The organism is Streptomyces sp. NBC_01707 (assembly GCF_041438805.1).
GTDB lineage: Bacteria > Actinomycetota > Actinomycetes > Streptomycetales > Streptomycetaceae > Streptomyces.
In genome coordinates this window covers 919,696-1,374,217 of the sequence record NZ_CP109190.1, presented here as the reverse complement: position 1 = coordinate 1,374,217, position 454,522 = coordinate 919,696, and the positions used below count along the sequence as shown (strand labels likewise).

Below are 454,522 nucleotides of genomic sequence, written 5' to 3'. Positions count from 1 at the left end.
CGGCTGGGTTATCAGCCAGCGGGCCAGCAGCACCTTCTGCTGGTTGCCGCCGCTGAGCTGGCCGACCGTGGCCTCGGGGTTGGCGGGGCGGATGTCCAGCGCCTTGATGTACTTGGAGACGAGTTCGTCGCGCTGGGAGACCGGGATGGGCCGGGTCCACCCACGTGAGGCCTGCAGGGCCAGGATGATGTTCTCCCGCACCGTCAGATCGGGCACCAGGCCCTCGCTCTTGCGGTTCTCGGAGCAGAACGCGACACCGGCGCCGATCGCGTCGTTCGGGGCGCTCATCGAGACATGCTTGCCGCCGATGGACACCTTGCCGCTGTCCGGCTGATCGGCGCCGAAGAGCAGTCGGGCGAGTTCGGTCCGGCCCGATCCGAGCAGGCCTGCGAGCCCGATCACCTCGCCCTTCTTGATCTCCAGGTCGAATGGGGCGATGCCGCCGGTCCTGCCGAGGCCGTCCGCCTGGAGCAGCGTCTCGCCGACGTCGGAGTGCAACTGGTGGTCGTGGAGCTCCTCCAGCTGGTCCAGAGCCTTGCCGAGCATGAGCTGGACGAGCCCGACCTGATCGAGGTCGCGCACCATGTGCTCACCGACGAGGGTGCCGTTGCGCAGTACGGTCATCCGGTCGCAGACCTCGTAGATCTGGTCGAGGAAATGCGAGACGAACAGGATCGCGACGCCCTCGTCCTTCAACCGCCCCATCAGGGCGAACAGTTCGAGGACTTCGTCCCGGTCGAGGCTGGAGGTCGGCTCGTCGAGGATCAGCACCTTGGTTCCCGATCCCTCCCCTTCGCTGTCGCCAGGGCCCACTGACCGTACGATCGCGACCAGTTGCTGCACGGCCAGCGGGTACGAGGACAGGGGGGCGGTGACGTCGATGTCGAGGCCGAGCCGCTCCACCAGCTCTGCCGCCTCCTGACGCAGCCGTTTCCACTGGATGCGGCCCATGCGGGTCGGTTCGCGCCCAATGAAGATGTTTTCCGCGACCGACAGGTTCGGGCAGAGGTTGACCTCCTGGTAGACCGTCCTGATGCCGGCGTGCTGGGCCTGCAGCGGGCTGCCGAACCGCACGGACCTGCCTTCCAGCGTGATCGTGCCGCCGTCCAAGGAGTAGACCCCCGTCAGCACCTTGATGAGGGTGGACTTGCCGGCGCCGTTCTCGCCTATCAGGGCGTGGATCTCCCCTGGGAAGAGCCGGAAGTCGACGTCCGACAGAGCCCGTACCCCCGGAAACTCTTTGACTATGCCCGTCATGTCCAGGACGGGCCGTGGCTCTGCCATGGCAGCGCTCCTTGTGAGATTGGTTCAGGCTCGCAGGGAGCCCCGGGCCGATGGCTCGGTCGGCCGGGGGCTCCCTGCCGGTGGGTTCGGTCGGTCAGTACTTGCGGTTTGGGAGCGCGGCCTTGGCCTGGTCCTGCATGAAGTCGCTCTCCTCGGTCTTGATCCAGCGTTCGACCGTCTCGCCGTCCTTGACCTTCTTCACGATGTCCATCAGCTGGGGACCGAGCAGCGGGTTGCACTCGACAATGGCGTTGATCTTGCCCTCGGACATGGCCACGAAGCCGTCCTTCACGCCGTCGATCGAGACGATCAGGATGTCCTTGCCGGGCTTCTTGCCGGCGGCCTCGATGGACTGGATGGCGCCGATGGCCATGTCGTCGTTGTGCGCGAAGAGCACGTTGATGTCCGGGTTGGACTGCAGGAAGGCCGCCATGACCTGCTTGCCGCCGGCGCGTGTGAAATCACCGGTCTGGCTGACGACGATCGTCCAGTCGTCCTTGTGCTCCGCCTCCATGACCTCCTTGAAGCCCTTGGCGCGCTCGATCGCCGGGGCGGCGCCCGTGGTGCCCTCCAGCTGTGCGATCCTCACGGCGCCCTTGTGGCCGGTCTTCTCGAGGACCTTCTCCAGGATCTTGGCCGCGCGCCTGCCCTCGTCCGTGAAGTCCGAGCCGACCAGCGTGACGTACAGGGAGTCGTCGGAGGTCTCGACAGAGCGGTCGGTGAGGACGACCGGGATGTTCTTCGCCTTGGCCTCCTTCAGCACAGCGTCCCAGCCGGTGACGACCACCGGCGAGAACGCTATGACGTCCACCTTCTGGGCGATGAAGCTACGGATCGCGGAGATCTGGTTCTCCTGCTTCTGCTGGGCGTCGGAGAACTTGAGGGTGTAGCCCGCCTCCTTGGCCGCTTCCTTGACCGAGTCGGTGTTGGCGGTGCGCCAGCCGCTCTCCGAGCCGACCTGGGAGAAGCCCAGGCTGATCGCCTTGCTGCCGCCCCCGGAGGAGGAGCTGTCGGAGCCGCTGTCATCCTTGGCGCAGGCCGCCAGGCCGCCCGCGGCCGCCACACCGACCGCCGCGGTGAGGAAGTTCCGTCTGTTGATCATGTTCTTCTCCTTTGAAGAGTCGGCCCGGGGATGGACCCGCTGGTACTCGACGGACCGTCCGCACTGCGTCCAGCCTGTCGATCATTGTTCGATATATCGAACGCGCTGATGGGCGGACTTCAGCCGGTTGATGCCGAGTTAGGCGGGAGCGCCCTTCGATTGCGGGGTGTACGGGCATGTACTGGCGCGGAGGACGAATTGGGGTTCGATGGAGATCCGGGGTGTCCCGGCGGGTGCCCGGCCCTCAATGAGATCCAGGAGCAGGGCGATGCTGCGCTTGCCGACGGTCGCGAAGTCCTGCCGGACCGTGGTGAGCGGCGGGGCGAAGAACTCCGACTCCGGGATGTCGTCGAAGCCGACCACGGCGACGTCCTGGGGAGTTCGCACGCCCGCCTCCCGTAGGGCGCGCAACACCCCCAGTGCCATCTGATCGTTGGCGACGAAGACCGCCGTCAGTCCCCGGCCCACCAAGCCGGCCAATTCCTGGCCGGCGCGGTAGCCGGAGAGCGGACTCCAGTCACCGTGCAGCACCAACGGCGGCTCGATGCCCGCTGCTTCGAGGGTCGCCCGCCAGCCCGCCGCCCGGTCGGCGGACTCCTGCCAGTCCTCGGGTCCGGCGAGGTGCCAGACGTTGCGGTGGCCGGCCGCCAGCAGATGACCGGTTGCGAGCGTCGCGCCCTTGTGGTGGTCCACGGTGACGCACGGTCTGTCCACTCCGGGTCCGCACCCGACGGTGACCACCGGGAACGGGTGACGCAGTCCGGAGAGGGCGTCCACCGCCGACCGCTGTGGGGCGATGGCGACCACCCCCTCAACACCGCCGTCGCTGAGGTGGTCCAGGGCCTCGAGGAGTGTCTGGACGGTCAGTTCGCGCAGGTTGACCGTGGAGACCAGATATCCCCGGGCGCGGGCCGCCTCCTCGAGCGCGAAGAGGGTACTGGCCGGGCCGTAGAGGGTGGTGTCGGAGGCGACGACGCCCAGGGTGCGGGTGCGCCGGGTGGCCAGGGCCCGTGCGGAGTGGTTGCGACGGTAGCCCATCTCCTCGATCACGCGCATTACTTTGGCTCGGGTCTCGTCCCGCACGTTGGGGTGGTCCCCCAGGACGCGGGACACGGTCTGGTGTGACACGCCCGCCTGGCGGGCGACGTCGGCCATGGTGGGCGGTCGGAGCTGTGCTGATGCCACGGCCGCACCTTCTTGGCGGTCGTCTGCCGATAAGACCTGTGTCGTGGGCGGCTGCCTCCGCGTGTCCGGGTTCACGACCACCCCTGCGGTGGCCGGTTCGCCCGGCGGCTCCGTAATTCGGCCAGGCTTTCGGCCGCACATGGCGCCGGCCGAGGAGACGGGGCGGGGTCCTGCGGACACGACGGTCACACCTCCTTGGATGTCACTGGCGCCGCCGACTAGGGACTAGCTGAATACGGACGTCATTGTGAGCGCTCACAATTCATGGCGGTCAAGAGGGCTGCGGCGGGAAGTTGTCACGTTTGCGTAACGTGGCGCGAGGGTGTGAGTCGAGGGACGGGTGCGCGCGGCGGCGTGCCCTATCGGCGCAAAGACCCCGGGCCAACGGGGTTGACGGCCCCGCAGGACAGCCCTATTTTCAGAACCGAAACTTCGAACTGTGTGCGAAATACCGGTAGTTGACGCCCGCAAGAACCTCAGCTGGAAGACTCATGTCGAGGCGCTCACCGAGCACCTGTGCTCATTGACAAGCAGTGTTGCCACGACCTCTTGAACCTGGGCTCGCTGCCGCGGTCTGAGTGGAAGTCACGCCCTTGGCATCGCCGCCGCGGGTGGCGACGGCCATGTAGAGGGCAGCGACGACCAGGCAGTTTTCGTTCGGATCATCTGATGTGCCGTTGACAGATACGCAGTGAGCAAGGATCGAGCCGTTACTTCCGGACCGGGCGTCGGCGCGGGGTGGCCGGTGGAGGGACCACCGGGAGGTGATCGACGCGATCGCCTTCAAGTTTCAGACCGGAACCCAGGGGGTCCATCTCCCGGAGAGATACGGCAACTGGCGAGGCGTCCACAACCGCCTGCGGATGTGGGCCGTCGACGGCACCTGGGAGCACGTGTTAACCGGGCTCATGGCCGAGGCCGACGCCGAGGGAGACCTCGACTGGACGGTGTCGGTGGACTCGACAATCGTGCGCGCTCACCAGCACGCGGCCGGGGCCCGTAAAAATGGGCTCCGACCGACGAACCTGGTGATCACGCCATCGGCCGGTCCCGCGGCGGACTGGCCACCAACATTCACCTGGCGTCCGACGCCCACTGCCGGCCCCTAGAACATGGCGCTTTGCCGACCGAACACACCGAGATACGGCAGATCCGCGGGCGGACGCGATCGGAACACCAGCCGGGCCGTGTTGGGACGCGTGGCCGAGCGGTCGGTGGCACCGGGGTCCCGGTGGGTGGGCCGAGGGTGGACAACGCGTCGGCACCGCAACGACTGGAGTGGCGCATCGTCTCGGGTTGCTCGGCGACGACTCACACCGGCAGGCCCGCCACGAGGACGCGGAGAGTCCGTCGGTGTGAGGGGCATCAGACAGCGCGTGACGTCGCCGCTTTGCTGCTGCCGCGATGGTGTCCAGGATGACGGAAGTGATGAGTGGCGGGTCGTCGCTCATGGGCATGGGCCCGCAGCCGAGCAGTGTCACGTGATCGGCCTGGGGAATCCGCTCGCGGGCCTGAATGGTGCGGACCTGCGTCTCGTGGTCGACGCGGACCAGGCCGAACCGTTTCCCGTAGCCGTGGGCCCACTCGAAGTACGGCATCAGGGACCAGGCCGACCGGCGGGGCGGGCCGGTTGGCCGGCCCCGCCTCTTTCAGCGCAGCTCCCCCCGGAACGCCAACGGAGTCGTCCCGGTGTGCTGATGGAAGAACTTCGAGAAATTGGCCGCGTCGGGAAAGCCCACGGATGCGCCGATCCGGCCGATCGGCATATCCGTGTGGGCGAGTAGGCGCTTGGCCTCGAGGACGACGCGCTTGTCGATGAAGCCCTTGGGGGTGTTGCCGGTGGCCGCCCCCACCGCGCGGACGAGGGTGCGTCGGGAGTAGCCGAGGGCGTCCGCGTACGCGCTGACGCTGTGGTTGGTGGCGAAGCCCTCCTCGACCGCGTCCCGGAAGCGGCTGAAGGTGGTGTCGGTCTGCTCGAGTGCCGTCTTGGCGGAGATCGCCGTGAGGTGGGCCAGGCGGAGCAGGAACGCGGTCAGGGAGTGCCGGAGCACTGCGGTGTGGAGGCTGAGGGGCAGCGTGGTCGTGTCGACGTACTCGCGCTCCAGGTGGGCGAGGGAGTGCTCGAGGGCGGCCAGCTGGTTCGCGTCCGGGCGCAGGAGCGGGGGCTGGTCATAGCGGTACAGGCCCGTCGCCTCGACAGTCGCCCGGGGCAGGAAGCCCGGCTGCATGGTCAGGACGGTGCCGCGGTACCCGGCCGGGCGGGAGAAGCGGTGCACCTGGCCTGGGCGGATCCAGAGGAGATCGCCGGCGGAGGCCTCGTACTCGGCGAAGTCGATCATGTGTCTGATGGGGCCGCCGCGGAACAGCATCACCACGTGGAAGTCGACGCGGTGCACGCGCTCCAACGGCGCGTCCGCATGCCAGGGCCGACCGGGTTCCATGGATTCGACCTGCATACCTACGCCGCAGACGCTCAGGTTCGTGGGGAAGGGAAAGGTCTTGATCTCTCCACTTCCTTGGGTCGTTCTGTCCGTCATGTCCTTCTCGCGTCGGCTCGGTCCGCACTCGTTGTCCCACTTTCACCAAAGGCTGACACAGGGGCACCTGGCCCGGCAAAAGTCATACTTTTAGGTTTGAACGCGTCAGAGCAGTTGACCTGTTCCTATCGAGGACTTCTTGAAGATGAGCACGCAGACACCCGAGAGCTTCCCTGACGGATTCGAGTGGACCGAACTCGACCGGCGTGCCGTCGACACCGCCCGCCTTCTGGCGGCCGATGCCGTACAGCAGGTCGGAAACGGCCACCCGGGCACCGCGATGAGTCTGGCGCCGGCCGCGTACACCCTCTTTCAGAAGGTGATGCGCCACGACCCGGCCGACCCGGAGTGGACCGGCCGAGACCGCTTCGTCCTCTCCCCGGGTCACACCTCGCTGACCCTGTACACCCAGCTCTTCCTCTCCGGGTACGAGCTGGAACTGGACGATCTGAAGGCGTTCCGGACGCACGGTTCGAAAACGCCCGGTCACCCTGAGTACGGGCACACGGCGGGTGTCGAGACGACCACCGGACCGCTCGGCCAGGGTGTCGCGAACGCCGTGGGCATGGCGATGGCGGCACGCTACGAGCGCGGCCTGTTCGATCCCGAGGCGCCGGAGGGCGAGTCCCCCTTCGACCACACCATCTGGGCGATCGTCTCGGACGGCGACCTGGAGGAGGGCATCTCCGCCGAGGCCTCGTCCCTTGCGGGTCACCAGAAGCTCGGCAACCTCGTCTTCGTCTACGACGACAACCACATCTCCATCGAGGGCGACACGGCCACCGCCTTCTCCGAGGACGTCATGAAGCGGTACGAGGCGTACGGCTGGCACGTCCAGCGGGTCGAGCCCTCGGCCGATGGTGACATCGACGTCCGAGCGTTGTACGGGGCGCTGACCGCCGCCCGCGCCGAGACCGGGCGCCCCTCGATCATCGTGATGCGCACGATCATCGCGTGGCCTGCCCCGAACGCGCAGAACACCGAGGCCTCGCACGGATCGGCGCTCGGCGCCGAGGAGATCGCGGCTACCAAGCGGGTCCTGGGCTTCGACCCGGAGCAGTCCTTCCAGGTGGAGCCCGAGGTACTGGCCCACGCCCGCGAGGCCCTCGACCGAGGAGTCGAGGCGCACGCGGCCTGGGACAAGCAGATCGCCGAGTGGCGCACGGCCGACCCCGAGCACGCCAAGCTGTTCGACCGCGTCGTCACGGGCCAGCTGCCCGACGACTGGGAAGCTGCTCTGCCGCAGTTCGAGGCGGGCACATCCGTCGCGACCCGTGCCGCGTCCGGCAAGGTGCTGCAGGCGCTCGGCAGTGTGATCCCCGAGCTGTGGGGCGGTTCCGCCGACCTCGCCGGCTCGAACAACACCACGATCGACAGCACCAGCTCCTTCCTACCGAAGGGCAACCCGCTTCCGGCGGCTGACCCCTACGGCCGCACGGTCCACTTCGGCATCCGCGAACACTCGATGGCCGCCGAGATGAACGGCATCGCACTGCACGGCAACACCCGCATCTACGGCGGCACCTTCCTGGTGTTCTCCGACTACATGCGCAACGCCGTGCGTCTGTCCGCGCTGATGGAGCTGCCGGTCACGTACGTCTGGACGCACGACTCGATCGGTCTCGGCGAGGACGGCCCGACCCACCAGCCGGTCGAGCACCTGGCCTCGTTGCGGGCCATCCCCGGACTCAACATCGTCCGCCCTGCCGACGCCAACGAGACCTCTATCGCCTGGGCCGAGATCCTCAGGCGGCACGCCACGAACCCTGCGCCGCACGGCCTCGCGCTGACCCGCCAGGGTGTGCCGACATACGAGGCAAACCCAGAGGCGGTGAAGGGGGGTTACATCCTGCGCGACTCCTCCGCCGAGACCCCAGACGTCATCCTCATCGCCACCGGCTCCGAGGTGCAGCTCGCCGTCGCGGCGCGTGAACAGCTCGAGGCCGAGGGGGTTGCCACGCGCGTGGTGTCGATGCCGTCGGTCGAGTGGTTCGAGGAGCAGTCCGCGGAGTACCGCGCGAGTGTGCTCCCGGCGTCCGTGAAGGCCCGTGTGGCGGTCGAGGCAGGAATCGGCCTGACCTGGTACCGGTACGTCGGTGACGCCGGACGCATCGTTTCCCTGGAGCACTTCGGCGCCTCCGCCGACGCCAAGACCCTGTTCGCCGAGTACGGCTTCACCGCCGAGAACGTCGCCTCCGCCGCGCGGGAATCTCTCGCCGCCGCGCGTGGTTGATCAGGCCGCCAGAAAGAGAAGAGTCACTGTGAGCAAGACCGCTGAACCCCTCAAGTCCCTCGCCCGGGAGGGCGTTTCCATCTGGCTGGACGATCTGTCCCGCAAGCGGATCGCATCCGGCAACCTCGCCGAACTCATCGAGCGGAAGCACGTGGTGGGCGTCACCACCAACCCTTCCATATTCCAGGCCGCCATCGGCTCCGGCGAGGGGTACGAGGAGCAGCTGGCCGACCTCGCCCTTCGCGGCGTCACGGTCGACGAGGCCGTCCGCATGATGACCACCGCCGACGTCCGCTCCGCTGCCGACATCCTGCGGCCCGTGTACGAGGCGACCCGCGGCCGTGACGGCCGGGTCTCCATCGAGGTCGACCCGCGCCTCGCGCACGACACCGCGGCGACCGTCGCCGAGGCCAAGCAGCTCGAATGGCTGGTCGACCGTCCGAACGTGATGATCAAGATCCCGGCGACGAAGGCCGGCCTCCCGGCGATCACCGAGGTCATCGGCCTCGGTATCAGCGTCAACGTCACGCTGATCTTCTCGCTGGAGCGCTACCGCGAGGTCATGGACGCGTACCTGGCGGGCCTGGAGAAGGCGCTGGCGGCGGGCATCGACCTGGCCACGGTCCACTCCGTCGCCTCGTTCTTCGTCTCCCGCGTCGACAGCGAGATCGACAAGCGCCTTGCGAAGGTCGGCACCGACGAGGCGCTCGCACTCAAGGGCAGGGCCGCGCTCGCCAACGCCCGTCTCGCATACGAGGCGTACGAGGGCGTCTTCGTCGCCGACCGCTGGACCGCGCTCGCCACCGCGAACGCCAACAAGCAGCGTCCTCTGTGGGCCTCGACGGGGGTCAAGGACGCCGCGTACAAGGACACCCTGTACGTCGACGAACTGGTCGCGCCCGGCACGGTCAACACCATGCCGGAGGCGACCCTCGACGCCACCGCCGAACACGGTGACATCCACGGCGACTCGGTGACCGGCGGCTACGCCCAGGCCCGCTCCGATCTTGCGGCCGTCGAGCGGCTCGGGATCTCGTACGACGAGGTCGTGAAGCAATTGGAGGACGAGGGAGTGTCGAAGTTCGAGGCGGCCTGGGAAGACCTGCTGGGTGTGGTCGCGACGTCGCTGAACGGCAAGGGAGTTGAGGGGGAATGAGTGAGCGCGAGACGCCTCCCGGTGGAGCCGCGCAGGTCGCGCCCGCCGCGGCGGGCGGATCTGGTGACGCGGCCGTGGAACCGGGCGGCGTGACCGCCGGATCGGGTGACGTCGCCCGGGAGTGGGGCGGCGGCGCGGCGGCGGTACTCGGCGACGTGATGGGCGCCGGGAGCACTGCCGCCCCGGCCCTCGACTGGAACAACCCGCTCCGTGACCCACGGGATCGGCGCCTCCCCCGTGTCGCGGGCCCCTCGGGCCTTGTCATCTTCGGCGTCACCGGCGACCTCTCCCGCAAGAAGCTGATGCCTGCCGTCTACGACCTCGCGAATCGGGGTCTGCTCCCGCCGGGCTTCTCGCTCCTCGGGTTCGCCCGGCGCGAGTGGGAGGACCAGGACTTCGCGCAGGTGGTGCACGACTCGGTGCGCGAGCACGCCCGCACGGAGTTCCGCGAGGAGGTCTGGCAGCAGCTGGCCGAGGGCATGCGGTTCATATCGGGCGACTTCGACGACGACCAGGCGTTCAAACAACTCCGCTCTGCCGTTGATGAGTTGGATGCCTCTCGGGGCACCAGTGGCAACTACGCGTTCTACCTCTCGGTACCGCCGAAGTTCTTCCCGAAGGTCGTCCAGCAGCTGAAGAAGCACGGTCTCGCGGACGCGCCGGAAGGTTCCTGGCGACGTGCGGTCATCGAGAAGCCGTTCGGCAGCGACCTGGCCAGTGCGCGCGAACTGAACGCGATCGTGCACGAGGTGTTCGACCCGGACCAGGTGTTCCGTATCGACCACTACCTCGGCAAGGAGACGGTCCAGAACATCCTGGCGCTGCGCTTCACCAACCAGATGTACGAGCCGATCTGGAACCGCAGTTACGTCGACCATGTGCAGATCACGATGGCCGAGGACATCGGGATCGGCGGCCGAGCCGGTTACTACGACGGCATCGGCTCGGCCCGTGACGTCATCCAGAACCACCTCCTCCAGCTGATGGCGTTGACCGCCATGGAGGAGCCGGCCGCCTTCGACGCCGAATCGCTGCTCACCGAGAAGCTGAAGGTCCTCAAGGCGGTGAAGCTGCCGGAGAACCTGGGCGAGCACACCGTGCGCGGGCAGTATGCGGCGAGCTGGCAGGGTGGCGAGATGGTGCGCGGCTATCTGCAGGAGGACGGCATCGACCCCAGGTCGACGACCGACACCTACGCGGCCGTCAAGCTGGAGGTCGACAACCGACGCTGGGCGGGCGTGCCCTTCTACCTGCGCACCGGAAAGCGCCTCGGCCGCCGCGTCACCGAGATCGCGGTGGTCTTCCAGCGCGCGCCCCACTCGCCCTTCGACTCGACCGCCACCGAGGAACTCGGTGCGAACGCGATCGTCATCCGTGTCCAGCCGGACGAGGGCATGACGGTGCGCTTCGGATCGAAGGTACCGGGTACGTCGATGGAGATTCGGGACGTCACGATGGACTTCGCCTACGGCGAGTCCTTCACGGAGTCCAGCCCGGAGGCGTACGAACGCCTCATCCTGGACGTGCTGCTGGGCGACGCCAACCTCTTCCCCCGTCACCAGGAGGTGGAGGAGTCCTGGAAGATTCTCGACCCGATCGAGGGGTACTGGGAAGCGCACGGCAAGCCCGCGCCGTACACGTCGGGCAGTTGGGGTCCCGAAGAAGCCAACGAGATGCTCGCACGAGACGGACGGAGCTGGCGCAGGCCATGAAGATCGATCTGACCGACACCACGGCAAGCAAGATCAACAAGGCGCTCGTGCAGGGGCGCCGAGCCATCGGTACTCCCGCCATGGGCATGGTCCTGACGATGGTCATCGTGACCGACGAGGAAAACGCGTACGACTCGATCAAGGCGGCCGAGGAGGCGTCGCGTGAGCATCCCTCGCGCACCCTGGTGGTCATCAAACGCGTCGCACGCACTCCGCGCGACCGCACTAACTCCCGCCTGGACGCGGAGGTGCGGGTCGGCTCGGACGCGGGCACCGGCGAGACGGTCGTCCTGCGGACGTACGGCGAAGTCTCCGACCACGCCGACTCGGTGGTCCTGCCGCTGCTGCTGCCGGACGCGCCGGTCGTCGTCTGGTGGCCGGTGGACGCACCCGACGTCCCGGCCAAGGATCCGTTGGGTGCTCTGGCGCAGCGGCGGATCACCGACATGTACGCCGTCGAGGCCCCGCTCGTCGCCCTGGAGGCCCGCGTCTCCTCTTACGCGCCCGGCGACACCGACCTGGCGTGGACCCGGCTGACGCCGTGGCGCTCGATGCTGGCCGCGGCGCTGGACCAGGCCCGTAAGAAGGTTGTGTCGGCCGTCGTGGAGAGTGAGGCCGAGAACCCGAGTGCCGAGCTGCTGGCCCGCTGGCTGGAGGCCCGGCTCGAGGTCCCGGTCGAGCGCGTCGTCACCGCCGGGCCGGTCGTGACGGCCGTCCGGCTCGGAACGGACAGCGGCGAGATCGTGATCGACCGCCCCGACGGCCCGCTGGCCACGCTTTCCCTCCCGGGCCAGCCCTCACGCACCCTCGCCCTGAAGGTGCGCAGCACCTCCGAATTGATTGCCGAAGAACTGCGCCGCCTCGACGCGGACGAAATGTATGCCGTCGCCCTGCGCGGGGACGGTTCCGAGGAGAACCAACGCCATGTCTGACAGACCCAAGCTCACGCACCGCCCGGAGTGGACGGCCCTTGAGGACCACCGGGCAGGGGAGCTGCGCCACCTGCAGCTGCGTGACCTGTTCGGCGCCGACCCCGGTCGCGCGGAGCGCTACACCGTGAGCGTCGGCGACCTGCGCATCGATTACTCCAAGCACCTGATCACGGACGAGACCCTCGCGCTGCTCCAGGAACTCGCCACCGCGACCGACGTGTTCGGGCTGCGGGACGCCATGCTCCGTGGCGAAAAGATCAACGTCACCGAGCGGCGTGCCGTCCTGCACACCGCGCTGCGCGCCCCGCGCGACGCGGTGGTCGAGGTCGACGGCGAGGACGTCGTCCCGGCGGTGCACGTCGTGCTCGATAAAATGGCCGACTTCTCCGAGCGCGTCCGCTCAGGTGAGTGGACCGGGCATACCGGAAAGCGGATCCGCAATGTCGTCAACATCGGTATCGGCGGGTCGGACCTCGGACCTGCGATGGCGTACGAGGCACTGCGCGCCTTCACCGACCGCTCGTTGACCGTGCGGTTCGTCTCGAACGTGGACGGCGCCGACCTGCACGAGGCCCTACGGGACCTGGACCCGGCGGAGACGCTGTTCATCGTCGCGTCGAAGACCTTCACGACCATCGAGACGATCACCAACGCGACGTCGGCGCGGTCCTGGCTCCTTTCCGGGCTCGACGACGGCGGTGAGAAGGTGGTCGCGAAGCACTTCGTGGCGCTGTCGACGAACGCCGAGAAGGTCGCGGACTTCGGTATCGACACGGCCAACATGTTCGAGTTCTGGGACTGGGTCGGCGGTCGCTACTCGTACGACTCCGCTATCGGTCTGTCGCTGATGATCGCCATCGGCCCGGACCGGTTCCGCGAGATGCTCGACGGCTTCCACCTCGTCGACGAGCACTTCCGCACCGCGCCCGCGGCGGTCAACGCGCCTTTGCTGCTGGGCCTGTTGGGTGTCTGGTACGGATCGTTCCTCGGCGCCCAGTCGCACGCGGTGCTGCCCTACTCGCACTACCTGTCGAAATTTACTGCGTACTTGCAGCAGCTGGACATGGAGTCCAACGGGAAGTCGGTGGATCGCGACGGCCATCCGGTGGAGTGGCAGACCGGTCCGGTGGTCTGGGGCACGCCCGGCACCAACGGGCAGCACGCGTATTACCAGTTGCTCCACCAGGGCACGAAGATCATCCCGGCCGACCTGATCGGTTTCGTCAACCCGGTCGACGAGCTGAGCCCCGAACTCAAGCACCAGCACGACCTGTTGATGGCCAACCTGTTCGCTCAGGGCCAGGCTCTCGCCTTCGGCAGGACGAGCGACGAGGTGCGCGCCGAGGGCGTGCCCCAGGAGCAGGTGCCGCACCGCACGTTCCGCGGCAACCACCCCACGACGACGATCCTGGCAAGCGAGTTGACCCCCTCGGTCCTCGGCCAGCTGATCGCGCTGTACGAGCACAAGGTGTTCGTGCAAGGCGCGATCTGGAACATCGACTCCTTCGACCAGTGGGGCGTCGAGCTCGGCAAGGTCCTCGCCAAGCGCGTGGAGCCGGCGCTCACCGACGGGTCGGACGCCCCCGGACTCGATCCCTCAACCGCCGCCCTCGTGGCCGAGTACCGCGCTCTCCGGAAGAAGTGAAACAGCATGACAACGATGCAATTGGGCCTCGTCGGACTCGGCAAGATGGGCGGCAACATGCGCGAGCGGATTCGCCGCGCAGGCCACACCGTCATCGGCTACGACCGCAATCCGGACCTCGCCGACGTAAGCAGCCTGGCCGAACTGGTCGAGAAGGTCGAAGCCCCGCGCGTGGTGTGGGTAATGGTGCCCGCCGGCGGCCCGACCCAGCACGTCATCGACGAGCTCGGTGACCTCCTGGAAGCCGGCGACACCGTCGTCGACGGCGGCAACTCCCGCTGGACGGACGACGAGAAGCATGCCGAGGAGCTGGCGGCCAAGGGCATCGGCTTCGTCGACGCAGGTGTCTCGGGTGGTGTCTGGGGGCTCCGGAACGGCTACGCGCTGATGGTGGGCGGCGACGCCGAACACATAGCGAAGGTCCAGCCCGTCTTCGACGCACTCAAGCCCGAGGGCGACGCAGGCTTCGTCCACGCGGGCAAGGTCGGCGCCGGCCACTTCTCCAAGATGGTCCACAACGGCATCGAGTACGCCATGATGCAGGCCTACGCCGAGGGCTGGGAGCTACTGGAGAAGGTCGACTCCGTCACCGATGTGCGCGAGGTCTTCCGCTCCTGGCAGGAGGGCACGGTCATCCGTTCCTGGCTGCTCGACCTGGCGGTCAACGCGCTGGACGACGACGAGCACCTCGACAAGCTGCGCGGCTTCGCCGCCGACTCGGGTGAGGGCCGGTGGACGGTGGAGGCCGCGATCGACAACGCGGTGCCGCTGCCCGCGATCACCGCGTCGCTCTTCGCGCGATTCGCCTCGCGTCAGGACGACTCCCCACAGATGAAGATGATCGCCGCGCTGCGCAACCAGTTCGGCGGCCACGCCGTCGAGTCGGCGAAGTAACCGCCATGGGCGACCTCCTGCTGGTCCGACACGGCGAAACCGAGTGGAGCCTGTCGGGCCGACACACCAGCTGGACCGACCTGCCCCTCACCCGGCGTGGCGAAGAGCAGGCCAAATCCCTCGCCCCGCTGCTGGCCGGGCGGACCTTCGCCCTCGCGCTCACCAGCCCACTGGGCCGTGCCGAACGGACAGCGGAACTCGCGGGCCTGTACGACGCCGTACACGAGCCCGATCTGCACGAGTGGGACTACGGTGCGTATGAAGGCGTGACCACCATCGAGATACATCGCACCCGGCCCGACTGGTACCTGTGGAACGACGGAGTGCCGCCGGGCCCGGCCGGTCATCCGGGTGAGTCACCGATAGAGGTGGGGCAGCGTGCCGACCGCGTGTTGAGCCGTATCGGGACAGCCCTGGACAGCGGTGACGTGGTACTCGTGGCCCACGCCCACTTCCTGCGGGTGCTCACGGCGCGCCGCCTCGGGCTGCCCGCCGCGGACGGGCGGCTGTTCCAGCTCACGACCGGGACGGTCAGTCGGCTCTCCACCGAACACGGACGACCTGTGATCGCTGAGTGGAACGTCATGGGAGCTACTGCGACCGTCCACTGATTTCTACCGTGCTGCACAAGCCGAAGAGGTTCCGGTCCGCCCTCGGGGCGGACCGGAACCTCTTCGGCAACGCAGGGGACGGACCTCGCTCTCGGTCCGGAGCAGCGCGCACGTCGTGGGGCCGGTGTGTCGGGCGCGACTGCGCCCAACACACCGGCGAGGCTCATCACCACCATCACCCACGGCGACGCCGACCGGGTGCGGTCCTACGAACTGCTGGCCGAGGTGTGGCGCGGATGAGCAGGGACCGGGCCGGGAGGGATCAGGCGGCGAAGCCGGCCTTGAGGGCGCCCGCGACCTGGACGACGCGCTCGGCCTGGTGACGGGCGGCGTTGCGGGTCTCGTCGCCGATGGGGTTGTTGCCCTGGGCGTCGACGTGCGAGGTGCCGTAGGGGTTGCCGTCGACGAACTTCACCGGGTCGGTGTAACCGGGGGAGACGACGAGGCCACCGAAGTGGTGGATCGAGTTGTACAGCGCGAGCAGGGTGGACTCCTGGCCGCCGTGGGCGGTGGCGGTCGTGACGAAGCCGCTGTAGACCTTGTTGGCCAGCTTGCCCTGGGCCCACAGGCCACCGAGGGTGTCGATGAACTGCTTGAGCTGCGAGGAAATGTTGCCGAAGCGGGTCGGGGAGCCGAAGATCACGGCGTCGGCCCACTCGACGTCCGCGGGGGTGGCAACCGGGATGCCCGCGCTGGCGGCGGCGTGTGCGGCCCATGCCTCGTTGGAGCTGATGGCGGCCTCGGGGGCGAGTTCGGCGGCCTTCAGGAGACGGACCTCGGCCCCGGCCTTCTCCGCGGCCTGGGATATCTCCTTGGCGATCTCGGCGCTGAAACCGGTGGACGAGTAGTAGATGACGGCAAGCTTGACGGCTGTGGTCATGTCTTTGTTCTCCGTTGAAAAGTGCGTATGGGCAGTGGGCGGACACTGGCCGCCGGCGTCGCCGCGTCGGTGGAGCACGCCCTACATCGTTGAACCATAAACGGATATGGTTTAAGAATCAACTAACTCTTCCTGAATCCGTGGTGTGCGCGACCGTGTCTCGGCGCACGGCAGGGGGTGAAGCCGCAATCACTGCCGCGGGATCGGGCGCACGGGATGCTTGCTCATGATGGAGACGCGGTTGAACGCGTTGATGGTGATCGCCACCCAGATCGCTGCGGAGATCTCGTCGTCGGTGAGGGCCTGGCGGGCTGCTTCGTAGGCGCTCTCCTGGACGGCGGCGTTCGCGGGTTCGGTGGCCGCTTCCGCCAGGGCGAGTGCCGCGCTCTCCCGTGCCGTGAACAGTTCGGTGTCGCGCCAGGCGGCCAGTACACCCAGACGCCGGGTGGTCTCGCCTGCGCGGAGGGCGGCCCGGGTGTGCACGTCGAGGCAGTACGCGCAGCCGTTGACCTGTGACACGCGGAGGTTGATCAGTTCCACGAGCGTGCGGTCCAGCCCGGCTTCGGCGGCGACCGCGCGGACTGCTTCGGCTGTCTCGGTCAGCGCGTGGTACGCCTTCGGGCTCTGCTTGTCGATGAAGACCCGCCTGCTCGCGGGGCCTGCTGCCGTGTCACTCAACCTGGACTCCTCGTGGGCCGCTCCCGGCCCTTGCCGGCCCTGCCGTGCGCACGGCAGGGCATCCTCGTATCATCGGAAACAATTGTTGAACATAAAATCATCCTTGGGTGAGAGGGGCGTGCGATGAGTAATGCCGAGAGGGAACCCGTGGAGCTCCGCTGCGGAGCCTCGGAGCATGGTGTGCATGTGCCGCAGGCCGAGGTCCTCTCCGCGAGGGACGTCCCGTTGGGCGGTCCGAGGTCGATGACCGTACGGCGCACGCTGCCGCAGCGGGCCCGGACGCTGATCGGGGCCTGGTGTTTCATCGACCACTACGGCCCCGACGACGTTGCCGGCACGGGCGGCATGGACGTCGCGCCCCATCCGCACACCGGTCTGCAGACGGTGAGCTGGCTGTTCAGCGGGGAGATCGAGCACCGGGACAGCCTGGGCAGCCACGCCTTCGTACGGCCCGGTGAGTTGAACCTCATGACGGGTGGGCACGGCATCAGCCACTCCGAAGTTTCCACCGCCCGCACCACGATCTTGCACGGTGTCCAGCTGTGGTTGGCGCTACCCGAAGAACACCGGCACACCGGCCGTGACTTCCAGCATTACGTCCCGAGCCCGGTCCGGGTGGACGGAGCCGAAGTCAGAGTGTTCCTCGGGGCATTGGCAGGTGACACCGCTCCGGTGCGGACGTTCACGCCCCTGCTCGGTGCCGAGCTCATCCTTGAGCCGCACTCGACGACCACGCTCGCCATCGACGCCGGATTCGAGCACGGCCTTCTCGTCGACCACGGAGAGGTCCGCATCGCCGGAACACTCCTGCACCCGACGGAGTTGGGATACGTCGGCACGGGAAGCGACACACTGACGCTGGCGAACGAGACGGACGACGTCGCGCGGGCAGTCCTGCTCGGCGGGACGCCGTTCGAGGAACAGATCGTCATGTGGTGGAACTTCATCGGTCGGAGCCACGAAGACATCGTCGAAGCCAGGGAAGCGTGGGAGAGCGCATCAGACCGCTTCGGCAAGGTCGACGGCTACGACGGCGACCGACTTCCCGCGCCGACCCTTCCCCACGCCACCATCGCACCCCGCAAAAACCCAACGCGTCACTGAAAGGCATGCGATGACCCAGCCCGCCGCCGCTCCGACTGTCCAGCGAGTGGACCCGAAGCACCGTTACGAAATCCTGGTCGACGGCAGAACCGCAGGCCACACCGCGTATCGCGACCGCGACGACCAGCGCGTTTTCTACCACACCAAAGTCTACGAAGCCTTCGCGGGACAGGGCCTGGCCGCGATACTCGTACAGCAGGCGTTGAGCGATGTACGCACGTCAGGGAAGCGCATCGTGCCGGTCTGCCCCTATGTCGCGAAGTTCCTCAAGAAGCATGACGAGTTCGCCGACATCACCGACCCGGTGACCCCCGAGATCCTGCAATGGCTGGACACCGTGCTGCCTCACTGACCACCGGTGCCGCGTCTTCTGCGAGGCCATCAGTACGTTCGGACCGCCGGACCCGGATCTGTGACGATGCCCCACCGGCGGCCCCACGGTCTTGGCCGACCGGGTAATCCATGTGGGACAGCGGAGCACCCCGCCGCCGAAACGGTGTGTGAACAACCCGAGGACGGACGGTACGTCGGGAGCCGGGGTTCCCCTCCGGCGGGCGGGGCGTGCCGTCGAGCCGCAGCGTGTGGAGAAGCACAGGACACGCTTCGGCGCCGGAGTATCGGGTGCCGGGCCGGTGGGTGATGCGGTCGCTTCACAAGGCACGGCGGTACGTGCAGCAAGACGCGGGGGTACCCCGGCCTGGGCGCTCGTCACCACCCGGGATGACGCCCCCTCAGCGGCAGACAGTTGGGAGGAGGCTACTCGGCAGCAGCCTGCGGGGCTTCCTCGTTCACCACCCCGAACGGGATGTGGACGCTCGGTGTCGTCTGCGACGTGCCTTGGAGATGGCTTTCCTGATCGTCGAAGAAGATGTGCGGCTTGAGCACTTCCATGATCGCGCTTTTGTCGATTCCGCCGAGGAAGAAGGCGTCGTTGACCGTCACGCCCCATTGGTTCAGGCTCATGATGGCCCGCTCGTGCGTGGGCGCATTCCGGGCCGTGACGATGGACACGTGGACGCGGATCGCGTAGTCCGGGTCTTTCTTGCGCCGTTCCTCCTCTCGGCGCTGCAACGTGTTCACCTTCCGGAGGAACTCCCGGAGCGGACCCGCATCGTGAGGCGTGGCAACGTTCAGGGTCTCATGATTACGGAAGCTTTCCATGCCGTCCTGTTGGAACACGCGCTCCGACTCGTCGCCGGCGAGAACCCCGTCGAAGTCGAAGGCGATCCGCAGATCCTTGTCGTCAGGATCGTCGGCGACGGCAGAGCCAAGGACACGGCCTGCCGGCAGCCCAGCGCTCATGGCCTCGCGGACGTCGCCGTCGTCGGCGGAAAGAAACAGCGACATGCGCAGCGCGCGCATGAACATGTACGGCGAGCGTCCCTGCGTGAAAATGGCGCGAGTTATGGGCAGGCCGTGAGACCTGATGGATCGCATGACCCGAAGCCCGGTGTCGGGGTCGTTGCGGGAGAGAATGATGACTTCGACCAGTGGGTCACCATCAGGGTTCAGATCATTCAGCGACAGGAGCCTGCGGATGAAGGGGAAGGCGACTCCCGGCTGCAACGTCTCGTCCAACTGGGTCCGCTGATAACAGCGGTAGCTTTCCTCGCCCTTCTCCCGGAAAACGGCATCGGATTCCTTCAGGTCGAAGAGGGCGCTGGAGGCGATTCCAATGACCAGCCGGTTTTCGAGGCTGTAGGGCGGCACAGTCTCTCCCTGTCGTGTTCCGGAGGGAATACATGGTCCCTCGGCCGTGGCGACCATTTCATCTTCGCGGGCTGTGACGCCAGCGGGTCAGGGCGAGCACGGCCCGGCTTCTCCAAGGTCCCTGTGCCGGGCCGTTGGCCGGCCCTGACGGCGTGCGTAGTTCCACTACGGCGGCTGAGCGGCTCGCGATCCAGGCCGCCAGCTCGGGCACAGGCAGCAACGAGTACGTCCGACGCTTGGTGGCCGGGCAACCGATGTACGCCACCTGCATAAGGGGGAGCTGCAGAAGGGGCCGCCCGGCGGTTTCGCTACCGAGCCCGGCGACCACGGCCTCGGGTGAATGCAGTTCCTGGCTGCCGTCCGGGGCCCTCGGGCTGCCCCGAGACCGCCGTGGCGCGCAGCATCGCCGGCTTGAGTTCAGCGGACCGATTCTGTCCGGAGGGTGTGGCAGGACAGCACGCTGAACAGCCGCGGCCATGTCACGTACCGACTCCAGCTGCATTCTCCGGTGGTCGGCGTCGCGATTGAGGAAGCCCGCGAAATCGTCCGTTGCGTCAAACGCCACGCGGCCCGAGAGATCTTCCACCTGGTCACGGACAGCTGCGGCCAGGACGCCGCTCATAGGGGCTGTGTGGGAGGCGGCTGCGGGGAGCGGAGTACGAGCAGGGTGATCTCGCTGGGGGCGAAGACGCGGAACGGCGGGCCCCAGAAACCGGTGCCGCGGCTGGTGTACAGGAGGGTGCGGGTGCCGTGGCGGCTGAGGCCGGCGAGGGCGGGCTGGTCGATGCGGACGAGGTGGTGGAAGGGCCAGATCTGGCCGCCGTGGGTATGGCCCGAGAGTTGGAGGTCGATGCCGCCCGCTGCGGCCTGGTCGACGAACTTGGGCTGGTGGGCCAGGAGCAGGACGGGCAGGTCGGGGTCGGCGCCGTCCAGGGCGCCGGCGAGGTGGGCGCGGTGGCCGGCCAGGCCGGAGGACTCGGCGGTGACGTCATCCACGCCGGCGACCACAAGGGTGTCGCCGCCGCGTTCGAGCAGCAGATGACGGTTGCGCAGCGGCTCCCAGCCCAGCTCGTCCATCAGATCGACCCAGCCCTGGGCCTCGCTGTAGTACTCGTGGTTTCCGGTGACGTAGACCCGGGCCCGGGTGGCTCGCACGGTGCCGAGCGGAGCGGCCTGGGCGCGGCGGCGTCGGGCCGTGCCGTCCGCGATGTCGCCGGTGTGGCAGACCAGGTCGGCCTCCAGGGTGTTGACCTTCGCGCAGACCCGCGCCGACCAGCGGGCGCGGTCGAGCGGGCCGTAGTGGGTGTCGGTGATGAGGACGACGCGGGTGCCGTCCAACCCGGCTCCCAGCCGCGGGATTTGTACGTCGAGCTCGCGCACCCGTGGCACCCGGCGCGCCTCGGCGTACCCCCAGGCGAGCAGCCCGGCGGCTACGCCGAGGACCACCCAACTGACGATCCGGGCCCGGTTCTGACCGTTGCCTACCCCGGCCACGGTCAGGGCGAGGCGCAGCAGGACACCGAGCAGGACGGACCAGGTGAACAGTACCCAGCTGGCCCCAAGGAGGGTGTCTCCGACGATCGCCGCCCAGTCCTGCTGTTGCCGGCCGTGGCCGCGCGCCATCGCCAGCGGCATGGCGAGCAGACCGAGGACGAACAAGGCGGTGCCGCCCAGCGCCACGGGGAGCGGCCAGTGCTGGCCGGCGTGCAGCAGCACCCAGCAGGGCACAGTCCACAGCAGGACGGGGGCGATCAAAGGGATGTAGCGCATCAGGCGGCGCAGTCGACCCTGCTGGGTCGCATGAGCTGCACCGTCCGCGGATCGGGCCTCGCTGGTGTCGGTCACGCTTCCCCTCCTCAAGTAACCACACTGCCGGCGCGCACTGTACCCGGTCGTCCTGGTGACCTGAGCCGGGGATTCATCGAATAGGTGGCGCGAACGTGCCGAGGATCCCGTCGGCGGTCCAGGTCCAGGTGGACGGTCGTGGGTGGTCGTTCCAGTCCGCGACCCAGGCCCGGATGTCGCGTTCGAGTGCTGGGACGGAACGGTGGATGCCGCGCTTTCCTCGGCAGGCCGGCAGTACCGTCGCCCCAACCCCACCGGTGACCGGCAGGCACACGCTTCGCTCCGTCATCCAACCCAGTCGACGCCGCCAGAACGCCGCCGCGTCGCCCCGGCACACCGACTTGAGCAGGGTTGTCGATGCTGCTTCTCGGCATTTGCCGGGCCGATGCGGACTTCCACGGAGGCAGGCAGCGCCACCGCCCCAGTTCCGGCAAAGACCCCGTGCAAGAGGCCACTTGGACAGGGAAATCGCAACTTCGACATGGCTCGCAGAGGCAGCTACCTTCATCTGGTCCTCGGCGGTCGCACAGGGTTTCCCTCAGGCTGGGCGGCCGCGACGGGATGAGTTGGTCACGCCCCACGCATCCTCGCCCCCAGGCGTAAGCCACCGAGCCGGGTCCACACCAGGCACCCCCAACCAGGGAGAGACGCATGCCCCATCTTGCGCTGTACACATTCGGCGTCCTGAAGTCACCTCTCGTCGATCCCTCACCTCTCACGCGCGAGTTCTACGCCAGTGGTGAGGCCGTCTACCGGAAGATCAGTCAGCACCCCGGGTACCTCGCGCATGCTGAAGTGGCAGACGGTGACCGGGGCATGCTCTTCGAGGCGGACTGGGGTGCATGGGGAGAGTTCGTCGTACCGACGTGGTACGGCAAGGGCCGAACGGTGGAGACCACCGCCCTGGCCGCGACCCTCTCACTCTGGACCGACCTGCGCCCCGCCTTCGACGCCGTCTACACCGGTCCGCACCGTGAGGCGCTGAACAGGCGTTACGACTGGTTCGAGAGGGCTGGGCACCCAAATCATGTGATCTGGTGGGTCTCCGAGGGCGTGACACCCACCTGGCAGGACGGGGTTTCCAGGCTGGAACACCTCCACGACCACGGCTCCGCGCCGCACGCCTTCACCTTCCACCACTCGTTCACCCCGGAGGGAACTTCGGCCAGGATCAGAGGCTTCGGGCCGAAGAGCGACCAGAAGAACTGAGACGCTGTGACGCCGGAAATCTCAGTGGACCTGTTCCCGGACGCACGGCTGCCCGGTGCCGTCTCAGTTGATCTGGGAGGACACGTTCGCGGCCCCTCAGTCGATACAGAACTCGTTGCCCTCGATGTCCTGCATCGGGATGCACGACTCGTTGTCGTCATCGGCATACAGCGTTTGCACGTGTACCGCGCCGAGCGGGACCAGTCGTGCGCACTCGGCCTCAAGTGCGGCGAGGCGCTCTTCACCCACGAGTCCGGTGCCAACCCGCACGTCAAGATGCAGCCGGTTCTTGGCGGCCTTCCCTTCGGGAACGCGCTGGAAGTACAGTCGCGGGCCCCCGCCTGAGGGATCACTGCAGGCAAACCATGCGTCCTGCTGCTCAGGTGGAAGCGAGCGGTTGCAGTCGTCCCAAGTGGTAAACCCCTCCGGTGGTGGCGGTACGACGTACCCCAACACCTCGCACCAGAAGCGAGCGAGGCGCTCAGGTTCTGCGCAGTCGAAGGTGACTTGGAACTTCTTGATCGACGTCATGGGGCCACCGTATTGGCGCCTGCTGCTCAGCGAAACCCCTCAGGGTGTCACCGCCGCGCAGGTCGAGGGGTTCCAGGTGTTATTGCCGCATCTCGATGAGCGTCAGCGTCGGCTGGCCATAGGGGCAGAAGCGCTGTCGCTGGGGCATGGTGGGATCAGACTCGTCGCCGCCGCAGCCGGGGTTCGGGGTCCGACAGCTGGAAGCCACGACTTGTTTCCCGGCAAGTCCTTAGGCAGTGTCCTGCGGATTACGCATGAGGTATTGCTCCATGAGCTGCTTCATGTACGACGTCGTGGGCAGGACGGTCGACGAGCCCGATCCAGAGATGGTGAGCGAGTCCTCGACGGTCTGGCGCAGGCCGATGACGAGCACCCCGACGTGTCGCTCGCCCATGAGAGCGGGTGGTGCCTCAGCGCCTTCGGCGGCGATCTGGTGGTCTGGGAGAACCCGGTTGACGACTCGATGGCCCCGGGAGAGATGCGCGATGTCTCCCGCGAGGAGATTCTCCAGCTCTTCGGACTGCTGGCGGCAGGTGACATCACATCAGTTGACGACCTTCCCTGGCGGAGGTGACCGGCCATGCCGTCGGGTTCGTACCCCGAGATAGATCGCTGCGACGTGAACTGCCGCGAGATTGGCGGTGGCCCGGCACGGGAAGGTCCATCCGCCGCCCTGAATTCCCGGCCGGGAGCCAGGGCATCCCGGCGTACCGAGGAACGGCGCTGTCAAAAGTGGATCAGCATGACACGGACATCAGGCTGAACGACTGCCTGGCGACGGACGGGCCGGGGTGCCTGCGTGTGCTCGCGCAGCCGAGCGACTTCGGGTTTCTCCTGTCCACCGCTGTGGTGCTCACAGCGGGCGGCATTGCCGATCTCGCTTCCTAATGCCGTATCAGGCAACGTTTGCCTGTTGGCCATGGCGCGTAGGTACTGGTCGTCGGCATGTCGGTCTGGCCTGGTGATCGGGAGTAGTGGCTCCAACAGCCGATCGACGAGCGCTGCCCGATGAGGCACTAGGTGTATTGCCCCGTAGCGTTGTTGACTCGGCTGATCGGTGGTTTGCCGTCGAGTGCGGTGTGGCAGCGGTGGTGGTTGTAGGTGTGGAGGAAGTCTGCCAGGGCCGCGGTGCGCTCGGTGTTTGTGGTGTAGGGCCGCAGGTAGGCCCATTCCTCCAGCAGGAACGGGTCTTGTGCCGTGCAGGTACGCGCGTTGGCAGCGTGCTGCCAGGTGCTGTCGATCAGCAGATTCTGGAAGGTGTTCTCGGCGGTGAGTGTCATGGGAGATTCTCCTTGCTCAGGGGGCGTCGTGCCCCGGTTGGACCTCGCCACCCGAAGGGGGCGCGGGTTGCCTTCGGTCGAAGGGCGTCGACGGTCGAGTCGGCGCGCTGCCTACCGACCTGTTCGGTCACTCACCGGCCGGAGCCTGTCAGTGCTGCAGCAGCTCGGCGGCCCGCTCCGCGATGGCGCAGACGGTCGCGTTGGTGTTGGCCGAGGGGATGGACGGGATGACCGAAGCGTCAGCGACCCGTAGACCCTCGACGCCCCGCACGCGCAGTTTGTCGTCGACGACGGCGTGAGGATCGACACCCATCCGGCAGGTGCCGACCGGATGGTTGTAGGTGGTCAGGGTTTTGAGCACGTACTGCCGTAGCTCGGCGTCGCTTGTCACTTTCGGCCCCGGCTGCGCCTCGCTCTCGCGCCATCCGCCGAGCGCATGCGCCTCGCCGATCTCCCGCGCCAGACGCAGTCCCCGGACGACAGCCTCCAAGTCCCGGTCGTCACTGAAGTAATTGGGGTCGACCAGCGGCCGGACGCCCGGATCCGCGCTCGCCAGACGGACGGTGCCCCGGCTCCGCGGCAGCATCGGGGCAACGGCAATGGTGTAACCCCGTCCCGTCTCGGGCGTGTCGGCATCCGGGATGTGGCCGGGAACATCGAGGAAGAGGATTTGCAGGTCGGGACCGTCGAGCCCGGGCCGGCTGCGCACCAGCCCGAACGCCTCGCCGTGATTGTTCAGCCCCGCCGGGACTCGACGTGTCGCCCGATACACCACGTCGGACATCGGGTGGTCGTGCAGGTTCTCCCCGACACCCGGAAGGTCCACCACAACGTCGACGCCCGTCTGCCGAAGATGCCTTGTCGGGCCGACACCGGAAAGCATCAGCAGCTGTGGCGACCCGATGCTGCCTGCCGCAAGGACCACCTCGCCCGTACAGCCGACCGAGACCGTGCCGTTCCCGGTGCTGTATTCCACTCCCGTGCACCGGCCGCCGCTGATCCTCAGCCGGTGTACCAGTGCCTCGGTCACCACTGTCAGATTGCGCCGCGCCATCGCAGGGGCCAAATAGGCATCAGCCGCACTCTGCCGCTTTCCGTCGACGATGTTCAGATCGGACCAGCCGAACCCCTCCTCCGCTCCACCACTGATGTCGACCGCCAGCGGATATCCGGACTCCGCCGCCGCCTCCAGCATGACCGCCACGACCGGGTGTGGAGAACAAGGGGGACCTACCCTCAAGGGGCCACCAGTGCCGCGTAGGGCCGGATCCCGTCCGACGGTGCTCTCGCTGCGCATGAAATAGGGCAGTAGGCCCTCGAAGCCCCATGCCGTGAGGCCGGTCTTCGCCCACGTGTCATAGCTGGTTCGATGACCACGAACGTAATTCATCGCGTTGATGGCCGACCCACCGCCGAGTGCCCGCCCATTCGCGATGGGGATTCTGGTGCCGGTGGCACGTTGCGGGACGGTCACGTCTCCCCAGTTCGCGGACGTATGCAGCAGCGTCGGCCAAGCCGGAGGCGCGGCCTTGGACGCCGAGGTCCGCGCCATGCCCGCCTCCACCAGAAGGACCCGCGAGCCGTCGTCCTCGGACAACCGGGCGGCGATCACACAGCCGGCCGTCCCGCCGCCGACAACGATGTAATCGAAGCTTTCGGTCATAGATGGCATGGCCTCTCCAAACAAGTCGAAATCGTCCGACAGTGACTGTCGGGGCACTCACGTGCGCTACTACAGGGGTAGCGCGAAAGAGTTCGGAGCAGGTCTTTCGTTCCACTCAGCGAAACGGGACGGCGAGAGTCCGCACGGAGACGCCGATCACGTCCGGAATCGCAGGACGCGGCCGATCGGATCCTGCAGAACGGCTCGTTCCTGGGTTTTCCGGTCAACGGGTTGCGCGATCCATGAATTACTCAGGCGAAATCACGGAACCGTCGCTCCACAAGGGAATGGACGAAAGTACAGTTGGACCGATGAGGCGCGGAACCTGTGCGGCGCGGCGATCGGGCGCCTCTTCTTCGTGCGCGTCGCTAGATGCCGTGCATCGCGAGGCGGAGGACCGTCCTCATGCCGGGCGCATTCGGGTGATCCGACAACGCGGCGAGGTGCCGTAGCTGTCGTCGTGCGCCCGCGGGGGATTACGGGTAGTTCCGGGCTCGGGCGGGACGTGGCGCCGCCAGGCGGACCAGGTGAGGCGGCGGGCCACCTCACGAACGGGCCGGACAACCAAGGTGGTGAATAGCCGCCGGATCTCGTTGCAGTCCCTCATTCGCGCGCGATCATGGCGAGCGCGGCATTTTCGTCAGGGTTCCAGGCGGCGCAGGTCGGAAAGGATCAGAGCGATGGTCCGGTCCAGGGGGCGTTTGAAGGGCTCCAGGTTCACGCCCCTGGGCTCGGCCAGGGTGAGGATCGCGGTGTCACCGGCGGGAACGGTCATGGGCGTGGCGATGCAGTCGACCTCTGGGTGCGCCTCCCCGTACTCGGCCGCCAGTTGCCCGAGTTCCAGAGCGCGCCAGACGGCGGAAGCCGGATTCTCGCCGGCTCGTCGTTGCTCGCCGGCGGTCACGGCGCTGCCTGTTCGTGCCCCGTAGGACCGGGAGAGAGCGTTGAGCGGTTGTCCTGGGGAATGTACGTACAGGAAGAGAGTCGCCCCTGTGGCGCGGGTCAGGGCATGCATGCGCAGTTGCGCCACACCTGCCAGGTCGGCTCGGTAGGGGGCCTGCGACAGGTCGCCCAGCCCTGTTCCCAGTGCCCATTCGTGGTCGCGGCGTTTCACGACACCCTCGCGGGCCAACTGTTCCAGAATCCTGTGTGCGGTCGTCTTGGGCAGGCCCACCGCCGACGCGAGCTTCGTGACGCCCACCGGACGCTGGGCCTGGACGAGGACCCGTATGAGAGCGAAGGCACTGCGCACGACGCCGTCGTTTCGGCCCACGCGTCCCGTTGCCAGGACGGGCTCCGCCGTGAAGTCGTCCATGAGTATGCGCTCTTTCCCATGCCGGGAGGGCATCGGCCACACATTTCGCCCTGCATCAATTGTAGTGTGATACCTCCGTCTTCGCACTACGCGCTAATTTCACGCCACACCTGGGAATTACTTACGGAAATCGTCCTGATGGTGGAGTCGGGTATTGAGGCTGCCTGAATTCCCAGGTTCACGGGTCTGTGATGCCTGATATATCCGGACTGACGGCGTCTGATGAGGCGTAGAGAAACTCCAGGAGTTTGCCGTAGGCATCGCTGCCGGCTCTGCCCTGGTCGGACCTCTGCTGCGGTGTTTCTGTTCCATGGTCGACCGAGTGCAGCCAGTCCAGGACTGCGCGGAAGTACGGAACCAAGGCGCCAGTCGCCGCTTGCGCTGCGCCCCCCATCTGGTGGGGGCCTTCCACGTAAACGACGTGCTGAAGGCGGTCGAGTGAGCGGTTGAGAGCACGTGCTTCGTTCCAGAGGTGGCGGGCTGCTCGGCGCCGCTCTTCGCGCTCCTCGGGAGGGTCGCTTGCTTCGATGCCGCCGAGCTTGATGCCTGCTTCGCTCAGCGTTCCATATACGAGGTGCCAGCTTTCAGCGAAGGCCAAGTAGGCGCTCTTGCGCGATTCGCGAAGAGCACGAGTCCGTTCGGCATCGATCTGAAGGCGGGCTTGCCCCAGCTGAGCCTCAGACTGGATCTGGGCCTGTTGCTCTGCTTTCCTTCCCGTGATCCACGCGGATGCCGTAGCGCCGAGTGCCCCGACTGCCGCGCCGATGATGCCACCGAGGAGTCCTGCGAGTCCTGCGTCCATGGCGTGATTCTGGTGGTCAAGCGTTGCGCGTTGCCAGTGCGGCGCGATCGTTGGCTTGGCCTCTCGACCAGGGCGCTGCAGGTTTCCGTTGCTGACATCGGCGACATAGGCGGGCCAGTCCCCGGAGGCGGCTTGCCACTTGACGGCGACGGTGATGTGGACGCCGAGGGTTCGGGCGAGGACGGCGGCGGGCAGCTCGGTGGCGAGTTGGAACAGGGCGGTCGAGCGGGTCGTTGTCCCCCTCACGTCGAGGGCCATGAGCAGGGCGACCCCGATACCCCAAAGTCGCTTTCGGTGATCCCGTGCTGCACGGCCACTGACGGGCGGCCCGCTCCGCCGTCGGGGTTCTTGTGGGGCGCATGTGTCGCTCTGTAAGGTGAACTGCTTTATGTGGCACGTGAGTTCGAGGTCGTCGACCAGGGGAGAGTCGTGGAGATCAAAAAGGTAGTGATCCGCGAAGAGGAGCGCACGAACCGCAAGCCCGCCGTCATGGAGAAGCGCCCGCCGACCCGCTGACCGGGCGGGAACGTGAGCGGGGATGTCGAGGGGGCGGTGACGGGGGAGAGTGGTGTGCGCGTACAGCTGGTGACCATGCCGTGGCACCCGATCGATCTGCCCTCTCTTCAAGTGGGCTTGCTGCACCGGCTGTTGCGGCAGGTCCGCCCGGACGACGATGTGCGTGAGTTCCACGGCTCGCTGCGCTGGGCGGAGTTCCTCCTCGAGCGGTCCGACGGGCGGCTGCGCCCCGGTGACTACGAGGCGATCGGCAGCGATTCGATCTTCGACGGCCTCGGTGACTGGGTCTTCTCGGGTGTGCTGTACGAGGACGAGAGCTGGGGCGTCGCCCGGCTGAAGGAGTACGCCGCGCGTCGCGGCCTCTGTATCGACACCGCCTCCGACATGCGGGTCCACGCGGCCGAGTTCATCGCCGAGTGCGCGACGGAAGTGCTCGCCCAGGAACCGGACGTCGTCGGGTTCACCAGCACGTTCATGCAGAACGTGCCCTCGCTCGCGCTGGCCAGGGAGCTCAAGCGCCGCCGTCCGGGGCTCACCGTCGTCTTCGGCGGCAGCAACTGCGACGGCCCGATGGGGCACGCCCTGCACCGCAACCATCCCTTCGTCGACCACGTGGTGCGCGGCGAGGGCGAGTACGCCTTCCCGGCGCTCCTGCGTCACCTGGACGCCGCCACGCCACCCGCCGACGTACCGGGCCTGTGCTGGTGGGAAGGGCAGACGGACGGCCGGGTCTCGCGGGCGAACACCGAGTCCCGGCGCACCGTGGCGCCCTCCGACATCCCTGCGCCCGACTACGACCAGTGGCAGGCAGCCCTCGACGCATCCCCCGTCCTCGAATACGTCTACCCGAAGCTGGTGGTCGAGGGGGCACGCGGCTGCTGGTGGGGCGAGAAGCACCACTGCACCTTCTGCGGGCTCAACGGCTCCTCCATGACGTTCCGCGCCAAATCGGGCGAGCAGCTGTGGAGCGAGATCGACCGCCTCGTACGACGGCACCGCATCCTCGACGTCGTCACCGTCGACAACATCATCGACATGGCGTACTTCAAGGACTTCCTGCCCCTCGCCGCCGAGAGCGGCTGGGACCTGCGGATGCACTACGAGGTCAAGTCCAACCTCAACCGTGAACAGATCGCACTCCTCGGGCGGGCCGGAGCCGTGCTCATTCAGCCCGGCATCGAAAGCCTGAGCAACCGGGTCCTCGACCTCATGGACAAGGGCGTCAGCGGCGCCCGCAACGTCCGCACACTCCGTGAGTGCGAGAACCACGCGCTGACCGTCACCTGGAACTACCTGTACGGCTTCCCGGGCGAGACCGTCGAGGACTACGCCCCGGTCATCGACCAGTTGCCCGCGCTCGTCCACCTGCAGCCCCCGGGCGGCGCCCACCGCATCCAACTGGAGCGGTTCAGCCCGAACTTCACGGACCCGGGGTTCGGCTTCGGCAAGCGGCGCCCAGCCGAGATGTACCACCATGTCTACGAGCTGCCCGAGTCCGAACTCACCGACCTTGTCTACCTGTTCGCGACGGACGACGCGGGCATCGGCGGAGAGACCGAGAGCCGACTCAAGCGGGCCGTCGCGGCATGGCGCGACGGACACCACGGATCGAGCCTGGTGATGGAGGAAGCGGAGCCGGAGGACGGCGTGGACGTACTGCTCGTACACGACCGGCGCCACGGCTGGCCCCGCCGCACCCACCGGCTGACCGGCTGGCGGGCGCAGGCGCTGCGCCGCCTCGAGGACGGGCGGACGGAGCCCGCGCTGCACCGGCTGCTGACCGGAGACGGACACGACATCCCGGCCGAGGGGCTTTGCGGGTGGATCCAGCAGGCTCAGGCGACGGGGCTGGTGTTCCGCGACGGGCGGACGTACGTGTCCCTGCCCACGTGGGACGTGCCGGACCGGATCGACCCCGACCCGGCTCCGCTACCCGCGGACCGTCAGGATGTGGCCGAATGAACAGGCTTCCCGTGGCCGTCCCCCACCGCGTGATCGGCCGACAGGTCCACGTGGACGTGCCGCTGTGCCTGGGCGGGGCGGCGCGTGAGACGGCGGTGGCGGTCCAGTTCCTGCGCGAGTGCCAGAGCCAACGGTTCCGTACGCACTGGGAGATCGCCTACGAAGGCCGGGCGCGAGACGACGACCCGCTTGACACGTATGAAGCCTCGTACGTGCGGATGCTGCACCACCTCCCACCACCCGTCCAACGAGCCGACGAACCAGATGAGTTGAGGGACTGGCGCACCTCGTACGCCGCCTTCCCCGCCGGCATGCTCTACCACCGCCGCGGCCCGGACTTCATCACCGTCATGGACCGCAGAGAGCGGCCCGCCTCGGCGAGGTTCACCCTCGACCACCCGGACCTGCTCGCCACCTTCGCCACGGTCCAGGAGCCTACGGCGCTCGGTGAACTCGACGCCGTGCAGCGGGAGGCCGTCGACCTGCTCGCGGCTGAGCGGCTCGCTCTCGTCGCCGACGGTTGGGCGGTGGCCCTGCCGCCGCGGCTGCACCGCTGGCCCGTTCCCTGCACGGGTATCTGAGGGTTGGGCGCGTCACTGGCCGACGGGACCGTCCCCCTGCGTCGCCACCGTCCCTTCGTGCTGCTGTGCGGCGAGCAGGTCGCCAGCTCCGTCGGGCGGCAGATCACCGCTCTCGCACTGCCCCTGCTGGCCGTGACGGACCTCGGCGCGGGGGCGTTCGGGGCGGCCGCGCTGCTGGCGCTGACCTATCTGCCCGGCGCCGTGCTGAGCCCGCTGGCCGGAGCGATCGTCGACCGGATCAGGCTGCGCCGCCTCCTCGTGTGGTTGACCACCCTGCAGACCCTGGTCGTCGGCTCGATACCGTTGGCCGGCGCGGTGGGGCATGTCACCCTGGCGCACCTGTACGTGGTCGCAGGCGTCTCGGGCACCTTGACCTTCACGCTCTCCGTCGCGCTCCAGGCAGCGCTGCCGCGCGTCGTCGGACCGGAGCGGCTCCTCGCCGCCAACTCGGGCCTGACCGCGGCCCGTACGAGCGGACAGGTCGGCGGGCCCGCGCTCGGCGGTGTCGTGGTCGGGCTCCTCGGAGCCGACGCGGCGCTCCTCGCGGGCAGTGCGGCCTACGCGATCGAGGCGTTCATCCTGTTCGCGCTGCCCGCCGCGCTGGATGCGCTGACAGGCTCGCGGGAGCCCGCCCGCGCGAAGTCCCTGGTCGGCTCGCTGCGTACGGGACTCGCGGTGGTGCGCGCCGAGCGCCGGCTGCGCCGCATGGTCCTGGCGGGCGCTGGACTCAACCTCGGCAGCGGTGCGGCGGCCGCCCTCTACGTCTTCTACGCGACCCGTGATCTTGCCCTGCCCGCCTGGCAGTTGGGTACGACGTACGCGGCCTACAGCGCGGCCGCCCTGGCGGGCGCCCTGCTCGCCGGACGCTTCGCCAGGACCTCGGGGTTGTGGCGGGCCACGCAGATCTTCGGACTTGCAGCAGGCGCTGCCGTGTTCCTGATCCCGGCCGCGTCGCTGGGCCTCGCCTTCCCCGTGTTGGTCGCGTACCAGGTCTGCTACGGCCTCTCCGGTACCGTATGGATGATCTCCATGACGACCACGCAGCAACTGGTCACCCCTGACGGCATGCAGGGCCGCGCCGCGGGACTCGTGCAGGCGGTACTGCTCACGACGGTGCCGGTCGGAGCCCTTGCGGGGGGCGCGCTGGCCGCCTGGCTCGGCAACGCACCCATGCTCATGGGCGCGGCGGCCGTGACCCTGCTCTCCGCGGCGACCCTTTGGGCACCCACGAGGGCGGGCGCCACGGTGCCGGACCCGGCCCTGGACGCGGAGAGCCGCCGCTAGTAACTCACGACGACTTCCCGCCAACTGCCAGTTGTGGGCCGGTCAGCCGGCCGCACTTCTTCTACCGGCTGCACGTCCACCGTGGCCTCAAGGGCGAGTCCAAGAGCTTCGCCTGGCATGAGTCCCGGGGGCCCGATGATTGCCGGCGCCGAAGGTCGAGACCTCTTGGCCACCGATCTCGACGCCGTTGAGGGACGCCCGTGATCGACCTGGCGCCGAGCGGCAGGTGCCTGACCGGTGAAAGCCTAGGTCAGGCACCTTTTCTCATGCCCTAGAAGAAGCCCAGCTTCTTCGGCGAGTACGACACCAGCAGATTCTTCGTCTGCTGGTAGTGCTCCAGCATCATCTTGTGGTTCTCCCTGCCGATCCCTGACTGCTTGTAGCCGCCGAAGGCCGCATGCGCGGGGTAGGCGTGGTAGCAGTTCGTCCACACCCGGCCCGCCTGGATCGCGCGGCCCGCCCGGTACGCGGTGTTGACGTCGCGGGTCCAGACGCCCGCACCGAGGCCGTACAGCGTGTCGTTCGCCGTCCTGATCGCGTCGTCGAAGTCCGAGAATGACGTCACCGCGACGACCGGGCCGAAGATCTCCTCCTGGAAGACCCGCATCCGGTTGTCGCCCTCGAAGATGGTCGGCTGGACGTAGTAGCCGCCCGCCAGCTCGCCGTCGTAGTCGATCTTCTGACCACCCGACAGGACCTTTGCGCCCTCCTGCTGGCCGATGTCCAGATAGGAAAGGATCTTCTGCAGCTGGTCGTTGGAGGCCTGCGCGCCGATCATGGTGTCCGTGTCCAGCGGGTGGCCCGGCACGATCTGCTCGGTACGGGCGATCCCCGCTTCAAGGAACTCGCTGTAGTGGCCGCGCTGGATCAGCGCACGTGACGGACAGGTGCACACCTCGCCCTGGTTGAGGGCGAACATCGTGAACCCTTCGAGGGCCTTGTCGCGGAAGTCGTCGTTCGCCGACCAGACGTCGTCGAAGAAGATGTTCGGTGACTTGCCACCCAGCTCCAGCGTCACCGGCTTGATGTTCTCGGAGGCGTACTGCATGATCAGCCGCCCGGTCGTGGTCTCGCCGGTGAAGGCGATCTTCGCGACGCGCGGGCTGGAGGCGAGCGGCTTGCCGGCCTCCGCGCCGAAGCCGTTGACGATGTTGACGACACCCGGCGGCAGCAGATCGGCGACCAGGCTCAGCCACACATGGATGGAGGCCGGGGTCTGCTCGGCCGGCTTCAGGACGACCGCGTTGCCTGCGGCGAGCGCCGGGGCCAGCTTCCAGGTCGCCATCAGGATCGGGAAGTTCCACGGGATGATCTGAGCGACCACGCCGAGCGGTTCGTGGAAGTGGTACGCAACGGTGTCGTCGTCGATCTCGCTGAGCGAACCCTCCTGGGCCCGCAGCGCACCCGCGAAGTACCGGAAGTGGTCGATGGCGAGCGGGATGTCGGCGGCCAGTGTCTCCCGCACAGGCTTGCCGTTGTCCCAGCTCTCGGCGACGGCCAGCTCCTCCAGGTGCGCCTCCATCCGGTCGGCTATCCGGTTGAGGACCGACGCGCGCTCCCCGGCGGCCGTGGCTCCCCAGGCAGGGGCGGCGGCGTGCGCCGCGTCCAGGGCGCGTTCGATGTCCTCGGCGGTGCCGCGGGCGATCTCGGTGAACGGGCGGCCGTTGACGGGGCTCGGGTTCTCGAAGTACTGACCGCGGACCGGCGGGACGTACTCGCCGCCGATCCAGTGGTCGTAGCGGGACTCGTACGAGACGATGGCGCCCTCGGTGCCCGGCGCAGCGTAACGGGTCATCTCTGTGGCCTCCCGGATCCGGTGCCGCCCGCCGTTGGACGGCCCTCGGCGCGAGGCTAGGCAGCGCAACGTTGCAAGCCCGTTGCGCGCGGTCGTGCTGGGCGTCGCGGCCCCGGCTTCGATCGGCCGGACAGCCCCAAGGCTGTCCCGTGATTCCTGATGGATCAGCGCGTGGTGTCGGATGCGGTGCATCGCAAGGCGGAGGGGCGTGATCGTACTCGGCGCATGCGGGCGTCCCGACAACGTGGCGAGGTGCCGTAGCTGTCGCTGTCTGCCCGCCAGGGATGACGGGACAGCCCTCAGCGCTGTTCGGCGTCGAGCTCGCGCGCCCTGGCCAGCGGCGCCGCCCGCTGCCCGGGCGGCGCCGCGGCGGCCAGCGCCTGCCACACCGGGAGGTCTTCCTCGCCCCACGGGCTGTACGCCCAGTCCGCCAGCAGCCCCGGGTCACCGCGCGCGATCAGCGAGGCCCGCAGTTGATCGTCGAGCCGGCGCCTCAGCCGGGCGACGGACGGTGCCTGCGATCCGGGCAGCAGTGGCCCCGCGTACGCGCTGAGCGCCGCCGCCACCGCACCGGACGCGAGCCTGCGCGCCACGGTGTCGAAGTCGGCGTCGACCGGGGCGGCGAACCGGTACGGGCGGGAGAGCAGGAGTTCGGGGCCGAGGAGCCTTCGCAGCCGCGAGAGTTCGGCCCGTAGCGTCACCGGGGTCACCGACTCGTCCTCGTACAGTTCGATGAGAAGTTCGTCGCCGCCCAGGCCTTCCGGATGGCGGGCCAGTGTCACCAGTATCTCGCTGTGCCGTCTGCTGAGCCGGATCTTGCGGCCGCCCGCGACGAGCAGTGCCTCGTCCCGGCCGAGCGCGCTGAGCTGTACGGACTCCTCGGCGGGCGAGGGTGCGAGCAGAGCGAGCTGGGACTCCGCCGCGCGCGCCACCGCCTGGACGAACGCCAGACTGTGCGGGTGCGCGAGCCGGTTCCCGCCGGTGATGTCGACGGCGCCCAGTACCCGCCCTGTGCGCGGATCGTGAAGGGGCGCCGCGGCGCAGGTCCACTGCTGCACCGGACGCAGGAAGTGCTCGGCGGCGAACACCTGCACCGGCCGGTCCACGGCGATCGCGGTCCCCGGCGCGTTCGTCCCCGCCACGGACTCGGACCAGCGGGCACCCTCCACGAAGTTCATCCGTCCCGCGCGCCGCCGTGTCGTCTCGTGTCCTTCGACCCAGAGCAGCCTGCCGTACGCGTCGCACACCGCGAGGAGGTGCTCTCCGTCCGTGGCGTACGCACTCATCAGTTCACGGATCACCGGCATGGCACGGGCCAGCGGATGTCCCTCCCGGTACGGTCCGAGCTCGTCCGCGCCCAGTTCGACCTGGGCCGCGCCGTCCGGACTGACCCGGGCCCGGGCCGAGCGCCGCCACGACTCGCCGACCACGGATCGTACCGGCAGCTCCAGCCGGCCCGCGGTGGTGAACACCTCGTGTGCGTGACGCAGTTCGCCGAGCCGTTCGACGAGGTCCGTATCGGCGGTCAGGGCTACCCAGGGGTCCGTCAACTCGCCCTCCCGTCCAAGGGGTGTCGTGCAACCCCATCGTCGTCGCAGCAGGGCTCTGCGACAACCTCGGTGCGGAGAGCAGTCACACGAGGCTGCGGTTCAGCCGGCGCTGAAGAGGTTGACGAGGCGGATGTAGCGCACCCAGTCCCAGCTGGGTCCGGGATCGGTGTGATCGGTGCCCGGTACCTCGACGTGTCCGAGAATGTGTGCACGGTCCTTGGGGATGCCGTAGCGGTCGCAGACCGAAGCGGTCAGCAGCGCCGACTGCTCGTACAGGGCGTCGGTGAAGTACGCCGGCCGGTCCACCCAGCCCTCGTGCTCGATGCCGACACTGCGCGTGTTGTAGTCCCAATTTCCCGCGTGCCAGGCGATGTCCTGTTCCCGGACGCACTGCGCGATGTACCCGTCGGCCGAACGCACCACATAGTGGGCGGATACCTGCTTCGCCGGATTCTGGAAGATCCCGATCGCGTCCGAGAACAGCTCCTGCGTGACATGGATGATCACGTACTCCACCGGATACGCCGAAGGGCGCGTCGAGGCGGTGTAGTTGGCGGTGGAGGCCGGAATCCAGTGCGCGAGCGGATAGTCGGTGGAGCCCGCCGTGGAAGAGGCCATCGCGCGGGTGGAGGCCGGGAGCAGAGCGGCGGCCGCCGTCGCCGCGGCGCCCTGAAGGATCCTTCTGCGGTGCATGAATGCTCCTGTGCGGGGAGGGAGGTTCCAGGATCAGGGGCTGGGAAGCAGTGCGGCGGTCTCCCGCAGATGACGGTGCAGCCCACCATGAGGATCACCCGCAGGCAGCCAATTCTTGCGGATCTTCGCCACACAGGTGTAGTTGGTGTCGCAGACATTCGCCAACGGAGCTTCACCGGCCTGGCTGATCAGCTGGTACGCATCGAGCTCGGAGAGCCCGTAGTCGCGTGCCAGCCACTGCACCAGGTCCAACTGCGATACGCGGAAGGCGTCTTCGAGAGGGCGGGCAGAACCGGTCGAGATCAGATGGGTGTCCGACTCGATCCGCGGCCACGGCGTCGCGACACCCTTCAGCAGCTCGACCAGCACCACCGTGTTCATCGCGCACTCAACCGCGACCCCACAGGTCTCGCCCTCACCCTGCCGGGCATGGCCATCACCCAGACTCAACAGCGCACCTTCGACATTGACCCCCAGATAGCAGGTGACCCCGGCCCGCATCTCGGGCGTGTCCATGTTTCCGCCGTGCGCGTCCGGCACCAGCGCGGAACGCACCTCCAGATTGGCCGGAGCCACCCCGACCGTCCCGTGCATCGGATCCATCGGCAGCTCCACCTGGATGTCGCTGTCGCGGGCGCTGAAGAGACAGGTGCGGCGGGCCCGGTCGAGCTGCCACATCCACACCACCTCCGGCAGCGGGGCCTGCAACGAAGCCGTCGTATGGGTGGAGGTGAGGGCGCCGAACAGCGGCACGGTCGTGGACGCCGCCCAGTCCCTGGCCGGTTCGATCGACACGAAGTGCACCGCGACGGTATCGCCCGGCTCCGCCCCCACGACATGGAAAGGACCGGTCTGCGGGTTGAGGAACGGGAACTCGCAGACGGCGGAGACCAGGTCCTTCTCGGAGCGCACCCGGCCCGCGAAGCAGTCCTCCGTGTACACGTCGAGGAAGGTGCCGGGCTCGATCCGGGCCACCGGCGCCGCACCGCCGAAGGTCCATGCGTACTCGTCCTCCTTGGGGCGCACCGTCAGGATCCGCGGGTCGCTCATCGCTGTTCTGCTCCTGCCTCGACGTCGACGACGGCCTCCGGGGCCTCGTCCAGATGGATCCGACCAGTCTGTGCCACCCGCTCCGGATGCCTGCGCACCAGCACCACCAGCACACCGATACCGATGAGCATCCAGATGCCGACCACCGGGCCGGCGTACGAGACGGGGGCGCTGAGCTCCGAGACGAAATCGAAGACCGGGATTCCGGCGGCCGTCAGCAGCGCCGGTACGAACGCCGCGATGCCCAGCACCGGGAAGAGAAGATGGAGTACCGGGTTGAACGCGTCGCGACGCCGGCGCAGGAAGTACCCGGCGCAGGCGAGGTTGACGACGATGTACACACCGATGATCACGGTCACGATGATGGTGGCCAGCAGCACGAACGCGGTCACCGGGTCGTAGCCGAAGCCGAGCCCGAGCGTCGCGCCGACCGCGATCACGAACTGCGCGGCCACCCCGGTGACGGGGGAGCGGCGGCGTGGATGGAGCCTGGCGAACGCCTGCGGGAACACTCCGATGCGCCCCAGGGCGAAGGCCGTACGCGTCGACACGTTCGCGCACGCGTTGGCGTTGGCCACGGTCGAGTTGACGACGGCGAGGAAGAGCAGCACCCAGAACAACCCGAACGAGGCACGGGCCACGCCTTCCCACGACGCCGCCCCCGAAGCGCCGAATCCGGAGAATTTGTCCGGCCCGAAGTAGACGGACATCGCGTATGTGGTGAGGACGTACACCAGGCCGATCGACAGCGCGGCGCCGAGCACCGCCCGGCGCATCGTGCGCCGCGGGTTCTTCGTCTCCTCGGCGAGTGGCGCCGCCGCCTCGAAGCCCGCGAACGCCAGCACGGTGTAGACGGAGCCCGCGAAGATCCCGCTGATGCCGTCGAAGCCGTCCGCGGTGTGCGACGTACCGAACACCGACAGGGTGTTGTCCGAGCCGGCCTGTCCGATCAGCAGCACCGCGAAGGCGACGAAGACCAGCACCTCGAAGATGCCGAGCACGGTCCCGAAGCGGGCGGAGGCCCGGACGCCGAAGTAGCCGGCGAGCGCGATGACGACCGCACCCAGAAGCGACCACGGCCACCACAGGTCCGCCGGGTACGACGACCACTCCTGGTGCAGGGTGCCCGCTGTCGTGAACCCGAGCTGGAGCAGCAGCAACGCGGGCACCAGCGCCTCGACGAAGACATAGCCCCAGCCCACCAGGAAGCCGACGGCCGGATGCAGGCCCTGTGCGGAGTACGTGGCTACCGAACCCGCCGCCGGCAGGTGACGGGCCAGCTCCGCGACGCACGACGCGGTGAACAGACAGGCCACCAGCGCCACCAGCACGGAGAGCGGCAGACTGCCGCCGGCGAACGCGGCCCCGGACGGGATGGACGCGGCGATGGCAGCGGCGGGCGCCATCGCCGTGATGCTCTGGAAGAGAACTTCGCGCAGCCCGACGGCATCGCGCAGCAGTGTGGTTTCCGATTCCCCCGACACTCCGTGACTCCCTCTGTCCGTTGACCGGAATGCGTTGTCCGATGTACGGCCGAGCGTCTCGCGCGCCCCACCGTACGGCCGTGGCGCGGATGGCGGAAGATGGCAGGCGGCCGAAAATCGGTAGGGAGCAAGGGAGTTGAGGGAGGGGCGCGGCAGCCCGGTGAGACGAGGTCCACCGGAAGGCGGGTTACCCCACGCCGAGTGCTTCCGACAGCGCCGCCGCCGGGTCGTCGTCCGACGGGCCCGCCGGAATCCAGCGCCCACGCTCCTTGCGGTACGGCCACCAGCGCCCGTCCCGCCCGTAGCGCAGCTGTGCGTCACCGCCTGCCACGGTCCACCGGTTGCGCACCGCCCGCAGCTGCGGACGCTCGCCGTCCTCCCACGCCGCGGCGAGCCGGGTGAGTGCCCGGGCGTGGGACGCCGGATCCGGTGCCCACTCCTCGTCGAACACGGTGAGCGCTGCCGTCCCGCCGTAACCCCAGGCCCGCACAGCGGCGTCGAGCTCGGCCCGCTGCCGCCCCGATCCGGTGGCGAGCCGTGTCATGAGCCAGGGCTCGGGACGGGCGTCGGCGGCCAGCCGTACGGCATCCTGCTCCGGCGTCAACCCGGCCTGCACGGGCTGCTGTCCGTGGTCCGGGGACAGGGCTTCGGCCAGCATCCGGTAGGCCCGGACGGCGCTGTCGGTCGCCAGCACTTCCAGCGCGGCCGGCTCGAGACCGGGCTCCGGTCCGGTCTCCGTGTCCAGCGACGGCGGGGGGCCGGGCTCGGCGGGCAGCGGGGGTGGCGCGGGCAGCGGAGGCAGGATCTCCTGCGCGGCGAATGCCTCGTCCGCGCGTACGCCACGCGCCCGCCGGTCCTCCGCGCGGGAGGACTCCGCCGGTTGCCGCTCCGCGGTCCGGGCCGTGATCCGTGCCTGGAGATCGTCGAGCACCCGCCGCTCGCCGCGCCCCCGCATCAGCAGCAGGACGAAGGGGTCCTGGTCCAGCAGCCGTGCCACTTGGTAGCAGAGGGCGGCGGAGTGCGGACAGTGGTCCCACGCCTCGCAGGTGCACTCCGGATCCAGATCGCCGATCCCCGGCAGCAGATCCACCCCGGCCGCCGCCGCGTCCTCCACCAGATGCGGCGGCATCTCCCGGTCGAGGAGTGCGGCGATGTGCCCGGCCCGGTCGACCGCCATGTCCAGGAAGCGGTCCCACTCCTCCTCGCTCAGCTGCTGGAGCAGGACGTCACTGCGGTACGGGGTCGAGTCCCGGTCCTGGACGACTGCGGTGATCCGACCCGGGCGTACGGAGACCGCGCCGACCCTTCCCTCGCCGGCGAGCCGGCGCCCCTTCTTGACCTGTTGGCCGTCGAGCGCGGTGTCCTCCAGGGCCTTCAGCCAGGCACGGCCCCACCAGGACTCGGCGAAGCCACGGCCTCGTGCGGGCGGCAGAGCAGCAAAGGTACGTTCCTGCCCCGGCGCCGACACCTCGGCTCCGCGGGATGCGGGGTCGCTGTCCTCCGCCTCGTATTCGTCGTCGTACTCCTCGCCCTGGTATCCAGGGTTCGGGTATCCGTCGGTCCCGTACGTGTCGCTCATCGCGCGCCCCCTCGCAGCTGCACCAGATCGGCAAGTTCCGCGTCGGTGAGTTCGGTCAGCGCCGTCTCACCGGAACCCAGCACGGCATCCGCAAGGCCCTGCTTGCGGGCCAGCATGTCGGCGATCCGGTCCTCGATGGTTCCCTCGGTGATCAGCCGGTGCACCTGCACCGGCTGGGTCTGCCCGATGCGGTACGCACGGTCGGTGGCCTGTGCCTCGACCGCGGGGTTCCACCAGCGGTCGAAGTGCACCACGTGGCCCGCCCGGGTGAGGTTGAGGCCCGTACCGGCCGCCTTCAGCGACAGCAGGAAGACCGGGGACTCGCCCGCCTGGAACCGGTCCACCATGGCCTCGCGCTCGGCGATCGGCGTACCGCCGTGCAGAAACTGGGTGCCTACGCCGCGCGCCGCCAGATGCTGTTCGAGCAGCCGTGCCATCTGTACGTACTGGGTGAACACGAGCACGCTCGCGTCCTCCGCGAGAATGGTGTCGAGCAGCTCGTCGAGGAGCTCCAGCTTTCCCGAACGGTCAGCGATCCGCGGCCGCTCCTCCTTGAGGTACTGCGCAGGGTGGTTGCAGATCTGCTTCAACGCCGTCAGCAGCTTCATCACGAGGCCGCGCCGGGCGAATCCGTCGGCGCCGGAGATCTCGGCCAGGGTCTCCCGTACCACCGCCTCGTACAGACCGGTCTGCTCCGCCGTCAGCGAGACCGTGCGGTCGGTCTCCGTCTTCGGCGGCAGCTCCGGGGCGATCCCCGGATCGGACTTGCGCCGCCTCAGCAGGAACGGCCGCACCAGGGCAGCGAGTCGCTCGGCCGCCGCCGGGTCGTTGCCGCCTTCCACGGCCCGCGCGTACCGGGTACGGAACGTGCCGAGACGGCCGAGAAGCCCGGGCGTCGTCCAGTCGAGGATGGCCCACAGCTCGGACAGGTTGTTCTCCACGGGGGTACCGGTGAGCGCCACCCGCGCCCGCGCACCGATCGTCCGCAGCTGCTGCGCGGTCGCCGAGTACGGGTTCTTCACGTGCTGCGCCTCGTCGGCGACCACCATGGACCAACCGGCCCCGGCGAGCTTCGCCGCGTCGAGCCGCATCGTGCCGTACGTGGTGAGGACGAACTCGCCGTCCACCAGGTCCTCCAGGCTCCGGGCCGCGCCGTGGAAGCGCCGTACCGGTGTGCCGGGTGCGAACCTCTCGATCTCCCGCTGCCAGTTGCCCATCAGTGAGGTCGGGCAGACCACCAGGGTCGGTCCGGCGGCCTCCTCGAAGCTCTGACGGTGCAGATGCAGCGCGATGAGGGTGATGGTCTTGCCGAGGCCCATGTCGTCGGCGAGACAGCCGCCGAGGCCGAGCGAGGTCATGGTGTGGAGCCAGTTCAGACCGCGCAGCTGATAGTCGCGGAGCGTCGCGCTGAGCGCGGAGGGCTGACCGACCGTCTGCTGCGCACCGGACTCCGGATCGGCGACCCGCGCCCGCAGTCGCTCCAGCCAGCCGGTCGCCTGCACGTCGACCGGGCGGCCGTCGATCTCGGTGGAACCGGTCAGAGCGGCCCCGAGCGCAGCGATCGGCGTGACCTTGCGGTCCTGCGTCTCGCGGGCTCGGCGTGCCTCCTCCGGGTCGATGAGCACCCACTGGTTGCGCAGCCGGACGATCGGTCTGCCGGCTTCGGCCAACCGGTCCAGTTCGGCGCGGCTGAGCTGCTGGTCGCCGAGTGCGAACCACCAGTTGAACGCCAGCAGTGCGTCGGCCGACAGGAACGACGGGACGTCGGACGCGGACTGTCTGTCCGAGGACTCGCCGCCGTGGTCGCTTCCGCTGTCGCCGGTGTCCCCGGCTTCCCCGTGGTCCGGCGGGCCGATCACCGCGCGTGCGGTGAGGGTGCGGGCGAGCTCCTTGGGCCAGTGCACCTGGACCCCGGTCGCGGCGAGCGACCGTGCGGCCGAGCCGAGCAGTTCGGCGATCTCCTCGTCGGCCGGCTCGACGAAGTCCGGTACGGCGGCCGACAGCAGCGGCGTCAGCGGTGGCCAGGCGCGGGCGGCGCGGCGCAGGGCGAGGAGGGCGTCCATCCGGGCGCGCGGACCGAACCCCGCAGCGGTGGGCGCGGTGCCCGCCCAGACGTCCGCGGCGTCGGCGACCACTGTCGGATCGCTGACGCTGTGGATCTGCAGGACGGCACGGAAGGACGGCCCGGCACCTTGCCCGGCGTCCTCGTGAGCAGGAGTCAGACCGGTGACCTCGACGCGCAGCGAGAGCCGCACACCCGCGTCGTGCCCGGCCGCGACATCGGCGGCCCAGGCCCGGTGCTCGGGCAGGCGCTGCGGCGCGGCGGCGGCGAAGGCCGGGCTTCCGGTGGCGAACACCGCGGCGGGCGTGCGCGGCAGACCGTCGGCCACCGCGTCCAGGAACGCGCGCAGCAGCCGCTCCGGCTCCGGCAGCAGCACGGGCTCCACGGCGTCGTCCAGCGGTACGGCATGGGCGGTGGGCGGCATGGAAGCCGCGAGGTCACGGATCCGGTCGAGGTCGGCGGCGGCCAGCGGACCCGCCCGCCACGCGTCGTGGTCGGAGGCGCTCAGCCCCGGCAGCAGCAGTCCACGGGCGGCGAGTTGCAGGGCGAGGAGGGCGGCCGCGCCCCAGAACGCAGCCGAGGGCGAGGCCTGCGCCGCGGCCCGCGCGCGGGTCAGTACGGGCAGGGCGTCCCGCACCGGCAACAGCAGTGCCGGCACATCGTACGGGCGGATGTCGGCTCCGACGACGGTCAGTTCCCCGACGGTCCCAGGTGCATCGGGCGGGCTGCTGCCGTCCGGATGCCAGAAGGCGACCCGGCCGGTACGGGAGGGATCCGCGGGAAGGAAGACGACGGAGCAGCGGGAGAGTGCGGAGATCTCGGCGAGGGTTGCCGCAGGGAGCCTGTGCACAGCGATGTCGAATTCCTCAAATTTGACTAGTGGGGGCCCAAGGTCGCCGAGGGTACTCCACCGGTGAGGCCGTCCGGGAGCGGAATCGCCGTGATCCGGCTCACTTCACTGGCGACTGCGGGCTGCCCGGTGTAGCCAGCACCCCCCTCCCAGGAGGGGGCTACCCCCCGAGACTCCGGGTGGTGGCGCCATGGTTGCCGCAGGACCCCAGCCCGTACGTTTCAACAGGTCAGAGCAGCTTCCCGTGCCTCCCAGAGACCGGAGTCAACATGCCCCAGGCCGTATCCACCGTCGCGGACCGCCCCCGCGACCGTGCCGGAAGTACGGACAGCGCCGACAGGAGCACGGGCGTCGGGCAACGCGCGGCCGACGTCGGCGGCAGTGACTTCGCGCCGCTCCTGCGGGCCGTGAAGGCGCAAGGGCTCCTGGAGCGGCGCACCGGATGGTACGCGGCCGTGATCGCCTCCAACCTCCTCGCCCTGGGTGGCGTGCTCACCGGCCTGGTACTCATCGGAAACACCTGGTGGACCCTGCTCCTCGCGCTGCCGTTGGCGATCCTCTGGTCCCGTACCGCATTCGTCGGCCACGACGCCGGACACGCCCAGATAACCGGCGACCGCCGGGCGAGCCGGCTCATCGGTCTGGTCCACGCCAACCTGCTCCTCGGCATGAACGAGGCCTGGTGGAACGACAAGCACGTACGCCACCACGCCAACCCCAACCACATCGACAAGGACCCGGACGTCGGCGTCGGCGCCCTCGTCTGGACGCAGAAGCAGGCGGCCCAGCGCGAAGGTTTCGCCCGCTGGCTCACCCGTAACCAGGCCCGGCTGTTCTTCCCGATGCTGCTCCTCGAAGGCATCGCCCTCAAGATCTCCGGCTTCCAGTACCTGCGGCAGCAACCCGCCCGCGAGCGTGTCGTGTCCGCACTGCTCCTCGTCACCCATCTCGGGCTCTACGCGACGCTGCTGCTCACCGTCATGTCCCCCGGCAAGGCCGTCGTCTTCGCGCTCGTGCACCACGCGCTGTTCGGACTCCACCTGGGCATGGCCTTCGCGCCGAACCACAAAGGCATGGAGATGCCCGACCCCGACGGCGACCGCTGGGGGCATCTCCAGCGACAGGTCCTCACCTCGCGCAACGTACGCGGCGCCGTCCTCACCGACTGGTTCCTCGGCGGGCTCAACTACCAGATCGAGCACCATCTGTTCCCGAGCATGCCCCGCCCCCACCTTCGGCGGGCGCAGCACTTGGTACGAGCCCACTGCGAGTCGCTGGGCATGCCGTACGCGGAGACCGGCCTGGTCGAGTCCTACCGGCAGGCGCTGCAGCACATGCATGAGGTCGGTGAACCGTTGAGGCAACCCGCCGAGACGGCTCGCTGAGACAGCTCGGCGAGTAGCCCGCTCGGGGCGGCCGACCCGGGCAACGCACTGGGGCGACCCATGAAGGCGCCCGCTGGTGCAAGCTGGAACCGACAGGCCCGCACAGGCGTTGTCACAGCAGAAGCGGCTCGCGCCGCGAAGGAGGAGTGGACGATGTCGAACAGCGCAAAGATCGCCATCGGGGGAGTGGTCGTGGCAGTCGTCCTGATGCCGTTCATCGGATTCTGGCTGTCGCTGTTGGTGCTCATCGGAGTGCCTGCGGTGGCCTATCTGATGCTGGATCCCTCGCAGCGGCGCAGGCTCCGCAGGATCACTCGCAAGGAAATCGGTCGCTGAGCAGACAGGTGACCGGGATGGGGGGCATTCGTAGATGAGCGGCACAGTCACCGTGGTGAGCAGCAACGGCACCTACAGCTTCACCAAGCCGAACAGGGACAGCGTGACCCTGCTGGCCGGGCTCGGTGTGGAGGGGGACGTGCATGCCGGAGTCACGGTCAAGCACCGTTCCCGTGTTGCGCAGGACCCCACCCAGCCGAATCTGCGCCAGGTCCATCTGATCCACGAGGAGCTGTTCGAGGAGCTGCGGGAGGCGGGCTTCGAGGTAGCTCCCGGGGATCTCGGGGAGAACGTCACCACGCGCGGCATCGATCTCCTCGGCCTCCCCGTCGGCACGCTGTTGCACCTCGGTGACGAAGCCGTCGTCGAGGTCACCGGCCTGCGCAACCCGTGCCTGCAGATCGACAATTTCCAGGGCGGCCTGCTGAAGCAGGTCGTCGGCCGGGACGCGGCGGGCGACATCGTGCGCAAGGCGGGGATCATGGGCGTCGTCGCGTCCGGTGGAAGGGTCCGGCCGGGCGATCCGGTCAAGGTGGAGCTGCCCGCCGAGCCGCACCGGCGGCTGGACCGCGTGTAGCGGGGGAGCCACGCCGGTGGTCCCGTGCGGGCGCCCGTCACCGTCCGGCCGGCGCGAGTTTCTCGCCACCGGCCGGACGCGACAGAGTCTCCCGGCGGCGGCTCAGGCAGGCCGCACCGCGAGCGCGTCGAGTGCCTTCAACAGGCCGGGCAGCGCCGCCCCGCGTCCCACGGGCAGAACTTCGCCGGGTTCCTCGTCCAGCAGGACGAACGCGATGTCGTCGGTCCTCGCGACCAGGGACCATCCGGGTCCGTCGGCGCGCAGGGTCCGGGCATCGCCCGGGGCGAAGGAGGACCGGATGCGTCCGGGCGGCGGCGGGTCGTCCACGTACGCATGAGCCTCCGCGAGAGCGCGTCGCACACCCGGATGGGTTCCGGACAGCGCGGGGGAGCCTGCTGAGCTCTCCTCGGCCGATTCGGCGGCCGAGTCCGCGTCCACTGCGGCGCCGGCATCCGACTCCTTGGCGTCGTCCGGACCGTCGGTGCCACTCAGTTCGTCGGTGCCACCACCTGTGTTTCCGCCATCCGTGCCGTCCGCGACATCCGGGCCGTTCGACCCCGCGAACGTCGTCTCGTCGTCGATCTGGTCGCGCCACGCGGCCCACTGCAACGCGATCTCGTCCGCGCCCAGCCGCCGCTGGGCGGGCCCCCACGTCTCGGTGTCGGGCGGGGTCAGCGGAGGCAGATCGGTGCCCTCGGCCTCGGGGTCCGGCGGCGGGTCGTGGGGGGCGGGCACCCCAGGTGCGGCCACCGCCAGTGCGAGGGGCCAGCCAGGGAGCGCGCAGACCACCGAGCGGTCGTCGGGGGAGAGGTCGTACTCCATGCCGCAGTCCCACGAGGCGATGGCGACGGCGACCAGTGACACGTCGTCGACGACGACGGTCCACCGGGCACCGTCGCCGTCCTGGCCGAGGACGAGTCCATAGCCTTCGGCGTAGGGCTCGAGGCCGAGTGCCCCGCAGGCAGCCGGGTAGTCGTCACCGAGCACGCTCGGGAACTGCGCGGGTGTGAGCAGCACCGCGGTCAGCACATACAGTGCGTCGTCCTCGGCGACCGCGTCGTCCGTCCCGGCCACAGCACTCTCCTCGTCCCTCATGGTTTCCGTCGGCGCACCTTAACCAGTGGGTAACGCGGTCGTCGAGGCCCTGACAAGGGAAGACCCCTCGTGCGTGGTCGAGCGGACGGTGGCGTTCAGTCGGCGGGCAGCCCCAGCAGGTCGCGGGCCACGGACTGCGGCGACCGACCGCGCTCGCGCGCCAGCGCGACGACGGCTCTGCAGGCCAGCTCATTGATCCCGAAGGACAGCGCTCCGGGCGACACCCATCCGCTCACCTCGTCCATCCGGTCCTGGTCGTCCTCCGCGCACGCCGAGACATAGGTGGCGGCCGCCTCGAACAGATTGTGCTGCTTGCGTCGGTGTTCCTCGCGCGGTGGCGCCGACAGCCCGCCCTTGCGGCTGGGAGAGACCACCTTCCGGAGACTGCTGAACATGTCGATCATGGAGACCGCCTTCCCGGGGAGTCGTGCACGGGGAGCCGTGCACGCGAGCTGCCTTCGTACGTATCTACGGTCTTCCCCGTCGACGTAGAGTTGGACCACCGACCGAGGAACGGGGACCGCGCGGTGAAGCGATTCGACCGGCTGAAGGAGATCCAGCGTCTCGATCCGGAACGGGACTTCCTGGAGATCTACCGGCTCACGGCCACCTACGAGTTCCCCTGGGACATCACCCGGGCCCTCGAACTGGCCCTCTATCGTACATATGCCGTCCCCGGCATCGGCCGACTCCTCGCCGAGACGGCAGAGCTGACGGGACGTTCCCAGAAGAGGTACGACGACACGGCGCTCCTTCTCGACGCCGTCGTGGAGCACGGTTTCGACAGCGATCAGGGGCGCACGGCGATCCGTCGGATCAACCAGATGCACCGCAGCTACGACATCAGCAACGACGACATGCGCTACGTGCTCTGTACGTTCGTCGTCGTCCCGAAGCGCTGGATCGACACGTACGGCTGGCGCCGGCTCTCCGACCACGAGCTGCAGGCGTTCGCCGTCTACTACCGCACCCTAGGCGACCACATGGGTATCAAGGGCGTGCCTCGGACGTTCGAGGAGTTCGAACGCACCCTCGACGTGTACGAGGACGAGCACTTCGGCTGGGACGAGGGCGCGCGCAAGGTCTCCGACGCCACACTGGCGCTGATGGCCTCCTGGTATCCGGGCCCGCTGGCACCCGTCCTGCGCAAGGCGAGCCTGGCACTCCTCGACGATGCGCTGCTACGGGCGTTCCGCTACGAACGCCCCGGCCCTGTCGCCCGTGGTCTCACGCGCGGTGCGCTGCGTCTGCGGGCGCGTGCCGTGCGACTCCTGCCGCCCCGCTCCACCGCGCACTACGCGCGCCAGAACCCGGAGATCAAGGGCTACCCGGACGGCTACGAGATCGGCGGGCTCGGTACGTTCCCGACCCCCGGCACCGGCGGCTGCCCGGTCCCGCACAACCGGCGGCCGGGCGCTCCGGTCGAGTAGACCCGGAGGCCCGCGCCTTCTCGGCCCGCCCGCCGGTCAGTCCGCTCGCACGGCGAGTGCGAGGAATCGGGTGTCCTCATCGGTGTACGAGTCCAGCCGCCAGCCCGAACGTGCGAGCATCGGCCGGAGGTTGTGCTCGGCCCGAAGATCGTCGTCCGTGATCCGGCGGCCGTGGCGCGCCGCGAGTGCGGCCCGGCCGATGGGGTGGAACAGGGCCAGCTGCCCGCCGGGCCGGACGACGCGGGCCAGCTCGGCCAGGTCCGGTCCAGGATCTGACAGGTGAGAGATGAGCCCGGCGCCGAACACGGCGTCGAGCGAGGCGTTCCGCAGCGGCAGTCGGGCCACATCGGCGAGCAGCAGCCGACCGCTCCGGTCGCGTCCGGCGCGTACCGCCGCCTGGAGCATTGCCGGGGTGAGATCCGCACCCAGAACCGTGCCCCGTGGTCCGACGGCGCTGCGCAGTGCAGGCAGGGCCCGTCCCGTACCGCATCCCGCGTCGATCACGGCGTCGCCGGGGCGCAACCCGAGTGCAGCGACGGCGGCCGCATAGGCGGGAGCGTCGTCGGGGAAGCGGGTGTCCCAGTCCGCGGCACGGGCGGTGAAGAACTCCTGGACATGTGTGTGGTGATCGGCCATACGGACATGATCCCGCAGCGGCCGTCGGAGCGAAATGGAGCGAAACCACGTGAATCGGCGTGCATGTTCGAGCACTGTGCGATCGTTCGGGGACATCTCTCTGTCATATTCCGGCAGCTTTCGAAATGCGCCCCAGGCGTGCGCCCCCATCGCGACTAGCGTCCCCGATTCATGGGACACCTGGACCACGCCACCTTCGGCTGGCTGACACCTGCGCTGTCGTACGCGATGGCAGTGATTGGCTCGGCACTCGGACTGAGCTGCACCGTGCGCGCACTCGACACGAGCGGCCGCTCGCGCCGCAACTGGCTGATCGCGGCCGCATCCGCCCTCGGCACCGGCATCTGGACGATGCACTTCGTCGCGATGCTCGGCTTCGGCGTGACCGGAACCGATATCCGCTACAACGTGCCGCTGACCCTGCTCAGCCTGCTCGGCGCCATGGTGGTGGTCGGATGCGGGGTTTTCGCTGTCGGCTACAGCCGTGACCGCACCAGGGCACTGCTCGTCGGAGGATTCGGCACCGGACTCGGCGTGGCCAGCATGCATTACCTGGGCATGGCGGCACTGCGGCTGCACGGCACGATCCACTACGACCCGTTGCGGGTCGCACTCTCCGTCGCCATCGCCGTCGTCGCCGCGACAGCGGCCCTGTGGGCGGCGCTGAACATCAAGTCACCGCGTGCCGTCGCCCTCGCCTCGCTCGTCATGGGCGCGGCGGTCAGCAGCATGCACTACACGGGCATGATGGCCGTCGGCGTCCGCGTGACCGCCTCCGACGTGGACCTCCCCGGTGCATCGACCATGCAGTTCATCTTCCCCCTGGCCGTCGGACTCGGCTCGTACCTCTTCCTGACGTCGGCGTTCGTCGCACTCTCGCCGACGGCCCGCGAGCGTGCCGCGTACGTCTCCGCCGGGCGCAGTGCGGAACCCGCCGAAGTGGATGCCATGGCCCCGGCGCGATCCGTGCAGCGCGGACGCGATCCCCACACCCGGCGTGACCCGCGCGGCCAGGACCCGTCGCCCGCCGCCACGCCCTGACGCCGCGGCCGTTCGCGCCCCTTTCACTCCTGCCCAGCTCCACACCCGGAACGAGGAGGCCATGCGCCCACCCCGCACGACCCCGGACCCCGGCGCGACGGCCGCCGCACGGCCCAGCGCCCAGCAATCGCCCGACTCCTCGCCCCCACCCGCGGCGCGCGGACGACGCGCGCACGCGGGACCGCCGGCCGACGAGAGCGCCGAACACGACGTGCGGCTGCTGCTGACGCAGGACACATCCGGGCCACGCGGACGCTGGACACTGCGCCCGAGGACCGTACGCGCGAAGATCATCTCGCTTCTGATGGTGCCCGTCGTCTCCCTTCTCGCCCTGTGGGGCTTCGCCACGGTCAACACCGCCCAGGACGTGGCGCAGCTACGGCAGTCGCAGCAGATCGACAAAGAGGTCCGGGCCCCGATATCGACCGCTGTCGCCGCACTCCAGGCCGAACGCCGCGCGGCCCTGCTCCAGACCGCTGCCCCCAGCAGCGCCCGCGCCGCGGCCCTGGAGCAGCGGGCCGGCCGCACCGACACCGCCCTCGCCGCCCTGCGACTCGACAAACAGCACACCATCGCCGACACGGGCAGCCTTCCGACGGGCGTCGCCGACCGGCTCGACCGGTTCCTCGACCGCACCCACGAACTGCGCACGGCGGGCGACCGGGACCGGGACGGGAAGCAGGAGCGCGACGAGAACGCGGTGTTCGAGCGGTACACCCGGGCCGTCACCGCGGGATTCGCCGTCTCCGGCGCCGTGACCGGAATCCAGGACGACGCGCTCGGATCCGACGCACGGGTCCTGCTCGAACTGGCCCGCGCCGACGAGATGCTGGCCCGCGAGGACGCCCTGCTCGCCACCGCAGGCCTCACCGAGAGCCTCGACGGCCGGCAACTGGTGCAGTTCACCGGAGCGATGGAGACCCGCAGGAACCTCATCGAGACCGCGGGCGCCGATCTGCCGGCCGCCGAACGTCGCACCTGGCAGAAGTTCACGGACCGGCCCGCCTACCGTCTGATCGAGGCGGCCGAGGACCAGGTGGTGGCGGCATCGCCCGGCGAGGAAGCCGCAGGGGCGGTGAACACCGCCGACTGGGAAACGGCCGCCACGAGCGTACGGAGCGAGCTGCACACCATCGACACCCGCGCCACGGAACGGGCCGCGGACCGCACCGACCCACTGACCCGCGGCCTGTTCAGCCCGTCCGGAGCGGCGGTCCTCTTCGGCTGCGTCGCCGTGGCCGCCTCGCTGGTCATCTCCGTACGCATCGGCCGCGCGCTCGTCGTGGAGCTCGTCAGTCTCCGTAACAGCGCACTGGAGATCGCCCGCCGCAAACTGCCCCGCGCCATGCAGCGACTCCGGGCCGGCGAGACCCTCGACATCCAGGCCGAAGCGCCACCCGGCCTGGCCTCCCACGACGAGATCGGACAGGTCGGCGAGGCCCTCGGCACCGTGCACCGGGCCGCCCTCAGCGCCGCCGTCGAACGAGCCGAACTGGCCGACGGCATCTCCGGCGTCTTCGTCAACCTCGCCCGCCGCAGCCAGGTGCTGGTCCACCGCCAGCTCACCCTCCTCGACAGCATGGAGCGCCGCGCCGACGACCCCGACGAACTGAGCAACCTGTTCCGCCTCGACCACCTCACCACCCGGATGCGGCGGCATGCGGAGAGCCTGATCATCCTGTCCGGCGCGGCCCCCGGCCGGGCATGGCGGATGCCCGTACCGCTGACCAACGTCGTACGCGCGGCCGTGTCCGAGATCGAGGACTACGCCCGGGTGGAGGTACGGCAACTGCCCGACGCCGCGGTCAAGGGCACCGCGGTCGCCGACCTCACCCACCTCCTCGCCGAACTCGTGGAGAACGCAGCGCAGTTCTCACCGCCGCACACCAAGGTGCGGATCAGCGGCGAGCCCGTCGGCAACGGCTACGCCCTGGAGATCGAGGACCGTGGACTCGGCATGGGCAACGAGCTCCTCGGCGAGGCCAACCGGCGCATCGAGCAGGCGGAGGCCCTCGACCTCTTCGACAGCGACCGGCTCGGCCTCTTCGTCGTCAGCAGGCTCTCGGTCCGGCACCACATCAAGGTCAAGCTGCGCACCTCCCCGTACGGCGGTACGACCGCGGTGGTCCTGCTGCCGACCGCATTGCTGCAGGGCGCGCTTCCGGCGGGCGAGGCGGCGGCCGCACCGGAGAAGCCGACGGTAGAGCGCCGACACGACGGCGACGGCGACGCTGACGGCGTGCCGTTCGCAACCGGGCCGGGCCCGCGTGCGGTGCGCCCCCAGGCCACGGCGTTCCCAGCCCCGGCCCCGGTGCACGCCCTCGAATCCCGGACGACACACCCGGCCGGAGTCACCTCGCTGCGCCCGCGTGCCCGCAGAACGGACGAGGACGGGGCAGAGGGCAGGAGCCAGGTAAGGCCGACGCCCCGGAGTGAGAGCGGCGGTGCGGACGTTGACGGCACACTGCCCCGTCGAGTCCGGCAGGCCAGCCTCGTGCCGCAACTGCGCGAGGAGCCCCGTCCCGAACCGGTCGGACGCGAGGACGGGAGTGGCGCGGACGCTCCGGTGGAGCGCACCCCGGAGCAGGCGCGGGACCGGATGACCGCCTACCGCAACGGCTGGGTACGCGGCGGCGGCACCGCCCCCGGCACACCAGCACCCCGCCGGAACATCACCGAACCCCGCCCCCGCCCCGGCAACGAAGGAGACCACGCATGATCGCGAACGAGAGGACCGAGGTGCACCGGCGCTCGGGCGAACTCGACTGGCTGCTCGACGATCTGGTGGCCCGGGTCGGCGAAGTCCGGCACGCCGTGGTGCTTTCCAACGACGGTCTGGCGGTGGGCGCCTCCAGCGCGCTCAGCCGCGAGGACGCCGAGCACCTCGCGGCGGTGGCCTCCGGCTTCCACAGCCTTGCGAAGGGCGCCGGGCGGCACTTCCAGGCCGGGGACGTCCGCCAGACGATGGTGGAGATGGATGAGGGCTTCCTGTTCGTCGCGGCCGCGGGCGACGGCTCCTGCCTCGCCGTACTGAGCACGGCCTTCGCCGATATCGGCCTGGTCGCCTATGAGATGGCCCGCCTCGTCAAACGGGTCGGCGAGCACCTGCGTACCCCGCCGCGGCTCACCGCACCCCCGTCCCCGGCCGGCTGAAAGGGCGGAGACAGCAGTGGACATGACCAGCAAGGGTCCGGGAGGCTCCCAGCGCCTCCCGGACCCGCCCGAAATGCCGGGCAGCCAGTGGTACGACGCCGAAGCCGGGCCCCTGGTCCGCCCGTACGCCATGACGGGCGGACGGACCGAACCGGGTCCCAACGGGGCGCACTTCGATCTGATCGCACTCGTCGCCGTCGCCGACAGCGCGCCGGACAGCTCCGAGGAGTGCCTGCTGGGCCCCGAACACCGCGCCCTGCTCGCCCTGTGCCGCTCCGAGACCCAGTCCGTCGCGGAACTCTCGGCCGACGCCGATCTCCCCGTCGGTGTCGTCCGCGTACTCCTCGGGGATCTGCTCGAAGCCGGCTATGTGCGGGTCAGCCGACCCGTACCGCCCGCACAACTGCCCGACGAGCGGATCCTTCGCGAGGTGATCAACGGACTGCGGGCGCTCTGAACCACCGCTCCGGCCGGCGGCCCGAGAGGCCCGACATGGACGCCGGTTCCGGACGGGACACCGGCAGGGCCTTGTGCGCAGCCCTGGCCCACCGCGGGGAACCGCCACTCCGCCCCGCGCCCGCACAGTTCTCCGAAGACTTCGCCCTCACCCGTCGTCCACACGTCCCAGTCCGTCCCGACCGTCACCACGGTCAGCCCGGGCACGGCACTCCGTGCCCGGTTCACTAGGATTCATCATCGTTCAAGGCCTTTGCCTGACCTTTTTGGGATCCGCATGGGCATGCCGCGAATCCTGGCCGAGTCCGGCAGTTTCTCCGATCCGGGCAGCGCGACGAGTGCAACCGCGACAATCAAGAGGTGCCAGGGTTCAAGGCCGTTGCGCAGCTCCTCCGTTCCCCCTTCCGTCCGATGTTCCGGAGTCGGTGGATCCGGACGGCTGTGGGCGGATCCGCTGATCCACTTGCACAGCGACACTTGTCGGATTGCGCAACTGTGCAACGTTGGGGCGGGGGCGTACGTCTTCCTCCGTGGAAGGCGGAACGCCGGACGGACGAGGTGACCGATGACGGGCAGCCACAAGGTGGCGGCAGGCTTACGACAGGGCAGTCGGCTGCGACGCACCGCGACCATGGGGATGTCGATCCTCATCCTGCTCGTCGCCGGCGTCGGCTGGGGCTACCTCAAGCTGACCGGCCAGATCGACACCTTCAGCGCGGACGGGATCTCCGACGACCGGCCACCCTCCTCGGCGAACGGGCAGAACGTCCTCGTCATCGGATCGGATTCACGCTCCGGCGCCAACAGGAAGCTGGGCGGCGGCAAGGGCACCGTGGGCCGCTCCGACACCGCCTTCCTGCTCCATGTGTACGGCGATCGCCGGCACGCGGTCGCCGTGTCCATTCCTCGTGACTCCCTCGTCGACATCCCCGCGTGCAAGACGCCCGACGGCGACTGGACCGCACCGCAGCACCACGTCATGTTCAACGGGGCGTTCTCGGTGGGCGACACCGCTGAGGGCAACCCGGCCTGCACCCAGAACACCGTGGAACAGCTCACAGGCCTGCGCGTCGACCACACCATCGTGGTGGACTTCTCCGGATTCGCCGCCCTGACGTCGGCTGTCGGCGGAGTCCCGGTCTGTCTGCCGCAGGACATCTACGAGCGCGACCTCAGCCCGAACCGGCCCACACGAGGAACCCTGGTCTTCGCCAAGGGCCCGCAGACCGTCTCCGGGCAGCGTGCGCTCGACTACGTCCGGATCCGGCACGGCATCGGCGACGGCTCCGACATCGGACGGATCAAACGCCAGCAGGCCTTCATCGGCTCCCTCATCAAGAAGGTCAAGTCCCGGGGCATGAACCCCACCACCCTGCTGCCGCTCGCCAACGCGGCCACCGACGCGATGACCGTCGACCCCGGCCTCGGATCGGCCGACCGGCTGCTGTCGTTCGCCATGTCGATGAAGAACATCGATCTGCGCAACACCAAGTTCGTCACGGTCCCTTGGCGCTACGAGGGTGCGCGCGTCGCGATCGTCGAGCCGGAGGCCGACGCGCTGTGGGCGGCGCTCAAGGCCGACCGGGCGATCGACGGCCAAGGCGCCGGCGGCAAGGGCAGGAGCGGCCGTGACGGCACGGGGCCGGTTGAGGCGTCACCGACTACCGCCGCCCCGGCCGCGGTCTCCGGCACGGGCATCAGCCTGGCCGTCTACAACGGCACCACCGTCACCGGACTCGCGGCCCGCGCTGCCGAACTCCTGCGCGTCCACGGCTTCACCGTCACCCTTACGGCGACCGCGAGCACCCAGGACCACACGTCGACCGTCGTCGAATACGGGCCGGGCCTCCGGAGTGGGGCGGAGACCACCGCGCGGCTCTTCACCGGAGCGCGGATCACGGCGTCGGACTCCCCGGGCATCCGAGTGATCCTCGGCAGCTCGTACGCACAGAATCCGTCGCCCGCCGCGACCACGACGCCCGGTGCCGCTCCGTCCACCGGCGGCGGAGTCAGGTCAGCCGACGAAGACCTGTGCGCCGACCTCTCCTACGGCTGACCGGCCCGGCTCCCTCGACCCTTGCGGAACTGCGGGCGTCACGCCCTCGTACGGAGCTGCAGCGCAGGGTGTCGCGGCGCCGCGAAGCCGAACGACTCGTACAGACCGGCGCCGTCGCCGGTGGCATTGAGATCGACGACCGTGACCGGGGTCTCCTCACGGAACCAGGTGAGCAACGCGTCGAGGCACGCCCGGGCGTACCCGCGGCGTCGACGGCGTGGATCGGTACTGACATTGGAGATGTGACCGTGCAGTCCGCTGGGATTGGCCGGGCTGGGCGCGTGCGCATCGCACGCACCAACCGCACTCGCGACGACGCCGATCTCGGGATCGACGACCAGGAACGCGGCGAACTCGTCCGGCAGCCGCAGGCGCTCGGAGAACCACAGCGCCGATGCCGCACGCCATGGCGCGTCGGCGTCGCCGGTCTGCATTCCCATGTCCGACAGCATCAGCGCTCGCATCCGCACCAGAGCGGGCACATCGTCGAGGGTCGCGCGACGCACGCACACGTCGATGTGCTGCAGGCTCATGAACATCTCCTGTTCTGCGGCCGGCGGTTACGGGCCGCTCTCTGCTCATACGCGTACAGCTCGAGCACCATGGCAGACAACAGGAATTCGAGCGACGCCAGCAGGACACCGATAGTTGCGCCCACTGGCCCCACGAACGAATCGCCCCTGCGCCGAAGAAGCGGAGTCACCCCGGGCCGGTGCGGCAGGATCCTGCGGTTGCGCTGCTTTCCGGCACCGAGGTCACGGAGCGCACGCGCTGCACGGCTGCGTTTCCGACCCGTGCTGCGAGCTGGCGGACCATGAGGCGTACGACCGTCACCACGTCGGGATCGGCCACCACATACACCGGACGCAGCCCTCGCACCGCGATCGCGCGAGACCGGCGGAATTCGGTTTCGTCAGATGCCGGCTCGCCGACGGCAAGGTGCCACGGGAAGGCCCCGCACCCGACCGCACAACCACGCCGGGTTCAGGTCTGGCTGGAACCCGGCTCCAATTCGGCTCAAACAGTGATCTCATACGAACACCGAGTGGTCTCTGTCCGGCCACTCCGGTCAAAATCCGATCACGTTGCTCGGGGTGGGGCCACCGCTTGCCATGCTGTCACCCGTACCGCAGCCCACAGATACCGAACCGAGCCCGTCAAGATGGCTCTGATCTGCACTTTTCCATATTGAGGCTCACGGGTGAGAGAAGTGATCGATGTCTTCCGAGGACGCTGACAGAACGGGCGGAGAGACGGTCCAGGGATCGGCTGCACAAGCCGCGGAGACCGACGCTCTCGCGCTGAAGATATTGGTCGCCGGAGGCTTCGGGGTCGGCAAGACGACACTCGTCGGCGCGGTCAGTGAGATCCGGCCGCTGCGCACGGAGGAACTCCTCAGCGAGGCCGGACAGTCGGTCGACGACACGGACGGGGTGGATCAGAAGACCACCACGACCGTGGCCATGGATTTCGGGCGCATCACCATCCGGTCCGGCCTCTCGCTGTACCTCTTCGGCACACCGGGGCAGGACCGGTTCTGGTTCCTTTGGGACGAACTCTCCCAAGGGGCCCTCGGCGCGGTCGTGCTCGCCGACACCAGGAGGCTCGAAGACTGTTTCCCGGCCGTCGACTACTTCGAGCATCGCAGGATCCCGTTCGTCGTGGCCGTCAACTGTTTCGCGGGAGCTCGCGCCTACGGCGAGCGCGAAGTGTCCCGCGCCCTCGATCTCGACCTGGGGACACCGGTCGTGCTGTGCGACGCACGCGACCGCGACTCGGGCAAGGAGGTCCTCATCCGCATGGTCGAGTACGCCGGCCGGATGCACACGGCGCGGCTTCTCGACTCGGTGGGCTGAATCTTCCTGTGCGACTCGCGGATGGAGGAGGGCGCTTGCTCGTACGTGAGCTGTACGCAAGGCTTACGCGCAACGTGGGAACGCGGACACGTACGGGGAACGCATGAGCGGGGAGGAGCGGGGAAATGGCGCTGGACAGGGGACTTGACTGGCTCCTTGACGATCTCACCGGCCGCGTCGAGCACATACGGCACGCCCTGGTGCTTTCGAACGACGGCCTGGTGACGGGAGCGAGTACGGGGCTGGCGCGGGAGGACGCCGAGCATCTCGCCGCGGTTTCGTCGGGGCTGCACAGCCTCGCCCGTGGCTCGGGACGGCACTTCCGGGCCGGCAAGGCGAGGCAGACGATGGTGGAGTTCGACGAGGCGCTCCTCTTCGTGACTGCCGCAGGAGACGGTAGCTGTCTGTGCGTGCTGACCGCGGCCGAGGCCGACGTCGGTCAGGTCGCGTACGAGATGACGCTGCTGGTGAACAAGGTCGGAGAACATCTCGGTGTCACCGCACGACAGGGCGGTCACGGAGGAGTCAACCGTATCTGACCTTACGGAGCCCGTCCGACCTGCACTTTTCGCCCGGCCGTGAGGGTTGTCCACAGGCCGGGCGAAAGTCTTCCTTCCGAGATACCGTGATCACAGAGCGTTACGGAACTCGCGGAACCTCACGGGGGAGGACGACCATGGCTGTTACGGAAGCAGCGCGTACAGAGGTGCTGTGCGCCGAGGCGGCCGCTGCCGCCGACACCACTGGCGGGACGGCTGCTGCGGGACGAGCGGCGCAGGAACTGGGTCTGAAGCGGGGTGAATTCGAACTCGCGGTGCACCTGGGCATCGTGCGCACCACGGCGGAGCAGACCGGCGGCAGGCCCAGGGTGAGGCGTGAGGAGATCGACCGGCTCCGGCCGGAGTCAGGCTTCCCGGACGCGGTGCGCGATCGGGTTCGTACGGTGGGCACGGCCGAAGGGGCACGCCTGCTCGGTATCAGTCCCGTCCGGTTCACCAGACTGGCCCGGGCTGGATGCATCACGCCGGTCACGTTCTATCTGAATCGGTATCGAGCGGTTGTCTGGCTCTATCTCGCCCAGGAAGTCCTTGACTTCGCGGCCCGGGCCCCTCAATTGCTGAACGGGAACAGCCCGACCTGGATGAGGGCCCGGCTGGATGCAGGCACCGACTGGCGGGCGCGCAACTGGCGCGCACAACGGATCGAGCGGCTGCTGAGCCGGACGGAGGATCCCTGGCGGCGCGCGGCAGTGCTCGCCGGCGTGCTGGATCCGGTGCAGCTCGCGGAGGTGGTCGACGATCCGTACGAGCGCGCCTACCTCGCCAAGGTCCGGCCCGAGCCGGTCTTCGGGCCGCCCGGCTCCGTCGCCGCTCGTGAGGCCATGGCACAGTTGATGCAGGCCGACGATCCGGACGAGATCCTCTGGCGGAGGATCAATCTGATCATGGAGCTGGACGGCGCACGGGCGTCGCGACAGGCTCCGCGTCCGGGAGACGACCATCGGTCCGTTCCCGTTCCCGTCGCCGATCCCGGTACTGAGTCCCTGCTCGGTCCCGCCCCCGGACTGCTCACCCGACTCGGTCTGCGAAGGCGGGTCACGGGGCGCAGGGCGACGGGGAACGGGGTGCCGACGAAGACCGTTGAATGAACGGGACACGACGGACACGATGGATACGCAAGGAAAGAGGTGAGTCGTGGGGGAGAACAAGAGGCGAATGCTGGCCGGCGACTGGTACATCGCGGACGATCTCGAACTGCGCGCGGACACCGAGCGGCGCATCGAACTCTGCGAGGCCTACAACACCGCGGCGCGGGCAACGCCGGGTGAACGGCGCAAGATCCTGGGGGAGCTGCTCGGCGCGGTAGGGGCGGATGTCAACATTCGCGCGCCGTTCCACTGCGACTACGGCTCTCGTATCACCATCGGCCCCCGTACATTCATCAACTTCGGGGCGGTGTTTCTCGACGCGGGGCCCATCACGATCGGTGCGGACGTACAAATCGGCCCGAACGTGCAGCTTCTCACCCCCAGCCATGAGTTGGACACCGAGCGCCGCCGTGCGGGCTGGGAGAAGGCGGACCCCGTGACGATCGGGGACAACGTATGGCTCGGTGGCGGGGTGATCGTCTGTCCCGGCGTGACCATCGGAGCGAACACCGTCGTCGGCGCGGGATCCGTCGTGACCAAGGACCTGCCGTCGGGAGTGCTGGCGGTCGGCAGCCCCGCCCGAGTCATTCGTACTCTCGACCCGGGAGAGGGGGAGCAAGCGTCCGCCGGGCGTGACGAATAACGGTTCGCGAAGGGCGCTCCGCACCGGCATTGTGTCCTCATGCTGATCAGGGAAGCCACCACCGAGGACTGGCCCGCCATCTGGCCGTTCTTCCACGAAATCGTTGCCGCCGGGGAGACGTTCACGTATCCGCTCGAACTGGGCGAGGACGACGCCCGGGACTGGTGGCTGCTGAAGGAGCCCAACCGTACGGTCGTCGCGGTCGACGACGACGGGACGGTCCTCGGTACGGCGAAGATGAACAACAACCATATGGGCAACGGCGGGCATATCGCCAGCGCCAGCTACATGGTCGACCCCGAGCACTCCGGTCAGGGAGTCGGCCGGGCGCTGTGCGTGTACACAGTGGAGTGGGCGCGCTCGGCAGGGTTCCGGGCGATGCAGTTCAACGCCGTCGTGGAGACCAACCACTATGCGGTGCGGCTCTACCGCTCACTCGGGTTCGAGGTCCTGGGGACCCTGCCCGAAGGGTTCAATCACCCGAAGCACGGGTTCGTCGGTCTGCACATCATGTATCGCGCGCTCTGACTCGGGAGGCTGCTTTTCGGCCTGTCGGCGGGGCTGCTGCTTCCCGGGCTGCTCCGGGACCGGCCCCTACGCTCACTTCGCGCCACCGCTCGACGAGCCGCAGCACCAGCGGAGTGTCCGGCATATACCAACCCGAGGTGATGTGGTGACAGTTGTGACCTCGCGTGGCGCATGGGTCGGTTGCGCGGACAGTTATGAGGGGCAGTACTGTGCGCTCCACCGCCATTCGGGCGATGAAACATGTGGAGGAAGAATCCATGACCATACCCAGGAGATCGTGGCGTGCCGCGGGAACGTACGCGGCCGTTGCGGTTGCCGGCCTGACCGGCGCGGTCCTCTGCGCCGGACCGGCCGCAGCTCACACCCCCACCTGGGCCGTGACCTGTACTGATGTGAGCCTTGACCTGACCGCCTACAACGGTGGCGTCACCAACCAGGTGACCGTCACCGTCGACGGAAAGGACCTCCTGCCCACCGAGACGTTCGGCAAGGAGTTCCACAAGAAGCTCGAGCTGCCTCAGCACGACAAGGAACTGACGGTCCACCTGGTCGTCAAGGCCGGTGACGGCGACCGGTTCTCGAAGGACGAGACCAAGACGGCGCCGGTGTGCGCGGACAACACCCCGAAGCCGACGCCGACGGTGTCCGAGTCGAAGCCGGCCGAGGAGCCGACCACGGCGGCGCCCACCCCGAGCGCCACCCCGAGCGAGAGCTCCCCGGAGACCGCGCCCGCCGCGGCCTCGCCGAGCCCCAGCTCGCCCGACCTGGCCGAGACGGGTTCGTCGTCGGCCACCCCCGTCATCGGTGGTGCGGCTGTCGCCGTGCTGCTGGCCGGTGGCGGCATCATGTGGTCCGTGCGCAAGCGTCGCACCGCACAGCACTGACGTAGCTCAGTGGTCCGCTGGTCCGTAGCGCGGGACCGCGCCACGGACCATGGGGCGAGGGGCGTGCCGCATCACGCCGCGCGTGGCGGCGTGCCCCTCAACTCGGGCCCTCAGAAGGGTCCGCGGACTCCTCGGGGTCGGGCGGCTTCACAGCCGCACCGGGTCCCGCAGGCCGGGTCGGCTTCCGGGCCCTGGCAGTGGAGGCGGATGGTGCCGATGGTCCGATCTCGCACCAGACGGCCTTCCCTTCGCCGCGCGACTCGATTCCCCAGCGGACAGCGATGGCATCGAGGAGCAACAGGCCGCGTCCCGATGTTGCCGTTTCGCCAGGAGTTCGCCGCCTCGGCCAGGCACTGGAACGGTCCTGCACCGACAGCCGCACCCGCCGGACGGATTTCGGAAGAACCTCCAGCGTGAGTACTGCCCCGCCGTCCGTGTGCAGCAGCACATTCACCAGCAGTTCACCGGTGATCAGTTCGGCGTCGTCGGCGAATTCGGCCAGGTTCCAGTCCTCCAGGGCCTGACGCACCATCGCCCGGGCTTCGGAGAGCCCCTCGGGATCCGCCTGGTGGATGTACTGGTGCAATCTCGGCGCTCGAGGCGAGCCCGGGTCCGGACTGCGCCGCAGCACCAGTAGTGCGACATCGTCCCCCGCGCCCCAGCGCTCCCAGAGCCGGTCGGACAGATGGTCGGCCAGGGCCTGCGCGCGAGTGGGACCGGCGCGCACCTCGTGGACCAGCGCTCGGACGCCCGCGTCGATGTCGGCTCCGGGCTCCTCCACGAGGCCGTCGGTGTACAGGACGAGCGTTTCGCCGGGCACCAGGTCGAGACGGGTCTCCGGGTACTCCTCGTCCTCGAAGGCGGTGGAGATCCCCAACGGCAGCCCGCCCCGCACCTGTGGAAGGCCGATCCGTCCGTCCGTGTGACGGATCAGCGGACCGAAGTGTCCTGCGCGGACCATGCGCACGGTCCCCGAGGAGAGATCGACCTGCGCGTACGTACAGGTGGCGAAGCGATCCGTGTCCAGTTCGGCGAGGAACCGCGAGGCCCGAGCCAGCACCGTGGCCGGCGGGTGCCCCTCGGCGGCGTACGCGCGCAGGGCGATCCGTAGCTGGCCCATGATGGCGGCGGCGTGGGTGTCGTGGCCCTCGACGTCGCCCACCACGATGCCGAACCGGTTCTTGGGCAGGGGGATCACGTCATACCAGTCGCCGCCGACCTGCCGCCCGCTCCACGCGGCGTGGTAGCGCACGGCGATCTCGCCGCCCTTGATCTCCTGGATCTCCCGGGGAAGCATCGCCGACTGCAGCCCTGTGGCGAATTCGCGCTCCTCGTCGAAGAGGGTCGCACGTTGCAGCGACTGGGCAACGATGGCCGCGAGCCCCAGACACAGATTGCGCTCGTCGGCGTTGAAGGCCGTGCGCTCCTGGTAGAAGAGCGCAAGCCCGCCCAGCGTACGTGCCTGGGCGACCAGTGGTAGATACGCTGCGGCGCGGAACCTCAACCGGTCCACGTACGGCTCCAGCGCCGGGTAGCGCCGGGTGAGTGCCCCGATCGAGGTCGCGAACCGTGGGCGACCTTTGAGGATGGTGTCGGCCAGCGGGAATCGAGGGTCGAGATCTCTGGCGGCGACCTCGGTTATCGCCTCAGGAGCGTCGCCGCTCAGTGCGATGACGTTGAGCGCGTTGCCCTCCACCAGCGCGAGTGCGAGCCCGTCGGCGCCGAGCCTGGCGAGTCCGCCCGGGCCGGTGAGCGCGGCGGTGACATCGTCCACGGTCACCGCGCGCGACATAGCACTTGTTGTGCGTTCAACGATGCTGGTCTGGCGCTGGCGGCGTTTCTCCAGGTCCAGCACGAACGCCGAATGGGTGATCTCCGCGGTCGCATCCCGTACGACTCCGATGATCCGGTGCGCCTGTCCGTCGTCGCTGCGCAGGACCCGGGCCTGGATATGGGTCCACTGGTGCGTGCCGTCGTCGAGCGGGACCTGAAAGTGGATGCTGTACGAGTTGCGGCTGCCGTGGATGGCCTCGTCGGCCGCGAGTTCCAGCCGTGTCCGCTCCACCGGTTCGAGACGCTCCAGCAGGGCCCCCGGGCGAGGGGTGAAGGTGTCCGGGTCCACTCCGAAGACCAGCAGGCCGGCGACGTCGATGTCCAGCGTCCGCGAGTCCAGATCCCACTCGAAGCTGCCCGTGCGGTTCAGCGCGAGCCGCTCCGCCGTCCCGCTCTCGCTGTCGTGGCGCCGGTCGAGCTGCACGCGGGGGGAGTCGTCGGATTCTGGCTTCCGGTCATTGTCGGTCATTCCTGCTCCGGAGATCGTCCGGCGGGACTGGCGGGCAGTGCGGCCTGTGTGCGGTGCTCGTATACGCCTCAATTGTCGAACCGGTTCCAGATGACTGCCACAGCGGACGACAGCCCCGGCGCCTCGGACGCTCCTTACCGCCCCCTGCCCCCGGCACCCCCTGCTGCCCCGCCCCACCGCCCACCACGCACAATGAACAGCGGAAGATCGTCCGTGACCGGCGGGCGGTACGGCACAGGGGCTGACCGGAGCGCGCTCATGAACAACGAAGACCCCGTCCTGGTGCACACCGAGGGCCACATCCGGCACATCACGCTCAACCGGCCCCGGGCGATCAACGCGCTGACCCACACCATGGTGCTCCGCATCGACGAAGCCCTCGCCGCGGCGGAACGCGACGACTCGGTCACCGCAGTGCTGCTGAGTGGGGCAGGGGAGCGCGGTCTGTGCGCCGGGGGTGATATTCGCGCCATCTACGAGGACGCCCGAGCGGGCGGCAGCACATCGGTGGGCTTCTGGCGCGACGAGTACCGGCTCAACGCCCGTATCGCCCGCTTCCCCAAGCCGTACGTCGCACTCATGGACGGCATCGTGATGGGCGGCGGCGTCGGGGTATCCGCCCACGGCAGCATCCGTATCGTCACGGAACGCTCACGCGTCGCCATGCCGGAGACCGGCATCGGCTTTGTGCCCGACGTCGGTGGAACCCACCTCCTCGCCTCCGCACCCGGCGAGCTGGGCACCCACCTGGCGCTCACCGGGGACGCGGTCGGCGCGGGCGATGCGCTGCTGTGCGGCCTTGCCGACCACTTCGTCCCGTCCGAGCACCTGGTGGACCTCACCCGGGATCTCGCCGGGTGCACGACGTCTGCCGAGATCGTGGCGACGGTGCGGCGATATGCCACGGCGCCGCCCGTCGGTGCACTGGCCGCGCACCGCGACTGGATCGACGCCTGCTACGCGGCGGACTCGGTCGAGGAGATCGTCGACCGTCTCCAGACCTGCGGCGTACCCGCTGCGAAGGAGACCGCCGAAACGATTCTCAGCAAGTCGCCCACAGCACTCAAGGTGACCCTCGCCTCGGTACGCGGTGCACGGCGTCTGGGGAGTCTGGAGGCGGTGCTCGACCAGGAGTTCCGCGTCTCCTGCGCCGCCTTCACCCGGCCCGATCTGGTGGAGGGCGTGCGCGCCCAGATCATCGACAAGGACCGCAACCCGCAGTGGAGCCCGGCCCGGCTCGCCCAAGTCTCCTCGGCGGACGTGGCGGGCTTCTTCGAGCCGCTGGGAGACCGTGAACTCGGCCTCGCCCGCGACGCGTCGCCCACGGGCTGAAGCACGAGGCGGGCGGCGAGGGCACGGGCTCACGTCGTGAGGGCATCGGCTCGTGCCGTGAAGCCGCGGCCATGGTCGGCGCACGAAGACCGCAGCCACACCGGCGTCGCAGAATGTGCAGACCGGTGTGCGTGGCTTCCTGGTCCCGCGGACCTTCGTCAGGCATCCGTCTGTCGACGTCGGCGGGCGAACCGTTCGCCGCGGCACCGCCTCCGTCGGCCTGCCTGCCCCTCGTGGCGGTCAGTGACCGCTGCCGGACATGCTCGGCTGAAGGGACCGTACGAGATCGAAGAGTCTGGCCTCGTTCCCGCAGAGCCCCGCACGCCGCAACGCGCCGTCGGCCTCGGCCATCGGGGAGGCGAGCAGCGACAGGTACAGCGGCGCCTGGTCCTGGTCCGCGAGAGCTGCCCGAGTCGCTTCCAGTAACCGGACGTACGCCTGGGCCGCAGCGAGCTCGTCATCGTGCATTTCAGCATCTCCTGGTCAGAGGTGTCGGACCATCAAGCATCTCTCATGGGTCTGACAACGCGGTTCAGGAGTGCGCTGCGGGGACGTCCAGGGCCGTTCCGTAGAGACGGGAGACCCGAATGCGGATCACCACGCGGCGGTCAGTCACGACCTGTTCCAGGAACGCGGATTCTTCCCCCGTGTCATCGAACCCCGGTGTCATGGCGAGCAGTTCACGACCGGTCGCGTCACCGGGAACGGCTGTCGCCGCCGAGACCTCCGCATCGCCTTCGGCGACGGCGAACGAGAAGGCATCCGGCCCCTGTACATGCAGGGCGGCCCGCGGTGCGGTTCGCAGCCGGCGCACCTTCAGGCGGTCGGCCGTGGCGGAGATGCGTATCACGCGCTCCTCGGGATCCCAGTCGTACAGCACCGTGGACAGATGTGGGTGGCCGCTGCGCCTGACGAAGGAGAGCACTCCGAACCGCTGATCGCGCAGAATTCGTGACAGCTCGTCATCGGTGAGCGCGCGCGGTGCCGGCCCGGCGCCCGGCTGCTGCTCGTCCTTCGCTGTTTCGTCGGTGTTCGCGTTCATGAGGCGACCTTTCGTCGGTGGCGGTCGGGAGGAAGGGGAGGGGGAGGGGGAGGGGGAGGGGGAGGGGGAGGGGTGGGTCAGACAGTCGCCGCGTCTCTCTCCGGGGTGGTGAGGGGCTTCGGACGCTGCGGGCGCAGTACCGCGAGGGCGACGAGGAAGGCGGCGACGAGGAAGCCGGCGCCGACCATGAACGCCAGGTGGTAGCCGCCCGTCAGTGCTGCGGCCCCGCTCTGTCCTTCCGCGAGCAGCTCGTCGGTCCGGGAGGCCGCCAGCGTGGACAGCAGTGCGATGCCCACGGCCATCCCGATCTGCTGGGTGGTGTTGAACAGCCCGGACGCGAGCCCGGCGTCATCGGCCTTCGCGTCGGACATGCCGAGCGAGGTCAACGCCGGGAGCGCGAGACCGAAGCCGGCCGCGAGCAGCATCACCGGAAGCAGATCGGTGAGGTAGTGGGCATGGACGGGTACGCGCGCCAGCAGCCCCAGCACCCCGACCAGCAGCACGAGTCCCGCCAGCAGTACGCGTCGCTCGCCGAATCGCGCATTGAGGCGGGCCGAGATGCCCAGGGACACCATGCCGATGACGGCGGCTGCGGGAAGCATGGCGAGTCCGGTCCGCGCCGAGCCGTAACCGAGGACCTTCTGCAGATAGAGGGCGACCAGAATCTGGAACGAGAACAGTGCGGCGACCATGAGGAGTTGGACCAGGTTGGCACCGGCGACTGTGCGCGACCGCAGGATCCGCAGAGGGAGGAGCGGGGTTCCGGCGCCGGCCTGGCGGGCGATGAACGCGCCGAGCAGGACGGCGGCCGCCGCGCCCAGACCGAGCGTATGAGCCGATGCCCAGCCGTGGTCCTCGACCTTGACGACGGTGTAGATCGCCAGCATCAACCCCGCGGTGACGAGGACCGCCCCGATGACGTCGGCTCCGGCGCGGAGGCCGAGACCGCGGTCGGTGGGCAGCACGGCCACGGCGACGGCGAGAGCCGCGAGCCCGATCGGCAGGTTGATGAAGAAGATCCAGTGCCAGCTGAGGGCGTCGGTGAGGACCCCGCCGAGTACTTGACCGATCGACGCACCGGCCGCACCGGTGAAGCTGAACACGGCTATTGCGCGGGCGCGTTCCCGGGGCTCGGTGAAGAGTGTCACGAGGATGCCCAGGCCGACGGCGGACGCCATCGCGCCGCCGATGCCCTGCAGGAACCGGGCGGCGATGAGCAGCGCGGGCGTGGTGGCGAGGCCCGCCAGCAGTGATGCGACGGTGAACGCCGCGGTGCCGGCCAGGAACATGCGCTTGCGGCCGAGCAGGTCGCCGAGCCGTCCTGCGAGCAGCAGCAGGCTGCCGAACGCGATCAGGTAGGCGTTGACGACCCAGCTCAGTCCGGCCGGGGTGAACCCCAGATCGTTCTGGATGGCCGGCATGGCCACGGTGACGATGGAGCCGTCGAGGATGATCATGAGCATCCCCGTAGCGATCACCCCGAGGGCCAACCGGCGGGAGCGGGTCGTGAGGGCGGGTCTCGTGGACGAAGGGGTCGGTGCGGGGCGAGCAGAAGGAGCGTGCATGCGATCTCTCCTGTCGGGTGAGGTGACAGGAGAGAAGTTAGCAGATGGTTTTGTTGCAGACTATTTGTTTCGGGTCGATCTGCTGGCCGCTACCCGCGCTGACGAGCCCGGCGAACCGTCTGCGGGCTCTCGGAGGGAGTGGCCAGATGCCCGTCCACCAGGCGCTTCATCGCTTGCAGCAGCACCTCACGCTCGTCCTGGGGGAGAGAGCCGAGTGCCCGCTCGTGCACCCCGTCGACAAGCCTCTGGCTGGCCTCGGCGACCTGTGCCCCCTTCTCGGTCACCGCGATGATCCGTGCGCGGCGGTCCCTGCTGGACGGGCGGCGCTCGGCGAGGCCGGCCTTCTCCAGAGCGTCGACCGTCACGACCATCGTGGTCTTGTCCATGTCGCCGATCTCGGCGAGCTGGATCTGGGTCCGCTCCTCCTCCAAGGCGTGGACAAGGACGCAGTGCATGCGCGCCGTGAGCCCGATCTCGGCGAGCGCCGCGGCCATCTGGGTCCGCAGAACATGGCTGGTGTGATCCAGCAGGAAGGAGAGGTCCGGTTCGGTCCGGGCGGGTGCCATGGCAGTCATGCCGCCCAGGGTAATCGCGATTCGGTCCGTGGTGGATTATCCGGCAGCAGGCCTATCCGGTGGCCGGCCCCGCCGACGGCACGGGCAGGCTATGGAAGGCTGCGACGCACCAGTGCTCGGGCGAACGATTCCCCGGTGGTGCGGGCGTACGCCATCCGTTCGCGCACCTCGCTCATGGTGCGCGGACGGTAGCCGGGACCGCCGCAGCAGCTCTTGTGGAAGCGGATGCCCGCATGCAACAGGACCGAGAGAGTGCGCCAGGCGTCCGTGTCCCGACGCCGGGGTGCGGCGAAGGCCGAGCCGACATGGATCAACGGCTGTGTGCAACGCGGGCAGATCCGGTCGTGGTCTCCCGTGCGGCGCTGCTTGTACGAGGCTCGGCAGGGCAGACAGACGTACGAGGTCTTCGCGTGGGACATGCGGGGAGCGTAGGCCCTGACCGGCCCGGCGGCGACGGATATTCGTCAGGGCGGGCGGGGCGCACCCCAGCCTGTTGCGGGGAGTCACGGAACCGCCCGCCCGGCCCGGTGGTTCGCACCGGCGTCGAGCGGACGGTCCACGTCGCCTCCGAAGCGCAGGGGGCGACCGGCCGGCAGCCCCCTGCGCTCCGCGTCACGTCATCCCGTGTACTGGGCGAACACCCGCGTGTAGTCCCACGCCTGCTGGCTCACGCCGGAACAGGTGTCGGCTCCGCCGCCCGTGCAGGGCCGGTCACGGTTCACCGACCAGAAGGTGAGCCGCGCCAGGTGGTGCTGCTGGGCGTAGGTGAGGATGGTGCGGAAGTCGTCGACCGTCACCGTCTCGTTGTCGTCGGTGATGCCGTTCATCGACGAGATGCCGATCGACCGGTACGTCTGGTCGTCGCTGTATCCGTACGCGCTCTTGACCGCGTTCTTCAGCCCCTCGGCGGCACGTGTGGTGAGCGTGCCCATGTTCTGTCCGGCGCCGCCGAAGTCGAAGGGCATTATCGTCCAGCTGTCGACGGTCAGCCCCGCGGAGGCGGCCCTGTTGATCAGGCTGGTGTCGGGGCCGCTCTGGCCGGTACCGAAGGTGACGTACACCTTGATGCCCGGGTTGTTGGCCTTGATGGTCTTCAGCGCGTCGACCGTGCGTTGCTGGACCGTGGCGTTGCTGTAGGCGTCCGCCTCGATGTCGATGTCGATCGCCTTGAGACCGTACGCGTTGATGACCTTCTGATACGCGGCGGCGAGCTCACCCGCGCTGGAGCAGGAGCTCTCCAGCTTGTTGCCGCTCCAGCCGCCGAAGGACGGGATGACGTCCCCGCCGGCGCCGCGCACGGTGTTGATGGTCTGCTGGTCGACGCCACCCGTCAGGGGCCGTCCGCCGTCCCACTGCGGGTTGCAGTAGCCGTTGCTGAGCACGAACGCCAGGGTGAACCACTTCACGCCGGTGGCGTTCATGACGGTCGTCGGGCTGGGCGGGCTGCCCCAGCCGTTGTACAGGTACGGTGCCACGGCCATCGTTCCACCGGGCGTGGGGGTGCCGCCGTCCGAAGGCGCGGTCCACTTCTGGTTGGCGGTTCCGGAGCAGGTCCAGATCTGGAGCCGGGTGCCGTTGGCGGAGGAGTTGCCGGTGGCGTCCATGCACTTGTCGGCCTGGGCGTTCACGATGTCGTGGGCCGCGGAGACGGACCACTTCTGGTTGGCTCCTCCGCCGCAGTCCCACAGTTGGAGCTGCGTGCCGTTGGCGGTGCCGTTGTCCTTGGCGTCGAGGCACTTGCCGAGTGCGCGGATCGTACCGTCGGTGCCGACGGTCCACTGCTGGGCGGCGGTTCCGTTGCAGTCGTAGAGCTGGACCGCTGTTCCGTTGGCGGCGGAGGCACCTGCCACGTCGACGCACTTGCCGCCCAGCCCGGTGATAGCGCCGGTGGCGGTGGCCGCGGCACTGGCCGTGGCGGGCAGGGTGACGAGCGAGGCTCCGGCGGCCAGGAGGAGAGCTGCCGGGAGGGCGAGCGGGCCGAGGCGGCGGCGCGAGCCGGGGGTGGGGCTCATGCGGCGTTCACCGTCCACTTCTGGTTGGCGGTTCCGGCGCAGGTCCAGATCTGGAGCCGGGTACCGTTGGCGGAGGAGTTGCCGGTGGCGTCCATGCACTTGTCGGCCTGGACATTCACGATGTCCCGGGCGCCGGACACCCCCCATCGCTGATTGGCTCCGCCGTTGCAGTCCCAGAGCTGAAGCTGGGCGCCGTCGGCCGTGCTGTTGTCCTTGACGTCGAGGCACTTGCCGAGCGCGCGGATCGTACCGTCGGTGCCGACGGTCCACTTCTGGGCGGCGGTTCCGTTGCAGTCGTAGAGCTGGACCGCTGTTCCGTTGGCGGCGGAGGCACCTGCCACGTCGACGCACTTGCCGCCCAGCCCCGTGATGGTGCCGCCCGTACCGCCGGATCCGCTGTCACTGGTGGTGACGTGCACGTAGTCGACGACGAGCTGTTGCGGGAAGGCGGTGCTGCCGTCGGGGTCGCCGGGCCAGTAGCCGCCGACCGCGAGGTTCATGATGATGAAGAACGGCTTGTTGAACACCCAGCTCTTGCCACCGAGGTCGGCCGGCGTACGCCGCTGGTAGACATTGCCGTCCACGGACCAGGTGATGGAGTCGGGGGCCCAGTCCACCGCGAAGGTGTGGAACGCGTCGGCGAACGCCTGGCCGCCGGGGAGGGAGTAGCCGGCCCCGATGCCGCCGGAGCCGGAGTACCCGGGGCCGTGGATGGTGCCGTGCACAGTGCCCGGCTCGAAGCCGACGTTCTCCATGATGTCGATCTCGCCGCTGTTGGGCCAGCCGACGCTGCCGAGGTCGTCGCCGAGCATCCAGAACGCGGGCCACATGCCCTGACCGCGCGGGATCTTCATCCTCGTCTCGACGTGCCCATACGTCGAGGTGAACTTGCCGGCCGTGTTCAGCCGGGCGGAGGTGTACTCGCACCGGCCGTACCAGCACTGGTAGTTGCCGGGGTTGTCCTTGCGGGCGGTGATGACGAGATTGCCCTGGCCGTCGAGGGCGGCGTTGCTGTTGCCCGCCGTGTAGTACTGCCGCTCGTGGTTGTTGACGTTGTCGCCGGTCTCCGTCTGCCACTTGCTGCCGTCGACCGCCGATCCGGCCGGACCGTTGAAGTCGTCGGAGAACGTTGTCGCGGCGGCCGCGGCGGCGACGCGCGGTTCGGGTAGAGGGGCGGCGCCCGCGGGGGCGGCGGCGGTCACCGCGCCGGAACAGCACAGCAGGGCAACGAGGTACAGCGCCGTCCGACGCCGTCTGGGGGTTCGCACAGTCATCACATCACTTCACGGTGGGGGCATGCTCATGACAGATTGCACGGTGAACCGGCGCCCGGGTGACGTTCGGTCCCGACGCTTAATTCATTTCTTGATTTAAGTGTTGGCACGAGAGGGCGTCAAGGAGCTGGTACGGACCTTCTGTTGACGGACCGCACCACCGACGTGTTCAGGACTTGAACGCCGCTGTCATGACTCGACCTCCAGGAACCTGCGGCGCCGCGGCCCCCGGTACAGCAGCGCCGTCCACCCCAGCCGTTCCAGCGCGGCCGCACACCGGGTCAGCTCGGCCTCTTCCTCGTGCGCGGCCCCGCTGCCCGGCGGGCCGAGCCACTCCACCCGTACGATGCCGGGCGTCTCGCCCGCCTGCACGCGATACCCGGACGCGACCCGCTGCCCGGACGCGTCGACGGCCGAGGGAGAGCGGCCGTCCGCCTCCAGCGCCAGGGCCACCGCCCGTACCGCCCGACGGAGCTCCCACTCGGCCGGCACGCCCTCCGGGTCCTGCCGGCCGGTATTGGTGAGCCGCCGGATCTGCAGCAGCCCCTCGAACGCCGCCCGTACCGACGCGGCACGCCGCTCCGCAGGGCCCGAGGGCAACGGGCCGTCCCCTGTGGCCGGTTCGAATCCGGCGTCGTGGTCGTTCCCGCTGCTCATCCGCGTCCCCTTCACCGAACCCGCCCTCCTGCCAGTGTGCGTCGCCCCACTGACAGCGGGCCGCGCCCGACCGGCCGACCGGCACCGCTACACCGCTGCGGCGGGCCCCGAGCCGAGCACCTTCCCGGGATTCAGGATGCCGTGCGGGTCCAGAGCCGCTTTCACCGCGTGATGCATCCCCAGCACCGCAGGCCCCAGCTCCTTGGCCATGCCGCGCATCTTCAGCAGCCCCACCCCGTGCTCGCCCGTGACCGTCCCACCGAGGGCGATCGCGTCGTCGAGGATGTCCTCGAAGGCCAACTGGGCGCGCGCACGCGCAGCTTCGTCACCGGGCGGCGTGATGATCAACGGGTGCAGATTGCCGTCACCGGCATGCGCGATGTTGGCCACCAGAATGTCGTGCCGGGCCGCGGTCCTCTCGATCCGGGCCAACATTTCCGGTACCGCGGTCCGTGGCACGCAGACATCCTCGGTGAGCACCGGACCGAGCCGCTCCAGCGCCGGATAGGCCAGCCGTCGCGCCTGGAACAGCGCGTCCGCCTCCTGCTGGTCCGTGGAGACCACGGCCCATGTGGCGCCCGCCCGCTCGAAGCAGTCCCGGACGGCCTCGGCCTCGGCGTCACCCTCGGCACCCGGGGTGTCGACCCGGCCGAGCAGCACCACATCCGCGTCGGCGGACAGCCCCATCTTCTTCCAGGCGTCGACGGCGGCGAGGCAGTGCCGGTCGACCAGTTCGAGCGCCGACGGGATCACGCCAGAAGCGGTCACAGCGGTCACCGCCTCACCTGCGGCGACCACCGAGGCGAAGTATCCGGCCACGGTCCGCTCCTGCGGCCGCGCCGGCCGCAGCCGCACCGTGATCTCCGTGATCACGCCGAGCGTGCCCTCGGAGCCGACCATCAGCCCGGCCAGGTCGTACCCGGTGACGCCCTTCGCGGTACGGCGGCCGAGCGACACCACCTCGCCGAGTCCGTTGACCACTTCGAGGCCGAGCACATAATCACGCGTCACGCCGTACTTGACGCAGCACATCCCCCCGGCGTTCGTCGCGACGTTCCCGCCGATCGTCGACCAGGGTGAGCTCGCGGGATCCGGCGGATACCAGAGCCCGTGCTCCGCGCAGGCCGCCCGCAGGTCGTCATTGACCACCCCGGGCTGGACGACGGCCAGCCGCTCCGCGGCGTCGATGTGCACGATCCGGTTCATGTCCTCGAAGGACAGCACGATCGCCCCGTCGACAGCGTTCGCGCCTCCGGACAGACCGGTTCCCGCACCGCGCGGCACCACCGGGATGCGGTGCGTAAGACAGTGCCGCACCACATCCCGCACCTCCTCGGTGCTCTGCGGGCGCACGACCGCGACGGGTGTTCCGTACGGGGCCCACTCGGCCTCGTCGTGCTGATACCGGGCGAGTCCGACCGGATCGGTGAGCACCCGCCGGGCCGGGATGCTGTCGACTGGTGTGTTCGCCACGTCGGTGGCCACCTCCTCCAACGATGCAAGCCTCCATCTTGGCGCGCACCGTTTGCTACCTGGGCCGGGAGGGGGCCAGGGCACCCGGGAAGCGAGGATGCCCGTCCGCGTGCGCTCGGTCCGCGGCGCCTCGGTAGGCTCGACCGCCCAGGCACTTCGTACACCAGAGGATCCACCGCACCGTGTCCGACAACACCCCAGGCTCCGGCACCGACCGCACCGAGCTGCGCGGCGACGGCGCCGAACGTGCCGCCCTGCGCGCCGACTGCGCGAACTGCTTCGGGCTGTGCTGCGTCGCGCTGACCCTGACCCGGTCGGCGGACTTCGCGGTCGACAAGGACGCCGGGGAGCCCTGCCACAATCTGCAGGACGACTTCCGCTGCGGTATTCACACCGAGCTGCGGACCCAGGGCTTCCCGGGCTGCACGGTGTACGACTGCTTCGGCGCGGGCCAGAAGGTCTCCCAGGAGACGTTCGACGGAAAGGACTGGCGGCAGGCCCCGCAGACCGCTCAGCAGATGTTCCAGGTGTTCCCGGTCATGCGGCAACTCCACGAATTGCTCTGGTACCTCACCGAGGCCCTGACGCTGCCGGCGGCCCGCCCCCTCCACGGCGAGATACGACGCGTCCTCGACACGACCGAACGCCTCACACACGTCGCCCCCGACGCGTTCGCCGACCTCGATGTTGCAGGACACCGGGACGACGTCGCCGCGCTGCTGCTGCGGACCAGCGAACTCGTACGGGCCACCGTCCCCCGCAAGAAGAAGCGCAACCACCGGGGCGCCGACCTCATAGGCGCCCGGCTCAAGGGCGCCGACCTGCAAGGGGCCGACCTGCGTGGCGCCTATCTCATCGCAGCCGACCTCACCGGCGCCGACCTGCGTCTGGCCGACCTCATCGGCGCGGATTTCCGGGACGCCGAGCTGTCCGGAGCCGACCTGACCGGCAGTCTGTTCCTCACGCAGGCGCAGCTCAACGCGGCGCGGGGCGACGCTGCCACGAAACTCCCGCCGTCGCTCAGTGCCCCCACGCACTGGGACAGATGACCGACGTCACCCGCCCTTCGGTCGGCGTCGCGAACGGTTGACGTCCGTGGTTCGTTGCACAGTGTGGCGTACCGGAAGAACCTTCGAAGCCCGGACCGAGGAGCCCCGCACATGCCCAGCCGAACCGACACCGGCCGCAGAGACCCCGGCGACCCCAGCCGTACCGACGCGAGCCGTACCCGCCTGATCGAGCAGCTCATGGAACGGTTCCCGCACGTGCCGCGGGAAGCCGTCGTCAAGGAGGACCTGCTGCGCGGCGGCGTGGCGTTCGACGAGTCCGCGCTCAGCGACAACGAGGACGGCGACGTCAAGCCGAAGTCGTACTTCATCTTCTCCTTCGACCACGGCACCCTGCCGGAGCTGGGCGCGGCCGCCCTGCGCCGCCCGCCCGAGGAGATCGTGCTCACCGGAGGCCCGTACGAGCTGCGCCGCACGGTCGTGTCGGTGCGGGTGAACCCCGCGTCGCCGTACCGTGTCGCGGCCGACGCGGACGGCGTCCTGGGGCTGTACCTGGACGGCAGGCGGATCTCGGACGTGGGGCTGCCGCCGATGCCGGACTACTACCGGCACACGCTCGCCAACGGCAAGTCGGTGATGGAGGTCGCGCCCACCATCCAATGGGGCTACCTCGTCTATCTGACGGTCTTCCGCGTATGCCAGTACTTCGGCGCGAAGGAGGAGTGCCAGTACTGCGACATCAACCACAACTGGCGCCAGCACAAGGCCGCGGGACGCCCGTACACCGGTGTGAAGCCTGTCGAGGAGGTGCTGGAAGCGCTCGCCATCATCGACCGGTACGACACCGCGAAGACCTCCACCGCCTACACCCTCACCGGTGGTGCCATCACCTCCCACATCGGCGGCCGCGACGAAGCGGACTTCTACGGGCAGTACGCCAAGGCCATCGAGGAGGCCTTCCCCGGCCGCTGGATCGGCAAGGTCGTCGCGCAGGCGCTGCCGAAGGCCGACGTCCAGCGCTTCCACGACTACGGCGTCCAGATCTACCACCCCAACTACGAGGTGTGGGACCGCCGGCTGTTCGAGCTGTACTGCCCCGGCAAGGAGCGCTACGTCGGCCGCGACGAATGGCACCGCCGCATCCTCGACTCCGCCGAGGTCTTCGGTGCCCGGAACGTCATTCCCAACTTCGTGGCGGGCGTGGAGATGGCCGAACCGTTCGGCTTCACGACGGTCGACGAGGCAATCGACTCGACCACCGAGGGGCTGCGGTTCTTCATGTCGCACGGCATCACCCCGCGGTTCACCACCTGGTGCCCGGAACCCACCACGCCACTCGGGAAGACCAACCCGGACGGGGCACCGCTGGAGTACCACATCAGATTGCTGGACGCCTATCGCTCGACGATGGAGGAGTACGGGCTCAGCTCGCCGCCCGGCTACGGTCCGCCCGGACCCGGGCGCGCCGTGTTCTCCGTCAGTTCGTTCATGGACAGCCTGCCGGCCGCCCCGGACGACGCCCGGTAGACGCGAGAGGGCCCCGAGGCCGGGCAATGCCCGGAGGACGGGCGCCGGTCGGTCGGCCGTCGGACAACGCCCGTGCGCAGGAGGAGCGTTCGCGTACGACTTCGGCGAACCCCCGCACCAGGGCGTTGTCCGTGCCGTCGGCTCACGCGCGATTCGGCCCCACCAGCGGAATCGGAGGTGGAAGCGGGAGCACCGGCGAACACGCCGCCGGTCCCCGCCCCCGCCCTGCCGAACGCAAGCATGAGTGCGGACCGGGCCGGTGCGGTCAGGCGCGCCACTCCGCCGTGCGTTCGGGCGAGGCGGCGGCGAGCGCCTTCGCGATGGCCTCGGCGTCGCCCTGGTTGCCGTAGACGGGAGTGCCCGGCTGCTGGCGCCAGGACTCGTCCAGACCTCCCGCATCCACTGTGTCGAAGCCCAGCTCGTCGATGAGATCGCGCACGATCTGCTTGGCGGCTGCATCGTCACCGGCGACCGGCAGGGCCTGGCGGCCGGGGCTGCCCTTCGGAAGGGCCTTGGAGAGGAGATCATCCGCGTAGGTCCCGTTGAACGCCTTGATCACCGGGTGCCCGATCTGCTCCTCGGTCCACCTGCTCTCCGCCAGCCCGTCCTCGATGGCGGCGACACGGCCGTCACGCTGCTGCGGGTAGTAGTTGCCGGTGTCGATGACCGCGACGTCCTCCGCGGCACCGTTCAGGAACCCGGCGGGCAGGTTCGGGACTGCCTTCACCGGGATGGTGACGACCACGACACGGGCGCCCTCGGCCGCCTCCGCCGCGGTGACCGGGGTCGCTCCGGTCTCCTCGGCGAGCGCGGTGAGAGTGTGCGGGCCGCGGGAGTTGGCGATCGACACCTCGTGGCCCAGCGCGGTGAGACGCCTGGTGAGGTTGCCGCCGATGTTGCCCGCTCCGATGATTCCGATCTTCGTGACTCCTCCCCCTCGTGAACGAGGGGGCTTCTCGCTATGCCGGTCGGGCTTCGCGACGGACCAGCCCGGCCCGTAGAACGTTGACAGCTCCGACTGTGTCGGCGTGCGCGCTGTGGCCGCAGGCTACGCAGTGGAACGTGTCCTGTGTGGGCCGGTTCTCCTTGGCGGTGTGCCCGCACTCGGGGCACCGACGGGAGGTGTTGCGGGGGTCCACGGCGATCACTTCCCGTCCGGCGCTTTCAGCCTTGGCGTGCAGGATCGTCAGGAACACCCCCCATCCGGCATCAGAGATCGAGCGGTTGAGCCCGGTCTTCGCGGCGGCCCCGTTGGGCAGGAAGACGCCCGGATGGTCGGGGTTGTGCTTCGGCGTGGGGGCCTTGGTCATGTTGCGGATCTTGAGGTCTTCATGCGCGATGAAGCCGTGCTCACGCACCAGAGCGAGAGCGGTCTTATGTGCGTGATCAACGCGCTGTCGGCGGACCTTCCCGTGCAGCTTGGCGACCTTCTCGACAGCCCGTCGGTGGTTGGCCGACCGCTTGTCCCGGCGCACACGCGGGAACTTCGACAGAGTTTGTTGTGCGGCTTCGAGCTTCGCCGCGTTGGTGCGGCCGTGGCGCGGGTTGGGCACGAACCCGCCGTTGGAATCGGCGAGGAAGTTCGCTATGCCCAGGTCGATGCCGACCGAGCTGCTCGTCGCGGGCAGCGGCTCGGGCCGCTCCTGCTCGGCGGTCAGCACAACGAACCATTTGCGGCCCTCGCGCTTGACGCTGACTGTCTTGACCCTACCGATCACGGCCCGGTGCTGATGCACCTTGACGTGCCCGACACCTTGGAAACGGACGCGGGTGACCAGGTCGTGCGGCGTGGAGTCCCACCGGCAGCCGTCGCCGTCCTTCGGGAACTCCACCGTGTCGAACCAGTTGACGCCCCGGAATCGGGGGTAGTCGGGCGTCTCGCCGGACTTGACCCGGCGGAAGAACGCGGCGAACGCCTTGTCCAGGCGGCGGAGCGTGACCTGCTGCGAGGAGAACGACCGCCGCCCCTGCCGCTCCGGGTCGAACGCCCTGATTTCCTTGAGCTGAGCCGACTGCGTCCCGTACTTGACACTCGTCTTCGACACATGCCGGTAGGCGTCGCGGCGTTCCTGCAACGCCCCGTTGTAGAGGGAGCAGTGATCGGCAAGCATCGCGGTCAGTGCGACGGTCTGGCCCACGGTGGGCCGCATGAGGAACTTGTACGCGCGGATCACCGGCCCACCCCCCTTCGGTCTGGTTCCGCTGAACATTCTACGCTTGGTGTATGTCACCGCGGTGGGAACCAAATCCCGATATCCGAACCGGGCGTCACGTCGCCTACAACCTGCACGCACACTTGGTGTTCGTAACGAAGTACCGGCGCGGGGTGTTCGATGACGCGATGCTCAGCCGCTGCGAAGAGGTGATGCGTGAGGTCTGCGTCAGCTTTGAGACGGAGCTGCGAGAGTTCAACGGCGAGGCCGATCACGTCCACCTGTTGGTGCACTACCCGCCGAAGGTCGCCCTGTCCAAGCTGATCAACTCTCTCAAGGGAGTCAGCTCCCGCTACCTGCGCGCCGAGTACACGGGCCGCATCAACCGGATCGGCATGGGGTCCGTCTTCTGGTCCCGCTCCTACTTCGCCGGGTCCTGCGGCGGCGCACCGCTGACCGTCATCCGTCAGTACATCGAAGGCCAGAAGCGCCCTACCTGACCGTCACTCCTGCAAGCGCAGAGAGCTCCGGCGCTTCGCGCCTTCGGACCATGGATGCGCTTCCCTCCCCGGCTGAAGCCGGGGATACCACGCAAGATCAGGGATGGATCCGACCTTCCGATGGTGCGTGCGGTGTGCAATGCGGTCTCGCCGCTTCACCAACCTCTGGGCGTCGGTGCCTATTCCGGGTGGCCGGAAGTCAGTGCGCGCGGTGGGCGGGACGGGTGAGTACCGGTGGCTGCGGGCACGTACAGAACGAGAAACGGAACCAAAGAGCCCACTTGAAGGCGGAACCCATGCTGCACGGCGTCGATGTCAGCTCGTACCAGTCGTCCTTCGACACGGATGGACTGGACTTCGTTTTCATCAAGGCCACCGAGGGCCGTTCGTACGTCAATCCACATCTGGCCTCGCAGGTGAAGCGGGCGAGGGACGCCTCATGCGTGGTCGGCTTCTACCACTTCCTGTGGCCGGGCAATCTCACGGCGCAGGCGGAGTACTTCGTGAGCAAGGCCCCGGAGAAGGCCGGTGACCTGCTGGCCGTCGACTGGGAGACCACCGGCGACGGAACGCGCGCGACCAACGCCGAGAAGGATCGCTTCATTCGCGAGGTCAAGCGCCTCCGGCCGGACCACCGGGTTCTGCTGTACTGCAACCGGCACTTCTGGCTGAATTACGACACCACGTCGTACGCCGGTGACGGCCTCTGGATCGCCGACTATGTGACCGCGGGCAAACCACGTATCAAGGCGACCTGGCGCATCCACCAGTACACGGACGATCCGCTCGACAAGGACGTGGCCGCCTTCGCCTCGCGCACCGCGATGCGCAACTGGGCCCGGCCCTGACGGTGTCCGGTCGATCGGACCGACGATCGCGAGTCGCACCGCCGCAGGCGCGTCCGCGTCCTCCGGACCAGTGAGTACTGGGCGTCGTGGCTTTCGGATCACGCCCCCGGGCGGCGGGGAGCGCCGGCTCCCGGCCCGGTCGCACGCACCCGCGACCGGTGAGGCGCCAAGTCGTTGACCCGATCCGCAGGTCCGGTGCGGCAGACTTCTTCGGTGACCACAAATGCGGCTCAACCACCACGAGACCGCGCGCTCGGGCGCGGCATCACGACCCTCATTCCGCAGGCCGCGACCGCCACCCCGGCGGAGCAGGCGGCCGCCGTGCTGGCAGGGATGCAGAGCGTTCCGGTACGGATCGGTGTGCTCCAGGCAGCTGTGGTGCTCCTGGAGGAACGGGTGCGTACGACGGAGGACGATGCGGAGCGCAGGGCGGCAGCGACGACCGTGGCCATGCTCCGTGGCGCGATCGGCCAGGCCGGCTGAGCCGTCGGCATGTCGACCCCCGGTACGGATCGCCGTCCGAGCGCTCAGTACAGGGTGCCTGGATGCTGAGCATGGCGGCTGGGCCGGTGGCCCGCTGCAGGCGGTGGCGCTGGGCCAGGTCGGATAGCGGGCGACTGTCCAGATGCTGCAGGTGGATATCGGGGCTGCCTGCCTCGCCCGTGGCATTTGATCAGCACCGGATAGCCTTTGTTCGCCGGTGTTTCCCAAGATCAGAGCGCGAGTACGATTCCCGTCACCGCGCCACGCAAAGGCCCCAGTCCGCGCCGGGCACCTCGTCGTCCGTTGTTTCGCGCCGAGCCCACCAAGCTGCCCCAAGCGTTCCCGCCGCATGCCCGAACCAGGGGAACGCAGCGGGAAACCAAGGGAATCCATGGGGACCCGACAGCGTGCTGTGACCAGGAACGTTCGCGCGGCCAGGCCCGCCCGGGTCTCGATGTGCGTTATGCGCTGAGCGACACCGGGGAGGGCACACGGCTGCGCACCCTCCCCGCCTCGCTCATGCGTGCCGACGCCGCTGCACGACCCCGGCCAGGCCGTCCACAATCAGGAAGCCGAGCAGGGTGACCCCCAGAACCGGCAGGGCCCAGCCCAGGGCGGCTGCAGCCGGGATTCCCAAGAAAAGGAGAGGCAACGGGAGTTCGCGCCATGTCCCGCGCGTCGGGGCCCTGCCGACCGTGGTGCGGCGATTGTCGCGGGTCGGGCGGCGTTGCCACCACATGCGGTAGCCCCACGTGATGGCGAAGAGAAGGCCGATGGCGATGGCAGCCAGCGCGATCTGGTTGGCGACGCCGAACAGGATCCCCATGTGCGCTGCGACGCCGAGCTTGGAGAGCTTGGCCGGCAACGGATGGTCCAACCACCTGTTGCGCGCGGTGACTTCGCCTGTCCGCGCATCCACGGCCACCTGGTCGAGGTGGACCGGCCACACCCGGTCGTCCTGCACGACCGACCACGCGTGGCCCTCATCGGTAGGTGGCGTGAGGATCACCACTCCGCCGAGGCCTGCGTCCCGAGCCGCGGCCAGGGCCACGTCGTAGCCGGCCACGTCGCTGTGCGCGGCTTCGTGCCGCGCGCCGTGCCCGGCGTGTTCTCCGCCGGCCTTCGCCGAGCCCTCGCCGGACGACGGCAGAGAGGTGTCCAGTGCGGGAGCGTGCGCGTGGACGGCGTCAAGCAGCGAGCCGAAGCGGTCTCCGGCGTAGTGGGACCAGGTCAGCCCGGTGGCGCTCAGGCCGAGCAGACCGATGGACAGCCACACCCCGGTCACGGCATGACGGCTGCGCGTGCGCCGAACGCCACTTGCGGAGCGGTCCGCAACGAGCACCCCGCGCACCGACTTTGCACGCTGCCCACGAGCCCGGCCCAGCCACAGCACCAGCCCACCGAGGACGAGCATCCAAAGCCAGCTGGCCGCCACCTCCGAATACAGACGACCGACCTCGCCCATGTGCAGGTTGCGGTGCAGGTCGTCGAACCAGGTCATCAAGGGGGTCTCGTCGAACCAGGTGATCAGCTCACCCTTGACCTCATTCGTGTACGGGTCGACAAAGACCGTTCGCTGTCTGTCGTCTTCCAGTCCCGGGACGTCAAGCACCACCCGGGTGGTGTCCTCGGCCGTGGGAGGAGTGACGACGTAGGCGAGCGAGCCCTCCGGGTGCGCGGTACGGGCCGCCTCGATCTGGTCCGTCAGCGAGTGCGGTTGCCCGGCTGTACGTTCCACCCGCAACTCGTCGCCGTAGACGAGCTGATCGAGTTGCGGGGTGACCGTGTAGGCGAGCCCGGTCAGCGCGGCCAGTAGCAGGAACGGGGCGACGAATACGCCCGCGTAGAAGTGCAGACGCCGAAGCAGCGCCCACACACCGTGCCGAGACCGGGAGGGTCCGGCGTCGCCGGAGGGTAGCGGTACCGGTGCTTCTGCGGTCACGGTCGCCGTGGACCGACGTGGATCGTCTGGCAATGCGGGCATGCGAAAGCTCCCTGGATGCGCCCGTCAGCGGAAGCTGGGGGGCGCGTAGGCGAAAGTCGTCCGGTGAACGCCGCCGGATGGCGGAGTGGCGTGAACATCGGCCCGACCTCGCTCCGTACGAGCGCACACCGCATCACCGCACGACAGGTTTCGGTGCCGTGCGCACGATGCGAGGGATCAGGTCAGGCCGGGACCGGCCAGGGTGGACCACGCCGCGGACGGCCACGCGCGAGCAGGAGACCGTGGGGAATCAGCACGGTGAGCGGGCCGCGCAGGCGGGGGTGCGACACACGCACAGGCACAGGGGCGACCCGGAACAGCAGAGTCGGCATGATCAGGGCGGCCAGCCGCCCGAGCAGCCGTTCCCCGTGGACGAGGCAGGCAGAGACACCCAGAGCGGCCACACCGTGCGTCACGGTCATGCTCGCGTGCATCGCGTGCCCGCCGTCGTGGCTCATGCTCATGTGCGCCGACATCGAGCCCTGCGGCATGGATGGCTTCATGGCCGGCATCGACGCGTAGTGAAAGACGAGGTGCAGGACGAACTGGGCGAAGCCCACGGTGAGGACAGTGGTATCGAAGCGACGCCGTGGACCGGACAGCGCCGCCCCGATCGCGGCCAGCACGACGAACGCGCCGGTGAGCCAGTCCGTCCCGGGAAGACGCCCGCCCGCCAGGAAGTGGCTGAGGCCACCGAGCAGCAGGGACGACACAGCGCACAGCAGGCCGCCGGACGCCCGCCTCACGATCCTCCCTGGTCCTTGCACCGGGACAACCTACCCACGCGACGTGCAAGCCCAACCCGAGCGGCCACGGATCCCAGGTGCACCACCAGGGCGGGCCCAGGACGCGGCGCGCCCACTGCGTGTCGGTCGACGGCACGACCGATGATCCGATGATGGAAACAACTCAGATGCCGGTACCGCCGTCGATACTCTCTCGAATGATGTCTGCGTGACCGGCGTGCCGAGCGGTCTCCTCGATCATGTGGAGCAGGACCCACCGCAGATTCCGGTCCACGAGGTCGGAGCGGCTGCATGGAGCCTCCAGCGCCAGGCCTGCGACGATTTCCCGCGAGATGGCCACCTGCTCCTCGAAGAAGGCCGTCCAACGCTTCACCGTGTCCTGCTCGTCGACACGGAAGTCCTCGTCCTGCCAGTCCTGGACCTCCGCTTCGGGCCACTCACCGGGGAGTGTCCGCCCGGCGACGATGACCTGGAACCACCGCCGCTCCCAGAGCGCGGAGTGTTTGAGCAGGCCCATCAGGGACAGCGAACTCACCGTCGGCGTCATGCGGGCATCCTTGTCGGAGACACCCTCGACCTTCCGAAGCAGATCGGCGCGCTGCTTGTCGAGAAAGCCACAGAGAGCTTCCCGCTCGGTAGATGTCGAGAACTGATTGGCTGTCATGGCGCGGACGCTACCGGATCACGAGGCAGCCCCGACCGGCGGTTCCCAGGAGGCCTTGGTGCGTGGCCATGGACAGTCGAAGTACCCCGAAGGCTCATCGGTCGAGAAGGCCCTGCCGACGTGAGGCATCGGTGAACGCATGGAGCAAGCAGTGTCTTCCATAGAGCAACAGGGATGTCGCGGTGTTTTCGGATATGCCGAGGACGTCCGCGATCTCCGTGGGGGAGAAGTCTTCGGCGTCCGCGAGATGGACAATGATCGCCAATTCCTGAGGGAGTCGTCGAAGGGCGGCCTTCACCTCCTGGTCGGGCAGCCACTCCAAGGCCTGCGCGTCCGGCATCCCGGGCTCACGGAACCTAGGGTGGTGCTTCTCCGTGGGGCGGCGGCAGGGACACGCTGTCGAGGAGTTTGAGCGTGGCGGACGGTGCCACTCGCCTGTTGTGTGGAAGGCACTGTCGGCCAGGAGTTGGAACAGCCAGACCTTCCGGTCCGTTCCGGCGGTCAACGCCCCGAACACGCGGAAAGCTTGGAGATACGTCTTCTGAACCAGGTCCTCGGCATGCGCGCCAGCGTGCGTCATGTGCGTCGCGGCCATGTACAACCGGTCCAGGAACGGCATGACCTCGCATTCGAATCGTACGAGGAGTCCGGCTGGATCCGTTGCTGCTGAGTCAGGGCCGTTCGGGGTGGCGGGGCTTCGCGGGATGGGGATGTGGGTGCCGGTGTCGTCGCCGGTGGGGGTATGTCGCTTCATAAGGGTTTGAGGGCTGTTCGTCGTTGCGATCCCGCGGACCGGCAGAGAACCCGCCAATGGAGCCGGCAAAGACCGTCTGGGCAGAGCCAGAGCCAGAGCCAGAGGAAGGGGCAGGGCCAGGGGGCGGGGGTGGCCGAGCGGACCTGAAGTCCGGTCGCTCGACCACCCCGCCGGGCCGGCGCCTGCAGGGGTTCAGGCGCCGCTGGCTACCGCAGGGAGCGGAAGCCCGTGCGGACCTCGTTCACGAAGAGTTCCGGCTGCTCCCAGGCCGCGAAGTGGCCGCCCTTGGGGAGCTTGTTGTAGTGGATGAGGTTGGGGTAGGCCTGCTCCGCCCAGCTCTTGGGAGCCTGGTAGAGCTCGTCGGGGAAGACACTGACGGCGACCGGGAGCTTGACTCCCTTCGAACCGAAGAACGGCGTCTTGTTCTCGGCGTAGAGACGGGCCGCGGAGACCGCCGTGTTCGTCAGCCAGAACAGCGTGATGTTGTCCAGGACGTCATCCCGGGACAGCCCCTCACTCACTCCGTTGAAGGACCGGGTGATCAGGGCCAGACTCGCCTTGTCGTGGTCGAGCATGAAGGCCGCCAGGCCGACCGGGGAGTCCGCGAGCCCGGTCAGCGACTGCGGGCGCGAGCCCATCATGTAGGCGTAGTAGACGTGCCGGTAGACGAAGTCCAGCTGTTCGACGGCCGCCTTCTCCTCGTCATTGGCGAGAACGATGTCGGACGGCAGCGGGTCGCCGGTGATGATGGCCTGCTCGATGGCGGGCGGAATCACCTTGGGCATGTTGGTGTGGATCCCCACCAGGCCTTCGGGCTCCTGTACGCCCATGAGGTCGGTGACGACCGCGCCCCAGTCGCCGCCCTGCGCGACGTACTTGGTGTAGCCGAGGCGCTTCATCAGCTCACCCCAGGCGCCGGCTATGTGCTCGGGGTCCCAGCCCTTCGCGGACGGCTTGCCGGAGAAGCCGTAGCCGGGCATCGACGGGATCACCACGTGGAACGCGTCCGAGGCGTCGCCACCGTGGGCCGTCGGGTTCGTGAGCGGCTCGATGATCTTCAGCTGTTCGATGATCGAACCCGGCCAGCCGTGCGTGACGATCACCGGCAGAGCGTTCTCGTGCTTCGAGCGGACGTGGATGAAGTGGATGTCCAGCCCGTCGATTTCGGTGATGAACTGCGGGTAGGAGTTCAGCCTCGCCTCGACCTTGCGCCAGTCGTACTCCTTGGCCCAGTACCGCGCCAGTTCCTGAATGGTGGCGAGCTGGGTTCCCTGGGACTGGTCCTCGACGGTCTCCTTCTCGGGGAAACGCGTCGCCTCGATGCGCGCCCGCAGATCCTCAAGCTCCGCCTCGGGGAACTCGAACGTGAACGGCCGGATCGCCGTCGATGCGGAAGTGTCAGACATGTGGAAAGTGCTCCTTGCTGTGGTCAGCGGCTCCGTGCCGCAGGCGATCCACAGTGGACGGGGTCGGCACGCGTCGCCCCGGGGGAAATCCCGGGGATATCCCCCGGGGCCGGACCCCGGGGGCGGGCCCGGACCCGCAGAACTCCAAAAAACACCCCAAGGGGAATAAAGTCACATAACGGGACAAATTGCTTGATTAGGGAGACCGGTCCATGGGTGTGCACGCCGTCGATTCGCAGGTGGTACTACGCGGCCGGGGCCAGGAGATGGCTGCATTGGATCGGGTCCTGGCTACAGCGCAGGGCGACAGCAGTGCGGTGCTGGTGCTTCGCGGCGCGCCGGGTATCGGTAAGACCGCGTTGCTGGACTACGCGGCCGGCCGTGCCGACGGGTTCCGCACCGTCGCCGTCGCGGGCATCGAGTCGGAGATGGAGCTCCCGTATGCGGGCCTCCACCAGCTGTGCGCGCCCTTGCTGGGCCGGCTCGGCGAGCTGCCGGCACCCCAGCGCAATGCGCTGTCCGTCGCCTTCGGACTCCGGGAGGGCGGGCCGCCGCAGCGCTTCCTGGTGGGCTTGGCGGTGCTGAGCCTGCTGGCCGGCGCTGCCGTGGACCAGCCCGTGGCCTGCCTCGTCGATGATGCGCAGTGGCTTGATGACGGGTCGCTGCAGGCGCTGGCGTTCGTCGCCAGGCGTTTGGTGGCCGAACCAGTGGCTTTGATCTTCGCCCGGCGGGATTCCGCCGGTGATCGTGAGCTGGCAGGCCTGCCGGAACTGATCGTCAAGGGGCTGAGGGCGCCCGAGGCGCGTGCCCTGCTGGCATCGGCTGTCCGCGTGCCGTTCGATCCGCTGGTGCGGGAGCGGATCGTGGCCGAGGCGCACGGCAACCCGATGGCTCTGCTGCAGCTGCCGCGCGCGCTCACGCCTGCCGAGCTGGCGGGCGGCTTCGGGCTGCCCAGAGGAGGCCCCGTGGCCGACTGCATCGAGATCGTCCTCCACCAGCGGTTCCAGACGCTGCCGGAGGAGAGCCGGCGGCTTCTGATGACCGGCGCGGCCGAGCCGACCGGAGACGTGGCCCTGTTGTGGCGCGCGGCCGGCCTGCAAGGGATTTCCGGGGACGCCGCCACGGCGGCCGAGGCCGCGGGCCTGATCGAGTTCGGCTCACGCGCAAGGTTCCACCATCCCTTGGTGCGCTCGGCCGTGTACCAGGGGATGTCCGCACCGCAGCGCCGGGCGGCGCACCAGGCGCTGGCGGAGGCCACCGACCCTCACCTCGACCCCGACCGCAAGGCCTGGCACCGCGCTCATGCGGCCGCCCGGCCCGAGGAGAGCGTCGCCTTCGACTTGGAGCGCTCGGCCTGCCGCGCCCAGAGCAGGGGAGGTGTTGTCGCGGCGGCGGCATTCCTACGGCGGGCTGCCGAGCTGACGCCCGATCCCGCGCGCCGCATCACCCGGGCGCTGGCCGCCGCCCAGGCCACGATCGATGCCGGCGGGGTCGATCAGGCCCACTGCATCCTGGCTGCGGCGGAGGCCGGTCCCCTCGATGACCTGCAGCGCGCCCGTCTGGAGCGGCTGCGAGCCCGGCTGGTGTTCTCCGAGGTGCGCAGTGGTGACGCACCTCGTCGCCTGCTCGACGCCGCGCACCGGCTGGCGCCGCTGGACGCGGCCCTCGCCCGTGACACCCTGCTGGAGGCGACAGGCGCGGCGATCTCCGCGGGCCGTCTCAGTGAGGGGCCCGGGCTGCGGGAGGTGGCGGAGGCCGTCCGCGCCGGACCGCCGCCGTCGGCGCCGCCGCGGATGGTCGACGTCCTCCTGGACAGCTTGGCCGACTTGATCATCGACGGGAACGCGGCCGGCGTCGACGCCCTGAAGCATGCACTGCATGTCGTTCAGCAGGAGCAGAGATCCGGCGCGTCGGACGCGGACAAGCGTTGGTTGTGGTTGGCGTTCCGGGTCACACCCGAGCCCCTCGCGCCGGAGCTGTGGGACGACGAGGCGTGGTACGAGCTGGCAGCGGGTGCCGTCGCCGTCTCCCGCGAGGCGGGGGCGCTCGCGATCCTCCCGATGGCGCTGACCTACCAGGCGTGCTCCCACGTGCACGCCGGCGAATTCGACACTGCGGCGGCTCTGATCGACGAGGCCACGGCGATCTCGGATGCGGCAGGCGGCGTACCCATGATGTACACGTCACTCGTACTCGGCGCCTGGCGAGGACAGGAGTCCCAGGCACTGGGCCTCATCGAGGCCACCATCAAAGAAGTGCGCGCCCGGGGTGAGGGACGCGCTCTCGCCCTCGCCGAGTACGCGACCGCACTCCTGCACAACGGCCTCGGTCACTACGATGTCGCGCTGGCGGCCGCGACGCGTGCATGCCAGTACGAAGATCTAGGTATCTTCGGATGGGCACTGATCGAATTGATCGAGGCGGCTGTCCGCAGCGGGCAGCCAGAGGTCGCCGCGGCGGCGCTGGGCAAGCTCACCGAGCGCACCGGTGCGAGCGGCACCGACTGGGCCCTGGGCGCCGAGGCCTGCTCGCGCGCACTGCTGAGCGACGACCAGGCCGCCGACGCTCTCTACCAGGAGGCGATCGAGCGTCTCGGACGCGGCCGGATCACCGTTTCTCTGGCCCGCGCCCACCTGCTGTACGGCGAGTGGCTGCGCCGCCGGAACCGTCGCCAGGACAGTCGAACGCAACTGCGCACCGCCTACGAGACGTTCAGTCGGATCGGTGCCGAAGGGTTCGCCGAACGCGCTCGCAGAGAGCTTCTGGCGACCGGTGAAACCGTACGCAAGCGGACGGTTGACACGCTCGCCCAACTCACCAGCCAGGAAGCCCAGATCGCCGGGCTGGCCAGAGAGGGGAAAACCAACGGCGAGATCGCCGCCCAGCTCTTCATCAGCTCACGCACTGTGGAATGGCACCTCGGCAACGTGTTCACCAAGCTCGGAGTCAGCTCCCGCAGGCAACTGCGCTCGGTGTTGTCCCCACCGAACCGGCGACACTGAGCCGCTTCGAGGCACTGATGCAGGCGCGGTAGGCGTCGCGCCGGGCCTCGTCTCGCCGACGCGCGCAGCGGTTCAGGGCGCAGTCGCGGGGTGGGCGCGAGTGCGCCGCCTTCGTCAAACTGCGAGTTCCCGTCACCCCCGGTGTCGGAGGAGTCCCCATCATGACCGTGATACTAATACCGGTATAAGTATTGGGTCGACGCGCTGCGGGGAGACGAACACATGGTGGAGATCAAGACCGATGCCGCATTGGACGCGATGCGGGAAGCCGGGCGTGTGGTGGCCCGCGCCTTGGCCGCCGTCCGAGAAGCAGCCGGCGTGGGGGTGTCCCTGCAAGAACTGGACGAAGCGGCCCGGTCAGTTCTGGCCGAGGCCGGAGCCGGCTCCCCGTTCCTCGGATACCGGCCGTCCTTCGCCCCGGTCGCATTCCCGGCCGTGATCTGCACGTCCGTCAACGACGCCGTGTCGCACGGCATCCCCAGCGGCTACCGGCTGCGCGACGGCGACCTGGTGAGTATCGACTGCGGCGCTCAACTCGACGGCTGGACGGGCGACGCGGCCATCACCTTCACCGTCGGAACGCCCCGCCCCGGCGACCTCGATCTGATCGACGCCACCCAGCAAGCCCTCGACGCCGGCATTGCCGCCGCCCAGGCGGGAAGTCGCATCGGCGACATCTCCCACGCCGTCGACACCGTCGCGCGCAAGGCCGGTTGCGGCATGCCCGCCGACTTCGGCGGCCACGGCATCGGCCGCCGCATGCACGAAGACCCTCATCTCCCCAACCGCGGCCGCCCCGGCCGTGGCTTCCCCCTCCGCCATGGCCTGGTCCTCGCCATCGAACCCATGCTCATGGCCGGTGGGCAGAACACGTACCGCACCGACATCGATGGCTGGACCCTGCGCACCACCGACGGCAGCAGGGCCGCCCACATCGAGCACACCGTCGCCATCACCGACCAGGGCCCCCGCATCCTGACTCTGCCCTGACGTTCTCCGGACGCCGCCGTATCCGGGACCGGACTGTTCGATGCCCGGCACGCCCCAACCGTTGCGCTCATGTCGCGCCGAGGTCGCATCCCGCCGGGCAGGCGGGGGCGGCGAAACCGGTCCAGCACGATGACGCAGCCGCAGTCGGTGACCCACGCCGCTCAAACTCCGATGGCGTCAATCGAAACTCACCGCACAGGACAGTCACACCAGGAGGACTCGTTCACCGAGGAGTTGGAAACCGCCCCCTCCCCGGTCGGCAGACCAGCCGTCCGGGGCGCGCGGGCAGCGCGAAGAGGCGGGCGCCGACGCGGAGAAGCCGCCGACGAAGTAGCAGGCCTCGCCCCCGCCGAGGCCGGTTCGGGAGACCGGTGTCGGCGAGCGCGGTGCCGATCCGTACGGACAGCAAGGGCCGATGCGGGCTGACAGCCGTGGCTCGCTCTCCGTCGGCGTGTGATGTGGCCGCGAACAGCGAGGGTGCTCTGCGGGCTGCGGCGGTACGTGGTCAGTCGGCGAACGGATTGAGCCCGCGTACGTCTTCGGCCTGCACCACGTCGGAAGTGTCGGGTCGTTGTACCTTGACCGGTACGTCGTAGTCGTCGATGTCGACCAGTACGGGCACGTCCCGGACCTCGAACTCGATGCGGCGAGGTTTCGGTGTTCCTGCCTTCGGCACCTCGACGACCACCTCGCCGTCCTCATGCGTGTGCGTGAGCGACACGCGCCGCTCCCCTTTCTCCGTGCGGGGTCTGCTGTGTTCGGCGCTGGTCACCGAGGCAGGCACGTCCGCGTACGCCCGGTCCATCCGGCACAGGGACAGGGCGATGTTTGCCTCGGTCAGCTCGGCGGCCGATGACTCCACGTACTTCCCGCGCGCCGTCGCGGCCGCATCCTTGGCCGCGTCCACCGCGTCGGGCCCCATGTACCGCGCGGTCTCGATGGAGCTGCTCAGCCCTTTCTCGTCGAACGCCGACCAGGCACGGTCACCGATGACGACGAACTCGGTGGTGGCACCAAGGTTCCGGTAGCTGCCGACGCAATTGCCCTGCCGGTCGACGTGCAGGTCGACAAGGGTGTTCACCTCGTCCCTGACCTCCCCCTCGAGGCCAAAGGACCGGTATCCCTTGAACAGCGTCAGCGCTTCGGTCATTCGTTGCGCATCGCTCACAGACCGCGCCGGTGACGGCTTGCCCTCCGCGTTCCCTCCGCCGGAGCCCCCGCACCCAGCCAGTCCGCCCGCCGCGACCACGGTGCACACCATCACCGCCCACGTTCTCCGCGTCACCGATTTCAATGCCCTCACCACATGTCCCTGATCGCCGACGCCCGGCGAGCGGCTCAGCATCCCACCACACCGGCCGGCGGCCGTCCCCGGGTACGGACCACGCGTGACACCTATCCACATGCGTGCGATCACGCTGTTCGCTGACACGGCAGGGGGATCTGGATTGGTCGGCGTAGGTGGTCGTGCTGCGGGGTGCTTCGGTCCTGTGCGGGAGCGTCGGCGGCCCGGTCCGGGCGGAACGTCTTGGCGTGCGGCCGGGATCACCGTCCGGATTCGTACCTGCGCGTGAGGCATCCGCCGCAGACGCCAACTCGCTTGCTGCCCGCGGCGGACGTCGTCGCGGAACGGGTACGACGTGCTGCCCGCCGGACAGCAGGAGAGTGACCGGCACCGTGGCTCAGCCGACGGGAGCGAGAACGATCAGGCCAGCAGACCGCCGGTGTGTCGGTCCTCGGCGAGCATCCGCCAGGAATGCCCGGCCGTTGCGAACGCCTCCGGGTCGACCGCCTCCACCAGCTCGTCGACCACGCTGATCAGCAGCACGTGCGGATCGAACACCTCCCAGGCGTCGGCCCTGCGCGCGTCGTCCACGTCGTGCCACGCGGCGCGCAGCCGCTCGTACGTCCAGAGCGCGTACAGCAGTGCCGACAGGTCCTGGTGGAGATAGGCGGCGGGCCCGCCTTCGTCGTACCAGTCGGGCAGCTCCAGCCGGCCGGTGGCGCCGTCGAGGGCGACCGGGAGGTCGTGCGGCCACCAGCCGATCGCGACGTAGTCGCGCTGGTACCCCCGCCCCTCCTCCGCCTCGGCGCCGTTTCCGAAGGAGTCCGGGTGCGCCTGCGCCATGGTGACCAGCGGGTCATCCTCTTTGACCCCGAACATCTCACTGCCGAGCGGCAGGCCCACCTCCGTGAGGAGCCGCCTGGTCGGCCCGTGGGAGAGCACGGCCGGCAGCTCCTCCGGCCGGTAGCGCCGCACTCGCCCCTCGCCGGTCAGCGCGGCGATCTCCTCGACCAGGTCGGCGCCGAACTCGTAGGAGAGACCGCCTGCCTCCGTGCCGGGCAGCGCGCCCCAGGCCAGCGAGGCGACCAGCAGCGCGGTACCCCAGTGCGCCGGCGGGTTCTGGGCCGTCCGACCGAACAGACCCGGGTCGATCTCCCGCATCCGGCGCTCGACGCTCCCCGCCATGGCGGCGGCCGCTGCCGCACCCCGATGCCCGTCACCCGCCCCCCGCTGTCCGGCGTCCCGGGTCACAGCCTCGGTCTCGCGGATCAGCCCGGAGAGCGCAGGAAGGTCCGAGGCCAGCAGGTCGCGCCGCACCTTCCCGTCCGCCCGTGCGGCGAGATGGACCTCCCCCGTGACGCCGTCCAGCAGCACCCGGCTGCCGCAGTATTGCGTCTCGCCGAGGACGAACAGCGGCCCCGTATCGCCCTGCTGACGGCTGTCGGGCCAGGCCGGCGCCTCCAGCAGGCCCGCTCCCGGCCTCGCGAAGTCCAAGAACGCCGCCGCCTCCGGCAGCCCCTCCGAGACCAGGAACTCCCGGCTCACTCCATGCGTCAACCCCGCCGGCAGGTCCGTCTCCCGCACCCGCCCGCGCGCCGCCGTCCCGCCGCTCTCCATCGCCGTCCCGTCTCCCCGCACCGACGCCCCCACATTCCGAGCGCCCCGACCCTACCGTTGCCGCACCGGCGGAATCCGGGGACGGCAGGCATTCGGGTCGGAAGCAGTCACGCTCGGGCGCTCATGGACTGGTCCTGTCTCGCCAACGGACGGAAGCGGAAAGCGACGCCCTGCCAGGGTTGTTCACTGTGGGGACGATGGCTGTCCTCTCCGATGCCGCACGTGGATACGTCTACATCCGCGACCTGCGGAAGGTCCGACTCCGGTCGCAACGCCGGGTCACTGCCACAGGACCGCAGGGCAGAGGTCTTGGAGCGTGTCGTGGATGACGTGCTGGAGAGCGGAAAGGAAATGCACCGCAGCACCACGAGCACATCGAAACCGGACCGGGCCAACCCTTCAAAGCGTGCGCGACGCCGACGTGCGGCGACGAACGAGGCGACTGTCCCCGACCGGCAGACCCAGAAGCCCACGGCCGGCACCGGCATCAGGGCCGGTGGCTGCGGCCAGGGCTACCGGACCGGCGGCGCGGGGGACGCTGCTGCTGGAGAACGGCACAGCGATGGCCCGCCCGCTGCACGACCCGCACACCCCCTCGGTCACCGACGCAAGAGCCCCCGAGCCGTCGCAACCCGCCTCCGACGGTCCTCCCGAGCCAGGCGGAGCGGCCGTGGGCTGTTCCTGGTTCGCGCGGCCGCCTCCGACTTCGGGGCCCGGCGCCGGGAGGGTCGGCAAGACCGTGTGGACGGCGGCTCCCCGGGCCCCTGACCGCCGGCTCCTCGACGGCCGGTGCTTCAGCCGTCGGCTCCACGGTCGGGTGACTCGAAACGGGGTCGCGGGCGCGCAGTGCATGGGACCGCCGTCATCGCAACTCGTCCAGGGCGCGGCGGCAGGCGTCCGGGTTCTCCCGCCAGTAGCGCCAGCTGCTCCCGTCCGTCAGGACAGCGGCGAGTGCGTCCTCCGGGCGCAGCCGCTCACGTCCCACGACCTCGCGGACGATCACGGTTGCAGCCGTCAGACCGTCCCTGCCGCCCTCGCAGAGATGCCCGAGGGCGGCCTCAGGGCGGTCGGGGGCCGTTGCACGGGTGGACTCCACCAGCGGCTGCAACCACCTGGCCCACCGGGTGTAGCCTCCCTCTCCCGGTCGCTCCGCCGACTCCAGCAGAGGCCCGAGCGCGCGGGCTAGACGCCCGCGAAAGCTTGCCGCATCCTCCGTGACCCAGGGGTGTTCGGCGGTGAAGTGAGGCCAACCGGTCTCCACGTCCAGCTCGTCGAGCCACCAGGTACCGGCCGGCCTCACCCCCTCCGCACCGCTGAGCACGAAGGCGTCCCGTACCAGTTCGTAGGAGGGCGGGGTGTGTTCCGCCAGCAGGACCGCGTCGTACAGGTCCTTGCCCTGCGGATACGCGTCGGTGACCAGCCACAGCAGCTTCCAGGCCAGCGACAGAGCGGGGGAGACGGCCGGTATCCGGCAGCCGGGACCGTCACCCAGCGGCCGGAGCCCGGTCAGTTCGGCCGGGGCCGGCAGGGGCTCGTGGAACACCACGTCCAGCTGTACCGTGCCACCGGGAACGCCCGACGCGGTCCACGGCAGCAGCATGCGGCGGCCCGGAACCCGGTCGTACGTCCAGATGTTCTCGGTCACCATGGCGGCCGCGTCGATGCGGACGGCGCCGCGCGCGGCTGTCTCGGCGTCCCGGGCGATCGTGTCGAACAGGCCCACGGTGCGGCGGCCGTCCATGGCCCAGTCCTGAGGTACGACGAGGAAGTCCAGGTCGCCCGGATCACGGGCCGCATCCCCGAACCAGGTGGCCATCAACACGCTGCCGCGCAGCACCAGATGACGGGCCCAGGGACCCTCCGCGACGGCCGCGAGCACCGTGTCGAGTACGGTCCGCCGCGCCCGGTGCCAGGCCTGGCTCGTCGCGGCATCCTCGAAGTGCGGCTCCCCGGCCCGGTAGGCGTTGGCGAACTGTTTCAACGCAGGTTCGAAGACCGCGGGGTGATGCATACCGGCGGGGGCCGGCAGCAGCGTTGCGGGGAGATCCGCGTGCCGCCGTGTCGCGTCGTCGAGGGGCGCGTGCGGGATGTGTGGGGAGCCGGCCCACAGCCTCGTCCAGGAGGAGGCATCGCCGGCGGAGGGCGTCATGATGAAGGCTCCCGAGCAGAGGTGCGGCTTGGTCCGCCCTGTCCGAGGCGGCAGTTGGAGTTCAGGCGGCTGTGAGCGCCTGACGACAGCATAGGTTCCCAGGCCGTACGGGAAGTTCCCGGACCCGGGTCCGGCATTCGTGCCGGAGCGATGCGCGACGGCCTCGGAACGGCCGAAACCCACTCCGGCTACCTGCTTGTCCCAGTTGCGTGTGCGCGAACCATTGACACTCTCCCCGACCCCTCACTACGGTCACGCCAGAATTTCGAACGGGTGACGAAATATCGAACGCCCTAGGAGCTAGAGGAGTTACGCGAGCCCCAGGAGCAACAACCTTGCCGCTCAAGGGAATCGGCTGATCGTCCGGCAGTGACGAATGGGCGCGCTCAGTGATTCGAACCTTGTCCGATATACCGAACGCTCGATGGGATCCACCCCCTGTCGGGCCAACTCCCGCCGCTTCCCTCGTACTCCGGAGGATCGATCATGCGCACGACCCGTACACGTACTGCAGCAGCCGCCCTGACAGCCGTTGCGCTGTCCCTCTCACTTGCTGCCTGCGGGCAGAGCAGCGCCGGCGGCAGCAAGGAGGAGAAGGCGGGTGGCAAGGGCTCCACCATCGGTATCGCCATGCCGACGAAGTCGTCGGAGCGCTGGATTGCCGACGGCCGCAACATGGTCGCCGAGTTCAAGAAGCTCGGCTACAAGACCGATCTGCAGTACGGCGAGGACGACGTCGACCAGCAGGTCTCCCAGATCGAGAACATGATCACCAAGGGTGTGGACGTCCTGGTCATTGCGGCGATCGACGGCCGCGCGCTGAGCGACGTCCTGCGGCAGGCGGGGGAGCAGAACATCAAGGTCATCTCCTACGACCGCCTCATCCTCGGCAGCCCGGACGTCGACTACTACGCCTCGTTCGACAACGAGAAGGTCGGCGAACTCCAGGCCGGTTACATCGTCGACAAGCTCGGTCTGGAGTCCGGCTCCGGGAAGGGGCCGTTCAACATCGAGCTCTTCGCGGGATCGCCGGACGACAACAACACGCGCTACTTCTTCCAGGGCGCCTGGAAGACCCTCAAGCCGTACATCGACAAGAAGCAGCTCGTCATCCGCAGCAAGCAGACGAAGCTGGACCAGATCACCACCCTGCGCTGGGACGGTGGCACCGCACAGAAGCGCATGGACGACCTGCTGACCAGCGCCTACTCGTCGGCCGAAGTGGACGCCGTGCTCTCCCCGTACGACGGCATCTCCATCGGTATCATCTCGGCGCTCAAATCGGACGGCTACGGCACGAAGTCGAAGCCCTACCCGGTCGTCACCGGCCAGGACGCCGAGGTCGCCTCCGTGAAGTCGATCATCGCGGGACAGCAGACCCAGACCGTGTACAAGGACACCCGGGCCCTCGCCAAGCAGGCGGTCCAGATGGCCGATGCCGTGCTCCACGACAAGAAGCCCGAGGTCAACGACACCACGACGTACAACAACGAGAAGCTCGTCGTGCCGTCCTTCCTCCTGGACCCGGTCAGCGTCGACAAGACCAACTACCAGGCGGAGCTGGTCGATTCGGGCTACATCAAGGAGAGCGACCTCCGATGACCGCTCCGGTCCTCGAAATGCGGTCCATCGTCAAGACCTTCCCGGGTGTCAAGGCGCTCTCGGATGTCTCCCTGACCGTCGCGGAGGGCGAGGTACACGCCCTCTGCGGGGAGAACGGCGCCGGTAAGTCGACCCTGATGAAGGTCCTCAGCGGAGTGCACCCGCACGGAAGCTACGAGGGCGAGATCCGATTCCGTGGCGAGCGCTGTGCGTTCAAGGACATCCGCGCCAGCGAGGCACGCGGCATCGTGATCATCCACCAGGAACTCGCCCTGGTGCCGTACCTCTCCATCGCGGAGAACATCTTCCTCGGCAACGAACACGCCAGCCGCGGCTTCATCAGCTGGAACGAGACGCTGCGGCACGCCGCCGCCCTCCTGGAACGGGTCGGGCTGCGTGAACACCCGCAGACCAGGGTCGCGGACATCGGAGTCGGCAAGCAACAGCTCGTCGAGATCGCCAAGGCCCTCGCCAAGAAGGTCGAACTGCTGATCCTCGACGAACCGACCGCTGCACTCAACGACGAGGACAGCGCCCAGCTCATCAGCCTCATCAAGGAGCTGAAGGGTCAGGGAATCTCCTCGATCATCATCTCGCACAAGCTGGGCGAGATCGCGGCGGTCGCCGACTCGGTCACCGTCATCCGCGACGGCCGTACCGTCGAGACTCTCGACGTGCACGCCGAGGCGACCACCGAGGACCGCATCATCCGCGGCATGGTCGGACGCGACCTCGACCACCGCTTCCCCGAACGGACCAGGTACGAGGGTGATCCGGGCGCCCACCCCGCCCTGGAGATCCGCGACTGGACCGTGCACCACCCCATCGACCAGCACCGCAAGGTCGTCGACCACGCCCGGGTCGAGGCCCGGCGGGGCGAGATCGTGGGCATTGCCGGCCTGATGGGCGCGGGACGCACCGAACTGGCGATGAGCGTCTTCGGGCGCACCTACGGCCACAACATCAGCGGCAAGGTCTTCAAGGACGGCAAGGAGATCCGTACCCGCACCGTCCCGGAGGCCGTCCGGCACGGCATCGCCTACGTCACCGAGGACCGCAAGCAGTACGGCCTCAACATCATCGACACCATCGGCCGCAACATCACCCTCAGTGCCCTCGGCAAGGTGGCGCGGCGGGGCGTCGTCGACGAGCACGAGGAGACCCGGGTCGCGGAGTCGTACCGGAAGTCCATGAACATCAAGGCTCCGACCGTCTTCGAGCAGGTGGGCAGGCTTTCCGGCGGCAACCAGCAGAAGGTCGTCCTCAGCAAGTGGATCTTCGCCGGACCCGACGTGCTGATCCTCGACGAACCGACCCGCGGCATCGATGTAGGCGCCAAGTACGAGATCTACACCGTCATCGACCGGCTCGCCGCGGAAGGCAGAGCAGTCGTGCTGATCTCCTCCGAACTGCCCGAACTCCTCGGCATGTGCGACCGCATCTACACCATGTCGGCCGGCCGGATCACCGGCGAACTCCCGCGCGCGGAGGCCACCCAGGAGGTCCTGATGCGCCATATGACCAGCGACAAGAGGTAGCAGGAAATGGCCCAGGCCCCCACCGAGACACCGCAGCGCCCGACGCCGGCCACAGCGGCAGTGCCCGCGACCACCGGCACCCTCCTGCTGGACGCGGCCCGCCGCAACATGCGCCAGTACGGGATGCTCATCGCCCTCGGACTGATCGTCGTGCTCTTCGAGATCTGGACCGACGGCGTCCTTCTCAAGCCCAACAACGTCACCAATCTGGTGCTCCAGAACAGCTACATCCTCGTCCTGGCCATCGGCATGATGATCGTCATCATCGCAGGCCACATCGATCTGTCGGTCGGCTCGCTGGCCGCCTTCGTCTCGGCCGCCTGCGCCGTGATGATGGTCGAACAGGATGTGCCATGGGTCCTCGCCCTGGTCCTGGCCCTCGTCGTCGGAGCGGTCGCCGGAGCGTGGCAGGGCTTCTGGATCGCGTACGTCGGAATCCCGTCGTTCATCGTCACGCTGGCCGGGATGCTGCTCTTCCGCGGCGGTACCCAGATCCTCCTCGGCAGCCGTTCGCTCGGCCCGTTCCCCGAAGGCTTCCAGAAGATATCCACCGGCTACCTCCCGGAGGTCGGTCCGCACACCAACTATCACAATCTCACCCTCCTCATGGGGCTCGCGCTCCTGGCCTTCGCCCTGATCCAGGAGGTCCGCGACCGGCGACGGCAACAGCGGTACGGACTCGACGTCCTGCCCAGGAACCTCTTCCTCGCCAAGTGCGTGGCCATGGGCGCGGCGGTCCTCGCCTTCACGATGACCCTGGCCAGCTACCGAGGCGTCCCGGTCGTCCTGCTCCTCCTCGCCGTACTGCTCATTGGCTTCGGCTACGTCATGCGCAACGCGATCGTCGGACGCCACGTGTACGCGCTCGGTGGCAACCGGGCAGCAGCGAAGCTGTCCGGGGTGAAGGACCAGCGCGTCACCTTCCTGGTCTTCGTGAACATGGGGGTGCTCGCCGCCCTCGCCGGTGTCGTCTACGCGGCCCGCCTCAATGCAGGCGTCCCTCAGGCCGGAACCAACTTCGAACTGGAGGCCATCGCCGCCGCGTTCATCGGCGGCGCCTCGATGAGCGGCGGCGTCGGCACGGTCTTCGGCGCCATCATCGGCGGGCTGGTGCTCGGTGTACTCAACAACGGGATGTCGCTGGTAGGCGTCGGCACCGACTACCAGCAGGTCATCAAGGGTTTCGTCCTCCTTGCCGCGGTCGGGTTCGACGTCTACAACAAGCGCAAGGCCGGCTCCTGACCTGACCGGGCCTGTCGCTCGAAAGGTCCACCTCCACGCACGACCAGCAACCCGCAGGCCCTCGTCGCCACGCAACAGCCCGGCGACGAGGGCCTGAACAGTTGGGCGCACACCTTCACCGTCATTGGCATGGACCTGACGATGGTGCTGCATTACAGTCTGTCGCGGCACACTCTGAGAGCGCTCTCAGGTGAGAGGTCTCGGACGTCTGCTGTTCCTCCCCCACCAATGTCGGAACAACAGAAGGGTCCATTCCCTTGAGACGTACGACAGTGTTACGCACCGGTCTGTCCGCCATACTTCTGCTCGGAGCCTGGGCGACGGCCGGCATCGCCCCCGCCTCCGCTGCGGATGCCCCTTCCGCGGCATCCGCGACCGCCTCCGGCTTCACCCCCGCTTCCACCGCCAAGGCGCCGGCCTCGGCCGGCCTGCTGTCCGCGATGCAGAAGGACCTCGGCCTGACGGCGAGTCAGGCAAAGGCGCGCCTGGCCGCCGAGAGGACGGCAACGGCCGTACAGGGAAAGGCCCGACGGGCGGCAGGACCGGCGTACGGCGGTTCCTGGTTCGATCCGGCAACGGGCAGGCTCACGGTCGCAGTCACCAGTGACCAGAAGGCCGGTGCCGTACGCGCGACGGGTGCGGCAGTCAAGCTGGTGGCCCACAGCGCTCGTCAGCTCGATGCCGCCAAGGCGCAGCTCGACGCGCTTTCCGCGCCCGACGGTGTCGCCGGCTGGCACGTCGACCCGAAGGCCAGCCGGGTCGTGGTGAACGTCGTTGCTTCGTCGGAGGATGACAACGATGTCCGCGCGTTCGTCGAGCAGGCCCGCAAGGCCGGACCGGTGCTCGTGCGGCGGACCTCCGAAGCACCGAAGACCTTCTCCGCCGGGACGGTCGGCGGCGACCCGTACTACACGGGCAACGTGCGGTGTTCCATCGGCTTCTCGGTGTACGGCGGTTTCGTCACGGCCGGCCACTGCGGCCAGGCGGGCGCCGGCGTCAGCGGATGGGACGGCTCGTACATCGGCAACTTCCAAGGGTCCTCCTTCCCGGGCGACGACTATGCCTGGGTCAGCGTGGGCAACGGCTGGTGGACCGTGCCGGTGGTCCTCGGCTGGGGCACCGTCTCCGACCAGTTGGTCCGCGGTTCCGCGGAGGCTCCCATCGGTGCCTCCATCTGCCGCTCCGGCTCCACGTCCCACTGGCACTGCGGGAATGTGCTGGCGACGAACGAGACCGTCAACTACAGCCAGGGCGCCGTGTATCAGATGACCAAGACGAGCGTGTGCGCCGAGCCGGGCGACTCGGGCGGCTCGTTCATCAGCGGCGACCAGGCGCAAGGCGTCACTTCGGGCGGCTGGGGTAACTGCAGCAGCGGCGGTGAGACCTGGCACCAGCCGATCAACGAGATCCTCAACCGGTACGGGCTGACGCTGCACACGGCCTGACACCTGCGGCGGTACGACGTCGACACGTCGGCGGAGTCGTACGCCATGTTCCCCGCCGGCTCCGTGCCCCGTCTCCGAGGCCTGCCGCGACGGACTCACCACCGGGTCCTGTCGCGGCAGGCCTTCGGTGCGAGTAGCCGGTCGACCCGGCGCGGACCTCACGAAGGCCTCCTGCACAGCCTTGGGTCGAACGGACCTGCCCGACCCGCCTGACCGGTCGGATCCGATGTCGCCGCCGTGTCGACGGCAGGGATCACTTTTATGAGGCTATAAAGAGTGTTGATCTGTACTAGGGTTGGGTTCATCTGCTGATCGACCGACTGAGTCGGCAGATGCGCAGGTGTGTGGGGAGGGACTTGATGCTGGCTGTGGATGTGAGGGCCTCGCTCCGTGCCGGCCGGACCGTCGAGGACGGTGCCGCCCGTTGGTGGCGTTTCTCGGCCCAGACCGTGGCCCGGCACGGCGACTTCCTGCTGGCCTTCGTGGACGGCGGTGTCTGCGTCGGTGCGTACCGGATCGTCGATTCCGCGCCCGATGCCGGCGAGGGCGGCAAGTACGCCTTCGACCTGACTCCGGCCGCCCGCTTCCAGTGGGCTCTGGGGCAGCGGCTCCCGTTGCCCCCGGGGCGCAATCCCGCCCGTATCCTCACAGGCCAGCACCTGCGCGAGTTCCTGGACGCGGCCCCCTACCGCCCTTCCGGCAGCGACCGGGACTGACACCGAAGGAGCAAGCGCCGTATGGCCAGCAAGCCCGACCCCGTCGACGCCCTGCTCAAGTCCGGGCCACGCCGCACCCAACTGCCCGAGCCCGCCGAGCGGGCGCGCCTTCGCACCGGCTACGGGCTCACTCAGGCGGAGATCGCCGAAGCGCTAGACGTCACCCGGACGACGGTGGCCGGGTGGGAAGCCGGCCGCAGTGAGCCTCAGGGCGCAACCCGGGCCGCGTACGCGAAGCTGCTGGACGGCATCGCGGCCCAACTGGCCGCCTTGGCCGAAGCACCGGCCGCTCCTCACGTGCCGACCGGCGCGCCGGAGGCAGCGGAGGTCGGTGCCGTGCCGGGCATGCCGGCTGGGGAGCGGGCTCCCGGAAGCAGGAGCACCACGGACAGGGCCATGGGGGACGGGGCGGACGCGTCCGCGCCGTATCGGCCCGCGGCCGAAAGGGCCACCGGCCCCAGCAGGCCCGCTGCTCCCAGGCAGCCCATGTCCCCCGGAAGGCAACCTGCCTCCGCCTCATCCGCCTCGGGGACCTCCCCCGATGCCCGGTTCGTGAACGGACCGCTGGCCGTGCTGGACGGTGACGGATCCGCCTACGCTTTTGGCGGCCTCGTCCTGGACTGCCCGGCCAGGGACATCCCCTCCCTCGTCGACTGGACGCTCGCCGAGGCGAACCTCGGCGCTGCTCGTCTGCATCGCAACGGCAGGGACGCCGACTCCTTGGTCGTGCTCACCGAGTCCGCGGCCGCCCGTTTCGGCCTGCCTGCCGAGCTGACTGACCGCCGCACGCTGCGTCTGCCCGAGGACCACAAGGTGGTCAAGCAGATCTTGAAGGCGGGGTGGCGGTTGACGCGGCGTGGGTTCGGACCATGGGTGCGGATCTACCGTCCGGTTCAGGGTGGCCGACGTCAGTGTGTGCAGCTGGCGATCCTGCCGTGGGGCGCGCTGGATTCCAGAGCCTGGGGCAGTGCCGATCAGCTCCAGCCGGCCGCGCTGGCCCAGGTGCTGGGCACGTACGCGGCCCGCGTGATCACTCCGTGCGGTTCGGCGGCGGTGGCGGGGCTTGAGCTGATGACCGCGCTGCGCCCACCGACTCGTGCGGTGCCGGACGAGGCGTCCGGCGGGTGGACGTCGGGGCCGGTGCCCGGTTCGCTCACCCACCCGGTCGATCCAGCGCCGCCCGAGGCACCTGATGAGCATCCCGTGGTTGCCGCGTTGTACCCCCGTGGCCATGTGCGTACGCACGACGAGGTCCTGGACGAGGAGGCGTTCGACTGGTTCCGGGATCCGCAACTGCTCACGGACGGGGAGTGCGTCAAGAGTTTCGCGGTCGGCATCGATGTGAACACCGCCTTCCTTGCCGCCGCGAACCGCCTGATCGTCGGTCTCGGGGAACCGGTCCACGTCACCACACCGGTCTTCGACAAGAAGGTGCCGGGCTGCTGGCTGGTCGATCTCTCCGGGATCGCCCTGGATCCGCGCCTGCCGTCCCCGTTCACCCCGCACGGTTCCCCACCCACGGGCCCCGCCTGGTACGCGACACCCACTGTCGCGTACGCCGCCGAACTCATCGGTACACAGGGCCTCGACGCGCGGATCCAGCCGACCGAGGCCTACATCCGCCCCGAGGCCGGTCCGTATCTGGATCCCTGGTACAAGGTCCTGGCCGAGGCGTACAAGGAGACCATGGCCGACCTCGGTGTCGGTTCCGGGATGGCGGAGGACGACTTCCTGACCGCGATGGAGGGCCACAAGCAGTCCGCGCCGGGACCGGTGGCGGTGCTGTCGGCGATCAAGGCGACGGTCAAGGGAGGGATCGGGAAGCTGAGGGAGCGGCCGCAGGGGGCGAAGTACCGCTCGGGCGAGCCGTGGTCCGCCCTGGCACGCCCGACCTGGCGGCCCGACATCCGCGCCGCGGTCATCTCGACGGCCCGCGTGAACATGCACCGCAAGATGGTCAAGCTGGCCACGGCGGCCGACCTGTTCCCGATCGCGGTCCTGTCGGACTGCGCGGTCTATCTGTCCGACGGCCCCTCGCCGTTGGACTTCCTGCCGCACACCCCCGACGGCAGGCCGCTGCCCGGTGGATTCCGCCTCGGGGTGAGCCCCGGCATGGTCAAACACGAAGGCACCCAGGACCTGATGTGGGCTGTCAAGATGCTCGACCAGGGCCACAATCCTGCCCGCCACATCAAGGGCACCGACGCCGCGGCAGACGGAGAGTAGGAAACCCGGATGGGGAAGATCGGCGACAGTCTGGAGAGGGCCGAGTCGGCCTTGTTCACCCGCCCGCTCCCGAAGACGGCCCCGGCCCAGATGCGCTTCCTGGTCAAGAGTGAGAGAGGCTCGACCCGGGCGGCAGCCGACCGCCTGGGCGTCTCCCAGCGCACGGTCGAGCGTTATCTGACAGGTCAGTTCAAGCACCCGCGCAGAGACCTCGCCGCCCGGCTCACCGCCGAAGTCCGTCGAGCCTGGCAGCCCCGTGTGCGTGAACGGGCCCAGAAGCAGGCGGCCGCCACGGGCGGCATCGTCGTCGAGACCCGCGCCCGGTTCGGCTTCACTGCTGCCCCGGGCAGCACGGACGACGGCCGTATCCGCCGCATCACCCAGCATCTCCCCGCTGCGTACGCGGCACGGCTGTTCGACGCCCGGCAGACCGGAGCATCCGAACAGCAGCTGCGCACCATCGTTGCCGAGGGTCTCCAGGAGATCTACTTCAAGGACGGGGGACGCCGGGCCGGCGAGCTGCTCGTCGAGTTCACCGACATCGACTACGTCGAGCTCGACTACTGACGCCGCGCCCGCATCCCTCATCGATCTCATGGCTGTGACTGAGCGGCTCACTCGGCCACCGAGTGTCTCAGTCGGTCGCTCCGGTGCTCAGCGTCGATGTGAAGGAGCACTTCGGTCGACGAGTTGAGCGTTGTGGTCGGAGTGCGAGCTGAACTCGCCCCCCACGCGCGCGCTCTCGCCGCCCGGTGTTCACCTGAACAGGTCGCAGTGCCATGCCGGCGATCCTATGCACGGGGCAACGACATCCACAGGCACTGTCGTCGGACAGAGATCAACTCGAGGTGTCGTCGTGGGCACCGGGTCATGCGGAGGTGCGAGGGGCGGGCCCCGACGTGGCCGACGGTCGCCCATGAGCCGGTCAGGGGCGGTCCACGCAGAAGTGGTAGCAGCCGTATTCGACGGCTCGCACGTGGACCTGGGCGGCATCCGGGTCCGCGAAGGCTTCGGTGAAGGCGCGGTCGAACGATGCGTCGGCATGCTCGGACAGCTCCACCATGCGACCGCCGATGATGTGCCCTCGGTTGTCGTATCGGCGGAACGCACGGAGAGCGCCAGGGCGGGCCCAGGGGTAGCCGGTGCCGTCCGCGGCCGGCCCGCCGCAGTCCTGGGCGTGTATGAAGACCGGACCCTGCTCGTCGTACGCCCCGGGTTCGGCACCCGTCCGGGCCGCCCAGCGCCGCAGCGGGGCGTACGAGACGAGGGCGATCCGGTCACCTACGACGCTGAGCCGCAGGCAGCAACGGAGCGGAGCGCCGCCTTCCTCGTCCACGTACGGGTACATCGGACGCCCGGCGTCGTCGCGGTCGCGGAGCTTCTTGAGGGCGATGGGGGTGATGGGCCGCGGTTGATAGGTGCTGGTCATGCCGTTCATCGTGGCGTGGTCGGGCATGGGGTGCTGGCGGAAATCCGACGGAGAGTTCTGGGCCGGCCGGCGTGCCGGGCAGTGGCCTGGTAGGAGTCGGTGGTGCCGCTGAATGTCTGCCGGCCGGGGTCGCCGGGGCTTCGACACATCGGCTGTCGCCGACACCAGGTGGAACAACGTGTCCAGCACCGACGACTCCAGCGTTCACGGGTGCGGCCGGCCGGACGCCCGGTTTTGAGCGAGGCAGGCACGGGTCTTTCTGGTCCAGGGCTGGATGACGGCAGGTGGGGGCATCGGCGTTCAGTTGCGCGTGTGCTGATGCAGCCGGGCGGCCTTCGCGGTCAGGAAACGCTGTTCAGGAGTGCTGGTGGTACGGGCCGCCGCGGCACGGTAGTGGACGATTGCGGACGGGATGTCGCCTGCCATCTCGAGCAGGTGTGCCCGCACGGCGTGCACACGGTGGTGGCCGTGGAGAGGTCCGTTGTCGGTGTCGAGTTCGTCGAGAAGTGTGAGTGCGGCACCCGGGCCGTCGACCATCGCGACCGCGACTGCCCTGTTGAGGGTGACCACCGGGCTGCCCGCCACGTGTTCGAGCAGTCCGTACAGGCCGAGGATCTGTGGCCAGTCGGTGTCCTTGGCGTGTGCCGCGTCGTCGTGGACGGCTGCGATGGCGGCCTGCAGCCTGTATTCGCCGGGTGGTCCGCCGCCGATCGTGGTGGCGAGCAGTGCGGCGCCTTCGCCGATGAGGCGGCGGTCCCAGCGGGTGCGGTCCTGCTCGGTCAGAGGGACCAGGTCGCCGTCCGTGCCGGTACGGGCAGGGCGGCGGGCCTCGGTCAGCAGCATCAGGGCCAACAGCCCGGTTGCCTCGGCCTCGCCCGGAAGGATCCGGTGCACCTGTCTGGCCAACCTGATGGCCTCGCCGGACAGGTCGGCGCGATGCAGTGCGGGGCCACATGTGGTGGCGTAACCCTCGTTGAACATCAGGTACAGCACGTGCAGGACGGAACGCAGCCGGGCCGCCCAGCCTTTCGCCCCCGGCTCGGGCACCTCGAACCCATGGCCCGATGCCTTGACACGCTGCTTGGCCCGGCTGATGCGCTGCGCCATGGTCGCCTCCGGCACCAGGTAGGCACCCGCGATCTCGGAGGTGGCCAGGCCACCGACCGCCCGCAGCGTCAGTGCGATCGCCGAGGCGGGTGTGAGTGCGGGATGACAGCACATGAACAAGAGCATGAGCGTGTCGTCGCCGGCGGGGACGCTGCCTGCGGCAGGTTCCTGGGCCATGCGCTCCTCACGCCGTTGCCGTGCCTGCTCGCTGCGTAGTTGGTCGACGTATCGCCGCGTCGCGGTCTGCAGCAGCCAGCCGCGCGGATTGCCGGGTACGCCGTCCTCCGGCCAGTGCCGGGCTGCGGCGATGAGGGCTTCCTGCACGGCGTCCTCGCATGCGTCGAAGTCGCCCATCCGCCGCACGAGCACACCGAGGACCTGCGGCGTCAGCGAGCGCAACAGGTCCTCGACGGAGTGAGGATCGTTCACAGCTCGCCCTGGCTGTCGCTCATCACCTGCCGCACCTCGACCGGCTGTTGTGTCGGCACCCCGCCCGGGCCCGGTACGGCGGAGATTCGCGCCGCGATCTCAAGGACACGGGCCTCGGACTCCACGTCGAAGACGTTGAAGCCGGCCAGCACTTCCTTCGACTCCGGGAACGGCCCGTCGGTCACCACCGCAGCCGCACTGCCGTCCGACCGCACGATCTTGGTCAGCCGGGGGTCCGCGAGCGCCATGAACTGGACCATTTCCCCACTCTCGGTCAGCTCCTTGGTCAGCACCTCGTAGTAGTTGAAGTGCGCCGCGATGTCGCCGGGCTCCCACTGGTCCATGGGCTCCTCGAAGACGCCCCCGTCGTGGTTGACCATGAGTATGAACTTCGGCATGTCGACTCCCGTCTTCGCTGCGCCCAGTCTGGCGCACTCACCCCATGGACGGAGTGGCAAAGCAGATCTCTACATCGACGGCGGAAGTCTTTTTGCGGGAGAGGTTCGGCCCTTCCGAGGGCGGTGTGCCGATCAGCTGGTGCGGCGTATCCGTACCGGTGGGGGAGTTGCCTCCCGCGTGCGCGGGCGGGCGCGATCACGCCGCGCCCCGAACCGCCGTCACCGTATCGAAGCCCCGAGTTCTGACAGGAGCCCCTGTCATCTCGGCCGGTCCGGAAGGGAACGTCGGACCGTGACCGCGGTTGCCCGTCAACCGCCGGTAGATTGCTCCCGTGGCGGAGAACTGGAGCTCGACAGACAGCGGGACCATTCGGTTTCCCTCCGGCACACTGGTGCGCGGTCGGGGCCTACGTCATCCACTGCCACCGGGGCCGACTCCGTCATTCGCCGTGTATCTGCTCGGCAAGCAGCCACCGGCCACCGCCTGGGACGCCCGGTGGTTGCGCTGGCCCGACTTCTGGCTCCCGGACCGTCAGGAGGCGCGGAGCCTCCTCGAGGAGGCTCTGACGCGCGCGGCGAACGAGCGCGTCGAGATTGCCTGTGGCGGTGGATACGGGCGGACGGGGACAGCACTGGCATGTATGGCTGTCCTCGACGGAGTCCCGGCCGACGAGGCGGTGGCGTTCGTCCGCCGGCACTACCGTCGCCGCGCGGTGGAAACTCCCTGGCAGCGACGATTCGTACGGCGCTTCCGGGATGCACAGGCGACGTAGGGGCACGGATGCGGACCGCCGCCCTCGCTGCCGGACCTGTGCTGTGACGAGTGATCAGCCCGGGATCTCTGTGCGTTCCCACCACTCGTAGACAGGCAGTTCGCCCTCGGTGGTCTCCTGGTGGCGTGCTGTGGCCTTGAAGTGTTCGTATCCGCCGCGGAACGGAATCTTGACGTCGGTCCCGGGTGCGCTGAGGGAGACGATCCGCTCGGGGAGATCGTCGGGTCCGCCCTCGAGGACTGCCTTGGCTGCGTTGGTCATGACGAGAGTTTCCCCGGAGGGTGGCTCGGCTTCTTCGTGACGCGCCGGGGAGGGGCGCTGTGGGATTCTCTCCCACGGCCGTTCACCACCAGGCATGCTGTGACGGCCGGCTGGTGGTGTGTCGACCGCATGTCTGTCGAGCCCGCCCGGGTTCGGCCACGTCAGAGCCGTGGGCCGGCAGAAGGTGTCCGGGCACCGCACCGTACCGGGCCTGTCGTACGGGGCGGGAGGGCGTGTCACTTCGATCGGGCAACGTCGGAGCACCTGGCTCGACAGGCGAGCAGGCACTTGCCTGTCAGCGGTTCCGGCGCCACCGAGGTCGACCTGGCGATCGAAGAAGGTGCGTCGTGAACGATCGGACGCACGGACCTCCTTCGACGTCAGCCGGCAGTGCTGGTCGCCTGTCCTGCGGACCGAACCGCGGGCCCGGCGCTTGGCAGGGCTCGACCCGGGCCGGCGTGCGGACCTCGGTGCCGGAGGAGCAGGACCACGGCACTGACCAGAGTGATCAGCTGCGTGACCACCAGGAGGGACAGGCCTGCGGCGAAGCCGTGTCCGCTGTCCGTGGCGATTGCCGTTCCCATGAGCGTCGGCATGAATGCCGACACCAGGTTGCCGACGCCGTTGACCACACCGTAGGCACTGCCGACGCTGCCCGCCGGGGCGTGGCGCTGCACGAGGGTCGGGATGGCGGGACCCTGCAGTCCCCAGAATCCACCGGCCAGGATCAGCGCCGTCGCCGAGACGGTGGGCGAGGCTGCGGCCACGGCGAGCGTCGCGCACGCACCCGCCCCGACGCTCCCGACCACCAGCACCAGCGGAAGGCGCCGCTGCGGGACCCGGTCGATGAACAGGCCACCGAGCAGCCCCGAGCCGAGGCTGACGGTGAACGGCAACGCGGCGAGCCAGCCGGTCTGCGTCGCGGAGAAATGGCGTTCCTGCAGCAGATACGAGGGGAGCCAGGAAGCGGTGCCCCACAGGAAGGCCAGAGTGGCGATCTCGATCAGCAGGATCCAACCGAGTCGCGGCGTTCGGAGGGCACGGACCAGGGTGGACAGCATGATGCCCGAACCACGCGGGCGGCGATCGGAGGGAACCGGTCCGTCTTCCGGCTGCCGGTCCGTGTCCCGGTCCTGCGCACGCTCGCGACCCGATCCGCGATCGTCTGCGGTCGTGGGGCGGATGAACAACAGCACCAGGGGGATACCGAGGAGCGCGTTGAGCGCACCGAGGGCATGGAAGGACGTGGTCCAGTCGGAGTGCACGATCAGCAGGGTGATCAGCGGCATCCCCACGGCGGTGCCGAGGGAGACGCCCATCGAGCTGACCGCGTTCGGGCGGCCCAATTCGCCGTCGGCGAACCGGTCCTTGACGTACATCGTCTTGAGGGAGAAGAGCGGGCCTTCCGCGGCCCCGAGCAGGCACCGCACAGTCAGCAGCAGAAACAGGCTGCCGATCCATGGCGAGACGAACGTGAGCACCGCCCAGGTGGCCACGCTCACCACGAGCCCCCGCCGCACCCCGAGCAGCGTCTCGTACACCGGCGTGAGCACGAAGGCGGCAAGGCCGTAGCCGAGCAGGAAGATCGTCATCAGAGCCCCCTGCGCCACCCGGTCGCCCGCCAGTCCGAACCTGTCCAGGAAGGCGTTGTCGGTGATGAGCACCGAGATGTTGACCCGGTCGACATAGGAGATGGCCACGACGATGGTGAAGGTGAGGACCCCATACCAGCGCCCCGCCTTGGATCTCAGGACCGAAGGCCCTTCGTCAAGACGTCCCAGCCGCCCGAATGCCGCGCGTCGCATCGGCACCGTCCCTTCACCTCGGCGCGCATGACGCCACTCATTTACCTTAGGGCTTAAATAAATATGTCGCGGCTTTTTTAGCAGTGCGAGCTCGGTGTGGCAAGCGGCGGCTGATGGCCTGTGACGTCGGTCGAGTCACCCTCGTTGCGGTGCGCCATTACTGATGGTGCGTCAACTCTTTTTGATATCAGGAAAGTTGAGAAGATCCGAAAGTGATCTTCAGCTGCGCTCGGCGCGCATGGAAGGCGGGATCGCCGCGTCGGGTGATGGCCGGTGCGGCCGACATCGCTCTTCGGCCCAACCAGGGCGTCACCCCCGCTGAGCCCCGTCGGTGACGGCGAACGGCTCGGCGGTTCTCCGGCCCTACCGCTGCGCCTCGGTGGGCACACCGGACGGGGCGGGCGGGCCGGTGCCGCTGTCGGAGCGGGTGCCGGACACGCCCTTTACCGGCTCCGCCGACGGGGCTGCGGCAAAGGGGGTGCGGGCTCGATGGCCGGGCGGCGAGGCGGCTGCCGCTCGTAGGACACGGGCGAGCAGGTGCGCGCGCCCGGCGACGACGGGGCCGAGGACGGCAAGGACGAGGACATAGCCGGCGATGAATGGCGCGAGGCGGCCGTCGAGGCCGGCACTGGTGGCCATGGCGGCCAGGATCAGCGCGAACTCGCCGCGTGCCAGGAGGGTGGTGGCGATTCGCGCGGCGGGCTGAGGGCCGTGGTGGTAGAGGCGCGCGACGAGCAGTCCCGCGGCCACGTTGACGACGATGGTCAGGGCTGCTGCGGCGGCGACCGGCGTGGCGACGGAAGCGATGTCTCCTGGGTCGATGGCCAGTCCGAAGGCGAAGAAGAAGATGGCTGCGAAGGCGTCGCGCAGCGGGTGCACCAGTTCGCGGATCCGTGGTCCGGAGGGGGTTCCCGCGAGAATCAGGCCGACCATGAAGGCGCCGATGGCGTCGGCCACCCCGACGACTTCGGAGACGCCTGCGATGAGGACTGCGGCTCCGAGGAAGCTGATGACCAGCAGTTCGTTGTCGCGGACGGTGATCAGGCGCCCGATCAGACGGGTACCGTAGCGGGCTGCGGCGGCCAGCACGAGGAGGAAGCCGAAGGCCTTCGCCGCCTGCAGAACCGCTTCCGTGATGCCCTCGGCCCCGCTGATGATGGGCTGGAGAGCGGCGAGATACAGGGCCAGAAAGATGTCCTCCACGACGATGACGCCCAGGATCAGACGGGTTTCCGGGCGTGTGATACGACCGAGGTCGATGAGGATCTTGGTGACGATCGCGGAGGACGAGATTCCCAGGACGCCGGCGAGTACGAGGGCCTCCCGCGCCCCCCAGCCCAGTGCGAACCCGAAGCCCAGACCGGCGCCGACGTTCAGCAGCAGATAGATTCCTCCGGCGGTCAGCAGGCGTCTGCCGCCGCTTCTGATCTCGTCGAGGTGGAATTCCAGGCCCAGGTAGAACAGCAGCAGTACCAGGCCGAGCGCGGAGAGCATGTCGAAGTCGCGTGCGTCCTCGACCAGGACCAGGCCCGGGGTGTGGGGGCCGAGGAGAATGCCGGCGAGCATGAACAGCGGGATGGTCGGCAGGCCGATCCGGCTGCCGAGCCGGGCCAGGACGGCGGCGGCCAGGAAGGCGCCGCCCATGGCGAGCAGGGTGTCAGCATGTCCCACGGGTCACCACCTTCGGGAGCACGGAGGGGCTGGCGTGTCGAGGGTGACAGGACCGGATACCTCCTCCCTTGCTCACGGTTCTTGAGGACCGGTGATCGTCTGGCGGTCGCCTGTCACCGACGGGTGTGGCGGTGGGCGTCAGGGCAGGCGGAGGCGGGGCTCGGTGCGATCTCGCGCAGGCGTGAACAGATTCGCCGCCATTCCCGCCGTGACCAGGCCGGCCGCAAGGAGCAGGCCGTGCGGCAGCACCATGCCGGTGATCAACATCGCCAGAGACAGGGCCAGCAACGCCCAGGCCGGTCTGCGCCGGACTGTCCGCGCCCGCCGCGCGCGCCCCGTATCCGTACCGCGCACGACATGCAGGTCCCCACCGTCCATCTGCTTCTCAGGACGGCGCTGCAGATTGTCGCCAGGACGTGCCATGGCTCCTCCTCCTGGATCCGGCAGGTCAGGGGGTCTCTGCCACGGTCACACGTATCCCTCCGCCGTCACCATCGGGGCCGGCACCCATTTCTCCAGGTGGCCGACCCCCACTGCGCCGGCCGGCACATGGGTGTTGCCACCGATGGACATAGGCGCAGATCGCACCCAGGCTGACCATGATGGGCGTAGATCCCCGGCCGGGGCACTGCGCCGGTGGGGAGGTCGGACCGGTATCGGTGGTGCGGAAGGCGACTGGACGGAGGCGGTCTCGGTGCCCTTGTTCTGGCGGATCTTCCTGCTCAATGCCGTGGTACTGATCGGTGCCACCGCTCTGCTGCTGGGGCCGGTCACCGTCTCGACCCCCGTCCTGCTCACCGAAGCCGCCGTCCTCACCGGGGGACTGGCCGCGATGCTCCTCGCCAATGGTCTGCTGCTGCGCATCGGCCTCGCCCCGCTGCAACGCCTCACCCGCGCCATGACCACCACCGATCTGCTTCGACCGGGAACGCGTCCGGCCGTCGGAGGTCACGGCGAGGTCGCAGAACTGATCACGACGTTCAACACCATGCTCGACCGCCTGGAGACCGAGCGTGCCGCCAGCGCGGGCCGTGCCCTGTCCGCACAGGAAGCCGAACGTCACCGCATCGCCCAGGAACTTCACGACGAGATCGGTCAGACGCTCACCGCTGTTCTGCTCGAGCTCAAACGCGTCGCCGATCACGTCCCACCCGCGGTACGGGAAGAACTCCATCAGGTACAAGAGACCACCCGCGCCAGCCTCGACGAAATCCGCCGTATCGCCCGCCGCCTGCGCCCCGGCGTCCTGGAAGAGCTCGGTCTGACCAGCGCCCTGAAAGCCCTGGCCAACGAGTTCACCGGATCCGTTCTGACCGTACGCCACCAGATCGACGCCGACCTGCCACCGCTGAGCCGGGACACCGAGCTCGTGCTCTACCGAGTCGCCCAGGAGAGCCTGACCAACGCCGCCCGCCATGCCGGCGCCCGCCGTGTCGAGCTCACCGTCAGGCGCACCCCCGCGGGTGTGGAGCTGCGCGTCCGCGACGACGGCCGTGGCATCAACGGCGCCCCCGAAGGGGCCGGCATCAGCGGCATGCGCGAACGCGCCCTGCTCATCGGCGCCGACCTCTCCCTCGATGCCGCCCGCGACGGGGGCACCGAAGTACGCCTGACCGTGCCCACCTCCCGACGGAGCCACTGACCATGCCCGAGGCGACCGAAACCCGCATCCTTCTCGCCGACGATCACGCGCTGGTCCGCCGTGGAGTCCGCCTCATCCTCGACAATGAACCCGACCTCACCGTCGTGGCCGAAGCCGGCGACGGCGCCGAAGCCGTCGAAGCGGCCCGCATCCACCAGCCCGACCTGGCCATCCTCGATATCGCCATGCCCCGCCTGACGGGCCTGCAAGCCGCACGCGAACTCGCCCGCACCCAGCCCGGCCTGCGCCTCCTCATACTGACCATGTACGACAACGAGCAGTACTTCTTCGAAGCCCTGGCCGCCGGTGCCTCCGGCTACGTCCTGAAATCCGTGGCCGACCGCGACCTCGTCGAAGCCTGCCGCGCCACCATGCGCGGCGAACCGTTCCTCTACCCCGGCGCCGTCAACGCCCTCATCCGCAACTACCTCGACCGTGCCCGTGAAGGCGGTGCCATCCCCGCCAAGGCCATCACCGACCGGGAAGAAGAAATCCTCAAGCTCGTCGCCGAGGGTCACACCTCCCAGGAGATCGCCGACATCCTCGTCATCAGCGTCAAGACCGTCGAACGTCACCGCGCCAACCTGCTGGAGAAACTAGGTATGAAGGACCGGCTGGAGCTCACCCGGTACGCAATCCGAGTTGGACTGATCGAACCGTGACCCGGGGGCCTTCCCTACCGTAGGCCGCCGACCAGCTGCTGGGCGCGCACCGGTCGCTAGCGTGTGCCCATGACTCCCACTGCTGATCGACAGTTTCCTGCCGCGCTCGCCCTGGCGATGGCGGTTCCGTTCGACTACGCGGGCGGCGACGGAGTCGACTTCGAGCCCTTCGCGGCTTTCCTGCCGACCGAGGAGACAACGGACTGGTTCCGGGCCTGGACCGGTGATGGAGAGCTGAACGGGGACGACTTCCGGGTGTTCGGGCGGGACGGCTCCGGCGGGTTCGCGGCGTTCTGGCTCGTCCGCCCGAACCGGGCCCTGGTCGACCAGCCCGTCGTCTTCCTCGGATCCGAGGGGGAGACCGGCGTCGTCGCGCGCGACCTTGGCGACTTCCTCTGGTTGCTGGCCGACGGCCTCGGCCCTTGGGAAGCAGCCACCCCGTACGCGCGCGACCGGGTGCCACGCCCCAGCCAGGAGCTGGCGGCCATCGCGGAGCGGTTCGCGCCTGGTCGGTGCCGGTCAGCGGCCGCAGTGATCGAGCTGGCGGCCGAGGAGTTCCCCGACTTCGACGACATCATCATGGAGCTCTGCCGCTGAGCCGGCAGTCCCTCCCTGGACGGTCACGATTGCCGTGCGGCGAACTGCACGGTGGACACCTGCTCTGCACCGACGGCAGAGTCGATCGGGACGTCGGCCGGTGTCGATCAGCAGCTCGACGGCCGCTGGATTTCGGCGGCGCTCCTCCCGATACGCGGGCCGAGGCCGGCGACAGAAGCGGGATGACCTCCGGGGCCCGCCGGGCCGGGGCAGGCCCACAGCCTGCATCCGGGCCGAGGCCGCCTCGTTGCGAACGTGTGGTGTGAACAGTCGGAGGCGCAGAGGTGAGCTCGGCAGCCGCTCCATCCGAGGTGAGCGAGCGGTCGTCGATGACGGTCATTCAGGGGAGCGGGTGCGTTCGCGCCCTTCGGGGGTCCAACCACATGCTGCCGACAGGGTGAGCGGGCGGCATGAGTCGCCCGGAGAGCCTAACGATGCGCTAGAGATACTTACTATGACATTTTTTGAGGCTATGTCAGGTATGGGCTCCACGGGCGATGAGTGCCGCCTGTACACCCGGTCGGCCCTCTGATGTCACACCATAGGTATGCCCGATATGACAGTTATAGGAGCCGTCAGTACGTTCGTCGCAGGTCGGCTGTCCGGTCGGCATCTCTGAGACAGGGAGAAGTGACATGACCACGCGTACCGTCGCCGTGACCGCCGCTGCAGTGGGCGCCGCGGTGCTTGCCATCACCGGCATCACCTACGCCTCGAACGACGAATCCCCCCACACCGCCTCGTCCGCCCATGAGGCCAGTCCGCCTGCGCAGAAGGCGGCGCCACCCGCGAAGAAAGCTGCGCCCTCCGTCAAGCCGGCGCCCCCGGCTGCGGCTCCCCCGGGTGAAAACAGCAGCAAGAGCAACGGGGGTGAGGGTCGTGGCGGTGACGGCGGTGGTTATGGCGGTGGCGGTGGTTATGGCGGTGGCGGTGACGGTGACGGTTACGGGGGTGGCGGTGATGGCGGCTACGGGGGTGGCGGTGACGGCGGTTACGGGGGTGGCGGTGACGGTGGTGGTTATGGCGGTGGCGGTGACGGCGGCTACGGCGGAAGGGATGAGGGAAGGATCCAGTTCAACGACCGGACGTACTCCGCAGCTGCGGAAGGGTGCATCACCGCGGCCAGCGGACTGGGCTCCTCGAGCTTCAGCATCAGCAACGACAGTCGGAAGGTCGTCGAGGTCTATCGTGGGTCCACCTGCGACAACGGTTCTCCTGTCGCAACCGTCGGCCCCTACGGCAGCACTCATGGCGTCGTGACGCCCACTGTTCAGGGGGGTCTGTTCCTCAACGACGGCGTCGTGGGCAGCTTCCGGGTGATCGGCGACCACGGCGGTTGGTGACCGCGCCACCGCTTCACATGAAACCCCGGCCCGTCGGAATCGGGCCGGGGTTTCCGGCGTGCGGACGCCCTCCGTTGGAATCGGAGAAAATAGTAGCCATGGACATAGTAGCCATGTACTTTATTTGACATGAGCAAGGGTTCACCGGGCCCCACGCCCGGCTTCTTGGTGTGGCGGCTCGCCAACAAATGGCGCGTCGCGGTCGATCGCGCGGTGGCTCCGCTGGGCCTCACCCACGCGCAGTACTCACTGGTCGCGTCGCTGTACGGCATGCAGCGCGCGGGCGAGCGCCCCAGTCAGCGCCGACTCGCCGACCACACCGGCCTGGAGGCGCTGTACGTCTCGAAGCTGGCGCGCGCCCTGGAGTCGGCCGGCCTGATCGAGCGCACCCGCGATCCCCGCGACCCGCGCGCCGTACAGCTCGCCCTCACCGAGCAGGGCCAGGCGGTCACACGGCAGGCCATCGCGGTGGTCCAGGAACTGCTTCAGCAGTTGTTGGAGCCGCTCGGCGGCCTCGACGCCCCGCGGACGCGCGCGTTCACCGACGAGTTGACAACCCTGCTCGGCGCACCTCTCGCTCCATCCGTACCGAACGACGAGAGCACTCAGGGGACAACACCATGACCACTACCGCATCCACCACCGCACCCATAGCCGACGCCCGCGCCCTCGGCCTGGCCCACTACGCCGCCCGCGGCGTCCTGGAGCACGTCCTTGCCCGGCACGGCGCCACGTTCCAGCAGCAGATCGCCCTGCGCGCCGCCGTCACCGCCGATGCGCCGCGGACGCCGAACGATCTCGTCACCGAGGTCCGGGGCTCCCTCAAGGCTGATCCGAGCGACATCCGCGCCACTCTCGACGAGCTACTGGCCAAGCAGCTGCTCGTCGCGGACGGTGCGCACCTTCGCCCAACGGATGCGGGGCGCGAGCTGATCGCAGCCGTCGGCGCGGAGGCCGCACCCATCACCGCCCGCATCTGGGGCGGGATACCCGACGAGGACCTGACCGCCGCGGGCCGGGTCCTCGCCCTGGTCGCCGCGCGTGCCAACGCGGAGCTTGCGGCACTGGCCGCCTGACCGTCCGACCACGCGACCGAGCCGATCGGTGAAGTAGCCGGCCGTCGGTCGCGGCAGGCGGCGCCCTGTCCGCGGCCGCGCCGGCCGGTCGGCGAGGGCGAACTGCTCGCACGGAGGGCGACGTGCCGAAGCGTGATGGACGAGGTCACGCGAGGGTCTTCTCCACTGTGAGGTACGAGCGCATCTCCGGTGCTGACTACGGCTTCTCCGGCAGATGCCGGACGTGCTGCGCGGGATCTGACCCCTGCAGCCCGGATGTGGCGGCCCGTCCGGTCGACGTGCGAAGCGCTCCCGGACGGGCTCCATCTCCACGCTGCCCTGGCGGCCCGTAGGAGCGGCGCTGACAGGGCCGGTACTTGAGCTGAACGGGTAAGCCGCGGACGGCTGACGGGCGCTCGACCCTGCGCATCGATGCCCGCCCGATCGGTTCGCTCCAGCAGCGGCGTCATGAGACGTTCATGCGCCCTCGTCGCAGTCCTCTGAACTTGCGCCGGTTCCACGTGCTGAGGTCGAGCCCGGCCGCCGCGGCGTCGCAGGCACTGGACTTGGGCTGAGCAGTCCGAAGTCCCTCTCGGTATCGATCACGGATTTCCCCGCCTCGCTCCGGACGCCCGAGCCATCGACAGCTCGACGGGCCGGCTCCCGGCAGGAGACCCGTGATCGCGGCACACGACTACGTACACGCCACCGCAACTGGGACAGCGTTCAAGCCCACCCGTGCTGGGTGTACCCGTCCCGCAGCGGACCGCCGAGCAGGTTGAGCACCTGCGCGGCCGCCGCTGCCAACGGCGCTGGGTTGCTGTGTTCGGCCACGGTCCGATGGCCATCCAGCAGAGCTCTGCCCAGGGCCGGATCTGCGCCGAGCAGTCTGCGGGGCAGCCACTTGCCGATGCCGGTCCAGGCATGGTGGTACGCGGTGAGAAGGTGCGCCGCCTCACGGAGAGTGAAATCGGCAAGGGACAGCTGCTCGTACCGGTCGGCCGGCCGGATGTCGATCAGATCGTCCATGAAGCAGGTGAGGACATAGCGGCCTCGCTCCCACTCGGTGGGGGTGAGCGCCGGAGGGCCGGCCGCGAGAACCGCTCGGGCCTGTCCCTGTGTACGGGACACATGGCCGTGAGGATCCATCAGGGACACGCCCTGGTCATAGATGAAGAAGACTGTCCCCCGGCGGTTGGTCCTGTCCCGCTCGAAGGCCGCAGGCACGTCCGCGAGGGTGTGCAGGAACAGCTCGGCCAAGCGGCCGTCGTGGCGTATCACTTCACGGCGGCTGATGTCCGAGTCCGGAAGGAGGACCGCCACATCCAGATCGCTGGTCGGAGTTGCGCGGCCTCGGGCGGCTGAGCCGCCGAGTACGGCCCCCAGCGCGTGCGGGTATCGGTTCGTGATCAGGCGGAGAGCTCGGGCGACCGGGGTGGCTTGATCATTCATGGGTCGTCATCGTGCCAGCCGGAGGGGCCCTTCCACCATGGCGATGGCGTGTCCCGATCGGCTCGACGTCTCCTCGATCACATGCGCCAAGTCCTGGCAGCCGCCCGTGCCTGCCGACTGCGCATCATGTTTGTTCCGCACCGGCGGACTTCCCCGGGTGACTACGACACGTGGGCGCATCTGTCCCCTCGCAGGAGACGACGAGTAAGGGTCAGGTCTCCGCCGCGGATACGTGGGGCGGAGAGTTCCACCCTGACTTCCAGCCGAGTGAGACCCCCTGCGGCCACCGGCTCCTGAGAGCGAAACCGGGCTTCACCGCCACCACGGATGCCTGGCGGCCAAAAGGACCTGAGCGCATGGCGTTGCCTCACGTGTCCTGACTCACCATCGAAAGTCCGCGTATTAGCGTGGGCTCGGTGGGGATGGTCCGCTCGACCAGGGAGATGCACCGATGGCCACGCTCATCGCCGTGAATGTCGGGATGCCCCGGGATGTTCCGTGGAAGGGCCGAGTGACGCATACGGGTGTGTGGAAGCAGCCGGTCACGGGGCCGCGGATGGTCAGGAAACTGAACATCGACGGAGACGGCCAGGGTGACCTCGCCGGTCACGGCGGTCCGAACCGGGCAGTGCTGGTGTACCAGGTGGACTCCTATCGGCACTGGCGGAAGCACCTGCACCGCGACGATTTCACTCATGGCCAGTTCGGTGAGAACTTCACCGTGGACGGCCTGCCTGACGACGAAGTCTGCATCGGCGACCGGTACCGCATCGGCGATGCGCTGTTCGAAGTGACGCAGCCCCGGGTGACGTGCTACCGCGTGGGCCTTCGCATGGACGAACCGCAGATGCCCGCCCTGCTGGTCGCCCATGGACGCCCAGGTTTCTACTTCAAGGTGCTGGCCGAGGGAACCGTCCAGGCCGGAGACGAGATCGTCAAAGTCTCCACGGGGCCGGAAGCCATGACCGTCGCGGAGATCGACGCCGTCCTCTACAAACCTGGGCGCTCGCGTTCCCAGGTGGAACGGGCGCTCCGCATTCCCGCGCTCAGCCCCGGCTGGAAGACGTCCATGCAGTCGCTTCTGGACGACTACGACTCGAAAGGCTGGTCGACAGGCGGTACGGGAGGCAATACGGGCCTGACGTCCGCCGCGACCAGCCCGCCGCCGGCCTGGCCGGGCTTCCGTCCCCTGGTGGTCACGGACATCGCTCGGGAGAGCACGAGCATCTTCTCGCTCTCCCTCGCGGCGACCGACGGCAGTCCGCTTCCCGTGCCGCTGCCCGGCCAGTTCGTCACAGTCCGGATGCGCCCCGATCCGCAGAGCGGGCCGGTCATTCGCAGCTATTCCCTGTCCGGTCGCCCCGGAGACGCGCAGTACCGGATCAGCGTCAAACAGGAACCCCATGGCCTGGCCAGCAGTTACTTGCATCGACACGTGGCGGTCGACGACGTCCTGGATGTGGCTGCCCCACGAGGCACATTCACCCTCGCCGAGGACGAGGCACCCATTGTGCTGGTCTCCGCCGGCGTCGGGGCCACGCCGGTGCTCGCCATGCTCCATGCACTGGCCGACAGCCTCGATCCCCGCCCGGTGTGGTGGGTCCACGGAGCACGGGACGGCACGGAGCATCCTTTCGCCCACGAAGCACGCACCCTGCTGTCCAGCCTTCCGTCCGGTCGACGGCATGTCTCGTACAGCCGCCCGCGCGACGACGACCGTCCCGGCGACGACTACACCTCCACCGGCCGGCTCACCGCTCAGCTGCTCGAGGACCTTGCGTTCCCCCCGGACGCGAACGCCTACGTCTGTGGTCCGGTGGCGTTCATGGACGACATGACGAAAGCACTCGTCGACTGCGGCCTGGACCCTGCACGGATCCACACGGAGACCTTCGGATCGGTCACCGCGATTACGCCCGGAGTGGTTCCGACCGATGCGCCGGCCCCGCATCTGCCCGCACATCCACCCGGGCCGAGCACCGGCCCCTCCGTCTCATTCGCCCGCAGCGGTCTGACCGTTTCATGGGACGCCGGCTACGGCACACTTCTGGAACTCGCCGAGGCATGCGACGTCCCCGTGCAGTGGTCGTGCCGCACCGGTGTCTGTCACACCTGTGAGACCGCAGTCGTCTCCGGCCGTGTCGACTACTCTCCCGACCCCATCGACCTTCCGGCCGAGGGCAACGCGCTCATCTGCTGTTCACAGCCACCCACGGATCTCATCCTCGATCTCTGACTCTCGCTGCTGCCACCGCGGATGCGTCGCCTCGCGGGCGATCTGCGTCCCGTGACGCCGATGCCTGCAAGGCGGCGTGCGCGAGCCGGCCAGGCACGCGATACCGGGCACTTCTGCTTGCAGGGCATCCAGCACCCGCGCCGGACGTCCTGAGGCACCGTGGCCCCTGGGAGATCGCCTCCGTGACTTCGGGCCGCCGTAAGCCGCCCGTCAGGTGGTGCACGGACACGGCCCGCCGTCAGGGGAGACGGCGTCGCAGCCGGCGGCCGAGGAGGACGGCTCCTGTGCCGACGACCAGGGACGCCCCGGCGATGCCGGCCTCGACGCGGGCGTCGTGCACGGACCCGGTGGTCGCCAAGGACGGTTGGGCGGAGGAGGAACCCGCAGCCGCCTTCAGGATCAGGTTGGTGACCGCCTCGGGGTGGGCGATCAAGGACACATGCGAGGAGTTGATCTCCACCGTGTGCGCACCGGCGCGTTTCGCCTGGAAGCGTTCCTGATCCGGGTTGATGGTCTTGTCCTGCCGGCCGACGAGTGCCCAGGACGGGATGGCCTTCCACGCCGCGACCTTGGCCTTCTCGGAGAAGGCAGTCGTGGCGACAGGTCGCTGGGTGACCCCCAGCAGATTGACCTCGCTCCCCGGCAGGTCGGCTGCGAAGACCTGGTGGATCTTGTCGTGCTTGAGGTACAGGTCGGTCCCGCTCCGGCCGTTCTCCCGGTACGGGACGGACCTGGTGGCGGTGCCCAGTCCGCTGGGGAACCGCGCGGCCAGGGACATGCCGCTCTCGCCCACATCGGGCATCAGGGCCGACACATACACCAACGACGTCACCTGGGGTTTGTCGGCCGCGGCGGAGCTGATCACGGCGCCCCCGTAGGAATGACCCACCAGCACGACCGGGCCCTTGATGCTGTCCAGTACCGAGGCGATATGGGTGGAGTCGTGGTACAGGCCGCGCAGTGGGTTGGCGGGCGCGATGACGGTGTATCCGCTGCGCTCGAGCCGCGCGATGACCCCGTCCCAGCTGGAGCCGTCCACGAACGCCCCGTGCACCAGGACCACGGTGGGTTTCGCACCCGAAGTGTCGCCATCCGCGGGGGCCGCCGAGGCCATGCACAGGGCAAGGGCACATCCGGCCACGGTGACGTGTGCACGCAGTATTCGATGCCGTGGGCCGAAGATCGCCAATGGGGTCATGCCGTTCTCGCTTCCCTTGAGGTGCCTGGAGCACCTCAGCGTTCACGTATCCGTGCTGTTGAGCCCGGCCGCGCCGTCCAACCGGGTGAGGAGGGCGGGGCAGCGGAGTGAAGAGGGTGAGTCGCAGTCAGCTCCCTTGACCACACGTGGAGGTGGGAGTCGGCCGGAACCGGGCGTAAGCCCGGGCTTCGGAGCGTCGGCAGCGAGCAGCGGCACGGATCGGGCGCGCCGGGCTACTGGTTGTCGAGCAGCGGTCGCCGTCGCGACCGGCCGCGAAAATCTGTGGATCAGGGTTCGCCGCGCGTGGCAAGCTGCATGTGTCGAAGGGGTGTAGCTCAGATGGCCAGAGCGCCGGTCTCCAAAACCGGATGCCGCAGGTTCGATTCCTGCCACCCCTGCCACTGATCAGGGATTCCACCTCGTACGGTCCTTAGCCGGAGCCAGGGGTCACCGCCGCGGTGACTCCCTGACCGAAGTGACGTTGCGGATCACGAACGGGTCCGTGTCCGGGACGGCGGCCTCGATTTCAGGCTCCTCCATGGGCTGATCCGCCAACAGGTGATGCGTACGCAGCTCCCCTTCCGCGTTCCGGACCGCTGGGGTACGTGCAGCCTTTCGCCAGGCCGGTCGACGGAGGTCGGCGTTTCGCCGTTCTGCTGGAGCATGCCGCCATGCCGCGATGCCGCCATGTCAGTGGCCGTCGCCGGACGGTGACGGTCCCGACGACATCGGTGTGGTGTCACCCCCCCCATGCGCTACGGATCTGCCGGGCGCCTGCCGGCGGCCGTGCCGGGGCCGCATTGTCAGGTCGGGCTGGTGAGTGATTCGTCGGCGGGGTGGGCCGTGGTGGTGCCGACGGTTCCGTATCGGTTTGCGAGCAGGGTGCGGTCCGGCCTCCGCGGCGGCCAGGACGGCAGGAGTGAATCTCGGTGACGCTCGTTCAAGGAGGTGACGCGTGGCTTTGGCCGCTGGGATCCGGCGGCATGCTGCCGAGAGGGTGAGTGGGTGTCATGAAGTCACCCAGAAGGCCTAGTCGCACGTCATATAGGCCTATTTTCATATGTTTTGACGAGGTGTCAGGTCTGCCCAAATGTGCGAGTCGGGCCGCGCGTTCGCTCGGTTGGCCCTCTGGCGTCACATCCGACATGACAGGTAAAGACCCCATAAGTACGTTCATTACAGGCCGGTTGCCCGGCCGACCCTCAGAGACAAGGGAGAATGACATGACGACGCGTACCGTCGCCGTGACCGCCGCCGCTGTGGGCGCCGCGGTCCTCGCCACTACTGGTATCACCTATGCCTCGGCTGCCGGTTCCCCCCAGGCTGCCCCGTCCGTCCAGCAGGCCGCGCCTGCCGTCCAGCAGGGTGCTCCTGCGGCGGCTCCGCTCGGTGGCGAGGGCGGGAACGAAGGCGGGAACGTGGGCGGGAAGGGCAATGAAGGAGGCGGCTACGGGGGTGGCGGTGGCTACGGTGGTGGCCACGGCTACAAGTACGAAGGCCGGATCTTCATCAACGAGCGCTCTTACTCCGCCCGTTCGGAGGAGGGCTGCATCACTGTGGTCAGCGGGCTGGGCTCGCGGAGCTTCAACGTCCGTAACGACAGCCACCGGACTCTGGAGCTCTTCCGTGGGGCGACCTGCGACAACGGTTCCCCGGTCGCGACTGTCGGCCCCTGGAGCACGAGCAACGGTGTCTTCACCCGCCAGGTCCGCGGTGGCGTGAAGGTCCGCAACGGCGTCGTGGGCAGCTTCCGCGTGGTCAGGGACCACTACGGCTACGGCAACAAGTGGTAACAGCTCCACCCGCTCATCACATGGAAACCCCGGCCCGTCGGAATCGGGCCGGGGTTTCCGGCGCGGGGGGTACCACCCCACGGTGGATGCACGTTTGCACGGATGTCGGGGAAGCCATTCGGTCGCACACGTGCATGACGCATGCCCGGAGCTCCCATACACCCTCCACGTCATCGTAAGCGTTCATCGAGTTCCCCGCGTGTCGCGGCAAGGCGGACCCGGTCGGCCGCAGCCCTGCGACCTCGATTCCCGGGGACCGTTCCTGTGGGCTGCCCGATCGGCCGGCATCGCTCGTTCGGACGCGTTGTCCGACGGGCCGGGCTGCGGCGGGCACTGGCCGGGGCGCCACCTCGGAGTCGGGGAGTTTCCGTCTCATGGCCGCAGGAGTGGGAAGTCGGCTCGTTGCCACAGCTCGCGGATCGCAGCGGCCCGCGACTGGGAGGGGCCGTCCGGCGTGCCCCAGGTCTGGACGCTGCTGGTCAAGTCGTTGATCGGCTGCCAGCCAGGGGTGCCGGTAGTGGCGAAGCTGACCCATGCGTTCAGCATGCGGCGGGACAGTCGGTGGTCCTCGGCGCTCGGCGGTCCGCTGATGAGGAACTCGACGCTCTTGGCAGTGAGGTTGCCGAACGCGAAGGGGACGTCCGCGCAGTGCCAGGCGTACACCGCTCCTGCTGGACCGTTGCGCTGACGGGCGAAGCGGGACAGGAAGGTCCGTCCGCCGGATTGAGCGTGCCGCTCGGCGAGCCGAGTGCTGTACTCGCTGAATTGCAAGTCACCAAAGATCGCGAGGTAGATGTCGAGGACGGGGGCAAGGGGCATCAGTGCACGGTAGCCCGGCACCAGGGTGTCGGGGAGGTCGAAGTCCTTTGCGAAAAGTGCCAGTTGGTCGTCGGTGGTGACCTTCGCGCTGCTGCCGACGGCATCGAGCAGCTGGTACTCCTGCGTCGTGTGGCAGACCAGCAGATCCACCTCGCGGGCGCATCCGGCGGCCGTCGCGGACAACGGGTCGCTGGTCAGGAAGCCATCTCCGACGACGGGACCGTATATCACGGGGTCGTAGTGGCGGTGCCCGGAGAAAGGGTCCTGCCGGTAGTCGTCGACGACCCGGTCGGAGGCGGCGACCAGCGTGTGCGGAGCGGCGGACACCAAGGCATCGGCCGTGCAGGGGATGCCGGCTGCCTCGGTGACCTTCCGAGTGGTCTCGGCAGCGAGTTCGATCGAATGGCAAGGGCTCGCGACGCTGTGGGCTATCACGCGCCGGAACAGACCGCGGGCCTGCTCCGTCACCATCAGACAGGCGGCTGAGGCTGCCCCGGAAGACTGCCCGGCCAGCGTGACGTTTGCCGGATCGCCGCCGAAAGCGGTGATGTTGTCACGCACCCACCGCAGCGCGGCGATCTGGTCGAGCAGGCCACGATTCTCCGGATACGGCGACCCGGTGCCGGGCGGAAGGTGACCGAAGCCTTCGAAGCCGAGTCGGTAGTTGAAGGTCACCACGATCACACCGGCTCGGGCCAGTGCGGTGCCGTCGAAATCAGGCTGCGCGGAGGACCCGAAGGTGTATGCGCCACCGTGGATCCACACGAGGACCGGCATGGGGCCACCGTCGGATGACGGAGCCCAGATGTTGACCGTGAGAATGTCCTCGTCGCCGGGCGACCAGGCGGGTGCTCCGGGCAGCCTTGCCGACTGCGGGGCGATGGGGCCGAAATCCTTGCACTTCCGAACACCCTCCCATGCCTGGACCGGACGCGGTTCCCTGAACCGATTGCCCCCGAACGGCGCAGCAGCGTAAGGAATACCGAGAAAGGAGATGACATCAGGAACAGGCCGATGGCCTTGTACCCAACCGCCGTTCGTCTTGCGCTTATCCACAGGGCTCCTTCAACGGCATGATGCCGACCGATCCAGTGACGGCCGCTCGGGTGGGAGATCGGCCACAGCGCTCAGCTTGGCAGCGGGGTCGGTCTCACCACCAACGCCTGGATCGGTTCGATTGACGCACCTGCGATGTCAATCATCGGCTTGATCGGTAGCCTCCCGGGCTGGGCATCTGCCCTGTGTCCGGCTTGTCTGGCATCTCGCCGGGTCACCACGTCAACGACCGGCGCTGTTCGAGGAGCCCCTTCCCCTCTGGTCGCGAGTCCGGCCGAGGGTCGGCATCGAACCGCGAACGATCAGGGTCACGGACTCGACGGCAGATATGCACGCGGTTCGTACTCCTGACGTTCGGCTGGGCACGGTCTGGCCTGACGCCCCCGGGCGCCCTGCCGGCCGCACCACCACGGACTCGGAGTGGAGCGCAATCGGTGGGTGGTGCCGTCCCGGCCCGCTGGTGCGCTCGACGTGTGCGCGTCGCGTCCCTGCCACAGGCTGTAAGCATGACCAACGATGCTCAAGAGGAGTTCCATCCCACCCCCGTCGTCGTCCTCGGCGTAGTGCCGGATGATCCGCCGTACCGCATGGTGGAGATCAACGGGGAAGTGGTCGGGGCTGCCCACGACATGGTGGATGTGATCAGGCTGGCGCACCAGGCAGGGGTGACCGATGTCGACCTCGACGATCCCTCGGTCGTGAGATGGGTCGGCGGAGCCAAGTACAAGTGGGTCCCCTGAGCGGGCGAATTTCTGACGCATCCGGCACACCGCTACTTCGCTTCCGGCGGCCCGCGGTCCAGGGCGTGCCACCGGGCTCGAGCGCGACGACGAAGGGAGGGGGCCGGTCCGGGACGAACGGTGATGCGCTCCTCGTGTGGCCGTAGAGATGGTGAGGGCTCCACGGCCCCACCGGCGCGCCGCCCGATGCGGGCGCGTCCGGCCGAACCTAGAATGACGAGCGCCCGAAAAGTCCTGAATGTGGAAGGTGTGGACCATGGCCAAGCGAGGGAACAAGCGACGCGCCCGCAAGAAGAAGAAGGCCAATCACGGCAAGCGTCCCAACGCCTGACAGTGCCCAACATGGGCTTGTGAACCGCCTTCAGGACCCATTGGATGCTCTCGGCGCCGGGGTGGTCGCGCCGCCGAGCGGCACAGAACGCCGACGTGTGGCCCTGGCAGGGCGTCAACTTCCTGGCCGGCTTCACAATCGACGAAGAGGGTTCTGCGGGTACGGCCCCGCGGGAGGCGAGTTCGTAAGCGCCGAGCGCCCGCGGGGTCCGCTGCTGCAGCGGCGGATATCTCACCGATTGCAGCAGTCGGCACCATTTACGGCGCATACGCATCGCTGTGCGCGTCGCCCTGTGAGGATGTGTGGCCTGCCTCGACGACGCGCAGGCCAACCAGGGGCTTCCTTGCCGTTCGCATGGAGGACGAGCTTGCCGCGCGGGTGCTCGGTCACGAGTGCCTCATAGGTCGCGCGGTCACTCCCGTGATCGGACCGACCTCGGTCGGTCACGCCGGCCCGGTCACTCCTCGGGCGGCCGATCGCTTCTCATCGGGCCGTGCCGAGGCGCCGGCGTCTTGAGGTCTGGCTGAGCGACGAGTCCTGGGGGCGGTGTCGGTCTAGGCGCCGTCGGGAGTCCAGCCGGATTCAAGGCGGTCGAGCAGGGTGTCGAAGGCAACCGCCGCCCGGTCCCAGTCGCCGTCGGCGAGCGACCCGTAGAGCAGTCCGAGGATGGCATCGAACACCAGGGTGGCCTCGTTCCGGGCGCGTTCGTCGGACATGCCGAGGCGGACGAAGAACGGGGCGAACACGTCCGTCCACTCGGCGATCAGATCGCGCATGAGGGGCCCGTACCGGTCCGGGTGGAGCACGCTGGCCGTCATCAATTCGAACTGGAGTGGCATCAAGGCGCGGCGGTCCGGACTGTGGAACTCCTCCCACAGCTCTTCCAGGAGGCGCCGCAGGCCCGCCGCATCCTCGGGGGCGTCGGAGGAGTCGCGTACACCGCGAATGCGCAGGAGCGGGCGCCGGTCATCCATGGACAGCGCTTCCGCGACCATGTGCTCCTTGGTGCCGAAGTAATAGAGGAGCATGCGGTCGCTGGTGCCCAGCTCCAGGGCCAGTGGGCGCAGGGACAGGCCCGCGAGTCCGTTGCGGAGCAGGTACGAGCGGACGCGGCTCAACAGGTCCGCTCGCTTGGCTGGGTCGGCCGGCCGTGGCATGGAGCCTCCTCGCCCCTGTCCGATTCCTCCCGGGCTTTACCGTAACACCCGCTACGTGTATATTTAAATGTAACGGCCGCTACATGAACCGGCGGACTTGCAGGGAAGGGACTGATCGGCATGGCTGCCCAGGACGTCGCGCTCGACACGGTGAGTGTCCCCGAGGGCGCCCGGCCTTCGTGGTTCGCCCGACAGCTGGCCCTGTGGTCGCAGGCCACGGAGCCCCTGCGGCCGCTGAGCGCTCCCCGCGCCCGGGCCACCGCCCAGGACGCCTCCTGGCCTCTGACGCCGGAGCTGACCTCGGTCGGCCGAGCCCGCCGACTGGCGATCGAGCAAGTCGGAGAGTGGAGACTGGACGAGCTTGCCGACACCGTTGAGCTGCTGGTCAGCGAGCTGGTCACCAACGCCCTGTGCCACACACGAGGCCCCGTGCGGATGAATCTGCAGGTTCGCGGCGCACGACTGCGGTGCGAGGTCGAGGACACCAACTCCGACGGCCCGGTGCGCCGGTCCGTCTGCGCCGACGCGGAGGGCGGGCGTGGCATGGAAATACTCGACCTGCTCGCGGAAGCCTGGGGCAGTTCCCGCACCGCCACCGGCAAGACCCTGTGGTTCGAACTGTCGGTCCCCGTAACCGCGCAGACCTGCCCGCCCGGCGACCTCTGAGGCGCCGGTGGCGTCCTTGGCGGCCCAGGAGGACGGCGATGGCGATCAGACTGCCGACAAGAGGACGGTGGCTTGCCGGCCGAGCGAGACGCCCTTCCAGGGGCAGCCTCTGATAGAGGGCGCGCTGTTCGCCCTGGGGTAGAGGTCCCGCTGCAGGGTGTGGTGCCTGAGCAGCGGCGGACGGTGGTGCTGGTCAGAGGGTGCGGTCCAGGAGCGCCAACAGTGCGGTCCAGTGGCGCTTGTCCGCTGTGCTGTCGTAGGCAGCGGTGTCGGCCTGGGTGAAGCCGTGATGGGCCCCGGTGTAGACCTCGCAACGGTGGCGTACGCCCCCTGCGGTGAGGGCCTCGTCGAGACGGTTGATCTGCTCGGGAGGTAGCGAGGGGTCCTGGTCGGCGTGGCCGAAGTACACCTCCGCGGTGATCCGGTCGGCGAGCAGGTGCGGGCTGTCGGGTGAGTCGGTGGCCAGGCGGCCGCCATGGAATCCGGCCACGGCCGCGACTCGCTCCGGGTAGGTGCCGGCGGTGCGCAGGGCGAGGCCGGCGCCCATGCAGTAGCCCGCGATGCCGACAGGCCCGTCGGTGGTCAGGGGGCAGGCGGTCAGCCGGCGCAGGTAGGCGTCCGCGTCGCGCATCGCCAGATCGGGTGTCAGTGACGTAATGATGGGGCCGAGACGCTCGAAGATCTCCGGGCGGCGGGCCGAGTCGATGACGTCGGGCAGTTCGACCACCGGAGCTCGCCCATGGCGGTAGAAGACGTTGGGAACCAGGACGGTGTATCCGGCTCGGGCGACGCGGTCGGCCATCTTCTTCAGGTGAGGGCGGATTCCGTAGGCGTCCATGTAGAGCAGGACCGCGGGATGGGGCGCGCCGTCGTCGGGGTGGGTCAGGTAGGCGTCGGCGGTGCCGTCCTGGGTCGGGATGTCCACTGATGTTCCGCGCACGGCGGTCATGGGCGGTCTTCTCTCTCGTCTGGTTCCCGCCGTGCTCAGTGCAAGGAGGGGTTTCGCGTGGTGGGTCAGTGGGGCGGGTGTGGGGACGAAGGGGTATCGGCGATGCGCCGGAAGGCGCCGGCGAGCGCTGTTCGTTCGTCGACCGGCAGACCCCGTTCGTCCCTCCGCGTGCCAACCGGTCCCTCCGCCGGACCGATCCCGCGGTGTACTCAGACGCTCAATACTTCTTGCCCGTTGAGGTACGCGCCCTGTTCTGCACGGTCCGGCGTACGGCTCGTCCGCGGCGCGCTGTTTCCCGACACACTGTGCCGGAGAGTGTGTCACGACAACGGATGCTAGGTCGCCGAGGCAGGTTGTTCCGTTGAGCCGTTCCATGGATGACGCGAATGCTGCGGTGCGTGTACGCCAGTGGAGCTCCCGGCCCCGGGGCCCCGGAATCACGTCGCGTCCCGGGCAGGGACACGATTCTTCGGCGACAGCAGCGGAGATGTGGCGGCCGGACCACTGGTCATCTCGTCCCCACTGGCCGGAGAACCTGTACGACGCGGGGTGGGGAACTGAAGCCATTTGCCACCCTCTCCGGGCGGCGCGCCCTCACGTCCGCGGCCGACGCGGGCGTGAGGGTATCCACCGCACCGGGTCGGGGAACTCCGGGCGAGGGACCGAGCCGGTGGGCTTCAGGTAGCCGGGTCAGCGCTGTAGCGGCATCGACCAGCAGTTGGAGGTGGCCGCCTTGCCCGAGAGGCGGTCGGTCAGCCAGGACACCGCATCGCCCTGGTCGGTGATGAGGGGCACGAGGTGGTTGGTGAGGAGCTTGTCGCCGAGGTCAGGCAGGGCGATGGCTTCGTAGGTGACGTTACCGCCCTTGAGGCACCAGTCCACGGCCAGTTGACGTGCTTGCTTGTGGGGAACGATGTCGTCCTGAATGCCGGTTGCCAGGCGCACCGGGCCGGCGGGCTTGAGTGTGCCGATGCGCTGCTTGTCGAGAGCGGCCTGCGCTCGGGTGTCGGCCGCGATGATGTCTCCGATGGACTTGCCACTGGTGGTCCATTTGGTGCTCTTGGTGAATCCGTAGCCGAAGATCGCATCGCCCACACACATGGTCGACGCGTCTTTCAGCGCGGCCCTGCCCGTGGTGTTGATGTTGGCCTCGACGATGTTCCGCAGGTCGGGGTCGGCCTGGGCGAAGCCGTTGATCGACCAGGCCAGCGCACCGGCCAGGGCACTCCCGTCGATGCCCTTCATGACCGAGGTCAGGTCGGCGGGTGGTGCGCCGGCATAGGTACCGGCCAGATCGACCTCGGGCGCGTAGGAGGGCTGCAGCTCGGCGGCCGCGGCGCTGGCCCCTCCGCCCTGGCTGTATCCGTACAGACCGACGCGTGAATAAGGGGTGATCGACGCTCCTGGCACGGCGCGTGCCGCGCGGGCCGCGTCCAGCAGGGCGTGCCCCTGGTCGAGGCGGTTGACGTAGGTGTGGAGCCGATCGGTGACGCCGAGGCCGACGTAGTCGGTGACGACCACCGCGGCACCGGTGGAGAGGAGGCGGTAGATCGCCAGGTCCTCGTAGCCGACCGATACCGTCGCGCCGTTCAGGGTGAGCGGGTACTGCAGCGCCAGAGAGGGTGCGCACTGGTCACCCTGGCCCATGGTGCCCGAAGCCACCGCCACCAACGGCCTTGGCCCGCCCCCCTTCCACGCCGCCGAGGGTTCGATGTACGAGCCGGTCACCGCGACGGGTCGCCCGTCGGAGTCGGTGGACTTGTACATGAGGCGGGTCGCCGTGCCCGGCATCGGGCGGCCGTCCAGGCCCGGAAGGCTCAGACCGAGGGGCAGGGGTTCGGTACGGATCAGCCCGCCGTCTGCGGACGGCAGTTCGGCGGGCGGGTTGTAGAAGGCGGGAATGGTCACTCCCCGGGACACCACGGGCGTCGACGCCTGGGTGGCGGAGGCGGGTACGGCGTAGGTGACCGTACAAGCGGCCGCGGCCACCATGACGGCCGGCACTCGCATGTTGCCTCGCCTTCGCCGGGGGCTGGGGGAGTCCACCGAGTGCGTGGTGCTGAAAGTGGAACGCGAACGGGTGCTCTTGCGGCTCACAGCTCACTCCTCGCTCTGCTCCGATGCAGATGAGCGCAAGCTAGCAGCGCGCACTTACCGCAAGTAACTCGTGAGTAAGTTACGCTATGGTAACTATTGCTTCAGGCAACCATGTACGCCCGTCCGCCTTGCGCCGACCCGGCCTGACCAGCAGTGTCGAGCTCCGACCGGCGCAAGGCGATCCAGGCTTGGAAACTGGCCTCACCGCACCGTGCCTAATGGGCCTGCTGCGACACCTCTACCGCTCGGCTGCGCAGCGCGAAGTCCGCGCGGACGATCGCACCGGATTGCAACAGCTTCTGATGGACCAGGGGGTTCCGGCCGACGGACGAGACCACGATGCGGAGGTACCCCTCGGGGAGCCCGGCCGCTGCGTACTCCCCGTGTTCATTGGTCGTGGTACGCACCAGTTGCCGACCTTTGGTGTCCATGACGGTCACTGCGGCGCCGCGGACAGGCTGGTGCTCGGAGTCGTGGACGGTGCCGACCAGCGTCGGTATCGGCTCACCGAAGTGGTGACGGTGGACGGGGAGTGCGGTGGGTGTCGGCATCTCCGACGCCGGGTCGTCCACCGGGGGTTCCTCCACCTCGTCCTCGTCGTCGGCATATCGTCCCGTGGTCCTGCGGCTCCGCAGCCAGGCGTCGAGACCCAGGAGGGCGGCGCCCCCGGCGATCCACGCGCACAGCACCAGCACCGGCTTGAGCGCGCCGGCCCCGTCGAAGTACAGGACTCCACGCAGGGCGTCGACCGCGTTGGCCAGGGGCATCACCGCGTGCACGTGCTGGAAGAACGTCGGCAGCATCGGAGCGGGCGCCACGCCGCCGCTGGTGGGGATGCTCAGCACGATGAACAGACCCATGCCCACCGCGGGGAAGAACTGCCTGGCGAAGGGGGCCAGGCCTGAGGAGGAGGTGGCCACGGCCATGGTGAGAAGGAAGGAGATCGCCATGGCGGAGGGGGCGGCGGGTATGTAGCCCAGCCCCGCGCCGAGCAGGTTGCCGACGACGCTGAACAGGGCGGCGACACCCGCGATCGTCAGCAGTTTCCTGCGCCGGCTGAAGGTCACCGCACGCAGCAGGGTGGTCGCAAGCATGTAGCCGGGGACGCTCCAGGCAATACCGAAGTAGACCAGGGTCGAGCCCGTAAGGTCCTTGCTCGCGGTGGGTGCCACGTCAACGACCTTGAGCTGCTTGTGGCTCCGGGTGGCGACTTCGGTGAACACATCGCGCAGCGCCAGCTCGAGCGACATCCCGTTGGCCTTGGCCACGTAAAGCACCGGATGTCGTCTGTCGGCGACGAAGCCCGCCACCGCATCCCGGTTCAGCACGGCCTGCCGGGCTGCCCGGCCGTCTGTCACCGCCGTGACGTCGAAACCGCCGGGGTGGTGCCGCCGCAGTTGGCTGTCGATCCTCCGCTCGACGGCGGGATGCGCGACGACCACCTTCGCATGGTGCGGCTGCGGTGCGTGCAGGGCGGGGGCGAAGGCGAACAGGAAGCAGAGGAAGAGAGCCACCGGAAACCACAGGGCCTCGGCCAGGGTTCTCGCCGAGGACGGACTCGGGGGGTGCTCGGTCTGTTCTGCCATGGGGGCACTCCTTGGGCTGCGCGAATTGGGGCTGCCGGTCGGGGCGATCCGGCGCGGTGGGCAGCGCGAAGGCCCATCCTAGTTAAAAATTACAGTGCTGCATTTTTGCAGTACTGTAACCAATGGCAGTCGGCAGCCGACTTCGGGAGTGTGACGGCACCGTGACGAGCAGTCCCTCGGACGGGTTGCGTGAGCGCAAGAAGCGGGCGACCAGGAGTGCTCTGCAGAGTTCGGCGGTGGCCCTCTTCCGCCGGCACGGCCCGGATGCCGTGACCGTGGAGGACATCTGCGCGGACGCCGGCGTGTCTCCCCGTACCTTCTTCAACTACTTCTCGACCAAGGAAGAAGCGGTCTTCCTGATGGAGGAGGGCGTTCCCTCCCTGATCCAGCAGCGGATCATCGACCGTCCCGGGCACGAGGCCCCGCTTGAAGCGGTCCGCGCGGTGCTTGCCGAGCGCCTGGGCGAGCTCACCACCGGCGGAATACTTGTGGGGCGTGCAGCTCTGCTGCGCGAGCGCCCTGAACTGCTTCCGCGTATCGCCCAGACGCATCGCGCCGTCCAGGACGCGGTCATCGCGGCAGTGGCGGCTCGCACCGGCCTGCCGGAGAGCGACCTGTACGTCTGCACCACCGCGGCGGTGGCCTTCGCCGCCCAGCAGGCAGCCGTCGCCTGCTGGCAGCCCGACTCCGGCGACGACGCCGTCACCGTGCTCAACCGGGCGGTCGCCTTGGTCCGCAACGGACTGTCCTGGGAGCCGCCGACCCACTGAGGGCGGCCCGACGGCATGGCGACGCGCTGCGCCAACAGCAGCTCATGAGAGACGCTGTTCTGCATCTGGTGCCGCGGCGCTTCGGCGCCGTGACCGCCTCGATGACCTGTCCGGCGGCCCGGCGGCCGCGTACTGCTCCATCGGGTCTTCCACGAGATCGCTGACCATGACCCGGGCCTGCTCGAGGGCATCGGCCCGCCGCCGCAGCTGAGAAGTGGAGCGACATCCGGGGGATTGCCGCCGAGACGGCGTGATGGCGCTGGTGGTGACCGCGGAGTGGTCGAAGCGGCCCTCGTATGTCCGTCCCGCCCAGGCCGGCGGGCAGGCCACGTACACGGCGTCCATGACGGCCGGTGCGGTGACCGGCCCGCATCGATCATGCGCTGCAGATCGCCCGCCGGATGGCCTCGCACCCCGAATTCATTGCCGGGAAGCAGGAGTTGGCGAGGTGGCGGGGCGGTGGAGCAGTCCCGTGACCAGTAGGTCGAGGTGTCGGCTCAGCATGGTGGCGAAGTCGATGCGGGATCCGGCCAGGCGCGGGTCCTCGGTCGCCGCCAGGACCGTGGGGGAGGGGTTGGCGAAGGGCCACAGACCCGCCACGGCGACGGTGCACAGGGCCGCCAGTTCCCGGGCGGCGTCATCTCCCAGCCCGGGAACGCGGTCGCTGACCAGGCCGGCGAAGCGCACCTGAGCTTCCAGATTGGACAGCTTGAAGGCGCGGACGGATTCGAGGGAGACGTTGCGTTCCAGGACTGTGGCCAGTGCGCTCCACAACTCGCACAGCAGCGGCCGCTGCGCCAGGGAAGCCGCGATTGCGCCGCAGACGACGTGGTGCGGTGCCGACCGGGCGGGCGGCAGGTCGCGTTCAAGGGTGTCCAGCCATGCCTGCTGGGAGCGGCGCAGGAGTTCGAGGAAGACCGCCTCGCGGGTCTCGAAGTAGCGGACGACGTTCGTCTTCGACAGCCCGACCCGGCGACTGAGCTCGCGCAGGCTGATCTCCGCGATCGGCATCTCACCGAGCAGGGCTTCGGCCGCGTCGAGAATCGTCTGCTTGCGAATCTCGACCTGTTCCGGTCGCCGCGCCCGCTGGAAGGCGGTGCTCTCGGTCTGGCTCACGGCCCTCCTCCTAGGTATGGCTCGCCTTCAAAGTAGCAGACCCGCTGGCCTCTTGTTAAAGGTCCAGTGGGTTGTTACCTTGGACGAAGTAGAGGGCCACTGGACTCTTATTCACCGGCCCTGTCGTCTCACGAAAGCGGCACACCCCCATGACCTCTTACGACAAGCTCTTCATCGGCGGCGTCTGGACCGAACCTGCGGGCTCCGAGACGATCGAGGTGCGCTCTCCGCACGATCAGTCGCTGGTGGGCCGGGTCCCCGGCGCTTCCGAGGCGGACGTCGACCGTGCGGTCGAGGCCGCACGGCAGGCTTTCGACCACGGGCCCTGGCCACGAACAAGGCCGAGCGAGCGGCAGGCTGTCCTCGCTCGGTTCAACGAGCTGCACACGGCCCGCGGCCGGGAACTCGCGGCCCTGGTCACCTCCGAGAACGGCACCCCGCTGTGGTTCACCGGTCTGCTGCACAACGGTGGGATCGCCGAGCAGACCGCCTCCTACCTGCGGGCATCGGAATCCTTCGGCTGGGAGGAGCGCCTGGAATCCGGCACGACGGTCCGCCGTGAACCGATCGGGGTGATCGCCGCGGTCATCCCGTGGAACGCGCCCCATCAGTCGGCTCTGGCGAAGATCGTCCCCGCCCTGCTCGCGGGCTGCACCGTCATCCTCAAGGCAGCGCCGGAGACCGCGCTCGACGCCCTGGTGCTCGGCGAGATCTTTGCGGAAGCAGGCCTGCCGGAGGGCGTCCTCAGCATCCTGCCGGCCGGCCGGGAGGTCAGCGAGTACCTGGTCTCGCACCCGAGCGTGGACAAGATCGCGTTCACCGGTTCAACGGCGGCAGGCCGGCGCATCGCGGCCATAGCGGGCGCGCAGCTCAAGCGGGTGAGCTTGGAGCTGGGCGGCAAGTCCGCCGCGATCATTCTCGAGGACGCCGACCTGGCTGCGGTGACCGAGGGGCTGAAGACGGCGTCTCTGGCGAACAACGGCGAGAGCTGTGTCGCCCACACCCGCATCCTCGCGCCCCGTGCCCGCTACGAGGAGATCGTCGCCGCGCTGGCAACGATGATCGCGGGTCTCACCGTGGGGGACCCCTCCGACCCCGCCACCTTCATAGGCCCCCTGGTCCGCGCCGACCAGCAGCAGCGCGTGCGGAACTACATCGACCTCGGGATCAAGGAGGGTGCGCGTCTCGTCGTAGGCGGATCCGACGTTCCGCAGGGGCTGGAGAACGGCTTCTATGTGCGTCCCACGCTGTTCGCCGATGTCGACAACGGCATGCGCATCGCCCAGGAGGAGATCTTCGGCCCCGTTCTCGTCGTCATCCCGTTCGAGGACGAGGAGGACGCCGTGCGGATCGCCAACGACTCCCCCTACGGCCTCGGGGGCGGCGTGTGGAGCGCCGATACCGAGCACGGCATGGAGATAGCCCGCCGTGTCCGTACCGGAACGTTCTCCGTCAACGGCGCCCACGCCGCGTTCGACGGGCCGTTCGGCGGCTACAAGGCCAGCGGGATCGGCCGTGAATTCGGGCTCGTCGGACTGGGCCAGTACGTCGAGTTCAAGACGATCAGCAGCTGACGCACCCGAGCGGAACAGCCGGGCAACCGGCCGGACGTGACCCGCTCACCGGAACGTGCCGAAAAGGAGCCCGCCCCTGCCATTTCGCCGCACGGGCCGGCCCGAACCACCTCCACCGGGCAAGGCCCGCAGTTTCGAGTCCACCGACTCCACCTCAACAACACCGCTTGCTAGGCGCCGTCCCACTGTGCGACGCCTTGCGAATCGGGAAGAAGAAAGCGAACCAAGATGATCGTGTACGACAAGCTCTTCATCGGCGGTGCCTGGACCGCTCCCAGCTCCCCCGACCTGCTGGAGATCCGTTCTCCGCACGACCAGTCCGTTCTGGGCCGTGTCGCACAGGCTGCTCCGCAGGACATCGACAGGGCCGTGGCCGCGGCACGGGCGGCGTTCGACGACGGGCCGTGGCCACGGACGGATCCCAAGGAGCGGCAGGAGATCATCCGTCGTCTCAACGAGCTGCGTGAGGCGCGAGCTGACGAGATCGCCGCGATGATCTCCGCGGAGAACGGCTCGGCCGGCTGGTTCACCAAGATGGGCCAGCCGTTCCTGACCCGGCAGATCAACTCCTATCTCAAGGCCGCGGAGGAGTTCGGCTGGGAGGAGATCGTCGATCCCTCCGACCCCGAGGCTCCGTACGACACCATCGTGCGCCGGGAGGCGATCGGGGTGGTCGCCGCGGTGATCCCGTGGAACTCGCCCTTCTCGGCGGCGATGGCGAAGCTGACCCCGGCACTCCTGGCCGGCAACGCCGTCGTGCTGAAGACCTCGCCGGAGAACTCGCTGAGCATGATGATGCTTGCCGAGCTGTTCGCCGAGGTCGGCCTTCCCGAAGGTGTGCTCAGCATCCTGCCCGCCGACCGGGAGACCAGTGAGTACCTGGTGTCGCACCGCGATGTGGACAAGATCGCGTTCACCGGCTCCACCCGGGCCGGCCGTCGCATCGCCTCGATCGCCGGCGAGCAGCTGAAGCGGGTCAGTCTCGAACTCGGCGGCAAGTCCGCCGCGATCATCCTGGAGGACGCCGACCTCGGCAAGGTCACCCAGGGGCTGAAGTTCGGCTCGCTGGCCAACAACGGCGAGGCGTGCATTCTCCAGACGCGCATCCTCGCACCGCGCAGCCGCTACGAGCAGGTCGTCGCCGCGCTCAAGGACCTGGTGGAGTCGCTGAAGGTCGGCGACCCGGCCGACCCCGACACCTTTGTCGGACCCATGATCCGCCCGGATCAGCAGGAGCGGGTGATCTCCTACATCAAGGTGGGCATCGAGGAGGGCGCCCGCCTGGTCACCGGCGGCACGCAGATCCCCGCCGGGCTGGAGAGCGGCAACTACGTCACCCCCACACTGTTCGCCGACGTGGACAACAGGATGCGCATCGCCCAGGAGGAGATCTTCGGCCCGGTACTGGCCGTCATCGCCTACGACGACGAGGACGACGCGGTCCGGATCGCCAACGACTCCGAGTACGGCCTGTCCGGCGGCGTGTGGTCCGCCGACCCCGACCGAGCACTTGAGATCGCTCGGCGAGTGCGTACCGGCACGCTCACCATCAATGGTTCCCCGATGAGTTTCGACGGACCGTTCGGCGGCTACAAGGCCAGCGGCATCGGTCGCGAGTACGGCAAGGTCGGCCTGACCGGATACGTCGAGCACAAGACCATCACTCGCGTCCGCCGAGTGCACGGCAGTGCCGACTAAGGGCTGCCCAGCAATGCCTGGCGGATCGGCGCGCGGCGTCGGAGGCGACGCATCGCAAGGCGGCGGGGCGCCACCGTACCGGTCGTATGCGGGCGTTCCGACAACGCGGCGAGGTGCCGTAGCTGTCGTCGTGCGCCCGCCACGGATGACGGCACAGCCCTCAGCGGGCGGCCTGGTCCGCCGGCACCGCCTGCTTCACGCCGGCAGCATCCAGCAAGGCCGTTGCCGTGACCACGCCGATGCCGGCGAGCGCCTGGGACTGTACGACCACCCGGGCGCTCGCGCCGTCGAAGACGATCGTCAGCTGGACGGCAAGGCTCTCCGGATCCTCGGCCCCGGCGGCGACGAGCTCGCCCCGGAAGAAGTCGGTCAGGTGCTGCTTGAAACGGCGTGCGACCACACTGCCCGGATGCCCGGGGTCCTTCAGCTCCACCGCTGCACTCACGAACGGGCAGCCAAGGAAGTCACCCTCGGCGGTCATCCGGTCCTGGCGCTCGAACACGGTCAGAATGCGCTCGCGCGGTGACCGCTCGTCGTCCGGGCCCGGGAGCAGGGCGTCCTGATACGTCGGCCCACGACTGGCGAGGCTCTCGGCGATCACCTCGTCCTTGGACCGGAACAACTGGTACATCGACTTCTTCGAGACCCCGGCGGCCTTGCACAGCGCATCCACGCCGATGCTCATGCCGTCGCGGTAGAAGAGTTCGCCCGCCGCTTGCAGCAGTCGCTCGCGGGGGGTCGCCGAGTTCGTCATGTCATGAGGGTACCGGCTGGGCTTGCAGTAGGAAACAGATCGGTTTACCGTAGGGGAAACAGATCGGTTTCCATCTTTTGTCTGGAGTAGAAGTGACCACTCTCGAAGGCGCCGTCGTACTCGTCACCGGCGGCAACCGCGGCATCGGCAAGGCGATCGTGGAGGAGCTGCTCACCCGCGGCGTGAAGAAGGTCTACGCCACCGCGCGGAACCCGCAGCCGAGCACCGACGCCCGCGTCGTACCGCTGGCTCTGGAGGTCACCGACCCGGCCTCGATCGAGGCGCTGGTGGCGGCCGCGCCCGATGTCACCGTGCTGATCAACAACGCCGGCAGCAACGCGCCGGACACCTACCTGGACGTACCGATCGAGGGCGTCAGGGACGTCTTCGAGACCAACTTCTTCGGCCCGCTGAATGTGACCCGGGCCTTCGTCCCGGTGATCGAGCGCAACGGCGGCGGCCACATCCTGAACGCGCACTCGGCGCTTTCCTGGGTCGCTCGGCATGGCGCGTACTCCGCCACCAAAGCCGCATTCTGGCTGCAGACCAACGCCATCCGGCTTGAGCTGCTGGACCGCGGCATCGGTGTGACGGGCCTGCACATGGGATACGTCGACACCGACATGACCGTGGGCGTGACCGAGCCCAAGTCGAAGCCGGCCGACATCGCCAAGGAGGCACTGGACGGGATCGAGAAGGGTGCGTACGAGGTTCTCGCCGACGAGACCTCCCGTCAGGTGAAGGCTGCCCTGTCCGGCGACATCACCAACATCTACCCGCAGCTCAGGGACTGACCGGTCTCTTTGCCCTCGCCCTCTTGGCTTCAGTGGCCGTCCGGTGCGCCGTCGCGGTGCGTGGGCGGCCACTGGAAGGCACGACACCAGGTGCCGCGTTCCCGCAGCACGGCGAGCGGGTCGCGAGAGGTACTCAAGATGTCGTAGGTTCCACCTCCATTCCATCCGGTGAAACTGGTGTGGCGCGGCGGCTGCGGGCCGCCGCGCCACAGGTGCTTTCGGGTGTGGGTGGCTCAGCCTGCGTTGCAGGTGACGGTTGGCCAGGTCCAGGTGCCGTTGGTCTGGATGGTTGCGCCCCAGTTGTTGCCGTTGCCGTTGGGCTTGGCGACGAGCGTTTGGCTGTCGGGGTAGTTGGTGCTGATGTTCCAGGTCGAGAGGACCTTTTCGGGGGAGGGGACCTTCATGGTCACGGTCCAGTTGTTGGAGCCGGTGACTGCGACGTTCAGGTTGTAGCGGTCGCCGAATTTGTCGCCTGCGGAGAGTGTCGCGGTGCAGCCCCCGCCGGACCCGCCGCCGGAACCTCCGCCGGAGGAACCGCCGTCACCCACCGTGATGTTGGAGTTGCCACTGCTCTGGTAGCCCTCCGTGGCCAGGATCATGTAGTTGAAGCTGCCCAGGCTCATTCCCTTGCCGGCCCACGCGTCGAAGTGGTTGCCGGTCGTGATGGTTCCACCGGTCCTCTTGGACTGCCGCACACTCCAGTACTGCTTGAATGTCTTGGTGCCCTCGATCGAGGGGGCGTTGGTGCGCGTCGTCTCGTAGATGTCGTACGTGCCGCCGTCGCTGGAGACAGTGCCCTTGTACGTGCCCTCGGGTCTGTAGGTGCCCCAGTTGTCGACGACGTAGTACTCCACCAGCGGGTTGGTCGTCCACCCGTAGAGGGCCAGGTAGGCGTTGCCGGACGGGTTGAAGCTGCCGGAGTAGTTCACCGCCTTGCGTCCGCCGGTGCTCCAACCCTTGCCGGCGACGAAGTTCCCGCTGTTGCTCCACGAGGTGCTGTAGTTGCCGCCGGAGCCCAGGTTCATGTTGACCGACCCGCCGCCGTCGGTCCAGAACGAGTAGTAGTACCCGTTGTTGGTGCCGGTTTCGCTCGAGGAGATGGCGCTGGCGGAACTGGGCATGGCCAGCGCGGCCACGAACAGCAGGAAGGTGCTGAGGCTGCCGACGAGCAGTCTGATGCGGCCGCGCGTGCGGCTCTTCGGATGGGCGAGAGCGTTCATGTGCGTTTCCTCCTGGTGAGACGGGCGGGTAGGCCGGGCAGGGTGATGCGACCCGGCGCGGTGAACGTGGGAGAGAGCGGGCCACAGCGGGGGAGTCGACGTGGCAGCGACGCATGTTCGTCGTCGTGTCACACGGCAGCGGGCAGGTCGGCGACTTGGATCGGAGCTGCTTCAGGCCTGTCGATGCGCCAGCACGCCGGCCCCTCCGACGGCGCGGGAGGTGCGGCTGTGCGCGGTTTTCACCATCACTGCAACCTCGGCTTTCCGGTCCTCGGGCATGCCCGGCGGGATCGTACGGACGTTGTCTGCGTTACGGGAAAGTTTCCGATCGCTGGAGAGTATGGGCGGCTGTCGGTGGACAGTCAATGACTCTTGTTTCCGAAAGTTCACCGAAACATACGAACCATGAGCTGGACTGCAGGGCGAAACATTTCGAATCTCGCTCATGGTGGTTCTACAAGTCCCGAGAGGCGTCGAGAGGCGCATTGAGGTGACCGAAAAGGGCTCTACGGTTCCGCAAGCTTGCTCGGGCAATTGTCGAAACTTTCGAACCCTGCAGTCAGGAAGCCTTTCCCACCTCGCCAACGCCGGTCTCCGACGGCCTGAAAGGCGCGGGGTCGCCGCGACGACGGGTGTGGTGCAGACGGGTAGCAGCCCTGCTCGGCCACGGTCAGGGTGACCGCGTGGAAAAGGACGAACGGCTACTTCACAGTTCGTCGTTCGGCGCAGCGGCTGCCGCCTACGCCGAACACCGCCCCGACTACGCGCAGGCCACGGTGTGCTGGGCGCTTGAGCCCGCGCCGGGCCGTCGGGTACCCGACCTCGGCGCACGAACCGACACGCTCACCGCCACGCCGGTCGCGCTGGGCGCCGACGTCATCGCGGTCGAGCCCGACCCGGCGATGCTGACCGAGCTGCGCCGCTCACTGCCGGATGTCCGCGCCCTGCCGGGTAGAGCCGAGGTGATACCGCGATCGGACGCGTCCGTCGATGCGGTGCTGGCCGGCAACACCATGCATTGGTACCGGCACAGGAACGTGAGCCCACGCTCGGCCGTATCCGCGCATATCTTGCGAGCAGGCCCGAGACCGCCGAGGGCGAGTTCGCGCTCCGGATGTTGACCGCCGCGCTGCGTGTGCGGCGGCTGTGAGGGCCGTCGACCGCCTGATATTCGTGTAGGCGAGTTGCGGTTGGCACGGGCCTCAAATCACCTTTCGCGCCAGGCCGTCGAGGGCTAGTGTTCGGGCGGCGAGTGATCCCCACGAGGAGCTGAGACATGCCCGGTCGTTCGAGCGCGCGTTGACGTCGTAGGCCGTGATCGGCCCGTCATCGCGTGCTGCCCTGGATGCGCGGCACGGCGAGCCATTCCCCGTCCGAACCGTAGGCGCACCTGTGGTGCGCCACGTGGCGGGGCCCCGTTTTCGGCAACCCAAGGGGTCTCTGTGCCGTCCGTTTCCTCCGCTGTATCCGATTCCGTACGAACCGATCCCCCGAGCCTGTGGCGGGACGGCGACTTCCGCAGGCTCTGGGTGGGCCAGACGGTCTCCCAGCTCGGCGAGCACGGAAGCCTGGTGGTCCTGCCGCTGATCGCCGTGCTGACGCTCGACGCCGAAGCCGACCAGCTGGGCGTCCTCCGCGCGACGGGGCAGGTGCCGATCCTGCTGCTCTCGCTCTTCGTCGGCGCGTGGGTGGACAGGTGGCGGACCCGGACGGTCATGGTGCTGGCAGACCTCGGTCGGGCCCTGGCGCTCGGCGCGGCAGCGGTGGCCGGCCTCCTCGGCGGGCTCGGTCTGCCGGCACTGCTCCTGGCAGCCTTCGCCGTCGGGGCCCTGTCCGTGTTCTTCGACGTGGCTTACCAGGCGTCTCTCGTACGGCTGGTGAAACGCGATCAGCTGGTGCAGGGCAACAGCGCGCTCGAGGGCGGCCGGTCAGCGGCCCAGATCGGCGGACCCGCCCTCGGCGGCGCGTTGGTGTCCCTGCTGTCGGCGCCGGTTGCCGCCGCCTCCAGCGCACTGTTCTTCGCGCTGTCCTTCCTTTCGATCCGGCGGATCCGTCGCCGCGAATCGATCCCGGAGCGCTCGGAGCGGCCCCCTCGGATCTGGCGGCGGATCCGGGAGGGCCTCCGATTCGTCGTCGGCCATGCCTTGCTGCGGACCGTGGGCCTCGCCTCGGCCGCCTTCCAGTTCTCCTTCGCGGCCATGATGACCGTCTATCTGCTCTTCCTGCCGCGGGACCTGCATCTGTCGGGCGCCGCCGTGGGGCTGGCGCTCGCGGCGACGGGGCCGGGTGCGCTCCTGGGCTCGGTGCTCGCTGCCCGACTCCCCAACCGGTTCGGGTACGGTGTGGTGCTCGTGTCCGCGGCGGCACTCGGCGACGGCGTACTGCTCTGCGTACCCCTGCTTCACAGCCCTTCCGTGGTGACGATCCCCGCGCTCGTGGCCGTCAACTTCGTGTTCGGGGCCTTCGGTCAGTTGGTGAACGTCACGGTCATGGCCGTCCGGCAGGCCGTCACCCCGGACGGGATGCAAGGCCGTGTGGCCGCGACGATCACGTTTGCCGGCATGGGCCTGACCCCGTTCGGCTCTCTGCTCGGAGGCTTTCTCGCGGGGGAGTGGGGCTCGCGTACCAGCCTCGTGGTGACGGCCGGTGGCATGATGCTGTCCCCGGTGCTGATGGCTCTTTCCCCTCTCGCACGCCTGGGGCGGGCGCTTCCGGAAATCGGCCACGCACGGCCTGCTGTTCTCAACTGCCCCATCAGCGACGGCTGATCACTTCAGAGGTCCAGCGTCGCCGCCAGCCGCCGCCACTCCTCCCGGGGCAGAGCGGCGTCGCGGCCCTCGACCGTGGACAGCACTTGTAGGGCGACGTGGTCGGCGCCTGCGTCGAGGAAGGCGTCGATACGCTCGCGTACCCGCTGCTCGTCGCCCCAGCCGAACAGCGCGTCGACCAGCCGGTCGCTGCCACCGTCGGCCAGGTCGTCCTCGGCGAAGCCGAGCCGGAGCCAGCTGTTGGTGTAGTTGGGGAGCTCCAGGTAGAAGGCCAGCAACCCGCGGGCGGCAGCCCGTGCGCGGTCCGGGTCGGCCTCGAGGATCACGGTGAACTCGGGGGCCAGCAAGGGACCCTCACCGAGCGTCTCTCGTGCCTGCGCCGTGTGCTCGGGGGTGACCAGGTAGGGGTGGGCGCCCGCGGCACGGTCGCGGGAGAGCTCCAGCATTCTCGGGCCGAGCGCGGCCAGCACCCGGCGGTCGGCCGGGACCCCTGCGGTGTCCAGCGCGTCGAGGTAGCCGGTCATGGCCGCGTACGGGCGCTTGTACTGGTCGGCGAGCTTCGCGTGGCTCACGCCCAGTCCCAACAGGAAGCGGCCGGGGTGGGCGGCCTCGAGGGCGGACCACTCTTCCGCGGTGTGCTGCGGTTCGTGCTGCCAGATGCTGAGGATCCCGGTTGCAACGGTGATCGACCGGGTTGCTGCGATCAGCGGGACCGCGTGCTCCACACCGCTGCTGCCGCCGAGCCAGAGGGCACCGTAGCCGAGCTCCTCCAATTCCACGGCAGTTTCGGCACGTTCGGCTGCGCCGGAAGGTTCCGGATCGCGCAGCCCGGTGTTCCACAGGCCGTACCGGCCGATTGCCTGCGCCTGCTTGCTGTTGCCGCTGAACCCCATGAGCCCATCTCCCGCCATAAGGTCGACCGATGCGTACGCCCGGCGACGGAACTGAAGTTTGACGTCCGTCGTACCAAACCACACGGAGTGATCTCAGTATTCCGCCGGGCGGCGGCGTGTCCCTGCCCGCGGGGCCATGGATGAGGTCTGTCATCGACCAGGCCCCCAACACGTTTGTACTGAAGGGCTTTCCCACGGTGAATCTCGCGGGGCAGGGCTCGCCGGACAGGAACAAAACCCTCAATGTCACGCCACAGGGCAAGGAGGGGCGGTGCAGCCGGCAGTCGGGCGGTGGTGTCCGTCGACGACGCCCAGGCCGCCGCTCAACACCGTGGGGCGGCGGGCGGACCGTAACGGGGCACGGCTCATCGCCTGTTACGCCTTTGACGCTGCGGTCTCGGCGAACTCATAGGTGATCCGTGGCAATGGGGGTATGCACCCTGCACTCCTACCGGTCGGCGTGGGAAGGCTGGTAGGCCAGCCGGACCTGCAGCGGCTTGATACGTCGGCCGGTGAGCATCGCGCGGCCGGGTGGCTGGCGGGACGGAGTCGCCGAACCGATCAGTGCCCCCTCGGACTTGTCGCCCGAGAGCGTGAGCCCGTGCGCACCCTGCTCCCGCAGGTCGTGCGTCGTACGTACTCCGGGTCGAGTCGCGAGCTCACAACTCCCACATGCGGAAGGTTGTGGAGCTGCTGCATGCTCCCGCCACCGAAGTCCAGGCAGTAGCACTGGACTTCGGACGGCGTGCGGGTGAGGGCGACTGCGCGGACGACGGTACGGAGCAAGCGTCGACTTACCCGTCCGGGGTACGCCGACGACCAGCCCGTGCCCAGCGGCACCCGAGAAGTCGAGGTACATCAGATCGCGGCGCTGCTGGTCAGGACGGTCTACGAGGCCGGTCGGCACGCGGAGCCCACCGAGCCCGTCGTCGGGGTCGCGCACCCGGCATCGTCCGGCGGTCCCCAGCTCGGCCCGATCCGCAGTGGAGGGGCAGGCCGCGATGGGGGAGCGACCGTCAGGCGGGTCGCAACTCGAACCAGTCGAAGGCCGCACTGCCGTGTGTGGAGTACATGCCGATGACACGGCCGGTGAAGCCCCCGGCGACCTCGGTGGTGAGGTAGCGGCCGTCGAGTTCCGCGAGGATCTCGAAGTCGCCGCCGGGCGACTCGTACCCCAGACGGAGAGTGTCGGGGCCACCGACACGGAGACCCGGCGGGACGGCGTCCTCCGGGTCCGTGCCGCGGAAAGTGACGGTGGGTGGCAGGACATCCGTGGTGGTGACGTCGATCCGCAAGGTCACGGGACCGGACGGCACGGCCTGTTCGGCGATGGTGTGGCGCAGGGGGCCGATTCTGGCGACCGCGCGGACCGTGCCGTTGCCCGTCTCCACCTGGTAGTGGTGTGCCTCGTCCAGCCGCACCGCGATCCCGCCCGTGCCGCCTTCGGCGACCTCGACCAGGGAGCGTGCGCTGCAGTCGGGGTCGCGCTGGCGCCGTCCCACGAAGAGCGCGCCGGGCTTGTCGAGGCTGTCCGCGCGGGCGTGCAGCACCAGGTGGCCCGGCCGCTCGTCGAGGCGGACGGCGGTCGGGTCGTGCCGTCTGAGCGACACCCAGCAGGGTGCGAGCGTGGTGGAGTCGAAGTGGTCCCGGTGTGGTTCGCGTGGCCAGGGATGTGGCGGCAGTGCCGGAGCCGGCGCGCGCAGCTCCAGTGGTCCGGGCAGCGGCCACTCGTCCTCCCACCGCACCGGTACCAGGAACGTCTCCCTGCCCAGACCGTGATACTTGGGTGTGTCACCGCGGGGCCTGGTGCCCAGCAGCACCATCCACCATGTGCCGTCGTGCGATTGCACCAGATCTCCGTGGCCGGTGTTCTGCACCGGGTGACCGGTACTGCGGTGGGACAGCACGGGATTGGACGGGTGCGGTTCGAACGGTCCCGGCAGTGTGCGGGCCCGAGCGACCGACAGGGCGTGCCCGCGTTCCGTTCCGCCTTCCGACAGCAGCAGGTACCACCAGTCGCCGACGCGGTACAGGTGCGGGCCCTCGGGATACTGCAGCCCGCTTCCCGACCACATCGCCACCGGCTCGCCCAGCAGTTCGCCTGTCTTCGGCTCGATCCGCACCCCGCGGATGCCGTCCGACGAGAACACGCACCAGCAGTTTCCCTCGTCGTCCCAGGCGAGATCGGGATCGATGCCCGGTACGTCGACGGACACCGGGTCCGACCACGGACCCGCGGGGTCCTCCGCGGTCACCAGGACGTTGCCCGCCCCGGCGACCACGGTCGTGATCAGCCAGAACAGGCCGTCGTGGTATCGCAGCGTGGGCGCGTACACCCCCGTCGAGGACGGAGCCGTGTCGGGCAGCTCCAGCTGCGAGGGCCGGTCCAGGGCGTGCCCGATCAACCGCCAGTGCACCAGGTCACGGCTGTGCCACAGCGGTACGCCGGGTACGTACTCGAAGCTGGACGTCGCCACGTAGTAGTCGTCACCGGCGCGGCAGACGCTCGGGTCCGGACTGAAGCCGGGTATCACGGGATTGTCGAAGAACGCCATGTCCGTCCCTGAGGGGTGTGGTCTGGCCGCGGGGGACTTCCCGCGCGGGGTGATGAAGTCCGGTGGACAGCTGTCAGACCGTGAAGGTGCGGGCTGCGAGCCGGAGTTCGCCGGTGAGCGCCGGGTGCAGATGGTGGGGTGGGTGGGTAGCCGGTGCGGCGGTGGCCGTGGTGCAGGTGCGTAGGTGGCCGGTGCGCGGGGCGGTCGGCGAGGTCCAGCTGGGGCACCGAGGTCCTGCACGCCCGGCCGGGCCGGACGACACGACCGGTGCACCTCTCCGGACGGCAACATCACGATCTCGGTCACCACGGCAAACACCGACAGCCGCCCCGGCACGGAGCCCGTCCCGGGTCGCGGAACGGGATCAGGTCCGCGGGCGGCCCGGCGGGTGCCTCGGAGGTCAGGTCGGCAGGCACGGACGTACGACTCACAGCGGGAACCCCTTACGCGTGCGATGGTCGGCGACGGCTGATGGCGACCGGGCGCGGCAGAGCCGAGGTGGACCGCACGTCCAGGATCGTTGAAGCGCTTCGAAACTGGCATACGGGCCAGTGAGATGTCAACGGCCCGGCATGGCCGCATGAATGAGGCCTCCTCAGGATCTGGACGTCGTGCCCGATCCCTTGCAGGTGCGGTAATCCATCACTAACCTTCGCCGCCAAATCGAAGCGCTTCGATCAGGGCGCCCACCAGCCGACGCGGACGCCTGCTTCGGCAAGGTGGTGCGGGGCCGGCGCGGCGAAGAATGGGCGTCGGGCAGTGGAGGCCCCGGTCGGCGCCAAGGGTGGGTCCGCCCTGAGCCGCCACCTCGAGGTGCTGCGTGAGCCGGGTGTCACGCGGACCCGCCAGGAAGGCCCCCTGCGCCCATCCGGTTAGCTCTCGATCCTGGTGGGCTTCACGGTGCCGCCCGTGAATCCGCCGAGCGCCATGTGGGGCGAGCTCGGAATGTTCCGTAGGCGGAGCGGTTTCGTCATGTCTTCGCAATCCCCCGCTCGACGTGACCCACCTCATTACGCCCGCTATCGTATTACTCGCGACGGTTTCATTCAATACCATCTTGTGCTTGACTGGCACTGGGTACGGAGATGCCCACCGGCTGAGGCCCGGCGCCCGGCCGGCGGTACCGCAGATCGGGTGACTGCTCGGTCCACTTGCGACCGATCCGATCCGGTGCCGTGGTGAGAAAGGTGGATCATGAGGATTACTTGTCGTCTGAGATCAGCCTCATCGGCGCGCCTCGGCTTCAGCGTGGGCAACTCGGCGCGTGGCCGTGGCCATGAGAGGCGTCGAGCCATGACGGGCGACAAGGCTGCGCGTCCGCTGTCATCGAGCCACCCGTCCGAGGGCCTGGTGTCAGCGGGCTTGCGCGCCCTTCCTCGTCCCGTGGCCGCTGTGGTGGGTGCCGGTGGCGTGCTCGGAGCGGCGCATGTCGGTGTCGGGTACGCGCTGGAGCAGCGCGGGTTCGTCCCCGACCTGATCATCGGAACCTCGGTGGGTGCCCTCAACGGGGCGATCGCGGCCGCCCACCCCGACAGTGCGGCGCCTTGGCTGGACCACGAGTGGACACAGTTGCGTCGCCGTGAGGTGTATCCGCTCGGCTCCCTGTCCTCACGGGCCAGCGTGTTCACCGATCGCGGCCTGCGCCGATTGATTGCGCGTGCTGGGCTGCCGTCGAGGATCGAGCAGCTGGCGATCCCGTTCACTGCGGTGGCCATGGACCTGGTCACGGGCGCTCCCGTGCTGCTCGATCACGGAGACCTCGAGTCCGCGCTGCTGGCCAGCACAGCCATTCCCGGGATGCTGCCCCCGGTGGATCGTGGGGGCCGGACGCTCGTCGACGGCGGGGTGATCGCCTATGTGCCGGTACTGGCGGCGCTGCAGGCCGGAGCGGCCAGCGTGGTCGTGCTGTCGACCGGGCCGGAGGGCTCGCCGTTGAGCTCAACCCTCCCGAGCCGACACGCGAGTGCGATCGCCGCCAGGGCCGGGCTGCTGCTGATGCGCCATCAGATCGAGCGCGACCTGCACGAGGTGTCCGAGCACATCCCGACCGTCGTGCTGCCGACCGGCGTCGAGGCCTGGCCCGCCCCGTGGGACTTCGGCCATTCCCAGCGGCTGATCAGCACCGCGTCCCTCACGGCGGGGCGTTTTCTCGACGGGCTGCACATCAGTGGGCCGGGCCTGTATCGGGCCGACGATCGTCCGGCGCCATCAGCCGGTCCGGGCGAGGCATCCACTTCTTCCGTGATGGAGGTCGGCTTGTGAGTACCTTCGCGTTCCTCAACATCGCCATGCACGGGCGCGTCAACCCGACGCTGCCGGTCGTGACCGAGCTCGTTCGGCGCGGCCACACCGTCACGTACCACACCTCGCCCGCGTTCCGTGAGGAGATCGAGGCCACCGGCGCGACCGTGTGCCTCTACCCCGGGGGCGACCAACCGCTTCCCGATCCGCCGACGCCGGTCACGCTGATGGAAGGGCTTGCGGGCACCACCGTCCGTTTGCTGCCCACGGTGCTCACCGACCTGCGCCGTGTCCGGCCCGACGTGATCGTCCACGACAACGCCTGCTTGTGGGGGGCAGTCGCCGCCCGCGAACTCGGCGTGCCGGCGGCTTCGTCGTTCACCACGTTTGCGTTCAACCGGCATGTGCCCAGCCCCACCCGCGGCTCGTGGGACCTGCTGGCCGCGGCGACGGCGCGGTCCAGCAGCCTCCGGGGCTACCTGCGGTCGCGCTGGGCGCTGCGGCGCCGCTTCGACACGCGTGGGCTGCCACTGTTCGACCTGGGGAACATCCGCCAGCCCCTCAATCTGGTCTACACCTCGCGCGCGTTCCAGCCTGCCGTCGATGACTTCGACCGGTCCTACCGATTCGTCGGCCCGAGCATCGGCGCCCGTCCGGCCGACCTGTCGTTCCCGACCGATCGGCTGAAGGCCCCGGTGCTGTATGCCTCGCTGGGCACCGTGTTCAACGCCCGTCCACAGCTGCTGCGCAGTTTCGCCACCGCGCTCGCCCCACTGGGCGGCACCGTGATCGTCTCCACCGGGCAGACCGATCCCGCCGCGTTGGGTGCGTTGCCGGCCAACGTGATCGCCCGCCGCTTCGTGCCGCAACCCGAGGTGCTGGCCCGCGCGGCGCTGTTCGTCACCCATGGCGGGATGAACAGCGTCAACGAGGCCATGTACGCCGGGGTTCCGATGCTGGTGGTCCCCCAGGGCGCCGACCAGCCGATGGTGGCCCGTCGTGTCGTCGAGCTCGGCGCCGGACTGTCGATCCGTACCCAGGATGTCTCCAGGGGCTCCGTGCGGGTACTCGCCCGGCGTCTGCTCGACGACCAAAGGTTCCGGGCAGCCGCGACCACCCTGCAGGTCGCCCAGCATGAGGCGGGTGGATTCCGGCGTGCCGCCGATGAACTCGAGCAGTACCTGCGTACGGCGGCTCGGTCAGTGAGCTTGCTCCGGTCCGTCCGTCACGGCGGGGCTGAGTGATGTCACCTGTCGTCGTCGCCCTGCTGCTGTTCGCCGGGCTGTCGGAGGCCGCCGGGCGCATCCTGCCCCTGGTGGCGCGCCGGCCCGGCATGTCGCGGACCTTCGTCGCCGGGTTGCTGCTACCCGGTGGCCTCGTCGAAGGCGCTGTCTTCGCGCTGTGGCCGCTGACCGCCTGGACCCTGGCGGAGCTGATGCTGTCCTCGCCTCCGTCGGACGTGGGTTTGGCGTGGACACCGAGCCTGGTCGCCCCGCTGGTGCTTTCTGCCGTCCTTGCATTCCCCTTGATCGGGCCGCTGCTCCATCTGCTGCTCTTTGTGGGGGTCGGGGCCGGTCTGGCCGGCCCGCTCGCCACGGAGACCGGGCTGGGCTGGTGGGGCGCCGCCGGGTGCGTGGCCGTCGCCGGGGCCGGACTCGGCGCCGCCGTAGAGGCGGTACGGCGTCTGGTCGTGAGGATCAGCGCGCAGCCCGGGGCACCGGAGGTGATCGCATGAACTACTTCCTCTGGGTCTGCGCACTCGGGCCCGCTCTGCTCGCCGAAGCTCTGCTGGCCCGCTACGAGGTGCTGGCCTACAGCGCCGGCTGGCGGGCCCCTGCCACCGAGCTCCCGGACGGAGTGCCCTATGCCCGGGGCGCGGCCCCTGACAGCCCCCCGGATGCCTACCTGGTCTACCTGGACGGGATCGGGAAACGCCGCCTCCGCGACACCCGGGACGGCGGCCAGCTGGTCAAGGCGCTGATCGCCGGAGCGCCGGAGCTGCGGGTGCTGGGCCAGGTGCAGCCCTACTCGCCGCTGGCCGAACCGCTCGCCGACAGGCCTGTGTGGGCGTGGCTGCGCCGCCGCATCGGCCTGCTGCTCTTCCTCCACAATGTCATGCAGATCTTCGTAGCCGCCGACCACCGGTACCGCCCGCTGTACAACCAGGCCGTCGGCTGTCAGATCGCCACTCAGCTCCGGCTCGCCGGCTACCAGGCCGACAGCGGCATCCCTGTGGTGCTGCTCAGCTACAGCGGCGGCGCACAGGTCGCCACCGGCGCGGTCGACGAACTGCACACGCAGCTACGCACCCCGCTCCTGCTGATCACCCTCGGTGGCTTCCACAACGGCGCCAATGACCTGACCTGTGCCGAGCACGTGCATCAGCTCGCCAGTGCGAGCGACTGGATCGAGAGGGTGGGCACCTGGATCTTCCCTCAGCGTTGGCGGCTGTTCCGCCGCAGCGGATGGAACCGCGCCCGCCGCGCCGGGAAGATCACCGTGCACCGGCTGGACCCGGCCACCCACCTCGGGCCGCGTAGCTACATCAGCCCGCAGGTCCAACTGGCCGACGGCCGCAGCCACCTGGACCGAACCACCGACACAGTGATCGCGCTCATCCGTGCCCACCACAGCGCGACCGTGCCGACCAGGAACCTGTTGCCATGAGGGCCTCGACCGGAGCGTGTAGCGCAGGGTCCGGCACGCATGGTGCGAAGTCGACGTCGTAGGGTGCCTCCGCCGCGACCCTTCGGCGGACAGCGGCGTTCGCGTCCCTGGTTCCGCTCAACTGGCCGGCCTCGTCATGCTGCGCTACGTCCTCGCGGTGGAGCCGTCGGCCTCACTCGACCTCGGTGATCTGGTGGAGTGGCTCGTCCCCGCCATCGAGGTCCACTTCGACCGGCTGCCCCAGGAGGAGAAGGCGAGGGTGTCGTTGGGAGGGGCCGCCGCCGCGGCCCAGGTTCGGGTCGGCTACCCCCGCGTGCCGAGCCGTGGGCTACTCATGTCCCGTCGTGCTGACTCCCGTTGCCCGGTCCGAGCGCCGGGGCGTTGAGGGCGCCGAGCATGCGGCGGAGGTGGGCGCGCACCAGTTCCTGTTCGTGAGGCAGGAACGGTTCCAGGGTCTCCTGCTCGCATGGTTCGAGCGCGGTCTCACCCTGTTGCGCCAGAGCCTCGCCCGCCGCCGTGACGCACATTTCGATGATCTTTCCGTGCGTGGGATGGGGATGCCGCTCGACCAGTCCACGCTCGACCAGGCTTCGCAGCGCTGTGCCCATGGACTGCGCGGTGACACCGCAGCGGCGGGCGAGTTCGGCGCTGGACAGAGGCCCGTCCAGGCTCAATCGGACGAGTGTGCTGAATTGCGCCTGGGTCAGTCCGAGTGGGCGCAAGGCCCGTTCGAAGCGCTGCGTGTATGCCTGCGAGATCTGCCAAATCAGGTAGCCGATGCGCTCGCTGGGATCCTTCAACGCCTCCGATGCCCTTCTGTGTGTAAGGTAGCTTATATAAGCCACCTTATATGATGAAGACCGAGGAACCATGCTCAGCACTGCGTCCACAGATCAGAGCCCTTCCCCTGGTATCGACCCGGGGCCGGGGCGGCACCGCCATCATCCAGGTCCGCAGAGTGATGCTCCACCCGAGCGGCCGGGGCTGACCGGTCCGCAGGCGGTGCTCAAGCCCGTGATCTCTGTGCTGACCATCGGCCTGGTCTTCGTCAGCGTGTTCCTCGCCGCTTTCCACACGCCCCAGGCGCACCGGCTGCCGGTCGCCGTCGCCGCGTCCGACAAGGCCGCGGCACAATTCGACGTTCGGCTGCAGCGTGTCTCGCCGGACGGCTTCCAGGTCGACCGGTATCCGGACAACGCCTCGGCCCGTTGGGCGGTTGAGCATCGGCAGGCGTACGCCGCGTTGTTGGCCGACAGCGGCAAGCCCAAGATCGTGTATGCGGGTGCCAACGGCCCTGCCGTGTCCGCGCTGGTGGCGCCGCTCGCCAGTCTGTGCACCCCGGACTGTCGGCCGGCGGAGGAGAAGTTGCCCGTGATGGACATCCTGCCGCTGTCGAGTGGAGACAGCCGGGGTCTGTCGGTCTTCTACGCGTCATTCGGGCTGGTGCTGGCAGGGTTTCTCTTCGGTCAGATGACCTACCAAGTGGCACCGCGCCTCTCTTTCGGGCAGCGCGTGAGCAGTCTGGCACTGTTCGCGGTTGTCGGCGGGCTGGCGACAGCACTCATCGCGAGTACGGCCTTCGGAGCCATACCCGGTCCCTTCCTGGGCATCGCGGGGCTTGTGGCGCTGATGGCGGGGGCCGTGGCGGCAGCCACCATACTTTTGATCCGGATCTTCGGCCCGATCGGAGTTCTGCTGTCGTCGATCTTCATGATCGTGATGGGCAACGCCAGCAGCGGTGGGGTGCTGCCGCCCGAATTTCTTCCTGGTTGGCTGAAACCACTCGCCTCGGTGATGCCTCCGGGCGTCGGCGTCCGGGCACTGGACGGGATCGCCTACTTCCACCACGACGGGCTGGTCAGCGGTGTTGCGGTGTTGTCGGCCTGGATCGCTCTGTGTATCGCGGCGCTGTTCTTCCTCGACCGGATCGCCGCATCTGCCGCGATCCTGCACGCCGCGAGTCCCTGAGGACACCGGTGGATGCCGTAGCCGGCCCGGCGCCCCGCAACCCGGCCAGGTGCGGCGCACCGTGCGGCCGCCGCTGCCACCAAGTTCTCGACCTCGGTGGTCGTGGTCAGTGCGCCGCCCACGAAAATGGTGCCGTCGAAGACGAGGGGCTCGGGCGGTGCAGGGGGAGGCGGTGTATCCGGCGGGCGCGGCCACTGATCCTTCAGCTCGTCGAAGTGCCCTGGTGGAAGTACAGGCGCCAGCCCGCATCGGTCAGACGCCATACGGAGCTCCTCCACGCTCGGCGCCCGCTGTGGTCGGTGAAGTACGTCAGATGAACGATGCCGGGAGCGAGTACGGCCCCCGACATCTCAGTGACCTCGACGGGCGCTTCGGGGGCAACCGAACCGTCGCTCGTCACCGTGAGGATCGACGTCGCGTCCCAGCGCCGCCCCGACGCACCGATCTCGAGGAACTCCGGGTCCAGGAGCTCGGAGACCAGGGACGGCGAAGCACGCACGTCAGGGTCGAGAAGCCGCCTCTCCGACTCAACGGCTGCTTGAACGGCACGGTCACGGTCACTTTCGTCTGCCATGTACGGACCCTACGTACGTTCCTCATCACGTCACAGCGAATTGGTTCACACGACGCAAGCAGCGACGTTGCCGGAACTCCGGTCCGGTGGAAGGCCGGGGCAACCACATCAAGATGATCAAGCACCAGATGTTCGGGCGGGCTGAACCCCCCTCCTTCGCAGGCGAGTCCCGCTCACTGCAGCCCAGGGCAGCCCCCGCCACGACCCAGCGCTGATAGAACGGCCTCATGAGCTCGAACAACGATGAGATCACGCAGGCCGAGCGTCACTTCGGAGTTCGCTTTCCGCAGGACTACCGGCATTTCCTGGCCACGCGGGGAAGCATGAGCCGGTTCGTTCACCCTGCAGACGACTTCCTGATGATCAACGACGTCGCCGAGCTCATCGATGTCAATGAGGCCGGAGAATTCCAGCAACGCTTCCCCGGGAGCCTTGTCATCGGCGGGGACGGAAGCCGCGAAATGCTCACCTACGACTTCCGGCAGGAACCTCCGCCTCTGGTCCTGATCGACGTATCGGCTCAGGAGTGGTCATCCGCCATCCACCAGGCGGCTTCGCTCTCCGCCCTGCTTGATCAGTTCCCCGAAAGTGGATGGAAGTGGGACGACTCCGAACCCCTGTCCCCCTGATCGGCGCCCTCACGGAGTGTCTGTCTGATCGCATTCTTGGTGTGGGACTGGGCGTTGTCGTTCAGGGCACGTTCGACGGTGATGCTTCGGGCGGCGAACCATGTTGTGGCGTGGGTCGGGAAGCCGGCACAGGTCGGGGCGGTCTCGCGTGGTCGGCGGGAGACGGGGAAGTACCTGACCGGCGGAAGCAGGCTGTGGAAGAGCGGCTCGTGAGCTGGGTGTCCGCCACGCAGCCGGAGTGGGCTCCATCAGGTCCCACCTGACGAGGCTTCACCCGCGTGGGCCGCCGGGTCTGATGCCATGTCAGGCGGGCTGTGGGTTGATCCGCCTGGCGGCAGATGTGTTTACCGGCTAATCGACCTGGTTAAGTCTCGCACCCGGCAGGCACGCCCTCTCTCCCGCCCCGGTTGTGGCTGTCGTCAATCTTCCCTGCTCCCGGGTGCCGTTGGGGTATCCGGGGATCGGCCCTCGGGCCTCACTCATGTCTGGAGCGTTCATGAGACTCGTCGCGAGAACGGGCGGTGCCGTCGCGGCACTGTCCCTCGGCCTGGCTGTGGTGCCGGCCGCCCCCGCCAACGCAGCCGTCGTCCACATCGGCTGCAACGTCGAGGAACTCAGGGATGCGATCGACACCGCCAACGGCGCGGGCGGCGGCACCATCGATCTGGCTCCCAAGTGCACCTACACCCTCACCGACGCCAACACCGTCGGCAGCCAAAACGGCTTTCCTGCTATCACGACGGACATCACCCTCAAGGGTGGCAAGCGCACGGTCATCGAGCGTTCCAGCGCACCCGGTACCCCGGAATTCCGCTTGTTCCAGGTCAACGCCCCCGACGGCGAACTCACACTCAACCGCCTCACCCTCCGCAACGGCAGCACCCCCTTCGGCGGCGTGGCCCTCGTCTTTGGTTCCATCTCCGTCATCAGCTCCCAGCTGACTGGCCACCACGCCACCATCGACGGGGGCGCCATCAACGGACAGCCCGGGAGCACCATCACGGTGACTTCGAGCGAGTTGGTGAAGAACACCGCCGGTAGCGCCGGCGGTGGAATCTCGTCGTTGGGCGCTGTCACCCTCACGCACACCGAGGTGAGCAGGAACACGGCCGGCTTCGGGGGAGCAGTCGCCGTCTCGGGCCCCGTCACCTTCAACCACAGCAAGGTGAACGGAAACACTGCCACTGGCGCCGGCGGCGGAGGCGGCGTGTCCCTCCTCGGCACAACCGGCACCTTTGACTCCACGGATGTGAGCCGGAACAAGGCGACCGGCGCGGGAGCCGACGGCGGCGGCATCCTTGGTTCCGGGAACTCGATCATCAATCTTCGTTCCAGCTGGGTCAGCGGAAACAGCGCGACCGACGTGGGCGGCGGCATCCTCAGCCAGCAGGAGCTGAACGCCCGGAGAAGCACGGTGCAGGACAACACCGCAGGAATCCAGGGCGGCGGCATCTGGAGCGGCGGTACCACGCGCCTCGATGGGACCAAGCTCAAGGGCAACCGGACGACCGCTGCGGGATCTCAGGGCGGCGGCCTGTTCGCCGGCTCGGGAACCGCGACTCTGATCCGTTCCGAGGTCAGCAGGAACCGTGCCGATGGCACAGGCAGTGATGGCGGAGGGATCTACGAGCAGCCCGGCAGCACTGTCACGATCGACCGGACGAAGGTCGCGAACAACCATCCCAACCACTGCGCGCCCACCGGCTCCGTCACCGGCTGCGTGAACTGACACCAGACCCGAACGGGGACTTCTGCCCCAACCACACATTCGGGTCGGGGCTCCCGTCTGCCTCGCGGACCCCGCTCCACTCCCGATTCCGCCCACCCCGGGGCACTGCACCAGGCACTTCACAACGCCACCTGGCCCGCGAGGCACCCGCGGTGGGTGCAGAACCCGTACTCGATCCCGAGGTGTGTCCTGAGGGCCCGCAGGCGGAGCACCGTCTGCGGGCGCTCGGCGCCCCGTCTCCCTGGGCGTTGTTTCCGCGGCAAGCTCAGTTGAACCGGCGTATGCGATCGCGAGGACGGTCAAGGTGCCCGTGCCGTGGCCGGGCAGGATGGCTGCGGTGAACAGCCCCTAGGCGCCTTCCGTGAGCAACTCCGCCAGCCGGTCCACGAATTCGGTGAGCCAATCCAGTCGTGATCCGCTGCGGGCTGTACGGAATCCGTGTCGGCGGCCCCAGAACGCAGCCTGGACGGCATGGAGCTGCGCCCAATGTCGGACGCGTTCGCGATCGAGTTCCGCGGTCTCGGCGAAGACGTACAGCGTGCGGTGGACAGCCTTGCGCAGGTCGTCGGCCTTGAGGAGTGTCAGCGCACGCGACTTGAGCAGCGTGCCGCTGTCGTAAGCAGGGTCTCCGGCGTACCCCTTGGGGTCGACGGCCAGCCACGGCTCACGGTCGGCGCGAAGGATGTTTCGGGCGTGCAGGTCGCCGTGGATGAGGGTGTCCGGCTGCACGCGGCCCAGCTCGCGGACGGTCGCTACGGCGGCGCCCACCACGTGACGCGACAGTGTGTGCGTCAGTTCCCCGGCGTCCTTGCGCAGCTGCGCCTCCCAGGCGTCAGCCTGATCCCGCAGCCGGGGCAGGGCGGGTGGCGCGGGGATGGCCAGCCGGCGACTGATCCGCCCTGCGACCGCCACCACCTCATCGCCGTCCTGAACCTCTGCAAGGGTCGACGTCCGGATCCGCTCCAGCAGCATCGCGAACCGCTCGTCGTCACGCTCGTACAGCAGGACGGCTCCGCGCCCGCCCCATGCCGAAAACGCGTCCGGTTCATGCACGTTGCCGGGGTGCGGAAACGACACCTTCAGCACAGCGGTCCCCTCGGCCCGCCGTCGCACCGGGACGATGACCCCGACACCTCCATGCATCACCTCGCCGTCCGGCACGCACCGCCAGCGGCCCAGCAACTCCTCCACGATCCCGGGCAGTTCGGCGAGCCATGCCGCTCCGCGCTCTCCTTGACGTTCGACGGTGCTCCGCATGAACGCCTCTGGAATCCCGATCATCCCGGCACCCTACGCGCCGGCCCGAACACCCGGCGCTGTCGAGACCCGGGAGCCGACACAACTTCTGTAGCGGTGGCGCTCGAGGTGAGGCGGCCCGGCCGTGTGCGCTCTCAGCGAGGCCTGACCGATGTCACCGAACCTGGTGATCGGTAGGTTGGTCCGCCGAACACCGAGTTGACTGTTGGCAGGGGGAGGCCGGGACGGAAGACATTTGATCATCAGCCGCGGGGGTTGCTGATCCGTTCGGGTTGGATCACATAGATCACCCGGACCTGGTCGCGGCCGCCGAACCAGGGGTAGGGCCCGCCGAGATACTTCTGCGCGAGCGCCTCGATGTGGTCGACCGCCCCCTCGGTGGTCACGCGCACCACGCGGCCGCGGATCTGGATGTAGGAGGCCGGTTCCGAGGGGTCGGCGATTGCGACGGCAACCCGTGGGTCGCGTGTGATGTTTCGGGTCTTCTGATGCGACTCGACGCTGTTGATCAGGACGTGCTCGCCGTCGGTGTCGACCCATGTCTGGGTGAGCTGGGGAGAGCCGTCGGGCATCGTCGTAGCGATGTAGCAGGTGCTGGGGCGGCGCAGCAACGCCACCACTTCCTCGCCGAGAGGTACGGGCACGGGGGTTCTCCAGGGGTCGGTTCGGTGCGGTGCTGGGGTAACGGTAGCTGCGGCAGGGAACCCGGCCCCTGCCGCCCTGAACTTTCGATCACCGGCTGTACGGATCCATGGCGGTCGCCCCGAGCCGTCAGCTTCTTGCCTGGTTCCGGCCAGGCCGAATCCGGGGCCTTACGTACCGTCAGCCACATCGCATTGCGTTTGCGCTCGAGCTCCCGCATCGACGTGCCGCCGCGATCGTCACACCGGATCGCCTGTACAGCTCTACCTGTTGGGGACGGACCGTGGACGGCAGTTGGCCACCCCCGGACAGTGGGAAGAGCTGCTCCCCCCGCACATGGCCCGCCGCCTGCATGCCTGCTCGCGAGCCATGGCCCAGGGCATCGCCCTCTACCTGCAGTACGGATTCGACCCCATCGGCCACCAGACCTGACGCCCCACCACCTTCCGGCCGACGTAACCAGCACCGACCGGAGGGAACACCACCTTGAACACCCATGGACCGTTCTGGCGATCGCACATGCCGGTTCCGGCCCGACCCTGCGGGAATGCTGTGCCGTCGTACGCCTCGTGTGGCGCCGCACGGCGCTCCGGCCAGGTTCTTCCCCGCCCGACACGGCCGGTTCGCGTCCTACCGCAGCACACAGTACGTCCGGACCCTGAAGGGCATGGGGGACACCGAGAACACCGCGGAACGCCCGGACCGACCCGACTACGCGCTGCAGGCCGCCCTCGAGGGCGCGACCGCCCCGCCACCCCCCGCACCGCCGGACTGCCCGCACTGCGCACTGCCCCAAGACCGCTACCCCACCCTGCATGAGGGGCATTGGGTCCTCCTCGAACCCCGAATCGTCGTCCCCGCCCACACCGCGCCCCCGCGCCGACGCTGGATCATCACCCCGGACGGGAACGCGATGAACCTGTGGGACGCCGAGCCCGCTCCCGGCACCCGATGCCGCATCGCGCACCGCATGGCCTGCCCCTACGTCGAACCGGAGGACCCCTGGCCCTGGACCACCATGCTGCGGCGGGAGAACGAACGGCGGGCGCAGCGCCTGTTCAACCTGCCCGACGACCGGTACCTCTCCGGCACGGGCTGACGTCCGCGTGATCAACCGATGTCGCGCCCGGCGGCGGGCTCTGCCATTCGGTGGCTGGTCCCGCGTCGGTCCGGACTGCGGCAGGCCCGCCGGACAGCCCTTGGGGGCGGCGTGCGGTTCCCCGTTGCCACGTCTGCTTCGACGTCCTGGGCCGACTCCGTGCGCCGGGGCCGAACGTCCCTGGACTGCTACGCGAGCGTGAGGGCGATCACGGCCCGGTCGTCGTCCGCTCCGGCCGACCACTTCTCCGTGTCGGCCTTGATGAAGGACACGAGAGCCTCGGGATCCGGAGCCCTGTGACCGTCGCCGAAGTGGTCTGCCAGCCGGTCGATCACCGGATAGAACTCGCCTCCCGCGTTCCGGGCCTCGCTCACGCCGTCCGTGTACAGCAGGAGCACTTCCCCGGTCCGCAGCGGATGGGTGGTGACCTCGGCACTCACGGGCCCCAGTTCGCCCAGGCCCAGAGGCAGGCCGGGGGCGGTACGAAGCCGTTGCGTGCCGTGCGTCGTGAGCACGAGCGGTGACGGATGCCCGCGGTCGACGATCCTCACCGAGCGTCCATCAGGTGGGAACTCCAGAAGGAGGGCCGTGACGAACAGCTCCTCGTCGCCGGCCGGGCAGCCGGAATTGCGGGCGATGCTGAGCTCCAGGCGCTCCGCGAGACGGTTCAGGTCCGTCCACTCGTACGCGGATACCCGGAAGCTCCCCAGGACGGTGGCGACCGTCTGAACCGCATCGAGCCCCTTCCCTCGTACGTCCCCGAGGATGACGCGGACGCCGAACGGGGTCTCGCACAGTTCGTAGAAGTCACCACCGACCAGGGTGCCGCCCTCGCCCGCCTGGTAGAAGCCCGCTGACCGCACCGGACCGAGCTGTTCCGGGAACGGGCGCAGCAGCGTCATCTGCATCGCCTCGGCAACAGAGCGTGCGTGGACCAGATTGGCGTCGGTGCGGATCCGCTGCCGGGACAGTGCGACGCTGGCGATACCGATCAGCACTGTGGCGACGTAGAGGGCCAGGTGGTGTTGTTCATCGAAGTGCCCCGGGCGCCGGGACGCCAGCCACATCTCCATCCCCAGGCATGCGACGGCAATCGCGGCGGTGTGCCGCGGGGTTCGGGTGGCTGCCGCCAGCGGTGGGGCTCCGACCAGCAGAAAGCTCAGCGGTTCGCGGTTCTGGACCAGTGCCAGGTCCACCACCAGGTCCACGGCGATCAGCCACAGGGGAAGCCACCAGACCCACGTCCTGTCGCTGCCAGGCCGACGACGCCATCGCGGCAGCACTTTGTTCCTTCCCGCACCCCCTCCGTCCGCATGTGACATAGAGGAACCTTATGCACATCTGATCTTTTTCCTCGCATTGCGGGTGGCGAGGTGTCAGAGCGTACGAGCAGATCTGCCCTGGTCCTGCGCCGAAACCGGACCGATGTGCAGGATCCGTCGGTGCAGCCGGCAGGTCTCACGGCGTACTTGGGCGGACCGCCACTCCTGCCTGCCGCCACACAGCCAAGTCATAGGCGGACGGGCAGGTGGCGCGGGCCGCGAAGCATGGCGTTCTGCCGGTACGGGGGTGGGTCCTGGGCCAGGCTTGCCGTGGCCAGGTGGGGGAGCAGCGCGCCGAGCGCGGCCTCGGCCTCGAGGCGGGCGAGGGGTGCGCCGTAGCACAGGTGGATGCCGCTGCCGAAGCCGAAGTGCTGGTTGTCCGGCCGGGTGGGATCGAACCGATCGGGGTTGTGGAACCTCCTCGGGTCGCGGTTGCCTGAGGCCAGCGCCAGCACGACGGACGTTCCTCGGGGGATCGTCGTGCCGGCGATGTCGATGTCGGCGTGGGGGACCCTCTCGCGCATGTGGACCGGGGGTTCGTAGCGCAGTAGTTCCTCGACGGCCCGCGGCAGCAGGTCGGGCTCGCGACGAAGGTGGTCCAGTTGCGCGGGCTGGCGCAGCAGCGTGAGGACTCCGTTGGCGATCAGATTGACGGTGGTCTCGTGCCCCGCGATGAACAACAGCACAGTGGTCTCCGCGAGTTCCTCCCGGCTGAGCCGCAGGGCCGGATCCGGCTCGTTGACGAAGGCGGAGAGCATGTCGTCGGTGGGCCGGTCGCGGCGCTGTTCAGCGAGATCGACCAGGTACAGGCCCATCTCCTGCCGGGCCTGGCGGCCCGTCCGGTCCCGCTCCGTGGTGTCTTCCTCGGGCCCGATGTCGGCGGTCGCGACGATCGCGTCGGTCCAGGCCTGGAACAGTGACTCGTCCTCGCGCGGGACGCCGAGCAGCCGGCAGATGACTGTGATGGGCAGGGGGTAGGCGAAGTCGTCGACGATGTCGATCTGCTTGCGGTCCCGGAGCTCCTCGATCAGTTCCCCGGTGATGCGGGTGATCTCGCCGCGCATGGCGTCGATCCGGCCGGGGCTGTGGGGTGGGCCGAACGGGCGCATCGCCAGGGTGCGCAGCCTGTGGTGCTCGGGGTCGTCGAGCCGCAGGAACGGCGGCTTCGCCGTCTCATCGGAGGGGTACGGGGACGGAGCCGTGCGGATGCGTGGATCGGCGCTGATCCGAGGGTCGTGGAGCAGAGCGGCGATCTCGTGGTAGGTGCCGATCAGATAGCTGCCGTCCGCCTGCCGCACCACGGGACCGGCCTCGCGGAGTTCCGCGTACAGCGGGTAGGGGTCGGGGCGGCTCTCGTAGTCGGTGATCCGTGCCAGCAAGGTCTCGGAGTCCATGGTGGCTCCTCGTGGTTGGGCGGGACGTGGGTCAGCGGGTGGGCTGTACCACCGTCAGTCGGCGATCGGGCAGGTGACCGGTGAGCGCCACGGTGGGGCCGTGGGACAGCCCGCTCGGGTCCGGAACGTCGGACGGAATCGTGATGTCGGCCGCGATCGCACGGTCCGCCGAGCCGGGCGGGGGCGGGAACGGAGCAGCCGTCTCGATCAGGTGCTTGTAGTAGTCGAGCGACTTGGCCATGTCGACGGTGACGGCGGCGGTGACCCGTCCCTGGAAGCCGTAGACCACGGCCAGGCGGCGCGCCTCCAGAGAGCCTTGGGCGATGACGATGTGATCGGAGTAGGTGGGCACGCCCACCGACTTGATGTTGAGCCCGAACTGGGTCGACCAGAACGTGGGGACGGCGAGGTGCGGGCGCCGCAGGGGCCCTGGACTGACCATGTTGTGGGCCGCCACCTCGGCCTGTGCGACCGCGTTGCCCCAGTGTTCCAGGGAGAGCATCTGGTACCCGAACAGAGGGTGCGGGAACCGGGAGACGTCGCCGGCCACGAAGACGTCGTCGGTGACGATCCCGTACATGTTGAAGGCCCGGCACCCGGCGTCGCAGGCGACTCCGCGCGGACCCGCTGCCAGTCCGGACTCCGCCAGCCACTCGACGTTGCGGACCGCACCCAACGCCACGACGCACACGTCCGCGTCGACACGGCTGCCGTCGGAGAGGTCCGCACCGGTGAACCGGCCGTTACCGTCCCCGTGGAGGGTGGTGACCGTCACCCCGCAGCGCAGGTCCACGCCGTGGTTGCGATGCATGACGGCCGCAAGTTTCGACAGGGTGCCACCGAGCGCGCCCACCAAGGGTGCGGGGCCGCGTTCAGCGACCGTGACCTCGATACCCCGCTCCCGGCAGGCCGAGGCGATCTCCGAACCGGTGAATCCGGCGCCGATCACCAGCACCCGACGCGGCCCGGCGGCCAACCTCTCGGCCAGGCCTCCGGCCTCCTCACTGGTGCGCAGGGTGAACACCCCGTCCAGGGCGCCCTCCTCCGGATCGGGCCAGGGGCGCGCCCGGGTCCCGGTGGCGATGAGCAGCCGGTCGAACGGCAGCGACTCGCCGTCGGCCAGCATCACCCGTTTGTCCAAAGGGTCCAGGCCGGTGGCAGCTACTCCCAGCCGCCAGTCCGCGTCCGGGTCCCGGCGTATCGGCAGCGTGGTGGTGTCGGCCGACGCCTTGCCGAGCAGTACCTGCTTCGACAGTGGCGGGCGGTCGTACGGCGGATGGGGTTCATCCCCCACCACGGTGAGTGAGCCGGTGAAGCCCTGCTCGCGCAGTGTCTCAGCCGCCCTCAACCCGGCCAGCGACGCGCCGACGATGACGATACGGCCGTCCCGCAGATCACCGGGCACGGGCGCTCACCCCCTCGCCGGCGAGGATGGCCTGGACAGGGCACGCCGCCGCAGCTTGGCGCACGCGCTCGACCTGGTCGTCCGGGGCGGCCGTGGCGTACAGCAACCCCTCTTCCCCGTGCAGCTCGAACACCTCCGGCGCGAGGAACACGCACTGCGCGTAGCCCTGGCAGCGCGTGAGGTCCACAACGATCTGCATGGCTGGTCACTCCCTGAGTCGTCCCGGCGTCTCTTCCCTTTCTACGCCGGTACCGCACTGGGCGCCCTTCACGCCCGTGTCGCACCGGGGGCCCACCTCGCTACTTGTTGCGCGGTTCCCGCAAGGGGTGGCCGAGGCGGTCCGCAGGACGTGGGCTCAACACCGAGGGAAACCCGCCGACGCCCAGCAGGTCCGGAAATTGCTTGACCTGTTGGGCCAGTGGCGTGGCATGTGTGGTGTGGGCATGGCTGGGGTGTGGTCCCCGGATCGGTGTGCGGGCGAGGAGGGCGGCGGTCAGGCGTCCAGGGGTTCGGCGAACGTGCGGTAGGGGCCGCGACCGGTGTGCAGCTGCCACAGGGTGTCGGCGAGCACGTCGGGGTCCTTGCGCGGGTCCCCGGGCGTGATGGCGCCGGGGATGATCAGCTGGGCGACGTGGATGTTCTCCGCTTGCAGCGCGTCGTGCAGCAGTTGGCCGTAGGCGCTCTCGGCGGCGAACGCGACGGAGGTGCCGGCGCGGTCGGGGTGCGGGCGTACCGCGGTGCCGCCGTTGACGAACACGACGGTGCCGCGGCCCAGTTGACGCATTCCGGGCAGGACCTGCTGTACGGCCGTTGCGGGGCCGTGCACCGAGAACGCGAGCGGGGCGGCCAGGTCCCCGGAGCTGGTGTCCAGCACGGGTTTCATGAAGTCGGGGTGCGGGACCGGGCTGTACTGCAAGACCTCGATCGGGCCGAGCAGGGTGGCGGCAGCGTCCAGAGCGGCCTGCAGGGAGTCCGGGTCGCCGACGTCGGCTGCGAAGCCCTGGGCGTGGACGCCTTCCTTGGTCAGGACCGCGGTGAGGTCGTCGAGGTGCTGGGGGGTGCGGGCGATCAGGGCGATGTCGTGGCCCTCGCGCCCGAAGCGGCGAGCGGTGGCCAGGCCCAGGCCTGGACCTGCGCCGATGATGGCGACTGTGGTCATGGTGGCTTCCTCACGAAGGGGTCGCTGGTGCGATGAGCGGGCGACGGCGCGGGTGTCAGGCGGGGGTCAGACGCAAGGTCGCGGCGCGGGCGGTGTCCGCGACGATGGGCGGGACGTAGGCGCTGTAGCGGGCGTACTTGGTGCGGTAGGCACCGTCCAGGCGTTCCGCCAGGGCCGGGTCGTCGGCTTCCGTGAAGATGACGTCCCGGTCGACGCCGCCGGCCGTGATGTGGCCGGTGTGGGTGGCCCGGGCGGTACGGAACCAGGCCCCGCTGCGGCCGCGGTACGCGCGCACGTACAGGTTGTCGCCGTCGCGCACGACCCAGATCGGCGTCGGTGGACGCAAGCTGCCGTCCGTGTGACGGGGTTGGATGCTCAGTTCGTCGGCGTTCGCGATGCGGGACAGTTCGTCCGGTGTCCAGGTGGTCATCCGTGTGTCTCCTTCTGGGTTGCACGGCGGTCGTGGTCGTAACGGGTCGGGCGGGGCGGGGCACGGTGATGTCGCCGTACGGGCCCGGCCGGCATCATCGCCCCCGTTGCACCGGTCCCTGCACCGGACGGGCCGCGTCAGCAGCCTGTTGCAAGCCGGCGACACCCCCGGCCGTCGTGCCTGGCGTTCAGCCTGATCTTGTGGACAGCACCAAGGACAACACAAAGGGCGAAATCAAGAACACCCGCCACGGCCTCGGCCGGACCCTCTACATCGTCGAGGGCATCGCCCCGGTCTGGGGGAGAGGCCCGCCCCGGCAGTACCAAGGGCCTGACTCGAGGCGTCCACCGAGGGCCGCCACAGCGACATGATGGATGAAACCGCAGGTCACACGTGCGCGGAAGGTACCGCCATTACAGGTACTGACAGACCCCCTCAGCCTTGCGCCGGGCGTCCTGGCCTGGCTGGGTGGACACCAAGAGCGGAATTCCTCGCCTCGCGTCCCGCGAAGATCACCCCGCCGCAGGCCGGACCACCCGCCTGCGGCAGCAACCGGCGTGTGCCCGGGCTCCACCGTGAGGAGGTCTCCCTGCTCGCAGGCGTCAGCATCGACCACCACGCCCGCCTCGCACGTGGCCCACCTCGCCGGAGCCTCCGCCGAAGTCCTCGGCGCCTTCGCGGGCGCCCTCCAGCTCGACGAAGCCGGACGTGCCCAGCTGCACGACCTGGCCCGCGCCGCCGGCACACGAGCCGCGCGGCGCACCAGACGAACCCGCGGCCCCATCCCCGCCGGCGTCCATGGAACTACCCGCGCAGCCCGGCCTCACCCTGACCGCCTACAGCGCCGAGCCTCAGACCCCGGCCCACGATGCGCGCCGGCTGCCGGCCACCTGGGCCGCGACCGAGGACACTCTCGCGGCCACCACGACGCGGACCGAAGAGCAGCAGTCCTGACCGTATCCAGCCGATTGCGAATGGCAGCGGATCCAATTCGGCACGGCTCAGCGGCTACCGATGAGGCCGAGTGGTGGAGCGGAACCTGCCCATCGCCGTCGTCCTCGGAAACTACGGAACCGGCCCGATGCGGCAGCGGCGTTCATGCGGCGAGCAGACCGATGCGGAGCTTGGTGAGGGTGCGGGTGAGGAGGCGGGAGATGTGCATCTGGGACAGGCCCAATGCACGGCCGATCTCGGCCTGGGTCATCTCCTGACCGAAGCGCAGTTCGATGAGGGTTCGTTCCCGGTCGTCGAGCTCCTGCAGCAGGGGGCCGAGCGTGTGCAGGTCTTCGAACAGGTCCAACGCCGGGTCGACATCGCCCATGGTGTCCGCGTACTTCGGTCCGCCGTCGCTGGATTCGTTGGTGCCGCCAGGTGTGTCGATGGAGCGGGCGGCGTAGCCGTTGGCGGCCACGAGGCCCTCGACGACCTCTTCCTCGGTCAGGTCCAGATGGGTTGCGAGTTCCCGCACCGTGGGCGTGCGCCCCAGCGTGGTGCTGAGTGCTTCCTTGCTCTTGGCGAGGGCGACGCGCAGTTCCTGCAGGCGTCGCGGGACGTGGACGGCCCAGGTGGTGTCGCGGAAGAAGCGCTTGATCTCCCCGATGATGTAGGGGATCGCGAACGAGGTGAACTCGACCTCGCGTGACAGGTCGAACCGGTCGATGGCCTTGATCAGGCCGATGCTGCCGACCTGAATGACGTCTTCCATCTCGCTGCTGGTGCGGTTGCGGAACCGGCGGGCCGCGAAGGCCACCAGCGACAGATTCATCTCGATCAGCGTGTTGCGGACGTACTGGTACTCGTGGGTGCCCTCCTCCAGTACCTGTAGCCGGTCAAGGAACAGCCTGGTCAGGACCCGAGCGTCCATGGGAGCGACCTTGCCCCCGTCCTCGATCCATGGCAGGTCATCCGTGCCCTCCGAGGCTCCCGTGGTGCAGGCAATTGCTTCGCGGGCGCTCACGGATGAAGTCACGATGCCGCCTTAGCTGGAAAGCAGGGTGACCGTCTCCTGCCCGCCCTGGCACCATCCATGTCGGCGCGCAGCCGCCTACGCCATCGGAACGCGAACATGGCTGGTAAGTGTTCTGCGCCGGTCAGATGCAAGGGATTGTTGAAACGGCTCCGAAAGCCGGCTGCTCCTGAAAGCACGCAGGCAGGCGGTTGGGGACGCTGTCGCCCCGAGCGGCGACGTCTCCACCGCCAGTGGAAACACGGTGCAGATGTCGCTGCCTCACCAGCTCATTCTCCAGCTCAGTGGGTGGTCGGCGACGAGTGCAGAGGCTTCCCGCCTCTCACGCCCGCTGTGCGCTCGCCCCCGAGGCGCCGGACATGCACTCTGACGAAGGGGGCGTGTCCCTCCCTGAGTCGCATGGCGCTCGGCCCGGCGTTGCGCCGGTTCCGTCAGGTCCCGCCGGCAGGGTCGCATTGCTGAAGCGCGGGGGATGCCATGACGGCACGTGGCTCCCGGCGGACCGTTCCTGGCCCGAGAGGATCTGGAAATGTCTGACAACGACGTGAGCATGCGGAAGGTGCTGGCAATCGTCACGAACTACGGTGTCGAGCAGGACGAACTCCTGGTGCCTCTCGAACACCTGCGGGGCTGGGGCGCCGATGTGGATGTTGCTGCCGTGTCGGCGGGCGACGTTCATACCCTCGTCGGCGACAAGGACCCCGGAGAGACAGTTCGGCCCGAACTCACTCTGAGCGAAGTCGACCCGGCCGATTACGACCTACTGCTCGTGCCGGGTGGCACGTTGAATGCCGACAGGCTGCGTCGCGAGGAGTCGGCGACGGAGATCGTCCGCTCCTTCACGTCGACCGGTCGCCCGGTGGCAGCCATCTGCCACGGCCCCTGGGCCCTCGTCGAAGCGGGTGTGGTCGAAGGCAAAAAACTTACGTCGTACCCGTCACTGAGGACCGACATCCGCAATGCCGGCGGTGACTGGGCCGACGAGCCGGTCGTCAAGGACGACTCCCGCGGCTGGCCCCTCATCACCTCGCGCAATCCAGGTGACCTGGGGCCATTCCTCCACGAGATCGACGAAGCGCTCGCCGTGAACGCTCACTGACCATTACTGGTCCTGCCGCTGCGCGGCTTCTACCAATAGTGCCTGCGACCGGCGACCGCGTGTCCCATCGATCCGAGGATCCAAAAGACAACCCCGATCACGGCGAGAATGATGCCGATTGTCCACAGGATGGAGATTCCGGTCAGGAACCCGATGACAAGCAGGATGACTCCGAGAACGATCACAGCGTGCTCCGATCTCGCATATGTGTTCATTTCCCACTGTGATCCCCGTACGCCGCATGAGCAACTGCTCGGGGGAGTTTCCTGCTTCGGCTCTGCCTGGGAGGAGCGACCTCGCGCGGTGTCCTGCGCGCAACGCAGCACAGCGGGACCACCGGTCGTCGCGTGCAGTGATGGTGTCCCCAGGCCGTGCGGGACAGCCCGAGATACGGTTAACCGAGGCTGTATATCATGAAATGGCGCCTCATGAAGGTGGCGCGATAGCGAGTCGAGTCGTCGTCTCCGATTCCGGAGAGGGAACATGACCGCAGGCGAAGAGGACGGGACCGAGCGCGTCCGGCGCTCGTCCAGCAAGACGCCCGCCAAGAAGATCGCCCGGAAAGCCGGCACCGAACGGGCGAGCAGCCGAACGAGCGAAGACGAAACGAAGCGCACGTCCCGGCGGCTCTCGGCACCGCGGGCCATGCGGTACGCAGCTGAGCAGCTCCAGGAGCTTCTCGGCCGCGCACCCGAGTCCGTATCCGCCTTGAAGCCGACGGAAGAAGGCTGGCAGGCGAACGTGGAAGTCCTGGAGCTGGAACGTGTTCCCGGGACCACCAGCGTGATGGCGAGCTACCAGGTGACGCTGGACAAGGAGGGCGAACTGGTCGCATACGAGCGCACCCGCCGCTACACCCGGGGGCAGATCGACCCACGTGGCTGAGGCCGGGGATGCAAGGCAACACCGCATGAACGGAAACGGCCGCGCCAGGAGCGAGCCGTGAAAGGAGGCACCATGACTGTGGTGCCGCAAGGCGGAGGAACCATTTCCAGGGGTGGCGGCGGAGGCTCCGGGAACCTCTACGACATCCTCGAACTGATTCTGGACCGCGGACTGGTCATCGACGTCTTCGTGCGTGTCTCGCTGGTGGGCATCGAGATCCTCAAGATCGACGCCCGCATCGTGGTGGCGAGCGTCGACACCTACCTGCGCTTCGCGGAGGCCTGTAACCGCCTCGACCTGGAGTCGGGCCGCAAGGCACCGTCCCAGCTGACCGACCTGGTGGGTGAAGTGACCGAAGGCGGGGCACACGGCAAGGCCAAGGGAGCCCTGAGCGGGGCCGCAGAAGTGGTGACCGACGCGCTAAAGGGAGGACATGACGACGAGGAGTCCGAAGAGAGGCGCAAGGAGCCTGAGGAGAGGCGAGAGCGGCCGAGGCGTCGGCCTGCCGCCCGACGCCGTGAGGAGTGAGCCATGGCCGTATACGTCTACTCCATCGTCGCCGCCACCCATCCGCAGCGCCTGGACGACCTCGACGGGGTAGGGAACCCGCCCACGAGCCTTCGCAGTGTGAAGACCGACAAGCTGGTGGCGGTCGTCAGCGACGCCCCCGAGGACCTGCGGCCCAAACGCAGGGACCTCGGCGCACATCAGGCCGTGCAGGAGCGGCTGATGGCCGACGGCACGGTTCTACCGTTGCAGTTCGGGTTCACCACTCTGGACGACGACGCCGTACGAGCGGTGCTGAAGGACCGCAAGGACGAGTTCACCGAGCGGTTGCGGGCGCTGGAGGGCTGCGCGGAGTACCACCTGAAGGCCGCCCAGGACGAGGATGCCCTGCTGCGAGAGGTCCTCTTGGAGTCCGACGAGGCGCGCGGGCTCAACGAGGAGATCAGAGGCGGCAACAGCAGCCCGGACCTGGCGTTCGCCCTCGGGGAGCTGGTCTCCCGGGAAGTGCAGGCGCGGCAGGACCGGCTCGCCGCTGGCGTCCTTGATGCCCTGCGGGGGTTCGCACGGGAGGAACGCTCGTCGCAGCCGACGGGAAACGACTTCCTGAACGTGTCGTTTCTGGTGGAGCGGGACAAGGAGCAGAGTTTCCTCAGCGAGGAGCAGGGTCTCGCCAAGGAGCTGGGGGAGGACTTCGGCCTCAGGCTCGTCGGCCCGTTGCCCGCATACAGTTTCGTCTAGGGGGTCCTCATGGGACTGTTCACTCAACTCGCCACCCTCCCGCTCGCGCCGGTGCGCGGCGTGGCCTGGGTCATGGAGCGCGTCGTCGAGACCGCGGAGAACGAGTACTACGACCCGGCCCCCGTCGAGCGGGAGCTCGCCGAGCTCGAGCAGGCGCTGCTGGCGGGAGAAATCGACGATGAGACCTTCGACCGGCGCGAGGACGAGCTGCTGGACCGGCTGGACGAGATCAGAGCCCATGTCCAGGGCACCGATACCTGATCGCGGCAGCTGCCGCGGAGCCGGAGCGCTGCCACGCGCTACCGGCGCAATGCCGGGACACCCGGGATAGAGGTGCAGCGCCGTGAACGAACCCGTCGCCAGGAGGATGGGCGACTTCCCGTCCAGGGCCACCCCCTACGGCGGTCAGGGGTCCTCGGCCAATCTCGCGGACATCCTGGAGCGGGTCCTGGACAAGGGCATCGTCATCGCGGGCGATATCCAGATCAACCTGCTGGACATCGAACTGCTCACCATCAAGCTGCGCCTGCTGATCGCATCGGTGGACAAGGCGAAGGAGATGGGCATCGACTGGTGGGAGCACGACCCATCGCTGTCCTCACGCGCCAACGACGGCTACCGCTCACTCGCCGACGAGAACAAGAGGCTGCGTGCCGAGATAGAGGCGATGCGCCAGGGCGATGAGTTGCCGTCGGCCGAGGGTGAGGAGGGCAGCTCTGCTGCCCCGCGCCGCGCTTCACGCACCAAACGCGCAGCGCCCAGAGCCCGCAGCGAGAGGCGGGACGCGCCATGACCGAAGCCATCACCTATGCGTACGCCGTCGCGCGGGATGCTGACGGGGCATTGGAGGAGGTTCTGCCAGGGCTTCCCGGGGTGGGGGATGCTCCGGTGCACCTGGTGCGCGTAGAACCAGGTGACGATGTGGTGGTTGCCGTGAGCGCGGTGCCCGAGCAGGACTTTCAGGAGGCCGCGCTGCGCGCGCACCTCGAGGACCTGGACTGGCTGGAGTCCGTCGCCCGCGCCCACAACCATGTGATCGACGCGCTGGCTGCCCGCACCACCGTCCTGCCACTGCGTCTGGCGACGGTGTACCTCGACGACGAACGAGTGCGCCACATGCTCCAGACCCGCCGCGAGGCATTTGCCGGACGACTGACCGCCCTGGCCGCACAGGTGGAGTGGGGCGTCAAGATCTATGTAGCGGCGCCCGAGAGAGCGGCGAGTCCGGCAGACCCACCCACGGAAGCGGGTCTGAGCCCGGGACGGGCTTACCTCAGCCACCGCAGAGCACAGCGACATGCCCGCGAAGACGTCTATCGGGGCGCCTCACAGGCAGCCGAACGGATCGAATCCGCAGCCCGTGTCCATGCGGTCGACCGGGTCCAGCACCGGCCGCAGCAGGGCGAACTCGCACACGGGCCCGGAGAGAACGTCATCAACGACGCATACCTTGTGCCGCTTCAGCATGCTGAATCCTTCCGCGCCGATGTCCTGCAGGCCGGGGAAGGATTTCCAGGGGTGCGCGTCGAAGTCACCGGGCCCTGGGCCCCCTACTCCTTCGCTACGCCGGCCGATGTCGAGCCGATGAAGAGGGTCGTCCCGTGAAAGCGCCGGGCAGGCTGCAGGCCGTAGCGGAAGAACCGCTGGCGGAGCGGCAGATCGCGCTGATCGACCTGCTGGACCGACTGCTCAGCGGAGGCGTGGTCCTCACCGGTGACATCGTGCTCTCCATCGCCGATATCGACCTCGTACGCATATCGCTGCGCGCGCTGATCGTCTCCATCAGCGAACAGAATCCATCCCCGTGGCATGCCGTCTCAGCACCCGCAGGAGACAACGATGACCGATGAGGACCACCCGCCCGGCAACCGCTTCGACGAAGTCGCGGACGCGGCCACCCGCGCCTTCCGCCTGCTGCCCGCGCCGCCGCAAGATGTCATGACCTGTGGTCGTGCGGATCGCAGGCCGGCCCAGCGGATCACCACCGACCCCGACACGGTGGAACGAGACCTGATGAAGCTCGTCCTCACGATCGTCGAGCTGCTGCGCCAGCTCATGGAACGCCAGGCCCTGCAGCGGGTGGACGCCGGAGGCCTCACCGAGGAGCAGGAGGAGCGCCTGGGAGAAACGTTGATGATTCTGCACGATCGTATGATTGAACTCTGCGCTCGATACGACCTTTCCATGCAAGACCTCAATCTGGATCTCGGGCCTCTCGGAACCCTGCTGCCACCCACAGAATGACTGTCTAGGAGCACGACATGGGCATCGGAAAGAAGACCAGGAGCATCGGAAAAATCATCGAGGGGAAGACCAAGGAGATGGCCGGAAAGGCCGTGGGCAACAAGAGCATGGAGAAAAAGGGGAAGGCCGAAATGGTCAAGGGGAAAGTGAGGCACGCAATGGAGAAGGGCAAGGACACCTTCAGGCACTGAAGGAGACCTTCGAGTTCTGACCTCCGTGGTCCCGCCGCGCTCAGAGCAACGGCGGGACGATCGGTGACCAGATGCTCAGCTGACCGGGGATGGTTGACGGTGCGCGTCCACCAAGCGGTCCGATGCTGCGCTCCCAGTGGCGCAGCATCGGGCCGAAGGGGTACGTGCTGTGTGCGGCAGGACGATGCGGGGTCCCCTGGCTCAGCTCATTCCTCTTCTTCTTCGTCCACTTGCTCTTCGCCGTCTTCTTCCCAATCGCCCTCGTCCTCGTCCTCGTCCCCGTTCTCGCCTTCGTCTTGGTCCTCGTCCTCGTCCCCGTTCTCGCCTTCGTCTTGGTCCTCGTCCTCCTCGTCCCCGTTCTCGCCTTCGCCTTGGTCCTCGTACTCGTCCTCGTACTCGTCCTCGTTCTCGCCCTCCTCGTCCTCGCCCCCGTCTTCGTCCTCTTCGCTGTCGTAGTCTTCGGCTTCTTCGGCTTCTTCGTCCTCAAGGGCGTCTTCGTGACTCCGTACGACCTCGCCGTCGCGGATTTCACCGCGCCAGCCATCCGGTTCTTCATCGGTGAGGGTGACGTGGCGCTGGAAGTGCTTGAGGTCCAGCCGCAGTCGCCGCCCCTGCGCGCGCCACAGATTTCCGGTCTTTTCGAAAAGCCCGGACGCGTAGTATTCGACGACCAGAACAATGCGGGTCAGTCCGGGCGCCAGTTCATGGAAAGTGACCGCGCCACGGGTCGATCCCTTGGCGCCGTCGGACGTCCAGACGATGCGCTCGTCGGGCACCTGCTCCTGGACGGTTGCTTTCCAACCCCGAGTCGACGGACCGACTTTGACCTTCCAGTCGCTGGTCGTCTCGTCGGTCGGCGAGACACTTCGAACGCCCTTGGTGAAGCTGCTGAACTTCTCGTACTGCGTCCAGTGGTCGTAGGCCGTACGCAATGGCACACCGACATCGATGACCTCGATGATGTTGGTGACCTTCTTGTCGCCTGATTTGCGTCCATGCCCGCCGCCGAGGGCTTCTTTGGCCTTTCCCAGGACACTGTCCTTGACGTGCTTCGCCGTTCCGGAGAACACCGCCTTGAGGGGGGAGTCACCTCCCAGGAGGGCGGATCCGACCTTGGAGAGCGATCCCCCGTTCTCCGTGACGTCGGTGAGCTGGTCCGTCACATCGATCAGCTTGTCGCCGGCCCGTTCGGCCAGATCCCCCACCCACGCAGTGAGATAGTCCCCGAGTTCCTCACGCAGCCGGTCGAGTCCCGATTCCGCGTTGTCCTGTTCCGTTTTTGCCATGACCGGTTACCTCCGGCGCTCGACGCGCGACGATGTCTTCTTGGCGCTCTTCCTGGCGGTCTTCTTCGCTGCGGGAGCGGTCTTCTTCCGTGCGGCAGCCTTCTTCGCAGGCGCCTTCTTGGCGGCAGTCTTCTTCCCAGGTTCGGCAGCGGTCTTTTTCCCTGGCCTCTTGGAGGCGGACTTCTTCGCGGAGCTCTTCTTGGCGGGAGCTGACTTCTTCGCGGCGGTCTTCTTGGCAGCGGTCTTCTTGGCGGGCGCTGCCTTCTTCGTAGCTCCCTTACTCGGGGTGGCCTTCTTCGCGGGGGTCTTCTTGGCGGGAGCTGACTTCTTCGTGGCAGTCTTCTTGGCAGCGGTCTTCTTGGCGGGCGCTGCCTTCTTCGTAGCTCCCTTACTCGGGGTGGCCTTCTTCGCGGTGGACTTCTTGGCGGCCCGCTTCTCCGCACCCTTCTTCGCGGGGGCTCCCCGCTTCGTCGCGTCACGCCGGCCGGCGGCGGACTTGCTGGGCGTACGCTTCCTCGGCGCCGGCTTCGTAGCAGCTCGCGGGCCGCGACGGCGTGGCCGCTCTTCGGGCTCTTCCTCCGGTTCCTCTTCTTCTTCCGGTTCCTCTTCTTCGAGCTCCTCTTCCTGCCCCTCTTCCTCTGGTTCCTCCTCCTCCTCTTCTACTTCTTCCTCCGGCTCTTCCTCCTCGCCTTCTTCCTCTTCGGGCTCTTCCTCCTCGTATTCGCCCTCCTCGTACTCCTCTTCCGGTTCCTCTTCTTCCTCGTATTCTTCTTCCGGCTCCTCGCCCTCGTCGTGGGCGTACTCCTCCTCCTCCTCCTCTTCCTCTTCCTCCTCCTCTTCCGGTTCTTCCCTGCCGCTCTCGAGCTGGAGGGTGCGGTCCCGGAGTGAATCGGCGAGCGTCGTCAGACGACGGTTGGCAGCGGCGGTGACCGCCTCCCGGCCGGCGTTCATGACCTCCCCACGCAGCTGCTCACCCAGATCCGCAACCTGTGGGATCTCTCCGAGCTTGCGGATTCCTTGAGTCACGAGCTGTCGCGGTTCAAGCCCGAATTGACGCCCGGCAATATAGGACGCCGCCGTAAGAGCGAACCGGCCCTTCTTCGTACGGCCCAGCACATAGCCGCCGGCCAGGGCTGCGGCAAGCAGGATCTTGTTTGCGTCATTCATGGGTGCGTCACCTTTTCATGGGCAGGCAGCCGATCGGCGTCTGCGCAGGGGGCCGCTACTCAGCGGCATTGCTCCGCCGTATCCAGAGTTGATGGGTGTCCTGGCCCGCGCATCCCGAGCGCCCCATGAGACCCCTTTGGCAGCGCCGCAGAACTGGCTGATCCCGCTGTGTGACGGGACGTCTCGGCGGGCCGCGGGCCGTGCCGAAGCCCGTGGGCGGCGGAACCAGGGACTCGTGTCCCTGCAGCCCGCCATATGGGTCACGGCCGCCGAGCCTCCGGCGCGATGCGGTGCCGGCAGGAGTCCGCGTTCTCGACCGCATGGAGCCCGAAGCCCTTGCGGAGTTACGCCTCATTTCTCGATGCGGAAATCCAAGTGATGAGCGATCCTGACTTTGTGGAAGTCGTCTGCCGCAACGGCGTACGCCTGGCGCTTCGCCGGGTTCGCTTACGCACTTCCGGCCGGAGGCCGGCCAGCAGACGCGTCTTCGGGTACTCGCTGCGCACGGTGATGTGGATGAGGCGGAACGCGAGGCGGTGAGCCTCGGCTCGATGCCGACCCGACACCGAGGACAACAGTGGGTCACGCGGCGTGCGCTGCTGCGTCGACCTCGCCGGGCACTCCTTCTCCCCGCGGTGTCCCCATGGAGCGAGGCGGCGGGTCGAGGAAGGGAAGCACCATGAAGCTGCCGGAAGCCCGAGGAGAGGTGTCTGCCGCATTGATCGAGGCGCTCCGCCGGGAACCGGGTAGGCACGTGCTGCCCGATGCGTCCCTGGTGCGGAGCGCCGATCCGTACGGCGACGATCTGCAGCTGTCCCTGTATCTCTGTTACGAGTTGCACTACCGCGGCTTCGACACGGTGGACGGCGCGTGGGAGTGGGATCCCGAACTGCTCGGGGTGCGTGCCGCGCTGGAGCGGGGCTTCCTGGCGGCGCTACGCGCCGACGTGCCGGTTGCAGAGGATGTGGGCAGCGCGCTGGACGAAGCCGTTCTGGAGCCGGTGGACGCCGATGGCGTGTCGTACTTCCTGCGGGACGAGGGCGAACTGTGGCATCTGCGCGAGTATGCCGCCCAGCGCTCGCTGTACCACCTGAAGGAGGCTGATCCGCACGTGTGGGTGATTCCACGCCTGACGGGTCGGGCCAAGGCGGGAATGGTAGCTGTGGAGTACGACGAATTCGGAGCGGGACGGGCGGAACGGATCCACTCGAAGCTCTTCGCCGATCTGATGGTGGACCTCCACCTGGACACCTCGTACGGGCGCTACCTCGACGCCGGATCGAGACAGATGCTCGCGACCGTCAACCTCATGTCGCTCTTCGGGCTCCACCGCTCACACCGTGGTGCGCTGGTCGGTCATTTCGCGTCCGTGGAGATCACCTCCTCCCCGGGGTCGAGGCGCCTCGCGGAGGCGTTGAAGCGAGTCGGCGCCGGGCCTGCGGCCGTCCACTTCTATACGGAGCATGTCGAGGCCGACGCCGTGCATGAGCAACTCATGCGGCATCAGGTCGTCGCCGGCCTGCTCCAGGTGGAGCCGGATCTGGCACCGGATGTCACGTTCGGCATCGCGGCCACCGGATGGTTGGAAGACCGGTTCGGGGAGCAGCTGCTCGGCGCCTGGCGGGGCGGCGGCTCCTCACTCCGCGTGCCACTGCTCGACGTCGGCGGAGAGTGGAACGCCGGGGTCACAGGCTCCCAAGACCGGGGGGTGGTGGGGGCAGAGAGTTCACGACGATCGCGGGTGGGGGATTCGAAGGAGTGGGCACCTGAATGAGGAAGGGGAAGAATTCAATCTGGCCCCCCCTGTTCACGACCCGCTTCGAAACCCGGTAGCACACGATCGCATTCGGATCACTCATGGTCGTGTAGCACTGAAGCACCGACGGCGCGACCTGGGAATTCTGCGGTGAGGCAACGGAGGCACTCGCTGATGTGCCCGATACGCCGGCTTCCAAGCATAGGGAGACTGCCGCTGCGACAGTGATGGTCCGCAAAGCTGTCTTCTTCATGTTCATCAGCCCAAAGGCTAGGATCGAACTGGACTGTCCCATCAGCGCACTGGGGCCTTCGCCTGTATTTTCTCATGCTTCGGTTGGGCCATCACTTCACGTCGCGCACTCTCCTTAGAGCTCGTAACAGGATCTTGCTGAAGTGGCCTGGTCGGCCGTGACCGGTGTGACGATTCGACCGTTCGGGAGTATGTGAGTACTCGCCGGTGGATCGTGGACGACGACTTGTGGTTGCTGAGGCTGGGTAGTGCTCCTCAACATGGGTCAGGGGACGTGGAGTTGGATTGTTCCGGACGGGCTGTGGGAGATCGCCAGGCCGTTGATTCCGGCGGATCGGGTGCGACCGCGGGGCGGCGGAAAGCAGAACACGCCTGATGAGAGCTGTTCGCCGCGATCATCTACGTACTGGTCAGCGGTTGCGCCTGGCGGGCGTTGCCGCCCTGTTCTGGGGTGTCGAAGTCGACGGTGCACCGGCGGTTCATGATCTGGTCGAGAGCCGGTGTCTGGGGTCGGCTGCACGAGGCGGTTGTGCACCGGCTGGACGATGCCGACCTCGTCGATGTCTCCCGTGTCGTGCTGAACTCCGCGCACGTGCGGGCAGAGAAGGGGGCGAACACACAAGTCCGAGCCCCGTGGACCGGGGCAAGCCGGGTTCCAAGATGCACGTCCTGTCGGACGCGAACGGACTGCCCCTCATCCTCGGTCTCTCCACCGCCAACGTCCACGACAGCCGCGAGCTGAAACCCATGGTCGAGGGTCACCGAACGAGACATGACCCCTACCGCGGACGCTACTTCAAGCCACAACGCCTTCACGCCGACAAGGCCTACGACATCCCTCAGCTGCGGCGATGGCTGTGGGGCAAGCGCATCGGGGTCCATCGCCCGTAAGGGTGTCGAGTCCAGCGAACGGTTAGGGCGCCGCAGATGGGTGATCGAACGGACGATGTCGTGGCTGACGGGCTACCGCAGAATCAGCCCCCGTTACGAGCGCCAAACCGCCAACTACCTGGCCTTTCTCGGCCTCGCCGCAGCCCTCTGCTGCTACAAACGGCTCCTCGAACTCACCATGTAGGACACCATCTCAGTGGCGTACGTATCTCGGTGTAAACGTGATGGTGCAGCATGCTCGCGCGGGAGCGCCCCGCGGCGCGTGGCTGCGGGGCGCCCAGTGGGCGTTAGTCGACCATCTGCCCGTCGCCCGTACCGCCGACGCACTTCATCCCGACCACCTTTCCGCCGCCGTCCACGCACTCACCCGGGGTGAGGCTTTCGGTGTGGGCGGTGGCGGTGGTGTTGTGGGTGGCGGCCGTGGCGGTGGCGGCACCTGTGAGGCCGAGTCCGGCGAGGGCTGCCGTGGCGATGACGGCGGCTAGAGTTCGTCGAATGCGCATGTGGTTTCCCTTTCACGGATTGCCTCGGTTGGGGCACTACTCAGCTTGATCTTCGCCCATGTGGGTGGCGCGTTTGGTTACTCCATTCGAGTGACACCTGCCGGGAGTGGGTCACCGGCGACGCAGGGACGGATGGCCGGTGCCGCAACCCGCCGGAGAGGCCTTGAGGGCCGTGCTCGCATTTACGTACGCAGGTATCAGCAGTACGACAATCCTTAGAGCCGGCGCCGGCAGATGAGGCTGCAGACGAGGGAGACGAAGGCGTCGTGGAGTTCGGTGCGGCGTTCCCAGCGGACGGCGAGTCGTTTGAACTGGTGGAGCAGGGCGAAGGTCTGCTCGACGACGTAGCGGAGCTTGCCCATGTCTTTGATGTTCGGGCAGCCCTTGCGGGAGATGACGGGCAGGATCCGGCGTTTGCGCAGCTCATCGCGGTTCGGGTTGGAGTCGTAGCCCTTGTCGCCGAGCAGGGCTACTGAGCGTCGGCGGGGCCTGCTCGCGACGGGCGGGATGCCGACGACGAGGGCGAGGGTCTGGGTGACGTCGTTGACGTTCGCTGCAGTGGTGATGACCCTGAGTGGAGTGCCGCGTCCGTCGCAGATCAGATGGTGTTTGCTGCCCGTCTTCCGCCGGTCGACCGGCGACGGACCGGTGTCGGCGCCCCTTTTTTCGCGCGGATGTGGGAGCCATCCACGCAGGCCCGGGACCGGTCGAGCTGGCCGGCTGCATTGAGCTCGGCGACCAGGATGCGGTGGAGCTGGTCGAAGACGCCGGCCTTCTGCCACCGCTCCAGTCGCCCCCAGCACGTCTGTCCGGAGCCGAACCCCAGCTTCAGCGGGAGCAGTTGCCAGGCGAGGTCGTTGCAGAGCACGTACAGGAGCCCCTGCAGGCACAGCCGGTCCGGCACCGGCCGCGGCCCCGGTGACCGCTCCGGCCAAGGCCAAGTCCGAGCGCGACCCGTCAGCGACACCCACGCGCATTGATCCGGGCGGCCTGGCGCGTCAGGTGGTCGCGCTCGGCGAGGTTGGGTGCCTTTTGGGCCGCCTCGGCGTACAGCCGTGCCGCCGTCGCCAGGTCGCCGTCGCGCTCGTGGAGGTACGCAGCCACCGCGGCGTGGCGGGGCAGTGAGGCGTCCAGCGCCGCGAGCGCCGCCAGGCCGGCGCGCGGTCCGTCGGCCTCCCCGACGGCCACCGCGCGATTGAGCCGGACGACCGGACTGTCGGTCAGGCGCGTGAGCTCGTCGTACCACTCGACGATCTGTACCCAGTCGGTCTCGTCGGCGGTGGGTGCGTCGGCGTGGAGTGCTGCGATCGCTGCCTGGGCCTGGAACTCGCCCAGCCGGTCGCGGGCGAGGGCGGTCTGGAGGATCCCGACGCCCTCGGCGATCAACTTCGTGTCCCACCGGCCGCGGTCCTGCTCGGCGAGCGGCACGAGGCTGCCGTCGGGCGCGGTCCGCGCGGCGCGCCGGGCGTGGTGGAGCAGCATGAGGGCGAGCAGCCCCGCGACCTCGGGGTGGTCGATGGCGGCGGCGAGCTGCCGGGTGAGGCGGATGGCCTCGGCGGCGAGGTCGACGTCGCCGGAGTAGCCCTCGTTGAAGACGAGGTAGAGGACGCGCAGCACGGTGGCGACATCACCGGGCTGGTCGAGGCGCACGTCGGAGACGGTGCGTTTGGCCCGGCTGATGCGTTGCGCCATGGTCGCCTCGGGCACCAGATAGGCCTGGGCGATCTGGCGGGTGGTGAGCCCGCCCACCGCGCGCAGCGTGAGCGCGACAGCGGACGACGGCGTCAGCGAGGGGTGGGCGCAAAGGAAGTACAGCTGGAGGGTGTCGTCCGCCGCGGGCGCGGGCCCGGGTGCCGGCTCCTCGCCGACGAGGTCCTCACGCCGGCGACGGGCGGCATCCGAGCGGGTGGCGTCAAGGAACTTGCGCCAGGCCACGGTGACCAGCCAGCCCTTCGCATCCCGCGGTGGGTCGGCCGGCCAGACGCGGACTGCCTCGACCAGCGCGTCCTGTACGGCGTCCTCGGCCGCCGCGAAGTCGGCTCCGCGGCGGACGAGGAGGGCGAGCACGCCCGGCGTGAGGCTCCGGATCAGGGCCTCGTGCATCGGCGAGGTCACTCCGAGATGGTGCAGTGCGAGCCCAGGAACGGGCGCAGCTCGAGCCACTCGTGGATCGGTTTGCCGCCCGCCCCTGGGGCGGCCGACAGCTCCCCGGCCAGTTCGACGGCGCGCTCGTAGCTGTCGACGTCGATCACCATCCAACCGGCGATGAGGTCCTTGGTCTCGGCGAACGGACCGTCGGTGACCGGCGGGCGTCCCTCACCGTCGTACCGGACGAACGTGCCGCCGGGGGCGAGCGCCTGGCTGTCGACGAACTCGCCGGTCTGCTCCAGCCGGGCCGCGAAGTCGTTCATGTACTGCACGTGGGCCGAGATCTCCTCCGGCTTCCACTGGTCCATCGGCGCGTCGTTGACCGACGCCGGGGCGCCGCGGTAGTGCTTGAGCAGCAGGTACTTGGCCATCGTGTTTCTCCTCGGTGCTGGTGCGACCCATTGTGGTCGCGTTCACTGCGGGGACGGAGCCGGTCACGGGTTCTCGACATCGCCGTCCGATTTTTTTTGGGCTCTCGTACATGAGCCTGGTGAGCCGCCTTGCGTCGTCCGGGTCCACGTCGTGACGCGAGGGCGAGACGGAGCGAGGCCTTACAGGATCGGCGGTGAACGAGCCACCGAACCGAGGGCGCGGCTCGCGCGCGTCACTGAGCACGACTTTGCGCCACCACGCCCACCAGCAGGTGGTGGAGCGGGCGGTCAGCATGTTGCGGCTCGGCGCCGGCACGGTATCGGCCATCGCACGGTGGCTCGGGATGCACGGGCACACCTGCTGGGTCGCGGTACAGGTAGCACGCCGGGACCTCGATCGACATCAAGCTGTGCGCATTCGGGGGAAGGCCATGAGGATCGGCGGTTCCTGTCGGTTGCCGCCGCCGAACCGGCGTGTACGACAGGAGGCAGACGTCCGTCGTAGGCTGCATCGCGCACATGACGGACAGGAGGCTGAGGTGGCCGAGACGACGGTGGCCGAGGTGATGGCCGAGCTGGCCGAGCTCGAGGACCCGAGGACACGCGAGGTGAACGAGAAACACGGTGACGATCACGGTGTGAACCTCAGCAAACTGCGCGCGCTCGCGAAGCGGCTCAAGACGCAGCAGGAACTCGCGAGCCGGCTCTGGGAGACGGATGACACCGCGGCGAGACTGCTGGCGATCCTGATCTGCCGCCCGAAGGCCTTCGAGCGTGACGAGTTGGATGTCATGTTGCGCGAAGCGCGCACACCCAAGGTGCACGACTGGCTCGTGAACTACGTGGTGAAGAAGAACCCGCACTCCGAGGATCTGCGCCGGGCCTGGTCCGCCGATCCGGATCCAGTGGTCGCGAGTGCCGGCTGGGCGCTGACCACCGAACGCGTGGCGAAGAAGCCGGAGGGCCTCGACCTCGCAGGACTGCTCGATGTCATCGAGGCGGAGATGAAGGACGCCCCGGGTCGCCTGCAGTGGGCGTTGAACCACTGCCTGGCTCAGATCGGGATCGAGCACGCCGAGTACCGCACCCGCGCAATCGACATCGGTGAGCGCCTGGAGGTGCTCAAGGACTACCCGACGTCACCGGGCTGTACGTCTCCGTTCGCGCCCGTCTGGATCACGGAGATGGTGCGCCGACAGCACGACAAGTAGGAAACTTCGCGCTCACGGTGGCGCCCACTGTCCGGCCCGTGGCTCGAACGGAGCTGCAAGGCGGGCAGGGGTTCCGTTCCCCGGGATGACTCACCTTGTCTCCCCCTCCGCAGGCCGGTGGCATGAGGACGGTGGCCGCGAGGCAGTAGTGGTTGCGGCAGAGCGGCTATCCGACGAGCGTCTGGGTGCCGAGGACGGCGAGGAGCTCCAGGCGTTCGGCGTCCTGGGTGCCGGGCTCAGCCGTGTAGATCATGATGCGCAGGTCGCTGCCCGCCACGCTGAGCACATCGCAGTCCAGCGTCAGGGAGCCCACCTGCGGGTGATCGATGGTCTTGCTCGCGGCCTCGTGCCGACCCAGGGCGCCCGCATCCCACAGTTCGGCGAACCGTTCACTGTTCGTGCGCAACTCCGCGACCAGACGCCGCAGTTGCTGGTCATCCGGGTAACGGCCGGCAGTCGTGCGCAGGTCTGCGACGACCGCGGTCTCCATCGCGCCCCGGGACTGCGCTGTGTAGCGGACGCGATCACCCGACCCGAGGAAGGCGCGCCATGCGCCGTTGCGCTCCCGGCCGTGCCGTTCGCCCATCAGCGCCGTGTACAGGGGGTTGGCCAACAGCTGCGTCCACGCCGCGTCGAAGACCGCGACGGGCGTCCCGGTCAGCCGGTCCAGCATCCGGTGCACGCTCGGGGTGATGTAGGCGGGCACCGTGCCCTGCCCCGGGGGTACGAGCCCGGCGACGTGGAACAGGTGCTCGCGCTCGGTCGCCGAGAGGCGAAGGGCGCGCCCCAGGGCCTCGACCACCTGCTCCGAGGGGTTGGTCGCCCGGCCCTGTTCCAGGCGGGTCACATAGTCGACGGAGATTCCGGCCAGCAGGGCCAGCTCCTCCCGGCGCAGTCCCGCCGCGCGCCGATGGCCACCTGCAGTCAGCCCGGCCGCCTCCGGGGAGACCCGGTCGCGCCAGCGCCGTACCGTGCGCCCGAAATCCGTGCTCGCCATGTCACCACTGTGCACCGCCGCACACGGAACTTCCTGGTACCGGCAGTCCCAGGAAGGCGGGACGCCTGGCTGCCTCCGGCACTCAGCCGCAGCCTGGAGGCATGACAACGACACTGATCACCGGAGCGAACAAGGGTCTCGGCTTCGAGACCGCCCGCCGCCTCACCGCCGCAGGCCACAACGTCTACATCGGAAGCCGGGACGCCGAACGCGGACGCCGTGCCGCCGAGCAGCTGGGCGTACGGCTGGTCCAGCTCGACTCCACCAGCGACGCATCCGTGGAAGCGGCGGCGAGGACCATCGAGGCCGACGGAGGGCTGGACGTACTGATCAACAATGCCGGCATCGAGGAAAGGGGTGCCGGCAACGTCGTGATCGGTGCCGCGGACGTGACCGCCGACATCATGCGGAACACGTTCGAGACGAACGTCTTCGGCACTGTGCGGGTCCTGCACGCGTTTCTGCCGCTGCTCGAGCGTTCAAAGGCCCCGATCGTGGTCAACGTCAGCAGCGGCCTGGCCTCGCTGACTCGGCTCACCGCGGCGGGTACCCCGTCGTACGCATACCCGGGCGTGGCCTACCCGGCGTCGAAGACAGCGGTCAACGCGATCACGGTGCAGTACGCGAAGGCGTTCCCGAACATGCGGATCAACGCAGTGGAGCCCGGCTTCACCAAGACCGACCTGAACGGGAACACCGGAGTCCAGAGCGTCGAGCAGGGCGCCGAGATCATTGTGCGTATGGCTCAGGTCGGTCCCGACGGCCCCACAGGAGGGTTCTTCGACGCGGAGGGCACCTTCCCCTGGTAAGGCCGTACCAGCGCCATCACTCGTCCCGCCGCGCCCGTCTCGACATGCCCGGCGGGGTGGGTGTGGCCGTCCGGGGCCCGGGCACCCCGTGAAGATGTCGTCGAGGCCCCCTCGCTCATCGCATCGTCGTACGTCCGGGACGAAGGGGTGGCGCCGACGTCCCTCTACCTTCGCCGACTGACCTACCTCGGCCTCACTCACACCGGCCGCACCTTGGCCCTCGCCACCACCCCCGCACAACCGCGAAGGGGCATCCCCGACCGGGACACCCCTCCAGCGACAAGATCTTCAGGACGCGATGTTCCTAGACGGTGCCGTTCTCCCACCACCAGGCCCGGCCGAGGTCCGCCCGGCTGTCGACGTGCTGGTGGTCCGCGGTGTAGGTCTCCAGGCCGGAGAAGCCCGAGGTCTCCGCCTTCTGGTACACGGTCTTGTTGGGCACTCCGGAGACGGCAAGGTCGGCCGCCGTGCCGTACAGGTGCATGCTGTCGCTGGCGCCGCCGACGTCGGCGTTGTGCGCGATGCTGCGGAAGCCGGAATTGACCGTGATGGGGACGTTGCCGAGCTTCTTGCGCAGCGCCTCCAGCTTGTACATCGCGCGGCGGACGTTCTCCTTGACGTCGGCCGCGCCCAGCTTGCCGCCGGAGAAGGTGCCGCTGATCCGGTCGGTGAACTCGCTGAAGTCGAAGTGCACGGTCGAACCGTCCGACTGCTCGAGAGCGTTGAGCTGCGACTGGGTTGCGGGCCCGGCGCTGCCGTCGGCGGTGAGTCCGTAGGCCGCCTGGAACCGGCGGACCGCCGCCGCGGTGCCGGCACCGAAGTTGCCGTCGATGGCCACCCGGGTCTGGCTTGCGCTGTCCGCGGCCCACCCGGCGACTCTGATCTGCAGTTCGGTCACGTCCGCGCCGGTGGCCCCCTGGTTCAGGGTGCGTGACCAGGAGTACGCCTGCGCGGCCCCCGACAGCAGGACGGGCCCGATCACGACACCGATACCGGCGGCCAGCGTCCCGCGCAGCGCCGTACGGCGGTCGAACGAGTGCGGAAAGCGGGAAAAGGAGCGGGAAGGAGCCATTTTCGTCCTTTCACGGACCTGTCGCAGTGCAGTGGATGACGCGAACTGCGCCAGTGTCACGGACATGCGGGTGCGGCGGAAGAGCGCCGTTGTCGGCATCGCTCCCGCCGGCGTCCATTGGTACTGGTTCCTCCGGAGCCGCTACGAAAAGCCGTCAGGAAAGGAGATCCTCGGGGCGGTATTCCGGATAGGGGACGGGGCTGCGGTGGATCGCGATGATGGCGGCGTCGTCGCCCAGACGTCCGCCGACATAGGCGAGGAGGTCGCGTCGCAACTGGTGCAGGAGTGTCTCCGGCGGGCTCTCCGTCCACTGGGCGGCGCGTTCCGCGAGCGGGTAGAAGTCGCCGCGTCGGTCGCGCGCTTCGATGACGCCGTCGGTGAAAAGGAGGAGGGTGTCTCCCGCCTCGAAGTCGAACATGTCGACGGTGTAGCCCGCCGGCCCCATGTCGCCGATCCCCAGCGGGGGCGCCGGGTGCCGACTCGGTACGGATTCCGCGTGTCCTGGGCTGAGCAGCAGAGGCGCGGGATGGCCGCAGCTGGTCATTCGGCTGACAGGGCCATCCTCGGGGATCTCCAGCAGCAGTGCTGTGACGAAGCGTTCCCCGGTGTCGTCCCCATCCTCCGGCTCGAAGTCGGCATGGTAGCGGGTGACGCTCCGATCGAGGGCTGCGGCGAGTGCGGGCAGGCCGGTGTACTGGTGGGCGGCCTCGCGGAAGGCGCCGAGCAGGAGCGCGGCTTCTTCGATGGCGGCCAGGCCCTTGCCTCTCACGTCGCCGATCATCATGCGGGTTCCGCCCTCGACGCGGGTGGCCGCGTACAGGTCGCCTCCGATCTGGGCCTCGTCCTCGGCGGCCAGGTACAAGGAGGCGATCCGCAGGGGGCCGATACGGTCCGGGAGCGGCCGCAGCAGTACCTTCTGTGTGGTTTCGGCCACCGAGCGCACCCGGGCCAGCTGTCGGATGTGCCGCTCGCGTATCAGGCAGAAGAACACGGTCAGGGCGGAGAGGATCGCCAGGGCGGCGATCTGGACCAAAGCGTTCCGGGAGGTCAGTACGCCGGAGTGCAGGGCGATGAATGCCTGGGCCCCCACGGTCAGGAGCCCGACGACTCCGGTCAGTACGGGGCCCTCGAACGAGGAAGTGATCGCGGGAGCGATGACCAGCAGCGGTCCCAGATAGATGTCATTCGGGAGCAGGATGTCCACGGTCGCGATCACGACGATGAGCGCGACGGGAACCGCCAGGAGCGCACGGCCCGGCCGCCATGACTCCCGCAGACCCGTGACACCTCCCTTTAGGCCCACATCTTCCACACTGCACCGCCGCGGGCCCGCTGACGAGTCGGCCAGGTGTGGTCGATCAAGGGTGAGGCCGGACGTTGCGCGTCGCGCACCGCACCCGATACCGGCTCGCCCGCAGGAGGAACCTGCGGGATCGGTGGTGCAAGGCCTCGGTCAGGGCGTGACCACCGCGCCATGGCCGAGGTCATCGGCGACCACCGGCACGTGCTGTGTCCGCGGCGCGTCACAGTCGTCGTGACCGTAGCCGTGCCGGGTGAGCTCGCCGCCACCGGTGTCGGAGAGCCCCCTTCGGGTTGCCGAAGGGGGCGGATGAATTCCTTTCAGCTACTCCGCGTACCGCACGGATGCACCGCCCGCCGGTCAGACCTTGCGCCAGCGGGCATTGGCCCAGGAGAAGGCCCCGAAAGCCCCGAGACCGACTGCGATCAGCGCCAGCAGCCAGGGCCCGGCAGGGGTCTCCGTGAAGGAGCGCAGGGTGTCGTCCATGCCCTTGGCCTTGCCGGGCTCGTGCTGGACAGCTGCCGCGACAGCGAAGGCGCCCGCGACAGCGAAGACGATGCCGCGGGAAGCCCCGCCGAACACCCCGAGGAAGTTGATCGCCTTGCGGGCCTTCTTGGACATCTCGAACATCTTCAGGTGCTCATGGAACTTGTGCATGATCGCCCTCACCGCGATCCAACCACCGGCTGCGACCACCGCGATACCGGCGACGGCGACGATCCACTCCCCGCCGGGCCAGTCCAGTGCTTTCGCCGTGACGTCCTGGGAGTTCTTGTCGGAGCTGCCGCTGCCGCTGCCCTTGTCCCCGGCAGCGTAGGACAGCACGGAGTACGAGACGAATCCGTAGAAGACGAAACGGCCGGCGGCCATCGCCCTCTTACTCGCCTTCTTGCCGTCCGGGCCCGCCTGCCCGAAGGCGGCTTCGGACAGCCGCCACAGGGCCATGCCCGCGAGGGCTGTGCCGAGCAGCCAGAGCAGAACGGTACCGAAGGGCTTCTCGGCGATCTCGGCGATCGCGCCGCCGCGGTCCGCCTGTTCTCCACCGCCGTCGGAGAACGCGATCCGAAGCGAGAGGACACCTATCAGTACGTAGATGACCCCGCGGGCGACGAAACCCGCACGGGCCGCGGCCGAGACCGCTGTGCTGTTCGCCGCGCGTCGGGCGTGGCCCCATCCGCGTGCCTTTCCCGGTCGAGTTGCCATGCCCACCGTGTGCCCCCGCAGGGGCATACGATTCCTGGAGCCGGTTCGCCGCCTCGACCCACCTCAGTTCTTTGGAACGGCGGCGAAGTAGTGCCCCTTGTCGAGGTCGTCGATGAGCCCGGGCCGGGCCGGCTGCCACCCCAGGAGTTCGCGGGTGTGTGCGCTGGACGCGGGGCTGTCCATGCCGAGGAAGCCGGCCAGCCAGCTGAAGTGCCCGGGCGCGTCGGCCGCGGAGACCGAGGCCGCAGGCAGGCCGAGGTGCCGCCCGATCACTTCGGCGACGGCACGGATCGGTACGCCCTCGTCCGAGACCGCGTGCAGCGTGGAGCCGGCCGGAGCGCTCTCCAGCGCCAGGCGGAAGAGGTGCGCGGCGTCGGACCGGTGCACGGCGGACCAGCGGTTGGTGCCGTCGCCGATGTAGCCGGAGAGGCCCTTCTCCCGGGCGATGGCGACCACGGCGGCGAGGAAGCCGTGGTCCCCGTCGCCGTGCACGGTCGGAGGGAGCCGGACGACCGACGAGCGGATGCCGCGGTCCGCGAGGGCGATCGTCGCCTGCGCGTTGGCCATCCGCTTGGCCGGGCCGCCGGCCAGGTGTGCGCCGACCGGGCCGGACTCCTGGCCGTCCCGCTCGGTCGCGACCCGTCCCGGTGCCAGCCCGAGCGTGCCGGATGCGATGAGGAACGGGCGGTCGGAGCCGGCGAGTACTTCGCCGAACGTGTCGATGGCACGCCGGTCCGCATCGGCGGCGTCCTCGAAGCCGCCGCTGAACGCGATGTCGTGCTTGAAGGCGAGGTGGATCACGCCGTCGGCGTCGGCAGCCGCGCGGCGCAGGGTATCGAGATCGTCGAGCGTGCCGCGGCGCACCTCGGCACCGGCTTCGGCGAGGGCGGCGGCCGAGGTGTCCGAGCGGGCGAGCCCGACAACTTGGTGGCCGGCGCCGATGAGCTCGGGAACGACGGCTGAACCGATCCAGCCGGACGCGCCGGTGATGAACACACGCATGAGGAGAACCTCCGGGTAGGGCGACCGTCCTCGCCGCGCGATACCGGAGGTGCCGGGACCGGGCGGCGCGGCGCACGCCTATGTCAGTGACTGTCATCAACCGTAACACCCGATGTCAGTCACTGCCATCACGTAGGATCGGGACATGGGTCGATGGGAGCCGAACGCGCGCGGGCGGCTGGAGCAGGCAGCGCTGGACCTCTACAGCGAGCGCGGGTTCGAGCAGACCACCGCCGCGCAGATCGCCAAACGCGCCGGGCTCACCGAGCGGACGTTCTTCCGGCACTACGCCGACAAGCGCGAGGTGCTGTTCGGGGGTTCGCACGCGCTGGAGGAGATCTTCGTGGACACCCTCGCCGGCACCCCGGACTCGATCGCACCGATCGACGCGATGGCCTCGACGCTGGAGACCGTCGCCGCCTTCTTCCTGGAGCGCCACGAGTTCGCCCGGCAGCGCCAGGCCGTCATCATGGCGAACGCGGAGCTGCGCGAGCGCGAGCTGATCAAGCTAGCGACGCTGTCCGCGGCGCTCGCCGCCACGCTGCGCCGACGCGGCGTCAAGGACCCCGCCGCGAGCCTCACCGCGGAGGCAGGTATCGCCGTCTTCAAGGTCGGGTTCGAGCGCTGGGTCGGCGACAGCGGGGAACGTACCCTGGCGGACTTCCTTCGGGAGTCGCTCGACGAACTCAAAGTGGTGGCCGCGGGCGAGTGAGCACAGGTCCGGTCCGGTCCGGAGGGCAGGCCACTGCCGGTCCGTCGGCGAGCGGTCGGCCGAACCCCGCTCACCCGGGCGCGGTTGACTGCGCCCTCTCGCCCACCCGTACAGCGGTCGCCGCGGGCCGGCGCTCAGGCGGTTCGGTTTGCGGTCGGATGCACCGGCGGTGTGATGCACGCATCTGCCGAGCCGGCGCTACAGGACGTTCCAGGCGGAGACGACCGGCCGCCCGTGCTCGACGCCCAGGGCGCTGAGCGTGCCCGGACCCGGGTGACGGAACAACCGGCCGGCGGTCGCGTCGAGGCCGAGCCAGCGGGCAGTGAGTACGCGCTGGAGGTGACCGTGTGCGACAAGGGCGACGTCGCCGTCGTGCAGCAGCGGCCGGATCCGGTCGAGCACCGCGTCCGTGCGCGCAGCCACCTGCTGAAGCTGCTCGCCAGGAGAGCCGCCGTCGCCGGGGACGACTCCGTCCCGCCACAGTTCCCAGCCCGGCCTCGTCTCCTGGATCTGCGCCGCGGTCATGCCCTCGTAGCCGCCGTAGTCCCACTCCATCAGGTCAGGATCGGGCGTGACGCCGGTCAGGCCCACCAGCTCCGCTGTGTGCATGGCGCGGCTCAGCGGGCTGCTGAACGCGGCGACCAGATGGCGGCGGGCCAGCACGGGAGTGAGCGTCCTGGCCGCGGCCACACCTGCGTCGGTCAGCGGGATGTCGGTGCGGCCGGCGTGCTGCCCCGACCGGCTCCATTCGGTCTCGCCGTGTCTGATCAAAATCAGCTCGCCCATGGTCCCGCACGGTACCTCATGATGTGACTGGTGATCAGGCGACGACAGCTTCGGGACGCTCGACCTTCTTGGCCGTCCGGCCCCCTGGAGTACGCCACGGGTACACCAGCCGTACGGACGACTTCGGCAGCGTGCGGGCATGAACGGAGAGCGACTGTCTTCGGTGGACGAACTCATGGCACTGCTGGCCGACTGTGAGGATGCCTGGGACACCCCGGACCGCTCAGGCGACCCGGTGGACATCCTCGACCATGGCCTGCAGGTTGCGGCGGTCCTTGCCGAGCGCCATCCCGATGACGAGGAGCTGCAGGTCGCCGGGCTCGTTCACGACATCGGTCACCACCTGCTGCCCGGCGACGAGGCCGGACACGGCGAGCACGCCGCGGCGGCCGTCGTCGGACTCCTCGGCGCCCGGGTCGGGCACCTGGTAGCCCTCCACATCCCCGCCAAGCGCTACTTGGCCGCCACCGACGTGCACCTGGTGCTGTCCCCGGAGAGTGCCCGCACCCTCGGCTGCCAGGGCGGCGTCATGACTTCGGAGGAAGCCGCCGCCTTCGAGGCGGACCCGGACTCCACGGCGGCCGTCGCGCTTCGCCGCGCCGACGACGCGGGCAAAGTCGTGGGCCTGCGCGTGCCGGGTCTGGACTGCTGGCGTCCCGTGGTGGAGCGCGTGGCGGCGGCAACGGCGCGAGACGGGGCTGCGTAGGGCAGCGGCGTATCGGCCCGCAGCGCAGACAGTTGTCGGGCCTGGGGGAGGGCTGGGGGCTCGATCCGCGAGGCGTTCGCTGAGGCCCGCGCGGACTCGTTCCGGCTCTGCTCCCTCAGCTCCTCGCTGAGGCCCTTGGCTCCGGATTTGCTTCCTCGACTCCGAGGCAGGGACAGCCCGGTGAGTCCCCGCTCCGCCCTGGTCCTGATGTGGCACGCGAGCGGATCGCCGCCAGGGGTCAGATGAGGGGCATCGACTCGACCCATCTCGCGCGCCAGGCGGGCGGGGCGAAGGGATCGGCGAAGTACTGGGTCTCGTGGGCGACCTTGCCGTCGCGGAATTCCATGATGCTGATGGTGGATGCGGGTTTTCCATCGTAGTCGATCACATATTCGGTGATCCAGAGATCCCCACTGCCGAGAATTCGACGGATCGTGAAGGTGAGCTCGGCCGGGTGGTTCGAGCGCAGCGCCTGTAGATTGTCGCGGCCGTGGATGCGCTCACCCGACTGGGGATAGTCGGTGATGACGTCGTCGTGATAGATCTCGTGCTCGGCGTCCTGGTCCCCGGCAGCAGACGCTGCCCAGTGCCGATCCAGCGCCGCTCGGGTCTCCTGGTCTCCCATTTCGTTCCCTCCGGTCGCGGAAGTATCGGACGAGATCCATTCCGGTCCCGCAGCCTTCCGGTAATCAGCGAACCCCGGCAGCGGTGACCCACCCGTACTCGCCCGAGACGATGAATTGCCCGACCTTTCTTGTGGGCACGTTTCATGACGGTGAAGTCCCGCGTGGCAGTGACGACAAGGCGGGCTGATCGTCTCACCGGCCCGAGGTGCTCGTCAGTTGCTGGTACAGCTCCCAGGTGGCACGTTCCACCCAGTTGTGCTGCAGCTTGCCGTCCTCGCGCACCGCCCAGACGGCCGTACCGCTGAAGGAGATCGGCCGCCCGTCGGGCTCGGTACCCAGAAGCCCGTTGTTCCTCCCGCGCACGATCCACCGCGACGCGACCCGGCTCCCGTCCTCGTTCTGAAAGGACTCGAGGACTTCCAGTCTCAGGTCGTGGACCTGGTCCAGGAAGTCGGCGACCCACGCCTTGAAATTCTCCCGGCCTTCGATGGATCCGTCGGGGTTGGTGATGACGAAGTCCTCGATGACGAAGTCGTCGATCTTGTCGGGGTTGTGGTCGTTCCAGACCTCCGCCCAGAACGCTTCGACGATCTCCACGGAATTCCTGCGTGCCACGGGACCCACTTTCCAGACCTGTGAACATCACGTGCTGCTTCGAAAACGCGCCCCGGTCCCGTCCGAGGGCTGTCCCGTAATCCCTGCTGGACCGGCGCGCGGCGTCGGATGTGGTGCATCGCAAGGCGGAGGGACTCGTAGCGGGCGTATCAGGACGTTCCGACGACGTGGCCAGGTGCCGTAGCTGTCGTCGCGCGCCCGCCAGGGATTACGGGACAGCCTTTGGCGCGGGCGGGACAGCCATGGCACCTTCCCGATGTGCAGGCTTCAACTCACGCCGCTTCGTACCGGTGGGCCGGGCTGCCGTGCCATTCGATCCAGTGCGGGTCGTCGAGGCAATGCTCGGCGTCGTAGACGCCGGCACGCCGAAGGAGTTCGATCAGGCCGTGGTCGTCGTGGACGAGGCCGACCATCTCTCCGTTTATGGTGACCACCCGACCACCGGTCGGTGCGGAGTGGTGCACGACTATCGGGGCGCTCATCCGTCCAGAGTGCACCAGGCTCCGGATCGCAGCATCCTGAGCTCAGGGTTGCCGTCGCCCTTCTTGCCGACGGGCATTCTGTTCCGACTTGCGAAGACGATTCAGGTACTCCTGCCGCCGGGTCTGCGCCACTGCAAGCGGCTGACCGTACCGGGCGGCGATCCCGCCCCCTTCGGGGAAGGGGGCGGTCCGGCCTGTCGGTCCGGCCGGTGTTTCGTCACGCTGTGGGACGGCCGACGGCAGGTGCCGTATCTCGGGAGCATCCGAGATGCGGAACAACTCCTGTCGGTAACCGAGTTCAGGCATCGGCGGACGGAACGATCCGCGAGAACGTGGATCATCTTGACCGGCTGCGAGCCTGGTTGGGCCGACCGCTGTGGGATGTTGAGCGTGGAGCCTGCCCAGCAGCGGGCGCGCCGAGCAGTGATCGCAGTGAAACCCGCTCGACCCGGTCACCTCATTGAAGAGACCCTGTGGGCATGGAGTTCTTCTGTTACCACCGCGACCGGCCCGGCTCCGTAGAGCTGCGCGCCGAGCTGCTGGAAGATCATTGGTCGTATATGGACCGGTACGCGAAGGAGATGATCGCCCGGGGCCCGACCCTCGCCGGCGACACACCCACCGGCAGCGTGCACATCGTCGACCTGCCCGACCCGGCCGCCGCCCGCGCGTTCGCCTTCGATGAGCCCGGTTACCAGGCCGGCGTGTACCGGGACGTGCTGGTGCGGCGGTGGCGCAACTTGCTGAGCCGCACCATGTGGGACTTCCCCGGCGGCCGGACCGGTGGCAACCGATACCTGGTGCTCGGCCTCGGCGCGGGGCCCGCCGCCGACCTCACGGTGCCGCCCGACACGGACGAGCTGATCGGCTACGGACCCCTGCTCTCCGACAACGGCGCCACCTGGCTGGGTACCGCTGCATTGGTCCGGGCGCCGAACCCCGACACGGCGCGCGCCGTCCTGACCGCGGACCGATACGCCGACATCGAGGTGCACAACTGGCAGTTCGGCGGACGGCCGTCGTGACCCGAGGGCAGTAGCCCGATGTCACGTCGGAGCCCTTCGGATCGCTCAGCATCCGCGTGTCTCACCCGGACCCGCGGATGCTGCGGCCTGACACACCGGTGGGCGCCGTAGGTTCGCGCCGAAGGACCTTCGGCTTTCCTGAACCCACGGGATCACGGCGCTGGAGTCCCGGTGCGGACACCAGCCGCACAGGAGCGGCCAGGTCTTTGTGACCGCGGACCGGTCTGCCCGTTTCCGAGCCTTCGTCGTGCACCACGTTCCTGGTCGGCGCGGCGAGCGCCGGTCGGGCGGGGCCGCCTCGGTGGTGGCCATCGGGTGCGTCCGGTACACCCGAGCGGACGCACCGGATGGCACCACGGCCGAGAGCGCAGGTCGGAGATTGGGTGGATGTGGGACCGCCAAGCGTTTCGGGCCTGCACAATTCGGCTTGTGATGGATGACGACCCGTACCTGTGGCTGGAAGACGTTGAGGGCGAGGCCGCGCTCGAGTGGGTGGCCGAGCGGAACGCCGAGACGGAGGCCGCGCTGGCTGTCGGCTCCGGGTTCGCTTCCTTGAAGGAGCGTCTGCGGGAGGTGCTGGACGCTTCGGACCGCATCCCGTACACCGTTCGTCGCGGAGAGTTCCTGTACAACTTCTGGCGGGACGCCGAGCACGTGCGTGGTGTGTGGCGGCGTACGACGATGGAGCGGTACCGCAAGGATGAACCGGAGTGGGAGGTCCTTCTCGACGTCGACGCGCTTGCTGCCGCGGAGGGCGAGAAGTGGGTGTGGGCCGGTGCGCGGGTACGACATCCCGCTTACGACCGGGCGCTTGTGTGTATGTCGCGCGACGGTGGTGATGCCGTGGTGGTCCGCGAATTCGACCTGGCCACTCGGGCTTTCGTCGAGGGTGGGTTCCAGGTGGGGGAGGCGAAGACGCGGATCGGGTGGGTCGACGCCGACACCGTCTTCATCGGCACTGACTTCGGACCGGGCTCGCTGACCGACGCCGGCTATCCGCGTACGGTTCGCAGGTGGCGACGCGGCACGCCGCTGGAGGAAGCGGCCCTGGTCTTCGAGGGCGAAACGGGAGATGTGGCGACCTGGGGCTGGCGCGACACCACACCCGGGTTCGAGCGGGACTTCGTCGGCCGGTTGCTGGACTTCTTCCACAGCGAGGTGTACGTCCTGGCCCCCGACGCCACGCTCGTCAGGATCGATGTTCCCGATGACGCCAGTACCCATGTCCATCGGCAGCACCTGCTGGTCACCTTGAAGTCCGACTGGCTCGGGCAGAGGGCGGGCTCTCTGCTGGCGTTCGACTTCGACGCCTTCCTGGCGGGCGATCGCACCGCGGAGGTGCTGTTCACCCCGGATGAGCGAACGGCTCTGACCGGGCACTCATGGACCCGCCACCATCTGATCCTGGAGACGATGCGCGACGTCAGCACGCGCATCGAAGTCATCACCCCGACCCCCGTCGGTGGGTGGACGCGCAAGCCGCTCGCGGACGTCCCGGCTCTGTCCACCGTCACCGTCACGGACACTGACCCGGACATCTCCGACGAGTACTTCCTGGACGTGTCGGGGTTCTTGCAGCCCTCCACCCTCTACCACGGGCGGATCGGGGCAGACACAGAGATCCTCAAGCAGGCTCCGGCCCGTTTCGACACGGCCGGTCTGGCGGCGGAGCAGTTCTTCGCGACCTCCAAGGACGGCACGCGGGTGCCGTACTTCGTGATCGGCCCCGACCGTTCCCTCGCCGGCCCGGGGCCCGCCCTGCTCCACGGATACGGCGGCTTCGAGGTCTCCCTCACCCCCTTCTACGACGCGGTGGCGGGACGGGCGTGGCTGGAGCGCGGTGGCACCCACGTGATCGCGAACATCCGAGGGGGCGGAGAGTACGGACCGGACTGGCACCAGGCCGCGCTCGGCGCGGACCGGCCGCGCGCCTTCGAGGACTTCGCGGCCGTCGCCGAAGACCTCATGGCGCGGGGCATCACCACCCCGGGCATGCTGGGCGCCGCGGGGGGCAGCAACGGCGGCCTGCTCATGGGTGCGATGGTCACCCGCTACCCGCACCTGTTCGGCGCGATCGTCGCTCGGGTACCTCTGCTGGACATGCTCCGCTTCCATAAGCTCCTCGCCGGCGCATCCTGGATCGCCGAGTACGGCAACCCGGACAACGAAGCCGATCATCCTCACCTGAGTGAGCTCTCCCCCTACCACCAGCTCACCGCGGACCAGATCTACCCGCCGGTTCTTCTGACGACCTCCACCCGTGACGACCGCGTCCACCCCGGCCATGCCCGCAAGGCGGCCGCGCGGCTGCGCGAACTCGGCCATCCGGTCCTGTTCCACGAGAACACCGGCGGTGGCCACGCGGGCGCCAGCGACAACGAACAGTCCGCTCACAACAACGCTCTGATGCATACGTTCTTGTGGCGGCATCTCACCCGACCGGTTCTGCCGGCCTCCGGCTGAACGCGCGGGACGCACCGGGTCCCGACAGGCGTCCGGTCTCAACTGCCGTGACCGGCACGGCTCCCCGGGCTCGAAGCCGGACCGGTGGCGGCGAGCCGTCGGTCGATCGACGCGGCGGACATGGAACTCCGGATCACTCGGGGGCCTTGCCCTCGTGTGCGCTCCAACTCGTAGCGTGCGTAGGCATGGAGAACAGAACGCTGGGGGACAGCGAGATCGAGGTCAGTGCGCTGGGATTCGGGTGCTGGGCCATCGGCGGTGAGTGGCAGGACACCGACGGGAACCCCCTCGGATGGGGAACCGTCGACGACCAGGAATCCATCGCGGCGATCCGACGGGCGATGGAGCTCGGGGTCACCTTTTTCGATACCGCGGACGTGTACGGCACCGGCCGCAGCGAGCGGGTACTGGGGCGGGCACTCGCGGGTCGGCGGGACGAGGTGGTCATCGCCACCAAGTGGGGCAACGTCTTCGACGAGGAGACCCGCACACTGATCGGTGAGGACGCGACCGTCGCGTACGCGCGCCGCGCACTGACCGCATCGCTGCGGCGGCTGGGCACCGATCGGATCGACGTCTACCAGCTGCATCTGGGCGACGTACCGCTGGGCCAGGCAACCGAACTGCGCGAAGCCTGCGAGGATTTCGTACGAGAAGGTCTTATTCGCGCGTACGCCTGGAGCACCGACGATCCCGGGCGAGCGGCGCTCTTCGCACACGGGGAGCACTGCGTAGGCGTCCAGCATGCGTGCAATGTGCTGGTGGACGCGCCTGAAATGCTGGCGTTGTGCGAGCAGCACGGACTCGCCTCCATCGTGCGCAGTCCACTCGCCATGGGGCTGCTCACCGGCAAGCAGGGCCCTTCGGGCCGCGGCGGGGCGGGGGACATCCGTTCCGTGCCGCCTGCGTGGCTGCGCTGGTTCGACGAGGGCGGCGTGCCGGCAGCGCAATGGAGGGCGCGCATCGACGCCGTACGGGACGTGCTCACCGCGGACGACCGCACGCTCGCACAGGGCGCACTCGCGTGGCTGTGGGCACGCAGCCCGCGGACGGTGCCGATCCCCGGCTTTCGCAGCGTCGCCCAGGCCGAGGAGAACGCCAGGGCGCTCCAGCGCGGCCCCCTGTCCGAGGCCCAGCTGTCCGAGGTGGCTGAACTGCTGCAGTAGGAGGTCCGGGGTTCGGCAGCTGACAGGAGCTACGGCGATACGTTCTTCGTGCGTCGTGGCGTGCGCGGGGTGTTCCCGTCCCGCGCACGCCATCTCTCCCTTGCACGGGACAGGAATCGGGCGCAGTCACAACATGCGACCGAAGCGGCCGGCATCAGAGCTTGCGGGTGTCGCGGGGCTCGGCATAAGGCTCGTCACCCGGAGGGTGGCCGCTGTCGATGGCACGCCCACGTTCGAGTTCGGCGTTGAACTCCAGCCCCAGCAGGATCGCGATGTTGGTGAGCCACAGCCAGATCAGCGCGACGATGGGGGTGGCGAAGGCACCGTAGGTCTTGTTGTAGCTGCTGAAGTTGGCGACGTAGAGGCCGAACAGCGCGGAGGCGATGAGCCAGATGACCACGGCCAGGACACCGCCGGGCACCACTCGCCGGATCTGCCGCTTGACGTTGGGGGCGGCCCAGTACAGCAGCATGATGATCAGAACGACCAGGACGAACATGACGGGCCACTTGGCGATGTTCCAAGCGGTCACCACGGTGTCGCCCAGCCCCAGGAACGACCCCATCTTCTTGGCCAGCGGGCCGGTGAAGACGACGCCGACCGCGGTGAGGGCCAGGAGGATCACCACGGCCACGGTGATGCCGAAGCGGACAGGCAACGTCTTCCAGACCGGCCGGCCCTCACCGATGTCGTAGACGATGTTGGATGCCCGCATGAAGGCAGCGACGTAGCCGGAGGCCGACCACAGCGCCAGGACGACACCGATGATCAACGCGAGCAGGGCTTTCCCCCGACCGCCTTTGAGCTGCTCCAGCACCGTGGTGAGGATCTCGCGCATGGACCCGGGCGCGCTGCTGGAGAGGTTCTTGATCAGTGAGTCGATGGTGGCAGGGCCCAGCAGACCCAGAATGGACACCAGAGCCAGCAGGGCCGGGAAGATCGCCAGGACTCCGTAGTAGGTCAGGGCGGCCGCCCAGTCCGTGAGGTTGTCCTCCTTGAACTCCCGCAATGTGCGCCTCACAGCGCCCTTGAACGAACCTCCTTCCGCGGCGTCTCCCCGGGATCGACCGCCGGCATCGTCGCCGTCGTGGGGCGGCCGGCCCGCGCCGCCGACGTGGTCTGCGCTGTTGACGTCATGGCGTGCGTGGTCCGGCCCGTCAGAGGATGGCGTTGCCATGACGACTCCTTCGTCCAGCGCCGGTGCTTGCGATGGCCGACGCGCTCAGTTGCACTCTGCTTCGCGTGCGTGCAACCCCGCTGCCTCCAGCAGGTGCGCAGAATGCAGCCCGCTGAGGCGGCCGAGAGGCCGCATCTCCATCACACTCACCGAGCCAGGTGCCGGCGACCGGATGGCGCCCATCCGGCCCAGCCGGCCCCACCTACGTGGAATGGATCACCGACGAGAAGCCAGGAAGGTGCGCGCGTCCGACGAACGCACCCTTGAGGGGCAGGGCCACAGGGGCCCTGCTGCCGATGAGCCGCCCGGTGTGTGACAACAGCGGCGGACGAAGACGGATCGCAGGCTGCCACGCCGATCAGGTTGCAGGTCGGCCCAGTAGCGAGCGGGGGCGCGAGTCCAGTACCGCTTCGGCCTCTTCGCTGATCGCGCGGACCACGTCAGCGGCCGGGCGCACACCATCGACGAAGGACGCCGACTGGCCGTAGATGATCTCGCTGGTGTCGGGGTCGGGAGCGACCCCGAAGGGGTCGGCGCCTTCCGCCGGCATGAATTCGTCCGCGTGGTCCCGCAACGTTGCTTCGCGCTCCGACCACTCGTCGGTGAACCGGTTGCGGCGGACGCGTTCGCCGATACCCATCGGCCACGGCAGTTCTGACACGATGTCGTAGGCCCGTGTCCACACGGTGTCGTCACCGTCGCTCTCGACGATCAGGCGCTTGTGGATGTCGTGTACTTCGACCGCCTCGGGCGTGGCGAGGAATGCCGTGCCCAGCCAGGCGCCGTCCGCACCGGCGGTGAGGACGGCCGCGAGCGTCCGTCCGTCGCCGATGCCGCCTGCGGCCAGCACCGGGACTTCGGGGTACCTCCGCACGATCCCGGTCAGGAACGGCAGCAGGCCCATCGTCCCGGTGTGACCGCCTGCCTCGTTGCCCTGTGCCACGAGGAGATCGGTTCCCGCGGCAACCGCGGCCTCGGCGTCTTTGTAGTTCTGGACCTGGCACATCACCCGGGCCCCCGCGGCCTTGGCCCGGCCAAGCCAGGGCTGGGGATCGGCGAACGACAATGCGACGACGTCCGGCCGCTCCTCCAGCGTGGCGTCGAACAGTGGCTCGGTGAAAGGGAGGAACGGCGTGATGAACCCGACTGCGAACGGGCGGTCCGTCGTGGCCCGGACGGTCGCGATCTCCGCGCGGATCCAGTCGGGCCCCTTCCAGGGATGCGTACCCCCGAAACAGCCGAGTCCACCGGCGGCGGAGACGGCGGCAGCGAGTGTCCCGCCGCTGTGCAAGGCCATGGGCGCCGACATCACCGGATGGGCAAGCCCGAACATATCGGTGAATCTCGTCTGCAACATGGCCGAACACTAGTGGATCGACGAATCGCTGATGGGCGGCATGTCACGAGGGCCGTTGGATGGCTGGTCGAGACGACTTCGCCACCCGGCATCGGCAGGCGCTCTGCCGCGGCGTGGCAGGGCAGGTTCCTGAGGGTGGCTCAGGCGATGACGGCACCGGGCGTCATCTGAGGACAGCGCTCTCTCGGAGGGCGGTAAACGCCTGCTCCGCCCAGATGACCTTGCCCTCGCGGCTGTGCCGGGTGCCCCAGCGCTCGGCGAGCTGAGCCACGAGCAGCAGGCCGCGGCCGCCTTCGTCGTAGGTCCGGGCGCGGCGCAGGTGCGGTGCGGTGCTGCTGGCGTCGAAGACCTCGCACGTCAGCGTGGACTCGAGGATGAGCCGCAGCTGGATGGGTTCCTTGCCGTAGCGGATCGCGTTGGTCACCAGTTCGCTGACCATGAGCTCCGTGGTGAAGGACAGCTCCTCAAGGCCCCACGCGGTCAGCGTGTCGGACGTGAAGCGGCGGGCTCCGGAGACGGCCGCGGGGTCGGAAGGGAGGTCCAACGCGGCGACATGGCCGGGGTCGAGGGCCCGGGTTCGCGCCACGAGGAGTGCGACGTCGTCGGCGGGACGGCCGGGCAGCAGGGCGGCAAGGAGCCGGTCGCAGATCTCGTCAGGTGGCCCCGGTGTTTCCGGCGCGCCGGCGAGGACGTCGCTCAACAGCGTGCGGGCGGTGTCCACGTCGCGCGTACGGCTCTGAATGAGGCCGTCGGTGAACAGGGCCAGCAGGCTGCCCTCGGGCAGTTCGAGCTGCGTGGTCTCGAAGGGCAGTCCGCCCAGACCCAGCGGGGGACCGATCGGCATCTCCGGGAACTCGACCGACCGGACGGCGAGGGCGTCGGCCTTGCTCTCCCGGGGAGTGACCACAGCCGGCAGTACGTGTCCTGCACTGGCCAGTGAGCACACACGGGAGACGGGGTCGTAGATAGCGTAGAGGCAGGTGGCGCTGGTCTCGTCCCCGTCCTGACCTGCCTCGTGTTCCTCGTGCTGGAGGCGGATGACCACGTCGTCCAGATGCGTGAGCAGTTCGTCCGGCATCAGGTCGATGTCGGCGAAGGCGCGGACCGCCGTCCGGAGGCGGCCCATGGTGGCGGCGGCGCGCAGACCGCGTCCGACGACATCGCCCACGACGAGGGCGACCCGGGCTCCGGACAGCGGAATGACGTCGTACCAGTCACCGCCCACCCCCGCGCGGGATCCACTGGGCAGGTAGCGGGTGGCCGCGACGACGGCGGACTGCTCCACCGCGTGCTGCGGCAGCAGGCTGCGCTGGAGGGTGAGCGCGGTGGACCGCTCGTGGGTGTACCGGCGGGCGTTGTCGATGGACACCGCCGCCCTGGCCGCGATCTCCTGGGCGAGGAGGAGATCGTCCTCGTCGAAGGGTGTCGCGCCTCCCGCACGGAAGAACTGGACGAGGCCCAAGGTCTCTCCGCGGGCCAGCAGGGGCAGCAGCAGGATCGCATGGAAGCCTCCTGGCGTTTCCGCCCCGCCGTGGTCGTCCGAATCCGCCGCCCACCATGCCGGAGGGCCGGAGCTCGCGACACGGTGCAGTGCGGGCCGGCCCGTGGCCAGGACGCGGGCCGGCTCCGATTCCGCCGGATAGGCGTGCGTCCGGCCGGAGGTGGCGGGGGACTCCGCGTCATCGCCCGATGCGGACCGCTGGGCGACGCGGCGGAGCAGTGACGGTTCCGACGGCTGGTAGGTGTCCTCGTCGTCGAGGACGGAGACGAGGAGGTCGACGGTGACGAGACCGGCGAAGTCGTCGGTGCCGACATCGGCCAGTTCCTGGGCGGTGCGGCCGATGTCCAGGGTGGTCCCGATCCGTCGGCTCGCCTCGTTGGTCAGGCGGAGCCGCCGCTGCAGCCGGCCGTCTCGTTCCTCTTGGTACGCCGCGACGACGTCCGCGGAACTGCGGTCCACGTACGCGAAACCCGCCGCTGTGAGCCGCATCGCAGCGGCGTTGATCAGCTCCGGGTCGCCGGTGAGCCGGGGAACCTCTGCCTGGATCAGCTCGAGCAGGCCGACGTGGCCGAGCCGGTAGGCGTACAGGAGCGTGCTGATCGGCACTCCGTTCCGGGCGAAACTGCGCGCGATCTCAAGAGACTGGGGTGGTGCCGCGACCTCGGACGCGTCGAGGCCGTGTTCCAGTACGTCCAGAAAGGCGGCGACGTGCCCGGCCAGCTCCTCCGGTGCGAGGGCGCCGATGTCCTCGTACTGAGACAGTTCGGGAAGCTCGCTGCGCATGCGCTGCAGCAGGGCCTCGCCCGACTCGTTCGTCCGCGGTCTGAGCTCTTGAGCCAGACGGCAGAGGAACGCGTCGACATCGGTCCTCATAAGGGCATTGTGCGGAAGCAGGTGAACCCCTGCCACCGGGTGAGGCGGCGCCTCCCTCCAAGGGGTGATCGATGGCGGACGCCGAGCGCAGTTCTCGACGGGCCGCCTACGACCGTGTGAGGGGGCGAGCGCGCGGGGCCGTCCGCTGGATCTTCACGGCTGCGCTGGGATGCTCGCGGGTCCGGGAGCATGCAGGCTGGTTCCCCGGACCGGGCTCGCGGTCGAACAGGGCTGTGGGGAGGACGCCATGGGCAGGACGCGCACGACGGGCCCCGAGGGGAGTGGGGCCGCGGGGCTGCCGGCTCGTCTGGCCGTGCTCGCGGCGGCGGGTTCCGTGGTAGTGCTCGTGCTTCAGCTGGGGGAGGGTGGGCTGGTCGTAGTCGGCGCCGGGCTCCTCGGGCTGGTCGTCTGCGCCGTCGGCGTGTGGTGGTTCGTGGCGCACCGCGGAGTGGTGCGGCTGATCGGTGCGCTCCTTGCGGTCGCGGCCCCCGTCGGCGTCCTGATGCTCTTGGCGCACGACGGCCTGTGGCTGACCGCTCTGGTCCTCTTTCTGTGCTGGAGTGCTGCCCTGGCCTGCGCCAGGGCAGCACTGCGCAGGTCGCGTCCGGAGCGATCGCGGCCGGCGATCGTCGTGCCCCCACCCAACCAGCCGGTCCTGATCATGAATCCGAGGTCCGGGGGCGGGAAGGTCGGCCGCTTCGGGCTGGTCGAACGGGCGGAGGAGCTCGGTGCGCGGGTGATCCTGCTCGACCCCTCCGCCCCGGCCGACGTCGCCGCGCTGGCCCGGCAGGCCGTAGCCGACGGTGCGGACCTGCTCGGAGTCGCGGGCGGCGACGGCACCCAGGCCCTGGTCGCGGCAGTCGCCGCCGAGCACGACCTGCCGTTCCTCGTGGTTTGCGCCGGCACCCGCAACCACTTCGCCATGGACCTGGGCCTGGACCGCTCCGACCCTTCCCGCTGCCTCGACGCGCTGACCGACGGCGAGGAACTCCGGGTCGACCTCGGCGACGTCGCGGGCCGGGCCTTCGTCAACACCGTGTCCTTCGGGGTCTACGCCGACGTCGTTCAACGGCCCGAGTACCGCGACGACAAGGCGGGCACGGCGCTGACCCTGATGCCGGACCTGCTGCTCGGCGAAGGGGTCCGACGGCTCGACGCACAGGTCGACGGCACCGTTCTCGCCTCCCAGCAGGCACTGCTGGTCAGCAACAACCCGTACGCCTCACCCGACGATCTCAGGCGTGGCGGCTGCCGGCCCCGGCTGGACGACGGCGAACTGGGTGTGCTCGGGATCCGGGTGGAGGACGCGACGCAGGCCGCCGACCTGGCCCTGCGGGGCTCCCAGTCCACGGGGCTGACCGTCATGACCGCACAGCGGGTCGAGGTCACCACCGGCAGGGACGAGATCCCCGTCGCGGTCGACGGCGAGGCGCTGCGGATGCCCACCCCGGTGGTGTGCACGCTGCGCCCAGGTGCGCTGCGGGTCCTGGTGCCGCGCGACCGGCCGGGCGTCGTCGTACCGCCGCCGTCCGTGAACTGGCGACGGATCATCGACCTCGCCATCGGCCGTACCGGGCGGGCCGCCGATGGGCGGGCCGGCGCCTGACGGATGACGAACGCGGTCGTCAACGGGGTGCAGCCGGCACCGTTCCGGCAGCCACCACTGATCTGTCGTTCACCACCGATGTTGAGACGATCGCCGTCGACAAGGGGTTCGAAGGGCGCCATCTGAAGCCAGCCCTTCTCCTGGAAGAGCTTGCCGTGCTAGCCGCCACCATCGAGAACGTCGCCCGCAGGCTTAGCGACCTCACCAGCCAGCCGGTCCCTGAACGCACCACGTCTGCTCGCGAACTCGGTGAGGAGGCCGTCACTCTCCGGGACCGGCGCGATCACCTCCTCCAGCAGCGCACTGAGCCCTACACCCAGGCCCAGCGCATGCTCACGGGCGAACTGATCCTGCGTCAGGACCTCACACCCGCCGACGCACGCGACGCCGTCGAGGCGCTGCTCGGCAGAGAAGGAGTGGGACGCGACCTGATGAGGCTGCTGAGTCTGCAAGGCGAATGGCTGCAGCGCATCGGTACGGACCAGAACCTGATCATCACATTCCATCGCACCCAGCAGGTCGTCGATGCCGCCCGCCGCATCGGCGTACAACTCGGGGGTCCGATGTGCGTCGGTGTGGGCGTGATGGAACGCGACACGTGCTGTCCGATGAAGTCCGGCGCGACCTGCGCAGTCCAACCCCGAGGCCGCCTCGCGGGTTTGAGCCCGGTGCCGCGACTGACGAACCTGGCGAAGAGTCGTCTCCTACCGGCTCGAGGCGCGGCCGACCGCCCCCGCTACGTCCTACTCCTCCGGCTCCCAGGCGCGGAGCAGGTCGAGCAGCCCTGGGTCTCCGTCAACGTGCAAGGAGTCGGCCTGGATACGGTCGTACAAGTAGAGGACCAACTCACTGGCTGTGCCATGGATGGAGGCGCCGGCTGCGGCAGTGGGCGCGGGGATGCGGGTGGAGCGTGCGCCGTCACCGTCGACCGTGAGGCGCCAGGAGCGGCCCTCGGCGGTGTGGAAGTCGAAGGCCGTGGGCTTGTGCGGCCAGGCGCTGGGCGTCGCGACGCAGGTGAACAGGAACTCCTCGACACCGTCGAATGCGACCTCGGCAGGCAGCGGCTGCGGGGCGCCCGCGGCGAGCTGGGCGTCGTAGGTGTGCACCGCGCTCTCCTGGACCCGGTGCCGGGCGACTCCGCCAGAGGTCCGCGGCGTCTGCAGGGCACTCCACCACGCCCAGCAGCCGACGTCCGGTCCTGCCTCGCGCAGGGCGCTCAGCAGAAGCTGCGTCGACGCGGCCAGCCAGGTCAGCAGGGCCTCACGCTCCCGCGGCACTTCCAGAGCGGCGCGCGCAGCGGCGGCCTCGGCCGGGGGAGCTTCGGCAGGCCCCGCGCCGACGATGGCGGCCCAGAAACGGTCTCCCCCACCCAGGTGCTTCACCAGATCGAACAGCGTCCACCCGGGGCAGGTCGGCACCTGTGCATCGAGACTGGGCGCGGCGGCGACCGCGGTGCGGAAGGCGGTCGACCGTTCATCGATCAGTCGCAGGAGGTCAGGGAACTCAAGACTCTTTTCCACGCCGGTTATCTATCACCGTGCTCCGGCGATCGGACAGCGATTTTTCACATCACGGTCGCCGCCGGTCGGCCACTGCCGACTTCGTCCTCGCCTCCCACCGCTCGGGTGACATGCTGCGCACTGCTGCGAGGACGTGCCGTTCCTGTGGGTGCTCTGGGCCTTGCCGTGCGGCCGGTCACCCCGGCGACGTGTCCACCCGGTGCGCGCGGTCGTGCTGTGTTCGCCGGCACTCTCGGTGACGGTCAACGGGGGCTGTCCGACTCAAGCTGAAGCACGCGGAACGAGGGGAGCAGCAGGTGGGAGAGGCACGGCTCGCTCCCTGGCACGCGCATTCTCCCCAGAGCCGCGGATTGACCCCTCGGTGACGTTTGCTGTAGCGAATGTGACCAGTGGCGCTCGCCCGCCGTCTACAGCCAGTCCCGCTTCTTGAAGATCACGTACAAGCTCGTGCACACCACCGCCATCAGCACGAGCGCGAACGGGTACCCGGTCGCCCAGTGCAACTCCGGCATGTTGTCGAAGTTCATCCCGTAGATGGTCCCCACCAACGTGGGTGCGAACAGGATCGCCGCCCACGACGAGATCTTCTTGATCTCGTCGTTCTGTGCGTGGCCGGCCTCGGCCAGTTGCTTCATCTCCTCGTTCTGGGCCTGAGTGACCAGAGTGGCGTTGACGGTGAGGATGTCGCCGAGCATCTCGCGGAAGCCGTCCACGCGCTCGACCACGGTGGTGTCGTGGTCGGCGACGTCACGCAGGTAACGCTGAAGCTCCTCGTCCGTGCCGTACTTCTCGAAACCGGCCTCGAGCCCGCGCATGATGGTCAGGAGCGGCCGGGTGGCCCGCTGGAACTCGACGACTTCGCGCGAGAGTTCGTAGATGCGGCGGGAGACCTTCGGGTCGCCGCCGAACACCTCGGTCTCGATCTCGTCGATGTCGTGCTGGAGGCCCGCCACCACGGGGGCGTAACCGTCGACCACCGCGTCCAGGATCGCGTACAGAACGGCCTCGGGGCCCAGCGCCAGCAGCTCGGGGTCGCCCTCCAGTCGCTTGCGGACGATGGCCAGGTCGGGTGCCTGGCTGTGCCGTACGGTCAGCACGAATCCGGGACCGACGAACAGATGGAGTTCCCCGAAGTCCACCTCCTCGGCCTCGTCCATGTATCGGGCCGAGCGCAGCACGACGAAAAGGGTGTCCCCGTAGCGCTCCAGTTTCGGCCGCTGGTGGGCCACGATGGCGTCCTCGACGGCCAGCTCGTGCAGCCCGAACTGCCCGGCCGCCTCCCACAGCTGCGCTGGAGAGGGCCGGTACAGCCCGATCCACGCCATGGTGCCCGGCTCCCCCGGAAGCCGCTCGTAGATCTCCTCCAGCGTCGAGGGCGTCGCGATCCGCCGCCCGTCACGGTAGATGGCCGCGTCCACCACGCTGCGGGCCAGAGACGCTGGGGGCTCTTCCTGCTCGGCCCGAGGATCCATCGAATGCTCGGGGGCCGGGTCCGGCCCGTGTCCGCCCGGGCTCAGCGGCCACTTACCTGCTCGGGCGGCACGCGATCGCCAATCGGACATGACAGAAACCTCCAGAAGGAAACCCACCCGAGTTCGGTCCGTGGCGGCTCCGAATCAGGTGGTACCTGGCCGGGCGAGGTCTCCTGCAAACCGGCTCTCGGCACAGAACAGCCTATTTGCTCTCGTGCTGCCGCGCGATGGATTCACCCGCGCACGGCATGGCACGGCACCCACCTTCGCGGGGACGGGTGGGGCATGCCGGCCGCGATCAGAACCGGTTCGTCACGGTCTGTTGAGGGTGTTCAGCTCTTGCCGCGTCCGGTCAGTAGGTCGCGTGCCCGGTCCACCAGGCCGACGCCGGGGCCCACCAGCCTGTTGCCGGGCGGGGTGTCCGGGGCGGCGGGATGCGGGCGGGTGGGGGCCGTCCTCTTCGCTGTGCGGACCTTGTCGCCCAGTTCGTTCAGAGCTTCGGGGGTGCAGGCCGCGACGAGGAGAGGGAACAGCCGCTCCTCTTCGTCGCGGATGTGCTCGCTCACCTCGAGCCTCAGCTTCGCCACCAAGTGGTCGAACTGCGGGTCGTCCGCAGCAAGGCCCTCCAGGTCCTTCAGATGCTGTTCCGCCTCTGCGTGATCCGCGATCTCCTTGTCCGCGATCCAGTCCCCGCCGTCAACGTGCTTGCGCACCGCCGGGTACAGGTGCATCTCCTCGGCGACGGAATGACGTACCAGTTCAATGGTCAGTTCATCGGCCAGCTTCCGGCGCCGCTTGTCGCCGACCGGCTGTGCCTCGATCTTCTCGAACAATTCGTCGACCTCGCGGTGGTCGGTGGTGAGTTCCGCGATCACATTTCCGCCGTGACCCATAAGAGCGATCCCTTCGCTTGTATGGCGTGAGCTGAAGGCAGCTCACCGTTCCACACGCGTACCCCCGGAGCTCTTCAACACGCACACCGGCGCGGCACGCCGGGGGACTGACGGTAGGGCCAAGCCCTCGTGTCCCGGCCGGTACGGCGCCGAGCGCCAGTGGCTCGACCTCCCCGGCGTTACTGTGGGACATGCCGGTGGTACGTCACGGCGGAGGAGATGGCAGGCATGTCAACTTCAAGCCACGCGATGTTCGGCGCTCCGTGCTGGGTCAGCCTCATGACCCGTGATCTCGAAGCGGCCCAGCAGTTCTACGGTTCTGTCCTCGACTGGACGTTCCGCCCCGCTCGGCTCGGGGACGCCTTCTCCGTCGGTCTTCACGAGGGGATTCCGGTCGCCGGCATTGGCGCACTCGCACGGGATCTTGCTGTGGCCGTGGCGTGGACACCTTATTTCGCCGTCGACGACGCCGACGTGACCACAGCACGGATCCGCGAACGCTGCGCCACTCTGGCCGTCGGCCCCCTGTCGTTCGGCACCGGCCGGGCGGCACTGGCCGCGGACCGCGATGGCGCAGTCTTCGGGATCTGGGAGGGAGAGGTCATCCCGGACTGGGGGGTGGGTCGCAAAGGGGCCCCCGCTTGGCTCGAACTGCGTACCAGAGATGCCTTCGATGCCGCCATCTTCTACGGCGAGGTCCTCGACTGGGGCTGCGAGCGGCCGGGCTGCTGCCAAGTCGCCTACGAAGACGATCACGTCGTACTCCGTCACGGCGAGGACACGGTGGCACGGCTCAGCGGCGGGGCCATGGAGGCCGCTCCCGACCCGCAGGTGCGACCGCGCTGGCACGTCCATTTCCGGGTGTCCGACATCGAGGCCGCGAGTCGGACGGCCACCGTCCTCGGAGGAAGCAGCGTCTCTCCCGTGGAGCAATCCGAGACCGACCGCTGGGTCACGCTGCGTGATCCGGACGGTGGACTGTTCACCGTCACGTCACCCCGGTTCGACGGCTGAACCCTCAAGATGCGGGTTCACCGGGCATCCGCCGACACGCGGCCGAGGCCCCGAACGGCCCGAAGAGCGGACGACACGCGGGCTCTTCGACCGGTTCGGAGCCGTCCCGGACGGACAGTTGTTCCGTACCGTCCTGCGGTCGGTCGGCTGTCCGTCACGGGTGGTCGGCGTCGGGCGGCATGTCCTCGACGACCCGGGCGAGCCGCCCGAGCATGGTGCGGTGCCGGATCTGCAGGACGGCGTCGAGCGCGGCGTTGTGGAACATCCCTCCCGGCCCGCGCAACGGGTGTTCGTCGACAATCACGAGCGTGTTGTCGCCCCAGGACCGGATGTCGAACGCGATTCGTGCGGTGCCGAGCGGACCGTTGTCCGCCTCGAGTTCGAGCACACCCGGCCGATCGATGCGACGGACGGTGGTGTGGCCCTCGAACTCCTTGGGGCCGAGACGCACCGTGTAGTGGATCGAAGATCCGAGCTCGGGCCATCGGCCTTCCCCCGGGCCGGTTTTGTGCGTGCCGACGACCCAGTCGCCGTAGCGCGTTTCGTCCTCGAGGAGGGACCACACCACACCTGGCTTACGGAGGATGAGCTGGTGCCGTACGGCCATGATTCCTCCCACGCATGGGCATCGACGTCGAGTTCCTTCGGCTGCCCGGCCGTCGGCGGCAGGCTCACAGCACCGATTCCGACCGCGAGCCCGGCATGATCCGACCGAGTGCGCTCAGCCCTGCCTGGACTTCTTGTCCGGAGGATCCTGAGGATCCACCCCGGTGGTTGCCGAGGCGTCCTTGCTGCCGCTGGGGCGCTGTGAACGGCCTCTGCGACCCGTGTCGTGCATGCCCTCTTCGGAGCCCTTGGCGCGCTCTTCGCCTCTGCGGCCGGTGCTTTTCGCGGTGTCCCCGGCGACGTCCTGGCTTTCCTCTTTGGAGATCTTCCTGCCGGGTCCCGGGCCGGGTGCGTGCTCCTCGAGGTGGAAGGAGCGATGCGCGCTCGGGTTGTCCTGCTGGCGGGTCTCGTCCACGTCCGACGCCCAGCCGTGCTGCTGGGTTCCTTTGTGCCGGCTCGGACCTTCGCCGTGTGGCGGCGGGGATGGCTTCGGATGGTTGGCCATGAGTGGGCCTGCCTGCCTGTGGGGGTGGGATTCGGTCTGCGTACGCGAAACGCTCCGCAGCTCCCTTGCAGAAAATTCTCCCATTCATTACGAAAGTGGGCATACCGGGTCGATATCGCATAGCTCCGAGTGGGCGCACGAGAGGCGACTCAATTTTCGAACAATTGTTCGGCCGCGTGAGAGGGCTTTGTCAGGCAGCTCCGCCCGTCGGAAGTGCGCACATCCGAGGGAGCGGGGGAGGTCGGCGCCGGAGAGGGCTCACTGATCGTGGCCGACGCCTCGTATGCATAGACCGGAGATGCGGCCGGCGGGCCGAGCGAGCCGGCCGCCGGCGTCTCCTGGGGCGGCCGGCCATGCTCGGGCACCGCCCCACCACTGCGGATTCCGCCCCCACCACTGCGGGTCGGGGAGCACCTGAAGTGCGGGGGAGGGCAGTGTCGTCGCCCGCACGGCGAATGCGGCGAGAGGGGAAGAGGCCAAGGGCACAACCCGTGAGCACAGGTGACGCATGTGAGCCGTCGTCACTTCGCGGTCCGACATGGCCCGTCCTCCTCCGTACCGTCGCCGCGGTCGCACAGTCGGAAGTGTGGCCGCCGCAGCCGGGGGTACTCGGCCGGTCAGGCCTAGGGGCCCGTCCGGAGTTGTCGAGCGTAAGGACCGTTCATGTTGATGGCGCACCCGGCCGTACTGCGGAACCTGATCGAGCAGTACGAGACCCTGATGGTGCTGGAGGCCGAGAGCGGAGCTCGTGATGCCCGGCGGCGGATGGGTGATGTGGCATACACGCTGTGTGTCGCCACGGGCACGGGCGACATCGACAGTGCGCTGGTGGCCGCCCGTCATCAGTTGCCGGGGGCCCGACCTCAGGATGACTCCCTGCTCGTGGCCCGGCCCGTGAACCTGCCGTCAGGCGCAATCGCAGGCATCCTGAGATGACTGGAGCTGTCCGACAGGACGGCGTGACCGGGGTGGGTGTCTCCACACGGTTCACGGCCGTCCGTGCCGCGCCCCCCAGACGTGCTCGGTCGAGCGGGCGCGATGACCAACTCCGCGTGCGGGGGATCGGTCAGCCAGCCGAGGAGAGGGGGCACGGCTGTGCGGAGTGTGGGTGTCGAGGAGGAACTCCTCCTGGTCGACGCGGAGAGCGGTGAACCACAGGCACTGTCGACAGCGGTTCTGGCCATGGCGCACCGACATGCCGAAGGAGAGTGTGCTTTCGAGTCCGAACTGCACCGCCAGCAAGTCGAGTTCGCCACCCGGCCTCGGACCGACATGGACGAGCTGGCGGACGAGATCATCCGCCGGCGGGTGGAGGCCGCCGGTCATGCGGCCAATGCGGGGGCCGCCGTGGTTGCGCTGGCCACGTCCCCGCTCCCCGTCAGCCCGACGGTCGGAACCGGTGAGCGATACCAGTGGTTGGAGCAGCAGTTCGGACTGACCGCGCAGGAACAGCTGACATGCGGATGCCATGTCCACGTGTCGGTGGAGTCGGACGAAGAGGGCGTCGCCGTGCTGGACCGCGTGCGGCCCTGGTTGTCGGTGCTGTTGGCCCTGAGCGCGAACTCGCCCTTCTGGCAGGGCCAGGACAGCGGCTACAGCAGCTATCGGAGCAGGGTGTGGGGCCGCTGGCCGTCGGCAGGCCCGGTAGACGTGTTCGGCACCGCGGAGCGCTATCACGAGCAGATTCAGGCGCTGCTCGACACCGAAGTGCTGCGCGACAGCGGAATGATCTACTTCGATGCGCGCCTCTCCCACCACTTCCCCACCATCGAAGTCAGAGTCGCGGACGTGTGTCTCGATCCGCTGGTCACGGTGCTGCTGGCCACCCTGATTCGTGGTCTGGTCGAGACAGCGGCGTGTGAATGGCGAGCGGGTGAGCCGCCTGCCGAATTCCCTACGACTCTCCTGCGCATGGCTGCCTGGCGGGCAAGCCGTTCCGGGTTGGACGACCGACTACTCCACCCTCTCACCATGCATCCCGAACCCGCTGAAACCGTGGCTCGCGCACTGCTGGCACATGTGCGCGGGGCCCTGGAGGAGAGCGGCGACCTGAAGGCGGCAGAGGACGGGCTGGGCGCCTTGCTCAGTGCGGGAAACGGCGCGTGCGTCCAGAGAGACCTGATGCAGCGGACCGGTAGCCTCCACGCCATCGTCGCGGAGTGCGTCCGGCGCACCCGAGGATGAGACGAAGCCCCGCACTCATCACGGCGTGGGATGGACGACGAACCGCGCCCCCTCTCCGACCAAGGCCCCTATAAGGCCGTCGTGGCAGGCCGCGTCCACGCAACCGCATTGCGAGGTGAATGGCGTTCACCTACAGTGGTGAACGCCATTCACCTTCAAGGGGGTTTCGCGGTGCCCACTGATTCGCCATCCCCATCCCCATCCCCATCCCCGTCCGCCGATCGCCGCGTCATGGCGGTTCTGGCGGCAGGGGGCATCGTCACGACGCTGGTGCAGACCGCCGTCGTGCCGCTGCTGCCGCAGTTGCCTCGGCTGACCGGCGCGGCGCCGGTCGATGTCGGGTGGGTGGTCACGCTCACGTTGCTGACCGGGGCGGTCGCGACGCCGTTGCTGGGGCGGGCCGGGGACATGTACGGCAAGCGGCGGATGTTGTTGGTCGCGCTCGGTGCGCTCGCCGTCGGGTCGCTGGTGTGCTCGTTCGCCTCCACTCTCCCTTGGCTTTTGGTGGGGCGTGGGCTGCAGGGGGTGGGGGCCGCGGTGGTGCCGCTGTCGATCAGTTTCCTGCGGGGCGTGCTGCCGCCGCATCGGACGGGTTCGTCGGTTGCGCTGATGAGTTCGACGGTGGGGGTCGGTGCTGCTCTCGGTCTGCCACTGGCCGCGCTGCTGGTGCAGTTCGCGGACTGGCATGCGATGTTCTGGGCGATGACGGTGCTCTCGACGGCGGTGCTCGCGCTGGCGTGGTGGGTGCTGCGGGAGAAGCCGGTTCGGTCGCCGGGGCGGTTCGACCTGGTCGGGGCGTGCGGGCTGAGTGCGGGGCTGGTGCTTCTGCTGCTGGCGTTGTCCAAGGCGGGTGAGTGGGGGTGGGGCAGTCGGCGGGTTCTGGGTCTGTCGGGGGCGGCGCTGCTGATCCTGGCGGGCTGGACCGTCCAGCAGCGCCGGGTGTCGCGGCCGCTGGTGGACGTGCGGCTCGCGATGCGTCCGACGGTTCTGCTGCCGCACGTGGCCGCATTGTTGGCCGGGTTCGCCTTCTACGCCAACTCCCTCGTCACCGCGCAGCTGATCCAGACGCCCCGCGTCACCGGGTACGGTCTGGGTCTCTCGGTGGTGGCGGCGGGTGCGTGCCTGCTGCCCAGTGGTGTGATCATGGTGCTGTCCGCTTCCTTGTCCGCCCGACTGTCCGCCGCCCGTGGGGCCAAGGCCACGCTGACCCTGGGCACGGTGGTCATCGCGGCCGGGTATGGGCTGCGCTTCGCCGACAGTCGGCAGTTGTGGGCGGTCATCGCCGGAGCGGCCGTGGTGTCGGTCGGCACGGCGCTCGCCTACTCCGCGCTGCCCATGCTGATCATGCGGGCGGTGCCGCTGGAGCAGACCGCCGCGGCGAACGGCCTCAACGTCCTCATGCGCACCATCGGGCAGGCCCTGTGCAGCGCGGTGGTCGCCACCGTGCTGGCGCAGCACACCCGCGTGTTCGCCGGCGTGTCGGGCGTGGCCGTGGCGGCGCCTACCCTGGACGGGTACCGCGTGGCCTTCGCCGCGGCGGGGGCGGTCGCGTTGCTGGCCTGTGCGGCCGCCCGCCTCATCCCGCGCCGGCCGCGACCCGCGCCGTCCCCCCTTCAGGAGGCTGAACACGATGCCCGGCCCGAGCTCCGCCTCCGCCCGCAGCGGCCGCCCGCGAACGACGTCCAGGAACCCGCCGGCACCGGCACCGGTGTCGCCGAGGCCCGGTCCGGCACCGGACCAGGCGGCACGACCGCGTGACGCCGACGCGCGGCGCGCGGAGATCCTCGCCGCCGCCCGGCGTGCGTTCGCGCGCCATGCCTACGCCGACACGACCATCGCCGCCATCGCCGAAGACGCGGGCGTCAGCCCGGCGCTCGTGATGAAGTACTACGGATCCAAGGAGCACCTGTTCGACCAGGTGTTCACCTTCGACGCCGACGCCACCGCCCTGTTCGACGCCCCTTTGGACGGCCTCGCCCGGCACATGGTCCTGCACCTGCTCGCCACCCAGCGCGGCCAGACCCGCGACCCGATCCTGCGCATCGCCTTCTCCCGTCACCACCTGGAACTCGGCGGACAGGCCCGGGCCAACTTCCGCACGCAGGTCATCGACGCCCTCGCCGCCCGACTCCATGGGCCGGACGCCGCGCTGCGTGCGGAGCTGGCCATCGGCGTGCTGCTCGGCCTCGGGGCGATGTACGCAACCGTCCAAGCCGACCAGCTCACCCGGCTCGCCCCCGACGAAGTCGCCGACCTGTACATCCCGCTTCTGCAACCCCTGCTCAGCGGCGAGGCTCCGACGGGTCGCTGAGCGGTACGTTCCCTGAATCACCCCGGTGATCTTCCGCCGGGTGCGCTCGCTTGCCGCAGTGAACGTCAGACGTGCACCTTCCCGAACACTGGAGTTTCTCATGGCCAAGGGCTACTGGGTCAGCGCCTATCGCACCATTTCCGACCCCGAGAAGCTGGCTGCCTACAACAAGCTGGCCGGTCCGGCCGTCGCGGCCGGAGGCGGGCGGCTGCTCGCCCGCAGCGGGCGGGTCGTCGCCCATGACGACGGCGTCGCCGAGCGCGTCGTCCTGATCGAGTTCGACAGCTTCGAACAGGCCGTCGCAGCTCACGCGAGTGAGGCCTACCAGCAGGCGCTGCTCGCCCTGTCCGACGGCGTCGAGCGCGACTTCCGCATCATCGAAGGCGTTTAAGAGCTGTCCCGTAGTCCCTGGTGGATCGGCGCGCGGCGTCGGATGCGGTGCATCGCAAGGCGGAGGGGCCTGATGTTACTGGGCGTATTCGGGCGTCCCGACAACGTGGCGAGGTGCCGTAGCTGTCGCCGTGTGCCCGCCAGGGACGACGGGAGAGCCCTCAGCGTGCGCGGACGCCGGTGTGGGTGGTGAGGCGGTACTCGACGGTGAAGGGGAGGGTGTCGAGGTCGAGCGCTTGACGGAGCCGGGGAAGCCCGTGCGCGTCGAGGTGATGGTTGATGGTGGTGAGATCAGCGCCTCGCTCGGTGCTGATCACCATGGCGAGGATGGGGTCTTGGCGGGTTCCGGCGAGCGTGGCGTGGGCGTGGTGCACGCCGGGGTAAGCCGTGACCTCCCCGAGGAAGGGGGCGGTGGCAGTGTTCGCGGCCAGTTCGGTGCTGCCTTGTTCGGGGTTCTGCTCGATGCGCCAGGTGTGAGTCCTGGGGCGCCGGGTGAACTGTGCGGCCATCCAGCGCAGGATGAGCAGCCCCAGAACGATGGCCGTGGCGGCGGCAATCCAGAGTGCCCAGGTGGGCGGCTCGGCGGTGGTGGCAGCGAGTGTGGCGTCCGAGTCCAGGAAGGTGAGGTGGCCGAAGTGAGCCGCCACGGCGAAGGAGCTCGAGGCGAGCAGGAGGACGCCGAGCGCGGCCAGCAGTGTGCGGTTGAGACGGGCTGGGCGGTTGAGGCTGGTCATGGTGCGTTCCTGGTGGCACGGAGCCGGATCTTCACGGCCGGCCGGACGAGCGGGGTGAGTTGGTCGAGGCGCCGATCCAGGGCGGCGCTCACGGCATCGGCGAGCCCCGCGGTGTTGGTCCGGTCGGTGCGGATGCGGGCGACGATCCTTCGGCGGCCCAGTTTCAGCCTCGCTCTGCTGACACCGTCGACGCTCGAGGCCGTGTTCTGCAAGGCGTGGAGCAGGCTACGCCTGGTGATGCCGGCGTCCAGGTCACCGGTCAGCGGCAGGACGGTCGGTTTCCCCGGCAGGAGGGCCGCGAGCAGGAGGAGTAGCCCGAGCAGGGCGAATGCGCCGCCCGCAATGAGGGTGGTGGTGTCGCTCCAGCGGGTGCTGTGCAGGGCGTCAGCGACGGAGTGGTAGCTGACGAGCGCGCCCTGACCGGTGATCAGCTGAATGGCGACGACGGCGGTCAGCACGCAGGCTGCCAGCAGTACCAGCGCGGTGAGCGTGGCCGGGATGGTGCGGCGGGGCCGGCATTTCATCGGACTCTCCTGGTCGGTGAGTCGGGAGCGCGCAGTGCAGTGACGGTGATGTCGACGCGGGTCACGGTCAGACCGGTGAGGTCCGCGACGCGGCGTACCAAGCGTGCGCGGGCGTCTTCGGTGGTGTGAGCGACGGATTGTGGATAGGCGACGGACAGGCGGACATCGAGCGCCGCGGCCGAGTCGCCACTGACCTTCGCGGCAACGTGGGCCGAGCCTTCGGAGTGTTCTCCTGGGACCGCGATGCCCAGCAGCCGGCCGGCCGCTCCGCCGATGTTCTCGACTTCGGTCAACACCCGGGTGGCGATACGTTCCACGGTGCGGTCGGAGATCGTCGTGGTGCCTCGCTGCGCCGCGCCGGAGTCCCGTTCAGCTGACGTGGTGATCGCGGTGTCCATGGAAGTCGTCCCTGTCACGTCCGGTGAGCTGGGCGAGGTCGAGCTTGCCGTCGAGGTATCGCCCTACCAGCAGCCCGACCGTCCCGAGAACGAGGACGATGAGGAAGGCTTCGAAACCGCCGAACGCAGCGGCGAGGCCGAGGACGAGTCCTGTCAGGAGGCCTATCTGAGTGGACGTCATGTCAATTCTCCTTGGGTGCCGTAGGTTGCCCCCACAGTGGCCATGTGACATCGAGTCGCGGTGTGCGAGGCCGCACAGATGGACCCTGACGTGGACAGACCCGTGGCCGGGCCCCAGCCGTCTGTAGGCGACGTACGGTGTGTGCGGTGCCGGGGGATGGGAGCGGCTACTGGACGCGGCTGCCGGTGTCCTGGTCGTCACCGTCACTGTCGTCAGCCGGGATGTGGACGTCACTGACATTGATGTTGACCTCGACGACCTCCAGGCCCGTCATGTGCTCGACGGAGTCGATGACGTTGTTGCGGACGTCCTTGGCCAACTCGGGTATGGACACTCCGTACTCGACCAGCATCTGAAGGTCCACGGCCGTCTGCTTCTGACCGACCTCGACGGAGACGCCCTGTCCGGCGCTGGCGGAGGCTCCGGGGATACGCCCCTTGACTGCGCCGAACGCCCGTGCCGCTCCGCCACCCAGCTCGTGTACGCCGGGCACCTCGCGGGCAGCGATACCGGCGATCTTTTGGACGACGACATCGGCGATGGTGGTGGAGCCCTGCCCGGAGGCTTGTGCAGAGGAAGCTTCAGGTGCGCTGGTGGCACTCTTCTCCGTGTCGCCTGCGGCAAAGGTGGAGGGCACGGCGGTATTCGTGGTGGCTGGGTTCGTCATGGTGCTCTCCTCGATTATCTGGCTCCGGACGAGGCGGCTTCGCGCTCGTCACACCTGAACGACCCGTGCCGGGGGAGAACGTCATGGCCCTTCAGGCACCCGCGCCACTCGCGTGAACGACGGAGGTCAGGGCGGCGGCATCGATGTCGCAGACGACAAGGCGCAGCCGGGCGTCCTTCCACCCGGTCTCCTTCAGCGCTGCGCGCAGGGCGGCCTCGGCCTCGCGCAGGATCGGAGGAAGGGGGAGGGCGAGGGCGACGACGCGGATCTCGATGAGTTCTTCGTCGATGCCGACAGCCATGGTGTCAAGGTTCCAGGGCACGCGTGAGCCCACGTGGGTGGTGGCGGGGGTCGCCGGGCGCAGACCCGGGATCCTGCCCAGGACAGCCAGAAGGGAGTGTGCCAGCTCTGATCTCGGAGTCACCACGCACCGGTCCGATCCAAGTCGATATCCATGATCGACACCACGACGGACTGCGGAACGAGGCCCGTGGCATCGGCGACGGCACGCATGACCTCACGCTGGACAGCCCGCCCCACGGCCCAGGCCTGTTCACGCCCGGAGGCGACCATGTCGATGGAGGCGTGCAGGCTCGACGGCACGACTGTGTGGTCGACCGTGATGCTCACACCCTCGGTCGGGGCCGGGGCGAGGCCGTTGATCCTCTGGCGCACCGAACGCGCCACCTGGGAGGCGAGTCCGGTCAGGCCGGGCTCGAGCCGTACGACACCAGGGACGGCGACTGCGGCTCGGGCGGCGATTGCGGCGATCACGGGCTCGGCGATCACCCACTGGGCACGGGAGACCCGTGTCTCGTCGTCCGGCACGGTCGTTGCCGTCACGAACACCTTGTCCATGTGCTTCAGCCTCTCTCGACAGTCTGCTGCCGGATCCCGGGGATTCATGCGTCGTACAGGTCTTCCACGGTCAGGTCCAGACGCACCAGGACTATCCCGACCCGTGCTGCGGCTGCTGCCCGGACCCGCTCGCGCACCTCGTCGACTGCGTCGGCGGAAAACCTGCGGTAGGCCACCGCGAGGCTCATTTCCACGTCCACCGCGCCCTTCCTGTCCGTGACGGAAATCCGGCAGTGCCGTGCGCGTACACCGTCGACGGAATCGGCGGCACATCGGAGGACGGCAGCGACCGCTTGTTCGCTGATCTGCACTGCGCCCGGCTCCGCGCCGGGCAACGCGAGCATGTGGTGACGGCGGACCTCTGCGCGCACCGCAGACATGATCCGTCCGGTCAAGGTCAGCGGAGGTCCGATCTCCTCCGAGGCGAGCTCGCCGGTCACCTCCTGCAGGATCACCAGGTTCTGCCGAGCCTCAGAGCAGTGCTCGCAGGTGAGATCATGGGTGTCAGTCAGGTCGGTGCCGTCCGGATCGAGCCGTTCCCACACCGTCTCCATCTTGCGGCCGCAAGACAGCACATAGCCCTGAGCGTCGCTCATTTCCATGGAGCCATCGCCTCCGCCAATTGCACTCGAGCGCGCGCTATACGTCCACGCACCGCCGTACGGGTCGTGCCCATGACCCCGGCGATCTCCTCGTAGGAGCGACCGTGCACCTCCCGCAACAGCCAGCACGCCCGCTGCTCTGGAGTCAGCCGCTTCAAAGCGGCAGCGAGCGCGATCAGCTGCTCGCTGACCTGTGCCGCCCGCTCCGGTGATCCAGTCACCTCGGCGGATTCGCGACGGTCCAGGTCAGCCTGTGCGACGGGTCTACGTGCCCGGATGATGTTCAGGCACCGGTTGCTCGTCGTCCGGTAGAGCCAGCCCACGAAGGCTGCATCGTCCCGTAGCTGCCCCAGCCGCCGCCAAGCGGTCAGGAACACCTCTTGCACCACGTCCTCGGCGTCGCCGCGGCTCGCGAGCATATGTAGTGCCAAGCGGTACATCGGCCCCTGATAGCGGCGCACCAGTACCTCGAAGGCGCGCATGTCGCCGTCACGGGCACGGACCACCAACGTGGCATCGTCCAGTCCCACCTCCGGGGCGAGGGAGGCGGGCTGTGAACCGAGACCGGCAGACGACGTCACCTGCACAACCTTCCTGCGCCGGGCAGGCTGTCGGTCGCCTTCTCACGGACCTGCTGGCATACCGGCAGAACCCGCCCCGCAGTAGAAGGACACGACAACCGTGCCCGCGTCACGGCACATCAAGTATCCGTCAGACATCGGGGCCACCGCAGGGGTCGGCGCCGACGCCGAGGACCGGCAACCACAGCTGGCAACCGCAGATGCCACGCGGCGCGCCCCCGCATCAGGAGGCGGAGCTTTCCAAGGTGCGACTGCCACGATACGGGCGAGACTGGTGAGTACAGGACCGGCATCAAGTGATGGCTCTCGTGCCGAGGCGACCTTCCGTCGTGGCCGCAACCGCCGGGCTGTGGAGGGTCGGCCTCGCCCGGAGTGAACAGGATCAGGCGCCCCCTTCGTCGCGCTCCCGAAATCGGCAGTGGCTGTCAGGGCAGAGACCCCTGACAGCCACAGAGCCGCAGTTCGCACGGCAAGGGTGGGTCCCGCGGGAACGTTGAAGGTGACGTGCGCATGGACGATCAGACCAAGCTGACTCTCGCCGCGGCCCTTCTCGGCGGATACGTACTGGGCCGCACGAAGAAGGGCAAGCTCGCGCTGAGTGTGGGGACTTATCTGGCGGGCAAACGGTTGGGCCTTGACCCGCGCCAGCTCGCTACCGAGGGAATGCGCATGCTGGGGGAGATCCCGCAGGTGGCCGAAGTGCAGGACCAGCTGAAAGGTGAGTTCATCGAGGCCGGCCGCAAGGCAGTGACAGCGGCTGCGACTCGCGGCATGGAGGCGCTCGCGGACACGCTCCGTGACCGCACTGCCAACCTCGGCGAGAAGGATGAGGCTGAGCCGGAGGAGGAGTACGAAGAGGAGGAACCGGAGGAGGAAGAGGAAGCGGCACCGGAGGAGGAAGAGAAGGAGCCTGAACGCGGACGCCCGCAGCGCCGGAGAAGCTCCCGGAAGCCGGCTCGGCCCGGGAGGGGCACCGCGGCAAGGCGAGAGAGGGCCCCCTCTACCCGGAGCTCGTCCGGGGCGGCGGCGAAGGAGCCATCCCGGAAGAAGTCCTCCGCGACGAAGCCGGCCGCGAAGAAGTCAGCCCCGGCGAAGAAGTCTGCTGCCAGGAAGCGTGCTCCCGCGAAGAGGGCGGCGTCCTCGGGGCAGGTGGCGAAGAGGACATCCAAGCACGCTGATCGCCGGAGGTGACCCGTCATGGCTGCGAAGGAGACGAAGGATCGCGAGACGCAGGGGTCGGGGGCGGGCGGACTGGGTGAGGCGCTGTCGGGTTTTGTCGAATCGCAGGTGGGACGGCTCGCGGAGAAGGCAAGCGACAAGCTCACGGACGTCACGGGGCAGCTGACGGATGTGGCGGAAAACGGCGGGTCACTGCTCAAAGTCGGCTCGCGCGTCCTCGGGGGCGAATCCCCCGTGAAGGCGTTCTTGTCCGAGAAGGCCAAAGGCGTCAAGGACAGTGTCGTGGGCAAGGTCAAGGAGGCGTTCGGCGGCGGCAAGGGCAAGTCCGGCAGTAGCAAGAGCATGAACATCATTGAGGTCCTCGATGTCGGAGTGCCGCTTCGCACGGCCTACGACTACTGGACCCAGTACGAGGAGTTCAGCAGCTTTACCAAGGGCGTTCGCAGCGTGTCGATGGGCGACGAGATGGGCAGCGACTGGAAGGTCAAGGTCGGCCCCTCTTCCCGCAGCTTCAAAGCGACTGTTCAGGAGCAGATTCCGGACGACCGGATCGTCTGGAGCTCCGAAGGGGCCAAGGGGACGACCAAGGGTGCCGTGAGTTTCCATGAACTGGCGCCGACGCTGACGCGGATCGTCCTGGTCATGGAGTACTACCCTTCCGGGTTCTTCGAAAAGACCGGAAATATTTGGCGGGCCCAGGGCCGCCGGGTTCGGCTGGACTTCAAGCACTTCCAGCGGTACGTCACTCTCGCCGACGAGGAGCCGGAAGGCTGGCGGGGCGAGATCCGAGACGGTGAAGTCGTCATGTCGCACGAAGACGCCGTGGAAGAGGAAGAAGCGGCACAGGCCGAGGACTCGGAGAATGACGGCGAGTACGAGACCGCGGAAGACGGCGATGCCGAGGACGAAGGGGAGGACGTGGAGGAAGACGAAGGGGAGGACGAGGCCGCGGATGAGGACCGGGAGAAATGATCTCGGCATGCGGCATCGGACCGGGTGGCTCACACCGTGACGATCCGCCTCCTGCCTTGTCTCGTCGGCGGGAGGCGATGCGGCGGTAATGAGCTGCAAGTCTCGAATGACGGCTCGGCATCCAGCGTCTGCCGCGTGCGGCGCATAGTTGGGGGGCAGGCCGGGGGCAGATGGTGCTCGATCCGGTAGTGAGACCACCGAGGGCCTTGTCGTCGACCCGGCCGCCGCGAACGTGCAGCGCGGCACCGCCCGGCAGACGGAGCGCCGCTGGGGCACGTACGGAGTCGTGACAACCTGCTGACTCGCCCTTGTGACGGGGTCTGATCCTGTAGGTCGTCTTGCGTGACGCGAAGGCAACTGTTTTATACGGAGTGGGAGTTCACCTACACCGCCCTGCGATCGGCGAGTGCGGCCCGTACCCCGATCGGCTGCAGCAGCAGTTCGAGTGCGTGGTCCGGCGCTTCAAGACGGGCGGGCAGTGGGGGGATGTGCCACAGGAGTTGGACGCTTGGTCGACCTCGCTACCGACCGGAAGGCCCGTCCTCCGCAAGCCATCCCGACCGCGGGGCGGGCCGCCCGTTGGTCACAGCACTGTTCGAGCTTCAGGAGTAGCGCGCGAGGTCGGTTGGCCGCCCGGGGTCGTGCCTGGGCAACCCGGGACGATCATCAGGGAGCAGAAGACACCCCAGTCCCCCGACAGCGCCTTCGCGCGATGCTCAACGGTCAAGGGGAGTTCGAGACCATGGGCACGCCCGGCTGCCGAGCGATGTCACAAATCGAGTCGCCGGTTCGTCGTCCAGGAGAACGGCATCCCACGACGGAGTGCCCGGCAAGGCTATTGGCCACAGAAACGGAGAAAACGTGTTCGCTGCCTACGTCACGGTCACCATCCTCGGTGCGGTCTTCAACGGTGCCGCCGCCGTCACCTACCTGATAGGCCACGAATACCCCAAGACCCAGGCGGACATGAAGGGCGTGCCCCGGAAGTGGGTACCGGTGCTGGGCATGCTGCTGGCAGCGGGCACCGTGGGGTTGCTGGCCGGGCTCGCCGTGCCGCTCCTTGGGACCCTCGCCGCCTCCGGTCTCGTGCTGTACTTCATCGGCGCGATCATCGCCCACCTGCGGGTGGGCTCCCGCAACATCGTCGGCGGGATCGTGTTCCTCGCTACCGCGGCCGCCGGCCTCGCTCTGGGCCTGGCCGACCACGGACCCTGGTAACCCGCCGGCCAAGAGCTCGATGGGTGTGACCTGTCCCGCAGCGAGCCTGGTGACCGCGTAGACGCTCTTGATCCTGACCTTGCCGGTCTCGCGGTCCACTCGGCGGTCGGCTCCGGCTGCCCTCCCGACGACGAACCCCCGCCCTTCCGCGATGGGAGAGCAGGGGTATGCGGTGGGGGCGTTCGCAGGTCGTGATCGTCGACCAGGACGGTGCGGTACAGGTCAACCGGTATCTGCCCAACGAGGCCGGGACGGTGCTGCGGGTGATCGGCGATCCACGTCGATGGGGTCCACGTGCCGTGTCACGGATCTTTTCGCGCCCGCCCTGGCGTACGTCATGCGCCCACGGCGTCTTCGGCCTCCCAGCGCAGCAGGTCGCCCGGCTGGCACTTGAGCACCTCGCAGAGCGCGGCGAGCGTCGCGAAGCGCACCGCCTTGGCGCGGCCGTTCTTGAGTACCGCCAGGTTGGCGGGGGTGATCCCTACGCGGTCCGCGAGCTCGCCCACGGACATCTTCCGCCTGGCCAGCATCACGTCGATGTCGACGAAGATCGGCATCAGATCACCTCGTCCAACTCGGCCTGCATCTCTGCCGCTTCGACGTCGCGCGCGACGGCCTGGGCGAGCAGCATCCGCAGCACGAGGACGATGAGCGCGACCCCCAGGATGGCCAGGCCGATCCCGCCCATGATGACGGTGACACCCGGGTCCTCCCGCTGGCCCGGCGCATTGACGGCCGTGACCGCGAACCACAGCAGGGCAGCCGCCACGATCGCGCCGATCACGGCGTCCACGTACCGGAAGGCGGCGTGGGAGAACACGGTGCCGCGTCGCACCATCGTCACCAGCCGCCAGACGCAGACCAGGGCGACCTGGGCCGACAACATGCCCAGGATCGTGATCACGCGCAGCGCGGTCAGTGGGAGCGATCCGTCCTCCGGGTCGCTCCCACTGATCAACACCCACATCATCCCCGCCTGTACGCACACGGTGCCGGCGAGCACCACCACGAGTACGGCGCGCAGCGCACGCACTGTCAGCTTTCCCACGGTCCATCCTTCCATCGAGTTACGATGGGAATCTATCGAATGTCGATAGGTTAGGCAAGGGCTGGGGCGGCGAGTGGGTGGCGGACTCGCATCGCGGCGGGACGTCGCCGCCCCTCTCGGGCACGGCGGCTGGGTAAATCGTCATGATCTTGTCGAAGTCGGCCTTCTTGAGCAGAGATCGGACGCCACGCGACTCCGCCGAAGCCCTGCCTGTACAGGTGGAACGGGACGGTCGTGTGGGCGGCGCAGCCATGCGGGCTCGACGGGGCGTGGCGCAGTGCTGGGCGCTGCGAGCCGAAGGCCGGGAACCCGCCGGTAAGTCCGCGTGGGAATCCCTCTGCAAAGGCCTTGTGGGTCACGCCTGAGGGCGTTCGATCTCATCCGGACTTCACATAATCCCGTTTCGGCCCGACCGGTCGGTAGCTTGCGTGTACGGAGCCATTTACGGTTGATGTTGAAGTTGTCCATCAAGATTGAGAAGCGGGATGTGAGTGTCGTGGCCAAGGACGAGAAGGCCAAGGCCAAGGTGGAACAGGCCAAGGGCAAGGTGGAGGAAACCGCGGGCCGCGCGGTAGGCAACGAGGGTTTGACGGCCAAGGGCCGCGCCGAGAAGGCCAAGGGTGACGTTCGTCAGGCGAAGGAGAAGGCGAAGGACGCCTTCAAGCGCTGAAAAATGAACCCGGCGGGTCCGGTGCGGAAGGACAGTTGCGGGGGGTCGGCGTCATGGTCGGGCGGGGAATGCGTTGCCGTTCGGATATGGCAGATGCTCCTTCCCGAGCGGACGGCAAGGTGCCGACGTCGAGGACCCATCTCGCGTCTTCGTCTCTCTGGGCCGCGCATGATGGCAATTCCACCGATATTCGGCCGACGCCGCCCCGCCGTCGCTGTTGGCCCAGTGGAGTCGGCTTCGGGTGTGGCCCGGCTCCACTCGGCGTCGTTCTGGAGGCGCCCGGCACCGGAAGAGAGATGGACCGGTTCCGGTGTGCTCGAAGTGTTCGGCGTCCGGACCGCAAGGCGGACTGTCCGGACCGAATCCGACGACTGCGGCACGTCGGAGCCTGTGCCTGCCCATGCTCTCGGCCCGTCACGACCCGCGAACCCAGAGAATCCTGTGCCCGTATCGATCCTGCCGGACCTCGGCACGTGACTGGCGCCGACGCGTTCGGCGTCAACGAGGCCGCCGGGCTTCTGTCACATACGGCTTTGTCGGTCCGTACGAATGCCTGACAGCCCTCATCGCCGACGCCGGAGAGGTCGGCAACCTTGACCACAAGATCGTCCGGGCGACGCTGTCCGCCCACCGTGAGCGGGGCGGGGGAGCACCGTCAAGTCATGGACGAAGCTAGGCGCGATCGACACGAACATCATCGTGCTCGGCGCACGCCGAGCCCGGAGCGCTGTTCATCTCAAGTCGCTGAATCCTGCCCCCGGCGCCCGCTGGTCCGCGAACGCGTGGTCGCCCACGACCCCGAGTGGCCGACGCGAGAACGGGTGTGGCTCGGTGGGTACCCGGATCCTTGGCATCGGGGCGGGTGTTGCCGTGGTCCCTTCAGCGGCCGTCGGGCCGGGGAATGAGTCCGTCGGCGACCAGGCCGGCGAGTACCGCCTCGCCCAGGGCATGGACCGCGGACTGCGGGCGGACCATCACGGTGAACTCCTTGATCCGGCCCGTCTCGTCGAACTGGAGCAGGTCGATGCCGTGGATCTCCTTGCCGTGCACGGTGGCCCGGAAGAGGAGGATCGCCGACGGAGTCTCCTCGCCATCGGTGCTGGTCTCGGCCACGCCCTCGAAGTGTCCGATGTAGCGGAAGTCCTCGAAGGTGCGCAGCAGGACACCGAAGAGTCCCAGCACCATGGGCCTGCCCTCGAAGGGGGTGAACTTCACCGGGCTGTAGAGGCGGATGTCCTCGGTGAACAGGTCTTCCAGCGCCGCGAGATCGCCCTTCTCCACGCCGGTCCGGAAGCGTTCAGCAGTCTCCATGACTCCTCCTGATACTCAACGATGTGACTAGTCACTTTCTTGAGTATGATGCAGTGGCGGACAACGAAAGGGAAGGGGCGCCTTCGGTGGCCTTGCGACATGCCGTGCTGGCGGCGCTGCTGGACGGCGAATACAGCGGATACCAACTGGCCAAGGCGTTCGACGTCGGTGTCGCGAACTTCTGGTACGCCCTGCCCCAGCAGCTGTACGCCGAGCTGGCCAAGCTGGAGAAGGAAGGGCTGGTCGCCGGTCGGCAGGTGGTCCAGGAGGCGCGGCCCAACAAACGTCTGTTCCGGGTCACCGACGCCGGTCTCGCCGAGCTGGAAGAGTTTGCCGCATCCGTATCGAAGCCCTCGTTCATCCGCGACGACCTGCTCGTCAAGGTCCAGGCTGCCGACCACATCGGAACCGCACCGGTGATCGAGCAGCTCGAAGAGCGAGCGTCCGCAGCCGACGCCAGGATCGAGCTCTTCGGCAAGCTGCTGCGGCAGATGCGGGGCGACGTGGACGAGGAAGAGTTCCTGCGCCGAGGCGAGCGGATCGGGCCGTACCTGACCTGCCTGCGCGGCCTGGCCTTTGAACAGGGCAACCGGGACTGGTGCCTGCGGATCTCAGCCGTTCTGCGGGAAAGGCGGACGAGCCGTGAACAGCGGTGAATATCTGCGCTACGTGGCCCTGGGCGACAGCCAGACCGAAGGACTCGGGGACGGCGACGACATCACCGGTCTGCGGGGCTGGGCCGACCGGCTCGCCGAGCGCCTCGCGGCCGTCAACCCCTCTCTCGAGTACGCCAACCTGGCCGTACGCGGACGTGTCGCCGGCCAGGTCCGCACCGAACAGCTGGGGCCCGCCCTGGCCCTGCGCCCCGACCTGGCGACCGTCGTCGCCGGGGTCAACGACCTGCTCCGGCCCCGCTTCGACGCCACGGAGGTGGCCGGGCATCTGGAAGAAGTGTTCATGGCGCTCACAGCCACCGGAGCCCACGTGGTGACCCTCACCTTCCCCGACGTCGGGAAGATCGCGCCACTTGCCCGGCCGGTCAGGTCCCGTGTGTTCGACCTCAACGCCGGCATCCGTGCTGCGGCCGCCCGACATGGGGTCACGGTCGCCGAAACCGCCGTTCACGCCGTCACCACGGACCCACGGCTGTGGAGCGCTGACCGACTCCATGCGAGCCCGCTGGGCCACGAACGGATCGCCGCAGCCGTGGCGCACGCCATTCACCTGCCCGGAAGCGACGACGCCTGGACGCTCCCGCTGCCTCCGCAGGCGGTCCCTGCCGGTCGGCAAGCCGCAGCAGCCGAACTGCGCTGGGCGGCCGCATTTCTCGGACCCTGGCTCGTACGCCGTCTGCGGGGCCGGTCCTCCGGCGACGGCCGCACCGCGAAACGCCCCCAGCTCCTGCCTCTGAGCACCACGCCCGACGCCCCGGCAGACGCCGGTCCACGGGAATCGCCGTAGCGAGTGCATCCGCCCCGGGCGGGCTTCCCTCGAAGGATTCGGCGCTGTGCGCATCGCCGGGCCGGGCAGTGGGCGACCTCGCAGTCCGCGTCTTGGGCGTCGGTCGGCGGGCGCTTGACGGGGATCTCGCCGTCAGCCCCAGCGAGCCTGAGGTGTGCGGCATGTGCGCTTCACAGCTCGGTGGCTCGCTCGTGCCGGGGCTCGTACATGCCCACCTCGCCGCCGCCCGGCAGACGGAACCTGGTCAGTCGCCCCCAGCGCGCATCGGTGACTGCCTGTGTGAACTCCACGCCCTTCGTGGACAGGTTCTTCACCGTTGCGTTGATGTCGTCGCACATCAGGTAGAGCTCCTGCGCCTCCGGGCCGTCCGTGGGATGCACGGCGATCTCGGTCGGCGGAAGCTTGAAGATCAGCCAGCCACCTCCTGCATCGACGTGCGGATACTCCAGCACATCCCGGAAGAAGGCCCGGTCCGCTTCCGCGTCACGGCTGTAAATGATGACGTGTCCACCGGTGATCATGCGGCCAGGGTAAGCCCCGCCGCCGCGCTGCTGCGCCTGTTCCGCCGCCGGTGGTGCGACGGTACCTGCGGGAAGGCGTTCGCGCGCGCCGGGCCGTGGATCGGCACCGCCAGGGGCCTCCTCCGAAAGGCGTCCGCCTCCCGCGTCTCCAGCACCAACCATAAAAGAACACTCGTTCTTGACTGGACGTTCTTTAACCGCATACGGTCTTGCCATGGGACGACCACGCACCTTCGACACCGATCAGGCCGTCGGTACCGCGGCCACCCTCTTCGCCACGTACGGCTACGAGGGCACCTCGGTGGACGACCTGGTCACAGCCACCGGCATCCACCGAGGCAGTCTCTACAAAGTGTTCGGTTCCAAACGGAGCCTGCATCTGACCGCCCTCCGCAACCACCTCGACCACGAGATCCATCCCGCGATCGCCGTCATCGCCACTCTCACCGATCCCGCGCAGGCACTGACAACAGCCATCGCCTCGTACGACAACGGCCCGGCGGCCGGACTTCTCCTCCTCGCCGCCGCCGAACGCGCCCCCCACGATCCCGAGGTGGCCGCCATGGTCGCGGAAGGCATCACCGCACTGGAGGACGCCCTGCGCCCTTCCCACGGTGACGCCGCCCCTCAACTCGCCTCCACCGTCCTCGGTGCCCGCCTGCGCCTGCGAGCCCAACTCACCTCCGCTGAGGAGCATTGACATGGCCCTGATCTCCATCGACCGCGAACGCGGCCTACTGACCGCCGAAATCCAGGGTCTCGACAAGCTCTGGAGTCTCAAGAGCCGCCTGGAAATCCCCCTCGCCCACGTGCGTGGCGCCACCCACGACCCCGGCATCGCCCGCGAACGGAAAGGCATCCGCGTCGGTGGCACCAATCTCCCCGGTGTGATCACCGCCGGCCGCTTCCTCAGCAATGGTGAACGCCTCTTCTGGGACGTGAAGAACCCGGACAAGGCAGTCGTCATCGAACTCGCCGACGCCGAAACCTACGACCGCCTAGTCATCGAGGTCGATCATCCCCGTGCCACCGTGGCCCTCATCGAACAGTCCATCGCCCGGGGCTGAAGCATGGCTTGCGGCCTACTGCTCGGTTTCCCCGCTCGGCCGCCCGATTCGCGAAGTCGCACTGGCAACAAGGGTGGGGTCGGCCGAGCCTGCCGGCTGTGACCAGCACTTTCGCAGCAAGCCCCAGTGCGTCCTTGCCGGCTTCACGGGGAACGCGATTCTTCCGCCGTTCGCGTCCGCGTATCCCTGGGCGCGTCGGGAGACCTGGGGCGGCGTCGCGGTACCGACGGACAAGTTGAAGGGTCCGCGACCGTCATGGCGAGGGTGGTCCAAGCCGGTATGTCTCACGTACCGACTGCGTGATCCGCTGTATCGGCCTACCGTCGGGACATGAGCGAGATCTTCGTGATGTACGAGCTCGATCAGCCAGGTGCAGCGCGATCCATGACCGGTGCCTCACTGGTTGAGGGGCGGCCCGTCCGCTGCGTGCATGCAGCGCCGGCCGCCCCTGGGTCCACCACGACTCCAGGGCCGCGCACGCTGTGCGGTAAGGACACCTTCGCCATGATGCCTTCTCCCGGCCGGCCCACGGATCCTGATTCCTCGTGGTATGCGGCGGAGTACGCCCAGCTGGTCTGCGCGCAATGCGATGCCGTGATGGAGGGGTGATCGGTCCTCCGATCAGCGGTGCTCCCGCCGGCTCCAGCCCTGGAGGGCGTCCACCACCCAAGCGGCCTGATCGCCCCTATGGGGCGAGTGGCGACTTGTTGCTTGCGGCTCGACGGCGGATCAACACGCGGGTGGTGCTGCCGTCATCCTCATTCATGTCCCGGACATGCTCGAACCCGATTCCGTCCAGCAGGGTCAGTGAGGCCTTGTTCGCCGGGTCCACAGTGGCGTACACCTCGGTCAGTCGGAGGGTCGCGAAACCATGGGCGACGATCGCCTCGGCCAACTCGGTCCCCAGGCCGGCCCCCCATGCCGTCGGCGCCAGAGCGTAAATGATCTCGTGCCCCCCGACGACCTGGTTGGGCTTGATCTCGGCATGCCCGACGAGGAGTCCATGGCGACGAACGGCCCAGACATCGAACAGGCCCTGGGCATACACCTTCGTGAAGATGCGCCCGAACAGGGCACGGTCCGATGCTTCGGAAGCAGTGCCGTCACCCATCCACTGCGACACCCTGGTGTCCTGGAACAGAGCGACGAAGCCCTCTTCGTCCTCGAAGTGGTACGGCTCGAGGAGTAGCCGCTCAGTGCGCAGAGTCGGGGGCATGAACGGCGACGCTACTCACGCGACATCCACGTCGGCAAACCACTTTCGCCCGCGCGGACATCGCTCTTCTCGCCTCCAGGCCGGACACCGCTCGGCGGCGCAGGCCGTGTGTCAGGCGAGGCCGGAGGTCCAGGCGTCGATGGTGGTGACGTCGGCCTGGCGGGGGAAGACCTTCTCGGTCAGCACCCGGTGGACCTCGGGGTCGGCGTCGCCGCAGCCGTCGGCCAGGACGGTGAGACGGTAGTCGAGGTCGGCGGCCTGACGGAGGGTGGACAGGACGACGCCGCTGGTGGCGAGGCCGGTCAGGACGAGGTGGTCGATGGCGCCGCCGCGCAGGACGAGATCGAGATCGCTGCCGACGAAGGCGCTGACGCGCTTCTTCGTGACGACGCTCTCGCCGGGGCGAGGTGCGACGTCGGGGTGGATGGCGGCTCCGGGGTCACCTTCGACGAAGGTGCCGTCGGGCAGGGCGCCGAAGGAGGGACTGGACTTGGCCTCGGGATGGCCGGGGCGGAAGCCCAGGGCGACGTACACCACGGGGAGGCCCACGGTCCGTGCGGCGGCGACGGCTCGTGCGAGGCGCGGTGTGAAGCCGGGGTCGGGAACGCGTTCGGTGATGGCCTGCTGGACGTCCATCACGAGCAGGGCGGGGTTGGTCACGGTCGGTCCTCACGTGTCGCGGGGTGGGTCGGGTCGCCCTGTGCTGCGGGGCGCTGCGGGGCGGGTCCCGTCGGGCGGGGCTCGGAGACTTCGGCCACCGGTGGCTGTCCCGGGGGTTCGGTGTCGGTGGTGGTGTCGTCGTCGGTCGGGGCCCCGATGCGGCGCAAGGAGCCGTCGATGACGGTCAGCGCGAGGAACAGGCCGCTGACGGTGAGCATGAAGACGGCGAGGTGGTGCAGGCCGCTGGTGTCGGCGCGCTGGCCGAAAAAGGCGCCGTCGGCGGCGGACGCGATGATGGCGCCGAGGTAGCCGAAAGTGCGCAGCAGTCCGGCCGAGGAGCCCATGCGTTCGGCGTCGGCCTGATGGAACACGGCGTTCTGCAGGGCGAGGTTGTTCAGGCCCTGCGGGACTCCGAGAACGAGCACGACGGCCGGCAGCATCCATAGGGGGCTATGGGCGTGGAGGAGGAGCAGCAGGGCGCAGGCGGTGATCTGGCCGACGGCGCCGACGAGGAGCTTCCCGCGGATGGCCTGATGGCGTCCGGTGAGGGTGGAGACGACGATCGCGGTGGCGAAGAGCGGGAGTTGCACCAGGCCGGCCTGGGAGGCGGACAGTCCGCGGCCCTCCTGCGTCCACTGCGTGTATCCGTAGAGGAAGGCGTAGCTGACGACGTACGACAGCAGGGTCCGGGCATAGGTGGCGAGGATCGGCAGGTTGCCGCCGAGTACGCGCACGTCGATGAAGGGCTGCCGGGCGCGTAGTTCACGCCAGGTGAAGCCGGCTCCTGCGGCGCCGGTCAGGACCGGGAGGTACCAGGTGCCGCCGCCGGGGTTCATGAGGAACAGCAGGAGACAGACGAGGGCCGCCGCGAACAGGCCCATGCCCGGCAGGTCCAGCTCGCCCACCGGGCGGCGGCCGTCGTCGCGGCGGGGGGCGGGGGTTGCGGGGAGGCGACGGGCGCCGAGATACAGGCCGGCGAGAGCGAGGGGGACGTTGACGGCCAGGGTGGCGCGCCAGCCGCCGACACCGATCAGCAGACCGCCGAGGCTGGGGCCGATGACGGCAATGGTCTGGGTGGTGACGGCCAGGGCGGTGAGGACGCCGGCGGGACTCTTCCGGCCGGTGCGTCGGGTCTCGCTGCGGATGAGGTACATGGCGGCCGGATAGCCGGCGCAGGTGCCGAAGCCGAGGAGTACGCGTGCCGCGATGAGCGCGCCGAGGCCGGGGGCGAGCATGCCGACGATGCCGGCGACGCCGGTCAGTGCCGTCCCGGCCAGGAAGAGGCGGCGGGGCCCGAAGAGGTCGATCAGTCGTCCTACGACGGGTTGGCCGATGGAGGTGGCCAGGTAGAGGGCGGAGATGAGCCAGGCCGTCCGGGAGGGCGGTGCGCCGAAGGCGGCGCCGATCGGTACCAAGGAGACGGAGAGGATGGAGGAGTTGACCGGGTTGAGTACCGATCCCAGCATCATCGGGGCCAGCAGGCGTCGGTCGAAGCTGTCCGCCGACCGCTTGGCTCCGCCGGGGCGCAGCCGGCATAGCACGCGGGGCAGGTTTCCGGTCACGACCGGACGATCCGCTCCAGCAGGGCCGTCGCCTGGAGGAGGGTGCGCCGTTCCTCCTCCGTGCACTGGTCCTCCAGGGCGCGGGTGAGCCAGCCCTCGCCGGCTCGGCGACGGTCCTCGAGGAAGGCGTGTCCGCTGTCGGTGACGAAAACCAGCTGACGTCGGCCGTCCTGGGGGTCCGGGCGGCGGGCGACGAGGCCGCGTTCGACCAGGACGCCCACGGTGGCGGCTACCGACTGGTGTCGGACCCGCTCGGCTGCCGCCAGGTCGCTGACCGATGCTTCGCCGTCCTTGTCGAGGCGGCTGAGGACGGACGTCTGGGAGGGCGTGAGGTCACCGGGATCGTAGGTCTCGCGCATGCGGCGCCGGAGTCGGCTGTAGACGACGCGGACCTCGCGGGCCGCACGTGCGGCCGATTCGGACACGCCGTCGGTGGTGCCGCTGATCTCGCTCATATGTTCAGATTAACTTGCGCAGTCTGGACTGCGCAAATAAAACTGCGTATATGCCGATGAGCCGCGGACGGCGTATGCGGGTCGTCATGCCGCCCGTCCGCGACAGGCACGTCCCTGACGCCTTCGACAGTTGGCCGGTTGCCCAGGTGGACCTGGCTGAGGTCGGCAATCCGGTGACGGTCAACCTCCTTGTCGGCTTGATGATCACGGGCTATGGTCCCGGGGCACCTATGGGGGGATCACGGCAGGCGGGGGACATGGCCGACGATATTGACGCGCCCGCGAAGGGCTCAGGCGCGTGGGGGCAGGCCGTCGCGGCCGTGGCGCTGGTGGCGGCGCTCGGTGTCGGTCTGTGGACGCTCGGGGAGGCGTCGTCCTCGAACGGTGACTTGCCGCCCGCCAAGTGTTCGGGCGGGGAGCCCGAGAAGACGCCGGGGAAGGCCGGGAAGGTGTCTCGGCGCGTCTCCGGGGCGCAACTGTGCGAGGCGCTGAACCGTCCCGACCTCGCTGAACTCCTGGGCACGCCGGGGGAGACGGCGAAGACCGCCGGTGGCAGCGGGGGCTCCGTCAAGTTCGCGGGCGGCAAGGAGGTCTTCGCACCCTCGGCCCGGGTCGAGTTCGGGACCTACACCGTGACGCTGTCGGTCACGTACGACCGTTTTCCGGTGGCCGGGTCCGCCGCCCTTCTGGGGGGCACCGCGCGGCAGCGCACGATTCTGGGCCGGCCGGCGGTCGTCTACTCGGACCGCACCATCAGCATCAGCTTCCGTCTCGACGGGAGTGACACCGACAGCGGGCCCGGCGTCCCGACCCGCGCCCTCACCGTGGCCCTGGACGCAAAGGACAGCGGCGGCTCCTTCGAGGTGGTCCTGTGGCGCGATGACGGCGTGGTGCCGGACGACGCGGCGCTGCTCCGAGTCGCCGAGACGGTGCTGCCGACGGTCCCGGGGTGGACTGCCGACCGGTGACGGCCTCTGCCGGGCCCGGCACGGACAGTGGTCGGACAGGTCAGGGTCACCCTGCCGGGACGGTGGAGCCTCATCCGGCAGTGGTCCAGAGCCGTATTCGTCCGTGGTGACATCGGGGCACGCTTTCGCGGCCTACGGTCTTGGCCAGGTTCTTCCGGCGCGAGCCGTAGCGGACGGGGTGCATTTAGTTTCAAAGGAGACTGTATCGAACGAATCGATGACTGTAATGTGGCCTCATGACCTCCGACGTTCCTCGCGGAACCACTGCCTCGCGTGTGACCGACCGCCCAGGGGATGCCTCGCCGTTCGCTCTCGGCCTGCTTCTGCGCCGGGCGCACTGGCACGCTGCCGCGGTGATGGAGGAGGCGCTCCGACCGCTCGGCATCGAGTTGCGGCATTTCGCTGTGCTGATCGTGCTCGTCGACCGCGGACCCACGGTGCAGCGGGACCTGGTGGCAGCGACGGGCTCGGACAAGGCGGGAATCATGCGGGTCGTGGACGACCTGGAGCGTAAGGGCCTGGCGGTACGCAAGACCGTTCCGGGGGACAGGCGGGTGCGGGCGGTGGAGGTCACGCCGCAGGGTCTCGAGCTTTTCGATGCAGCTCATGTGGCGGCGGTGCCGCGGGCTGAGCGTCTGGTTGCCGAACTACGGCCCGGCGAGGTCGAGCAGCTGACGGATCTGCTGACCCGGTTCGCCCACCCCGCAGGCGGAGAGGCGTAAGCGCGTCCGCGGACCGGCTCCCTGCCGCGTGGGCGCGCCTCGTCCTGCGCTATTCGCAGCGAACCCGGCCCTGAGCTGCGGCCATCGCCTCTGCGGGCCGGCCCTCTCCGGGGGCGGGGTCCCGGCCCCGTGCCGGTGGGGACCGAGCCGGCGGCGCGACCGTCGTGCGGCACGTCTGGGCGACCGGGTGCTCTTCCCCCCTTGCACGTACCGCCGTCGATTTGATGTGCGGCCTTGTCGGCAGGCCGAAAGCCCCGGCCGTCCTGCGCGTCGGGCCACCGGCCTCCAGGACGGAGCGCCGATGTCACCGACGAAGGGGGCGCAAGGGGCAGGGACGCCGCGTGACGTCCTGGGGGGAGGCGTCACACGGCGTCCATGGTTCGTCGGTCACGCCGCGAGGCGCTCCGCGAGTGCCTTGGCCTTGGCGGTCGCGTCCTCGAAGGCGCGTTCACGCGAGGCCTCGTAGAGGGGTATCAGTTCGGACATCGCCGGGTTGCGGGGGGCCATGGTGAGTTCGGGGACGATGAAGTCGAGGTCCAGGCCGAGGGAGCCCTCGAGGACGGCCGTCAGGTAGTTCTGTACGAACTCACAGCCCTCGCGCGGGGTGCCCGGCGCGTAGGAGCCGCCGCGGCTGGCGACGACGGTGACCGGCGTGCCTTGTGCGGAGGGGGTCTCACCCGTGGTGCGGCCGAGCAGGATCACGTTGTCCAGCCATGCCTTGAGAGTCGACGGGATCGAGTAGTTGTACATGGGGGCGCCGATCAGGACGGCGTCCGCCTGCTCCAGCTCTTCGATGAGCTTCACGCGCGCGGCGAACGCGGCGGACTGCTCCGGGGTGTGCTCGGAAGGGGCGGTGAAACCGGCGGTGTGGGCGGCGGCGGTGATGTGGGGGACAGGGTCGGCGGCGACGTCGCGGTAGATCACCGTGCCGTCCGGATGCTGCTCCTCCCAGGCCTTGCGGAAGGCGTTCGCGACCGAACGGGACGAGGATGCCTCGCCGGGGAACACGGACGAGTCGATGTGCAGCAGCGTGGCCATGGACTTGCTCCAAAGGGCGGTGCCCGAGGCGGGAGCCAGGGGCTGAGGATTCGTACTCGGCGACAGTCAAACACAAGATGGTATTGAATGATACCGTCTTGAGTAATACGATAGTGAGCGTAACGAGGATGGCCACGTCGAGCAGGGAGATGCGCGCTCATGGACGTCTATGAGGCGGTCGTAAGTCGACGGGCGGTGCGCGGGTTCACCGACCGGCCTGTCCCGAGGGAGGTGCTGGAGCGCGTGCTTTCCGCCGCGGCTTGGGCGCCGTCCGCATCGAACCTCCAGCCGTGGCATGCCTACGTGCTGACCGGCGCGCCGCTGGCCGAACTCAAGAAACGCGCCGGCGAGCGCATAGCCGCAGGCGACCCCTGGGACGAGCCGGAGTACGAGCAGTACCCGCCCGCACTGAAGTCCCCGTACCGTGAACGCCGATCCGCCTTCGGCGAGCAGCGCTACGGCGCACTCGGGATCCCGCACGAGGACGTGGAGGCGCGCCAGAGGGCCGCTTCCGCGAACTGGGACTGTTTCGGCGCGCCCGTCGCCCTGTTCTGCTACATCGACCGCGATCTGGGCCCGGCCCAATGGTCCGACGTCGGCATGTATCTGCAGACCGTCATGCTGCTGCTCCGCGCCGAAGGACTGCACAGCTGCGCGCAGATGGCCTGGGCGAAGTATCGCAAGACCGTCGCGGAGGTCCTGTCACCCCCGGACGAGCTCGTCCTCTTCTGCGGCATGTCGATCGGGTTCGAGGATGTCACGGTGGGACACGGCCGTACGGGGAGGGCGTCGATCGACGAGACGGTCACGTTCGTCGATGGTTGTTGACCCGCCGGGGCCTCAGCCGATCGAGTTCCGGTGGGGATGCGCTTTCCCCGGCGGGCAGACTGCGTACATGCAGCTCCCCGCCGAAGCCGTTGCCGCCACCGTGTTGATAGAGGTCGTACGGATCTCCGCCCTCCCGATCGAGCGGGGCGTCCCCTACCCCGGCAGGGTGGTCGCGCACTGGACCGGGAGTGAGGCCACCGAAGCCCTGACCTTGATCGAGATGCTGCCCGGCAGCGAACAGCACCGCTGCGGCTTCTCGCCGGGCTGGGGCATCCGGGCGTACGAGGACTCTCTTGACCTGGCGCTGTTCGAGGCGGCGTTCTGTTTCAGGTGCCACGAGGTCCGCATGCACGGACAGGCCGTGCCACCCGCGTCGGCCACGCAGTTCTTCGACGCGGACACCCCGTCGGCCCACGCGCTCCTGGCTCTCTTCCGCACGGCGGCCCTGTAGTCGGTGGTACCCGACACCAGGGCTGCCCGGCGGCTGCACCGGACGCCGACGTCGAGATCGGTGAGCCACCGGGGCCGCATCTTGCTGAAGGCCTGCGCAGGCCGTCAGTCTTCGACGGTGTGGCAGGACCTCGGTGCGTCGACGGGGTTGCACCTGGCGGGTCCACCGCCGGGGAGCCGTGCGACGTAGTCGCTGCCGTAGCGGGCGGCGAGCCCGGGCACCGGGAAGTCGGTGCTGACGATCTGCGCGCCGCTGGCCAGCGCGGCTTCGAGCTGCTCGTTGTCACCAGCCCTGGCCGCGCCGAACGGAACGTCGCTGCGTGTCCGGACGAAGTAGCCCTTGCGCACCCAGTCCTGGATCTTCGCGGTGTTCGCGCCGGTCGGGTCGTTCTCCTCGAGGAATGCGGCGTCAGCGCGGCCCGGGGCGGAGTCGGTGAACAGCACACGGCCTTCGAGATTCGGTCGGCCGCTGAGGTACGGCTCCTGCAGCTTGGTGTCCTTGTTGTCCATCAGGAACATGAACTTGCCGCGCGCCTGTGCCAGGCTCGGCCAGCCGTGGCGCAGTACGGACTCCTCGAGCGTCAGGCCCCGGTGGCGAATCGTGTCCGGTGTGATGAGCTCGTCGGCGTCGAACACCGATCGGATCTCGGTGTCGAGCCGGTCGAACTGCTTCGCATCCCAAGGCGGGCTTTTCGGGCCGCCGAGCTGCTCCAGCTTCGGGTCCGTCGCCTTGAGCTCGAGCAGGATCGGGATCGGTACATGGTTCGGATTCGCGTCCGACCAGGTTTTCACCTGTCGCAGGCACTTCACCAGCGTCGAGCACGTCGTGTTGTAGTCGTGATCGGCCCAGTGCATGACCTTGAGACCGGGTCCCGCGAGGCCGGGGTCGTCGAGCGGAGGGAGACCGGCCTGCTGACGGATCAGCGGGTTGGTGTAGAGCCCACCCCGGTCGCTGTCGGGCATCACGTCGAGTTCGAGCTGGCGCACCGGCTGCTGGTCGAGCTGCACGGGCAGCGACGCGTGCGAGTACCACAGATTGTCGGGGTCGGATTCGCCCTGAATCTTCTTCTCCGCGAAGGACAGTTCGCGGTGGTAGCTGTTGTGCGTGCCCAGCAGTTGGATCTGGTTCATCCGGACCGGGGCGTGGTCGCTGGCGTCCGCGGCCGAAGTGAGCGTGCCGAGACCGAGGACAACTGCCGTTCCGATGAGTGCAAGTTGACGTATACGCATGACCCACACCCTGGCCGGTGCTCGTGGTCATCAAACGAAGACCGACCAACCTGACAGGGAATGCCTCCCCAACAACGCCCTGGCTCCGAAGACATGTTGTGCGGCGGTCGCCGTGCACGTACGGGCGCCGTCAGCGGAGACGACGTCCTTCTCGGGGTCAGCCCGCGCAACCGGGTCCGCTCCGTACGGACTTGCCCGCACCGGCGACGTTCCCGGCACTGCAGAGGCGGGAATGTGGCGCGGAGGTAGCCCGCAGTCATCGTCCGGTGCCGAACCCGGTGGCACTACGGCCGGGGGACGCGACCAAACGGACGGCGCCGGTGATCCGTCAGGCCCCGGCTGCGCCCCGGCGCGCGTCCGATGCCCGACATCGGGAAGGGAGCGGGTCTTCACCCTCCGGCCACGAATCCGCCAAGGGGCCGGTTAATGATCGTGATCGTCATTGATACCTGTCGCAGGAGGAACACACCATGTTGCGCCGTACGTTGTCCGCGCTCGCCGTCGTCTCCGTGCTCGCCACCACGGGGATCGCCCAGGCCTCGGCCGCCGAAGGCCACGGTGCCCGTGTGCTGGATGTGATGACGTTCAACATCCACCACGCACAGGGCACCGATGATGTACTCGACCTCCAGCGGATCGCTGACGTCGTCAAGGAGAGCGGCGCCGACGTGGTCGGGCTGCAGGAGGTCGACAACCACTACTCCGGGCGCAGCGACTGGGCCGACCAGCCCGCCGAGCTGGCCGCCATGCTGGGATACCACGTGGTGTTCGGCGCCAACATCGACAACAACCCGCCGACCGCCGGTGGACACCGGATCCAGTACGGCACCGCGATCCTCTCCCGGTACCCCATCACCGAGTGGGACAACACCTGGCTGTTCAAGTCGCCCGGTCAGGAGCAGCGCGGGCTGCTGCACGCCACGCTCGACGTCCGAGGGAAGGCCGTGCACTTCTTCTGCACCCATCTTGCCGCCGGCTCGCAGACCGACCGTCTCCACCAGGCCCCGCAACTCGTCGACCTGATAGGTGACACCGATCCGTCGATCCTCGTGGGCGACTTCAACGCGGTCCCGTCCGCACCCGAGTCCCAGCCGTTGCAGACCAGCTACACCGACGCGTGGACGAAGGCCGGTCACGGGGACGGGATGACCTTTCCTGCCGAGGGCCCGACCGAGCGGATCGACGACATCTACACCACCGACCAGGTCAAGCCGGTGGTCACCCGCGTCCTGCACACGGACCCCACGGCTTCGGACCACCTCCCGGTGATCAGCCGGGTGGTCGTCGCGCCCTGACAAGGCTTCCGGTCGGGTTCGAGGCGACCCCGGGCTTCACGGGAGCGCGGGGCGCTTCGAGCACGCATGGCACCTCGGCCGGGATGAGGCAGGTCGTGGAGCGCAGGTACCGAGGCATCGCGCCACCTGTAGCCGACTGGCTCGGAGCTGACTGCGCGAGGTGGGCCACCGTAGGGAAGCAGATGCCGCGGTGGTGATGCCGGGCCGGGGTCTCCGTTCTGCGTCGTCAGGGCAGTTCGGGGTGAGCTGTGCGACAGGGCTTCCTTGCTGCTGCCCGCAGAGTGCCGGAGGAGCGATGATGCGAGACATGGCTCTGTCGACGGCGTTCACAAAGTTGTTCGGTGTGCAGCATCCGATTGCGTTGGCGCCCATGGGTGGGTCGGCCGGCGGCGCGCTGGCCACGGCGGTCTCCCGCGGCGGTGGCCTGGGGTTGCTGGGCGGCGGGTACGGGGATCGGGAGTGGCTGGCCCGCGAACTGCCGATCGTTGCTGGAGGCGGGAGACCGTGGGGAGTTGGGTTCCTGACCTGGGCGGCCGGTGTCAGCGCGATCGAGCAGGCGCTGGAGTACGGCCCAGGGGCTGTGATGCTCTCCTTCGGAGACCCGAGCCCGTTCGTCGAGCGAATCCGCGCCGCCGGTGCGGCGGTGATCGTTCAGGTCACCGACCTGGAGGAGGCCAGGCGGGCGGTGGATCTGGGGGCCGATGTCATCGTGGCGCAGGGCGGCGAGGGCGGTGGGCACGGGGCTCGGCGCGGGAGGGCCACGCTGCCGTTCGTACCGGTCGTGGTGGACCTGGCGGCACCGGTGCCGGTGCTGGCGGCGGGTGGGATCGCCGACGGTCGCGGCGTGGCCGCCGCCTTGGTGCTGGGGGCCGCCGGGGCACTCATCGGCACCCGCTTCCAGGCCACGGCCGAGGCGCTGGTCGATCCCTCGATCGCCGAGGCGATCGTCCGCGGGCGCGGAGAGGATACGGAACGAAGCGGCGTCCTTGACATCGCCCGGGGGGCACGATGGCAGACGACGAAGTACACGGCTCGCACTCTCGGTCATCCCTACCTCGACCGCTGGCGGGGCCGGGAGGCGGAACTTGCCGCGGACTCCCGGGCTCGCCGTGCCTACCAGGACGATGTGGCGCGAGGTGATGTGCCACCACTGCCGGTGTGGGCCGGCGAGGGTGTCGACCTCATCGACGACCTGCCACCCGCGGCCGATCTCGTCGCCGCACTGGCAGCCCAGGCCGACGAAGCCCTGGCTCGGGCAGGAAGGTACTGAGAGGAGCACACTGAGGACCCTCTCCGGGGTACTTCCGTAATCGGCCGCTCGTGCGGCGCCTTGGTGGCCGCTCGACGGCCAGGCGGGCTCAACGACGAGCGAGGGGATCCCGATCGCTGCGCGGACCTCCGTAACGCCCCGGACGGGGAGTGCGACGGCTCCGGCCCGGTTCGGTGCCTCTCCGGGGCGCCGCCGTCGCCGTCCCTGAAGCTCTGTTCCGAGTCGCTTGACTCGATATGACGGCCTCGGGGGGCGCCGGCCCGGGGCGAGGTCAGCGCCAGTGCGGGGCGCCCGCTCCGCCTGGCGTCGTCGCCTCGATCTTTGTGCGGATTTCGCGCATGACGCTGATGATCTGGGACTCATGGGCGGGGGTGAGGCGGGGCACGGGGACCGAGCAGCTGATGGCGTCCTGGGCGGGGGTGTCGTAACGGAGGGCGAAGCCGAAGCCGATGATGCCGAGGACGCCCTCCTCGCGATCGATGGAGTAGCCGCGTGTGCGGGTTTCCTCGAGGTCGGCCGCCAGTGCGTCGCGATCCGTGTGGGTGTTGGCGGTGGCCGGGGTGTACGGGCCCTCGGGGAGCGTCGAGTCCGGGCGTTCGGCCAGGAGTGCCTTGCCCAGCGCGCCCGCGTGGGCCGGGAGGCGGCGGCCGACCCGGCTGATCGTGCGCAGGTACTCGTGTGACTCGCGTGTTGCCAGGTACGCCACGTCTCCGCCGTCCAGGCGGCCCATGTGGATCGTCTCGCCGAGGGCTTCCGACGCCTCGTCGAGGTACGGGCGTACGGCCCGGACGCGTGGGTCGGAGTCCAGGTAGCTCGTGCCTGTGAGCAGGGCGTGGATGCCGATGCCGTAGAGGGAGCCTGTCATGTCCGTGCGGACCCAGCCCCGGCTTATCAGGGTCTGGAGCAGGGCGTACATCGAGCTGCGGGGGACCTGGAGTTCGGCCGCGAGTTCCTGGAGCCGGGCGGGGCGATCGCCGCGCTCCGCCAGTACTTCCAGCAGCTCGACCGTGCGCGCGGCGGACTTCACCTCGCGCACTCCACGCTCCTCGTCCGTGTTCATGGGGTCCGGCATGTGCTGATCGTAAGCGAGGGCCACCGAACCATTGACGGCCCCTGTTTGCGTATCTAACCTTCATCTTCATACGTAGATGATGTCTACATACGGAGATGGGAAATGAGCACGGAAACGGAAACGAAGGCCGTCGTCGGGCGACTGCGGAGCGGGATGGCGAACGGCGTGCTGTCGTTCCCGCTCACCAGCTTCCACGACGACGGCTCCCTCGACCTCGATGGATTCCGTGCGTACCTGGCCGCGCAGGTCGACGCCGGTCCCGGCGCCGTCTTTCCCGCCTGCGGCACGGGGGAGTTCTTCTCCCTGGACGAGGACGAGTACCGGGACGTCGTCACCGCCGCGGTGGAAGTGGTGGCGGGGAGGGTGCCCGTCGTGGCCGGCGTCGGGTACGGATGGGCCCAGGCCGCCCGGTTCGCGCAGATCGCCGAGGAGGCCGGCGCCGATGCTCTGCTCGTGCTACCGCACTATCTCGTTGCCGCGCCGCAGGACGGGCTCGTTGCGCAGCTGGAGCACCTGGCGGCGCGGACCCGGCTGCCGCTGATCGCGTACCAGCGCGACCAAGTCACTTTCAGCGCCGAGTCGTTGAGGAGGATTGCTCGGATCCCCGGGGTCGTCGGACTCAAGGACGGGCACAGTGACCTCGACCGACTGCAGCGCCTCACGCTCGCCGCGCCCGAGGGCTTCCTGTTCTTCAACGGGGCTGCCACCGCGGAGATCCAGGCCCGCGCGTACACCACGGTCGGAGTCCCCGCGTATTCGTCGGCCGTCCACGCCTTCGCACCCGAGATCGCCGATGTCTTCTTCGAGGCTCGTAGGCGGGGCGACGACGGTGTCATGGATCGGCTGCTGCGGGAGTTCTACGTCCCGCTCGTCGAAATCCGGGACCGGCAGCCCGGATACGCAGTCTCGCTCGTGAAGGCCGCCGCCCGGTTGCGGGGCCGTCCCGTCGGGCCCGTACGCGCCCCGCTGACCGAACCCTCACCCGCCGACCTCGCCGACCTGGAGCGCCTGCTCGCCGCCGGCCTCGACCTCGCATCCGCACTCACTCCCGTAGGAGCCGCCCTGTGACTCGCGATCTGACCATCACCGAGGTTCGGCTGACCCCGATCCTGGTCGCCGACCCGCCGCTGCTCAACACCCAGGGCGTGCACCAGCCGTACACTCCGCGACTGATCGTGGAGGTCGTCACGGCGGGTGGCGTGACAGGGGTGGGGGAGACATACGGCGACAGCAAGTATCTGGAGCTCGCCAGGCCCTTCGCCGACAAGCTCGTCGGGCGTCAAGTATCCGATCTCAATGCACTGTTCGTCGTGGCGGACGAAGTCGCCGTCGACCGGGGGCGGGTCGAGAACCAGGTCGACGTGGGTGGGCTGCGGGGGGTGCAGACCGCCGACAAGTTGCGCTTGTCGGTGGTGTCCGGCTTCGAGGTCGCCTGTCTTGACGCGCTCGGCAAGACGCTCGGGCTGCCCGTGCACGCGCTGCTCGGTGGCAAGCTGCGGGACACGGTGGAGTACAGCGCCTATCTCTTCTACAAGTGGGCCGACCACCCGGCGGGTGTCGCCTGCGAGAAGGATGACTGGGGGGCCGCCGTCGATCCGGCCGGCGTCGTCGAGCAGGCACGGAAGTTCACCGAGCGGTACGGGTTCACCTCGTTCAAGCTCAAGGGCGGTGTCTTCGCGCCGGAGGAGGAGATCGCCGCCGTACGGGCACTCGCCGAGGCCTTTCCCGGACATCCGCTGCGGCTCGACCCCAACGGGGCCTGGTCCGTGGAAACTTCGCTGAAGGTCGCTCAGGAACTGGGCGACGTACTCGAATACCTGGAGGACCCGGCGCTCGGTACGCCCGCCATGGCCGAGGTCGCCGCGAAGACGGACGTGCCGCTCGCCACCAACATGTGCGTGACCACCTTCGCCGAGATCCAGGAGGCCTTCACCCAGGGGGCCGTGCAGGTGGTGCTGTCCGACCACCACTATTGGGGCGGGCTGCGCAACACGCGTGAACTGGCGGCCGTGTGCCGCACGTTCGGGGTCGGGGTGTCGATGCACTCCAACACCCACCTGGGGATCAGCCTTGCCGCGATGACCCATGTCGCGTCCACCGTGCCGAATCTGCACCACGCCTGCGACTCCCATTACCCCTGGCAGTCCGAGGACGTGCTCACCGAACGCCTCACCTTCGAAGACGGCGCGGTCAAGGTGTCCGACGCGCCCGGGCTCGGCGTCGAACTCGACCGCGACAAGCTGGCGTTCCTGCATCAGCGTTGGCTCGACGACGACGGCTGCCTGCGGGACCGCGACGACGCGGCCGCGATGCGGATCGCCGACCCTGACTGGGTCACGCCGACCGTTCCTCGCTGGTAACCGCACGTGCGGGACCGGAAGTTCGTGCGACCCGGTCCCGCTCACCCATCTCCCCCCGCCCTGCCCACGATCGGAGCCGCTCGTGTCCGCAGTACCACCAGCACAAGTCCCCGCTGCTGAGCACTCACCCGCAGTCCAGTCAGCCATCCGTAAGATCTTCAGGCGCGTCGTCCCTCTCTTCTTCGTGATGTTCGTCGCGAACTACATGGACCGCGTGAACCTCGGCTTCGCCCAGGATCAACTCCGCGCGGACGTCGGGCTGTCCGCCGCAGCGTTCGGGCTCGGCGCCGGGATCTTCTTCATCGCGTACGCCATATTCGAAGTGCCCTCCAACATGATGATGGAGCGCTTCGGGGCGAAAATCTGGCTCACCCGGATCATGATCACCTGGGGCCTCGTGGCCACCGCAATGGCCTTCGTGTCGAGCGCGGAGATGTTCTACGCGCTACGGTTCCTGCTCGGCGTCGCGGAGGCCGGGTTCTTCCCGGCTGTCATCTACTACTTCTCGCGCTGGCTGCCGGACACCCATCGAGGGCGAGCCACATCCATCTTCCTGATGGGCTCGGGCACGGCGACCGTCATCGTCGGGCCCATCGCGGGCGCGCTGCTCGAGATGCACGGCTTGTGGGGGCACTCCGGCTGGCAGTGGATGTTCTTCATCGAGGGAGTCTTCTCGGTGGTGCTGGGATTTGTCGTCTACCGGTTCCTCGATTCCGGTATCGAGCAGGCCACTTGGCTCACGGACGACGAGAAGCGCGGGCTCGTCGCCGTCATCGACACCGAGCAGGAGGAGCGCGCGGGGGAGCGCGCGACCGCGCAGGTGTCCCGGTGGAAGCTGCTCGCCGACCCGCAGATGCTGCTGTTCCTGTGGATCTACTTCGCGATCAACGTCGCTCTGTACGCGGTGACGTTCTGGCTGCCGTCGATCGTGGACGACATCGGCGGGCTGAGCGAGTTCCAGGTCGGGTTGCTGACGGCGGTGCCCTGGCTGTGCGCGATCGCCGCCGTGTACGTGAGCGGGCGGATCTCGGACCGCATCGGCAAGCGGCGTCCGATCCTGGTGACGTTGCTGGTCATCGGCGGCTGCGGCACCCTGCTCGCGGTGTTCGTGTCGCCGTGGGTCGGGCTCGGCGCCCTGTGCATCGCGGCCATCGGCTTCAAGCCGGCTTCGCCGATCTTCTGGACGATCCCCCAGAGCTACCTCGACGCACGGGCAGCGGCGCCCGGCATCGCGCTCATCAACTCCATCGGCAACCTCGGTGGCTTCGTCGCGCCGACGGCCTTCGGACTGATCGAGGACGCGACGGGTTCGACCAAGGGAGGACTGGCCGGCCTGACGGTCGTCGGTTTCCTGGCCGCGTTGAGCGTTCTGCTGGTGCGAGGTGGCGGGCGCAACGACCGGATCCGTACGAAGCCCGTGACGGCCCCTGTGGTCACAGCGCCGAAGGCCACCCGGGGCACGGCACTGACCGTGGACTCCGGAACAGCGGGAACGGCTCCGGCAGGGGCCTGACTTGACGGGCGGCGGGTGCGGAAACGCCGGCCGCCCGTCACGGGTCGCGGTGCCCACGGGCTTGAATGCGCACAGGTCAGGGAGCGAACGGTGATCGAGACCACCGGAGAGGGCCTTCCCGCCCGCACCGGATCGATCCACCCGAAGCACCGTGCACTGCACAGGACCCGCTCCGGGACGCCTGTGCCTCGGGCGCCGTCCACATCGACATCACCTTCACCGGGCTCGGCTCCGCCCCGGTGCGCGGGACCGAGTCCTGGGCACGCGGGGGTGGGGTCGAGCCCGGCGGTGTGGCGAACGTGACGACGGCGTCACCCGCCCTGAGCTCAGGACCCGCGCTGCTGCGGTCCGCCCGGTACGTCTGCCTGGGTGATCCCTGCCGGGGTGGGGGAGACGCAGGTCACATGCGTCCATGTCACAACTCGCTGGGGCTGTTCCGTCCAAGAGGTGTAGCCGGCAACAACGACACAGGAGTGCATCATGGAAGCTCGGTTGAACCTTTTCGCCAGCCCGGTCGCAGCCAAGTTCGGGAAGCACATCGTCGCTGCGGGCAAGGCGCTGGCGGACTCGACGCTGCCGGCCGCGACACAGGAACTGGTGAAGCTCCGCGCGAGCCAGATCAATGGCTGCGGCTTCTGCACCGACATGCACACCAAGGACGCCGCGCACGCAGGGGAGACCTCGACACGCCTCAACCTGGTCGCGGCCTGGCGCGAGGCCACGGTGTTCACCGACGCCGAGCGCGCCGCCCTGGAACTCACGGAGCAGGGCACCCGCATCGCCGACGCGGCGGGCGGCGTCACGGACGAGGCCTGGGCGAATGCCGCCAAGTACTACGACGAGGAACAGCTCGCCGCCCTGGTGTGCACCATCGCCCTCATCAACGCCTTCAACCGCGGCAACGTCATCGTTCAGCAGCCCGCCGGGGGCTACCAGCCGGGCCAGTTCGCATAACCAGGAAGGCCTGGCCGGGACCGCCGGTGCCCCGCACCTGCATCAGCACACGCCCCCGGGCGCCCCTCACCGGGGCCCCGGGGCGTTGCACCGTCATCGCCTGCCTCACCGGCTCGTCGAAGTGTCCGTACCGGCAACAGCCAACCGATCCGAGCCCATCGGGCGTCAGTCGACGACACACCCGGACCGAGGATCGGATGATCTGAAGGAAGCGGCCGAGGTCAACCGGACGGTGTGACCGGGGAACGCACGCCGAACCACTGCTCGGCGCCGTACTCCTCGAACCGCTCCACCTCGGTGAACCCCAGTTTCGCCGCCAAGCGCATCGAGCAGGTGTTGGCGGTCTGGGTGCAGAGCACCACCGGTTCGTCGGGGCGTACGTCGGCGAACCAGTCGAGTGCCGCTGCGCACGCCTCGGTGGCGTACCCGCGTCCCCACGCCTTTGGCAGGAGCATGTAGCCGAGCTCGGCCTCCCTGGCATCCGGTCGAACGTGACCCGGACGCTCCGCATCACGTCTGTCGAGCGAGACCGTGCCGATCAGCGCTCCGTCGAGATCGATCACGAAAACGCCAGGGCGGCGCCCAGGTACTTCAGGCACCGCACGTTCGAGCTCATCGCGCGGTCGAGGGCCACCGAGGTAGGTGCCCACCTCTGGCGATGCGAACAGCTCGATGAACGCCGCACGATCCCGGGCCTCGGACTGGCGGAGCACGAGCCGTTCGGTCCTTATCGGGGCAGGTGGCCAGGTGACAGGTCCGAGTTCAGTCATGGCGGGCAACTTATCGCACGCCCGTGAGAGTGATCGGAAAGAGAAGGCCCGGGCCACAGGTTCCAATCCTGCGGCCGGCCACGTGCCCTCAGCCCGGCGGAACAGGGCCTCCGGCCCGACCTTGCCTTGAGACTCCACCGCCTGTGCCGACACACTCCCGCTGCCGTCCGTGGCCGCCGCGACGTTGTCGGCCCACGGTCACGGCACCGGCGACCGACGATGCGGGCACTCCGCACACTTGTCGGCCGGGGCACGCTCGGCTACCACCGGTCGCCATCACCCGCGAGGGAGCGGTGCAGTGCGCGTCTTGGCGCCCTTGGGCAGCGCGAACCTTTCGTCCGGCAATGAGCTTGACCTGTCGGCCGACGTGAATCACGCCCGCGACAGACGGGCCTGGTGCAAGGCCGTACGGACTTCCGCGAATGCCCGCGCCCGGGGCTGTTCGCACGCTGGGTGCGAGGAGCTCGCGATCGAGGTCGCGCCGGGCCGTCCCGTTACTGTCCTGCCGCAGGGGCCAGGCTGGTAGAAAGCCATGGCCGGCCCGGCACCGAGTTGGGGATGCTGGGAGAGTCAGGCACTCTTCGGCTTCCGGCCCTCGGCCTCGCTGCCCTCTGCTACGACTCTTTCCACCTGACACCCCCGTAGGTGCACCCGCTGCTGCGGCGCGTCCTGTACGGGTGGGCGTACCACCGGAACCGGGGGACGACCAGGTCGCGGGCTTGCAGGATCGCTTCACGGAACGGTCTTGAAAGCCGTCACTGTGCGAGCGCGGTAGCACTTTCCCTACCCTTTCCCTACCTCGTCAAGACGTGCTCAGCCCAGCGGGCGTGCTTTCTCCGGGGCCCCTACCGTGGAAGAGTGGGTCGGTGATGCGTCGGGGCTGCCGTGTGCAGCGGGGGCGTGTATCGGCTCCGCACAGCACCGGAAGGTGGTTCGGAGATGACCAAGACCACAGACGCCCCCGTTCTCGAGACGCTCGCCGCCATGACAGTGGACTCGATCGAGCGTTGTGGGCTGGACGACAAGGCACTCATTCTCACGCGCTTGGCAGCGCTCGCGGCCATGGACGCGCCTGCTATCTCCTACGTCGCGCATGTCGACCCGGCCGTGAAGGCGGACTTGACGGTCAAGCAAGTTCAGGACGTTCTCGTTGCCATCGCCCCGGTTGTGGGTACGGCACGCGTCATGTCGGCCGCAACTCGCATCACCGAGGCACTCGGCATTGCCATCGCGGTAGCCGAGTCCGAAGCCGAAGCGATGGCCGAGGCCGGAGCTCATAACCGGATCCGGTCCTGAGTGAATCCTCGCTGGCCAGGGCGAACGAGCTGAACTGATTGTCGAGCGTGGCAATGCGTCTGCGTGGCGATCGCCACTGACGTGGATCAGCGATGGCGCTGAAGGGAGAACGCACATGAACGGCAAGATGAATTTGGCCTACGACTATCCGCTCCTGGGCGCATTCTGGACCATGCTGTGGATTTTCCTGTGGGTGATTTGGATTTTCCTGCTCTTCCGGATCTTCTCGGACATTTTCCGTGACGACTCCCTCAACGGGTGGGCCAAGGCAGGGTGGTCCATCTTCGTGGTCGTCCTCCCCTTCCTCGGTGTGTTCGTGTACTTGATGGCGCGCGGCAAAGGCATGGGGGAGCGCGAAGCGCATCAGGCCCGAGCCCGGCGGCACGCGTTCGACAGCTACGTCCGCGAGACCGCCGGCACCCCCAAGCCGAGTGCGGTCGAGGAACTTGCGAAGCTCTCGGAAATCAAGGCCAGAGGAGACCTCACGGACGAGGAGTTCCAGCGCGCCAAGGAGAAGATCCTGCACTGAAGCGCCGTTCGCGTGCGAGTCGACATGTGGACCGGCCTGGTACGAGGGCCTCTGGTCGCCGTTGGTTCTCCGCACTTCACCGAAGAGCGAGCGGAGAGGCGTGCGGCGGTCGGAGGCCCTGCCGACCACTTGCGGTCGTAGGAGCAGGGCGGGGCGTGGGGGCGTCACCCCGGATAGGAACCGCCGCGCATCGTTCCAGCTGAACGCGGGGTAGGTCGGGCGCCTCGGTGAGCTTCCCCACCGGCTTCAGGAGGCGATCTTGTCCGCCGGAGCCGAGAATGAGTGTGGTGATTTCACGGGCGACGGCGCGAGGAGAGGTTGCGCGGTCTGGAGGTCGTCGGGCATGGATTCACTGGGTTCCGGGTATGGCTTGGGCACAGCGACATCATTCTCACCCGCCCCACAGGGCAAGCCAGTTCAGATTTCACCCGATCGTGCGCCAAACCCACTTGCCAGCCGAGGGCCTGGCTGGCTCGACAAGGCCTGTGCGCAGGTTCTCGGTTCCGTCGGCTGCTGTACCCACGACTGCCAGCACGCCGCGACTGCCTGCGCTCACCCGTTCCACCGCCCCGCATCGGTCCGTCCCCAGGGCCAGCAGTACTGCAGAGAAGTACAGCAACCACACCGACTGCCAAGAGGCGTGGCCGATCCCTGCAGCCCGTGTCGCCAGGCCGACAGACCTAACCGTCCTGCGGAATAGTTCGCCCGGGGGGCCTCCGTCCCGGACGCTCCCCGGGACGGAACCCGACTGTGCAAGCTCAGCGCAGCCACACCGACGTGTCAGGCGGGAGCATGTCCCCGTCCAGGGGCCCGGAGACCAGCAGGACCTCCGTGTGCACCGGCAGCGGGACGTCGGAGTCCGAGAGATTGACCAACACGCGCACGCCCCCGCGGTCGAAGGCCAGGACGCCTGGCCCCGAGTCCAGCCATGCGAACTCCGCCGAGTGCAGGGCGGGTTCGGAGCGACGCCGGCGCAGGGCGCGGCGGTAGAACTCCAGCATCGAGTCCGGATCCCCTGCCTGTGCGGCCACGCTGTACGCGGCGAAGGCGGCGGGCTGCGGCAGCCAGGGCGCGGCCAGGCTGTCCGCCGCGTCGCCCCACGGGAGCGGGACGCGGCAGCCGTCGCGGCCCAGGTCCGTGCCGCCGGATTGCGCGAAGGCGGGGTCCTGACGCAGGTGATCCGGGATGCCCTCGACCTCCCACAGGCCCAGTTCGTCGCCCTGGTAGACGTACACGCAGCCGGGCAGCGCCATCGTCAGCAGCGCCGCAGCCCGGGCCCGCCGGGTGCCGAGTGCGAGGTCGACAGGGACGCCGTGGACCCGTCGACCGTCCAGGGCGTACGAGGTGTCGGTGCGTCCGTAGCGGGTGACATGGCGAGTGGTGTCGTGGTTGGACAGGACCCAGGTCGCAGTGGCGCCGACCGGTGCGTGCGCGGCGAGCGTGGCGTCGACGACCCTGCGCAGGGCTCCTTCCTCCCAGGGGCTCTGCAGCAGCGGGAAGTTGAAGGCGGTGTGCAGTTCGTCGGGGCGCAGATAGCGAGCAAACCGCTCGGGGTCGGCGGTCCACACCTCTCCGACGAAGACGGCGTCGCGTCCGTAGGAGTCGAGGATCTTGCGCCATTCCCGGTAGATCTCATGGACCCCGTCCTGGTCGTCCCAGGGCCTGGGACCGTCGGCGGGGAGAGTGGCGACGTCAGGCAGGGCCGGGTCCTTGGCCAGGTTGTCGGCCACGTCTATGCGGAAGCCGTCCACCCCCCGGTCGAGCCAGAACCGCAGCACGGACTCGAACTCGGCGCGGACCTCGGTGTTGTCCCAGTTGAAGTCGGGCTGCTCGGGGGCAAAGCGGTGCAGGTACCACTCGCCGGGGGTGCCGTCCGGCTCGGTGATCCGGCGCCAACCGGCGCCGCCGAAATTGGACTGCCAGTCGTTGGGTGGGAGATTGCCGCTCTCGCCGCGGCCCGGACGGAACCAGAAGCGGTCACGCTCGGGCGAGCCAGGACCGGCGGCCAGCGCCTGCTGGAACCAGGGGTGCCGGTCCGAGCAGTGGTTGGGCACGATGTCAACGATGACCCGGATGCCGGCGGCGTGGGCCTCCTCGATCAGCGCCTCGGCCTCGGCCAGCGTGCCGAAGACCGGGTCGATGTTGCGGTAGTCGGCGACGTCGTACCCGCCGTCGGCCATGGGGGAGGGATACCAGGGACTGATCCATATCGCGTCCACGCGCAGCCCGCGCAGATGGTCCAGCCGCGCTCTGATCCCGGCAATGTCGCCGGTACCGTCTCCGTTTCCGTCGGCGAAGCTGCGCGGATAGATCTGGTAAATGGCCGCGGAGCGCCACCAGGCGCCGCTCTCAGTGACAGGCATGCCTCTGAACCTAGGGAGTGGTCCGCACTGCGTCAATGACCTGATCGATCGAATAGATCGAAAAGTGATCGATACGCTTCGGGAGCTGCGCCACGGTGAGTAAACGATCGGAACGTTGGGGTCAGGACGTGACCGCACGTCGACAACCGTCCGGAGCGGGTACTCGAACTCGCCCGAGAGTGGGGGAGCCTGTGGGGTTCGGATCATCGAGGGGGCTCACAGTGCTCTACGTGTACTCGGCGAGGAGCTGTGGCTGGGACTGCTGTTGATGCTGGTCCAGCGCCTGTCGGAGCATGGTGGCCCCGCGTGGGACACGGTCGTTCAGGTGGTTCCAGCGGGTGCACGGCCCCCGACCCCCGCACCGTCACCACCGCCAGCGGCCTCCTCGGCAGCCCGCAGCCGGATGCGGCGGAAGGTGTTCCGGCGAAGCCGGCCGCCGCGTGCTCTGGTGAACACCAGACCCGTACGGCTCGACTCGGCATGCTTGTCGAAATGCGCGGCAGCTCGGCCCTCGGTGACGCCGGGAACGCGACCGTACGGACGCCATCAGCGCTCTTGGGGGCTTTGGATCAGCAGCCCGTCTGCCCGCGTCTCCGCGAGTGCACGGCGTTCACCGTCTACCCGGCATAGATGCGGCCGAGCGGGACTCTTTGCCCACAGACCATGATCGTGACCTGGCTGCTGATCCGCCGCTGCAGCCGCACGCAACTGCGCGCCCGTGCTGAGCGGGTTGGGCCGCACCCGCAGCAATTCGCATTGCGTCCAGGCATGCGGCGAAATTCAGTCGCTGACTGCTGGTCTGGCCCACTACCGTCGCGCGTATGAGGGGCGAGCGTTTGCGCGTGCTGTGGCTCCGTGGGCCGTCGGGTGTCGGGAAGTCCTCGGTCGGCTGGGAGATGTTCACACAACTGAGTCGGATGGGTGTCAAGACAGGGTTTGTCGACAGCGACCAGATCAGCCTGTTCCTCCCGGAACCGGAGGGTGGCACCCATCGACTCAGGGCTCGGAATCTCGCTGCGATGTGGCCCAATTTCCGTGCGGCCGGTATGCAGTGCCTGATCCTGTCCGGCTATGTCGACACCCTCGCGGAGGTACGCGAATACACGGAACTGCTCCCGGACGCCGCGTTCACGCTGTGCCGGCTGCGCGCCGAGCCCGCCGAGCTCAAGCGACGGTTCATCGACCGGGGATGGCGTCCCGACCTGGTGGATGAAGCCGTCGCCGAGGCCGAGGCGCTGGACCGTGGCGACATCGCAGACATGTACGTGGAAACCGACGGGACTACCGTTTCCGAGGTGGCGCGGATAATCCGCGAGCAGGTCAGCGGATGGCCACGCGCCACCCCGGCAGTCCAGCCGAGCAGTTTTGTCGCGGGCCCGTTGGCAGCGCCCGTCGGTGCCTCCCCCACCTCCGCCCCGGTCCCTGTGCTCTGGCTCTGCGGCGCCACCGCAGTCGGGAAGTCGACAGTGGGGTATGAGGTCTACAGCCAGGTCGTACGCGCTGGCGTCCCGGCCGCGTATGTCGATCTGAAGCAGATCGGTGCCCTACGTCCCGCCGCGGACGACGACCCGGGCCGTCACCACCTCAAGGCACATAACCTCGCGGCCATCTGGGCCGGGCATCGCGAGGCCGGGGCCCGGTTCCTGGTCGTTTCCGGGGACGCAGACCGAGATGAGACCGTCCGCAGCTATGCCAACCTGCTTCCTGGAACGGCACTGACCGTCTGCCGACTTCATGCAGGGCCCGCCGCCCTGGCGGAGCGGGTCGGGCAGCGCGGCGGGGGACACGGCCCAGCGATTCCCGGTGACGGGATCAAGGGCCTCGACGCCGACGGACTGCACCGCATCGCCGAACAGGCAGCGCGCGAAGCCGCGGCACTTGACCGTGCCGGGGCCGGCGACCTGCGTGTGGACACCGACGGCCGGTCGGTGCATGACGTGGTCGGACAGATAGGGGCCCTCATCGGTGGTCGGCTGGCGCCGTCCTCGTCACCATTTGCGTGATTCCCCGCTGAGGACTGCCCGATAGAGCAGCGCTTCGTTCACGGTCGCACCGGCCTGCACCGCCGGAGCGGCCCGATGCCTCTGCTCGACGACTGATCTCCACCAGCGCCAATCCCGGCCTCCTGCCATGCGCCGCAACGACGCGCACAGCAAAGCCGATCACGGCCACTGTCAACCATCAGCTGGGATCGAAGTGTCAAGCATCTCCCGGGACCGGACATTCCCATAGGGATGGAGTGAGTGGAAACTTTCTCTACGGGTTCAAAGCCCGTGCACGGCGCGGGCGCGCGCCGCCTCGACGGCGCGGCCTGCCTCTGTCTTCGCCCCGGCTGGCCGCGCCCGGCTGCACGCTGCGGGCAGAAGCGAGGAAGTCGCCCGCAGGTCAAGGACAAGCCTCCTGCGGGGGCGCTCAGGCTCCAGGATGGCGGGGGCGCCGTTCGCGAGTGCCGGCCGTGAATGGCTGATGGGTGCGGGGAGCGTGGTGGGTAATGAAGTCGTGCTCCGCGGCCTGCCCCGCTTTGCTGACCAGGGCAACCAATGGTGGGAGGGGCAGAGAGTGAGCAAGCGGCGATACGTCGCGCGGGGTGCCGGGCGGATACTGGATCTGCGACAACAAGGGGCGGCGCTGGTGGGGGGACCTCTACGAACTCTGCCCCGACGAACTTCTGACGGAGCTGAACAACCGGGCCGACCCTGACAAGATCACTGCTCTCATGAAGCGCTACCGAGCGCTGAAGCGGTAACCGTGTCCGGCCGTGCCCCACGCGTGCCCGAGCGGTCAGGGAACCACGGTGACTCGCGCCACGACGGTTTTCAAGCCCGCCGCTTACAGCGATAGCCACTGGCTCTACGATCCCGCGATGAGCTACGACATCTACTTTCTGAGCCGAGACGAGGAGCAGTCCTGGGACGACGTCCTGGAAGCCGCCGAGGGCGCGGCCGAAGACAGCGAACCAATCCCCGCCGAGCTCCTCGAAGCGTGGCAGCGAATAGTGCCGCAGGCCCGCGCGCTGCTCGGCGATGTGGACATCACGGAGCACGACCAGGGGTCACGCGACCTCAGCCACTCCGATACCGGCCGTGGACGTCAGCGGACCATCAGCACAGGTGACAGGTGACAGGTGACAGGTGACAGGTGACAGGTGACAGGTGACAGGTGCGGCAGGCCAGGGCAGTGAGCATCCCGAGTTGCTTCGGGACGAAGAGGTCCGGGACTCAAGGCTCGCAAGCCGGCAGGCGTAATGCTGGCTGCGCTGCTCCGGCACTGCTGAGGTCAAGCCAGCGCAGGCATAAAGCCGCCGCGGACCGTGCCCGAGGACAACAGGGCAGACCAGTCAAGTACGTCGGGCAGTTGGTCCAAAGACAGGACGACTGCTCCGCCGGCCTGCTCGGCGTCCACGCACCAGTCGGCCATGCCGCTGGACGCCCCACCGTCGTTGGCCTCGCCGCCCACCGGTGCAGCGAGAGAGGGGACGACGAGCCCCTGGTCCCCAGGTCCGTCTACGACACACAGAGTGAGTCGGGGGACGATGCTTCAACCCTCACATCGGGGCACCGCCCCATCGGGCGCCGCCAAGAGCGGCAGGGCATCGTGTACAGGCGCGTCGGCCAGCAGGAGCACGGGCGTGGCGCCACGGACGAACAGAGTGTTCTCAGGATCCAGCAGCATGGGAACACTCTCGCAGGCAGGGGAGTAGGAGCGGCAGACAAGTACCTGGAGTGGCAGCGAGCGCCCATGAGGCATGGCCATCGAACGTCTGACATCCATCGCTGACATCAACGACCTCGGACAGTGGCGTACCTCCTGGAATACGGGCACACAACGCGCGGCCCCAAGACGCTGATTGCGCAGGTGCCTGATCGAACTCCTAAAGCGGTGGCTTCCTGGCAACCAGGGGCAGCGGCCAGCTAGCGCAGGCCACTAGTGCGCTGCCGTCCTCGGTGAGGAAGAGCAGGGTGAACCGTCTCCGGTTATCAGGATCGATCAGCGCTGTGCGCACGGGCCGGCCGTATTCGCTGATGAGCTGCACTGCTCGTGCCAGCCCCGGAGGTTCGAATCCGCGCATCCGCATGCGCTGGAGTCGGCGACTGAAGACTCCCGCATGCACACCAGTGGGTTGTACCCGCTCTTCCACCGAGTAGGGGGCGCCGCTGCGGAGGGCGGCCAGAGTTAACACGGACGCCTCGTCATCACCGATCAACAGCGATTCCAGCACATGCCGTTCCATGGTCACCCCGTTTGGATCGTGCGGTACAGCAGCCAGGTACCGCAACCCTGGTAACCGCCCCCCACACGGTAGCGTCCCTCCGGGCCCGCCCAGCGGCCGGTATGAACCCCGCTGAGCGATCGCGCTAGGGCTACGGATCAGAAGGTGCGGCGCGGCGGAGGGCCGGTCTCCCTGGCCGTCCCTGGCCTGTGCGAGGTTACTCAACAGTGCCCAACGACGACCAGTGACACCCACTCAGGCGCACCGAAGCACTGCGCCGATCAGCGAAAACGCTGGTCACCGACTTCTCGGGCATGATCCAGGGCACGAAGTAGCCCTAGGTTGGATCCTGGGACTCAGCCGACAAGTTGTGCCACTCGTGACCACATCCGCCGACGCAGTGTAGCGCCCGCCTGCGGGTGTCGGCGGTGCTGAAGAGGGCGATGAGCAGGCGAAATGACTTCGTGAGTTCATGGGCCGGGAGGTGTTCCATCCCGAAGCGCCAATTCATGAGCGTCACCGAAGGCGTGTGGGTGGGCCGAATGCCAGAGCGCGCGATGCTCTCGGGCACATCCGCTGTATTCCAAACTCCACCGGCCTACGCATCCGTCCAGCCGCGTGTCAGGCTTCCGTTCTCTCGTCAAGAGGGTCCAGGTTGCTGACATCAGGGACTGGCACCAACAAGCGCGAATGACACTGGCCAACGGCGAACCTCAGCGGCCGGCCATCCGGGGGACAGCGAGGGTTCATCGACGTCGCGTGCCCCCAATGACCGACCTGATAAGGGTAGGGCCAGACCGCAAAATCTCGGCGCCGCAGGCCGCCTCCCCAGGCCAGAGCCCGTGGGGCCCATTACCGGCGGCGAGACTGCCATGCAAAGATCACGCTTGGTGGCCGTCGAGCTGCACACTTGATGCATGGGGGACTTGCTGTGGATGTCATCGGTTGGACCCTGTTGGCCCTGTTCTGGCTCTTGACGTTCGTTCCTGGCATTGCAGCAATCTGCGTCGGGTGGGTCCCGCCGTGGTTCAGGAAGACGGTTTCGTCGCCGCGACTCGGAGGCTGGGCGGACGTCTGCGCGGGCGTCGGGGGCACGATCATCGTGGGCCCTGTGCACCGCCACTTGGAACCGACGCCGATGGCGACTTTCGCCACAGTCGTGGGCTTCTGCTTCCTCTTCAGTGCCTTCGGCCTCTACCGACGGTCCCACCGGCCGGAGCCATCGGGAGCAACGGCATGCCGGTACACAGCAGCGCCGGCCTTCCAGACCGGGGCTGTCCAGCCGCGGGATGCAGCAACCACCGAGCCGACAACCGAGCTCCACCAGCCGCAGGCGCCCAACTGACGTGAGTGGCGGACCTCAGCGACCGCCGTGTCCACGACTCCCAGCACTCCGCGACTGTCTGCACCCACGGTTCCACCATCCCGCATCGTCCCCACGGCCAGCAGTGCTGCAGAGATGTACCGCAACCGTAGCGACCAGCAGCAACCGTTGATGGTCCCACCGCCTTCGAAGACAGGCCGAGAGCCCTCACTGGCGTGCCGGATGTCTCACCGGCTTGCCATTCCGCCACTGGCGAAGCCCGTCCCCGGGTCGGTGCCGGTGCAGACAGGCGTCGAGGACGGAGCTGAGGGCAACGCGGAAGAGGTTGGCGGCGGTTACCCGGTGCAGCCCGGAATGTTGTTGAGCGGGGTGCAGTGGTTCGGGCGATTCTGGCGGAATGTGGAGTGGAGCAACGTCACCGTACCGCCGGGTGCGTTGTCGATGCCGCCGCCCGTACCGTGAATTGCCCAGTTTCCGAGGACTGTGGAATGGTCCAGCGTCACACCGCCGACACTGTTGTTGAAGATGCCGCCGCCGGCCTGGACCGCGTAGTTGTCCTTCACCGTGGAGCGAAACAGTTTCGCCGTACCGACGTTGTTGATGCCGCCGGCTCTGTGCGGGGAGCCAGACGCGGTCGCGGGTCAGGGGGAGCTCGGTGAAGTGGATGCCGGTCGCGTCCCGTAGGGCGTTGGTGAAGCCGGGGGCGACCGGGTTGAAGGGGCTCTCACTCATCGGCTTCGCGCCCAGGGGGCCGATCGCGTCCGCCGTTTCCATGAAGTGGACCTCGGTGCGCAGGTCGGTCAGGGTGCGGGAGGCGCGCAGGGTGGCTTTCCCCGCGACCTGTACGCTCGTCGACTTCACGCGCGCGGTGACCGTGACGCCGACCGCGAGGTCCAGTTCCTCGACCGACTCGGGCGTCACGAGCGAGACCACCTGGTGGGGCCGGCCTGGACCTCGACCCGGGCCACGACGTCGTCCACCGTCAGGGCGGTGACGATGCCCGTGAGCGCGTGGTGGACGGAGGTGGGCGGCGCGTGGCCGGGGACACCGTGCACACCGGCGAGAGCACGCTCCTTCGCGAACCGGGCCAGCCCCATCCCGTCGATCACCCGGTTCCCCGAGCCGTCACGCCCCATCCTCAGCCGACCACCATCCGCCCATCGGGGAGCGGTCTCCGGACTCAACCCCGGCAGGTGCGCGGCCTGCCCAATGCTGTACGTCGGCACACCGAAACCCTAGGCCCTGCTCCGCACTCTCCCCCGGAGGTCGTGCATGCTGCTGCGTCAGCTGGAATACCTGGTCGCCCTCGCCCGCGAACGCCACTTCGTCCGCGCGGCGGCCGCCTGCTACGTCTCCCAGCCGTCGCTGTCCGCCGCGATCCGCCGTCTTGAACACGAACTCGGCGTGCCGATCGTGCGCCGCGGGCGACGGTACGAGGGGCTGACACCGGAGGGCGAGGTGGTGCTGGCGTGGGCGCACCGTCTCCTCGCCGAACGCGACGGGCTGCGGCAGGAGTTGTCGGCGTTACGGCACGGCCTGACCGGTACCCTCCGCCTGGGCGTGGTCCCGACCGCCCTGCCCACCGCCTCCCTCCTCACGAACCCGTTCTGCGAGCGTCACCCGCGGGCCAGGGTGAGCATCGAGTCGCTCTCCTCGGCCGAGATCACGCGCGGGCTGGCCGAGTTCGAGCTGGACGCGGCGATGACGTACCTCGACGACGACACTCCGGGCGGTGGTCTGCGCCGGCTGCCCCTGTACGAGGAGCGGTACGTCCTGCTCACTCCGGTCGACGGTCCGCTCGCCATCGCGGCCACGGCCCGTTGGGCGCAGGCCGCCGCGCTCCCGCTGTGCCTGCTCGGCCCGCGTATGCGCAACCGTCGCATCATCGACGAGTGCTTCGCCGCCGACGGCGCCACCGCCGCGCCGGCGATCGAGTCGGACAGCGTCGCCGGGCTGTACGCGCACCTGCCCGGTGGCCGCTGGTCGAGCGTGATCTCGCACGCGTGGCTGCACATGTTCGGTGTACCGGACGGCATGCGGGTGGTTCCGCTGGAGGGGCCCGCACACGGGCCACGGGTCGGGCTGGTCACGGGCCCCGACGACCCGCCCTCGGTTCTCGCCGCGGCCCTGCTGGCGGTGGCCCGGGCGGCTGACGTACGACAGGCGCTGGATGAGCTCCTGCGGACCTATCTCGCAGGACACGGATGACGACGGTCCGGTGACCGGTGGCCGGAGACCGGCGGCCGACGGTGATAGCCGTCGGCTATACGGGCATAGCGAGGTTCGCTTTGACCAGGGCGTTCGACCCCGAGGATCGTTAACTCCACCTACCGGAAACGTAGTTGAGGAGCCGTGACCATGGCCAAGGTGCTCTGCGTCCTGTATGACGACCCCACCGACGGATATCCGACCTCGTACGCCCGTGACGATCTTCCCCCCATCGACCGATACCCCAGCGGCCAGACCACTCCGAGCCCGGAGGCGATCGACTTCACGCCGGGGCGTCTGCTCGGCAGCGTGTCCGGCGAACTCGGTCTGCGTGACTTTCTGGAGAAGGCCGGGCACACCCTCGTCGTCACCTCCGACAAGGACGGCGACGGTTCGGTCTTCGACCGGGAGCTGCCTGACGCCGATGTCGTGATCTCGCAGCCGTTCTGGCCCGCGTACCTGACCCCGGAGCGCATCGCCGCCGCCAAGAACCTCAAGCTCGCGATCACCGCGGGCATCGGCTCCGACCACGTCGACCTCGACGCGGCGATCGCGCACGGTGTGACGGTCGCCGAGGTGACGTACAGCAACAGCATCAGCGTCGCCGAGCACGTGGTGATGATGACGCTGTCGCTCGTGCGGAACTACTTGCCCTCTCACCAGGTGGTCCTGGACGGCGGGTGGAACATCGCGGACTGCGTGGCCCGGTCGTACGACCTGGAGGGCATGCACGTCGGCACGGTGGCCGCCGGGCGCATCGGGCTGGCCGTACTGCGCCGCCTCGCTCCCTTCGACGTCAACCTGCACTACACCGACCGGTACCGGCTGCCCGAGGACGTCGAGCGGGAGTTGGGGCTTGTCTTCCACGAGAGCGCGGCGGACATGGTGCCGCACTGCGACGTCGTCACGGTCAACGCGCCGTTGCACCCCGAGACCGAGGGGTTGTTCGGCGACGACCTGTTGGCCACGATGAAGCGTGGCGCGTATCTGATCAACACGGCCCGGGCGCGCATCGTCGACCGGGACGCCGTCGAACGTGCTCTGCGCAGCGGACAGTTGGCGGGTTACGCGGGAGACGTCTGGTACCCGCAGCCGGCCCCCGCCGACCACCCCTGGCGCACGATGCCGCACCACGGCATGACCCCGCACATCTCCGGGTCCTCGCTCTCCGCGCAGGCCCGGTACGCGGCCGGTACCCGAGAGATCCTGGAGTCCTGGTTCGCGGGCCGTCCGATCCGTGACGAGTACCAGATCGTCGATGGAGGAGCCCTGGCCGGAACTGGCGCCCACTCCTACTCGGTGACCCGGTGACCCGGTGACCCGGTGACCCGGTGACCCGGTGAAGTGGTCGGAGACTGCCGCCCGGCCCGCTCGGGCAAAGCCGATGCGCACGTTCGTCGGCTACACCCGGGCGGTGGCCTCCGTACCGACCTCCGGAGCGGCCGGCTGAGCGGGCGTGCCCCTCAGCCGGCCGCTGCGGTGACGTCGGTCTTGAGCGAGGCTCGCATCCACTCGTGGGCGGCCCCGAGGGTCGGCTCCGGCGAGCCGGTCAGCTCGCCGGTCAGCTCCCAGTACCGGTCGACCATCGGATCGGCGGCCCGCGACAGCAGCCCGTTGAGCCTGCGGCGGAACTCCGTACTGTCCTGCAGGCCCCGCGATTCGGCGTGGGCCGCGACGAAACAGTCGAGTGCCTGCCCCCGCTCCGGTGCCCGGTTCGTCTTCAGCCCGGCTGCGGCCAGCGTGTACGCATCGAAGAGGCCGTCGTACAGCACGTCGGGGCGGCGGACGTGGTCGATCCGGTTGCCCGCCGACCGACGGGGATCGGTGGCCGGACAGGGCGCGGTGGCGATGGCATACAGCCGGGCGAAGGTCAGTACCTGGGCCGGCGTCGGATCCGCAGGCGGTTGGGGTACCGCGTACTCGAGGATCGAGGAGACGAGCCGGGACGACAGCCGGACAGGCAGCGCTCCCCGCCAGAAGCGCGCCATCGGCGCCGTACTGGGCGGGGTGGACACCCTGCCGACCAGCCGCAGGCGGTCGGCGCGCTCCTCGGCCGGGCAGTCCCGGATCAGCTGCAGGGCCGCCTCCCGCCAGCGCAGCGCGGTCAGTTGGGAGCCGAGTTCGCGCAGCTGTACGTCGATGGCGTCCTGCAGAGCGTCCGCCAGACCGTCGCCGTGGTCGAGCACCCGGCCCACTTCCGGCACCGGCAGATCGAGGGTGCGCAGCGAGCGGATCAGCCGCAGCCTTTCCAACGCGTCGGGCCCGTACCGCCGGTGCCCGCCGGAACTGCGGGAGGTCTCGGGCAGCAGACCGCGGTCGGAGTAGAAGCGGACGGTCTTCACGGTGACGCCCGCCTGCTCGGCGAGCTCGCCGATGCTCCACATTCCGTCAGGGGACAAGGCTTGAACCTCCCTCAGGGGGAGTTCCTACCGTACCTGCGAGCGCGGACGACCGGTAAGGGCGGCCGCGCGGACCGTGGCACGCAAGGAGGCGATCATGACGGCGTTCGTATTGGTTTCCGGACCTTTCACCGGTGGCTGGATCTGGCGGGAGACCGCCGAACGGCTGCGCGGTTCCGGGGCGGAGGTACACCCGCTGACTCTCACCGGCCTCGGGGAGCGCCGCCACCTGGCCGGGCCGGACACCGATCTGGAGACGCACATCGAGGACGTGGTGCAGCTGATCGACCACCTGGACGCGCCGGAACTGATGCTGGTCGGCCACGACTACGCCATCCATCCGGTGCTGGGTGCCGCCGACCGCCGCCCGGAGCGGATCAGCCGGGTCGTCCACCTGGACGCCGGCCTGCCGCAGGACGGCGACGCCGCCCTCGCCCTCGTTCCGGACCAGGAGGTCCGCGAGCGGCTGCTGCGCCCGGACGGGCCGGCCGAGCACAACTGGCGGATCCCCGTGCCGCAGCCCGACGAGTGGCAGCGCTGGGGCAGCACCGCCGGCCTCCCGGCGGAGGCGCTGGCCCAGCTGGACCGCTACGCCGCGCCGCAGCCGTCCGGCACCCTCGTCCAGCCGCTGCGGCTCACCGGGGCGCTCGCCGGACTGCCCACCACCGGCGTCTTCTGCACCGCCGGCGGGGTGACCATCGCCACGGTCGAGACGCTGGTTCGGAGTGGGCCGCCGCAGTTCCGGGCGCTCGCCCACCCCCGGGTCAGCTTCTTCGAACTCGCCACCGGGCATTGGCCGATGCTCTCGGACCCCGACGAGCTGGCCACTGTCCTGCTCCGGGCGGCCGCCGGCGAGGGGCACCGGATCACCGCGAGCGGCGACGAAGAGCCCTTCCAACTCAAGCCTTTCGTGCTGGACGTCCCTGAGCGGCCGCGCGAGCGGATCGGTTCGGTCGACCTCCATCTGCCGGACGCGGACCGGCCCCGGCCCGCCGTCGTGTTCGTTCACGGCGGCCCCGTAGCTGCCGAGCTGAGGCCCACGCCGCGGGACTGGCCGGTCTACACCGGCCACGCCCGGTACGCGGCGAGCCGGGGCGTCGTCGGCGTGACCGTCGACCACGGGCTGCACGACCTCACCGACTACGCGCAGGCCGCCGAGGACATTGCCGCGGCCGTCGAACTCGTCCGGGCCGACCCGCGGGTGGACGCCGACCGCATCGCCCTGTGGTTCTTCTCCGCCGGTGGGCTGCTCGCCGCCGACTGGCTCGCCGCGCCGCCCTCGTGGCTGCGCTGCGTCGCCGCGAACTACCCGGTCCTCGCACCGCCCCCCGGCTGGAGCGCGGTGGACGCGCGGTTCCGTCCCGTGGCCGCGGTGCGGACGGCCGGGGAACTGCCGATCGTCCTCACCCGGCCCGGTCTGGAACATGCCGAGTTCGCGGGCACCGTCGAGGAGTTCCTGGCCGCCGCCAAGGCCGTCGACGCCCGGATCGAGACCATCGACGTCCCGGCCGGCCACCACGGCTTCGACGCGGCCGACCACATCGACGACTCCCGCCACGCCGTGGCAGCGGCCCACGACGCGGTCCTGGCCCACCTCCAGGCCTGAGACCTCCGCGGGGACGCCGGGCGGGAGGACGAAGTGACGGGCTGCGGCCCGCCTGGCCGGACGGCTGCCGTTGCCGCAGCCGGTCGCCCTGGGCCTGGCCCGGCCCCTCGCGCGGCCCGCCCGCGCGCTGGCCATGGGCACCGCGATCCTGTTCGGCGCTGCCGCCGTCACGTTCACCGTAGGGATGGCCGCCTCGCTCGGCCAGGTGATGTAAGCCAAGGCCCACGACGTCGCCGATGTCGTCGTGCCCGCGCCCTTGCCGGACTTCGGACCCCAAGACCCTGGCCATGAGAAGCAGCCCGACGTCGACCCCGCTGCAGTCGCCACGGCCGTCGAAGCCGCCGCCGGGACCGGGAAGTACTACGGCGCCGCTACGGTACGGGCGACCGTGTCCGGCCTGACCGGCACCGTCGACGTGATCGTCTTCACCGGCGACGCGTCCTGGGGCGGCTACAAGACGGTCTCGGGCCGCTGGATCGACAAGCCCGGCGAAGCTGTGGTCCCGACCCCCTTCCTGGCCGCCACCGGCACCCGCATCGGCGACACCGTCACCCTGAACGGCCTGGCCGAGCCGGTCACGGTCCGGATCGTCGGCGAGGCCCTCGACCCCCGCAACGACGGCATGCAGGTCTTCACCGACGTCTCGACCCTCACGTCCGCACATCCCGACCTGACGGAGACGAGCCATCACATCGCCGTCACGCCAGGCACGGACCTGACCGGCTACGTCGACGCGCTGAACAGGGACCTGGCACCGCTGGGGGCCACCGCTCGGGCCGGCGGGCTGGACGCCGGCGGCGACATGGTCGTCACGCTGAACGCGCTGTCGCTGATCCTCACGCTGATGCTCGTCGCCGTCGCCGCGCTCGGCGTGCTCAACGGCGTACTGCTCGAAATCCGCGAGCGCGTCCGGGAGCTCGGTGTCCACAAGGCGCTCGGCATGACCCCCGGCAGACCATCGCGATGGTCATCACCTCGGTCGTCGTGACCGGACTGGTCGCGGGCACTCTGGGCGTGCCGCTCGGCGTAGCCCTTCACGGCTGGGTCATCCCCGCGATGGGCGACAGCGTGGGGCTCCGCCTCCCCGGTTCCGTCGTCGCCGTCTACCACGCGGCCGAGCTGCTCCCGCTCGCACTCGGCGGAGTGCTCATCGCCACCCTGGGGGCGCTGCTGCCCGCCGGCTGGGCCGCCAGGGCCCGGACCGCCACGGCCCTGCGCACCGAATAGGAGGTCAGGTTCAGCGCTCGTGCCTCCGCCCCCCACCGCAAGCAGCGGTGGGGGGCGGTTGGAGGGTTCCCTCCAACTGGCGCGGGACACGGGAGTTCCGGCGTGCCGAGGCTCCCGGACAGGGAAACCCCCTTCGTACTTCTCTCCCATTTCGATCCCACCCGTACCCGGACACGAGCCCGCCCAGGGACGTGGTTCCCTCCGGCGCAGGCTGGCACCGGATGCGATGCTGGAGAGGGCGGGTCATCGCCATTGGAGATGATCGCCTGGGTCGGATGACGGGAAAGGGTCGGTGGCGGTTCGCATGGATCTGCGGCAGATGGAGGTGGTTGTTGCGGTCGCCGAGGAGGGCGGGTTCACGGCGGCGGCGCAGCGGCTGCACGTGGTGCAGTCCGCGGTGTCCGGCACGGTGCGGGCGCTGGAGAGGGAACTGGACAGTGCCTTGTTCGAGCGGACCACGCACCGCGTGTCGCTGACTCCGGCGGGGGAGGCGTTCGTGCCCGCCGCTCGTGCGGCGCTCCGCGCGGCCGAGGAGGCGCGAGCGGTGGTCGACGCTGTACGAGGTGAGGTGCGGGGACGCGTGACGGTAGCCATCATGCAGGGTGTCTGGGCCGGCCTGCACCGTGCCCTGGCGGGACTGCGCGCGGAGCACCCCGGGGTGAGCGTGCGTCTGCAGCAGGCACCGGTGGCCAACGTCCGGCAGGCGCTGAGCGAGGGCACGGTGGATCTCGCCGTGGTGGCGCTCGACCGGCAACAGCAACGGGGACTGGTGACCCGCCTGCTGTCACGCGAGGAGATGCTGCTGGTGTCGTCGCCCGCGCGCGCCTTCGCCGAAGACGACATGGTGACCTTCGACGAGATCTCCCGCATGCCCTTCGTGGACTTCTTGCCCGGTTGGGCCGTTCGCTATTCGGTGGACCGGGCCTTCAGGGCCGCCGCCGTGGAGCGGTCCACGGTGTTCGAGGTCAACGACATCGTGGCGGCGTCCGAGTTGGTCCGGCACGACCTCGGGGTGTGCATCATGCCGGCGTCTGTCGCGGCCCGTTTTCCGGATCTCGTCGTCCGCCGGTTCGTGCAGTATGCCCCCGCCTGGAAGGTCATGGTGGTCCGCCGCCGCGGAACCATGTCCCCCGCGGTCGAGGCGTTGCTACGGCACATCACCCCCCTCACGGCGGCGGGGTGAGCGAGGCGCGGAGCGGGCCCGCGCACGTGCCTCGACCCTGCGAGCGGCCGCCGCCGTGCCCGGTCCGACGGTCCGGGGCGTGGCGGGCGGGCTGGTGAGGGGCGTTACCGGATCAAGGCCGCCGCGGTCGTGGCCTCGGCAGCCTTTCGGCCGGAGCGGCGCTCGCTCATCCAGTAGGCCAGGGCGATCAGCGGCAGAGCGGATCCGAGGACGCTCACCCCTGTCCAGCCGGCGGCGTGGTAGGCCAGCGACCCGAGTTGGGAACCGAGTGCGCCGCCCGCGAAGAAGACGGCCATGAAGGCGCTGTTGAGCCGCGAACGGGCGCCGGCGTCGAGCCGGTAGATGGTGTGCTGGCCGAGGATGAGGGTGGTCTGCACGGCCACGTCGATCAGAATCCCTGCGAGGGCGATCAAGATGACCTGGCGCTGCCCGAATCCCGCCACGGCGAAGGCCAGCGCCGCCACGACGAAGGCGATGCCCGTCACGGGACGTGCGAGCTCGCGGTCCGCCCAGCGGCCGGCCAGCGGTGCCACCGCGGCACCGGCGGCGCCGACGAGCGCGAACACTCCGACGCCGATCGGCGAGTAGTGGAACCGCGGCCCGGTGAGCACGAAGGAGACGGTGGTCCAGAAAGCGCTGAACGCGGCGTACATCGCTGCCTGGTACAGCCCCCGGCGCAGCAGCGCGGGGTGGGTGCGCACCAGCCGGAACATGGAGCGCAGCACCTGGCCGTAGGCGAGCGACGTGGTGGGGGCTTGCTGTGGCAGTGCCACGCGCAGTGCCAGGGCGAGGAGCGCCATCAGGACCGCGGAACCGAAGTACACGTAGCGCCAGCCCGCGACGTCGGAGACCAGACTGCTGACTGTGCGGGAGAGCAGGATGCCGGCGAGCAGGCCGCTCATGACGCGGCCGACGATGCGGCCGCGGGTATGGTCGGGCGCGAGGCTTGCGGCGTACGGGACGAGGATCTGGGCGACCACCGATGTGGCGCCGCTGACCAGCGACGCCGCGAACAGCATCGGGAAGCTGGTCGCGAAACCGGCCACCGCGAGCGCGACGGTGGCGACGGCGAGCAGTAGGGAGATCAGTCGGCGCTTCTCCAGCCGGTCGCCGAGCGGCACGAGGAAGAGCATGCCGACCACGTAGCCGATCTGGGTCACGGTGATCAGCACGCCGGCCGTGGCCGTGTCGAGGTGGAAGACCTGGCTGAGCGAGGACAGCAGCGGCTGGGCGTAGTACAGGTTGGCCACGGTCATGCCCGAGCCCACGGCGAGCAGCCCCACCAGCCATCCCGGCACGCTGTGGGCGGACTCGGCGGAGGCGGGTCGCTGCGGGGACTGAGGAGCGGGAAAAGCGGACACAGGACCCTCTCGTGACGGGAACCGACGGGGCAGTCCCGGTGGGCTGGACGGCGACCGTGCGGCTCTCGGCTGCTCGGCTGTCTGGTCCAGCGTCGCCACGGGCCGGATGCTTCCTCGATGGGGGAGATGAATCATGATGTCTGTCATCTCGAACAGAGATGACACCCGCTGCCGCGGAGGCCCGGCAGACCGTTGCCCCCCTGGGGCCGTTCCACTGCGGGGCGCAGAACGCCCCGCAATCACTGGGATGCTCGGGAAGCAGCGGCCGGCCGTCGCGGGATTCGTAGTGCCGGAACCGGGCGGCGATCACCCCGGGTTTGGCGCGCTCGGGGGTGCTGTCCCTTCCGGGGCACACGATCAGCAGGCCCGACGCTGTAGGCGGCCCCTTGACCTCTGGTTATCGCAGGCGATCGATGAAGACCGGGGCCAGTGGGCTCAAGAATCGAGCACGGCGGCGACGGCCTCGATCTCGACGAGTTGGTCCTTGTAGCCGAGCACGGTGACGCCCATCAAGGTGCTGGGGACGTCGTGGTCAGCGAACGAGTCCCGGACTACCTTCCAGGCAGCCACCAGGTCCTCTCGTCGGGCCGATGCGACGAGGACCCTTGTGCTGATGACGTCCTGGAGCGATGCACCTGCGGCAGCGAGGGCCGCCTGCATGTTCTCGATGGCCTTCGTCGCCTGACCCGCGTAGTCCCCGATCGCTGCCGTGGAGCCGTCATCGTTCAGCGGACACGCCCCGGCGAGGAAGATCAGGCGTGACTCGGCGGGCGCCGTGGCCGCGTAGGCGTATTCGGCCACGTCGGACAGGGAGGCAGAGCGGATCAACGTGATGGCACGAGCCATAGTCGGTGGGTCCTTTCCCATCGGGTGCTGAGCTCGGACATCCTGCCAACACCCCGTTGGTTCCCGCCTTCCCTTTTTCTTCGCCGCCCGCCCAGCGCAGTCACTTCTGCCCGGCTCACATCATGAGGTGGATCAGCCTTGTGTGATCTGTTGTCTGTGGGCCGTGTCGGGGTGGGGCCTTGCAGCCCCGCACCGGAGGGTTATAGGTAGGTGATGCAGAGGACGACGGCGGGCGACTTGACGTTCAACTTGCCCCCGTCGTCGGTGATTTCTTCCTCATAGGCGAGGAGGTTCCCGTTTCTCGGGTCGAACAGCAGGGTCTGTTCCTTGGGGAGTCCTCCGTATCGTGATCCAACGGTGAAGGCGGCACCGACCCGGCCCGCGCGATCCTCGGCGTTGCCCCGATATCGGATGCCCCGTGTGTCCTTGAGCGCCCGCAGGAGGGCTGCCTTCTGGGAGGGCGAGAGGTGCCGGTCGAGGAAGCGCTCGGAGACGGAGTCGAACGTCCCGCCGGGACTGGATGTTTCGTAGCCCTCGGCGAGCCAGCGCTTCATGGCGCTCGGATTGGTGGAGGCTTCGTGGTTTAGGTGGCCCGGCCAAAGATTGCCAGGCCCCACATTGGCCGAACCGATTTGCTGTTACCCGCTCTGCCGGCGGGCCAACTCATCACCCTTGGCGGTATTGGAGAGCCAAACTGAGCTACCGAGCTGCGGTGCCCAGTCGAGTCGGTCCAGGTCCGCAGTTACTCGGCGAACCTGCTCATCTGCATCTCCAGTCCATGCTACAAAGCCCGTTTCCATCAATTCGCCGACCTCGATGAGACCGCTCGACAGCGCGTACCGCAGCAGCTCCACGAGGCGCTCCTGCCGTGTGCGACCTGCCGGATATTCGCCCGCGGCCCATAGCAGCTGATCGATTGGGACCCAATCGTCGAGACCTTCGATAAGAACGTCTTTGAGGGCTGTCATCTCATGCATGGGGAAGGTGCACCTTCAATACCTTGCCGCCGGATCCAGGCGCGATGTCGATTGTCCCGCCGCCCGACTTGGACGCGTTCCGTCACTGCATGACGGTGCCGTCCTCGAGCTTGTACACATCCGGAACCTTAGGTCCGCGTGCCGGCAATCTCTGTGCTCCCTGGGGCCAGGCGTCGAACAACCCCCGCAGACGCGGGGACGACCTCGGTGTGGCAGGTGACGAGGAACTTGGTCGGGAGCAACCCCCGCAGGCGCGGGGGTAGATCCTGGAACATGATGGAGTGCTGGTTCAGCACGTCGTCGTTCCCGCGCCCGCGGGGGTAGCTCCCTGCTGCGCAAGGCAGGCGACCAGTTCTCTGTGGTCGTCCCCGCGCCCGTGGGGCGGAAGTTGTGCCAGAGCCCCTTCAGTGACAGCGTTTGTCGACCATTTTGAGCAGCGGTCAACTGTTCCATCTCATGACACTGGTTCTTCGCTGTCAGGCTTGACGGGCGTAGGACGTGAGGCGATCGGCGAGCGCGGTGACGAGGTCGCGCAGTTCATCGGGGCGCTCGATGACGAACGGGCGGTCGAGCGAGGCGAGTACCGGAGGCAACCAGTCGAGCCGCTCCACCCGCAGCTGGACGCGCAGCCAGCGCTCGGTTGCCCGGTCCTCGCCTGCCACGGGCTCGTGCTCCTCCAGGCTCGCGACGCTGGCGGGAAGGTGGGCGCGGATCTGCCCGACGGTCCCGTGGATCCGCAAGATCACCTCATGCCGGTACTCGGCCGTGGCGAACCCCGACAGCACGCGCTGTGCTGGAGCGGGGCCCACGGGCGCTTCGAATGAGCCAGGTAGGGCCCGCGCGTCTGCGATGCGATCGAGCCGGAAGGTTCGGTCCTCGCCGATCTGGGCGTCCTTGCCCGTGACGTACCACCGGCCCGCATGGGCGACGATCCCGTACGCGTGCAGCGTGCGTTCGCTGCGCCGTCCGTCGCCGTCGGTGTAGCGGATCGAGACCGGTCGGCGGTGGCGCACCGCATCGGCGATGGTGAGCAGGACCTCGGCGTCCGCGGCGTCGAACTCGCCAGGCTGGTCCGTGAAGGCGAGAGCTTCCAGGAGTGTGTCGAGCCGATGGGCGATGTGCTTGGGCAGCACCCGCCGGATCTTGGCCGATGCCGTCTCGCTTGCCGTGTGCTCCGTCGTCGTCAACCCCGCTCGGCGGCCGGCGACCAGGCCGAGCAGCACGGCCAGCGCCTCGTCGTCGCTGAGCATGAGGGGAGGCAAGCGGTACCCGGGGGCGAGCCGGTACCCGCCGTAGCGGCCGCGCACCGATTCCACGGGCACGTCCAGGTCGATCAGCTGGTTCACGTACCGCCGCACGGTGCGACCTTCGACGCCGAGCCGGTCGGCGAGTTCGGCCACAGTCCGGGTGCCGCCCGACTGCAGCAGCTCCAGGAGGGTCAGCACGCGGGCGGTTGGACGAGGCATGTTCGCAGCCTAACGCGAATACAGGACCGATTCTGTCCACTATTTCTCCTAGCCTGCGACGTGCACGCCTCCAGCACAGCCAAGGAGATTCCCATGGACTTCGTCTCGATCCGCATCATCACCAGCGACGTAGCGCGCCTCGTCGAGTTCTACGAGCGAGCCACAGGGGCGGCGGTGACATGGGCCACCGAGGACTTCGCCGAACTCAAGACCGCGGGCGCCACCCTCGCGATCGCCGGCACCCGCACCGTCCCGCTGTTCGCCCCGGGCTCTGCCCGCCCGGCGGACAACCACAGCGTGATCACCGAGTTCCTCGTCGACGACGTGGACCGCGTGCACCTGAACCTGACCGGCTTCGTCACCGACTTCGTCACCGAGCCCACCACGATGCCCTGGGGCAACCGGTCGCTGCTGTTCCGCGACCCCGACGGCAACCTCGTCAACTTCTTCACCCCCGTCACCCCAGCGGCCATCGAAAAGTTCGCACGATGACGCCACACACAGCTCACGCGGGAGCCCTGAGATCCCAGGGCTCCCGGTGAACGCGGCTGCCGAGTCCAGGAGCGCCACCGGCAGGGGACATCGGAACGCACCGCTGACCCCCGAAGGACGTCTGCGCTCGTGTCTGCGGATCGACGCCGGACGTCCGATCGCGCACGTCGCTGCGGAAGCCGGGATCTCCCGCCGCTGCCTGGCCAACTGGGACGCCCGCCGGCCCGCGCACGGCGAGAACGGACTGCTCGACCACTCCTCTTGCCTCGCCATCAGCCCCGCCCGCACCCCCGAGGACACCGCTGACCTGGTGGAGGCATTGCGGCGGCAGACCAAGCACGGCCCCGCGCGACTCGCCGCCGACCTACAGCGGCTGCACGGCATCACCGTCGCGCCGGCGACCGCCCACCGCATCCTGGTGAGGCGAGGACTCAAACGGCTCCGGGACCTCGATCCACCGACCGGCGAGCAGCTGCGCGAGGTCAACCGCTACGAGCCACGACCGGGTGGTGGTCATGATTTTCCTTCGCTGTGTGGTGCGCGTGACTGGTCGCGATGTCGTTGATGCGGACAGGGGTCATCGATGCGACGGCCTGGGCCTGGGCTGGGGATGAGTCGGCCGAGTTGCTCGCGCTGCCGTGAGGCAACTCGGCCGGAATCTTGTCGAGGTGCCGTCGTCAGCGGGTGCCCGCCTCGGCGCGCGCGTAGAACGCGGCGAGCTCGTGGGGGTTCTTGGTGTAGACGTCGATCTTGCGCACCGTGCCGTCCTCGACCTGGTGGATCTCGACCATGGTCAGCGGGAACTCCTCACCGGTGGTGTGGGCCGTGAGCGTTCCGGTGAGCCTTCCGATGACGCCGGCCGGGCCTTCAACCACCTCGGCATCGGTGAGGGCGACGTTGGCGTAGCCCATCATCGCGCCCAGGATCGACTGCACGAACACCTCGCGGCCTTGGTGCACGCCGCCGTAGGGGAGCTGGGTCGGCTCGTCGACGATCACCTCGGGGGCGAGCTTGGCCAGGACACCCGGCACGTCGCCCTTGCTCAGCGCGTCATACAGCCCTCGCACGACCTGCGCGGGGCTCTCCGCCAGCGTCTTCATCTGGTTGCTCATCTTGCGTGCCCTTCAGCTTTGTTCCGGTACTGGAAAGGTCGGCCGGCCCGGGGAGCACATGCGTCCTCGCACCGGTCGGGCCCCAGAGGATTGGGGCACGCACCATGCAACGGCAGAAGGTCGTGACGGGGGAGTTTCTGCTGTGAGGGGTACTGGCAGGGTCCCCCACCGCTCGCGTGGCCTGCCTACCCTGTCGTCATGGACAACCGGGACGCAGTCAGCGCTTTCCTCCGCTCCCGACGCGACAAGATCACCCCCGAGCAGGCGGGCCTGCCGACCTACGGTCAGCGGCGGGTGCCCGGACTGCGCAGGGGAGAGGTCGCCACGCTCGCCGGGGTGAGCGTCGAGTACTACACGCGCCTGGAGCGCGGCAACCTCCAAGGTGTCTCCGACAGCGTGCTGGACGCCTTGGCCCGCGCCCTGCGGCTGGATGCCACCGAGCGCATGTACCTGTACGACCTCGCCCGCGCTGCCGGGCCGGCGCCGGTGGCGCGGGCACGGCAGCGGGAGGTCCGGCCGACGGTGAGGCCGAGCGTGGCGCGGATCGTCGAAGGCATGCCGGGGATGCCGGCATACGTGATGAACAACCGCCTCGACACGCTGGCCGCCAACCCACTGGGCCGGGCCCTGTACTCGGAGATGTACGCCGACCCGACCTGCGGGGCGAACGTCGCCCGGTTCGCGTTCTTCAATCCAGCAGCCAGGCGGTTCTACACCGACTGGGAGCGCATGACCCGCTTCGCCGTGGGCGCGCTGCGCGTCGAGGCGGGGAAGAGTCCCTACGACCGGGAACTGTCGAACCTGATCGGTGAACTGTCCACCCGCAGCGACACCTTCCGCGTGATGTGGGGATCCCACGACGTGCATGTCTTCCGCGAGAGCACCAAGCGCCTCAACCATCCGCTCGTCGGCGACCTCGAACTCGATCAGGAGACCGTGAGCCTTCCGGACGAAAGCGGCCTGAGCGTGGTCGTCTACAGCGCGCCCCCCGAAACCGCCGCTGAGGACGGCCTGAAGCTGCTCGCCAGCTGGTCCGCCACAACCGGACCAGAGCAGAACGCGCAATGCACGAGCAAACCATCGACCCGGCAGCCCTGACGGGCTACATCTGCCCGAAGAACCGCTCCACCCCGCTTGCGGCCACCTGCGGAGCACATGTCGCCCAGCTCTGGTAACCGGGGCTGGGGAATTCCAGGCTCTGCCGGAGATCTCGTTATGCGCACCGCCGGACGTACCTCCTGGCCATAGCTCCAGGATCCTCCCATTCGGCGGCGCGGGACCGGGTTATTCCTCGTCGGTGGCGTCCGGATCGCGCAGCGGACGTAGGCCGCCGGGTAGGTCGGGAAGCTGGAAGGAGTACCGGCCGAGCATGTTGACGTGATGCCGCACGAAGGGCGGGAGGCGGGCCACGCCCTCGTCACGGACGTCGAAGCCGTCCGCACGCAGCTGGCTCACCGCAGCGTCCATGTACCGCGTGTTGAACAGCACCAACGCGTTTAGGACCAGGCCCAAGGCCCCGATTCGGTCTTCCATGCCGTCCTGGTAGCGCTGAGCTGCCGGGACCGGCCATGGAAAATCTTCCGGGCGAGGGGGAAGCGGCGGCCCTCCTGGAGGTTCGCTTGGCTCTTGATCTGTCGCCGGTAGCCGGGCTCGTCGGCCAGGCGCAGGATGTGCAGGGTCTTGGAGATCCGCCCTCGCGCGGATCGCGTGCCACTCGCTGGCTACGTCTGAAGAGCGCGGGTCTCCCGTGGCGGCGACTGCGACAATGCCGCGACGGCGACGGTAGCCGTTTGGGACAGGGGAAAGGGAACGGCGTTGATCTTTCGCGGGGTGCTTGAACTACTCGTTGGAAGTGCATTGATAGTGGTGGCCTGCGATTACCGCAACGTAGCCCTGTGGGTGTGGGATTGGGCGGACGTGGTGGTTACGCGGAGGACCCGATGGGGGACACCCTGGAAGAGTCCTGACCGTATGAGGATCTGGTTCGGGATCGTGGGAGTTGTGTTCGTGGCGCTGGGGTTGGTGACCGTGGTGGGCTGACCGCGCAGACTTCCCCCGTCATGCCGGCAACTCACCAGACGCCCCTGACGTTTCGGCGATTACCGATTGACGGCGCGGTCCAGGGCAGGCAACGAGCTGCGGAAGGAGCCGCCGATGGCGTCACCGTAGAGCCAGACGACCACTTGGCCGTGTACATCCCGCCGCTACCCCCGGCCCTTTCCGGCCGCCGGCCCATCGGACCACCCCGCCTGGGGATCAGCGGGATCAGCCGTCCATCCTGTCACGGCGTGGAAAACAGACCGGGCACCGGAGGCTAGGAGCCGTCGGCGCGGGCGCCGTTCGTGACCCGCAGGAACTCCAGCTTCTCCGCATCGACGGAACCCGCTGCCACCGTGTACACGACGAGGCGGACGTCGCAGCCAGGGACGGTGAGCACATCGCAGTCGCACGTCACCTCGCCGACCTGAGGGTGCACGATGGTCTTACGAGCCGAGACGTGGGGACCGACCGCACCCTCGTCCCACAGCCGGGTGAACTCCGCACTGGTGGACCGCAGTTCCTCGACAAGGTCGCTCAGGCCACGGTCACGGGGGTAGTCGATGAGAGCCGTGCGCAGATCGGCGACGAGGGCGGGGCCCAGGGCGTCGCCGTCCTGGAGCACGGGCCAGGCCGCGAGCCCTCTGGGCCCTGCGGCGAAGACCGCCCGCGCCAGGTTCCGCTCGACGTGTGTCCGTGCGCTGGGGTCGCCCAGCAGCACTGCCCATGCGGGAGTCCAGGACAGCAAGGTCCAGTCGGCACTGAACACGCCCACGGGGAACTCCCCGAGGCGAGCCAGCATCCGTTGAACCCCCGCTGGAACGTGCGTAGAGATCGTCCCCTCCTGGGGAGGAAGGAGGCCGGCCAGCCGGTAGGCGTAATCGCGCTCCATGGGCTGCAGCTGCAGCGCCCTGGCCAGGCTCGCGACGACCTGCGCCGAAGGACTCGTGGCGCGCCCCTGCTCCAGCCGCACCACATAGTCGACCGACAGCCCTGCGAGCTCGGCCAGCTCCTCGCGTCGCAAACCCACCGCACGTCGTCCGGGCCGCGCAGGCCGCCCGACGTCGAGGGGGGAAAGCCGGTCGCGCCAGCGGCGCAATGCCGTGCCAAGGGTCTCGTCCACTCGACCATTGTGTCCGGCGGACAGCCGATGTGCCTGGTACTGGCCGTCCTACCGTCGCCGAGGGTACTGGTTGTCCTCTCGTCACGGTTTGAGAGTGAACGCATGACAACAACATTCATCACAGGAGCCAACAAGTCCCTCGGGTATGAGACCGCCCGCCGCTTGATCGAGGCCGGTCACACCGTCCTCATCGGCGCTCGTGATCCAGAGCGCGGCCAGGCGGCCGCGGAAACACTCGGTGCGCGTTTTATCCAGATCGATGTGACGGATGACGCGTCGGTGGCTGCGGCCGCCGCCGACGTCGGGGCGCGCGAGGGCGGCATCGACGTCCTGATCAATAACGCCGGCGTCCTCGGGACACACAACCCCGCCAACCAGATCACAGCCGCTGACGCCAGCGAGGTGTTCGACGTCAACGTTGTGGGGATCGTCCGGGTGACGCACGCATTCCTGCCCCTGCTGCGCAAGTCCGCGAACCCGGTCATCGTCAATGTTTCCAGCGGCATGGGGTCGTTCGCGGCGACCCACGACCCCGGGCGCGTCGAGGGCCGGGCCATCGCGCCGCTCTACACCGCGTCGAAGGCTGCCGTGACCATGCTGACCACGCAATACGCGAAGTCCTGGCCGGACGTGAAAGTGAACGCGGCCGACCCGGGCTACACCGCCACCGACTTCAACGGGCACAGCGGCCCGCAGACAGTGACCGAGGGGACCGACGCGATCGTCGAACTCGCCACCATCGGGGCGGACGGACCGACCGGAACCTTCCGTGACCGTCACGGTGAGATGCCCTGGTGATCCATCTGCCCGGTACGAACGAAGGTTCCGGAGTGGCGAACTCGTGCTAGGTGTATCGAAAGCGCTGACTGCGAGTACAAGAGCGGCTGCTAGCGTGCGGCCACGTGAATGACAGCGTGTACGTGGGCAACGCGGGCAAGGATGCGGCACTGGACCGAGGATGGCTTCTCGGGCACTTCAAGGACGTTGGCGACCCGCGCCACAGCGAGGCCCTGGAGATCAAATGGGGCGTTCACCCCCGTGCCGATGAGCGATCGCAGTGGGTGAGGGGCGAGGAACGCACGGCTCTCCTGGTTCTCATCAGCGGCCGGTTCCGCGTCGAACTGCCCGGCCGCAGCGTCCTTCTGGAGGAGCAGGGTGATTACGTCGTGTGGGGGCGCGGAGTCGATCACTCATGGTTCGCGGAGGAAGAGTCGGTGGTACTGACTGTTCGGTGGCCATCCGTGCCCGGCTACGCAGCGATAGAGAAGGACCAGGCGCAACTGCGGACCTGACACGAATGGGCGATGCTGTCCCTCACAATGGCGCGCCCCCGCCTGGCCGAGTCGGGGCGTGCGGCTCGCCTAAGCGTCAACCCCCTTGCCGTCTGATAGAGAATGTCCCACTTGGTGCGGTCTTGCGCCCGGGAACAGTGACCGGGTGTATCTCTGTGTTCCAACCCCGCGCCACGACGGCGACTGACGCGACAGTAAAGGGAGACCATGGGCTGGACACTCACACGTCGGGCGGCAACGTCGGCGGCTCTTGCCGGAATGATCGCTCTTGTCACGGCGATGCTGCCGCCGACCCGTACCGGAACGCAGACCGGGGTCGCGCAGTCGTTCGCGCCCGTGGCGGAGCAACGGCCCAGCTCGCCCACGCCGCGTCCGCCTCACCTTCCTCGAGACTTTCGCGGGAAGGGCAAGTGGATCGTCCGGGACCTGGGCGTCACGGTCCCGTTCACCTGGGAGGGGAGAAACGGCGACAGCCAGATGATCGCGGGCGGCCCGCAGTACCCGATCTGGTTCACCAACCTGATCTACCACGGCAGCCTATACACGCTGACCTACAAGTGGCCCGGCCTGACCGAACATCCGTGCTCGCGGATCCCGGGCTTCGACCTCGACCAGCTGAACCAGGTACTCCGAGGCGCACGGTTCGTCGGGCCGGAGATCCTCCAGCAGCACCCGGACCGGCACGTGAACCACTGGAGGGTCGGTGTCGTGCTGCCTAAGCGGCCTCCGGGGAATTTCCTGCGGTTCCCCCTTGCGCTGGGCGACATCTACGTCGATCAGAAGGATCGGGGTACGTTCTGGCAGGTGCTGCAATTCGGAGTCCAGAATCTCTACGACCCTGAGTTGGACGAGTGGCTCGTGATGGACAAGTTCGAGCACAAGCCCGGTACGGTCACGCTTCCCCCGCGCTGCTCAGCACCGCGGCCAGCCTAGGTTTGCACGACAACCAGCCTCAGGGATGGACCTCATCAAACGGGCGAAGCAGGGTTCCGCCGCGAGCGCCCACGCGGGCCGTGGTTCCTCGTTTCACCAGCTCAGCGGGCGAATCAGCCCTGGATCACCTCAGCTTCCCAAGCTGGCGGCGCCCACCAGCTCAGTACGGCCGCGGAATCTCGCGCTTATCCAACGCTGCCTCGTCCCGCGCCAGCAGAGCATCCCGGTTCGCCAGAAGAAGGCCGTCGGACTCCCGAGCTTCACCCAGGTCGCCTCGCTCGCACGCCTCCGCGGTCCAGAGCGCGGGTTCGGATATTGCAGTACGCATGCGGTGGCGCTCCACGGTCGGACGGGTCACAGGGGACGAGGGGCGAGGGCGCGGGCCGGGTGCCGCGGGCCGAGGAAGGCCGCGTGTTCGGCTCCGGAGGGGGTGGGGTGGGTGGCCGCGGTCCAGCCGGCCCGTTCGTAGAAGAGGACGGCGGACCGGGCGCGGGCCGGTGTCAGCAGCCAGCAGCGGCCGTCGGACCGATCCTCGGTGATCGTGTCAAGGAGCCGGGCATTGAGGCCGGTGCCGCGCACTGCGGTGCCCACGGCCAGTTCGTCGTGCCGGACTGGCGGCCGTGGTGAGACAGGCGCCCGCGACCAGGCCCGAAGCCTGACCGCGCGCCTGCAGCATTGGTCACGCCGTGGCCACACCGTCCAGCTTGCCTGCCCTCGCCTCTTCGATGAGCGACGCAAACTGATCGGCACTCATCTGCACGCGCTGGCCGAAATCATCGGTCAGTACAATCCGCCGGTCGACAGGCGCAGCAGGATCCACGAACAACTGCGGGCAGCCGCAGTTGCAATTCCCGCAGAACGTCGCCACCGACTGCAGCGCACTGACATTAGTGGTCGTCATGGCACGCTCCCTCTCCTTGGGTTCGCGCAGCCGAAGCCAGAAACCCGGCTGCCCTGGTGCCAGTGAGGTAGCCGGGCGGGACCATAGGGAACCCGGTACTCATGCAACAGCGCTGGCTCAGCCAGGCACACGTGCGCACCGTGAGCCCCGTTTCCTGTTCGCCGCCAACCGGGAGAGATGCCCCGACAGCATGGGCACCGCCCCCGGCAAGCAGGCAACCTCCGGTTACTCACATTTCGTCTTCCGCTGCACCGTCAGGCCCTCGGGGGCCGCAGGTAGAGGCCGATCACTATGTCGTAGAAGAGAAATGCGAGCAGGCTGATGCCCAGCAGGGGCAGGGCCCAGCCGAGTGCGGCGACGGCCGGGATGCCGATGATCAGCACCGGCAGGGGCAGCTGCCGCCACGTACCTCGTGCAGGGGCCTTGCCGAGTGCCGCAGTGCGGTCGTCACGCATGGGTCGGCGCTGCCACCACATCCGGTAGCCCCACACGATGACGCAAATCAGGCCGATCGCGATCAGCGCCAGCAGGATCTGGTTGACGATGCCGAACAGCAGGCCCATGTGGGCCTGGACGCCGAGCTTGCTGAGCTTGGCCAGGGCCGGATAGTCGGCCCACCTGCTCTCCGAGGTGACCTCGCCCTTGGTGGCGTCGACGGCGACTTGGTCGTAGTGGACCGGCCACAGGTCGTCGTCCTGGGCCACGGTCCAGGCGCTCGCGTCGTCCGTGGGCGGCGTCAGCTCGACCCGGCCGCCCAGTCCGGCGTCGCGGGCCACCTCCAGGACCGCATCAAAGTCGGCGGGGTCCGTCGACACCGCGCCCTGGCCCGTGCCGTGTCCCGCATGCCCTGCGTGCTCGCCCTCGGTCGCTTCGGCTCCGCCGGGCAGTGAGGTGACCAGCTCGGGGGCGTGCCCCTTGGCCGCATCCAGCAGTTGCCCGAACCGGTCGCCGGCGTAGTGGGACCAGGTCAGGCCGGTGGCGCTGAGGGCGAGTAGGCCGACGGCGATCCACACGCCGGTGGCTGCGTGCCAGCTGCGGGTACGCCGTACACCCCGGGCGGAGGGGTCTGGCAGCAGCACACCGCGCGCCGACTTGGTTCGTTGCCCGCGGGCGCGTCCCAGCCACAGGACGAGGCCCCCTGCCACGATCACCCACAGCCAGCTGGCGGCGAGCTCCGAGTACAGGCGGCCGGTCTCGCCGAGGTGCAGATTGCGGTGCAGGTCGTCCAGCCAAGTGGTCAGCGGCGTCGAGCCGAACCACGTGGTCAGGTCACCCTTGACCTCTGTCGTATAAGGGTCGACGAACACCGTGCGCTGCTTTTCGCCCAGCTCCGGCAGGGAGAGCACCACTCGCGTGGTGTCCTCCGGGTCAGGTGGGGTTATCACCGAGGAGAGCGTGCCCTCTGGGTGTGCCTCGCGGGCTGCGGCGATCTGCTCCGCGAGCGGGCGCGGTTCGTCACCGACCTTGGCCACGCTGAGCTGGTCGCCGTACACGAGTTGGTCGAGCTGGGGCGTGAAGGTGTAGGCCAGCCCCGTCAGGGCGGCCACGAGCAGAAAGGGCGCGATGAATACCCCGGCGTAAAAGTGCAGCCGCACGAGCAACGCCCTTACGCCCTTCCATGAACGGCCAGGCTGTACGGGGCCGCTCTCCGAGGTGGTTTGCGGCGCTGCAGGGGCGTCAGCCTCCGCGACCGCCACCGCGGCCTCGTCGCGGTCGTCTCTTGGTGCTTGTTCCTGTGTTGAAGACATGCGTGCATCCCCAATCGGCACCCGGCACGTTGGGCGCGGGCGCTCGTGAAGTCGACGATTCAGTCCGCCTCAAGGGCGGTACGGCGTTGCACGCCTGCAGCCCGAGCGTGGGAAGGCGCCGGGTGAGCGGTGCGTGCGGGCACGCCGGACTGCGCCCGTCATCGCAAATGAGCGAGACGGACGGTCAGAAGCAGATCGCCGGCTGCGGCGGGCCGCGCCGTGTGACGGCGTGACACAGGGCCGCCTGTTGGTCCAGGCGTGGGGGGACGTGGGAGGACGCGGGTGTCGCAGGGGCGGGCAGGGTGACGACGGCTTGAACGCGTGAGGCCCGGCGCAGTGGAGCCAGGAGGCACATGGCCAGGGATCGGCCGAGCTGGAAGGCCGCGGCCTCCCCGCGCCACAGCCACAGCCCGCACAGGACTGCGGCCAGGACGTGAGCGGTGAACATGCCGGTGGACCAACCACCCATAGCGGCGGTGCTCATGGGCATCGCGCTCGCGGCGGCCGAAGACTGATGGCCGGCAGCCATCTCGCCGACACCCGACGGTGCGGCGACGAAGGCCTGGGCGAGGTGGAACCAGCCATGCAGGGCGATCTGGGTCACCACGGTCGCGCCCGTCACCGCCAGCACACCACGCTCACGACGACCGGCCAGCCACCACGCTCCCGCAGTCGTTGCGGCGAACGCATAGCCCACCGCCCAACCCGGAACCGCCTGCGACATCAAGGCGTGTCCGAGAGCCGTCACTGCCACGCACACGGCGGCGAACACCGCGGCGCGCACGAGGCGGAAGCCAGGCCCGGAGGTCATGGGCAGCAATGATGCCATTCGCCACCCGCATGAGGGATAGGGCGTGCAGAAGCACGTACGGCGCACCTACAGCTGGGCCAACACCCCGCCCATCCGGATGCGCCCGACGTTTCGCCTGTGCTCCGCTTCCTCCGACCTGTCCGTGAAAGCAGGTGCGTCACCCTCCTGGCCCGCGGTAGCTGTGAGACCGAGAGGCCAGGCCCAATGACCCGCGTTGACCGATCCAGGTAGCGCTACAGCTCAGAAAGTCTCTGACATCCATTGCTGAATTCAACGTCGTCGGACGGTGGCGGCTCCAATGGACCTCCAGCGGATCTGAGAGCCGCCGCCACTCATTGAGCCCTTTCCACTCTGCCGCCAGAGACTCTCGCCTGCGGGACCACTCCTGCTGTGGGATGTCCTCAAGGTGAGCCCGTGAGCTTCCGCTCGTCATGCTTCGCGGCTGCGGCACTTTGCTGCGGCTGCGCTGTGGCGTTGATACTGCTCCCGCCCAAGCCCTCTCATCCCGAGGCCACGGAACAGACCCTCTACTAGGTCGTGGACCAGCAGGTCCGGGTAGGCCCGCGTCACCTCGTCCAAGGCGGTCTGGGCAAACCTGAGGATCGCAGCCAGGAGGTCGACGAACAGGCAGGACGCTGATCGCTGGTCGTAGGGAGACGACAGCACCACAGTGGAGGCATCACAAATCAGACTGACTCGCTCCCCGTTGTCCGCCAGCTCAACATGCCCCTGGCTCCTCAGGGCCAGCTGCTCCAAGCCGAAGCGCCAGGACATGATGAAGTCGACGATGGCGACACGCGGAAACCGGAACTCGGTGTCACTGACCCTCAGGGTGACGTCACCGAAGAAGCTCCGTTCTCGGATTCGCCACTCCGACACGTCACGCAGCGCCTGCCAACCGCCGCTGGACAGAACCTCGCCGGCGACACCCACGTCGCCCGACTGCCAGGTCACCATGACTTGGGCATCCACGGGTGTGCACTCGCCTCCTGGTTCTCTTCCGGCTGCCGAGGTCGGCCAAGCTCTTGATGACGAGAACCGCAGTACCCGACACCGACTTCCAGGAGCTTCGTGTGCTTGTGTATCCATCGGCGATCGATCTGTCCAGCTCCGGGTTACGCCTGCTGTCGCGTGAACTGGCTGCCCGGCGGCGCCGCATCGGCACCCGGTGGCGGCGGTTGACCTGTCGCCGCCAGGCTCTGCTCGCCCTGGCCCATCTACGGTGCGGTGACACCTACGCCCAGCTCGCCGCCGGCTTCAATATCGGAATCGCCACCGTCTACCGGTACATCACCGAGGCCGTGGAGGTCCTGGCCAAACGCGCACCCACCCTCGAGGAGGCGGTGACTGTCGCGACCACCAAGGCGTTCGTCATACTGGACGGAACCCTGGTGCCCATCGATCGCAGTCCCGACCCGGCTCACGATGCCCTCGTCGGACGGCCGGAGATCACACATCGACCACCGAGACTCAGTGTTCACCTGTCGGGGGACCGTTCTTGGGTTGCGTCTGCTCCCCAACTGGCCAGCAGGCGCAATGCCTGCTCGGACGGCGACCCGGGTTCGGCATGGTAGGTGCTCAGGGACTGTTCCTGGTCGCCGGGGAGTGCGAGCGTCTCGTAGCGCAGGGTCAGGTCGCCCACGAGCGGGTGCGTCAGGCGCATGGTGCCGTGGGTCTTCCTCTTGACGTCGTGCGCGGCCCACAGCTTGCCGAAGTCCTCGCTTTTCATGGACAGTTCACCGATCAGTGACGCGAGCAGTGTGTCGTCGGGATGCAGACCCGCCCCCAGCCGCAGTTGTCCCACCACGTCGTGGGCTTTGGTGTCCCAGTCCGTGAAGAGCTTGCGGGACGCGGGGTCGAGGAAGGTGATTCTGGCCCAGTTCCGGTCCTGGGGAGCTCTGGCTGCCCAGTCACCGAAGACGGCGGAGGCGGTCTGGTTCCATGCCAGCACGTCGGATCGGCGGCCCCATACGTAGGCCGGCACGCCCTCCATGGCCGTCAGGAGTTCTCGTACCTCGGGCCTGACCTGCTGGCGTGGGGGTTCGACGCCTTTCGCGAAGTGTCGTTTGAGCTGAGCCAGTTGCAGAAGGTGGGCATGCTCGGCGTCGGAGAGCCTGAGGACGCGGGAGATGGCATCCACCACTTCGCGGGAAGCGTTGCGCGCGTTGCCCTGTTCGAATCGCGTGTAGTACGCCGCGCTCACACCGGCGAGCTGTGCCAGTTCCTCGCGTCGCAGACCCGGGACACGGCGCCGTCGGCTGTAGTCGGTGAGCCCGACGTCGGCCGGCTTGAGGCGATCCCGTCGGGTACGCAGGAACTCGCTCAGTTCCGCGCGTGGGTCGAGATCCTCGTGCGGCTGCTGCTGAGGTTCTGCTTCCGGGGCCGGCTTCGCAGCCCGGGAAGCGCCGGTATGGGCGGCGTGGTGGGTTGCCATGTTTCGAGTATTGCTTGATTTGTGCAGCTCAGCCTGTCCCTGTCAGTGATAGCTCCGCGTGACGTAGACGAAGTGAGTGTCTGGCTAACCCCGCGCGCTCGATGGACTCTCGAATCGTCCTGATCGACGGCTTCGTCTCTTGTCAGGCATCACTCGCCCGGAAGGGCTCCCCGACCGCCCCTGGAACAGCACCATGACCGAGACTGTCACCACAATCCCAGCACCGATTCCGACGACTGCGCGGCAGAATCGCCTGCCGACAAGGGCCCTGCTGGGCCTCTTTCTGGCCGGGTTCATCAGCATCCTCACCGAATGTCTGCCGGCCGGTCTGCTGCCGGAGATGACCCGCACGCTGGGCACGAGCGTCTCGCTGACCGGCCAGACGGTCACGCTGTACGCGCTGGCCACCGCCCTGGGCGCCATCCCGCTGGCTCGGGCCACCGCCACCTGGCGGCGGAAGCACGTTCTACAACTCGCCCTCGCCGTCGTCGCCGTCTCGAACGCGCTCACCGCGTTGTCCAGCGACTACACGCTGACGATGGCGCTGCGCTTCGTCGCGGGTCTGGGCACCGGACTCATCTGGCCGTTGCTCGGCGGCTACGCCGCCCGCCTCGCCCCGCAGGGACGGCAGGGCCGCGCCATTGCTGTCGCCCTGGCCGGAACCCCGATCGGACTGGCTCTCGGAATCCCGCTGGGGACGCTGCTGAGCAGCATCGGCGGCTGGCAGCTCGCCTTCTACGCCTCGGCCGCCGTTACAGCTCTGACCATGGCCTGGGTACTGGCGGCCGTCCCGAACCTGCCCGGACAGCCGGTCGAGACCCGTATCCGGCTCTCGGAGGTGCTGGTCATCCCCGGGCTGCGGCCCATCCTGTTCGCACTGGCCACCTACATGATCGCGCACAACCTTCTCTACACCTACGTCACCGACCTGCTCTCTCACGTCGGGATGTCGGGCCAGACCGGCTGGGTGCTTTTCACCTTCGGTGTCACCTCCGTACTCAGCGTGGTCGTCGTCGGCGCAAACATCGACCGTCACCTGCGCACGCTGGTGGTGGTCAGCACCGTGGTTTTCGGGGTCAGCGTGCTCGTTCTGGGCGTGGTGTCGGGGGTGCCGATCCTGGTCTATGTCGCGGTCGCGGCGTGGGGCTTCGCGTTCGGCAGTTCCCCGAGCCTGTTCGTGGGCGCGGTGATCAACGCGACCCGGGATGCCGCTGACATTGCCCAGTCGATCACCATCACGGTGTTCTCCGCCTCCATCGCCGTCGGCAGCTTCCTGGGCGGTCTGCTGATCGCCGGGCTGGGCACCGCCTCGATCACCTGGGCGGCACTGATCCTCCTCATCGCCGCGGCCGCCACCGTCATAGCCGGCAAGAAGCGGGCCTTCCCCACAAGCGTCTGATACCGCGCACGCACCCTCTGTTCTGCCCACTCAAAGATCCACCAGCCGGTCAGAAGCCCGCGACCCGAATGAAAGCGACCCAGAGAATGAGCGACACCGATCTGACCCCCAGCCGCCACACGCGCACCGGACGTTGCCTGTGCGGCTCGATCAGCTACCGATTGGATGCAGAACCCGAGGCCGTCATCGTGTGCCATTGCGGCCACTGCCAGCGTCACACCGGCTCCGCATTCTCGGTGAACGTCCTTGTGGCACGCGATGCCCTGGACATCAAGGGGACGCCCAAGTCGTACCGGACCACCGGCGTCGAGAACGGCAACCTGCGCGACCGGCTCTTCTGCGGCGACTGCGGCACTCCCATCCTCACCGTCCTGCACGAACGGCCCGATCTCATCATCGTCAAGGCCGGCACCCTCGACGATCCCACGGGCCTGGAGCCGACCGCTGAGGTGTGGCTGCGCCGCGCTCAGGACTGGATCGCCCCGGCCGAGCACCGAGCGCAGTTCGACGGCGACGCGAAGTAGCGGCACACAATCAGAACATCACAAGGAGCACAGCATGAGCTTTCGGACGATCAACCCGGCCACCGGAGAATTCGTGAAGGAATTCCCGCTCCAGTCGGACGACGAGGTATTCGCGGCGCTGGACACCGCGGCCAGGCTCTACCGCGAGGACTGGAAGTTCAGGCCGGTCGCGGAGCGAGCCCGCATCGTCGCCCGGGCTGCTGAGATCCTGCGCGAGAAGCGGGACGAGTACGTGGAATACCTGACTCTCGAGATGGGCAAGGTCACCCGCTTCGGCTACTTCGAGGTCGATCTCGTCGCCGACATCCTCGACTACTACGCCGGGCACGGGGAGAAGTTCCTCGCCGAGAAGGAGCTGCCCGGCGAGCCCGACGCGAAGCTGATCACCGAACCCATCGGCGTCATCCTCGCGATCGAGCCGTGGAGCTTCCCCTACTACCAGCTGGCCCGCGTCGCCGCGTCCCAGCTGGTCGCGGGCAACGTGGTCCTGATGAAGCACGCGGAAAGTGTCCCGCAGTCCGCCCTGGCCTTTGCCCGGCTCTTCCAGGAGGCGGGCGCACCGCAAGGGGCCTACACGAACCTGTTCTGCAGCATCGAGCAGATCGGCAAGCTGGTCGACGACTTCCGGGTGCGCGGCGTCACCCTCACCGGCAGCGAGCGAGCAGGAACTGCCGTCGGTGAACGCGCCGGTCGCAACCTCAAGAAGGCGGTTCTGGAGCTGGGCGGCAGCGACCCGGCCCTGATCCTGGACGGTGCGCCCCTGGACCATGCGGTCGAGCAGGTCGTCATGGGCCGCACCTACAACTCGGGCCAGGGCTGCGTCAACATCAAGCGTGTGATCGTGGTCGGCAGGGAACGCGGTGCGCAGATGCTGGCCGCCCTCAAGGAACGCTTCTCCGAGATCAAGGTGGGTGACCCCAAGGACGAGGACACCCAGGTCGGGCCTCTGTCCAGCGAACGGGCCCTGGAAGGACTGCTCCGGCAGATCCAGGAAGCCAAGGATGCCGGAGGCCGTATCGTCCACGGGGGCAACCGTGTCGATCGCCCCGGCTTCTACGTCGAGCCGACGATCATCACGGACATCACCGAGGACAATCCGCTCTACCACGAGGAGGCTTTCGGTCCGGTGCTGTCCTTCTACGTGGTGGACAACGAGGACGAGGCGATCCGGCTGGCCAACGCCACCAGGTTCGGCCTGGGCAGTTACGTCTTCGACGCCGACATCGACCACGCCCAGCAAGTGGCCACCCGCATCGAGGCCGGCATGGTGTACATCAATTCCTGCTTCGCCGACTCGCCGAGCCTGCCCTTCGGGGGTGTCAAGAACTCCGGGTTCGGTCGCGAGCTGGCCGAATTCGGGATCGGAGAGTTCCTCAACCGCAAGATGGTGAAGATCGCACGATAGTCCTGTGCGCAACCGGCCGGTCGCGGGAGCGGCCCCCTCCCCCTGCTCCCGGTCGACCGGCCCGGTCGCGTACGAGAACAAGGCGACTTCAGGGTGTCCCGTTCGACCAGCAAGCCGTCGGGCCCCATCGTGTGGAACCGGGGCGGCTCCATCGCTTCCAAGGCCCTCCGCAATTCCCCGTTCGGGTCCCTCACGCAAAAACCGGGTGAGTCTGCGGCAGCAGATGAGGGTGCAGGCGATGCGCGTGAAGGCGAGGAAGTGCTCGGCTTTGCGCTCGTAGCGCCGGTGGAGGCAGCGGGAACCGGCGAGCCAGGCCATGGTGCGTTCGACGGTCCAGCGGTGGCGACCCGGTCGCTGTGAGGACTCGACTCCTTTCCTCGCGATGCGGTGCTGGATGCCGCGCTCCGGTCGTCGCCGATCTCGGCCAGAACTCGGGCTTTGGATAGGGAACCCAGGCCCGGGAAGCTTGGATGACCGACGCGCCGGGATGGTCGTCGAACGCTTCGGCGCAGGCGGCTTAGAGGTGGTCAGGCCCCATCGCCTGGCCGGGCTCAGCCGCTCATCTCGGTTCGGTGACCCGCGTCAGCCCCGGCTCCTGTCAGCAATTGGGGATCCACCGGGGCAGGGGCAGGCGCGTGCTGGGCGGCCAGCCTGGCCGGGGCGTTGGCCATGCCGAAACCCCGGTAGCCGTCGACGCGTTGCACCAGTTCGAAGAAGACCCGGCCGACCGTGACGGTGTACAGGTGCAGGAACTCGCCCTTCTCATCCCGGTCGTACAACAGCCCCAGCTCGCGCAGTTCCCGGTGGCGCTCTTCTCCGAGGTCGAAGCGGGCCCGCAGATCGTGGTAGTAGTTGTCGGAGATCGGCAGCGTCACCTTGTCCGGCAGGCCCCGGAGACGGCGGGCGGTCGCGCGAATGTCGTCGTCGGCGAGGGCTATGTGCTGGCCCGGCAGGCCGCGCGGGCCGACCTTCGCCATGTTGAGCACCAGCCTGAGCGTGCCGGCCGCATTCGTCATGGCCCGGCTGCGCAGCAGCCCGTATGGGTCGGCGACTTCGACACTTTCGTGCGGCCGCAGGCCGAGTACTGACCGGTAGAAGAGCGCGGCCTCGTCGAACTGGTCCCACGGATGTGCGAGCACGACGTGGTCGATCGAGCGTACGGAGCCCGTCCCGTCCTTGGGCGGGACGACTGGGGAGAAGTCCTCGCGCCACAGCGGCTTCGCGGAGTCGCAGAAGAACAGCTCGGTGCCGTCCGGCGCCGCCACGGCGTCGAGCGGCGCCTCGTCGGGCGCGCGGTGCCGGGGAAGTACCGGCGACAGCAGTGCCTTGGCGCGCGCGGCGGAGATCGCCGGATCCGGCGAGTCCAGTCCGAGCGCCACCAAAGAGGTGGCGCCGTCGTCGGCGGCCTCCGGGACCGTCCGGTTGAGGAGGATCCTGGCACCGGACTGCTCCCACAGCTCGACCGGCTTGGTGGCGTGCTGACCGGCACGGGCGAAGCCCAGAGCGCCGAGCAGCCCGCCGAGGCGCCCGGGGTCCGGGGTGGCGATCTCGGCGAAGGCGAAGCCGCCGGGTTGCCCTGGCCGGGGCAGAGAGGAACCGGTGGTGAGGATATCGGCGACGGACTCCTCCAGCGCTATCAGCGACCGCATTGCATCGACGGCGGTCCGTCCGGTGTCGGCCTGCCGGAAGTTGTCGTTGAAGATCTCCAGGGAGAGCGGCCCCGCGTAGCCGGTGCGCAGGACGTGCGCGAGCAGCCCCGTCAGGTCGAAGCCGCCCTGGCCGGGAAAGCAGCGGTAGTGACGGCTCCACTGGAGCACGTCCATGGCGAGGAGCGGCGCGTCGGCCAGTTGGAGGAAGAAGATCTTCTCGCCCGGAATCGCCTCGATGCCGCCGGGGTCTGTGCCGCGCGACAGGATGTGGAAACTGTCCAGGCAGATTCCGAGGTTCGGGTGGTCGGCCGCCCGGACGATCCGCCACGCGTGCAGATACGTGCCCACGTGCCGGCCCCAGGCCAGTGCCTCGTACGCGATGCTGATGCCGTGGTCCGCCGCCCGCTCGGCGAGCAGGCGCAGCTGCTCCGCGGCGAGGTCGTCGTCATTGACGGCGTCGGTGGACACATTTGAGCAGACGAGCAGAGTGTCGGCGCCGAGGCGTTCCATCAGCCGGAACTTGTGCTCGGCGCGGCGCAGGTTGGCCCGCAGGCGGTCGGGCGAGGTCGAGTCGAAGTCTCGGAACGGCTGGTAGAGGTCGATGGAGAGCCCGAGCTGCCCCGCTCGCGCTCGGACCTGATCGGGGGAGAGCGGGCACCCCAGCAGATCGTTCTCGAAGATCTCCACACCGTCGAACCCGGCACGGGCGACAGCCTCCAGCTTCTCGGTCAGGGATCCGCTGACGGAGACAGTGGCGATAGACGTGCGCATGAGAGGCTCCAGTCTAGGCGGCGACGAGGGTGGCCATGTGGGCGAGCATCCGGTCGGGGTCGGGCTCGCATCCGGTGAACAGCCGGAACGCGTGCGCCGCTTGGTGGACGGCCATGCCGCCGCCGTCCAGCGTGCGGCAGCCGACGGCCCGCCCCTGGTGTAGTAGTTCCGTGTCGAGCGGCCGGTAGACCACATCGGCGATCCAGAGCCCTGGATGCAGCAGTTCTGCGGAGAACGGCAGCCCCGGGTGGTGGGCCATGCCCATCGGGGTGGCGTGCACCAGACCGTCTGCCCTTGCGAGGAGTGGGGCGAGTTCCTCACGGGGCGCGGCGCACGCCCGGTCCGCGCCGAACCGGGCGGTGAGGTCGGCGGCGAGCGCCGAAGCTCGGCCGGGGTCCGAGTCGACCAGGGTGAGCCGGTCTGCTCCGAGAGCGAGCATGGCGTGCGCCACCGCCGCTCCCGCGCCGCCCGCCCCGAGCTGCACGACCCTCCGGGTGGACGCGCCCTCCAGCCCCTGGGTGAACGAACGAGTGAAGCCGCTCCAGTCCGTGTTGTGGCCGCACGACCTGCCGTCTGCGCCGAACACCACAGTGTTCACCGCGCCCAGCGCCCGGGCGTCCTCGGACAGGCCGTCGAGGTGGGGGATCACAGTCTGCTTGCCCGGATGTGTGATGTTGAGCCCGTTGTAGCCAAGGCGACGGGCTGTGCGCACGAGTTCGCCCACGTCGCCCGCGCCCAGGCCCAGTCGGTCGAGATCGAGGGTGCGGTAGACGAGCCGCAGGCCGTGGTGGTCGGCCTCCCGCTCGTGGAGGGCGGGGCTGAGGGAGGGGCCGATGCCGGACCCGATGAGTCCAATGAGATACGAGGTCATGCGGCGCTCTTCTCCAGAAGGTGGGCGAGGTGGGTCAGCGCGAGTGCGTATCCATGGATCCCGGCGCCCGCGATCATGGCGTCCGCGACCTCGGCGACGTACGACCGGTGCCGGTACTCCTCGCGCTGGTGGATGTGGGTCAGGTGCACCTCGACGACGGGGCCGTCCACGGTTGCGAGGGCGTCGCGCAGCGCCAACGAAGTGTGCGTGTACGCACCGGCGTTGACCACGATTCCGGCCGCTCCTGCACGTGCGGCGTGCACCGCGTCGATGAGCGCGCCCTCGTGGTTGCTCTGCAGGAAGTCCACCTCCAGGCCGTGGCGCGCGGCGCTCTCCCGGCAGAGGGCTTCGACGTCGGCGAGGGTGTCCGAGCCGTACAGCGGGGGCTCGCGCAGGCCGAGAAGGTTGAGGTTCGGTCCGTTGAGGACCAGCACGCGGGGCGGAAGCGGCATGGACTTTCCCTAACGCAAAGGGGTGGTTCACATGGTCAAATTGAGGCGTGGTGCGCGGGCCGCGTGGAGGGCGGCCAGGTAGCCGAAAGTAAGGGCGGCGCCGATCTGGCACCCCGCTCCCGGGTACTCCGAGGCCATCGGGGAGTTCGCATCATTGCCGCAGGCATACAGGCCCAGGATCGGCTTGCCGTGTTCATCGAGCACCTGGGCCTCGGGGCTGGTTCTGAGTCCGAGTGAGGTTGCCAGTGGGGTCGGAACCACGGCGATGGCGTAGTAGGGTGCTCGCTCGATCGGACCGAGGTTCACATTCGGTGTGTGGGACGGATCGCCGTACTGATGCCCGTATGGGTGCCGGCCTTTTCCGAACTCCTCGTCGACGCCGGAACGGGCATAACGGTTACTGTCGGCGACGGTGCGTGCGAGAGCGTCGGGATCGACCTCAATAGCAGCTGCGAGCTCACGGATTGACCGACCGGTGCGCATGTAGCCGGAGCGGATGTGCCGCTTGAGAAAGGGGCGCGGAGTATGCGGGTGGATCATGCCAAGTCCGTACGCGGCAAGCGCTCGCGAATCGGTCACGAGCCACGCCGGAATCGTCGGTACAGATGCGTGCGCTTCATACATGGCACGAACAAAGCGATGGTAGGACACCGACTCGTCCACGAACCGGCGTCCTGCGGCGTTGACCGCGATGATCCCTGGCTTGGCGCGGTCCCAGATGTGGGGGAAGACCGCGGTAGAACCGTCCCGGCGACGGCCGATGGAACTCGGGAACCACAGGGCCTTGTCGCCGCTGGACTCTCCAAGCGCACCGCCCACCATATGAGCGAGAGTGATCGAGTCGCCGGTGGCCCCTTCTGCCGCGCGGGTGAACTGGGGTGTGGGCGCGGGCAGGTGGCGTGCACGCAGTTCAGGGCTGGCGGAGAACCCGCCGGCGGCAAGGACGACACCGGCCCGGGCGACGATCCGAACGGAACGGCCCCGCTTCGAGACCACCGCGCCCGCCACACGTCCGTTGGCGTCAGCGATCAGTTCGGTGGCTTGCGCGGTGAACCATACGTCGCCACCGCGCCGTAGAAGTTGGTGATAGAGGTTCGCAGTGAGAGCGTTACCCATGGCGAGCCGGGTTCCACGCGGGTACCGGAGCATATCGGCTGCCCAACGCCCGCCGAGGCGCAGCGCTGCGGCTATGCCGCGCGCCGATCCGCGGAAGACGGTAAGCAGGTCGCTCACCTCGGAGCGGCGGACCATGAGGGTGCCGCCGAAGAGGGCGAATTCCGGTACAGGACGACGGACCCGGCAAAAGCGGTTTCTGCCGAGCCGGCGCCCGTCGAAAGTGTGCGGTTCGAGAGCTCGCCCGGTGCCGTATCCCGGTATCTCAGGGTGGTAGTCGACAGCCGTTGCGGAGTGCCAGAACCCGACCCCTGTCCGTTCCAGGTAGTCGATCATTTCGGGTCCGTGTACGAGGTAGGCCTCTCGTAGTTTCTTCGGAGCGCGGTCACCGACAAGGGCGTCCAGATAGTCCTGCGCCGCAGCGGTATCCGCCGCAGCATCCTCCTGGTGGCGGTGGCCGGGAATCCAGGCTGTGCCGGCCGAGTACGCGGTGGTGCCGCCGAGCCATTCGGTCTTTTCCAGCACGAGGACATCGAGGCCCTCCTGGGCGCCGACAACAGCGGCACCGAGGCCACCCGCCCCGGAGCCCAGGACAAGGAGGTCGACCTGATGGTCCCAGTGGTCGGTCATGGTGTAGTTCCTATCGAGGCGCCGGGGGAACGACATACCTGCGTGGTGGCACGGTGCGATGGAGGGGGAGTCCGTCCACACGGCAGTGAACTCGCAACCTGGTTTCCTCGACCAGCCGCTCGCCTAGCGGCTGGTCGAGGTACAGGCGGGACGTGAATGTGTAAACAGCCGCGGCGGCTCGGCCTCAACCCGCTCATAGCCCGAGGTAGATCTGCCGTACCCGCTCGTCGTGCGCGAGCTCCTCTGATGTGCCGGACATCGCCACCGAGCCGTTCTCCATCACGAGGCAGTGACTGGTGACCCCGAAGGTCAGCTTGGCGTTCTGTTCGACCAGCAGGAGACCGAGCCCTTCGCCCCGCAGGCGGACCAGGATGTCCAGGACGTTCTCGATCAGCTTCGGTGAGAGCCCCATCGAGGGTTCGTCCAGCAGCAGCAGCCTTGGCCTGGACATGAGCGCCCGGCCGATGGCCAGCATCTGTTGCTGGCCGCCCGACAGATCACCGGCCGCCCGGCTGCGGAAGTCCCGCAGAATAGGGAACAGGTCATACACGTGCGCGAGGGTGTCGCGCGTTTCTCCCTTCCATGACCGGTGGTAGGCGCCGAGCATCAGGTTCTTTTCGACGGAAAGTCCGGGAAATACGTGCCGGCCCTCCGGGACGTAGCCCACACCGTGCCGGACCATGTCCCGAGCTCGCACCTTGCTGAGGTCGGTGTCACCGAGGGTGATCCGGCCGCTGCTGCGCGGGATGAGCCCCATGAGCGCCTTGAGCGTGGAGGTTTTGCCGGCACCGTTTGAGCCGATGATTCCCATGGACTCACCAGGGGCGACGCTCAGCGCCACCGATCTGACCGCGCAGACGCCCCCGTAGTGGACGGTCAGGTCGGTTACGGCGAGGCTGTCAGTGCCGGTGTCGGCTGCGGAGGGCCCGGCGGCGGTGTTGGTCATCGCGAAACCTCCGGTGCAACATGAACAGGTATGTCGTCCGGCGTCGAGTCGCCGAGGTACGCCTCTATGACCTCGGGTGTAGCCGCCACTTCGGCGGGTGTGCCCTCGGCGATGACGGTGCCGGCCGCAAGGACGGTGATCCGCTGACACAGGGACATGACCAGTCCCATGTTGTGCTCGATGAGGACAACGGTGACGCCCTGGTCGCGGATGGAGCGAACGATTGCCGAGAGCTGACCGACCTCCTCACCATTCAGACCCGCCGCCGGCTCGTCCAGGAGAAGCAGACTGGGCCCTCCCGCCATGGCCCGCGCGATCTCGATGCGGCGCTGGATTCCGTACGGGAGCGACTGCGGATGTGCGTCCGCGAAAGCGGTCAGTCCGTACTCATTCAGGATGCGGTCCGCCTTGGCCTGCAACCGGTGTTCGTTGGCGAGGACGCCGACGGGCCACACCGCGTACTGCCAAACCGTTGTGGTGCGGGACCGGTCGAGGACGACGAGGATGTTCTCGCGGACCGTCATCTGGGAGAAGAGGCGCAGGTTTTGGAAGGTGCGTGCCATTCCGGCCAGGGACAGCTGATACGGGCGTGCCCGGCCGATATCGCGGCCGACGCCGGCGACTTGGCCTTCGGAGGGCCGGTACAACCCGCTGATCACGTTGAACAGGGTCGTCTTGCCGGACCCGTTGGGGCCGACGATGCCGCGGATCTCTCCCTGTTCCACTGTGAGGGTGACGTCGTTGAGCGCGGTCAGCGCACCGAACCGCTTGGTGACGTGGCTGATCTCCAATGCCGGCCCGCTGTCGGCTCCCCTGCGCGAAGCCTGGTCCGCAGGGATGGCCTCGGGCAGGTAGGGCCCAAGCTCGGCGGCGCGCACGTCTTCGCTCTTCCTGCGGCGGCTGATCGCTTCCCGGATGCGTTCGGGGATCCCGGCGATGCCGGTAGGAGCGAATACCACCATCAGGACGACGACGATGCCGTATCCGAGCTGGGCGTAGACGGCGAAGTCGACGAGGGCCTCGCGGATGAGCACGAGGCCGACCGCGCCGACGACGCATCCGACGAGGCTGCGCCGGCCGCCGATGATGACCATGGCCAGCAGCAGGAACATGTTGCTGAGGCTGAAGGTCTCGGGTGCCACGTATCGGATGAGTCCGGCGTAGAGGATGCCTGCCACTCCGCCGTAGGTACTGGCAAGGAGGAACGCGGTCATCCGCAGCAGGGGGATCTCTGCGCCCATGGCACCGGCTGCCAGAGCGTCGTCCCGCATCGCGCGCAGCCGGCGACCGAGCCGGGTCCGCACGACGAAGGCACCGAAAGCGAGGGCGATCGCGAAGACCACGATCTCCAGGTAGTAGTACATGTACTCGTCGGCGAGATCGATCCCGAAGAGCGGCGGTACCGGGATGCCCGATATGCCGTCCGCTCCTCCGGTGATCTTTGCGTTGGTGATCCAGTTGACGAATCCCAGCGCGAGGCCGAGCGTCACGATGCCGAGGTAGTGGGACTGCATGCGCAGGGCCGGCAGGCCCACCAGCAGGCCCACCAGCATCGTCGTCACGATACCGAGGATCGCGGCGGTCCAGAAGCCGTATCCGGAGTGGGTGGTGAGGATGGCGGTGGTATAAGCCCCGACGCCGAAGAAGGCTACTTGGGCGAGGTTGATCTGACCCGCGACGCCCATGACGAGCCCCATGCCGACGGCGAGCAGCGCAAAGATGATTGCGATGTCCACCACGTGAATGGAATAGCTGTTCAGGCCGTACGGCAGCGCATAGGCCACTACGCACGCCAGCAGGATGAGCGCCGGCTTTGACTTGAGCATGCTCATGCCCGGCTCACCGTCCTCTCGCCGAAGATGCCGGTCGGGCGGATCATGATGGCCGCGGTGAAGACCAGAAAGGTGACCAGGACGCTGTAGCCCTGGAAGTGGTCGCCTGCATAGGAGTCCAGGACCCCGATGGCCAGGCCTCCCACCACCGCTCCAGGAATGCTCCCGAATCCGCCGAGCATGGCTGCGGCGAAACCTTTGACTCCCAGGGCGCCCCCCAGGGTGGCGTCGACGTAGAGCATGGGTCCTGCGAGGCTGCCGGCGAGAGCCGCGATGCCGGCGCCGATCGCGAAGGCGAGGGCGTTGCTGCGGCCCACGTGGATGCCAACAGCGGTTGCGGCCTCGTGGTCCATGGCCACCGCCTGCATGGCGGCCCCCGGCTTGGTGCGCTGGAGGAACAGCGTGAGCAGGACCACGGATACAGCGGTGATGGCGATGACCATCAGGTCGTACGTGCGAATCCGGATCCCCATGATCTCCAGGGGACCGGAGGTGATCGGCGAGGGCATGGCTCGACCGGTGGTGCCCCAGATCAGCGTAGCGGCGGCCTGGAGGACGGTGCCGAAGCCGATGGTGCCGATCAGCATCAGGTCGAAGTCCTTGTTCTCCAGCGGGCGCAGGACCCGCTCGATGATCAGACCGATGATGCCCGTGACGACGATGGAGATGACGATGGCCGCGGCAAATGGTACGTGTGAGGTGAGGTAGAACGTGGAACAGGCGTAGGCGCCGATCATCGCGACATCGGCATGGGCGAAGTTGACGAGGCCCATGGTGCGGTAGACGACGGAGAAGCCGACAGCGATCAGGGCGTAGATCGCGCCCAGGCTGAGACCTCCGACGAGGGTTTGCAGAGTGACTTGCATGGTGGCTCCCTGAAGCCGGTGCGGAGGCTGGCTTTCGGCTCGACGGGCTGACTGAGCGGGGCGGCCCTTACTGAGCGGCGGAGAGCTTTCCGTCCTTGATGATGCCGATAGTGGTCTTGAAGATGCCGACCCCGGTCTCGTCGTAGGCGAAGTCTCCGAGCAGACCCTGGTACTTGGTGGCCCGGATCTCGTCGGCGAGCTTCTTGCCGGTGGCCATGCCACTGTTCTTCAGCGCGGTGAGCATGATGTTGGTGCCGTCGTACGCCTTGGCTCCGTGCAGTTCGGCGTCCTTGCCGTACTCGGCCTTGTACGCGGTGGCGAAGGCGCGGCTGGCGTCACTGATCTCATTACTGAGGTAGGGCGAACTGACGATGGTGTTCTCGGCGTTCTTTGCGCCCGCCGTCTCGATGAAGACCGGTGTGCCCTGCGGGGCGGCGCCGGCGAACGGTGCGGTGATGCCGAGGTCGCGGGCCTGCTTCACGATCAGGCCGGCTTCGACTTCCTCGGAACCGAGGAAGATCGCGTCGGGCTTGGACTGCCGTATGCGCGAGAGGGAGGCGCTGAAGTCCTTCTGGTCCGTGGTGACGACCTGGTCGGTGACGGGTGTGATGCCCGCCTTCTTGAGCGCGGCGGTGAAGGCGTCGTGCTCGCCCTTGCCGTAGGAGCCGTTGTTGGAGATCATCGCGATCTTCTTGAACTTCTTGGTGGCGACCAGGTAATCGGCCAGCGTGGAGTCGTAGGTGGTGCTGGTAGGCCCGTTGAGGAAGAGGAAGGGGCTCTTGACGTCGACGAGGGCGGTGGCCTGGCCGGAGGTGATGTTGGGGATTTCTGCCTGCTTGAGGATGGGGGCCATGGCCACGGTGACTGCGCTCTCCGCGGTACCGATCATCGCCACGTAGTTCCCGCTGTCCAGCTTGCGCGCGATGTTGGTGCCGGTGGTCGGGTCGCCCTGGTCGTCGAAGACTGTCAGCTTGATCTTGCGGCCGTTGATACCGCCCTTCTTGTTCCACTCCTTGACCGCGAGCTTGGCACCCTTGGCCTCCCAGTCACCCAGGGAGGCGAGCTGACCGCTCTGTGCGTCCACCACAGCGATCTTGATTGGTCCGCTGCTGCCGGCGTCGTCCGAGGAGGAGTCACCGGGGGCGCTGCACGCGGAGGCCGCGAGGAGGACGCCGAGGGCGGCGGCCGGAACGGAGAGGGTGCCGCGGGTTCTTGCGCGCATGGGAATCATCCTTCGTCGGGGAAGTTGCCGTTGTAGATGTCGTTGATGTTCCAGTGGCCGGGCGTGGGAACCGGCTCGTTGACCATGGGGATGTCGATGACGGCGGGCCGACGTCGCTCCACCGCGGTGGCGAGCACCTTCGCCAGGTCCTCCGCAGAGGTCACCTCGTAGCCGTCGGCCCCGCAGGATCTTCCGTACGCGGCGAAATCGGGGCTGTAGGGCTTGCCGTCCGGGCCGGTGAAGTCACATCCGTACCCCCGGCCGTAGTTCGAGCGCTGGAGGTCGGAGATGGTGCCATGGGCCCGGTTGTTCATGACGGCGAAGATGACCGGCAGGCCCTGTTCCACCGCCATCGGCACGGCCGGGAGCTGTGCGCTCATCCCGCCGTCGCCGATGAGAGCGACAACCGTGCGTTGCGGCTGAGCCATCTGGACGCCCACTGCGGCGGCGGGGCCGAATCCCATGGTGGACGCGCCGCCGGGGGTGATGAACTTGCCCTCGGGCGGCAGGTCGTAGGACTGCGCAACGCCGTTCTTGTTCCAGCCGACGTCGGTGACCAGGATCGCGTCGGCGGGGAGGCTGGCACGCAGATCGGCGAGTATGCGCTGGGGGTGCAGCGGGAAGTTGTCGCTCGCTCCGTTCTCGGTCGCCAGATCGAAGAGTTCGGCCCTGCTGACCGCGATGGTCTCGCGCAGTCCCGGACGGGTCAGGGGCTCAGGTCGGAGCGCCCGGACGGCTGCCTCGATGGCGCGCACGGAGTGACCGACGTCGGCGACCGCCCCGATCTCCACCGGGTAGTTGCGGCCGATTTCGGCCGGGTCGATGTCGATCTGGATGAGCTTGCTCGGCGGGAAGTTCCACGTGTAGGCAGGGTCCCAGGAGCTGGCGTCGGTCTCCGCGAAGCGGGTGGCGAGGGCCAGCACCACGTCGGCGTCCTTGGTGTGGGCGTGGGTGGAGTCCAGGCCCCAGAAGCCGGGCATGCCGAGAAGTAGCGGGTGGCGGTCGGGGATGGCTCCCTTGCCCATCAGGGAGTGGGCGAGCGGGATGTCGAGGTGCTCGGCCAGGGCGAGGAGCGCCTGCTTGGCCGCGGGGGCGCGCAGGCCACCGCCGAAGTAGATGAGGGGGCGCTCGGCGTCCAAGAGCGCCTGGGCTATGCGCCCGGCGGTTTCCTCGGCGAGGCCGGGGAGGGCACTGTCGGGTATTGCGTGCGATCCGGGGGTGTACGGCTCGACCTGCCGTGAGAAGAGGTCCATGGGGACGTTGACGAGTACGGCGCCGGGCCGGCCCGAGGTCGCGGTCCAGAAGGCGCGTTCCACGGTGCGATGGAGGTCGAAGGTGCGCTGGACGGGCCAGGCGCGCTTGCAGAAGGGCCGGTAGATCGCGGTCTGGTCGGCGTCCGCGTGGAGGTTGACCTCCTGGTGCGGATGACGGCCGTAGTAATAGGAGGGGATGTCGCCGGAGATGACCACGAGCGGGACGGAGTCCATGGCGGCCGTGGCGACACCGGTGACCGCGTTCATCATGCCGGGGCCGACGTGGGTGAGCAGGACGCCGGGCTTGCCCGAGGCGCGGGCGTAGCCGTCGGCGGCGTGGGCCGCGGCCTGCTCGTGCCGGGCGATGACGAAGTGGATGGAGCTGGGCCCAAGCGCGTCGAGGAGCGCGATGTTGGTGTGCCCGCAGGTGCCGAAGACGTACTCGACGCCGTACGACTCCAGTTGCGTGACGAGGGCTTCAGCGGCGGTAACGGTGGTCACTGGTTCTCTTTCGTGAGGTCATGGCGTTCGCCCCAGATGGACAGGCCTCGGAGCATGAGGGTCTTGACGACCGTGTAGTCGTCGATGAGCCAGCGCGGCGATTCGCGTCCGAATCCGGAGTCCTTCACGCCGCCGAACGGAATGTGGTCGAGGCGGAAGTTCGACGTTCCGTTGACGATGAGTCCGCCCACTTCGAGGCGGCGCCAGGCGGTGAAGATGCGGTTGATGTCGTGGGTGAAGAGACCGGCCTGCAGCCCGTAGCGGCTGGCGTTGCACTCGCCGAGGACCGTGTCGAAGTCGTCGTACGGCATCACGGCGACGAGTGCGCCGAAGACTTCATGAGCGACTACCGAGGCGTGGGCGGGTGGGCCGGCGATGATGGTCGGGGCCGCCGTGGCCCCCTTGCGGGTGCCGCCCCGGAGTACGGTGGCTCCCAGCTCGGCGGCCTCGGCCGACCAGCGGACCACACGCTCCGCCGCGTCGTCATCGACCATGGAGCCGATGTCGGTGGCCAGGTCCATGGGGTCACCGATGACCAGCTTGTCGACCGCCGCGGCGAAGGCGTCCAGGAAGTCCGTGTAACGGCTGCGGTGCACATAGACGCGCTGGACGGAGATGCAGCTCTGCCCGGAGTTGCTGTATCCGGTGCGAGCCGCCGCCTTGGCCGCGGCTTCGATGTCGGCGTCCTCGCAGATGATGGTGGCCGCGTTGCCGCCGAGTTCGAGGGCGAGCCGCTTGGCGCCGGCGGCGCGGGCGACGGCAGCCCCGGTGGAGGCGCTGCCGGTAAAGCTGATGACGTCGATCTCGGTGGCTGCGCACAGTGCGGCACCGACTTCCCCCCCTCCGTGCAGCAACTGGACTGCCTGATAGGGCATTCCGCTGTCCAGCAGTAGGGCCACCACGGCCGCCGAAATGGCTGGGGCCTGCGGGGGCGCCTTCACCAGGGTGGTGTTGCCCGCGGCGAAGGAGGCGCCGAGCTTGTGCGCCAGGAGATTGGCCGGTGCGTTGAACGGGGTGATGGCGAGGGCGACCCCGGCGGGAGCGCGGTAGGTGAAGGCGCTGTTGCCGACACCGGTGTTCCAGCCCGCGATCGGCAGGGTCTCCCCGTCGATGCGGCGAGCCTCGGCCGCACAGACCTCGAAGGTGGAGGCGACCCGTTCGATTTCTATGCGGCTGTCCTTGAGGGGCTTTCCCAGCTCCAGGGCGAGCAGCCTGGCCAGTTGATCGCGGTGGGCCAGTGCGGCGGCGGAGGCACGCTGCAGGATCGCGGCCCGCGCCGCCGGAGCGAGCGAGGCGACCTGGGGCGCGTAGCGGCGGGCATCGGCCACGGCCTGGTCGATCTCGGCCGGCAGTGCGGTGGGGGCCCGGCTGACGGCCCGTCGCAAGTAGGGGCCGCGCCGCTCGGCCCAAGGGCCTTCGCCCGACCACGCTCCGGCAAGGAAGGGAAGTGCGTCGACGACTTCTGCGTCGCCAACAGACTTGAGGAGGACTTCCAGCATCACGTCTCCATGTAAGCCATCTAGCGGTTTTCGTAGACCGCCTTGTGGACTGGCGTGTAACGTACGGGCGCTGGTTGGGCTTGGCAATAGCCCGGGCGAAAGAAGTTGAATCCTCAGGTTTCCCGCCGATTCGGCGCGAGTGCCCCCACGAGCACCCCGGCCCGCCCTGCTCCTAGCCACACTGTCGGCACAGACCACACGAAGGAGAAAACATGGATTCCGAGCAAGGACAGAGCGGCGTACGCAGCGTGCGCCGGGCCTTGGACATCCTGTCGCTGCTGACCGAGGACCAGCCCGTCGTCTCCCTCAGAACGATCGTGGAGGCAACCGGGCTAGCGAAGACCACCGTGGTCCGGCTGGTGCAGACACTGGAGAGCTACGGGCTGCTGTGGTCCACCGACGCGGGCTACACCGCGGGCCCGGGACTGTGGCGCTGGGCTCATCTCGCCCAGGGCAGCTGGGAGTTGCCGCCGGAGACGACAAAGGCACTGAGAGCGCTGGCAGACCGGCGCGGCGAGACGGCGAACGTGATGATCCGGCGCGACATCCACCGCGTCTGCGTCGCACAGCAGGAGAGCCCCCAGCCGCTGCGCCATGTGGTGCGGGTGGGTGACGAGCTCCCGCTGTGGGCGGGCGCCTCGTCCAAGGTGCTGCTGGCCGGTGCGAGCGACGCCCTGCTGCAGCGGATCGCGGCGGCCTCGCCGCACGGCACACCTCACGTCGAACAGCTTCGGGAGTGGATCGACCAGGCTGCACAGCAGGGATACGCACTCAGCCAAGGCGAGCGCGACGTCGGCCTCACTGCCGTGGCCGTGCCGCTCACCACCTCGTCGGGTGTGGTGGTCGCCGCACTCTCGCTGAGCGGGCCCACCGCACGCATCACCCAGAACTCGGTCGAGGATTTCGTCCAGGATCTCCAACAGGTGGCTGGACAGATCATGTCCCAGGGATTCGATCATCCTCTGGGGCCTCGGAGCTGACGACCGTGCCGGACAGCGGCGCCGGCCACCGGCGCCGCGTGAGGAGACACCACCCATGGATGCGCGACCGCTCGACGACATAAAAGTGCTGGACCTGACGAACGTCCTGGCCGGTCCCTACTGCAGTTACCACCTCATGCTCCTCGGGGCGGAGGTCATCAAGATCGAGCGCCCGGGACAGGGCGACCTGGCCCGCAACCTCGGCCCCGACGCCGATCTCAACCGCGCCGGTATCGGCGCTTCGTTCCTCGCGCAGAACGCGGGCAAGAAGTCCGTGGAGCTCGATCTCAAGGACCCGGCCGACCGCGCGGTCTTCGAGGAGATGCTGAGCGGCGCCGACGTTCTCCTGGAGAACTTCCGCGCCGGCGTCCTATCCCGGATGGGATACGACCAGGAGCGGCTCGATCAGATCAATCCGCGCCTGGTCTGCTGTTCCATCTCGGGCTTCGGTCAGACCGGGCCGATGAGCGACGCGCCGGCCTATGACCAGATCATCCAGGGGCTCTCCGGGATGATGAGCGTCACCGGCACCGTCGACACCGCCCCGCTACGGGTCGGCTTCCCCGTGTGCGACACGACCGGCGGACTGTCCGCCGCCCTCGCGGTCAGCGCCGCCCTGCTGCGCCGGGAACGTACCGGACAGGGCAGCAGACTGGACGTCTCCATGCTGGAGACGTCCTTGTCGGCCATGGGTTGGGCCGTCTCGAACTATCTGGTCAGCGGTGTCCCGCCGGAGCCGATGGGGGACCAGAACGCCACCGCCGCACCTTCGGGGACGTTCCGTACCAAGGACGGGCCGCTCAACATCGCAGCCAACCAGCAGCGCCAGTTCGAGACACTGTGCCGTCTGGTCGGCGCCCCGGAGCTCGTCACGGATCCCCGGTTCGCGGAACGTGAGGGACGCAAGACCCATCGCGACGCGCTCAACTCCGCTCTGAACGAGGCGCTTTCACTGCGCTCCGCAGCTGAGTGGGAGGAGGTACTGACACCTGCCGGGGTACCTGCGGCGCGGGTGCTCACCGTCCCGCAGGCCTTGTCCCAGCCGCAGTTGCGGCACCGGGGCTTCGTCACCGAACTGCGAAGGCCTGATGGGTCGGGCACGGCCTTGCCCGTGCTCGGCAGCGGGGTGCTCTTCGACGGGGAACCGTTCCTACCCCGTACACCGCCGCCGCTGCTGGGCGAGCACAACTACGAGCGCGAGCAACTGGCCTCGCGCTGGTCCTCTACCGCCGCGAAGGAGGCGACAGGCTCATGAGTACATCCGCATCCACTCACGACGAGGCCGCACAGTGGTGGGCCACCGCCGTCAGCCACATCGAACCCGGATCCATCGAGCTGCGGGACCGGCCGGTACAGGACCTGATCGGCTCGGTCGGCCTGGTGGACATGATCTGGCTACTGCTGCGCGGCGACCTTCCCTCTCCCAGACAGTCCGCTCTGCTCGAAGCGGCGCTCGTGGCAGGAGTGGATCACGGGCCGCAGGCACCCTCGATAGCCGCCGCCCGTATGGCCGCGACCTGCGGCGTGGGCCTCAACAACGCGGTCGCCACCGGCGTCAACATGCTCGGCGACGTCCACGGCGGCGCGGGCCAGCAGTGTGTGCAGATGCTGGAGGAGATCCGCGCGCTCCACCTGACCGGCGCGGACTGGGACGCTTCCGCCCGTGAGGTCATGGCGCTATGGCAGGCCCGCTCCCGCTACCTCCCCGGGTTCGGCCACCGCTTTCATCCGCTCGACCCGCGCCGCGATCCTCTCCTGCGGCTGACCGAGGAGGCCGTCGCCTCCGGGGTCGTTGCGGGCGACCATCTCCAGGCGGCTCTCGCGGTCGAACGGGCTCTCAGGCGGCGCCGCGCCGGCGCCCGCCCCGTCCCGATGAACATCGACGGCGCCACCGCCGTCATCTACGCCGAACTGGGCTTCCCCGCACCGCTGGCCAGAGGACTGTTCGTGCTGAGCCGGTCGGTGGGCATCCTGGCCCATGCGTGGGAGGAGACCGGACAGGGCCGCAGGAACAAAGGCCCCATCCCCCGCTCCGTCCTCCCGGCCCGTCTCAAGCCTGTGGATCCGGCCTCCGCCGAGGAATCCGCGTCATAACCCTTGTCACGCAACTGCAGTGTCCTTAACGTATGGAACCACTTCCCGGGGACCATCATGCGGGTTAAGCAAACCGCACAGCGGACCATGATCCGCTTCCCCGCTCTCTCTCCCCCTCACCTCCAACCGGACCACCAGGTGGACCCGGACTCGGCAAGGGCACGTCATGAAAGAGGGTTCATGGACAGACGCAGTTTTCTCGCCAGTGCGGCGGCCGGCACCACAACGGCTGTCGCCCTCCTCAACTCGCCTGCCCAGGCGGCCGAACCGGGCGGCGGAACGCTGGCCCTGCCCGTACCGAAGCAGGCGTTCAAGCCGACGGACAGCAACTTCCCCAAGGCGGGCGGCAACCTGGCCAACCAGAACTACTCGGCCCTCAAGAAGATCACCCCGCGCAATGTGAAGCAGCTCGGTGGTGCCTGGCACATCAACCTGGAGGGCGGTGACACCGGCCGCGCCCAGCAATGCGCTGTCGTCGCCCAGGACGGCGTTCTCTACATCGCCACCACCCAGCAGAACATCTTCGCCGTCAACGGGCGTACCGGGGCCGTCAAATGGAAGACGAACGTCGGCAGCGAGACGACCAACATGCGCGGGGTGGCCCTTGGTCAGGGGCTCGCCTTCACCATCTCCGGTGCAAACATCATCTACGCCCTGGACCAGCGCACCGGCGCGGTCGTGTGGACCAGGGAAATGCTCATCGAGGACCAGGGCGACCCAGGATGCGACCCCGCCAGCGGCCAGTGCGGCGGCAGCAAGGGCAGCCTGGCCGGCGCTGTCGTCTACTGGGACGGCCTGATCTACGTGGGCACCCAGGGAAGCACCGCGGGTGCCCGCGGCCGCGGCTACGCCCTGAACGCTGCGACCGGTGAGGTCGTCTGGACGTTCTGGGGTACACCCGGCCCCGGCGAGTTCGGCCACGACACCTGGGAGGGCGACACGTGGAAGACCGGTGGCGCAGTGTGCTGGATCCACCCGGCGGTCGATCCCGAACTGGGCCTGGTCTATTGGACGTTCGGCAACCCTTACCCCCGCACCGATGGCTCCACCCGGGGTGGTGACAACCTCTTCGCCAACTGCCTGGTGGCCATCGACGCCAAGACAGGGGAGCGGCGCTGGCACTTCCAGTCCGTGCACCACGACATCTGGGACTACGACGGTGTGATGTCGCCCGTGCTCGCGGACATCCAGATCGAGGGGCGCAAGCGCAAGGTCGTCGTGTACGGAAGCAAGACCGGGATGTACTACATACTGGACCGCGCCACCGGCGATCCGGTGCACGGCATGGAGGAGCGCCCTGTACCGCAGCACGCGGCGCAGAAGACCTCACCCACCCAGCCGTTCCCGGGCGGTGAGCCTTTCGTCGAGACCGAGCCGCGGATCGACAAGGCAACTCGCCCGGTGCCGTTCTACGCCACTGGCGGGCTCTTCGAGGTGCACTGGGACCGGCCGACCATCCTGTATCCGGGCGCGGGCGGAGGCGCGGACTGGTCCTCCCCGTCCTTCAGCCACCGCACCGGGCTGGTTTACGTGGGATACGGGCTGATCAACTCCGCCTACTCCAACACCCACGACGGCCGCGTCAACACCGCACGCCCCCTCGGCGAGTACTTCGCTGGCGGAGTTGCCGCAGTGGACCCTCGCACCAACACGGTCTCCTGGCGGCAGGAGGGCGACTGGTCGCTCGCCCACGGAAACGGCGTACTCAGCACCGCGGGCGGCGTGCTCTTCCAAGGGCGTCCCGACGGCGTCCTGACCGCCCTCGACGACGCGAACGGCAAGGAGCTGTGGACCTGGCAGTGCGGCGCGGGCGTCAACACGAGCCCGATGACGTACGAGATCGACGGCGAGCAGTACGTGGCCGTGCTGGCCGGCGGTAACGGACTGCCCTACCCGGACATCCCGCGCGGCGACCACCTGTGGGCCTTCAAGGTCGGCGGCAAGGTCGGCCCGGCCCCCGCGCCCGTGCCCCCCTCCAAGCGCAACCAGATCCGGGCAGCGGCGGTCAGCGGCAGCGCAGCGGGCAACACCATCACGTTGGGCCGCGTCTGGGACAACGCCAAGGGCGCCCCAGGCACCGCCGAGAACCTGGTCTCGCAGAACGCCATGTCACCGCAGCATCTCACCGTCCCCCGCGGCACCACGGTCACGTTCACCAACCCCGCGACCAACAAGACCGCCCACGGCGCGGCCGCCTTCTTCGAGGCCGAGTTCGACACGGGCCTGCTGATGCCGGGCGAGTCGTACACGCACACCTTCGACACTGCGGGCGAATTCTTCTACAACGACCCGGTCTCCCCGCAGAGCACGGGCAAGATCGTCGTCTCCTGACCTCTCACTTCCCGGGCCGCGCACCACCCGCCGGGCGAGTCCGTTACACCCGCACAACATAACCGGCCGCGTCCGCCACCACACCGGATGCCGCCCCGCTTCCCACGCCTGCCGGCCGCTGACGCAGTGCGCGGATGATCGGCACATCCAGCCCTTCCGGCCGGGCCCGTCCGGCATGCCCCGCACACCCCGCGCGGCGGCCTAAATCGCACGCGGGCGTCTCACCACCGGCCCGCAGGCTCTCTCATTTCGCCAGGTGCCACTTTGGCGCGCCACCGACAACAGAAGGAAGCACACCCATGCCAGGAAGAACGCTCCGAGCGAGAGCGCTGAGCACCCGCTCGGCCGTGCTCGCCACACTGGGAGCGACGATCGCCATGGTCGTGGCGCTCATCGCCACCGGCACCCTCAGCTTCGCCCACGGACGGGTCGGCACCGGGGCCACGGAGCTGGGCGACCCGGATTACGGGGTCTGCCGTGGCTTGGATCCCGACTGCTACCACGACTGGGGCAACTTCGACCCGGCCAAGGGCTACCGGATCCTGCTCTACACCCACACGGCGGGACCCCGGCACGCCAACCTCGGCCCCGCGCTGGCGACCGGGCTGAACCCTCCGATCACCGACGCGAACGTGGTCCAGAAGGCCATGCTCAAGCTGGGCGAGCAGGGCGGCTTCCAGGTCGACTACACAGAGGACGTCACCCAACTCGCCTCCCCGAACACGCTGTTCAAGTACAACGCGGTGGTGTTCTTCTCCACCAGCAGGGACGCACTGGACGACGCCGCCCAGACCTCCCTGCGGCAGTACGTCCGCGGCGGCGGCGGATTCGTCGGCATCCACAACGCCTTCGGAACCGAGTACAACTGGCCCTGGTACGAAGGCCTGCTGGGCAACGCCAACTTCTACGACCACGGCGCCGCACAACCGGGCACCGTACAGACGATGGACCGCAAGGACGTCTCCACCAAGGAGCTGCCGGCACGGTGGAACTTCACCGACGAGTGGTACAACCTGGTCCCCGCTCCCACCAAGGTCCGGGTCCTGGCCAAGGTGGACGAGAGCACCCTGGCCAAGGGAGTCGCCGGCAACTACAACCACCCCGGCCACGGTGACAACCACCCAGTGGCGTGGTGCCAGTACTACGACGGCGGCCGCTCCTGGGTCACCACGCTGGGCCACGACGCGAAGGAGTTCACCACCGACGGATCCTTCGCCGGTGCGGCCGAGTTCCAGAAGCTGATCACGGGCGGCATCCAGTCCGCCGCAGGCATGAAGCCCTTCTGCAAGTAGCACCGGGCACAGTCCGGGCATGCCGGCGGCACGGCTGTGCCATGCCGCCGGCATGCCCGCAAGCACGCAGCAGCAGGCGAAATCAGGGCCTTCCCCCCTCTTGCTCCCGGCCATGAACCCTGCCTAACGTATGAGTCGATCCACCTGACGGACCACCAAGACCGCCCAGTGGTTGGTTGATAGTTCGCCGCAGCATGGTCCGAGATCCTCCCCATCTGTGTCGCAGCCGGCGATACGCCCCTCCAGAGCCTCCTCGACCGATTCCGCGCGCATCCATTTCCGCTCCGCCGAAAGGACACCCGTCATGCTCGACTCGAACGTCACCCCCGACCAGCAGGCCCTCACCGCGCCCACCGCCGACGCCTGGGCCACGCCGGACTTCACCGTCATCGAAACCGGCATGGAGGTCACCGCCTACTACCTCAACGACCTCTAGAAGAAGCCCGATGCTGCTGCTCACCCTGGGCACGGCAGCGGGTGGAGGGGTTCCCCAGTGGAACTGTGCGTGCCCCGGATGCACCGGGGCACGCACCCACCCCGACCGTCGCCGCAGCCATGATTCGCTTGCCGTCCTCGGCCCCGAACCGTCGTCCTGGTTCCTCGTCAACGCAGGCCCGGACGTCACCGAGCACCTGGAGACTCACCCCCGGCTGCGACCCGGAGCGGGCACGGAACGCACCCCCGTGGTCCGGGTCCTGCTCACAGACGCAGAGCTCGACCACACCCTGGGCCTGCTGCGACTGCGCGAGGCGCGGCACGTAGAGATCTACGCCACCGCACCGGTGCGCCAGGCTCTGCGTGAACGCCTCGCATTGGACACCGTCCTGACGCCGTACACCACCCTCACCTGGCGGGATCTGCCACCGGCGGGTCACAGCCCGGCGGTGATCGCGGGGATCGAAGTCTGCGCGGTCCCCCTGTCCACCAAGCGACCCCGCTACGCCGCCGAAGCCCAGCAGGACGACTCCTGGGTAATTGCCGCCCGTCTCCACGACCCTGCCAGCGGCCGGACGGCGCTGTACGCGCCCGCGCTCGCCGGCTGGACAGAGGAGTTCGGCAAGGAGGCCGCCGCCGCAGACTGCGTCTTCATCGACGGAACCTTCTGGGACGACGAGGAACCGCAACGACTGGGCATCTCTGCCGGAACGTCCACCGCGATGGGCCACCTGCCCATCGACGGCCCCACCGGCACCGCCCAGCACCTGGCGTCCCTGCCGGCCCGCTGCCTCTACACCCACCTCAACAATACGAACCCCCTGGTCGATCCCTTGGCCCCGCAGCACGGCGTCCTGGCCGGACGGGGGCTCGAAGTGGCCCAGGACGGGATGGTGATCGAGCTATGACGACAGCACCCGCACGGCCCGGATCCGGGCGCGCACACCCCGCATGGGTGGGCGACGGACCTCTGCCACCCGCCGCGTTTGAATCCGAACTGCGGGAACTGGCACAAAGCCGGTACCACGACAGCCATTCGTTCAACATTCGGATGCACCGCGGTGAACTAAGCCCGGCCGAGCTGCGCACCTGGGTCGCCAACCGCTTCCACTACCAGCGCAGCATCCCGGTGAAGGACGCCCTGATCCTCGCCAAGCTGCCCGACCCGGCCATGCGGCGCTCGTGGCTGCGCAGGATCCAGGACCACGACGGTATCGCCGACGGCGAGGGCGGCATCGAGCGGTGGCTGCGCCTCGGCGAGGCGGTGGGCCTGGACCGCGCCGACCTGGAATCGGGCAGGAACGTCCTGCCCGGAGTGCGGTTCGCCGTCGACGGCTATGTGAACTTCTGCCGGCTCAGCCCCGCTCTGGAGGCCGTGGCCTCCTCACTCACGGAGCTGTGCGCACCGAACATCATGCTGACCCGCCTGGAGACCTTCCCCCGCTACTACCCGTGGATCGAGGAATCGGGCCTCGCCTACTTCCGCAGCAGGGTCCCGCAGGGCCGACGCGATGGGACGGAAGCGCTGTCCTGGGTGGTCGACTGGGCGCGGACTCGCGCCGACCAGCTCGCTTCCCTGTCCGCCCTCGCCTTCAAATGTGATGTGCTGTGGTCGCTGCTCGACAGCGTCGAGCATGGCAGCCGGCCGGGAGGCGCGGGATGAACGCCCGCCACAGCGACCTCTGGTGCCCGCGACGGGCCCCCGCCGTCGTCCTGAGGCACGACCGGACGCGGGGCAAGGACGTCCTGCTCATGCCGGAACGCGTCGTTGTACTCGAAGGCAGTGCCCGATCGGTCATCGAACTATGCGACGGCACGCGCACGGTGGCCCGCATCACCGACGAGCTGCGGGAACGCTTTCCCGCAGCCCCCGTTGACACCGAGGTGAGCGCCTTCATCGAACGGCTACACAAGGAAGGCTGGATCCGATGACTGCGACGATCGCACCGCCGTGGGGGCTGCTGGCGGAACTGACACACGCCTGCCCGCTGCACTGCGGCTACTGCTCCAACCCTCTGGAGCTGACCCGCCGCTCCCGCGAGCTGACCGCCGCCCACTGGGTGGACATCTTTCGCCAGGCCGCCGACCTCGGAGTCCTGCAGACCCACCTCTCCGGCGGTGAGCCGCTGCTCCGCAAGGACCTGGAGGTCATCGTCACCGGTGCGGAGGAGGCCGGCATCTACACCCAGCTGGTCACCAGCGGCTCGGGACTCACCGAAGACCGTCTGCGCTCCCTGACCGCAGCGGGGCTGCGCAGCGTTCAGCTGTCCGTGCAGCACGCCGACCCCGCGGCCTCGGACGCGATCGCAGGCAGCCAGGCGTTCGCCGCCAAGGAGGCTGCTGCGGCACTTGTCCGGAAGGCCGGGCTGCCACTTGGCGTCAATGTCGTACTGCACCGGCACAACCTGGACGCCGTCGACGCGCTCGTAGAACTCGCGCTGAAGTGGGGCGCGGACCGGATCGAGCTGGCCAACACGCAGTTCTACGGCTGGGGACTGCTCAACCGGGAGGCACTCATGCCCGGTCGCGACCAGCTCGCCCGCGCGGTGGAGTCCGTCGACCGGTGGCGCGAGCAGCTGGAGGGACGTCTGGAAATCGTCTGGGTCACGCCGGACTACTTCGACGGGGTGGCCAAACCCTGCATGGGCGGCTGGGGAGCCGTCTCACTCACCGTCGCCCCTGACGGCACCGTCCTACCGTGTCCGGCGGCCGCCACCCTGCCGGGCCTGGACCCGGTCAACGCCAAGGACCACTCCCTGCGTTGGATCTGGGAGGAATCGAAAGCCTTCAACCTTTACCGGGGTACGGACTGGATGCCCTCTCCGTGCCGCAGCTGCGACCGACGAGACCAGGACTTCGGCGGCTGCCGGTGCCAGGCCTTCGCTCTGACCGGCGACGCCACCCGCACCGATCCGGCCTGTTCCCTCTCCCCGGACCACACAGCGCTGACGGCTCTGGCCCGTCCGGCTGCCGGCGGCATCCGCGACATGATCCCGCGCCGCCCGACCGTGGGCGCGGGGCTGGCCCCGCGCCCCTGACGCCGCGCCCCTCCCTGCCGGGGGGCTGCGCGTTCCGCAGACCGGTGTGATTGCCGCCCACGGCATCGTCACACCGGCTTCTGCGCGTGCTGGGCAGCCAGACGCATGGGCGCGACCCCCGCCTACTGCCTGGACCTGGCCCTGGCAGCCGGCTTGCCCCTCGACTGGCCCCGCGTCACTCCTGCCGACGAAGTGGCCGATCAGGTGGTCAGTCACGTCACCGAGGTTGTCCGCGGGACGGGCGAGGGCGGGAATCCCGCTCGTCCCGGGCCGACCGAAATCGACCTGCAGCACGGAGCGAACGATGGCCATGATCAGCACGTACGTCAGTGGCGACCGGGACGTCGCCATCATCCGGGACTGCAGTACATGGTCAGCACCGCCCGAATACTCGCGAGTGCCGCCGTGGCCCAGTCGCCTCCGAGTCCGCTCTGCTGCCTGCCGGTCCCCGCGTCAGGTCTGCAACGTCAGCCGTCCTCATTCCACTCGGCGCGGCGGCTTTCGCAGGTGGTGACTCCACCGGCGGTCAGCGCTCTGAGGCAGAAGAGGGTGGTGAGGTAGGGGAGCCGAAGACGATGGGGAGGCGGCCCATACTGTGGTACGGACAGGCGGCCCAGCATCCGTCCGGCCGCTGCGTCTGGGCGAGTAGCCGTCGCCCCTGGTCCTGTCCGGTGGTGAGGGCGACGTTGTCGGCAGTCAGCGTCCCCAACGCCGGCCGGTGGATCGATGCCGCCGCCGATCACTCCCGCTACTCTTCGTACGATGGAAAGTCGATCCGAGCCCGACGTGCTGCAGCCCCGCGAACGGCACATCGTTGCCGCGGTGCGCGACCTCGACGGCGCAAACCGCCGCGAGCTGGCCGAACTCACCGGCCTGCCGCGTACCACCGTCACCGCTGCGGTCGCCTCCCTCATCGCTCGCGGGTTGCTCACCGAAACGGATGGTCCGGCCGTCACCCGCCGTGCCGGCCGGCCCTCACCGACCGTGCGTATCGACCTGAGCAGGAAGACCGTCGCTGCTGTCGAACTCGGCCGCCGAAGTCAGTCGGTGAGCCTCATGGGCTTCGACGGCCGCGTGCTGAACCGTGCCGACATCGAATTCGACCAGACCCAGCCCCTCGAGGCCGTAGCCGCTGGCCTCGCGGCAGCCGCGGACACGGTGGCCTGCGACGCGACCGAGGTCAGCGCGATGGTCGTCTCCGTCGCCATGCCGTTCCGTAGAGGCGCTGGAGCCCCACAGGTCCCCATGTACTCGGCGGGCGAAATGCACTTTGCGCCGGCGAAGGCCCGACGGCCGAAATGGTTGCTCACCGACCCGTCGGCCGCCCTGACCGAAGCGCTGGGCATACCCGTTGTGATCGAGAACGACATCAATCTCGCCGCGCTCGGCGAATCGGGCCACGGTGCCGCCCGAGGTGCTCATACCGCGGTCTACCTCAGCGTGGTTCCCGGATTCGGCGCCGGCATCGTCATCGACGGACGGCTGTATCGGGGAGCGGGGGGCGTTGCCGGGGAACTGGCTCACGTCAGCGTCCGTGAGGACGGCGATTTGTGTGTGTGCGGCAACCGCGGCTGCTATACAACGGCGCGCCGAAACGGGCCGAGCCTCGCCGACGACATCGCTTCGGCCCTCGGCCGCAATATGTCTCTCGATGAGGTCATCGAGCTGGCGGCTGAAGGGGATGTCGCGGTGCGTCGTTGGCTGGCCGATGTCGGCCGCAGCATGGCCGAACCACTCGCGGGTTTCGTCACCATGCTCAACCCCGACCTCCTGGTAGTGGACAGCGCCCTGGGGTCGGCCGCTGCGCCTGTCGTCGAGGGGCTCCGTGACACCATCGAACGGCGGACGTCGCCCATGACCTTTCAAGGGCTCGAAATCCGCCCGGGCCAGCTCACGGCGTCGGCCATTCCTGCCGGTGCGGCGGTGCTCGCAGCCCAACGCTACGTGGATTGCCTCGTTGGCCTGACCCCATCGCGCCGTCTCGGCGGCCTGGGCGCCATGGGGTGAGCCCCGCCGGACGATCGGCGTCGGGCTGCCCGCAGGGGGTGCCGGCAGAGTTCCGCACGCGGTTCGTCCGGTCGTCTGCGACGACATCATGTGCGGCAACGCGTTCATCCCGTTCCTTAGGTCGACCGGCATCAGGTGGTGCGCCCCCCCCACGGCCGTCCGGGTATTCGATCTCGCCCCGCAGATCGACGCGGCGGCGACGGACGGCTACGCCTTGGTCCGTCAAGACAACCGGCCGGGCCGGAAAACCGTCCGGTACTACCTCGCGCGGTGCGCGCGTCGGCATCGGCGGCCACTGCTGCCGAACGGCTGCAGGATCAAGGCCCGAGCCGCCTCAACCCCCGCCAATTGCAAGTCGGATGACCGGTGTCAACCTGTGAACGAGGTCAGGGTGAGGGAGCGCCTGCGAGGTATCGGCAGACTCGGCAGGTTGAGGGATCCCCGGAAGCGGTTCCGGCCGCGAACTACCTCAGCAACCCCTGGTGACCAGTACTTATAGCAGATTCACAGCCGTCATAGCGGCGACGGAGTGCGTGGAGGGGTGATCAATAAATCCATCAATGATTGGCTTAAATCATCGCAGTTCCCGTGATGTTTTAACCATTGACCAAAGAAAAGCCCGACTCGTAGGGTCGGCCTCGTTCGCACCGAGCGAGCGCCCCTCCGGTGGATCTCCGGGCGGGACGTTGCCCGTTCGGCATGAACTTCCAATCTGGACAATGCGGTTGCGAGAGGATCTACTGACATGTACACCACAGGATCGCCCAGAGGTGCACGCCGCGGCCGGGCCATCGCGATCGCCGCCGCCACCGCAGTCGTCGCGACGGTCGTCTTCACCGGGGTGCCGGCGGCGACCGCGGCGACCTCCGACCCCAACCCGGCCGCACTGGAGCTGAAGAACGCGGCGCTGTCACGTGAAGCCGCCACCCAGGGCATGGTCCTTCTCGAGAACCACGATCACGCGCTTCCGATTTCTCGCAAGGGGAACGTGGCACTGTTCGGTGTCGGTGCGTACAAGACCGTCAAGGGGGGCACGGGCTCCGGCAACGTCAACAACCGGTACACGATCTCCGCCCGTCAGGGACTCACGGACGCGGGCTACAAGGTCACGACGAGCGATGCCTACTGGTCCGCGATGACGCAGGCGTACGACACCAAGTACCCGAGCACCACCGGCAGTACGTTCGGCTCGAGCGTCGACTACGCCTCCGTCGAGCAGCCGCTGACCGCCGCCAGCGTCGCGCCCGCAGCCCCCACCGACACCGCGGTCTTCGTCGTGGCGAGGAACTCGGGCGAAGGCGCGGACCGCTCGTCCGGCCCGGGCGACTACGAGCTCACCTCGACCGAGCGCGCCAACCTGAAGCTGCTCGGCCAGACGTACAAGCGCGTCGTCGTGGTCCTGAACACGGGCGGCGTCGTAGACACGTCGTTCTTCCCGCAGATCAACGACGAGGTCAAGGACGCCCCCGGCGGCCAGGCGCTCGACGCGCTGCTGCTGATGAGCCAGGCCGGCCAGGAGAGCGGCAGCGCACTCGTCGAGGTGCTGAACGGCACCGTCACCCCGTCGGGCAAGCTCACCGACACCTGGGCCTCCGCCTACTCGCATTACCCGGCCTCCTCGACGTTCGGGAAGAACGACGGCGACCCCCTGCTGGAGCAGTACACCGAGGGCATCTACGTCGGGTACCGCTACTTCGACTCGCTTTACAAGAAGATCGACCCCACCGACCCGGCGGGCGTGGTCAACTACCCCTTCGGCTACGGCCAGTCGTACACCTCATTCGACATCAAGGCGCAGCAGGTCAAGGCCGACGCCCGCACCGTGAGGGTCACGGCGAAGGTGACCAACACCGGCCGCAGCTACAGCGGCAAGGAAGTCGTCCAGGTCTACGTGTCGGCCCCGCAGAACGGGCTCGACAAGGCGTACCAGCAACTCACCGGCTACGCGAAGACCGACAACCTCGCGCCGGGCCAGTCCCAGACGGTGACGATCAGCTTCGACACCGCCTCGCTCGCCGCCTACGACGAGTCCCGCGCGGCCAACGTGCTGGACGCCGGCGACTACGTCGTGCGCGTCGGCAACTCTTCAAGGAACACGCACGTCGCGGCGCGCCTGAACCTGTCGAAGACCGTGGTCACCGAGCAGCTCCACAACGAGCTGACCGACCAGAAGCCGGACAAGGAACTCACCAGCTCCCCTGCGAACTTCTACAGCTACCCCGGCGAGCAGGCCGAGATCGCGCGGGCTGGCCGGATCAGCCTCGACCCCCGCTCGTTCCGTACCGACATGAACGCCTCGCCGTACCAGCAGGACACCGCGGTCGACTCGTCCTCCCCGTACTACGCGCTCGACGGCGACAAGATCTCGTCGACCACGGTGTACCTCGACCCGAAGCAGAAGGACTGGGAAGGCACCGGCGCGGCGTACCGCCCGAAGACCGGTGAGAACGTCAAGCATGTGTCGACGAACACGTCGACCACCCTGTACGACGTCGCCAAGGGCAAGGCGTCCATCGAGCAGTTCGTCGCTGGCTTGAACGTCTCCCAACTCGCCGACATCGTCGAGGGTTCCAGCGCCGCGGGCACCACGCTCACTGCCAAGGGTGCCGCCGGCTACACCACACCGAACTACGAGAAGCTCGGCGTCCCCGGCATGGCGTTGTCGGACGGCCCCGCCGGACTGCGCCTCACGCAGAAGATCGGCACGACCGATCCCACATACCAGTGGGGCACCGCCTGGCCCATCGGTACCCTGCTCGCCCAGAGCTGGGACCGCGGCCTGGTCTCGCAGGTCGGTGAGGCCGTCGGGGAAGAAATGCAGGAGTACGGTGTCCAGCTCTGGCTCGCGCCGGGCATGAACGTCCACCGTGACCCGCTCAACGGCCGCAACTTCGAGTACTACTCCGAGGACCCGCTGATCGCGGGCCTGACCGCCGCGGCCACCACCGAGGGCGTACAGAGCCTCCCCGGTGTCGGCGTGACGATCAAGCACTTCGCCGAGAACTCACAGGAGACCAACCGGACCACCAGTATCTCGGTGGTCGGCGAGCGCGCGCTGCGTGAGATCGAGCTCAAGGGCTTTGAGATCGCGGTCAAGGCCGCGCAGCCGATGTCCGTGATGAGCTCGTACAACAAGCTCAACGGCACCTGGACCGCCAGCAGTTACGACCTGCTCACCGACGTGCTGCGCGGGGAGTGGGGCTACAAGGGCACGGTCATGTCGGACTGGGGCGGCAGCCACGGCGCACTGACGTCGATGTATGCCGGCAACGACCTCATCGAGCCCGGCGGCAACCCGGCCGAGATCATCAACGCCATCAAGCAGGTGGCGCCGGCCATCGATGTCTCGGGCCTGCCCGCCTACAACAAGAAGACCCGCTCCGACGGGCGGGTCAGCTACACCTGGCAGTTCGGCGGCCTCACCCCCTCGGCCGACGGCGGCACGGCCGTGACCACGACCGTCGACCAGAACACGGACCTGTCCAAGGTGCCGCAGTCCGGTGAGACCGTCACGGACGCAATAAACAACCAGGTGTTCACGCCGAACGCCAAGTTCACCTCCGTCGACGACGCGTACCGCGCGGTAACCGCTCTGCTGGACCCGAGCAACACGGCGCTGAGTGCAGCCCAGAAGGCCGGCATCAGCATCACCGGTATCCAGCACGCCACTGCCGGCGACGACAGCAGCCCGGTGGTTGCCTACACCGTCGCGCTGAAGGGCGACTATCCCGCGCAGGGTTACCCGCTCCGACTGGGTGACCTCCAGCGCAGCGCGATCCGTGTCCTGACCACCGCGTCGCAGAGTTCGTCGTTCCAGGAGCTCGCAAGCCTGAACGGGGTGAAGGGCATCAAGGTCGGCCCGTACACCTCCCAGTTCAAGAACCTGGAGCCCGCGGTCACCGCAACCCTGGGCAAGGTGTCGAAGGCGCCGGGTGGCCACGACGACTCCGGTCACAACGACGGCCACGACAAGCACCACTCGGGTCACTGACCCCGCCGGGTGACGGCGTCTCCGACGCCGTCACCCGCCCCGACCGTCCCTGGCCTGCTCGCTTCAGGCCAGGGACACTCAGGTATCCAGCGGGTGACGACGGACGGGCATCGCCGCGCACCGGCCGCGAACAGTCGTGAAGCCCTTAGGATCTTTCCATGTCCCAGAAGTCAGCAGGCTCTTCGCCCCGGGATCGGACACGCGAGGACGTCTTCCGGCACATTCAGTCCGCCGACCGCGCGACTCGTGCTCGGATCGTCGAACTCAGCGGACTGTCCCGGAGCACCGTCAATCACGCTGTCTCCCGTCTGCTCGCCGATGAGCGCGTCACCGAGACTCAGGCCGAGGGCGGCGGGCCCGGCTCCGGAAGAGGCCGACCCGCGGCGATTCTCCGTGTCGTACCCCGCGATTCTCCCGTGGCGGCGATCGACTTCGGCCACAACCACGTGAACGTCGCGCTCGGCGACTCCCTCGGCAGCGCGATCGCCGAGGAGAGGGTGGACCTCGATGTCGATCTGCGCGCCACCGAGGCGATGGACCATGCCGCGAGGCTGCTCGACGGACTACGGGCGTCAGCCGGGATCGACAATCTTGCTGCGGTCGTTGCGGGTGTCCCAGGTCCGCTCGACACGGACTCGGAGCTCGTGCGCTCCCCGACGATCCTGTCGAGCTGGGTGGGACTCGACCCACGGAAGGAGCTCGAACAGCGCCTCGGCGTTCCCGTGCACGCCGAGAACGACGCCCTTCTGGGCGCGTACGGCGAACTGCACCTCGGCGCCGGCCGCCCCTACGCGGACTTCCTCTACGTCAAGGTGTCGCACGGCATCGGGGCAGGGCTGGTCGTCGGCGGGCAGCCGTACCGGGGATCACAGGGTTTCGCAGGCGAGATCGGGCACACCCCATTGCAGGGGCACACCGAGTTGTGCCGTTGTGGCAACCGTGGCTGTCTGGAGACCGTGGTGTCCGTGTCCGCCCTCGCGGCGCAGATCGCTCACACCCACCCTGGTGTGGAGACCGGTCTGCGCTTCCCGCTCCAGGTGAACGACCCCGTCACCGACCGCATCCTGGACGACGCCGGCCGGACGCTCGGCGGTGTCCTTGCCGCCTTCTGCAACCTTCTCAACCCCGAAGCGCTCATCGTGGGCGGCGAACTGGGTGCCTCGACCGGTGCGCTCGTTCAAGGCATCACCACGTCGGTCAGCCGGTACGCACAGCCCGCCATCGCCGCCGGCCTCCAGATCCTTCCTGCCGGCCTCGGCACCCGGGCCGAACTCCTGGGGGCACTCCGGCTCGCGACGACGCTAGCGATGCACTGACGGTTCTACGCCGACCTGGGGCACGGACACCTACGGCGTGTTTTAGAACTTGCTGGTGTGCTGGGTGAGCCGTCTGGGAAAGTCGCGGGTGGCGCCATCCAGGCCGTGAGGTCGCGGGTGATTCGATCAATGCTGGTCTCTCCGTGACGACGTCGTGTTCGCAGCGGGTGGTGTCGCGGCGGACGACCTCGTAGCCGCCTTCGTCCAGGGGCGAGGTGAACCTGCGCCCGCTGTCGGCGGCGCCGGGTGCCCGCTTCTTCCGGCCTCCGGCGGGTCCTCACCAAGTGCTCCGGCACGACCTGGTCGACGGTGCCTGCTCCCTCCCATCCCGCGCACCCCAAGGATGACCGCCATGAAGTTCTCCAATACCGCAGCTTCGGCACCGCGCTCGAGGTGGTCGACGTTCCCGGCGCCGGCCAGATCCTGCTCAAGGTCACCCGAGCCGGGGCCACACGCCAGCCCCGGCCCACTCGGCCAGGCGGCGCCAGCACAGTGTGCGGTGGCGGTGTGTCATGTCTTAGGCAGCTTGGGTGAGTTCGGCGCGGCCGAACAGCAGAGCGTAGCCGGTGGGGAGCTGGTCGAGGATGCGGGTGAGGAGGTCGGGGCCGGCGAGGGTGGTGACGGCGGCCAGGACGGCGCCGGTGTCCCAGCGGGTGGTGGCCTGGGTGGCGCCGGTGCGGGAGGCGAGGTCTTTGACGAAGGCCCGACCGGTGAGGGGCTCGATTGCGGGGATCTGTTCGGTGAGGGTGGAGGCGGCCTCGAAGGGCAGGCGGGCTGCCAGTTCGACGCGTTCGTCGCCGGTCAGCTGGCGTCCGAGTCCTGAAAGGACCAGGTGGACGGCTTCCGCGGCCCGTTCTCGGGTGGGGTAGGCCCCTTCGTAGCGGACTTTCTCCAGCATCTCCTCGAACGTCATCGCCGGGAGGTGCAGGACCGGTTCACGCTGGTCGGACATCACTGCGGTAGTCGCCTTTCTCGTCGTCGAGGTCGTGGTGTGGGTGGCCGGCGGGCCCGGGCACCCAGGTCGGTGGGGGTCAGGTGGGCTGGGGGCGGCCGAAGAGGAGGTCGTAGCCTGCGGGGAGTTGGAGCAGGATCTGCTTGAGCAGGTCGTCGTCGACCGCGTCGGCGACCGTGCTGAGGACGGCGCTGACGTCCCAGGCCGCGGTCTGTTCGGTGGCCCCGTCGATCCAGGCCGCCGTCGCCCGGAGGAACCGTTCGGGTGGGAGGGGTTCGGCGCTCTGCAGCGGGTTGAGCAGGATCAGGGCGAAGCCTTCGGGCAGGTGTGCCGCCAGTTGGGCACGCACCTCGCCGAGCAGGTGTGCGCCGAGCAGGGCGAGCACCACGCGGGCCGCGCGTTCTGCTTCGTGCCTGCTCCCGTACTCGCCGCGTTCCTTCACGTGGTCGAGGAAGGCTTCCCATCGCAGGGTCATGTCAGCCACCGCCTCTCTTGGCCTGATGGGGGGCGCAGGACGGGGGGGGGAGATCAGGCGCCCGTCCTGCGCCGCGGCACGGGTCGCCGGGTTCAGCCGGAGATCTCCTTGCGGGAGGACTTCCCGCCGACGGAGATCTTGCGGGGCTTGGCGCGCTCGGCGATCGGGATGCGCAGGGTGAGGACCCCGGCGTCGTAGTCGGCCTTGATGCGCTCGGTGTCCAGGGTGTCGGCCAGCACGATCTGGCGGGAGAACACGCCCAGCGGCCGCTCCGACAGTTCCATCTGCACGTCGTCGGACTTCGCCACGGGCCGTCGCTCGGCCTTGACGGTCAGCATGTTCCGTTCGACGTCGATGTCGATCGCCTCCGCGTTGACGCCGGGAAGGTCGAAGGCCACCACGTACTCGTCACCCTCGCGGTAGGCGTCCATCGCCATCGTGGACGGCCGCGACCAGGTGCCGGGGCCCATCAGTTGCTGGGTCAGCCGGTCGAGTTCGCGGAAGGGGTCGGTGCGCATCAACATCGCGAAACACCTCCTGAAGGTTCGGGCAGTACCTGCCAATGCGCTTCACTGAAACCGTTGTAGCATGTCATCCAATGGATGACAAACAACCTGTCGTCGAAAGGATGACAGCTGGAAGGAGTTCCCGTGACAGCAGCCGGTCAGCCGCCCCCCTCCCGCACGGATGCCCAGAGCCCTGCCTCGTTCCTGGCCGCGGCGGCGGCCCTGGAAGCCATCGACCACGCTGTGCATGAAGCCCATGAGCGGGCCACCGACCCCGCCGGGGCGGGTGACGGCCCGCAGCAGGCCCTGGCGTCCCTTCTGTTGCTGCGGCAGGTGCGCGAGCAGCTCGCCGGATGGGAAACCGGTCTGATCGAAACCGCCCGCCACGCGGGCGCCAGCTGGGCCGATCTTGCGGTCCCTCTCGGCGTCGCCAGCCGCCAGGCCGCTGAACGCCGCTACCTGCGCAACCGCCCCGGCCCCGCAGGAACCACCGGAGAACAGCGCGTCCAGGCCACCCGTGAAAGTCGCGCCGCCGACCGCACTCACACCGCCTGGGCCCGCGACAACGCCGCCGGCCTGCGTCGCATCGCCGGACAGATCGCCGCCCTCACCGATCTCCCCGCGGCCGCCCGCACCCCCCTCGGCGAGCTCGACGCGGCCCTCGCCCAGGACGACCCTGCAGCCCTCGTCCGCCCACTGACCGCGACCCGCCCCTACCTGACCGGCTCCCATCCCCGCCTCGCCGCCCAGCTCGACACACTCATCGGGCAAGGCACCCAGCACCCTGACCCCCGGTGACCGTGATGCCTTCGTGGCCCTTGACCGGGTCGGTTGGGTGCCGGTTGGTATGGCGTGTCCGGCTTCGCCGCTCTGCAGCGATCGTCACTGTGCCCATTCCAGTCCGAGTGCAGTGAGCTGGGCGCGTTGCTGGTCGGTGAGGCGGTCGCGCCGACTTTTTCTGGTTACTCAGAACGACGCTTAGGCGCACGGAGGTGCTGTCGGGGGCTGCGAGGAGGGCGGTGAGTTCGCCCCAGCGGCGTTGCCAGTCGACGGTCCACCCCAACTGTCCAGGGATTCCAGTCCGGGGCGATCGCGGCCAGCTGCTCGGTCCGCTGCTGCGCCCGTTCGGGACCTTTGCCGAGTCCGCCGGGCCTGCGGAGGTTGCTGAGCCATTCGCCGACGGGCTTGTCGAGGGCGACCACGTGGCGCGGTGCGGCCAGTGAGTCGACCTGTGTAGTAGGCGCGGGCTGCGGCAAGGTTCTCGGTGTCGGCGGTGTGTTCCCTGCCGTCGTGGACGGCCTCGTACCGGGCCCGACCGGATCAGCTGCGAACCACGCGGCGTGCGCAATGCTCACGTGGTGGTCTCAGCCATACAGGCCGGTTGGTACGGGTCCGGTCTTCTTGGCTCCGCTGAGGGCGTGGTCGATCGTGTCGATGGCTGCGCGAGCGGCGAGGCGGCGGCCTCGTGAGGGCGTCACTTGGCACCCCTTACGTGCGGTGCTCCATGTTCCTTTTGGCGGCGCGCTTTTCGCCACCGGTTCAGGAATCAGTTGGGGGTCACCGGGCGCGTGCTGCCGAATGCCCTGTCACCCGTGCACCGGTGACTTGTTTGCGATCGGGATCTCCTTGCCAGGCAAAGGAACGCGTCAACACGAGTGGCTACCGTCGGTTACACCGCGATTCCACTGAAGGCCGATTGCGTTTCGCCGATCATGGGGCGTCGGCGGATTCTGGGTGGGCGCTAAGTGTCGTTCAGCAAATCCAGACCGGAGTACGGATGGACGAGCCCATGAATGTGCCGCCGACCGAGCCTGATGGCGCCCCGAGGCCGTGATCATATATGGGCCCTGGGTCGCCGCCGTTCGCCAAATGAGTCCAAGTGGATACCACTGGTTGAAGTCGGTACGGGGTTGACGCGGCCATGGCATGAGCGACACAATCCTCCCCGGTGGACGCGGGTAGCGATGCCCCACCGTTGAGAGGCGTACGATCCTGCGAAGGGACGATATGCAAACGATCAACCGTGCACCTCTGATGGAGATAAGACCCCGGTTGCGTAATGACGTGGTATTCCTTCGCGTCGATACCGGAATCTATCTGAGAAGTTCAGAGACTTCCTGTGTCCTCAAAGGCTCCGGCGCATATGAGTGGATGTCCGCCCTCGGCCCACGAATGACTGGCGAATTCAGCATCGCGGAATTATGTGAAGGGCTGGACGACACCCGACGCAAAACCGCGGTCGGACTGATGCGCACCCTGCTCGACCGGGGATTCGCCCGCGCCATGTCGCGCCCTGACGTGCAGCTGCTGCCGGCCGCCGTTTCGGATCTGTTCGCACCACAGATCAATTTCGTGGAACATTTCATGCACGCGGACCAGCAGACGCCGCAGGAACTCTTTGCACGGTTCCGCTCCTCCCGGGTCCTGGTCAGCGGCCCGCCCGGGGGCGTAGCGGCGGCAGCGGTGCGCGGCCTGCTGCGCAATGGACTGGCCGAAGTCGCGCTGGACGACGCCGCGTGGGGATCGGAATTCGACACCGAGACGGCCCGGCTTGTCGACGCGGGTGCACCGGCACACGTCATCGTGATGCCATCGCCCCCGGAGGATCTGACGCCGTTCGACGTCGTGGTGGCAGTTGCGGACGAATCGCGCAGCGGCGCGCTGCTCGAACTGACCGAACGGCTGCACGGCGTTCCGCACGGCCCGCACTTGGTCCCGGTGGTGGCCGACCCGGACCGCATGGTGGTGGGGCCGATCTCCGGGCCCGCAGAGCAGCCGTGCTGGGTGTGCGCGCAACTTCGACTGTCCGCCAACTCCGATCCTCGGTTGGTGGCCGACTTCTGGCGCTCACTGGCGGTCGGCCCGGCCGGCGGCGGTGCCTCGGCCGGCAGCCTGGTGGCGCAGTCCATGACGGGCAACGCCGTCGCGTTCGAGGTCTTCAGGCTGCGCACCGGCCAATTGCAGCCGGACGACCAGCGGCATGCCGTGATCCAGGATCTGACCACGCTGGAGGCCGGTCGCGAACGGGTGCTGCCGCACCCCGGATGCCCGATGCGGCACCAGCGGGTGGAGCCCGACAACGCCGTACGCCCGCCAGCGGACGACAGTGACGCCTACGGGCGCGCGGCTGTTCTGGTCTCCCCGCGATTCGGCGTGATGTCCGGCTGGACGGACGACTCGATCCGACAGATACCACTCAAGACCGGCCGGGTGCGGCTCGGGCCGGCCGGCTTGCTGACCGACGGGGCGCGTGAAATCGCCGCGTTCGACACCGACACGGTCCTGGTCGCCCGCACACGCTCGGTGCAGATGGCGGTCGTCTGCTACGTGGGCCGGCTCGGGCCCGTCGGGCTGCGGGACGAGGCGGCTTCCCTGGGCGGGGAACTGGTTCCCGCCGAGCGGCTCGCCCTGTTCAGCGGCCTGCTCGCACCCGAGGAGGAGCCAGCGACGCGGGCACGGCTGTCCGCGGTGTCACTGCACGACTCAAGCCGCTGGCAGGTGCCGGCCGCGGCCGTCCACCCACTCTCCCCGGCCAACTCCCGGCTGCTGTTCGAGCCGAGCCCCGCGGGCGCGGCGGCCGGCTGGACCACGGCGGACGTACAGGAACGCGGGCTGTGCTCGGCGCTGGCACAGCGTGGACTCGTCCGCGCGATCCGCGGCGAGGACCCGGCCCTGCCACTCACCGAGGAGTGGCTGGCCGACGATGAAGAGACGGCGTTCGCGCTCGGAGCCCTGCGGCACATAGGCCACACCGCCCGGGTCTACGCACTGCCCGGCGCCGCGCCCGCCTTCGCGGTGCTCGCGGTGGTCGAGGGCGCCGACGGCGGGGCGGTCGACTGGGCGACGGGCTCGGCGCTTTCGGTGTGCGCCGCGGTACGCGAGGCGGTGCGGGACGCCGTCGGACTGGCCGTCGGCCGGCACTACGAGGGTGCGCCCATGGACCCCGGCGACCCGCTGGTGGCCGACTTCGACCCCAGGACCCTCACCGAGGGCGACGCAAAGGCCGAGTGGTCCTTCGCCCAGCCCGGGGTCCCGATCTCCGTAGCGCTCGGCCGGCTGGACGCCGACGGCACGCGCGCCCTCTTCGTCGACACGACGCCGATCGACCTGAGCGCGATCCGCGCGATGGTCACTGGAACGATCCTGCTCGCCGCGAAGTAGCGCGACAGCGAGCCGGTCCGCGCCCTCGAGGCGCGCCATGGTTCTCGGAACACCGGTTCCGGGTGCACGTCCGACCATCACGAATGGAGGACCGCCATGTCCGTTGAGCTCAGGGAGGAACTGAGCGCTCTGGAGAGCGCGACGTTCGAGATCGAAGAGATGACCGACGAGTCCGTCGAGCTGGCGTGGTCAAGCTCGTCCTGCTCGTGCTCCAGCTGTTGCTCGTGTTCCACCAGCAGCTGCTGCTCCTGCAGCAGCAGCACCAGCTGACACAGGCAGCTGACCGGGCCGGTGAGCACCTGCCGCCGGCCCGGTCGTTCGGCTGATACGTGCAGCTGCCCTACGCGACGGTCCCTTCGCCGAGGCAGGCAGCTGCACCCCCATCTTCGGAGTGACTGGGTGGACGGATGAATGTGGTGTCGAACGCGGTGACCACCGCGACGGTCCTGGACGACCCCCGGGTGACCGACGTCGTCCGCGACTATCTGGCCGGGTGCGCCGGCGCAGGTGTCACGATCGACGTCGGGGTGCTCGGCCTGCCGGAGCGGTCGGCGCCCAGCAGGGGGCGGCCGGCAGACGGACTCGTCTACCCGGTGCGTCTGTACGGTGGCACGGTGCTGATGGGGCCGCTGCACCGGGCCGACGGCATGAGCCGGCCGTGCGGCCGTTGCCTGGACCGCCGTTGGCTGGCGCTGCGCCCGGTCGAGGAGCGCGGGCCGATCGAGGACGACGCGGACGCCTGGGTGGCGGGTGACGAATCGCTCACCGCCTTCGCCCTGGAGCAGATCGCGCAGATCGTGCACGCGGAGACGACCGACGGCGAAGTCGCCCCCGGCGACCGGCGGATCGGACGGATCGTGGAGCTGCGGACCGGTGATCTGACCGTCGACCGTCACGACCTGATCCCTGACTCCGAGTGCGAGAGCTGCGCCACCCCGGTGCACGACACCGCCGAGAGCGCGACATTGCCGCTCGGCCCGCAACCGAAGCCGGGGCCCACCACCTACCGGGGTGCGTCGGCGGCGGACCTGACCCTGCCGACCACCGGCCTGGTCAACGAAGTGTGCGGAGCGCTGGCGAGCGCGGCCCGCCGCGTCTACCAGTGCAGCGCCACCCTGCCCGTCAGCGGGTACTTCCGCGTGCGCAGCAAGTACGACTACCACGAGATGTGGTGGAGCGGGCAGTCGCAGAGCTCGGCGAGCAGCGAGCGGTACGGCATCCTGGAAGGCCTGGAGCGGTACGCGGGCCAGTTCCCACGAGCCAAGCAGCCGGAGACATACGGCAGTTACCGCGAACTGGCGCCGCAGGCCCTCGACCCCGCGACGATGGGTTCGTACCGCCCCGAGTTCTACGTCGGACACAACGACTACTACCAGCCCTACCATCCGGACACCCCGACCCACTGGGTCTGGGGCTACTCGTTCGGTGAGCAGCGGCCGCTGCTGGTGCCCGAACAGTTCGTGTTCTACCTGGACCGCCGCCCGGACCGGAAGTTCGTCCAGGAGTGCTCCAACGGCTGCGCCAGCGGCAGCAGCGTCGAGGAGGCGCTGTTGCACGGCATGCTCGAACTCATCGAGCGCGACGCGTTCCTGCTGTGCTGGTACGGCGCGGCGAAGCTGCCAGAGATCGACCAGGCAACCGTCGTCGACGAGGAGGTCCAGTTCGTACTGGACCGGGTTGCGAGGCTCGGCTACCGGATGCGCCTGTTCGACATGCGCGTGGACGTCCCGGTGCCCGCGGTGATGGCGGTAGCCGAGCGGCTGGATGGAGGGATGGGCCGGCTGTGCTTCGCCGCCGGCGCGAGCCTCGACCCGGTGGAGGCGGTGCGCGCGGCGATCGCGGAGACCGCCTCCTACATCCCGGGCATGGACGAGCGGGTTGAGGCGAAACTACCCGACCTGCGCGCGATGGTCACCGACTACAACCGGGTGCACGAACTCACCCACCACGCGTTGCTGTACGGCCTGCCGGAGATGGCATCGGCGGTCGACTTCCTGCTGGACGCGGCGCCGCCCCGGTCGGTTGATGAGCTGTACGGCCCGTGGCTAGCGCAGCGGCCCGAGAGCCTGGACCTGGCCGAGGACGCACGGTTCGTGATGGAACGGCTGCGAGAGGTGGGCAGCGACGTCGTCGCGGTGGATCAGACCTGCCCGGAACAGGACGGCACCGGTATCCGCACACTGAGCGTGCTGGCGCCTGGACTGGTGCCGATCGACTTCGGCTGGGAGCGGCAGCGCGTACTGCAGCACCCGCGGCTGAAGGCCTACCTCGACGGCGAGCTGGCGGAGGTCCACGCCCGCGACGAGGAGTTCGGTCCCACCGGGCTGAACCGCAGGCCGCACCCATTCCCGTGAGCTGAACCCGCTGCCTTCCATGAGCCGTCCCCGCAGGCGCCAGCCCCGGCCGAAGAAGGAGATCTCTTGTCCGAGAACCGCACGCAGGTCGTGAGCGACTATGTGGAGTCGGTGTTCCGGCGCGGCCGGGAGCCCATGGAGCCGGTCGGATTCACCCCCGACTGGGAGGACCAGCCCTCCCGACACAAGACCTACCTGGGAGTGCGGCGTTTTCCCCTGCCGGCGGGCACCGGCCTGCCGCTGGCCGGCGCCGCTGACGTACTCCTTGGTGAACCGCCCGCCGGCCAGGGCCCGCCCTGGACGCTCGACACGCTCGCCGCCCTACTGCGGCTGTCCTACGGCGTCCTCGACCGCAGGCTGCGGGTGAGCTGGAACCAGGACAGCCATGTGCGGGTGCTGTACCCGGAGGCTCTGTGGGGGAGAGGTACCGCATCCGGGGGCGGGATGTACCCGCTGGAGGTGTACTGGGTCGCCGGGCCGGGTGGTCCACTGACCCCCGGCGTCTACCACTACTCGACGGCGCACCACGACTTCGAGCGCCTGCTGGCCGGTGATCTCACCGATGAGGTGCGCGCGGCGTGCGAGTCCAAAGGCGGGACCGGGGCCGGTCCCGGGGAGTCCGACGGCTTCCTCGTGGTGACCGTGAGGTTCTGGAAGAACTCCTTCAAGTACAACAGCTTCTGCTACCACGTGGTGACCCAGGACGCCGGTGCGTTGCTGGGCAGTTGGGAGCTGATCGCGCGGGGTACGGGCCGACGCCTCACCCACGTGCTGTGGTTCGACGACGAACGGCTGAACCGGCTGCTAGGACTTGAAACCGACCAGGAGTGCGCACTGGCCGTGGTCCCGCTGCCGTTCGGTGAACCCGCCGGCCCTGCGACCGGTCCGGCGGACCGCGACGGCCCAGCCGGTCTGATCGACCGGCCGAGCTTTGAGAGGTCGGCGCGGACCATCACCTTCGAGCAGATCGAGCAGGTGCACCATGCGGTCCTGGAGGACCGCCGCGAACGCCCGGAGGCCGAGGCGGCGCGCGGACTCGAACCGGTCTCGCCCGCTGGAGGCGAGGACGTCATACTTCCCCAGCCGCTGACCGACCGACTGGACTTGGACATCGGCGAGACGTTGCGCTCCCGCCGGACCAGCTTCGGATCGTTCACCCGCTCCCGCCCACTCGGCCTCGACGAACTGGGGACCGTGCTCGCCGGCGCGGGGTCGGCGCAGCGGTACGTCTCGGACGTGGTGCCCGACGACGTGGGGCTGACGGGACTGTACGTACTGGCGAACCGGGTCGCCGGGCTGCCCAGCGGCACCTACCGCTACGACGGCAGCGGCCACCGGCTGCGCGTGGTGCGCGAAATGCCGCTTGCCGAAAAGCTGCAACACAGTTACTACCTGAGCAACTACAACCTGGAGCAAGTCGGCGCCGTGCTGGCCATCTCGGGACGGTGGCGCAGCACGCTCGACGCCTACGGCAGCCGCGGCTACCGGGTCCTCAACTCCGAGGTGGGCGCGGTGGCGCAGACGGCCTACACCGCCGCTGCCGCGCTGGGCGTCGGCTGCGGGGCGGTGCTCGGCTTCGACAACATCGCCATCGACGAGTGGGCCGGCCTCGACGACGGGGACGAGCGAACCTTTCTCTTCGTGCTGCTCGGCCACGAACGCGCGGACAGCGCGGACTTCGACTACCGGCTGGTCTGAGAGGGCTGATTCGTGAAATCCAGCGCGCTGCCGGCACCGACGTCACGTGTGGCGTCGGCCGCCACCCTGCCCGACCACGAGAGCGCGGAACGCGTGCGGTGGCACCTGGTGCCGAGGTTCATGCTGCGCGTCGGCGGTCTCCCCTTCGAAACCGCCGCCGCGCTGGCCACTCCCGCGAGCGCGGCCTGGGCGGACGGCGTGCTCGACGCACGACGACGGCTGCGCGAGCGCGGGGCCCGGCTCGCCGATTTCCTGCAGGAGCGGGTGGCACAGAGTCTTGACGACCCAGCGGCCCGCCGGACGCTGATCAACCTGCGCCGCGACGTCTTCAACGCCCGTGCACCACGCGGCCTGGCGGCAGCCGAGCCGCTGCTGGCGGCCACCGAACTCGCCGAGCTGGGCGAGTGGTCCGCCGACCGGCAGCGGCACGAGGCGCTGCTGCGGACCGGCTCCGGCATCCTGGCCGAGGAGAGTGCCGAGGCCCGGCGGGAGCTGTGTCGCGCGGCGACGGAGACGGACCTGCGGCACGGCATCCAGCTGTCGTCCCCGTCGCTCGACGAGTACCTCGACGCCTACCTGCACCGCGACGGCGGACCGCTCAGCAAGCGGGAAAGGCGCATCGAACGGTCACTGCTGGAGTACCTCCTGCGCACCGCGTGCAAGACCAGCCCGTTCAGCACCCTGACGGCGGTCTCCGCGGGCCACTTCACCGAGGCCGGCGGCCGGCCGCTCGTCGCATCCGTCGACGGGTGGGAGAAGCGGGGCAGCACCCGGCTGAACATCGCGATACTCGCCAGACTCTCCGAACTGCTGACCACGAACCCCCGGATCCGCCCTGACCTACCGGTACGGGCCACCACCGGAACGCAGGTGCACCAAGACCGGGTCCGCTACCTGCGCAAGCTGCGCGGCGCCGACGGCAACGCGGACGCGGCGGTCACCCTGGACGCGGTCCACGAAAGCCTGTTTTTCCTGCCCGGCGGAGAAGCGCTCGCCGACGTGCTCAAGCTGTTCAGCGACGGCACGACGCTACGGTTCGAGGACGCCGTACGGCAGTTGTGCGCGATGGACGCCAAGCGACCCGAGCCAGAAGCGGAGCGGTATCTCGCACAGTTGCTCAGGCTCGGCCTGCTCGTCGTGCCGGACCTGCACATCGACATCCACGACCCGGACCCGGTCTCCAGCTACCGAAGCGGGCTACGGGGACTGGGGACGAGCTGGGCCGACGACATCGCGACGCTCGTCGAGCGGATGGGCACGGACGTCGAACGGTTCGCCGGGGCCGGCCTGGCCCACAGGCGTGAACTGCTCGCCCACGTCAAGACGTCGGTGGCCGAGACGTACCACCTGCTGGGCCACGACGACACACCGGTCCTGCGCACCCTGGTCTATGAGGACACCACACTGTCCGGGCTGGCGGTGACCGGTGACGCCTCAACCTGGACCCGGCAGCTCACCCCCGGCCTACGCCAACTGGCCCGGATCCTGCCAGCCTTCGACGGGAACGCGGTACGCAGGCTCGTCACCAAGGGGTTCTTCCGGGCGCGCTACGGCGAAGGCGGCTGCTGCGAGGACTTCCTGTCCTTCGCCCACCAGTTCAACCAGGACTTCTACGACAACTACAACCAGCGCTTGATGCGTCATCAGCGTTTCGACGGCACCACCCTGCGTCCGTACGACAACTGGTTCCGGCAGGAGGAGATAGCCGGCATCGACCGCGCCCGCGCCGCCGTGGCCGAGGAGATGAGAGTCCGGTACGGCGGAGCCCGCGCGCCAGAAGCCGACATCGAGCTCGACGAGGACTTCCTGGCCACCGTGGAGGAGCTGCTGCCTCGTCCGGAAAACCTGCGGTCGCTGTCGTTCTTCCTTCAGCTCGCCGAGAACGGCACCGAGGACCCGGTCGTGGTCGTCAACCGGGTCTACTCCGGACTCACGCTGCTCTTCTCCCGGTTCGCGCACTGCTTCGACGACGCCCTCACCACGTCACTACGCCGCTCGCTGGACGACGCCGTACCGCAGGGAGCCGTGTTCGCCGAGCTCAAAGGCGGCTACGACGCGACCAATCTGAACCTCCACCCGGTCGTCACCCCCTACGAGATCGTCTGCCCCGGAGAGACCAGCTTCCGCCCGCCGCACGAGCGGATCCCGGTGGAGGACCTGGTCGTCGAGCACGACACGGCCACCGACCGGCTACGGCTGCGCTCCCGCCGTCTGGGCGTCGAGGTGATCCCCGTCTACCTCGGCTTCCTGCTGCCGATGGCGCTGCCCGAGGTGCAGCAGGTGCTGCTGAACTTCTCCTGCACTACCATGGTCCAGCTCGACCTCTGGGAGGGCACCGGCGTCCAGGAGGGCGCGAGCGGTGTCCTCCCCCGTGTGCGGCTCGGCAATGTGGTGCTGCAGCGCAAGACCTGGCGGTTCGCCGCCGACCAGCTACCGCCGGCGGTAGCCGGACAGCCGGACGAGGAGTGGTTCCTGGCGTGGCGGGAATGGCAGCGCGACGCGGGGCTCCCACGTCATGTGTTCGCCTCGCTGGGCGGTGAACACAAGCCGCAGTACGTGGACTTCGACTCCTACGCGTGCGTCCGCCTGCTGGAGACCGCGGTCCGCAAGAGCGCCTCGGTGGTGGTACTCACGGAGATGCTGCCCGGCCCCGACCAGATGTGGCTGCGCGACGGCCGGCACCGGTACGTCACCGAACTCACGGTCCAGCTCGACGGCGTCAACGGAACGGATGCGCAACGGTGATGGACAACAGGCGAGGATCGAACGACGGCGGCACCGTCGACACGGAGCAGGACGGCGACGGCTGGATCAGCCTGCACGTCTTCTACGCCGCGAACGCCAACCCGGTACTGGTGCACTGCGTACGGCCGCTGATGTCACGCCTGCGTGAACGCGGCCTGCTGCGCTCGTGGTTCTTCATCCGCTACTGGCTGGAGGGCCCGCACATCCGGCTGCGTCTGCTGCCGGCCGACGCTTCGGCGGCCGACGAAGTCGCCCGCGCGGCGCGGGAGCGGCTGGAGGCGTACCTGCGCGAACGCCCCGCCCTCTACGAGGAGGACCGAAACTCCAGCGGCGACCTCTACAAGAACATGTTCCTCGCCGAGTACACCGAGGAACGCTGGAACGAACGCTACGGCGCCGACGGCGAGATGCCGTTCCGTGACAACAACAGTGTCGCGTCCATCCCCTATGAACGCGAGCTGGACCGCTATGGCGGCCCTGCCGGCATGGAGCTGGCCGAGTGGCACTTCCAGGAGTCCAGCGAGACGGTGATGGCGCTCCTTCAGACCACCAACGTGCATGTACGGACCGTACTGCTCGGCCAGGCGGTGCAGTTGACGGCAGGACTGTGCTTCGCCCTGCTGCGGGACGAGGACGCGGTGGCCCGGTTCCTCGTCCGCTACCGCACCATGTGGGAGACCTCGTACCAGGAACCGAGCGACAGCCAGCACGAGCGCTTCGACCGCTCCTACGAACGGATGAAGGACCGGCTGGTGCCCCGGCTGCGGCACGTGCGCGACAGTGCCTGGCGCGACGGGACGGCGTCGCCCACCCCGCTGGAGCGGTCCTGGCTGGCCCACTGCACCGAACTCCGCGACCGTGTACTGAAACTGGGCGACGCCGGACACCTGACGTTCCGTGACGGATCCGTACCGGACCCGCAGGACGCATTGGCCATCGTGCTCAGCTCCTACGTCCACATGACCAACAACCGGCTCGGGGTGAGCATCCTGGACGAGATCTATCTCTCCTACGTCATCTGCAGAGCGCTGTCCGACATGGCACCCAAGGAGGCGCTGCGGTGACCGGAACGGCCTACGACCGGCCCCGGCTCCGGCCCGAGGTGGTCTTCGGCCCCGCCCTGCGCTCCGGCCCGAAGACCGTGCACCACGTCAAGGACGCACGCACCGGCTGCTACTACCGGGTCGGCCCCCGCGAACACTTCATCATGGGGCTGATGGACGGCGGTCACACCCTCGAGGACATCGGACGCAGCTACACCGACACCTACGGCCGCCAGCTCGGGCCCGCACACTGGCAACAGATGTTCACCATGCTCGGCCGCTACCAACTGCTCGACGGACACGCCGACGATGAGGCCCTCGACAAGCTCAGACGGGCCCACGCAGCCAAGGAATCGGCGCGGCAGAGCCGGCTGCGCCGGCGCTGGGTGATGCTGCGCCCCGACCGGTTGTGCGCCGCTCTGGCCACCAGGCTGGCATTCGCCTTCCGTGCGGCGTTCCTGATCCCCGCGTTCGTCCTGGTGGCCGGTCTACAGGTGTTCGTCTGGACGCACCTGTCCACCCTGACCCACGAGGCGACGCACCAGAGATCCTGGGTGATCACCGTGCCGCTGTCGATGCTGCTGTTCTGGGGCATCACCGTGCTGCACGAGTTCGCCCACGGCGTGACCTGCCGCCATTTCGGCGGCACGGTCACCGAGATCGGGCTCAGCTGGCGGTTTCCGATGCTGACCCCGTACTGCCGCACGGACGACATCGTGCTCTTCCACCGACGCAGGGCCCGGGTGGGCACGGCGTTCGCGGGCGTCTTCGTCAGCCTGCTGGCGCTCGTACCGGTGCTGGCCTGGTGGCTGCTGGCCCATGACGGGGTCCCCGGGCGCTCGCTCGCCGCCGGGCTGCTGCTGTTCGGCAGCGGAGGCGCCGTGATGAGTCTGCTGCCGGTACTGCGATCGGACGGATACGTCATGCTCACCCACTCGCTGAACATCGTCGACCTACGCCGCGAGTCCTACCGGTTCTGGCGGCTGCGACTACGCCGGCGCGACCCCGCTGCCCGGGAACAGCTCAGCGCTTACCCGCCCCGCGACGCACGCGCCTACGCGATCTACGGCATCACCTCGCTCCTGCTCCTCCTGGGGGCCTACTGCGCGCTGATGTGGGTGTGGTTCGGCACCCTTCAGCGCTGGACGGGCCCGGTGTGGGCGGTGGTGATCCTCGCCGTGGAGTCCGTGGTGGCGGCCGGCATCCTCGGGCTGGCCGCGCGAGGCCGCTCCGGCGAAAGGCAGGCCGCCGATGCCTGACAGCGGCGAAGACATCGCGATCCGTACCAGCGGGCTGACCAAGCGGTACGGCCCCGAAACCGGTGTGTTCGACCTCGACATGACGGTCCGGCGCGGCGAGGTCTATGGATTCCTCGGACCGAACGGGGCCGGGAAGAGCACCACCATGCGGATGCTGGTGGGACTGATCCGGCCCACCTCGGGGACCGCCACGGTGCTGGGACACCGCGCCGGGGCCCGGAGCAGCCTGCGCGCGGTGGGAGCCCTGATCGAGGCACCGGCCCTGTATCCGCATCTGTCCGGCCGGGACAATCTGCGCGTCCTCGTCGGGTACGCGTCCGTCCCCACGGCCCGCATCGAGCAGGTTCTCGAAGAAGTCGGGATGACGGCCAAGGCGGATGTCGCCTTCCGCGCGTACTCGCTCGGTATGAAACAGCGCATCGCAGTGGCCGCCGCTCTGCTGAAGGACCCCGCTCTGCTCATCCTCGACGAGCCGACCAACGGCCTCGATCCGGAGGGCATGGCGAGCATGCGCGACCTGATCACCGGACTACGCCGGGAAAACCGCACCGTGCTGCTGTCCAGCCATCAGCTGGCCGAAGTCGAGCATCTGTGCGACCGGGTGGGCGTGATCCGGCACGGCCGACTGATCGCCGAGGGAACGGTGGCCGAGCTGCGCCGAGGGGGCAGCGAGGGCGGTCTGACAGTGACCGTGGACTCGCCCGAGCGTGCCGCAGAGCTCGTACGGCAGTTGCCGGCGGTCCGCTCGGCGACCGCCGGCGACGGGAAGCTGCGCGTGGTCGTCGCCCCGCGTGAGGCGGCTGCCGTCAACAGGCTGCTGGTGGTGAACGGGCTGGAGGTCAGCGAACTGCACCAGCAGGTCCTGTCCTTGGAGGACGTCTTCCTCGACCTGGTGGAGGACCACCGGCCCACCGGACCGGAATCCATGGAGGTGGTGGGCCGTTGAACGGCGTCATTCGGGCCGAACTGCTGGCGACACGCAAGCGTCCCGGTGTCTGGGTCGTCGGCGGGGCATGGGCCGGCCTGTCGGTGGCCTTCGGCATGGTGGTGCCGTACATCGTCTGGCTTGCCATCAGGAACCGGCCGACCGGCTCGGCGGGTGATCCGGAGCAGCTGATCGGCGGCATACTGCCGGACAAGTTCCTGTCCGGCACAGTCGACCTGTACCCGATGTTCGGCAGCGCGCTGATGCTTATCCTCGGCGCTGTCCTCGTCGGCGGGGAATACCGGTGGGGCACCTGGGGCACCCTTCTGGTCCAAGGACCCGGCCGGAGCTCGGCGGTACTCGGGAAGGCCATGGCGGCAGCGGTGGCAGTCCTGTGCGTCACGGTGCTGGTGCTGGCGGCGAGCGCGGGGGCGAGCGGGCTCGCCTCGGCACTCACCGGCCGCCCCGCCCACTGGCCGGACGCGGCCACGCTGCTGGGCGGAATCGGCGCCGTCTGGCTCATCAGCATGGCCGCGGCGAGCCTGGGCATCTTCCTGTCGATCCTGCTGCGCGGCACCGGGGCAGCCATCGGAGTGGGCCTGCTCTGGCTGCTGGCGCTGGAGAACCTCGTTTCCGGATTGGCCGGCACCCTTCCCGCCCTCAAGTGGGTGCAACGGCTGCTCATCGGACCGAGCGCCGGGTCGCTCGCCACCGCCCTCGATCCGTCCGGCAAGCCGAACACCTCGATACCCGGGGTCGTCTCGGTTTCGGGCCCCCTGTCCGCGAGCCTGATACTGGCGGCGTACGCGGTGGTGTGCCTCGGCCTCTCCTGCCTTTTCGTCAACCGGCGGGACGTGACCTGAGCGCCTATGATCCCAGTCGGCGAAATGGAAGCTGCGGAGAGTCACTGCAACTTAGAGCGCCTGCCAGTAGGGGAAGGTTGTTGCCGCGACGGTGGGTGGGACGATCATGACTAAGATGTCGGATCTGCTTGAGCGCGTGACCACCTTCCGCGCCTCTTTCGCCCGCCGCCAGGCCGCTGAGACCATCGAGCTGCCCGGGGCCTTCACCGTCCACGACCCAGACTTCTCCCACTCCCAGGAACACAACCAACTGATCGTCGATGCCTCAGACGCCGACCCGGCGGCACTGCCCGAACTGGCTACACAGGGCTTCGGACCGCGCCAGCAGTACCGGATCACGGTGATGGACGAGGCGCTCGGGGAGCGGGCTACCCCGGTACTGGCAGCGGCCGGCTACGACCGGGACACCCAGCTGATACTGGCCCGGGAGACGGCTGGCTGCGCGCTTCCCGAACCGGCCGCGCACCCGGTCGAGCTGGCCGAGTTGCGAGCGGCGGTGTTCCGCCAGCAGCTGGACTGGGGCTTGGATGAGGATCTCGCTCGACAGCTCACCGAGCGCCGCACCGCCCGACTGCGCGGCGCCGAGAAGGTGTTCTTCCTGGCTGCCCGGACACCGGATGGGGAGATCGCGGCCTGGGCGGACCTCTATCTTGACCGAACTGCCGGGCTGGCTCAATTGGAGGACCTCGTCACCGCCGGGCCGCACCGTAAGCAGGGCCACGGAGACACCCTGCTCGCTACAGGTCTGGCGTTGGCCGCTGCTGCCGGGATCCCGCAGCTCTTCCTCATCGCGGACGTGACTGACTGGCCGCGCGAGTGGTATTCCTGCCGCGGCTTCACCGAGCTTGGCCGCAGCTACTCATTCCTCAACCGCTGACGGCGGGGACGAACGGGGGCCAGTCCGGGTCCGACCTGCCCATGTCCTGGGCGACAAGGGCTACAGCTCGAAGGCTGTCCGCAGCTGGCTCCGCCGCTGGTGCATCCCGCTTCCGCGGCTGGGATGTGGGATGTGCGGGGGATGTCGGTGTTCTTTGGGGGTTCTCGGGGTTCGTTGCGAGGGTGTCGGCTGCTTGTGGAGCAGCGTGTAGGCAAGGTCGCCGACAACAGCCTGCGCCACCTCGGCGTCGACCACCTCGACGTCCTCTACCAGCACCGCGTCGACCCTGATGTGCCCATCGAGGATGTAGCCGGCACGGTCAAGGAGTTGATCGATACGGGCAAGGTGAAGTACTTCGGGCTCAGTGAGGCCGGCCCGCAGACCATCCGTCGCGCGCACGCCGTCCAGCCCGTCTCCGTCCTGCAGACCGAGTACTCGCTCTTCGAGCGGGACGTCGAACAGCTCTTCCCCCTCCTTGAGGAACTCGGCATCGGCTTCGTCGCCTACTCGCCGCTGGGCCGCGGCTTCATCACCGGCACCGCCAAGCCCGCCGGCTCCTACGACGCCACCGACATGCGCAACGTCGACCCCCGCTGGCAGCCTGGCAACTTCGAGAAGAACGTCGAGGCCGTTGCCCGGCTGGGCGAGCTCGCATCCGGCAAGGGCATAACCGTCTCCCAGCTGGCCCTGGCCTGGCTGCTCGCCCAGGGCGAGCACATCGTTCCCATCCCCGGCACCCGCAGTGCCGCCCGGGTCGAGGAGAACTCCCGCGCTGCCGACGCCGGGCTCACCGAGGCCGACCTCGCGGCCATCCGGGACATCCTCCCCACCGGCGGCTTCGGCGCCCGCTACTCCGAAATCCCCACCTGGATCTGAGCCCCATGACGGGCAGTACCGCTGCCCCTGGGGGCGCCGCCGGGGCCGCACATTACGCGGCCCCGGCGGAACGCGGGCGCCTCTCAGGTCCACCGCGAGGCCGCCACTACACGACGAACGAAAAGGACGCTGACCATGCCGCAGGCCATCATCATCACCGGCGCCAGCGACGGCATCGGAGCCGCCGCGGCCCGGGCCCTGGCAGCCAAGGGCGAGCGGATCGTCCTCGTGGGCCGCTCGCCGGCCAAGACCGCCGCCGTCGGGCAGGCTGGGCCAGTTCGGGGTCGCGGGCCTGGTCGGTGAAGGGGGCCGACTTGCGCTTCTCGTAGTACTCGCCTGGGCTCTCAGTGACGGGCCGCTCGCCCGACGGCGCGCGCGCCGGGTCGACGCGTGAACGCGGCCATGGTGCGCGAGCGGGCGCCCTGCCAGGGCCAGTGGTCGTGCCGCTTGAGCTTCCGGCCTCGGGTAAACACCCCTGGTGCGGTGGCTGGTTGATGAGCCGGTGCCAGGTGGGCCGGTCCCGGGCGGCACGGTGAAGGAGTAAGAGGTAGAGCCCGAACGATTGCAGTGGGAGAGCTCGATTGCTCACGCAGTTGCTGGTTTTCCAAGATGAGTTGGTTGACCATCCGGTCCAGCCCTCGACGTCGGCACGGAGTTGTTCGAGTTCGGCCTGGTCCATCTGACGCAGCTCTTTGAGTTTCACGACCTGTCTCCGTAGCCGGGCACTCACCGGCTGTCCTCGCCTGCGGGGCGAGGGAGCGAGTGTCGGACGGCGCCCCCGGCATCGTCCGCGACGCTCCGGGACGGGGAACGGCAAGGGCCGCGGCCTGGTGATCACCTGGTGGTGATCCATCCGCGGTGCAATCCTGAACATACGGCCCACAGAGCAGGGTAAGTACGAAGATCGGCGGGTGCCGGCATGCCCGAACTGCCCGATGTCGAGGGGTTCCGGGAGATCCTGGCTTCCTGTGCGCAGGGCAAGCGGATCAATCGGGTCGACGTGCATGACACGGGCGTCCTGCACGGGGTGAGCGCGGGGCAGCTGAGCCGCGATCTGGAAGGCCACCGGTTCACCGCACCGGAGCGGCACGGCAAGTGGCTGCTCGCCCGCACCGACGGGCCCACGGTGTTGCTGCACTTCGGTATGACCGGAGAACTGGTCTTCTGCCCAGAGGCTGACCCGCCCGATCCGCACGACCGCGTGGCGTTCACCCTGGGCCGGAACCAACTGCGCTACCGCGACCAGCGCAAGCTGCAGGGTCTCTGGTTCGCCGAGGACGCCGACACTGACGTCGCGCGCATCCTGGACGGCCAGGGTATCGACGCGATGACGGTGAAATGGGCCGAGTTCGACGAGCTGTTGTCCCGGCGGCGCAGCCGCATCAAGTCGGCCCTCACTAATCAGTCCGTGCTCGCCGGACTCGGCAATCTGCTCGCCGACGAGATCCTGTGGCGGGCCCGTCTTCATCCGGAATGCCGGGCCGACCGGCTGACAGACCACGAGCGGCACCGGCTGTACACCGAGATGCGCCGCGTCCTGCGTTCATCGGTGCGTGCCGGGCGCGTACCCACCCGGAAATCCTGGCTCACCGGCTGCCGCGACGACGCCGACCCGACCTGCCCGCGTTGCGAAGGGCCACTGAGTCGCACTCGGGTCGGCGGGCGCGGCACGGTGTGGTGCGTACGGTGCCAGCCTGGCAGCCGGTCACCCTCGTAGGCCCGTGACCGAGCGTCGATGCGATCGCCCCATCTGCCGCGATGGCCTCCACCATAGGGGTGCGGTGAGCATTCGTGGAGTCGGGCATTCCAAGTGGCCGGGAAATGGGCCGAGTCGGAATCCCTTTGCTTCGGCGTCCTCAATCGAGGACGCCGACTCCTCTTACTCGTGCGGCCGACGCGCCTGCATTACTCTGCGGTGGCCGCGTGCACGGCGCGCAAACTGTCAGAGTTCGATCGTGTCGCCTGGCCTGATGGCAGCATTCATATTCCGCTGCATCATGCGCAATGCGGCGTCCGCGAGGTCGGAGTGAATATGGGCGACCGCATCATTGGGAATTGTTACCCCCAAATGCCGGATGTGAGCATCAAGTGCCGAGTACAGGATGCACTGCTCCGTCACCTGACCACAGAGAACGATGTGATCGACGTCCAACTGGCTGAGCAGATAAGCTAGGGGAGTCTCGTAGAAGATCGAGTGCCTGGCCTTGACGACAAAAAGCGATGTCTCATCCGGGCGCAAGGGCTCGACAAGATCACCGCGCGCACCAGCGAGGGCTGTTTCCACAATCTCGCCGTGATGCGAGCGCCATTCACCGAAATTGTCGTTGGCGTAGATAACGGGTACCTCCCGTTGCTGGGCCGCTTCTATGAGTCGAACAATCCGGGGAACCGCGTACTCCGCCGACGCAATAAGCAGCTCTGCATCCGGATGCTCATAGTTGTTGATCATATCGATCACGATGAGCGCCGTTTTTCCCATGGGTACATGGTGACACTCATCAGGACATTCGGGCGTCCTGAGAGGCTCTCGCCGAACTGAGTGTGGTTCCCCGCATACTCGACCGAGGAGCGCCGTCGGCTGATCGACGTCGCGCACCTGCAGGGGGATAGAGGCCTGGCTTTGGTGGCGGGTCGGCGCTTGCCGCTACCCGGTTCGGTAGGTGCTTGCGTCGCCCGTGACGACGGGGCCCATCACGGGCGTGTCCGAGGACGCTTCGAGGTCGCGGGCCCTGGTCGTCGCGGTGGTCGAGAGCGAGTCCCTGGAGGCACGCCAGGATTCTCCCGCTGTTCCTCGAGGGGTGGTGCGCCGGTCGGGACGCGGGGCCGCTCGATCCCGGGCGGCAGTTCCTTGGTGTCGCCAGACTTCAGTCCGACCCGCTGGGCTCGGTCGGCACGCACAGAGTGGCCCTAAAGTGGTTTACATACGGGTTTGATCCCTGGGATTGCGTCAAGGGGCTCTGTATGGTCTATTCAACGCGAGAGACAGAACGCAAGTACGCGGCACCCACGGCCGACGACATCTCATGGCTTGATGAGCTGAGCAGTGTGGACCCCATCGCCTCGGTCGCGGAACGCGGGATACAGGAGCTGGACGCCGTTTACTACGACAGCGACGACCTCCGCCTGACCCGCACCAGCGCCTCCCTGCGCCGCCGGACGGGTGGCACGGACTCCGGCTGGCACCTGAAGCTGCCTCTGCCCGGAAACAGCCGGGAAGAGATCCGCGCCCCTCTGTCGTCAGAGAACGTCCCCGAGGAGCTGCGGGATCTGGCTCTCTCCCGCACCCGCGGCGCAGAGCTGCGGCCGGTCATGCGGATCCGCTCCACCCGCTCCCTGCGCCATCTCCTCGATGCCAAGGGCGACGTTTTGGCCGAGCTGAGCATGGACGTCGTGGATGCGGACGGTCTGCTCGACGGCGGACACGCGACATGGACGGAGATGGAGGTCGAACTCGCCGGCGCCGGTGACCCCGCGCTCCTGAACGGGATCGAGAAGGTGCTGCGCAAGAACGGCGTCGATCGCGCCCAGAGCACACCCAAGTTGGTTCGCGCCCTGGCGGAGACCGCGCCCTTGCTGGAACGCACGCCGGATGCGCGCACCGAGGGCACTCCGGGATCGGCAGGCGCGTACGTGCTCGCTTACGTGGACGGGCTGGTCGACGCCCTCACGGACATCGACCCCGCAGTCCGTCGCGACGCGCCCGACGCTGTCCACCGGATGCGCACCACGTCCCGCCGCCTGCGCGGTTGCCTGCGTTCCTACCGTTCCGTCCTCGACCGTGAGGTCACCGATTCCATTCGGCGAGACCTGAAGTGGCTCGCCGGTGAGCTCGGCGTGGAACGTGACCATGAGGTGCTCCGGGAGCGTCTGACTTCCGGCGTGGGGGAACTGCCCGGCGAGCTGGTCCTCGGCCCCGTCAACGCACGGCTGCAGGCCTGGGACGCGGCCCGGCGGGCTGAGGGCCGTCGACGCACCCTCGATGCGCTCGCCTCGCCCCGGTACCTGAACCTGCTGGAGAAGCTGAAGCTGCTGGCCGAAGGCCCGCCGCTGCGTACAAAGGCAGCCGGCAAGCCCGAGAAGGTTCTGGTCAAGGCCCTCTTGAAGGAGTACGACCGGCTCGCCCAGCGGATGGATCGTGCACTCGACATGCCTTCCGGGCCGGAGCGTGACGCAGCGATCCACAACGCCCGAAAGGTCGCCAAGAGGCTCCGCTACGCTGCGGAGGCGGCCCGCCCGGCCCTCGGGAAGCCTGTGCGACGTCTCGGCAAGCGCGTCAAGGACGTACAGAAGGTGAGCGGTTCCCAGCACGACAGCGTCGTGACCGGTGACGCGTTGCGCCGGCTCGCGGTCTCTGCGCACGCGGCGGGTGAATCCGGGTTCACCTGGGGCCTGCTGCACGGTCAGGAGAGGGCCGCAGCCGGCGCCCGGGAGCGGCAGCTTCCCGAGGTGTGGGCTCGGGCCCGCGGGGTGGCGCGGCGCAAGGCGCTCCGTCGCTGACGTATCCGGGAGCCCTGCAAGGCGACACGTCGAGGCGACTTCCGGCGGCCCGGCGGCGTCGACAAGTCGGCTGCAAGGACGACTATTGGCGGTGTCTCCGCCTGGCGGGCCGCTGGGCTCCCGCTCTGCGGCCCGGGTGAGAGGCGGGCCCGGCCGGACGATCAGATGTCGTGGCCGGTGGCTGCCGCCCGTCCGCCCGCGCCCAGTAGGCCGGTCGCGGAAAAGTCCGAGCGCATCAGTTCCTGCCGGGAGAGTCGAGTGACCAGTCCCGGGAGGAGCGCGCGCATCAGCTGCACGCTCCGCAGCCACCCGGGGACGTACACCGTCGGCGCGCGCCGCTCGACAGCGCTCACCAACACCTCGGCCACCTGCCTGACCGGGTAGACCTTCCGGGCCGGAGGGGGCATGTGGGCCCGTAGTTCCCGCAACACCGCATGCTGGTCGGCGTCGCGGATCATGTCCGTGTCGGTCCATCCCAGGTAGGCCGTTCCCACGCCTACCCCACGGGGAGCCAACTCGGCGCGGAGAGAGTGGGCGAAGAACTCCACCCCGGCTTTCGAGGCGCAGTACGCGCTCATCATCGGTGCCGCGCCGATCGAGGCCAAGGAGGCGATCTGAAGGTAGTAGCCGCGGGTAACAAGCAGGTCGGGCAGGAACGCCCGGGCGGTGATGGAGCTACCCACGAGATTGACTTCGATGACGCGGCGCCAGGTTTCCGAATCGGAATCGATGAAGGGCCCACCCTCGGCGACCCCCGCGTTGGCCACCACTACGGACGCGCGGCCCATCCGGCTACGGACCGCCCTGGCAGCCTCCGCCATCGCCGCGTCATCCGTCACATCCACGTGCCAGTGGTGCGATGCGGTGGGCAGGCCCGCGGCTACTTCCGCGAGCGCGTCCTCCTCCAGCCCGAGCAGGGCAACACGGGCACCGCGTTCGGCCAGCCGTCTGGCCACAGCTTCCCCCACTCCTCGGGCAGCGCCGGTCACCACAGCGGTGCGGCCTCGCAGAACGTGCTTGTCAGCGGCCACCGGAACTCCTCGAGGTAGGTCTTCCAGAACCAGGCTCCTCGGCCTCGCCTTCGTCTGCACATGCTTCCGGCCCGTTGGGCCTTCCGCGACCGGACCGATGTGAGTACAAGCTCGGCCTCGCAGGGTCCTGCCGCTGTGCAAATTCGCTACGGAATTCCCGCTGGAGCGGGCCGGCCGAGGGACCGGGTGCAGGAGCATGGTTTCGCGGCAGGGCTGGCCGTGCCCGCCCGTCGACAGTCGGCAGGTAAGGTCCGCCCGTCTCACCTAAAGTGCATATATGACTACAAAGAGGAATGGTGTCTTGGCGGTGGGTGAGCCGTCGATGGGGCTGCGTGCGATTGGTCTGATGTGCGCTGCAGCGACTGCGGGCGCGATGCTGACGGGCTGCGGAAACGACAACGGCGACGGAGGGGGTACAGGGAACCTCGTACCCCCGTCCCAGGCGGCGCCGGCAGCGGCGACATCCGCCTCCCCGACCGGTGCGCTCACTCAGGACCAGGCCGATCGAAAGGCGCTCGTTCCGAGGGCCAAGGTGAGCTACGACAAGGCCCTGCGTGCCGCGGTAGCGGCCGTTCCTGACTCGAAGCCGGTCGCCGCCGAGCTCGAGGGCTCCGACGTGGTCGGCCCTCGATGGGACACGCAGGTGGCGACGTCGGACGGGACCGTCCGTTCCGTTCGCGTCGACGCAGTCACTGGCAAGGCGGACCAGCCACACACCGAGTCCGATGAGGAGGGGGACGACAGGCGCGAGCTCGCCGGCTGGCTGAAGAGGGCCACTGTCACGGCGGAGCAGGCCGCCCGGACGGCCACCGACAAGAAGAAGGGCACCGTCACCTCCATCGAGCTCGACGACTCCGACGACGGCAAGCTGATGTGGTTTGTCGATGTCGTGACTACGACCGACTGGAACAAGACGACATTCGACATCGATGCGACCAACCGCAAGATCTTGCGGGAGCACGTCGACACCGACTGAGGCCCGCCACAAACGCCCCGCTATGCGCGTCCACCTCGTCACCCGGTACAGCGCCGTCCCCGCCTCCACCGCCGCGATCAACCAGTTCAAGGGCCTGATCGTTTCTTCCCCCGACGATCCGCGAAAGTCAAGCGACCTCCCCAAATCTCCCGCTGCGCGCAGCTCAGGGACCGCCCGACGCTCCGGACATCGAGCACCGCATGACCGTCGGGCCCTGAGTGCGCAAGCGCGGTCTCCCGGCAGTGATCCCCGTGTCGGCGGACCGACAGGGCCGCCGGCAACGCCGAGGTAGCCGTCCTGACAGGCCACCCGCCTTCGACCGCGGGCCCTACAAGCGGCGCAACACCGTGGAGCGGTTCACACCTCTCCGCCGTCGACCAGATCCACCTCTTCCAAGGGTCGGACCGCCGGGCCTTGGAGAACCGCGCCGTCGACGCCGAAGCGGGAGCCGTGGCAAGGACACTGCCACGAGGTCTCCGCCTCGTTGAAAGCCACCAGGCAGCCGAGATGGGTGCAACGGGCGGATACGGCTCGCACCGTGCCGTCCTGGTCCCGATAGACGGCGCAGCGGCGCCCCTTCACACGCACTACCGCACCGGTGCCCGGGGGAACCTGGCTGACCGAGTCCAGATGGGTCACTCGCAGCCGGTCGCCGACGAAGTGCTTCGCCACCTCGGCCTGTTGGCCCAGGAGGGTGGACACCTCACGCAGGGTGCTTCCCAGGCGTCGCGGGTCGTACAGGTCGGCCCATGGCAGTCGGTCCCCGGAGCCGGTGATGAGGGAGGTCAGGAGGCGGCCGGCCAGGACGCCGCCGGTCATTCCCCAGCCGCCGAAGCCGGTGGCCACGTACGTATGGCGGGCACCGATGTGGAACAAACCGACGAGGGGAACCGCGTCACTGGGATCGTTGTCCTGCGCCGCCCACCTGTATGCGGTGGGGCCCACCGCAAACCGTTCGTGCATCCAGGCGTCCAGCCGACGGAACGCCTCGTGCGGGTCGCCGGTGCCGGGCGTGAAGCTCTCACCGGTGACGATCAGGAGGCGTCGGCCGTCGTCGAGCGGTGTGGAACGTACCGAACGCTTTCCCTCGTCCTCGGTGATGTACATGCCTTTCGGTGCGAGTTCCGCCGCAATAGGGGCGGCGACCACCAACTCCCGCCGCGGCGAGAGCCGGGCGAAGAGCATGGCCCGGTCGAAGACGGCGTAGTGCGTGGCGACGACCACGTCGCGAGCTGTCACCGACCGTCCCGACTCGGTAGTCACCCGGCACGGTGTTCCTTCAGAGAGGCCGGTGACCCGGCTGCGTTCGAAGATGTGGCCGCCTCGCGCCAGTAGGTCCCCGGCCAGCGCCAAGAGGTACTTGCGCGGGTGGAACTGAGCCTGGCCGTCCAGGCGGACCGCACCGGCGATGGTGAAGGGCAGCTCGGTCTCGGTGACGTATGCCGCAGCCAGGCCTGCCTCGGCCGCGGCGCGGGCCTCCGCCTCGATCATTTCGCGGGACGAGGGGCCGGCCGCGTAGGAGTAGGCGCTCACTCGCTCGAGATCGCACGCGATCCGCACCTCGTCGATGATCGCGGCCACCCGCTCCACCGCATCCTGCTGCGACATCGCGTACAGCCGGGCGGCCTCGGCCCCCCGGGCCCGCCGCAGCGGGTCGTACACCAGGGAGTGCAGCGCGGACACCTTGGCGGTGGTGTAACCGGTGACCCCGGAGGCGATACGGTCGGCCTCCAGCACCGCGACGCTCCGGCCCGCCCGGGCGAGTTCCCACGCCGTGCTCAGTCCGGCGATGCCACCGCCCACCACCGCGACGTCCACCTCGAAGTCCTCGGTCAGCGGTGCGTGCTCCGGCATGTCGGTGCTGTCCATCCAGAAGGACTCGTCCAGTCCCGGAAGTGAGCGCGGATTTGGCATGGACTGCTCTCCCAGATCGGTCTCGGACCGACGGGCCGGTAAGCTCCCTGTGCGGCCTTCGGTACACCTCATGTTTCATCGGCGGCGGTATCGCCGCTCGGGCCGCGACAGGTCGACGTCGCTGGGCGGCAAGCAGTACTGCGGCGAGTGCCCTGGCCGGAACGGGTGGCGGCCCGGGCGGCCCTGCTGGTGAAGCGAGGCCATGCTGCCGTTGATCGCCCGTTGTGAAGCCGGGGCCGAACGCCGATGCAGGACTGAGCTGGTCGGGTGGGAACGGTCCGGAGCGTAGACCACCTGGCGCGACTGAGGCGGACTCGCAGGAGCAGTGCGCAGGCGGGGAAGAATGCGCCATGGCGTTCAGCGGCCCGTTGGCCCCTCGGTGGTGTTTCTGCGCCGGGCCGGGATGGATGACGTCAGCTCCGGAACGGGAACAGCCGACGGCGAAGGGAGCGGGTCAAGAGGTCCGGGATACGAGTTCGTCGTACTCCACGTCGGTCAGGTCCGTAGCCTGTACGTAGACTTGGACACCGTCGAGCAGATTGTGGACCTTGCTGCAGGTGGTGGAGTGCGCGATCTTTTGCTCGACCTTCACGCTCTCCGGACACCAGGAGATCAGCACGATTTTTTCTTTCCGGGTCCCATCCGCCGTCGCGAAGACTAGGTCGTAGACGACGAACCGAGTCTCGGCGGCCGGTAGGGCCTTCAGCAGTTCGTCGTGTGTCAGATTCCCCTTGAAGTCGGGGACGACGGTCTCCAGGTTGTCGCTGAGGCGGTAGATGACTGTGTTGACGTTCCGCTTGCTCTTCAGCTCGTGAAATGCCTTGATACAGCTGTCTTCCACTGGGATACCACCGCTCACGACGAGTCCTTCTGATCATTGGGAGCCGGTCGAGCAGCTCAATGAACTGTCCTCCGGCGAGTTCTGGGCCGCTGGCCTGAGTGCCTGTTCCGCCCCCGGTGCCTGTGGCGGTCTGGGGACGTGCGCGGCTCCCGGTGAAAGTGGGGCCGTGAGTATCAGTAGCACAGCCGGAAGGTGCAGATGGCATTTATGCACACTGATCGCCCTATGGCTGAGCAGGTGCTTGATTCGGAGTTCCGGCCGGAGGACCAGCAGGACTACGGCCGTCTGCGGCTGCTCATCGCTCTGTCGGGTAAGACAGAACTGGAGATCACCGCCGCGCGACGGCTGATGACGAACAGCTCAGCGCTTGCCGCGTTCGGTCAACAGGTCCCGGGATCGCTTGACTAGTCGGGTGCCGGGGCACTCAGCAGCGCATTGCCTAGCGGGGTGACCGGAGCGGAGGGGTGCGGCCGGGGGAGTAGCCAGCTTTTTGGCACGGCTCCGAGGAGGGCCCGGCCGTGTGTCCCGGTGCCGGGAGCAGCGCATAAGGGCATACTCGGAGATGCCCTTGAAAGATTGGAGGCTGCGATGATCGCCCTCGGTGTCATCCTGCTCGTGCTCGGATTCCTGTTCGGCATTTCCATCTTGTGGACCATCGGGATCGTCCTCCTCGTGATTGGTGCGATCCTCTGGATCCTCGGTGCTGTCGGCCACTCGGTCGGCGGGCGGCGCCACTACTGGTGAAATGCCGGACGCACAGCGCCGAGCTGCAGGCCGGGCCCGATACGCGGGCCGGCGCCATGTGGCCCCGAGGCTGGTGACCGGTTCCAGCGGCACGCTGACTAATGCGGAGTGGGAATCGACCGGCGTCATTTCTGCCGCATGGTGGTGGGCGTGGGGGCCGGTGCAGTGAGCACCGCTGCGGGACGTTTGCCGTGGAGGGTAATCAACCGCCTCCGAGGGGTCATGCCGGCCCCTCCGAGCCTACATATGCGGCCCGGGTTGACTCCGACGCGACGAGTGGTCAGAGCGTCCCGGACCGACGGCAATCTGCTCGCAGCTCGCATACAGCCAGTAGAGGATGACATCCTCGCGGAACCATCAGGTCACGATGTCGCCCAGCCAGGAGATTCGCATGGGCAGCCTGGGTTCCTTCGCGGAATCCCACATCGATGCCGAGGAGATGCCTAATTCAGGGGGTGAAGAGGACCTTGACCGCGCCGTCCTGCTTGTTCTGGAACATGTGGTAGGCCTCTGGTGCTTGGCTCAGTGGCATGCGGTGAGTGGCGAAGTCGTCGACGCCCAGAGGATCTTCGTCGGTCAGTAGGGGCAGGAGGTCGTCGACCCAGCGCCATACGTTCGCTTGACCCATGCGTAGTTGGACCTGCTTGTCGAACATGGTCAGCAGGGGCATGGGGTCGGTCATGCCTCCGTATACACCGGACAGCGAGATGGTGCCACCCCGGCGGACGAGGTCGATGGCCAGATGCAGGGCGGAAAGGCGGTCGACGCCGGCACGTTGCATGATCGTGGCGGCCAGCGCATCCGGCAGATGAGTTGTCAGGTTCTGCATACCTTTGGCCACGGGTGCACCGTGCGCTTCCATGCCGACAGCATCGATGACGGAGTCGGGGCCGCGACCGTCGGTGAGGTCGCGAACGGCCGCGCCGATGTTCTTGCCGTGTTTGTTGAGGTCGAGGGTGTGAACCCCGTGGGCGTGGGCCCGCTGCAGCCTCTCCGGCACGAGGTCGATCCCGATGACCCTTCCGGCGCCCCGGTGGGCGGCGATACGGGTACACATGTCCCCGATGGGTCCGAGGCCGAGCACTGCCACAGTGCCGCCGGGAGGCACAGCCGCGTACTCGACTGCTTGCCACGCCGTGGGCAACACGTCGGAGAGGTACACGAACCGCTCGTCGGCCGGGCCGGGGGGTACGGCGATGGGGAGGGTGTTCCCGAAAGGCACGCGCAAGAATTCTGCTTGGCCTCCAGGAACTTGCCCGTAGAGTTTGGTGTAGCCGAAGAGGGCTGCACCGTTCCCGTGTTCCCGGACCTGGGTGGTCTCGCACTGGGAGTGCAAACCACGGTTGCACATGAAGCACGTTCCGCACGAAACGTTGAAGGGGACAACAACCCGGTCTCCGGGGCGTACCCCGGTAACCTCCGCCCCGACTTCCTCGACGATACCCATCGGTTCGTGGCCCAGAATGTCACCGACACCGAGGAAGGGGCCGAGCACCTCGTACAGGTGCAGGTCGGAACCGCACAGCCCAGTGGTCGTCACTTTGATGATCACGTCAGTGGGGTCCTGGATGGCGGGGTCCGGTACGGTGTCGATCCGCACGTCGCGCTTGCCGTGCCAGGTCAACGCCCTCATGGATATACCTCCTTCAGCCGGTCTTCACCCGATCCGGACTCGGCCAACTTGCGGTGCTGCCCGGCCTTGGCGCAGCCTTTGACGTTGTTCTTGCTGCGGCCCTGCAGCCAAAAGCGTTCCGTTTTCCTGTAACAGTGCAGGTCTGCGAGGCCTGCGGCGCGTCGATGCCGAGATCGGTGCCGCGCTCGGCGAGTCCCCGCGTTGATCGACTCCAGCTGACAGTGCCTACGACATCGCTACCTGCGTAAATGGTTGCGGTACAAGCGCATAGGCGCCCGGATGGTCCCGCATGAACATTGAGTCCAGCGAGCGGCTAGGAGGCCGAGACACCATTGCCTGGTTGGCCTGCTACCGGCGGCTCAACCAGCTACGGGACGGTACCCTCCGCAACTTCGAGGCGGATGGGCGCCGTCAGCCTCCATCAGAAAGAACGATCGTGGCCTTGCGCGTCCGGCCGTAGTGGATGATGTCAGCGAGCGCGCTTGGCGGCTGTGGTCTTCTTCCCTGTCCGCTGCGAGCCGTCCGCCCGACTGCCTGTCGTCTTCTTGGCTGCACCCTTGCGTGCGGGTGCCAACGCGGCGGCTTTCCTTTCGGTGGTGGCGGCAGCGGTCGTCAAGGTTCCGGAATTGCTCTCGAGGTGGGCGCGGACGAACCACTGGAACTTTTCCAGGGAGCGTAGTTGCTCGATGACAAGGTCCTCGGTCACGGGGTCGGCGGAGCCGGCTTCAGAAGCGACGCGTCGGTGGTCCTCGATAATGCCGGTGTAGACGAGGTCGAGTGCACCGAGATGGGCGATGGCGTCGGCGCGGCCGATGCTGTAGTCGGTCCATGTGCGTTCAGCGACGAGAGCTCCGGGGGTGCCCTGTGGCTCGCCACCAAGCGTGGAGATGCGCTCCGCGGTAGCGTCAGCCATTTCGCGTACCGCGGTGGCTTGAGGGTCGAGCATCTCGTGGACGGCGATGAAGTGAGGTCCGACCACGTTCCAGTGGATGTGCTTGAGGGTGAGAGCGAGGTCGTTAAGTGCGTGAAGACGCAGCATCAACAGACCGATCACCCGTCCGCCGTCCTTAGGAGTCAGGCCGGGAACGGTGTAACGAGGGGTGGAATCAACGGGCGACATGCTGCTCCTGCTTGTCGGGCGGTCTCTGTGCTTCGATGCCGCGGCGGCGCAAGCTTGCTCGGGTACTCGCTGCCCCTCCCGCCGCAACGAGCCTAGGCTTGCCGGAGGCCTCGTTTGCGGACCGACGCGCACGGCTGGCACCTCACCGTCCATCTGCCGTTTTGCAGACGCCTGAAAGCGGTCGGAGGGCGGCTGGCGGGTCGGCGCCGACAGCGGCGGAGACGCCCCCCGTACGCTGCGGATGCCCATGGGACGCGGCGCCCCAGGAACGGGCGGCAGGCGCCCCGCATCCCTCGGCGCTGGACGCCACCCAGGAGAACGAGCCGCTTCTCGGACCCGAGGAGGCCGAGGCCTACCAAGAACTCAGGGCTCCTCAGGAGGCGTCTTCCCGGACGAGGACCTCGAGTCGGCGCCGGGCAGGACCCAGGGAGCGTCTGCAGCGGCTCAATCCCTTCCAGGGGTCGCCGTGGTCGGACAGCCGGTCCGGGAGGTTGCGCAGGGTCCAGTGCTGCGGTCCGATCCCTTGGTTGTCAAGTTCGCCCCATTCGAGTGGGGTGGCCACGGGGGCGTGGGGGCGGGCTCGCACGGCGTAGGGGGCTACCGAGGTCTGAGCGTAGGCGTTGCGCAGGGTGTCCAGGTACAGCCGACCGCGGCGCTTGTTCTTGCGTGCCTCGGTCGTCAACTTGTCGGGGTGTCGGTCGGCCAGAAGGTCGGCCACCTGGCGGGCGAAGGCGCGTGTGGTGTCGAAGTCGGTGTGCCGGTCGAGGAGGAGGACGAGGTGCAGGCCACGCGAGCCGGTCGTCATCACCGCAGGTTGCAGTCCCAGCTCTTCGGTGAGGAGGTGGCCGAGTTTCTTGGCGGTCCAGCGCACGATCTCGAAGTCGTCACCTGGCGGGTCCAGGTCGAAGACCAGCCGGTCCGGGCAGTCGAGGCTGTCGATGCGGCTGAGCCATGGATGCGGGGTGATGCAGGCCTGGTTGGCGAGGTAGGTGAGGGTGGCGGCGTCGTCGCACACGACCATGGTGAGGGTCCCGTCTTCCTTGGGGACCTCCTGGCGGTGGATCCAGTCCGGGAAGTAGCCGGGGACGTCCTTGTGGAAGAACGACCTCCCGCCGTACCCGTCGGGGTGGCGTTCCATGGCCAGCGGCCGTCCGCGTAGATGCGTCAGCAAGGGGCGGGAGACAGTGCGGTAGAAGTCGATTAGTTCGGCCTTGGTGATGCCGTCGTCGGGGAAGAGCTCCTTGTCCGCGTTCGATATCGCGACGGTTCGGTCCCCGACCCGAATCCTGTTCCTTGTACTCACGGTTCTCCCCTTCCTCACTGATTCCCCTTCGGCCGCTCGCGTACCACCTGCCCGGCCGGCTTGTAGGTACGCAGGCCGACGAACGGGAGGCGCAGCTTGCCGTCATCGGCCCAAAACGGCGTCACTCCCTTAACCTAGCCGCGGTGGCAGGCTGCTGTCCGACCGGCAAGAGGGGGTCGATATAGGCTCCACGGACCGCTGGCGCAATGAATACCTCGGCGGTCACCTGCCCCCCGCCTGCCCGACTGCACCCACACAGCCCCGCGAGAACGCCCAGTTCACCGCGGTCCCCGACAGGCGCAGCCGGATGCCACGTCGCCCGGTCGCCGATCACGTGACGGCGAGATCCCATGCTCCCGTACGCGTGCTTCACCGGCATTGTCTGCGGCCGTGCCTCGGAAGATCGGAGCCGGCGGTTAATTGCCGGGCCGATGAGGCGGGCGACCGCATCGTCAGCAGTGAGCAGGCTGGTTTGCACGCTGTACGCCCCGGAGCGAAGCTGGAACTGTCGGGTAGAGCAGCGGGAGCGTCAAGAACGGGCCGGACGCGCGATCCGTGGCCCCCATCCGGTGGCCGGCGGCTCAATGCGGGCTGTGCCGACTTTGGGCCGCAGCCGAGCAGTTTCGGCTCAACTCGCCTTCAACAGCCTGGCGTCGGAGGCGCGCTCCGCGTGATGCTGCTCGTCCTGATTTTGGCTGGGCCGTCGACGGCCGATGCACGCCGGCGGTCTGTCCACCTCAGCAGCGGGACGTCCAGAAGCAGTCTGTCATCGGTCGCTCGCAACGGCTTGGAAGGTTCGCCGGAAGAAGAACGAGGCCGTGGTTCGGGCACTGCTGGATCTGCACGGCCAGACCTACGCCGCACAGGCAGGCATCAAGCTGCGGAACACCCCTGCGCCGCTGTACCAGCTACTCGTCCTCTCGTTGCTGCTGTCCGCCCGTATCCGGGCGGACACCGCGGTGGCCGCGGGCCGCGCGTTGTTCGGCGCCGGTATGCGCGATGCCCGACGGATGGCGGAGGCCACCTGGCAGCAGCGAGTCGATGCGCTCGGCGAGGGCGGCTACCGCCGCTATGACGAGCGGACCTCCAACCAACTCGGCGACGGAGCAGAGCAGTTGCTGGAGCGATACAAGGGCGATCTGCGCCGCTTGCGCGAGGGTACGGACCCCAGGAAGCTGCTGCGGGAGATCCCCGGCATCGGCCCCACTGGTGTGAACATTTTCCTGCGGGAGGCACAGGCACTGTGGCCGGAGTTCTCGCCCTACCTGGACCGCAAGACGCTGGATGGGGCAGAGCGGCTCGGGCTGTCCACATCTCCCAAGACGCTGGCATCCCTCGTGGAGGACGCTGATCTGCCGCGACTGGCCGCAGGGCTGGTCCGAACGGCCCTCGACAAACGGATCGCCGAGGAGGTGCGCGCCGCGGTTTCGGCCTGAAGTCCGCCGAAGCCCGTTCCGCGCTGATTGCCGCAGTCTCTTACCACCGGCTGCTCACCGGACGCCACCCAGACCGTCGTCGCGGCGCCAGATCTGGGGCGCCGACCAATCCTGCCGGCTTCTGGGGACAGATGCCGGCCCGCCGCTCAGGTTCCTCCACAGTCGCCGCCCCTGGCCTGTTTCGGCCGGCAGCCGGTCACCTTCGTGAGGCGGCCACCGTCGCCCCAGAAGCGTCCGCACCCCTGATCATCGCCGCCGATACCTGACTGACCGGCCGTACAGGCTCCCATGACCCGTGAATCACTCCAACGGTGCAAACGGGATCGGACTGGCCCTGAGTTTGTCAGCGAGGATTGCCGCACCCACACCCTCTTCGCCCATCGATGGCCACCCCGGAAGTGGCCGGTGCCGCTGCGTTGGGCGGGATGTCGACGACAGGGACATCGAGACCGCGTCGGGTTAGCGTCTTGGCGTGAGCACAGAGAGCACCGCGGTGCTGGTCGACATCCGGAAGTACGACGGCAGCCTGAGCGCCCAGTGGACTGCTACCCGGCTCGGTGAGGACGAGCACGGGGTGTGGTTGGGCACGGCGCAGGGTGTCCACGTCAGTTCGGAGACGGGCGGCTGGACGAGCCGGTTCGCGTACGTGATGTTGGTCCCGCGCGGTGAGTGGTGGACGGCCACATTCTGCGTGGATCCAGGCCCCGAGATGTACTGCGACGTGTGCACGGTGCCCGAGTGGAACGCGGACGGAACGGTCCTGCACACAGTGGACCTCGATCTTGATGTCGTGCGGCCTCGTGGTGGCGAGGTCCATATCGAGGACGAGGACGAGTTCGCCGAACACCAAGTGCGCTATGGCTACCCCGACAGCGTCACCGACAAAGCCCGGCGCACTTGCGAATGGTTGATGGAGGCGGGCCGTCGCGATGGTGATGGCGTCGAACCCATCGCCTCGGCGTACCGCCACTGGCTCGGCCTCATCGGGTAACCAACGGACGAGCGGCCGACGCCTGCTCCGCAGGCGTGACACCCTCCTCCCGGGGCCTTCCGAGAGGCCCCAGAGCTGCTTCGAGCACGCCGGACCAGCATCTCGGCAACGTGTAGTCCTCCCTGGGCCGCAGTGGGACGAAGCTGAGGAGATTAGGCCGGTGGCCCCAGATTCCTCGAATGGCGTAGTTCTCGATCTAGGGTGAGGCTGGGTTAACTCGTCCACTTCGAGGAGCCAGGTGGATCACGCGATTCACTCGTTAGGCGGGTAGTGGGTAGCCGATCTGGGCGAATGGGCCGTCTCATGGCTGGTGACCGCGACCGCATTCGTGTGCGAGGTGGCTGATGTACAACATGGGCGCCGAACAAATGTCAACGGGCAACGGCCCAGGACTGCTCTGGCACGCTCTCGATCGCGACGGCAGCGCTCTGTGCGGCCGACTCCTGAACGGGAAGGCAACCGCCACACCGGATGGTGCCCAGGGGCGTGAGGACTACTGCCCCGCCTGCATGAGAGACGTGGCCGCCGCGGTCGGCGCACAGCGTGGGGATCGACGGGCATGAGCGGGCCGGCGACCGGGGTGCGTCCGGTGGGCGTAGCAGCCGAAGGCGGACCCCCATCCGCCCGGCCGTGGCTGGTCGAGCGATGGCGCGAGGCCGCTGACCGGAATCTCACCCCCACCAAACGGTCACTGATCGTCATGTGGGGCATCCTTCGGAACGACCTGGGGCGCCGTGCGGTTCATGACCCACGGTATCCGCGGCGGCTGGTTGCCCTTGGGCAACCTCTCCGCCGGCGGGCGGCACCTGCACCACTACAACATCGGCATCGCCACCCTCGCCGGCATCGGCCTGATCGCCGTACGCGGTGACGAACGGGCCGTGGGCCACCCCGCGGTCGCCGCTGCCTACGGCGTCGGAACCGCCCTGATCACAGACGAGTTTGCCCTGCTGGTGGACCTTCAGGACGTCTACTGGGCCAAACAAGGACGCCTCAGCGTCGACGTTTCCATAGGCGTCCTTGCTGCCCTGGGCACCTACCTCACCGCCAGGCCCTTCTGGGACGAGATCGCCAAGGTAACCCGCCGCCACATCACCGCCGTCGCGAAGCGCAACCTGCCATCAACCGGCTAAAAGCCATACGGCCGCGCATCGCACCGCCGTATGGCTACAGGATTCGCGCTGTGGACGTCCGGTGCACCTGAACCCTCTTGATCATTCGTCAGGTCACGTGCGGATCCGCGCACTGTTGCCCCGGCGCCCTACGCGGCCTCGCCTCGGCTACCGCAGCCCCGCCGACTACGAGCCGCACTGGCGGCCTGATCACCACATCAAGAGCGTCCGTAAAAGCGGAACAAGCTCAACTCCGTGGAGGATCGCGAGGCTCCGCCTAGGCTGGCCGGCGCTGTGGATCACATGGCGAGAGAGCGATACGGCTCGCTGATTTTCCCGGCATTGTGTGTCGATGGGCATGGTGCGCTCGTCCAGATGAGGCGGGAGGACGGCCGGTCAGCGGGTGCGTTCCAGGTGTCGCCTGAGGATGACGGGCAAGGTCAGCCAACAGCAGGCGAACCAGATCAGCACGACGGCCGCGATGATCCACGCGACGAAGCCTGTTCCCAACGCGACCCGGAGTAGAAGAAGCACGGCGCAGACGGTACTAGTTGCAAGCAGGGCAAGGCCCGTGGTGATCAAGCGGGCTGTCACTCGGACCAGTTGGGGTTTACGCCGGTGGCCGGCGAGTGTGCGGTGGAAGGAGACCGGTGCGACCAGGGCCCCGGTCGCCAGAGCGCCTAGGACGACCGTTACCACGTAGAGATTCCTGTCGAACGAGCTCAGCTGCTCGAAACGGGGCATGAAGACGACACTGAGCAGGAAGCCGAACAAGATCTGCGCGCCGGTCTGCGCTACGCGTACCTCCTGCAGCATCTCAGACCACTGACGGTCGGCTCGCTTCTCGACAGTCTCGTGCCGCCCGAAGCCGTGATCCCGGTCTCCTTCAGGAAAAGCGTTGTCACGCGAGCGATCGGCATCTGTCATCGTCACTCCTCCGAAATTGCCTCAGCCAAGTTACGCAGCAGCCGAGAGCCTGGTACCCGCCCTGCGTTGGCTACCACCCTCGCGATGCTCCGGATCACCCAGAACCGGACCGGTGTGTCGGCATACGCATCCCCTGGACGCATTCGAAGGCAGCGGTCTCGGACGGGAAGTGATCGCGAGCGCCCCAGGCTCAAGGCGGGCTCAGGGGCACCGAGCACCGGGCGCCGGTGCCAGTGGGAGCGTCACGGTCTGACTGGGCAGGCGCCTATCCGACGTCTGTCAGACGAAGCTGTACGGGGGTAGGGGGCCGTGAAGCCGGAACTGGAACTCGTCCCCCATCTGGTTGGCGAGGCTCAACTCCGTGGTGAGGAAGAGTTCGTCCTGGTCCTCGGACACCAGGAACGAGGCGCTGAGGAAATCACCGCCGGTCGGCTGCGAGATCTCCTGCTCCCGGGCAAAGGCACTGAGTGCTTCGACCACCCCTGTGGCCAGCGCGTTCTGGCGCGCCTGTGCCTCCTTCGCGACCAGCTCGCCCAGCACAAGCGGGGCGTCGGGGACGGCGGCGCCGTTGCGGATGTCGTCGTTGAGTTCCCGGGCCTTGCTCGAGTCCTCAAGGATCTGGCGTAGGAGCGCTTCCTCGTCCTCTGACACCTTCAGATGGTATTCGGCGCAACCCTCCAGCGCCTGAAGCTTGTCCACGTACTCGGTGGCGTGCGCCTCCAGTGCGGCCCGCACAGCTTCGTCGTCCTCTGCTGCGAGGCCGAATCTCAGGGGCAGAATGGTTCCGTCCGCCATGAGGCGGTTCTGGACCTCCTGATGCGCGGTGAGGTCGCGGCGTTTGGGGCGCAGATCGTCCGGCGCATCGCTCACCACAGCGCGCAGCGGCCCCTCGGTGATCACGCGCAGCTCCGAGGGCGATTCGCCGATCCCGGTAACTCCGTCGAGGTGGAGTGGATGCCTGTCGCCGACGATGGAGTAGACGTATACGGCCATGGCTCACTCCTCCTCGCGTTCTTTGGCGCGCCGCGTGGGCCGTCGTCGCCTCTCCACGGGTTCCTTGCGCTTCTCAGACTCTTCGGTCTCGTCGCCCTCGTCACCGCCTCCCCGTCCGCCCTTGAGCGCGTCGGTGACGGGTTCCACAGCGCCGGTGAGCGCTCCCTCGGGCTTGCCACGAGCGCCGCTCTCGAGTGTGTCCCCGACGATGTCCGTCATCTGCGCAGGCTGCTTGCTGCCCGACTCGAGGTCGAGGCGGTTGCAGGCTTCGGCGAAGCGCAAGTATGTGTCGACGCTGGCCACGACGATGCGGGCATCGATCTTCAGAATCTCGATGCCGATGAGTGACACACGGACGAACACGTCGATGACGAGCCCGCGGTCAAGAATGAGCTCCAGGATGTCGTAGAGGTTGCCGCTGCCACCACCTCTCGACATGCTGCCTCCGCCTTGCGGCACCACAGTCATGGTGCCTCCCTTCACGCCGGCTGGCTGCTTCTCAGTCGCGCCCGTCGATTTGTCCACGGGGGCAACGATGTTCTCGTTCTCAGGCCACCAGATCGCCTTTCGTGTCGAGCGGTACTCGGTGGGTGGCCGGCCGCTGGGGGCCTCCGGGAGGTAATCCAGTGCCGACGCCTAACCTGGGTCGGCCCAGAAGCTGACTGAAGAAGTGGATGAGAGGCCGATGTGAGCCGCGGCCATGATCGGTCTCCGTGGTGAAGGGGCGCCACCTCACGCGCACACCTACAATTTCATTATATGTGGGGAATGTTTGATATTGGTGCGACCAGCGGCGCCGCGACTCGCGGGGGTCCTTCCTCCTCAACCGCCGTGCCCGAAAAAAACAGTTCACGTACGAGACAACCAGGATTGCACTCGCGGATGGATATTTGCGTCCTCGGCCGCGCGAACAAGGGGCCGCTCGCCTGCGCCAAGGGGACTTCCATTACCGGCGGCGCTCCGGGCTCGAGCTGCAGCAACTGGCCGTAGAAGGCGTGCGCAGGCTCAAAGACGACCGGTACCTCACGGCCCAACAGCGATCCCCTGGGCCGCGACTTCAAGGCCTTTCGCGTGCATGAGCCACCTGCCCCGATGATTGATAGGGAAGCGACGCGACGGCCCAGCCAATTCCGCGAGGGGAAGGGGCCCGCAACCCCATGAAGAATCGGGCTTGCGGCTGAATGTTCGTTTGCGGCGCCGACTCTCACAGTGGGAGCGTCCTTCATGGCCTTCGACTCTGAAGAAAGTGCGGAATCTGCAGGCATTTTCCTGGTCGTACTGCCCGGTGTCTACGCACCGCAGCACGATACGCAACTGCTGTTGGCCGCTCTGGGCCGGGAACACATCGCAGCCGGCGCGGATATCCTGGACCTCGGGACAGGTAGCGGCGTCTTGGCCGTACGAGCCGCTCAGCTGGGTGGACGGGTGACAGCCGTGGACATCGCGCGCTGTGCCGTGGCGACCACGAAGCTCAACGCGCTCTTGCACCATCAGCGCATCGCCGTTCGCCGCGCCGATCTGGCGTCCGCATTGAAGGTCCGCACCTACGACCTCATTCTTTGCAACCCGCCGTACGTACCGGCCCCGCATGCCAGGGTGCCCACGCGTGGTTCGGCGCGTGCCTGGGACGCGGGATTCCGACGGCCGGGCGCACGCGCGCGCGTCCCGCTCGGGCCCGTTCTCCTGTCCAGACTGAGGTGGCTCCGAGAGCAGGATCTGATGAAGGCGAACGATTCATACGAGGAACTGGTGGTCATCCGTGCGGAATGCCCCTGAATTCAGGCGACGTATCTCCCGGGAAGCCAACCGGCCCTCGCTGGTCGAAGGGCCGGGCGAGGACGGCAGCACCGTGGCTTCGGACACCAGCACCATGAGTACATCCCGCCGCAGCCATATCTGTTCGCGGTGCCACACCAGCCCGCGGCGACGGAAAGACCGAGGCACCGTAGATCCGCCTTCTCGTGACGACGGACCGCGATGAGCTTCAGGAGGCTGGCCGGCAAGGCGCATCGCTTGGCGTTCTATGAGGGCGGTGAGGTTGACGACAACATGTCCAGGACGGATTGAGCGGGAATGGAGAATGTCATGAATGCCGAGTCGGGACTGCGCGTTGTCGTCACCGGGGCCACCGGGAACGTCGGCATCAGCGTGATGAAGGCCCTTGCGGCGGACGAGTCGATTGCGTCGATACTCGGTCTCGCGCGTAGACTCCCCGCGCTCTCGCTGTCCAAGGCCGCCTGGGGAGCCGTGGACGTGTCGCACCCTGACAGCGCGGGCGTGCTTCGCTCCCACTTCACGGGTGCTGACGTTGTGGTCCACCTTGCGTGGCGCTTTCAGCCGACTCACGACCCGGTCGTGACCTGGCAGAACAACGTCGCGGGATCGCTACGCGTGTTCCAGGCCGTCCGAGAGGCGGGCGTGCCTGCCCTGGTCTATGCGTCGTCGGTCGGCGCCTACTCGCCGGGTCCGAAGAGCGAACCGGGGGTCCGCGAGGAGTGGCCCACACACGGGTGGCCCGACGCTGCGTACTGCCGCGAAAAGGCCTATGTGGAACGCGTGCTTGACACCTACGAACTGGAGCATCCATACATCCGCGTCGTGCGGATGCGCCCGGGGTTCCTGTTCCAGGAGGCGGCGGCGAGCGAGCAGCGCCGCATCTTCGTCGGGCGATTCGTCCCGGGGCCGCTACTCCGCCCGGACCTGTTGCCCTGGGTGCCGGACCTCCAGGGGCTGCGCTTCCAGGTGCTCCATACCAACGACGCCGCTCAAGCCTACCTTTTGGCAGTTCGAGGTGATGTGCGAGGTGCGTTCAATCTTGCCGCGCAACCGGTGATCGACGCCAACTCTCTTGCGGCGCAACTCGGTGCACGGGTGGTGAAAGTGCCGGGGAATCTGGTGCGCACCGCGCTCTCCGCAGCGTGGCGATCCCATGCGGTCCCCGCTTCGCCGCACCTGTTCGACGCTGTGCTGCGGCTGCCGATCATGGACTGCGGACGCGCCCGCGATCTCCTCGGCTGGCACCCGGCGAGGACAGCGGAGGAAGCACTCGACGCGTTCCTGACCGGCGTGCGGCGCGGTACGGGTGCGGAGACTCGTCCACTGGCTGGGCATCGGATGGGGTGAGAGGCGCTGGGTGTACCAGACACCTCAGGCCGACCTGTCGGCCGCCGTTCGTGAGCGTTGCCAGGGCGCGCCCTGCCTCCTGAGCGTACCGACTGGAGGACCGATCGCGCCGGTCTCGGTTCCATCGATGCGGCAGTTCGACCCGAAGAAGCTCAGGCAATCGCAGAAAACAGAAGCAACGTGGAGCGTGGCCCTTATCGGCCGGAATTCTTCACCCCGCAATCTGGTAGGGGATCCAGGGCACCACACACCTACCGCTGCCTTTGCTCCCGTCCCGTGGGACCCAGACTGTGTATGTCTCTATAGTGCTTCGGCCCTTCAGCTTGCGCGGCGTGGGCGCTTCCGGTCCGCGCTGAAAGACGGCTACCGGGGACCGGTCGCAAGGCTGCTCGCGCCCTGCCTATGGCCGCTCTTGCCCTGCCCAGGCAGAGATCCTGAGGGGGTGGGCCTTCAGGACTAGGCTGGTTTCGATCGCGGAATTCGAAGTAGGGCCATGGAGCGACACCGATCGGAAGGCGAGCCGCAATGAAGGACGCAGCCGTAGGGGAGGAAGCCGGGGCCGCCCGCTACGTGCCGCGACGGGGCGGTATTCCGAGTCTGCGACGGGCCGCAGCGGACTGTCAGGGCTGCCCTCTGGATCAGGACGCCACAGCGACCGTCTTCGGCGAAGGGCCCAGCTCAGCTCGGATCGTACTGGTCGGGGCAGCCAGGGGACCAGGAGGACCGCCTTGGTGAGCCCTTCGTCGGTCCGGCCGGGCATCTCCTTCGCAAGGCGCTGGCAGAGGCCGGGATCGACGAGAAGAGTACGTACTTGACGAACGCCGTGAAGCACTTCAAATTCAGCACGGCAAGTGGCGGCAAACGTCGTATCCACAAAGCGCCGAACCTGCGCGAGATGACTGCCTGCCGGCCCTGGCTCGTGGCAGAACTGAAGGTGATTGATCCCGACGTAGTCGTGGCGCTTGGGGCCACCGCGGGCAAGGCACTGCTGGGCACAGCCTTCAGGGTCAGTGCTCAGCGGGGCATGCCTCTGCCCGCACCGGCATGGGACGAATTGGGGGTCCAGCCGGTGCAGAACGACAACGGCCATCGCCTGGTCGCCACCCTGCACCCCTCCGCGGTGCTCCGTGCCGATGACCGTGAAGCGGCTTACGCGGGCCTGGTCTCAGATCTGCGGGTCGCCGCCTCAGCACTTCGGCGCCCCGCGCGCTAGGTGTATTGATCACGAGCGTTGTTGACGCGAGGGTCTTGATCAAAAGGGAAGACCTCCGGTGTGGTGGAGCTGTCTAGGACTGCACCACACGGAGGTCTTCGTGTCCCACCGTAATGCCCGGCTGACTGTTCATGGCAGGCGGCTGTTGATCCAGCGTGTCCGTTCCGGCCGCCCGGTCGCTCATGTGGCCAAGGAGATGGGGATCTCACGGGCAACCGCCCACAAGTGGGGGCGACGGTGGCGCACGGAAGGCGATCCGGGGTTGTTCGACCGCTCGAGCCGGCCGCACACGACCCCGCATCGCACGGTCCCCGAGACGGAAGCCGCTGTCTGCGATCTGCGGCAGGCCCGCAAGCTCGGCCCGGCCCGGATCGGCCCGATCCTCGGGCTGCCCGCCTCCACGGTGCACCGGATCCTGACCCGTCACGGACTGAATCGTCTGGCCTGGCTGGACCGGCCGACCGGCGAGCCGATACGCCGCTACGAACGCAGCCGCCCCGGCGAGCTGGTGCACGTCGACATCAAGAAACTCGGCAACATCCCTGACGGCGGGGGCTGGCGCACGGTCGGCAGAACAGCCGGCAACCAGAACCGGCAGGCCACCACCGACCTGCGCAAGAGCTGCAAGCCGGTGATCGGCTACAGCTATATCCACTCCGCCGTCGACGACCACTCCCGGCTCGCCTACAGCGAGGTGCTGCCCGACGAACGCCAGCACACCGCGATCGCCTTCTGGCAACGCGCCCAGGCATTCTTCACCGGCCACGGCGTCACGGTCGAACGGGTGCTGACCGACAACGGCTCCTGCTACAAGTCCAAGCTGTTCACCCAGACCCTCACCTCAGCCGGCATCGCCCACAAACGCATCCGCCCCTACCGGCCACAGACAAACGGCAAGGTCGAACGCTTCAACCGCACCCTGCTGGAGGAATGGGCCTACCTGCGGCCCTACACCACCAACACCGAACGCACCGCGGCCCTGGCAGACTTCCTCCACACCTACAACCACCACCGCTGCCACACCGCACTCGGCGGCAAGCCACCGATCAGCCGAGTCAACAACGCTACGAGTCAATACAGCTAGGGATGGAAGCAGCGGCACGGTATGGGCCCGCTGCGTGCTCCATCCGGAGTCAGCCAGCAGGTTGGCTGCAACCAGGCCGGTGGTCGACTTCCGGTCACCACCGCGTCGATTACGTGAGTTGTCCTTCTCCCGGCGGCCAGGGGTGGCCGTTCATTCAGGGGGCTGCGCCGTGAAGGGAGGGCCGCCGGTGTCCCGCTTGGCCGACACGTCGTCGACGACCTTGGCGAGCCGCGCCAGCATCGTGCGGTGCCGCACCTGGAGTACGGCGTCCAAGACCGTGTTGTGAAGCGTGCCGCCGAATCCTTGTAGCGGGTGCTCGTCGAGTATTACGAGGGTCCTGTCGTCCCCCCACGGCCGGATATCGAAGGCGATACGGGCCGTGCCCAGTGGTCCGCCATCTGCCTCGAGCTCCAGTGCGTGCGGCCGATCGATGCGCCGGACCGTCGTCCGTCCCTGGAACTCCTTGGGCCCTACTCGCACCATGTACGTGATGGACGAGCCGATCTGCGGCCAACGGCCACGTTCACTCTGGGTGCTGGACGTTCCCGCCACCCATTCTCCGTACAGGGTCTCCTCTTCCAGCGCTTCCCACACGGCGGGTGGGGGATGGTCGATGAGGTGATGCCGGACGGCCATGAGATCCTCCGGGGCAACTGTTTGGTTCGACGCACTTCGGCTGAGTCGGTCGGCCTTCAGTTTGCCGGGACAGACACTCGGCCAGCCGGAAAGGTTCATGTGCTCTCATCCGGAGCCTCACGCTACTGGCCGGCCAGGGCGTCCCATCGCGAACCTGTCAGCCACGAGGGCGATGACGACCGATACCACCAGTCCCCTTTTCCGCCACCCGATGGAGGCCTCGAGCGACGCACCCTTCCGGCGATCCAGCAGACCACGGTGAGAGCGGAGAAAGCCGGTCGGTTGTCACCCGGAACTCAGCGCCCACGGGCGCGACCCTCGTGCGAAGCGTAAAACCAAGATACCAGCTGAAACTGCTCTGAATCGGTCAGGAGGGGCAGGGGCGACGCGTTGCCGGTGACCCCCACCGCAGCCCGTATACAGTTCCCCCTGTATTCAGTTTCCCCAGTCGCGGATCTCCTCAATAAGCGTCGCGCGGACGACATGTAGGTGTGCCTGCCTCTTTGCTCTCGTTCAGGCTGAACCTTCGCAACATGCTCCGGCCGTCGGTGAGAGGCCGCCCCCGGCACTCGGGGCGCTGAGCTGGCTGACGGACGAATGGACGGACGACGCCGCCATGATCGCGGTAGAACCCTTCCGGCTCACGCTGGGCCGGCCATGGCCACAGCGGTGCTCCTGATTCGCAGCACAGCGTGGTCGGTCCCGTGCGCCTTGCGCCGCTGCAGCATTCAGGCTTGCCTGGGCTGCAGAGCGGATCCAGCCTCGACGACAATCGGTTCAATCGGGCGTACGGTGCGTTATCCCTTTTGTCTGTGAGGGAACGCGTTACCCGCGCGGTCGGCCTGGCAGCGCGCCTGGAGCAGAAGGGCTGTATGAGTCATGGGACATGGCGGCGATGCCATCGAGGAGCTGACGGCGGACCATCGCGAGGTGCATGAACTCTTCGATCGGATCGAAGCGGTTCCACCGGGCGACTCGGAACGCAGGCGCCTGCTCGATGAGCTGACCATCGAGCTGGTCCGGCACGCGGTCGCGGAGGAGCAACATCTGTATCCGGCGGTGCGTAAGCATGTCCCGCATGGGGATGGGCTTGCCAATAAGGAGATCGACGACCACATCCGTGTCGAGCAGCTCCTGAAAGATCTTGAAGGGATGGAAGCGGACGACCCTGATTTCATCCATCTGTTCGTCAAGCTCCGCACCGAGGTCCGCGCCCACGTCCAGGTTGAGGAGGGCGATCTGTTCGTTCAACTCCGTGCGGCTTGTGGGCCAGAGCTTCTCGATCTCCTGGGTCAGGAGATCAGGCTTGCGAAGGAGACTGCTCGCACGCGCCCGCATCCTGGTGCGGCGAGGTCGCCAACGGCGAGCAAGGTTCTGTCTCCTGGGCTAGGTCTGGTCGATCGTGTCCGCGACTTCATCACCGGCCGCGGCAAATGACCTTGCTGGACGCTGCCCGACTCTTGAAAGGAAGGGATTCTGATGACCAAGGGCGCGGCGAAGTCGAAACAGATCACTCGCAGATGAGGGAGACCCTCGGCACGGCCATCGGCGACAAATCCATGCAGAGACATGGTCTGGGGCGGTGCCTCTACGTCTTTCGTCAAGCGAGGCGTGGGGTTCGGGGTTCATGAAGGTGTCATCGCGGAGCATCGCCAACAGCACGCTGATGCGATGGCGGGCGGGTTTTGACCCCCGGCCACACCTCCTTCTTCCACAGCTCAACGGCATGCTCGTCGCGTTCGAGTGCTCTGCGGGCAGGTGCCTGCCAGGACCAGCCATGCCGTTTCAGCAGCCGCCACACCGTCGCACCGACAGACTCACTTGCAGCCGACGGCGGATCACCGTCCGGACCCGGGCAAGCGTCCACCGTTCATCGTCGAAGCCATGCGCCGACGGGCCCTTGCCGAGTTCTTCCTCCAGCACGGCGAACTGGGCACCGGTGACGGTCGGGCAGTTCGCCGGGCCCGTCGAGCACAGGGCCTCCGCGCCGCCCTCGCGCCACGCACGACGCCAGCGTTCCACCGACCGCACACTCACCCGCAGATCCTTCGCGATCACCGCGGTCTTCTCACCCGCCGCGAACTGCACGCTGGCCCGAAGCCGGATCCCCTCCCGAAACGCCCGACGCTCAGCACCCTCCGGATAACGCATACCACCGGCATACCGCAGGGATCATGAACCGCCACTCCCCGACGACAACCCGCAAAGCTCAGTAACCGTGCTCCTCAAGCGCCAGTAGGTGTTCGGCGAGACCCTCCAGCCTGGTCGCCGCGGCGTGGACTTGGGTGACGATCGCCATGGCCATCACCGCTGCCTGGTCGGCGGTGTAGAGGCCTGATCCTGTGCCCTGTCCATCGAATGGCTGGGTTCTGTGGTCTTCCACTCGTCGCCCCATCTCGTGTCCTCATGGCATCGGTGTGAGAATCAACGATGGGGCGGTCGCGCCCGTTATCGGCCATCCGGGGGTTGCGTGCGTCCTTGCGCAGACGCGCGGCCTCAGCGTCTGTTGTGTGCTGGAGAACTGTGCCTCTGCGCCCGCCAGAAACGTGCGGCGTATCAGGAGCAACCTGGCCGTAGCTACTCGTCGCATCTCGGGGTTCTGCGCGTGTTCGTGCTCTGTCGAGTGGCGGGCGGGCAGTTGTAGGCGTATGCCTGGAATGCGTGCGGCTGCCCGCTGAGGGTGATGCGCGGGGCGCGGGAATCGTCTCTCGGGCTGCCGCGCGCAGGGCCGGGTGATAGGGACCGTGCAGCGACATCAAGGGAGGCACCCGATGTCGTCAGGCATCATCATTGCGAGCATTGTTGCGGCGGTCGTTGTCATCGTCCTGGTGATCGGCGTGTGGATGGCAGTCCGTCGCCGTCATCTGCGGGAGCGCTTCGGGCCGGAATACGAGCGCGCTGTCGAATCCGGTGACAGCCGCACGGCGGCCGAGCGTGATCTGCGCGAACGCGAGCAGCGGCACGACGACCTCGACCTGAAGCCGCTGCCCACGACTGCCCGTCAGCAGTACGCGCAGGAGTGGAACAGCGTGCAGGAGCACTTCGTGGACCGTCCGCAGGAGGCGGTCGGTGAGGCGGACCAGCTGGTGACCCGGCTCATGAAGGAACGTGGCTACCCGACCGAGGGCCATGAGCAGCAGGTGAAGGACCTGTCGGTCGAACACGGGCGCACGCTGGAGCATTACCGCGCCGCCCACGAAGTCAATGCGCGAGCCGGGGGCCGGCAGACGACCACCGAGGAACTGCGGGGAGCGATGGTGCACTACCGCGCACTCTTCGACGACCTGCTCACCGACGGCGACAGGCCGGGGCAGCAACACGCTTGACCCGGCGCCCGCGCAAACCTGCGGGCGACCGAACGAGATCCCGTCGAAACCTATTCGGACGAGGTGAACAAGCATGCAGCGCGAACGCGGTGGAGCAGGCGACCGGGGCGGCGCGACTGACGAGGGCCTGGGCATCGAGGATCTCGCCCGGCCTGGGGACGACCGGGACGCAGATCGTGTCACACCGGCGGCATCAGATGAAGCGCCCCCGTACGCCGGAGATGTTGCTGAGAACGCCGTGTCTGCAGAGCGGGCGGCTGGCACACCGGGCTCCTCGGCGCCGGAGCAGGGCCAAGAGAACGAGCCGCTTCTCGGTCCCGAGGAAGCCGAGGCGTTCCAGTCCAAATGGCAGGCCGTCCAGACCGCCTTCGTCGACGATCCGCAGGACGCCGTCCGTACGGCCGACGCCTTGGTCGCCGAGGTCATGCAGACACTGGCCCGGTCGTTCGCAGCCCGCAAGGAAGGGCTCGAAAGCCAGTGGGGACGGGGCGAGGAGGTCCTCACCGAGGATCTGCGCATAGCGTTTCAGCGCTACCGCTCGTTCTTCAACCGGCTGCTCAGCACGTGAGAGTGTCCATGTCGCGACCTACGGGTGGCGGGGATCGTGCTGAAGCCGGAACCGAATCCGATCGGGAAGGAAGCGTGTGTGATGACTACCGCGCGAGAGATCATGACGCCAGACGCCGAGTGCATCGGCGCGAACGAATCCGCTCTCCTCGCCGCCCACAAGATGGCCGAGCTGGGTGTGGGTGCTCTGCCTATCTGCGGAGCTGACGAGCGCCTCAAGGGCGTACTCACCGACCGCGACATCGTGGTCAAGGTGCTTGCGGCGGACAAGGATCCAGCCGAGATCAAGGCGGGCGAGCTGGCGCAGGGTGAAGCCGTCACGATCGGCGCGGACGACGACGCGTCGGAGATTCTCCGCACGATGAGGTGCGTCGACTGCCGGTCATCGACGGTCACACGCTGGTCGGATGGTCGCCCAGGCCGATGTCGCCCGGGCACTGCCCGACCCGGCCGTGGGTGACCTGGTCGAAGCCCTGTCCGTCGGCTGACCGCCCAGGCGCCGTCAGCACACGGCGGAGCAGGATGCCGGCGAGGTGGGCTCCTGAGCGCAGGCAGTCTTCTCGGCCAGTGCCGTAGTTCTGTGTGCTCTCCCGGGGGGGTGTACGGGGTGTTCTGGGCACATGGGTGAAGTGCATGCGGCGGCCCGGTACGGAATTCCGTGCGAGGCGCGGAATCGATACCGCGGGGCTGCCGCGCGAAGTGTCGAATGCGAGAAGGAGCGGTGTGATGCCGGCGGGATCGAGTCGTAAGCGGGAGCGCCAGTACGAACACATCAAGGAGAGCGCCGAGAAGCGTGGTGCCTCCGAGGGACGAGCGAAGGAAATTGCCTCGCGCACTGTCAACAAGGAGCGTGCCCGGTCCGGGGAGGCGAAGTCAGCCAGCAAGACCTCAACCCGCGATCCGAAGTCCGCCTCACAGCGGGGCGGCGAGCGGTCCCACAGCGGAGCGCAGGGACCCACCAAGGACCAGCTTTACGAAGAAGCCAAGAAGAAGAATGTCGAGGGCCGCTCGACGATGAACAAGCAGGAGCTGCGCGAGGCGCTCGGCCGCTGACAGCCCACACCCTGGGCGCCGTACGGAACCTCCATTCGACTCGTTCTGGGCTGGAAATTTCGTCCAGGCGGCCTGGGAACAGGACGGAATGTCGCCGTCGGCCCAGTCCGGGCCGACGCGCCGTGGGGGCCGGCTGCGATGGGAATGACGGGAGACCCGGTCCTTCTGTGTCCAGCACGGCCTCCTGCCGGGCTCGAGTGTCGCGCACCCACGCAGTTCCTCCGCTCACTACGGGGCAGAGCCTCGCACAGAGCCCACAGGTTCTTCCTGCACAGAAATGTCTGCAGAGGCGATGTGGCCGCACTGCTGTTCGCCCGACGCAACATGTCACGGGTGGTGAAGCATGGAGTCCGCAGCGTCGCACCGGAGCGTCCGTCCCTGCGACGAAGAAGCCACGCGACGAGGAGGACTGAGACTGAGCAGCCATGAGCGAAGCGCATCAGCCGCAGGACCCGACCGACAGGTTCCCGCAGCCGGAGTTTCCCCAGCAGGATCAGGAGCATCCCGGCCGGACCGCACCGATGGATCCACCGCCTGACCACGGCGAGGACTCGTACAACGGCAGCGGCCTCCTGTCGGATCGCAGGACTGTCGTCACCGGGGGCGACTCCGGCATCTGCCGCGCGGTTGCTCTGGCGTATGCCAGGGAGGGCGCCGATGTGCTGTTCACCCATCTGTCCTCGGAGGAAGACGAGGCCGGCGATACCTGCCGTCTGGTCGAGGACGCGGGGCGACGAGCCGTCGCCGTGCCCTGCGCTATTCGGGATGAGGAGCAGTGCCGCGCATTCGTCGAAAGGGCGGTTTCGGAGTTCGGGCAGATCGACATCCTGGTCGACAATGCCGCGTATCAGATGTCGCAGCCGGACGGGATCACGGCCATCTCGACCGAACAGTTCGATCGCGTCGTGCGTACCAACCTTTACGGGATGTTTTGGCTGTGCAAGATGGTGCTGCCCCATATCCCGGCGGGCGGTTCGATCACCAACACGACCTCGGTCCAGGCGTACAAACCCAGCCCGCACCTGCTCGATTACGCCATGACGAAGGGGGCCATCGTCACCTTCACCCACGGCCTCGCCCAGATGCTGGCGCCCGGGGGCATCCGGGTCAACGCTGTGGCACCAGGACCGGTTTGGACCCCCCTCATTCCGGCGACCCTGCCCAACACCAAGGAGTTCGGGAAGCAGAGCCCTCTTGGTCGGGCCGCGCAGCTGGCGGAGATGGCGCCGTGTTGCGTCTTCCTGGCCTCTCCGAGCGCAAGCTACATCACCGGGGAAGTGATGAATGCCACCGGCGGTATCCCGTTGCCCTGAAGCCGTCGTGGGCTGAGTCTCGGCACAGGAAGGCTGCGCCGCCGGGAGGGGAGTGGGGACAGCATTGAGTCTGCGGAGAAGCCCTCACCTGGGGACGGGGCGGTTCGGGTACTTCTTGCTGTCACGGAGGATTCTCCACTGCTGCCGCGCGCTGCGCATCGCCGGAGCTGGGTGGACGTGAAGATGAATGGCTGCTCTAGCTCAGCTTCCGCGCCCAGACCGCACACTCACTGCCGGGCTAGGAGATCCACATGAGGAGCACAGTGACAAGGCATAGGATTTCATCGACCGAGCGGAACGCGGGAGACGTTCGTGGCGATTCGTCACCGCGTACGTCTCACACGCTGCCCAGTTGGTCACGCGGGCATCGGGAAGAGCGCTTGAGCTGTGTCGATGGGGCGATTTGCGACCCCGCTGACGCTGGTGAAGCTTTCAAGTGATGTCCCGCCTGCGGCCGGGCCGCGTCGACGAGAGGCGTGCCGATGCCCGACGCAGTCGTAATCGGAAGCGGACCGAATGGATTGGTAGCAGCCAATCTCCTCGCTGATGCGGGGTGGGCCGTGGAGGTGTTCGAGGCTCAGTCTGAACCGGGCGGAGCCGTGCGTAGTGATCGCGCGGTCCATCCGGACTATGTCACGGACATATTCAGTGCCTTCTATCCGCTCGCAGCCGCGTCGCCGGTACTGTCTCGGCTTGACCTGGGCCGGGACGGCCTTCGGTGGGTCCATGCTCCACATGTACTCGCGCATCCCTTGTTGGACGGGAGGTGCGCTGTACTCGACCGCGACCGCGACGTGACGGCCGGGAGTCTCGATGAGTTCGCTCCTGGTGACGGGGAAGCCTGGATGGGCCTATGTCACATGTGGGACCGGATCGGCAACGATCTCCTGAGCTCGCTGTTCTCACCGTTTCCGCCCTTGCGCGCCGCAGGAGTTCTGGCATGGCGCCTACGAGCGGCAGGGGGGCTCAGGCTGGCACGCAGCATGCTCCTGCCGGTCCGCCGATTCGGCGAGGAGGAATTTGCCGGTCAGGGGGGCCGGCTTCTGTTGGCAGGGAACGCGTTGCACGCGGATTTCGCTCCCGAGGCAGCGGGAAGCGGTGGCTTCGGCTGGCTCATGTCCATGCTCGGGCAGTCGTACGGCTTTCCTGTGCCGGCAGGAGGATCCAGCGCACTGACCTCTGCTCTGGTACGGCGTCTGAGTGCGCGCGGCGCGGCGGTGCACTGCGGACAACGCGTCACCGAAGTCGTCGTACGCCGGGGCCGGGCCGTCGGGGTGCGGACAGCCCAGGGAGGGGCAATCACGGCGCGTAAGGCCGTCCTTGCCGACGTGTCGGCACCTGCCTTGTATCAGGAGTTGGTGGGCGCGGAACATTTGCCGCCCCGCATCTTCGACGATCTACGACGGTTCCAGTGGGACTTTGCCACCTTCAAGGTCGACTGGGCACTTGATGGTCCGGTGCCCTGGAGCGCCCAGGGGCCTGGTTCGGCCGGCACCGTCCATCTGGCCGAGGGTGTGGACGAACTCACCAGGTTTGCTGCACAGATTGCGATGGGTCGTATTCCTGACCGCCCATTTACCTTGGTGGGCCAGATGACGACGTCCGACGCCACCCGCTCGCCCCTCGGTACCGAATCCGCCTGGGCCTACACCCACGTGCCCCACTCGGTGAAGGGAGACGCCGGCGCGGACGACCTGACCGGGCGATGGGACAGCCGGGAGCAGGAAGCGATGGCTGACAGGATCGAGGGGCATATCGAGCGCTACGCTCCGGGGTTCCGCAATAAAATCATCAGCAGGCGCATTCTCGCACCACCCGCCCTACACCAAGCGGACAGTAACCTCTATGACGGCGCGATCAACGGGGGCACCGCCAACCTGCACCAACAACTGGTTTTCCGGCCGGTTCCCGGTATGGGCCGGCCGGAGACACCGGTCCCCGGCCTCTATCTGGCCTCTGCCTCGGCCCACCCGGGCGGCGGAGTGCATGGCGCCCCTGGCGCCAACGCAGCGCACGCGGCTCTTCATGCCACTCGAGGCAGCGCTGCCATCCTGGCGGCTCTACAGCGCTCCCTTGCACGTCACGGCAGAAGCGGCGGCCACGTTCTATAGGACCGGGAAAGCGCGATCGAGGGGACCCGTGATCAATTCCGTTGGTCGGTCAGCGCACGGTTGGCTCTCTGACCGAGTTCGGCCACCTTCACGGTGTGGCGATCCGTGGCGGTGATGAAAACAGCGACTGGCTGGACTCCATCCGGCCGGCCAGGACATGGATTTCGATGACACATCGGCGCCGCCCTGACCGTTCGTTGGACTGGATGCTTTTGCGGGCGATCTCGGCTCCACCGCGGGCACGCCCCGCCGCGCACGTCGCCGATCATGCGCCTGACTCCGTATGGGGTGCGCCGGGTCTCGTAGAATCCCGCGATGCCGGGCTCGGCGGGGGCGGCTAGGTACATGGTCGCAACCCGGGAGGATCCCATGCGGGACGGCAGTGCTTCTACCTGGACCACCATTGCGTAATCATCCACGGCGGCGCTGCATAGCCAAATGCTTTCGCCGGGACAAAACGCTTTTTAGCTTAGTATCGGTGGAATGGCACACACCCTGGAAGAACTGGTCGAGTTGCAGCGCGCCGTCATTGCTGCCCATAACCGGGTCACGGAACTGCGGGCTGCCTTTGGGCCGCCGACGGGCGAGCCGTGGACCGAAGCGCAGACGGCGGCGCATGAGACGGCATGGCGGGCATTTCGCGATCTTGAACGCGATGTCCAAGACGCCGTTACCCGTTTCGCCAAGGATGGCGATCTCGACCGCGCCGATGTCAAGCGAACTGTCCAGTTCCGGGCGAGCACCCCGCTTGAGGGGAACAAATAACCTTGTCGGAGTTTGGTGCGGTCATGAGCTGGGCCCCCGAGCGTTAATATTCGGGGGCCCAGTAAGTGCTGTCGCCCGTCGGGGGCGGACCGGGGACAGCTGTGACGGTCACCCATCCGTGTGGGCTACCGGGAAGCGACGCGATGGCCAGCGTACGGTATCGCTGTCCTACCTGGTTGCCCTGGCGTATTTTCCCCCGCATTACCCGATCCGGCCATGATGGCCGCCTTCGAGGCTGTGGGTTATGCCAAGTTCTCCGGCAAGGTCGGCGTATGCGCCGCCACCTCGGGGCCCGGCGCGATTCACCTGCTCAACGGCCTTTACGACGCCAAGCTGGACCACGTCCCGGTGGTGGCGATCGGCGGGCAGACCAACCGCAGCGCCATGGGTGGCTCCTACCAGCAGGAAGCCGACCTCCTCAGCCTCTACAAGGACGTCGCCTCCGAGTTCTGCGAGATGGTGGCGGTCCCCGAGCAGCTCCCCAACGTCATCGACCGGGCCATGCGGACCGCCTACGCCAAACGCACCGTCACCGCCGTCGTGATCCCTGCGGACGTGCAGGAACTGGACTATTCCCCGCCGACCCACTCGTTCAAGATGGTCCCCTCCAGCCTGGGTCTGGCCGACTACGCCCCGATCCCTGCGGCTCACGAGATCACGCGGGCAGCCGAAGTGCTTAACGCCGTTGAGAAGGTGGCCGTTCTGATCGGGCAGGAGGCCCGGGCAGAGGTCGAGCAGCTTGCCGAGCTGCTGGGTGCAGGTGTGGCCAAGGCCTTGCTCGAGAAGGACGCGCTGCCCGACGTTCTGCCGTACGTCACCGGTTCCATCGGCTTGCTCGGCACCCGGCCCTCCTACGAGCTGATGAGGGGCTGCGACACACTCCTGGTTGTGGGGTCGAGTTTCCCGTACACCCAGTTCATGCCCGAACTGGACCAGGCCCGCGCGGTGCAGATCGATATCGAGCCCTTCATGGTCGGTCTGCGCTACCCCTTCGAGGTAAACCTCACTCTCGCTGGTGGGAAGTCATGCAGCGCCGGGTCGCCGTCGACGCCGATCCCATCAACCCGGAATACGTCGTCCACCCCCTGGACGCTCTGCTCCCGGACAACGTCATTCTCGCCGCCGACTCCGGCTCCGCAGCGAACTGGTACGCACGCCACCTGCGGATGCGCGGATCGATGCGCGGGCCCCTGTCGGGCACCCTGGCCACCATGGGGCCGGGGGTGCCCTACCTCATCGGAGCCAAGTTCGCTCATCCCGACCGGCCGGCCATCGCCCTCGTGGGGGACGGCGCGATGCAGATGAACGGAATGTCCGAGCTGATCACCGCGGCGAAGTACTGGCCGGAGTGGGGCGACCCGCGGCTGATTGTGGCGGTGCTGAACAACCAGGACCTCAACCAGGTCACTTGGGAGATGCGCGCCATGTCGGGCGCCCCGCAGTTCCTGCCTTCCCAGTCCCTCCCGGACGTGCCCTACGCGGACTTTGCCCGCTCGATCGGCCTTGACGGCGTGAGGGTGGAGAAGCCTGGCGAGGTGGAAGCGGCCTGGCACCGGGCGCCGGGCGCTGACCGGCCGTTCGTCATCGATTTCCGTACCGACCCGGCCGTGCCCCCGATTCCGCCCCCCCGCGAGTCTCGAACAGATCGAAGCCGCGGCGACGGCGATCCTCAAGGGGGACAGCGACAAGGCCGGAATGGTCCGGCAGGGCTTCAAGGCCAAGGTGCAGGAGATGCTGCCCGGTCACCGCCTGACCGCGCGTACTGCCGACGACGGCAGCCCGGTGGTGGAGGACGTGGAGGCGGCCGCCTACACCGTCCCCACCGACGCACCAGAAGGGGACGGGACACTGTCGTGGGACTCGACGACGCTCGTAGCGGTGCGGGCACGCTGCGGCGCCACCACGGGCCTCGGCTACACCTACGGTTCCCCGACCCCCGCTCAAGTGGTCGCGAAGCAGCTGGCCGACGTCCCTGTGACTGAGTGGTTGACGCGGGACGGCGTCCAGGCCGCGAATTGCGTGCGCCGGGACACGATGGTCCGGCTTTCGTAGATATGGCGCGTGGGTTCGGCTGCGGTGGTCAGGGATTGCCGTTCGGGTGCAGGACGACCTTCGTCCAGCCGTCGTCGCGGGCGTCGAAGTGTTCGTAGGCGCTGGGAGCCTCGTCGAGGCTGAGTTCGTGGGAGACGATGAAGCTGGGCTCCGCCTTACCGCCGGCGATCAGGTCGCGCAGGGCGCGGTTGTACCTTTTGACCGGAGCCTGGCCCGTACCGATCTTCTGACCCTTGAGCCACATCAGGCCGAAGTCGATCGGCACTTTGCCGTGAGCTTCCAGGTCTCCCTGGGCCTCCGCTCCTCCAGGGTCCTCGGGCAGAAACACGCCCACGACCCCGATATCGCCGGTGAAACGGACGGAGTCGATGAGGCCGTTGAGGGCCAGGCTGGCGTCCTCGTGCCCCTGCGGGTCGTGAGCCTGGTATCCGACGCATTCGCAGCCGTTGTCGGCGCCGAGGCCAAGGGTTGCCTCTTTGACAACCTCGACCGGGTTCTCCTTGGTGGTATCGATCGGGATGACACCGATCCCTTCCGCGACGCGCAACCGGTCGGCGTGGTGGTCGGCGATCCAAACCCGGCCGGCACCCCTGAGCACCGCAGAGTAAGCGGCCATCAGGCCCACCGGACCGGCTCCATAAACGATGGTCTGGTCACCGGGCTTGACATCCGCCATCTCGGTGGCGTGGTAGCCGGTGGGGAGGATGTCGGCCAGCATCACGTAGTCCACCTGGCGCTCTGCTGCGTCCTCACCCAGCCGCAGGGCGTTGAAGTCCCCGTACGGCACCCGCAGCATCTCCGCCTGGCCCCCCGGGTACGGGCCCATGTCGGCGAACCCGTAGGCGGCTCCGGCGAGGGTCGGCTCAGGCTGCATGGTCAGACAGTAGTTGGTCAGCCCTTGTTCGCACTGCTTGCAGAAACCACAAGCGATATTGAACGGCAGGACGACGTACTCGCCGACCTTCACCTTGCTGACGGCCGGGCCGACCTCGACGACCTGTCCGAGGTTTTCATGCCCCAGAGTGCGGCCCGTCTCGAAGTCGGTGCGGCCCTCGTACATGTGCAGGTCGGAGCCGCAGATGTTCGTGCTGGTGATCTTCACGATGATGTCGCACGGATGCTCGATCTTTGCGTCCGGCACATCCTTTACGGTAACTGTCCGCGGTCCCTCGTACACCGCTGCCTTCATGATCACTCCCTGGCGGCCGCCGCGAAGGGGGGTAGATCTCAAGGCGGCCGGTAGCAGGTGGCGCCTCCGCAACGAAGGTGCCCTCGGTCTGTGGCTCAGGCGGCCTGCAGTGACCTGGCGAATCCCTTGACGATCGCACCGCAGAGCTCGCCGCTCTCTGGGCCGTGAGCTGGAGGGCCAGTGCCGATCGATGACGCGGACGCTTTATTGCCCGGGAGAGATCCCCCGTAGCGCTCACGCCCACCCGGACCAGCCTCGGCCCGACGGGAAGCGGTCTGGGAATGCCCGTCCAATCCCGAAGCCTGCACGCTTGGACAGGACCACTGGCGACTCGCTGGGGGAAGCCACTATTGATGGCTGCCACGAGACCTAACAGAGCCCTGTGACGGCGGCCTTGGCCCGCTGCTTGCTGGCAGGGCCGCCATCGATCACCCGGAACCACTGGTGCGGGTCAACCAATGCCGTGATCGATCGTTGATCCCATATGAGCGACGACGCCGGGAACCCGCATCGATTCCAGGATAGGTCGCATCAGACTGCCCGGCTCCCTGGACCGGCGGGCCAGGGGGTGTAGTTCTCATGGGCGGTGCGTTACCCGTGTTCCTCGCGCGGGACCATCGACATCAGCGACTTCGTCGACCTGGGCGACGTCGAGCCGGTCTACTTCGACCGCACGTACTGCATCGCCCCCCGCGGCAAGGAGTACACGAAGGTCTATGAGCTGCTGCGGGCGGCGCTGGCGGAGGCGGGCAAAGTCGGCATTGCCACGTTCGTGATGCGCGGCAAGGAGTACCTGACCGCGCTGCGTGCCGAGGACAAGCTCCTGGTGCTTCAGACGCTCCACTGGGCGGACGAGGTCCGCGATCCCGACAAGGAGCTGCCCGAACTGCCTTCTGGCCGTGCCGGCCAGGGCAAGGAGCGGGACATGGCGATCCAGCTGGTCGACGCTCTGGACGCGCAGGGGGATCCGGCCCGGTATCACGACGCCTACCAGGAGAAGGTGCAGGAGCTGGTGCGGGCGAAGGCCGACGGCGAGCAGATCGCCGTGGCGGACGAGGCGCCCAGGCCACGAACGTCGTCGACCTGATGGAACTCCTGCAGGGCCGCCTCGACCAGGCCCAGGGGTCTCGTGAAAAGGAGCCGACTGCCCGGCAGAAGAAGGCTGCTGCCCGCAACATGGGCCAGCCGCGAGCGAATAGGAAGCCCGCCGCCAAGAAGGCCCCGCCGAAGTCAGCCCGTGCGGCGGCGACAACCCGCGGTCAGGGCCGGGGGCAGGAGCGAGCGTCGGCAGTGGACCAAGACGGAGCTGTACCAACGAGCCACCGAGCAGGACATCGCCGGGCGCTCCAAGATGAGCCGGGACGAGCTCATCGACGCGCTCGCCCCGGCCCCCACCTGGTCGACCTCCTCGACGCCGCGATCGGCCCCATCACCGCGATACGCGCCACCGGCGACCCCCGCCGTTGGATCGAGCTCACCTGCGAACACAACAACGGCGCCCTGTCAGGCAGTGTGCGGGTTCCCCGGCCACGCGCGCGGATCGAACTGCTCGGCCAGGCCGAAGAACTCATCTTCGACACCGCCGGCATCGACCACGAGGAGTGTTGGCCCGTCCTGCGCGCCGAGTTCGCAGCGGCCGTCCGCTCCGGCCGCCCCGGTGAGCTGGACGCGCGGCAAGGCCTGCGCTTGCAGGAACTGATCGAGGTCGCCCGGCGCTGATTTCGATGGCACCGTCGGTGTCGTCTGCTACCGCCGTGCCGGGTCAGTTGGCTCATCCGGCCCCGGGCTTGTTATAGGCCGTACGGGAGGGGAACAGGTGACTGGGATGGGCGCAGGCGCACGAGGCAGGCCCCCGTCTCGGCGAAGCCAGGGGGCCCGACTCCTGGCTGAGGGCCTCGTACGAGCGTGCAACGAGGCCTCTTGGAAAGCGGTCCAGTTTGCTATCGGGCAGATGAGCGAACAAGCGGGGCGTCAGGGTGATGTACGGCATGGCCGACGAAGGTGGGGTCGTGGCGGGAAGGATCGTGGGTGTGAGGCTGATCAGCGAATGCAGCGGGCGACGACAGGGCGGCGTTGGCCGACGGTGGCGGAACCCTTCCGGGACTCGGGTGCGGTGGCAGCCCTACGCCGGTGCCGCAATGGCGGTAGCCGCTGCGGCAGCAGTGGGCGCTGCCGCGGTCGACGCGAACAGTGCCTGGTACCGCGGGCTGGCCACACCGCGTTGGCAGCCGCCACGCTGGGCCTTCGGTGCGTTCTGGCCATTCCTCCACGCGACTACCGCGTGGTCCGCGGGCCGCGCCTGGAGCCAGGCCGGCGAGCGAGAACGTACCGAGCTGGTGGTCGCGCTGACGGTGAACCTGTCGCTGCGCACGGCCTGGAGTTGGGCTTTCTTCGCAGCTCGTAGCCCCCGCGCTGGCTTGGTCAGCACTCTGCTCTTGGACGCCAGCAACCTTCATCTCATTCGCACCACAGCCCGCAGCGACCGACGTGCGGCTGCCGCGCTCCTGCCGTACGCGGCATGGTGCTTGTTCGCCACCGCCCTCAACGCCAGGATCGCCCGGCGTAACCCTCGCCCCTGATATCCGTCACGGCGGTCGCGCATGGCTGCCACCCGCACTGCCAGCATCGTCGTGAGCGATCACCGGTACTCCTCTTCGTCTTCCTCTTCTTCCTCTCTTTCCTCTCCGTCTTCTTCTTCGTCTTCGGGGTATTCGTCCTCTGTGTCTTCCTCGTCGGTGTTTTCCTCGAGGTCCTGGTCTTCGTCGGCGGCCTGTTGCTCTTCCTCGATGGCCTCTTCGTGGGTGCGGACGACTTCGCCGTCGCGGATTTCGCCGCGCCAGCCGTCCGGTTCCTCGTCGGTCAGGGTGACGTATCGCTGGAAGTGCTTGAAGTCGAGCCGCAGGCGGCGCCCCTGGGCGCGCCAGAGGTTGCCGGTCTTCTCGAAGAAGCCGGAAGGGTAGTACTCGACGAGCAGGACGATGCGCGTCAGGGTGGGAGTCAGTTCGTGGAAGCTGACACAGCCGCGCGTGGTTCCCTTGGCTCCTTCCGAGGTCCACGCGATGCGTTCGTCCGGGATCTGTTCCTGGACCGTGGCCTTCCATCCGCGGGTCGAAGGCCCGACCTTGACCTTCCAGTCGCTATCGGCGTCTTCCTTGCCTTTCGAGGCGCTGCGCACGCCCTTGGTGAAGCTGCTGAACTTCTCGTACTGGGTCCAGTGGTCGTAGACGTCGCGTATCGGTACACCTACGTCCAGGACTTCGATGATGTTCATGACCTTGGGGGTGCCGGACCCACGGCCCTTGCCACCTCCCCCGCCGCCGAACGCCTCCTTGGCCTTGCCGACCACGCTGTCCTTGACGCTCTTCGCCTTCTCGCCGATCAGAGCCTTGACCGGCGAATCGCCTTGCAGCATCCGCAGACCTGCCTTGGGCAGCACGCCGCCGTTCTCCGCCACATCCGTGAGTCCGCTGGTGATGTCCCCAAGTTTGTCGCCGGCCTTGTCCGCCAAATTCTCCACCTGGGCGCCCAGGAAGCTCGTGAAGGCGCCGCGCAATTGGTCCAGTCCCGAGCCCTGCTGCCTTCCGGTGTCACGTGCCGTGCCGGCCATGGGTCTACCTCCGCCGCCGTGAGGGTGCCTTCTTCGCCGTCGTTTTCTTGGCTGCGGTCCTCTTCGGCGGAGAAGCGGACTTCGTCGCCGCCGTCTTTTTCGCGGGAGCCGACTTCCTCGCAGGTGCGTTGCGGGTAGCGGCCTTCTTGGGACGACGCTCACGACCGTGACCGTGCCGGGCACCCCCGTCGCGTTCTTCGTCCGACTTCCGGGCTGCGCGGTGACGTCGGGGTTCCGGCTCCTCTTCTTCTTCCGGCTCCTGCTCGTCCTCCGGCTCTTCCTCTTCCTCTTCCTCCTCCGGCTCCTCCTCAGGTTCCTCTTCCTCGTCCCCGGCTTCCTCCCCTTCTTCGGGCTCTTCGTCCTCCGGCTCCTCCTCTTCGTACTCGACTGCCGCTTCTTCGTCTTCGTCCTGCGGTTCTTCCTTGCTCTTGCTGCCTATGAGCTCAGTGCGTTGCTGCAGGGAGTCGGCCAGATCGGCGAGTTTGCGGTCGGCCACCGCGCTCATCGCCTTGCGCCCTGCATCGAGGACCTCACCGCGAAGCTGCTCGTTGAGGTCGGCGAACTGGGGAAGCTCGCGCAACCGCTTGATACTTTCCGTCACCAGCTGTTGTGGTTCCAGCCCGAACCGGCGGCCGGCCAGATAGGTCGCCATCGCGAACGCGACCCGTCCCTTCTTCGACCGGCCCAGGACATACCCGCCGAGAATCGCGGCGGCAAGAGGGACCTTGGGTACATCAGCCATCAGATTTCCCTTCGAGGGACTGCCGAGCAGACGTTCCGGGCTGGCGAGTGAGGCCCGCGCAGGCGTCCCAAATTTCGCAGGCGGGAGATCCGAATGGAGCAGCAGCCGTTGGCCGCGCTGATCACTCCGCCTCTTTCCAGTTTGGGCGGGGATTCCAGCAGCCGCATGCGGAGAGCAGGACCCCCTGGCGTAGCCGTTGGGGCCCCTCACTTCGCCGGTGATGGCTACATATGATCCGTTGGGAGATTTACTCATGTGCGAGGTGCAGGTGTGATGCGGCACTGCTCGCTCATCACAACGGATTCTTTTGTGCAGCAGGACGGTCCAGGCGCTGTGGCGCCTGGACCGTCCTGGAGCTTTCCCGGGGGTCAGCGGGTCGTGAGCATGCCGTCGCGCAGACGCTTCAGGGTGCGTGAGAGTAGACGGGAGACATGCATCTGGGAGCAGCCCAGGTGTTCACCGATCTGGCACTGGGTGAGCTCTTCAACGAACCGCATGTGGATGATCTGCCGGTCGCGCTCGTCGAGATCGGCGATGAGCGGGGCCAGGGCCTGGAAGTCCTCCACGAGTTCCATGGCAGGGTCCTCGCTGCCGACGAAGTCGGCTAGGGCCGCCTCACCGTCCTCATCGTTGCCCAGAGCGGCGTCCAAAGAGGAGGAGTTGTAGCCGTTGGAGGCCAGCCGTGCTTCGGTGACCTCTGCCTCGGTGAGGCTCATCAGCTCGGCCAGTTCCCTGACAGTGGGCGTACGCCCTAGGCGGGTGCGCAGTTCCTCAGTTGCCTTGGCGAGTTCCAGGCGTGCCTCCTGCAGGCGACGCGGTACGTGGACCGCCCACGAGGTATCCCGGAAGAACCGCTTGATCTCACCGACGATGTAGGGGACGGCGAACGAGGTGAACTCGACCTCACGGGACAGCTCGAAACGGTCGATCGCCTTGATCAAGCCGATCATCCCGACCTGGACGATGTCCTCCATGTCGTCGCCGCGGCTGCGGAAACGCCCTGCCGCGTAGCGGACCAGGGACATGTTCATCTCGATGAGGGTGTTACGCGCGTACTGGTACTCGTGCGTGCCTTCCTCCAACACCGCCAGCTGCTCGAAGAACAGCTTGGACAGCGTCCGCGCGTCCTTCGGCGCGACCTTCAGCGGGTCGGTCACCACCGGCAGTTCAGCGATACGCGCGTCGGCACCCGTCCGTGTAATCGCCACTACCTTCATGCCTCTCCCCTTCCTCACCGCCTGCTGGCCTGCCCCTCACGGGCTGTGGACAGGGCGCTTACCCCCATCCTCGGAAAGCATGCGGACGCGGGGGTCTCTCAAGCCTCGAAGAAGTACGTGGGGCCTCGCCCAGTGCTCCAGTTCGCCGGCACTGTGCGCTGTGCATCCGTTCAACGCCAGCATCACCACAGAAGAGAGCGGAGGGGAGCCTAGGCGTGAGGCGGGTATGGCGGGGTAACCGGCGGGCGGGAGGTTGACAACAATGGTTCCCTTGCTGCTCGTTCTGCTGCTCGCTCTGATCCTTTTCGGGGCCGGCTTCGCTCTCAAGGTGCTGTGGTGGGTGGCTATCGCTGTCCTAGTCCTGTGGCTGCTCGGATTCGTTTTGCGCTCCAGCCACAGTGGCGGCAGGCGCCGCTGGTACCGGTGGTGACCACCTGACGCACCGCCAACATGGTGCCTGCCGCACGTACGTGCGGCAGGCACCATGCATGAGCACTGTGCAAGACCAAACTGTCCGGGAACGTGGCTTGATGAGGGGCCGAGGCAGTCCGGTCTGTCGCGTGGGAACCAGCGCGAAGACCTCTCAAGCGGGCCGCCCGGCCCTCGCCCCCTACCCGATACGGTCCGGTCCGGGCGAAACCCTCCCTCGGTAAAGCAACTTGCACAAAACAGAGGGCCGCAGCGCTCGAAGAGGCTGCGGCCCTCTGTTGGGCAACCATGTCAGTGTTCGAAGGCGTTCTTCAGCTTCAAGGGCCTGCTTCACGTCGCCCGCCTTGTCCTGCGTTCTCATCGAACCTGTCCTCCTTCGAAAGCGAAGCCACAGAACGCCGCCTGCCCGGAACAGTGCCATGTAGCCGATCAAGCGTTCAGGCAGCGTCCACTGAGACGTGTCGGGTTCACCCCCTCCTCGCTTCCAGAAGCGGAGGCGCCGCAGGGCATGGGCCACACCCGTCAGGGAGCGGGAGGCCTTAGCTGTCTGGGGTCTGCCAAATGAACGGCCTTGTCTCACTTCCGGTGTTGGCGGTGCGTGCTGCCTTGTCGTTGACATTTCGTGAGGGATGTCAACGACCTTGTAAATGCGGTGATTTCAGGGATTTCGCCGTTGGTCATCGAGAACTTCGTCGGCGACGGGCCGAGGATCCGGGTGAGGGTTGGACGCCGCAAGGGGCGGCTGCCTGCACGGTCTGCGAGGGCACCGTCCGTGCGTGTGGATGTCTATCGCTTACGGACCGTGGCCGATACGCCGGTGGACCGGGTGGTGGACCGAGTGAAGGTGCGGCGGCTGATCTGTCCCACGCGCGGCTGCTGTCAGACCCTTCGGGAGGAGGTGCCTGGCGTGATTGAGCAGTACCCAGCGGCGCCCTGCTCGCCTGACCAGCCAGGGTCAGGCCCCCTGGTGGCTCGCAGCTGTCTGTACGGCGTCGCAGACCGGTCCTCCAGCGCTTGCGCGGCAGGCGCATCCACCCTCTTGCTGCCTCTCACACAAAGCGACCCGGCCTGAGGTTTCCTGGTTCGGGAGGGCAAGAATTCGTCCACGCGAGGAGCCGTTATGACGCGGCGGAGCGGCAAGGACAAACTCACAGGTCAGGCGAAGGAAGCCACAGGCAAGATGGCTGGTGGCCGACGCGAGGAAGCCGAGGGGACGGCCAAGCGCGCCGGAGATGAGATCAAGGAGCGGAGGCGTGGGACCCAAGATCGACCCCTGCCGCAAGAGCCGCCGGATTAGCGCAAACGAGCGCATTATGCCCCGACCCCCTGGCTGAGCGGCGGGAGCTCGACCACAGTCATCAAAATCGAACAGATGTCCGATTTATACTGTTCCTGCACTCTAGAAGTTGCGTGGAGTCGGCCGGGCTTTGCGCGCCGGGCCGAGGGTCGGGCCTCTGGTCAGCGTCTCCGACGGGCATCCCGGGGGCCCGGTGATGCCACCCGCAGCCGAGCGAGCGCACCCCGGACGCATCGTGGGTGCCCCGATAGTCGCGTACTGCTCTGTAGAATCCGGCTATCGCGTGTCACGACCTGATCGAGCGTCTCCGGCGGGCCGGAATCTGTGACACCGAGCCTTGTCTCGACGATCCGCGCTGGATGGAATGCCGCGACGCCAAGCGCACCGGTACGAAGCGGCATAGAACCGGGCTTCACTTCCTACTACGGAGCTCGAGAGAGGCAGCGAGCCGCGATGGCGCGCCATGGATGTTGAATCCGCCCCCTCCCCAAGGGGGCGGATTGCCGCCAGGCCGCAGCCCCACTGGTCGGGGAGGCTGCGCCCGGGTGGCATGCGGAAGCTAACCAGCTCGCACACTCCCGCCCAAAACCCCTATCGGCCAGATGGATGTCCAAGGCCCTGACATACGAAGGTGCCCCTGCCCTGTCCGTAGCCGGAACGGGGCAGCGGGTTTCGTGGAGGGTTTCGTGACCGCCGACAAAACCGGCGGGAGCGCATCACGTCTGGAAGGCCTCGACGCCCCCGCTGGATCGAATGGCGCGGTAGGCCGAGCCCACCGCTACGAAGCAGCGTAAGACCGGGGCGGACTCCCGGCGGGACCTGCCGATTGTCCGTGCCTGCGCCGTGGGGTGCCGCCAGGCGGGTGGCCTGCCCAGGACGTCACGTCAGCGGACAGCCAAAAGGGAACCCATCAGGCGTGGCCGGGCAGCTTCGGCCATTGCACTGGACGATGCGAGAGGAATGTGGGCATGGGGCATGGCGGAAATGTAATCGAGGAGCTTATGGCCGATCACCGGGAGGTGGAGCAGCTCTTCTCCCGGATCGAGGCGCTGCCTACCGGGGACAGTGACCTGCGTGGGCTGGTGGACGAGGTCACCATCGAGCTCGTGCGCCACTCGGTCGCGGAGGAGCAGTACCTATATCCGGCCGTCCGTGAGCACGTCGAGGGCGGTGCGGAACTCGCAGACAAGGAGATCGAGGAGCACGCTGAGGCCGAGAAACTCATGAAGGAGCTGGAGCGGATGCGGGTCGACGACGCACAGTTCCACCCCACGCTGGCGAAGCTGATGGAGGACGTCAGCGCACACATCCGGGACGAGGAAGGGCAGCTGTTCCCGCGGTTGCGCCAGGCGTGTACGAGTGAAGCGCTGGACGACCTGGGTGACAAGGTCCGCCGGGCCAAGGCCATGGCCCCCACGCGGCCGCATCCTTCCGCACCGGACACGCCGCCTGCCAACAAGGTGCTCGCGCCAGGGGTGGGGATGGTGGATCGCGTGCGCGACTTCGTAAGCGGCCGCGGCAAGTCCTGATCCGGGAATCCCGGCCGGCCCGCTCTGCCCCGGGCTGTGACGCAGCTCCTTGTCACAGCCCGGGGAGGGCGGCTTAAGCTGACGAGCTACGTGCGACAGCGCGGCCGGAGCTCATGCACGCCAGATGGTCACCGGGCGCGCGTGAAAGACGGTTCACATGCCCAGTGATCTCTCGCCAGTCATAGCCGCCGCCACACGCTGGCTGCTGACCGCCTACCCGGCAGCCGTTGGCGCCATGAACTACGCGCTGGCCGAAGCCCAGGCGCGGCAGGCGGCCACCCTCGCCGCCTCGTTGCGCTACCCCACGACGTTCGATGTCGAATTGCTGAACCTCCTCGGCCCCGGAGGCTCTGGCCAGCTGGACACACTCACCGGAGCCGACCAGCACCATCTGGGAGAGCCAGAACACGCTTGGCGTACCTGGGTCGACGAAACCGTCGTCAGCTGGGCGGCAAATCTGCTCGCCGATCCCGCCCTCGCCACCGCCGCGGAAACCGCCCTCTCGGCCACAGAACACGGTGCCGGCACCGCGGGGGATATGCGTCGACTGACCCTCCCCAGCCCGCGCGACCACAACGCCGCGCCGTTGCTGCGCCACCCTGACCTGCTTGCATCGGTCGGCAGCGTGCACCGCACCTCTCTCCTCGAACTCCTTCAACCGGAGACGTCCGGAGCGTGATCGGTAAGACCGGCGCCCTACTGGTGCCGCATCAAGCGACGATCGCAGGGCTCACCACCTCGCGTAGACGCTCGTCACTGGCGTGCTCGTTTCGCCAGGTGATGTAGCGGCGAATCCTGCTGCCCTGCGCCTTGTGGCTGGGCTGGTCGGCGTTCTCCAGGGCGAGGTGGCGCAGGGCCGTGAAGTGGGCTTCGACCCGGTTGAGCCAGGAGTGGTCGGTCGGGGTGTAGGCGATCTCGACGCTGTTGGCCTCGGCCCGGTCCGCGACCCGGCGGCATCGCTTGGTGGTCAGGTGCGGGGAGTAGTTGTCGCACACGATCGCGATGCGTTTCTGGGCCGGGCGGAGGGAGCGTCGGAGGCGACAGAACTCCAGGAACTTGGAGCAGGGCTTTGCTTCCTTCAGGGGCCGTCGTCGTCAGCGGGCTGTTGGGCCCACGCGGAGGAAATGGTCTCCGGGGCGGTGGACGGGGGCAGGCCCGCGAGTGCCTGCAGCTGGCCGGGTCGGTAGGGGGTTGGGCCGTGCCATTCCACGAGCATCACGGTGGCGTCGTCGTTGAGGCGGCCGTGGTGGTAGGCCAGGTGGTGCCCGATCAGCCGGCGCAGGGTTTCTGGGACGGGGAGGTCGTCGGCGTGGTGACGAATGAGGAAGTCGGTCAGGCCGTGCAGGCCGAATTCCTGTCCCTCTCGGTTGCGCGCTTCGGTGATGCCGTCGGTGTAGAGCAGCAGGCGGTCCCGGGGTTCGAGCTGGTCGCGGCGTAGGGTGCCGGGCTGGCCCAGCCCGGTTCCCATGGGAGGAGCGGGCGAGCAGGACAGGTGCACGACCGTACGGTTGCCGCGGATGATGACCGGGGGGTGGTGGCCGTAGTTCGTCCAGGTCAGCATGCCGGTGGCCAGGTGAAGGTCGGCCAAGATGCCCGTGGCGTAGCGGTTGCCCGCAAATTGCTCGGTCAGGATCTCACCGACGCCTTCCGCTGTCTGCAGAAGGTCAGCGCCCTGACGGCGGTGATTGCGAGCGGCTGCCAACGCGAGGTTTGCGGTCACTCCGGCGGCGGTGTCGTGTCCCATGGCGTCGAAGACAGACAGATGAACGGTCTCCCCGGTCAGGGCGTAGTCGAAAACATCTCCGCTGACTTGGTAGGCCGGTTCCATAATTGCGCTGATCAAAACACGGTCTGTGGCGAAAGTCCGCGGCGGCATCAGCTGCCATTCCATCTCGGCGGATACATCCATCCTCCGGCGGCGGACCAACTGGGAGTACGAGTCGCTCGTGTCACGCTTGCTCACCAGAAGGAGGGCGACCAATCCGGCGAGCTTGTTCAGATCCTCGTCCGCCTCGACCTGTGCGCCTGGAACGCCGACCCGGAGCACACCAAGACGCTCGGTGCCGTCCAGCAGCGGGACCCACCACTGGCCCTTCGCAGAGGCGGAGGCCGGAAAGGCCTTCCCCAGTTGGAAGGCCCGCCCTGCCACGGTCCCTTCAACGGACAACTCAGTCGGCACGTCGGCGCCACCGGGGCTGACGTCGATGCTGCCGTGCAGCAGGTACAGCCGAACCTGTTGCAGATCGGCCAGATAGATCAGCACCTGAGGCCAGCCCACCCCGGCAGCGTGCGACGCCACCGTGCCAGGCAGCTGCTCCAAAGTCATCAGATGACTCGCAGCGATCAGCTCCGCCAGCACCCGTGCACGCGCAGCTTCCACGCTGTCCATCGACGAACACCCTTCTCAACGTCCGAGCGAGCCGCGCCACTGACGGAACCACACTGACTGGGGAGATTGCTGGTGGAGAACCTGAGGTCCGGCTGATAGGGCCACCAGTCCCGGCTCGCTGCTGCCGGACACTTCTGTCCTTCTCCCTGTCTCGGTTTTCCTTCTGCTGTCTTGCCTGCTCTTGATGTTGCTTGCCTTTGCTGGTGTCGACCACTGCGACCGCGTTCTAGCTGTTGTGCGCATGGAGCCGGTCGGCCGGAACTGCGACGCCGACGATCGTGCCGGATGTCGGCGTCCGTATGTTTGCGCACCACGGACCGCATCGCTACGAGAACACGCTGAGCAACAACCGCGCGTAACAAGCACTCAAGTTCAAAGCGGGCGCGTAATGGAGCTGTGAGCCTTGACCACGGGCGGGCGTGCGCCGCCCTACCCAGCCCCACCGCTTGTGCAGGGGACAGAGTCCGAGTCCCGATTCGCTTTCGCTCAGAAACGGGCGTCATCGCTAAACTCCAGATATCCACCGAGTGAACAGGTGAACCGATATGAGTGACCTGTTGAAACGACTGCGAAGACGTGGCTGGCGGATGACGTCCCAGCGGCGCGTCGTTGCGGAGGTCCTCGACGGCGACCACGTGCACCTCACGGCCGACGAGGTGCACGCCCGGGCGGCGCAGCGGCTGCCCGAGATCTCCCGCGCGACGGTCTACAACGCTCTGGGCGAGCTGGTCTCCCTGGGCGAGGTCATCGAGGTCTCCACCGACGGCCGCGCCAAGCGGTACGACCCCAACGCGCACCGCCCGCACCAGCACCTGGTGTGCACCGGCTGCGGCACCATCCGCGACGTCCACCCGACAGGCAGTCCGCTCGACGACCTCCCCACGGAGGAAAGGTTCGGCTTCGCGGTGTCCGAGGCCGAGATCACCTACCGCGGACTGTGCCCATCCTGCGCCCGCGGTCCCTTGGCAGGGTGATCTTGGTCCCGGGTCCACCCCGGGCGCGCTGCTCGACGCCGTCGCGGGGCAAGTCCGCCCTTGTCCTGGCTGCTTTGCAGCTGGGTACGCATGCTAGCGCTCTCGTCTCCTCGGGCGCCGGCATGAGTCACCGCCTTCTCCATGATTCAGATGCCGGTCTGTCCGCGGGCTTCGTCGGCCACCTGCTGGCCCGATTCGCGGGCCTGTTCCCCGACCTGTCCGGCCCGGTCGCGGGCCTGGTCGCCGGTGGTCCGGGCGGCGTCCGTGGCACTGCTCTTGACCTGCTCGGCGGACTGCGTGGCGTCCTCCTTCAGATGCTGGGCCGACTCCAGGGCCGCCTGCTTCACCGGCTCGACAGCCTCACTTTCGGAAATCTGGGTGGCTGCCTGCTCCTCGGCCTGCGAGGTGGGCAGCAGGGACGCGGCCAGCAGTCCGGCACCGAAAGCAACCAAGCCAGCCCCCAGCGGATTGCCCTGTGTCTGCCGCACGGCCTGCTCCGGCGCTCTACCGACTGCCTCACTGACCCAGCCGGCCGCATCGCCGACCTGTCCGGCCGCCTGGCGCACGGTGTCCGCGGCCTCGCCCGTGCTCTCCTTCGCCGACTCGGCGGCCTGCTGTGTACGGTCCCGGTGGAGTCGGCCACGGTCCCCATGACGCGGTCACGAAGGCCCGACAGCGCACCGCGCACCCGCTGCCTACGGCGGCGCACCATCTGTCCGGGGCTGGCGCGGTCTGCCAGCTGGTCGATGCTTTCCGACAAGACCGTGGAGAGCTTGAAGGAGGATGCGCAATGGGCACGTCACCCGACCAAATGAGGGCCCAGATCGACACCACTCGGGAGCGGCGAGGGCGATCTCCGAGAGGGCTTCCAAAAAGGCCGCGTACGGGTCCAGGAAGGGCCCGTAGCGGTAGTCGTTCTCCTCGGCCCGCCACTGGTCGAGACTCCGCGTCAGGGAGGCCAGTTGGTACAGGGTCCGCTCTAGGGCATCGAGTACCGACTGGTGCCCCCGGCAGCCGAGGTGGTCACGGTAGCGTTTCAGCAGCCGGCGGGGGTTGTAGTGGACGCTTTCCTCGGCGGTGTTGAGGTCGGCCCTGGCCTGGGCGATGAGGCTGCCGGTCCGGGCGGCGCGCTCGCGCCAGCGCGCGGTGGTGTCGACGTCCAGCGTTCCCTCGCGCAGGGCGGGGTGTATGTCGGACGTCAAGTCGTAGAGGGTGCGGGCGAGGACGCGGACGCTGTGTTCCGCGGTGCGGTAACGCATCGGGGGGCGATGGTGACGTTGACCGCGGTGCCGATGGCGCAGCCTATGAGGACCAGCAGCACGATCTGTCCCAGTTGCGGGATCCGTGTCGTGTCGTCGGTGGCGCTGCTGTACGTGGAGAACGCGAAGAACGCCGCGGTGGCCACCTGCGGACCCTGTGCCACCAGCACCCGCGACCGGCCGAGCGACAGCGCGATCACCGTGACCAGCCCGAACGTCAGCAGATCCGGACCAGTGAGAAAGCCGAGCGCGGCCTGAACGGCCACCCCAGCCGCGACCGCGCCGACGTAACGCAGGGACTGCACGATGGACAGGTGACGTGCATGATCATGACTGCGGAGAAAGGCGCAAATGCCGGCGACTGCGCATTGAGGCCATAGAAGGAGACCACCCAGGCGAGCATGGCAGCCAGCGTGCTCTTGCCGATCAGCAGCAGGGTGAGCCGTTCGGAGCCCGCGTAGCGGAAGGCCCGGCCACACCTCTCTCGAACTCGCGCGAACCGCCCCGGCGGCAACCCTTTTGCGGCCGCCTCACCACCCGCCATGCCGAACTCACTCTCCTACGGTTTCCTGCGCCGACTCCATGAGGAGGCCCGCGGGCTCAGTACCAACAGACAGCCGGCGCGCCCGGCGGCCGGTGAGTAACCAGAAACGTGTGTAACCCATGCCCCTGCCCGTAAACACACTGACGCTGCGCGGACCGGCGTGCAGACACAGAGCTACTCGGACATCAGAGAACAACCGCCGGAGAACCCGAATGGATCAATCGATCGGGGGCACTTCGCCCTACGCGGACAGAATGCTCTTCACGGAGCAGAGCGACCGGGACGGGCTTGCGTGAGGACGCTCCGGAGAGGCCCAGTCCGCATGAGGACAGCCGTTCAGCAGAGGAAGGACGATCCGTTGCCCGACACACCCCGTTCTCAGCCCCGGCAACCCGAGCCGGACTTCCCGCAGCAGGACCAGGAGCATCCCGGATGGACCGGCCCCATGGACCCGCCCCCGGATCATGGTGAGGACTCCTACCGGGGGACTGGACGGCTCCAGGACCGCAAGGCGGTGCTGACAGGTGGCGACTCGGGCATCGGGCGCGCTGTCGCGCTGGCCTTCGCCCGGGAGGGCGCCGACGTGCTGTTCACCTACTTGCCCGAGGAGGACGAGGAGGCGGCGGAGACCACCCGCCTCGTCCAGGACGCGGGCCGCACGGCTGTGGCCGTCCCCTGTGACATCCGGGAGGAGGAGCAGTGCCGACGGCTGGTCGAACGGGCGGTGGAGGAGTGGGGCCGCATCGACATTCTCGTCAACAACGCTGCCTATCAGATGTCACAGCCGGACGGAATCGCCGCGATCACCACCGAGCAGTTCGATCGCGTAGTGCACACCAACCTGTACGGCATGTTCTGGCTGTCGAAGATGGCACTACCGCACATTCCGCGGGGCGGTTCCATCATCAACACCACCTCGGTCCAGGCGTACCAGCCCAGCCCGCACCTGCTGGACTACGCCATGACCAAGGGAGCCATCGCCAACTTCACCCAAGGGCTGGCCCAGATGCTCGCCGCCGACGGCATCCGCGTCAACGCCGTGGCCCCAGGGCCGGTCTGGACACCCCTGATCCCCGCGACCCTCCCGGACACCAAGGAATTCGGCAAGCAGTCGCCACTGGGCCGCCCGGCCCAGCCCGCAGAAATGGCTCCTGCCTACGTCTTCCTCGCCTCCGCCGAAGCGGGCTACATCACCGCGGAGATCGTCAACGCCACCGGTGGCTCACCCCTCCCGTAACGGACCAATACACCTAGGCGCCTCGAGTGAACTGCAGAAAGGCTCAGTCCTGGGAGGAGGAACCACCCCAACCCGCGCGCCCTCGTCCCTCAACAGGTCGATCTGCGCGCGGGTTTTCCTGTGTCGCCGCCCGCGACTAACCCGCGCTCCCATACTTCGTCACCCACCGCCGCCCTGGCCCAGGGAAGGTCGTCAGCCCGCGCGACGTGTGCCCGGACACCGGCCTGGCCCGCCTCTCCCACGGCCAGGCCCGCGCCCTGCTCGACGAGCACACCACCGTGCGGGGGCCGGGCACCGGCTGGGACCTGCACGAGTACCGCCACTCCGCCCTGACCCACCTCGGCGAGCAGGGCGCCTCTCTGCTGATGCTGATGGCGAAGTCCCGGCACAAGAAGCCGGAAAACGTCCGCCGCTACTTCAAGCCCTCCCACGAGGCGATCTCCGAAGTGACCAGCCCGCTCGCGCCCGGCGACGCGTGCCGCTGACACCCGGCTGTCACTGCGCTGCCGTGGAACCACACCACGGCCAGACGAGTATCGCTGCCCGCCACCGCTCCGGGCACCCACGCCGCCCGGCGGCACAGTCGGTCCGCTATGGTCAAGGCATGTGCTGCTGTGCTCCCATGACGACAACCGCCGCTTAGCGGCGGTACCGCGGTCCTGTAACCGCGGCCATTGCCTGCCCTGCATGGGGCAGTGCCATGACGTACCGCCGGATCAGTGTCCTGCCGGCAGTCACTCATGTTCCTGTGACGCCGGGCCGTCCTGCCTGATCAGGGAAGTCATGTCTCAGTCACAGCGTTTCGATTCGCAGCATCCGCATGCAGCCGGCCTCAGCGCTACGCAGCACTCACGTGCTGTCATCCTGCTCCTGATGGTCGGGCTCCCTGGGGCTGGGAAAACCACCCGTGCCAAAGAACTCGCCGCAATCCACCGGGCGCTCCGGCTGACCCCCGATCACTGGATGATCCCGCTGTTCGGCGATTCGATGGCCGACGGCAAGCGCTGGGTGCTCGAGGGGCGGCTCATCTCGGTCGCCCTACAGGCGCTGAGGCTGGGGACCAGCGTCGTGCTCGACTTCGGACTCTGGAGCCGCGATGAACGGTCGGCGCTGCGCTGGCTGGCCCGGTCGGTCGGGGCATCATGCCAAGTGGTCTACCTGCCCGTGGACAAGGACGTCCAGCTCGCCCGCGTCGCGCACCGCCAGGAAACAACACCGCATCACACGTTCCCGATGAGCGAGGCCGACCTGGATGTCTGGCGGGAGCAGTTCCAGGTGCCTGACGCCGCCGAACTCGACGGCGGCGAGGTCCCCACGCCACCGGCGGGCTGGCCGAGCTGGCGAGACTGGGCGGCAGAGATCTGGCCCTCGTGCACCGACAGCTAACCTGGCCGGCCGCCCGGCAACACCGGCGCGACCGCCTGCTCCCCTTTGGCAACTTCATGCCGCACTGGCCGCACCGCCGGACGTTCCTACCGGCCATAACGCCAGGGACCTCCCGTCTCTTTGTGGCAAGCGAATTGGGCCCCACACCGGCACGGAAGTTGGCCCCACCAGACGTTCGAATGCCGGGCACGGCCGGCGAGCGCCTCACAGGCAAGGACGCAGCTAGAAGCAGCCGTCTCGTTCCTCGGTCCGCTGCTGGCTCTCCGCCGGGGTGGAGCCATAACGAATGTCGATCACGGCCAAAGTGGGGCCAACTGAACCTGTCACAAACGCCCGCGGGTCGCTCCACTTGGAGGAGTTGCGGGCGAAGACCTGCTTGCTGCGCAGCATCCGGTGCAGCTGCTCCAGCACGCAGAACGTGTACGCCTTCCAGTCCACCGTGCCCGGCTCCAGATGCGGCGCCGAGAGCACCAGGCGCCGCCACGACCCGGTGAGCAGGCCGGTGTCGATCTCGGCCGGGCCGACCTTCTTGCGGCCCATCAGCTCCAGTAGCGACCGCAGCGCGCTCAGGTCCCGAACCGGTTCACCAGCATCGCCCGCCATGCCTCGTCGGCGTCGGAGTCCAGCGGCGGGGTCAGCTCGAACAGCGCGGCGATCGCCGCGGCCAGCTCGTGCCGGGGCACCACCTGCTCGATCTCGGCCCACATCGCCTCCAGGCTCGCCACCTTCGGCGGGGCGATCTCCCCGGTGTCGGTGTCGACCTGCCTGGAGGTGGTGTCGAACACGACCTGGAACGCGGTCGCCAGCTTCGCCGACGCCCGCTCGACTCGCGGCAGGGTCTTGAGCTTCTCCTTCGCGCTCTCGCGCTCCGCGTGGGCCAGCAGCTTCGTCGCGATCAGCACCTCCAGCAGGTCCAGTGCGTCGTCCACAGCCCGCGAGGTGAGGTACACCGTGGTGGCCAGCAGCGTCGCCAGCCGCCGCGCGTCCGAGTGCCGGCGCAGTAGCGACGCCTTACTGTCCACCCCGTACCGCGACAGTTCCGCCAGCCGCCGCGGCGGTATCCCCCACGTCCGAGACGCCCATCCCGAGCGCGGCGAGCTCATCGGCCCGCTCCAGTGCCCGCTTCATCTGCGGGCCCGAGACCCGCACCGGCCCGCGCCGCAGCCGGTCCAGCCCCGAGACCCGCTCGCCGGGCGGCACCGTCAGCAGGGAGTCCAGCACCGCCCGCTGCCCGACGCTCAGCATCCCGTACAGGGGGTCCCACAGTCGCTGGTTCGCCGCCTCCCGCGCCGAGCCCACCAGCCGCGCCAGACGGCTCGCCCCCGGCAACAGCACCCGCCCCTCGCGCAGCCACCCCGCCGCCGCGTCGACCAACGCCTTCGGCCCGCCCCCCGTCGTCCACGTCCTCGCGTCCAGCCAGGCCACCAGCTCCTCGCGGACCTCGGCGAAGTCCCGCCGGCCTCCCGCCTCCTGGATCTCCCCGGCGTGCGTACGGGCCGTGCCGTCCCGCTCCCCATACAGCTTGAGGCACGAGACGTCCGCAATCTCCGACTGCCCGGCCAGGTACTCGGCCCACCTCCGCCGGCACTTGCCGCGGATCCGGCATGAACCGGGACAGGAACCGCACGCTCGTGAGCTGGACCGCGAACCCGAGCCGGTTGTGCGACCTGCGCTTGGCCTGCACCGCCTCCCGGTTCGCGTCGTCCAGGAAAAGTACCGCTCCAGCTCCGCTTGCGAGGGCACCTCGTGGAAGGACCCGTACCGGGCCGCCTTTATCTGTACGCGTTCCGGAAGCGTCAGCGACGTACGGGACGTGGCGTCCGGCAGGGTGCTTGCGCCTGTGGCTGACACCGTGCCGTGACCGTTGTCCGTGACGCTCGTTGCTCCATTCGTGGTGCCCGTGGATGGGGAGGGGCCGGGATGTACGTGCGACGGGTCGTGGGGTCCGGGATGCGCCGCGAGACGTACACCGTCGTGGACGGCGAGGGACGGGTGGTCGAGACGGTGGACGACTACCTCGCACTGTGCACCGACCGGGAGCACTCGCCGAACACGCTCCGGGCCCGTGCCTTCGACCTGAAGGCGTGGCTGGTCTTCCTCCGGCTTCTGGACATCGATCCGCTGGCCGCGACCTCGGAGCACGTGGACCAGTTCGCCGGGTGGCTGCGGCGCCCGGTCCAGCCGGGACGGCTGCGACCGGCGGACGCCGACAGCCCGGCCCGGGAGCCGTCAACGGTCAATCGCGCGCTGAACAGTGTCTATATGTTCTACGAGTTCCTCGCGCGCCGTGGCATCGGCATGGGAGCGCAGCTAACGCATCGTCGGGCGACGTCGATCGGCGACCACGGTGGGTTCCTCGCCGGTATTGCGGAGCGGCAGGTCACCGGTCGGCCGACACGGCTGAAGCAGGTCAAGCGGCGGCCGGCCACGCTGACGGACACCGACGTCCAGAGCATCCTCGACGCGTGCGAGCGGCTGAGGGACCGGCTGCTGATGGCGTTGATGTTCGAAACGGGCTGCCGGATCGGGCAGGCGCTGGGCCTGCGGCACGAGGACATCAACACGGACCGGCGGACGCTGACGCTGCGGCCTCGGGAGGACAACGCCAACCGGGCCCGCGGCAAGAGCCACGACCCGAAGGAGATCCCCATCCGGCAGACGCTGCTCGACCTCTACACGGACTACCTGTTCGCCGAGTACGGCGAGCTGGACTGCGACTACGTGTTCGTGAACCTATGGAACGGCGCCGTGGGAACGCCGATGGGGTACTGGGCGGCGATGAGCCTGGTCAAGCGGCTGCGGCGGCGCACCGGTGTCGACTTTCACCCCCATCTGTTCCGGCATACTCACGCGACCGCGCTTCTGCGGGCGGGCGTGCGGCTGGAGGTGACCAGTGAGTTGCTCACGCACCGCTCGGTCCACACCACGGCGGACACCTACGGGCACCTGGACGCGGATGACCTGGCCGACGAGCTGGACCGGGTGGGCTTCAGGGGCGCGTGGTGAGCGCCGACGGCCGCCTGGCCGCCGTCGTCCCGTTCCCCGGGGATCCTCGGGTCACGGCCCTGCTTTGCGTGGTGCGGCCGGAGTTCCGGGTCGAGCGCTTCATGCCGCCCGCCGGGCACTTCCTGGCCCCGACCCCGTGCGTGATCACCACCTGCTTGCGGAAGAACGCCTCGCGCGGGTTGTGCGCCGCGCACGACTCGACCTGGCGGAAGGCCGGGCGTCCCGAGCGGAAGGCGTGGATCGCGGAGCCGGCGAACTGGCCAGCCGGGCTGAGCCTGGACGTGGCCTCGTGCCAGGTCAGCGGATGCCGGTACTCCGGCGGCCTGTCGGGCCTGTGTGACCTGCACCTGGCCGACTTGAACGGCCTGCATTCGCGGGGCCGGCGGATCAGCGTCCGCGAGTACGCCGCCGCGGCGCTGGTGCTCTCTCGTCCAGCGGCTGGCAGGTGCGGCTTCCCGGACTGCGGTTACGAGATCAGCCGCAACGGCTTGTGCGACGGGCACCACTACCGCTGGACGAAGGTCGGGCGGCCTCCGCTGGCCGCGCTGCCCGCCGAGCTGATGCTCCGCAACACCCCCAACTTCTCCGTCGCGGGCCTGCCGCCGTTAGCGGCGCTGGAGTTCCAGTACCTGCTCCAGCTCCGCACCGACCAGCGACGCTCCAAGGTGGTCCCCAGCTCCTGGGTCCGCGCGGTCAACACCGTCATCGCCGAGGGCGTCTCCTCGGTGCGGGACCGTCCGGCCCACCACTGGCGTTGCCTGTCGCTGAACCACACCACCGTCCCGCAGCTCTTCACCGACCTGCTGGAGGCCCTCGGCGACCTCGATGGACCCGCCGAAGAGTGGGACAGGGACGTGTGGCGCCCGGACCGGCTCGGCTACAGCATCGAGGAGCGGCAGCGCGTCGCCCCGCTGGACTTCACCGGCATCACGCAGCCTTGGCTGAGGCCGACGGTCAAGCGTTACTTGCGGCTGCGGCTCGCGCGCACGGAACTGCGGTCGGCCGCGCGCAACCTCCACGACTTCGTCCTCTTCTCCCGGTTCATCGCGGAGACCCGCCCCGACCGGCAGAACGACCCTGCGGTGCTGGACCGGCCGCTGCTGGAGTCCTATATCGGCTGGGTTGGCCGCAGGACGGTGGAACAGAAGGGGCCGTACTTCGGCCAGCCCGTGTCCCCGGGCAGCCGCAGCCGCCTGCTGTCGGCGGTCTCCACGATGCTGGAAACGTGGCGCCGCTACGACTGGCAGCCCGCACTGCCAGCCGACGCCCGGATCCACCGGGACGAATACCCGCGGCCGCGCGGGCTGAAGGCCAACTTCATCGACGAGCACCTGATGGAGCAGATCGAGTCCGAGGAGAATCTGGCCCTGCTCGACCCCGAGACACGCGCGCTGGTGATGATCTGCCGTGACGAGGGTCTGCGCATCAGCGAAGCACTCACGTTGAAGACCGACTGTCTGAAGAAGACCCCGTCCGGCCGCTGGGCCCTGGTCCACTACAAGAGCAAGGACAAGAGCTTCCGGGCCATCCCCGCCTCCCGCGTGGTGGTGGATGCCATCCGGGAACAGCACGGCCGGGTCCGGGAACGGTTCGGGGGTGCCTGCCAGTGGCTGTTCCCCAAGGTCAGCGGGAACCCGGACGGAAAGTACCCGATGCCCTACGGCACCGTCGATACCCGCTTCGACGCCTGGCTGCAACGGATTCGCCTCATCGACTCCAACGGCGACGCCGCCGCCGTCAGCTGGCATCAGTTCCGGCACACGCTGGGCACCAGAATGGCGAACGCGGGGGTGTCCGGACGCACCATCCGCGAGGTCCTGGGCCACACCTCCTGGCAGATGCAGGAGCACTACTCGCGCATCGCGGACGACACGCTTCGCCGCGAGTACGAGGAGAAGTACGAGGTCCGTTTCAACCTCAAGGGCGAGGCCGTCAAGATCCGCCGCGACAGCGACCTGTCCGGCGTCGAGTGGCTGGCAGAGAAGATCGGCCGCCGTCTCCACGCGGTCGCCGGCGGCTGGTGTGGACGGCACATCTCGCGTCCCTGCCCCAAGACCGCCGCCGACGGCTGCTACTTCTGTGACGACTTCCAAAGCGACCGGCAGTTCCTGCCCATCCACCGCGACACCCTCGCCCGCACCCACGAGCTGCAAGCCGACGCCGCAGCCGCTGGCCGTTCCCGCGCGGCCTGCGTCAACGCACGGCTGGCCACCGCAGTCGAGCATCTCATCACGCGCATTGCCCACCAGGAGAACGACGGAGTAGCCCCGGCGCCAGACGACCTTCCTGGCAGCCCAGTCGAGACGAAGGGGGAAGCAGATGCGGGCTGACAACTCGTCCCACCTGGCCGAGGCCGCACAGCAGCGCCGCCTGGACTGCATCGAGCGCGTCCAAGCCGTCCTGGGGGCCCTGGAACGCGACGGCGGAGCGGTGACTGTCGCCAGCGTCGCCGCACGGGCCGGGGTCTCCCGAACCTTTCTCTATGACGACGCCCAGGCCCCGCTCCTGGCCAAGCTACGGGAACTCGCGGACAAGCAGCCCGCCACGGGACGACCGGCCCTGCCCGACCACCAGCGCATCACCACCAAGTCACACGAGACGGTGGTGCGAGCACTGCGGGAGGCCAACCGGAAACTGAACGAGGAGAACGAGCGGCTCCGCAACGAACTCGCCGTGGCCCTCGGACAGCTCCGCGACCTTCGCCGAGGCATCACCGTTCCACGCGGTTAATGTCCGGTCTCGGGGTACACCCGACATCGGCGAACCGGCGGATCCGGTCCTGTTCGGCGGTCTCGTCGGAGGCGTCGAAGTGCCGTACCTGGTTAAACCAGCGGTCATGGTCGTAGCCCTCGCAGTGGTTGAAATCATGGGCCGTACTGCGTAGCCGCTGCCACTCCCGCACGATCTCGGCCCGCTGCCACGTCTCTGGCCGCTCCACCGCGAGGAGCGTGTACAGGAGCCCGGCCGAGTCGCAGACCAGGATGAGCAGAGACCGCATCGCGAAGGACGTCTCACCGGTCTGCCCGACCTTGTCGTACACCCGCCCCAACTGGACGTTGAGGAACGCCTCCAAAGCGCGGACATCCTCGGGCCTGAGGTCTTCGGCGTAGGTGAGGGTGCGCTCGGACGGCGGGGTGGTCATGTAGGTGGGTCCTCACTTTCCTGCGGTGCCAGCTGGATCAGCTCCGGTGGCGCTGAGCAACTCTACGGAGAGGGGACTGACACTGTCAGCCACATAAAAGACCAGCTCATACCGCCTACCGAGCGCAAGACATCCAGATAACAGCCTGCTCATCCGTCAGGAACTCGACCGCCACAACAGCTCTCCGAAGATCGACAACAACGACCCACGAAGGCTCCGACGCTCAATCACCCCAGGTCAAAGTACCAACCAGCCCTGAGAACGCTCAGCGCACGATCTGACACGGATGTTCCTCAGGCCCCAGGAGCCCCGTGAGTTCAGGGAAACTGAAGCCTGTTCAGCAGGAGCTCGCGGGTCGGTCCGTGTGCATCAGCTGGGTGTGTCCGTGGGTTCGGCGGGAACGTGAGGGTGGGCTGCGAGACGGCGGGCTTCGGCCGTGACCTCAGCGTCGACCTGCGTCGCTGTTGTGTCGCCGTATTCGAGGGTGTCGTACTCGTCGTCGAGTTCGGCAATTCGTTCAGCCAAGGGCAGCTCGTGTCCATAGCGCTGGTGAATCCGGAAGGTGAACTCCCGAGGTGTCAGCTCGCCAGCGAGCATGCGGCGTGCGAGCGCTCGGGCGGCGGCTTCTTGGCCGGCATCGCTGGCGACCGGATAGAAGGTGAGGCCGAGTTCGTTGAGTGCCTCGGGGAGCAACTCGTGCACGTCGTAGTCCGCCTCGGCGCGTGTGCAGGCGGCCAGCGTCCGGAGCCCAGGGCTGTCGAGTCCAGCGACGAGCGCATCACAGGCGGCACTGACGACATCCCTGGCACGGATTTCTCCCATGCTCCAGAGGGCGGCATGGTCCTGTAGCGCGCTTGCCGCTGCTTCGGTTGACGTCACCCGCCCATGATTCCCTTCACGGTGCGTCCCGGTCGAGCAGGTTTTGTCGAAGTTGCTGTTCAGGGGCCTGTTCCAGTAGTGCTCGTGCGGCTCATCCCAGACCGTGATCAGCTTCCGATTGGGGTGCTGATCGAGAAAGACTGGGGCCATGACCCACCACTGCTGCGAAGAGATGACGCGCCAGGCGAGCTGGCGCTGTGACCAGCACGATGACCCCTCCAGCTGCCCGGACGCCCTGGTTGGGTTCACCACCAAGTTCCAGGAGTACGGGCTGTTCATCCACGACGGGGGCACTTCAAGGATCAGGATCGTCTTTTGCCCGTGGTGCGGGCAGCGTCTCCCCGAGTCGCAACGGGACCGGTGGTTCGAAGAACTGGAAAGTCGCGGGATCGATCCATGGGAAGACGAGATTCCGGCCGAGTTTCAGGACGATCGCTGGCTCACCTCACCACATGAGAAGCGATGAGCCAGACAGCACCTTGATCGACTTTCGATACACGGCCTAGCCGGGATCGGTTGCGTCCAGGGAAGTGGTGTACGGGTTTCCACCTAAATCGGGGGTTTGATCCCGTAGTTGGGTGAGAAGCCTGAACGTAAGACGGCCACCGGCTGATCCTTCGAGAACGACCAAGCTCTTGAAGGAGAACAGCACGATGACCGCACCGGACAGTGTGCCGTTTGCCGCCCTGTTGGAGGAGAACCTCGCCTCGGCGAGTCCCGATCTGCTGCGGCAGATGGTGAAGACCTTCGCCGACGCCATGATGTCCGCCGACGTCGACGCCGCTTGCGGCGCGTCCTACGGCATGCCGAGTGAGGAACGGGTGAACTCCCGCAACGGTTACCGGCACCGCCAGTGGGACACCCGGGCCGGCAGCATCGACCTGGCCATCCCCAAGATCCGCTCCGGTTCCTACTTCCCCGACTGGCTGCTCGAGCGCCGCCGCCGCTCCGAACAAGCCCTGATCTCCGTGGTCGCCACCTGCTACCTGCTCGGCGTCAGCACCCGCCGAGTCGAGAAACTCGCCGCCACCCTCGGCGTCACCCAACTGTCCAAGTCCCAGGTCAGCGAGATGGCCAAGGTCCTCGACGCCCGGGTCGCCGAGTTCCGCAACCGGACACTGGACGCCGGCCCCTACACCTTCGTATGGGTCGACGCCCTGACCCAAAAAGTCCGCGAAGGAGGCCGCGTCGTCAACGTCCACTGCCTGGTCGCCGTCGGCGTCAACAACGAGGGCAAACGCGAGGTCCTCGGCATCGACGTCGCCTCCAGCGAGGACGGCGCCGGCTGGCTGGCGTTCCTGCGCTCCCTGACCACCCGCGGCCTGACCGGCGCGGAGCTGGTCGTCTCCGACGCCCATGTCGGCCTGGTGGGCGCGATCGGAGCCGCCCTGCCCGGCGCCGCCTGGCAGCGCTGCCGCACTCACTACGCCCGCAACCTGCTCTCGCAGGTCCCCAAATCCGCTCAACCATGGGTGGCGACCCTGCTGCGGACCGTCTTCGAACAGCCCGACGCAGCCGCCGTCCGCAAACAGATGGCCGCCGCCATCGCCGGCCTGGACGAGAAGTACCCCAAGGCCGCCGAGCATCTCGAAACCGCCCGCGAAGACCTCCTGGCCTTCGCCGCTTTCCCCCGCGACGTGTGGAAACAGATCTGGTCCAACAACCCCCAGGAACGCTTGAACAAGGAGATCAGGCGCCGGACCGACGTCGTCGGCATCTTCCCCGACCGAGGCGCCATCATCCGCCTGATCGGCGCCGTCCTGGCCGAGCAGAGCGACGAATGGGCCGAACAACGCCGCTACATGGGACCCGAAATCCTCGGCCGCTGCCGCCTTCACCTGATCGAAGGAAACACCGCCGAGACAACCGACCCAGCAGCCCTTACCGCCTAGCTTTCACAAAGGATCACCGAGTGGCCGTCGATACACCACGCCACCGGACGTGACCCCGGGATCCGCGCAGTCGCCGTCGGCCCGCCGTCATCGCCCCCAGCCTCACCCGCCGCCTACTGGCCCCCTACGCCCACCAACTGGCCGGGCGCCCGGACGACTGGACAGCCGACGGGGATTCCCGGCTGGGCTCCGTCACCGACCGCGAACGAGAAACCCTGGTCGCCATCGGCAAAGGCCCTACCAAAAGCGAGATCGCCGAACGCCTCGTGTTGTCCGAGTCCACGGTGAAGAAACACGTCCGACCAGTCCTGGCAAAAGTCGGCGCCAGGGACCGGAGCCAGGCCGTGATCCTCGCCTACGACCTCGGACTGGCCCGCCCCCACAGCCTGAGCTGATAACCCGCCAGCCCCGTCGGTCCAGGCCCAGCCCGGCAGATCCGCCTCCAGACTGATGGTGACGCGTCGTCACCGGGGTCCACTCGGGGGGCACGGTGACATCGAGGCCGAAGGCAGCGAGTTGGGCGATCAGGCGCCGGGAAAAACTCTAGGCTGGCTCGATGGCGAAGCTGATTCTCACAACTCTGCGGTACGTCACTGTCGATCACAGCCAGTTCGTGCTGTCTGACTTCGACTGGGACGACCGGGAACAGCCTCCGATGGGCGACGACGACGCCCCCGGCGTGGGCGAGCACAGCGTGCGCATTATGAGCCTGATCCACGACCACGACGTAGATGTGAAAGTCGAGGTCTGGGACGCGGAACCGCCAGCGTCGAAAATCCCGCTCCTCGCGGACACTGTCTTTACCTCCCGTTCCGGGATCGTCGTCCTCGATCAGCTCATGGGCGGTCCGGCCGGGCTGCCGATCCCTCTGGGGGCACCCGGGCGGTACAGCTTGCGTATCTGCCGCTTACTCGGCTTCCCCTTGGAAGACCGGGGACAGGTCGAGCTGAGCGGCAGACACGATGAATTGGAGACCTACCTACTCCAGCTCTGGCCTCAGCTGTAGATCTGGACGAAGAACGCTTCTCGACCCAGAATTCGCTGGTTCTGATACCACGCGCCCAGTTCGTTACCGGCGTTGTTGTTCTGAGCGCTGTCGACGTAGCGCACGGAGAAATTATTGTCTCCTACGCCCGCGCCTTCCCAGACCGAGGCGAAGGGGTACTCATCACACTGCTTTCCGGCTGGCGTACCGCTGGGGGAAAGGGCTGCGCAGGCGGCGGTGCGGTTGGTGCGGTTGTCCGGCACGCGCTGAGATGATTCGAGATCCCAGACGACGTCGACCGCCGGGTGGAGGGGCTTTCGAGAGCTGATCGCACGGCCTCGTGCCGGAACCGCTTCGATCCGGTCGAAGAGTCCGTTCACTTCACGGTGGTCGGCCGTCAGCTCCTCTGTGACATCGCCGCCATGTCCCATGATGCATACCGCCTTCCGGTCCAGATGCGCGTCCGGATCCGGACGCGCGGGGAAATGCAGTCCCCAGCTGGTCCTTCGTGGGTCCCTGCGCTCCACGATGGGACCGTTCACCCCCACGCTGCGAGGCAGACTTCGGATCACCTGTGGACGTTTTGCTCGCCGACTTCGCCTCGCCTGAGCGCGCCCGCTCCTTGTTCACCGTGCGTGCTGCGATCTCCTTCGCACGCCCCTCGGAAGCACCACGCTTTTCTGTGCTCTCCTTGATGTGTTCGTACTGCCGTTCCCGCTTACGACTCGATCCCGCTGGCATCACACACTCCATTCCAAGCGAGCGGCCCCCAGTCCAGCCGTGATCTCAGTCGGTGTCGACGTGTTCCCGCAGGACCCGGCGCAGGCTGCCCAGAGCCCCGCCGTGAACGATTCCTCAGCGTCCCGCGTCTTCATTCGATCGTTTGCTGGGGAGGCAGAAGCTGCGTCATCAGGCCCGGTCGTCCGGCGCCGGTGCCATGGGGGGAGGCCGACGGGTTTGCGAGCAATCGATCTCGGAGCCCGCATCCAACGGCAGCCTCACCGCGGTGGCCCTTTCCCACCGGTCGCTGGTTCAGCCTCGCTTTCCGGTCTCCGGGGTGGTGATGTCCTGGCTGGCGCGGCGCATGGCCTCGTACAGCGCGGTGTCCTCGGGCGGGTCCGGCAGCGGGCCACGGGCCGGTGCCTGGAAGGACTGGATCATCCATGCCACCAGGCGGCGCCAGGCGTCCGGGGCGGCGTCGCCGGTGGCGCTGAGGACTCCGGCGTTGGCCATCAGCAGCAGTACGAGATCGCGGCTGGTGAAGTCCTCGCGCAGGTGCCCGCTGTTCTTGGCGCGGCCGATGAGTTCGAGGAAGCCCTCGTACGCCCGGGTGTGGTGCTGTTCCAGTTCCGGGACACCGGGGAAGCTCATGGTCAGGACGTCGGCGAAGCCGCGGTCGTCTGCCTGCATCGCGCAGACGTCCTGGATGTACCCGGTGAAGCCGTGCCACGGGTCCGGGTCGGCCAGGGCCTCGGTGGTGGCCTGTGCGTACGCCTTCATACGGTCGGTGAAGACCGCGGCGACGAGATCTTCCTTGCGGGGGAAGTGACGGAAGAGGGTGGCGATCCCCACCCCGGCCTCCCGCGCGACCGAGGCCATCGACGCGTTGAGCCCGTCGCGCCCGAAGACCGTGCGCGCGGCGGCGATGATCCGCCCCCGGTTGCGCTCTGCGTCGCTGCGCTTGGACTGGCCTGCGGAATCGGCCGTGCCGACGTCGGCGTCGGTGTGGGGATCTCGGGGGCTCATACCGATCAGACTAGCAAACCGGAATGCCTTATCCGTTTACCGTGTTACGGTGAACAGCGAAACGGATAGGGCTATCCGGAAGGGAAACGGATAGCCCTATCCGGCTCTACTTCCGTGAAAGGCTCTCTCATGCCCACCATCGCCATCGTCGGCGCCGGCCCCCAGCTCGGCCTCGCCATTGCCCGCACCTACGGCACTCACGGCTACGACGTCGCACTGGTCGCCCGCACCCAGGCCACGCTCGAAGATCTGGCCGGTGAGCTGGCCGCCGAGGGCATCAGCGCCGCCGCGTTCCCCGCGGACGTCCTCGACCGCGCCGCGCTCGCCCAGGCACTCAAGGACGCGGCCGCACACTTCGGCGGCATCGACGTCCTGGAGTACTCCCCGGTCGGCGGCTTTAAGACCGTCATGACCACCCCGGCCGCGACCGAACCGGCCGACGTGCAGCACGAGATGGACTTCCAGCTCTATGGAGCCATCGCCGCCACCCGCGCGGTGCTGCCCGCCATGCGGGAGGCCGGTGCGGGGTCCCTGCTGTTCACCACCGGTGCCGGCTCCGTGGACCCCGTGCCGCAGATCGCCAACGTCAACGCAGCCGCCGCGGCGCTGCGCAACTGGGTGATCAACCTGCACAAGGAGCTGGACGGCACCGGCGTCCAGGCCGCGCACGTCGCCATCAACGTGTCGATCGGCACGCCGGCGGTCCCCGGATTCCCGACCGCTCAGCCCGGGGAGATCTCCCCCGTCTACTGGGACCTGCACACCACGAAGCGCGACCAGGCCGAACTTGTCTTCAGTCTCTGACGCCCATAAAGCGCCCCGTACTCCGCGTCCACAGCGGCGTACCCGTACGACAGGAAAGTATTCGAGATGTCTCTTGCAGTGCAGTTTTCCGAGTACGGCACCAGCGACGTGCTGAACCTCGTGGATGTCGAGGTTCCGGCGCCGGGGCCGGGGCAGGTGCGCCTGGCCGTCCGCGCGGCCGGGGTCAACCCCTTCGACTGGAAGGTCCTCCAGGGCTGGGTGCAGGAGATGTACCCGCTCGAACTTCCCGCCGGTCTCGGCTCCGACGTGGCCGGTGTGGTGGACGCCGTCGGTGCGGGGGTGACCGGCTTCGCCGTCGGCGACAAGGTGCTCGGCGCCTCGCTCACCCCGTCCTACGCCCAGTTCGCACTGGCCGACCCCGCGGCGCTGGTCGCCAAGCCCGCCTCGGTCTCCTGGGAGGCGGCAGGCAGTCTTGCCGGGGCGGGCGGCACTGCTCTGACCGCCCTCGATCGGCTCAAGGTCACCGAAGGCGAGACGATACTGATCCACGCGGCCTCCGGTGGCGTGGGTACCTTCGCCGTGCAGCTGGCCGTGGCCCGGGGCGCTAGGGTGATCGGCACCGCGAGCGAGCGCAACCACGACCTGCTGCGCCAGCTCGGCGCCGTCCCGGTCACCTACGGCGAGGGGCTCCTTGGCCGCGTGTGGGCCGTCGCCCCGGACGGTGTCGACGCGGTCTTCGACGCCTCCGGCCACGGGGAGATCCCGGACTCGATCGAACTCGCGGGCGGCCCTGACCGCGTCCTGACCATCGTCGCGTTCGACGCCGCCGACACCGGAATCCAGCTCCACGAGGGCCGGGCGGGAGCCGAGGTCTACCGCGAGGTCGTCCGCCACATCGAGGAGGGTCACGTGCGCGTTCCGATCGCCCGCACCTACCCCCTCACCCAGGCCGCCGCCGCCCTCGACGAGAGCCGCACTGGCCATGTGCACGGCAAGCTCGTCATTTTGCCGTAGTAAGCAGCGTGCCCGGCCCGCGTATGTGCGGGCCGGGCGGCCTGAGCGGGCAGGACGGTCGATGACAGGCGACCCTATGCATCTCCTCTCGCGAACGGTCCTTTGCCCGAGCAAGATCAAAGACGGCGCCTTGTTGATCGCGAACCGGCGGTTCGGTTCGCAGAACTCGTTCTCACCCAAAGGTGGGTTCGGGGCACTTACTGTCTGTGACAGCATCCGGTGCCATGGCGGTCGCTCCAGAAGCTTCCCCGAGCGACGCGGATGACGTCGAGCGCCACCTCTGCCCGCGCTGCCGGGCCGAGCCCGGCTCGCCGTGCCGCTCGGTCCGCTCGGGAGAGACATGACAGCTACGAGCACCTTTCGGACACGAAGCACCCAAGAGACCCCCACGGAGCGCTATGAGATCGTCCTGGGTGTCGACACTCACAAGGACGTGCGCGTTGCTGCGGTCGTGACCAAGCTGGGCGCCCGGTTGGGGGCATGCCCGTTCCAGGCCACCGCAGCAGGCTATCGGGAGATGCTGGAGTGGGCCCGCTCCTTCGGCGATCTACGTCACGCGGGCGTGGAAGGCACGGGCTCCTACGGTGCGGCCCTGTGTCGGTACCTGCTCGCCCAGAACGTTCAAGTGATCGAGGTGAACCGGCCGGACCGTGCCGCCCGCCGCCGGTCGGGCAAGAGCGACGAGGTTGACGCAAAGGCCGCTGCCCGTGCTGTGCTTGGAGGGCGAGCCACCGCCAGGCCGAAGCACACCGGCGGGACGGTGGAGGACCTTCGGGTGTCCAAGACCGTCAAGGACTCCGCTGTCAGGGCCCGCACCCAGGCGATCAACCAGCTCAAGGCGATCCTGGTGAGCGCCGACCCGGAACTGCGTGAATCCCTGGCGCGGTTAGGCAACGTCGCGTTCTTCAGCGCGTGTGCTCGACTCGATCCGGAGACCAGTGCCGTCCACCAGGCACTCCACCTACTTGCGGTCCGCATCAAGCAGCTGTCTGACGAAGTCGGTGTCCTCACCAAGCGCATCACCACCGCGGTCAAGGACCACAACCCCGCGCTCCTAGACATCCAGGGCGTGGGACCCGACAGCGCCGCGGCCCTCCTGGTCGCCGCCGGCGAGAACCACGATCGCCTCGACAGCGACGCCTCCTTCGCCGCTCTGTGCGGCGTCAGTCCCGTCGAGCACTCTTCCGGGAAGAGCAAGCACCGGCGTCTGAACCGTGGCGGCAACCGGCAGGCCAACGCTGCCCTTTACCGCATCGTGCTCACACGCCTGCGCTGGGACGAACGCACGCAGGCCTACCTGGAGCGGCGCACAGCCGAAGGCAAAACCAAACGCGAAGTCATCCGTTGCCTCAAACGCTACGTGGCCCGTGAACTCTTCCGATGCATCAGCGCCTCACCACTGCCCGGAACAGCGACGCACCGAGGTTGGCAGACCACAGGGGCATCAATCTGGACACGCACGTCAGCCGCACGATGCCGCAGATCGACACCCGCTTTTGGCTGACCGCCTACCAGCTGCCGCCGCACGCACGGGAGTTCGACCCGGTCGAGGGCGTCTGGTCGCGCCTGAAACGGTCCCTGGCCAACCTCACCAAGCACGGCCTCGACCAGCTCACGGCGCTGGTGAAGAGACCGGCTCAAACGCATGCAGTATCGACCCGGCGTCATCGACGGTCTCCTCGCCAAGACCGGCCTCGACTTCCAACCGCCGTAACCTCAGCCAGTGGATCTCCTAGAAGGTGAAGTCCTCGGGCGCACCTTCGCCAACGCGGCCATCCACTGTCTCGCGAAGGAGGTCCGCGTGGCCCGTGTGCCGCGCGTACTCCTCAATCATGTCCAAGAGCATGTCCCGGACGCTGGGCGTGCGACCGTCCGGCCAGGTGAAGGACGCCGGTCCGTCGAGCCCGCGCTCTTTGATGATGTCAGCGACGAGCTGGCGCGATCGCTCGACAGCATCTCGCCACACTGTGTAGACATCATCCGGGGAGTCCAGGGCCCCGGTGCGCCATTCCCAGTCGGGGTCGGCGTCGAAGTCCACGGCGTCCCAAGGGGCGCCGTACTCGTGACCGGCCAGCTTCACGGCCAGCCAGTCCGCCTCGACCAGGGCCACATGTTTGACGAGGCCACCGAGCGTCATCGAACTGGCGGCCGTGGTCGCGCGCAAAGCCTCCTCATCGAGCCCTGACGTTTTCCAGGCGAAGGTCCGCCGGTTGCGCTCGAGAACTGAGCGCAGGGACTCCGCCTCAGCGAGGGCCGCAGACGGGTCAGGAAGGGGAGTTGACTCGCTCATGACCAGGAGCATAGTCGGACACGGCCCGCGGCTACCGCTCCATCCAGCGACGATACGCAAGTGACATCGCGGACTTCATCGAGCGTCCGGTATGTCCACTCGGAGCTGGATCTCAAATCTCAGTAACGCCCACGATTAAAGATCTCTAGCGGTCAACCCCCGGAAGTTGGCGGCTGGCACCACACCGGACATGTGTGGTGCAACGACGTCTGGGGCCGAATTCCTCTACTGGGAGGAGTGGGGCCTCCGGCAGGACTTGTTGGATAGGACGGGGACGGGCGAGTCTGCCCGCGCGGGCATCTTCGCGGTGGGCGGCGACGCAGGTCTCCACGGCCGGCCGAGGCCCTGCCACAGGTGGAACCGATCGGCGACCTGCAGAGCGTCGGGGGCGCCCGCGCGTGCCGGGCGTGGACGACTTCGCGAACGCGGCCAGACCTACTCCACCGTCTTGACCAGCATCGAAGACCATAGGCCTACGTCGCCGGCCCGAGCCGCGCTACTCGTTGCCAAGGCAAACAAGCTGAACGAACGGATCATCGACGCCAAAAACGGGAAACCCCACCGGCTGTCCGCCAAAGACGCCGGAGACGTCTACCGGATCATGGCCACGGTCCGGGCCAGCCAGGTAGCAGCATCCTTCGACACTCTCTGCAAGGACTCGCGGGTAGGCGCCGTCGCTGCCGAAGGACTGCATCTACTCCGTCAACTCTTCGGCGCAGCTGCCACACCCGGCACCGAACTCGCTGTCCAGGCCCTGGCAGGCGACATCCCCGAAGCCCGTATCCGCGCGCTGGTTCCGAGCTTCGTTTCCAGCTTGGCGAAGATCGACGCCGGTCCACCAGCGGAAGCTGACTCCCCTCGCATCGGCCGCCAGCACTCGCCCGGGTAACAGCAACCGCACCGTCACACTTGCTCCCCTCCCGCCCAACGCATCACCAGCGCCAGGAATCAGTGCGCAGGTTGGGACGGGTCACCGCATCCGCACCACCGTGAGCGTTCCGTGCCGGGCCCGATCCCGGCTGGAAGGGGCCCACCGCTGGCACCCGCGTCGGAGCAGTCTGAAGCCCATGTTGGAATTTCCCGGTAGCGGCATGGCCAGGACACTTCCGGGCCAGCGGTTCTGGGTGCCGCGGATGAAGCGACGGCCCGGCACGGGGTGAGCCCTTCCCTTGGGCGTGGCCCGGCTCGATGGAGTCTGAAGATCATGCAGCGTAAGAACGCGCGGGGAAGCGGAGAGCACGACGTAGAGGGACTTCTGGACAAGGTCTACGCCACGGCGCCGTCCGATTTCGTCTCCCGTCGTGAGGAGCTTGCCGCCGAGGCCAAGGCGAACGGGCTCGTGGAGGATGCCCGTCTGATCCATGCCGCCCGCCGCCCCGCGCTCGCGGCATGGGCAGCGAACTTGCTGCTGCGCTCGCAACCGGCAGAGAGCCGACGGTTCCTGGAACTCGGGCGGGCGCTGCGCGAGGCATACCGAATCCTGGATGCCGACGGGATCAAAGAGCTGTCCGAGCAGCGCAGCAGTATCGTCTCGGCCCTGTCCCGGCAGGCTGCCGCACCTGCTCGTGAAGCCGGGCACCGGCTGTCGGATGCAGCGCAGCAGGACGTCGCATCCACCCTGCGCGCCGTGCTCGCCGATCAGGACGCGGCGGACCGGTGGGCCGCCGGCCGACTGGAGCGCGCCCTCACTCCGCCGGCAGACTTTGCGGCCGGCACCGCCGCGCCAGCCGACGCACCGCAGAAGCCGGCACGAGCGCCGACTGCGCAGCGGCTTTCGCGGACGCCAGCGAAGGACGAACTCGCCGAGCGGCGCCGCCAGAGGCAAAAACAGCTCGCCCAGGCCCGCAAAGGTGCCACGACGGCCGATCAGCAGCTTCGCAGGCAGCGCGCCGAACAGGCAGACGCTGACGCATCGCTGCAACAGGCACGCGACCTGCGCGACCAGGCCCGCGAGGAGTACCAGCGGGCCGAGCACGATCAGCAGGAAGCCGAAGAACGGTGCCAGGCAGCTGCTGACTTTGTGACCCGGGCTGAACGAGCGGCGCAGGAGGCTCGGCAGGAGGTGCAATGTCTGACAAACCCTGCCAGATAGGTGTCGGCACCCGGATCCGTAACTCCACTGCTAGCCCCCTACCCGGCTAATGCTCCTACTTCGCCCGCATGTCCCCAGCGCGCGCTGTTCATGCAGGAGTGCCAGCGTGTTCAGAGGAGCATCTACGCCCTGCGCCTGGTGCGGCGACGGTGACGGGAAGGATGGGAGTGGGCGGTCATGGCTCGTGCGATCTGGACGGGTGTCATCACCTTCGGGCTGGTCAGCGTGCCGGTCGGCCTGTACACCGCGGTCGGGGACCACACGGTCCACTTCCACCAGCTTCAGCGCGGAAGTGCCGACCGAGTCCGCAACCGGCGGGTCAACGAACGCACCGGCAAGGAAGTACCCGCCGAAGATATCGTCAAGGGCTTCGAGGTGACCGAAGGCGAGTACGTCGTCGTCGAGCCCGACGAACTGGACGAGATCGCGCCTGGGCGCTCCCAGACCATCGACATCAGCGACTTCGTCGACCTGGGCGACGTCGAGCCGGTCTACTTCGACCGCACGTACTACATCGCCCCCCGCGGCAAGGAGTACACCAAGGTCTATGAGCTGCTGCGGGCGGCACTGGCCGAGTCGGACAAGGCCGGCATCGCCACGTTCGTGATGCGCGGCAAGCAGTACCTGACCGCGCTACGTGCGGAGGACAAGCTCCTGGTGCTGCAGACGCTGCACTGGGCGGACGAGGTGCGAGACCCCGGCCAGGAGCTGCCCGACCTGCCCTCCGGCAGCGCCGGCAAAGGCAAGGAGCGGGACATGGCGATCCAGCTGATCGACGCCCTGGACGCGCCGTGGGATCCGGCCCGGTATCGCGACACCTACCAGGAGAAGGTGCGGGAGCTGGTGCGGGCGAAAGCCGAGGGCCAGGAGATCGCGGCAGCGGAGGAGGCGCCACAGGCCACCAACGTCGTCGACCTGATGGAGCTCCTGCAAGGCAGCCTTGACCAGGCCCGGGGCTCCAGGGAGAAGGATTCGGCCGAGCCGCGGAAGAAGGCCGCTGCCCGCACGGTGCGCAAGCCCGAGGCGAAGAGGAAGACCACAGACAAGAAGGCTCCGCCGAAGGCAGCCCGCGCGTCGGCGACAACCCGCGACCAGGGCCGAGGCAGGGGCGAGCTTCGACAGTTGAGCAAGACGGAGCTGTACCAACGGGCCACCGAGCAGGCCATCGCCGGCCGCTCCAAGATGAACCGGGAAGAGCTCATCGACGCACTCGCCCCGGCTGGACACCGCCGCAAAAAGAGCGCCGCTTGACCACCGCCACCACCTCCGCACATCCAGGCCCGCGCAGGCGCGCCCGGTTGTGGCGTTCTAGGGTTCGGGCGTGGCAGACACCCTGGAAGAGCTGGTCGGCATGCGACGCGCGACGGACGAGGCGCACGCCCGCGTCATGGAACTGCGCGAGCGCTTTGGGCCGCCGGCAACTGAGCCGTGGAGCGAGGCGCAAACGGCGACCTACGAGACGGCATGGCGCGCTTGGCGTGACCTCGAGCGCGACCTGCAGGAAGCGATCACGCAGTACGCGAAAAGTGAGGGCCTCGACCGCAACGACATTGAGCACAAACTCCGTGAGTCCTGAGCACACTTGGTTCTGTGGCATCCGGGGTCCCCTTACGCACGCCGTGATCCACGGACAGCTGCCTCCGCGGAAAAGCATTGATGGTCTCGCACAGCTTTGCCTTCCAGCACGCTAAGCCGGATCGTGCGATGGGTCGGCTGTGCCTGCCGCTTCCGTGCCGAGCAGCCGAGCCTCGACATGGCCATCGGTGATCCGGGTGTCGAAGGCGGGCTGAGGGGCGGTCGCGGGTCCGCGTACATTCCAGCCGTCCTGGAGGCGGAAGACGCTGCCGTGCCAGGGGCAGCGGACGCAGCCGTCGTCGATCGCGCCCTGGGACAGGGGGCCACCCATGTGACTGCACGAGTCGGCCAAAATGCGGACACGGTTGCCGCTCTCGCGCACGACTAGGACGGCCACATCGTCGACGTGCCGCCGGACCGCTCTGCCGACGGGGAAGTCGGCGACGTCCCCGATGTCGTGCCACCCCGGCGTCACCAACTCCGGCACCACTTCGGCGTGATTGGCGCCAGAAGCCTGCCGGTAGGCCAGGTGACCGCCGATCGCCCCGCCGAGACCGACAACCGCCAAGCCGGCGAACCCGAGCGCCTTGCCCAGCGCGGTGCGCCCCCGTACTCGAGCAGTGATAGATCCCGCGTAGAGCCCCACTCCCGTGGCGTTCGCGGCCGCGTGCACCAGCCCTACCCGCATCTGCCGGTGCTGCAGCTCCGCCCAGTCGGCCCAGCCCGCCGCGGCCGCCGGAACGGCAGCAGCAAGCCCGACGCCGATCAAAGTGCTCGCTGCCCTGCGCTGTCCCGGGAGCAGGTCGAGCACGGCCGCCGAGAACCAGGTGCCGATCGGCACCTGCACCATCAGCGGGTGAACGGGATGGCCCAGCCAGCGGCCGTGCAGCACGTCCCTCGCACGGCCGAGGGGAACCGCTCGAACCGTATTGCGGACGTGCTCGACGATGCCGTCCAAGGCGGCAGCGTGCTCCAGCCGGTCCATACCCTGGATGATCCTGCCCGGGCCCGAAGCGGACGGCAGTACGCGCTTCAACGCCTGCCGCATAGCTCCAGCAGCAGGGACACGGTCGTCGAGCTCCGGCGATTCAGTCATGGACAACAGATAACCGTGCGGCGCACCAAGAAACGACCTGACAGCCGCCATCTGCTCGAAAGGTGGTCCGGGCGCGGCAGGCCCAGCCCGGCCGCCAGTACTCGGCTCACCGCCGTGGAGGCGTGCGCCACAGGGCGACCCCGGCAAGCTGCAGTTCCTGCCCGTCTCCGAGCGGGCCCGCACCAAGCTGAACCGGATCGCCGCCCGCAAGACCCCGCCTGGCACATTCCCACGAGCTGCCCGCGCCCTCCACCAGTCTCCCCGCTGGGGGCCGACTCACGTCCCGGCCCAGGATGCTGCCGGAGCCTCAACCGCCGCCTGGCCTTCGACTCCGTCTGCCCTGACGTCAGTGCGGTATGCGCGGCGGCCGCAGTGCTCACCCAGGGGCGAGGCTGGGCCGGCCAGCCCATAGCCGGGCTGCCGCGTCCGTCGGGGCTGCGGGAGGCGGTCGCCGTCCTGGCGGGGGTCGTTGCGAGTGATGAACGTCCGCCACGCGGGCGGAATCGGTGGCGGTTATGTCCCATTCGGCGCGGCGTCGTCGGACTAGGGAGTCAGCGGGGGAGGTCCGGCCGCCGCACGGGTGACCCTCCCGTTCACATCGCAGCCCGGTGCGGCGCGCCGCTGTACGGGTACCGGCCTGCGGGGAGAATGCCGAAGAGTAGACGATCCGGTGCACTCAGTGACGAGACGAAATAAGAGGAGCATGACAGTCTGTCATCCCCAAGTACCGGCAACTCTGCGGCCTGCGGCCCGGCTCAAACGACGCGGCGACCGCCCGACCTCTGCGGCGCTGGACGATGCGGAACTGACGGACGAGGTGGCCGGCCGCGTCCTGCGACCCTTCCTGTCCGGGGTCTTCCTGGACGATCGGTCGGAGACCTCCGCCCGCCTCTTCCACCTCGTGTGGCGCAGCATGATCCAAGGGACTATCTGCTCGCCGACCGAAGATATCGGCGCCGCGCCTGCCCACCTGGCCGCAGCACTGCCTGAAGGGCTGGAGTCGGACACCGAGCTGCTGCGCACCGCCCCCGACGCGGCTCCCCGCGTCGAACGGCGCGCCCGGTGACCCCGCACTGCTACCCGGAAAGCATGTCAGATGTGGTCATCGTCGGTGGTGGAGCAGCAGGCCTCAGCCTGGCGTACCGGCTGGCGGAGAGTGCCGCCGCCACCTTCACGGTCGTGGAACCGCCGGAGGGGGCGCAGCGTCCGCCTGAGCGGACGTGGTGCTACTGGGAGCTGGGCAAGGGCGACTTCGACGATGCGGTCCACGCCTCGTGGTCGATGCTGCGAATCCATGGGAAAGACGACAGCGAGGTCACCGTGGACCCCGCCCCGCTGCGCTACCGCATGCTCCGCTCCGCGGCATTCGAACGACTGGTACACGCCCGCGTGTCCCGCTCGCCCAACGGGAGGATCGTGCGCGCCACGGCGGACATTGTCCGCAACACGGGCGACGGGGCGGAGGTCCGATGTACGGCCTCCGACGGCCGGACGCTCACACTTCGTGCCCGCCACGTCTTCGACTCGCGCCCCCGACCCACCCTGCCACCGGCACGCACACAACTGATGCAGCACTTCTGCGGCTGGTTCGTACGCACGGGCACAGACCGGTTCGATCCCGTGGTCGCCGACCTCATGGACTTCCGCGTGCCGCAACCGCGAGGCGGGCTCGCCTTCGGCTACGTCCTGCCGCTGGCGCCAGACCGGGCGCTTGTCGAGTACACGGAGTTCTCCCGAACCCCGCTACACGCAACAGCGTACGACGCGGCGTTGACCGACTACACCCGTAACGTTCTGGAACTCGGCCCGTTCGTCGTGGAGTCGACGGAGAGCGGCGTCATTCCCATGACAGACGCGCGCTTCGCCCGCCGGATTGCGCCCGCCGTCTTCCGAATCGGAACCGCGGGCGGTGCCACCCGCCCGGCGACCGGCTACACCTTCGCCGCGATCCAGCGGCAGAGCCGGGCAGTGGCCGCCAGCCTGCGCGACGGCCGCGTCGTCGTGCCCCCTCCGCACGGGGCGCGGGCACTCGCCATGGATGCGGTACTGCTGCGAGCCTTGGACACCGGGCGTATCGACGGCCCCGACTTCTTCACCGGCCTGTTCCGCCGTGTCCCACCTCAGCGCCTGCTGCGGTTCCTCGACGGCGACACCTCGCCGTGGGAGGAATGGTGCATCGGCCTGCGCACCCCGATCGGCCCCATGATGCGGACCGCCATCGAACTCCCCTTCCTGGCCCGCCGCTTCCACCCAGACCCACGCATGGGAGACAACCACCGATGACACTGCTGCGCGACCACGATCTGGCACGCGCCTTCGACCACGCGTCCGGCACCTACGACAGCCTCACCGCTCTCAACCCCGGCTACCGCACCGACCTCCTCCGCTCGGCGCGCCGCCTCAAGCTTCCCGATGACGGAGCCGGACTGAACGTACTCGACCTCGGCTGCGGCACTGGTGCCTCCACACGGGCCCTGCTACGGGCCGCACCCCGCGCCCGGATCACCGCGGTCGACGCCTCATCGGGGATGCTGAAGCGAGCGCTTACCAAACCGTGGCCAGCCCGCGTGCGCTTCCTGCACCTGAGAGTCGAGGACATGGCGACGGCGGGTGAGGGCCCCTGCGACGCGGTCTTCGCCGCCTACCTCTTCCGTAACGTCACCGATCCCGACACAGTCCTCGAAACCCTCCGGACCATCCTGTTGCGGCCGGGTGGACGCCTAGCCGTCCACGAGTACAGCCTCAGCGGCTCGTCGGCGCACCGCGCCCTATGGACGGCGGTATGCCGCGGCGTAATCATCCCGGCGGGCACGCTCAGCGGCGACCGCGCCCTCTACCGTCACCTGTGGCGCAGCGTTCTGGACTTCGACACCGCGCACGCTTTCACCGCCCGCCTTAACCGTGTGGGATTCACCGAGGTGCGCGCGACCCCCGTCGCTGGATGGCAGACCGGCATCGTGCACACTTTCCTCGCACGAACCCACCACGTCATCCCTTCGACGGTCGGAGGCGGCCGGTGAGCGCGCGCGCCCGTGCCGTTCGGCGAGGCCGCGACCGGAAGGCCGAGCGGTGGACGCCCTTTCCCGGCCGTGAGCGTTTCGCACGCGATGACGCTCCTAACGTCGCCGTGGTCGGTGGCGGCATCGCCGGCCTCGCCGCGGCCACCCTGCTCGCCGAACGAGGTGCCCGCGTCACCCTCTACGAACGCGATGATGCGCTCGGCGGCCGGCTCGCGGGCGGGCTCACCCGTCTGGCCGATGGTTCCGAGGCCACCATGAGCCGCGGCTTCCACGCCTTCTTCCGGCAGTACTACAACCTACGCGGCCTGCTGCGGAGAACCGACCCCGGACTCGACCGTCTGCGACCGCTGCCCGATTACCCCCTGCAGCACAGCGGGGGACTGACCGACGGATTCGCCCGCGTTCCTCGGACACCGCCCCTGAGCGCGCTCGGATTCGTCGCTCTGAGCCCAACGTTCAGTTGGCGCGATCTCGCCGCCATGGACGCCAGGGCGGCACTGCCCCTCCTCGATGTCCGGGTGCCCGCTGTCTACGAACGGTTCGACATGATCAGCGCGACCGACTTCCTGGCAAGCGTCCGCTTCCCGGAGGCCGCGCACCATCTTGCGTTCGAGGTGTTCTCACGCAGCTTCTTCGCCGACCCACATGAACTGTCCGCCGCGGAACTCCTGCTGATGTTCCACATCTACTTCCTCGGCTCCGCGGAGGGCCTGCTCTTCGACGTGCCGACCGAACCCTTCCCGCAAGCCCTGTGGGAACCGCTCGGCGACTACCTCCAGCGCCTCGGGGTGAACGTGCGCACCGGCACGCCCGTGCATGGCGTACATCCGCACGACGAGCGGGGAGTGCGGGTACTGACCGACACCGATGAACACCTCTGCGACGCGGCGGTCCTGGCCCTCGACTCTGGAGCTCTGCGCGGCCTTGTCGCCTCGTCGCCCGGTCTGGGCAGCCCTGTGTGGCGGGACGACATCGCCGCGCTGCGCACCGCCCCGCCCTTCCTCGTCTCCCGGCTCTGGCTGAACCGCCCCGTCCACGCCGACCGCCCTGGATTCCTCGGCACCAGCGGCTACGACGGGCTCGACAACATCAGTGTCCTGAATCACTACGAGGGTGAGGCCGCCCGTTGGGCTGCCCGGACCGGCGGCTCGGTGGTGGAACTACACGCCTACGCCGTCGCCGCCCACACCACACCGCAGGCGGTGCAAGACCACCTCGTCAAAAGTCTGCGCCGGATCTACCCCGAAACACGAGGCGCACGGATCGTGGACGTCCGGCACGAGTGGCGCTCCGACTGCCCGCATTTCCCGGTCGGCTCATACCAACGCCGGCCCCCGGTGCTGACCCCCCACCCTCGAGTAACCCTCGCAGGCGACGCGATCCGCTGTGACCTGCCCGTTGCGCTCATGGAACGCGCGGCCACCACCGGGTTCCTGGCAGCCGGCGCCCTCCTCGCCAGGTGGGGAGTCCGGGGGCAGATACTGTGGACGGTGCCCAGGGCCGGCCGCTCACCTGTGCTGCGGGCTCTCGGGGCATGGGCACGACGCTGATCACCCGGTGTAGGCGATGCTCCCACCCGGCCGATGCCGGGCCAGCGCACAGCCCCGCTCCCCGACGGTGAGCGGCCCAACCGACTGCCTCGGGGCGCTACGAGAGCCCCGTACGCGTCCGTCCCCTGCTGAGGCAGATTATCCGGGGAAGCGGCCCGAGCGCCGCAAAGCCCAGCGCCGCTCGGCGTAGGCGAGGTCGTCTCGCCAGAGCCGCCCGGCTGCTCTGCGCATCAGCGGGCGCAGCGCGGGTGCGGCTGCCCGTGCCAGAGCGAATCCCCTGCGGTCCGAGGCCGCGATGATCGCTTCGATCACCGCTGTACTCTGCACGGCTTCACTTTCACCGGTCAGTGGCGTCGCGTGCGTTTCCACCACGGACGTAGAGCCCTCTCCCTCCGTGATGCGCATGACCACCGTGCGCGGTTCGGGCGCGGTGAACTCCGCCCGGACCGGCACCACCAGACGGCCAGTCACCCGGAAGGAGACATGGACGACAAAGACGTCGTGCTGGGCGTGCTGGTCACCGAGCAGGGGCCGAGTCACCGTCAGATCGACGAACGAGTAGGGGTGGAACCACGAACCGTGCCACGGGTCCAGGCGGTTGGCGACCACGTCCTCCGGTTCGCACCGCCCCACCGACGTGAACACTGCGTCCACCCCGCTGCCCGCCGCCGGCCGTACCGGCACCACGGGACGCTCCGAAGGCTCTTCACCACCGACCGTGTCCAGCCGCACCCACACCAGGACGCCGTCGTCGTACACCGGGTACGGGTCCCAGCCGCCGAACGATCCGCCGTCCAGGGACAGCCCGTGCCAGTGACACACCAGCGCGCCGCACACCACCCGGCTGTCAGCCAGCGGCGCACCGAGATGCGGGCAGACACCCGGCCCCGCGTGCAGCTCACCACCGTCCGACCGCCAAAGGACGACCTCGACGCCGCTTACCGTCCTGGCGTAAGGACCGCCGCCTTCACGCACATCCCGGGAGGCGCCAACGACGAACCAATTGCCAGACGGGCGAGCCAACGCCCGCTTGAGGGCCCCGTCGATCAGCGCCGGACGGGCCTGCCGCCAGGTCGGCGTCTGCGTGGCCCAGCCCGACCGGCGGCGACGCCGCAGGGGCGTTGTCCAGTCGGGCCGGATCGCTCGTCTGCTCACTTCGCAGGTCCTTCCGTCGGGACTCCGGCGCCGTTCGTTCGGGGTGCCTGAGGAGTCGTGCGTGCACGCCACCGCGCACCCGCGACGCGTACGACTCCCGCGGTGGCCGTGGCCGCACGCCGTCCCAGTGACACCACAGCGCGGTGGTGGAGCACCGCATAGTCCTGGTGAGCGATCGCGTCAAGGATGCCGCCGTAGAGCGTGAACGCGGTGCGGATACAGGGGCGGGCCCGCGGATCGAGCATGGCGATGCCCGGTTCCGCTGCTTGGTAGACCCTTCTCGTCATGGCCTCGGCAGCGATGAGCGCCGCCCGGATGCGTGGGTCACGGCGCCCCGTGCGGCGGCTCCACTCCAGCAGTGTCCTGTCCACGCCGTGTGCGGTGAGCAAGTCAGCCGGTAGGTACACGCGGCCTCGGTCCAGGTCCTCGCCCATGTCCCGCAGGAAGTTGGTGAGCTGGAAGGCTACCCCGAGGGCCGCCGCATGCGGCGCTGCCTCCTCACGAGGAACGACGGTGCCGAGGACGGGCAGCATCTGCAGTCCGATGACGGCCGCCGAGCCGTGCATGTAGGCCCGCAGATCGTTGTAGGTCGGATAGTCGGTGACGTGCAGGTCGCTGTACATCGAGATCAGGAAGTCGGCGAAGAGCGAGTGGTCGATGCCGTAGCGCTCGGCGGTGTCGGCGACGGCCCGGACGACGGGGCCGTCTCCCAGGCCTGTCCGTAGTGCTCGCGCCAGGTCCCTCTCCAGAGACCGCAACCGCCGGCCACGCTCCGTCGAATTCCGTGGCTGGTCGAGTCCGTCCACGATGTCGTCCGCCCAGCGGGCGAAACCGTACAGAGCGTGTACCGCGGACCGGCGTTCCACGGGAAGGAGACGGGTGGCCAGGAAGTACGACTTGCCGTGGCGAGCGTTGAGCCGTCGGCACTGGGAGTAGTCGGCGCGCAGGTCCGGCTCGGTGATCCCGGCGGCGTCCAGTTCACGACGGGTCATGGATGCCTTTCATGTTTACGGCGGCACCTGAACGGTGCGATGCCGGGCGGCGGGGAAATGCCCGTGTTCTGCGGGCGCCGCCAGTGACGCGTGCGGCGGCGAGCTTGCCGCTGATGAGTACTGTCGGCACCCCCACCCCGGGAGTCGTGCCGCAGCCGGCCAGTACGACGTTCTCCAAATGCCGCACCAGGTTGCGCGGCCGGAAGGGGCCGGTCTGGGCGAACGTGTGGGAGACCGAGAAGGGGCTGCCGGCTGCATGCCCCTGCGCCGCCCAGTCAAGCGGCGTCACCAGGAGCTCCTCCTGGATGCTGTCCGCGAAACCGTCCAGACCACGTCGCTGCAGCTCGGCGACCAGGCTGTCACGGTAGCGGGGTCCCAGGTCTCGCCAGTCGGTGGCGGCGGGGCCAACATCCGTGTTTGGGCAGGGCGCCAGCACGTAATGGAGATGCCTTCCGGGTGGGGCTAGGTCGGGATCGTGTGTCGTCGGCCGGGTGATCAGCAGCGACGGGTCGCTCATTAGTCTTCCCGAGCGAGTTAGTTCGTCGAAAGTGCGTTCCCAGGCTGCACCGAACGAAAGGGTGTGGTGCGCGAGGCCGGGCCACGTGCGGTCGGTTCCGGCGTGCAGGATGACAGCGGACGGTGAGCGACGCAGACGTACCGGGCGCCGGGGAGCGCGTCCCAGCAGCTGGTGCGCGGCTGGCAGCTCGCAGGACAGCACCACCACATCACACGGAATCCGCTCGCCCGAGGCCAGCCGTACGGCACGTACTCGGCCCGCCGAGCGTTCCAGCGCCGTGACCTCGGCCGACCAGCGGAACTCGACACCCGCCTCTGCCGCCGCGCTTGCCATCCCGCGAGGCAGGGCGTGCATCCCCCCCTTGGGGAACCAGACGCCGGCGACAGTGTCCATGTAGGCGATGACCGCGTAGGCCGCGAGCGCCCTGGCCGGGGCGACTCCCGCGTACAGGGCTTGGAAGGAGAAGACACGGCGTAGGCGAGGGTCGGCGAGGAAGTGGCCGATGCGCCGGTCCAGACGCCCAAAGCCGCCCAAGGCCGCGAGGTGAGCCAAGTCTGGGTGCAGGAGCTGGAATGGGGAGTCGAAGTTCGTGTCGATGAAGCGCCGCATCTGCGCCTGGTACAGCCGCCCCAGCCAATCCCGCAGTTCGCGGTATCCGGCTGCCTCGCCGGGTCCGGCGAACCGCCTGACCTCGGCCTCCATCGCCTCGCAGTCAGTGTGTACGTCTAGTGAGGACCCGTCCGCGAAATCTGCCCGGTAGGCGGGGTGCAAGGCTGTCAGCTCTACGTGGCGCTCCAGGCTGTCGTCCACGGCCGCGAAGGCTTCGTCCGCCAGGTGCGGCATGGTCAGCACGGTGGGCCCCGTGTCCACCTCGTAGCCTCCGAGACGAACGCGGCCGGCCCGGCCGCCGGGGCCGGCGTCACGTTCGATGACCGTCACCCTGCGTCGGGCGCCCAGCAGATGTAGGGCGCAGGCGAGGCCGGACAGCCCGGCGCCCACCACGACGACGTGGTCCGTTGGCCCCGATACTGTCCTCACACGCCCTCCCCGGTGCGCTTCGGCGGCAGACCCGAAGCTCGCTCCACCAGTGAGGCGAACTCCTGCCGCACGAAAGGCTCCGCACCGGTCCGATCGAAGTGCCGTAGGCTCGCCGCGGCCAGCTCCGAGATCTTCGCCTCCACGACGGCTCGCGCACCGGTCTGCTCCAGTACTGTCCGCATCCGGCATACGGCGTCGTCCGGAACAGGAGCCTTGCCCGGCGCAAGCGCGTCGGCCGCCTCCTCGTTGCCGGAGGTATCGGCGATGCTATGGCCGACGGCCAGTAGATAGGTGAGCTTGCGCGTTCGCAGGTCGTCGTCGGCGGGCTTGCCCGTCAAGGCCGGGTCGCCGAAAGCGCCGAGCAGGTCATCGCTGAACTGGAAGGCCAGCCCGGCACAGCGTCCAGCGGAGCGCAGCGCCTCCAGAATGGAGGCGTCGGCACCGTTCAGGGACGCGCCAAGAGCCAGCGGGCGCTCGACCGTGTACAGGGCGCTCTTGAGCGTGGCGATTCTCACCGCCTCGTCGAGTCCGGACGATCCGGTGGCTTGCGCCCGAATGTCCCGGTACTGCCCGGCGACCATTTCGGTGCGCATAGCCTGCCACTCCCGGTGGATCCGGACACCGAAAGGCGAGGCAAGTGCCGTTTCGGTCAGCAGGTCGTCCGCCCAGGCCAGGGCAAGGTCGCCAGCGAGTACCGCGACCGAAGACGCGAACGTCTCGGGCGCGCCTGCCATCCGTTCGTCAAGGTGCATACGCGCGAGGTCCACGTGCATCGCCGGTGCACCCCGGCGCATCGGCGATCCGTCCATCACGTCGTCGTGTATGAGAGCGCATGCCTGAACCAGTTCCAGAGCCGCACCCGTGTTTACTACCGCCGCGGCATCACCCCTTCCGCCGGCCGCCCGCCAGCCGCACCACGCGAACGCCGAACGCAGCCGCTTCCCACCGCGTCGGACGAATGCCGATACGCGATCGGCAACCTCCCGCGCGAAGACTGGATCCGCCTCGCGAGCTCGGCACAGCCCTTCGTCGAGGATCTGCCCGAGCGCCACCTCGACGGCATGGACGGCATCGCGGGTCGTGAGAGCTCCGTCGACCGACCCGACAGGTTCGGCCACAGCTGGCCGCAGTCCCAGCATGGACAACCCCTTCTCGTCGCCTGCAAACCAGTCGAGAGCGCTGGTCCGGATGCGCTGATGTCTGCCCCGTGCGAGCGTCAGATTGGAGGCGGTCACCCCACCGGCCCAATGGCAGCGCTGTCATGGCGGTTACCTCGCGCGCGTTCCTGCCGGTGTACCTCGTCCAGGTCACCGAGCCTCTCGAGCTGACCCACGGGCCGGGCGGCGCGATGGTTGTGGCGGAGCTGTCGCGGAATCGGTCGAGAATCGTCCAGTAGCCACCGGTGAGGGGCAGGAACCTTCCCTCGCCCCGCCCGGTCCCGGTTCTGGGGGGCGAGCCAGCGTCGCGGACTGCGTACCGCCGGATGGCCTACATGGGGTTTGAGTCAGGGGGGTGTGGGCTGGTTGAGTGGATGAGTCGTCCGGTCCACGGGACCCTCACCCACCTGCGGCCGGACGACGAATCCGCCCCCACACTCGGGAGGGGGCGGACTCAAGCTGGGTTAGAACTCGCCCCCGAGCACCCCGCCCCCTGTCTCTGGCCACGGCTACGGCCGGGGCAGGGGGCGGCGTTGTGCGTCCAGGTCATCAAAGCGTGGTGCCGATGTGCCGCTCTCGGTCGGACTCGGCCCGTGATCTCGTCCCTATCACGGGTCCAATCGGGCAGCCCTGCGAGGCGCTCCTCGACCTCCGTTGACTCATGCACATTCATGGCTGGCCTCCGATGGTCCGGGTGTCGACTTTCGACGTCCCTTGGGTTCAGCCGACGAGGCGGGGGTGCGCGGCTGTGGTGAGGGCACGCCGAGGCATTCGATCAGCAGTCCTTCTCGGGTGGACCAGGGGCAGATCTCAACGTTCTTGGCCCCGCAGGCTTCCATGAGGGCTTGTGCGATTAGGGCTCCGGCCAGGGACTGTTCGGCGCGGTGGGGGGAGATGCCCGGCAGTTTGGAACGGCGGGGCGGTCCGGCGGCGGCCAGCAGGGAGACTGACGTGCGCAGTTGGGGTAGTGCGAGCTGCTGTCCGGCTCGCGGTGTCTTGCCCTGAGCGGCGGCGAGCCGGGCGAGCTGTTCGAAGGTTTTGGAGCAGGCCAGCACCCGCCCGCCCAGCTCGGCCTGCGGCAGGCCGGGGACGGCTTCCAAGAATTGGCTGAGGTGTTGCCGCACCTCAGCCAGTCGGGGTGGGGATGGTGCGGTGCCGCCGGGAAGCCAGTCCCGGGTGATCCTGCGGGCGCCCAGCGGCAGCGAGTAGACAACGCGGGGCCGGTTTCCGGTGCCGGCAGCGATCTCTACCGTACCGCCGCCGATATCCAGTACCAGCAGCTGCCCGGCCATCGAGCCTGCCCACTGGCGGGCGGCCACGTAGGCCAACCGCGCCTCCTCCTCGCCGGTCAGCACGTGAAGGCGGGTGCCGGTGGTGCGCGCCACACTCGCGATGATCTCATCGCGATTGGGTGCGTCCCGGATCACGGAGGTCGCGAACGCGAACACTTCCGGCTCCCGCAGACGCGGGTCAGCGGCGACGGCCGCGGCCACTGCCCGTTCGACGCTCTTCACGCCAGCCTTGTCCAGCCGCCCCTTGCGATCGAGGGCCTCGTGCAGTCTCAGTCGCACCTTGCGGGAGAACACCGGCTCCAGCACCGTACCCGGACGCCGTCGCACTACCGTCAGTAACGCACTGTGGCACCCAACATCGAGCACACCTGCCTGCCGCATCCCATTGCCTCCCCTGGCCCCGCCTCGACCGGGGCTCCTACCTTGATCCTCCGACGGCCCCGACGGCGGCGCGACGGGGCTTCCAGCCCACCGCGTGAGCCAATCGTCACCATCTGTGCAGTCACCATCTGTACGCCCTCCGCCGCGGCCCACGGGTAGAACTGCGGACGATTTCCCACCGAACGATGGACTGAAGAGGGCTCGGGTACAGGGCAGTTGCGGCAGCCTTGTCGGCTCTCCGTCACCTGTCAGTCGCCGTCCCGGCACTCAGCGTCTGCAGAGGTTCGACGAAAGAGTCTGCGCTTACTCGCCCGCTGCCGCGCCGACGCCCGCGTTCCCGAGGCTGGCTACTTCCGGCTGATGGCCCGCAGCACTGTACCCGCGCGAGATCGAGGACCAGGCCGTGGTGCGCCCGCTGAACCGCGCCCGCTCGAAGTCTCGCTTTGAGTGGGCCAGCTTTGCCGCAGGCGCCCTGATGGTCCCGCGACCGGCAGGCCCATCGGCAGAACCGCGGCGGCAAGGGTTGGCGGCCCGCCGGCTTCGACCGGGCCCGGTATGCCAGCAGGAACGAGGTCGAGCGGACGATCAACACTCTCAAGGGCTTCCGCGCCGTTGTCACGCGATTCGACAAACGGGGCTTACGTCTTCCACGGCACCGTCACCTTCACCGCGATCCGTCTCTGGCTTCGCTCCTGAGCCCTTCTCGCCTACGTCCGATCCGCCCTGGCCTGCCGCAGGACGGGGCGGTTGGCGGATGTGTACTCGTCCGCGATGTTGAACACGCTGGCACAGTGTGGCATTGAGCCATGCCGAAGAGGTGGGCGATGCCGTCGGCGAGTGCCTCCCGCCCGTCACGGCAGTCTCATGCATCCACCGGCCGGTGCCGGAAAGTTTCTCGGAAGACGCCGGCCGTAGGCCACGACGGTCCACGTCGCCCAGGTTCCAGTCCCGGATCGCTGAATAGCGCCCGTGGTCCCCGATGGCGATCGTCACTTCCACGGCACAGCTGGGGCAGGCCAGGCGGTAGAAGTCGTCCGTGAAGTCCCCCAGGACGGCACTCCAGTGGTACTCCTCCATGGCCGCGAGCCATTCGAGGAAGGCCGCGAGGCAGTCGACCGGCCGCGATTGCAGGTGCCGGTCCAGCAGCTTGCGGAACTCCGCGATCGCGTCGACGCAGTTTGCCAGCAGATCATCGCAGCCGTGGTGTCCTGCCGCGCGTCGCAGGATCGTTCCCGCCAGTCGACGCGCCGGTGCGCTCCTGAAGGCAAGACACATCAGGCGCGGCAGGGCGGCAAAGCTGGCGGGGATGACGAGGTCGTTCTCGAGGACCAGCCGGTATCCCAGCTCCTTCCATGCTGCCGCGTTGTCCTCGAGCTCTACCTGTTCCAGAAGGGCGGGGACGCGATCGACATCCCGGTAGCAGTCGTGCATCTGCGTCCAGTTCACCACCTGGGCATTAAAGCGCCTCATGGCAGCCAGGGCGGGCGCCCCCGTTCCTGACTCACCGGACAGGCCCTAATGCTGCAACGGTTCTTGTCGTGACTGTTGGCCAGGTTCTTCGTTGGTCTGGTTATGGGTGGGGACCTTGCTGATGTCAGGTTGTGGGCCGGGGAATTGAGTGCGGTGCACGAGCGGTTCGTGCACCGGTTCAGTCGGCAGGAGCCGCGGGATTCGGCGCTCGCGTATATGCGGGGGCTGATCGCTCCGCTGGAGCGGAAGAATGGCTGGACGCTCGCGGAGGAAGCCGGGCACACAGGACCTGACCGCATCCACCGGTTGCTGAACCGGATCGAGTGGGACGCCGACGAGGTCCTGGACGACGTGCGCGAGTACGTCGTGGAACATCTCGGGGATCCGGACGCTGTCCTGATCGTGGATGACACCGGCTTGCTCAAGAAGGGGATCCGCTCGGCAGGGGTGCAACGGCAGTACTCCGGCACCGCCGGACGTACCGAGAACAGCCAGATCGGTGTGTTCCTCGCCTATGCGACGGGCCGGGGCCGCACGCTGATCGACCGCCGCTTGTATCTGCCCACGTCGTGGACGGACGACCGTGAACGATGCAGGCGTGCTGGTGTCGACGACAGTGTCGCCTTCGAGACGAAGGTGGCTATGGCCAAGGCGATGGTCCGCCGGGCGATCAGAGACAGGATCCCGTTCCGGTGGGTGACCGCGGATGCCGCCTATGGATATAGCAAGGGCTGGCGGTCCGAGCTGGAACAGGCGGACGTCTTTCACGTGATGGCCACCACCCGGCACGACACCGTCGTCACCCGCTGGGCGATGGATCACCCCGTCCACGACCTGTTCACCGGACTGCCACGGCAGAAGTGGAAGCGTCGTTCCTGCGGCGCCGGGGCCCACGGCCCGCGGATCTACGACTGGGCACGAGTGGAGGTGAGGCCCTGGCATCGCGAGGACCGCCGGCATTGGGTTGTCGCCCGCCGCAGCGTCAGCCGGCCTCACGAGATCTCGTACTACATCGCCTACTGTCCCGCCGACACCACCCTGGACGAGCTGATCTCAATAGCAGGCAGCCGGTGGGCTGTTGAGGAGTGCTTCCAGACCGCGAAGCAGGAGTGCGGCCTGGACGACTACCAGGTCCGACGCTATCCCGGCTGGCACCGCCACATGACTTTGGCCATGGCCGCCCATGCCTGCCTGACCGTCCTGCGGGCCAGGGAGCTAGACCTGGACGGGGAAAGCGCAGAAACGGATGGCGTTGGCCGCTGCTGCCGGGATCCCGCAGCTCTTCCTCATCGCGGACGTGACTGACTGGCCGCGCGAGTGGTATTCCTGCCGCGGCTTCACCGAGATTGGCCGCAGCTACTCATTCCTCAACCGCTGACGGCAGGGACGAACCGGGGCCAGTCCGGGACCGATGATTCGGGGGTCCGGGGTGGCTCGGCCAAAACCGTCCGAGGTCGATGACGAGTTGTGGGCGGTGATCGAGCCGCTGTTGCCCAAAGTCGAGCTCGGAGCACCTGTCGACATCGACCAGCTCCAACGACGGATCGCCCTGCTCGAACAGGACCTCTCCGAGAAGCGGGGCGAGCTCGAAGAACGGACCGAGGAGCTTGAGGCGGCTCGAGCTGCAAACCGTGAGCTGACCCGGTCCCTCAACCACCGGTCCTGACCTGCTGAGGTCACAACGTATTTTTCCCGGGGGCCTGTCAGCCCCCGGGAAAACCCCGGCCTCAGAGTTAGACCTCGCCGCCGCCGATGACGTCCATGCAATGACCCAGCACGTCAGTACCAGAGCGCCAGCGGATGGGTGGCGGTCACCAGTCGCGGCCGTAGTCCGCGCCTTCGATCAGCGCCGCGCGAGCGGCGGTCAGGTCGCAGCCGGTAGCTGTCTGTGCCTCGTCCACCAAGAAGTCCAGAGCTTCGAAGAGTTCCTCGCGTTCCACGGTCTCGATGAAGGACGTGCGGCTGTCCAGCGCGTTGAAGGCAGCGCTGAAGGCGCGCCCGATCTCGGCGATGTTGCCGTGGTCCTCGCCACCGGTGACCTCGGTGAGAAAGGCGTCCCGGGTGGCCTTGTACTGGGCAACGGCCTTGCGGTACCCGGTGCGGGGTATGTGCTCGCGGCCGTCCCAGTCGCGGAGCGGGTTGGTGGCGTTGGCGGCGACCCATTCGGGTTTGCGGGCGCCGCTGACGTCGAGCTGCACTCCGTGTCGCACGTGGGGACGCCAGGTCTTGCGCATCGCGGTCGCGTAGTCCGCCGGAATGCCGTACAGCGACACCTCCTCCACCTCTGGGACGTGGCGCGGCAGCAGACAGTCGGATGCATCCATCCCAAACAGCTCGCTGATTGTGAGCGCCTGCAGCCGCGGCAACTTGTTCAGGGCCGCCGCCGAAGTGAGCGAACCCAGTTTCCCCGACAGGGACAAGCGGGTCAGATCTGGGAAGGCGGCGACGATGCGGGCGCAATCGAGCTGGGTGATCCCGCGGACGGTGAGGTGTATGACGCCCGCCCGCACAACGCCAGGGGTGTGTTCGTCGGCAAGTTCGTCGGCTGTGCACGTCAGCGCGTACGGGGCATTCCAGTCCTTGCGATTGCCGCTATCCCAGTGCCGCTGCCGGGCCAGTTGTTCGCCCCGCCCCCACACCGAGGCATAAGAGCACGAGGGTCCGACCACCAGCGACGGCAGGGAGCCGATCACTGTGAAGCTTCTCGGAAGGACCCACGGTTGGTTGCAGTGGGAGAGTTTTCCGCCCCAGCTATGGTGCGTGAGCCGGAGCGGCTGCACGTCGCCCAGGTCGGCCACGGCGACAGGCTCGGGCCCGGACCAGTCCAGTTCGAGAACCGCGGCGCACTTTGCCGCAGGGTCGATGCCGGTGATCTGCGAGGCGGTCCAGCCACCGAGCGCATCGGAGTACACCGTGACGACGTCGCCCACGGCGACCGGCCTCGGTGGTTGGTCTCGTCTCATCCCCGGATGCTAGCGGGCTGCGTCCGACCCGGTGCATCCGATACCCCAGCACCCATACTCGGGTAGCTGTGGGAACAGCCTCGGCACTGTAGACCTCGATCTCCGTCACAGCCCGTGGCACCGCCTGATCGTCAAACCGACGGCTCACCCGAATCGGCGATAGCACCACAGCTGTTGCTGTGGCTACCGTTGGCACTCCGCACACTGAGCTGCACAACCTCTGCTTCTGCTACCGCGCGACACAGCGCCTCCCCCAGAGAAGGAAGAAGGACGCCGCCGGACTGGTCGGCGTCATCAGGCTCAGGGCTCGCCCTCCGACCGCGGCGTCTGCCGCTGGAGGGACGGGTACAGCTGATGGCCACCTACCCGCGGACCAGCCTCAGACTGCGGCAGTCGGCCTCGCTGTTCGGAGTGTTCACGTTGATCGCCGGGACTGTTGGAGCAGTCGACACGTGTCCACCAGGTACGTCCTGGCCGAGGGCGCCGGTTTCACACTTGCGCAACTGCACCTATTCCCCTCGGACTTCTCCTTGTCATGGTGCGCGTGTGGCAGCGAAGGTGCAGGGCGAGCCACGGGCGCGATGGTGCGCCCTCAACTGACGCCCGACTACCGGGCCCGGGCTGCGCCGGGCCGTCGGAGGCACTTGTCCATGCCATCACACATACGGCAACGAGTTGTCCGTAGACCGGGCCACGCCGGTCCCGTCGCCCTGCTCGCTGCGACGCTCCTCCTGGCCGTCGGCGTGACCTCTCCCGCGCATGCGGCCGCGTCACCGGTCGTGGGCAGTGATGCCGCGGGACCGGCGACGGACACTCCCGCTCTGGTGGACGGGTTGGCCGACGCGGTGGACGCGTCCGTGCCGGCCGCGACCGCGGCCCGTACGCATCTGGCGGGCCACAAGTACCGCTACCACATTCCCTCCCCCCACCGCGACCTCGTCGCGGACGCCGTGACGGCGGACGCCGACGGCACCGAGACGGTGCGTCTGGACCAGAAGTACCGGGGAGTGCCGGTTCTGGGCGCCCAGTACGTGGTGCGCATGACCCACAAGAACGGCAAGCGGACTGTCACCGGTACATCCGGCTCCTACTTCACCGACCTCGATGTCGACACCGCCCGGCAGACCCTCGCCGCCAAGACCGCCGTGGACGACGCGGTGCGACACGTGCGGAACGAGCTGGCCAGGGGCGGCTATCTTCCCAGCCACGCCAAGAACGGCACGGACGCCCTGTCGGGCGCCGACCGCGGACTGACCATCCTGCCCACGGGCAGGGGAGTCCTGGCCCGCCATGTCACCGTGCGCGGCTCCGACCCGGCCACCGGCGCGCCGGTCGTGCAGGAGGTGTACGTCGACGCCGGCACCGGCATGGCGTTGTTCGAGTCCGGCGGGTTGCCCACCTTCGCCGCGCCCGGACAGACCGCCGGCGCCCGCCCGAGCGGCACTCCGGTCAAGCGGAGCAAGGCCGGCCGGTCCGCATCCACATCCGAGGACGGGTCGGCGAGCGTCACCGGAAGCGGCACCCTGCTCAACGGCTCCACCGTGCCGCTGCACCTCACGAAGGACGACGCCACCGGCACGTACCTGCTGCGCGACACCGCGCACATGGCCGATACCGCGCAGCACAACGTCATCCAGACCTGGGACGCCTCCAGCGTCTGGTACCAGGACGTCTCCGGCCAGTGGCCCGACACCGTCGTACCCTTCACCTCGCCCACCCCGCAGGTCAATTCCGACCTGACCGACTCCGGCGCCGTCGACGCGCACTGGGCGGCCGGAGAGGTGTACGAGTTCTACCGCGACACCTTCCGGCGCAACAGCCTCGACGGCCAGGGCATGGCCATCAACTCCCTGGTCGGTGTGACGGATTACGGCAGCCCGTTCGTCAACGCCTTCTGGGACCACACCAAGATGGTGTACGGCACCGGGGACGACGAGTACCGCTCGCTCGCCTCCGACCTGGACGTGGTGGGCCATGAGATGACCCACGGCGTGGTCGAGCACACGGCGAACCTCGTGTACTCGGGCCAGTCCGGCGCGATGAACGAGGCGCTGGCCGACTACTTCGGCAACGTCATCGACGTCACCGTCAACCACACGCCGATGAGCGACCCCGACGCGGGCCTGATCGGTGGCGACCTGTGCCGGACCCGTACGCCCCGGGAATGCGCTTTCCGCGACCTCAACGGCGGTGCCACAACTGCCCACTTCCTCGGCGTGCCCCTCGGCGCGTCCGGTGACAACGGCGGCGTGCACCTCAACTCCACCATCTTCAGCGGCGCCCTGTGGGACATGCGCGAGAGCCTCGGAGGCGCGCTGGCCGACAAGATCGTCTACCGGGCGCTGACCTCCTACATCACCCCGCTCGACGGCTTCGACGAGGGCCGGGACGCGGTCGTCGCCGCGGCCAGGTCGCTCGGCGTCAAGGACGGCCGGTTGGACGTCGTGAAGGGGGCCTTCGGCGCCCACGGCATCGTCCCGGGCTGGGAGAAGAGCCTCGGCCTGGACAGCAATGTGCTGCTCGGCAGACTCGGCACACTCCCGCAGTACGTCGGCACCGGCAACGCGCCCAGCGCCGGAGGCGGTTGGTGGGCGGTGCCGAAGTCCAGCCCCGACGGCGTCGACCCGTACTCGGTGTGGGTGGGCCGCATCGACGGCAAGGGGCGGCCGCACCAGGTCTCGCCGGACGACGGCCGGAGTCACATGAGCGCGGTCACCGACGGCAAGCGCGTCGTGTGGGTGGCGGTCGGCAACGTCCCGGACGACCCGTGGTCCCACACGTACGACATCATGTCGGCACCGGTGCAGGGCGGTAAGCCGAAGACCCTGTTCAGCGCACCCTCCGAGGTCACGGGTGTGAGCGTCGACGGCGGCACAGCGGCGTGGTCCTACCGGGACCCGGCGAGCGGGCTCCTGCGGGTCTACTACCTCAAGGGCGGTTCCACCGTCCCGCAGCAGGTGCCGATGGCCCGTGACCACAACCAGGCCTCGCGGCCGGTCGTGAAGAACGGGCGGATCGCGTACATCCAGGATGGCTTGTTCGACGGGGCGTACGGGGTCCGGTTCGAGATGTACGACATCGCGAGCGGCAAGACCACGGCCCTGGGCACGCCCTCGCAGCCGGAGTGGATCAGTAACCCGGTCATGACCTCGTCGGATGTGTACTGGCTCATCGACACCGACTACACCGACCAGGATCAGACCACCCTGCGTCGGGCGCAACTCGACGGCTCTGACGGTGCGGTGGTCACCGACGTCATCCCGGAGAAGAGCGACCGCGCCACACCGGCCTACGGTCTCACCGCCACCGACTCCGCGGTCACCCTGACCGTCTACCCGGCGTGGGGTCAGGTCTTCGACGATCCCAACGACTCCCTGGCCAAGCTCTACCAGTTCACCCCGGACGGTGCCCCACTTGGTCGTGTCTCCTGCAGCGTCGGCCAGCAGTCCAATGCGGCGGCCGACACCGGCAGGCGTGTGCTGTGGATGGACACCACGACGACCGACACCGACCTGGTGACCCGGAACCGCCCGGCGGGCACCTGCGCCTGAGTTCTCCGTCCAACCACAGGCCCTGCCTTGTGTGCGACTACCCAGCAGCACGCAAGGCGGGGCCGCCCTCTTCCAGAGATCTTCCTGCGTGAAACGCGCTTGGTGCGGCAAGTGGATCGCGGTAACAGCAGGCCGGCCACCTTGGACCACATGCGATGCCTGAAGAGGTTCGTTGCCCGTGAGCGCGGTGGCGGGCCGTGAACGCACCGCACCTCGCCGCGTGAAGCCGTCCGCTACGCGCCCACCTGGGGTCCCGCCGCCGGCCCCGCGCTGCACGGCGGGGCCGGACCCGAAGACGGAGAGGCGGCGTCCCCCGCGCAGGCGGCCGAGGGGCGAGAATCATCCCGGCCGCCGCACAGGCTCGTCAGGTTCTGAGCGGCCTTCGCAGGCGGTGGTCGGTGACTTGGAGGGTTCTGATGGAGGATGCTGTGCCGCTGGATCTGGTCGGGGTGGACTCCGAGGCGGAGAAGGTCTATCGCCACCTGCTGGCGCACGGCGGCGGGACCGTCGAGGACGTGGTGACGGCGCTCGGGGTGACGTACCCGGAAGGGCTGGCGCTGCTCGAACGACTGCACCGTTTCGGGCTGGTCAGCCGTCGTACCTCGGGGGAGTTCCTCACTGTGGATCCCCGGCACGCGCTGCGTGCGCTGGTGGAGTCGCGCGAACGGCAACTGGCCTCCGTGCGCGACGCAGCGGGCTCCCTCGGTGCGATCTTCGACACAGTGAGGCGGGCCAGGAACGGCGGCCACGGGACACTCGTGATCAGCGGGCCGGAGGCGGTCGGCGACCGCTACTACCGGCTGAAGCAGGCCGCGCGCGCCGAGTTCTGTTCCCTGGACCGCCCTCCGTTCCTGCTGGCGCCGAACGGGCCGCTCGACGAGGCGGCGGTGGGCCGTGGCGTTCGGGTGCGCGCCGTCTACGCGGCCGCCAGCTTCGTCGCGGACGGCAGTTGGCAGGAATTGGGCAGCCTGGTGTCGCGGGGAGAGGAGGCCAGGATCATGTCGACGCTGCCGATCAAGCTCGCCATGGCCGACAGGTCGGGTGCCATGGTGTCGTTGAGTCTGTCCGCCGGGAACACCGAGTGCCTCTACACGGAGGCGCCCCCGCTGCTGGAGGCACTCGCGGAACTCTTCGAGCGCTACTGGGCGGCCGCGTCCCCGCTCGCAGGCACCCCCGGTCCAGGTGAGCCGTTGACACCACCGGCCGGTCCCCTGGAGGAGGACCGCAAGCCCACGGACGAAGAACGGAACCTCCTCGCGCTGTTCGCGGCCGGCGTCAAGGACGACGCGATCGCCCGGCAGTTCGGGATCTCGTCACGGACGCTGCGGAGGCGTATCCAGGACCTCTACGCGGAATTGGGGACGACCAACCGATTCGGAGCCGGCGTCGCGGCGGCGCGCCGCAACTGGGTCTGAGCGCGGCGGCGACACCTTCGGGTCGCACCACGGGCCTTAACTGTTGATTGATGCAACAAGCCTGCATTCAAACATAATTGACGGAGCGTCAATTCACCTCAATGCCCTGGTGGAGCAGAGTCACGTTCTCGCGGCCGTCAACGAAAGTCTGAGCCTGTCCAATTGGGAATTTCCCTGAGAAGAACTGCCGCCTGTCCACTTGAGGACAATGGCACCCAAGGGACATGACTTCTTCTTTACAGCGAGGCAAAAGAATGGCTGACTACGCACATCTTTCGCACGCCTAGATCTTGAGGTCCCCTTGCGTATACCACCGTCCCCCAGAGGCGGGCTGACACTCGCGGTCGCCGTCCTCGTGGCGCTGACGACCACCGGGCCGGCCGCGTCAGCCGAGACCCCCACCTCTCCCACCGCAGCCACCGCCGGACGCCCCGAGGCCACGGGTACCGTCACGCTGATCACCGGTGACAGGGTCGCGGTGACCATCAGCAACGGTCGTACCACCGCGACCGTTTCCGATCCGCAGGGCAGGCCCAGCGGCGCCCATGTCATGTCGGTGGGTCCCGACACCTACGTGTACCCCGACACGGCACTGCCCTACATCGCGTCAGGCGCACTCGACGAGCAGTTGTTCAACGTCAACGAACTACTCAAGGATGGTTACGACGACAGCCACAGCGACCGGCTGCCGCTGATCGTCACCTACACCGATGCCGCCGCCCGCGCCCGCAGCGCGAAGACCCCGGACGGCGCGCGGAAGACCCTGACGCTCAGCAGCATTCAGGGGGCCGCGATATCCGCCGAGCACGCGCGGGTGACGGACTTCTGGTCCTCCCTCACCGGCACCGCGCAGGCCCCGGCGGGGGCGCGCCCGGCCGCGACCGCGCAACCGTCCGGGCACCTGACGGGCGGTATCGCCAAGGTGTGGCTGGACGGGAAGGCCAAGGCGACGCTGTCCGACACCACCGCGCAGATTGGTGCGCCCGAGGTCTGGGAGAGCGGGGACACCGGCCAGGGCGTGGACGTCGCCGTACTGGACACCGGGATCGACGCCGCACACCCGGACTTCGCGGGGCGGATCGCCGCGTCGGAGAGCTTTGTACCGGGCCAGGAGGTCACCGACCGGCACGGTCACGGTACCCACGTCGCCTCGACGGTCGCTGGAACGGGCGCAGCGTCCGGTGGCAAGGAGAAGGGTGCCGCTCCGGGTGCCTCGCTGCACATCGGCAAGGTCCTGGACAACGACGGCAGCGGTCAGGACTCCTGGATCCTGGCCGGCATGGAGTGGGCGGCGCGCGACCAGCACGCGAAGATCGTCAGCATGAGCCTGGGCGGCGGGCCCACCGACGGCACCGACCCGCTGAGCCAGGCCGTGAACCGGCTCAGCGCGGAGACCGGGGCACTGTTCGTCATTGCCGCGGGCAACACCGGCCCGGAGGCCTACAGCGTGAGCGCACCGGGCGCGGCGGACGCTGCGCTGACGGTCGGCGCGGTGAACGGTCCGGGCAAGGGCGTGGACCAGCTGGCGGCGTTCTCCAGCCGCGGCCCGCGCGTCGGTGACAACGCCGTCAAACCCGACCTGACCGCCCCGGGTGTCGACATCCTCGCCGCCCGCTCGCAATACTCGGGCGAGGGCGAGGGTGCGTACACGACGATGAGCGGCACATCCATGGCGACTCCCCATGTTGCCGGCGCCGCCGCCCTGCTGGCGGCGAAGCACCCGGACTGGAACGGGCAGCAGCTCAAGGACGCGCTGGTCAGCACCACGGCGAGCACCCGGCGGTACAGCCCCTACCAGGGCGGCAGCGGCCGGCTCGACATCGCCGCGGCCGTGAAGGCCACCCTGGTCGCCTCCGGGTCCGCGTTCGCCCAGGCCCACTACCCGTACCCGCCGGGCCAGACGGTCCGCAAGGACGTCACCTACACCAACATCGCGGCCGAGCCGCTCACCTTGGACCTCGGCCTCGTCGCGGACAACATCCCCGACGGGCTGTTCACACTCACCGACACCCGCCTGACCGTGCCCGCGCACGGCACCGCCACCGTCGGCGTGATCACCCACCTCGACCAGGCCGCTGACAACGGCGCCTACACCAGTCAGCTCACCGCCACCGGTTCCGACGGCACGGTGCGCGCCCGCACGCCGGTCGGCGTCAACAAGGAGGGCCGGCGCGTCAAGCTGTCGGTCTCCGCGAAGGACCGCAAGGGCGGAGCCCTACCCGGCACCCTTGTGCTGAAGGACGTCGACCGGGACACGATTCCCAAGGTGTACACCGTCGACTCCTCCGGCACTCTGGACCTCAGCCTGGTCCCGAGCAACTACGCGGCCTGGATGTACGCCGACGTCCCTGGTATCGACGGCACGCACGCGCTGGGCCTGGGCCTGTTCTCCGCGCCGCAGGTCGACCTCGGCAACGACCAGTCGCTCCGCTTCGACGCCGCGGACCTCCACAAGGCCGCCGCGTTCACGCCGCAGCCGACCGCCAACAGCTTCATGCGGGTGGACCAGTACCGGTCGAATCGCGATCTGTTCCCGTTCCTGGACAGCTACATGCCGGAGTACTGGCGGTACGACAGTCTCTGGGTGGCCCCGACGCCCAAGGTGACGCACGGCTCGTACACCTTCGCCACGCGCTGGCGGCAGATCCAGCCACCGCTGACGTTCTCCCTGGGCTCCCGGACGTACGACAGCGCCGTCGTGCAGAGCCTGTCCCCGGTGCTGCCCGAGGGCAGCACCGCGTACCGGGCCGTCTGGGCCGGGAACGGTTCGGCCGCGGAGTTCGGCAAGGTCAAGGTCCGCGGCCAGGTGGCGGTCGTCCGCCGCAGCGACTCCGTGTCCGCCCCGGACCAGGCCGCGGCCGCGGCGACGGCTGGTGCCAAGTTGCTGCTGATCCTCAACGACGGCTACGGAAAGCTGGATCCCTGGGCCGACCTGCCCGATGCCGCCCCGCTGCCGGTGGCCTCGCTCGGCACCGATGACAGCATCAGCCTGCGGAGCCGTCTCAGCGGGTCCGGAGCAGGACCGCTGAAGGTCGTCTCGCACCCCCACCCGCGCTATCTGTACGACCTGGTCCGGCACTACGACGGCGCGATTCCCCGGACTCTGACGTACCGGCCCGGTCCGGGCGATCTGGCCCGGGTCGAGGAGTCGTTCCGCGACACCAAGCAGGGCAAGGCTCTCCAGCTGCGTGACGACCTGTCCGTCGGCTCTCAGTCGCCCATGGGCAGCCAGGCGACCCCGGTCGCGGCCCAGGGCACCCTCACGTCGTGGGTCACGGCGGGTCCCGGCGTCACCTGGGTCGCCCAGACGGGCCTCAACGACCTCGCCCAGCAGGGCACGCCGCACTCCTACAAGGCGCGCGGCACTTATCGGGAGACCTGGCTCGCTCCCATCCAGCACCCGCGGCTCCTCAACGATGCCGTCCACCGCGCCCCCTTCAGGGTCGGCGACGTCATGAGCCCGTCGTCGCTGACCGCCTGGGGAGACTCCGGCGGCCACGCGGGCGTCGTCTGGGCCGACGGAGACACCTCGAAGGTCTCGCTCTACCAGGGCGACCAACTGCTCGGTGAAACGGCCAACGAAGGGATCTTCAGCATCGAGGGCCTGCCCACGGATCCGCGGCCCTACCGCCTCGTGGTGGAGGGGAAGCGGGATCTGCCGGGCCGGCCGTACTCGACCCGCACCCGCACCGATTGGAGATTCTCCTCCAGCACCACGGACTACACCGTTCTCACGCCCCTGCCGCTCATCCAGCTGGACTACGCGGTGGCCACCGACCTGTCCGGCCGGGCAGGACGGCGGACCGCGCTCTCCGTCACGCCCTCGCAGTTCAAGGGCGCGGCAGGTGCCGGCACGATCCGGACCGTGACTGTGGAGGTCTCCTACGACGACGGTGCCACCTGGCACCGGACCACGCTGCGCCACAAGGGCGGGGTCTGGAAAGCGTCGCTCGACGCGCCGGCCAAGGCCCGGTTCGCCGGCCTGCGCACAACCGCGCGGGACGACAAGGGCAACACCGTGAGCCAGACCGTGATTCGCGCCTTCGGTCTCAAGTAGGCCCGTCGGCCTGACCTGTGGGCCCCTGTTCGATCCGGCGTGAACAGGGGCCCCTCGTGTCCGGCACTCCCTCACACCGACAGCCTCGGGCTATGAGCCGCCGGACGTGCGCCGTACGCGGCCTGCGCGGCGGAGCCCCGGCTCGCGAACTGCTGCGCGAGGTCCTGGTCGGGACAGTGGCCGCGATCGTGCGCGACGGCAGCAGGCAGGCCTGCCTGATCGTAGGCGCCACGACGGAGCGCATCGCCCACGACCCCAAGGCTGCCGCGCACGTGCGCTCGACAACCGCGTCACTGGAGGACGCGCTCTGCGAGGTCATCGCGGAAGCGCAGGCCAGTGGCGAGCTGCCTGCCGCCCGCGACGCCCGCGACCTGGCTCGATTCCTCCTGGTGACCATGCAGGGGCTGAAGGTGATGGGTGCCATAGATCCGGACCGGCCCTGCTGATGGGGGCCGTCGAAGTGGCACTGGGCGCCCTTGACTGAACGGGCGCCGCTTGATCCACGACGCATTCCGTCAAGGCGTCTCCATGGAGCACCTGCGGGTCGCGGGCCGGTCACGCACCGGAGCACCGAAGGTGAGCACGGGCGCCCACCGGCAGCCCTCTGGGGCGGGCCGATTCGACGCCCTGGGCTGTTCCGCGCGTGCCGAATCGAGTGGAAGCCCCTGTTCATGATCATCGCACCGTCCTGATCATCACACCGTCCCGCTTGATCGGACAGACCTGTCTGTTAGTCTTCAGGTGACGAGTCCCAGGGGTCCCGGAGAGGGTCGGGTAACTGCCATGCCTGCCACGGCCAAGCGCCTCCCGGCGCGCGAGCGCATTCTTACGACGGCGGAAGAGCTGTTCTCCGCCCATGGGCTGCGCGGAGTGGGCGTCGACCGCATCATCGCCGATTCAGGCGTCGCCAAGTCCACCCTGTATGTGCACTTCCCGTCCAAGGACGAACTGGCCGCCGCCTATCTGCGGCGGACCGACGACTCCTGGCGCGGCAAACTGCGGGCCGCTGCGCTGGCGGCCGGTGACAGTCCCCGCGATCAACTGGTGGGTCTGTTCGACGCGGTCACCGCCTCCTACGAACGGCACGGATTTCACGGCTGCCCGTTCATCAACGCCGCCGCCGAGAGCGAGCCGGGGAGCCTCCCGCACACCGTGACCGTCGAACACAAGCGAGCGGTGCGGGCATGGGTGCGCGACCTGGCCGAGGCGGCCGGAGCTGCCGACCCCGCCCAGCTGGCCCTGCAGCTCACCCTGCTGGTCGACGGTGCGCTGGCGGCGGGCAAGCTCGAGCAGGACCCGGCCATGCCTGCCGCCGCCAAGGAGGCGGCACGGTTCGCGGTCGAATACTCCTGCCCGTCTCCTACCACCTGACCCCTCCAGGCCCTCATGCACCCTCTCGGGGCATCTGGGAGATTTTCGGATCGAAAGAAAACAGACCTGTCTGTTCGAAAGGAATACTATGACCACGTCCCGCCCTGCGGCGGCCGCGTCCATGCGCGCGGTTGTGCTGGAGCAGTTCGGCGGCCCGCTGACCCAGAGCGAACTCACGACGCCTGCCGCAGGGGCGGGCCAGGTGCTGGTGCGAGTAGCGGCCAGCGGCGTGAACCCGCTGGACACCAAGATCCGGGCCGGTAAGGCGGCCCACGCTCGCAGCAGGCTGACCGCCATCCTCGGAGTGGACCTGGCCGGCGTGGTCGAGGCCGTCGGCCCCGAGGTCACCGGCTTCGCCCCGGGCGACGAGGTGTACGGGCTCACCGGCGGCGTCGGCGACCTGCAAGGCTCGCTGGCCGAGTACGCGGCCGTCGACGCCCGGCTGCTTGCGCACAAGCCCGTCTCCTTGAGCCCGCGGGAGGCGGCGGCACTCCCGCTGATCGTCATCACGGCGTGGGAGGGTCTGGTGGACCGGGCGCAGGTGAAGACCGGTCAGCGGGTCCTCGTCCACGGCGGAGCCGGCGGCATCGGGCATGTGGCCATTCAGATCGCCCGGGCGAGGGGAGCCGAGGTCTTTGCGACCGGATCGGCCCGCAGCCTGGAGACCATCGCCCGCCTTGGAGCGACGCCGATCGACTACACCACCACCCCGGTCGAGGACTACGTCGCCCGGCACACCGGCGGTGAGGGCTTCGACATCGTCTTCGACACCGTCGGCGGCGAAACGCTCGACGCCTCCTTCACCGCGGTGCGCACGTACACCGGTCATGTGGTCAGTGCCCTGGGTTGGGGCACCCACAGCATCGCGCCCCTGTCGTTCCGCGGGGCCACGTACTCGGGCGTCTTCACGCTGCTGCCGATGCTGACCGGACGGGGCCGGGAACACCACGGGGAAATTCTGCGGGAAGTGGCCGCCCTTGTTGACGCCGGGGCGCTCACGCCCATGGTCGATCCCCGGCATTTCACCCTCCAGACGGCCGCCGAGGCCCACAGTGCAGTGGAGAGCGGATCCGCCGCAGGCAAGGTCATCATCGACGTCGCGGAATGACCCTTCGGCTCCCCGGCCCCGGCGCGGCGGCGCTGGTCCGGGGAGCACACACGGGTTCCGGGGGCAGCGGGCGACTGCGGCGACGTCGGCGCGCTTGTCACCGCCGGCGGGGGTCCGCCCCATCAGCCAGGGGGAATCGCCCCCAGGGCGCGAAATGCCCGCGTGCTCCCACGGCGACGAACCGGGCGCACGACGTGCTCTCGCCGGACGCTTCGACGTCGGCACCCACAGTCTTCCTCGCGCTCGGATGCGCCCTCATCGGCTGGCGGCGACTGCGCGCCCTGGCGAGCGATGTCGTGGGCTGGTCAGTCGCCGCCAGCCGGTTGAGAACTTCCACTGAGGTGAAGCTCCAGCCGACCAGGCGCGGCCCGCTCCAGTTGATGCCGATCACGAGTCCGTCCCGGGCGGCACCGGGCAGTACGCGTCCGCACCAGGTGTCCAAGGCATGGATCCGAGGCGTAGCCCATGCCCCCAGATCCTTGCTGCCTGCTCATTCCGCGTTCAGCACTGCGGGGATGTTGACCTGGAAGTGGATGTGTTCGTACATGCTGTAGTCGCTGTATTCCTTCATCGCGAGCGCTTCGCGGACCTGAGCGGCTGACAGTCCCTTGTCCCGGGCGTCCCGTGCCAGGCTGGTCAGCTTCGTGAGGTAGTTGATCGAGTGCAGGATGTCTGCACGGCGCATAGGTCGGCCGTGGCCCGGAACGATCAGGGTGTCATCGTCGAGGATGTCGTGCAGGCGCCGGTAGGTGACGAGCGCCTCGTCGGCGCGCCCCTCCAGCAGCCAGGGGAATGCCGGGGGCGGCGCCTGCAGCATGTTCCCGACGAAGACGATGTCGTCTTCGCGCATGCGGACGATGAGGTCGCCGTCAGTCTGGGCATAGCCGATGTGCTCAATGTCCACATGCTTGCCCCCCAGATCCACGGAGCACGACCCGGAGACCGTGACGTCCGCTGAGCGTGCTACCGCCTCCTCGATGCCGACGTCCGCGCCGAGCAAGTCAATCATGAACGCGCGGTCCTGCTCGAAGCGCTCGTCGATCACATGCTTGGTCTTCTCATGGTGAATGATCACCGTCTGTGACGGAAAGGCGAAATTTCCGAAGCAATGATCGCCGTGGAAACTGGTGTTGACCAGGAATCGAATGGGCAGCGCGGTCACTTTACGCACCTCGCCGATGACCTGGGACGCCAAACGGCCGTTGCTGAGCGATTCGACCACCAGCACTCCGGAATCACCCACGATGAAGCCGGCGTTGGTCGCGGTGTGGTCGGTGTCGTCGACGTCTGTTGCCATGACTGCGTATACGCCATAGGCGAGTTCGCGCGCGCGCATCTGGACATCGGCAGGTTCGAAAGGTCTGTTCTTCTGCTGCATGGTTCTTTTCTCTTCTGGAAGGCAGGAGGGCGGGTCGACCACGTTGTTACGTAGGCGCCCGAGTCTTGAGGCATGTCTTCGTTCGCGCAGAGGACTGAGCCGGACAACGACCAGGAGCGCCCAGGTGCCTGGTGCGCGAGTAGGTGGGTGATCGGGGTGGTGAGCGCTGCGTTTGGGAATCGGCTTTGCGCGTATGTCGTAGATGGCGAACGTCGACTGGCCCCGGGCCGGCAGGGTGAGGGCGATGGCTTTCCCCTCCTCCTGCACCTTCGCTCGTCGGCTTGGGCCTTTCCTCGACGTATGCAGGGGGGTCTCGTCGCTCTTTGGGCCCGTACTGTCCAATTTGTCTCACGGTTGGACGGCAGTTGCATCCCGCTCCGACGCGGGCTTCCGTCGATGCCACGTGAAGGGCATTCAGGCATGCGACCTGGGCCCAATTGCGCGCCGCGCCTGGGTGGATGCCGACCGTGTGCCCTGCTGGGCAGGTTCACGGGAGGACCTTGTCGAAGACCTCGTTGAGGGCTTCGGTCGAGCTCGGGTGGGTGTAGATCGAGTCGCGGAGCTGCGTGGCCGTGATGTTGTGCCGCATGGCCAGTGCGACGGTGTTGATGATCTCCTGCGCGTCGATGCCGAGCAGAGCGGCCCCGAGGATCAGGTCGGTGTCCGAGTCCACGATGAACTTCATGACGCCGCGGGTTTCCTCGACGGTGTAGGCGCGAGGCATGGCCACGATGTCCGCGACCTTCTCTCGCGAGACCTTGATGCTGAATCCTTGCGCACGCGCCTGGCTCTCGGTCAGTCCCACTGTGGCGAGCGGGGGAGTGATGAACAGGGTGTGAGGCACTGCCTTGCGGTCGCCCGTGGTGCGCTTGCCTTCGCCCAGGAGCTGGTCCAGGACGATGCGCGCGTCGTCCAGGGAGATGTATGTGAACTGCTCGCCGCCGTTGACGTCGCCGAGTGCGTAGATGTGCGGTTGGCTGCTGCGAAGGTACTCATCCACCACGATCGCGCCGTTCGGCGCGGTCCGGACGCTGGCGGCGTCGAGCCGGAGGCGGTCCGTGACGGGTCGGCGCCCGGTGGCGGGCAGCAGTGCGGAGGCCTCGACGGTGTGTGTCCGCCCGTCCTTCTCGTATACGACCGTCGAGACGGCGCCGCTGTCGCGCACCTCGGTGACCTTCGCGCCGGTGATGACGCGGATGCCATCGCCGGTGAGGATCTCTTCGACGGACTGGGCGATGTCCTCGTCCTCCCGCGGCAGGAGCCGGCCGGCGGCTTCGAGGACCGTGACCTCGGTGCCGAAGTGCCGGTAGATGCCCGCGAACTCCAGGCCGAGGTATCCGCCTCCGATGACGACGAGCCGCTCGGGCAGGTTCTGTGTGCGGGTGAGCTCCGTGCTGGAGACAAGGTGGGAGCTGCTCGCGAGGCCGGGAATCGGGGGGATCACCGCCTCGGACCCGGTGTTGACCAGGATCGTGGGGGCGGTGACGGTGATGAGGTCCGGTCCCTCTCCGACGGAGACCGTGTACGGATCGACGAACCGGGCCGTGCCGGTGATGATCGTCGCCGTGGCCTTGCCGTTCAGCGCCTCGAAGTTGCCGGCGCGGAAGGCACTGGTCAGCGCGCGGACGCCGGCGATTGAGTGGGCGAAGAACTCCTGCGCGTCGTCCTTGAGGCGCTTGGTGTTCGCGTAGTGGACGAGCATTTTGGTCGGCACACATCCGACGTTCGGGCAGGTCCCGCCGTACATGTTCTCGGACTGCTCGATCAGGACCACGCGGCGGCCGGCGTCGGCGAGAACGCGAGCGGCGGTCTTGCCGCCCTTGCCGAAGCCGACGACCAGAATGTCCGCGGTGAGCACTGTGGTGATCTCCATGTCTCGAGTCTGCGGCGCGGCCACTGGTACGACTAGACTCGATCGTCTCGCTTTCCTGCCCGAAAGTCTCATCATGGACTCAGTCAGCCGACTGCTGCGCATGGCCCGCCTCGAAGCCGCCCTCGACAAGCGCTGCCTGCTCGGAGCCGGTACCAGGATGGACGTGCCGGCATACGGGCAGCTGGAGGCACCCTTCCACGTGCTGCTGGAAGGCGCATGCCGACTGCAGGTGGGCACGGTCCTCCTCGACCTGCACCCCGGAGACGTGGTGATGATCCCGAGGGGCACCCCGCACCGGGTGATCACTGACGGCGAAGCCGGCCCGACAGGGACGACGGAGACCGCCGGCGACGTGTTCGTGACCACGCGCAGTGAGCACGGCGGCAAGCCCGTCATCGACCTGTTCTGCGGGCACTACACCTTCGGCGCCGGTGCGGGATCGCTACTGTTCGCAAGCCTGCCCGACCCGGTACATGTCTCCTTCGGGCAGTCGGCCGAGAGCGACGAGGTGCTGCGCATGCTGAGCGCCCTGATGCGCGGTGAGGCGCGACGCGAGGGCGAGGGCACTGCGGCGATCCTCTCTGCTCTGTGCACCGTGCTGCTGGCGATGGTGCTGCGCACCTCCCGGGGCGACACCACGCGGACGACGCTGTGGACCGCGGCGGCCGACGGCCGCATCGCGTCGGCTGTCGAGGGCATGCTGAACGAGCCAGGTGCCGACTGGACGATCGAACGGCTCAGCCGCACGGCCGCCATGTCCCGTGCCACCTTCCTGCGCCAGTTCACCCGGGACACGGGGACGACCGTGGGCGCCTTCCTTACCCGGGCGCGGCTAATGGCCGCAGGGGAACTGCTCACCACCACCGACGCAACCGTCGCGACCGTCGCCGGCCAGGTCGGCTACTCCTCCGAGTCTGCGTTCTCACGGGCCTTCCGGGCGCACATCGGCACGACACCCGCCCGCTTCCGGCGCGAGAGAACGCGGGTACCCGGAGCAACGAAGACTGGATGACTGCGGGTGAGGGTGGAGCCACCTGCTCCCGAGCTGTCGCTCAGACGGTCGCGGTGCGGTTGCGCGGAGCAATGCTCAAGACCTCATAGCAGTGCTCGGCGGCGGGTGACCCCTACTCAAGACTCGGAGCACTGACTCCTGTCCACAGGCAGAGGGCTCTGTCGCCTTGTACTCGTGCGAGTGAGTGTCGATCACTTGCACCGGGGCATTCATGATCGTGACCTGAGCCGTCCGTACGACCACCCCGCTCCTCAACATGCGAGCCAGGGAGCTCTCTTTGAAGACCGGGGCCGTGCGGCCAGCTGGGGCCATGAACAGCCAATCGGATGTCGGGCCACTGAGCCCTCCTGTTAGGGCGCGTATTGAGTCGTGATCAATGGGTGGTTGGGGTGAGGTCTTTGATCCAGATCATTGAGGCGCGTAGGTGGAGGCCGGCGCGGTAGCTTTCCGGGGTCTTGTCGTACCGCGTGGCGCTGCTGCGCCAGGCCTTGAGCTTGTTGATCAGGCGTTCGACGGTGTTGCGTTCCTTGTAGAGGTCGGTGTCGTGGCTGACGGGCCGGCCACCCTTGCGGCCTTTGTTCTTCCGGTTGGCCGCCTGGTCCTTCTTCTCCGGGATGACTGCCTTGGTGTGCCGTTCCCGCAGGTAGGCGCGGTTGGCGCGGGATGAATAGGCCTTGTCCCCGGCGACCGCGTCGGGCCGGGTTCTGGGATGGCCGACGGGCCTACGGACCCGTAATTTCTGGAGCACGGGGACGAACTGCGGGCTGTCCGCGGCCTGCCCAGCGGCCGGCACGAACGCAAGCGGGCGGCACCTGCGGTCGGCGGCCAGGTGGACCTTGCTGGTCAGGCCGCCCGCGAGCGACCGAGTAGGGCGGCCTTCAGTCTCCTGGCGGTGGGCAGTAGCCCGAGGGGCCTGCGCGGATGTGGTTTTCGCCGGGCGCAGGGTCAGGCTCCGGAGCGTTCTCATTGAGAGGTCGAGGCCAGGCGTGGGCCCGGGGACCTACGTGCTGTCCTCGGCATCCGCCGTCGGCAGCAGGCTGTGCATCAGCGCGCAGTCGTGCGGACCCCCCAGGCCCTTGATGGCTCGGGTGACGGCTTCGGCCAGCGTGCCGGAGGCTTCTCGAAGGAGCTGCTGTGCCTTGTCGGTGAGCGTCACCTGGATGCCCCGTCGGTCGCCGCAGGCGGTGCTGCGGGTGATCAGTCCGGCGTGCTGGAGGCAGGCGACCTGGTAGGTGAGCCGAGTCTTGGGGCGGCCGAGGCGTTCGGCGATCTGCGTCATGCGCAGGCCGGTGGCGGGCCCGTCCGCCAGGAGGCACAGCACGAGGAACTCGTCGTGGGAGATCCCGAGCGTCTCCTTCACGCGGGAACGCAGTTGCTGCTCGATCGCGCCGGCTGCGGCCAGCAGTCCCATCCAGGCCCGCAGTTCGGGCGGCAGCAAGGCGGACTCGCCGGTCGCGTCACGTCCGGGCAGGTCGGCGGGGAGGGTGGCCATAGTTCCCCAGTGTACCTGTTGTTCAAATTTGGAGTATCGGCTAGCCTCCAGTCATCCAAATTTGGACGACTGGAGGGAAGGCGTCGCGCCTCCGGTCCACCCACCTTCAGGCATCTCATCAGGAGGACCGCATGTCCATGGCAGTCGAAACCGGCACCTGGCAGCTCGACCCCGCCCGTTCCACCGTCGGCGTCCGGCACAAGACGATGTGGGGCATGGTCACGGTGAAGGGCACCTTCACCGGTCTCACAGGCGGGGGCGAGGTGGGCCCCGACGGTTCCGCCAACGGTTCGATCACCCTGGACGCCACCTCCCTGGACACCAAGAACGCCAAGCGCGACACGCACCTGCGGTCCGCCGACTTCTTCGACGCAGAACGGCACCCCGAGCTCACCTTCGCCGTGCACAGCGCGACTCCCGCGGACGACAGGACGGTCCAGGTCGCCGGTCAGCTGACCGCGCGGGGCATCAGCCGCCCACAGTCCTTGACCGCGCACCTCACCGAGGCGAGCACCGAAGCAGTCACGCTCACGGCGGAGTTCACCGTGGACCGGGAACAGTTCAGCATGGGCTGGAACCAGCTGGGCATGATACGCGGCGCGACCACCGTCACCGCATCCCTCCGCTTCGTCCGCGCGACGTCCTGAGAGGGTCCCGCCCGGCCGAGACCGCTGTCGGCGAACAGGGTCCGGCGGGGCTGGGACGGCGTAGCCGGGCGGGGGACCGTCCCCGCGGGTGCGCGGAGGAGGGAGAGCGCGGAGACAAGCGGATCACCGGGACGGCGCCGTCCCCACGGGTGCGCGGAGCAGAACGTTCTCCCCGGCCCCATCACGTACGGCCGAGGGCCATCCTTGCGGGTGCGCGGAAAGCCCAAGCGTGAAGCACACGACGCTCGGGACGCTCTACCCGGCGGACGCGGTCGGCGCCGACAGGGAAAAGGGGACCTGGTATCGGTGAGCCTGCAACACCGCTCCGCGTCCGGACTGAAGTCCGGTACCGCGGGCCGGGTCACGAAGACCGGCCTCGAGCCGCAGGTGGGTATGCAGTCGGACTGACCGAAGCGATCGGCAAGGTGAGCAGCCGGCCGCGGGCGAGTGGAAGCGGTCGCCCACCCGCACTGCCGTGTCCGGCTGCTCTCGGGGTGGGCGGAAACAGCGGTGCGCGGCGCGGTCAGCCGACCCGCGGTCCGGCGTCCGCAGCGCGCACCGGGTGCACTTGTGGACGTAGGCAGCCACGAGGATGCCGATGAACGAGATCGCTGCCATCGCCGGAGCAATGTGCACCGTCCTGCTGGGGCCCTTCGGCTCAGGGACGTCGTCACCCTCTGACCGGCCGGGGAGGTGCTGCGCGCTGGTCGCCGGTTGCCCTCGGCCTTCCTTCCAGGCTCCCTGTGCCGGGGAGCCGTTCGGAGCGGACCGCGCCGGAACTCACGGGCGAAGAGCACCTGCGGAAACCGTAGAACGATCCTCGCCGCTCCTTGCACGGTCCTCCGCCGCGATCAAGCCGGTTCAGGGAAGGACACCTGCCGGATTGCGCACGCTGTGACGCAGACGGGCAGCGTCCCGGCTGGGAGGCGCACCGAACTGACGGCGGTACTCCCGGCTGAACTGCGACGGGTTGTCATAGCCGACGCGGTGGCCGACTCCGGTGACGTCGCCCGGGTGGGTGGCGAGCAGCAGCCGGGCCTCCTGCAGCCGGATCTGCTTCTGGAACTGGATGGGACTCATCGCGGTCACTGCCTGGAAGTTGCGGTAGAAGGCGGAGACGCTCATGCCGGAGAGACGCGCCACGTCCTCGACCTGGAAGGCCTCCGCGTAGTGTTCGCGGATCCAGCGCACGGCCCGGGAGATGTGGCTGAGGCTGCTGTCGGCGAGGCCGAGCTGGCGGACCGTCGCGCCCTGCTCGCCGGTGATCAGGCGCCAAAGGATCTCGCGTGTGACCAACGGGGCCAGTACGGCCCGGTCGCGGGGTTCGTCGAGCAGGCGCAGCAGCCGGGCGACCGCGTCGAGGAGGGCGGGCGGGGCGTCGCTGACGGTGATCCCGGACGGTGCGGCTCCGCCGGTGCGGGGAGTGTCTCCGGGACCGGCCTGCAGCAGCAGTTCGGCGACGGTGGACGGTTCCAGTACGAGTCCGAACCCCAGCGCCGGCTGCTCGGGGTCGGCCTGGGTGAACTGCCCGGTGACGGGCAGGTCGACGGAAGCGACCAGGTACTGCCCGGCGCCGTACTCGTACACCCGGTCGCCCAGGGCGAGTCTTTTGGAGCCCTGAGCGATGACCGCCAGCACCGTGCCGGACATCGAGGGAGCCGGTGGATCCGACCGGTCGACCTTCGAGATCAAGACGCCGTCGATGGCAGTGGTCCAGTCGGGCCGGGCGTGCCGGGCCAGCAGGCTGCGGAGCTCTTCGAGGTGCATGCGTCCATTGCAGCACCCATTGCGGACCTTAGCTCCCGTGACTGCGAGGATCGTGCAAGTACGAGCGAGCATCGTTCTAATGTTTTCGCAGGTCACGCGGGTTGAATGGAATCACCTCATTCCATCACCGAGAAGAAGGCACCCCGTGATCGTCAAATACGGCTTCAACGCCACGCTGAGCGCCAAGTCCGGACTGGGCGACCGACTGGTCGACCTGTTGCTGACCGGACTCGACGAAGGCAGCCCCGGCGCGAGCGAACACTGCGTGGTCTACCTCGTCTCCCGTTCCGCGTCCGACCCCGACGTAGTACACGTCACCGAGGGCTGGACCAGCGAGGAGGACCACCACCGGATCTTCGCCGGCGAGGCCGCCCAAGCCATCGTGGCGCAGATCGACGGACTGCTGGCCAAGGAGTCCGAGTACACCGACTACGTGCCGGTTCGCGGCAAGGCCGCTTTCTGACCCGCCGATCGCCCCGCGCCCCTGCCGCCTTTGGCGCCCATCATGGCGGTCCTCGCCTCACCCGGCTGTCCGGCACCGCCCCACGAAAGGCAACGACCATGACCACGGCACGACCCGACCTGGACCCCGAACTGCGTGAACTGCTCGCCGACCTGCCCCTCATGTCCCAGCTCAGTCCAGAGGTGCTCACGCAGCTGCGCCGGCTCCCGTCGACGCCCCTGGAGCCCCTCCTCGCACACCGGCATGTCGACCGGCGCGAAGTCACCGTGCCCGCCAAGGACGGTGCCCCCATCCGGCTGTCGGTCCTCAGCCCCACGAACACCGATCGCACCACCGCCGCACCCTGCGTCTACTGGATGCACGGCGGCGGGATGGTCATGGGCGACCGCTTCTCGCAGATAGACATCCCGCTGGAGTGGCTCGACGAGTTCGGCGCGGTCGTGGTCTCCGTGGACTACCGGCTCGCACCCGAGGCCACCGGCACCACCTTGGTCGACGACTGCTACCAGGGACTGCTCTGGGTCGCCGAACACGCCGCGGAACTGGGCATAGATCCCGCCCGGATCGTCGTCGCGGGCGCCAGCGCGGGCGGCGGCCTCGCCGCCGGCGTCACCCTCCTGGCCCGCGACCTCGGCACCCCGGCCATCGCCGCGCAGATGCTGATCTGCCCCATGCTCGACCACCGCAACACCAGCACCTCCAGCCGCCAGTACTCGGACGGGCCCGGCGTCTGGACCCGTGAGATGAACGAGTTCGGGTGGCGCTGCGTCCTCGGAGGCCTCACCGACGACCAGGTACCCGCCTACGTGTCACCCGCGCTGGCCGACGACCTCTCGGGCCTTCCGACTACCTACATCGACACCGGCTCCGCCGAAGTCTTCCGCGACGAGGACACGGACTACGCCACCCGTATCTGGTCGGCCGGCGGCCAGGCCGAACTCCACGTCTGGGCAGGCGGCTTCCACGGGTTCGACGCCCTCTACCCGCAGGCCCACATCTCGGCCACGGCCCGCCGGACCCGCACCGACTGGCTCACCCGAGCCCTGCCCCCGAACCCCGCCGCATAACGCCGACGGCTCACACACAACACACACCACCGCACCCCAGGAGGAAAACACCATGAACGTCGCCATCGTCACGGGCGCCAGCTCCGGCATCGGACGAAGCGCCGCCATCGAGATCGCCAAGCGCGGAACCGGCGTCATCCTGACCTACGCCAACAACCCACAAGGAGGGCTGGAAACGGCAGCCGCCATCGAGAGAGAGGGCGGTACGGCCGTCGCACTGCCGCTCGACGTCGGCGAGAGCGGTACCTTCGCGGCCTTCCGTGACACGGTGGCCGACGTGCTGCGCGACACCTGGCGGCGCGACACCTTCGATTATCTGGTCAACAACGCCGGTTTCGCGCAGACGTCGTTGATCGAGGACACGACCGAGGAGACGTTCGACGGCCTCATGCGGGTCCTGCTCAAGGGACCGTACTTCCTGACGCAGAAACTGCTGCCCCTGATGGCGGATGGCGGGGCCGTCGTCAACACGAGCAGCAACTCGGCGGCGACGGCCGGCCTGGAGCCCGGTTACGCGGCCTACGCGTCGATGAAGGGCGGCCTGGTCGTGCTGACGCGGTACATGGCCAAGGAGTTCAGCACGCGGGGCATCCGCGTCAACGCGGTCTCGCCGGGATCCACCCGCACCCGGATCGCCGACGATGCCTTCACCCGGTTCCCGGAGGTCGTCCCCGCCCTCGCCGCGAAGACCGCGCTCGGCCGGGTCGGCGAACCCGACGACATCGGCGCGATGATCGCCACACTGGTCTCCGACGAGAGCCGCTGGGTCACTGCCCAGAACCTCGAGGTATCGGGCGGCTACAACCTCTAGACGATCGACCCCAAGGGGCCGGCGCAGGAGTTCCTGGCAGTCAGGGGGCCGACGGTGGATGAGACCGCAGGTGCGTACGCGACCGGCGATCCGGCGCAGCCCCAGGCACGCGAGGGTGCCACCACGAGTCGGCAACAGTACCGCCGTCTCGTGGGACCTCGGCGTGAAGCCACTGATCGCCCGCCGCGGCACCTGCACGGCTCCGGCCTGGGCGAACAACGCGGCGTCGTGGAGCATGCGTTTGCACCTTCTCGTTCGGGACGAAAAGTCACTGGCTTCCCGTTCCATCCGGAGGGGAGACTTCCGACGTGACGCTTCACGAGAATGAGATCCCAGTCGACGAGCCGCTGGTCCGAGCACTACTGAAGGCGCAGCGCCCAGAGTGGGCCGGCCTACCGTTGTCGCCCGCAGGTGCGGGCACGGACAACACCATGTATCGGCTGGGCCATGACCTGCTCGTGCGACTTCCACGAACCGCCGACAACGGACAGTCCGTGCGGAAGGAACAGGAATGGCTTCCTCGCCTGGCGCCCCACCTTGCCTGTCCGATTCCCGAGCCCGTTCATGCCGGGACGCCCACCGATGCCTTCCCAATGGTCTGGTCGGTCTACCGCTGGATTGACGGTGACGAAGCCGGCCCGGACGCCGTCCGGGACTGGGCCGCCTTCGGAGCGGACCTGGCGGCGATCGTGAGGGAACTCCACCGCATCGACCTCATGGGAGCGACCTGCACGGACGGCCTCAGCTGGTACCGCGGTGGCAGCCTGGAGCCGTGCGACCAGTGGATCACTAAGTGTCTCAACGACTGCCGCGCCACGGTGGGTTCTGAGCTCGACGTTGACACTCTGGAACAGTTGTGGCGAGCCGCGCTCGTACTGCCCGAGCCCTCCGGGCCTCACGTGTGGCTCCACGGCGACCTCAAGCCGACCAATCTCTTGGTCCGGGAAGGCAAGCTCCACGCAGTCATCGACTTCGGAGGACTCTCGGTCGGCTTTCCCGACGCCGAGCACTCCACAGTCTGGGACTTGCCGCCACAAGCCCGACAGGCCTACTGGGATACCTTGAACCTCGATGATTTGACCTGGACCCGGGCCCGCGCCTGGGCGGTCGCGGTGGGCGTCAGTGGGATCTCCTACTACTGGGACACTTTCCCCGCCTTCGTCGCCGAATGCCGAGCACGTCTTCAGGCAATCCTCGCCGACGCCGCTACGCGTTGAATGGTCTCTCCGGCCCAGGAGGAAGGGCAATACAGGGGCACCCTCTACAACCACATCCCAGACCTACGCGAGCTACCTGCCGGCGCCATCCCTCGTCAGCTCGAAGCGCCCACGCGGTAGGCGGACTCGAGCAAGATCGATCTCAGCGGCACATTCTGTACCTCAACTACAAGCGCCGCCAAGTTCCGTTCAAGCGAGTCGAGATGTGGCGTGTGCGGCAGGACGATTGCCGTTGTCGGCGATTCGGTCGTGCTGTTACGCTGCGTTCGCGTCCTCGATCGTAAAGGGAGGTGGGAACCGTGAGCCAGCTGACTCTCATGTGCTCCCACCCCGTTCCGAGGGCGCCGAGGATCTGAACGGGAGCGCGTCGCTACCCGAAAGGACCTCTCACGTGACCGACCTGGTCATCCGCCCTCTCGCCGCAGGCGAGGAATCACTTTTCGAATCTCTGCCCGATCCCGGTCTGGTCGGCTTTGCCGCCTTCGGCGACACCTACAGTGGGATGGCCGCCGCCGGTGAGTACCGCCCCGAGTGGACCTGGGTGGCCCTTCGCGACGGCGTCGTGGTCGCGCGCGCCGCTTGGTGGGCCGGCCCGAATGACGACAACCCGCTCGCCCTGGACTGGTTCGACTTCACGGACGCCGTTGCCGCCGTACAACTGCTCCGCGCCTCGCCACTGCATGCCCAGTACTCCCTCAAACTGCAACCCGGCTGGCGTGACATCCCCGCAGTCCGAGAGCAGGCCCAGGCCCGGATCGACGCGGCCGTCGCCGCGGGTCTTTCACCTCTGGTCGAGCGCTTCCGCTACCGCTGGACGCCGGACTGCGGCGTGCCCGCGCGCCCGGGCCGTCTCGAATTCCGTCCCGAGCCCGACGACGCGGCGGTCCTCGATGTCTTCCGCCGTATCCACCAGGGCAGTCTCGACGCCCATGTGCGCCGCACCATCGCCACATCCGGGCTGGAGGCGGCCGCCCAGGAAGAACTGGACTATTTGCGCTGGTTGCCGAGCCCGCGCGAGTGGTGGCGTCTGGCCTACGACTCCGCCGGGGAACTCGTCGGCCTAAGCGTCCCAGGCCGCCACTACGGAGACCCTCTCATCGGCTATATCGGCGTGGTGCCCGAGCACCGCGGCCACGGATACGCCTATGACCTGCTCGTCGAGGCCACACATAAGCTCGTCGACGAGGGCGTGGACCGTATCGTGGCCGGGACGGACCAGATCAACGTCCCGATGGCCGCTCACTTCGCGAGGGCCGGTTACCCGATCGCACAGGAACGCATCGACCTGATATAGCCCCGAGCCCGCTCGACACGAAGCAGATGCGGGACTCGGTTTGTGACAACCGAGTCCCGCGCCCTCGCTCCTGCGGCTCCTGCCGGGATCACACACCGGTGAGCTCGCACGCTCGACCATCGTCCTTGCATTCGCCGACCAAGAACGAACGTCACTCTCTGCAGCCAATGCATGCCGCAACCCGGGGAACTCGCGACAGTTGAATACGCGATCCCACCAGTAGCACACCGAACCACAGCACCCCGCCCGTCACGGGACCAGGATCCGCAAAGCAACTGTCTCGTCCGCGAACCAATGTGACCGAGCACGATAGATGGTCCGGATGGACAACTCCGATACACAGCACCGCCCCGGCCGGTCAGGTAGCCCATGGAAGCCGTACGGCTTCGAGGTCCCCGTCGTTGAGGAGGGCTTCGATCAGCGCGGTGGGGCCGGACACGTTGGTGGCCCAGAGGTCGTCGTCCGTGCACAGGACCCAGGACTGGTCTCGCGGCCAGAGGTTGGACGGGCTCCAGCCTTCCTCCTCAGGGTGGTCGTACAGCACGTGGGCGTCCGCGAGCGTGCCGGTTCGGATGTGCAGGTTGTCGAAGTCCTCGGCTCCGTGCAGCAGCGGGCTGTAGTAGGCCAGGCAGGGGGTGTCGGGGCCCTGTGGGCTGTGCTCGGTGAGGATCGTGATCAGGCGGTCCAGGCGGCCCGGTCCATGGTGCCTTCGGATGGGACCTGGATCCCGACCGGCCAGGGACGCGGCGCGATCGAGGGGAAGGAGTTATGGCACGGCAGGCGTCCCTCAGGCACGGTCGGGTCACCGATCCGGCGCGCTAGCTCCGTCCATCGCAGTCGGCGCCAATGCGGTCCGGGGTGCTCACCGGGGACCGTGTGCATCACGTCCGCCGGGTCCAGACCTGGGACGATCTCGGGCCCACCGCCCAGTAGCACGCGCCGCTCGTACTCGACATAGGACATGCCCGTCGGTCCGAGCTCGTGCTCGTACATGGAGTGAAGCACCCACACCGCGTCGGGCAGCGCCGGCGGCATGAACCCCGCAATTCCGTCATCGGAGGTCAGGTCCCGCAACCAGTCGGCTTCCCGGCCCGCGGTGAGGGGCCACCGAGCGGTCGCCAGAGCAGCGGCTGTCTCGTGCATCCGCCCAGAGAATCGCACCCGGCGTGAACGGCCTCCCCCGGGGGGGGGGGGGGGGGGGCAGACGGCCCGGCACACCCCGCTCAGGGACGTGTGCTCCCGCGGCCAGCCATCGCGCTCAGAGGCCAACAAGGGCGCTCAGTCACAGCACCCCTGTGACTGATTTCCAATGGTTTTTGTCAAGGTCACGGAGGCCTGCGTGGACGTTGGGAGGGTCTGACCGGCTGAGTGAAGCTGGCCGCCTCGAACGCCGTTGTCAGAGGCCTGTTGGACAATCAGTTCCGTGAGCCTGCACCACCGCAGGGAAACCCGCGGGGGCAGGCTCGGTGCGGTCTGAAGGATCACGAGGAGGACGGTTTGGAAGGCCAACGGGCAGCAGGTGATCTCACACTGCGCCTTGATGAGCTGGCGGCCGGACTCGCGGATCCGGACTGCGACCTCGACGACCTTGCCGAAATCGAAGAAGAGCTCGTAGCCGCTCGGCGGCGGGAGCTGATTCCGTACGTGGAACGGCATCTCGCGGCAGCCGTGAAGGCGGGAAACTGGTACGCCCGTCATGCGCTCGCCCGGATTCTCGCCGAGACTGCCGGCCACACGGCCCTTGCCGCCCTTTTGCGGGCCTACTCCCGCGATCTGGGTGACGACCAGGACTCTCTCTCGACGACGCTCCATGTACTCGCGCAGGAGAACCCGGCTGCCGCGCGCGAAATCATCCTGCCGTGCGCCGTGGGCAACGACGAGGACCTTCGCAGGGCGGCAATCTGGCTGCTCGGCTTCGTCCCCGAACCCGCTGATCTCAACCTGCTGGCCCATGCTGCGCAGGCCTCGGACGAAGCAATCCGCAGCGCGGTCGTGGGCACCCTCGGCAGTCACGGGACAGAGCCGGCGGCCATCGACCTGTTGTTGCAGCTGCTGGCCGATCCCTCCCCGCAGGTGCGAATCTCCGCCCTCAGCTCCCTCGGCTTCCTTCAGCAACCAAGAACCCTTCAGAAGATCCGCTCGCTGGCGAACGACGACAGCCCCCGCGTCCGTGCCTGGGTCGCGATCGCCTTGAGCAACTTTTCCGCCCTGGAGCCCGCAGACCTGGCGACCTCAGCCGTGCTCGACCAGCTGGCAGCAGACGCCGACCCATACGTTCGTGACCAGGCAGCCGCGGCCCGTCAGCGCAAGCCCCCGCGCAGGTAACGACCACAGCAACCGGCTGGGGCACGACGAGTCGCCCGGGGAAGATCCGGGATCCGTATCGCCGTGAGTAAGGCGTGCGCTTCATGCGGCGTCGGTCAGGCCCGGTTGCGGTGGCCGGGCTGTCCACTGGCGTTGGTCGCGGATGAGGGCCCACAGAACGTCGAGGCGGGGGCGGGCGAGGGCGAGAATCGCCTGCTATCAGGTCTTGCTCCGCGCCCGCCGGCGCCGGCCGCGCGGCCGTCCGGACCGGTGGACGGGGCGACGTCACGCAGGGACGCCGAGCGGCGGGTGCTCGAGCACGCGGGGCTTGTACTCGACCAGTTGGATGCGGCCGTCGAAGGTGCGGTGCTCGATCATCTCGAGGGCAACGTCCGGATAGCCGTCGTAGATGCGTTCTTCGCCCGTGGCCCCGGTGATCACCGGAAACATCACGACCCGGAAGCGGTCGACGAGTCCGGCACGTAGCAGGGACCGGCACAGGCTGACGCTGCCGATCGTGCTGAGGAGCCCCGAGCCACTCGACTTCATGGCGCGGACCGCCTCGACGGCGTCGTCGCGGACGAGCGTGGAGTTGGCCCACGTCAGTGGCTTCTCGAGTGAGGAGGAGAACACCACCTTGGACGCTTGCGTGAGCTCGTCGACGGACGCCTCTTCTTCGGGC

General features: G+C 68.4%; 424 protein-coding genes, 1 tRNA gene and 19 pseudogenes (2 of these 444 running past the window's edge). 237 read left to right on the top strand and 207 right to left on the bottom strand.

The window, feature by feature from the left end:
* The 3 genes from OG963_RS06465 to OG963_RS06455 all read right to left on the bottom strand — a co-directional run.
* Positions 1-1,284 carry the 5' portion of a sugar ABC transporter ATP-binding protein gene (locus OG963_RS06465; protein ID WP_319738367.1) on the bottom strand. The gene continues 255 nt to the left of window position 1, outside the view, so only the first 1,284 of its 1,539 coding nucleotides appear in the window; its start codon is at positions 1,282-1,284; the stop codon falls past the left edge of the window.
* 94 nt (positions 1,285-1,378) lie between these two features.
* Positions 1,379-2,386, bottom strand: coding sequence for an ABC transporter substrate-binding protein (locus OG963_RS06460; RefSeq protein WP_093770514.1), 1,008 nt, complete (start codon positions 2,384-2,386; stop codon positions 1,379-1,381).
* Between the two features lie 138 nt (positions 2,387-2,524).
* Positions 2,525-3,571, bottom strand: a complete 1,047-nt coding sequence (locus OG963_RS06455) for a LacI family DNA-binding transcriptional regulator (protein ID WP_371798635.1) — start codon at positions 3,569-3,571, stop codon at positions 2,525-2,527.
* A gap of 701 nt (positions 3,572-4,272) precedes the next feature.
* On the opposite strand from OG963_RS06455, the gene OG963_RS06450 reads away from it, so the two are divergent.
* Positions 4,273-4,680: a transposase gene (locus OG963_RS06450; RefSeq protein WP_371800271.1), complete on the top strand. Its 408-nt coding sequence runs from the start codon at positions 4,273-4,275 to the stop codon at positions 4,678-4,680.
* 402 nt (positions 4,681-5,082) lie between these two features.
* Here OG963_RS06450 and OG963_RS06445 read toward each other — a convergent pair.
* Both OG963_RS06445 and OG963_RS06440 read right to left on the bottom strand, forming a co-directional pair.
* Positions 5,083-5,181, bottom strand: a pseudogene (locus OG963_RS06445) (family 1 glycosylhydrolase); the annotation flags it as partial.
* Positions 5,182-5,220: 39 nt separating this feature from the next.
* Positions 5,221-6,108, bottom strand: coding sequence for an AraC family transcriptional regulator (locus tag OG963_RS06440; RefSeq protein ID WP_093770520.1), 888 nt, complete (start codon positions 6,106-6,108; stop codon positions 5,221-5,223).
* A gap of 145 nt (positions 6,109-6,253) precedes the next feature.
* On the opposite strand from OG963_RS06440, the gene tkt reads away from it, so the two are divergent.
* The 7 genes from tkt (at position 6,254) to OG963_RS06405 (ending at position 15,291) form a co-directional block, all read left to right on the top strand.
* A complete protein-coding gene (tkt, locus tag OG963_RS06435; RefSeq protein WP_371798634.1) occupies positions 6,254-8,341 on the top strand; it encodes a transketolase in 2,088 nt (695 codons plus the stop codon).
* A gap of 28 nt (positions 8,342-8,369) precedes the next feature.
* The gene (tal, locus tag OG963_RS06430; protein ID WP_371798633.1) at positions 8,370-9,497 is read left to right on the top strand and encodes a transaldolase; all 1,128 of its coding nucleotides are present in this window, start codon (positions 8,370-8,372) and stop codon (positions 9,495-9,497) included.
* A 158-nt stretch (positions 9,498-9,655) separates the two neighbouring features.
* Positions 9,656-11,209 carry a glucose-6-phosphate dehydrogenase gene (gene zwf / locus OG963_RS06425; RefSeq protein WP_371800270.1) on the top strand — a complete coding sequence of 518 codons (1,554 nt, stop codon included), beginning with the start codon at positions 9,656-9,658 and terminating at the stop codon, positions 11,207-11,209.
* On the top strand, positions 11,206-12,141 hold the full coding sequence (gene opcA, locus OG963_RS06420; RefSeq protein WP_093770526.1) for a glucose-6-phosphate dehydrogenase assembly protein OpcA: 936 nt from the start codon (positions 11,206-11,208) through the stop codon (positions 12,139-12,141). The genes zwf and opcA overlap by 4 nt, the downstream gene beginning before the upstream one ends.
* Positions 12,134-13,786: a glucose-6-phosphate isomerase gene (pgi, locus tag OG963_RS06415; RefSeq protein WP_371798632.1), complete on the top strand. Its 1,653-nt coding sequence runs from the start codon at positions 12,134-12,136 to the stop codon at positions 13,784-13,786. The genes opcA and pgi overlap by 8 nt, the downstream gene beginning before the upstream one ends.
* Before the next feature lie 15 nt (positions 13,787-13,801).
* Positions 13,802-14,680, top strand: a complete 879-nt coding sequence (gnd, locus tag OG963_RS06410; RefSeq protein WP_319739778.1) for a phosphogluconate dehydrogenase (NAD(+)-dependent, decarboxylating) — start codon at positions 13,802-13,804, stop codon at positions 14,678-14,680.
* 5 nt (positions 14,681-14,685) lie between these two features.
* Entirely contained in the window at positions 14,686-15,291 is a 606-nt protein-coding gene (locus OG963_RS06405) for a histidine phosphatase family protein (RefSeq protein WP_371798631.1), read from the top strand.
* A 262-nt stretch (positions 15,292-15,553) separates the two neighbouring features.
* On the opposite strand, the gene wrbA is transcribed toward OG963_RS06405, so the two are convergent.
* Both wrbA and OG963_RS06395 read right to left on the bottom strand, forming a co-directional pair.
* Positions 15,554-16,171, bottom strand: a complete 618-nt coding sequence (gene wrbA, locus OG963_RS06400; RefSeq protein WP_030932832.1) for an NAD(P)H:quinone oxidoreductase — start codon at positions 16,169-16,171, stop codon at positions 15,554-15,556.
* A gap of 189 nt (positions 16,172-16,360) precedes the next feature.
* A complete protein-coding gene (locus OG963_RS06395; RefSeq protein ID WP_093770534.1) occupies positions 16,361-16,849 on the bottom strand; it encodes a carboxymuconolactone decarboxylase family protein in 489 nt (162 codons plus the stop codon).
* Positions 16,850-16,972: 123 nt separating this feature from the next.
* Between OG963_RS06395 and OG963_RS06390 the strand changes: the two genes are divergently transcribed.
* Positions 16,973-17,953 carry a pirin family protein gene (locus OG963_RS06390; RefSeq protein WP_371798630.1) on the top strand — a complete coding sequence of 327 codons (981 nt, stop codon included), beginning with the start codon at positions 16,973-16,975 and terminating at the stop codon, positions 17,951-17,953.
* A 10-nt stretch (positions 17,954-17,963) separates the two neighbouring features.
* A complete protein-coding gene (locus tag OG963_RS06385; RefSeq protein WP_093770538.1) occupies positions 17,964-18,305 on the top strand; it encodes a GNAT family N-acetyltransferase in 342 nt (113 codons plus the stop codon).
* A gap of 404 nt (positions 18,306-18,709) precedes the next feature.
* On the opposite strand, the gene OG963_RS06380 is transcribed toward OG963_RS06385, so the two are convergent.
* The gene (locus OG963_RS06380; RefSeq protein ID WP_371798629.1) at positions 18,710-19,663 is read right to left on the bottom strand and encodes a 5'-nucleotidase; all 954 of its coding nucleotides are present in this window, start codon (positions 19,661-19,663) and stop codon (positions 18,710-18,712) included.
* 618 nt (positions 19,664-20,281) lie between these two features.
* The gene (locus OG963_RS06375) at positions 20,282-21,508 is read right to left on the bottom strand and encodes a metallophosphoesterase (protein ID WP_371798628.1); all 1,227 of its coding nucleotides are present in this window, start codon (positions 21,506-21,508) and stop codon (positions 20,282-20,284) included.
* A gap of 651 nt (positions 21,509-22,159) precedes the next feature.
* Here OG963_RS06375 and OG963_RS06370 point away from each other — a divergent pair.
* A complete protein-coding gene (locus OG963_RS06370) occupies positions 22,160-22,717 on the top strand; it encodes a DUF3291 domain-containing protein (protein ID WP_093770546.1) in 558 nt (185 codons plus the stop codon).
* A 96-nt stretch (positions 22,718-22,813) separates the two neighbouring features.
* Here the strand turns inward: OG963_RS06370 and OG963_RS06365 are convergent, their stop codons facing one another.
* Together OG963_RS06365 and OG963_RS06360 are read right to left on the bottom strand one after the other, a co-directional pair.
* Complete coding sequence (locus OG963_RS06365) at positions 22,814-23,248, bottom strand: VOC family protein (protein WP_371798627.1); 435 nt, start codon at positions 23,246-23,248, stop codon at positions 22,814-22,816.
* A gap of 229 nt (positions 23,249-23,477) precedes the next feature.
* Positions 23,478-23,642, bottom strand: coding sequence for a hypothetical protein (locus tag OG963_RS06360; protein ID WP_319739781.1), 165 nt, complete (start codon positions 23,640-23,642; stop codon positions 23,478-23,480).
* On the opposite strand from OG963_RS06360, the gene OG963_RS06355 reads away from it, so the two are divergent.
* Together OG963_RS06355 and OG963_RS06350 are read left to right on the top strand one after the other, a co-directional pair.
* The gene (locus OG963_RS06355) at positions 23,628-23,822 is read left to right on the top strand and encodes a hypothetical protein (RefSeq protein WP_371800367.1); all 195 of its coding nucleotides are present in this window, start codon (positions 23,628-23,630) and stop codon (positions 23,820-23,822) included. The genes OG963_RS06360 and OG963_RS06355 overlap by 15 nt on opposite strands.
* 158 nt (positions 23,823-23,980) lie before the next feature.
* Positions 23,981-24,136: a hypothetical protein gene (locus OG963_RS06350; protein WP_371798626.1), complete on the top strand. Its 156-nt coding sequence runs from the start codon at positions 23,981-23,983 to the stop codon at positions 24,134-24,136.
* A gap of 128 nt (positions 24,137-24,264) precedes the next feature.
* On the opposite strand, the pseudogene OG963_RS06345 reads toward OG963_RS06350, so the two are convergent.
* The 4 genes and pseudogenes from OG963_RS06345 to OG963_RS06330 form a co-directional block, all read right to left on the bottom strand.
* Positions 24,265-24,429 (bottom strand): annotated as a pseudogene (locus OG963_RS06345) (integrase core domain-containing protein); the annotation flags it as partial.
* A gap of 247 nt (positions 24,430-24,676) precedes the next feature.
* Positions 24,677-26,191, bottom strand: a complete 1,515-nt coding sequence (locus OG963_RS06340; RefSeq protein WP_319739765.1) for an FAD-dependent oxidoreductase — start codon at positions 26,189-26,191, stop codon at positions 24,677-24,679.
* Between the two features lie 640 nt (positions 26,192-26,831).
* A complete protein-coding gene (locus OG963_RS06335) occupies positions 26,832-27,506 on the bottom strand; it encodes a helix-turn-helix domain-containing protein (protein ID WP_371798625.1) in 675 nt (224 codons plus the stop codon).
* Positions 27,507-27,684: 178 nt separating this feature from the next.
* Positions 27,685-28,566, bottom strand: a complete 882-nt coding sequence (locus tag OG963_RS06330; RefSeq protein WP_371798624.1) for a hypothetical protein — start codon at positions 28,564-28,566, stop codon at positions 27,685-27,687.
* A gap of 132 nt (positions 28,567-28,698) precedes the next feature.
* Between OG963_RS06330 and OG963_RS06325 the strand changes: the two genes are divergently transcribed.
* The 4 genes from OG963_RS06325 to OG963_RS06310 are packed head-to-tail and all read left to right on the top strand — an operon-like array spanning position 28,699 to position 32,651.
* Complete coding sequence (locus OG963_RS06325; RefSeq protein ID WP_256223277.1) at positions 28,699-28,824, top strand: hypothetical protein; 126 nt, start codon at positions 28,699-28,701, stop codon at positions 28,822-28,824.
* A 54-nt stretch (positions 28,825-28,878) separates the two neighbouring features.
* Positions 28,879-30,786, top strand: a complete 1,908-nt coding sequence (locus tag OG963_RS06320; protein ID WP_371798623.1) for a RiPP maturation radical SAM C-methyltransferase — start codon at positions 28,879-28,881, stop codon at positions 30,784-30,786.
* Positions 30,783-31,367, top strand: coding sequence for a DUF5825 family protein (locus OG963_RS06315; protein WP_093770562.1), 585 nt, complete (start codon positions 30,783-30,785; stop codon positions 31,365-31,367). The genes OG963_RS06320 and OG963_RS06315 overlap by 4 nt, the downstream gene beginning before the upstream one ends.
* Before the next feature lie 3 nt (positions 31,368-31,370).
* The gene (locus OG963_RS06310) at positions 31,371-32,651 is read left to right on the top strand and encodes an MFS transporter (RefSeq protein WP_093770564.1); all 1,281 of its coding nucleotides are present in this window, start codon (positions 31,371-31,373) and stop codon (positions 32,649-32,651) included.
* A 271-nt stretch (positions 32,652-32,922) separates the two neighbouring features.
* Here OG963_RS06310 and OG963_RS06305 read toward each other — a convergent pair whose 3' ends face one another.
* From OG963_RS06305 to OG963_RS06275, 7 genes are all read right to left on the bottom strand, one after another.
* Entirely contained in the window at positions 32,923-34,446 is a 1,524-nt protein-coding gene (locus OG963_RS06305; RefSeq protein WP_030932917.1) for an aldehyde dehydrogenase family protein, read from the bottom strand.
* A 299-nt stretch (positions 34,447-34,745) separates the two neighbouring features.
* The gene (locus tag OG963_RS06300) at positions 34,746-35,996 is read right to left on the bottom strand and encodes a GAF domain-containing protein (RefSeq protein ID WP_327420597.1); all 1,251 of its coding nucleotides are present in this window, start codon (positions 35,994-35,996) and stop codon (positions 34,746-34,748) included.
* A 99-nt stretch (positions 35,997-36,095) separates the two neighbouring features.
* A complete protein-coding gene (locus tag OG963_RS06295; RefSeq protein ID WP_093770568.1) occupies positions 36,096-36,689 on the bottom strand; it encodes an N-acetylmuramoyl-L-alanine amidase in 594 nt (197 codons plus the stop codon).
* 33 nt (positions 36,690-36,722) lie between these two features.
* Positions 36,723-37,739 (bottom strand): acetamidase/formamidase family protein, encoded by a 1,017-nt coding sequence (locus OG963_RS06290; protein ID WP_093770570.1) that lies wholly within the window; start codon positions 37,737-37,739, stop codon positions 36,723-36,725.
* Entirely contained in the window at positions 37,736-39,223 is a 1,488-nt protein-coding gene (locus OG963_RS06285; RefSeq protein ID WP_093770572.1) for an APC family permease, read from the bottom strand. Before OG963_RS06285 ends, OG963_RS06290 begins: the two co-directional genes overlap by 4 nt.
* Before the next feature lie 187 nt (positions 39,224-39,410).
* Entirely contained in the window at positions 39,411-40,802 is a 1,392-nt protein-coding gene (locus tag OG963_RS06280; protein WP_371798622.1) for an SWF or SNF family helicase, read from the bottom strand.
* Complete coding sequence (locus OG963_RS06275) at positions 40,799-43,714, bottom strand: SNF2-related protein (RefSeq protein ID WP_371798621.1); 2,916 nt, start codon at positions 43,712-43,714, stop codon at positions 40,799-40,801. Before OG963_RS06275 ends, OG963_RS06280 begins: the two co-directional genes overlap by 4 nt.
* A gap of 269 nt (positions 43,715-43,983) precedes the next feature.
* On the opposite strand from OG963_RS06275, the gene OG963_RS06270 reads away from it, so the two are divergent.
* The 3 genes from OG963_RS06270 (at position 43,984) to OG963_RS06260 (ending at position 46,012) form a co-directional block, all read left to right on the top strand.
* Positions 43,984-45,099, top strand: a complete 1,116-nt coding sequence (locus OG963_RS06270) for an acyl-CoA desaturase (protein ID WP_093770576.1) — start codon at positions 43,984-43,986, stop codon at positions 45,097-45,099.
* A gap of 153 nt (positions 45,100-45,252) precedes the next feature.
* Positions 45,253-45,435, top strand: coding sequence for a hypothetical protein (locus OG963_RS06265; RefSeq protein WP_030932940.1), 183 nt, complete (start codon positions 45,253-45,255; stop codon positions 45,433-45,435).
* A 34-nt stretch (positions 45,436-45,469) separates the two neighbouring features.
* On the top strand, positions 45,470-46,012 hold the full coding sequence (locus tag OG963_RS06260) for an MOSC domain-containing protein (RefSeq protein WP_093770578.1): 543 nt from the start codon (positions 45,470-45,472) through the stop codon (positions 46,010-46,012).
* Positions 46,013-46,114: 102 nt separating this feature from the next.
* Here the strand turns inward: OG963_RS06260 and OG963_RS06255 are convergent, their stop codons facing one another.
* Positions 46,115-47,107 (bottom strand): hypothetical protein, encoded by a 993-nt coding sequence (locus tag OG963_RS06255; RefSeq protein ID WP_256223275.1) that lies wholly within the window; start codon positions 47,105-47,107, stop codon positions 46,115-46,117.
* Between the two features lie 95 nt (positions 47,108-47,202).
* Positions 47,203-47,511: a hypothetical protein gene (locus OG963_RS06250; protein ID WP_371798620.1), complete on the bottom strand. Its 309-nt coding sequence runs from the start codon at positions 47,509-47,511 to the stop codon at positions 47,203-47,205.
* Between the two features lie 123 nt (positions 47,512-47,634).
* Here OG963_RS06250 and OG963_RS06245 point away from each other — a divergent pair, with 123 nt between their 5' ends.
* Positions 47,635-48,537, top strand: a complete 903-nt coding sequence (locus tag OG963_RS06245; RefSeq protein WP_371798619.1) for an oxygenase MpaB family protein — start codon at positions 47,635-47,637, stop codon at positions 48,535-48,537.
* 36 nt (positions 48,538-48,573) lie between these two features.
* Here the strand turns inward: OG963_RS06245 and OG963_RS06240 are convergent, their stop codons facing one another.
* Positions 48,574-49,173 carry a class I SAM-dependent methyltransferase gene (locus OG963_RS06240; protein ID WP_030932953.1) on the bottom strand — a complete coding sequence of 200 codons (600 nt, stop codon included), beginning with the start codon at positions 49,171-49,173 and terminating at the stop codon, positions 48,574-48,576.
* Positions 49,174-49,344: 171 nt separating this feature from the next.
* Here OG963_RS06240 and OG963_RS06235 point away from each other — a divergent pair, with 171 nt between their 5' ends.
* From OG963_RS06235 to OG963_RS06215, 5 genes are all read left to right on the top strand, one after another.
* Positions 49,345-50,214 (top strand): MHYT domain-containing protein, encoded by an 870-nt coding sequence (locus OG963_RS06235; RefSeq protein ID WP_093770586.1) that lies wholly within the window; start codon positions 49,345-49,347, stop codon positions 50,212-50,214.
* A gap of 61 nt (positions 50,215-50,275) precedes the next feature.
* Complete coding sequence (locus OG963_RS06230; RefSeq protein WP_319739759.1) at positions 50,276-52,933, top strand: nitrate- and nitrite sensing domain-containing protein; 2,658 nt, start codon at positions 50,276-50,278, stop codon at positions 52,931-52,933.
* Positions 52,930-53,367 (top strand): roadblock/LC7 domain-containing protein, encoded by a 438-nt coding sequence (locus tag OG963_RS06225; RefSeq protein WP_030932962.1) that lies wholly within the window; start codon positions 52,930-52,932, stop codon positions 53,365-53,367. Before OG963_RS06230 ends, OG963_RS06225 begins: the two co-directional genes overlap by 4 nt.
* Before the next feature lie 22 nt (positions 53,368-53,389).
* Positions 53,390-53,824 carry a DUF742 domain-containing protein gene (locus OG963_RS06220; RefSeq protein WP_093772131.1) on the top strand — a complete coding sequence of 145 codons (435 nt, stop codon included), beginning with the start codon at positions 53,390-53,392 and terminating at the stop codon, positions 53,822-53,824.
* A gap of 564 nt (positions 53,825-54,388) precedes the next feature.
* The gene (locus tag OG963_RS06215; RefSeq protein WP_371798618.1) at positions 54,389-55,879 is read left to right on the top strand and encodes an LCP family protein; all 1,491 of its coding nucleotides are present in this window, start codon (positions 54,389-54,391) and stop codon (positions 55,877-55,879) included.
* A 38-nt stretch (positions 55,880-55,917) separates the two neighbouring features.
* Here the strand turns inward: OG963_RS06215 and OG963_RS06210 are convergent, their stop codons facing one another.
* Positions 55,918-56,412: a GNAT family N-acetyltransferase gene (locus OG963_RS06210; RefSeq protein WP_093770592.1), complete on the bottom strand. Its 495-nt coding sequence runs from the start codon at positions 56,410-56,412 to the stop codon at positions 55,918-55,920.
* A 684-nt stretch (positions 56,413-57,096) separates the two neighbouring features.
* On the opposite strand from OG963_RS06210, the gene OG963_RS06205 reads away from it, so the two are divergent.
* The 6 genes from OG963_RS06205 to OG963_RS06180 all read left to right on the top strand — a co-directional run bounded on the left by OG963_RS06205 (position 57,097) and on the right by OG963_RS06180 (position 61,438).
* A complete protein-coding gene (locus tag OG963_RS06205; RefSeq protein WP_319739758.1) occupies positions 57,097-57,735 on the top strand; it encodes an ATP/GTP-binding protein in 639 nt (212 codons plus the stop codon).
* A 125-nt stretch (positions 57,736-57,860) separates the two neighbouring features.
* The gene (locus OG963_RS06200; protein WP_030932976.1) at positions 57,861-58,274 is read left to right on the top strand and encodes a roadblock/LC7 domain-containing protein; all 414 of its coding nucleotides are present in this window, start codon (positions 57,861-57,863) and stop codon (positions 58,272-58,274) included.
* Between the two features lie 137 nt (positions 58,275-58,411).
* Entirely contained in the window at positions 58,412-59,383 is a 972-nt protein-coding gene (locus OG963_RS06195) for a DUF6397 family protein (RefSeq protein ID WP_319739757.1), read from the top strand.
* A gap of 46 nt (positions 59,384-59,429) precedes the next feature.
* A complete protein-coding gene (locus OG963_RS06190) occupies positions 59,430-60,026 on the top strand; it encodes a sugar O-acetyltransferase (protein WP_093929076.1) in 597 nt (198 codons plus the stop codon).
* Between the two features lie 39 nt (positions 60,027-60,065).
* On the top strand, positions 60,066-60,554 hold the full coding sequence (locus OG963_RS06185; RefSeq protein WP_093770598.1) for a GNAT family N-acetyltransferase: 489 nt from the start codon (positions 60,066-60,068) through the stop codon (positions 60,552-60,554).
* A gap of 257 nt (positions 60,555-60,811) precedes the next feature.
* On the top strand, positions 60,812-61,438 hold the full coding sequence (locus OG963_RS06180) for an LAETG motif-containing sortase-dependent surface protein (protein WP_093770600.1): 627 nt from the start codon (positions 60,812-60,814) through the stop codon (positions 61,436-61,438).
* Between the two features lie 97 nt (positions 61,439-61,535).
* On the opposite strand, the gene OG963_RS06175 is transcribed toward OG963_RS06180, so the two are convergent.
* Positions 61,536-63,740: a SpoIIE family protein phosphatase gene (locus OG963_RS06175; RefSeq protein ID WP_093770602.1), complete on the bottom strand. Its 2,205-nt coding sequence runs from the start codon at positions 63,738-63,740 to the stop codon at positions 61,536-61,538.
* A gap of 258 nt (positions 63,741-63,998) precedes the next feature.
* Between OG963_RS06175 and OG963_RS06170 the strand changes: the two genes are divergently transcribed.
* A complete protein-coding gene (locus tag OG963_RS06170) occupies positions 63,999-65,072 on the top strand; it encodes an enoyl-CoA hydratase/isomerase family protein (RefSeq protein WP_371798617.1) in 1,074 nt (357 codons plus the stop codon).
* A 240-nt stretch (positions 65,073-65,312) separates the two neighbouring features.
* Here the strand turns inward: OG963_RS06170 and OG963_RS06165 are convergent, their stop codons facing one another.
* The 9 genes from OG963_RS06165 to OG963_RS06125 all read right to left on the bottom strand — a co-directional run bounded on the left by OG963_RS06165 (position 65,313) and on the right by OG963_RS06125 (position 73,670).
* On the bottom strand, positions 65,313-65,540 hold the full coding sequence (locus tag OG963_RS06165) for a hypothetical protein (RefSeq protein WP_093770606.1): 228 nt from the start codon (positions 65,538-65,540) through the stop codon (positions 65,313-65,315).
* 64 nt (positions 65,541-65,604) lie between these two features.
* Positions 65,605-66,114 carry a pyridoxamine 5'-phosphate oxidase family protein gene (locus OG963_RS06160; protein ID WP_371798616.1) on the bottom strand — a complete coding sequence of 170 codons (510 nt, stop codon included), beginning with the start codon at positions 66,112-66,114 and terminating at the stop codon, positions 65,605-65,607.
* Positions 66,115-66,191: 77 nt separating this feature from the next.
* Positions 66,192-67,679 (bottom strand): MFS transporter, encoded by a 1,488-nt coding sequence (locus tag OG963_RS06155; protein WP_371798615.1) that lies wholly within the window; start codon positions 67,677-67,679, stop codon positions 66,192-66,194.
* Positions 67,680-67,768: 89 nt separating this feature from the next.
* Positions 67,769-68,254 (bottom strand): MarR family winged helix-turn-helix transcriptional regulator, encoded by a 486-nt coding sequence (locus OG963_RS06150; RefSeq protein ID WP_371798614.1) that lies wholly within the window; start codon positions 68,252-68,254, stop codon positions 67,769-67,771.
* A gap of 89 nt (positions 68,255-68,343) precedes the next feature.
* The gene (locus tag OG963_RS06145) at positions 68,344-68,673 is read right to left on the bottom strand and encodes a deoxyxylulose-5-phosphate synthase (RefSeq protein ID WP_093929074.1); all 330 of its coding nucleotides are present in this window, start codon (positions 68,671-68,673) and stop codon (positions 68,344-68,346) included.
* 198 nt (positions 68,674-68,871) lie between these two features.
* On the bottom strand, positions 68,872-70,266 hold the full coding sequence (locus OG963_RS06140) for an RICIN domain-containing protein (RefSeq protein ID WP_371798613.1): 1,395 nt from the start codon (positions 70,264-70,266) through the stop codon (positions 68,872-68,874).
* Positions 70,263-71,540 (bottom strand): family 16 glycosylhydrolase, encoded by a 1,278-nt coding sequence (locus OG963_RS06135; protein ID WP_371798612.1) that lies wholly within the window; start codon positions 71,538-71,540, stop codon positions 70,263-70,265. The genes OG963_RS06140 and OG963_RS06135 overlap by 4 nt, the downstream gene beginning before the upstream one ends.
* 189 nt (positions 71,541-71,729) lie before the next feature.
* Positions 71,730-72,197 (bottom strand): hypothetical protein, encoded by a 468-nt coding sequence (locus OG963_RS06130; protein ID WP_093770618.1) that lies wholly within the window; start codon positions 72,195-72,197, stop codon positions 71,730-71,732.
* Positions 72,198-72,284: 87 nt separating this feature from the next.
* Positions 72,285-73,670 (bottom strand): FAD-binding oxidoreductase, encoded by a 1,386-nt coding sequence (locus OG963_RS06125; protein ID WP_093772137.1) that lies wholly within the window; start codon positions 73,668-73,670, stop codon positions 72,285-72,287.
* 224 nt (positions 73,671-73,894) lie between these two features.
* Between OG963_RS06125 and OG963_RS06120 the strand changes: the two genes are divergently transcribed.
* Both OG963_RS06120 and OG963_RS06115 read left to right on the top strand, forming a co-directional pair.
* Entirely contained in the window at positions 73,895-74,719 is an 825-nt protein-coding gene (locus OG963_RS06120) for a pentapeptide repeat-containing protein (protein ID WP_093772139.1), read from the top strand.
* 111 nt (positions 74,720-74,830) lie between these two features.
* Complete coding sequence (locus OG963_RS06115) at positions 74,831-76,204, top strand: radical SAM protein (protein WP_093770620.1); 1,374 nt, start codon at positions 74,831-74,833, stop codon at positions 76,202-76,204.
* 265 nt (positions 76,205-76,469) lie between these two features.
* Here the strand turns inward: OG963_RS06115 and OG963_RS06110 are convergent, their stop codons facing one another.
* The gene (locus OG963_RS06110; protein ID WP_093770622.1) at positions 76,470-77,123 is read right to left on the bottom strand and encodes an NADPH-dependent F420 reductase; all 654 of its coding nucleotides are present in this window, start codon (positions 77,121-77,123) and stop codon (positions 76,470-76,472) included.
* Between the two features lie 40 nt (positions 77,124-77,163).
* A complete protein-coding gene (locus OG963_RS06105; protein WP_371798611.1) occupies positions 77,164-78,378 on the bottom strand; it encodes an RNA-guided endonuclease InsQ/TnpB family protein in 1,215 nt (404 codons plus the stop codon).
* 50 nt (positions 78,379-78,428) lie between these two features.
* Between OG963_RS06105 and tnpA the strand changes: the two genes are divergently transcribed.
* The 3 genes from tnpA (at position 78,429) to OG963_RS06090 (ending at position 80,188) form a co-directional block, all read left to right on the top strand.
* On the top strand, positions 78,429-78,857 hold the full coding sequence (tnpA, locus tag OG963_RS06100) for an IS200/IS605 family transposase (RefSeq protein WP_093770624.1): 429 nt from the start codon (positions 78,429-78,431) through the stop codon (positions 78,855-78,857).
* Between the two features lie 296 nt (positions 78,858-79,153).
* The gene (locus OG963_RS06095; protein ID WP_093770625.1) at positions 79,154-79,705 is read left to right on the top strand and encodes a glycoside hydrolase family 25 protein; all 552 of its coding nucleotides are present in this window, start codon (positions 79,154-79,156) and stop codon (positions 79,703-79,705) included.
* A 213-nt stretch (positions 79,706-79,918) separates the two neighbouring features.
* A complete protein-coding gene (locus tag OG963_RS06090) occupies positions 79,919-80,188 on the top strand; it encodes a hypothetical protein (protein WP_030933512.1) in 270 nt (89 codons plus the stop codon).
* A 517-nt stretch (positions 80,189-80,705) separates the two neighbouring features.
* Here the strand turns inward: OG963_RS06090 and OG963_RS06085 are convergent.
* From OG963_RS06085 to OG963_RS06065, 5 genes are all read right to left on the bottom strand, one after another.
* A complete protein-coding gene (locus OG963_RS06085; RefSeq protein ID WP_319739752.1) occupies positions 80,706-82,172 on the bottom strand; it encodes a PepSY domain-containing protein in 1,467 nt (488 codons plus the stop codon).
* A gap of 182 nt (positions 82,173-82,354) precedes the next feature.
* Positions 82,355-82,918 carry a hypothetical protein gene (locus OG963_RS06080; RefSeq protein WP_093770628.1) on the bottom strand — a complete coding sequence of 188 codons (564 nt, stop codon included), beginning with the start codon at positions 82,916-82,918 and terminating at the stop codon, positions 82,355-82,357.
* A 163-nt stretch (positions 82,919-83,081) separates the two neighbouring features.
* Positions 83,082-83,582: a DinB family protein gene (locus OG963_RS06075; RefSeq protein ID WP_093770630.1), complete on the bottom strand. Its 501-nt coding sequence runs from the start codon at positions 83,580-83,582 to the stop codon at positions 83,082-83,084.
* Positions 83,583-83,676: 94 nt separating this feature from the next.
* Positions 83,677-84,201, bottom strand: a complete 525-nt coding sequence (locus tag OG963_RS06070) for a sigma factor-like helix-turn-helix DNA-binding protein (RefSeq protein ID WP_176902044.1) — start codon at positions 84,199-84,201, stop codon at positions 83,677-83,679.
* 341 nt (positions 84,202-84,542) lie between these two features.
* On the bottom strand, positions 84,543-85,742 hold the full coding sequence (locus OG963_RS06065) for an epoxide hydrolase (protein WP_319739750.1): 1,200 nt from the start codon (positions 85,740-85,742) through the stop codon (positions 84,543-84,545).
* Positions 85,743-85,954: 212 nt separating this feature from the next.
* On the opposite strand from OG963_RS06065, the gene OG963_RS06060 reads away from it, so the two are divergent.
* Positions 85,955-88,744: a LuxR C-terminal-related transcriptional regulator gene (locus OG963_RS06060; protein ID WP_371798610.1), complete on the top strand. Its 2,790-nt coding sequence runs from the start codon at positions 85,955-85,957 to the stop codon at positions 88,742-88,744.
* Between the two features lie 222 nt (positions 88,745-88,966).
* Positions 88,967-89,734, top strand: coding sequence for a type I methionyl aminopeptidase (gene map / locus OG963_RS06055; RefSeq protein WP_371798609.1), 768 nt, complete (start codon positions 88,967-88,969; stop codon positions 89,732-89,734).
* Positions 89,735-90,239: 505 nt separating this feature from the next.
* Here map and OG963_RS06050 read toward each other — a convergent pair.
* From OG963_RS06050 to OG963_RS06040, 3 genes are all read right to left on the bottom strand, one after another.
* Positions 90,240-90,884: a hypothetical protein gene (locus tag OG963_RS06050; protein WP_093770638.1), complete on the bottom strand. Its 645-nt coding sequence runs from the start codon at positions 90,882-90,884 to the stop codon at positions 90,240-90,242.
* Positions 90,885-91,439: 555 nt separating this feature from the next.
* Positions 91,440-92,636, bottom strand: a complete 1,197-nt coding sequence (locus OG963_RS06045; RefSeq protein ID WP_371798608.1) for an SUKH-4 family immunity protein — start codon at positions 92,634-92,636, stop codon at positions 91,440-91,442.
* Positions 92,637-93,498: 862 nt separating this feature from the next.
* The gene (locus OG963_RS06040) at positions 93,499-94,785 is read right to left on the bottom strand and encodes a nucleotidyl transferase AbiEii/AbiGii toxin family protein (RefSeq protein ID WP_093929286.1); all 1,287 of its coding nucleotides are present in this window, start codon (positions 94,783-94,785) and stop codon (positions 93,499-93,501) included.
* A 486-nt stretch (positions 94,786-95,271) separates the two neighbouring features.
* Here OG963_RS06040 and chvE point away from each other — a divergent pair, with 486 nt between their 5' ends.
* The 7 genes from chvE to OG963_RS06005 all read left to right on the top strand — a co-directional run bounded on the left by chvE (position 95,272) and on the right by OG963_RS06005 (position 104,121).
* Positions 95,272-96,387 carry a multiple monosaccharide ABC transporter substrate-binding protein gene (gene chvE / locus OG963_RS06035; protein ID WP_093770648.1) on the top strand — a complete coding sequence of 372 codons (1,116 nt, stop codon included), beginning with the start codon at positions 95,272-95,274 and terminating at the stop codon, positions 96,385-96,387.
* Complete coding sequence (gene mmsA / locus OG963_RS06030) at positions 96,384-97,925, top strand: multiple monosaccharide ABC transporter ATP-binding protein (RefSeq protein ID WP_030933479.1); 1,542 nt, start codon at positions 96,384-96,386, stop codon at positions 97,923-97,925. The genes chvE and mmsA overlap by 4 nt, the downstream gene beginning before the upstream one ends.
* A gap of 6 nt (positions 97,926-97,931) precedes the next feature.
* Positions 97,932-99,167, top strand: a complete 1,236-nt coding sequence (gene mmsB / locus OG963_RS06025) for a multiple monosaccharide ABC transporter permease (protein WP_093770650.1) — start codon at positions 97,932-97,934, stop codon at positions 99,165-99,167.
* 257 nt (positions 99,168-99,424) lie between these two features.
* A complete protein-coding gene (locus OG963_RS06020) occupies positions 99,425-100,612 on the top strand; it encodes a S1 family peptidase (RefSeq protein ID WP_176902046.1) in 1,188 nt (395 codons plus the stop codon).
* Positions 100,613-100,971: 359 nt separating this feature from the next.
* Positions 100,972-101,328, top strand: a complete 357-nt coding sequence (locus OG963_RS06015; protein ID WP_030933473.1) for a hypothetical protein — start codon at positions 100,972-100,974, stop codon at positions 101,326-101,328.
* Positions 101,329-101,349: 21 nt separating this feature from the next.
* On the top strand, positions 101,350-103,554 hold the full coding sequence (locus tag OG963_RS06010; RefSeq protein ID WP_371798607.1) for a helix-turn-helix domain-containing protein: 2,205 nt from the start codon (positions 101,350-101,352) through the stop codon (positions 103,552-103,554).
* A 9-nt stretch (positions 103,555-103,563) separates the two neighbouring features.
* Positions 103,564-104,121 (top strand): DNA-binding protein, encoded by a 558-nt coding sequence (locus OG963_RS06005; RefSeq protein ID WP_093770656.1) that lies wholly within the window; start codon positions 103,564-103,566, stop codon positions 104,119-104,121.
* 358 nt (positions 104,122-104,479) lie between these two features.
* On the opposite strand, the gene OG963_RS06000 is transcribed toward OG963_RS06005, so the two are convergent.
* The 3 genes from OG963_RS06000 to OG963_RS05990 all read right to left on the bottom strand — a co-directional run bounded on the left by OG963_RS06000 (position 104,480) and on the right by OG963_RS05990 (position 106,917).
* Positions 104,480-104,992: a DUF1203 domain-containing protein gene (locus tag OG963_RS06000; protein ID WP_371800269.1), complete on the bottom strand. Its 513-nt coding sequence runs from the start codon at positions 104,990-104,992 to the stop codon at positions 104,480-104,482.
* A gap of 291 nt (positions 104,993-105,283) precedes the next feature.
* Positions 105,284-106,519: a DUF6596 domain-containing protein gene (locus OG963_RS05995; RefSeq protein WP_362275674.1), complete on the bottom strand. Its 1,236-nt coding sequence runs from the start codon at positions 106,517-106,519 to the stop codon at positions 105,284-105,286.
* The gene (locus OG963_RS05990; protein ID WP_093770660.1) at positions 106,516-106,917 is read right to left on the bottom strand and encodes a YciI family protein; all 402 of its coding nucleotides are present in this window, start codon (positions 106,915-106,917) and stop codon (positions 106,516-106,518) included. Before OG963_RS05990 ends, OG963_RS05995 begins: the two co-directional genes overlap by 4 nt.
* Positions 106,918-107,249: 332 nt before the next feature.
* On the opposite strand from OG963_RS05990, the gene OG963_RS05985 reads away from it, so the two are divergent.
* Positions 107,250-107,690, top strand: a complete 441-nt coding sequence (locus OG963_RS05985) for a protein phosphatase (protein WP_093770662.1) — start codon at positions 107,250-107,252, stop codon at positions 107,688-107,690.
* A gap of 54 nt (positions 107,691-107,744) precedes the next feature.
* On the opposite strand, the gene OG963_RS05980 is transcribed toward OG963_RS05985, so the two are convergent.
* The 4 genes from OG963_RS05980 to OG963_RS05965 form a co-directional block, all read right to left on the bottom strand.
* Entirely contained in the window at positions 107,745-107,951 is a 207-nt protein-coding gene (locus OG963_RS05980; RefSeq protein WP_030933460.1) for a DUF5988 family protein, read from the bottom strand.
* 380 nt (positions 107,952-108,331) lie between these two features.
* On the bottom strand, positions 108,332-109,756 hold the full coding sequence (locus tag OG963_RS05975; protein ID WP_093929064.1) for an MFS transporter: 1,425 nt from the start codon (positions 109,754-109,756) through the stop codon (positions 108,332-108,334).
* Between the two features lie 363 nt (positions 109,757-110,119).
* A complete protein-coding gene (locus tag OG963_RS05970; protein ID WP_093770666.1) occupies positions 110,120-111,427 on the bottom strand; it encodes a cation:proton antiporter in 1,308 nt (435 codons plus the stop codon).
* 138 nt (positions 111,428-111,565) lie between these two features.
* Positions 111,566-111,850: a hypothetical protein gene (locus OG963_RS05965; RefSeq protein WP_143019960.1), complete on the bottom strand. Its 285-nt coding sequence runs from the start codon at positions 111,848-111,850 to the stop codon at positions 111,566-111,568.
* Positions 111,851-112,121: 271 nt separating this feature from the next.
* Between OG963_RS05965 and OG963_RS05960 the strand changes: the two genes are divergently transcribed.
* The 6 genes from OG963_RS05960 to OG963_RS05935 all read left to right on the top strand — a co-directional run bounded on the left by OG963_RS05960 (position 112,122) and on the right by OG963_RS05935 (position 116,747).
* A complete protein-coding gene (locus tag OG963_RS05960) occupies positions 112,122-113,069 on the top strand; it encodes a HAMP domain-containing sensor histidine kinase (RefSeq protein WP_371798606.1) in 948 nt (315 codons plus the stop codon).
* A 2-nt stretch (positions 113,070-113,071) separates the two neighbouring features.
* Complete coding sequence (locus tag OG963_RS05955; RefSeq protein ID WP_030933449.1) at positions 113,072-113,731, top strand: response regulator transcription factor; 660 nt, start codon at positions 113,072-113,074, stop codon at positions 113,729-113,731.
* A gap of 69 nt (positions 113,732-113,800) precedes the next feature.
* On the top strand, positions 113,801-114,328 hold the full coding sequence (locus OG963_RS05950; protein WP_371798605.1) for an SMI1/KNR4 family protein: 528 nt from the start codon (positions 113,801-113,803) through the stop codon (positions 114,326-114,328).
* A 635-nt stretch (positions 114,329-114,963) separates the two neighbouring features.
* Positions 114,964-115,671, top strand: a complete 708-nt coding sequence (locus OG963_RS05945; RefSeq protein WP_371798604.1) for a hypothetical protein — start codon at positions 114,964-114,966, stop codon at positions 115,669-115,671.
* A gap of 129 nt (positions 115,672-115,800) precedes the next feature.
* Positions 115,801-116,295 (top strand): MarR family winged helix-turn-helix transcriptional regulator, encoded by a 495-nt coding sequence (locus OG963_RS05940; RefSeq protein WP_030933440.1) that lies wholly within the window; start codon positions 115,801-115,803, stop codon positions 116,293-116,295.
* On the top strand, positions 116,292-116,747 hold the full coding sequence (locus OG963_RS05935) for a MarR family transcriptional regulator (protein WP_371798603.1): 456 nt from the start codon (positions 116,292-116,294) through the stop codon (positions 116,745-116,747). Before OG963_RS05940 ends, OG963_RS05935 begins: the two co-directional genes overlap by 4 nt.
* Positions 116,748-117,452: 705 nt before the next feature.
* On the opposite strand, the gene OG963_RS05930 is transcribed toward OG963_RS05935, so the two are convergent.
* Complete coding sequence (locus OG963_RS05930; protein WP_371798602.1) at positions 117,453-118,178, bottom strand: nucleotidyltransferase domain-containing protein; 726 nt, start codon at positions 118,176-118,178, stop codon at positions 117,453-117,455.
* Positions 118,179-118,629: 451 nt separating this feature from the next.
* Here OG963_RS05930 and OG963_RS05925 point away from each other — a divergent pair, with 451 nt between their 5' ends.
* Entirely contained in the window at positions 118,630-120,414 is a 1,785-nt protein-coding gene (locus OG963_RS05925) for an MOSC and FAD-binding oxidoreductase domain-containing protein (RefSeq protein ID WP_093770678.1), read from the top strand.
* Positions 120,415-120,652: 238 nt separating this feature from the next.
* Here the strand turns inward: OG963_RS05925 and OG963_RS05920 are convergent, their stop codons facing one another.
* Positions 120,653-121,612, bottom strand: coding sequence for an alpha/beta fold hydrolase (locus tag OG963_RS05920; RefSeq protein WP_093770680.1), 960 nt, complete (start codon positions 121,610-121,612; stop codon positions 120,653-120,655).
* A 324-nt stretch (positions 121,613-121,936) separates the two neighbouring features.
* Here OG963_RS05920 and OG963_RS05915 point away from each other — a divergent pair.
* Positions 121,937-122,013: transfer RNA gene (locus OG963_RS05915), tRNA-Trp, on the top strand.
* Positions 122,014-122,835: 822 nt separating this feature from the next.
* Positions 122,836-123,405 (top strand): hypothetical protein, encoded by a 570-nt coding sequence (locus tag OG963_RS05910; RefSeq protein WP_093770682.1) that lies wholly within the window; start codon positions 122,836-122,838, stop codon positions 123,403-123,405.
* Between the two features lie 372 nt (positions 123,406-123,777).
* Here OG963_RS05910 and OG963_RS05905 read toward each other — a convergent pair whose 3' ends face one another.
* A complete protein-coding gene (locus OG963_RS05905) occupies positions 123,778-125,280 on the bottom strand; it encodes a carboxylesterase/lipase family protein (protein ID WP_371798601.1) in 1,503 nt (500 codons plus the stop codon).
* A gap of 506 nt (positions 125,281-125,786) precedes the next feature.
* Here OG963_RS05905 and OG963_RS05900 point away from each other — a divergent pair.
* Together OG963_RS05900 and OG963_RS05895 are read left to right on the top strand one after the other, a co-directional pair.
* The gene (locus OG963_RS05900; RefSeq protein WP_030930904.1) at positions 125,787-126,020 is read left to right on the top strand and encodes a hypothetical protein; all 234 of its coding nucleotides are present in this window, start codon (positions 125,787-125,789) and stop codon (positions 126,018-126,020) included.
* A gap of 256 nt (positions 126,021-126,276) precedes the next feature.
* On the top strand, positions 126,277-126,351 hold the full coding sequence (locus OG963_RS05895; protein WP_100661309.1) for a 50S ribosomal protein bL37: 75 nt from the start codon (positions 126,277-126,279) through the stop codon (positions 126,349-126,351).
* A 554-nt stretch (positions 126,352-126,905) separates the two neighbouring features.
* On the opposite strand, the gene OG963_RS05890 is transcribed toward OG963_RS05895, so the two are convergent.
* A complete protein-coding gene (locus OG963_RS05890; RefSeq protein WP_093770686.1) occupies positions 126,906-127,508 on the bottom strand; it encodes a TetR/AcrR family transcriptional regulator in 603 nt (200 codons plus the stop codon).
* Between the two features lie 120 nt (positions 127,509-127,628).
* Between OG963_RS05890 and OG963_RS05885 the strand changes: the two genes are divergently transcribed.
* A complete protein-coding gene (locus OG963_RS05885) occupies positions 127,629-128,174 on the top strand; it encodes an ATP-binding protein (RefSeq protein ID WP_256223272.1) in 546 nt (181 codons plus the stop codon).
* A gap of 193 nt (positions 128,175-128,367) precedes the next feature.
* Here OG963_RS05885 and OG963_RS05880 read toward each other — a convergent pair whose 3' ends face one another.
* From OG963_RS05880 to OG963_RS05870, 3 genes are all read right to left on the bottom strand, one after another.
* Positions 128,368-129,123 (bottom strand): dienelactone hydrolase family protein, encoded by a 756-nt coding sequence (locus OG963_RS05880; protein WP_371798600.1) that lies wholly within the window; start codon positions 129,121-129,123, stop codon positions 128,368-128,370.
* Positions 129,124-129,813: 690 nt separating this feature from the next.
* Positions 129,814-131,220 carry a lipase family protein gene (locus tag OG963_RS05875; protein WP_371798599.1) on the bottom strand — a complete coding sequence of 469 codons (1,407 nt, stop codon included), beginning with the start codon at positions 131,218-131,220 and terminating at the stop codon, positions 129,814-129,816.
* A 215-nt stretch (positions 131,221-131,435) separates the two neighbouring features.
* The gene (locus tag OG963_RS05870; protein WP_371798598.1) at positions 131,436-132,806 is read right to left on the bottom strand and encodes a carboxypeptidase regulatory-like domain-containing protein; all 1,371 of its coding nucleotides are present in this window, start codon (positions 132,804-132,806) and stop codon (positions 131,436-131,438) included.
* Between the two features lie 161 nt (positions 132,807-132,967).
* Here OG963_RS05870 and OG963_RS05865 point away from each other — a divergent pair, with 161 nt between their 5' ends.
* On the top strand, positions 132,968-133,576 hold the full coding sequence (locus OG963_RS05865) for a TetR family transcriptional regulator (protein WP_371798597.1): 609 nt from the start codon (positions 132,968-132,970) through the stop codon (positions 133,574-133,576).
* Between the two features lie 420 nt (positions 133,577-133,996).
* Here OG963_RS05865 and OG963_RS05860 read toward each other — a convergent pair whose 3' ends face one another.
* Positions 133,997-134,692, bottom strand: coding sequence for a TetR/AcrR family transcriptional regulator (locus OG963_RS05860; RefSeq protein WP_256223270.1), 696 nt, complete (start codon positions 134,690-134,692; stop codon positions 133,997-133,999).
* Between the two features lie 149 nt (positions 134,693-134,841).
* Between OG963_RS05860 and OG963_RS05855 the strand changes: the two genes are divergently transcribed.
* Positions 134,842-136,266 (top strand): aldehyde dehydrogenase, encoded by a 1,425-nt coding sequence (locus tag OG963_RS05855; protein WP_371798596.1) that lies wholly within the window; start codon positions 134,842-134,844, stop codon positions 136,264-136,266.
* A 228-nt stretch (positions 136,267-136,494) separates the two neighbouring features.
* Positions 136,495-137,964 carry an aldehyde dehydrogenase gene (locus OG963_RS05850; RefSeq protein ID WP_371798595.1) on the top strand — a complete coding sequence of 490 codons (1,470 nt, stop codon included), beginning with the start codon at positions 136,495-136,497 and terminating at the stop codon, positions 137,962-137,964.
* A gap of 160 nt (positions 137,965-138,124) precedes the next feature.
* Here the strand turns inward: OG963_RS05850 and OG963_RS05845 are convergent, their stop codons facing one another.
* On the bottom strand, positions 138,125-138,718 hold the full coding sequence (locus OG963_RS05845; protein WP_371798594.1) for a TetR/AcrR family transcriptional regulator: 594 nt from the start codon (positions 138,716-138,718) through the stop codon (positions 138,125-138,127).
* A gap of 92 nt (positions 138,719-138,810) precedes the next feature.
* Here OG963_RS05845 and OG963_RS05840 point away from each other — a divergent pair, with 92 nt between their 5' ends.
* Positions 138,811-139,512, top strand: a complete 702-nt coding sequence (locus OG963_RS05840) for an SDR family oxidoreductase (protein ID WP_371798593.1) — start codon at positions 138,811-138,813, stop codon at positions 139,510-139,512.
* Between the two features lie 233 nt (positions 139,513-139,745).
* Here the strand turns inward: OG963_RS05840 and OG963_RS05835 are convergent, their stop codons facing one another.
* Complete coding sequence (locus tag OG963_RS05835) at positions 139,746-140,732, bottom strand: glycoside hydrolase family 11 protein (RefSeq protein ID WP_371798592.1); 987 nt, start codon at positions 140,730-140,732, stop codon at positions 139,746-139,748.
* Between the two features lie 683 nt (positions 140,733-141,415).
* Here OG963_RS05835 and OG963_RS05830 point away from each other — a divergent pair.
* Complete coding sequence (locus tag OG963_RS05830) at positions 141,416-141,853, top strand: class I SAM-dependent methyltransferase (protein ID WP_256223269.1); 438 nt, start codon at positions 141,416-141,418, stop codon at positions 141,851-141,853.
* A gap of 321 nt (positions 141,854-142,174) precedes the next feature.
* Complete coding sequence (locus OG963_RS05825; protein WP_371798591.1) at positions 142,175-143,500, top strand: MFS transporter; 1,326 nt, start codon at positions 142,175-142,177, stop codon at positions 143,498-143,500.
* 5 nt (positions 143,501-143,505) lie between these two features.
* Here OG963_RS05825 and OG963_RS05820 read toward each other — a convergent pair whose 3' ends face one another.
* The 4 genes and pseudogenes from OG963_RS05820 to OG963_RS05805 form a co-directional block, all read right to left on the bottom strand.
* Positions 143,506-144,393: an LLM class F420-dependent oxidoreductase gene (locus tag OG963_RS05820; protein ID WP_093929049.1), complete on the bottom strand. Its 888-nt coding sequence runs from the start codon at positions 144,391-144,393 to the stop codon at positions 143,506-143,508.
* Positions 144,394-145,017: 624 nt separating this feature from the next.
* Positions 145,018-145,315 (bottom strand): annotated as a pseudogene (locus OG963_RS05815) (FtsK/SpoIIIE domain-containing protein); the annotation flags it as partial.
* A gap of 94 nt (positions 145,316-145,409) precedes the next feature.
* The gene (locus tag OG963_RS05810) at positions 145,410-146,948 is read right to left on the bottom strand and encodes a glycoside hydrolase family 43 protein (RefSeq protein WP_371798590.1); all 1,539 of its coding nucleotides are present in this window, start codon (positions 146,946-146,948) and stop codon (positions 145,410-145,412) included.
* A 73-nt stretch (positions 146,949-147,021) separates the two neighbouring features.
* Positions 147,022-147,210 carry a hypothetical protein gene (locus OG963_RS05805; RefSeq protein WP_319739728.1) on the bottom strand — a complete coding sequence of 63 codons (189 nt, stop codon included), beginning with the start codon at positions 147,208-147,210 and terminating at the stop codon, positions 147,022-147,024.
* 1,121 nt (positions 147,211-148,331) lie between these two features.
* Here OG963_RS05805 and OG963_RS05800 point away from each other — a divergent pair.
* The 5 genes from OG963_RS05800 to OG963_RS05780 all read left to right on the top strand — a co-directional run bounded on the left by OG963_RS05800 (position 148,332) and on the right by OG963_RS05780 (position 152,241).
* A complete protein-coding gene (locus OG963_RS05800; RefSeq protein ID WP_256223268.1) occupies positions 148,332-149,210 on the top strand; it encodes a patatin-like phospholipase family protein in 879 nt (292 codons plus the stop codon).
* Complete coding sequence (locus OG963_RS05795; protein ID WP_371798589.1) at positions 149,207-150,433, top strand: macrolide family glycosyltransferase; 1,227 nt, start codon at positions 149,207-149,209, stop codon at positions 150,431-150,433. Before OG963_RS05800 ends, OG963_RS05795 begins: the two co-directional genes overlap by 4 nt.
* A complete protein-coding gene (locus OG963_RS05790) occupies positions 150,433-150,924 on the top strand; it encodes a hypothetical protein (RefSeq protein ID WP_371798588.1) in 492 nt (163 codons plus the stop codon). The genes OG963_RS05795 and OG963_RS05790 overlap by 1 nt, the downstream gene beginning before the upstream one ends.
* Positions 150,921-151,856: a hypothetical protein gene (locus OG963_RS05785; protein ID WP_371798587.1), complete on the top strand. Its 936-nt coding sequence runs from the start codon at positions 150,921-150,923 to the stop codon at positions 151,854-151,856. Before OG963_RS05790 ends, OG963_RS05785 begins: the two co-directional genes overlap by 4 nt.
* A 121-nt stretch (positions 151,857-151,977) precedes the next feature.
* A complete protein-coding gene (locus OG963_RS05780; RefSeq protein ID WP_371800268.1) occupies positions 151,978-152,241 on the top strand; it encodes a hypothetical protein in 264 nt (87 codons plus the stop codon).
* Here the strand turns inward: OG963_RS05780 and OG963_RS05775 are convergent.
* Positions 152,189-152,656: a MarR family winged helix-turn-helix transcriptional regulator gene (locus tag OG963_RS05775; protein WP_177309163.1), complete on the bottom strand. Its 468-nt coding sequence runs from the start codon at positions 152,654-152,656 to the stop codon at positions 152,189-152,191. The genes OG963_RS05780 and OG963_RS05775 overlap by 53 nt on opposite strands.
* A gap of 202 nt (positions 152,657-152,858) precedes the next feature.
* Between OG963_RS05775 and OG963_RS05770 the strand changes: the two genes are divergently transcribed.
* A complete protein-coding gene (locus tag OG963_RS05770; protein ID WP_371798586.1) occupies positions 152,859-153,824 on the top strand; it encodes an ABC transporter permease in 966 nt (321 codons plus the stop codon).
* Positions 153,825-154,026: 202 nt separating this feature from the next.
* On the opposite strand, the gene OG963_RS05765 is transcribed toward OG963_RS05770, so the two are convergent.
* Entirely contained in the window at positions 154,027-154,398 is a 372-nt protein-coding gene (locus OG963_RS05765) for a DUF4440 domain-containing protein (RefSeq protein WP_319739724.1), read from the bottom strand.
* A 227-nt stretch (positions 154,399-154,625) separates the two neighbouring features.
* On the opposite strand from OG963_RS05765, the gene OG963_RS05760 reads away from it, so the two are divergent.
* Positions 154,626-155,027, top strand: a complete 402-nt coding sequence (locus tag OG963_RS05760; protein WP_371798585.1) for an SMI1/KNR4 family protein — start codon at positions 154,626-154,628, stop codon at positions 155,025-155,027.
* 496 nt (positions 155,028-155,523) lie between these two features.
* A complete protein-coding gene (locus tag OG963_RS05755; RefSeq protein ID WP_093770727.1) occupies positions 155,524-156,756 on the top strand; it encodes a hypothetical protein in 1,233 nt (410 codons plus the stop codon).
* Positions 156,757-157,104: 348 nt separating this feature from the next.
* Here OG963_RS05755 and OG963_RS05750 read toward each other — a convergent pair whose 3' ends face one another.
* Together OG963_RS05750 and OG963_RS05745 are read right to left on the bottom strand one after the other, a co-directional pair.
* Positions 157,105-158,037, bottom strand: a complete 933-nt coding sequence (locus tag OG963_RS05750; RefSeq protein WP_093770729.1) for an aminoglycoside phosphotransferase family protein — start codon at positions 158,035-158,037, stop codon at positions 157,105-157,107.
* Between the two features lie 218 nt (positions 158,038-158,255).
* Positions 158,256-158,657, bottom strand: a complete 402-nt coding sequence (locus tag OG963_RS05745; protein ID WP_093770731.1) for a PPOX class F420-dependent oxidoreductase — start codon at positions 158,655-158,657, stop codon at positions 158,256-158,258.
* 292 nt (positions 158,658-158,949) lie between these two features.
* Between OG963_RS05745 and OG963_RS05740 the strand changes: the two genes are divergently transcribed.
* Both OG963_RS05740 and OG963_RS05735 read left to right on the top strand, forming a co-directional pair.
* Positions 158,950-159,087, top strand: coding sequence for a hypothetical protein (locus OG963_RS05740; RefSeq protein ID WP_371798584.1), 138 nt, complete (start codon positions 158,950-158,952; stop codon positions 159,085-159,087).
* 235 nt (positions 159,088-159,322) lie between these two features.
* Complete coding sequence (locus tag OG963_RS05735; RefSeq protein WP_362274517.1) at positions 159,323-159,754, top strand: DUF6083 domain-containing protein; 432 nt, start codon at positions 159,323-159,325, stop codon at positions 159,752-159,754.
* A gap of 188 nt (positions 159,755-159,942) precedes the next feature.
* Here OG963_RS05735 and OG963_RS05730 read toward each other — a convergent pair whose 3' ends face one another.
* From OG963_RS05730 to OG963_RS05705, 6 genes are all read right to left on the bottom strand, one after another.
* On the bottom strand, positions 159,943-161,076 hold the full coding sequence (locus OG963_RS05730; RefSeq protein WP_371798583.1) for a PP2C family protein-serine/threonine phosphatase: 1,134 nt from the start codon (positions 161,074-161,076) through the stop codon (positions 159,943-159,945).
* A gap of 188 nt (positions 161,077-161,264) precedes the next feature.
* Positions 161,265-162,470 carry a cytochrome P450 gene (locus OG963_RS05725; RefSeq protein WP_362274514.1) on the bottom strand — a complete coding sequence of 402 codons (1,206 nt, stop codon included), beginning with the start codon at positions 162,468-162,470 and terminating at the stop codon, positions 161,265-161,267.
* A 31-nt stretch (positions 162,471-162,501) separates the two neighbouring features.
* Positions 162,502-163,875, bottom strand: coding sequence for an NAD(P)/FAD-dependent oxidoreductase (locus tag OG963_RS05720; protein ID WP_093770737.1), 1,374 nt, complete (start codon positions 163,873-163,875; stop codon positions 162,502-162,504).
* Positions 163,865-164,074, bottom strand: coding sequence for a ferredoxin (locus tag OG963_RS05715; RefSeq protein ID WP_093770739.1), 210 nt, complete (start codon positions 164,072-164,074; stop codon positions 163,865-163,867). The genes OG963_RS05720 and OG963_RS05715 overlap by 11 nt, the downstream gene beginning before the upstream one ends.
* Before the next feature lie 294 nt (positions 164,075-164,368).
* Entirely contained in the window at positions 164,369-165,034 is a 666-nt protein-coding gene (locus OG963_RS05710) for an SDR family NAD(P)-dependent oxidoreductase (protein WP_362274511.1), read from the bottom strand.
* Between the two features lie 55 nt (positions 165,035-165,089).
* The gene (locus OG963_RS05705; RefSeq protein WP_093770743.1) at positions 165,090-165,464 is read right to left on the bottom strand and encodes a DUF2255 family protein; all 375 of its coding nucleotides are present in this window, start codon (positions 165,462-165,464) and stop codon (positions 165,090-165,092) included.
* Positions 165,465-165,924: 460 nt separating this feature from the next.
* Between OG963_RS05705 and OG963_RS05700 the strand changes: the two are divergent.
* Positions 165,925-166,261: pseudogene (locus OG963_RS05700) on the top strand (transcriptional regulator); the annotation flags it as partial.
* A gap of 1 nt (position 166,262) precedes the next feature.
* Entirely contained in the window at positions 166,263-166,418 is a 156-nt protein-coding gene (locus tag OG963_RS05695; RefSeq protein ID WP_362274565.1) for a hypothetical protein, read from the top strand.
* Between the two features lie 142 nt (positions 166,419-166,560).
* On the opposite strand, the gene OG963_RS05690 is transcribed toward OG963_RS05695, so the two are convergent.
* Positions 166,561-167,433 (bottom strand): SigB/SigF/SigG family RNA polymerase sigma factor, encoded by an 873-nt coding sequence (locus OG963_RS05690; RefSeq protein ID WP_371126240.1) that lies wholly within the window; start codon positions 167,431-167,433, stop codon positions 166,561-166,563.
* Positions 167,434-167,959: 526 nt separating this feature from the next.
* Here OG963_RS05690 and OG963_RS05685 point away from each other — a divergent pair.
* Positions 167,960-168,529, top strand: a complete 570-nt coding sequence (locus tag OG963_RS05685; protein WP_030930781.1) for a DJ-1/PfpI/YhbO family deglycase/protease — start codon at positions 167,960-167,962, stop codon at positions 168,527-168,529.
* A 29-nt stretch (positions 168,530-168,558) separates the two neighbouring features.
* On the opposite strand, the gene OG963_RS05680 is transcribed toward OG963_RS05685, so the two are convergent.
* Positions 168,559-168,714: a DUF6131 family protein gene (locus OG963_RS05680; RefSeq protein ID WP_093770747.1), complete on the bottom strand. Its 156-nt coding sequence runs from the start codon at positions 168,712-168,714 to the stop codon at positions 168,559-168,561.
* Positions 168,715-169,012: 298 nt separating this feature from the next.
* Between OG963_RS05680 and OG963_RS05675 the strand changes: the two genes are divergently transcribed.
* The 9 genes from OG963_RS05675 (at position 169,013) to OG963_RS05635 (ending at position 173,094) form a co-directional block, all read left to right on the top strand.
* Positions 169,013-169,414, top strand: a complete 402-nt coding sequence (locus tag OG963_RS05675) for a gas vesicle protein (protein ID WP_093770749.1) — start codon at positions 169,013-169,015, stop codon at positions 169,412-169,414.
* Between the two features lie 72 nt (positions 169,415-169,486).
* Complete coding sequence (locus tag OG963_RS05670) at positions 169,487-169,942, top strand: gas vesicle structural protein GvpA (protein WP_030930776.1); 456 nt, start codon at positions 169,487-169,489, stop codon at positions 169,940-169,942.
* 3 nt (positions 169,943-169,945) lie between these two features.
* A complete protein-coding gene (locus OG963_RS05665; RefSeq protein ID WP_371798582.1) occupies positions 169,946-170,659 on the top strand; it encodes a GvpL/GvpF family gas vesicle protein in 714 nt (237 codons plus the stop codon).
* A gap of 9 nt (positions 170,660-170,668) precedes the next feature.
* On the top strand, positions 170,669-170,920 hold the full coding sequence (locus tag OG963_RS05660) for a gas vesicle protein GvpG (protein WP_030930771.1): 252 nt from the start codon (positions 170,669-170,671) through the stop codon (positions 170,918-170,920).
* Between the two features lie 106 nt (positions 170,921-171,026).
* Positions 171,027-171,452, top strand: a complete 426-nt coding sequence (locus OG963_RS05655; RefSeq protein ID WP_093770753.1) for a gas vesicle protein — start codon at positions 171,027-171,029, stop codon at positions 171,450-171,452.
* Complete coding sequence (locus tag OG963_RS05650) at positions 171,449-172,264, top strand: GvpL/GvpF family gas vesicle protein (protein WP_093770755.1); 816 nt, start codon at positions 171,449-171,451, stop codon at positions 172,262-172,264. The genes OG963_RS05655 and OG963_RS05650 overlap by 4 nt, the downstream gene beginning before the upstream one ends.
* Positions 172,261-172,509: a gas vesicle protein gene (locus OG963_RS05645; protein WP_093770759.1), complete on the top strand. Its 249-nt coding sequence runs from the start codon at positions 172,261-172,263 to the stop codon at positions 172,507-172,509. The genes OG963_RS05650 and OG963_RS05645 overlap by 4 nt, the downstream gene beginning before the upstream one ends.
* Positions 172,499-172,903 carry a gas vesicle protein K gene (locus tag OG963_RS05640; protein WP_030930761.1) on the top strand — a complete coding sequence of 135 codons (405 nt, stop codon included), beginning with the start codon at positions 172,499-172,501 and terminating at the stop codon, positions 172,901-172,903. Before OG963_RS05645 ends, OG963_RS05640 begins: the two co-directional genes overlap by 11 nt.
* Before the next feature lie 17 nt (positions 172,904-172,920).
* Positions 172,921-173,094 (top strand): CsbD family protein, encoded by a 174-nt coding sequence (locus OG963_RS05635; protein WP_078879128.1) that lies wholly within the window; start codon positions 172,921-172,923, stop codon positions 173,092-173,094.
* A gap of 206 nt (positions 173,095-173,300) precedes the next feature.
* Here OG963_RS05635 and OG963_RS05630 read toward each other — a convergent pair whose 3' ends face one another.
* Both OG963_RS05630 and OG963_RS05625 read right to left on the bottom strand, forming a co-directional pair.
* Complete coding sequence (locus OG963_RS05630; protein WP_371798581.1) at positions 173,301-174,380, bottom strand: SRPBCC family protein; 1,080 nt, start codon at positions 174,378-174,380, stop codon at positions 173,301-173,303.
* Between the two features lie 6 nt (positions 174,381-174,386).
* The gene (locus tag OG963_RS05625; RefSeq protein WP_371798580.1) at positions 174,387-175,547 is read right to left on the bottom strand and encodes a histone protein; all 1,161 of its coding nucleotides are present in this window, start codon (positions 175,545-175,547) and stop codon (positions 174,387-174,389) included.
* 679 nt (positions 175,548-176,226) lie between these two features.
* Here OG963_RS05625 and OG963_RS05620 point away from each other — a divergent pair.
* Entirely contained in the window at positions 176,227-177,321 is a 1,095-nt protein-coding gene (locus tag OG963_RS05620; RefSeq protein WP_093770765.1) for an iron-containing redox enzyme family protein, read from the top strand.
* A gap of 494 nt (positions 177,322-177,815) precedes the next feature.
* Positions 177,816-178,630: pseudogene (locus OG963_RS05615) on the top strand (IS5 family transposase).
* Positions 178,631-178,733: 103 nt separating this feature from the next.
* Here OG963_RS05615 and OG963_RS05610 read toward each other — a convergent pair.
* The 5 genes from OG963_RS05610 to OG963_RS05590 all read right to left on the bottom strand — a co-directional run bounded on the left by OG963_RS05610 (position 178,734) and on the right by OG963_RS05590 (position 181,468).
* The gene (locus OG963_RS05610; protein WP_093770767.1) at positions 178,734-178,949 is read right to left on the bottom strand and encodes a hypothetical protein; all 216 of its coding nucleotides are present in this window, start codon (positions 178,947-178,949) and stop codon (positions 178,734-178,736) included.
* 215 nt (positions 178,950-179,164) lie between these two features.
* Positions 179,165-179,551: a transposase gene (locus tag OG963_RS05605; RefSeq protein WP_319739775.1), complete on the bottom strand. Its 387-nt coding sequence runs from the start codon at positions 179,549-179,551 to the stop codon at positions 179,165-179,167.
* Positions 179,548-179,916, bottom strand: coding sequence for a transposase (locus tag OG963_RS05600; protein WP_371798579.1), 369 nt, complete (start codon positions 179,914-179,916; stop codon positions 179,548-179,550). The genes OG963_RS05605 and OG963_RS05600 overlap by 4 nt, the downstream gene beginning before the upstream one ends.
* Positions 179,907-181,052 carry an RNA polymerase sigma factor gene (locus OG963_RS05595; protein WP_093770769.1) on the bottom strand — a complete coding sequence of 382 codons (1,146 nt, stop codon included), beginning with the start codon at positions 181,050-181,052 and terminating at the stop codon, positions 179,907-179,909. Before OG963_RS05595 ends, OG963_RS05600 begins: the two co-directional genes overlap by 10 nt.
* Positions 181,053-181,060: 8 nt before the next feature.
* Positions 181,061-181,468 (bottom strand): YciI family protein, encoded by a 408-nt coding sequence (locus OG963_RS05590; RefSeq protein ID WP_093770771.1) that lies wholly within the window; start codon positions 181,466-181,468, stop codon positions 181,061-181,063.
* Between the two features lie 566 nt (positions 181,469-182,034).
* Between OG963_RS05590 and OG963_RS05585 the strand changes: the two genes are divergently transcribed.
* The gene (locus OG963_RS05585; RefSeq protein ID WP_093772153.1) at positions 182,035-182,679 is read left to right on the top strand and encodes a DNA alkylation repair protein; all 645 of its coding nucleotides are present in this window, start codon (positions 182,035-182,037) and stop codon (positions 182,677-182,679) included.
* A 166-nt stretch (positions 182,680-182,845) separates the two neighbouring features.
* On the opposite strand, the gene OG963_RS05580 is transcribed toward OG963_RS05585, so the two are convergent.
* Entirely contained in the window at positions 182,846-183,676 is an 831-nt protein-coding gene (locus OG963_RS05580) for a helix-turn-helix transcriptional regulator (RefSeq protein WP_030930737.1), read from the bottom strand.
* 101 nt (positions 183,677-183,777) lie between these two features.
* Between OG963_RS05580 and OG963_RS05575 the strand changes: the two genes are divergently transcribed.
* Positions 183,778-184,485 carry an SDR family NAD(P)-dependent oxidoreductase gene (locus OG963_RS05575; RefSeq protein ID WP_093770776.1) on the top strand — a complete coding sequence of 236 codons (708 nt, stop codon included), beginning with the start codon at positions 183,778-183,780 and terminating at the stop codon, positions 184,483-184,485.
* A gap of 304 nt (positions 184,486-184,789) precedes the next feature.
* On the opposite strand, the gene OG963_RS05570 is transcribed toward OG963_RS05575, so the two are convergent.
* The 4 genes from OG963_RS05570 to OG963_RS05555 all read right to left on the bottom strand — a co-directional run bounded on the left by OG963_RS05570 (position 184,790) and on the right by OG963_RS05555 (position 189,062).
* Positions 184,790-185,557: a D-Ala-D-Ala carboxypeptidase family metallohydrolase gene (locus OG963_RS05570; protein ID WP_093770780.1), complete on the bottom strand. Its 768-nt coding sequence runs from the start codon at positions 185,555-185,557 to the stop codon at positions 184,790-184,792.
* A 154-nt stretch (positions 185,558-185,711) separates the two neighbouring features.
* Positions 185,712-186,860: a PP2C family protein-serine/threonine phosphatase gene (locus tag OG963_RS05565; protein WP_371798578.1), complete on the bottom strand. Its 1,149-nt coding sequence runs from the start codon at positions 186,858-186,860 to the stop codon at positions 185,712-185,714.
* 357 nt (positions 186,861-187,217) lie between these two features.
* Positions 187,218-188,060, bottom strand: coding sequence for a DUF1206 domain-containing protein (locus OG963_RS05560; protein WP_093772157.1), 843 nt, complete (start codon positions 188,058-188,060; stop codon positions 187,218-187,220).
* Between the two features lie 63 nt (positions 188,061-188,123).
* Positions 188,124-189,062, bottom strand: a complete 939-nt coding sequence (locus tag OG963_RS05555; RefSeq protein ID WP_093770782.1) for an SDR family oxidoreductase — start codon at positions 189,060-189,062, stop codon at positions 188,124-188,126.
* A 145-nt stretch (positions 189,063-189,207) separates the two neighbouring features.
* Here OG963_RS05555 and OG963_RS05550 point away from each other — a divergent pair, with 145 nt between their 5' ends.
* A complete protein-coding gene (locus OG963_RS05550; RefSeq protein ID WP_030930716.1) occupies positions 189,208-189,774 on the top strand; it encodes a TetR family transcriptional regulator in 567 nt (188 codons plus the stop codon).
* A 198-nt stretch (positions 189,775-189,972) separates the two neighbouring features.
* Here OG963_RS05550 and OG963_RS05545 read toward each other — a convergent pair whose 3' ends face one another.
* Positions 189,973-190,560, bottom strand: coding sequence for a histidine phosphatase family protein (locus OG963_RS05545; protein WP_093770784.1), 588 nt, complete (start codon positions 190,558-190,560; stop codon positions 189,973-189,975).
* A 139-nt stretch (positions 190,561-190,699) separates the two neighbouring features.
* Here OG963_RS05545 and OG963_RS05540 point away from each other — a divergent pair, with 139 nt between their 5' ends.
* Positions 190,700-191,266, top strand: a complete 567-nt coding sequence (locus OG963_RS05540; RefSeq protein WP_093770786.1) for an HD domain-containing protein — start codon at positions 190,700-190,702, stop codon at positions 191,264-191,266.
* 238 nt (positions 191,267-191,504) lie between these two features.
* Here OG963_RS05540 and OG963_RS05535 read toward each other — a convergent pair whose 3' ends face one another.
* The 3 genes from OG963_RS05535 to OG963_RS05525 form a co-directional block, all read right to left on the bottom strand.
* Positions 191,505-191,891 (bottom strand): nuclear transport factor 2 family protein, encoded by a 387-nt coding sequence (locus tag OG963_RS05535; RefSeq protein ID WP_093770788.1) that lies wholly within the window; start codon positions 191,889-191,891, stop codon positions 191,505-191,507.
* A gap of 193 nt (positions 191,892-192,084) precedes the next feature.
* Entirely contained in the window at positions 192,085-192,507 is a 423-nt protein-coding gene (locus OG963_RS05530; RefSeq protein ID WP_093770790.1) for an ester cyclase, read from the bottom strand.
* Positions 192,508-192,779: 272 nt separating this feature from the next.
* Positions 192,780-192,989, bottom strand: a complete 210-nt coding sequence (locus OG963_RS05525) for a hypothetical protein (protein WP_093770792.1) — start codon at positions 192,987-192,989, stop codon at positions 192,780-192,782.
* Positions 192,990-193,468: 479 nt separating this feature from the next.
* Between OG963_RS05525 and OG963_RS05520 the strand changes: the two genes are divergently transcribed.
* From OG963_RS05520 to OG963_RS05510, 3 genes are all read left to right on the top strand, one after another.
* Positions 193,469-194,014, top strand: coding sequence for a YciI family protein (locus tag OG963_RS05520; protein WP_093772159.1), 546 nt, complete (start codon positions 193,469-193,471; stop codon positions 194,012-194,014).
* 432 nt (positions 194,015-194,446) lie between these two features.
* Positions 194,447-196,477, top strand: coding sequence for a prolyl oligopeptidase family protein (locus OG963_RS05515; RefSeq protein ID WP_176902107.1), 2,031 nt, complete (start codon positions 194,447-194,449; stop codon positions 196,475-196,477).
* Positions 196,478-196,662: 185 nt separating this feature from the next.
* A complete protein-coding gene (locus tag OG963_RS05510) occupies positions 196,663-197,643 on the top strand; it encodes an aldo/keto reductase (protein ID WP_093770794.1) in 981 nt (326 codons plus the stop codon).
* Positions 197,644-197,797: 154 nt separating this feature from the next.
* Here the strand turns inward: OG963_RS05510 and OG963_RS05505 are convergent, their stop codons facing one another.
* The 3 genes from OG963_RS05505 to OG963_RS05495 form a co-directional block, all read right to left on the bottom strand.
* Entirely contained in the window at positions 197,798-198,820 is a 1,023-nt protein-coding gene (locus OG963_RS05505) for a YihY/virulence factor BrkB family protein (RefSeq protein WP_093770796.1), read from the bottom strand.
* A 358-nt stretch (positions 198,821-199,178) separates the two neighbouring features.
* Positions 199,179-200,177, bottom strand: a complete 999-nt coding sequence (locus OG963_RS05500) for an NAD(P)H-dependent flavin oxidoreductase (protein ID WP_371798577.1) — start codon at positions 200,175-200,177, stop codon at positions 199,179-199,181.
* 163 nt (positions 200,178-200,340) lie between these two features.
* Entirely contained in the window at positions 200,341-202,551 is a 2,211-nt protein-coding gene (locus tag OG963_RS05495; RefSeq protein WP_093770800.1) for a SpoIIE family protein phosphatase, read from the bottom strand.
* Positions 202,552-202,798: 247 nt separating this feature from the next.
* On the opposite strand from OG963_RS05495, the gene OG963_RS05490 reads away from it, so the two are divergent.
* Entirely contained in the window at positions 202,799-204,157 is a 1,359-nt protein-coding gene (locus tag OG963_RS05490) for a diacylglycerol kinase family protein (protein WP_371798576.1), read from the top strand.
* Positions 204,158-204,315: 158 nt separating this feature from the next.
* Here OG963_RS05490 and OG963_RS05485 read toward each other — a convergent pair whose 3' ends face one another.
* From OG963_RS05485 to OG963_RS05470, 4 genes are all read right to left on the bottom strand, one after another.
* Positions 204,316-204,708, bottom strand: coding sequence for a hypothetical protein (locus OG963_RS05485; protein WP_093770804.1), 393 nt, complete (start codon positions 204,706-204,708; stop codon positions 204,316-204,318).
* A 192-nt stretch (positions 204,709-204,900) separates the two neighbouring features.
* Positions 204,901-205,677, bottom strand: coding sequence for a maleylpyruvate isomerase family mycothiol-dependent enzyme (locus OG963_RS05480; protein WP_371798575.1), 777 nt, complete (start codon positions 205,675-205,677; stop codon positions 204,901-204,903).
* Positions 205,678-206,084: 407 nt separating this feature from the next.
* On the bottom strand, positions 206,085-207,239 hold the full coding sequence (locus tag OG963_RS05475) for a magnesium and cobalt transport protein CorA (RefSeq protein WP_093770808.1): 1,155 nt from the start codon (positions 207,237-207,239) through the stop codon (positions 206,085-206,087).
* 242 nt (positions 207,240-207,481) lie between these two features.
* Positions 207,482-208,042, bottom strand: coding sequence for a hemerythrin domain-containing protein (locus OG963_RS05470; protein WP_093770810.1), 561 nt, complete (start codon positions 208,040-208,042; stop codon positions 207,482-207,484).
* 228 nt (positions 208,043-208,270) lie between these two features.
* Between OG963_RS05470 and OG963_RS05465 the strand changes: the two genes are divergently transcribed.
* A complete protein-coding gene (locus OG963_RS05465; RefSeq protein ID WP_256223263.1) occupies positions 208,271-209,056 on the top strand; it encodes a VOC family protein in 786 nt (261 codons plus the stop codon).
* A gap of 154 nt (positions 209,057-209,210) precedes the next feature.
* On the opposite strand, the gene OG963_RS05460 is transcribed toward OG963_RS05465, so the two are convergent.
* The gene (locus tag OG963_RS05460) at positions 209,211-209,663 is read right to left on the bottom strand and encodes an SRPBCC family protein (protein WP_093770812.1); all 453 of its coding nucleotides are present in this window, start codon (positions 209,661-209,663) and stop codon (positions 209,211-209,213) included.
* A 114-nt stretch (positions 209,664-209,777) separates the two neighbouring features.
* Positions 209,778-210,167: a hypothetical protein gene (locus OG963_RS05455; RefSeq protein WP_371798574.1), complete on the bottom strand. Its 390-nt coding sequence runs from the start codon at positions 210,165-210,167 to the stop codon at positions 209,778-209,780.
* A 663-nt stretch (positions 210,168-210,830) separates the two neighbouring features.
* On the opposite strand from OG963_RS05455, the gene OG963_RS05450 reads away from it, so the two are divergent.
* From OG963_RS05450 to OG963_RS05430, 5 genes are all read left to right on the top strand, one after another.
* Complete coding sequence (locus tag OG963_RS05450; RefSeq protein ID WP_093770816.1) at positions 210,831-211,103, top strand: DUF5133 domain-containing protein; 273 nt, start codon at positions 210,831-210,833, stop codon at positions 211,101-211,103.
* A gap of 102 nt (positions 211,104-211,205) precedes the next feature.
* Positions 211,206-212,351, top strand: a complete 1,146-nt coding sequence (locus tag OG963_RS05445; RefSeq protein ID WP_093770818.1) for a glutamate--cysteine ligase — start codon at positions 211,206-211,208, stop codon at positions 212,349-212,351.
* Between the two features lie 231 nt (positions 212,352-212,582).
* Positions 212,583-214,109 (top strand): MFS transporter, encoded by a 1,527-nt coding sequence (locus OG963_RS05440; RefSeq protein WP_093929036.1) that lies wholly within the window; start codon positions 212,583-212,585, stop codon positions 214,107-214,109.
* Positions 214,060-214,662 (top strand): TetR family transcriptional regulator, encoded by a 603-nt coding sequence (locus tag OG963_RS05435; RefSeq protein ID WP_176901969.1) that lies wholly within the window; start codon positions 214,060-214,062, stop codon positions 214,660-214,662. The genes OG963_RS05440 and OG963_RS05435 overlap by 50 nt, the downstream gene beginning before the upstream one ends.
* Before the next feature lie 100 nt (positions 214,663-214,762).
* Positions 214,763-215,053, top strand: coding sequence for a DUF1330 domain-containing protein (locus OG963_RS05430; protein ID WP_093770824.1), 291 nt, complete (start codon positions 214,763-214,765; stop codon positions 215,051-215,053).
* A 160-nt stretch (positions 215,054-215,213) separates the two neighbouring features.
* Here OG963_RS05430 and OG963_RS05425 read toward each other — a convergent pair whose 3' ends face one another.
* The 9 genes from OG963_RS05425 to OG963_RS05385 all read right to left on the bottom strand — a co-directional run bounded on the left by OG963_RS05425 (position 215,214) and on the right by OG963_RS05385 (position 219,597).
* Positions 215,214-215,786 carry an alkaline shock response membrane anchor protein AmaP gene (locus OG963_RS05425; RefSeq protein WP_093770826.1) on the bottom strand — a complete coding sequence of 191 codons (573 nt, stop codon included), beginning with the start codon at positions 215,784-215,786 and terminating at the stop codon, positions 215,214-215,216.
* Positions 215,783-216,310 carry a DUF6286 domain-containing protein gene (locus OG963_RS05420; RefSeq protein WP_093770828.1) on the bottom strand — a complete coding sequence of 176 codons (528 nt, stop codon included), beginning with the start codon at positions 216,308-216,310 and terminating at the stop codon, positions 215,783-215,785. The genes OG963_RS05425 and OG963_RS05420 overlap by 4 nt, the downstream gene beginning before the upstream one ends.
* Complete coding sequence (locus OG963_RS05415) at positions 216,307-216,708, bottom strand: Asp23/Gls24 family envelope stress response protein (protein WP_093770830.1); 402 nt, start codon at positions 216,706-216,708, stop codon at positions 216,307-216,309. Before OG963_RS05415 ends, OG963_RS05420 begins: the two co-directional genes overlap by 4 nt.
* The gene (locus OG963_RS05410) at positions 216,680-216,889 is read right to left on the bottom strand and encodes a hypothetical protein (protein ID WP_093770832.1); all 210 of its coding nucleotides are present in this window, start codon (positions 216,887-216,889) and stop codon (positions 216,680-216,682) included. The genes OG963_RS05415 and OG963_RS05410 overlap by 29 nt, the downstream gene beginning before the upstream one ends.
* A 166-nt stretch (positions 216,890-217,055) precedes the next feature.
* Positions 217,056-217,556, bottom strand: coding sequence for an Asp23/Gls24 family envelope stress response protein (locus tag OG963_RS05405; protein WP_093770834.1), 501 nt, complete (start codon positions 217,554-217,556; stop codon positions 217,056-217,058).
* A gap of 91 nt (positions 217,557-217,647) precedes the next feature.
* Entirely contained in the window at positions 217,648-217,857 is a 210-nt protein-coding gene (locus OG963_RS05400; protein ID WP_371798573.1) for a hypothetical protein, read from the bottom strand.
* A 119-nt stretch (positions 217,858-217,976) separates the two neighbouring features.
* Complete coding sequence (locus OG963_RS05395; RefSeq protein WP_371798572.1) at positions 217,977-218,414, bottom strand: Asp23/Gls24 family envelope stress response protein; 438 nt, start codon at positions 218,412-218,414, stop codon at positions 217,977-217,979.
* A 44-nt stretch (positions 218,415-218,458) separates the two neighbouring features.
* Positions 218,459-219,010, bottom strand: coding sequence for a hypothetical protein (locus OG963_RS05390; RefSeq protein WP_218133070.1), 552 nt, complete (start codon positions 219,008-219,010; stop codon positions 218,459-218,461).
* Complete coding sequence (locus OG963_RS05385) at positions 219,007-219,597, bottom strand: RNA polymerase sigma factor (protein WP_093772167.1); 591 nt, start codon at positions 219,595-219,597, stop codon at positions 219,007-219,009. Before OG963_RS05385 ends, OG963_RS05390 begins: the two co-directional genes overlap by 4 nt.
* 510 nt (positions 219,598-220,107) lie before the next feature.
* On the opposite strand from OG963_RS05385, the gene OG963_RS05380 reads away from it, so the two are divergent.
* The 3 genes from OG963_RS05380 (at position 220,108) to OG963_RS05370 (ending at position 222,966) form a co-directional block, all read left to right on the top strand.
* Positions 220,108-220,788: a histone protein gene (locus OG963_RS05380; protein ID WP_371798571.1), complete on the top strand. Its 681-nt coding sequence runs from the start codon at positions 220,108-220,110 to the stop codon at positions 220,786-220,788.
* Between the two features lie 6 nt (positions 220,789-220,794).
* Complete coding sequence (locus tag OG963_RS05375; RefSeq protein ID WP_093770842.1) at positions 220,795-221,748, top strand: SRPBCC family protein; 954 nt, start codon at positions 220,795-220,797, stop codon at positions 221,746-221,748.
* An 861-nt stretch (positions 221,749-222,609) separates the two neighbouring features.
* Positions 222,610-222,966: a DoxX family protein gene (locus OG963_RS05370; protein ID WP_371798570.1), complete on the top strand. Its 357-nt coding sequence runs from the start codon at positions 222,610-222,612 to the stop codon at positions 222,964-222,966.
* Positions 222,967-223,301: 335 nt separating this feature from the next.
* Here the strand turns inward: OG963_RS05370 and OG963_RS05365 are convergent, their stop codons facing one another.
* Both OG963_RS05365 and OG963_RS05360 read right to left on the bottom strand, forming a co-directional pair.
* A complete protein-coding gene (locus OG963_RS05365; RefSeq protein WP_030934887.1) occupies positions 223,302-223,523 on the bottom strand; it encodes a helix-turn-helix transcriptional regulator in 222 nt (73 codons plus the stop codon).
* Positions 223,523-224,014, bottom strand: coding sequence for a DUF2975 domain-containing protein (locus OG963_RS05360; protein WP_030934889.1), 492 nt, complete (start codon positions 224,012-224,014; stop codon positions 223,523-223,525). The genes OG963_RS05365 and OG963_RS05360 overlap by 1 nt, the downstream gene beginning before the upstream one ends.
* Positions 224,015-224,510: 496 nt before the next feature.
* Here OG963_RS05360 and OG963_RS05355 point away from each other — a divergent pair, with 496 nt between their 5' ends.
* The gene (locus OG963_RS05355; RefSeq protein ID WP_078879319.1) at positions 224,511-224,684 is read left to right on the top strand and encodes a CsbD family protein; all 174 of its coding nucleotides are present in this window, start codon (positions 224,511-224,513) and stop codon (positions 224,682-224,684) included.
* Between the two features lie 879 nt (positions 224,685-225,563).
* On the opposite strand, the gene OG963_RS05350 is transcribed toward OG963_RS05355, so the two are convergent.
* Positions 225,564-225,995, bottom strand: a complete 432-nt coding sequence (locus OG963_RS05350) for a nuclear transport factor 2 family protein (protein WP_093770846.1) — start codon at positions 225,993-225,995, stop codon at positions 225,564-225,566.
* An 86-nt stretch (positions 225,996-226,081) separates the two neighbouring features.
* On the opposite strand from OG963_RS05350, the gene OG963_RS05345 reads away from it, so the two are divergent.
* Together OG963_RS05345 and OG963_RS05340 are read left to right on the top strand one after the other, a co-directional pair.
* The gene (locus OG963_RS05345) at positions 226,082-226,651 is read left to right on the top strand and encodes a PadR family transcriptional regulator (RefSeq protein ID WP_093929031.1); all 570 of its coding nucleotides are present in this window, start codon (positions 226,082-226,084) and stop codon (positions 226,649-226,651) included.
* Positions 226,638-227,456 carry an SGNH/GDSL hydrolase family protein gene (locus OG963_RS05340; RefSeq protein ID WP_093770850.1) on the top strand — a complete coding sequence of 273 codons (819 nt, stop codon included), beginning with the start codon at positions 226,638-226,640 and terminating at the stop codon, positions 227,454-227,456. Before OG963_RS05345 ends, OG963_RS05340 begins: the two co-directional genes overlap by 14 nt.
* Before the next feature lie 170 nt (positions 227,457-227,626).
* Here OG963_RS05340 and OG963_RS05335 read toward each other — a convergent pair whose 3' ends face one another.
* Complete coding sequence (locus tag OG963_RS05335; protein ID WP_030934895.1) at positions 227,627-227,977, bottom strand: VOC family protein; 351 nt, start codon at positions 227,975-227,977, stop codon at positions 227,627-227,629.
* Between the two features lie 214 nt (positions 227,978-228,191).
* Here OG963_RS05335 and OG963_RS05330 point away from each other — a divergent pair, with 214 nt between their 5' ends.
* From OG963_RS05330 to OG963_RS05320, 3 genes are all read left to right on the top strand, one after another.
* Positions 228,192-228,677 carry a TetR/AcrR family transcriptional regulator gene (locus tag OG963_RS05330; RefSeq protein WP_093770852.1) on the top strand — a complete coding sequence of 162 codons (486 nt, stop codon included), beginning with the start codon at positions 228,192-228,194 and terminating at the stop codon, positions 228,675-228,677.
* Position 228,678: 1 nt separating this feature from the next.
* Positions 228,679-229,044 (top strand): hypothetical protein, encoded by a 366-nt coding sequence (locus tag OG963_RS05325; RefSeq protein ID WP_093770854.1) that lies wholly within the window; start codon positions 228,679-228,681, stop codon positions 229,042-229,044.
* A 330-nt stretch (positions 229,045-229,374) separates the two neighbouring features.
* A complete protein-coding gene (locus OG963_RS05320) occupies positions 229,375-229,653 on the top strand; it encodes a hypothetical protein (protein ID WP_093770856.1) in 279 nt (92 codons plus the stop codon).
* A gap of 76 nt (positions 229,654-229,729) precedes the next feature.
* Here OG963_RS05320 and OG963_RS05315 read toward each other — a convergent pair whose 3' ends face one another.
* The 4 genes from OG963_RS05315 to OG963_RS05300 form a co-directional block, all read right to left on the bottom strand.
* Positions 229,730-230,260, bottom strand: a complete 531-nt coding sequence (locus OG963_RS05315) for a GNAT family N-acetyltransferase (RefSeq protein ID WP_093770858.1) — start codon at positions 230,258-230,260, stop codon at positions 229,730-229,732.
* A gap of 111 nt (positions 230,261-230,371) precedes the next feature.
* Positions 230,372-230,920: a cysteine hydrolase family protein gene (locus tag OG963_RS05310; RefSeq protein ID WP_371798569.1), complete on the bottom strand. Its 549-nt coding sequence runs from the start codon at positions 230,918-230,920 to the stop codon at positions 230,372-230,374.
* On the bottom strand, positions 230,917-232,389 hold the full coding sequence (locus tag OG963_RS05305) for an MFS transporter (RefSeq protein WP_371800267.1): 1,473 nt from the start codon (positions 232,387-232,389) through the stop codon (positions 230,917-230,919). Before OG963_RS05305 ends, OG963_RS05310 begins: the two co-directional genes overlap by 4 nt.
* A gap of 89 nt (positions 232,390-232,478) precedes the next feature.
* Complete coding sequence (locus tag OG963_RS05300; protein ID WP_093770862.1) at positions 232,479-232,937, bottom strand: MarR family winged helix-turn-helix transcriptional regulator; 459 nt, start codon at positions 232,935-232,937, stop codon at positions 232,479-232,481.
* Between the two features lie 257 nt (positions 232,938-233,194).
* Here OG963_RS05300 and OG963_RS05295 point away from each other — a divergent pair, with 257 nt between their 5' ends.
* Positions 233,195-233,905 carry a DUF6215 domain-containing protein gene (locus tag OG963_RS05295; protein ID WP_093772171.1) on the top strand — a complete coding sequence of 237 codons (711 nt, stop codon included), beginning with the start codon at positions 233,195-233,197 and terminating at the stop codon, positions 233,903-233,905.
* Between the two features lie 275 nt (positions 233,906-234,180).
* Positions 234,181-234,627: a MarR family transcriptional regulator gene (locus OG963_RS05290; RefSeq protein WP_319739701.1), complete on the top strand. Its 447-nt coding sequence runs from the start codon at positions 234,181-234,183 to the stop codon at positions 234,625-234,627.
* Between the two features lie 387 nt (positions 234,628-235,014).
* Here OG963_RS05290 and OG963_RS05285 read toward each other — a convergent pair whose 3' ends face one another.
* The gene (locus tag OG963_RS05285) at positions 235,015-235,665 is read right to left on the bottom strand and encodes an FMN-dependent NADH-azoreductase (RefSeq protein WP_093770866.1); all 651 of its coding nucleotides are present in this window, start codon (positions 235,663-235,665) and stop codon (positions 235,015-235,017) included.
* 159 nt (positions 235,666-235,824) lie between these two features.
* On the opposite strand from OG963_RS05285, the gene OG963_RS05280 reads away from it, so the two are divergent.
* Together OG963_RS05280 and OG963_RS05275 are read left to right on the top strand one after the other, a co-directional pair.
* Entirely contained in the window at positions 235,825-236,493 is a 669-nt protein-coding gene (locus OG963_RS05280) for a nitroreductase (RefSeq protein WP_093770868.1), read from the top strand.
* Between the two features lie 67 nt (positions 236,494-236,560).
* The gene (locus OG963_RS05275; protein ID WP_371798568.1) at positions 236,561-236,944 is read left to right on the top strand and encodes a hypothetical protein; all 384 of its coding nucleotides are present in this window, start codon (positions 236,561-236,563) and stop codon (positions 236,942-236,944) included.
* 104 nt (positions 236,945-237,048) lie between these two features.
* On the opposite strand, the gene OG963_RS05270 is transcribed toward OG963_RS05275, so the two are convergent.
* Positions 237,049-238,173, bottom strand: coding sequence for a phosphatidylinositol-specific phospholipase C1-like protein (locus OG963_RS05270; protein ID WP_371798567.1), 1,125 nt, complete (start codon positions 238,171-238,173; stop codon positions 237,049-237,051).
* A 470-nt stretch (positions 238,174-238,643) separates the two neighbouring features.
* Here OG963_RS05270 and OG963_RS05265 point away from each other — a divergent pair, with 470 nt between their 5' ends.
* Positions 238,644-239,468, top strand: a complete 825-nt coding sequence (locus tag OG963_RS05265; protein ID WP_093770870.1) for an endonuclease/exonuclease/phosphatase family protein — start codon at positions 238,644-238,646, stop codon at positions 239,466-239,468.
* Positions 239,469-239,775: 307 nt separating this feature from the next.
* Entirely contained in the window at positions 239,776-240,738 is a 963-nt protein-coding gene (locus OG963_RS05260) for a nitronate monooxygenase family protein (protein WP_093770872.1), read from the top strand.
* A gap of 271 nt (positions 240,739-241,009) precedes the next feature.
* Here OG963_RS05260 and OG963_RS05255 read toward each other — a convergent pair whose 3' ends face one another.
* Entirely contained in the window at positions 241,010-241,810 is an 801-nt protein-coding gene (locus tag OG963_RS05255; protein WP_176902053.1) for an IclR family transcriptional regulator, read from the bottom strand.
* Positions 241,811-241,912: 102 nt separating this feature from the next.
* On the opposite strand from OG963_RS05255, the gene OG963_RS05250 reads away from it, so the two are divergent.
* From OG963_RS05250 to OG963_RS05235, 4 genes are all read left to right on the top strand, one after another.
* A complete protein-coding gene (locus tag OG963_RS05250; protein ID WP_093770874.1) occupies positions 241,913-242,878 on the top strand; it encodes a 5-dehydro-4-deoxyglucarate dehydratase in 966 nt (321 codons plus the stop codon).
* Positions 242,875-244,170: a glucarate dehydratase family protein gene (locus OG963_RS05245; RefSeq protein ID WP_093770876.1), complete on the top strand. Its 1,296-nt coding sequence runs from the start codon at positions 242,875-242,877 to the stop codon at positions 244,168-244,170. The genes OG963_RS05250 and OG963_RS05245 overlap by 4 nt, the downstream gene beginning before the upstream one ends.
* A 187-nt stretch (positions 244,171-244,357) precedes the next feature.
* On the top strand, positions 244,358-245,683 hold the full coding sequence (locus OG963_RS05240) for an MFS transporter (RefSeq protein WP_371798566.1): 1,326 nt from the start codon (positions 244,358-244,360) through the stop codon (positions 245,681-245,683).
* A 480-nt stretch (positions 245,684-246,163) separates the two neighbouring features.
* Positions 246,164-246,637 carry a carboxymuconolactone decarboxylase family protein gene (locus OG963_RS05235; protein ID WP_319739693.1) on the top strand — a complete coding sequence of 158 codons (474 nt, stop codon included), beginning with the start codon at positions 246,164-246,166 and terminating at the stop codon, positions 246,635-246,637.
* A gap of 221 nt (positions 246,638-246,858) precedes the next feature.
* Here the strand turns inward: OG963_RS05235 and OG963_RS05230 are convergent, their stop codons facing one another.
* On the bottom strand, positions 246,859-247,407 hold the full coding sequence (locus tag OG963_RS05230) for a GNAT family N-acetyltransferase (protein WP_030934940.1): 549 nt from the start codon (positions 247,405-247,407) through the stop codon (positions 246,859-246,861).
* Between the two features lie 939 nt (positions 247,408-248,346).
* Between OG963_RS05230 and OG963_RS05225 the strand changes: the two genes are divergently transcribed.
* Both OG963_RS05225 and OG963_RS05220 read left to right on the top strand, forming a co-directional pair.
* Positions 248,347-248,703: a carboxymuconolactone decarboxylase family protein gene (locus OG963_RS05225; protein WP_093770882.1), complete on the top strand. Its 357-nt coding sequence runs from the start codon at positions 248,347-248,349 to the stop codon at positions 248,701-248,703.
* Between the two features lie 115 nt (positions 248,704-248,818).
* Positions 248,819-249,232, top strand: coding sequence for an SHOCT domain-containing protein (locus OG963_RS05220; protein WP_093770884.1), 414 nt, complete (start codon positions 248,819-248,821; stop codon positions 249,230-249,232).
* Between the two features lie 758 nt (positions 249,233-249,990).
* Here OG963_RS05220 and OG963_RS05215 read toward each other — a convergent pair.
* Entirely contained in the window at positions 249,991-251,595 is a 1,605-nt protein-coding gene (locus tag OG963_RS05215) for a glycoside hydrolase family 13 protein (RefSeq protein WP_362274386.1), read from the bottom strand.
* Positions 251,596-252,416: 821 nt separating this feature from the next.
* Here OG963_RS05215 and OG963_RS05210 point away from each other — a divergent pair.
* The 3 genes from OG963_RS05210 (at position 252,417) to OG963_RS05200 (ending at position 254,716) form a co-directional block, all read left to right on the top strand.
* Positions 252,417-253,598: a hypothetical protein gene (locus OG963_RS05210; protein ID WP_143019963.1), complete on the top strand. Its 1,182-nt coding sequence runs from the start codon at positions 252,417-252,419 to the stop codon at positions 253,596-253,598.
* A gap of 584 nt (positions 253,599-254,182) precedes the next feature.
* Positions 254,183-254,341: a hypothetical protein gene (locus OG963_RS05205; RefSeq protein ID WP_319739688.1), complete on the top strand. Its 159-nt coding sequence runs from the start codon at positions 254,183-254,185 to the stop codon at positions 254,339-254,341.
* Between the two features lie 117 nt (positions 254,342-254,458).
* Positions 254,459-254,716 carry a hypothetical protein gene (locus OG963_RS05200; protein WP_143136419.1) on the top strand — a complete coding sequence of 86 codons (258 nt, stop codon included), beginning with the start codon at positions 254,459-254,461 and terminating at the stop codon, positions 254,714-254,716.
* A 750-nt stretch (positions 254,717-255,466) separates the two neighbouring features.
* On the opposite strand, the gene OG963_RS05195 is transcribed toward OG963_RS05200, so the two are convergent.
* From OG963_RS05195 to OG963_RS05175, 5 genes and pseudogenes are all read right to left on the bottom strand, one after another.
* Entirely contained in the window at positions 255,467-255,826 is a 360-nt protein-coding gene (locus tag OG963_RS05195; RefSeq protein WP_093772179.1) for a hypothetical protein, read from the bottom strand.
* A 316-nt stretch (positions 255,827-256,142) separates the two neighbouring features.
* Positions 256,143-256,376, bottom strand: a complete 234-nt coding sequence (locus tag OG963_RS05190) for a DUF5958 family protein (RefSeq protein ID WP_371798565.1) — start codon at positions 256,374-256,376, stop codon at positions 256,143-256,145.
* 1,088 nt (positions 256,377-257,464) lie between these two features.
* Entirely contained in the window at positions 257,465-257,692 is a 228-nt protein-coding gene (locus tag OG963_RS05185) for a hypothetical protein (protein ID WP_176901971.1), read from the bottom strand.
* Between the two features lie 43 nt (positions 257,693-257,735).
* A pseudogene (locus OG963_RS05180) lies at positions 257,736-258,062 on the bottom strand (TOBE domain-containing protein); the annotation flags it as partial.
* Positions 258,047-258,355 (bottom strand): MerR family transcriptional regulator, encoded by a 309-nt coding sequence (locus OG963_RS05175; RefSeq protein ID WP_371798564.1) that lies wholly within the window; start codon positions 258,353-258,355, stop codon positions 258,047-258,049. The pseudogene OG963_RS05180 and the gene OG963_RS05175, both read right to left, overlap by 16 nt.
* Positions 258,356-258,401: 46 nt before the next feature.
* On the opposite strand from OG963_RS05175, the gene OG963_RS05170 reads away from it, so the two are divergent.
* Together OG963_RS05170 and OG963_RS05165 are read left to right on the top strand one after the other, a co-directional pair.
* Positions 258,402-259,337, top strand: coding sequence for a LysR family transcriptional regulator (locus tag OG963_RS05170; RefSeq protein WP_093770896.1), 936 nt, complete (start codon positions 258,402-258,404; stop codon positions 259,335-259,337).
* 150 nt (positions 259,338-259,487) lie between these two features.
* Positions 259,488-260,648: an NAD-dependent formate dehydrogenase gene (locus tag OG963_RS05165; RefSeq protein WP_093770898.1), complete on the top strand. Its 1,161-nt coding sequence runs from the start codon at positions 259,488-259,490 to the stop codon at positions 260,646-260,648.
* A 152-nt stretch (positions 260,649-260,800) separates the two neighbouring features.
* On the opposite strand, the gene OG963_RS05160 is transcribed toward OG963_RS05165, so the two are convergent.
* Positions 260,801-261,736, bottom strand: coding sequence for a MerR family transcriptional regulator (locus OG963_RS05160; protein ID WP_256223258.1), 936 nt, complete (start codon positions 261,734-261,736; stop codon positions 260,801-260,803).
* A 97-nt stretch (positions 261,737-261,833) separates the two neighbouring features.
* On the opposite strand from OG963_RS05160, the gene OG963_RS05155 reads away from it, so the two are divergent.
* From OG963_RS05155 to OG963_RS05135, 5 genes are all read left to right on the top strand, one after another.
* Positions 261,834-263,342: an alpha/beta fold hydrolase gene (locus OG963_RS05155; protein ID WP_371798563.1), complete on the top strand. Its 1,509-nt coding sequence runs from the start codon at positions 261,834-261,836 to the stop codon at positions 263,340-263,342.
* Positions 263,343-263,412: 70 nt separating this feature from the next.
* Complete coding sequence (locus OG963_RS05150) at positions 263,413-263,556, top strand: hypothetical protein (RefSeq protein WP_176902055.1); 144 nt, start codon at positions 263,413-263,415, stop codon at positions 263,554-263,556.
* 30 nt (positions 263,557-263,586) lie between these two features.
* Positions 263,587-264,330: an ABC transporter permease gene (locus OG963_RS05145; protein WP_371798562.1), complete on the top strand. Its 744-nt coding sequence runs from the start codon at positions 263,587-263,589 to the stop codon at positions 264,328-264,330.
* Positions 264,306-264,569 (top strand): hypothetical protein, encoded by a 264-nt coding sequence (locus OG963_RS05140; protein ID WP_371798561.1) that lies wholly within the window; start codon positions 264,306-264,308, stop codon positions 264,567-264,569. The genes OG963_RS05145 and OG963_RS05140 overlap by 25 nt, the downstream gene beginning before the upstream one ends.
* A 304-nt stretch (positions 264,570-264,873) precedes the next feature.
* Positions 264,874-265,752, top strand: coding sequence for a LysR family transcriptional regulator (locus OG963_RS05135; RefSeq protein WP_093770904.1), 879 nt, complete (start codon positions 264,874-264,876; stop codon positions 265,750-265,752).
* A 104-nt stretch (positions 265,753-265,856) separates the two neighbouring features.
* Here the strand turns inward: OG963_RS05135 and OG963_RS05130 are convergent, their stop codons facing one another.
* From OG963_RS05130 to OG963_RS05110, 5 genes are all read right to left on the bottom strand, one after another.
* Positions 265,857-267,113 carry an MFS transporter gene (locus OG963_RS05130; RefSeq protein WP_371798560.1) on the bottom strand — a complete coding sequence of 419 codons (1,257 nt, stop codon included), beginning with the start codon at positions 267,111-267,113 and terminating at the stop codon, positions 265,857-265,859.
* Between the two features lie 435 nt (positions 267,114-267,548).
* Positions 267,549-267,959: a RidA family protein gene (locus OG963_RS05125; RefSeq protein ID WP_093770906.1), complete on the bottom strand. Its 411-nt coding sequence runs from the start codon at positions 267,957-267,959 to the stop codon at positions 267,549-267,551.
* Between the two features lie 200 nt (positions 267,960-268,159).
* Complete coding sequence (locus OG963_RS05120) at positions 268,160-268,513, bottom strand: hypothetical protein (RefSeq protein ID WP_371798559.1); 354 nt, start codon at positions 268,511-268,513, stop codon at positions 268,160-268,162.
* Between the two features lie 84 nt (positions 268,514-268,597).
* The gene (locus OG963_RS05115) at positions 268,598-268,936 is read right to left on the bottom strand and encodes a hypothetical protein (RefSeq protein WP_093770910.1); all 339 of its coding nucleotides are present in this window, start codon (positions 268,934-268,936) and stop codon (positions 268,598-268,600) included.
* A gap of 476 nt (positions 268,937-269,412) precedes the next feature.
* Positions 269,413-270,402: a YafY family protein gene (locus OG963_RS05110; protein WP_093770913.1), complete on the bottom strand. Its 990-nt coding sequence runs from the start codon at positions 270,400-270,402 to the stop codon at positions 269,413-269,415.
* Positions 270,403-270,495: 93 nt separating this feature from the next.
* On the opposite strand from OG963_RS05110, the gene OG963_RS05105 reads away from it, so the two are divergent.
* Both OG963_RS05105 and OG963_RS05100 read left to right on the top strand, forming a co-directional pair.
* The gene (locus OG963_RS05105) at positions 270,496-270,894 is read left to right on the top strand and encodes a VOC family protein (RefSeq protein WP_371798558.1); all 399 of its coding nucleotides are present in this window, start codon (positions 270,496-270,498) and stop codon (positions 270,892-270,894) included.
* 46 nt (positions 270,895-270,940) lie between these two features.
* Complete coding sequence (locus OG963_RS05100; protein WP_371798557.1) at positions 270,941-271,459, top strand: helix-turn-helix domain-containing protein; 519 nt, start codon at positions 270,941-270,943, stop codon at positions 271,457-271,459.
* Between the two features lie 112 nt (positions 271,460-271,571).
* On the opposite strand, the gene OG963_RS05095 is transcribed toward OG963_RS05100, so the two are convergent.
* The gene (locus tag OG963_RS05095; RefSeq protein ID WP_371798556.1) at positions 271,572-272,006 is read right to left on the bottom strand and encodes a nuclear transport factor 2 family protein; all 435 of its coding nucleotides are present in this window, start codon (positions 272,004-272,006) and stop codon (positions 271,572-271,574) included.
* 198 nt (positions 272,007-272,204) lie between these two features.
* Between OG963_RS05095 and OG963_RS05090 the strand changes: the two genes are divergently transcribed.
* Positions 272,205-273,104, top strand: a complete 900-nt coding sequence (locus OG963_RS05090; RefSeq protein ID WP_371798555.1) for a helix-turn-helix transcriptional regulator — start codon at positions 272,205-272,207, stop codon at positions 273,102-273,104.
* Between the two features lie 186 nt (positions 273,105-273,290).
* On the opposite strand, the pseudogene OG963_RS05085 reads toward OG963_RS05090, so the two are convergent.
* Positions 273,291-273,700: pseudogene (locus OG963_RS05085) on the bottom strand (Tn3 family transposase); the annotation flags it as partial.
* A gap of 620 nt (positions 273,701-274,320) precedes the next feature.
* Positions 274,321-275,166, bottom strand: coding sequence for a helix-turn-helix domain-containing protein (locus OG963_RS05080; protein ID WP_371798554.1), 846 nt, complete (start codon positions 275,164-275,166; stop codon positions 274,321-274,323).
* A 102-nt stretch (positions 275,167-275,268) separates the two neighbouring features.
* Between OG963_RS05080 and OG963_RS05075 the strand changes: the two genes are divergently transcribed.
* The 3 genes from OG963_RS05075 to OG963_RS05065 all read left to right on the top strand — a co-directional run bounded on the left by OG963_RS05075 (position 275,269) and on the right by OG963_RS05065 (position 277,391).
* Complete coding sequence (locus tag OG963_RS05075; protein ID WP_371800266.1) at positions 275,269-275,964, top strand: SDR family NAD(P)-dependent oxidoreductase; 696 nt, start codon at positions 275,269-275,271, stop codon at positions 275,962-275,964.
* 104 nt (positions 275,965-276,068) lie between these two features.
* Positions 276,069-276,458, top strand: coding sequence for a hypothetical protein (locus OG963_RS05070; protein ID WP_030935008.1), 390 nt, complete (start codon positions 276,069-276,071; stop codon positions 276,456-276,458).
* Positions 276,459-276,716: 258 nt separating this feature from the next.
* Positions 276,717-277,391 carry a hypothetical protein gene (locus OG963_RS05065; RefSeq protein ID WP_371798553.1) on the top strand — a complete coding sequence of 225 codons (675 nt, stop codon included), beginning with the start codon at positions 276,717-276,719 and terminating at the stop codon, positions 277,389-277,391.
* Positions 277,392-277,551: 160 nt separating this feature from the next.
* On the opposite strand, the gene OG963_RS05060 is transcribed toward OG963_RS05065, so the two are convergent.
* The 6 genes from OG963_RS05060 to OG963_RS05035 all read right to left on the bottom strand — a co-directional run bounded on the left by OG963_RS05060 (position 277,552) and on the right by OG963_RS05035 (position 281,823).
* Positions 277,552-277,719, bottom strand: a complete 168-nt coding sequence (locus OG963_RS05060) for a hypothetical protein (RefSeq protein WP_371798552.1) — start codon at positions 277,717-277,719, stop codon at positions 277,552-277,554.
* 26 nt (positions 277,720-277,745) lie between these two features.
* Positions 277,746-277,982: a GNAT family N-acetyltransferase gene (locus OG963_RS05055; RefSeq protein ID WP_371798551.1), complete on the bottom strand. Its 237-nt coding sequence runs from the start codon at positions 277,980-277,982 to the stop codon at positions 277,746-277,748.
* Between the two features lie 88 nt (positions 277,983-278,070).
* Positions 278,071-278,292 (bottom strand): hypothetical protein, encoded by a 222-nt coding sequence (locus OG963_RS05050; RefSeq protein WP_371798550.1) that lies wholly within the window; start codon positions 278,290-278,292, stop codon positions 278,071-278,073.
* 254 nt (positions 278,293-278,546) lie between these two features.
* Positions 278,547-280,040 (bottom strand): PepSY-associated TM helix domain-containing protein, encoded by a 1,494-nt coding sequence (locus tag OG963_RS05045; RefSeq protein WP_371798549.1) that lies wholly within the window; start codon positions 280,038-280,040, stop codon positions 278,547-278,549.
* A 184-nt stretch (positions 280,041-280,224) separates the two neighbouring features.
* Positions 280,225-280,851, bottom strand: a complete 627-nt coding sequence (locus OG963_RS05040; RefSeq protein ID WP_371798548.1) for a hypothetical protein — start codon at positions 280,849-280,851, stop codon at positions 280,225-280,227.
* A gap of 429 nt (positions 280,852-281,280) precedes the next feature.
* Positions 281,281-281,823, bottom strand: a complete 543-nt coding sequence (locus OG963_RS05035; protein ID WP_371798547.1) for a hypothetical protein — start codon at positions 281,821-281,823, stop codon at positions 281,281-281,283.
* A 101-nt stretch (positions 281,824-281,924) separates the two neighbouring features.
* Here OG963_RS05035 and OG963_RS05030 point away from each other — a divergent pair.
* Positions 281,925-282,257, top strand: a pseudogene (locus tag OG963_RS05030) (transposase family protein); the annotation flags it as partial.
* Between the two features lie 71 nt (positions 282,258-282,328).
* Here the strand turns inward: OG963_RS05030 and OG963_RS05025 are convergent.
* Positions 282,329-283,285: a helix-turn-helix transcriptional regulator gene (locus OG963_RS05025; protein ID WP_371798546.1), complete on the bottom strand. Its 957-nt coding sequence runs from the start codon at positions 283,283-283,285 to the stop codon at positions 282,329-282,331.
* Between the two features lie 193 nt (positions 283,286-283,478).
* Between OG963_RS05025 and OG963_RS05020 the strand changes: the two genes are divergently transcribed.
* From OG963_RS05020 to OG963_RS05010, 3 genes are all read left to right on the top strand, one after another.
* Positions 283,479-284,684 (top strand): MFS transporter, encoded by a 1,206-nt coding sequence (locus OG963_RS05020; protein WP_371798545.1) that lies wholly within the window; start codon positions 283,479-283,481, stop codon positions 284,682-284,684.
* Between the two features lie 86 nt (positions 284,685-284,770).
* The gene (locus OG963_RS05015; RefSeq protein ID WP_371798544.1) at positions 284,771-285,208 is read left to right on the top strand and encodes a GFA family protein; all 438 of its coding nucleotides are present in this window, start codon (positions 284,771-284,773) and stop codon (positions 285,206-285,208) included.
* Positions 285,209-285,242: 34 nt separating this feature from the next.
* The gene (locus tag OG963_RS05010; protein WP_371798543.1) at positions 285,243-286,613 is read left to right on the top strand and encodes an NAD-dependent succinate-semialdehyde dehydrogenase; all 1,371 of its coding nucleotides are present in this window, start codon (positions 285,243-285,245) and stop codon (positions 286,611-286,613) included.
* 198 nt (positions 286,614-286,811) lie between these two features.
* On the opposite strand, the pseudogene OG963_RS05005 reads toward OG963_RS05010, so the two are convergent.
* The 11 genes and pseudogenes from OG963_RS05005 to OG963_RS04955 all read right to left on the bottom strand — a co-directional run.
* Positions 286,812-287,039, bottom strand: a pseudogene (locus OG963_RS05005) (IS5/IS1182 family transposase); the annotation flags it as partial.
* A 125-nt stretch (positions 287,040-287,164) separates the two neighbouring features.
* A complete protein-coding gene (locus tag OG963_RS05000) occupies positions 287,165-289,033 on the bottom strand; it encodes a bifunctional sugar phosphate isomerase/epimerase/4-hydroxyphenylpyruvate dioxygenase family protein (protein ID WP_371798542.1) in 1,869 nt (622 codons plus the stop codon).
* Positions 289,034-289,046: 13 nt separating this feature from the next.
* Positions 289,047-289,904, bottom strand: coding sequence for a shikimate dehydrogenase (locus OG963_RS04995; RefSeq protein WP_327420391.1), 858 nt, complete (start codon positions 289,902-289,904; stop codon positions 289,047-289,049).
* Positions 289,901-290,356: a type II 3-dehydroquinate dehydratase gene (aroQ, locus tag OG963_RS04990; RefSeq protein ID WP_327420390.1), complete on the bottom strand. Its 456-nt coding sequence runs from the start codon at positions 290,354-290,356 to the stop codon at positions 289,901-289,903. The genes OG963_RS04995 and aroQ overlap by 4 nt, the downstream gene beginning before the upstream one ends.
* Positions 290,357-290,383: 27 nt before the next feature.
* Entirely contained in the window at positions 290,384-292,099 is a 1,716-nt protein-coding gene (locus OG963_RS04985; RefSeq protein WP_371798541.1) for an FAD-dependent oxidoreductase, read from the bottom strand.
* A 193-nt stretch (positions 292,100-292,292) separates the two neighbouring features.
* On the bottom strand, positions 292,293-293,045 hold the full coding sequence (locus OG963_RS04980; RefSeq protein WP_327420388.1) for an ABC transporter ATP-binding protein: 753 nt from the start codon (positions 293,043-293,045) through the stop codon (positions 292,293-292,295).
* Positions 293,042-294,877, bottom strand: a complete 1,836-nt coding sequence (locus tag OG963_RS04975) for an ATP-binding cassette domain-containing protein (RefSeq protein ID WP_371798540.1) — start codon at positions 294,875-294,877, stop codon at positions 293,042-293,044. The genes OG963_RS04980 and OG963_RS04975 overlap by 4 nt, the downstream gene beginning before the upstream one ends.
* Positions 294,874-295,743: a branched-chain amino acid ABC transporter permease gene (locus tag OG963_RS04970; RefSeq protein ID WP_319740824.1), complete on the bottom strand. Its 870-nt coding sequence runs from the start codon at positions 295,741-295,743 to the stop codon at positions 294,874-294,876. The genes OG963_RS04975 and OG963_RS04970 overlap by 4 nt, the downstream gene beginning before the upstream one ends.
* A gap of 67 nt (positions 295,744-295,810) precedes the next feature.
* Positions 295,811-296,965, bottom strand: a complete 1,155-nt coding sequence (locus OG963_RS04965; RefSeq protein WP_319740823.1) for an ABC transporter substrate-binding protein — start codon at positions 296,963-296,965, stop codon at positions 295,811-295,813.
* 5 nt (positions 296,966-296,970) lie between these two features.
* On the bottom strand, positions 296,971-298,719 hold the full coding sequence (locus tag OG963_RS04960) for a thiamine pyrophosphate-binding protein (protein WP_371798539.1): 1,749 nt from the start codon (positions 298,717-298,719) through the stop codon (positions 296,971-296,973).
* Complete coding sequence (locus tag OG963_RS04955) at positions 298,716-300,218, bottom strand: aldehyde dehydrogenase family protein (protein WP_319740821.1); 1,503 nt, start codon at positions 300,216-300,218, stop codon at positions 298,716-298,718. Before OG963_RS04955 ends, OG963_RS04960 begins: the two co-directional genes overlap by 4 nt.
* A 212-nt stretch (positions 300,219-300,430) precedes the next feature.
* Between OG963_RS04955 and OG963_RS04950 the strand changes: the two genes are divergently transcribed.
* The 13 genes from OG963_RS04950 to OG963_RS04890 all read left to right on the top strand — a co-directional run bounded on the left by OG963_RS04950 (position 300,431) and on the right by OG963_RS04890 (position 317,702).
* A complete protein-coding gene (locus OG963_RS04950; RefSeq protein ID WP_319740820.1) occupies positions 300,431-301,198 on the top strand; it encodes an IclR family transcriptional regulator in 768 nt (255 codons plus the stop codon).
* 55 nt (positions 301,199-301,253) lie between these two features.
* Positions 301,254-302,453, top strand: a complete 1,200-nt coding sequence (locus OG963_RS04945; RefSeq protein WP_371798538.1) for a CaiB/BaiF CoA transferase family protein — start codon at positions 301,254-301,256, stop codon at positions 302,451-302,453.
* Positions 302,450-303,292 carry a citryl-CoA lyase gene (locus tag OG963_RS04940; RefSeq protein WP_371798537.1) on the top strand — a complete coding sequence of 281 codons (843 nt, stop codon included), beginning with the start codon at positions 302,450-302,452 and terminating at the stop codon, positions 303,290-303,292. Before OG963_RS04945 ends, OG963_RS04940 begins: the two co-directional genes overlap by 4 nt.
* A 180-nt stretch (positions 303,293-303,472) precedes the next feature.
* Positions 303,473-305,623 carry a PQQ-binding-like beta-propeller repeat protein gene (locus OG963_RS04935; protein WP_371798536.1) on the top strand — a complete coding sequence of 717 codons (2,151 nt, stop codon included), beginning with the start codon at positions 303,473-303,475 and terminating at the stop codon, positions 305,621-305,623.
* A gap of 299 nt (positions 305,624-305,922) precedes the next feature.
* Positions 305,923-306,915 (top strand): ThuA domain-containing protein, encoded by a 993-nt coding sequence (locus OG963_RS04930; protein WP_319740816.1) that lies wholly within the window; start codon positions 305,923-305,925, stop codon positions 306,913-306,915.
* 304 nt (positions 306,916-307,219) lie between these two features.
* Entirely contained in the window at positions 307,220-307,351 is a 132-nt protein-coding gene (gene pqqA, locus OG963_RS04925) for a pyrroloquinoline quinone precursor peptide PqqA (protein ID WP_319740815.1), read from the top strand.
* 10 nt (positions 307,352-307,361) lie between these two features.
* Positions 307,362-308,258, top strand: coding sequence for an MBL fold metallo-hydrolase (locus OG963_RS04920; protein ID WP_327420379.1), 897 nt, complete (start codon positions 307,362-307,364; stop codon positions 308,256-308,258).
* Entirely contained in the window at positions 308,255-309,013 is a 759-nt protein-coding gene (gene pqqC / locus OG963_RS04915; protein ID WP_371798535.1) for a pyrroloquinoline-quinone synthase PqqC, read from the top strand. Before OG963_RS04920 ends, pqqC begins: the two co-directional genes overlap by 4 nt.
* A gap of 89 nt (positions 309,014-309,102) precedes the next feature.
* On the top strand, positions 309,103-309,282 hold the full coding sequence (pqqD, locus tag OG963_RS04910) for a pyrroloquinoline quinone biosynthesis peptide chaperone PqqD (protein ID WP_371798534.1): 180 nt from the start codon (positions 309,103-309,105) through the stop codon (positions 309,280-309,282).
* Complete coding sequence (pqqE, locus tag OG963_RS04905; RefSeq protein WP_371798533.1) at positions 309,279-310,388, top strand: pyrroloquinoline quinone biosynthesis protein PqqE; 1,110 nt, start codon at positions 309,279-309,281, stop codon at positions 310,386-310,388. The genes pqqD and pqqE overlap by 4 nt, the downstream gene beginning before the upstream one ends.
* Before the next feature lie 762 nt (positions 310,389-311,150).
* On the top strand, positions 311,151-312,395 hold the full coding sequence (locus tag OG963_RS04900; RefSeq protein WP_371798532.1) for an ROK family transcriptional regulator: 1,245 nt from the start codon (positions 311,151-311,153) through the stop codon (positions 312,393-312,395).
* 745 nt (positions 312,396-313,140) lie between these two features.
* A complete protein-coding gene (locus OG963_RS04895; protein WP_371798531.1) occupies positions 313,141-316,386 on the top strand; it encodes a glycoside hydrolase family 3 C-terminal domain-containing protein in 3,246 nt (1,081 codons plus the stop codon).
* A 158-nt stretch (positions 316,387-316,544) separates the two neighbouring features.
* Complete coding sequence (locus OG963_RS04890; protein ID WP_319740809.1) at positions 316,545-317,702, top strand: ROK family transcriptional regulator; 1,158 nt, start codon at positions 316,545-316,547, stop codon at positions 317,700-317,702.
* A gap of 517 nt (positions 317,703-318,219) precedes the next feature.
* Here the strand turns inward: OG963_RS04890 and OG963_RS04885 are convergent.
* From OG963_RS04885 to OG963_RS04875, 3 genes are all read right to left on the bottom strand, one after another.
* Entirely contained in the window at positions 318,220-318,654 is a 435-nt protein-coding gene (locus OG963_RS04885; protein WP_371798530.1) for a DUF2267 domain-containing protein, read from the bottom strand.
* A gap of 79 nt (positions 318,655-318,733) precedes the next feature.
* Positions 318,734-319,129 (bottom strand): DUF2267 domain-containing protein, encoded by a 396-nt coding sequence (locus tag OG963_RS04880; protein WP_319740839.1) that lies wholly within the window; start codon positions 319,127-319,129, stop codon positions 318,734-318,736.
* Positions 319,130-319,221: 92 nt separating this feature from the next.
* Entirely contained in the window at positions 319,222-319,653 is a 432-nt protein-coding gene (locus tag OG963_RS04875; protein WP_319329901.1) for an Hsp20/alpha crystallin family protein, read from the bottom strand.
* Between the two features lie 126 nt (positions 319,654-319,779).
* Between OG963_RS04875 and OG963_RS04870 the strand changes: the two genes are divergently transcribed.
* The 14 genes and pseudogenes from OG963_RS04870 (at position 319,780) to OG963_RS04805 (ending at position 338,153) form a co-directional block, all read left to right on the top strand.
* Entirely contained in the window at positions 319,780-320,433 is a 654-nt protein-coding gene (locus OG963_RS04870; protein ID WP_371798529.1) for a type III effector protein, read from the top strand.
* 1,374 nt (positions 320,434-321,807) lie between these two features.
* Positions 321,808-323,796: a TOMM precursor leader peptide-binding protein gene (locus OG963_RS04865; protein WP_371798528.1), complete on the top strand. Its 1,989-nt coding sequence runs from the start codon at positions 321,808-321,810 to the stop codon at positions 323,794-323,796.
* Positions 323,797-323,981: 185 nt separating this feature from the next.
* Positions 323,982-324,122: a hypothetical protein gene (locus tag OG963_RS04860; protein ID WP_158716088.1), complete on the top strand. Its 141-nt coding sequence runs from the start codon at positions 323,982-323,984 to the stop codon at positions 324,120-324,122.
* A gap of 81 nt (positions 324,123-324,203) precedes the next feature.
* The gene (locus OG963_RS04855; protein ID WP_371798527.1) at positions 324,204-326,150 is read left to right on the top strand and encodes a TOMM precursor leader peptide-binding protein; all 1,947 of its coding nucleotides are present in this window, start codon (positions 324,204-324,206) and stop codon (positions 326,148-326,150) included.
* A gap of 66 nt (positions 326,151-326,216) precedes the next feature.
* Entirely contained in the window at positions 326,217-327,848 is a 1,632-nt protein-coding gene (locus OG963_RS04850) for a SagB family peptide dehydrogenase (protein ID WP_371798526.1), read from the top strand.
* A gap of 12 nt (positions 327,849-327,860) precedes the next feature.
* On the top strand, positions 327,861-330,593 hold the full coding sequence (locus OG963_RS04845; protein ID WP_371798525.1) for a lantibiotic dehydratase: 2,733 nt from the start codon (positions 327,861-327,863) through the stop codon (positions 330,591-330,593).
* The gene (locus OG963_RS04840) at positions 330,593-331,657 is read left to right on the top strand and encodes a thiopeptide-type bacteriocin biosynthesis protein (protein WP_371798524.1); all 1,065 of its coding nucleotides are present in this window, start codon (positions 330,593-330,595) and stop codon (positions 331,655-331,657) included. Before OG963_RS04845 ends, OG963_RS04840 begins: the two co-directional genes overlap by 1 nt.
* Positions 331,654-332,895 (top strand): hypothetical protein, encoded by a 1,242-nt coding sequence (locus OG963_RS04835; protein ID WP_371798523.1) that lies wholly within the window; start codon positions 331,654-331,656, stop codon positions 332,893-332,895. The genes OG963_RS04840 and OG963_RS04835 overlap by 4 nt, the downstream gene beginning before the upstream one ends.
* Complete coding sequence (locus OG963_RS04830) at positions 332,888-333,841, top strand: ATP-binding cassette domain-containing protein (protein ID WP_371798522.1); 954 nt, start codon at positions 332,888-332,890, stop codon at positions 333,839-333,841. The genes OG963_RS04835 and OG963_RS04830 overlap by 8 nt, the downstream gene beginning before the upstream one ends.
* Positions 333,838-334,683, top strand: a complete 846-nt coding sequence (locus tag OG963_RS04825) for an ABC transporter permease (RefSeq protein ID WP_371798521.1) — start codon at positions 333,838-333,840, stop codon at positions 334,681-334,683. The genes OG963_RS04830 and OG963_RS04825 overlap by 4 nt, the downstream gene beginning before the upstream one ends.
* Before the next feature lie 115 nt (positions 334,684-334,798).
* On the top strand, positions 334,799-335,560 hold the full coding sequence (locus OG963_RS04820; RefSeq protein WP_371798520.1) for a GNAT family N-acetyltransferase: 762 nt from the start codon (positions 334,799-334,801) through the stop codon (positions 335,558-335,560).
* Between the two features lie 201 nt (positions 335,561-335,761).
* Positions 335,762-336,436 (top strand): annotated as a pseudogene (locus tag OG963_RS04815) (aldo/keto reductase); the annotation flags it as partial.
* 135 nt (positions 336,437-336,571) lie between these two features.
* Positions 336,572-336,739, top strand: a complete 168-nt coding sequence (locus OG963_RS04810) for an SDR family NAD(P)-dependent oxidoreductase (protein ID WP_319740794.1) — start codon at positions 336,572-336,574, stop codon at positions 336,737-336,739.
* A 616-nt stretch (positions 336,740-337,355) separates the two neighbouring features.
* Complete coding sequence (locus OG963_RS04805; RefSeq protein ID WP_371798519.1) at positions 337,356-338,153, top strand: Fpg/Nei family DNA glycosylase; 798 nt, start codon at positions 337,356-337,358, stop codon at positions 338,151-338,153.
* A 225-nt stretch (positions 338,154-338,378) separates the two neighbouring features.
* Here OG963_RS04805 and OG963_RS04800 read toward each other — a convergent pair whose 3' ends face one another.
* Complete coding sequence (locus OG963_RS04800) at positions 338,379-338,915, bottom strand: isochorismatase family cysteine hydrolase (RefSeq protein WP_371798518.1); 537 nt, start codon at positions 338,913-338,915, stop codon at positions 338,379-338,381.
* Positions 338,916-339,397: 482 nt separating this feature from the next.
* Between OG963_RS04800 and OG963_RS04795 the strand changes: the two genes are divergently transcribed.
* On the top strand, positions 339,398-340,933 hold the full coding sequence (locus OG963_RS04795; protein WP_371798517.1) for a CHAD domain-containing protein: 1,536 nt from the start codon (positions 339,398-339,400) through the stop codon (positions 340,931-340,933).
* 161 nt (positions 340,934-341,094) lie between these two features.
* Here OG963_RS04795 and OG963_RS04790 read toward each other — a convergent pair whose 3' ends face one another.
* On the bottom strand, positions 341,095-341,964 hold the full coding sequence (locus tag OG963_RS04790) for an SDR family oxidoreductase (RefSeq protein WP_371798516.1): 870 nt from the start codon (positions 341,962-341,964) through the stop codon (positions 341,095-341,097).
* Between the two features lie 346 nt (positions 341,965-342,310).
* Between OG963_RS04790 and OG963_RS04785 the strand changes: the two genes are divergently transcribed.
* Complete coding sequence (locus OG963_RS04785) at positions 342,311-342,940, top strand: PepSY domain-containing protein (RefSeq protein ID WP_371798515.1); 630 nt, start codon at positions 342,311-342,313, stop codon at positions 342,938-342,940.
* A 357-nt stretch (positions 342,941-343,297) separates the two neighbouring features.
* Here OG963_RS04785 and OG963_RS04780 read toward each other — a convergent pair whose 3' ends face one another.
* Both OG963_RS04780 and OG963_RS04775 read right to left on the bottom strand, forming a co-directional pair.
* Entirely contained in the window at positions 343,298-344,854 is a 1,557-nt protein-coding gene (locus OG963_RS04780; RefSeq protein WP_371798514.1) for an FAD-dependent oxidoreductase, read from the bottom strand.
* A 454-nt stretch (positions 344,855-345,308) separates the two neighbouring features.
* On the bottom strand, positions 345,309-345,713 hold the full coding sequence (locus OG963_RS04775) for an actin depolymerization factor/cofilin-like domain-containing protein (protein WP_319740787.1): 405 nt from the start codon (positions 345,711-345,713) through the stop codon (positions 345,309-345,311).
* Between the two features lie 207 nt (positions 345,714-345,920).
* Between OG963_RS04775 and OG963_RS04770 the strand changes: the two genes are divergently transcribed.
* Together OG963_RS04770 and OG963_RS04765 are read left to right on the top strand one after the other, a co-directional pair.
* Complete coding sequence (locus OG963_RS04770) at positions 345,921-346,103, top strand: hypothetical protein (protein WP_327420360.1); 183 nt, start codon at positions 345,921-345,923, stop codon at positions 346,101-346,103.
* Between the two features lie 180 nt (positions 346,104-346,283).
* Positions 346,284-346,439, top strand: a complete 156-nt coding sequence (locus tag OG963_RS04765; RefSeq protein WP_199822988.1) for a DUF6131 family protein — start codon at positions 346,284-346,286, stop codon at positions 346,437-346,439.
* Between the two features lie 448 nt (positions 346,440-346,887).
* Here the strand turns inward: OG963_RS04765 and OG963_RS04760 are convergent, their stop codons facing one another.
* From OG963_RS04760 to ligD, 3 genes are all read right to left on the bottom strand, one after another.
* Positions 346,888-348,072 (bottom strand): zinc-dependent alcohol dehydrogenase, encoded by a 1,185-nt coding sequence (locus OG963_RS04760; protein WP_319740786.1) that lies wholly within the window; start codon positions 348,070-348,072, stop codon positions 346,888-346,890.
* A gap of 469 nt (positions 348,073-348,541) precedes the next feature.
* The gene (locus OG963_RS04755) at positions 348,542-349,192 is read right to left on the bottom strand and encodes a Dps family protein (RefSeq protein ID WP_030934284.1); all 651 of its coding nucleotides are present in this window, start codon (positions 349,190-349,192) and stop codon (positions 348,542-348,544) included.
* A 373-nt stretch (positions 349,193-349,565) separates the two neighbouring features.
* Positions 349,566-350,495: a non-homologous end-joining DNA ligase gene (gene ligD, locus OG963_RS04750; protein ID WP_371798513.1), complete on the bottom strand. Its 930-nt coding sequence runs from the start codon at positions 350,493-350,495 to the stop codon at positions 349,566-349,568.
* A gap of 818 nt (positions 350,496-351,313) precedes the next feature.
* Here ligD and OG963_RS04745 point away from each other — a divergent pair.
* The 3 genes from OG963_RS04745 (at position 351,314) to OG963_RS04735 (ending at position 354,055) form a co-directional block, all read left to right on the top strand.
* A complete protein-coding gene (locus OG963_RS04745) occupies positions 351,314-351,931 on the top strand; it encodes an endonuclease (protein WP_371798512.1) in 618 nt (205 codons plus the stop codon).
* Positions 351,932-352,403: 472 nt separating this feature from the next.
* On the top strand, positions 352,404-352,922 hold the full coding sequence (locus OG963_RS04740; RefSeq protein ID WP_371798511.1) for a DUF402 domain-containing protein: 519 nt from the start codon (positions 352,404-352,406) through the stop codon (positions 352,920-352,922).
* A gap of 743 nt (positions 352,923-353,665) precedes the next feature.
* On the top strand, positions 353,666-354,055 hold the full coding sequence (locus OG963_RS04735) for a hypothetical protein (protein ID WP_371798510.1): 390 nt from the start codon (positions 353,666-353,668) through the stop codon (positions 354,053-354,055).
* 375 nt (positions 354,056-354,430) lie between these two features.
* On the opposite strand, the gene OG963_RS04730 is transcribed toward OG963_RS04735, so the two are convergent.
* The 3 genes from OG963_RS04730 to gvpJ all read right to left on the bottom strand — a co-directional run bounded on the left by OG963_RS04730 (position 354,431) and on the right by gvpJ (position 356,422).
* Entirely contained in the window at positions 354,431-354,961 is a 531-nt protein-coding gene (locus OG963_RS04730) for a DUF6328 family protein (RefSeq protein WP_371798509.1), read from the bottom strand.
* Positions 354,962-355,240: 279 nt separating this feature from the next.
* Positions 355,241-355,954 (bottom strand): GvpL/GvpF family gas vesicle protein, encoded by a 714-nt coding sequence (locus tag OG963_RS04725; RefSeq protein ID WP_371798508.1) that lies wholly within the window; start codon positions 355,952-355,954, stop codon positions 355,241-355,243.
* A gap of 3 nt (positions 355,955-355,957) precedes the next feature.
* Entirely contained in the window at positions 355,958-356,422 is a 465-nt protein-coding gene (gene gvpJ, locus OG963_RS04720; RefSeq protein ID WP_371800265.1) for a gas vesicle protein GvpJ, read from the bottom strand.
* 756 nt (positions 356,423-357,178) lie between these two features.
* On the opposite strand from gvpJ, the gene OG963_RS04715 reads away from it, so the two are divergent.
* From OG963_RS04715 to OG963_RS04700, 4 genes and pseudogenes are all read left to right on the top strand, one after another.
* Positions 357,179-357,730, top strand: a complete 552-nt coding sequence (locus tag OG963_RS04715) for a methyltransferase (protein WP_371798507.1) — start codon at positions 357,179-357,181, stop codon at positions 357,728-357,730.
* A 309-nt stretch (positions 357,731-358,039) separates the two neighbouring features.
* Positions 358,040-359,077: an NAD-dependent epimerase/dehydratase family protein gene (locus tag OG963_RS04710; protein WP_327420351.1), complete on the top strand. Its 1,038-nt coding sequence runs from the start codon at positions 358,040-358,042 to the stop codon at positions 359,075-359,077.
* A gap of 525 nt (positions 359,078-359,602) precedes the next feature.
* A pseudogene (locus tag OG963_RS04705) lies at positions 359,603-360,290 on the top strand (UdgX family uracil-DNA binding protein).
* Positions 360,291-360,390: 100 nt separating this feature from the next.
* Positions 360,391-361,374 (top strand): IS481 family transposase, encoded by a 984-nt coding sequence (locus OG963_RS04700; protein WP_371798506.1) that lies wholly within the window; start codon positions 360,391-360,393, stop codon positions 361,372-361,374.
* Between the two features lie 150 nt (positions 361,375-361,524).
* On the opposite strand, the gene OG963_RS04695 is transcribed toward OG963_RS04700, so the two are convergent.
* Entirely contained in the window at positions 361,525-362,010 is a 486-nt protein-coding gene (locus OG963_RS04695; protein ID WP_327420349.1) for an SRPBCC family protein, read from the bottom strand.
* Between the two features lie 879 nt (positions 362,011-362,889).
* Between OG963_RS04695 and OG963_RS04690 the strand changes: the two genes are divergently transcribed.
* A complete protein-coding gene (locus OG963_RS04690; RefSeq protein ID WP_078879346.1) occupies positions 362,890-363,447 on the top strand; it encodes a hemerythrin domain-containing protein in 558 nt (185 codons plus the stop codon).
* A 199-nt stretch (positions 363,448-363,646) separates the two neighbouring features.
* On the opposite strand, the gene OG963_RS04685 is transcribed toward OG963_RS04690, so the two are convergent.
* The 3 genes from OG963_RS04685 to OG963_RS04675 all read right to left on the bottom strand — a co-directional run bounded on the left by OG963_RS04685 (position 363,647) and on the right by OG963_RS04675 (position 364,393).
* Positions 363,647-363,811 (bottom strand): winged helix-turn-helix domain-containing protein, encoded by a 165-nt coding sequence (locus OG963_RS04685; protein ID WP_371798505.1) that lies wholly within the window; start codon positions 363,809-363,811, stop codon positions 363,647-363,649.
* Complete coding sequence (locus OG963_RS04680) at positions 363,796-364,068, bottom strand: helix-turn-helix domain-containing protein (protein WP_371798504.1); 273 nt, start codon at positions 364,066-364,068, stop codon at positions 363,796-363,798. The genes OG963_RS04685 and OG963_RS04680 overlap by 16 nt, the downstream gene beginning before the upstream one ends.
* Before the next feature lie 151 nt (positions 364,069-364,219).
* Positions 364,220-364,393, bottom strand: a complete 174-nt coding sequence (locus OG963_RS04675; RefSeq protein ID WP_319741292.1) for a hypothetical protein — start codon at positions 364,391-364,393, stop codon at positions 364,220-364,222.
* 388 nt (positions 364,394-364,781) lie between these two features.
* Here OG963_RS04675 and OG963_RS04670 point away from each other — a divergent pair, with 388 nt between their 5' ends.
* From OG963_RS04670 to OG963_RS04635, 8 genes and pseudogenes are all read left to right on the top strand, one after another.
* Positions 364,782-365,336, top strand: coding sequence for a hypothetical protein (locus OG963_RS04670; protein WP_371798503.1), 555 nt, complete (start codon positions 364,782-364,784; stop codon positions 365,334-365,336).
* A gap of 73 nt (positions 365,337-365,409) precedes the next feature.
* Entirely contained in the window at positions 365,410-365,904 is a 495-nt protein-coding gene (locus OG963_RS04665; protein ID WP_371798502.1) for a hypothetical protein, read from the top strand.
* Between the two features lie 81 nt (positions 365,905-365,985).
* Positions 365,986-366,391: pseudogene (locus OG963_RS04660) on the top strand (CBS domain-containing protein).
* A 238-nt stretch (positions 366,392-366,629) separates the two neighbouring features.
* Positions 366,630-366,956, top strand: a complete 327-nt coding sequence (locus OG963_RS04655; protein WP_371798501.1) for a plasmid stabilization protein — start codon at positions 366,630-366,632, stop codon at positions 366,954-366,956.
* A gap of 425 nt (positions 366,957-367,381) precedes the next feature.
* A complete protein-coding gene (locus tag OG963_RS04650; RefSeq protein ID WP_371798500.1) occupies positions 367,382-368,269 on the top strand; it encodes an SDR family oxidoreductase in 888 nt (295 codons plus the stop codon).
* A 482-nt stretch (positions 368,270-368,751) separates the two neighbouring features.
* Entirely contained in the window at positions 368,752-370,380 is a 1,629-nt protein-coding gene (locus tag OG963_RS04645; protein WP_371798499.1) for a phytoene desaturase family protein, read from the top strand.
* Positions 370,381-370,863: 483 nt separating this feature from the next.
* The gene (locus tag OG963_RS04640; RefSeq protein WP_319741298.1) at positions 370,864-371,145 is read left to right on the top strand and encodes a hypothetical protein; all 282 of its coding nucleotides are present in this window, start codon (positions 370,864-370,866) and stop codon (positions 371,143-371,145) included.
* Positions 371,146-371,304: 159 nt separating this feature from the next.
* Positions 371,305-372,894 (top strand): annotated as a pseudogene (locus OG963_RS04635) (thiamine pyrophosphate-dependent enzyme); the annotation flags it as partial.
* Between the two features lie 331 nt (positions 372,895-373,225).
* Here OG963_RS04635 and OG963_RS04630 read toward each other — a convergent pair.
* Positions 373,226-374,386, bottom strand: coding sequence for a glutathione-independent formaldehyde dehydrogenase (locus OG963_RS04630; RefSeq protein WP_319741313.1), 1,161 nt, complete (start codon positions 374,384-374,386; stop codon positions 373,226-373,228).
* Positions 374,387-374,972: 586 nt separating this feature from the next.
* Here OG963_RS04630 and OG963_RS04625 point away from each other — a divergent pair.
* The 3 genes and pseudogenes from OG963_RS04625 to OG963_RS04615 all read left to right on the top strand — a co-directional run bounded on the left by OG963_RS04625 (position 374,973) and on the right by OG963_RS04615 (position 376,965).
* A complete protein-coding gene (locus OG963_RS04625; RefSeq protein WP_371798498.1) occupies positions 374,973-375,473 on the top strand; it encodes a Ku protein in 501 nt (166 codons plus the stop codon).
* A gap of 299 nt (positions 375,474-375,772) precedes the next feature.
* Positions 375,773-376,105: pseudogene (locus OG963_RS04620) on the top strand (gfo/Idh/MocA family oxidoreductase); the annotation flags it as partial.
* Positions 376,106-376,524: 419 nt separating this feature from the next.
* Positions 376,525-376,965 (top strand): TspO/MBR family protein, encoded by a 441-nt coding sequence (locus tag OG963_RS04615; protein ID WP_371798497.1) that lies wholly within the window; start codon positions 376,525-376,527, stop codon positions 376,963-376,965.
* A 59-nt stretch (positions 376,966-377,024) separates the two neighbouring features.
* Here OG963_RS04615 and OG963_RS04610 read toward each other — a convergent pair whose 3' ends face one another.
* The 3 genes from OG963_RS04610 to OG963_RS04600 all read right to left on the bottom strand — a co-directional run bounded on the left by OG963_RS04610 (position 377,025) and on the right by OG963_RS04600 (position 379,937).
* On the bottom strand, positions 377,025-377,993 hold the full coding sequence (locus tag OG963_RS04610) for an SRPBCC family protein (protein ID WP_319741301.1): 969 nt from the start codon (positions 377,991-377,993) through the stop codon (positions 377,025-377,027).
* Between the two features lie 4 nt (positions 377,994-377,997).
* A complete protein-coding gene (locus OG963_RS04605; RefSeq protein WP_371798496.1) occupies positions 377,998-378,735 on the bottom strand; it encodes a histone protein in 738 nt (245 codons plus the stop codon).
* Between the two features lie 368 nt (positions 378,736-379,103).
* Positions 379,104-379,937, bottom strand: a complete 834-nt coding sequence (locus OG963_RS04600) for an RNA polymerase sigma factor SigF (protein ID WP_371800264.1) — start codon at positions 379,935-379,937, stop codon at positions 379,104-379,106.
* 277 nt (positions 379,938-380,214) lie between these two features.
* Between OG963_RS04600 and OG963_RS04595 the strand changes: the two genes are divergently transcribed.
* The 3 genes from OG963_RS04595 to OG963_RS04585 all read left to right on the top strand — a co-directional run bounded on the left by OG963_RS04595 (position 380,215) and on the right by OG963_RS04585 (position 383,886).
* A complete protein-coding gene (locus tag OG963_RS04595; RefSeq protein WP_319741304.1) occupies positions 380,215-380,382 on the top strand; it encodes a hydrophobic protein in 168 nt (55 codons plus the stop codon).
* Between the two features lie 2,264 nt (positions 380,383-382,646).
* Positions 382,647-383,207, top strand: a complete 561-nt coding sequence (locus OG963_RS04590) for a hemerythrin domain-containing protein (protein WP_319741305.1) — start codon at positions 382,647-382,649, stop codon at positions 383,205-383,207.
* A gap of 157 nt (positions 383,208-383,364) precedes the next feature.
* Positions 383,365-383,886: a hypothetical protein gene (locus OG963_RS04585; protein WP_371798495.1), complete on the top strand. Its 522-nt coding sequence runs from the start codon at positions 383,365-383,367 to the stop codon at positions 383,884-383,886.
* A 31-nt stretch (positions 383,887-383,917) separates the two neighbouring features.
* Here the strand turns inward: OG963_RS04585 and OG963_RS04580 are convergent.
* Together OG963_RS04580 and OG963_RS04575 are read right to left on the bottom strand one after the other, a co-directional pair.
* Positions 383,918-384,268 (bottom strand): annotated as a pseudogene (locus OG963_RS04580) (hypothetical protein); the annotation flags it as partial.
* 17 nt (positions 384,269-384,285) lie between these two features.
* Entirely contained in the window at positions 384,286-385,596 is a 1,311-nt protein-coding gene (locus tag OG963_RS04575; RefSeq protein WP_371798494.1) for a PP2C family protein-serine/threonine phosphatase, read from the bottom strand.
* 545 nt (positions 385,597-386,141) lie between these two features.
* Here OG963_RS04575 and OG963_RS04570 point away from each other — a divergent pair.
* Entirely contained in the window at positions 386,142-386,570 is a 429-nt protein-coding gene (locus OG963_RS04570) for a Fur family transcriptional regulator (RefSeq protein ID WP_371798493.1), read from the top strand.
* Positions 386,571-386,716: 146 nt separating this feature from the next.
* Here the strand turns inward: OG963_RS04570 and OG963_RS04565 are convergent, their stop codons facing one another.
* The 4 genes from OG963_RS04565 to OG963_RS04550 are packed head-to-tail and all read right to left on the bottom strand — an operon-like array spanning position 386,717 to position 388,134.
* Entirely contained in the window at positions 386,717-386,917 is a 201-nt protein-coding gene (locus tag OG963_RS04565) for a hypothetical protein (RefSeq protein ID WP_371798492.1), read from the bottom strand.
* Positions 386,914-387,330, bottom strand: a complete 417-nt coding sequence (locus OG963_RS04560; protein ID WP_371798491.1) for a DUF3618 domain-containing protein — start codon at positions 387,328-387,330, stop codon at positions 386,914-386,916. The genes OG963_RS04565 and OG963_RS04560 overlap by 4 nt, the downstream gene beginning before the upstream one ends.
* The gene (locus tag OG963_RS04555; protein ID WP_371798490.1) at positions 387,266-387,772 is read right to left on the bottom strand and encodes a hypothetical protein; all 507 of its coding nucleotides are present in this window, start codon (positions 387,770-387,772) and stop codon (positions 387,266-387,268) included. The genes OG963_RS04560 and OG963_RS04555 overlap by 65 nt, the downstream gene beginning before the upstream one ends.
* Positions 387,769-388,134, bottom strand: a complete 366-nt coding sequence (locus OG963_RS04550; protein WP_319741311.1) for a hypothetical protein — start codon at positions 388,132-388,134, stop codon at positions 387,769-387,771. Before OG963_RS04550 ends, OG963_RS04555 begins: the two co-directional genes overlap by 4 nt.
* 597 nt (positions 388,135-388,731) lie before the next feature.
* On the opposite strand from OG963_RS04550, the gene OG963_RS04545 reads away from it, so the two are divergent.
* The 3 genes and pseudogenes from OG963_RS04545 (at position 388,732) to OG963_RS04535 (ending at position 390,996) form a co-directional block, all read left to right on the top strand.
* Positions 388,732-389,610: an SDR family oxidoreductase gene (locus OG963_RS04545; protein ID WP_319741312.1), complete on the top strand. Its 879-nt coding sequence runs from the start codon at positions 388,732-388,734 to the stop codon at positions 389,608-389,610.
* A gap of 149 nt (positions 389,611-389,759) precedes the next feature.
* Positions 389,760-390,095: pseudogene (locus OG963_RS04540) on the top strand (site-specific integrase); the annotation flags it as partial.
* A 388-nt stretch (positions 390,096-390,483) separates the two neighbouring features.
* The gene (locus tag OG963_RS04535) at positions 390,484-390,996 is read left to right on the top strand and encodes an AAA family ATPase (protein WP_371800263.1); all 513 of its coding nucleotides are present in this window, start codon (positions 390,484-390,486) and stop codon (positions 390,994-390,996) included.
* Between the two features lie 330 nt (positions 390,997-391,326).
* Here the strand turns inward: OG963_RS04535 and OG963_RS04530 are convergent.
* Positions 391,327-392,796 (bottom strand): annotated as a pseudogene (locus OG963_RS04530) (DUF4158 domain-containing protein); the annotation flags it as partial.
* A 120-nt stretch (positions 392,797-392,916) separates the two neighbouring features.
* Between OG963_RS04530 and OG963_RS04525 the strand changes: the two are divergent.
* From OG963_RS04525 to OG963_RS04515, 3 genes are read left to right on the top strand one after another with little or no spacing between them, the layout of a single operon-like run.
* On the top strand, positions 392,917-394,002 hold the full coding sequence (locus OG963_RS04525) for a tyrosine-type recombinase/integrase (protein WP_371798489.1): 1,086 nt from the start codon (positions 392,917-392,919) through the stop codon (positions 394,000-394,002).
* A complete protein-coding gene (locus OG963_RS04520; RefSeq protein ID WP_371798488.1) occupies positions 393,999-396,332 on the top strand; it encodes a tyrosine-type recombinase/integrase in 2,334 nt (777 codons plus the stop codon). The genes OG963_RS04525 and OG963_RS04520 overlap by 4 nt, the downstream gene beginning before the upstream one ends.
* Positions 396,322-396,732 (top strand): DUF6262 family protein, encoded by a 411-nt coding sequence (locus tag OG963_RS04515; RefSeq protein WP_371798487.1) that lies wholly within the window; start codon positions 396,322-396,324, stop codon positions 396,730-396,732. Before OG963_RS04520 ends, OG963_RS04515 begins: the two co-directional genes overlap by 11 nt.
* Here OG963_RS04515 and OG963_RS04510 read toward each other — a convergent pair.
* Together OG963_RS04510 and OG963_RS04505 are read right to left on the bottom strand one after the other, a co-directional pair.
* Positions 396,713-397,144 (bottom strand): hypothetical protein, encoded by a 432-nt coding sequence (locus OG963_RS04510; protein ID WP_371798486.1) that lies wholly within the window; start codon positions 397,142-397,144, stop codon positions 396,713-396,715. The two genes, OG963_RS04515 and OG963_RS04510, sit on opposite strands and share 20 nt — an antisense overlap.
* A 369-nt stretch (positions 397,145-397,513) precedes the next feature.
* Positions 397,514-398,173, bottom strand: a complete 660-nt coding sequence (locus OG963_RS04505) for a hypothetical protein (protein ID WP_371798485.1) — start codon at positions 398,171-398,173, stop codon at positions 397,514-397,516.
* Here OG963_RS04505 and OG963_RS04500 point away from each other — a divergent pair.
* The 4 genes and pseudogenes from OG963_RS04500 to OG963_RS04485 all read left to right on the top strand — a co-directional run bounded on the left by OG963_RS04500 (position 398,172) and on the right by OG963_RS04485 (position 400,921).
* Complete coding sequence (locus tag OG963_RS04500; protein WP_371798484.1) at positions 398,172-398,489, top strand: hypothetical protein; 318 nt, start codon at positions 398,172-398,174, stop codon at positions 398,487-398,489. The genes OG963_RS04505 and OG963_RS04500 overlap by 2 nt on opposite strands.
* Before the next feature lie 187 nt (positions 398,490-398,676).
* On the top strand, positions 398,677-399,915 hold the full coding sequence (locus tag OG963_RS04495; RefSeq protein WP_371798231.1) for an IS256 family transposase: 1,239 nt from the start codon (positions 398,677-398,679) through the stop codon (positions 399,913-399,915).
* Positions 399,916-399,972: 57 nt separating this feature from the next.
* Positions 399,973-400,310: pseudogene (locus OG963_RS04490) on the top strand (response regulator transcription factor); the annotation flags it as partial.
* Between the two features lie 161 nt (positions 400,311-400,471).
* Entirely contained in the window at positions 400,472-400,921 is a 450-nt protein-coding gene (locus OG963_RS04485; protein WP_371798483.1) for a hypothetical protein, read from the top strand.
* Here the strand turns inward: OG963_RS04485 and OG963_RS04480 are convergent.
* From OG963_RS04480 to OG963_RS04470, 3 genes are all read right to left on the bottom strand, one after another.
* Positions 400,912-401,331, bottom strand: coding sequence for a NucA/NucB deoxyribonuclease domain-containing protein (locus tag OG963_RS04480; RefSeq protein ID WP_371798482.1), 420 nt, complete (start codon positions 401,329-401,331; stop codon positions 400,912-400,914). The genes OG963_RS04485 and OG963_RS04480 overlap by 10 nt on opposite strands.
* Positions 401,282-401,641, bottom strand: a complete 360-nt coding sequence (locus tag OG963_RS04475; RefSeq protein WP_371798481.1) for a plasmid stabilization protein — start codon at positions 401,639-401,641, stop codon at positions 401,282-401,284. The genes OG963_RS04480 and OG963_RS04475 overlap by 50 nt, the downstream gene beginning before the upstream one ends.
* A gap of 291 nt (positions 401,642-401,932) precedes the next feature.
* A complete protein-coding gene (locus OG963_RS04470; RefSeq protein ID WP_371798480.1) occupies positions 401,933-402,646 on the bottom strand; it encodes a TetR/AcrR family transcriptional regulator in 714 nt (237 codons plus the stop codon).
* A gap of 129 nt (positions 402,647-402,775) precedes the next feature.
* Between OG963_RS04470 and OG963_RS04465 the strand changes: the two genes are divergently transcribed.
* From OG963_RS04465 to OG963_RS04455, 3 genes are all read left to right on the top strand, one after another.
* A complete protein-coding gene (locus tag OG963_RS04465) occupies positions 402,776-403,450 on the top strand; it encodes an SDR family NAD(P)-dependent oxidoreductase (protein ID WP_371798479.1) in 675 nt (224 codons plus the stop codon).
* 66 nt (positions 403,451-403,516) lie between these two features.
* Complete coding sequence (locus tag OG963_RS04460) at positions 403,517-404,425, top strand: NADP-dependent oxidoreductase (RefSeq protein ID WP_371798478.1); 909 nt, start codon at positions 403,517-403,519, stop codon at positions 404,423-404,425.
* A gap of 340 nt (positions 404,426-404,765) precedes the next feature.
* Positions 404,766-405,929 carry an IS110 family transposase gene (locus OG963_RS04455; RefSeq protein ID WP_371798477.1) on the top strand — a complete coding sequence of 388 codons (1,164 nt, stop codon included), beginning with the start codon at positions 404,766-404,768 and terminating at the stop codon, positions 405,927-405,929.
* Positions 405,930-406,157: 228 nt separating this feature from the next.
* Here OG963_RS04455 and OG963_RS04450 read toward each other — a convergent pair whose 3' ends face one another.
* Positions 406,158-406,715: a DinB family protein gene (locus OG963_RS04450; protein WP_371798476.1), complete on the bottom strand. Its 558-nt coding sequence runs from the start codon at positions 406,713-406,715 to the stop codon at positions 406,158-406,160.
* A 448-nt stretch (positions 406,716-407,163) separates the two neighbouring features.
* Here OG963_RS04450 and OG963_RS04445 point away from each other — a divergent pair, with 448 nt between their 5' ends.
* From OG963_RS04445 to OG963_RS04430, 4 genes are all read left to right on the top strand, one after another.
* A complete protein-coding gene (locus OG963_RS04445; RefSeq protein WP_371798475.1) occupies positions 407,164-407,604 on the top strand; it encodes a hypothetical protein in 441 nt (146 codons plus the stop codon).
* 315 nt (positions 407,605-407,919) lie between these two features.
* Positions 407,920-408,807 carry a hypothetical protein gene (locus tag OG963_RS04440; protein ID WP_371798474.1) on the top strand — a complete coding sequence of 296 codons (888 nt, stop codon included), beginning with the start codon at positions 407,920-407,922 and terminating at the stop codon, positions 408,805-408,807.
* A 177-nt stretch (positions 408,808-408,984) separates the two neighbouring features.
* Positions 408,985-410,058, top strand: coding sequence for a Ku protein (locus OG963_RS04435; protein ID WP_371798473.1), 1,074 nt, complete (start codon positions 408,985-408,987; stop codon positions 410,056-410,058).
* Positions 410,059-410,128: 70 nt separating this feature from the next.
* The gene (locus OG963_RS04430) at positions 410,129-410,383 is read left to right on the top strand and encodes a hypothetical protein (protein WP_319741045.1); all 255 of its coding nucleotides are present in this window, start codon (positions 410,129-410,131) and stop codon (positions 410,381-410,383) included.
* A gap of 111 nt (positions 410,384-410,494) precedes the next feature.
* Here OG963_RS04430 and OG963_RS04425 read toward each other — a convergent pair whose 3' ends face one another.
* Positions 410,495-411,430 carry a Rieske 2Fe-2S domain-containing protein gene (locus OG963_RS04425; protein ID WP_371800262.1) on the bottom strand — a complete coding sequence of 312 codons (936 nt, stop codon included), beginning with the start codon at positions 411,428-411,430 and terminating at the stop codon, positions 410,495-410,497.
* 751 nt (positions 411,431-412,181) lie between these two features.
* Between OG963_RS04425 and OG963_RS04420 the strand changes: the two genes are divergently transcribed.
* The 4 genes from OG963_RS04420 to OG963_RS04405 are packed head-to-tail and all read left to right on the top strand — an operon-like array spanning position 412,182 to position 416,048.
* Entirely contained in the window at positions 412,182-412,544 is a 363-nt protein-coding gene (locus OG963_RS04420) for a hypothetical protein (RefSeq protein ID WP_319741492.1), read from the top strand.
* 23 nt (positions 412,545-412,567) lie between these two features.
* Positions 412,568-413,761 carry a lycopene cyclase family protein gene (locus OG963_RS04415; RefSeq protein ID WP_371798472.1) on the top strand — a complete coding sequence of 398 codons (1,194 nt, stop codon included), beginning with the start codon at positions 412,568-412,570 and terminating at the stop codon, positions 413,759-413,761.
* The gene (locus tag OG963_RS04410; RefSeq protein WP_371798471.1) at positions 413,758-414,498 is read left to right on the top strand and encodes a class I SAM-dependent methyltransferase; all 741 of its coding nucleotides are present in this window, start codon (positions 413,758-413,760) and stop codon (positions 414,496-414,498) included. Before OG963_RS04415 ends, OG963_RS04410 begins: the two co-directional genes overlap by 4 nt.
* Positions 414,495-416,048 (top strand): FAD-dependent oxidoreductase, encoded by a 1,554-nt coding sequence (locus tag OG963_RS04405; protein ID WP_371798470.1) that lies wholly within the window; start codon positions 414,495-414,497, stop codon positions 416,046-416,048. The genes OG963_RS04410 and OG963_RS04405 overlap by 4 nt, the downstream gene beginning before the upstream one ends.
* 138 nt (positions 416,049-416,186) lie before the next feature.
* Here the strand turns inward: OG963_RS04405 and OG963_RS04400 are convergent, their stop codons facing one another.
* The 5 genes from OG963_RS04400 to OG963_RS04380 form a co-directional block, all read right to left on the bottom strand.
* Positions 416,187-417,203 carry a DUF5914 domain-containing protein gene (locus OG963_RS04400; RefSeq protein WP_319741488.1) on the bottom strand — a complete coding sequence of 339 codons (1,017 nt, stop codon included), beginning with the start codon at positions 417,201-417,203 and terminating at the stop codon, positions 416,187-416,189.
* Positions 417,200-418,195 (bottom strand): phytoene/squalene synthase family protein, encoded by a 996-nt coding sequence (locus tag OG963_RS04395; RefSeq protein WP_319741487.1) that lies wholly within the window; start codon positions 418,193-418,195, stop codon positions 417,200-417,202. The genes OG963_RS04400 and OG963_RS04395 overlap by 4 nt, the downstream gene beginning before the upstream one ends.
* Positions 418,182-419,750, bottom strand: coding sequence for a phytoene desaturase (locus OG963_RS04390; RefSeq protein WP_319741486.1), 1,569 nt, complete (start codon positions 419,748-419,750; stop codon positions 418,182-418,184). The genes OG963_RS04395 and OG963_RS04390 overlap by 14 nt, the downstream gene beginning before the upstream one ends.
* The gene (locus tag OG963_RS04385) at positions 419,747-420,889 is read right to left on the bottom strand and encodes a polyprenyl synthetase family protein (RefSeq protein WP_371798469.1); all 1,143 of its coding nucleotides are present in this window, start codon (positions 420,887-420,889) and stop codon (positions 419,747-419,749) included. Before OG963_RS04385 ends, OG963_RS04390 begins: the two co-directional genes overlap by 4 nt.
* A 677-nt stretch (positions 420,890-421,566) precedes the next feature.
* Positions 421,567-422,493, bottom strand: a complete 927-nt coding sequence (locus OG963_RS04380; protein WP_327420305.1) for a hypothetical protein — start codon at positions 422,491-422,493, stop codon at positions 421,567-421,569.
* Between the two features lie 587 nt (positions 422,494-423,080).
* Between OG963_RS04380 and OG963_RS04375 the strand changes: the two are divergent.
* The 3 genes and pseudogenes from OG963_RS04375 to OG963_RS04365 all read left to right on the top strand — a co-directional run.
* Positions 423,081-423,276 (top strand): annotated as a pseudogene (locus tag OG963_RS04375) (IS5/IS1182 family transposase); the annotation flags it as partial.
* Between the two features lie 876 nt (positions 423,277-424,152).
* Complete coding sequence (locus tag OG963_RS04370) at positions 424,153-425,355, top strand: IS701 family transposase (protein ID WP_371798468.1); 1,203 nt, start codon at positions 424,153-424,155, stop codon at positions 425,353-425,355.
* A 124-nt stretch (positions 425,356-425,479) separates the two neighbouring features.
* Positions 425,480-425,716, top strand: a complete 237-nt coding sequence (locus tag OG963_RS04365; RefSeq protein WP_107063692.1) for a hypothetical protein — start codon at positions 425,480-425,482, stop codon at positions 425,714-425,716.
* A 145-nt stretch (positions 425,717-425,861) separates the two neighbouring features.
* Here the strand turns inward: OG963_RS04365 and OG963_RS04360 are convergent, their stop codons facing one another.
* Positions 425,862-427,013, bottom strand: a complete 1,152-nt coding sequence (locus tag OG963_RS04360) for a hypothetical protein (RefSeq protein WP_371798467.1) — start codon at positions 427,011-427,013, stop codon at positions 425,862-425,864.
* 650 nt (positions 427,014-427,663) lie between these two features.
* On the opposite strand from OG963_RS04360, the gene OG963_RS04355 reads away from it, so the two are divergent.
* The 6 genes from OG963_RS04355 (at position 427,664) to OG963_RS04330 (ending at position 438,515) form a co-directional block, all read left to right on the top strand.
* The gene (locus OG963_RS04355; protein ID WP_371798466.1) at positions 427,664-430,564 is read left to right on the top strand and encodes a M4 family metallopeptidase; all 2,901 of its coding nucleotides are present in this window, start codon (positions 427,664-427,666) and stop codon (positions 430,562-430,564) included.
* Positions 430,565-430,980: 416 nt separating this feature from the next.
* Positions 430,981-431,979: a LuxR family transcriptional regulator gene (locus OG963_RS04350; RefSeq protein ID WP_371798465.1), complete on the top strand. Its 999-nt coding sequence runs from the start codon at positions 430,981-430,983 to the stop codon at positions 431,977-431,979.
* A gap of 301 nt (positions 431,980-432,280) precedes the next feature.
* The gene (locus OG963_RS04345; protein ID WP_371798464.1) at positions 432,281-436,036 is read left to right on the top strand and encodes a S8 family serine peptidase; all 3,756 of its coding nucleotides are present in this window, start codon (positions 432,281-432,283) and stop codon (positions 436,034-436,036) included.
* Between the two features lie 92 nt (positions 436,037-436,128).
* Positions 436,129-436,482 carry a TetR family transcriptional regulator C-terminal domain-containing protein gene (locus OG963_RS04340; protein WP_371798463.1) on the top strand — a complete coding sequence of 118 codons (354 nt, stop codon included), beginning with the start codon at positions 436,129-436,131 and terminating at the stop codon, positions 436,480-436,482.
* Positions 436,483-436,819: 337 nt separating this feature from the next.
* Positions 436,820-437,407, top strand: a complete 588-nt coding sequence (locus OG963_RS04335) for a TetR/AcrR family transcriptional regulator (RefSeq protein ID WP_319741184.1) — start codon at positions 436,820-436,822, stop codon at positions 437,405-437,407.
* Between the two features lie 88 nt (positions 437,408-437,495).
* On the top strand, positions 437,496-438,515 hold the full coding sequence (locus tag OG963_RS04330) for a zinc-dependent alcohol dehydrogenase family protein (RefSeq protein WP_371798462.1): 1,020 nt from the start codon (positions 437,496-437,498) through the stop codon (positions 438,513-438,515).
* A gap of 490 nt (positions 438,516-439,005) precedes the next feature.
* Here OG963_RS04330 and OG963_RS04325 read toward each other — a convergent pair whose 3' ends face one another.
* Together OG963_RS04325 and OG963_RS04320 are read right to left on the bottom strand one after the other, a co-directional pair.
* Positions 439,006-439,893, bottom strand: coding sequence for an MBL fold metallo-hydrolase (locus OG963_RS04325; RefSeq protein WP_371798461.1), 888 nt, complete (start codon positions 439,891-439,893; stop codon positions 439,006-439,008).
* A 487-nt stretch (positions 439,894-440,380) separates the two neighbouring features.
* Positions 440,381-441,766: an FAD-dependent oxidoreductase gene (locus OG963_RS04320; protein WP_371798460.1), complete on the bottom strand. Its 1,386-nt coding sequence runs from the start codon at positions 441,764-441,766 to the stop codon at positions 440,381-440,383.
* 73 nt (positions 441,767-441,839) lie between these two features.
* Here OG963_RS04320 and OG963_RS04315 point away from each other — a divergent pair, with 73 nt between their 5' ends.
* The gene (locus OG963_RS04315) at positions 441,840-442,778 is read left to right on the top strand and encodes a cupin domain-containing protein (protein ID WP_371798459.1); all 939 of its coding nucleotides are present in this window, start codon (positions 441,840-441,842) and stop codon (positions 442,776-442,778) included.
* Positions 442,779-443,151: 373 nt separating this feature from the next.
* On the opposite strand, the gene OG963_RS04310 is transcribed toward OG963_RS04315, so the two are convergent.
* On the bottom strand, positions 443,152-443,745 hold the full coding sequence (locus OG963_RS04310) for an IS5 family transposase (protein ID WP_327420287.1): 594 nt from the start codon (positions 443,743-443,745) through the stop codon (positions 443,152-443,154).
* Between the two features lie 33 nt (positions 443,746-443,778).
* Entirely contained in the window at positions 443,779-444,270 is a 492-nt protein-coding gene (locus OG963_RS04305) for a MarR family transcriptional regulator (RefSeq protein WP_327420286.1), read from the bottom strand.
* A gap of 131 nt (positions 444,271-444,401) precedes the next feature.
* On the opposite strand from OG963_RS04305, the gene OG963_RS04300 reads away from it, so the two are divergent.
* Positions 444,402-444,917 (top strand): YceI family protein, encoded by a 516-nt coding sequence (locus OG963_RS04300; protein WP_030932221.1) that lies wholly within the window; start codon positions 444,402-444,404, stop codon positions 444,915-444,917.
* An 861-nt stretch (positions 444,918-445,778) separates the two neighbouring features.
* Here the strand turns inward: OG963_RS04300 and OG963_RS04295 are convergent.
* Positions 445,779-446,684 (bottom strand): AraC family transcriptional regulator N-terminal domain-containing protein, encoded by a 906-nt coding sequence (locus OG963_RS04295; RefSeq protein ID WP_371798458.1) that lies wholly within the window; start codon positions 446,682-446,684, stop codon positions 445,779-445,781.
* Positions 446,685-446,829: 145 nt separating this feature from the next.
* Between OG963_RS04295 and OG963_RS04290 the strand changes: the two genes are divergently transcribed.
* The 5 genes from OG963_RS04290 (at position 446,830) to OG963_RS04270 (ending at position 451,536) form a co-directional block, all read left to right on the top strand.
* Positions 446,830-447,147: a putative quinol monooxygenase gene (locus tag OG963_RS04290; protein ID WP_030932227.1), complete on the top strand. Its 318-nt coding sequence runs from the start codon at positions 446,830-446,832 to the stop codon at positions 447,145-447,147.
* Positions 447,148-447,245: 98 nt separating this feature from the next.
* Positions 447,246-448,214 carry an alpha/beta hydrolase gene (locus OG963_RS04285; protein WP_371798457.1) on the top strand — a complete coding sequence of 323 codons (969 nt, stop codon included), beginning with the start codon at positions 447,246-447,248 and terminating at the stop codon, positions 448,212-448,214.
* Between the two features lie 52 nt (positions 448,215-448,266).
* Positions 448,267-449,025, top strand: a complete 759-nt coding sequence (locus tag OG963_RS04280; RefSeq protein ID WP_327420282.1) for an SDR family oxidoreductase — start codon at positions 448,267-448,269, stop codon at positions 449,023-449,025.
* Between the two features lie 308 nt (positions 449,026-449,333).
* Positions 449,334-450,242, top strand: coding sequence for an aminoglycoside phosphotransferase family protein (locus tag OG963_RS04275; protein ID WP_371798456.1), 909 nt, complete (start codon positions 449,334-449,336; stop codon positions 450,240-450,242).
* A 391-nt stretch (positions 450,243-450,633) separates the two neighbouring features.
* Complete coding sequence (locus OG963_RS04270) at positions 450,634-451,536, top strand: GNAT family N-acetyltransferase (RefSeq protein ID WP_371798455.1); 903 nt, start codon at positions 450,634-450,636, stop codon at positions 451,534-451,536.
* 358 nt (positions 451,537-451,894) lie between these two features.
* Here the strand turns inward: OG963_RS04270 and OG963_RS04265 are convergent, their stop codons facing one another.
* A complete protein-coding gene (locus tag OG963_RS04265; protein WP_371798454.1) occupies positions 451,895-452,080 on the bottom strand; it encodes a hypothetical protein in 186 nt (61 codons plus the stop codon).
* Between the two features lie 131 nt (positions 452,081-452,211).
* A complete protein-coding gene (locus OG963_RS04260; protein ID WP_371798453.1) occupies positions 452,212-452,679 on the bottom strand; it encodes a hypothetical protein in 468 nt (155 codons plus the stop codon).
* A 354-nt stretch (positions 452,680-453,033) separates the two neighbouring features.
* Here OG963_RS04260 and OG963_RS04255 point away from each other — a divergent pair, with 354 nt between their 5' ends.
* A complete protein-coding gene (locus OG963_RS04255; RefSeq protein WP_371798452.1) occupies positions 453,034-453,861 on the top strand; it encodes a HEAT repeat domain-containing protein in 828 nt (275 codons plus the stop codon).
* Positions 453,862-454,125: 264 nt separating this feature from the next.
* Here the strand turns inward: OG963_RS04255 and OG963_RS04250 are convergent, their stop codons facing one another.
* On the bottom strand, positions 454,126-454,522 hold the 3' portion of the coding sequence (locus OG963_RS04250) for a dihydrofolate reductase family protein (protein ID WP_030932247.1). 209 nt of this gene lie beyond the right edge of the window; the window shows 397 of its 606 coding nt (coding positions 210-606); its start codon lies beyond the right edge, outside the window; the stop codon is at positions 454,126-454,128.

What these genes read in the sequence shown, in the direction of transcription:
- OG963_RS04975 (WP_371798540.1), bottom strand. Translation starts at nt 294,877, where the DNA reads ATGAGCATGCTCAAGTCAAAGCCGGCGCTCATCCTGCTGGCGTGCGTA.
- OG963_RS05630 (WP_371798581.1), bottom strand. Translation starts at nt 174,380, where the DNA reads ATGGCAAAAACGGAACAGGACAACGCGGAATCGGGACTCGACCGGCTG.
- OG963_RS05935 (WP_371798603.1), top strand. Translation starts at nt 116,292, where the DNA reads ATGACCACTACCGCATCCACCACCGCACCCATAGCCGACGCCCGCGCC.
- OG963_RS05580 (WP_030930737.1), bottom strand. Translation starts at nt 183,676, where the DNA reads ATGGCGAGCACGGATTTCGGGCGCACGGTACGGCGCTGGCGCGACCGG.
- wrbA (WP_030932832.1), bottom strand. Translation starts at nt 16,171, where the DNA reads ATGACCACAGCCGTCAAGCTTGCCGTCATCTACTACTCGTCCACCGGT.
- OG963_RS05040 (WP_371798548.1), bottom strand. Translation starts at nt 280,851, where the DNA reads ATGACCTCCGGGCCTGGCTTCCGCCTCGTGCGCGCCGCGGTGTTCGCC.
- OG963_RS05440 (WP_093929036.1), top strand. Translation starts at nt 212,583, where the DNA reads ATGGCGGTTCTGGCGGCAGGGGGCATCGTCACGACGCTGGTGCAGACC.
- OG963_RS04420 (WP_319741492.1), top strand. Translation starts at nt 412,182, where the DNA reads ATGACAGTCTGTCATCCCCAAGTACCGGCAACTCTGCGGCCTGCGGCC.
- OG963_RS04285 (WP_371798457.1), top strand. Translation starts at nt 447,246, where the DNA reads ATGACCACGGCACGACCCGACCTGGACCCCGAACTGCGTGAACTGCTC.
- OG963_RS05880 (WP_371798600.1), bottom strand. Translation starts at nt 129,123, where the DNA reads ATGACCGCCGTGCGCGGAACATCAGTGGACATCCCGACCCAGGACGGC.
- OG963_RS06005 (WP_093770656.1), top strand. Translation starts at nt 103,564, where the DNA reads ATGGGGAAGATCGGCGACAGTCTGGAGAGGGCCGAGTCGGCCTTGTTC.
- OG963_RS05255 (WP_176902053.1), bottom strand. Translation starts at nt 241,810, where the DNA reads ATGCCGGACCCCATGAACACGGACGAGGAGCGTGGAGTGCGCGAGGTG.
- OG963_RS05230 (WP_030934940.1), bottom strand. Translation starts at nt 247,407, where the DNA reads ATGACTGAACTCGGACCTGTCACCTGGCCACCTGCCCCGATAAGGACC.
- OG963_RS05450 (WP_093770816.1), top strand. Translation starts at nt 210,831, where the DNA reads ATGTTGATGGCGCACCCGGCCGTACTGCGGAACCTGATCGAGCAGTAC.
- OG963_RS06165 (WP_093770606.1), bottom strand. Translation starts at nt 65,540, where the DNA reads ATGCACGATGACGAGCTCGCTGCGGCCCAGGCGTACGTCCGGTTACTG.
- OG963_RS06000 (WP_371800269.1), bottom strand. Translation starts at nt 104,992, where the DNA reads ATGAACGGCATGACCAGCACCTATCAACCGCGGCCCATCACCCCCATC.
- OG963_RS06075 (WP_093770630.1), bottom strand. Translation starts at nt 83,582, where the DNA reads ATGACAGCCAATCAGTTCTCGACATCTACCGAGCGGGAAGCTCTCTGT.
- OG963_RS05545 (WP_093770784.1), bottom strand. Translation starts at nt 190,560, where the DNA reads ATGGGCGAGCTGATTTTGATCAGACACGGCGAGACCGAATGGAGCCGG.
- OG963_RS04795 (WP_371798517.1), top strand. Translation starts at nt 339,398, where the DNA reads ATGGTCTATTCAACGCGAGAGACAGAACGCAAGTACGCGGCACCCACG.
- OG963_RS05105 (WP_371798558.1), top strand. Translation starts at nt 270,496, where the DNA reads ATGGACTTCGTCTCGATCCGCATCATCACCAGCGACGTAGCGCGCCTC.
- OG963_RS05265 (WP_093770870.1), top strand. Translation starts at nt 238,644, where the DNA reads ATGTTGCGCCGTACGTTGTCCGCGCTCGCCGTCGTCTCCGTGCTCGCC.
- OG963_RS05950 (WP_371798605.1), top strand. Translation starts at nt 113,801, where the DNA reads ATGACTCCCACTGCTGATCGACAGTTTCCTGCCGCGCTCGCCCTGGCG.
- OG963_RS04360 (WP_371798467.1), bottom strand. Translation starts at nt 427,013, where the DNA reads ATGAGACGAGACCAACCACCGAGGCCGGTCGCCGTGGGCGACGTCGTC.
- OG963_RS06150 (WP_371798614.1), bottom strand. Translation starts at nt 68,254, where the DNA reads ATGACTGCCATGGCACCCGCCCGGACCGAACCGGACCTCTCCTTCCTG.
- OG963_RS05670 (WP_030930776.1), top strand. Translation starts at nt 169,487, where the DNA reads ATGACTGTGGTGCCGCAAGGCGGAGGAACCATTTCCAGGGGTGGCGGC.
- OG963_RS04515 (WP_371798487.1), top strand. Translation starts at nt 396,322, where the DNA reads ATGCGGGCTGACAACTCGTCCCACCTGGCCGAGGCCGCACAGCAGCGC.
- OG963_RS04735 (WP_371798510.1), top strand. Translation starts at nt 353,666, where the DNA reads ATGACCCACGGTATCCGCGGCGGCTGGTTGCCCTTGGGCAACCTCTCC.
- OG963_RS04770 (WP_327420360.1), top strand. Translation starts at nt 345,921, where the DNA reads ATGGCTGAGCAGGTGCTTGATTCGGAGTTCCGGCCGGAGGACCAGCAG.
- OG963_RS05705 (WP_093770743.1), bottom strand. Translation starts at nt 165,464, where the DNA reads ATGACCACCTGGACACCGGACGAACTGTCCCGCATCGCGAACGCCGAC.
- OG963_RS04980 (WP_327420388.1), bottom strand. Translation starts at nt 293,045, where the DNA reads ATGACCAACACCGCCGCCGGGCCCTCCGCAGCCGACACCGGCACTGAC.
- OG963_RS04535 (WP_371800263.1), top strand. Translation starts at nt 390,484, where the DNA reads ATGGTCGGGCTCCCTGGGGCTGGGAAAACCACCCGTGCCAAAGAACTC.
- OG963_RS06200 (WP_030932976.1), top strand. Translation starts at nt 57,861, where the DNA reads ATGGCGCTGGACAGGGGACTTGACTGGCTCCTTGACGATCTCACCGGC.
- OG963_RS04890 (WP_319740809.1), top strand. Translation starts at nt 316,545, where the DNA reads ATGTCCCAGAAGTCAGCAGGCTCTTCGCCCCGGGATCGGACACGCGAG.
- OG963_RS04465 (WP_371798479.1), top strand. Translation starts at nt 402,776, where the DNA reads ATGCCCACCATCGCCATCGTCGGCGCCGGCCCCCAGCTCGGCCTCGCC.
- OG963_RS04305 (WP_327420286.1), bottom strand. Translation starts at nt 444,270, where the DNA reads ATGGCCACCCTCCCCGCCGACCTGCCCGGACGTGACGCGACCGGCGAG.
- OG963_RS05140 (WP_371798561.1), top strand. Translation starts at nt 264,306, where the DNA reads ATGGTCATCACCTCGGTCGTCGTGACCGGACTGGTCGCGGGCACTCTG.
- OG963_RS04765 (WP_199822988.1), top strand. Translation starts at nt 346,284, where the DNA reads ATGATCGCCCTCGGTGTCATCCTGCTCGTGCTCGGATTCCTGTTCGGC.
- OG963_RS05735 (WP_362274517.1), top strand. Translation starts at nt 159,323, where the DNA reads ATGGGGGACACCGAGAACACCGCGGAACGCCCGGACCGACCCGACTAC.
- OG963_RS05400 (WP_371798573.1), bottom strand. Translation starts at nt 217,857, where the DNA reads ATGGCTGTCGGCATCGACGAAGAACTCATCGAGATCCGCGTCGTCGCC.
- mmsB (WP_093770650.1), top strand. Translation starts at nt 97,932, where the DNA reads ATGGCCCAGGCCCCCACCGAGACACCGCAGCGCCCGACGCCGGCCACA.
- OG963_RS06115 (WP_093770620.1), top strand. Translation starts at nt 74,831, where the DNA reads ATGCCCAGCCGAACCGACACCGGCCGCAGAGACCCCGGCGACCCCAGC.
- OG963_RS05210 (WP_143019963.1), top strand. Translation starts at nt 252,417, where the DNA reads ATGAGGGGCGAGCGTTTGCGCGTGCTGTGGCTCCGTGGGCCGTCGGGT.
- OG963_RS04355 (WP_371798466.1), top strand. Translation starts at nt 427,664, where the DNA reads ATGCCATCACACATACGGCAACGAGTTGTCCGTAGACCGGGCCACGCC.
- OG963_RS05415 (WP_093770830.1), bottom strand. Translation starts at nt 216,708, where the DNA reads ATGGACACCGCGATCACCACGTCAGCTGAACGGGACTCCGGCGCGGCG.
- OG963_RS06305 (WP_030932917.1), bottom strand. Translation starts at nt 34,446, where the DNA reads ATGACCCGTTACGCTGCGCCGGGCACCGAGGGCGCCATCGTCTCGTAC.
- OG963_RS05665 (WP_371798582.1), top strand. Translation starts at nt 169,946, where the DNA reads ATGGCCGTATACGTCTACTCCATCGTCGCCGCCACCCATCCGCAGCGC.
- OG963_RS05765 (WP_319739724.1), bottom strand. Translation starts at nt 154,398, where the DNA reads ATGGCAGACGAAAGTGACCGTGACCGTGCCGTTCAAGCAGCCGTTGAG.
- OG963_RS05095 (WP_371798556.1), bottom strand. Translation starts at nt 272,006, where the DNA reads ATGAGCAACCAGATGAAGACGCTGGCGGAGAGCCCCGCGCAGGTCGTG.
- OG963_RS05395 (WP_371798572.1), bottom strand. Translation starts at nt 218,414, where the DNA reads ATGGACAAGGTGTTCGTGACGGCAACGACCGTGCCGGACGACGAGACA.
- OG963_RS06315 (WP_093770562.1), top strand. Translation starts at nt 30,783, where the DNA reads ATGAACAGGCTTCCCGTGGCCGTCCCCCACCGCGTGATCGGCCGACAG.
- OG963_RS04480 (WP_371798482.1), bottom strand. Translation starts at nt 401,331, where the DNA reads ATGGGACATGGCGGCGATGTCACAGAGGAGCTGACGGCCGACCACCGT.
- OG963_RS04730 (WP_371798509.1), bottom strand. Translation starts at nt 354,961, where the DNA reads ATGACAGATGCCGATCGCTCGCGTGACAACGCTTTTCCTGAAGGAGAC.
- OG963_RS05930 (WP_371798602.1), bottom strand. Translation starts at nt 118,178, where the DNA reads ATGAATGATCAAGCCACCCCGGTCGCCCGAGCTCTCCGCCTGATCACG.
- OG963_RS05090 (WP_371798555.1), top strand. Translation starts at nt 272,205, where the DNA reads ATGGACAACCGGGACGCAGTCAGCGCTTTCCTCCGCTCCCGACGCGAC.
- OG963_RS04945 (WP_371798538.1), top strand. Translation starts at nt 301,254, where the DNA reads ATGGATGCGCGACCGCTCGACGACATAAAAGTGCTGGACCTGACGAAC.
- OG963_RS04885 (WP_371798530.1), bottom strand. Translation starts at nt 318,654, where the DNA reads ATGTCCGACCAGCGTGAACCGGTCCTGCACCTCCCGGCGATGACGTTC.
- OG963_RS04865 (WP_371798528.1), top strand. Translation starts at nt 321,808, where the DNA reads ATGACTGGCGAATTCAGCATCGCGGAATTATGTGAAGGGCTGGACGAC.
- OG963_RS04610 (WP_319741301.1), bottom strand. Translation starts at nt 377,993, where the DNA reads ATGGCCGGCACGGCACGTGACACCGGAAGGCAGCAGGGCTCGGGACTG.
- OG963_RS04310 (WP_327420287.1), bottom strand. Translation starts at nt 443,745, where the DNA reads ATGAGAACGCTCCGGAGCCTGACCCTGCGCCCGGCGAAAACCACATCC.
- OG963_RS05965 (WP_143019960.1), bottom strand. Translation starts at nt 111,850, where the DNA reads ATGGCACGTCCTGGCGACAATCTGCAGCGCCGTCCTGAGAAGCAGATG.
- OG963_RS04295 (WP_371798458.1), bottom strand. Translation starts at nt 446,684, where the DNA reads ATGCACCTCGAAGAGCTCCGCAGCCTGCTGGCCCGGCACGCCCGGCCC.
- OG963_RS05315 (WP_093770858.1), bottom strand. Translation starts at nt 230,260, where the DNA reads ATGCCCCCGACTCTGCGCACTGAGCGGCTACTCCTCGAGCCGTACCAC.
- pqqC (WP_371798535.1), top strand. Translation starts at nt 308,255, where the DNA reads ATGACGACAGCACCCGCACGGCCCGGATCCGGGCGCGCACACCCCGCA.
- OG963_RS04955 (WP_319740821.1), bottom strand. Translation starts at nt 300,218, where the DNA reads ATGCTGGAAGTCCTCCTCAAGTCTGTTGGCGACGCAGAAGTCGTCGAC.
- OG963_RS05000 (WP_371798542.1), bottom strand. Translation starts at nt 289,033, where the DNA reads ATGCGCACGTCTATCGCCACTGTCTCCGTCAGCGGATCCCTGACCGAG.
- OG963_RS05625 (WP_371798580.1), bottom strand. Translation starts at nt 175,547, where the DNA reads ATGAATGACGCAAACAAGATCCTGCTTGCCGCAGCCCTGGCCGGCGGC.
- OG963_RS04455 (WP_371798477.1), top strand. Translation starts at nt 404,766, where the DNA reads ATGACAGCTACGAGCACCTTTCGGACACGAAGCACCCAAGAGACCCCC.
- OG963_RS05120 (WP_371798559.1), bottom strand. Translation starts at nt 268,513, where the DNA reads ATGAAGCGCTGGCTCGCCGAGGGCTACGAAACATCCAGTCCCGGCGGG.
- OG963_RS06135 (WP_371798612.1), bottom strand. Translation starts at nt 71,540, where the DNA reads ATGACTGTGCGAACCCCCAGACGGCGTCGGACGGCGCTGTACCTCGTT.
- OG963_RS04715 (WP_371798507.1), top strand. Translation starts at nt 357,179, where the DNA reads ATGGCCTTCGACTCTGAAGAAAGTGCGGAATCTGCAGGCATTTTCCTG.
- OG963_RS05695 (WP_362274565.1), top strand. Translation starts at nt 166,263, where the DNA reads ATGGAACTACCCGCGCAGCCCGGCCTCACCCTGACCGCCTACAGCGCC.
- OG963_RS05675 (WP_093770749.1), top strand. Translation starts at nt 169,013, where the DNA reads ATGACCGCAGGCGAAGAGGACGGGACCGAGCGCGTCCGGCGCTCGTCC.
- OG963_RS05110 (WP_093770913.1), bottom strand. Translation starts at nt 270,402, where the DNA reads ATGCCTCGTCCAACCGCCCGCGTGCTGACCCTCCTGGAGCTGCTGCAG.
- OG963_RS05760 (WP_371798585.1), top strand. Translation starts at nt 154,626, where the DNA reads ATGAGCTCGAACAACGATGAGATCACGCAGGCCGAGCGTCACTTCGGA.
- OG963_RS05320 (WP_093770856.1), top strand. Translation starts at nt 229,375, where the DNA reads ATGAGCGAGATCTTCGTGATGTACGAGCTCGATCAGCCAGGTGCAGCG.
- OG963_RS05125 (WP_093770906.1), bottom strand. Translation starts at nt 267,959, where the DNA reads ATGGCTCGTGCCATCACGTTGATCCGCTCTGCCTCCCTGTCCGACGTG.
- OG963_RS05820 (WP_093929049.1), bottom strand. Translation starts at nt 144,393, where the DNA reads ATGGGGTTCAGCGGCAACAGCAAGCAGGCGCAGGCAATCGGCCGGTAC.
- OG963_RS05325 (WP_093770854.1), top strand. Translation starts at nt 228,679, where the DNA reads ATGGCCCTGATCTCCATCGACCGCGAACGCGGCCTACTGACCGCCGAA.
- OG963_RS05640 (WP_030930761.1), top strand. Translation starts at nt 172,499, where the DNA reads ATGACCGATGAGGACCACCCGCCCGGCAACCGCTTCGACGAAGTCGCG.
- OG963_RS06440 (WP_093770520.1), bottom strand. Translation starts at nt 6,108, where the DNA reads ATGACGGACAGAACGACCCAAGGAAGTGGAGAGATCAAGACCTTTCCC.
- pqqE (WP_371798533.1), top strand. Translation starts at nt 309,279, where the DNA reads ATGACTGCGACGATCGCACCGCCGTGGGGGCTGCTGGCGGAACTGACA.
- OG963_RS05285 (WP_093770866.1), bottom strand. Translation starts at nt 235,665, where the DNA reads ATGGCCACGCTGCTGCACATCGACTCGTCCGTGTTCCCCGGCGAGGCA.
- OG963_RS06215 (WP_371798618.1), top strand. Translation starts at nt 54,389, where the DNA reads ATGACGGGCAGCCACAAGGTGGCGGCAGGCTTACGACAGGGCAGTCGG.
- OG963_RS05275 (WP_371798568.1), top strand. Translation starts at nt 236,561, where the DNA reads ATGCAGCTCCCCGCCGAAGCCGTTGCCGCCACCGTGTTGATAGAGGTC.
- OG963_RS06065 (WP_319739750.1), bottom strand. Translation starts at nt 85,742, where the DNA reads ATGTCTGACACTTCCGCATCGACGGCGATCCGGCCGTTCACGTTCGAG.
- OG963_RS04425 (WP_371800262.1), bottom strand. Translation starts at nt 411,430, where the DNA reads ATGCGGCAGGCGTTGAAGCGCGTACTGCCGTCCGCTTCGGGCCCGGGC.
- OG963_RS05515 (WP_176902107.1), top strand. Translation starts at nt 194,447, where the DNA reads ATGGATGACGACCCGTACCTGTGGCTGGAAGACGTTGAGGGCGAGGCC.
- OG963_RS04470 (WP_371798480.1), bottom strand. Translation starts at nt 402,646, where the DNA reads ATGAGCCCCCGAGATCCCCACACCGACGCCGACGTCGGCACGGCCGAT.
- pqqA (WP_319740815.1), top strand. Translation starts at nt 307,220, where the DNA reads ATGCTCGACTCGAACGTCACCCCCGACCAGCAGGCCCTCACCGCGCCC.
- OG963_RS05790 (WP_371798588.1), top strand. Translation starts at nt 150,433, where the DNA reads ATGTCACCTGTCGTCGTCGCCCTGCTGCTGTTCGCCGGGCTGTCGGAG.
- OG963_RS05250 (WP_093770874.1), top strand. Translation starts at nt 241,913, where the DNA reads ATGAGCACGGAAACGGAAACGAAGGCCGTCGTCGGGCGACTGCGGAGC.
- OG963_RS05225 (WP_093770882.1), top strand. Translation starts at nt 248,347, where the DNA reads ATGACCAAGACCACAGACGCCCCCGTTCTCGAGACGCTCGCCGCCATG.
- OG963_RS04595 (WP_319741304.1), top strand. Translation starts at nt 380,215, where the DNA reads ATGGTTCCCTTGCTGCTCGTTCTGCTGCTCGCTCTGATCCTTTTCGGG.
- OG963_RS06405 (WP_371798631.1), top strand. Translation starts at nt 14,686, where the DNA reads ATGGGCGACCTCCTGCTGGTCCGACACGGCGAAACCGAGTGGAGCCTG.
- OG963_RS05165 (WP_093770898.1), top strand. Translation starts at nt 259,488, where the DNA reads ATGGCCAAGGTGCTCTGCGTCCTGTATGACGACCCCACCGACGGATAT.
- OG963_RS04810 (WP_319740794.1), top strand. Translation starts at nt 336,572, where the DNA reads ATGCCGCAGGCCATCATCATCACCGGCGCCAGCGACGGCATCGGAGCC.
- OG963_RS05350 (WP_093770846.1), bottom strand. Translation starts at nt 225,995, where the DNA reads ATGGAGACTGCTGAACGCTTCCGGACCGGCGTGGAGAAGGGCGATCTC.
- chvE (WP_093770648.1), top strand. Translation starts at nt 95,272, where the DNA reads ATGCGCACGACCCGTACACGTACTGCAGCAGCCGCCCTGACAGCCGTT.
- OG963_RS05455 (WP_371798574.1), bottom strand. Translation starts at nt 210,167, where the DNA reads ATGGCCAACCATCCGAAGCCATCCCCGCCGCCACACGGCGAAGGTCCG.
- OG963_RS05430 (WP_093770824.1), top strand. Translation starts at nt 214,763, where the DNA reads ATGGCCAAGGGCTACTGGGTCAGCGCCTATCGCACCATTTCCGACCCC.
- OG963_RS05925 (WP_093770678.1), top strand. Translation starts at nt 118,630, where the DNA reads ATGGCCACGCTCATCGCCGTGAATGTCGGGATGCCCCGGGATGTTCCG.
- OG963_RS05375 (WP_093770842.1), top strand. Translation starts at nt 220,795, where the DNA reads ATGGCTGCGAAGGAGACGAAGGATCGCGAGACGCAGGGGTCGGGGGCG.
- tnpA (WP_093770624.1), top strand. Translation starts at nt 78,429, where the DNA reads ATGTCACCGCGGTGGGAACCAAATCCCGATATCCGAACCGGGCGTCAC.
- zwf (WP_371800270.1), top strand. Translation starts at nt 9,656, where the DNA reads ATGGGCGCCGGGAGCACTGCCGCCCCGGCCCTCGACTGGAACAACCCG.
- OG963_RS04930 (WP_319740816.1), top strand. Translation starts at nt 305,923, where the DNA reads ATGCCAGGAAGAACGCTCCGAGCGAGAGCGCTGAGCACCCGCTCGGCC.
- OG963_RS05405 (WP_093770834.1), bottom strand. Translation starts at nt 217,556, where the DNA reads ATGACGAACCCAGCCACCACGAATACCGCCGTGCCCTCCACCTTTGCC.
- OG963_RS05585 (WP_093772153.1), top strand. Translation starts at nt 182,035, where the DNA reads ATGGCCGAGCTGGCCGAGCTCGAGGACCCGAGGACACGCGAGGTGAAC.
- OG963_RS04920 (WP_327420379.1), top strand. Translation starts at nt 307,362, where the DNA reads ATGCTGCTGCTCACCCTGGGCACGGCAGCGGGTGGAGGGGTTCCCCAG.
- OG963_RS06240 (WP_030932953.1), bottom strand. Translation starts at nt 49,173, where the DNA reads ATGGCCGATCACCACACACATGTCCAGGAGTTCTTCACCGCCCGTGCC.
- OG963_RS06060 (WP_371798610.1), top strand. Translation starts at nt 85,955, where the DNA reads ATGGGTGTGCACGCCGTCGATTCGCAGGTGGTACTACGCGGCCGGGGC.
- OG963_RS06015 (WP_030933473.1), top strand. Translation starts at nt 100,972, where the DNA reads ATGCTGGCTGTGGATGTGAGGGCCTCGCTCCGTGCCGGCCGGACCGTC.
- OG963_RS05870 (WP_371798598.1), bottom strand. Translation starts at nt 132,806, where the DNA reads ATGGCAGAACAGACCGAGCACCCCCCGAGTCCGTCCTCGGCGAGAACC.
- OG963_RS05525 (WP_093770792.1), bottom strand. Translation starts at nt 192,989, where the DNA reads ATGAGCGCCCCGATAGTCGTGCACCACTCCGCACCGACCGGTGGTCGG.
- OG963_RS06360 (WP_319739781.1), bottom strand. Translation starts at nt 23,642, where the DNA reads ATGGGCGAGCGACACGTCGGGGTGCTCGTCATCGGCCTGCGCCAGACC.
- OG963_RS05595 (WP_093770769.1), bottom strand. Translation starts at nt 181,052, where the DNA reads ATGCACGAGGCCCTGATCCGGAGCCTCACGCCGGGCGTGCTCGCCCTC.
- OG963_RS05855 (WP_371798596.1), top strand. Translation starts at nt 134,842, where the DNA reads ATGACCTCTTACGACAAGCTCTTCATCGGCGGCGTCTGGACCGAACCT.
- OG963_RS05750 (WP_093770729.1), bottom strand. Translation starts at nt 158,037, where the DNA reads ATGATCGGGATTCCAGAGGCGTTCATGCGGAGCACCGTCGAACGTCAA.
- OG963_RS04435 (WP_371798473.1), top strand. Translation starts at nt 408,985, where the DNA reads ATGGCTCGTGCGATCTGGACGGGTGTCATCACCTTCGGGCTGGTCAGC.
- OG963_RS04350 (WP_371798465.1), top strand. Translation starts at nt 430,981, where the DNA reads ATGGAGGATGCTGTGCCGCTGGATCTGGTCGGGGTGGACTCCGAGGCG.
- OG963_RS04655 (WP_371798501.1), top strand. Translation starts at nt 366,630, where the DNA reads ATGCCGGCGGGATCGAGTCGTAAGCGGGAGCGCCAGTACGAACACATC.
- OG963_RS05660 (WP_030930771.1), top strand. Translation starts at nt 170,669, where the DNA reads ATGGGACTGTTCACTCAACTCGCCACCCTCCCGCTCGCGCCGGTGCGC.
- OG963_RS06070 (WP_176902044.1), bottom strand. Translation starts at nt 84,201, where the DNA reads ATGCCGTTCCTGGACCGGTTGTACATGGCCGCGACGCACATGACGCAC.
- OG963_RS05260 (WP_093770872.1), top strand. Translation starts at nt 239,776, where the DNA reads ATGGCTCTGTCGACGGCGTTCACAAAGTTGTTCGGTGTGCAGCATCCG.
- OG963_RS04755 (WP_030934284.1), bottom strand. Translation starts at nt 349,192, where the DNA reads ATGTCGCCCGTTGATTCCACCCCTCGTTACACCGTTCCCGGCCTGACT.
- OG963_RS05845 (WP_371798594.1), bottom strand. Translation starts at nt 138,718, where the DNA reads ATGACGAACTCGGCGACCCCCCGCGAGCGACTGCTGCAAGCGGCGGGC.
- OG963_RS05445 (WP_093770818.1), top strand. Translation starts at nt 211,206, where the DNA reads ATGACCAACTCCGCGTGCGGGGGATCGGTCAGCCAGCCGAGGAGAGGG.
- OG963_RS04880 (WP_319740839.1), bottom strand. Translation starts at nt 319,129, where the DNA reads ATGACCCTGCGATGGGAAGCCTTCCTCGACCACGTGAAGGAACGCGGC.
- OG963_RS06280 (WP_371798622.1), bottom strand. Translation starts at nt 40,802, where the DNA reads ATGAGCGACACGTACGGGACCGACGGATACCCGAACCCTGGATACCAG.
- OG963_RS06050 (WP_093770638.1), bottom strand. Translation starts at nt 90,884, where the DNA reads ATGACCGAAGCGCTGACGCTGTTCAAGGGATACCGGTCCTTTGGCCTC.
- OG963_RS04440 (WP_371798474.1), top strand. Translation starts at nt 407,920, where the DNA reads ATGCAGCGTAAGAACGCGCGGGGAAGCGGAGAGCACGACGTAGAGGGA.
- OG963_RS05460 (WP_093770812.1), bottom strand. Translation starts at nt 209,663, where the DNA reads ATGGCCGTACGGCACCAGCTCATCCTCCGTAAGCCAGGTGTGGTGTGG.
- OG963_RS04615 (WP_371798497.1), top strand. Translation starts at nt 376,525, where the DNA reads ATGGCGGTAGCCGCTGCGGCAGCAGTGGGCGCTGCCGCGGTCGACGCG.
- OG963_RS04935 (WP_371798536.1), top strand. Translation starts at nt 303,473, where the DNA reads ATGGACAGACGCAGTTTTCTCGCCAGTGCGGCGGCCGGCACCACAACG.
- OG963_RS05465 (WP_256223263.1), top strand. Translation starts at nt 208,271, where the DNA reads ATGTCAACTTCAAGCCACGCGATGTTCGGCGCTCCGTGCTGGGTCAGC.
- OG963_RS05810 (WP_371798590.1), bottom strand. Translation starts at nt 146,948, where the DNA reads ATGGCGTTCTTCGACAATCCCGTGATACCCGGCTTCAGTCCGGACCCG.
- OG963_RS05240 (WP_371798566.1), top strand. Translation starts at nt 244,358, where the DNA reads ATGTTCGTCGCGAACTACATGGACCGCGTGAACCTCGGCTTCGCCCAG.
- OG963_RS06160 (WP_371798616.1), bottom strand. Translation starts at nt 66,114, where the DNA reads ATGAACGCGAACACCGACGAAACAGCGAAGGACGAGCAGCAGCCGGGC.
- OG963_RS04315 (WP_371798459.1), top strand. Translation starts at nt 441,840, where the DNA reads ATGGACTCAGTCAGCCGACTGCTGCGCATGGCCCGCCTCGAAGCCGCC.
- OG963_RS04260 (WP_371798453.1), bottom strand. Translation starts at nt 452,679, where the DNA reads ATGCACGAGACAGCCGCTGCTCTGGCGACCGCTCGGTGGCCCCTCACC.
- OG963_RS04570 (WP_371798493.1), top strand. Translation starts at nt 386,142, where the DNA reads ATGAGTGACCTGTTGAAACGACTGCGAAGACGTGGCTGGCGGATGACG.
- OG963_RS05380 (WP_371798571.1), top strand. Translation starts at nt 220,108, where the DNA reads ATGGACGATCAGACCAAGCTGACTCTCGCCGCGGCCCTTCTCGGCGGA.
- OG963_RS04385 (WP_371798469.1), bottom strand. Translation starts at nt 420,889, where the DNA reads ATGCTGGGACTGCGGCCAGCTGTGGCCGAACCTGTCGGGTCGGTCGAC.
- map (WP_371798609.1), top strand. Translation starts at nt 88,967, where the DNA reads ATGGTGGAGATCAAGACCGATGCCGCATTGGACGCGATGCGGGAAGCC.
- OG963_RS06365 (WP_371798627.1), bottom strand. Translation starts at nt 23,248, where the DNA reads ATGACGTCGATCAAGAAGTTCCAAGTCACCTTCGACTGCGCAGAACCT.
- OG963_RS05490 (WP_371798576.1), top strand. Translation starts at nt 202,799, where the DNA reads ATGGGCAGGACGCGCACGACGGGCCCCGAGGGGAGTGGGGCCGCGGGG.
- OG963_RS05685 (WP_030930781.1), top strand. Translation starts at nt 167,960, where the DNA reads ATGTCTGACAACGACGTGAGCATGCGGAAGGTGCTGGCAATCGTCACG.
- OG963_RS04475 (WP_371798481.1), bottom strand. Translation starts at nt 401,641, where the DNA reads ATGCCAGCGGGATCGAGTCGTAAGCGGGAACGGCAGTACGAACACATC.
- OG963_RS05195 (WP_093772179.1), bottom strand. Translation starts at nt 255,826, where the DNA reads ATGGAACGGCATGTGCTGGAATCGCTGTTGATCGGTGATGACGAGGCG.
- OG963_RS04525 (WP_371798489.1), top strand. Translation starts at nt 392,917, where the DNA reads ATGTACGTGCGACGGGTCGTGGGGTCCGGGATGCGCCGCGAGACGTAC.
- OG963_RS06370 (WP_093770546.1), top strand. Translation starts at nt 22,160, where the DNA reads ATGCCCCATCTTGCGCTGTACACATTCGGCGTCCTGAAGTCACCTCTC.
- OG963_RS06220 (WP_093772131.1), top strand. Translation starts at nt 53,390, where the DNA reads ATGACCAGCAAGGGTCCGGGAGGCTCCCAGCGCCTCCCGGACCCGCCC.
- opcA (WP_093770526.1), top strand. Translation starts at nt 11,206, where the DNA reads ATGAAGATCGATCTGACCGACACCACGGCAAGCAAGATCAACAAGGCG.
- OG963_RS05235 (WP_319739693.1), top strand. Translation starts at nt 246,164, where the DNA reads ATGGAAGCTCGGTTGAACCTTTTCGCCAGCCCGGTCGCAGCCAAGTTC.
- OG963_RS05990 (WP_093770660.1), bottom strand. Translation starts at nt 106,917, where the DNA reads ATGCCGAAGTTCATACTCATGGTCAACCACGACGGGGGCGTCTTCGAG.
- OG963_RS04485 (WP_371798483.1), top strand. Translation starts at nt 400,472, where the DNA reads ATGGCGAAGCTGATTCTCACAACTCTGCGGTACGTCACTGTCGATCAC.
- OG963_RS06045 (WP_371798608.1), bottom strand. Translation starts at nt 92,636, where the DNA reads ATGGAGAGCGGCGGGACGGCGGCGCGCGGGCGGGTGCGGGAGACGGAC.
- OG963_RS06180 (WP_093770600.1), top strand. Translation starts at nt 60,812, where the DNA reads ATGACCATACCCAGGAGATCGTGGCGTGCCGCGGGAACGTACGCGGCC.
- OG963_RS05535 (WP_093770788.1), bottom strand. Translation starts at nt 191,891, where the DNA reads ATGGGAGACCAGGAGACCCGAGCGGCGCTGGATCGGCACTGGGCAGCG.
- OG963_RS05655 (WP_093770753.1), top strand. Translation starts at nt 171,027, where the DNA reads ATGGGCGACTTCCCGTCCAGGGCCACCCCCTACGGCGGTCAGGGGTCC.
- OG963_RS04780 (WP_371798514.1), bottom strand. Translation starts at nt 344,854, where the DNA reads ATGCCAAATCCGCGCTCACTTCCGGGACTGGACGAGTCCTTCTGGATG.
- OG963_RS05270 (WP_371798567.1), bottom strand. Translation starts at nt 238,173, where the DNA reads ATGCGTATACGTCAACTTGCACTCATCGGAACGGCAGTTGTCCTCGGT.
- OG963_RS04450 (WP_371798476.1), bottom strand. Translation starts at nt 406,715, where the DNA reads ATGAGCGAGTCAACTCCCCTTCCTGACCCGTCTGCGGCCCTCGCTGAG.
- OG963_RS05020 (WP_371798545.1), top strand. Translation starts at nt 283,479, where the DNA reads ATGACCGAGACTGTCACCACAATCCCAGCACCGATTCCGACGACTGCG.
- OG963_RS05050 (WP_371798550.1), bottom strand. Translation starts at nt 278,292, where the DNA reads ATGACGACCACTAATGTCAGTGCGCTGCAGTCGGTGGCGACGTTCTGC.
- OG963_RS05955 (WP_030933449.1), top strand. Translation starts at nt 113,072, where the DNA reads ATGCCCGAGGCGACCGAAACCCGCATCCTTCTCGCCGACGATCACGCG.
- tkt (WP_371798634.1), top strand. Translation starts at nt 6,254, where the DNA reads ATGAGCACGCAGACACCCGAGAGCTTCCCTGACGGATTCGAGTGGACC.
- OG963_RS04820 (WP_371798520.1), top strand. Translation starts at nt 334,799, where the DNA reads ATGTCGGATCTGCTTGAGCGCGTGACCACCTTCCGCGCCTCTTTCGCC.
- OG963_RS04325 (WP_371798461.1), bottom strand. Translation starts at nt 439,893, where the DNA reads ATGCAGCAGAAGAACAGACCTTTCGAACCTGCCGATGTCCAGATGCGC.
- OG963_RS06155 (WP_371798615.1), bottom strand. Translation starts at nt 67,679, where the DNA reads ATGCACGCTCCTTCTGCTCGCCCCGCACCGACCCCTTCGTCCACGAGA.
- OG963_RS06140 (WP_371798613.1), bottom strand. Translation starts at nt 70,266, where the DNA reads ATGAGCCCCACCCCCGGCTCGCGCCGCCGCCTCGGCCCGCTCGCCCTC.
- OG963_RS04940 (WP_371798537.1), top strand. Translation starts at nt 302,450, where the DNA reads ATGAGTACATCCGCATCCACTCACGACGAGGCCGCACAGTGGTGGGCC.
- OG963_RS05025 (WP_371798546.1), bottom strand. Translation starts at nt 283,285, where the DNA reads ATGGCAACCCACCACGCCGCCCATACCGGCGCTTCCCGGGCTGCGAAG.
- OG963_RS04330 (WP_371798462.1), top strand. Translation starts at nt 437,496, where the DNA reads ATGACCACGTCCCGCCCTGCGGCGGCCGCGTCCATGCGCGCGGTTGTG.
- OG963_RS04670 (WP_371798503.1), top strand. Translation starts at nt 364,782, where the DNA reads ATGTCGTCAGGCATCATCATTGCGAGCATTGTTGCGGCGGTCGTTGTC.
- OG963_RS04785 (WP_371798515.1), top strand. Translation starts at nt 342,311, where the DNA reads ATGTGCGCTGCAGCGACTGCGGGCGCGATGCTGACGGGCTGCGGAAAC.
- OG963_RS04805 (WP_371798519.1), top strand. Translation starts at nt 337,356, where the DNA reads ATGCCCGAACTGCCCGATGTCGAGGGGTTCCGGGAGATCCTGGCTTCC.
- OG963_RS05885 (WP_256223272.1), top strand. Translation starts at nt 127,629, where the DNA reads ATGGCTGCCCAGGACGTCGCGCTCGACACGGTGAGTGTCCCCGAGGGC.
- OG963_RS06460 (WP_093770514.1), bottom strand. Translation starts at nt 2,386, where the DNA reads ATGATCAACAGACGGAACTTCCTCACCGCGGCGGTCGGTGTGGCGGCC.
- OG963_RS05620 (WP_093770765.1), top strand. Translation starts at nt 176,227, where the DNA reads ATGAAGCTGCCGGAAGCCCGAGGAGAGGTGTCTGCCGCATTGATCGAG.
- OG963_RS05610 (WP_093770767.1), bottom strand. Translation starts at nt 178,949, where the DNA reads ATGCGCATTCGACGAACTCTAGCCGCCGTCATCGCCACGGCAGCCCTC.
- OG963_RS05295 (WP_093772171.1), top strand. Translation starts at nt 233,195, where the DNA reads ATGGCCGACGATATTGACGCGCCCGCGAAGGGCTCAGGCGCGTGGGGG.
- OG963_RS06385 (WP_093770538.1), top strand. Translation starts at nt 17,964, where the DNA reads ATGACCCAGCCCGCCGCCGCTCCGACTGTCCAGCGAGTGGACCCGAAG.
- OG963_RS05920 (WP_093770680.1), bottom strand. Translation starts at nt 121,612, where the DNA reads ATGACCCCATTGGCGATCTTCGGCCCACGGCATCGAATACTGCGTGCA.
- OG963_RS04300 (WP_030932221.1), top strand. Translation starts at nt 444,402, where the DNA reads ATGTCCATGGCAGTCGAAACCGGCACCTGGCAGCTCGACCCCGCCCGT.
- OG963_RS04830 (WP_371798522.1), top strand. Translation starts at nt 332,888, where the DNA reads ATGCCTGACAGCGGCGAAGACATCGCGATCCGTACCAGCGGGCTGACC.
- OG963_RS06175 (WP_093770602.1), bottom strand. Translation starts at nt 63,740, where the DNA reads ATGACCGACAATGACCGGAAGCCAGAATCCGACGACTCCCCCCGCGTG.
- OG963_RS06010 (WP_371798607.1), top strand. Translation starts at nt 101,350, where the DNA reads ATGGCCAGCAAGCCCGACCCCGTCGACGCCCTGCTCAAGTCCGGGCCA.
- OG963_RS04665 (WP_371798502.1), top strand. Translation starts at nt 365,410, where the DNA reads ATGCAGCGCGAACGCGGTGGAGCAGGCGACCGGGGCGGCGCGACTGAC.
- OG963_RS06095 (WP_093770625.1), top strand. Translation starts at nt 79,154, where the DNA reads ATGCTGCACGGCGTCGATGTCAGCTCGTACCAGTCGTCCTTCGACACG.
- OG963_RS05560 (WP_093772157.1), bottom strand. Translation starts at nt 188,060, where the DNA reads ATGGCAACTCGACCGGGAAAGGCACGCGGATGGGGCCACGCCCGACGC.
- OG963_RS05550 (WP_030930716.1), top strand. Translation starts at nt 189,208, where the DNA reads ATGGGTCGATGGGAGCCGAACGCGCGCGGGCGGCTGGAGCAGGCAGCG.
- OG963_RS04510 (WP_371798486.1), bottom strand. Translation starts at nt 397,144, where the DNA reads ATGACCACCCCGCCGTCCGAGCGCACCCTCACCTACGCCGAAGACCTC.
- OG963_RS05945 (WP_371798604.1), top strand. Translation starts at nt 114,964, where the DNA reads ATGACCACGCGTACCGTCGCCGTGACCGCCGCTGCAGTGGGCGCCGCG.
- OG963_RS06230 (WP_319739759.1), top strand. Translation starts at nt 50,276, where the DNA reads ATGCGCCCACCCCGCACGACCCCGGACCCCGGCGCGACGGCCGCCGCA.
- OG963_RS05590 (WP_093770771.1), bottom strand. Translation starts at nt 181,468, where the DNA reads ATGGCCAAGTACCTGCTGCTCAAGCACTACCGCGGCGCCCCGGCGTCG.
- OG963_RS05075 (WP_371800266.1), top strand. Translation starts at nt 275,269, where the DNA reads ATGACAACAACATTCATCACAGGAGCCAACAAGTCCCTCGGGTATGAG.
- OG963_RS04495 (WP_371798231.1), top strand. Translation starts at nt 398,677, where the DNA reads ATGACCGCACCGGACAGTGTGCCGTTTGCCGCCCTGTTGGAGGAGAAC.
- OG963_RS05540 (WP_093770786.1), top strand. Translation starts at nt 190,700, where the DNA reads ATGAACGGAGAGCGACTGTCTTCGGTGGACGAACTCATGGCACTGCTG.
- OG963_RS06390 (WP_371798630.1), top strand. Translation starts at nt 16,973, where the DNA reads ATGAGTAATGCCGAGAGGGAACCCGTGGAGCTCCGCTGCGGAGCCTCG.
- OG963_RS05475 (WP_093770808.1), bottom strand. Translation starts at nt 207,239, where the DNA reads ATGTCCGATTGGCGATCGCGTGCCGCCCGAGCAGGTAAGTGGCCGCTG.
- OG963_RS05495 (WP_093770800.1), bottom strand. Translation starts at nt 202,551, where the DNA reads ATGAGGACCGATGTCGACGCGTTCCTCTGCCGTCTGGCTCAAGAGCTC.
- OG963_RS04900 (WP_371798532.1), top strand. Translation starts at nt 311,151, where the DNA reads ATGGAAAGTCGATCCGAGCCCGACGTGCTGCAGCCCCGCGAACGGCAC.
- OG963_RS05980 (WP_030933460.1), bottom strand. Translation starts at nt 107,951, where the DNA reads ATGACCAACGCAGCCAAGGCAGTCCTCGAGGGCGGACCCGACGATCTC.
- OG963_RS04415 (WP_371798472.1), top strand. Translation starts at nt 412,568, where the DNA reads ATGTCAGATGTGGTCATCGTCGGTGGTGGAGCAGCAGGCCTCAGCCTG.
- OG963_RS05115 (WP_093770910.1), bottom strand. Translation starts at nt 268,936, where the DNA reads ATGCATGAGATGACAGCCCTCAAAGACGTTCTTATCGAAGGTCTCGAC.
- OG963_RS04370 (WP_371798468.1), top strand. Translation starts at nt 424,153, where the DNA reads ATGGGTGGGGACCTTGCTGATGTCAGGTTGTGGGCCGGGGAATTGAGT.
- OG963_RS05155 (WP_371798563.1), top strand. Translation starts at nt 261,834, where the DNA reads ATGACGGCGTTCGTATTGGTTTCCGGACCTTTCACCGGTGGCTGGATC.
- OG963_RS06265 (WP_030932940.1), top strand. Translation starts at nt 45,253, where the DNA reads ATGTCGAACAGCGCAAAGATCGCCATCGGGGGAGTGGTCGTGGCAGTC.
- OG963_RS06335 (WP_371798625.1), bottom strand. Translation starts at nt 27,506, where the DNA reads ATGGACGACTTCACGGCGGAGCCCGTCCTGGCAACGGGACGCGTGGGC.
- OG963_RS04500 (WP_371798484.1), top strand. Translation starts at nt 398,172, where the DNA reads ATGACCCACCACTGCTGCGAAGAGATGACGCGCCAGGCGAGCTGGCGC.
- OG963_RS05850 (WP_371798595.1), top strand. Translation starts at nt 136,495, where the DNA reads ATGATCGTGTACGACAAGCTCTTCATCGGCGGTGCCTGGACCGCTCCC.
- pqqD (WP_371798534.1), top strand. Translation starts at nt 309,103, where the DNA reads ATGCCGGAACGCGTCGTTGTACTCGAAGGCAGTGCCCGATCGGTCATC.
- OG963_RS04725 (WP_371798508.1), bottom strand. Translation starts at nt 355,954, where the DNA reads ATGGCCGTATACGTCTACTCCATCGTCGGCGACAGGCATCCACTCCAC.
- OG963_RS04335 (WP_319741184.1), top strand. Translation starts at nt 436,820, where the DNA reads ATGCCTGCCACGGCCAAGCGCCTCCCGGCGCGCGAGCGCATTCTTACG.
- OG963_RS04585 (WP_371798495.1), top strand. Translation starts at nt 383,365, where the DNA reads ATGCCCAGTGATCTCTCGCCAGTCATAGCCGCCGCCACACGCTGGCTG.
- OG963_RS05975 (WP_093929064.1), bottom strand. Translation starts at nt 109,756, where the DNA reads ATGCGACGCGCGGCATTCGGGCGGCTGGGACGTCTTGACGAAGGGCCT.
- OG963_RS04895 (WP_371798531.1), top strand. Translation starts at nt 313,141, where the DNA reads ATGTACACCACAGGATCGCCCAGAGGTGCACGCCGCGGCCGGGCCATC.
- OG963_RS05555 (WP_093770782.1), bottom strand. Translation starts at nt 189,062, where the DNA reads ATGCGTGTGTTCATCACCGGCGCGTCCGGCTGGATCGGTTCAGCCGTC.
- OG963_RS04840 (WP_371798524.1), top strand. Translation starts at nt 330,593, where the DNA reads ATGGACAACAGGCGAGGATCGAACGACGGCGGCACCGTCGACACGGAG.
- OG963_RS06195 (WP_319739757.1), top strand. Translation starts at nt 58,412, where the DNA reads ATGGCTGTTACGGAAGCAGCGCGTACAGAGGTGCTGTGCGCCGAGGCG.
- OG963_RS04650 (WP_371798500.1), top strand. Translation starts at nt 367,382, where the DNA reads ATGAGCGAAGCGCATCAGCCGCAGGACCCGACCGACAGGTTCCCGCAG.
- OG963_RS04950 (WP_319740820.1), top strand. Translation starts at nt 300,431, where the DNA reads ATGGATTCCGAGCAAGGACAGAGCGGCGTACGCAGCGTGCGCCGGGCC.
- OG963_RS05785 (WP_371798587.1), top strand. Translation starts at nt 150,921, where the DNA reads ATGAACTACTTCCTCTGGGTCTGCGCACTCGGGCCCGCTCTGCTCGCC.
- OG963_RS05520 (WP_093772159.1), top strand. Translation starts at nt 193,469, where the DNA reads ATGGAGTTCTTCTGTTACCACCGCGACCGGCCCGGCTCCGTAGAGCTG.
- gnd (WP_319739778.1), top strand. Translation starts at nt 13,802, where the DNA reads ATGCAATTGGGCCTCGTCGGACTCGGCAAGATGGGCGGCAACATGCGC.
- OG963_RS05505 (WP_093770796.1), bottom strand. Translation starts at nt 198,820, where the DNA reads ATGGCAACGCCATCCTCTGACGGGCCGGACCACGCACGCCATGACGTC.
- OG963_RS04985 (WP_371798541.1), bottom strand. Translation starts at nt 292,099, where the DNA reads ATGACCGACCACTGGGACCATCAGGTCGACCTCCTTGTCCTGGGCTCC.
- OG963_RS05335 (WP_030934895.1), bottom strand. Translation starts at nt 227,977, where the DNA reads ATGATCACCGGTGGACACGTCATCATTTACAGCCGTGACGCGGAAGCG.
- OG963_RS04410 (WP_371798471.1), top strand. Translation starts at nt 413,758, where the DNA reads ATGACACTGCTGCGCGACCACGATCTGGCACGCGCCTTCGACCACGCG.
- OG963_RS04590 (WP_319741305.1), top strand. Translation starts at nt 382,647, where the DNA reads ATGGGGCATGGCGGAAATGTAATCGAGGAGCTTATGGCCGATCACCGG.
- OG963_RS04965 (WP_319740823.1), bottom strand. Translation starts at nt 296,965, where the DNA reads ATGCGCGCAAGAACCCGCGGCACCCTCTCCGTTCCGGCCGCCGCCCTC.
- OG963_RS06185 (WP_093770598.1), top strand. Translation starts at nt 60,066, where the DNA reads ATGCTGATCAGGGAAGCCACCACCGAGGACTGGCCCGCCATCTGGCCG.
- OG963_RS05510 (WP_093770794.1), top strand. Translation starts at nt 196,663, where the DNA reads ATGGAGAACAGAACGCTGGGGGACAGCGAGATCGAGGTCAGTGCGCTG.
- OG963_RS06235 (WP_093770586.1), top strand. Translation starts at nt 49,345, where the DNA reads ATGGGACACCTGGACCACGCCACCTTCGGCTGGCTGACACCTGCGCTG.
- OG963_RS05060 (WP_371798552.1), bottom strand. Translation starts at nt 277,719, where the DNA reads ATGCGTACTGCAATATCCGAACCCGCGCTCTGGACCGCGGAGGCGTGC.
- OG963_RS06290 (WP_093770570.1), bottom strand. Translation starts at nt 37,739, where the DNA reads ATGAGCGACCCGCGGATCCTGACGGTGCGCCCCAAGGAGGACGAGTAC.
- OG963_RS04320 (WP_371798460.1), bottom strand. Translation starts at nt 441,766, where the DNA reads ATGGAGATCACCACAGTGCTCACCGCGGACATTCTGGTCGTCGGCTTC.
- pgi (WP_371798632.1), top strand. Translation starts at nt 12,134, where the DNA reads ATGTCTGACAGACCCAAGCTCACGCACCGCCCGGAGTGGACGGCCCTT.
- OG963_RS05135 (WP_093770904.1), top strand. Translation starts at nt 264,874, where the DNA reads ATGGATCTGCGGCAGATGGAGGTGGTTGTTGCGGTCGCCGAGGAGGGC.
- OG963_RS04970 (WP_319740824.1), bottom strand. Translation starts at nt 295,743, where the DNA reads ATGCAAGTCACTCTGCAAACCCTCGTCGGAGGTCTCAGCCTGGGCGCG.
- OG963_RS04605 (WP_371798496.1), bottom strand. Translation starts at nt 378,735, where the DNA reads ATGGCTGATGTACCCAAGGTCCCTCTTGCCGCCGCGATTCTCGGCGGG.
- OG963_RS05650 (WP_093770755.1), top strand. Translation starts at nt 171,449, where the DNA reads ATGACCGAAGCCATCACCTATGCGTACGCCGTCGCGCGGGATGCTGAC.
- OG963_RS05730 (WP_371798583.1), bottom strand. Translation starts at nt 161,076, where the DNA reads ATGTCACATGCGGACGGAGGGGGTGCGGGAAGGAACAAAGTGCTGCCG.
- OG963_RS04855 (WP_371798527.1), top strand. Translation starts at nt 324,204, where the DNA reads ATGAATGTGGTGTCGAACGCGGTGACCACCGCGACGGTCCTGGACGAC.
- OG963_RS05425 (WP_093770826.1), bottom strand. Translation starts at nt 215,786, where the DNA reads ATGACCAGCCTCAACCGCCCAGCCCGTCTCAACCGCACACTGCTGGCC.
- OG963_RS05220 (WP_093770884.1), top strand. Translation starts at nt 248,819, where the DNA reads ATGAACGGCAAGATGAATTTGGCCTACGACTATCCGCTCCTGGGCGCA.
- OG963_RS04395 (WP_319741487.1), bottom strand. Translation starts at nt 418,195, where the DNA reads ATGACCCGTCGTGAACTGGACGCCGCCGGGATCACCGAGCCGGACCTG.
- OG963_RS05570 (WP_093770780.1), bottom strand. Translation starts at nt 185,557, where the DNA reads ATGGCTCCTTCCCGCTCCTTTTCCCGCTTTCCGCACTCGTTCGACCGC.
- OG963_RS06170 (WP_371798617.1), top strand. Translation starts at nt 63,999, where the DNA reads ATGAACAACGAAGACCCCGTCCTGGTGCACACCGAGGGCCACATCCGG.
- OG963_RS05835 (WP_371798592.1), bottom strand. Translation starts at nt 140,732, where the DNA reads ATGAACGCTCTCGCCCATCCGAAGAGCCGCACGCGCGGCCGCATCAGA.
- OG963_RS05470 (WP_093770810.1), bottom strand. Translation starts at nt 208,042, where the DNA reads ATGGGTCACGGCGGAAATGTGATCGCGGAACTCACCACCGACCACCGC.
- OG963_RS05940 (WP_030933440.1), top strand. Translation starts at nt 115,801, where the DNA reads ATGAGCAAGGGTTCACCGGGCCCCACGCCCGGCTTCTTGGTGTGGCGG.
- OG963_RS06145 (WP_093929074.1), bottom strand. Translation starts at nt 68,673, where the DNA reads ATGTCCCACGCGAAGACCTCGTACGTCTGTCTGCCCTGCCGAGCCTCG.
- OG963_RS06210 (WP_093770592.1), bottom strand. Translation starts at nt 56,412, where the DNA reads ATGAGCCTGCAGCACATCGACGTGTGCGTGCGTCGCGCGACCCTCGAC.
- OG963_RS05010 (WP_371798543.1), top strand. Translation starts at nt 285,243, where the DNA reads ATGAGCTTTCGGACGATCAACCCGGCCACCGGAGAATTCGTGAAGGAA.
- OG963_RS04760 (WP_319740786.1), bottom strand. Translation starts at nt 348,072, where the DNA reads ATGAGGGCGTTGACCTGGCACGGCAAGCGCGACGTGCGGATCGACACC.
- OG963_RS05280 (WP_093770868.1), top strand. Translation starts at nt 235,825, where the DNA reads ATGGACGTCTATGAGGCGGTCGTAAGTCGACGGGCGGTGCGCGGGTTC.
- OG963_RS05045 (WP_371798549.1), bottom strand. Translation starts at nt 280,040, where the DNA reads ATGTCTTCAACACAGGAACAAGCACCAAGAGACGACCGCGACGAGGCC.
- OG963_RS06225 (WP_030932962.1), top strand. Translation starts at nt 52,930, where the DNA reads ATGATCGCGAACGAGAGGACCGAGGTGCACCGGCGCTCGGGCGAACTC.
- OG963_RS04505 (WP_371798485.1), bottom strand. Translation starts at nt 398,173, where the DNA reads ATGGCCCCAGTCTTTCTCGATCAGCACCCCAATCGGAAGCTGATCACG.
- OG963_RS06270 (WP_093770576.1), top strand. Translation starts at nt 43,984, where the DNA reads ATGCCCCAGGCCGTATCCACCGTCGCGGACCGCCCCCGCGACCGTGCC.
- OG963_RS05900 (WP_030930904.1), top strand. Translation starts at nt 125,787, where the DNA reads ATGACCAACGATGCTCAAGAGGAGTTCCATCCCACCCCCGTCGTCGTC.
- OG963_RS05635 (WP_078879128.1), top strand. Translation starts at nt 172,921, where the DNA reads ATGGGCATCGGAAAGAAGACCAGGAGCATCGGAAAAATCATCGAGGGG.
- OG963_RS04645 (WP_371798499.1), top strand. Translation starts at nt 368,752, where the DNA reads ATGCCCGACGCAGTCGTAATCGGAAGCGGACCGAATGGATTGGTAGCA.
- OG963_RS05015 (WP_371798544.1), top strand. Translation starts at nt 284,771, where the DNA reads ATGAGCGACACCGATCTGACCCCCAGCCGCCACACGCGCACCGGACGT.
- OG963_RS06250 (WP_371798620.1), bottom strand. Translation starts at nt 47,511, where the DNA reads ATGATCGACATGTTCAGCAGTCTCCGGAAGGTGGTCTCTCCCAGCCGC.
- OG963_RS05200 (WP_143136419.1), top strand. Translation starts at nt 254,459, where the DNA reads ATGAGCTACGACATCTACTTTCTGAGCCGAGACGAGGAGCAGTCCTGG.
- OG963_RS05065 (WP_371798553.1), top strand. Translation starts at nt 276,717, where the DNA reads ATGATCGCTCTTGTCACGGCGATGCTGCCGCCGACCCGTACCGGAACG.
- OG963_RS06205 (WP_319739758.1), top strand. Translation starts at nt 57,097, where the DNA reads ATGTCTTCCGAGGACGCTGACAGAACGGGCGGAGAGACGGTCCAGGGA.
- OG963_RS04460 (WP_371798478.1), top strand. Translation starts at nt 403,517, where the DNA reads ATGTCTCTTGCAGTGCAGTTTTCCGAGTACGGCACCAGCGACGTGCTG.
- mmsA (WP_030933479.1), top strand. Translation starts at nt 96,384, where the DNA reads ATGACCGCTCCGGTCCTCGAAATGCGGTCCATCGTCAAGACCTTCCCG.
- OG963_RS04575 (WP_371798494.1), bottom strand. Translation starts at nt 385,596, where the DNA reads ATGGACAGCGTGGAAGCTGCGCGTGCACGGGTGCTGGCGGAGCTGATC.
- OG963_RS05715 (WP_093770739.1), bottom strand. Translation starts at nt 164,074, where the DNA reads ATGCAGATCGTTGTGGACCTCACGCGCTGCCAGGGCTACGCGCAGTGC.
- OG963_RS06260 (WP_093770578.1), top strand. Translation starts at nt 45,470, where the DNA reads ATGAGCGGCACAGTCACCGTGGTGAGCAGCAACGGCACCTACAGCTTC.
- OG963_RS04995 (WP_327420391.1), bottom strand. Translation starts at nt 289,904, where the DNA reads ATGACCTCGTATCTCATTGGACTCATCGGGTCCGGCATCGGCCCCTCC.
- OG963_RS05890 (WP_093770686.1), bottom strand. Translation starts at nt 127,508, where the DNA reads ATGCCACGGCCGGCCGACCCAGCCAAGCGAGCGGACCTGTTGAGCCGC.
- OG963_RS04280 (WP_327420282.1), top strand. Translation starts at nt 448,267, where the DNA reads ATGAACGTCGCCATCGTCACGGGCGCCAGCTCCGGCATCGGACGAAGC.
- OG963_RS06130 (WP_093770618.1), bottom strand. Translation starts at nt 72,197, where the DNA reads ATGAGCAGCGGGAACGACCACGACGCCGGATTCGAACCGGCCACAGGG.
- OG963_RS05420 (WP_093770828.1), bottom strand. Translation starts at nt 216,310, where the DNA reads ATGAAATGCCGGCCCCGCCGCACCATCCCGGCCACGCTCACCGCGCTG.
- gvpJ (WP_371800265.1), bottom strand. Translation starts at nt 356,422, where the DNA reads ATGACTGTGGTGCCGCAAGGCGGAGGCAGCATGTCGAGAGGTGGTGGC.
- OG963_RS05575 (WP_093770776.1), top strand. Translation starts at nt 183,778, where the DNA reads ATGACAACGACACTGATCACCGGAGCGAACAAGGGTCTCGGCTTCGAG.
- OG963_RS05390 (WP_218133070.1), bottom strand. Translation starts at nt 219,010, where the DNA reads ATGAGCGACGCTCAGGGCTATGTGCTGTCTTGCGGCCGCAAGATGGAG.
- OG963_RS04630 (WP_319741313.1), bottom strand. Translation starts at nt 374,386, where the DNA reads ATGAAGGCAGCGGTGTACGAGGGACCGCGGACAGTTACCGTAAAGGAT.
- OG963_RS05300 (WP_093770862.1), bottom strand. Translation starts at nt 232,937, where the DNA reads ATGAGCGAGATCAGCGGCACCACCGACGGCGTGTCCGAATCGGCCGCA.
- OG963_RS04640 (WP_319741298.1), top strand. Translation starts at nt 370,864, where the DNA reads ATGGCACACACCCTGGAAGAACTGGTCGAGTTGCAGCGCGCCGTCATT.
- OG963_RS06255 (WP_256223275.1), bottom strand. Translation starts at nt 47,107, where the DNA reads ATGAGGGACGAGGAGAGTGCTGTGGCCGGGACGGACGACGCGGTCGCC.
- OG963_RS04340 (WP_371798463.1), top strand. Translation starts at nt 436,129, where the DNA reads ATGAGCCGCCGGACGTGCGCCGTACGCGGCCTGCGCGGCGGAGCCCCG.
- OG963_RS05500 (WP_371798577.1), bottom strand. Translation starts at nt 200,177, where the DNA reads ATGTTGCAGACGAGATTCACCGATATGTTCGGGCTTGCCCATCCGGTG.
- OG963_RS05755 (WP_093770727.1), top strand. Translation starts at nt 155,524, where the DNA reads ATGAGACTCGTCGCGAGAACGGGCGGTGCCGTCGCGGCACTGTCCCTC.
- OG963_RS06085 (WP_319739752.1), bottom strand. Translation starts at nt 82,172, where the DNA reads ATGCCCGCATTGCCAGACGATCCACGTCGGTCCACGGCGACCGTGACC.
- OG963_RS06295 (WP_093770568.1), bottom strand. Translation starts at nt 36,689, where the DNA reads ATGCACCGCAGAAGGATCCTTCAGGGCGCCGCGGCGACGGCGGCCGCC.
- OG963_RS06340 (WP_319739765.1), bottom strand. Translation starts at nt 26,191, where the DNA reads ATGACCGAAAGCTTCGATTACATCGTTGTCGGCGGCGGGACGGCCGGC.
- aroQ (WP_327420390.1), bottom strand. Translation starts at nt 290,356, where the DNA reads ATGCCGCTTCCGCCCCGCGTGCTGGTCCTCAACGGACCGAACCTCAAC.
- OG963_RS06040 (WP_093929286.1), bottom strand. Translation starts at nt 94,785, where the DNA reads ATGACGCCCTCCGCCGGCGATGCCTCCTCCTGGACGAGGCTGTGGGCC.
- OG963_RS04690 (WP_078879346.1), top strand. Translation starts at nt 362,890, where the DNA reads ATGGGACATGGCGGCGATGCCATCGAGGAGCTGACGGCGGACCATCGC.
- OG963_RS05410 (WP_093770832.1), bottom strand. Translation starts at nt 216,889, where the DNA reads ATGACGTCCACTCAGATAGGCCTCCTGACAGGACTCGTCCTCGGCCTC.
- OG963_RS05710 (WP_362274511.1), bottom strand. Translation starts at nt 165,034, where the DNA reads ATGACCACAGTCGCCATCATCGGCGCAGGTCCAGGCCTGGGCCTGGCC.
- OG963_RS04875 (WP_319329901.1), bottom strand. Translation starts at nt 319,653, where the DNA reads ATGTTGATGCGCACCGACCCCTTCCGCGAACTCGACCGGCTGACCCAG.
- OG963_RS04695 (WP_327420349.1), bottom strand. Translation starts at nt 362,010, where the DNA reads ATGGCCGTCCGGCATCACCTCATCGACCATCCCCCACCCGCCGTGTGG.
- OG963_RS05725 (WP_362274514.1), bottom strand. Translation starts at nt 162,470, where the DNA reads ATGGACTCCGAGACCTTGCTGGCACGGATCACCGACTACGAGAGCCGC.
- OG963_RS05365 (WP_030934887.1), bottom strand. Translation starts at nt 223,523, where the DNA reads ATGCCGATCTTCGTCGACATCGACGTGATGCTGGCCAGGCGGAAGATG.
- OG963_RS04710 (WP_327420351.1), top strand. Translation starts at nt 358,040, where the DNA reads ATGAATGCCGAGTCGGGACTGCGCGTTGTCGTCACCGGGGCCACCGGG.
- OG963_RS06330 (WP_371798624.1), bottom strand. Translation starts at nt 28,566, where the DNA reads ATGGCCCTCGACGTGAGGGGGACAACGACCCGCTCGACCGCCCTGTTC.
- OG963_RS04800 (WP_371798518.1), bottom strand. Translation starts at nt 338,915, where the DNA reads ATGGGAAAAACGGCGCTCATCGTGATCGATATGATCAACAACTATGAG.
- OG963_RS05330 (WP_093770852.1), top strand. Translation starts at nt 228,192, where the DNA reads ATGGGACGACCACGCACCTTCGACACCGATCAGGCCGTCGGTACCGCG.
- OG963_RS05910 (WP_093770682.1), top strand. Translation starts at nt 122,836, where the DNA reads ATGACGACGCGTACCGTCGCCGTGACCGCCGCCGCTGTGGGCGCCGCG.
- OG963_RS05305 (WP_371800267.1), bottom strand. Translation starts at nt 232,389, where the DNA reads ATGATGCTGGGATCGGTACTCAACCCGGTCAACTCCTCCATCCTCTCC.
- OG963_RS05170 (WP_093770896.1), top strand. Translation starts at nt 258,402, where the DNA reads ATGCTGCTGCGTCAGCTGGAATACCTGGTCGCCCTCGCCCGCGAACGC.
- OG963_RS05215 (WP_362274386.1), bottom strand. Translation starts at nt 251,595, where the DNA reads ATGCCTGTCACTGAGAGCGGCGCCTGGTGGCGCTCCGCGGCCATTTAC.